At 47.3% G+C, this 338,767-nt stretch carries 268 protein-coding genes, 2 tRNA genes and 2 pseudogenes (1 of these 272 cut by a window edge); 131 read left to right on the top strand and 141 right to left on the bottom strand.

The annotated features are described in order from the left end of the window. From LL912_RS25795 to LL912_RS25770, 6 genes are all read right to left on the bottom strand, one after another. Positions 1–526 (bottom strand): porin family protein (locus tag LL912_RS25795; protein WP_235556513.1); only part of this gene is annotated, 526 nt, incomplete at its 3' end. Positions 527–811: 285 nt separating this feature from the next. Further along, positions 812–2,380 carry a M56 family metallopeptidase gene (locus LL912_RS25790; RefSeq protein ID WP_235556512.1) on the bottom strand — a complete coding sequence of 523 codons (1,569 nt, stop codon included), beginning with the start codon at positions 2,378–2,380 and terminating at the stop codon, positions 812–814. Continuing rightward, positions 2,380–2,769: a BlaI/MecI/CopY family transcriptional regulator gene (locus LL912_RS25785; protein ID WP_235556511.1), complete on the bottom strand. Its 390-nt coding sequence runs from the start codon at positions 2,767–2,769 to the stop codon at positions 2,380–2,382. The genes LL912_RS25790 and LL912_RS25785 overlap by 1 nt, the downstream gene beginning before the upstream one ends. A gap of 261 nt (positions 2,770–3,030) precedes the next feature. Beyond that, entirely contained in the window at positions 3,031–4,566 is a 1,536-nt protein-coding gene (gene mqo / locus LL912_RS25780; protein WP_235556510.1) for a malate dehydrogenase (quinone), read from the bottom strand. Between the two features lie 186 nt (positions 4,567–4,752). Then, positions 4,753–5,997, bottom strand: a complete 1,245-nt coding sequence (locus LL912_RS25775; protein ID WP_235556509.1) for an RNA polymerase sigma factor — start codon at positions 5,995–5,997, stop codon at positions 4,753–4,755. Positions 5,998–6,012: 15 nt separating this feature from the next. Further along, positions 6,013–6,354, bottom strand: coding sequence for a YciI family protein (locus LL912_RS25770; RefSeq protein WP_235556508.1), 342 nt, complete (start codon positions 6,352–6,354; stop codon positions 6,013–6,015). 257 nt (positions 6,355–6,611) lie between these two features. Here LL912_RS25770 and LL912_RS25765 point away from each other — a divergent pair, with 257 nt between their 5' ends. Further along, entirely contained in the window at positions 6,612–7,037 is a 426-nt protein-coding gene (locus LL912_RS25765; RefSeq protein ID WP_235556507.1) for a hotdog fold thioesterase, read from the top strand. A gap of 18 nt (positions 7,038–7,055) precedes the next feature. Here LL912_RS25765 and LL912_RS25760 read toward each other — a convergent pair whose 3' ends face one another. The 4 genes from LL912_RS25760 to LL912_RS25745 form a co-directional block, all read right to left on the bottom strand. Next, positions 7,056–7,526 (bottom strand): hypothetical protein, encoded by a 471-nt coding sequence (locus LL912_RS25760; protein ID WP_235556506.1) that lies wholly within the window; start codon positions 7,524–7,526, stop codon positions 7,056–7,058. 494 nt (positions 7,527–8,020) lie between these two features. Then, positions 8,021–10,189 carry a polyribonucleotide nucleotidyltransferase gene (gene pnp, locus LL912_RS25755; RefSeq protein ID WP_235556505.1) on the bottom strand — a complete coding sequence of 723 codons (2,169 nt, stop codon included), beginning with the start codon at positions 10,187–10,189 and terminating at the stop codon, positions 8,021–8,023. A 300-nt stretch (positions 10,190–10,489) separates the two neighbouring features. Then, positions 10,490–10,759 (bottom strand): 30S ribosomal protein S15, encoded by a 270-nt coding sequence (gene rpsO, locus LL912_RS25750; protein WP_231007779.1) that lies wholly within the window; start codon positions 10,757–10,759, stop codon positions 10,490–10,492. 235 nt (positions 10,760–10,994) lie between these two features. Then, on the bottom strand, positions 10,995–11,336 hold the full coding sequence (locus LL912_RS25745) for a hypothetical protein (protein ID WP_235556504.1): 342 nt from the start codon (positions 11,334–11,336) through the stop codon (positions 10,995–10,997). A 170-nt stretch (positions 11,337–11,506) separates the two neighbouring features. On the opposite strand from LL912_RS25745, the gene LL912_RS25740 reads away from it, so the two are divergent. From LL912_RS25740 to miaE, 5 genes are all read left to right on the top strand, one after another. Continuing rightward, complete coding sequence (locus tag LL912_RS25740) at positions 11,507–11,842, top strand: YciI family protein (protein ID WP_235556503.1); 336 nt, start codon at positions 11,507–11,509, stop codon at positions 11,840–11,842. A 288-nt stretch (positions 11,843–12,130) separates the two neighbouring features. Next, positions 12,131–12,541: a DUF6157 family protein gene (locus tag LL912_RS25735; RefSeq protein WP_235556502.1), complete on the top strand. Its 411-nt coding sequence runs from the start codon at positions 12,131–12,133 to the stop codon at positions 12,539–12,541. Positions 12,542–12,842: 301 nt separating this feature from the next. Continuing rightward, positions 12,843–15,827 (top strand): SusC/RagA family TonB-linked outer membrane protein, encoded by a 2,985-nt coding sequence (locus LL912_RS25730; RefSeq protein ID WP_235556501.1) that lies wholly within the window; start codon positions 12,843–12,845, stop codon positions 15,825–15,827. Between the two features lie 12 nt (positions 15,828–15,839). After that, entirely contained in the window at positions 15,840–17,405 is a 1,566-nt protein-coding gene (locus tag LL912_RS25725) for a RagB/SusD family nutrient uptake outer membrane protein (RefSeq protein WP_235556500.1), read from the top strand. A gap of 205 nt (positions 17,406–17,610) precedes the next feature. Then, positions 17,611–18,219, top strand: coding sequence for a tRNA-(ms[2]io[6]A)-hydroxylase (miaE, locus tag LL912_RS25720; protein WP_235556499.1), 609 nt, complete (start codon positions 17,611–17,613; stop codon positions 18,217–18,219). A gap of 22 nt (positions 18,220–18,241) precedes the next feature. On the opposite strand, the gene LL912_RS25715 is transcribed toward miaE, so the two are convergent. Continuing rightward, the gene (locus LL912_RS25715) at positions 18,242–18,670 is read right to left on the bottom strand and encodes a GNAT family N-acetyltransferase (RefSeq protein WP_235556498.1); all 429 of its coding nucleotides are present in this window, start codon (positions 18,668–18,670) and stop codon (positions 18,242–18,244) included. 112 nt (positions 18,671–18,782) lie between these two features. Here LL912_RS25715 and LL912_RS25710 point away from each other — a divergent pair, with 112 nt between their 5' ends. From LL912_RS25710 to LL912_RS25685, 7 genes are all read left to right on the top strand, one after another. Beyond that, the gene (locus LL912_RS25710; protein ID WP_235556497.1) at positions 18,783–19,328 is read left to right on the top strand and encodes a YcxB family protein; all 546 of its coding nucleotides are present in this window, start codon (positions 18,783–18,785) and stop codon (positions 19,326–19,328) included. A 459-nt stretch (positions 19,329–19,787) separates the two neighbouring features. After that, on the top strand, positions 19,788–19,922 hold the full coding sequence (locus LL912_RS26030) for a hypothetical protein (RefSeq protein ID WP_255785958.1): 135 nt from the start codon (positions 19,788–19,790) through the stop codon (positions 19,920–19,922). 244 nt (positions 19,923–20,166) lie between these two features. After that, positions 20,167–20,239 (top strand) — tRNA-Arg (locus LL912_RS25705). A gap of 180 nt (positions 20,240–20,419) precedes the next feature. Next, positions 20,420–20,569, top strand: a complete 150-nt coding sequence (locus LL912_RS25700) for a hypothetical protein (protein WP_235556496.1) — start codon at positions 20,420–20,422, stop codon at positions 20,567–20,569. Between the two features lie 5 nt (positions 20,570–20,574). Further along, entirely contained in the window at positions 20,575–21,057 is a 483-nt protein-coding gene (locus LL912_RS25695) for a ribonuclease H-like YkuK family protein (RefSeq protein ID WP_235556495.1), read from the top strand. Positions 21,058–21,134: 77 nt separating this feature from the next. Further along, on the top strand, positions 21,135–21,290 hold the full coding sequence (locus LL912_RS25690; protein ID WP_235556494.1) for a hypothetical protein: 156 nt from the start codon (positions 21,135–21,137) through the stop codon (positions 21,288–21,290). Positions 21,291–21,295: 5 nt separating this feature from the next. Further along, complete coding sequence (locus LL912_RS25685) at positions 21,296–22,213, top strand: AAA family ATPase (protein WP_235556493.1); 918 nt, start codon at positions 21,296–21,298, stop codon at positions 22,211–22,213. Between the two features lie 101 nt (positions 22,214–22,314). Here LL912_RS25685 and LL912_RS25680 read toward each other — a convergent pair whose 3' ends face one another. Continuing rightward, positions 22,315–23,337, bottom strand: coding sequence for a helix-turn-helix transcriptional regulator (locus LL912_RS25680; RefSeq protein ID WP_235556492.1), 1,023 nt, complete (start codon positions 23,335–23,337; stop codon positions 22,315–22,317). A 404-nt stretch (positions 23,338–23,741) separates the two neighbouring features. On the opposite strand from LL912_RS25680, the gene LL912_RS25675 reads away from it, so the two are divergent. From LL912_RS25675 to LL912_RS25660, 4 genes are all read left to right on the top strand, one after another. Further along, on the top strand, positions 23,742–24,017 hold the full coding sequence (locus tag LL912_RS25675) for a hypothetical protein (protein WP_235556491.1): 276 nt from the start codon (positions 23,742–23,744) through the stop codon (positions 24,015–24,017). A 13-nt stretch (positions 24,018–24,030) separates the two neighbouring features. Further along, a complete protein-coding gene (locus LL912_RS25670) occupies positions 24,031–25,128 on the top strand; it encodes a slipin family protein (RefSeq protein WP_235556490.1) in 1,098 nt (365 codons plus the stop codon). A 161-nt stretch (positions 25,129–25,289) separates the two neighbouring features. Further along, positions 25,290–26,051: a nucleotidyltransferase domain-containing protein gene (locus tag LL912_RS25665; protein WP_235556489.1), complete on the top strand. Its 762-nt coding sequence runs from the start codon at positions 25,290–25,292 to the stop codon at positions 26,049–26,051. Then, complete coding sequence (locus LL912_RS25660) at positions 26,032–27,096, top strand: nucleotidyltransferase domain-containing protein (RefSeq protein ID WP_235556488.1); 1,065 nt, start codon at positions 26,032–26,034, stop codon at positions 27,094–27,096. The genes LL912_RS25665 and LL912_RS25660 overlap by 20 nt, the downstream gene beginning before the upstream one ends. Positions 27,097–27,117: 21 nt before the next feature. On the opposite strand, the gene LL912_RS25655 is transcribed toward LL912_RS25660, so the two are convergent. Both LL912_RS25655 and LL912_RS25650 read right to left on the bottom strand, forming a co-directional pair. Beyond that, positions 27,118–27,567 carry a DoxX family protein gene (locus LL912_RS25655; protein ID WP_235556487.1) on the bottom strand — a complete coding sequence of 150 codons (450 nt, stop codon included), beginning with the start codon at positions 27,565–27,567 and terminating at the stop codon, positions 27,118–27,120. 185 nt (positions 27,568–27,752) lie between these two features. Then, entirely contained in the window at positions 27,753–28,685 is a 933-nt protein-coding gene (locus LL912_RS25650; RefSeq protein WP_235556486.1) for an exonuclease/endonuclease/phosphatase family protein, read from the bottom strand. A gap of 95 nt (positions 28,686–28,780) precedes the next feature. Here LL912_RS25650 and LL912_RS25645 point away from each other — a divergent pair, with 95 nt between their 5' ends. Further along, complete coding sequence (locus LL912_RS25645) at positions 28,781–29,485, top strand: DUF2490 domain-containing protein (RefSeq protein ID WP_235556485.1); 705 nt, start codon at positions 28,781–28,783, stop codon at positions 29,483–29,485. Between the two features lie 84 nt (positions 29,486–29,569). Here LL912_RS25645 and LL912_RS25640 read toward each other — a convergent pair whose 3' ends face one another. From LL912_RS25640 to LL912_RS25625, 4 genes are all read right to left on the bottom strand, one after another. Beyond that, on the bottom strand, positions 29,570–30,247 hold the full coding sequence (locus tag LL912_RS25640; RefSeq protein WP_235556484.1) for a YggS family pyridoxal phosphate-dependent enzyme: 678 nt from the start codon (positions 30,245–30,247) through the stop codon (positions 29,570–29,572). Positions 30,248–30,317: 70 nt separating this feature from the next. After that, positions 30,318–31,538, bottom strand: a complete 1,221-nt coding sequence (locus tag LL912_RS25635; RefSeq protein WP_235556483.1) for a glycoside hydrolase family 27 protein — start codon at positions 31,536–31,538, stop codon at positions 30,318–30,320. A gap of 149 nt (positions 31,539–31,687) precedes the next feature. After that, positions 31,688–33,262 (bottom strand): M60 family metallopeptidase, encoded by a 1,575-nt coding sequence (locus tag LL912_RS25630; protein WP_235556482.1) that lies wholly within the window; start codon positions 33,260–33,262, stop codon positions 31,688–31,690. Positions 33,263–33,658: 396 nt separating this feature from the next. Continuing rightward, positions 33,659–34,813: an acyl-CoA dehydrogenase family protein gene (locus tag LL912_RS25625; RefSeq protein ID WP_235556481.1), complete on the bottom strand. Its 1,155-nt coding sequence runs from the start codon at positions 34,811–34,813 to the stop codon at positions 33,659–33,661. A 250-nt stretch (positions 34,814–35,063) separates the two neighbouring features. Between LL912_RS25625 and LL912_RS25620 the strand changes: the two genes are divergently transcribed. Then, the gene (locus LL912_RS25620) at positions 35,064–36,623 is read left to right on the top strand and encodes an acyl-CoA mutase large subunit family protein (RefSeq protein WP_235556480.1); all 1,560 of its coding nucleotides are present in this window, start codon (positions 35,064–35,066) and stop codon (positions 36,621–36,623) included. Positions 36,624–36,691: 68 nt separating this feature from the next. Here the strand turns inward: LL912_RS25620 and LL912_RS25615 are convergent, their stop codons facing one another. The 4 genes from LL912_RS25615 to LL912_RS25600 all read right to left on the bottom strand — a co-directional run bounded on the left by LL912_RS25615 (position 36,692) and on the right by LL912_RS25600 (position 43,496). After that, positions 36,692–38,287 carry a RagB/SusD family nutrient uptake outer membrane protein gene (locus LL912_RS25615; protein ID WP_235556479.1) on the bottom strand — a complete coding sequence of 532 codons (1,596 nt, stop codon included), beginning with the start codon at positions 38,285–38,287 and terminating at the stop codon, positions 36,692–36,694. A 19-nt stretch (positions 38,288–38,306) separates the two neighbouring features. Next, a complete protein-coding gene (locus LL912_RS25610) occupies positions 38,307–41,585 on the bottom strand; it encodes a SusC/RagA family TonB-linked outer membrane protein (protein WP_235556478.1) in 3,279 nt (1,092 codons plus the stop codon). A gap of 192 nt (positions 41,586–41,777) precedes the next feature. After that, entirely contained in the window at positions 41,778–42,821 is a 1,044-nt protein-coding gene (locus LL912_RS25605) for a FecR family protein (RefSeq protein WP_235556477.1), read from the bottom strand. 57 nt (positions 42,822–42,878) lie between these two features. Beyond that, positions 42,879–43,496 (bottom strand): RNA polymerase sigma factor, encoded by a 618-nt coding sequence (locus LL912_RS25600; RefSeq protein WP_255785954.1) that lies wholly within the window; start codon positions 43,494–43,496, stop codon positions 42,879–42,881. Between the two features lie 235 nt (positions 43,497–43,731). Here LL912_RS25600 and LL912_RS25595 point away from each other — a divergent pair, with 235 nt between their 5' ends. From LL912_RS25595 to LL912_RS25565, 7 genes are all read left to right on the top strand, one after another. Next, positions 43,732–46,116 carry an outer membrane beta-barrel protein gene (locus LL912_RS25595; RefSeq protein WP_235556475.1) on the top strand — a complete coding sequence of 795 codons (2,385 nt, stop codon included), beginning with the start codon at positions 43,732–43,734 and terminating at the stop codon, positions 46,114–46,116. Between the two features lie 253 nt (positions 46,117–46,369). Then, a complete protein-coding gene (locus tag LL912_RS25590) occupies positions 46,370–47,560 on the top strand; it encodes a dipeptidase (protein WP_235556474.1) in 1,191 nt (396 codons plus the stop codon). A gap of 11 nt (positions 47,561–47,571) precedes the next feature. Then, entirely contained in the window at positions 47,572–48,510 is a 939-nt protein-coding gene (locus LL912_RS25585; protein ID WP_235556473.1) for an XAC2610-related protein, read from the top strand. A 328-nt stretch (positions 48,511–48,838) separates the two neighbouring features. Further along, positions 48,839–50,512 carry a PNGase F N-terminal domain-containing protein gene (locus LL912_RS25580; protein WP_235556472.1) on the top strand — a complete coding sequence of 558 codons (1,674 nt, stop codon included), beginning with the start codon at positions 48,839–48,841 and terminating at the stop codon, positions 50,510–50,512. 105 nt (positions 50,513–50,617) lie between these two features. Further along, positions 50,618–51,661, top strand: a complete 1,044-nt coding sequence (locus LL912_RS25575) for an efflux RND transporter periplasmic adaptor subunit (RefSeq protein ID WP_235556471.1) — start codon at positions 50,618–50,620, stop codon at positions 51,659–51,661. Positions 51,662–51,695: 34 nt separating this feature from the next. After that, entirely contained in the window at positions 51,696–54,788 is a 3,093-nt protein-coding gene (locus LL912_RS25570; protein WP_235556470.1) for an efflux RND transporter permease subunit, read from the top strand. Positions 54,789–54,837: 49 nt separating this feature from the next. Beyond that, positions 54,838–56,175 carry a TolC family protein gene (locus LL912_RS25565; RefSeq protein WP_235556469.1) on the top strand — a complete coding sequence of 446 codons (1,338 nt, stop codon included), beginning with the start codon at positions 54,838–54,840 and terminating at the stop codon, positions 56,173–56,175. 160 nt (positions 56,176–56,335) lie between these two features. On the opposite strand, the gene LL912_RS25560 is transcribed toward LL912_RS25565, so the two are convergent. Next, positions 56,336–57,496 carry a Gfo/Idh/MocA family protein gene (locus LL912_RS25560; RefSeq protein ID WP_235556468.1) on the bottom strand — a complete coding sequence of 387 codons (1,161 nt, stop codon included), beginning with the start codon at positions 57,494–57,496 and terminating at the stop codon, positions 56,336–56,338. A 199-nt stretch (positions 57,497–57,695) separates the two neighbouring features. On the opposite strand from LL912_RS25560, the gene LL912_RS25555 reads away from it, so the two are divergent. Further along, positions 57,696–58,595: a L,D-transpeptidase gene (locus tag LL912_RS25555; RefSeq protein WP_235556467.1), complete on the top strand. Its 900-nt coding sequence runs from the start codon at positions 57,696–57,698 to the stop codon at positions 58,593–58,595. A 223-nt stretch (positions 58,596–58,818) separates the two neighbouring features. Here the strand turns inward: LL912_RS25555 and LL912_RS25550 are convergent, their stop codons facing one another. Beyond that, on the bottom strand, positions 58,819–59,862 hold the full coding sequence (locus LL912_RS25550; protein ID WP_235556466.1) for a flavin reductase family protein: 1,044 nt from the start codon (positions 59,860–59,862) through the stop codon (positions 58,819–58,821). A gap of 179 nt (positions 59,863–60,041) precedes the next feature. Beyond that, entirely contained in the window at positions 60,042–60,458 is a 417-nt protein-coding gene (locus tag LL912_RS25545; protein ID WP_235556465.1) for a hypothetical protein, read from the bottom strand. Between the two features lie 176 nt (positions 60,459–60,634). On the opposite strand from LL912_RS25545, the gene LL912_RS25540 reads away from it, so the two are divergent. From LL912_RS25540 to LL912_RS25530, 3 genes are all read left to right on the top strand, one after another. Next, positions 60,635–62,173 carry a serine hydrolase gene (locus tag LL912_RS25540; RefSeq protein ID WP_235556464.1) on the top strand — a complete coding sequence of 513 codons (1,539 nt, stop codon included), beginning with the start codon at positions 60,635–60,637 and terminating at the stop codon, positions 62,171–62,173. 59 nt (positions 62,174–62,232) lie between these two features. Then, on the top strand, positions 62,233–62,526 hold the full coding sequence (locus LL912_RS25535) for a hypothetical protein (RefSeq protein WP_235556463.1): 294 nt from the start codon (positions 62,233–62,235) through the stop codon (positions 62,524–62,526). A 139-nt stretch (positions 62,527–62,665) separates the two neighbouring features. Beyond that, positions 62,666–63,631, top strand: coding sequence for a bifunctional helix-turn-helix transcriptional regulator/GNAT family N-acetyltransferase (locus LL912_RS25530; protein ID WP_235556462.1), 966 nt, complete (start codon positions 62,666–62,668; stop codon positions 63,629–63,631). 231 nt (positions 63,632–63,862) lie between these two features. Here LL912_RS25530 and LL912_RS25525 read toward each other — a convergent pair whose 3' ends face one another. The 3 genes from LL912_RS25525 to LL912_RS25515 all read right to left on the bottom strand — a co-directional run bounded on the left by LL912_RS25525 (position 63,863) and on the right by LL912_RS25515 (position 66,271). Next, positions 63,863–64,771 (bottom strand): sucrase ferredoxin, encoded by a 909-nt coding sequence (locus LL912_RS25525; protein ID WP_235556461.1) that lies wholly within the window; start codon positions 64,769–64,771, stop codon positions 63,863–63,865. A gap of 18 nt (positions 64,772–64,789) precedes the next feature. Further along, positions 64,790–65,977 (bottom strand): cupin domain-containing protein, encoded by a 1,188-nt coding sequence (locus tag LL912_RS25520; RefSeq protein WP_235556460.1) that lies wholly within the window; start codon positions 65,975–65,977, stop codon positions 64,790–64,792. An 84-nt stretch (positions 65,978–66,061) separates the two neighbouring features. After that, the gene (locus LL912_RS25515; protein WP_235556459.1) at positions 66,062–66,271 is read right to left on the bottom strand and encodes a hypothetical protein; all 210 of its coding nucleotides are present in this window, start codon (positions 66,269–66,271) and stop codon (positions 66,062–66,064) included. A 228-nt stretch (positions 66,272–66,499) separates the two neighbouring features. Between LL912_RS25515 and LL912_RS25510 the strand changes: the two genes are divergently transcribed. Further along, positions 66,500–66,802, top strand: a complete 303-nt coding sequence (locus tag LL912_RS25510; RefSeq protein ID WP_235556458.1) for a hypothetical protein — start codon at positions 66,500–66,502, stop codon at positions 66,800–66,802. A gap of 88 nt (positions 66,803–66,890) precedes the next feature. On the opposite strand, the gene LL912_RS25505 is transcribed toward LL912_RS25510, so the two are convergent. Then, positions 66,891–68,561 carry a glutamine--tRNA ligase/YqeY domain fusion protein gene (locus LL912_RS25505; RefSeq protein WP_235556457.1) on the bottom strand — a complete coding sequence of 557 codons (1,671 nt, stop codon included), beginning with the start codon at positions 68,559–68,561 and terminating at the stop codon, positions 66,891–66,893. 176 nt (positions 68,562–68,737) lie between these two features. Here LL912_RS25505 and LL912_RS25500 point away from each other — a divergent pair, with 176 nt between their 5' ends. From LL912_RS25500 to LL912_RS25490, 3 genes are all read left to right on the top strand, one after another. Then, positions 68,738–69,967, top strand: coding sequence for an ROK family protein (locus LL912_RS25500; protein ID WP_235556456.1), 1,230 nt, complete (start codon positions 68,738–68,740; stop codon positions 69,965–69,967). Between the two features lie 456 nt (positions 69,968–70,423). Then, positions 70,424–73,483, top strand: coding sequence for a SusC/RagA family TonB-linked outer membrane protein (locus LL912_RS25495; protein WP_235556455.1), 3,060 nt, complete (start codon positions 70,424–70,426; stop codon positions 73,481–73,483). Positions 73,484–73,517: 34 nt separating this feature from the next. Beyond that, positions 73,518–75,134: a SusD/RagB family nutrient-binding outer membrane lipoprotein gene (locus LL912_RS25490; protein ID WP_235556454.1), complete on the top strand. Its 1,617-nt coding sequence runs from the start codon at positions 73,518–73,520 to the stop codon at positions 75,132–75,134. Positions 75,135–75,272: 138 nt separating this feature from the next. Here the strand turns inward: LL912_RS25490 and LL912_RS25485 are convergent, their stop codons facing one another. The 24 genes from LL912_RS25485 to LL912_RS25370 all read right to left on the bottom strand — a co-directional run bounded on the left by LL912_RS25485 (position 75,273) and on the right by LL912_RS25370 (position 115,936). Further along, positions 75,273–76,373 (bottom strand): DUF4185 domain-containing protein, encoded by a 1,101-nt coding sequence (locus tag LL912_RS25485; protein WP_235556453.1) that lies wholly within the window; start codon positions 76,371–76,373, stop codon positions 75,273–75,275. Between the two features lie 101 nt (positions 76,374–76,474). Continuing rightward, positions 76,475–79,087 (bottom strand): GH116 family glycosyl hydrolase, encoded by a 2,613-nt coding sequence (locus LL912_RS25480; protein WP_235556452.1) that lies wholly within the window; start codon positions 79,085–79,087, stop codon positions 76,475–76,477. Positions 79,088–79,119: 32 nt separating this feature from the next. Then, positions 79,120–80,223 carry a GTP-binding protein gene (locus tag LL912_RS25475; protein WP_235556451.1) on the bottom strand — a complete coding sequence of 368 codons (1,104 nt, stop codon included), beginning with the start codon at positions 80,221–80,223 and terminating at the stop codon, positions 79,120–79,122. Next, on the bottom strand, positions 80,210–81,019 hold the full coding sequence (locus tag LL912_RS25470; RefSeq protein WP_235556450.1) for an MIP/aquaporin family protein: 810 nt from the start codon (positions 81,017–81,019) through the stop codon (positions 80,210–80,212). Before LL912_RS25470 ends, LL912_RS25475 begins: the two co-directional genes overlap by 14 nt. A 124-nt stretch (positions 81,020–81,143) precedes the next feature. Then, on the bottom strand, positions 81,144–81,614 hold the full coding sequence (locus LL912_RS25465) for a TlpA family protein disulfide reductase (RefSeq protein ID WP_235556449.1): 471 nt from the start codon (positions 81,612–81,614) through the stop codon (positions 81,144–81,146). A gap of 90 nt (positions 81,615–81,704) precedes the next feature. After that, complete coding sequence (locus tag LL912_RS25460; protein ID WP_235556448.1) at positions 81,705–83,447, bottom strand: RagB/SusD family nutrient uptake outer membrane protein; 1,743 nt, start codon at positions 83,445–83,447, stop codon at positions 81,705–81,707. Positions 83,448–83,462: 15 nt separating this feature from the next. Beyond that, complete coding sequence (locus tag LL912_RS25455) at positions 83,463–86,708, bottom strand: SusC/RagA family TonB-linked outer membrane protein (RefSeq protein WP_235556447.1); 3,246 nt, start codon at positions 86,706–86,708, stop codon at positions 83,463–83,465. A gap of 261 nt (positions 86,709–86,969) precedes the next feature. Then, the gene (locus tag LL912_RS25450) at positions 86,970–87,959 is read right to left on the bottom strand and encodes a glycoside hydrolase family 43 protein (RefSeq protein WP_235556446.1); all 990 of its coding nucleotides are present in this window, start codon (positions 87,957–87,959) and stop codon (positions 86,970–86,972) included. A gap of 59 nt (positions 87,960–88,018) precedes the next feature. Next, positions 88,019–89,236, bottom strand: coding sequence for a DUF1735 domain-containing protein (locus LL912_RS25445; protein ID WP_235556445.1), 1,218 nt, complete (start codon positions 89,234–89,236; stop codon positions 88,019–88,021). A gap of 27 nt (positions 89,237–89,263) precedes the next feature. Continuing rightward, a complete protein-coding gene (locus LL912_RS25440) occupies positions 89,264–91,048 on the bottom strand; it encodes a RagB/SusD family nutrient uptake outer membrane protein (protein ID WP_235556444.1) in 1,785 nt (594 codons plus the stop codon). 18 nt (positions 91,049–91,066) lie between these two features. Beyond that, a complete protein-coding gene (locus tag LL912_RS25435; RefSeq protein WP_235556443.1) occupies positions 91,067–94,249 on the bottom strand; it encodes a SusC/RagA family TonB-linked outer membrane protein in 3,183 nt (1,060 codons plus the stop codon). Positions 94,250–94,646: 397 nt separating this feature from the next. Further along, the gene (locus LL912_RS25430; protein ID WP_235556442.1) at positions 94,647–95,939 is read right to left on the bottom strand and encodes a sugar MFS transporter; all 1,293 of its coding nucleotides are present in this window, start codon (positions 95,937–95,939) and stop codon (positions 94,647–94,649) included. Positions 95,940–96,298: 359 nt separating this feature from the next. Further along, positions 96,299–98,086, bottom strand: a complete 1,788-nt coding sequence (locus LL912_RS25425) for an L-fucose isomerase (protein WP_235556441.1) — start codon at positions 98,084–98,086, stop codon at positions 96,299–96,301. 116 nt (positions 98,087–98,202) lie between these two features. Then, complete coding sequence (locus LL912_RS25420) at positions 98,203–99,465, bottom strand: DUF6786 family protein (RefSeq protein ID WP_235556440.1); 1,263 nt, start codon at positions 99,463–99,465, stop codon at positions 98,203–98,205. Positions 99,466–99,577: 112 nt separating this feature from the next. Next, positions 99,578–100,744 (bottom strand): glycoside hydrolase family 172 protein, encoded by a 1,167-nt coding sequence (locus tag LL912_RS25415; RefSeq protein WP_235556439.1) that lies wholly within the window; start codon positions 100,742–100,744, stop codon positions 99,578–99,580. A 136-nt stretch (positions 100,745–100,880) separates the two neighbouring features. Next, a complete protein-coding gene (locus LL912_RS25410; protein ID WP_235556438.1) occupies positions 100,881–101,924 on the bottom strand; it encodes a LacI family DNA-binding transcriptional regulator in 1,044 nt (347 codons plus the stop codon). Between the two features lie 238 nt (positions 101,925–102,162). Beyond that, entirely contained in the window at positions 102,163–104,088 is a 1,926-nt protein-coding gene (locus tag LL912_RS25405; protein WP_235556437.1) for a glycoside hydrolase family 172 protein, read from the bottom strand. A gap of 106 nt (positions 104,089–104,194) precedes the next feature. Next, positions 104,195–106,345: a hypothetical protein gene (locus tag LL912_RS25400; protein ID WP_235556436.1), complete on the bottom strand. Its 2,151-nt coding sequence runs from the start codon at positions 106,343–106,345 to the stop codon at positions 104,195–104,197. 102 nt (positions 106,346–106,447) lie between these two features. Beyond that, a complete protein-coding gene (locus LL912_RS25395; protein ID WP_235556435.1) occupies positions 106,448–107,425 on the bottom strand; it encodes a BT_3987 domain-containing protein in 978 nt (325 codons plus the stop codon). Positions 107,426–107,472: 47 nt separating this feature from the next. Next, complete coding sequence (locus tag LL912_RS25390) at positions 107,473–109,323, bottom strand: RagB/SusD family nutrient uptake outer membrane protein (protein WP_235556434.1); 1,851 nt, start codon at positions 109,321–109,323, stop codon at positions 107,473–107,475. Positions 109,324–109,345: 22 nt separating this feature from the next. Further along, positions 109,346–112,432 carry a SusC/RagA family TonB-linked outer membrane protein gene (locus LL912_RS25385; protein ID WP_235556433.1) on the bottom strand — a complete coding sequence of 1,029 codons (3,087 nt, stop codon included), beginning with the start codon at positions 112,430–112,432 and terminating at the stop codon, positions 109,346–109,348. 381 nt (positions 112,433–112,813) lie between these two features. Continuing rightward, positions 112,814–113,827: a LacI family DNA-binding transcriptional regulator gene (locus LL912_RS25380; RefSeq protein ID WP_235556432.1), complete on the bottom strand. Its 1,014-nt coding sequence runs from the start codon at positions 113,825–113,827 to the stop codon at positions 112,814–112,816. 384 nt (positions 113,828–114,211) lie between these two features. Next, positions 114,212–114,532 (bottom strand): thioredoxin, encoded by a 321-nt coding sequence (trxA, locus tag LL912_RS25375; RefSeq protein ID WP_090388478.1) that lies wholly within the window; start codon positions 114,530–114,532, stop codon positions 114,212–114,214. A gap of 144 nt (positions 114,533–114,676) precedes the next feature. Continuing rightward, positions 114,677–115,936 (bottom strand): nucleoside permease, encoded by a 1,260-nt coding sequence (locus LL912_RS25370; RefSeq protein WP_235556431.1) that lies wholly within the window; start codon positions 115,934–115,936, stop codon positions 114,677–114,679. A 318-nt stretch (positions 115,937–116,254) separates the two neighbouring features. Between LL912_RS25370 and mqnE the strand changes: the two genes are divergently transcribed. Further along, entirely contained in the window at positions 116,255–117,394 is a 1,140-nt protein-coding gene (gene mqnE / locus LL912_RS25365; protein ID WP_235556430.1) for an aminofutalosine synthase MqnE, read from the top strand. 106 nt (positions 117,395–117,500) lie between these two features. After that, on the top strand, positions 117,501–117,935 hold the full coding sequence (locus LL912_RS25360; RefSeq protein ID WP_235556429.1) for a CBS domain-containing protein: 435 nt from the start codon (positions 117,501–117,503) through the stop codon (positions 117,933–117,935). A gap of 299 nt (positions 117,936–118,234) precedes the next feature. Here LL912_RS25360 and LL912_RS25355 read toward each other — a convergent pair whose 3' ends face one another. Then, entirely contained in the window at positions 118,235–119,542 is a 1,308-nt protein-coding gene (locus tag LL912_RS25355; RefSeq protein WP_235556428.1) for an alpha-amylase family glycosyl hydrolase, read from the bottom strand. Between the two features lie 320 nt (positions 119,543–119,862). Here LL912_RS25355 and LL912_RS25350 point away from each other — a divergent pair, with 320 nt between their 5' ends. Continuing rightward, positions 119,863–121,089: a 4-hydroxy-3-methylbut-2-enyl diphosphate reductase gene (locus LL912_RS25350; RefSeq protein WP_235556427.1), complete on the top strand. Its 1,227-nt coding sequence runs from the start codon at positions 119,863–119,865 to the stop codon at positions 121,087–121,089. A 161-nt stretch (positions 121,090–121,250) separates the two neighbouring features. Further along, positions 121,251–121,484: pseudogene (locus LL912_RS26295) on the top strand (S-adenosylmethionine decarboxylase); the annotation flags it as partial. 20 nt (positions 121,485–121,504) lie between these two features. Here LL912_RS26295 and glgP read toward each other — a convergent pair. Continuing rightward, positions 121,505–123,169, bottom strand: coding sequence for an alpha-glucan family phosphorylase (gene glgP / locus LL912_RS25345; protein WP_235556426.1), 1,665 nt, complete (start codon positions 123,167–123,169; stop codon positions 121,505–121,507). Between the two features lie 271 nt (positions 123,170–123,440). Then, complete coding sequence (glgB, locus tag LL912_RS25340; RefSeq protein ID WP_235556425.1) at positions 123,441–125,405, bottom strand: 1,4-alpha-glucan branching protein GlgB; 1,965 nt, start codon at positions 125,403–125,405, stop codon at positions 123,441–123,443. 199 nt (positions 125,406–125,604) lie between these two features. Between glgB and LL912_RS25335 the strand changes: the two genes are divergently transcribed. The 3 genes from LL912_RS25335 to LL912_RS25325 all read left to right on the top strand — a co-directional run bounded on the left by LL912_RS25335 (position 125,605) and on the right by LL912_RS25325 (position 129,500). Continuing rightward, positions 125,605–125,841 carry a hypothetical protein gene (locus tag LL912_RS25335; protein ID WP_235556424.1) on the top strand — a complete coding sequence of 79 codons (237 nt, stop codon included), beginning with the start codon at positions 125,605–125,607 and terminating at the stop codon, positions 125,839–125,841. Positions 125,842–125,912: 71 nt separating this feature from the next. Beyond that, on the top strand, positions 125,913–128,732 hold the full coding sequence (locus tag LL912_RS25330) for an outer membrane beta-barrel protein (RefSeq protein WP_235556423.1): 2,820 nt from the start codon (positions 125,913–125,915) through the stop codon (positions 128,730–128,732). Between the two features lie 15 nt (positions 128,733–128,747). Next, on the top strand, positions 128,748–129,500 hold the full coding sequence (locus tag LL912_RS25325) for a GLPGLI family protein (protein WP_235556422.1): 753 nt from the start codon (positions 128,748–128,750) through the stop codon (positions 129,498–129,500). Positions 129,501–129,691: 191 nt separating this feature from the next. Here the strand turns inward: LL912_RS25325 and LL912_RS25320 are convergent, their stop codons facing one another. From LL912_RS25320 to LL912_RS25305, 4 genes are all read right to left on the bottom strand, one after another. Beyond that, positions 129,692–131,527: a glycoside hydrolase family 13 protein gene (locus LL912_RS25320; RefSeq protein ID WP_235556421.1), complete on the bottom strand. Its 1,836-nt coding sequence runs from the start codon at positions 131,525–131,527 to the stop codon at positions 129,692–129,694. 139 nt (positions 131,528–131,666) lie between these two features. Beyond that, entirely contained in the window at positions 131,667–133,013 is a 1,347-nt protein-coding gene (locus LL912_RS25315) for an MFS transporter (protein WP_235556420.1), read from the bottom strand. Positions 133,014–133,166: 153 nt separating this feature from the next. Then, on the bottom strand, positions 133,167–134,447 hold the full coding sequence (locus tag LL912_RS25310) for a glucose-1-phosphate adenylyltransferase (protein WP_235556419.1): 1,281 nt from the start codon (positions 134,445–134,447) through the stop codon (positions 133,167–133,169). 71 nt (positions 134,448–134,518) lie between these two features. Beyond that, on the bottom strand, positions 134,519–135,982 hold the full coding sequence (locus LL912_RS25305) for a glycogen synthase (RefSeq protein WP_235556418.1): 1,464 nt from the start codon (positions 135,980–135,982) through the stop codon (positions 134,519–134,521). Between the two features lie 98 nt (positions 135,983–136,080). Here LL912_RS25305 and LL912_RS25300 point away from each other — a divergent pair, with 98 nt between their 5' ends. The 3 genes from LL912_RS25300 to LL912_RS25290 all read left to right on the top strand — a co-directional run bounded on the left by LL912_RS25300 (position 136,081) and on the right by LL912_RS25290 (position 139,117). Continuing rightward, complete coding sequence (locus tag LL912_RS25300; RefSeq protein ID WP_235556417.1) at positions 136,081–137,571, top strand: MFS transporter; 1,491 nt, start codon at positions 136,081–136,083, stop codon at positions 137,569–137,571. Positions 137,572–137,593: 22 nt separating this feature from the next. Beyond that, complete coding sequence (locus tag LL912_RS25295) at positions 137,594–138,559, top strand: ROK family protein (protein WP_235556416.1); 966 nt, start codon at positions 137,594–137,596, stop codon at positions 138,557–138,559. 66 nt (positions 138,560–138,625) lie between these two features. Beyond that, complete coding sequence (locus tag LL912_RS25290; RefSeq protein ID WP_235556415.1) at positions 138,626–139,117, top strand: VOC family protein; 492 nt, start codon at positions 138,626–138,628, stop codon at positions 139,115–139,117. Positions 139,118–139,244: 127 nt separating this feature from the next. Here the strand turns inward: LL912_RS25290 and LL912_RS25285 are convergent, their stop codons facing one another. Continuing rightward, on the bottom strand, positions 139,245–139,880 hold the full coding sequence (locus LL912_RS25285) for a DUF4136 domain-containing protein (RefSeq protein ID WP_235556414.1): 636 nt from the start codon (positions 139,878–139,880) through the stop codon (positions 139,245–139,247). A gap of 524 nt (positions 139,881–140,404) precedes the next feature. On the opposite strand from LL912_RS25285, the gene LL912_RS25280 reads away from it, so the two are divergent. After that, positions 140,405–141,178, top strand: coding sequence for an SIMPL domain-containing protein (locus tag LL912_RS25280; protein WP_235556413.1), 774 nt, complete (start codon positions 140,405–140,407; stop codon positions 141,176–141,178). Positions 141,179–141,236: 58 nt separating this feature from the next. Here the strand turns inward: LL912_RS25280 and LL912_RS25275 are convergent, their stop codons facing one another. Together LL912_RS25275 and LL912_RS25270 are read right to left on the bottom strand one after the other, a co-directional pair. Further along, a complete protein-coding gene (locus LL912_RS25275; protein ID WP_235556412.1) occupies positions 141,237–142,901 on the bottom strand; it encodes a DEAD/DEAH box helicase in 1,665 nt (554 codons plus the stop codon). Positions 142,902–143,056: 155 nt separating this feature from the next. Beyond that, positions 143,057–143,266 carry a hypothetical protein gene (locus LL912_RS25270; RefSeq protein ID WP_235556411.1) on the bottom strand — a complete coding sequence of 70 codons (210 nt, stop codon included), beginning with the start codon at positions 143,264–143,266 and terminating at the stop codon, positions 143,057–143,059. A gap of 137 nt (positions 143,267–143,403) precedes the next feature. On the opposite strand from LL912_RS25270, the gene LL912_RS25265 reads away from it, so the two are divergent. Then, positions 143,404–143,970: an RNA polymerase sigma factor gene (locus LL912_RS25265; protein WP_235556410.1), complete on the top strand. Its 567-nt coding sequence runs from the start codon at positions 143,404–143,406 to the stop codon at positions 143,968–143,970. A 7-nt stretch (positions 143,971–143,977) separates the two neighbouring features. Further along, positions 143,978–145,114 carry a S1C family serine protease gene (locus LL912_RS25260; protein WP_235556409.1) on the top strand — a complete coding sequence of 379 codons (1,137 nt, stop codon included), beginning with the start codon at positions 143,978–143,980 and terminating at the stop codon, positions 145,112–145,114. A gap of 93 nt (positions 145,115–145,207) precedes the next feature. Here the strand turns inward: LL912_RS25260 and priA are convergent, their stop codons facing one another. After that, a complete protein-coding gene (gene priA / locus LL912_RS25255) occupies positions 145,208–147,700 on the bottom strand; it encodes a replication restart helicase PriA (RefSeq protein ID WP_235556408.1) in 2,493 nt (830 codons plus the stop codon). Then, entirely contained in the window at positions 147,697–148,461 is a 765-nt protein-coding gene (locus LL912_RS25250) for a lysophospholipid acyltransferase family protein (RefSeq protein ID WP_235556407.1), read from the bottom strand. Before LL912_RS25250 ends, priA begins: the two co-directional genes overlap by 4 nt. A 111-nt stretch (positions 148,462–148,572) precedes the next feature. On the opposite strand from LL912_RS25250, the gene mtaB reads away from it, so the two are divergent. From mtaB to LL912_RS25220, 6 genes are all read left to right on the top strand, one after another. Further along, the gene (gene mtaB, locus LL912_RS25245) at positions 148,573–149,862 is read left to right on the top strand and encodes a tRNA (N(6)-L-threonylcarbamoyladenosine(37)-C(2))-methylthiotransferase MtaB (protein ID WP_235556406.1); all 1,290 of its coding nucleotides are present in this window, start codon (positions 148,573–148,575) and stop codon (positions 149,860–149,862) included. Positions 149,863–150,201: 339 nt separating this feature from the next. Beyond that, on the top strand, positions 150,202–150,501 hold the full coding sequence (locus LL912_RS25240; RefSeq protein WP_235556405.1) for a hypothetical protein: 300 nt from the start codon (positions 150,202–150,204) through the stop codon (positions 150,499–150,501). Positions 150,502–150,585: 84 nt separating this feature from the next. Beyond that, positions 150,586–151,848, top strand: coding sequence for a DUF2130 domain-containing protein (locus tag LL912_RS25235; protein ID WP_235556404.1), 1,263 nt, complete (start codon positions 150,586–150,588; stop codon positions 151,846–151,848). 96 nt (positions 151,849–151,944) lie between these two features. After that, entirely contained in the window at positions 151,945–152,145 is a 201-nt protein-coding gene (locus tag LL912_RS25230; RefSeq protein ID WP_235556403.1) for a hypothetical protein, read from the top strand. Next, positions 152,076–153,101: an IS256 family transposase gene (locus LL912_RS25225; RefSeq protein WP_235556548.1), complete on the top strand. Its 1,026-nt coding sequence runs from the start codon at positions 152,076–152,078 to the stop codon at positions 153,099–153,101. Before LL912_RS25230 ends, LL912_RS25225 begins: the two co-directional genes overlap by 70 nt. A gap of 65 nt (positions 153,102–153,166) precedes the next feature. Then, complete coding sequence (locus LL912_RS25220) at positions 153,167–154,294, top strand: IS256 family transposase (RefSeq protein WP_235556402.1); 1,128 nt, start codon at positions 153,167–153,169, stop codon at positions 154,292–154,294. A gap of 158 nt (positions 154,295–154,452) precedes the next feature. Here LL912_RS25220 and LL912_RS25215 read toward each other — a convergent pair whose 3' ends face one another. From LL912_RS25215 to LL912_RS25135, 17 genes are all read right to left on the bottom strand, one after another. After that, positions 154,453–155,733, bottom strand: coding sequence for a nucleotide sugar dehydrogenase (locus LL912_RS25215; protein WP_235556401.1), 1,281 nt, complete (start codon positions 155,731–155,733; stop codon positions 154,453–154,455). A gap of 27 nt (positions 155,734–155,760) precedes the next feature. Continuing rightward, positions 155,761–156,729: an SDR family oxidoreductase gene (locus tag LL912_RS25210; RefSeq protein WP_235556400.1), complete on the bottom strand. Its 969-nt coding sequence runs from the start codon at positions 156,727–156,729 to the stop codon at positions 155,761–155,763. Between the two features lie 159 nt (positions 156,730–156,888). After that, the gene (locus tag LL912_RS25205) at positions 156,889–157,989 is read right to left on the bottom strand and encodes a glycosyltransferase family 4 protein (protein WP_235556399.1); all 1,101 of its coding nucleotides are present in this window, start codon (positions 157,987–157,989) and stop codon (positions 156,889–156,891) included. Further along, a complete protein-coding gene (locus tag LL912_RS25200) occupies positions 157,986–159,062 on the bottom strand; it encodes a glycosyltransferase family 4 protein (RefSeq protein ID WP_235556398.1) in 1,077 nt (358 codons plus the stop codon). Before LL912_RS25200 ends, LL912_RS25205 begins: the two co-directional genes overlap by 4 nt. After that, positions 159,055–159,558: an acyltransferase gene (locus tag LL912_RS25195; RefSeq protein ID WP_235556397.1), complete on the bottom strand. Its 504-nt coding sequence runs from the start codon at positions 159,556–159,558 to the stop codon at positions 159,055–159,057. Before LL912_RS25195 ends, LL912_RS25200 begins: the two co-directional genes overlap by 8 nt. A gap of 162 nt (positions 159,559–159,720) precedes the next feature. After that, positions 159,721–160,833: a glycosyltransferase gene (locus tag LL912_RS25190; RefSeq protein ID WP_235556396.1), complete on the bottom strand. Its 1,113-nt coding sequence runs from the start codon at positions 160,831–160,833 to the stop codon at positions 159,721–159,723. A gap of 14 nt (positions 160,834–160,847) precedes the next feature. Next, complete coding sequence (locus LL912_RS25185) at positions 160,848–161,864, bottom strand: glycosyltransferase family 2 protein (RefSeq protein ID WP_235556547.1); 1,017 nt, start codon at positions 161,862–161,864, stop codon at positions 160,848–160,850. Then, on the bottom strand, positions 161,833–162,915 hold the full coding sequence (locus tag LL912_RS25180) for an O-antigen ligase family protein (RefSeq protein ID WP_235556546.1): 1,083 nt from the start codon (positions 162,913–162,915) through the stop codon (positions 161,833–161,835). Before LL912_RS25180 ends, LL912_RS25185 begins: the two co-directional genes overlap by 32 nt. 299 nt (positions 162,916–163,214) lie before the next feature. Further along, positions 163,215–164,351: a polysaccharide pyruvyl transferase family protein gene (locus tag LL912_RS25175; RefSeq protein ID WP_235556395.1), complete on the bottom strand. Its 1,137-nt coding sequence runs from the start codon at positions 164,349–164,351 to the stop codon at positions 163,215–163,217. Beyond that, positions 164,348–165,658 carry a Coenzyme F420 hydrogenase/dehydrogenase, beta subunit C-terminal domain gene (locus tag LL912_RS25170; RefSeq protein WP_235556394.1) on the bottom strand — a complete coding sequence of 437 codons (1,311 nt, stop codon included), beginning with the start codon at positions 165,656–165,658 and terminating at the stop codon, positions 164,348–164,350. Before LL912_RS25170 ends, LL912_RS25175 begins: the two co-directional genes overlap by 4 nt. Then, positions 165,645–167,123, bottom strand: coding sequence for a lipopolysaccharide biosynthesis protein (locus LL912_RS25165; protein WP_235556393.1), 1,479 nt, complete (start codon positions 167,121–167,123; stop codon positions 165,645–165,647). The genes LL912_RS25170 and LL912_RS25165 overlap by 14 nt, the downstream gene beginning before the upstream one ends. A 179-nt stretch (positions 167,124–167,302) precedes the next feature. Next, positions 167,303–169,693, bottom strand: coding sequence for a GumC family protein (locus tag LL912_RS25160; RefSeq protein ID WP_235556392.1), 2,391 nt, complete (start codon positions 169,691–169,693; stop codon positions 167,303–167,305). Between the two features lie 46 nt (positions 169,694–169,739). Continuing rightward, the gene (locus tag LL912_RS25155; protein WP_235556391.1) at positions 169,740–170,537 is read right to left on the bottom strand and encodes a polysaccharide biosynthesis/export family protein; all 798 of its coding nucleotides are present in this window, start codon (positions 170,535–170,537) and stop codon (positions 169,740–169,742) included. Positions 170,538–170,872: 335 nt separating this feature from the next. Then, on the bottom strand, positions 170,873–172,528 hold the full coding sequence (locus LL912_RS25150) for a hypothetical protein (protein WP_235556390.1): 1,656 nt from the start codon (positions 172,526–172,528) through the stop codon (positions 170,873–170,875). Positions 172,529–172,550: 22 nt separating this feature from the next. Beyond that, positions 172,551–173,249, bottom strand: a complete 699-nt coding sequence (locus LL912_RS25145) for a hypothetical protein (RefSeq protein WP_235556389.1) — start codon at positions 173,247–173,249, stop codon at positions 172,551–172,553. Between the two features lie 46 nt (positions 173,250–173,295). Beyond that, positions 173,296–174,687, bottom strand: coding sequence for an exopolysaccharide biosynthesis polyprenyl glycosylphosphotransferase (locus tag LL912_RS25140; protein ID WP_235556388.1), 1,392 nt, complete (start codon positions 174,685–174,687; stop codon positions 173,296–173,298). A 506-nt stretch (positions 174,688–175,193) separates the two neighbouring features. Next, entirely contained in the window at positions 175,194–175,847 is a 654-nt protein-coding gene (locus tag LL912_RS25135) for a response regulator transcription factor (RefSeq protein WP_235556387.1), read from the bottom strand. A gap of 730 nt (positions 175,848–176,577) precedes the next feature. On the opposite strand from LL912_RS25135, the gene LL912_RS25130 reads away from it, so the two are divergent. After that, positions 176,578–177,135: a hypothetical protein gene (locus LL912_RS25130; protein WP_235556386.1), complete on the top strand. Its 558-nt coding sequence runs from the start codon at positions 176,578–176,580 to the stop codon at positions 177,133–177,135. 65 nt (positions 177,136–177,200) lie between these two features. On the opposite strand, the gene LL912_RS25125 is transcribed toward LL912_RS25130, so the two are convergent. From LL912_RS25125 to cmk, 3 genes are all read right to left on the bottom strand, one after another. Next, the gene (locus LL912_RS25125; protein WP_235556385.1) at positions 177,201–178,796 is read right to left on the bottom strand and encodes a C1 family peptidase; all 1,596 of its coding nucleotides are present in this window, start codon (positions 178,794–178,796) and stop codon (positions 177,201–177,203) included. 236 nt (positions 178,797–179,032) lie between these two features. Then, positions 179,033–180,151: a Gfo/Idh/MocA family protein gene (locus LL912_RS25120; RefSeq protein ID WP_235556384.1), complete on the bottom strand. Its 1,119-nt coding sequence runs from the start codon at positions 180,149–180,151 to the stop codon at positions 179,033–179,035. A gap of 70 nt (positions 180,152–180,221) precedes the next feature. Next, the gene (cmk, locus tag LL912_RS25115) at positions 180,222–180,899 is read right to left on the bottom strand and encodes a (d)CMP kinase (RefSeq protein ID WP_235556383.1); all 678 of its coding nucleotides are present in this window, start codon (positions 180,897–180,899) and stop codon (positions 180,222–180,224) included. Between the two features lie 153 nt (positions 180,900–181,052). Between cmk and LL912_RS25110 the strand changes: the two genes are divergently transcribed. Beyond that, positions 181,053–181,934 (top strand): dienelactone hydrolase family protein, encoded by an 882-nt coding sequence (locus tag LL912_RS25110; RefSeq protein WP_235556382.1) that lies wholly within the window; start codon positions 181,053–181,055, stop codon positions 181,932–181,934. A gap of 417 nt (positions 181,935–182,351) precedes the next feature. Here the strand turns inward: LL912_RS25110 and LL912_RS25105 are convergent, their stop codons facing one another. Continuing rightward, entirely contained in the window at positions 182,352–182,843 is a 492-nt protein-coding gene (locus LL912_RS25105; RefSeq protein WP_235556381.1) for a phosphoribosyltransferase family protein, read from the bottom strand. Positions 182,844–182,923: 80 nt separating this feature from the next. Between LL912_RS25105 and LL912_RS25100 the strand changes: the two genes are divergently transcribed. Then, positions 182,924–184,240, top strand: coding sequence for a (Fe-S)-binding protein (locus LL912_RS25100; RefSeq protein ID WP_235556380.1), 1,317 nt, complete (start codon positions 182,924–182,926; stop codon positions 184,238–184,240). A gap of 467 nt (positions 184,241–184,707) precedes the next feature. On the opposite strand, the gene LL912_RS25095 is transcribed toward LL912_RS25100, so the two are convergent. Continuing rightward, positions 184,708–185,400 carry a LysE family translocator gene (locus tag LL912_RS25095; RefSeq protein WP_235556379.1) on the bottom strand — a complete coding sequence of 231 codons (693 nt, stop codon included), beginning with the start codon at positions 185,398–185,400 and terminating at the stop codon, positions 184,708–184,710. 10 nt (positions 185,401–185,410) lie between these two features. Further along, positions 185,411–186,067: a protein-L-isoaspartate(D-aspartate) O-methyltransferase gene (locus tag LL912_RS25090; protein ID WP_235556378.1), complete on the bottom strand. Its 657-nt coding sequence runs from the start codon at positions 186,065–186,067 to the stop codon at positions 185,411–185,413. 180 nt (positions 186,068–186,247) lie between these two features. Between LL912_RS25090 and LL912_RS25085 the strand changes: the two genes are divergently transcribed. The 9 genes from LL912_RS25085 to LL912_RS25045 all read left to right on the top strand — a co-directional run bounded on the left by LL912_RS25085 (position 186,248) and on the right by LL912_RS25045 (position 194,242). Further along, positions 186,248–186,463, top strand: a complete 216-nt coding sequence (locus LL912_RS25085; RefSeq protein WP_235556377.1) for a hypothetical protein — start codon at positions 186,248–186,250, stop codon at positions 186,461–186,463. A 5-nt stretch (positions 186,464–186,468) separates the two neighbouring features. Beyond that, the gene (locus LL912_RS25080; RefSeq protein ID WP_235556376.1) at positions 186,469–190,848 is read left to right on the top strand and encodes an alpha-2-macroglobulin family protein; all 4,380 of its coding nucleotides are present in this window, start codon (positions 186,469–186,471) and stop codon (positions 190,846–190,848) included. Between the two features lie 32 nt (positions 190,849–190,880). After that, a complete protein-coding gene (locus tag LL912_RS25075; protein WP_235556375.1) occupies positions 190,881–191,192 on the top strand; it encodes a hypothetical protein in 312 nt (103 codons plus the stop codon). 187 nt (positions 191,193–191,379) lie between these two features. Next, the gene (locus tag LL912_RS25070) at positions 191,380–191,622 is read left to right on the top strand and encodes a hypothetical protein (protein ID WP_235556374.1); all 243 of its coding nucleotides are present in this window, start codon (positions 191,380–191,382) and stop codon (positions 191,620–191,622) included. 210 nt (positions 191,623–191,832) lie between these two features. Beyond that, positions 191,833–192,114 carry a hypothetical protein gene (locus LL912_RS25065; RefSeq protein ID WP_235556373.1) on the top strand — a complete coding sequence of 94 codons (282 nt, stop codon included), beginning with the start codon at positions 191,833–191,835 and terminating at the stop codon, positions 192,112–192,114. Further along, the gene (locus tag LL912_RS25060; RefSeq protein WP_235556372.1) at positions 192,111–192,389 is read left to right on the top strand and encodes an alpha-2-macroglobulin family protein; all 279 of its coding nucleotides are present in this window, start codon (positions 192,111–192,113) and stop codon (positions 192,387–192,389) included. The genes LL912_RS25065 and LL912_RS25060 overlap by 4 nt, the downstream gene beginning before the upstream one ends. 161 nt (positions 192,390–192,550) lie before the next feature. Next, positions 192,551–192,940 (top strand): SMU1112c/YaeR family gloxylase I-like metalloprotein, encoded by a 390-nt coding sequence (gene gloA2 / locus LL912_RS25055; protein ID WP_235556371.1) that lies wholly within the window; start codon positions 192,551–192,553, stop codon positions 192,938–192,940. Positions 192,941–192,983: 43 nt separating this feature from the next. After that, positions 192,984–193,664, top strand: a complete 681-nt coding sequence (locus LL912_RS25050; RefSeq protein ID WP_235556370.1) for a hypothetical protein — start codon at positions 192,984–192,986, stop codon at positions 193,662–193,664. A 44-nt stretch (positions 193,665–193,708) separates the two neighbouring features. Further along, positions 193,709–194,242, top strand: a complete 534-nt coding sequence (locus LL912_RS25045) for an outer membrane beta-barrel protein (protein ID WP_235556369.1) — start codon at positions 193,709–193,711, stop codon at positions 194,240–194,242. 248 nt (positions 194,243–194,490) lie between these two features. Here LL912_RS25045 and LL912_RS25040 read toward each other — a convergent pair whose 3' ends face one another. From LL912_RS25040 to LL912_RS25015, 6 genes are all read right to left on the bottom strand, one after another. Beyond that, entirely contained in the window at positions 194,491–195,237 is a 747-nt protein-coding gene (locus LL912_RS25040) for an MFS transporter (protein WP_235556368.1), read from the bottom strand. Further along, positions 195,204–195,758, bottom strand: a complete 555-nt coding sequence (locus tag LL912_RS25035) for an MFS transporter (RefSeq protein WP_235556367.1) — start codon at positions 195,756–195,758, stop codon at positions 195,204–195,206. The genes LL912_RS25040 and LL912_RS25035 overlap by 34 nt, the downstream gene beginning before the upstream one ends. A 32-nt stretch (positions 195,759–195,790) precedes the next feature. Next, a complete protein-coding gene (locus tag LL912_RS25030; protein ID WP_235556366.1) occupies positions 195,791–196,018 on the bottom strand; it encodes a hypothetical protein in 228 nt (75 codons plus the stop codon). Between the two features lie 8 nt (positions 196,019–196,026). Continuing rightward, a complete protein-coding gene (locus tag LL912_RS25025; RefSeq protein ID WP_235556365.1) occupies positions 196,027–196,629 on the bottom strand; it encodes a TetR/AcrR family transcriptional regulator in 603 nt (200 codons plus the stop codon). Positions 196,630–196,767: 138 nt separating this feature from the next. Continuing rightward, entirely contained in the window at positions 196,768–197,445 is a 678-nt protein-coding gene (locus LL912_RS25020; protein WP_235556364.1) for a DUF2625 domain-containing protein, read from the bottom strand. 278 nt (positions 197,446–197,723) lie between these two features. Next, on the bottom strand, positions 197,724–198,740 hold the full coding sequence (locus LL912_RS25015) for a LacI family DNA-binding transcriptional regulator (protein WP_235556363.1): 1,017 nt from the start codon (positions 198,738–198,740) through the stop codon (positions 197,724–197,726). 243 nt (positions 198,741–198,983) lie between these two features. Between LL912_RS25015 and LL912_RS25010 the strand changes: the two genes are divergently transcribed. From LL912_RS25010 to LL912_RS24975, 8 genes are all read left to right on the top strand, one after another. Next, entirely contained in the window at positions 198,984–200,477 is a 1,494-nt protein-coding gene (locus LL912_RS25010) for an FAD-dependent oxidoreductase (protein WP_235556362.1), read from the top strand. Beyond that, on the top strand, positions 200,470–201,723 hold the full coding sequence (locus LL912_RS25005) for an MFS transporter (RefSeq protein ID WP_235556361.1): 1,254 nt from the start codon (positions 200,470–200,472) through the stop codon (positions 201,721–201,723). Before LL912_RS25010 ends, LL912_RS25005 begins: the two co-directional genes overlap by 8 nt. A gap of 74 nt (positions 201,724–201,797) precedes the next feature. Next, entirely contained in the window at positions 201,798–201,959 is a 162-nt protein-coding gene (locus LL912_RS25000) for a hypothetical protein (protein WP_235556360.1), read from the top strand. Next, positions 201,935–204,874 carry a SusC/RagA family TonB-linked outer membrane protein gene (locus LL912_RS24995; protein ID WP_235556545.1) on the top strand — a complete coding sequence of 980 codons (2,940 nt, stop codon included), beginning with the start codon at positions 201,935–201,937 and terminating at the stop codon, positions 204,872–204,874. The genes LL912_RS25000 and LL912_RS24995 overlap by 25 nt, the downstream gene beginning before the upstream one ends. A gap of 57 nt (positions 204,875–204,931) precedes the next feature. Beyond that, on the top strand, positions 204,932–206,566 hold the full coding sequence (locus tag LL912_RS24990; RefSeq protein ID WP_235556359.1) for a RagB/SusD family nutrient uptake outer membrane protein: 1,635 nt from the start codon (positions 204,932–204,934) through the stop codon (positions 206,564–206,566). Between the two features lie 33 nt (positions 206,567–206,599). Continuing rightward, positions 206,600–208,213: an alpha-L-arabinofuranosidase C-terminal domain-containing protein gene (locus LL912_RS24985; protein WP_235556358.1), complete on the top strand. Its 1,614-nt coding sequence runs from the start codon at positions 206,600–206,602 to the stop codon at positions 208,211–208,213. Between the two features lie 69 nt (positions 208,214–208,282). Next, positions 208,283–209,866: an alpha-L-arabinofuranosidase C-terminal domain-containing protein gene (locus LL912_RS24980; protein ID WP_235556357.1), complete on the top strand. Its 1,584-nt coding sequence runs from the start codon at positions 208,283–208,285 to the stop codon at positions 209,864–209,866. A 174-nt stretch (positions 209,867–210,040) separates the two neighbouring features. After that, the gene (locus LL912_RS24975; protein WP_235556356.1) at positions 210,041–210,445 is read left to right on the top strand and encodes a DUF3574 domain-containing protein; all 405 of its coding nucleotides are present in this window, start codon (positions 210,041–210,043) and stop codon (positions 210,443–210,445) included. A gap of 39 nt (positions 210,446–210,484) precedes the next feature. On the opposite strand, the gene LL912_RS24970 is transcribed toward LL912_RS24975, so the two are convergent. From LL912_RS24970 to LL912_RS24960, 3 genes are all read right to left on the bottom strand, one after another. Next, the gene (locus LL912_RS24970; RefSeq protein ID WP_235556355.1) at positions 210,485–211,132 is read right to left on the bottom strand and encodes a hypothetical protein; all 648 of its coding nucleotides are present in this window, start codon (positions 211,130–211,132) and stop codon (positions 210,485–210,487) included. 277 nt (positions 211,133–211,409) lie between these two features. Beyond that, on the bottom strand, positions 211,410–211,685 hold the full coding sequence (locus tag LL912_RS24965; RefSeq protein WP_235556354.1) for a helix-hairpin-helix domain-containing protein: 276 nt from the start codon (positions 211,683–211,685) through the stop codon (positions 211,410–211,412). A 37-nt stretch (positions 211,686–211,722) separates the two neighbouring features. Next, entirely contained in the window at positions 211,723–212,325 is a 603-nt protein-coding gene (locus LL912_RS24960) for a hypothetical protein (RefSeq protein WP_235556353.1), read from the bottom strand. Positions 212,326–212,396: 71 nt separating this feature from the next. Between LL912_RS24960 and LL912_RS24955 the strand changes: the two genes are divergently transcribed. From LL912_RS24955 to LL912_RS24920, 8 genes are all read left to right on the top strand, one after another. Continuing rightward, positions 212,397–213,431 carry a hypothetical protein gene (locus LL912_RS24955; RefSeq protein WP_235556352.1) on the top strand — a complete coding sequence of 345 codons (1,035 nt, stop codon included), beginning with the start codon at positions 212,397–212,399 and terminating at the stop codon, positions 213,429–213,431. A 226-nt stretch (positions 213,432–213,657) separates the two neighbouring features. Then, positions 213,658–214,770, top strand: a complete 1,113-nt coding sequence (locus LL912_RS24950) for a PDDEXK nuclease domain-containing protein (protein ID WP_235556351.1) — start codon at positions 213,658–213,660, stop codon at positions 214,768–214,770. Positions 214,771–215,152: 382 nt separating this feature from the next. After that, positions 215,153–215,749: a TetR/AcrR family transcriptional regulator gene (locus tag LL912_RS24945; protein ID WP_235556350.1), complete on the top strand. Its 597-nt coding sequence runs from the start codon at positions 215,153–215,155 to the stop codon at positions 215,747–215,749. A gap of 205 nt (positions 215,750–215,954) precedes the next feature. Next, positions 215,955–217,130 (top strand): efflux RND transporter periplasmic adaptor subunit, encoded by a 1,176-nt coding sequence (locus LL912_RS24940; RefSeq protein WP_235556349.1) that lies wholly within the window; start codon positions 215,955–215,957, stop codon positions 217,128–217,130. Between the two features lie 280 nt (positions 217,131–217,410). Next, positions 217,411–220,575: an efflux RND transporter permease subunit gene (locus LL912_RS24935; RefSeq protein ID WP_235556348.1), complete on the top strand. Its 3,165-nt coding sequence runs from the start codon at positions 217,411–217,413 to the stop codon at positions 220,573–220,575. Between the two features lie 470 nt (positions 220,576–221,045). Further along, positions 221,046–222,482, top strand: coding sequence for an efflux transporter outer membrane subunit (locus LL912_RS24930; RefSeq protein ID WP_235556347.1), 1,437 nt, complete (start codon positions 221,046–221,048; stop codon positions 222,480–222,482). A 140-nt stretch (positions 222,483–222,622) separates the two neighbouring features. Then, positions 222,623–223,903: a multidrug effflux MFS transporter gene (locus LL912_RS24925; protein WP_235556346.1), complete on the top strand. Its 1,281-nt coding sequence runs from the start codon at positions 222,623–222,625 to the stop codon at positions 223,901–223,903. 601 nt (positions 223,904–224,504) lie between these two features. Continuing rightward, the gene (locus tag LL912_RS24920) at positions 224,505–225,038 is read left to right on the top strand and encodes a helix-turn-helix domain-containing protein (RefSeq protein ID WP_235556345.1); all 534 of its coding nucleotides are present in this window, start codon (positions 224,505–224,507) and stop codon (positions 225,036–225,038) included. 419 nt (positions 225,039–225,457) lie between these two features. Here LL912_RS24920 and LL912_RS24915 read toward each other — a convergent pair whose 3' ends face one another. Beyond that, the gene (locus LL912_RS24915) at positions 225,458–225,928 is read right to left on the bottom strand and encodes a macro domain-containing protein (RefSeq protein WP_235556344.1); all 471 of its coding nucleotides are present in this window, start codon (positions 225,926–225,928) and stop codon (positions 225,458–225,460) included. Between the two features lie 653 nt (positions 225,929–226,581). On the opposite strand from LL912_RS24915, the gene LL912_RS24910 reads away from it, so the two are divergent. Then, positions 226,582–227,364 carry an NIPSNAP family protein gene (locus LL912_RS24910; RefSeq protein WP_235556343.1) on the top strand — a complete coding sequence of 261 codons (783 nt, stop codon included), beginning with the start codon at positions 226,582–226,584 and terminating at the stop codon, positions 227,362–227,364. 99 nt (positions 227,365–227,463) lie between these two features. Here LL912_RS24910 and LL912_RS24905 read toward each other — a convergent pair whose 3' ends face one another. Further along, positions 227,464–229,047, bottom strand: a complete 1,584-nt coding sequence (locus LL912_RS24905) for a rhomboid family intramembrane serine protease (RefSeq protein WP_235556342.1) — start codon at positions 229,045–229,047, stop codon at positions 227,464–227,466. Between the two features lie 490 nt (positions 229,048–229,537). Between LL912_RS24905 and LL912_RS24900 the strand changes: the two genes are divergently transcribed. Continuing rightward, complete coding sequence (locus LL912_RS24900) at positions 229,538–231,937, top strand: ABC transporter permease (RefSeq protein ID WP_235556341.1); 2,400 nt, start codon at positions 229,538–229,540, stop codon at positions 231,935–231,937. Between the two features lie 663 nt (positions 231,938–232,600). On the opposite strand, the gene LL912_RS24895 is transcribed toward LL912_RS24900, so the two are convergent. Both LL912_RS24895 and LL912_RS24890 read right to left on the bottom strand, forming a co-directional pair. Continuing rightward, on the bottom strand, positions 232,601–233,146 hold the full coding sequence (locus LL912_RS24895; RefSeq protein ID WP_235556340.1) for an RNA 2'-phosphotransferase: 546 nt from the start codon (positions 233,144–233,146) through the stop codon (positions 232,601–232,603). 33 nt (positions 233,147–233,179) lie between these two features. Beyond that, on the bottom strand, positions 233,180–233,809 hold the full coding sequence (locus LL912_RS24890; RefSeq protein WP_235556339.1) for a DUF4240 domain-containing protein: 630 nt from the start codon (positions 233,807–233,809) through the stop codon (positions 233,180–233,182). A 463-nt stretch (positions 233,810–234,272) separates the two neighbouring features. Between LL912_RS24890 and LL912_RS24885 the strand changes: the two genes are divergently transcribed. Then, positions 234,273–236,900: a valine--tRNA ligase gene (locus LL912_RS24885; RefSeq protein ID WP_235556338.1), complete on the top strand. Its 2,628-nt coding sequence runs from the start codon at positions 234,273–234,275 to the stop codon at positions 236,898–236,900. A 288-nt stretch (positions 236,901–237,188) separates the two neighbouring features. Continuing rightward, positions 237,189–237,701 (top strand): outer membrane beta-barrel protein, encoded by a 513-nt coding sequence (locus LL912_RS24880; RefSeq protein ID WP_235556337.1) that lies wholly within the window; start codon positions 237,189–237,191, stop codon positions 237,699–237,701. A 294-nt stretch (positions 237,702–237,995) separates the two neighbouring features. Here LL912_RS24880 and LL912_RS24875 read toward each other — a convergent pair whose 3' ends face one another. Both LL912_RS24875 and LL912_RS24870 read right to left on the bottom strand, forming a co-directional pair. Further along, positions 237,996–238,361, bottom strand: coding sequence for a hypothetical protein (locus tag LL912_RS24875; protein ID WP_235556336.1), 366 nt, complete (start codon positions 238,359–238,361; stop codon positions 237,996–237,998). A 274-nt stretch (positions 238,362–238,635) separates the two neighbouring features. Continuing rightward, the gene (locus LL912_RS24870) at positions 238,636–238,980 is read right to left on the bottom strand and encodes a hypothetical protein (RefSeq protein WP_235556335.1); all 345 of its coding nucleotides are present in this window, start codon (positions 238,978–238,980) and stop codon (positions 238,636–238,638) included. Positions 238,981–239,271: 291 nt separating this feature from the next. Between LL912_RS24870 and LL912_RS24865 the strand changes: the two genes are divergently transcribed. Next, on the top strand, positions 239,272–239,874 hold the full coding sequence (locus LL912_RS24865) for a hypothetical protein (RefSeq protein ID WP_235556334.1): 603 nt from the start codon (positions 239,272–239,274) through the stop codon (positions 239,872–239,874). Beyond that, complete coding sequence (locus tag LL912_RS24860; protein ID WP_235556333.1) at positions 239,861–240,454, top strand: hypothetical protein; 594 nt, start codon at positions 239,861–239,863, stop codon at positions 240,452–240,454. Before LL912_RS24865 ends, LL912_RS24860 begins: the two co-directional genes overlap by 14 nt. 105 nt (positions 240,455–240,559) lie before the next feature. Here LL912_RS24860 and ftsY read toward each other — a convergent pair whose 3' ends face one another. The 4 genes from ftsY to rpmB form a co-directional block, all read right to left on the bottom strand. After that, positions 240,560–241,522: a signal recognition particle-docking protein FtsY gene (gene ftsY / locus LL912_RS24855; RefSeq protein WP_235556332.1), complete on the bottom strand. Its 963-nt coding sequence runs from the start codon at positions 241,520–241,522 to the stop codon at positions 240,560–240,562. Between the two features lie 154 nt (positions 241,523–241,676). Continuing rightward, complete coding sequence (locus tag LL912_RS24850; protein WP_018628658.1) at positions 241,677–241,850, bottom strand: DUF4295 domain-containing protein; 174 nt, start codon at positions 241,848–241,850, stop codon at positions 241,677–241,679. A 106-nt stretch (positions 241,851–241,956) separates the two neighbouring features. Then, positions 241,957–242,145, bottom strand: coding sequence for a 50S ribosomal protein L33 (rpmG, locus tag LL912_RS24845; protein WP_018628657.1), 189 nt, complete (start codon positions 242,143–242,145; stop codon positions 241,957–241,959). A 25-nt stretch (positions 242,146–242,170) separates the two neighbouring features. After that, positions 242,171–242,407, bottom strand: a complete 237-nt coding sequence (gene rpmB, locus LL912_RS24840) for a 50S ribosomal protein L28 (RefSeq protein WP_231008053.1) — start codon at positions 242,405–242,407, stop codon at positions 242,171–242,173. A 493-nt stretch (positions 242,408–242,900) separates the two neighbouring features. On the opposite strand from rpmB, the gene lpdA reads away from it, so the two are divergent. Further along, positions 242,901–244,304 (top strand): dihydrolipoyl dehydrogenase, encoded by a 1,404-nt coding sequence (lpdA, locus tag LL912_RS24835; RefSeq protein WP_235556331.1) that lies wholly within the window; start codon positions 242,901–242,903, stop codon positions 244,302–244,304. Between the two features lie 298 nt (positions 244,305–244,602). Here the strand turns inward: lpdA and LL912_RS24830 are convergent, their stop codons facing one another. Then, the gene (locus tag LL912_RS24830) at positions 244,603–245,181 is read right to left on the bottom strand and encodes a hypothetical protein (RefSeq protein ID WP_235556330.1); all 579 of its coding nucleotides are present in this window, start codon (positions 245,179–245,181) and stop codon (positions 244,603–244,605) included. A gap of 309 nt (positions 245,182–245,490) precedes the next feature. Here LL912_RS24830 and LL912_RS24825 point away from each other — a divergent pair, with 309 nt between their 5' ends. The 8 genes from LL912_RS24825 to LL912_RS24790 all read left to right on the top strand — a co-directional run bounded on the left by LL912_RS24825 (position 245,491) and on the right by LL912_RS24790 (position 253,216). Continuing rightward, positions 245,491–246,810, top strand: a complete 1,320-nt coding sequence (locus LL912_RS24825; protein ID WP_235556329.1) for a dicarboxylate/amino acid:cation symporter — start codon at positions 245,491–245,493, stop codon at positions 246,808–246,810. Positions 246,811–246,923: 113 nt separating this feature from the next. Further along, entirely contained in the window at positions 246,924–247,196 is a 273-nt protein-coding gene (locus LL912_RS24820; protein WP_235556328.1) for a hypothetical protein, read from the top strand. Positions 247,197–247,279: 83 nt separating this feature from the next. Continuing rightward, positions 247,280–247,591 (top strand): hypothetical protein, encoded by a 312-nt coding sequence (locus LL912_RS24815; protein WP_235556327.1) that lies wholly within the window; start codon positions 247,280–247,282, stop codon positions 247,589–247,591. Positions 247,592–247,637: 46 nt separating this feature from the next. After that, positions 247,638–248,468 (top strand): hypothetical protein, encoded by an 831-nt coding sequence (locus LL912_RS24810; RefSeq protein ID WP_235556326.1) that lies wholly within the window; start codon positions 247,638–247,640, stop codon positions 248,466–248,468. A 9-nt stretch (positions 248,469–248,477) separates the two neighbouring features. Then, positions 248,478–249,158 (top strand): response regulator transcription factor, encoded by a 681-nt coding sequence (locus LL912_RS24805; protein WP_235556325.1) that lies wholly within the window; start codon positions 248,478–248,480, stop codon positions 249,156–249,158. Continuing rightward, a complete protein-coding gene (locus LL912_RS24800) occupies positions 249,155–250,477 on the top strand; it encodes a sensor histidine kinase (RefSeq protein WP_235556324.1) in 1,323 nt (440 codons plus the stop codon). The genes LL912_RS24805 and LL912_RS24800 overlap by 4 nt, the downstream gene beginning before the upstream one ends. Positions 250,478–250,549: 72 nt before the next feature. Beyond that, positions 250,550–251,386 carry a DUF4382 domain-containing protein gene (locus tag LL912_RS24795; protein WP_235556323.1) on the top strand — a complete coding sequence of 279 codons (837 nt, stop codon included), beginning with the start codon at positions 250,550–250,552 and terminating at the stop codon, positions 251,384–251,386. A 480-nt stretch (positions 251,387–251,866) separates the two neighbouring features. Beyond that, positions 251,867–253,216, top strand: coding sequence for an alpha-L-fucosidase (locus tag LL912_RS24790; RefSeq protein ID WP_235556322.1), 1,350 nt, complete (start codon positions 251,867–251,869; stop codon positions 253,214–253,216). Positions 253,217–253,239: 23 nt separating this feature from the next. Here LL912_RS24790 and LL912_RS24785 read toward each other — a convergent pair whose 3' ends face one another. From LL912_RS24785 to LL912_RS24700, 18 genes are all read right to left on the bottom strand, one after another. After that, the gene (locus LL912_RS24785) at positions 253,240–254,643 is read right to left on the bottom strand and encodes a sialate O-acetylesterase (RefSeq protein ID WP_235556321.1); all 1,404 of its coding nucleotides are present in this window, start codon (positions 254,641–254,643) and stop codon (positions 253,240–253,242) included. Further along, positions 254,640–256,907, bottom strand: coding sequence for a DUF2961 domain-containing protein (locus tag LL912_RS24780; RefSeq protein WP_235556320.1), 2,268 nt, complete (start codon positions 256,905–256,907; stop codon positions 254,640–254,642). Before LL912_RS24780 ends, LL912_RS24785 begins: the two co-directional genes overlap by 4 nt. A 1-nt stretch (position 256,908) precedes the next feature. Then, positions 256,909–257,865 (bottom strand): glycoside hydrolase family protein, encoded by a 957-nt coding sequence (locus LL912_RS24775; protein WP_235556319.1) that lies wholly within the window; start codon positions 257,863–257,865, stop codon positions 256,909–256,911. 48 nt (positions 257,866–257,913) lie between these two features. After that, positions 257,914–259,602: a DUF4091 domain-containing protein gene (locus LL912_RS24770; protein ID WP_235556318.1), complete on the bottom strand. Its 1,689-nt coding sequence runs from the start codon at positions 259,600–259,602 to the stop codon at positions 257,914–257,916. A gap of 81 nt (positions 259,603–259,683) precedes the next feature. Next, positions 259,684–260,961 (bottom strand): histidinol dehydrogenase, encoded by a 1,278-nt coding sequence (hisD, locus tag LL912_RS24765; protein ID WP_235556317.1) that lies wholly within the window; start codon positions 260,959–260,961, stop codon positions 259,684–259,686. A 60-nt stretch (positions 260,962–261,021) separates the two neighbouring features. Beyond that, positions 261,022–262,182, bottom strand: a complete 1,161-nt coding sequence (locus LL912_RS24760; protein ID WP_235556316.1) for a glycoside hydrolase family 172 protein — start codon at positions 262,180–262,182, stop codon at positions 261,022–261,024. Positions 262,183–262,297: 115 nt separating this feature from the next. Further along, positions 262,298–263,482 carry a glycoside hydrolase family 172 protein gene (locus LL912_RS24755; RefSeq protein WP_235556315.1) on the bottom strand — a complete coding sequence of 395 codons (1,185 nt, stop codon included), beginning with the start codon at positions 263,480–263,482 and terminating at the stop codon, positions 262,298–262,300. Then, positions 263,479–265,632 carry a hypothetical protein gene (locus tag LL912_RS24750; RefSeq protein ID WP_235556314.1) on the bottom strand — a complete coding sequence of 718 codons (2,154 nt, stop codon included), beginning with the start codon at positions 265,630–265,632 and terminating at the stop codon, positions 263,479–263,481. Before LL912_RS24750 ends, LL912_RS24755 begins: the two co-directional genes overlap by 4 nt. A gap of 4 nt (positions 265,633–265,636) precedes the next feature. Continuing rightward, on the bottom strand, positions 265,637–266,872 hold the full coding sequence (locus LL912_RS24745) for a hypothetical protein (RefSeq protein WP_235556313.1): 1,236 nt from the start codon (positions 266,870–266,872) through the stop codon (positions 265,637–265,639). Beyond that, positions 266,869–267,681, bottom strand: coding sequence for a glutamine amidotransferase (locus tag LL912_RS24740; RefSeq protein WP_235556312.1), 813 nt, complete (start codon positions 267,679–267,681; stop codon positions 266,869–266,871). The genes LL912_RS24745 and LL912_RS24740 overlap by 4 nt, the downstream gene beginning before the upstream one ends. Before the next feature lie 39 nt (positions 267,682–267,720). Beyond that, entirely contained in the window at positions 267,721–269,559 is a 1,839-nt protein-coding gene (locus LL912_RS24735; RefSeq protein WP_235556311.1) for a sodium:solute symporter family transporter, read from the bottom strand. A gap of 29 nt (positions 269,560–269,588) precedes the next feature. Beyond that, positions 269,589–271,331: a RagB/SusD family nutrient uptake outer membrane protein gene (locus tag LL912_RS24730; protein ID WP_235556310.1), complete on the bottom strand. Its 1,743-nt coding sequence runs from the start codon at positions 271,329–271,331 to the stop codon at positions 269,589–269,591. Between the two features lie 19 nt (positions 271,332–271,350). Continuing rightward, a complete protein-coding gene (locus LL912_RS24725) occupies positions 271,351–274,527 on the bottom strand; it encodes a SusC/RagA family TonB-linked outer membrane protein (RefSeq protein ID WP_235556309.1) in 3,177 nt (1,058 codons plus the stop codon). A 58-nt stretch (positions 274,528–274,585) separates the two neighbouring features. Continuing rightward, the gene (locus LL912_RS24720; RefSeq protein WP_235556308.1) at positions 274,586–275,824 is read right to left on the bottom strand and encodes a glycoside hydrolase family 172 protein; all 1,239 of its coding nucleotides are present in this window, start codon (positions 275,822–275,824) and stop codon (positions 274,586–274,588) included. A gap of 16 nt (positions 275,825–275,840) precedes the next feature. Continuing rightward, positions 275,841–277,697 carry a RagB/SusD family nutrient uptake outer membrane protein gene (locus LL912_RS24715; RefSeq protein ID WP_235556307.1) on the bottom strand — a complete coding sequence of 619 codons (1,857 nt, stop codon included), beginning with the start codon at positions 277,695–277,697 and terminating at the stop codon, positions 275,841–275,843. Between the two features lie 17 nt (positions 277,698–277,714). Further along, complete coding sequence (locus tag LL912_RS24710) at positions 277,715–280,909, bottom strand: SusC/RagA family TonB-linked outer membrane protein (RefSeq protein ID WP_235556306.1); 3,195 nt, start codon at positions 280,907–280,909, stop codon at positions 277,715–277,717. A 132-nt stretch (positions 280,910–281,041) separates the two neighbouring features. Next, entirely contained in the window at positions 281,042–282,070 is a 1,029-nt protein-coding gene (locus LL912_RS24705) for a LacI family DNA-binding transcriptional regulator (RefSeq protein WP_235556305.1), read from the bottom strand. 232 nt (positions 282,071–282,302) lie between these two features. After that, on the bottom strand, positions 282,303–283,727 hold the full coding sequence (locus LL912_RS24700; protein WP_235556304.1) for an MATE family efflux transporter: 1,425 nt from the start codon (positions 283,725–283,727) through the stop codon (positions 282,303–282,305). Positions 283,728–284,144: 417 nt separating this feature from the next. On the opposite strand from LL912_RS24700, the gene LL912_RS24695 reads away from it, so the two are divergent. Continuing rightward, positions 284,145–285,314: a serine hydrolase domain-containing protein gene (locus tag LL912_RS24695; protein ID WP_235556303.1), complete on the top strand. Its 1,170-nt coding sequence runs from the start codon at positions 284,145–284,147 to the stop codon at positions 285,312–285,314. A gap of 37 nt (positions 285,315–285,351) precedes the next feature. On the opposite strand, the gene xylA is transcribed toward LL912_RS24695, so the two are convergent. Both xylA and LL912_RS24685 read right to left on the bottom strand, forming a co-directional pair. Beyond that, positions 285,352–286,680, bottom strand: coding sequence for a xylose isomerase (gene xylA, locus LL912_RS24690; protein WP_235556302.1), 1,329 nt, complete (start codon positions 286,678–286,680; stop codon positions 285,352–285,354). 5 nt (positions 286,681–286,685) lie between these two features. Continuing rightward, positions 286,686–288,200 (bottom strand): xylulokinase, encoded by a 1,515-nt coding sequence (locus tag LL912_RS24685; RefSeq protein WP_235556301.1) that lies wholly within the window; start codon positions 288,198–288,200, stop codon positions 286,686–286,688. A 116-nt stretch (positions 288,201–288,316) separates the two neighbouring features. On the opposite strand from LL912_RS24685, the gene LL912_RS24680 reads away from it, so the two are divergent. Further along, positions 288,317–289,363 (top strand): LacI family DNA-binding transcriptional regulator, encoded by a 1,047-nt coding sequence (locus tag LL912_RS24680; RefSeq protein ID WP_235556300.1) that lies wholly within the window; start codon positions 288,317–288,319, stop codon positions 289,361–289,363. A gap of 140 nt (positions 289,364–289,503) precedes the next feature. On the opposite strand, the gene LL912_RS24675 is transcribed toward LL912_RS24680, so the two are convergent. Beyond that, positions 289,504–290,049: a hypothetical protein gene (locus tag LL912_RS24675; RefSeq protein WP_235556299.1), complete on the bottom strand. Its 546-nt coding sequence runs from the start codon at positions 290,047–290,049 to the stop codon at positions 289,504–289,506. A 194-nt stretch (positions 290,050–290,243) separates the two neighbouring features. Between LL912_RS24675 and LL912_RS24670 the strand changes: the two genes are divergently transcribed. After that, on the top strand, positions 290,244–291,134 hold the full coding sequence (locus tag LL912_RS24670) for a winged helix-turn-helix domain-containing protein (protein WP_235556298.1): 891 nt from the start codon (positions 290,244–290,246) through the stop codon (positions 291,132–291,134). 518 nt (positions 291,135–291,652) lie between these two features. Further along, entirely contained in the window at positions 291,653–291,982 is a 330-nt protein-coding gene (locus tag LL912_RS24665; RefSeq protein ID WP_406603632.1) for a helix-turn-helix domain-containing protein, read from the top strand. Positions 291,983–292,125: 143 nt separating this feature from the next. On the opposite strand, the gene LL912_RS24660 is transcribed toward LL912_RS24665, so the two are convergent. The 4 genes from LL912_RS24660 to LL912_RS24645 form a co-directional block, all read right to left on the bottom strand. Further along, positions 292,126–293,034, bottom strand: coding sequence for a helix-turn-helix domain-containing protein (locus LL912_RS24660; RefSeq protein ID WP_235556297.1), 909 nt, complete (start codon positions 293,032–293,034; stop codon positions 292,126–292,128). Positions 293,035–293,046: 12 nt separating this feature from the next. Further along, positions 293,047–293,934, bottom strand: a complete 888-nt coding sequence (locus LL912_RS24655; protein ID WP_235556296.1) for an NmrA family NAD(P)-binding protein — start codon at positions 293,932–293,934, stop codon at positions 293,047–293,049. Between the two features lie 105 nt (positions 293,935–294,039). Continuing rightward, entirely contained in the window at positions 294,040–294,876 is an 837-nt protein-coding gene (locus tag LL912_RS24650; RefSeq protein WP_235556295.1) for an NAD-dependent epimerase/dehydratase family protein, read from the bottom strand. 63 nt (positions 294,877–294,939) lie between these two features. Continuing rightward, a complete protein-coding gene (locus tag LL912_RS24645; protein ID WP_235556294.1) occupies positions 294,940–295,791 on the bottom strand; it encodes an AraC family transcriptional regulator in 852 nt (283 codons plus the stop codon). A 986-nt stretch (positions 295,792–296,777) separates the two neighbouring features. On the opposite strand from LL912_RS24645, the gene LL912_RS24640 reads away from it, so the two are divergent. The 5 genes and pseudogenes from LL912_RS24640 to LL912_RS24620 all read left to right on the top strand — a co-directional run. Beyond that, positions 296,778–299,549, top strand: a complete 2,772-nt coding sequence (locus LL912_RS24640; protein ID WP_235556293.1) for a hypothetical protein — start codon at positions 296,778–296,780, stop codon at positions 299,547–299,549. A 26-nt stretch (positions 299,550–299,575) separates the two neighbouring features. Next, a complete protein-coding gene (locus LL912_RS24635; protein ID WP_235556292.1) occupies positions 299,576–300,058 on the top strand; it encodes a BON domain-containing protein in 483 nt (160 codons plus the stop codon). A 308-nt stretch (positions 300,059–300,366) separates the two neighbouring features. Further along, positions 300,367–302,880, top strand: coding sequence for a hypothetical protein (locus tag LL912_RS24630; RefSeq protein WP_235556291.1), 2,514 nt, complete (start codon positions 300,367–300,369; stop codon positions 302,878–302,880). Positions 302,881–303,174: 294 nt separating this feature from the next. Continuing rightward, positions 303,175–303,423, top strand: coding sequence for an arsenic resistance protein (locus LL912_RS24625; protein WP_235556290.1), 249 nt, complete (start codon positions 303,175–303,177; stop codon positions 303,421–303,423). 442 nt (positions 303,424–303,865) lie between these two features. Further along, a pseudogene (locus LL912_RS24620) lies at positions 303,866–303,967 on the top strand (ISAon1 family transposase); the annotation flags it as partial. Between the two features lie 302 nt (positions 303,968–304,269). On the opposite strand, the gene LL912_RS24615 reads toward LL912_RS24620, so the two are convergent. After that, positions 304,270–304,343: transfer RNA gene (locus LL912_RS24615), tRNA-Pro, on the bottom strand. 240 nt (positions 304,344–304,583) lie between these two features. On the opposite strand from LL912_RS24615, the gene LL912_RS24610 reads away from it, so the two are divergent. The 7 genes from LL912_RS24610 to LL912_RS24580 all read left to right on the top strand — a co-directional run bounded on the left by LL912_RS24610 (position 304,584) and on the right by LL912_RS24580 (position 311,469). Further along, positions 304,584–305,849: a dihydroorotase gene (locus tag LL912_RS24610; RefSeq protein ID WP_235556289.1), complete on the top strand. Its 1,266-nt coding sequence runs from the start codon at positions 304,584–304,586 to the stop codon at positions 305,847–305,849. Between the two features lie 10 nt (positions 305,850–305,859). Then, entirely contained in the window at positions 305,860–306,342 is a 483-nt protein-coding gene (locus LL912_RS24605; RefSeq protein WP_235556288.1) for a DUF4199 domain-containing protein, read from the top strand. 2 nt (positions 306,343–306,344) lie between these two features. After that, a complete protein-coding gene (locus LL912_RS24600; RefSeq protein WP_235556287.1) occupies positions 306,345–307,289 on the top strand; it encodes a glycosyltransferase family 2 protein in 945 nt (314 codons plus the stop codon). 95 nt (positions 307,290–307,384) lie between these two features. Next, complete coding sequence (locus LL912_RS24595; RefSeq protein WP_235556286.1) at positions 307,385–308,554, top strand: glycosyltransferase; 1,170 nt, start codon at positions 307,385–307,387, stop codon at positions 308,552–308,554. After that, entirely contained in the window at positions 308,538–309,560 is a 1,023-nt protein-coding gene (locus LL912_RS24590; RefSeq protein WP_235556285.1) for a GHMP family kinase ATP-binding protein, read from the top strand. Before LL912_RS24595 ends, LL912_RS24590 begins: the two co-directional genes overlap by 17 nt. 2 nt (positions 309,561–309,562) lie before the next feature. Continuing rightward, positions 309,563–310,138: a D-sedoheptulose-7-phosphate isomerase gene (locus LL912_RS24585; RefSeq protein WP_235556284.1), complete on the top strand. Its 576-nt coding sequence runs from the start codon at positions 309,563–309,565 to the stop codon at positions 310,136–310,138. Positions 310,139–310,188: 50 nt separating this feature from the next. Then, on the top strand, positions 310,189–311,469 hold the full coding sequence (locus tag LL912_RS24580) for an HAD-IIIA family hydrolase (RefSeq protein WP_235556283.1): 1,281 nt from the start codon (positions 310,189–310,191) through the stop codon (positions 311,467–311,469). Here LL912_RS24580 and LL912_RS24575 read toward each other — a convergent pair whose 3' ends face one another. Next, entirely contained in the window at positions 311,470–312,183 is a 714-nt protein-coding gene (locus LL912_RS24575) for a tRNA1(Val) (adenine(37)-N6)-methyltransferase (protein ID WP_235556282.1), read from the bottom strand. A 390-nt stretch (positions 312,184–312,573) separates the two neighbouring features. On the opposite strand from LL912_RS24575, the gene LL912_RS24570 reads away from it, so the two are divergent. Beyond that, positions 312,574–313,644 (top strand): NAD(P)/FAD-dependent oxidoreductase, encoded by a 1,071-nt coding sequence (locus LL912_RS24570; protein WP_235556281.1) that lies wholly within the window; start codon positions 312,574–312,576, stop codon positions 313,642–313,644. A gap of 22 nt (positions 313,645–313,666) precedes the next feature. On the opposite strand, the gene LL912_RS24565 is transcribed toward LL912_RS24570, so the two are convergent. After that, a complete protein-coding gene (locus tag LL912_RS24565) occupies positions 313,667–313,882 on the bottom strand; it encodes a hypothetical protein (protein WP_235556280.1) in 216 nt (71 codons plus the stop codon). Between the two features lie 213 nt (positions 313,883–314,095). On the opposite strand from LL912_RS24565, the gene LL912_RS24560 reads away from it, so the two are divergent. Genes LL912_RS24560 through LL912_RS24530 form a run of 7 tightly spaced genes read left to right on the top strand, consistent with a single transcriptional unit; the run spans position 314,096 to position 320,956 of the window. Continuing rightward, positions 314,096–314,707, top strand: coding sequence for a TetR/AcrR family transcriptional regulator (locus LL912_RS24560; RefSeq protein ID WP_235556279.1), 612 nt, complete (start codon positions 314,096–314,098; stop codon positions 314,705–314,707). Between the two features lie 51 nt (positions 314,708–314,758). Next, positions 314,759–315,997, top strand: coding sequence for a TolC family protein (locus LL912_RS24555; protein WP_235556278.1), 1,239 nt, complete (start codon positions 314,759–314,761; stop codon positions 315,995–315,997). 11 nt (positions 315,998–316,008) lie between these two features. Then, positions 316,009–316,950 (top strand): HlyD family secretion protein, encoded by a 942-nt coding sequence (locus LL912_RS24550; protein ID WP_235556277.1) that lies wholly within the window; start codon positions 316,009–316,011, stop codon positions 316,948–316,950. Continuing rightward, positions 316,937–317,917 carry an ABC transporter ATP-binding protein gene (locus tag LL912_RS24545; protein WP_235556276.1) on the top strand — a complete coding sequence of 327 codons (981 nt, stop codon included), beginning with the start codon at positions 316,937–316,939 and terminating at the stop codon, positions 317,915–317,917. Before LL912_RS24550 ends, LL912_RS24545 begins: the two co-directional genes overlap by 14 nt. Further along, positions 317,901–318,680 carry an ABC transporter ATP-binding protein gene (locus tag LL912_RS24540; RefSeq protein ID WP_235556275.1) on the top strand — a complete coding sequence of 260 codons (780 nt, stop codon included), beginning with the start codon at positions 317,901–317,903 and terminating at the stop codon, positions 318,678–318,680. Before LL912_RS24545 ends, LL912_RS24540 begins: the two co-directional genes overlap by 17 nt. A gap of 57 nt (positions 318,681–318,737) precedes the next feature. Then, entirely contained in the window at positions 318,738–319,844 is a 1,107-nt protein-coding gene (locus LL912_RS24535) for an ABC transporter permease (protein ID WP_235556274.1), read from the top strand. Beyond that, positions 319,841–320,956 (top strand): ABC transporter permease, encoded by a 1,116-nt coding sequence (locus tag LL912_RS24530; RefSeq protein ID WP_235556273.1) that lies wholly within the window; start codon positions 319,841–319,843, stop codon positions 320,954–320,956. Before LL912_RS24535 ends, LL912_RS24530 begins: the two co-directional genes overlap by 4 nt. 5 nt (positions 320,957–320,961) lie before the next feature. Here LL912_RS24530 and LL912_RS24525 read toward each other — a convergent pair whose 3' ends face one another. Beyond that, positions 320,962–322,758, bottom strand: coding sequence for an alpha-L-fucosidase (locus LL912_RS24525; protein ID WP_235556272.1), 1,797 nt, complete (start codon positions 322,756–322,758; stop codon positions 320,962–320,964). Between the two features lie 248 nt (positions 322,759–323,006). After that, positions 323,007–323,159, bottom strand: a complete 153-nt coding sequence (locus LL912_RS24520; RefSeq protein ID WP_235556271.1) for a phosphatidate cytidylyltransferase — start codon at positions 323,157–323,159, stop codon at positions 323,007–323,009. A 275-nt stretch (positions 323,160–323,434) separates the two neighbouring features. On the opposite strand from LL912_RS24520, the gene LL912_RS24515 reads away from it, so the two are divergent. The 4 genes from LL912_RS24515 (at position 323,435) to LL912_RS24500 (ending at position 331,916) form a co-directional block, all read left to right on the top strand. Continuing rightward, positions 323,435–328,459: a translocation/assembly module TamB domain-containing protein gene (locus tag LL912_RS24515; RefSeq protein WP_235556270.1), complete on the top strand. Its 5,025-nt coding sequence runs from the start codon at positions 323,435–323,437 to the stop codon at positions 328,457–328,459. Continuing rightward, the gene (gene tamL / locus LL912_RS24510) at positions 328,452–330,845 is read left to right on the top strand and encodes a translocation and assembly module lipoprotein TamL (RefSeq protein ID WP_235556269.1); all 2,394 of its coding nucleotides are present in this window, start codon (positions 328,452–328,454) and stop codon (positions 330,843–330,845) included. Before LL912_RS24515 ends, tamL begins: the two co-directional genes overlap by 8 nt. Before the next feature lie 107 nt (positions 330,846–330,952). Then, positions 330,953–331,414, top strand: a complete 462-nt coding sequence (locus LL912_RS24505; RefSeq protein WP_235556268.1) for a DUF1440 domain-containing protein — start codon at positions 330,953–330,955, stop codon at positions 331,412–331,414. Positions 331,415–331,439: 25 nt separating this feature from the next. Further along, positions 331,440–331,916: a DinB family protein gene (locus LL912_RS24500; RefSeq protein WP_235556267.1), complete on the top strand. Its 477-nt coding sequence runs from the start codon at positions 331,440–331,442 to the stop codon at positions 331,914–331,916. Between the two features lie 130 nt (positions 331,917–332,046). Here the strand turns inward: LL912_RS24500 and LL912_RS24495 are convergent, their stop codons facing one another. Then, on the bottom strand, positions 332,047–332,682 hold the full coding sequence (locus LL912_RS24495; protein ID WP_235556266.1) for a helix-turn-helix transcriptional regulator: 636 nt from the start codon (positions 332,680–332,682) through the stop codon (positions 332,047–332,049). A gap of 43 nt (positions 332,683–332,725) precedes the next feature. Between LL912_RS24495 and LL912_RS24490 the strand changes: the two genes are divergently transcribed. Both LL912_RS24490 and LL912_RS24485 read left to right on the top strand, forming a co-directional pair. Continuing rightward, the gene (locus tag LL912_RS24490; protein ID WP_235556265.1) at positions 332,726–333,289 is read left to right on the top strand and encodes a DUF2480 family protein; all 564 of its coding nucleotides are present in this window, start codon (positions 332,726–332,728) and stop codon (positions 333,287–333,289) included. Beyond that, positions 333,286–333,840: an NADPH-dependent FMN reductase gene (locus LL912_RS24485; protein WP_235556264.1), complete on the top strand. Its 555-nt coding sequence runs from the start codon at positions 333,286–333,288 to the stop codon at positions 333,838–333,840. The genes LL912_RS24490 and LL912_RS24485 overlap by 4 nt, the downstream gene beginning before the upstream one ends. Before the next feature lie 368 nt (positions 333,841–334,208). On the opposite strand, the gene LL912_RS24480 is transcribed toward LL912_RS24485, so the two are convergent. Both LL912_RS24480 and LL912_RS24475 read right to left on the bottom strand, forming a co-directional pair. Beyond that, entirely contained in the window at positions 334,209–334,835 is a 627-nt protein-coding gene (locus tag LL912_RS24480; protein ID WP_235556263.1) for a DNA-3-methyladenine glycosylase family protein, read from the bottom strand. A gap of 12 nt (positions 334,836–334,847) precedes the next feature. After that, positions 334,848–335,348 (bottom strand): methylated-DNA--[protein]-cysteine S-methyltransferase, encoded by a 501-nt coding sequence (locus LL912_RS24475; protein WP_235556262.1) that lies wholly within the window; start codon positions 335,346–335,348, stop codon positions 334,848–334,850. Between the two features lie 283 nt (positions 335,349–335,631). Here LL912_RS24475 and LL912_RS24470 point away from each other — a divergent pair, with 283 nt between their 5' ends. The 5 genes from LL912_RS24470 to LL912_RS24450 form a co-directional block, all read left to right on the top strand. After that, positions 335,632–336,120 carry a GNAT family N-acetyltransferase gene (locus tag LL912_RS24470; RefSeq protein ID WP_235556261.1) on the top strand — a complete coding sequence of 163 codons (489 nt, stop codon included), beginning with the start codon at positions 335,632–335,634 and terminating at the stop codon, positions 336,118–336,120. 21 nt (positions 336,121–336,141) lie between these two features. Next, a complete protein-coding gene (locus tag LL912_RS24465; RefSeq protein ID WP_235556260.1) occupies positions 336,142–336,585 on the top strand; it encodes a GNAT family N-acetyltransferase in 444 nt (147 codons plus the stop codon). Positions 336,586–337,238: 653 nt separating this feature from the next. Then, the gene (locus LL912_RS24460) at positions 337,239–338,069 is read left to right on the top strand and encodes a DUF3347 domain-containing protein (RefSeq protein ID WP_235556259.1); all 831 of its coding nucleotides are present in this window, start codon (positions 337,239–337,241) and stop codon (positions 338,067–338,069) included. An 84-nt stretch (positions 338,070–338,153) separates the two neighbouring features. Then, positions 338,154–338,378, top strand: a complete 225-nt coding sequence (locus LL912_RS24455; protein WP_235556258.1) for a multicopper oxidase domain-containing protein — start codon at positions 338,154–338,156, stop codon at positions 338,376–338,378. Positions 338,379–338,413: 35 nt separating this feature from the next. Continuing rightward, positions 338,414–338,767, top strand: the 5' portion of a protein-coding gene (locus LL912_RS24450) for a hypothetical protein (RefSeq protein ID WP_235556257.1). Its footprint extends 69 nt past the window's final position; 354 of the gene's 423 nt are visible here — the first part of the coding sequence; it begins with the start codon at positions 338,414–338,416; the stop codon falls past the right edge of the window.

The raw sequence follows: 338,767 nt of genomic DNA, 5'->3' as shown, positions 1-338,767 counted from the left end.
CGGAGCTAAAGTCGTTATAGTCATTTGCAAATTCCAGCTTTCCGGATTCGGTTCCAAAGCGGTTGGTCACTCTTTTAAATTTTCCGCCCAGCGCATATGAAAAATAAGGACCGGCCCCAATCAACAGGTTTCCGTTCCCCGCAGCAGGCTTAAAGATAAAATTTACCGGCACTTCGAGGTTATAGGTGTTCAGCCGGGTATAATCACCCGCGTCGGCAGCGGAATAAGCGTCCGCATTAAAATATTCATGTGCATTCTTTTCCAGCCTGGCTCCTTTCATACTGAACAATGCACCCGGCTGGATATAAAATTCATCCGCCACCGGGATGTCAAAGGTGAGCCCTGCATTAAAACCGGGCGTCAGTTTAGCTCCGTCTACTGTTTTTCCGTCTGCATCTTTTATCGTAAGATTGGAAAGGTTAACACCGGCGCGCACCCCTACTTCCACCTGTGCCATAGCAGCACCGGACACCGCGATGGCAGCAGCAAGCAAAAAGGATTTAAGAACAAGTTTACTTCGTTTCATAAATAAAAATTTTATCAAAATAATTACCAGATACAGATCTTAAGACACTAATTATTAAACAATAGCTGCGCCAATATAAGCAGCTTGCAGCTTTTTAAACATTCCTTTGCATTTCGCGGCCTGCAAAGTAAATGTTTTCATAATTTTTTAAAGCACCAAACAAAAAAGATCAACATTACGTTGATCTGTAGTTCCAAAAATTCCGTTTCGGCTCCTGGGTTGCTCCGCACCTTTTCTTTGTGCCTGATATTCTATTGGCTGTGATTGGGATCGCGTCTGTTTTCTTTAGTTTACAGTAGCTCCTTCCACCATGGCTACCGGGGGTATTTTTGCCTGCACAGGAGCCCGGGCATTCCCAGCCCTTTGCACTTCTATGATCCGGATATTTTCTGCCCGTACCGGGGCCAGTGGTTCCAGTGTTTGTACCCGTTTTATCGGCGCCACTCTTTCTTCTACGGGAGCGGAAAGCGGTTCCCCGGCAAACGCTCGTGGCGGTTCCGGATCCCGGGCTGAGATTTCCCTACCCGCAGCAGCGAATATGGCCGAATGTGCCGATGCAGCCGGCGCTTCCTGTGCCGGCGCCATTACCGGTGGCGGTGGCACGGAAGCCTTTTGCGATTCGCTCATTTTAAAATAGAGCGTTGCCATCCGCTGGAGTTTATCTCCGTCGTTTGGAGATCCGGGTTTTGCATTCCCCGATGGTTTCAACGTTGCCTTGTACAATATACGGTAGGTATCTATCTCACCAGTACTCATTCCTTTTTCACCAGCCGGTTGTTTTTCCGGAGCAGGAGGAGCAGGTGGTGGTGGTGGAATTTCTACCCCATATTTTTTTTCAAATGCGGCCTGTTTTTCCGCACTGCTGATATCTGCTCTGACCTTTTTGCCATTTTTATAGGTTAGAACGGCAACAGGCTTTCCATTGGGTGTAAGCACACTGATCTTTTCAATTTCATCCGGTATTTTTTGTACTTCCGCCTTTGGAGGTGGCGGCGGCGGTTCCTGGGTATATACCCGTTCTGCAAATATAAAAACAAGCAGGGCCAGCATCGGTAATATCAATGCTGCTTTAATTCCTGTTCTGAACAGGCGGGGTTCTTGCTGTAACATAAGTAACCTTTTTTTTGTGGTTAAAAAATAGAAACTGCTTGCAAGCGGTATGGATTGATTTACGTAAATACTTTTTAGTAAGAGTTGCTGGTAGGCGGCCCTTTGTTCGGGCTTTCCGCCGGCCGACTGATCCGCAAGGAACTCATGATTGAGACGGATGGCACGACGGTATAATACCATGAACGGGTTGAACCAAATCAGCGCCCCGGTAAATTCTGCCAATACGATGTCCCAGGTATGTTTCTGACGTGCATGTGTAAGTTCATGAACAAGGATCGCCGTATCGATCCGGTTCCGCTCAAAATCTGCCTTATTCAGAAAAATATATTTAAAGAAGGAATGCGGCGTTACGGCCTCCTGTAAAAGCACCAGCCGCGCACCTTCAAAAGCGCGTTGCTCATTCGCGTTTATCTTCTGGCGGATCTGGATTAAATGGATGGTGAAACGTAGCAGCAATACACTACTGATAATACCTATTACCCAATATACAAATGGGGCCATCAATTCCGCAAAAGTTGCCCCTGCGGGAGCGGCCGTTACAGCAACAACAGCTCCTGTATCTGAAGGCAGCACGGCCGGTTTTAGCCGGACCTGTATGATCGAAAGCGGAATCAGAAAAGAAAGCAGCAGGCTGCCCAACAGGTAAAACCGGTTAAATACCAGCATTTTTTCCTTTTGCAGAAAGCAATAATAAAAGACATATAGCAATCCGCTGCAGGCAATGACTTTTAAAAGGTAAAGCATTATTTTTTCTTTTTTTGATCGGATAGAGATTGAATCTGCCCGTCTACAATCTTCTTTAACTCCTCGAGTTGCTCCCGGCTCAGCTTTGCTTCTTTTGTAAAAAAGGAAGCGAATTGCAGCACAGAATCATCAAAATAATTTTTGATCATACTGGTCACATGTTTCGAAAAATAGTCGGCCTTTTTTATTAAAGGATAATATTCCCGGGAATTTCCATACTGGGTATAACCGATCACTCCTTTATCGGTCATGCGCTTTAACAACGTGGCTACCGTTGTGCTGGCGGGTTTGGGATCTGGAAAGGCTTCGATCAGGTCTTTCATAAAGGCCTTTTCTGCTTTCCAGATATATTCCATTAATTGCTCTTCTGATTTTGACAACTTAATCATTCTACAAATATAGATTTTATTCTACAAATGTAGAATAAAAATCAGAACGAACCAATTTTCTTTTATCTCCGTCACTGAAACACTGATCTTTTTCCTTTTTGCCGATGCGGTTACTGCTGCTTATTTCCCGTTGAACCGCCGTCAGGTAAGAGACAAACACATCCCTCTCTTCAGCTCAAAAAGCTTCGGTGGCAATACAGACAGGCGAGCACAAAAAAAGCCTCCGCGCTGCGAAGGCTTATAAGATTGTTATTCCGTATTTTAACCGACGTTTGCTTCTACTGTTATTCCTGCCGGCACTGGCTCTTTCCAATCCAGTTGCAGCAGCTCGCAGGTTTCGGTACGTACCTGGTAGCACAATGCCTCGTTTTCTTCCAGGTTCTGTCCTAAGGAGGGGATCATTGCTTTTAATTTTTCACTCCATTTCCCGTTAAAATGATCGGGAAAACACCGTTCCAGCAATGTTAACATAATGGAAACCGATGTGGAAGCACCGGGAGATGCGCCTAACAGGGCCCCGATGGTGCCGTCTTCGCTGGTTACGATCTCCGTTCCAAATTGTAACGATGCTCCTTTCTCCGCATCTTTATAAATGATCTGCACCCGCTGACCGGCTTCTTCCAGTTTCCAGTCTTCTGCTTTTGCTTCGGGATAAAAGACCCGCAATGCCTCAATGCGATCTTCGAAAGAAAGACTCAACTGCTGGATCAGGTATTTTTCAAGTTCGTAATTTTTGAGCCCCACCCGCATCAGCGAAACTATGTTCCAGTATTTGATGGACTCAAACAGATCCCAATAAGAGCCTTCTTTGAGGAATTTGGTGGAGAAAGTAGCAAAGGGGCCAAACAGGATGGAGGTTTCTTCGCCCATTACGCGGGTATCCAGGTGCGGCACGCTCATAGGTGGTGCACCCACTGAAGCCTGTCCGTATACTTTTGCATTGTGTTTATTTACTACTTCGGGATTGCTGCATACCAGCCACTGCCCGCCAACAGGGAAACCGCCATAGAGTTTGCTTTCGGGAATATCGCTATCCTGCAGCAGGTGCAATGATCCGCCGCCGGCGCCAATGAATACAAACCGGGAGTAGTAGATCATTTTCTCACCGGTAGAAAGATTTTTTACTTTTACTTTCCATCGTCCGTCGTCCTGCCGGATGAGGTCATATACTTCATGCAGCAAGTGCAGTTCCGTATTGCCCCTTGCTACCATATTGTCAATAAAGATCTTGGTTAATGCGCCGTAATCCACATCTGTTCCCAACTCCGTGTAGGTTGTTGCAATTTTCTCCGAACGGTCGCGCCCTTCCACAACCAGTGGTATCCAGTTCTTAATCACTTCCGGGTCTTCCGAATATTCCATCCCCTTAAACAATTTGAATTGTTGCAGGGCTTTATACCGCTTGCGGAGATAATTCACATCATTTTCGCCGCGTACAAAACTCATATGCGGCACTGTACGGATAAAATCTTTCGGATCATTGATCTGCCCGTCCTTAACCAGGTACGACCAAAACTGCTTGGATTGCTCAAACTGTTCAATAATATCCAGCGCTTTTTTGGTTTCAATACTCCCGTCTTCCCTTTCGGGTGTGTAATTCAACTCGCATAAAGCGGCATGACCGGTACCTGCATTGTTCCAGGCATCTGAACTTTCTCCGGCCACCCGGCCCAGGCGTTCAAAAATATGAATGGAATGTCCGGGTTCCAGCTCATTGATAAAAGCACCTAATGTTGCGCTCATGATCCCTGCACCAATCAATACGACGTCGGTCTCTATTTCTTTTCTTTTAGCCACGTTCAGCGATTTTTAGTCCTTAAATGTGGTGCAAAATTAAAAAGAACTGGAGAAAATATGACTTTCGAAAACGTTATACTTTTTATTTTATTTCAGGAAAAAGCCTGGTCCTTTGCAATAACAAACACTCATTTGTTATTTTTTGAAAGTGACGCGGCTTAATAAAAGGAATTTAGAAAACAGCGCTTAAAAAGGCGGGCACCTTTCCTCCAGCTTCCGGAGTACGAGCTGCCGGTCGGCTGTTGTCCGTACATATTCCAGCGCCTGCTGAAGTGCATCATTACGAGCATCACCAGCTCCCATCTTGCAAAGAAGATGGGCCCGGGCCATGTTCCATTCAAAGCCTTTTCCATCTGCCATCAGCGGACGCAGTGTTTCAAGACGATCCAGCAGTTCCTGCGTGGCTGCACCCGCATAACTTTCAGCGATGATCTGGTTGAGCGCGATGACATTCGATCCGGGAACCAGCTGTTCCAGGGCCTGGTACAGCACCGCGATCTGTGGCCAGTTGGTTTCAGAAAAAAAGCGGGCGGTGCAATGAATGGATGCGATCAGCGCCTCAAGATAATACCGGTTTAGTGACCGTTGTTGTTTGTGCAGGTAGTGAAACCCTTCTCTGATCAACACCTCGTTCCACACGCTCCGGTCCTGTTCTTCCAGGGTCATCCATTCACCATCCGGACTAATGCGGGCCGGAAATCGCGCCGCATTAAAGAATTGCAATGCCAGCAATGCCGCAGCCTCCTTGTTTCCCGTATCATGGTCATAAACGATCTTTGTCAGCCGCATGGCTTCAAAACAAAATTCCTTACTGATGCCGCTCGTTCCCCTGGTGGTTTTGTATCCCTCATTAAAAAGAAGGTATAAAACCGTATGTATGGTACTGCGGTGTGCCACGAAACTTTCCACCAGCGGCATTTCAAAAAGCCGGCCGGCATTCCGCAGTACTGCTTTTGCCCGCGTCAACGATTTTTTAACCGCTTCCTTTTGCATCAGCAGGGCTCCGGCAATTTCCACGGTACCAAAGCCACATAATACTGCAAGGGTGATCATGACCCGGCTTTTCTCCGAAAGTTCCGGGTGACAACAGATCAATAATAATCGCAACTGGCTGTCTTGCACAAACACATCCGGCAACGCCGGATCCGCCATCACATATTCCTGCGTGCTGATTAATTGATGATCGGAGCACTGTTTTTTATCACGGTTGATCCGGTTAATCGCATTGTTCCGGGCCACGGTCATGAGCCAGGCGGCGGGGTTATCAGGGATACCCGAAAACCGCCACCGCCTCAGCGCTGCTTCAAAAGCATCCTGCACCGCATCCAGTACCGTATCCAGGTGTGCGGCACCAAACCGGTTCACCAATACAGCGGTTATGATTCCGGATTGTTCCCTGAAGAGCCGGTCGGCCAATGTATGTGTAACCATGTATTCCGGCATACGCTATACCTCCAGCTGCATGATTTCGCGTACTTCAATCGTATTACCCCGCTTTACATCCGGACATCCTTTCACAATTTCGATAACCGCTTCCAGGGAATCTGCTTTCAAAAAATAAATGCCGCTTACGCATTCTTTACTTTCAATGTACGGACCGTCTGTAACGATATTATTTTTAATAACCGCACCGCTGGCCTCGAGGGGATTTGCATCCTTATAATGCCCTTTTTCCGTCAGCTCCTGCACCCAGGCAATATGCTCATTAATGCAATCCTGCATTTCCTGGGAACTCATGTCAGTACCGTAGTCCGGATTTTCACGGATGAGCAATAAAAACTCCTTCATAATGTTGTTTTTTTGAAGTTAATAAAATTATTGACATTGTATTGACAAATAAGCATGCGGAACGGGGACATGTGGATGGCATTTTTTTTGACAAGAGCGGTATTGCCACGAAGACCCAAGACACCGAGAAACACAAAGAACGATCAACCGCCGCGCCCGCCGCCCCATTGCGTCATCGGTGAAACCGTTGACCCTTTGCGTGCAACCGCCGATCCTTTGTAGAAAATAAGAATTCTTTATATTTAACAAAAAAGACAATGATCTGGAACAAACCTGTTGACCTGGAACAACTGAACCATACCCCCGAATACCTGGGCACCTACCTGGATATCCGGTTTACGGAAGTAACGGATCATACACTTACAGCCACCATGCCGGTCACACCCAAAGTGCACCAGCCCTATGGCATTCTTCATGGCGGGGCTTCGGTTGCGCTGGCGGAAACAGTGGGTTCTTATGCCAGCAGCCTGGTAGTAGACACCCATCAGTTTATGGTAGTAGGCATGGAAGTAAATGCCAATCACCTGAAACCGGTAGCTTCCGGTATGCTGCGGGCGGTTTGCAGTCCGCTCCACTTGGGTAACAAAACCCATGTGTGGGATATCCGTATTTATAATGAAGCCGGCCAACTTACCTGTGTGAGCCGGCTAACCGTTGCGGTTATTGAAAAACGGGGGTTTTAGTCAGATTAAAGAACGGGATCAGTTTCGTTTAAATTTATAGGTGACCGTATTAAAGTTGTTAGTGACTATCGCCCTGAACCGGTCGGTGTTGGTAAAATTGAGATCATCAAAATTTTCGGCAAGTATTTGCAGATCCTCCACATTTGTTGCTGAAAGCAACAGGCTGTGTTTTTGCTCCGAACTTTGTTGCCCGTCACTATTAGTTACGGTAACGGTATACTTTTTAAGCCTCCAGGTGCCCGCGTACCTTGCCCCGGATTGCCGGGCATAGAAAAAAGAACCATCGCTTTCAAACTGAAAAGTCCCTTCCGAGTATACGGCCTTCGAACTGCCGAATCCTGCCTTGTCGATATCATACAGGTACCACTGCCCGATGATCCGCTTTTCATATGACTTAAAAAAATCTTTACTGCAGCCTGCAGTTATACACAAAAAGAATAAGGGCAGCATTCCATTGAATAAGGAAACCCGATGTTTTGCAATAGACATATCCGGTGATTTTGGTCTTCTAAAATTAACCTACCTTTTATTCATAAAAAGCAGCCCGCATTCTTTTAACAAAGATTTCAGCATAAAAAGTCTCCGCCCCGGCCAAAGTTTGCCAGCTATAGATTATATCGTTTCCTTACACCAACAGATTCGCACCGGCTTTAATCGTACTCAAAAAATATTGCGCCAAAGGCGCAACCAGCGCCTGCACGGAAAAGGCGGGTATTTGCGGCCTTGAATGGATTGAAAAAATGGGGTACTGTTGTTTAAGCAGGAGCCGCAGATGCGCTGATTATAAGAGGCGCCTAATCTGGGGATAGCAGTCTTAATTACATTCATCCCATCCGTTTCTTTACAGTTACAGCCCGGTGTCACCACTATATATAATTAAAGGCAGGGAAAAACGATCGTTTAACGGGGGGCCGTTGAAATGTCCCTGCCCAAAAAAAGACCTTCGCTTCGCGAAGGTCTTCTAAGATCATTTTCTTTATTGTTTAATTGTTCTCAGGAGCAGGACCCTCTTTCTTTTCAGGACGAGGGATCAGCGCCTTGCGCGACAATTTGAACTTTCCTGATTTAGGATCGGTTCCGATCAGTTTTACCTTCATGGAATCGCCTTCTTTAACCACGCCTTCCAGTGTTTCCAGGCGTTTCCAGCTGATTTCACTGATATGCACCAACCCTTGTTTACCCGGCAGGAATTCTACAAACGCACCAAACTCTTTGATACCTTTTACTACGGCATCATAGGTTTCGCCTACCACCGGCACGGCAACGATGCCCTTAATCCAGTTCTCCGCTTTTTCAACCGCAGCTTTCTCTACACCAAAGATGCTGATCTCACCGCGATTGTTCACTTCTTCGATATTGATGGTAGTACCGGTTTCCCGCTGCATTTCCTGGATCACTTTACCACCAGGCCCGATCACGGCTCCGATAAATTCTTTATCGATAAACATTTTCACCACCCGTGGTGCATGTGATTTCACTTCTTCACGTGCTTCGGGAATGGCGGCATACATCGCTTCCAGGATGTGCAAACGGCCAGCCTTGGCTTGTTCCAGGGCCTGTTTCATTACTTCCATTGGTAAGCCGTCTACCTTAATATCCATCTGCACACCGCAGATCCCATCACGGGTGCCGGTTACTTTAAAGTCCATATCGCCCAGGTGATCTTCATCACCCAGGATATCACTTAAGATAGCAAACTTGTCTTCTTTGGTAATCAATCCCATAGCAATACCAGACACATGTTTTGGCAGAGGTACGCCGGCGTCCATCAGTGCCAGAGAACCGGCACAAACCGTAGCCATGGAACTGGAGCCGTTCGATTCGAGGATATCACTTACTACCCGAACAGTGTATCCAAAATCCTCACCGTCTTTTGGCATCATTTGCTTCAAAGAACGCATGGCCAGGTTTCCGTGTCCTACTTCACGACGACCCGGGCCGCGCATCATTTTCACTTCACCGGTTGAGAACGGAGGGAAATTATAGTGCAGGATAAATTTAGAATACATGGATTTAGCGGCAGATTCAATCAGCAGTTCATCTAAAGCAGTACCCAGGGTTACAGTTGTAAGCGATTGAGTTTCACCGCGAGTAAACAATGCAGAACCGTGCGGAGAAGGCAGTACATCTACCTCCATGTCCAGCGGGCGGATCTCTGTGAGCGCCCGGCCGTCCAGTCGTACGCGTTCATCGAGAATCATATCCCGTACCACGTCGTACTGCAGGTCATGATAATACCCTTTGGCCATCTTCTTTTGCTCGTCAGTAAACGGTGCTTCTTCAGTACCGGCCTCCCCGAGACTTTTCAACAGCTCTTCCTGGATCGCGTCAAACTGGTCTGTACGCGCATGCTTGCTCAGCTTACCCTTTGCAACAGCATATACTTTATCTTTTGCAAAACTGTACACTTTCTCACGAAGCGCCTCATCCTGAGCAGGTTTGGTATAATCCCGCTTACCAGTCACTCCTTTTAAAGCACGCAGTTCTTCCTGGGCCTTGATCTGGATCCGGATGGCGTCATGTGCTACACCTAAGGCCGCCACCAGGTCATCTTCACTGCATTCTTCAGACTCACCTTCCACCATCATCAGGTTCTTTTCGGTAGCAGCGATGATAAAGTCCATATCGGATTGTTCCATTTCAGAACGGGTCGGGTTGATCTTGAACTGACCATTTACGCGCCCTACACGTACTTCGCTGATGATTTCTTTAATAGGCACGTCGGAAACCGCCAGCGCAGCAGAAGCCGCCAAACAGGCCAGTGCATCCGGCATAATTTCAGGGTCGCTGCTCACCAGGGTTACCAGTACCTGCACATCGCAGAGATAATCATCGGGGAACAGGGGGCGCAGTGCCCGGTCAATCAGACGCGACACCAATACTTCGTAATCGCTCAAACGCCCTTCTCTTTTGAAGAATGAACCAGGGATACGTCCGGCAGAAGCAAATTTTTCCTGGTAATCTACTGTTAACGGGAAAAAACTTTGCCCCTCTTTAGGCTCCTTATTGGCCACTACGGTAGCCAGGAGGATGCATTTACCCATGGTTACGGTTACCGAACCATCGGCCTGGCGGGCGAGGCGACCGGTTTCGAGGGTCACTTCCCTGCCATCTCCTATATCAAATACCTTTCTTATAGGTTGTTGTAACATAAAATAATTTTGAAATTGTAATTAACTAATGAACCCGGCAGCAGCGCTTCTATCAGCCTTCTTGCCACGCTCGCTTGTGCTTCCGGTACAGAGCCGGGCACTTATATGGGTCCGTTGTGTTGTCCTGTACTAGGACTGTGATTTTCTAATTTGGCAATTGACCGCTTGTTTCAAACGGCTTTGGGATAAAAAAAGTTATTCCCAACATCCGCCGGATATTGGGAATAGATATTATAATAGCATTGATTGTTGCAATCAAAAACCGGATAAAACATTCACCAATACCCTTTGGGTGGCGAATTATTTTCTCAGACCCAGTTTTTCGATTAATGCACGGTAGCCTGCCAGGTTGTGTTTCTGCAGGTAAGTCAGCAAACGCTTACGTTTACCAACCAGTTGCATCAATCCGCGGTGGGTGGAGAAATCTTTTTTGTTTTCTTTTAAATGGGCACTGATCTGTGCAATACGCTCAGTCACTTGAGCAACCTGTCCTTCAATAGAACCGGTGTTAGTAGCTTTACCGCCAAATTCGGTAAAAATTGCTGCGTTTCTTTCTTTTGTAATTGGCATCTTTAAACTTTTAAAGGATCATCCGATTTTTTTCTATTCAATATTTCGGCTGCAAAGGTAATGCATAAAGCGGAAATCACCAATAAAATATTAACTATCGTTTGGGGAACGCTTCTATCCTCTAATTAATTGATCTTAATCGCTTTGTACAAATACAAAAGCCCGGTACCGCGCACGCCGGAAAGCAGCATAATCCGGAAGATCTTTACATCAAACAAGGATTACCCGGCAGCCCTCATTGTCCGGAGGACTCCTTTTTAAGTACTTCCCCGTTTTCGCCTTTTAATTCCGTTCCGGAAACAATTTCAAAGGTATAACGGGTTTCAGAACCATCATCCTCGTACTTTAGTTTTTTTCCTCTAATCTTATAGTATCCGCTCCATACGATGTCTCCGCTTCCACGATAAAAGAATGCACGGCCATCCGGTCTTAGTTCAATATGCATGGGCCCCGAATATTCGCCATATCCACCGCCGTTTATCTGCCTAAAGACGATGTTCTCGTTTACTTCCAGTTTTTTTGAACAACTCAAAAACAAAATAATACCGATCAGGGCAAGGCAGCTCCTTTTTATCATACTCAGTCATTTGCTAGTATAACGGTCCTGTTTTGTACAGCGCAACATGCCTGGTGAAGAAATCTGTTGCAACTTTAAAGCACCTGTTTTTCTGCGGATGCGCGGTTTGTCCTATTTTGCAGGAAAATCACCCCACCTGTTTTTATACCATTCAATAATCGCTCTTTAAAATGAAAAAATTCATCGCCTTATTCCGGGAACCCGACGGAAGAGCAGATCAACACACAGAAAACGCCATAAAAGCACACCGGGAAAACTGGGCTGCGTGGATGAAACGCTGGCAGCAGCAGATCAACGGAGGCAGTGGGCTCACCCTGGACGGCCGGATGTTAAAAGCCCCGCAGGCTGAAGTAATCCATGATGTTTATAAAAACGGAACAGAAATTGTTGGCGGCTTTTTATTGATCACAGCAACAGACCTGGATGCAGCAGCGGCAATGATGCAATCCTGCCCCATTTTTGAATTTGGAGGCTATATAGAAATCCGGGAATTGCAGCAGCAGTAAGATCAATCCTCAATTTTTACGTTTAAGAAACAATGTGCCGTGCTGACCTCCACTACTGAGCGGTTTCCAGGCCCAGGACAGGAAACTGCCCAAACGGCCTGTTACGTAGTCATTGATCAACGGGAGCAATACCATTCCCCGGGAATAGCAAGACTTTTGACAGCGGCTCCTGAACATTGCATAATTATATATAGAAGAAGGCATCCCAATAAAACGCACCACCGGTTTATATACTGCTGACATATAGCTGTCAGCTTTCACTTTTATTTTTACAAAAAACATTCAGCAATGAACCAGCATACCACTAATTACACCAATGCCTTTATACAGGTAGCAGACGATTGCCCCGCCGGTTCCGGTGAAGTGCCCCCGGTAAAAGGACAGCCAACAGCAGCCAACATCCAGTTTGAGATGATCCGGAAAAACCCTTACCGGTTCACATCGGACGATGTAATCTTTGAAGTATATGCCAGAAAAAATGATCTGACAAAAGCCGGGTATCAGGCAGCACGCACCGCATTCTTTTCAAAAGGGCAACCCTGTTTGAGGGCTTCTCCCCTTACAAAACGGTATGGATGGGGGGTGCACAGCAATGCGGAGGGTAAGATCGCCATTTACGGGGTTGAAACAAAAGAGTATGCGCAGTTCCTAAAAGACAAATCTCTCAAGCTCGTTAAGGCTATGCGCGCTTCAAGATAACACAGACACACGGTTCCTGTTTATTACAACGCTTAAACAGCATGGTGAAAAATGCCCCGGCGAACGATTTAGCCTTTCCTGCCTGCAAACCAAATGGAACGTTTCCGTTCCTCCGGCATTTTTTTTGCTAAAAAAGAAATCGATGCGTTTTTTTAAACCCGATACAATAAATTAACCTGTTTTATATTTTTTTATTCCAATCCTTTTACATAGTTTTAATAAATATCGTGTATCAAGTACATGATGAAATATATGAGGAATTCTAAACTCTAAATCGGTAACGAATTAACAAGGAATGCGTATGAAAATCAACTCGCTTGCACAAAGCCTGATGGCTTTTGTCTTTTTGCTTGCCTCCATCGCAGCAGTGGCCCAGACAAAATCCATACAGGGAAAAGTAACAGACGAAAAAAACCAGCCTGTGGCTGGGGCCACTATTGAAATTAAAGGCAGTCAGGTAGCCACGCTCTCAAAAGACGATGGCAGTTTTATCCTGAATGCACCGGCAGATGCCAAAACGTTGCAGGTTTCTTTTATTGGGTATGACACACAGGAGGTAGCCATTACCGGAACCGACGTATCCGTCAGTCTGAAGCCTTCGCAACAGGCCCTGGACGAGGTTGTGGTGATCGGTTATGGCACGGCCCGTAAAAAAGACCTTACGGGATCTATGGTAACCATCAGTGAAAAAAACTTCAACAAAGGCGTGATGACCAACCCCGATCAGCTGATCCAGGGGAAAACGCCCGGTGTAATGGTCATTAACAACACCGGGCAACCGGGAGGCGCTACTACGGTAAGGATCCGTGGTAATTCGTCCATACGTGCCAGTAACAACCCATTATTTGTACTGGATGGAATTCCTTTATCCGGCAATACAGCGCTGCCTCCGGGTAGAGGGGGCTTTTCTTCAGACCGGGGAAACCCTTTAAACTATCTCAATCCCAGTGATATTGCCAGTATGGATATTTTAAAGGATGCATCGGCAACTGCAATCTATGGGTCGCGGGGTGCCAACGGTGTTGTACTGATCAATACAAAAAAAGGAAAGGTTGGTCAGCCGGTGATCTCCATCATTGCGTCCACCGGTATTTCCAGTTTACGAAAACAGCCGGAAGTGCTGGACGCCGGAAAATTCAGGGAAGCGCTGAAGTACTATACGCCAAACGAAGCCGCCAACTCCGACTTTGGAAGCAACGTGAATGCGTTTAAAGAAATTACAAGGGTTGCGTCTACACAGAACTACTATGCAGATATCACCGGCGGTACCGAACATGGGAAATACCGGCTCTCCGGCGGTTATCTCAATCAGCAGGGCATTATTGTAGGATCTCAAATGAAAAAATATACTGCCAATTTCAGCGGCAACTTCAGGTTCCTGGAAAACCGGAGACTCGGCCTGGACTTTGGAATGTTTGTAACACAAACTGATCAGCAATTTGCACCGATTGACGTAGGTGTAGGTGCAGAGGGCAATATTATTTCACAGGCATTGCAATGGAATCCTACCCAGCCGTTCAGAGACCAGAACGGCGACTATACCTTCGTAAGTGGTAACCAAAGAAACCCGCTGGCCAGCCTCGCAGCTTATAAGGACCTGGGAACGAACAACACCATCCTGGCCATGATCGCTCCCTCCTATAAAATAACTGATAACCTCGAGTATAAATTTGTTTACAGCGTAACCCGGCTTACAGGAGATCGCAATGCAATGGTACGGGGAAAGATCATTAACCCCACGGCAGCAAATGACCAGGAACAGGCATTCCTGGGAAAATATTCCGAGACTGATCAGCAGATGACGCACACCCTGTCCTATAACAAGAATGTTTCTTCAGACTTTAATATTAATGCAGTGGCCGGCTATGAATACCTGGATTATGATTACAGACAAAGCATGATGTATGGAAACGGGTTTACCTACCTCGGGCTGGATTATTTTGATTATCTGCAATATTCAACTATCAATACCAGGGAGGTTACGTCGTACAGAAGTCCTACGAATCAATTGCAGTCCCTGTTCCTGAGAGGCGCGTTCAACTATCTCGACCGGTATCTGTTAACAGCCACGGTACGTCGGGACGGTTCCACAAAATTTGGCACCAATAATAAATATGCCATATTCCCGTCTGTTGCCTTTGCCTGGAATATCAACGAGGAAGGCTTTCTTAAAGGCAACAGCAATATTAACCAGCTAAAGTTACGCCTGGGATGGGGAAAAACCGGCAACCAGGAGTTTCCTTCGGGAGCATCAAAAGACCGTCTTGTTTTTGCCAGCCAAAGCATCAGCCAGGCAAACTATGGCAATCCCGATTTAAAGTGGGAGACTTCCGCAACAATCAATGCTGGTATCGACTTTGCACTTTTCAACAACCGCATTTTCGGATCGGTTGACTACTTCAATAAGAAAACCACGGATGCATTGTTTGAGCAAACCCTGGCACAACCTGCACCGGCCGGCCGTATCTGGGTAAATCTGGATGGGGAAATCGTAAACAAAGGGGTCGAGATTTCGCTAACCGGCAATATTATCCGTAAAAATGGCTGGAACTGGGATCTGACTGGGAATGCCACATTCCTTAAAAATAGCGTGAGCGGTTTAGTAGGCTACTATGAAACCGGGGCCTTAAGAGGCCAGGGTTTTTCCGGTGTTTTAGGTCAACGAATGGTGAACGGGCAACCGCTTAATGTATGGTACCTTGCAGAGTTTGCTGGAATCGACCCAAACACAGGCATGAGCATGTATCGCGGTCTTGACGGCAGCATCAGTTCGGATAACGACCCTTCCGTGAATAAATTTTATGCAGCCAGCCCCAACCCCACTACACTCCTGGGAATCTCCACCAATCTTACTTATAAGAAGTTTACATTCGGAGCCAATATGAACGGGGCTATGGGACACTACTTATTTAATAATACCGCAGCTACATCCTTAGGGATCAGCAATCTTTCCACAAGAAATATCGGAACCAGTTTCTTTAATACCAGTGTTAAAGAATCCACTTCCAATTCCGCTTCCCCCTCCACCCGCTATCTGGAAAAGGGCAACTATCTCAAAATGGCCAATTTAACATTGAGTTACAAGCTAGGGGATATCGGCAATACATTAAAGAACTTCAACATTTCGCTTACCGGCCAGAACCTGTTTATCCTTACCAAATACACGGGATTTGACCCGGAAGTCAATACCGATGGATCTACCAACGGAATTCCATCACTGGGCATCGAATACCTGCCCTACCCCCCGGCTAAGACCATTCTTCTTGGAATAAACTTTTCGCTCTAAATAATGAATCTTATGAAATCGATATACACATTTTACTTATTATGCGCCGGTGCGATACTTTTTTCAGCGGCTTCCTGTACCAAACTTAATGAAGAGTTCAGAGGCGAGCTGGAAGAAGGCACCTCAAATGTGAGCGCCGACGGGCTTTTGATTACCGCCTATTCATCGCTGCTGGTGCCCTATCAGCAGGATCAGCGCTGGGTATTGCAGGAAATATCAACGGATGCCGCCATAGCCCCTACACGCGGTGGCGACTGGGATGATAACGGTATTTACCGGGCTATACACCAGCACCGCTGGAACGCCGATAATGGTTTTATGAATAGCACCTTCGTAAGCCTGGGCACTACAGTTTACAATGCTACGAATGTCTTGCGCTTTAATCCGAGTAAACAACAAGAAGCAGAAGCACGTTTTTTACGCGCACTGGCCATGTTTGATATGATCGACCTCTACGGGGTTGTAACCATCCGGGAAGGCGAAGCACTCGATGATTTCAGAATTGCGCCCAAAGTGCTGCAGGCCGGCGAAGGGCTCGATTATATCATTAAGGAACTGAATGAAATCCTGCCTGCACTTCCCAATGGACAGCTGACGGCTGCCTATGTAGCCAGCAAGGATGCAGCGCGGGCATTGTTAATGAAAGTATACCTGAATAAGGGAGCCTTTTTGAACCGGCAATCACCTTCCTTTGATGCAGCAGATATGAACCAGGTAATAACCCTGGCCAAAGCCATCACAAACACAGGTACGTACAAGGTTTCCGAAGCAGGAAAATACTTCGACAACTTTGCCCCGGATAACGACGTAAAGTCCACCGAAAATATTTTCACACTATACAATCAAAACGGGAAAAGAGGCGGATCAGTAGACCGCACCTGGAATACGATTGCGCATTACAACATGACGCCTGGTGGCTGGAATGGCTGGTGTACCCTTTCTGATTATTACGACAAATTCGCCGCCTCCGACGAAAGAAGAGGCATCTATTACAAATATCCGGCAGATACGATGAGCAACCCGGGCAAGCGTCAGAATGTAGGATTTTATATCGGACAAATGTACAATCTCACAACCGACAAGCCCCTGATGGCAAGAAACCCTGCCAACACACCATTGGTGTTTACCAGGGCTGTAACGATCCGTACTTCAGGCGCCACCCTGGAAACAGCCGGCATCCGTCCTATGAAATATGCCTATGATTATTCAAGCTCCGGGCAAAAAAATAACGACTGGGTGGTGTTTCGTTATTCGGATGTATTGCTAATGCAGGCAGAAGCTGTTCTAAGAGGCGGCACCGGCAGCACTGCCGGGGAAGTGCTGGCCCTGATCAATAAGATCCGCGGCAACCGGGGTATTGGTGCATTGGGTTCGCTGACGCTCGATAATGTACTGGATGAACGCGCACGCGAACTGTACTGGGAAGGATGGCGCCGGCAAGACCTCATCCGCTTCGGGAAATTCCTGCAACCTTTCCAGGAAAAACCCGGGACCTCAGATCCCAAATATCTTGTTTTCGCTATTCCCAGTCAGCAGATTGCTGTAAACCCCAACTTAAAGCAAAATCCGGGCTACTGATAACAACTCCGGATATACAATTTTCAAAGTCTCCAACCGGGGACTTTTTTTTATGCCCGCAACTGAACCGCTGTACCCAACTATCGACATGGACAAAGCAACCGCCGAAAGCCACGCTTTTATATTTTAAACTTTACAAAAAAACCAATGGCCGCCCTGTCTTCGTCCGGTCGTTCTGGATATAATTTCTTTAATTTCGCTGCATATGGAACTTTCACAGGACACAAAAAACATTTTAGGCTTACAACTGCCCACGGATCCGCGCTGGGTGAACCTTGCGGAAATCTCATTGGAAGCGATTCTGACCGATCATGCCTATTGTGAGCAGAAAGCAGCTACCAGCTGTATCTCACTCATTCAGCGCTACAGCGATAAAGAGCAACTGGTAAAGGCGCTCGCCCCTATCGTTACCGAAGAATGGGGCCATTTCCGCCTGGTATTGCAGGAACTTGAAAAAAGAGGATTGAAATTAGGGCGCCAGCGAAAGGATGCATATGTAAATGCATTATTACAATTCCAGGCAAAGGGCGCAAGTCCGGATGAGTTTTTTCTCGACAAATTGCTGACCATGGCCATGATCGAAGCCCGGAGTTGTGAACGGTTCAAGCGGCTCAGCGAAGGATTGAACGATGCCTATATGAGCAAGTTTTACCGGCGCTTTATGGAAAGCGAAGCCGGTCATTACACCCTCTTTATCGAGTTGGCCGAAACCTATCTTCCGAAAGAAAAGGTGCGGAAGCGCTGGGCCCAATGGCTGGCCCATGAAGCAGTGATCATGCAGGAAATGGAACTGCGTGGAGACCGGATTCACTAATGAATTTCCGGAAGCCACCTCTTTACAGCCTGATCCGCATATGATGATGCGGCACGCCTACTTCCACAAAGGGCTCATCATAAATTTCAAACCCGTTTTTTATATAAAAGGGAATCGCCCTGTCCTGTGCATGACACACAACCTCCAAGAATTGTTGCGTCCTTGCAAAGGCAAGTAATGCTCCTATCAGCAACCGCCCCGTTCCTTTTGACTGGCAGGCCGTTTCGACAGCCATTTGCTTTAGCTGGGCCTGCCCTTTGTTAAGCGGTACGAGGATCACACATCCGATTACGTTATCTGCTTCAACGGCCACAAAATGCCAGGCCCTATGATCGTCCATTTCCCAACCATGATCCGGCAAACCGATCGGCCGCAACAGGATACGGTTCCTCAGGTCCTGCTCCTGTTTATAAAGCGGGTGGCTCATTTCTATTTGCTCAATTCCGATCATGCGCTGTTTTTTTTAATATCAAAAATAAAAAAAACGAGCCGCCGGCAGCCTGCACTTTCATTTTTTTGATACATTTACAGCCGTTTTTTACAAATCAAAGAATGATCATTAAATGACATTGACCTATCAACTCAACCGGAACGACTTCCTTCAATATCATCTTTTTGTTGCCTCCCAAACACCCAGAATAAAAAAAAAGCGCATAAGGTCCTGGCTAACAGTTACCGCTGTGATGACGCTGCTGGGCCTTCTGTTCTATCAAAGTAGCAACATGTTTCTTGCTTACTACTTTTTTATCTTTAGTATTGTCAGTTTCGTTTTCTTTCCGCTTTATCAAAGGGCGCAATACAAACAGCACTATAAGAAATTTATTGAAGACAGCTATAAAGACCGGATGAGAAAACCCGTAACAATAAAACTGACGGATACAACAATCGAGGCCAGTGATCCCGGCAGCATCTCAACCATCAAATTATCAGAGATGAATCATATAACAGAAACCGGTGATTACTTTTATTTAAAGTTTAAAATCGGCGAATATTTAATCCTTCCCAAAACAGGAATCAATGATCCACTTGCATTAAAACAGGAACTGAAGCAACTCAGCAGCAGATTGCAGATTGAATTCATTGAAGCATTGAATTGGAGATGGAAATAATCCGCTCGTGTATTTTTTAAAAAAAATAGTTCAAAAATTTTGCTATATTAAAAAGGATATACACCTTTGCATACGCAAATAAAAAAATATAAAATGCAACGTAAGAATCTACATATTGAAACAAAAGCGTGGTTCAGCCCGATAGGACTGAATACGCGTTGCGGGGCATTTGCTGTAGAAAGTTAAAAAATAATTTTTTAATAAAATCCAGGCCCCGCAAGAAATTGCGGGGTTTTTATTTATATGAAATAATGAATCGAACAACCCCATTTCCTCGATTTACAATGATGATACCAGCCTCCAACCGGTCTAATGGCGGAGCTATGCATCTGCGTATTCGCAAATCGGGAAAAAGGAAACCGGAGTTTTTTACAGGGCTTCATGTATAAAGAAAACATGATGACGTAGCAAACCCGGTCCTGGAAGGCCGGGTTTTTTATTACACGAAGGAGGTGAACCATGAACATCATTTTTATCATCATACTGCTGGTATTCATTGTAGAAAAAATTGCCGGCAGCAGAACAACAACCAACAACACAACGGAAGCCGCATCCCCAAAGATCGACGATCCGGCCTCTGTAAGATTGCGATAACGTATTAGTTGCAGCAAAGGAGAAAACACACCCGCAAGATGCAGCGGGGTGTTTATGTTGGCCCTGGTTTAACAGGTAAAACACCACATAGTGACTGTGGAGAACAGGGTTCTCCCGATAACAATCGGACCCGGGGTCAACCAATACGGCCTGGTGTAAGGGTAACATGATCATTCCTCTTTCGAAGGCAAATAGCGGATGATCGTTTTCAGTTCAAATCTGAAAGCCGTATGATTTCAGATACTGGTTTATAGTTCAATGGAACAGAACACCTCACTACGAATGAGGAGATGCGGGTTCGAATCCTGTTAAACCAGCAAGTCAATAGTATGTGGCGCAACGGCTTTTGCCATTGCCCTGTATGCAACAGGTTGCCGGTTCCAATCCGGTCATGCCGTCAAAAGGTGCTTCGGCAGCGCAGATCTATGCATTCCCGCTGAAGACGGTACGAAAAAGGTTTGAGCACCGCAAACATATGGGTTTGGTATAATGGTATTATGATGATCTCCAAAATCACCGGTACAGGTTCAATTCCTGTAGCCCATGCTAAAAATAAAAAGTCAAAAGAACTCATTTTCTCTGGAAAGAAAAGCGTAGCACAATGGTTAGATGAAATAAAAAACGAACTGATTGAAGATCAAAATTAAAACCAATGGAACAACAGCAATGGCGGCGGTTTGGAGGAACATCCCTGAGCGAACCGGTGGCCGAAGAAGTAAACAAGACATTGATAGCGGAACGGAAAGCCGGACATACTATACAGGTATGCCTGGGTACGGACAGCCAGGTAAAAGGCGCCGTTATCGAGTTTGCGACCGTGATCGTTTTTGTACGAAAAGGAAAGGGAGCCTTTCTGTTTCTGCGAAAAGAATTGCTGCACAGGAAAATGAGCATCCGGGAACGGATGTTAATGGAAGTGGACAAAACCGTGCAGCTAACATTGCAACTGAGTGCTGTTTTTAACAAACACAGCATTGCGCCTGAGTTGCATGTGGATATTAACACGGATGCCGCGTATAAAAGTAATGCCGCGCTCAGCGAAGCCATGGGCTATGTTTCCGGCATGGGCTGGATCTGCAGGGCAAAACCTTTTGCATTTGCAAGCTCCAGCTGTGCCAATAAAATCGTACAATAAGGCCGTTGCCAAAAACACCCAAACCAAATACTTTATGACCTCCGTTCTGTGAGGTCATAAAGTTTAACTTAAAAAAAATGGAACAAGAATCTATACAAAGAGTCATCAATACGAATGAACTATTCAGTAATTCCTTCATCAATGCAAAAGTATTATACCTCATGAGTTTGGAAAACTACCCAGCACGCTCTTTATTGGCCAGCTGGATGGCAGTAAAGCATTCGGACCTTTAAAGCAATTGCTGGCGGCGCATACCCGGCATATTTTCCAGCATCAGTGGTTCAAGCGGAAACAAAAAAAATTCCAGTACGAAACGGCAATCTTTCTTTTAGAAAACGGATGTATTGTAGAACTGGATGAATGCTGGTGCGAGATCCTGCACGATGGTGATCAGGCTTCGTTAACGGAAGGCATTGTAGCCCTGCTGCAGCCATTCCAGGAGAAGAAGAAAAAGGAGCCGTTGGAGATCAACCTGATCGTACGTGACGGGAGCCGGCTGCTGCTGCGATCCATGGAGATAAAAAGGAACAAACTCAACCTGGATCTTTTTTATGAAGCAGATTTCAAGGCGGTGGATGCCCGTATCCGGCAACGCCTGAACCGGAAAAAGGATAAGGGTATCGTATTGTTGCACGGATTACCCGGTACCGGCAAAACTTCTTACCTCCGCTACCTGGTGGGAAAGATACGGAAGCGGGTACTCTTCCTCTCTCCTTCCATTGCCGGCAATTTAACCAGTCCTGATTTTATCCAGCTGCTGATCAACAACCCGGACACGGTGCTGATTATTGAGGATGCGGAAAACATCATTATGGACCGCCGTTATAGTGCCGACTCATCCGTATCGAACCTGCTAAATATATCCGATGGACCACTGGCCGATTTTCTAAATATTCAACTGATTTGTACGTTTAACAGTGCACTGACACCTATTGATGAGGCATTGTTACGGGAAGGCCGGCTGATCGCCAAATATGAATTTGGAAAATTAGGCGTGGAGAAAGCAAGGATCCTGGCAAACCATCTGGGATATGCACAAAACATTACCGAGCCTTGCACCCTGGCAGAGATCTGCAATGCTGAACCGGTAGCCGGCAAACGGACAAAACCGGCTTCAATCGGTTTTCAGCTGGCAGCGATGGAAAATACGGTCTGAGCCTTATCTGAGCTGCTGTGGCAAAGCAACAATACCTCCGCAGGATATTACACTGCAAATTAAAAGCCGGCATCATCATCACCTTCGATATCATGTTTGCTTCAGTCCTGACCAATTGTATAGAACTCCTGCATTTTCCGGATACGTTGTTTGAAGATACGTACCACCGAAGCTGGTGCCGTCACACGCAATCCTTCGCCGAAACCGAGCAACTCCCGTTCCAATTCAAAATTCGGGATCACTTCAATGGTAAACGTAGTCCAGCCGTTTGCGGTGGAAACAATTTGTTGTGATGCATGAATGGGCTTGGTTCGGATATAGGGTGCATGTTTTGCATTGGCCATAAAAGTAATGCGCGTGGGCTGGTCGGCCACATTTTTTGTTACACCGATAATATCACTGAAATAGGTAGCCGCATTAAAACCCTTATGCACCAGGTAGGCTTCACCGGGCAATTCTTTTATCGCAGCTATGCGGTCCAGTGCAAGTGTTAGCAACACTTTGCCTTTCCGGTGCATGCACAAAAGAAACCATCGGTTACGGAACTCCTTTAGCAGGTACGGATATACCACCATGTCTGCCGGCTGGCGTGCAGAAAAGCTTTGGTAGGTTACCTGCAGGGACCGTTTTTTGATAATCGCCTTGTGCAGCGGATCCAGCCAGTGAATACCAGCCAGTAGATCGTTTTTTTCAAAGTCGATTACCGGCGATTCCTGTCCCCGTTCTGTGTAAATCTTATCCTCCAAACGCTGCAACAACTCATCCAGGTCGTTAAAATGGCTAAATCCCTTGAACTGTTGCAGGAGAAAAGATACATCCTGTAGCACGTCCAGGTCCTGATGTGACAACGGAATCTTCGAAATACTGTACGCCGGATCTTCATAGGTATAATATTTCCTATCAGTTACGATGATCGGAGCGTTGTACCCAAGCTTATCACTGCGCATGGCATTCAGGTCCATCCGTATGGTACGCAGGCTTACACCTTTCTCGATGTCCTCATACTCGTAAAGCGCATCGTTACAGGCGTCGATCAAATCCTCAATGGTCCATTTGCGGCGGCGGTTTTGCAGGCATCTATCAATGGTGCGGTAGCGGATCAGCGCATTGCGATTAACAGGCATAGGAAAAATTTGAGGAAAAATAAATTATTTTCTCAACTATGCAAAAAGATTGCACAGTTGTATTTCAGCTTTGTATTATAAATGAAACAAGTTCTTTGATCAAACATATTGCCGTAAGGTAAAACGCGCTGTTGACCGTTTCTTAAAAGCCAGGCGGGTGTATTTCAGGCACCGCAGTGCAGGCGTTGTAACGTACTGTATGCTCTTATTAGGAACACGGCATAGCACCACAACCTGTGCGTCGGGGGTTCGAATCCCTCTTCCGTTGTGAAACGGAATAGCTCAGTGGAAGAGCAACAGACAATTGCGGGTTCGAATCCCGCCACGCATCGTACGTGACCGTTCAATGGCAGAACACTACACCGTTAATGTAGCCTAAAGAAGCGCATTCCTTCTATAAAAAGATGCACCCGAAAAATGACGGCCGGTACCGGCTGTTCCAGTTCAATGCCCTGGCCTTGTTACCGGACAGCAACCCCGAAGCACTTGCGGGCAGATGTAAATGGCCGGCAACGGATACCGCTTTGCAAGGGAATACTGCACCAGCTGCAGCACTTCAAAACCAAACCGGTTTTCATAACCGGGCTGAAACCTGCCTCCGTAGCAGACAGGTGGCAGCCGGCCGGCATTTTTCATTTATTCCTTTTATAAAGGAGGATACTTTAAAACACAACTATTAAAAACCATAAGATCATGAAAAAAGTAAATGTAAATGCACAACAGGTGGCATTGGTATTTAAAAGAGGCGCTTATCAGAAAATGCTTCGGGAGGGGTCCTATTGGTTGTGGCAACAAAACGTCACTATCTACGATATCACCCAGCCATTTCAGCCCCCGGTTGAACTGAACCTGCTATTGCAGGACACGGAACTGGCAAATGCGCTAGAGGTAATTGAAGTAGCAGATCATGAAATAGCCCTGCAATTCCAGAACGGCCTGTTTCAAAAAGTGCTTACCGCCGGACGGTACGCTTTCTGGAAATCCGCGATCCGGCATGATTTTATAAAGGGAGATATGACCAAAATAGCCATCACTGAAAACATCCACCGGGACCTACTCGAACATAAGCTGGTGGCCCCCTATGTGCGCACCTATAAAGTTGAAAGTTATGAGAAGGCCTTGCTCTTTGTAGACGGCAAAGCACAGGGTGAACTGGATTCGGGTACGCACTACTGGTGGAAGAATGCGATTACAATACATGTGGCAAAAGCGGATGTACGGCAGCAGCAACTCGAGATCAACGGGCAGGAAATCCTCACAAAGGATAAGGCGAACCTCCGGGTTAATGCCTGGGCGCAATACCGGGTTGCCAATGCAGCAATTGCATTACTGGACAATGCGGGTTATGACCGGCAGTTGTACGTGGCCATTCAGCAGAGCCTGCGGGAATATGTAGCCGGCTTTGCTTTTGATGAACTCCTGGAAAAAAAGGAAAGCATTTCCACCAGTATATTGCAACAGGTAGCAGCGGCTGCCGCAACACTTGGGGTTGAGGTTACCGGACTGGGGATCCGGGATATCATTCTGCCGGGCGATATCCGGGAGATCATGAACCAGGTGCTGGTTGCCGAAAAAAAAGCCCAGGCCAATACCATTACGCGGCGGGAAGAAACGGCCAGCACCCGGAGCCTGCTGAACACGGCCAAACTGATGGAAGAAAATGCCATGCTTTGGAAGCTGAAAGAGATGGAATACGTGGAAAAGATCGCAGAAAAGATCAGCAATATCAGCGTCAGCGGGAACGGCGTATTGATCGATCAGTTAAAGCAACTTTTTGTTCCTGATAAATGACTGCACAGACCTGCAAGGCCCTAATCTTGCAGGTCTTTTTTATACAAGGTCTCACGTTACATTTATCCCCGTAATGGTTACAGCATATTTTTTGAACCCTTTTCGAGCCATGCAAAAAGACTGCACAGTGCCCGCATATCTTTGAATTAAATCATCAACCAATGCACAAAAACATACTGAAAACATTAAAAGAGCTGGAAGCTGAAAAGGGCATCAACTTGCTTTATGCCTGTGAAACCGGTAGCAGGGCCTGGGGCTTCCCGTCTCCGGACAGTGATTATGACATACGTTTTATATACCGGCACAACCGTAACTGGTACCTTTCCCTGGCTGCCCAAAAGGATGCAATCAGTTGGATGAAAGAAGAGCTGGACATCACCGGCTGGGACCTGAGAAAATCGTTACTGTTACTCAAAAAATCGAATGTACCATTAATAGAACGGTTCCAGTCGCCCATCGTTTACTACACGGCTCCGGAATTCAAACGGGAGTTCCGGCAACTGATCCGGGAATACTATTCTCCCGTCGCTGTTTTCTTTCATCACTATTCGCTGGCGCAAAAATTCAGGGCAGAATGCCCACCTGGTGTTCCCTTTAAGCTAAAAGGTTTTTTCTATATGCTGCGTTCCGTGCTTTCCTGTAACTGGATCCTGCATGATGATGCAGTACCTCCCATGGAACTGGTAAAACTACTTAAGTACACCAATCCCCGGCTGAGCAGGTGCATCCTCCGACTTATTGCGTTAAAGGCTACGAAGCCTGAAAGCTATGATCATAAAGGTGAAACGCTCCTTTTTAACTGGCTGGATGGTCTGTTTGAACAGCTGGAGGCTTCCAAAGGCGCATTGAAGATCAACCCTAACAATATCGACACATTGAATCACTATTTTATAAAAAAGCTCAATGACTCACCTGACAATTGATACGATAAAGAGCAGCGGCTGGCTGATATTTGAATGTATTTCCGGCAGCAGGGCTTATGGACTGGACACTCCGACTTCGGATACAGACATCAAAGGCGTGTTTGTACTTCCGCGGGACTGGTATTATTCCATGGAATATGTACCGCAGGTTTCCAATGAAAACAATGATATCGTATATTATGAGTTAAAACGGTTTATGGAACTTCTGTCCCGTAACAATCCCAACATACTGGAGCTGCTGGCCACACCCGATGACTGTATCTTATTGCGAGATCCCCTAATGGACTTTATAAAACCTGCCGACTTTCTATCCCGGCTTTGTGAGCAAACGTTTGCAAACTATGCCTGGAGCCAGATCAAAAAAGCCTGTGGCCTGGAGAAAAAAATTGTGAACCCAATGAGCAGGGACCGGAAATCTCCGATAGATTTTTGTCATGTTTATGATGGCCGCAACAGCATGCCCCTGGATGAGTACCTGCGGCAACGGTCTTTTTCACAGGAATCCATGGGACTGGCGGCGCTACCGCATTTCAGGGATTGTTATCAATTATATCATTCGCCCCGGAACGAATACACAGGGATTTTGCGGAAGGAAGGATCCAATGACGTTTGTACCAGCCATATCCGCAAGGATGCCGTCCCGGTGGGACTTCTTTATTTTAACAGAGACGGCTATACCGTGTATTGCAAAAAATACAGGGAATATTGGGATTGGGTAACACAACGGAATGAAACGCGTTTTGAAGGCACCATGCGTCATGGAAAAAATTACGACAGCAAAAACATGATGCATGTTTTCCGCTTACTGAAAATGGCCGAAGAAATCGTTACGGACAACCGGGTCAATGTCAGAAGAACCGATCGTTTATTATTATTACAAATTAAAGAAGGCATATATGCATATGAAGAACTGGTGGCTAAGGCTGAAACGATCATACACCGGCTCAAATCATTGTATCAGGAGAGTCGTTTGCCCGATGCTCCGGATCCGCAGGTGGTGAATACACTCCTTGTACGCCTGCGGACGGCGTATTACGCTCGGTAATAATGTACCTTTGCCTATCCGTTACTTCTTCTTCTCCTCCTCCCCAGCATGGATCGCATCCAATGACCAGGGGCCATTGCTGGCGATCAGGAAATAGACCAGTAACAACAATACTACGATAGCCAGCAAGAGGTTGGAAAAAGGATGCAGCACATTGCCGGATTGGCTGGCAAAGAATACCGCGCCCAACAGGATGGGGATCTGCATCAGACAGGCTGCCCTGGTCAGCAATCCCAATGTAATGAGCACACCGCCCAGGATGTGTGCACCCACAATATAATGCCCCACAAGGATCATCATGAAGGAACTGAACGACATCCACTTGGGCATAAGGTCCATCAGCACGTTGTAGTTATTGATGAACTGGATTCCTTTTGCGATCAAAAAAAGTCCCAATGCCATGCGAACGATATCCATCCATGCAGGGTGATGTCTTTCACCCCAGAACTCAATACGTTGAATCAGTGTCATAGCGCTGTATTTTAAGGTGAATCATTTATAAGCAAAGAACCACTGCAAAGTTACAACTTCTAAAGACCAACCCTAAAAATTTAAGTTACAGTCAATCAATCACTTCAGGTACAAAGCCTGGTATCGGACTCCTGTACAGCCCAAAAACGTTACCGGCAACAGCATCGTTCTGCTACCCGTTTTGCTCAATCGGTTACCGCATACGCGGAGGTTACCGGATAATGATCTGAAGTGGTCCGTTGCTCATAATCCGGCACAACGTTTTTTACATCGGTCCGGATGCTGACCGACTGATCTTTATACCAGTAGCGCAAATTGCCTGAAACCAACTGCTGATCAATAACAGAATTGCTAAAAGAAAGCGTGGACTGATAACCGGTAGTATTCAAGGGCAGCGTCAGCGCCTGATAGCGCCCGCCATCCTCCAGGAAATTTTTATATGGTGAAAGATACCCATTCAAAATGCTGCCATTCAGCTGATCATTAAAATCACCAAATACCATACAGTGTTGTCCGTTGAAATAAACATCCAGGCTATCCTTTAATTCCACACTCCCCTCTTTCCTTCGGGCATATGCGTCGGCAGCTGCGTCGGCCTTGGCGTGCAGCAATATGAAATGCACCGGATGCCATTTCCCATTCACGACCATATCCGCAGATAACAAAAAAGGAAACCGCCCCGAGGCAAAGCTGACAGCGGCCGTTGCGCTCTGACTCATAAAAGGTCTCGCCCGTACATTCCGGAAAATATGGCGGTTATACACAAAGGCCAGTTTCTGATCGATCTTCGGGTAAGGGCTGATGATATAGTTAAATTCGGAACCCATGTAATTCCGGATCATCCGTCCAAACCGGGCGGTATCCACCACCTCACAGATCCCATAAAGATCCGCATCCAGATAGCGCAGGATCTTACCTGCGTTCGACTCCTGGGCAGCAAGACTCCCCGGGAACCGGGCGGAGCCAAACCATTCAATGTTCCAGTTTACAATGATCAGATCCTTGTAATAGTTTTTAAATTGTGTTGTGTCTTCAGAACCTTTCCGGTTTGGGGAATGATCTTTTGAGCAGGACCAGCAAGTGGCCAGCAGCAGTAATGCCGATAACAGGTGTTTCATAAGTTATTATTTCTGATACCAAATTTAAACAATTTTTGCCTTTTTCTGTTTTAGAAAAAAATTTCATTGTTTTAACCTGCATAACCCGATAAAATATGATTGCCAGATTGATTGTTTCCCTGCTCTTTTTTTTGGTGCCAGCGATGGTATTTTGTCAAACGCGATATGAGCAAACCGGCTGGGCGGCCTGGTTCAATAATGCTAAGCTGAATAGTAAATGGGGATTGTATTTCGACATACAGGTGCGCACACATGACAACTGGAACGGCATCCGCAATGTATTATTACGGCCCGGTATAAACTATTATATTAAACCCAACCAAACCGCTACGGTGGGATATCTGTACACACCCACCTTTCCCGCACCGGATATTACCAACGGGAAAACCCTGACCGAACACCGGATCTGGGAGCAATATACCGTTAGCCATCCCGTATTTACCGGTACCCTCAGTCACCGATTCCGGCTGGAGCAGCGGTTTATCGGCAGAACGGACGAAGATATTTTCTCGCAGCGGCTGCGGTATTTTTTCCGCGATGTGCAGCCCCTGGTTAAAACAGAACAGGGGTTCAAAAAAGGGCCGTTTATCGCCCTGCAGAATGAACTGTTCTTTAACCTTCAGAACAAAGACCGGTTAAATGGCTCCTTTTTTGATCAAAACCGGGCCTATATTGCGCTGGGGTACCGTACCTCACCAAAATTTGACATTGAAGCCGGTTACCTGAACCAGGCTGTGAAGGGCGCTGCCACCAATACCATGAACAGCGTGATACAGGTAGCGGCGTATACTCGGTTTTAGAAGACATGGGGCCACTAAGGCATCAGAAAACACCAGGACCCTCACACCTTCTCATCGCGGGTCTTTGCGTTTGAGGCTTCGTGGCTAATACCCTCGCGCTCCAAACAACAGGCTTCCTACCCGTATCATTGTGCTTCCGTATTCCAGCGCCAGCTCATAATCGCCGCTCATACCCATGGATAATGTTTCAAGTTTCAGGTTTGAGGTTTCAGGTTTTGCGTTCCTTGCAAAAAGGGTCTTCATCGCCGTAAACTCCTGCTTCAACTTATCGGTATCCTCCGTAAAACTTCCCATGGCCATCAATCCCTTTACCCGAACATTAGACAGTACCAATGCGCCGGAGCTGATCCGGTCGATCAATGCCGCAACTTCTTCCCCGTCAAAACCGAATTTTGTTTCCTCCTGCGCTATATGCACCTGCAAGAGGCAGTCGATGATCCGGCCATTTTTTCGTGCCTGTTTGTCGATCTCCAGTAGTAACTTCTCACTGTCTACACCATGAATCAGGTATACAAACGGTGCAATATATTTTACCTTATTGGATTGCAGATGACCTATAAAATGCCAGCGGATATCGCCCGGCAGCTGCGGTTGTTTTTCTACCAGCTCCTGTACATAGTTTTCGCCAAAATCCCGCTGCCCCAGGTCATACAGAGCCTTTATATCGCTTACCGGCTTTATCTTGGAAACCGCAACCAGACTGGCCCCGGTGGCTTTTGTTTTTTCGAGGATCGTTTTATAGTTCTGTTCATTTACCGACATGGGGTAAAAGTAATCAAATTCTAAATCCCAAATATCAAATCCTAAATTCCAAATCTCAAGTCGCTACTCCCTATTTATACTGAAATACATTATACGGAATGGACGTTCCTTTTATCCGCAATACCACTACCCCATGCGCCGGCACTTCAAACGACTGTTCTTTACGGGTAGAACGGGCATACGCCTTTTTACTCCATACATCCCGCATTGTATACCCTTTTCCCGCTTCAATGCCTAGGGAATCGGGCTGGAACCGGATCTCCACTTTTTCTTTTGCCCGGTTAAACAGCGCTACCGCAATTTCTCCGCTCATGGTATGCCTTAACGGGCGGGCCCACACTTCCTGGTCACCATCGTCTCGCAACCTGCGGGCCTGGTATACCAGCGGATCCTGGTTAATAGCAATCATGTCCTTATTGGTAAGTATGCCAAGCGTTTCTTTCGACATTTTTGTAAGGTCATTTCCCGCCAGCAGGGGCGAGTTCAGCATACACCACATCGAAAAATGGGTCTTATCTTCTTCATAACTCATCCCGCGGCCCACCTGCAGCATATCCATATCATTGACATGACCCGGTCCGCAATAAGGCCACAGACCGGCATTCAGGTCGATGATCGTTGCGATAGCATCGAACCGCTCGCTTATATCCCCGGACACTCTCCAGGAATTGGCCACATTTACCACCCATTTACCGGGAAATTTCCAGCGGCATACATTATATAGTGCCGCCGGTTTGATGGCATGGACCAGTCGTCCGATCTCCGTATATCTTGTTTGTTCATCCAGTCCCAGCCACTCTCCGCCACACCAGTCTACCTTTATAAAATCAAATCCCCATTGCTTCAACATCAGCTCCAGGTCCTGCCGTTCGTGTCCGTACAGTCCCATACCCACACCGATAGAATCCTTGTCCCAGTAGGACCCGCAGGTATTGATGCCGGCATCGCTATACGTACCCGCCTTTAACCCTTTTGAGTGAATGTAAGCCGCCAGCGCGCCCATTCCCGCAGGAAAACGTACCGGGTGACTTTTTATGGCACCATTTCCATCCCTGCCCCCGTAAAAACCATCATCGATATTAATAAATGTATAACCCGCTGCCTTCATGCCGCTGGCTACCAGTGCATCTGTTTGTGCCCGGATGATCTGTTCACTGATATGCACGCGAAAATGATTCCAGCTGGCCCAACCCATCATCGGCGTTTGATGTCCCTGCACCGGTTTCCCGGATTGCGCGTACACACCCGGCACCATCAGCCATACGAACCAGAGCATGATCTGCTTTTTCATCAGCAATATTTTAAAAGATTCCTGATTCGAATCTCAAAACTCAAATTACAAAACTCAAATCTCAAACCTCGAACCTTAAATCCCTTCCGAAGCTCCGGGGCTCCAACTCTGACCGCTGAAAGTGAATAGCCAAAGGCCGCCGCCGCCGGTTAATCTTCCAGTGTCGCCGGATCTACTTTAGGCTTGGGCAAGTTCAAGGCCGCGATCTCCCTCTTGCAGGCATTCGCCATCTCCTGCGTCATTTCGTAATTATAGCTGCCATAATCCCCAAATTCGAATTTACCTACATGAAAGAACCCGTATTTTTCAAAGAAGTCGGTGAGATCTGTTTTCCCCACTTGACAAACGGTTTTTACAAAGTTCAGCTGGTACACGGCCGGGTTGCGGCCACGATTGCCCCATCCCCCTGAACGATGTTCCTTATTGTTTTCTTCGGCACCCTGTAAACGGAACGCTTCAAACAGATCGGGGTAAAAATCGGCATATCCGCCCGGACCTGTAAAATATAACTGCAGCTGCCAGAAAGGGATCAGCCGGTTAAACACATCTTTATCCTGAAGGTAGCAGATGTTGCGGGCAATGATACTGTCGCGTGCTTTCTGATAGTTCTTTTGTTCAGAGATGCGGCTCTTATTTCCAAAAGATGTAGTGCCATACAGCGAGAAAATATTGTTGCTTACTTCCCCGAGCCCACCCCAGTTCAGATAAGGCCGCAACTGGTGTACATGCCCTACTTCATGACTAAAACCCCAGCAGGGATCCCCCTTGATCACCCGGGCGGGGTCAATAACCAATGGCATGGCATTGCCCGGCTTGGTGCCCATATAGGCCACCCCATCGCCATCGCGGAACATATAGTAATTGTAGTTCACCCGCGCCAGTATATGATTCTTGGGTACTTTATTGTATTTGATCAGGCCAAGGATGCGGTGCTGCCGGTATACCAGGGAGTCATAGTTGCTGATGAGCTCCACGCCCCTGCCGTAGGCGTATTTTTTGCAGTCCTCAGCCGGATAGGCGATCTGAATATGGCGGCCCCTGGCATCGATGATGGGATATACCGCATGATCAATGAGCCGGTTCCAGTCAGCATCGTTGTTCCGGGTAATATCAAAATAACCGTTCACTTTTCCGTTTACAAAATGCACACGGATGGGCTGTTCCTTCTCCGGTTCATCGGAATAATAATCGATATAGGCCAGTCCATCGTATTTCTGAAGTTCAATAATATTAACCCCGTTCTTTAACAGAAATTCCTGCCGTTTAATCCCCCAGCCCGCGGGGTCTTTTGTGGGTTCAATACCCTCAGGCGCCCGGCGGTTCCAGTTGGGCACCAGTAAGCGCACTTCTTTCCCTGCGCCGATGCCCTCAACCAATACAGTCTGACGGCCTACAGGAAGATAGATCCCCGTAATACCTTCATACTTGCTGTAGCCATCCCCGATCATCAGTTGCCGGCCCAATGTGGTGGGCTTCAGCCAGGCCCGGTAATCGGCTACCCGGTAATCGGTTTGGTATTTTTTATCGGCCATTGATAAAGCCACCGCCTTTAACTGGGGATCGCTTATTTTTTCAATGTCTTTTTTCTTTACCCGCTTTTTTAACTCCAACGCCATAGGAGTTTTAAAAACGGCCAGATCTTTTTCGATCTGTGCGATGTCCGGAGTTTGTGCCCCCGCAATCAGCCAGCCCAATAAGCAAGCCGTAAGCAGCCCGATTCTCATATTCATGTAATTTGATGATGCGGTAAAATACAGAATATGTGCCGCTCAAAAATGCGCAAACGGTTGTGCAGGTTTAAATAAGATTTGAAAATCTGGAAATATGAAAATGTAGAAATGAAGATGTCGTTCCTGTTTCGTGAACTTCCTCTGAGCGATATTGTACAGGAAATAGTGAATAGCAAGTAGCGAGCAGTTAAGTACATCAGGCATAAGAACGAATCCAACCTGGAACTTTAAACGTGAAACATGCGCTTAGCTTTCAGCCATCAGTTTTCAGCAGATTACATACGGGATCGAAGACCTGACATCATATGCCGAAAAAGAACAAGCAATTGAGCATCGTTCATCAAGTAACAAACAGGATCTAACCTGAAACTTTAAACATCAAACCTTAAACTATTTCAATATTCCCCGGCTGATCACGATCCGCTGTACTTCGCTGGTACCTTCATAGATCTGGGTGATCTTGGCGTCCCGCATCAGCCGCTCTACGTGATATTCTTTTACAAAGCCGTACCCGCCATGCACCTGCACCGCTTCCACAGCTGCCCACATGGCGGTTTCTGAAGCATACAGCTTCGCCATTGAAGAGCTTATATCATAATTCAGATGCTGGTCCTTTTCCCAGGCCGCCTTTAAACAGAGCAAGCGCGCGGCTTCGATCTTCAAGGCCATATCCGCCAGTTTAAAAGCAATTGCCTGGTGGTGCATAATCTCCGTACCAAAAGCCTTTCTTGTTTTGGCGTATTCCCTTGCCCGTTCAAAGGCCCCGCCGGCAATACCCAGGGCCTGGGAAGCAATACCGATACGCCCCCCCGCCAGTGTTTTCATGGCAAATTTAAACCCGAACCCATCTTCCCCGATCCGATTCTCCCTGGGCACTTTCACATCCGAAAAAAGGATCGTATGCGTATCACTGCCCCGGATACCCATTTTATTTTCTTTAGCCGCTACCGTTACACCGGGCCAGCTTTTCTCCACGATAAATGCATTGATCCCCTTCGAGCCCTTCGACCGGTCGGTTTGCGCAATCACCAGGTACACCGAAGCACTGCTGCCATTGGTAATCCAGTTCTTGGTTCCGTTCAACAGGTAATGATCCCCTTTATCTTCCGCTGTTGTTTGCTGCGAGGTAGCATCACTACCAGCTTCCGGCTCACTCAGTAAAAATGCACCGATGTATAGCTGCCCTTCCTTTTTGCCCTGCGCCAGTGGCACCAGGTATTGTTGCTTCTGCGCTTCAGATCCGTATTCCTGTAGTCCATAACAAACCAGGCTATTGTTCACGCTCATGCACACGCTAACGCTGGCATCCACTTTCGAGATCTCTTCCATTGCCAGTACATAGCTGACCGTATCCAGTCCGGCACCACCATATTCCGGCTTTACCATCATGCCCATAAAGCCGAGGTCTGCCAGTTTTTCGATCTGCTCCCTGGGAAATTTTTGCTGCTCATCGCGTTCAATCACTCCGGGCAGGCACTCCTGGATGGCAAAATCCCGGGCCGCCTGCTGAATCATTTGCTGTTCTTCCGACAATTGAAAATCCATGCGTGCATCGTTTTGTTTCCACAAATATAAAAGACTGTTTTCTTAAACGAACAAGTGTTCATATATTTACCACCCCGAAATTGATGCGAAACAATACTTCGCCGGGGTTGAATCAGATTATTTATGGCCCTGGCGGCAGAACAGATGGCATCGGTCTTGCGTCGCACACTTGGGCAACTGTACATCTGAGAGCTGATAGCTAATGGCTGATAGGATTTAGCCGTACGCTGTGAATTGCTAAAAACAAAACATGGAAGAAAAAAAAATTTATACAGACAGTAACATACCGGTAAAAACCCTGTACACCGATGCGGATCTGCCGCCGGCGGAGCAGGAACTGCCGGGAAAGTTTCCCTTTACCCGGGGTATACAGCCGGATATGTACCGTGGCCGGCTTTGGACCATGCGGCAATACGCCGGGTTCAGCACTGCCGCAGAAAGCAATAAACGCTATCACTATTTATTATCGCAGGGCGTAATGGGTTTGAGTGTTGCCTTTGACCTGCCCACTCAGATCGGTTACGACAGCGATCATCCCCTGGCAGAAGGTGAAGTGGGTAAGGTGGGTGTGGCCATTGATAGTATCGAAGATATGGCGGAGCTGTTTAACGGTATCCGGCTGGAGGAAGTTTCTACCAGCATGACCATTAATGCTACGGCTTTTATTTTATTGGCATTGTACGTAGCACAGGCAAAGAGCCAGGGCGCGGATCTCTCTAAGATTTCCGGCACCATCCAGAATGATATTCTAAAGGAATATGCGGCCAGAGGTACTTATCGCTACCCGCCCAAACCCTCCATGCGCATCATCACCGATATTTTTGACTGGTGCGCAAAAGAACTGCCCAAATGGAATACAATCTCTATCAGCGGTTATCATATCCGCGAAGCGGGCAGCACGGCTGCACAGGAAATTGCCTTTACCCTAAGCAACGGCAAAGCCTATGTTAAGGCCGCACTGGAAAAAGGCCTCGACATCAACGTGTTTGGGAAACGGCTTTCCTTCTTTTTCAATGCGCATAATAACCTGTTTGAAGAAGTGGCCAAGTTTCGTGCGGCGCGCCGGATGTGGGCGCAGATCATGAAGGACCTGGGCGCTACAGATCCCAAGGCTCAGATGCTGCGTTTTCATACGCAAACCGGCGGCAGCACCTTAACGGCGCAGCAGCCGCAAAACAATATTTCCCGGGTTACGATACAAACATTAGCGGCTGTGCTGGGGGGCACTCAATCGCTGCATACCAATGGCTTTGACGAAGCACTAAGCTTGCCTACTGAAGAAGCGGCCCGCATTGCCCTGCGGACCCAGCAGATCGTGGCCTTTGAAAGCGGTGTTACAGACACCGTAGACCCACTGGCCGGATCTTATTTTGTAGAAACCCTGACCAGCGAAATGGAGCAGAAAGCCCAGGAGTTGATTGATCAGATCGATAGTATGGGCGGCAGCATTGCTTCCATCGAAGAGGGTTTTATGCAGGAGGCCATCGCACGCAGTGCTTACGAATACCAGCAAAAAATTGAAACCCACCAAAAGATCATTGTGGGCGTAAACCGTTTTCAAACGGAGGAAGTCAATACCACTCCCATCTTAAAGATAGACGACAGCATCGGTATCCTGCAAAAGCAAAAGCTGGAACAGCTGCGTGATAACCGCGATCAGGCAGCCTGCGACCGCATCCTTTCCGGACTCCGCTCAAAAGCATCCGGAACGGAGAACATCATGCCTTCAGTCATTGAAGCGGTGGAGGCCAAATGCACCCTCGGTGAAATTGCGGGAACCCTGGTGGAAGTATTTGGAGAATATCAATAGCGATAGAAAAACGGCCAACTGCAATCAGAAAAGAGACGGCTGTGTTAGCCGTCTCTTTTCTATCTTTCTTAATACCCGGGGTTCTGATAACCGGGATCATGATGCACATCTACATCTTTTTGTGGTATCGGCCATAAATAGTTTTTATCTGCAAAAATGCGTGATTCGATCTTCGCATGGTTGGGTGATGAAAATGTAAGCGCACCGGTTGTCATGTTTACCGAACCCGGGCGGGTACCAAACACATCCTGATTCATCACCTGCGCCCCGATCTTCCATCGCTGAACGTCAAAGAAACGAAGGCCTTCCATGGCCAGCTCCACCCGGCGCTCTCTTCTTACCAGGGTACGCATAGCCGATTGGCTGTTATAAACGGCGCGGTTTACTTTGGGCATACCGGCTCTCTGGCGTACCAGATCAATCGCGTCATAAACAGAATTATCGACCTGGTTCAATTCAATTTTAGCCTCGGCATAGCTCAACAGTACTTCAGCATACCGGATCACGATGGCATTGAGGCCGGTATTCCACATATCCGGGAAATCTTCGAGATGCGATATGTATTTCTTAACGATATAACCGGTGGGTGAGGTATTGTTATTGGCCATAAAATAATCGGCATTGGCATCCTTTCCGATCTTTGCATCCAGGCTGTTAAAAATTCCCCCTCCGTATGAAGGCTGGCCGGAGCATTGAATGGTAGCCGTAAGCCGGGGGTCCCTGTTATGATAAGGATCATCGGCGTTATACCCGGAGCCGGCCTCCGAAATGGTTTTTCCATTTTGCATCTCGTAGGCATCCACCAACTCCTGCAACGGATCAATAGAACTCCATCCACCAGCTCCATTGGAGGGCATTACGCCCACATTCCCATTGCTGTATTTGTTTTCAATGTACTGTATGTCCAGTATCACTTCACTGTTATCCTCATTGCCGATCCGGAAAAGATCTGCATAATCCGGATAAAGCGTATACCCAAGCGCCATTACTTTCTGATAATCGCCAATCGCCTGCTGGTAATCGCCTTTATATAGTTCAATCCGTCCCTTCAGTGCCAATGCAGCGCCTTTTGTAATTCTTCCCACATCGGAACTTGCATATGCGTTCGGCAGGTTTTCTGCCATTTCACCCAGCTCTTTCAATATAAATGCAACAACCTCTTCCTTTTTATTGCGCTTCATTTTATTGGCTTCTTCCGTTGATACATTTTTCAACACAAGAGGAACATCGCCGTACAGCTGGCTCATGATAAAGAACTGATATGCTCGTAAAAACCGGGCTTCTGCCTTATACCGGTCTTTCAGGTCAAGCTTTCCTGTAAACTTATCGATATTCTCCAGGAACCAGTTGCATTTTTGAACCACGGTAAAACTCCACCGGTTCGCCGCGTTACTGCTGGATGGAGAAACCGTGCCGTTTCCCAGCTCAGTATAGCCTTCCCAGGGATATTGATTATACGCGTTATCGGATGCGCAATCCATATAATAGATATTGTATGCATCTTCCCAATCTTTATAACAGCCATTTAAAGCCGTTACGATGTCTTTTTCGGAGGTCCAAAGCGATGTGTTGCTGTAAGCGTCCAGCGGCTGCCTGTCTAAAAAGCCTTTTTTACAGGCACTGACCAATAACAATAAAGAAAGGTATATAAGAAACTTTTTCATGTTGATTTCATTTTGGGTTTTAGAAAGTAAGGTTTAATCCTATCGTGTGCACCTTCACCTGCGGATAGGTATACCCGCGTTCGCCGGCAGGAGCTTCCGGATCAATCCATTTGTAGAAGCTGGTAAATGTGGCGATATTCTGTCCGCTGTAATAAACCCTCAACCGTTTAATATTGGCTTTGCTTAATAGCCGGTTATTAAAAGCATAACCAATTTGTAAATTTTTCAGGCGCAGATAATCAGACTTACGAACCCAGAAAGAAGAAGGGTTATCAATAGCCGAATTCTGCCGCTGGTTGATCAGCACCCGGGGATACGCTGCACCGGTATTTTCAGTGGTCCAGCTATCCAGCCAAACCGAAGTAGGCTTCCCGGTACTGTTAGAAATTTGGCCCAGCACTTCCCCCTGTACAAAACCTTTTACACCGCCTGTGCCCTGGAAGAAGGCCGAAACATCGATACCCTTCCATTCCCCGGTTAATGTAAACCCGTATGATATTTTGGGAAAATAACTACCCAGCCATACCCGGTCGTATGCATTAATAACGCCGTCCGGTTTGCCGGCCGGCCCGCTCAGGTCAGCATATTTCAGATCCCCGGGTTTGGTATTAGCCAGTTTGGCACTGGCTTCCACTGCTTCCTGTGTTTGAAAAATTCCCAGCGCCTGATATCCGAAGAAAGAATTCAGCGGCGAGCCTTCCCGGTTAATGGTATATCCATTGGGGTAAACAGGCCCTGCTCCATACAGATCCAGCACTTCATTCTTGAGGAACGTAGCATTCGCATTCACTCCCAGTAAAAAGTCCCTGATATGCGCTTTATAATCGACACCAAGCTCCAGTCCTTTATTCTGTACTTTACCCGCGTTCACCGTAGGCGGCTTTAGCCCGTAGATCGGACTTACAGGAAGCGCCAGCAAAATATCACTGGTTTTCTTTACAAAATAATCAACGGTAAGGTTAAGCCGGTTTTTAAAAAACCCCGCATCAAGACCGATATTGGTTTCGGTTACCTTCTCCCAGGTAATATCAGTATTGGCACCATCTACGGGAGCAACACCGCTCACCGATGTTCCTCCGAAATTGTAATCCTGACCGGAACTGACGGTTTGAATAGCCGGATAATTTCCCACCAGATCGTTCCCCAGCCTACCCCAGGATCCGCGCAATTTAAGATTGGAAACCACATTTAGCAGCCCGCTAAAGAACTGCTCTTTGGATACGTTCCATCCCGCAGAAAAAGAAGGAAATGTGCCCCACCGATGCGCTTTCCTGAACCTCGAAGAACCGTCGTACCGGATATTGGCTTCCAGCAGATACCTGCTGTCGAAATCGTAGTTAACCCTTCCAAAAAAGGACTGCTTGGCAATTTCATTTGCAAACCCTTTACCAGTTTGCCCCTCATCTGCTCCTACATTGATTTCACTCAGTACATTGTTCAGAAAATCTTTCCGGTAGGCTTCGAGATCTGAGTATTTGGTATACTCGCTAACTGCTCCCGCCAGCACCCCAACATTATGCAGGTTCATTTTTCTGCTGTAATCAACCGTTAACTGGGGACTCAGGAAGGTTGTGTTGTCAAAATGGTCTGTAAGACTGCTGGGGCCCTGTTTAAACGTTGCGTCTCCTGCCGCATTATAATACTGGACCTCATAAATCCGCTTTTTATTTTGATTCTGTATGGCACGGTATACCAGCTGTGGTTTAATGTGCAGGTTTTCTACCGGCTCATACGTAATGCTGGTAATCCCCAAAAATGCGGTATTCAGCTGTTTGTTAAATCCTCCCCGATCCAGCCAGGCCATCGGGCTGCCATCAGAAATATAGCCGTAATTTCCGTTTTCATACTTGTACGGAATGATCGGCGATATTCGGTTGATTTGTCTGAAGAATTGTGAAAAATCTCCGGTGTAAGGATTGCTTGGCTCCGTTAGCGGTGCGTAGGTATAGGAAAGATTCGCATTCAGCGTAAACCATTTATTAATTTTTGAATTAAGGTTTAAGCGCGAAGTATAGCGTTTGGCATTTGTTTTTTCCACGATCCCGTTCTGATCAAAATATCCCATAGAAAACATATACTGGGTGCCTTCACTCCCTCCGGAAACCGAAAGGTAATGGTTGTGTTGCAACCCATTTCCCCTGTAAAAAAGATCCAGCCAGTCGGTATTGGGATAATTATACGGATCGGAACCATCCTTAAATTTCTGAATCTGCTCATCGGTATAGGTTTTCGTAAGTCCCTGATTTACCCTTGCCTGGTTATACAACGTTGCCGCCTGCCAGGAAGGCAGGAAATCGGGCAAGGCAGTTGCCTTTTGTTTACCCACATACGCATCATAGGTAATGGCCGACTGGCCTTTCCTGCCTTTTTTGGTGGTGATCAGCACCACACCATTTGCCGCCGTAGATCCGTAAATGGCAGAGGATGCTGCATCTTTCAACACCGAGATACTTTCTATATCGCTGGGATTAACAGCGTTCATGGAAGAGATGGCCCCATCTACCACTACCAGCGGATTGCTGTTGTTTAAGGTACCAATACCCCTGATCCGGATCGAGCCGGCATCCTTGCCGGGCTGACCATTATTTTGAATGACCACCACGCCTGGCAAAACGCCCTGAAGAGCATTTACCGTGTTGGTAATGGGTCTGTTTTCTATTTGCTTTGCACCTACCTGCGCCACAGCGCCCGTCAGGTTTACTTTTTTCTGTGTTCCATAACCCACTACTACAACCTCTTCTATCTGCCGGGCTTCGGTTTTCAGTGTAATTGCGACACTGGCGGCAGCACCAATGGTTACCTCAACAGATGCATACCCGATTGCAGAAACTTCCAGTACATCTCCCTCTGAGGCTTCAATTGTAAATGCGCCCTCCTGGTTAGTAGCCACTCCGCGTGCCGTTCCTTTGATCCTTACAGAAGCTCCTCCCACCGGCTGCCCCATTTCATTTTGCACGACTCCGGAGACCTGTTTATATTGTTGAGGGTTGACCACGAGTTTATCCGACAGGGATAAAATTACCCGGTTGTTCCGGATCACCTCCCATTTAATGGATGTTCCGTTCAGTAAATTTGTTAATGTCTGGTTGATGCCGGCATTAATGATATTGATCGAGAACTTTTGATCTACCGGCAGATCGTTACTGCTGTAATAAAACCTGTATTTTGTTTGATTTTCAATTTGTTTAAAAATCTCTCCGATACTCAGATTGTCTGCCTTCAGGTTGATTGTTTCCTGTGCATGGTTTACGGCAGACACCTGCAACGCTATCAGAAAGAGGAAAATAGATAATTTCATAATCAGAATAGTTCTCCGCAAGTGCATACGTGCCCTCGCAGAAAAAAGACAAGCGCTTTTTTCCATAAATTTGTGTTGAGTTTTAGCCAATTAAGATTCGAGTTTAAAACTTGCAAGTGGAGGATGCTGCAACATTCTCCATTTTTTTATTGATTTATCCGGTAGATCTGTTCATTAAAAAATATTTAATCGTTAAAAAATAATAACCTGGGTATCTTTTATTTTATATTGAAACGGTTTGATCATCTGTAATACATTCAAAACATCCACCACGTTGGAATCATCAAAAACACCCGTATACCGGTACTGCTCTACCTCCGGGTTTCTAAACACCACTGTTAATCCAAACCGGCGTTTCAGATTCAGCGCTATTTCAGGAAACGACTTATCGGAAAAAGCCAGCTTATTCTGCAACCAGGAAGTCTCCAGCACAACGCTATCGGTCACATTGATATTTGTTAAGCGAACGGTCCTTGGACCTGCACCTGTGCCCGGAAGCTTCTCAATAACCACCTTATCCGAGGGACTTAGCCGGATTTTTCGGTCCTTGTTGGTTGTCAGCGCCAGCTCTATACTTCCCTTTAATAAGGAAGTTTCCATACTTGATTCATCAACATAATCCCGTACATTAAAAACAGTTCCAAGCACTTTGATATCGGCTTCTGAAGTATGTACAATAAACGGGATATCGGGGTTGTGCGCCACTTCGAAAAAAGCTTCACCGGTCAGGTATACTTCACGTGTGCGCTGACCAAAACCCGCACCGTAACTTAAGTTACTATTGGTGTTCATATGCACAACAGACCCATCCGGCAACGTCAGTTTGGACTTTGAGCCGTGTTCAGTAGCAGCAACCGTCTTTAAAGCAGCCAATCCGTTTGTTTTCTGGTTCAACATCCATAACATGGTTCCAACGGTTAGTACCACCAATGCTGCAGCCGCAAAGCGAAGCGCGCTCCTGATCCGGAGCTGCCGCGCTGCGCCCTTTGAATCAACCGGTGTCGCTTTTCTTCCAACTGGCACCGCCTGCATCATTTTTACATAATGGGCCATATAAGCCGCTTCGGTTTCAGCCACCGGCATAACCGGGTCTGGCTTCAGCAACTGATCATATAGCAATCCCAACCGGGGATCTTCCTGAAGTAACTGTTCCAGTTCTTTCAGATCATCAATACCGGCTTCTCCGGTCAGTTTGCCGTATAACAATTCATAAAATCGGTTCTCTGAAAAATGCATATCATCGTCTTATAAAAAAGACGAAAGGAAAAGGCGTTACCGTGAAAAAAAATAAAATTATTTTTGAGGCATCAGATAATCGTCCAGGGCTACCCGTATCTTCTTAAGTGCCAGCCGCATATGAGTCTCAGCAGTATTCAGGGAAATCTCAAGTATTTCGGTCACCTGTTTATAAGTAAACCCCTGCTCTTTCACCAGGCGAAAGACCAGCTGGCATTGCTTGGGAAGATTGCTGACCGCATGTTGAAAACGCCGGTCAAGCTCGTTTGTTATCAGTTTATATTCGGTATGCGAAGGATCTGCCAATTGCTCTTCTGCACCGGAAATAGCAGTCACCGGCAGGCCGCTATTGCGCTTTCTCAGGTAATCAAAAGCTTTGTTACGGGTAGATTTATACAAAAAAAGGGGAAGATGCTCTACGTAATTGAGCTCCCGTCCCATTGTCCACACTTTTAGCAATACTTCCGACACGACCTCTTCAGCGTCAGCACGGTTATTTAAAATCGCACGAGCAAATTTTAAAAGCACAGGATGAAAGTGAAAAAACAGTTTTTTATACGCTGCTTCATCCTGCAAATAGGCAACCCTATTTTGTAGAAATAGTATTTCGTTATTACTTCTCAATGTATAATTACGGCTTTGCCGGTACGGTCTGCAAATGAGGGGAGCCGACATGCTAAAAGTACCCTTAAAAAACCGGGACCTGCACCGAACAAGACCATTCCCGTCCGTTATTTTAGCACCTGGCAAGCGCTTATCACCCTTTCATCAACATTGGTGCTAAAGTAAATAAAAAATTATGATTACAATAGCGCAACCGGTTGTTCAGCCTTTATAAATCCGCGACTCCTGCGTCCGGCTGAACGTAACTAATTGATATTTAAACCGCCTATTTCATTATTTTTGAAGGATGAGGAAGATCACCGCGTTCTTGTTTTTTGTTTTTTTTAGTTCTGCTGTTTTTGCCCAGCTTGCGATCAACGGAACTGTTCATGATGAAACCACTGCCCCGCTTACAGGCGCAACCATCGAATTTTACAGCAGCGGCCAGGCTGCGAAAACATTTACAACGGATGCATCAGGTGCCTTTCGCATAGAAGCGCTGAAACCGGGGGACAAATACCTGTTACAGATTTCCGCAGTAGGCCACCAGGAACAGGCGGTATCGCTTCAGTTACAAAACGACACCCTGTTGCAGGTTGTTTTAATACAAAAAAATACCGTGTTAAAGGATGTGGTCGTAACAGGAAAAGCACGGCTGATTGAGGTAAAACCTGACCGGACAATCGTGAACCTGGCAGACAATCCTGCCATTGTTGGCAACAGCATTGCGGAAGCACTCGGAAAGATACCGGGTTTGCTGGTGAACGGCGACCGGGTCGCTATCCCGGGCAAAGGCGAAGTACAGCTGATGCAGGACGGACGCCTGATCCAGCTTTCTCAAAAAGACCTGGTCAGTTATTTAAAATCCATTCCTGCCGGAAATGTTTCCAAAATAGAGATCATTACCAATCCCTCCGCAGCCTACGAGGCGGCAGGCAATGCGGGCTTGATCAATATCATTACCAAACGCAGCAAACAACAGGGCTATAACGGCAGCATCCAGGCCGGCTACAAACAGTGGCAGCACTACCCGGGTATGGATGTTACCGGCAACATCAATTACAATTCCGGCAAATGGAATGTATATGCTAACGCCAACCTGTTCCGGATCCGTCATAAATATGGCTTCCGATGGGAAGAATATTACCCGGACCGATCCTGGATCATGAGTGATACCGGCGACTACAAACAGCACAACCTGGTGCTCAACGCCGGTGCAGATTACCAGTTATCCAAACGCTCCGTACTTGGTTTTAATGCCGGTTTCTCCCGGTATTTTGAAGGTGGAGCGGATTATGTGCGCAATCATTTTTACAACGGGCTGGGGCAAACAGATTCGGTATTGACAACCTATGCCACGTACATACCGGTAGCCAGAACACAATCTTATAACCTGTATTACAAAACAAAGCTGGATACTTCCGGGAAGGCGCTTTCGATAGATGGCAGCTACCTTACCTTTTACCGCACCGATGCATCGGATGTAACAGCAAAAACCTTTACACCGGAAGGCGTGCTGATTGCACCTTCAACGGCCCGCTTTTACAACAATACCCTGCAGAATATCAATATCTATGCACTAAAAACAGATATGGAGTTTCCTACCAGCATCGCAAAGCTGCAATGGGGTGGAAAAGTAAATTTTATCGAAACCTATAACAATATGCGTTATTACCGCATTACAGGATCCGGCAACGATTACGACGGGCAATTGAGCAACGAATACAAATACACGGAAAACACCCAGGCCCTCTATTTGAACGGTAGCCGGGAAGCCGGAAACTGGTCCTTCCAGGCGGGATTACGGGGAGAGCTCACCCAAACCAGCGGTTACTCTTACATCCGTAAACAGGGTAATAAAAACAACTATGTAAAATTATTCCCGAACGCCTTAATCAATTACAAAAGGGACGATCAGAACAGTTTTGCTCTCAGTTATAACAAGCGGGTACGCCGGCCCACTTTCTGGAACCTGAACCCTTATATTTCAATACTTACAGCATATAGTTATTATGAGGGCAACCCCTTCCTGCAACCGGAATACAACAGCAATTTCCAACTGCAGCACAATTATAAAAACAAACTGACCAGTGCCTTTTTTGTAGCGCTTACCAACAACGGCTTTGATGACATCACCATTGCTCATGTGGATACGAATTTTGTAATGCGTACCCCCAAGAACTTTGTCAATAGTACCCGCCTGGGCATTTCTGAAACGTATACGTTCTCGGCCGTCCGCTGGTGGGAAAGCAATAACCTGCTAAATATTTATTACACCAACGGGCGTTCTAAACTGGATTACGTGGAGGGCCGGAAAGGTTGGGGTGCCTACGTTTCCAGCAGCAACAATGTTTATTTAAACAGTAGCAAAACCCTGTCGGCTGCTGTAAACTTCTGGTATCAGTTCCGGGAAGTAACGCTCGTAAACCAATCCGATGCCTATTATAACATAGACCTTGGTGTAAACGCACAGTTGTTAAAAGACAAGTTATCGCTCAATGCCAATATCCAGGATGTATTCGGAACCAGCGGTGCTTCCTATACCACGGTAATCAATGGCATCCGGCAGAAATATGCCAACCTGCAGCTGAACCGCAATTTTTCGGTAACCCTGATATTTAAATTTGGTAAAAAAGAGCTGCCGGCTACAGAGCATACCAACAGTAACCAGGAGGAGCGGGAACGGATATAAGGGTGACCACAGTGGCACTGAAACGCTGATTTTTTGATTTGATTTCAATGGCCATTAAAAGCAGGAATACCCAAAAAGCTGGGTGTTTCAGTGGCAATAGAAACATTACGCCCCAACCCAAAAAACTTCGCCCACCTTCCGTACCTTAGCGCCTACTCTGTTTACCACAGAAGCGCTGAGGCCCTGAAGACGTTGAGCTTTTCTACATTAAAGGAATCTGTGCTACAGTGGCATTATATCAATCATTACAGACATGAATCGATCCGGTTTAAAAACAATAGGGCTTTTATGCCTGCTGCTTGGCGCTTTTTCCGCGACCGCGCAAAAGGCAGCAAGGATCCATAACAAAGCCGTACTTATAGACGGACATAACGACGTCACCTCCGCATCCATTGTTCAGGGGCGGGACATAGCCCAACCGCAACCCGACCGGCATACGGATCTTATCCGGTGGAAAAAAGGTGGATTGGATGTACAATTTTTTTCCGTGTTTACAGGACCGGTTGCCCGCAATCCCAAAGGCGTATATGCCGATGCCATTGATCAAATCGACTCTCTGGAGGCACTGATAAGCCGCCATTCGCAACAGTTCCTGCTGGCCCGCAGCTACCGGGAGATAAAAAAAGGAATAAAGCAAAAAAAGCTGGTAAGTCTCATTGGTGTTGAAGGCGGACATATGATTGAAGATGATCTCCGTAAACTGGAGGCCCTGCAGCAACGGGGCATGCGCTACCTGACGCTCACCTGGAACAACAGCCATTCCTGGGCCTCCAGCGCCATGGATGAAACGCTGCATCCCGACAGCTTAACACACAAGGGCCTTACGGAATTCGGCAGGTCCGTAGTAAAACGGTTAAATGAATTGGGCGTATTGGTAGATCTGTCCCATACCGGCGAGCAAACCTTTTATGATGCCATTGCCACCAGCGCCCGGCCGGTCATTTTATCACATAGCTCCGTTTACAATCTCTGTCCTGTGTTCCGTAATGTAAAAGACGACCAGATAAGAGCCGTTGCAAAAAATGGAGGAGTCATCTGCATTAACTTTTATTCCGGTTTTATCAGTAGAAAATTTGATGAAAAACTGGCTTCGCTGAATACAGCCATGGAACAACGGTTCACCGACTCTGTTCTGAAAACATCCGGAGATATACAACAGGCCCGTAAACAGTGGCATGCATATCAAAAACAGGAGCTGGAGCAGGCACGGCCCACCGTTTCGGATGTTGTGGATCACATCGATTATATTGTAAAACTGGTGGGAGATGATTATGTAGGGATCGGCTCCGACTTTGATGGGATCGGCTCTGTGCCGGTTGGACTTGAAGATGTGAGCTGCTATCCCCGTATTACGGCGGAATTGCTGAAGCGGGGCTATTCAAAGAAATCGATCCGGAAAATATTAGGTGGGAATATACTCAGGGTGATCAAAGCCAGCTTTTAATGATTGGAAAAATGAAAAGATACGCACTGTTGCCCCTGCTATTTATTACGGGGCATTTACTCCATGCCCAAAAAACAACGGTTTATACCTGGATGCACTACAGTGGCACTATTGGCAGCTATCCGGTAGCGGTAAAAATAAGGTGCACCAACCATACCGATTCCATCTGGGGCGAATATTATTATACCCGTAAGGGAAGTGCAGCTTCCATCTATCTCAACGGAACAACGGGTGCCAATGGTACACAGGTTATTGAAGAGGCCTATAACCGGCAGTTACAAAGGCACGAACAAACCGGAACGTTTACACTGAATCCCATCGGCGGCAGGGAGCTTACCGGAACCTGGACCGGCATTAAAGGGCCATCACTCACCGTACGCCTCACCCGGATCGAAAACGATTTTGTGCAGGAGCTGCAGCAATGGGACTTTCGGTTGCAGCTTTATGAGGGGAAAGTAGAAAATGCCGGCGGCTCCCTGCAAACCTATACAAAGGCGAATAAACTCGTCATTTACGACCCGGTAAAAAAAACCACCCGGACGCTGAACGGTTTTGATGAAGTAATGTACAATAATTACGGGGAAGCAGAACTGGAAGACCTCAACTTTGATGGGTACCCCGATCTAAAGATTCCGATCTATTTTCCGCAGGCTATAAAAAATGACGGGGCGTATCTTTATTTTATCTATTATCCAAAAAACCGGCAGTTTGTACTTAATAAGGCCCTGAATGAATTAGGTTACCTCGACTTTAATGCTCAAACAAAAGAATTCCGGAAATCCGATGCCGATGGAAGGGGCAATGAAGGCGATGCCTACTATAAATGGACGGGCAACAAATTCTATTTGGTTCGGGAAGTGCGCACCTATGAAGACAGCCCAAAGGTTTTTTATACGGAGTACACCATCCGGAACGGGCAATCGGTTAAAACAAAAACCTATAACAAGTAGTATCCCGTATTTTAAAAGGCGGCTTTTGCGGTTATGTTTAAACGCAAGGGGCTTCGCATACATCGAGGTTAACACTCAACCGCAAAGTACGCCCGTTTTTTTTCGCAATGTTCGCAAAGGCTCATGGCGATCCTCGCGAGAACCTTGCGGATGCTTTGCGACCTTCGCGGTTAAAATTTAACGCAAAGAATGCAAGGGTTTCACAAGGCTTGCAAATGATCAAACAACAAATGCTCCTGACCTTTGCGGACACGTTGCGCACTTTACGGTTAAGGTTTAAACCTCCCGGGTGGTTATCTTTGCACCACTGAATAACATTATGATGAAAATGAATCTCTTTCTGCTGGTTGCCGTATTGGCAGGTGCGCATATGCGTGCAAATACACAGGTAGCCTTTACAAACAACCCGGTATACAAGATCACCTACGGATCCAGCTTTAATGGGAAAACCCCGGAGCGGCAAAATAAGATCTGGGTATTTGCGGGTCCCCACCAAACCCTGCTTACTACGGAAAAAGATTTCAGCGGGAAGGCCTCTTATCCTTTTGAGCTTTCGGTAGTCAACAGGCTGAACAACCGGCAGGAGCTTTTTGCATTCCTTAATGACCATGAAACGATTGCTTCCTCCGACACTGCATGGCGCTCCCAGCATTTCGATTTTTTGGATGAAACCAAAGAAATATTGGGTTACCGCTGTAAAAAGGCCAAAACCAGTGTCAACTCCAATACCATTGAACTATGGTATACCGATCAGCTTCCGGTAAAAGGCGCGCCTTCCATACTCGGCCAAAATCTGGGCCTGGTACTGGAGCAGATCCGTAATGGCAACAACATCATCCGGGCCGAAAAAATCGAAAAGCAAAAAATGCCCCGTCCCTCTTTTATGGCGCGGCCAACCTTGCAAACCGATCTGCTGAGCTATCGCGATGCGATCTGGAACAGCCGGTTTACAACGATCCCGCTGTTTACAAACCAGGTGATCAATTTCTCCGACAGCAGCAAATCCAGCGGCGATGTCCTGCGTTTTGCCAACGGTACCATTGTGGTAAAAAAAGTAAAAATACCGGCACTGGACAGCGGCAGTACTATTTTTCTGGACCTCCGCGAGCAATCGAATGGCGATGCCTACGACCGTACCGGCACTGTATTTCTTATCCCAACCGACACCAGGCAATCCTTTCTCGACGGATTGAAAAACGGAGCAAAAACCCTTCCCCGCTACACCAATGGTAACGGCAAAACCTACCAGGGTGTGGTAGCCACCCCGGATTACACGCCGCCGCTGGAACTCATGCGTTTTTTTACGCCTTTTGGAGTAAAACAGTTCAACCATATCCAGCTCAAAGGAAAACAATGGCAGGAAGCAGTTCCTTACCGGCAGGACATTACCGATTTTGCAGCTGCACTTAATAATAAAGAAGTGTATATCGGCGTATTCATTGGTAATTATGATAAGGGCGGGCACAAGATAACCGCTAATCTTACCGTCCACAAGGGCGGTCCTGACAAACCGCAGCAAACCATCCGGCCCCTTTTCAATACCCTCAATATCATGGAAATGGCGGGACAGGACTATGCAACAATGTTTGACAACGAAAACGGGCTTACTGTACATTTCCGGATCGATCATCCCCTGGAAAATGCGCATCTTCTTTATACCACAACCGGGCATGGTGGCTGGGGAAACGGCGATGAGTTTGTTCCAAAGAAGAATACCATTCTGCTCAATCAAAAGGTTGTTTTCGACCTGGTGCCCTGGCGGCAGGACTGCGGCTCTTACCGCCTGTACAATCCGGCATCGGGTAATTTCAACAACGGTCTTTCCTCTTCAGACCTGAGCCGCTCCAACTGGTGCCCCGGCACGGTAACCAACCCCTTCCGTATCGAACTCGGCCATCTGGAAGCCGGTGATTATACCCTGCAGGTAAAAATTCCGCAGGGAAAGCCGGAGGGATCCAGTTTCAGTGCCTGGAATGTTTCGGGTATCCTGGTAGCTGATTAGTGCCGTCAGACCTGAAAAAGCTGCAATTTTACGCAAGATTTTCACCGTAAAAGAGTCTTATAATTATTTATATCGATTATTCGTCATACAATTAAAAACATTCATTTGAACCGGATTCCATCGCCCTTACTCCTGCTGCTGATGCTATTAGGCACCCTGGCCTGCAATGAAAAGAAAAAGGCCGCTCCCGCGGGTCAGAAAAAAGGCCCGGCTAAAGTGGATGCATTTATAGTTAAAACAGAATCCTTCGCCGAAAACATCGAAACCCCGGGAACCATCGTTGCCAACGAAGTAACGGAAATTCATCCCGAGGTATCCGGCCGGATCACCCAACTCAATATCCGCGAGGGACAATTGGTATCGCAGGGCATCGTATTGGCCAAGATTTATGATGGCGACCTGCAGGCACAATTAAAAAAACTGGAGGCACAGCTTAATATTGCCAAAGTAAACGAAGACCGCGCCCGGCAACTGGTGAACATACAGGGGATCAGCAAGCAGGATTATGATAATAGCCTGCTTACCGTGCAGAATATCCAGGCGGATATTGCATTGATTCGCACTGAAATTTCCCGAACGGTGATCCGGGCACCCTTTAATGGTAAAATAGGATTAAAGGCCATCAGCATCGGTGCCTATGTAACACCGGCCACCGTTATTGCTACTATTAACCAGACCAGTACCCTGAAGATTGACTTTCCGGTGCCTGAAAAATACACGTCGAAAATAGCGCCGGGACAGATGGTTAATTTCACGGTGGAAGGCAATCAGACAAACTACACCGCAAGAGTGACGGCTACCGAGTCCAATGTAGCAATTGCCAACCGGAGCCTGACCGTAAGAGGCGTCGTAACCGGTAGCACACAGGGCCTGATACCCGGAGCTTTTGCCAAGGTTAAGATCGGCTTTGCTCCTAAAAGCGATGCCCTGTTTATACCCACCCAGTCCATACTGCCTACAGCCCGCGGCAAACAGGTGATCCTGGTAAGCAACAGCAAAGCCATTTTTTCGGATGTGGAAACCGGCAGCAGGGATTCTGCACGCGTGGAAATCATCAAAGGGCTTAAACCGGGTGATACGATCCTTGTAACCGGGGTAATGGCAACCAAGCCCAATGCAAAGGTGAGCATAAATAAAATCGTTAACTGAAAAAGATGATGGCACATCTTGCAATATTTTATCGATGAATATTTCTGAGTTAAGTTTGAGACGGCCGGTATTGGCCATTGTGATGAACGTGGTGATCATCGTTTTTGGTTTTATCGGTTTCAAATTCCTGGGCGTACGGGATTATCCGGCCATCGACCCACCCAATATCAGTGTGCGTACCACCTACCCCGGCGCCAACGCAGACATCATCGAAAGCCAGATCACCGAGCCGCTCGAAGATGCCATCAACGGTATTGCCGGCATCCGCAATATTACCTCCAGCAGCAGCAATGGGAGCAGCAATATCAACGTAGAGTTTGAAGTAGGTGCCAATCTGGAGGCCGCGGCCAACGATGTACGGGATAAGGTTTCTGCGGCCCAACGCCAACTTCCGCCCGACCTGGAAGAACCTTCTGCAGTAACAAAGGCCGATGCCAGTGCAGAGCCCATCCTTTCCATGACCGTACAAAGCAATACCAGGAACCCGCTGGAGCTTACAGAATACGCCACTAACAATCTTGTAGACCGGCTGCAAACCATTCCCGGCGTCAGCAGCATCGATACCTGGGGAGAAAAGCGATTTGCCATGCGGCTCTGGCTCGATCCCAATAAAATGGCGGCGTTCAACATTACAGCTGCAGATATTCAATCGGCCCTGCAACGGGAAAATATCGAGCTACCCTCCGGCAAACTGACGGGTGAAAATACCGAACTCACGATCCGCACTTTTGGGCGGCTTGATACGGAAGAAGAATTTGCAAATATCATTGTTAAAAATGTGGGGGGAGCCGACATCCGGGTTAAAGATGTAGCCAACGTGGTGCTGGGCCCCGAAAACGAGGAATCGGCGTTAAAGGAAAGTGCCATTCCTATGATTGCGCTGGCCATTATCCCCCAACCAGGAGCCAACTATGTATCCATCTCCAACGAATTTTACAAACGTCTGGAGACCATTAAAAAAGAAGTGCCGGAAGACATTAAACTTAACATAGCACTGGATCAGACCCAATACATCAAAAAGTCGATCACCGAGGTTGAAGAAACCTTATTCATTGCCATCGGGCTGGTGGTGATCATCATCTATCTTTTTTTCCGCGACTGGATCCTGTCGATACGGCCGCTGATCGATATCCCGGTATCTCTGATCGGAGCTTTCTTTATTATGTATGTAATGGGTTATACCATCAATGTATTGTCGCTGCTGGCCATTGTACTGGCAACAGGGCTGGTGGTGGATGACGGAATTGTGGTTACTGAAAACATTTTTAAGAAGCTGGAACAAGGCATGAGCAAACGGAAAGCCGCGCTGGAGGGCTCCAAAGAGATCTATTTTGCCGTAATTGCCACCTCCATTACACTGGCCGTGGTTTTTCTTCCCATCATATTTCTCCAGGGATTTGTAGGTAGCCTGTTCCGTGAGTTTGGAATTGTGGTGGCCGGCGCCGTATTGATCTCTGCCTTCGTATCGCTTACCCTTACCCCGGTTTTAAACGTATTCCTTTCCAAAAAGAATGTGCACAAGCATTCCTGGTTCTATAATAAAACCGAACCTTTTTTCCGGGGAATGGAACAATACTATGAGCGGTCGCTAAAAGCATTTATGAAAGTGCGATGGATATCCTGGCTCATCGTTGGCTGCTGTTTTGCGATCATTGGCTTTATTGGCAGCAATATCCAATCAGAACTGGCGCCCATGGAAGACAAGAGCCAGTTTCGCCTGAGCCTTACCGCACCGGAGGGCACCTCCTTTGATGCCATGGACAAATATGTGGATAAGGTATCGCAGTTCCTGATCGATTCAATTCAGGAAAAAGAGATCGTATTGTCCATCACCGGATCGCGGATGAGCGGCAATGCCAATTCAGGAATGGTACGGGTGCGACTGGTACCACCCAATGAACGGAGCCGCTCTCAAAAAGAGATCGTGGATTATGTAAACCGCCATGTTTCCAAATACACCGAGGCCCGCGCCTTTGCCATACAGGATCAAACCATCCAGGTAAACCGTCGCGGCGGACAGGATGTGCAGTTTGTGATCCAGAATAACGACTTTGAAAAGCTTTCTGAAATATTGCCGAAATTCCTGGAGGAATGTAATAAAAGCGATATCCTGCAACAGGTAGATGCCGATCTCAAATTTAATAAGCCGGAATTGCGGATACACGTAGACCGCTTAAAAGCAGCACAGTTAGGCGTTACGGTCAGCGACGTGTCGCAGGCATTGCAAACCGCATACAGCAACCAGCGGCTGGGCTATTTTACCCGGAGCGGAAAGCAATACCAGGTAATGGCGCAGGTAGACCGCATTAACAGGGACGACCCGAATGACCTGAAAAAAATATTTGTGCGCAACAACCAGGGACAGCTGATCAGCCTGGATAATATCACCAATGCAATAGAATCCACCACCCCGCCTACCATTTATCACTTCAATCGCTATAAATCGGCAACCATATCCGCCGGTTTAACCGAAGGCCATACCGTGGGTGACGGGGTAAAGGAGATGAATCGCATCGCTCAAAAAGTGCTGGACGAATCCTTTACCAGTTCACTGAGCGGCTCTGCCCGCGACTTTGCAGAAAGCAGCAGCAATACCAGTTTTGCCTTTTTACTGGCACTGGGGCTCATTTTCCTGATCCTGGCCGCCCAGTTCGAAAGTTTTATCGATCCGTTTATCATCATGATCACCGTACCCCTGGCCCTGGCCGGCGCACTGCTGTCGCTTTGGATGTTTGGTCATACCCTCAATATCTTCTCAGAGATCGGGATGATCATGCTCATCGGGCTGGTAACCAAGAACGGGATCCTGATCGTGGAGTTCGCCAACCAGAGCCGGAAGAAAAATATGGGCAAAACCGAAGCCGTGATTTTTGCAGCGGGCCAGCGTTTGCGTCCCATCCTGATGACGAGTATGACCATGGCCCTGGGCGCACTGCCCATTGCCCTGTCGCTGGGAGCTGCTGCCACCAGCCGCATACCGCTGGGAATTGTGATTGTGGGCGGTATCATTTTTTCACTGATTCTTACCTTATACGTCATTCCGGCTATTTACAGCTATCTTTCTTCCAATAAAAAAAATAAAGAATTTGATGAAATGCTCCGGCTGGAAGATGCTCATGCTTCATGACAGTTATGCAAAGCCTCGCGCTTCGCATAATGATAAAATGCTTAAATAAATGGTCAACTATTTTTATAAACTACGGCAACTATTGATCCTTCTGCTGGTACTGGCGTGTGCGGCACCGGTTCAGGCGCAGCGTCTTTTAACGCTGGAAGAAGCCATCGCAACTGCCCTGCTCAATAACTACCAGATACAATTATCGAAAAATGATTCAACCATTGCGGCCATCGATTACAGTTACCGCAACATGGTATTCCTGCCCAGTGTAAACGGCAATGCGGGTCTCACTAATACCAACAACAATCAGAAACAAACCCTGGCCGATGGTACGGAACGGAAATCCAATAATATCCGGAGCAACAATGTGCAGGCAAATGTTTCGCTTAACTGGGTCCTGTTCGACGGGTTGAAGATGTTTGCCACGCGCGATAAAGCCGCGGCCCTGCTGGAGGCCGGAACCTACACGATCAAGGAACAGATTGTTAACACCATCGCATCGGTGATTGCCAATTATTATGCTATTGCAAGAAGTAAACAGCAAATTGAAGCCACCGATGTGCAGATAAAGCTGAATGAAGAGCGGGCAAAGCTGGCTCAGAATAAACTGGACATTGGTACCGGGGCCAAACCGGATGTACTGCAAAGCAAGGTGGACCTAAACAGCCAGAAATCGCTGCGGATGCAGCAGGAGGTACAGGTGGCGCAATTGAAAGAGCAGCTGGCCCAGGCGATGAACAGCCAGATCAGCGGCGCAGCCTTTGACATCCCGGATACTATTCCGCTTAATTACGACCTCGCCCTTGGAAACGTTCTTGAAGGAATTGAACAGCACAACCCTTCACTGCAACTGGCAAGAACCCGGATCCAGATTGCACAATATGCATTAAAAGAGAGCAGGGCCGGGCTGTACCCCACGCTTTCTTTTAACTCCATGTACAACTTTACACGCACAGAAAACAAAAAGGTCATCAACCCCTTCTCCACATTGTTCAATCAAAGCCATGGATACAACTATGGGTTAACGGCGGCCATTCCCATCTTTAACCAGTTATCGGCACGGAGAGCAATCCGCCAAAGTCAATGGGGTTTAAAAATGGAGGAATTGAATTACGAGAGCCAGCGCTCACTGATCAACCTGAACGTGCTCAATTCCTATAAAAATTATGACCAGCAAAAACGTGCGCTCAAGCTGGAAGAAGAAAACATTGAATTGGCCCGGGAAAATGTAGACATTGTTTTCCAGACCTACAAACTGGGAATGGCTACGCTGGTACAATTGCGCGAAGCACAGCTCAGCCTGGCCCAGGCCTACGACCGGCTGATTGAAGCCCGGTACAACACCAAGCTTTCCGAAACGGAGCTGATGCGGCTGAAGGGGGCTTTGGTGAAATGAGATTTGAGATACCAGACTTGAGAATCCATCAGTCAGGCGCCGGATCCAAAGATTGCGATAACAGCAGTCAGCCATTAGCAGTCAGCAGGAAACTGATTACTAATGGCTGATAACTAAAACTGACAACTGACGGTCAATATCTCAATCCGGATACTCGAAGTTACACCTCAAAATCCCACCATTTCTTATCGGATTGTGCGGATGCAACCACATTATCAATAAACGCCATGCCCCGCACACCATCATCCACAGAAGGAAAATCAAGGCTTTCTTTTGAAGGGGTTTCGTTGTGAATCTTTGCCTGTAATGCGGTAGCAAAATTCCGGTAATGGTTGGCAAATGCTTCCAGGTATCCTTCGGGATGCCCTCCCGGAGTGCGGCAGTTATGCTTTGCATAGTCGCCCAGGTACCCGTTGCCCGCGCGGTATACCTGCGCCGGAGCATCCAGCCATTTCACCAATAAGGTATTGGGTTCCTGTTGGTGCCATTCCAGTCCGCCCTTTTCCCCATAAATCTTAATCTTTAAGGCATTTTCTTCCCCGGCAGCTACCTGGCTGGCGATCAGCACACCGGACGCGCCCTGGTCAAATTTCAACAATACCGCGCCGTCATCATCCAGATTGCGGCCTTCCACAATCGTGTTCAGATCTGCACAAAGTTTGGAAATTTTTTGGCCGGTAATATATTCAGCCAGGTTGGCCGCATGGGTACCGATATCCCCCATACAACCGCTTTTTCCGCTCTTTTTAGGGTCCGTACGCCAGGCGGCCTGGGCATTACCTTCACGCTCGGATAAACGGCTCAGCCAACCCTGCGGGTATTCTACATATACTTTTCTTATTTTTCCAAACGCACCTTCCGCCACCATCTGACGGGCCTGCTTTACCATCGGATAGCCGGTATAGGTATGGGTGAGGCAAAGCATCAGCCCGGTCTCCTTTACTTTTTGTTGCAACTGTTTGGCTTCCTCAAGGCTGAATACCATCGGCTTTTCGATCACCACATGAAATCCATGTTCCAGCGCCATCATGGCAGGAGCAAAATGCACAAAATTGGGTGTTACGATCGATACAAAATGAATGCGCTTGTCTTCCGGAAGTTCGCTTTCCCTGCGGATCATTTCTTCATAACTCAGATAAATACGGTCTTCGGGTAAAAAAAGCAACTCGCCCGATTCCCGGGCCACGTCCGGATGTACGCTCAGCGCACCGCAGCTTAACTGGATCAGTCCGTCCATATTTAACGCCAGGCGGTGGACCGCTCCGATAAAAGCATCCTTTCCCCCACCGATCATACCAACGCGCAATTTTTCTCTTTTCATATAGTAATATTTATTTAACGTGAATGGTTACGAATATACATCTTTCTGTTTGAAAAAGGGGTTGGATATGCGGCGCAGCAATGATCCGCGGCCTCCTTTCTCCGGCTCTTTTTCTAGCCGGAATTAGGGGGCAAGATTTAAGCCCGGCTTTGTACATCTGTAATTTTTTTTACCGATATTGCGGAGCAATTACTAAAAAATGAACGCCAACTTTTTAACTGCTGCAGCTATCTGTATCCTGCTTTTCGCCTGCAGGCAGGCTGAAAAACAAACCGCTACCATTCCCCAGCCAACTGTAAAGGACTCCGTTGTAAAAGCGCCGCCGGCTCCGGAATTGCCACGGATCACCTACCGTTTTATGAAAAAAAAGGAATGGCAGTCATTAAAAGACAGTTTTGAAGGCGCCCGGCACCTCGACCTTTTAACCGCTATCAACCGCACTGATTCCAGCCATATCCGGAGGCTCGACAGCATCCTGGTGCCCAGCGATTTTTCACTGCCGCTGGCCGCCTACATGCCCTTCCCCGAGGAGGCTTCCTTTTTAAAAGACATTCCCAAGATCCTCGTTTTTTCGCTCAACGCACAGGCCTTTGCGGCTTACGCAAACGGCAAACTGGTACGCACCGGACAAACCAATACCGGTCGCAAAAGCAAGCCCACACCGGCCCATCTCTACTTTGCAAACTGGAAAGCACGCAAAACCAACAGTACCGTTAACGATGAATGGGTATTGAAATGGAATTTTAATGTGCACAATACCTGGGGTATCGGGTTTCACGAATATGCCCTTCCCGGCTACCCGGCTTCGCACAGCTGTATGCGCCTCCAGGAACGTGATGCCCGGTTTCTTTACAGCTGGGCCGAGCAGTGGATCCTCAAAAACAACCAGCAGATTGCAACCGGCACCCCGGTTGTTGTATTTGGGCAATATCCCTTTGGACAGCCACGCCCCTGGTTGAAACTTGCCCAAGATCCTGCGGCACTTACCATCGCCCCGGATAGTTTACAGCACCATTTATCTGCCTGGCTTCCCGAGATCATGAAAAAGCAGCAACGGCGGGATTCGGTATTACAGACGGCATCGGTAGCTGCACGGTAAAACCCCTGTTCAGATACGTGATTGCTTTTTAAAGAAGTGGTGATTGTTTTTCAGAATCAAAAGCAGTTAGCTGTGGTTGCATGTAATTTTTTAGAAATAGTCAATGTTTCTCTCTTAGCTATGATAAAGTTATTCGCTAAAAAAATGTTAATTAAAAAAATTCGACGAGTTGCCGTTTTTTTACGATAAACGCCGGATTTTTTTCGCCAAACCAACAAATCTGCTACTCAAATACAATGGTTGCATCTCCTCCGATGGGGTAACCCTGGCAGGTAAGCACGCGCCCCCTGGCAATTTCCTCATCTGTCAGTACTTCATTATAAGCCATCCAGATTTTTCCCGAGGTACAGGTAGCCACGCAGCTGCCGCACTGCCCCGACTCACAGCTGTAGGGCAGTGTTAACCCTGCCCGTTTGCCGGCAGCCGTTATTGAATGGGGATATTGCACCGATAGTTCCCGCACCACGGACCCGATATGAATGGTCACTTTATGCGCTTCCAGATCCGGCGGCCTGGGTTTTACCAGTCGCGGTAGGGGATAAAAATCTTCCTTAAAGATCTGCTTTCCTTTTACCCCGTTGCTCTTTAAGGAGATATCAGCCATCAACATATATTCATAAGGGCCGCATATATAAAAAAGCGTATCCTTCCGGATCTGTACCGGCAAATGCTGTTCCACCAGGTGGGTCAGCACCCAATGACTAAGCCGTTTTTGCAATATCTCCGGGTGATTGCTGAACATAAAGTGAATCAGCAGGCGGCCGGCATAGGCATCCTGGAGCAACTTCAGCTCCCCGTAAAAAATCGTGTCGGCTTCTGAACGGTTGCTGTACAACAGGATGATGGGCGCTTCGGTTGTTTTTAAAAGCGTTTTAATCAATGAAAAGCAAGGGGTGATGCCGCTTCCCGCTGCCAGGAAACAAAACTGCTTTCCCCGGGTGTCGTCCGGCAGTACAAAAAAACCGCTGATACCGGAAGTTTTTAACACATCCCCGGCTTTGGCCTTGTAAACCAGGTAGCGGCTGAATTCACCGTTATCCAGCTTTTTGACCGTAAAAGCCAGGCGCGGGTCGGTAACCGGACTCGACGAAATGGAAAACGAACGGCGCTGCGCTCCCAGGTGGTTTTGAAAAATGAGGGTAAGAAACTGCCCCGAACGGTACACCGGCTGCCAGCCATCCAGCGGTTCAACAACAAAAGTTTTTGCATCAGCCGTTTCCTCTATAATGGCTGCAATCCTGAGGCGCTTTATAACCGGGTCATTCATCCGGATAAATGTACTAAATATCCGATTGCAAAGCCCTATCTTTTGGAGAAACAGCGTCAAGCAAAACCGATGCACCGCTGACCGATTGTAAGAACGCCGGATCTCTCCTGTTCGCGCCCCGGCGACAAAAAAGCGCCCTGGTAAATACCAGAACGCCTGTCTTTGCCTCCAAGTTTTGCCTATTGCTTTACATATTCTTTATGCCCGTTTTTATTGATATAGTAGGTGCCGCCTCTCTTTCCCCGGTAGATCGTTCTGCCCTTTGCGTCTGTGCCTGCCACCGGATCTGCCGAAACCACAGCGGGCTGTACTTTTTGAACCATTGCCGGACGTGGCGCCGGAGCCGGTGCTACGCGGGGAGCATTCCTGGCTACAACCGGCCGGGGTGAAGGAGCAGGAGCCGGCGCAGCAGGCTGTACCTGCGCTTTGGCGGCATCCCGGTTTGCTTTCAATCGCATATCCGGTTTTCCCGATTTGGTAACACCGGTTGATTTTTTATGTTCTTTGACGGCGGCGGGAGTTGCAGGAGCAACCTGTGCAAATGATGCTGCGCAAAGACCGCCACTTAACAAAAGAACCAGTAAAAGACGTTTCATGTTCGTACGGATTAAAATCAGGTATTCAAATAACCATATAAAGATAATTTCCCGGGGAGCCCTTTGCTTTAACAATGGCTCAAACGGCAATAACTATCGGCAAATAAGCCGTTTCCCCGGATTGTTTAACACCTTTAGCTATATTTACCAAACAATCGATCACTCAATTCAGCGGTATGAAAAAAATAGGACTCACTGCTTTTTTAGCCGGCGGCATCAATATCCTGTCTGCTCAGACACCTTCTTTTATCAGCGATAGCCTGGACAGCTATATTCAACGAGGGATAAAGGAATGGCAGGTTCCGGGACTGGCGGTTGCCATTGTAAAGGACGGCCAGGTGCTGCTGCAAAAAGGGTATGGCGTACGACGGGTGGATCAGCCGGAAAAAGTAGATGAAAACACGCTTTTTATGATTGCGTCGAATTCCAAACTGTTTACCGGAACGGCCATTGCAAAGTTGGATTATGAAAAAAAACTTTCACTCAATGATAACGTAACCCGTTACCTACCCTGGTTCCGGATGTGGGACAGTACTACTACCCGGCTGATCACGATCCGGGATGTGCTGTGTCACCGGCTGGGCACCCGCACCTTCCAGGGCGACTTTACCTTTTGGGATTCGAACCTTTCAAAAGACTCTATCCTGTGGAAATTGCGCTACCTGAAACCATCCGGCCAGTTCCGGCAGGATTATGGCTACTGCAACGCGGGGTTCTTAACCGCGGGTCAGATTTTGCAGCGGGTAACCGGACAAACCTGGGAACAATATGTTCAGGCGCAGGTCCTCACGCCCCTGGGCATGCGTAACACATATATGAACACCGCAGGTATGGCGCAACGGGCCAACGTAGCATCGCCGCATACAAATATGTTCAGCACCCTTACCGTGTTGCCGTTTGACCAGATCGATAACCTGGGCCCGGCTGCCAGCATGGTCAGTAATGTAAAAGATCTCACACGCTGGTTACGGCTGCAGCTGGACAGTGGTCGCTTTGAAGGCAACCGGATCCTGCCCTGGGAAGTACTGCAAAAAACGCGGGATGCGAATATTACAGTAAGCAACCGCAAAAACAATCAATACCCCATTCATTTTGTAACCTACGGACTGGGCGTTTACGCGGCTGACTACAATGGCCGGCAGGTGTACTGGCATACCGGCGGCGCTTTTGGCTTTGTAACCAACCTCTGCTTTGTCCCCGAAGAAAAACTGGGTATCGTCATTTTGACCAACAACGACAATCAAAGCTTTTTTGAAGCCTTGCGCTACCAGATACTGGATGCCTACCTGGGAGTGCCCTATAAAGACCGGAGCCGGTTTCTGCAGGGCATCGCCGCAAAAAACAACCGGCAGATGGAAGCTGATCTGAAACACATGCAAGACCGGGTGAATGCCCGTAACAGCACCCCTGTACCGCTGGAAGCTTATACCGGCGATTATTACAATACCGTTTACGGAAAGATCCATATTTCAAAGGCGGGCAACAACCAGCTCCGTTGTACGTTTCAGCATCACCCGGATCTTTCTGCAACCCTCGAATATATGGACAATAATGCTTTCCGCCTCACCTATTCCAATATCGGCTTTGGTGTTTTCCCGGCCGTTTTTACTCTTAAGGAAGGCAAGGCGGAAACGGTACAGATTAAAGCGACAGACTTTATTGAATACGATGCCTACCTGTTTGCACGGGATCCGCAGGGCCTGATGGTTAAATGATTTCACGCAGGTCCCGCTCCCGTCTATTTTTCCATATACGTTTATCTATAAATTCAAGCATGGCATCCAAAATAACAATGATGAAAAAAGATGATTTTAAAGCAGTAATGGCCCAACAGACCGATGCAGAACTGATACGCATCCTGTCGGCGCCGGAAGACCAGTACCAGCCGGAAGCACTGCAGGCAGCCAGGGCCGAATTCAGCAACCGCAACCTTTCTGAAAGTGCTTATATTGCATTAAAAGATGCCAATGAAGCTCATCAGCAAGCGATCCAGGTCCGGGCCGCTATTCCCTTAAATAACGGATGGAAATTGCTGGCTTTTACCTCCTGTCCGTTATTCTTGCAATGATCATGCGATAATATCTTCACTTCGGACCATCGAACGGGCAGCATACATGACAGGCAATCTCATACGCATTCAAATGGTTGGGTCGGTTGTTCATTTCTGAATTCTTCATATATTTGCATAACCAGTTATGTAATTAAGTATGGAAAAAATATTTTATACCCGTACCGGTAAAATGGCCCTGGGAAGCCGGCTCCGGATGTTATCTACCCTGTTTACCGAGGAAGCTGAAAAGATCTACGAGCAAAACCGGATTCCAGTCCGAGCCAAATGGTTCCCGGTTTTTTATATGCTTTCGCAAAACGAAGAAAAAACGATTACAGAGATCGCCCAGGAAATCGGTCATTCGCAGCCTTCCGTAAGCCGCATCATCCGCGAGATGACCGCGAAGGGCCTCATCACTGAAAATAAAAAATCGGGCGACAAGCGTCAAAACCGCGTAGCCTTATCTGCCAAAGGAAAAACACTTGTACCCCGGGTGCTTGATCAGTGCACAGACGTACACAATGCTGTAGAGGAGCTGATCCGCGACGCCACGCACGATCTTTGGGAGGCCATTGAAGAATGGGAGTTCCTGCTGGAGCGGCAGCCTCTTTCCAGCCGCGTACTGAAACAAAAAAAGATCAGGGAAAGCAGCCAGGTACGCATTGTTAATTATGAGCCGAAATACAAAACGGTATTCCGCAGTTTAAACGAGGCCTGGATCTCACAGTACTTTGAACTGGAAGAGGCCGATATACAGGCGCTGAATCACCCCGATAAATACATTCTAGGCAAGGGTGGCTTTATCCTCGTAGCGCTTTACGAAAAACAACCGGTTGGCGTTTGTGCACTCATTAAGATGGATGATCCTGATTATGATTACGAAATGGCGAAAATGGCCGTTGCACCGGAAGCACAGGGAAAAAATATCGGGAAGCTATTGGCAGATGCAATCATCAACAAAGCAAAGGAGCTGGGAGCATCCAGATTATACCTGGAGAGCAATACCCGTTTAAAACCCGCCATCAATCTTTACTACAAACTGGGATTTAAAAAGATCCATAACCGTCCCAGTCCCTATAAGCGGGCCAATATTCAAATGGCGCTGGATCTGAAAGCGCATTAAACGGGTTCACAGGGCTGCCAAGAATGGTTTACGCTTTGCGCGTCTTAAATGGAATAATCCAAAAGATCGATCACCTGTCATTTTCTCACCCCGTTACAGGATTGCCCCTGTGTGTTAACCTTTTTCAGGATGCGTTAATTTGTGAACAAAGGTTTTGTGAACTTTTTTTTTGTTCACAGAGAATCGGTTCACAAAAATCAATGGATGTTGCATACAGATCATTCATTCCTGTTACCGGCTTGCCGGCAATTCCTCAAACGCTTCCAGCAGGTACTTGGTAATGGCACCGGGCTTTGAGGATTTGCAGGTAAGATAATAGGGATAGGGAATCGTTTTCTTCAGAAGAGATAGCCGGTACCGTTGTGTGGCAGACACAATGACCTCAACACGGATATACGAGTCGGCCTCTTCCTGTGCTACAATGGCAAAATCAAAGTCTGCAGAAAAATCATTCAACTGTTCACGCAGGTAGCATTCAACCGACTGGTACAAAAAAGACCGTGTGGAAAGACCGCGGTAATTGGGATAATGAATACGCCCCTGTTCCGTTGCCTCAAGGATCGCATCTACATCTTCCACCATCACCCGTCCATAATAGATCCCTCGCGGCAAACAAACTGCATTGGCAGCAAAACGGTCGCCCCCCACATGGGTGCTTTCAAAAACGGTAACGGCCTTATCATGGTTCTCGATAAATTTAAATACCGGGAATCCAAATTTTGCACAGCATTTATCTTTCTTACCGTTGGTACATACTATATAAAAGGGCTCGGTTTCCCAGATGGCATCCGGGTTATTCATATAATACTCCAGCCGGATGGCAGCCACATCGGCGGGTGTTGAATGGAGGGTCAGGTACCGGCGCCGAATACAATCCACATAAATCAGCCGGCAGGTTTTGAATCCTGTTTTTTTGTTACGGATCAGCAACAATTTTGATTTTTTCTGTTTGGCCAGCTCCTGGAGCCCTGTAATAAAAAGCGGATCGAAATGTGCCTGGTTTACTTTTTCAGGAAACGGATCGCTGTGCTCCAGCAGGATAAACCCGTTATAATTTGCAGCGGAGCCATGAATATCTTCCTTAAAATACCGCGATGCAGCGCTGCAAAAAAATACGTGCCGGGTGCCTGTCTTGCTCAATGATTACATTTATAATGTTTACAAAATATCGCGGTAAACCACCCCTTCTTTTATCAACCGGGCAACCGCCGCCTGCTTTGCAGCTTCCGGCTGGTTGCCGGGCAGTGTTGCCACGGTAAACTTTTCGGTATCAAATATATGATCAATTACCGGCTTTAAAGCATCCGGAAATGAAATGGTTTTACCAAAACATTTTATGAAACATTGACCCTCTGCACCACCCCTTTCATAGAACACATTGCGGTTAACCTTCAATACGGTATCCGGCTGCAGTTGATTCAGCCTGAGCAGCCCGTCAAAATATCCATGTACCTGCTGCGGCTGCATTTTCTGATACTGGTTGTTCAGTTTTTCCAACGCTTTTTCTCCCGACAGCCGCTCCAGTAATTCTTTTAGCAACCCGGTCTTTTCTCCGATCACTGCATCCAGGTCGCCGCGCCAGAAGGGAATGGCCTCGCGAAATGCCTTTTCATCTTCGAGCTGCATAAGCAGTTCTGAAAAATACCGTACCCAGGTAAAGGAAAGAATACCCACGGTGATATGTGCCGAGATGCCGTCATCGGCTACAGCATCATGTACATATCCCCTTGGTACGTATAGAAAATCACCCGGACTTAACTGCAATGTTTGTTCGGGTTCCTTATCGTATCCCTTGCTTACAAAGCCCTGGTTCTTCGTAGGCAGCTCTTTTTCAAAACCATACAGGTGCCATGTTTTTGTACCTGCAATCTGCAACACAAATACATCATGTGTATCCCAATGCGGATTAAAACCCTGGGAACGGTTAGGTGTAATGTACAGGTTGGCCTGCACCGGCGCATTAAACTTCCGGGATAATTCCATGCAGCAGGCGGACAAATGATCAAAATACCGTTGCCCCGCTTGTACCACTAATGTAGCGCCGTCGTTAAATAAGGCAAAAGCCTTTTCAGTATGAATGATCCCGTCCTTTTTATGATGCCCGATAGGCACTCCTTTCAACGTATACTCACCGGAAGGGAGCTCCTTTCCGTTTTTTACAACGCGTAATGAGGGATAAAAAATATCCTGCCGGTCCAGAAAGTCCGACAATTCCCGGCTGGTCAGTACCGGCTCATAATAAGAGGCATCATTCCGGGGTATATGCAGGAGTTTTTTTTCATGATAGGTGTTAAAGAATGCGTCTACAGAACAGGGGGCTATGATCTTATCAAAAAAAGCGGTCATATATTGAAACGATTTTACACTACAAGATAATAAAAAAAGCCGCAGCATACCGGATGCCGCAGCTTTTCAATCAATTCATTTTTATCAGGCGTTATCGGACCCGTCCGCATCACTGCCATCGCCATCTGCGCCACCATCACCGTCTGCACCACCGTCGCCGTCCGAAGCATCTGAACCATCCCCATCGCTGCCATCGCCATCTGCCCCGTCACCATCCATTTCCGAGTATTCCTGCTCCGTAGCACGTGTTACCTGCAGCTCATCTTCGTTTAACAAAAATTCGTTCAGTTCCATAATTAAAGTTTAAGAAGTTTAGAAATCGTTTACTAAAGTAAGTTAGGAAAATTTTCCCAAACGACCCGCTTCGCTGGTAAATTTAATAGTTCATTAATACCTGCTGCTGATTAAACCGGCAGCACCGGCCGGAAGTTTAATTTTTTTATAAAACAGGATGCAAGGCGGCGCCTTTCATACGCTGGCACTGTTTTTTAAGTATCTTAACGGCTTCTTATCTGAAATAAAATGAAGCAGGATCAAAAATCGCCGCACATCCTAAACGCCGCATCCAATCTCACCGGTATTTGTTTTATCCTGATCACCTCGCTGCGGATTTTCAGCAACAAAGGAGAACGTACGGTTATGGATGAAGCGGCGGCCGTTGCCATCCTGTTTTTTATGACCAGCTGCATCCTTTCTTTCCTTTCCATGCGATCATCCGGCTCCAAAAGCAATAAGCTGGAATCCTATGCTGATTATGTGTTTCTTACGGGACTTGGACTGTTATTCGTTATTACGCTTTTGTTTGTGTTCAACGTGATTCACTAGCTATCAGCATTCAGCTACCAGCAATCAGCTAAAGCCAAAAGCTGCTTACCGATAACTGAAGACGGGAAACAGGCCGCTGAAGGCGTTGTTATTTTGCCTTGGCCCAGCTGTCTTTTAAGGTAACCGTCCGGTTAAAGATCAGCTGCTCCGGTGTGCTGTCCGGATCAAGGGTAAAATACCCCTTCCGCAGAAACTGGAACCGCTCGTTAACCGTTGCTTCTTTTAGCGCCGCTTCCGCCAGTGCATTTTCAACAACCTGCAATGACTGGTGATTGATATAATCGGTAAAATTCCCCTCCGCATTTCCAGGATCCTCTACCGTAAACAGGCGGTCGTATTCGCGTACCCGTACCGGAAAACAATCCCGGGCATTTACCCAATGAAGCGTTCCCTTTACATGAATGCCGGAAGTATCCTCCCCGCTTTTGCTATTGGCAAAATACGAACAATTCAACTGGATGATATTTCCATCCGCATCCTTTACCACTTCATCGCACTGGATGATGTAGGCGCTTTTCAGCCGCACCTGTTTACCCGGAGCCAGGCGGAAATATTTCTTCGGTGCATCCTCCATAAAATCGTCGCGCTCAATAAACAATTCCTTGCTAAAGGAGAGCTTACGGGATCCTCCCTCAGGGTCTTCAGGATTATTTTCAGAATGCAGCCATTCGCCTTCACCTTCATAATTGGTGATCACCACTTTCAGCGGATCAAATACCACCATCCGGCGCAGGGCAATTTTATTAAGATGTTCGCGGGCACAAAACTCCAGCACGCCGGCGTCTACCAGGTTATCTCTTTTTCCTACCCCGATCCGCTCGCAATAGTCCCGGATACTTTCAGGCGTATATCCCCGCCTCCGCAGACCGGCAATAGTGGGCATCCGCGGGTCATCCCAGCCCGAAACATACTTTTCAGTTACCAGTTGCAGCAGCTTCCGTTTGCTGGTGAGCGTATGGCTCAGGTTCCTGCGGGCAAATTCGTACTGGTGAGATGGGTAGATCTCCAGTTTTTCAATAAGCCAGTTATAAACCTCGCGGTGCGGAACAAACTCCATCGTACATATTGAATGGGTAATATGCTCAATTGAATCACTTTGTCCGTGCGCAAAATCATACATCGGGTAAATGGCCCACCGGTCGCCGGTGCGGTGATGATGGGCATGTTTGATCCGGTATAAAATGGGATCGCGCATGATCATGTTGGGCGAGCTCATATCGATCTTTGCACGCAACACTTTTTCCCCATCCTTGTATACGCCCTGCCGCATTTCTTCAAACAGCCGCAGGTTTTCTTCAACGGTCCGGTCTGCATATACATTTCGCCGGCCGGGCTGTGTAGGTGTGCCCTTCTGCTCGGCTATTTCCTCGCTGGTGCTGTCGTCTACATAGGCCAGTCCCTTTTTTATAAGAGATACAGCATATTCATACAATTGCTCGAAATAATCGGAAGCATACAATTCATTGGCCCATTCAAAACCCAGCCATTGAATATCTTTCTTAATACCATCTACATATTCAGTATCCTCTGTTACCGGGTTGGTATCATCGAACCGGAGATTGGTTCCGCCCCCGTATTTCAGGCTCAATCCAAAATTCAGGCAAATACTGCTGGCATGGCCGATATGCAGATATCCGTTCGGCTCCGGGGGAAACCGGGTCATGATCGTTTTATATTTTCCGGAAGCCAGATCAGCTTCCACGATCTCTTCCAGGAAATTCAGGCTCTTTTTTTCTTCCGTTTTAAAATCTTCTGTCATAAAAAAATCGGTTCTATCTACAAATGTAGCCAATTGTTAGTAAACGAGTTACCTGTCTTAATGAAGCCTTCTTTAAAATGTTATGTTAAGTTACCCATCCGGGAACGAAAACTTCTTAAAACTTTTTTTTAAGTTTTAATTTCTATTTATTATCTTAGGATTGACAAACCGATTACTTGCATAAGGTCGCCATATATAGTAAATTAAAACGTAATATTTTTGAAAAACTATATTACGAAAAAGCATTAACCTGCAGCGATCTGAGCGCCCTGCTGGACAAGAGCATTCCATTGGTGGCAAAGGCCCTTGCTGAACTGAAGCAGGATGAAATCGTGGTTATCGACGGGCACGCCGATTCAACCGGCGGACGGAAAGCCCTCCTTTACAAATTAAAACCGGGAATGACGTATATCCTTTCAGTGGCTATGGATCAGTTGTATACAACGCTTTCGGTAATGGATGCCAGTCAGAACCATGCCGTCTTTATGCAGCGTTTTGAATTAAAACTGCTCAACAACGATGAAGCGCTTTCAGCATTGATTTCCGCCATTACCTCTACCCTGGAACATTCAGGCATCCGGCGCGATCAGTTCCTGGGGATGGGGTTGGGCATGCCGGGGTTCATTAATATAAAAAAAGGGGTCAACCAGTCCTATGTTTTCACAAACAGTACACTCAGCCTCCGGGATCATCTGGAACAGGTGTTTCAAATGCCCGTTTTTATTGATAACGACTCCAGCACCATTGCCCTGGGCGAGTCTAAATTTGGCATTGCCCGCGGCAAAACGGATGTAATGGTCGTGAACATCAGCTGGGGTGTAGGTCTGGGCATGATTGTAGATGGTAAGCTGTTCCGCGGGCATGCCGGCTATGCCGGAGAACTCAGTCATATTCCTATTTCCGACAATAATATCTTATGTGAATGTGGTAAAAGAGGTTGCCTCGAAACCGAGGCGTCTTTGAGAGTCGTAGCGCTAAAAGCTTTGCAACTGATCAGGGAGGGTAAGCTGGAACATTTAAAAATCTCAACGCATTCCATAGAAGAAGCCGCCTATGCGGTTATGAAACTGGCCGCACAGGGCGATCAGCTTTGCATTGAACTGCTGTCGGATATGGCGTATAAGATCGGGAAAGCGCTTGCGATCCTGGTGCACATCATTAACCCGGAACTGGTATTGCTGAGCGGACGGGCCTCAGAAGTAGGCCGGTTACTGATGGCCCCGATCCAGCAGGCGCTCAATACTTATAGCATACCCCGGCTAATGGAGGGTGTGGAACTGGACGTATCAACGCTCAAGTACAACGCATATTCAATGGGCGCAGCAGCACTGGTTGTAAACAGCCTGTCTGCTGCCAAACGGGAAGCCATAAATGAACCGGGGCGCACAGTAGAAGCCGCCCCCTGATATAAACCCCTTTTGTTCACGAAAACAGCACGATTACGCACATGAAATTAAAACAATCCATTGCACTTCGTCCGCTGCTGGGCATATGTGCCCGGCACGTACTGAAAAAAAGCTGAAAGAATCCCTTTCTTCCGGACCCCTGGCATGAAATTTTATTACTCATCAATGCAAAAAGATCCCAAATACATGAGAGAGAAACGATCCATTGCACTTTGTTTGTTGCCCGGCGTATAAATCTGTATATGCTATAATAACAGCATCCTGACTCACAGGGATACCCGTTATCAGTTGGACCACGGGGCTGTTTTCGCTTATTATGCATCAACAAAAAACGACCACTGTATGTGGACGAGGGAAAATATTGCCTGTTCCGTACCGGATTAGACCCGGAACGGCAGACCCGGCATCTCCTTAATAAGAATTTTATTATTCACTAAAGCAAAACTATCAACAAAAATGAAAGCAAAACAATTCATTGCCTTCTGTCTGTTCCTGCTTTGCGCTTTCGCGGTGCAGGCTCAGGACAAAGCGGTACACGGTCGTGTTACCGGAGCAGACGGTGCGCCGTTGTACGGCGTGACCGTTTCCGTTAAAAAATCAAACAAGGCCGTCATCACGGATGAGAACGGAGATTATAGCATTGCTGCAGCTCCAGGATCTGTCCTGCTTTTTTCCTACGTGGGTTATGCAGCCCGGGAGGCCACCGTTCAAAGCGGGGAAGCTCTAAACATTACGTTACAGTCGTCTGATACCGAGCTGAGTACTGTGGTTGTAACAGCCTTAGGTATTCAACGGAAAGCCAAAAGCCTGACGTATTCAACCCAAATCGTTAAAGGAGATGATCTTACCAAGGCAAAGGATGCGAATCCAATGAACAACCTGATTGGAAAGGTTTCCGGTCTGCAGATCAACCGGAGTTCTTCCGGTATAGGAGGTTCTGTCAATATTACTCTAAGAGGATTAAAGTCGTTAAGAAACAACCAACCGCTCTATGTGGTAGACGGTTTGCCGATAATTAATGTAGCTGGAAGCGGATCAGAGGGCCCGTTTGGCGGAAGCACTGACCGCGGCGATATTTTAAGTACCTTAAATTCCGATGACATCCTTAGTATTAACGTATTGAAAGGAGCATCCGCATCAGCCCTTTATGGTAGTGAAGGCGCAAATGGCGCGATAATGATCACCACAAAAAAAGGTGCCGCAGGAAGCACCAGGGTTGACATCTCCAGCAGTGCCACATTCGATCAACCATTCTATTTACCTAAACTGCAATACAGTTATGGGCAGTCGGCCTCAGAAAAAGGCGACGCGGAAGAAAGCTGGGGCGCCAAAGGCAATTTTAAAAATCATGTAGATGGATTCTTCCGTACAGGTACCACCTTGATCAACAGTGTTGCTATAAGCGGAGGAAATGCTAAAGCCCAAAATTATTTTTCTTATGCCAATACAGCAAACAAAGGCATTTTGCCCACCAATAAATTCAACCAGCATACATTATCATTCCGGAATACGATGAAGCTTTTTAACGACAAGCTTACTTTTGACGGGAACATCATGTATTCCAGCCAGAACATTGAAAACAGACCAACCTCTGGACTGTATTTTAACGTTCTAAGCGGCTTATATATGTTCCCAAGGGGGCTGGATTTTGACTACTATAAAGAGAACTATCAATATCTTTCTCCTACCAGGAACCTAATGCTACAGAACTGGTATGAGATCAATTTTGACAAAGGACTAAGCGGCACACACCACGAACAAAATCCATTCTGGGCCCTTTATAAAAATCCCACTTTCCAAAGCAGGCACAATATTATTGCTGCTGTCAACCTGAAATATGCAATTAATGATTGGCTCAGCTTAAGCGCAAGGGGAACAATGAACAGGATCTGGAATAAGTTTGAGAGAAAAGTGTACGCCGGAACGCAGGGTGTTATTTCAGGTCAGACCTCGGTAGATCTTCCCGTGGACAACGGCCGGTACCTGCGAGATGAAAGCAATGGGGTTAACAAATACGGTGATATCCTCCTCATCGGAAACAAAGATCTTAATGAGAATCTAACACTTAACTTCACCGCCGGTGCCTCTATCAACGACCTCACCAATAACGGATGGTCGCTGGACGCCCGTAAATTAGTAGCAGCAAATGCATTTCTCATGGACGGCATATTCAGGGGCGAGAAAAACAGTATCGCCAGCCTGACAGAAAACTATAGCAGGGTACAAAAACAAGGCGTTTTTGGCTCTGCCAACCTCGGATTCAAAGAAATGGCCTACCTGGATCTTACCGCACGTAATGACTGGTCTTCCTCGTTGGCTTATACTCCCAATGAAAAATCGGGATACTTTTATTATTCTGCAGGGCTCTCCTTGGTTCTTTCAGAAATGTTTAAACTACCTACCTGGAATAACCTGAGCAAGTTAAGGTTCACGTATGCCAAGGTTGGTAATGACATCGCTCAGTTTGTTTCAGTTACGCCCCAGGGAAGAATTAATAATGGCGCAATCCTCCCCAATAGCTCAGGTGTACTTAATGACGACTTTCTAAAGCCTGAGATCAGCACCAGTTTTGAAGCCGGCTATGAGGGACGGTTTCTAAACAGCCGGTTGGGACTGGATATTGCGTTGTACAAATCCAACACCGTTAATCAATATGTATCCTTTAACGGCCCGCCCGCCCTGCTATATTCCACCCTTTATATGAATGCGGGGAATGTAGAAAACAAAGGGATTGAAATTGCAGTAAACTATGATGTAATAAAAGGAGAAGGCTTCAACTGGACCTCCGGCGTTAATTATACGGCCAACCGTAATAAAGTACTGGAATTGCATCCGCAACTTGGGAACAGGTATCCCATTGGCAATTTTAATGTACTCCGACTGGGTGGCTCTTTTGGTGATTACTGGGCTAAGACCTTTAAAAGAAACGACCAGGGGAAAATTGTGGTGGCCGACGACGGAACTCCAATGGGTGATGTAGATGGCTATATCGGCAGTTCAAACCCTAAGGCCATGATTGGATGGAATAACAGTTTCAGCTATAAACGCTTTGCATTATCAATGAACGTTGACGGAAGGTTTGGCGGCCAGGTGATCAGCATTACCCAGGGCTACCTCAATTCATTCGGCTACAGCAAGGAAAGTGCAGACGCAAGAGATGCCGGTGGCGTCGTTGTAGATGCGGTTAAGCAGGACGGCACCCCGGTAACAAAGGTAGATGCTCAGAAATGGTATTCAGGCATTGGAAACCGTGATGGGATTATAGAAGGCGAGGTTTACAGCGCGACCAATATCCGTTTAAGAGAACTTTCAATTGCCTATAACATCCCTGTGAAATCATCATTTGTAAAACAAGCGAATGTAAGCCTCATTGGAAGAAATTTATTCTTTTTTAAGAATAATGCCCCCTTCGATCCTGAACTCAATACAAGCACCGGGGTGGTGGGCCAGGGCTTTGATAGTTTCGGTCTTCCCACTACGCGCAGTTATGGCTTAAATGTAAAACTTAGTTTTTAACCCGGAGTTATTGAATATTAAAACTATTTAGAAAATGAAACGTATACAATATATACAGCCTGCCGGTATCGCCCTTGCAATGCTGGCAATTCTCACAGGTTGCACAAAAAACTTCAAAGAGTACAATACCAATCCGGTCAATTTAACACAGGAACAAATTGATGCCGACTTTACATTGGTTGGGGCGTTTATGCAGCAGGCTCAGCGTGCCATTATTCCGCAAGACGTAGGCACATATCAGCTATCGGAAAATCTCACTAGTGATTCTTATAGTGGCTATATGGCAGCGGAGGCCCCTTTTCGTTCCAACTCCAATAACCTGACCTATAACCTGGTCGATGGATGGAACGCAACCATCTGGACCTATCGGTATACAAACGTCATGAATCCGACCTACAAAGTAATCGCGGCAGCGGCAAAAAATCCGGACTATAAAGATATGGATGCATTTGCCCGCATCGTCCGTGTTTCGGCAATGGCCCGTGTGAGCGAAAAAATCGGCCCCATTATTTATAGCCAATACAACACACTGAATGCTGATAATTTCATCGCTTACGATGAACAGAAAGACATCTATCCCCTGTTTTTCAAGGACCTGGAAACAGCCATCAATACCTTAAAAGGGATCAAGAGCTCCGCCATATCTGCCCAAATGAAAAAGGCAGACCTGGCCTATACAGCTAACAACTATGAAAACTGGCTACGCTACGCCAATACTTTACGTCTGAGGCTGGCATTACGCATCGCCTATATCGATGCTGCACTGGCAAAAACTCAGGGGGAGGCGGCAATGGACCCAGCCAATGGCGGCCTTTTATCTGAAAATAGCCAGAACTGCTATGTCACGCCCAATGTGCCGCATCCATTAAATATTATCGGTTATGAATGGAGCGATACCCGGATGGGAGCTCCAATGGAATCGATCCTTGGCGGATATAATGATCCCAGATTGCCAAAGTATTTTGAGCCCGCTACAGACCCGGTGGTTGCAGGGCAATATAAAGGCATCAGGAGCGGTATAAATATCGACTCAAAGGCCAGATATGATTCATACTCGAAGCTCGATTTTTTTGGTTCAAATAAAATTCAGTTGATGGTCGCTGCAGAATCCTGGTTTTTAAAAGCTGAGGCAGCACTGAGAGGTTGGGCGAACGCAGGAGATGCGAAAACCAATTATGAAACAGGAATCGACCGCTCGTTCGAAATGTATGGCCTTAGCTCCGCAGCTTATAAAAGCGACGCCACCAGTAAACCCAAACCCTATATGGATCCGAAGTCGGTCACTCCGGGGCAAAACGATGTGTTGGACGGCTCGCCCTATCTAAGCACCATTACCATTAAATGGAACGATGCGGATAACAATAACCGTAAGCTGGAACGGATCGTTACTCAAAAATGGATTGCTATTTTCCCCGATGGTGAAGAAGCATGGGCAGAATACCGCAGAACCGGATACCCCCTTTTATTCCCTGTTGTAGCAAACAATAGCGGTGGTGTAATCCCCACGATACCAGGCGTTCGCAGAATTCCTATTCCCTTAGCGGAATACAATACAAACTCCGGCGGTGCCAAAGATGCAGCTTCCAAGCTCGGCGGACCGGATAATGGAGCCACCCGTCTCAGGTGGGATGTAGTCAATAAATCATTCTAAAAAAAACGCATTAAACAAATCAAAAATCCGGCTCTGACTTCCGAGCCGGATTTTTTGCTTTATAACAAACATAGCCTGCCTGTTTAAAATTCGTTGGAGAAAAGAAAGTGTATTCAATGCTTCAAGTTGAAGCTGGCGCTAACTGCCTTCCAGCCTCAGATCCGCCTTCATCAAAAACACATTATAATCCTTCCATACAGACATCAGAAAATAAAGCCGGGTCCCGGTCTCCGACGGATAGATAAACGATCCGTATAATCCCGGGTAGTCGGCACTTCGCACCAGAATCTTTGGCCGGCTCCATCCTTTCTCAACCGCTTTTGAATCCCGCAGCACCAGCGCCTTCCGGCTGACATCCAGGTATACCATCATCCACCGCTGAACGATTTCATTATAAGTAACCGACACCTCTCCTGCCGGTGCCGCTATCACGGGTGTTGCCTTTCCTTCATCCGCCTTTACCCAACCCCTTCCCTCGTTCCAATATTCATACCGGTTTCCGGAGCAAAGATCCGCTTCTCTTACCCGCGCCAGATACAGCGCGCCCTGACGGCCGGCAGGTGTTCCAAACATATAGACGATGCCGTTTCGCTTTGCAAAAGCTGCTTGCGCAAATTTACTTTTGGCGGCAAACTGCACACCCGGGCAACGATGCCAGGTTTTTCCATTGTCGGACGATTTGAATAACGCCGAATAATTGGTCGTCCATTTTCCCGGCTCCTCCCAGCAATGAATGTTCATGCAATGCACATAATCCATTCTGCCAGCGTGAATGGCCGCCGTAGGGATCATTGTATGCTCGCCTTTGCAATCCGGATCATGCCGGCTGGTGATCACTTCTTTGGCATTGCCGTGCGCGTCTGGCAGCACGGCATCGATGGTTAGCCCGTCCGACAGGTCTTTATCTCCGGAGAATGCCAGCACATTGGAGCGCCAGTCGCCAGCCATTCCGGGCCCGCCCATTCCCGGCCGGAAGTCGCGGCCATAAGTATCCCCAAAAAACAGGCCTACGGTTCCATTTTCCATACGCCATGCAATTCCCAGGTCCGTACCGCCGATATTATAACGCAGATGGGTCTGGTTCGGATTGGGCAGGGTTTCATGCATACCCGTGGCGCCAGTAACACGCGCGATCTGTTCCACATGATACGGCACCACCTCCCCTGGCGGTCCGTCGTCTTTATGTTCCGGCCTCACCGGGATCATCTGCAGCAATAAAATAAATATCAACCGTTGCACCTGAGCGCCTGTTTATACAAATCGAATTATTTCAGTTTTGATAATGACATGGATACCGCGTTGTATGAAAACCGGTTCCACGGCCATTATCGCCAACCGCGTCAAACCAGTATCCTGATTTCGTTTACATCAATCCGGCCATGCACTACTTTAAGTGTAGCCTTCTTATTCTTATACGTTACAGTACCAAACCCGGAAGCAGTAGAAAGAAAACTGGTAAAATCACCCACCCGCGAGCGGACATACAGTGTTTTATCCACGGCATCGTACCGTAAGCCGGTAAGTCCCTGCAGCATACCATAGCTCGACATAGCCCGGGCATACCAATGCCCGCACTCATACTCATTAAAAGGATTCCGAACCCTTCCATTATAGCGGTCCCTGCAGGCCCTTACAATATCAAGCCCCTCCTTCACCTTACTCATCATCATTAAGTGCGCCGCCACCTGGTATTCGATCCCCGTCCACACTTCGTTGCTGTACACAAAGGGCAGCGATAATTTACCGCCCTTGGGCCAGGTGCATAACAGCAGTCCGCCTTCGCTTCCCAAAGCATAGGCCGGCCGTTGCGGATTTACATGGCCTCTGAGGCTCTTCTTTAAATTGTACCGGTGTACGGAAAGCAGGTGGCTGCTGATCTTTTGCGGATCCACCGGGTCTTCCAGTCCGCAAACGGCAGCGATCCAGCTACCCAGGACGCCATCCGACAAACATCCGCGGCCGTATTGATATTTGGGACCTTCTTTTTTCAGGATTTCCACCGCTTCTTTGGAATAAGCGCCTCCAAAAGATTGGGCCTCCGCAGGGTTCTTTGCCTTTAGCCCCTCCCATTGAATCTTCTGGAAAAAAAACTCGCCATTATATAACTGTTCTTCAAGAAAGACCTTGCCCTTTTTCAACAGGGTTTCATAGAACGTTATATTTTCTTTTAAAAAATTTCCCATAGCGATGACCGACTGTAACGCCCCCAGGTAAAAAGTCGTACACATGGCATCCGGCCCCCAAAATTCAATGTCATAGGTATTGTGATGTGGCTCCTCCAGAACGCCCTTGTGCAGCGGATCCCAGGTTTCGATGCAATAATCGAGACTGCGTTTTACCAGCGGGTATATTTTCTTCAGCCAGGTGGTGTTGCCATGGATACGCCATTCCCGGTGCACCTTCATGATACCGCCCAGCTGCCCGTCGGCCGCCGCATGAAAATCGTGTTTTACGGGGCTGATGGGCATATTGGCACGGAAGGTCTGGTGCCCCGTTGCACTTTGATCTTCGCAAAATTCGGTATTCCGCAGTCCAATCTCCAGCCTTGGGAACAAATGACAAACAGCCTGGGCATAATTCCACACGTGCGTACAGGACCCATGGCAGCAACCGTTATCATCCCCGCACCCTTCCCAAGCCCACATGCGCCCGTCGTACTGCCGCAATACCGTGGGTGATTTCAGTATGGTAAGATTCGCCGCCACTGCTTCTATAACTTCGGCCGGCAGCGTACTGCTGTAAAACGCATCACTGAATAAGGCTGAATTCCGTTTCAGCATTGCATACTGTTGCGTCCAGTAAGCAGCAACCGCCTGCACATCATTAAACTTAGAAGCATACCAGGGCTTGTATTTATCACCGGTAAATTTCGTATAAGATTCCAGGCCCGAGTCGGCTGGTGAGATACAGCATTCCGTACTATTGCAATGTTCTTTCCCATCAGGTCCTTTATCCTGTATACGCAGGTCCGAATCCGGAACGTACCAGGCCATCATTACCCGAACCGTTTTCTGTGCACCGGGCGCCAATGTAAGCGGCACAAACAAGGATGCTCCGGGCGCATCCCAATCTGCCGGCGGATTGTCCTTCATTGCTCCGGATTCAATGGTATTCCAGATCATGGTCAGCGGGTCGAACCAGCCGCCCCTGAACCAGCAATAATCAATCACAGGCTGCAGATCGGCTGTTGTATACACGGCAAAGTCTGCTTTTGTAAAGGGCTTCTCCTTACCCGGTTCCTGCGACAGAACAAACCCGTTATCCGTTTTCCGGATACGCCCCCGCTCGCCCCTGGCCACAAAATTCCGGGCATTGTAAGAGAACACGGCTTCCACCGTTTTTGAAGAACGGTTGGTGAACGTATATTCCAATGCCCCTGCCGGCAAACCGGAATTATCCTCATCGCCGGGAATAAAGGGACTCCAGCCTGTAAGGGTTACCTTGAGCGGCATTTCAGGATCTTCCAGTTCAATCGTAGCAAAAGGGAACCGCGCCCGGAAAGAAGCGCTGCCAAACCGGGGCAACCCATAGCTCGTACCGCTGGCGCCGTTACCGGTTCCCCGCTGACCAAAGATCTTCCACTCCGGTACCGGCCCTTCCAGCACTTTTGCGATGGGCTGATGGCCTTTAACACAAAGGGCCGCAAATATATTGGGCTCAAAAAACACCTCCGGCCGGTGATTGATCGACATATGCGAAACAGCGCCCGTTCCCTCCAGGCAAAACATACCCGCCCCCAATCCTCCGACAGGAAAGGCTACGCGATTCAGATACGCACCGGTATACACGCCGTTGTATGCTCTTTCCATACCAGGGGCATCGGGCTCCGGCGTTAAACCGGGTGCACGGGCGCTTTCTGCGGCCACCGCTCCTGTAACGCCTGATGCAACAGCTGCAAAACTTCCCAGGCCAACTTTTTTAATAAATGTTCTTCTTCCAGTAGAATTGCTCATAAAAATCCATTTCTTTTAAAAATGTTATCTGTTTAGGTTACCACATAATCGTATTTATAGGCTGGCTGCGGATAGCCGGGGCTTAACGACCGGCAGGCACCGACCTCGTAAAACATCTCGTCAGTTACCGTCTGTGCCAATGCCTCAAACACCTGCTGTTCCAATACCCCGGGATCCGATTCTACCCGTGCATTAATATTCATCTGGGCAATATTGCTGATGCCGGCAGCACCTCTGTACTGCAGGGTATCAGCAGGCCCCGTCTGGTTCCCGATCCGGAACCGGTTGCCCATGCACTCGATCAGGATCTTAATATGCCCCACCGATGCTGCAGCTCCCAATACGGCATTCAGACGTTTGAAATAGGATTCCAGAAAAGCATCCCAGTCCACCGCATGCCCTTGTACTAAAACCGAAGCATTGAGCCATCCCAAAACAGCTTCCCCTTCGGCATAGACATCGTAGTCCACGGCTACAATCCGGCTGCCGGCGACCGGACTCGTCATAACATGATCCAGCCAGGGCTGTACGCCATCTCCGCTATAGGCACTTGTATACAGCAGTTGTTGCTCCGGGTACACCAGGCTTACTTTTTCTGCCAGCAGCTGCAGCCGTTCCCGCGTTAAGGTATCGGTTTTTGAAATCAGGATCACATCACTTTCTTCCAGTTGCTTCCTGTAAATATAGGCGGCCGAAGGATGCATACCGGCGTCCTTTCCATCCAGGATCTGCTCCAGTTTTTGAGGATCTGCCAGTACCGTAAAAGGCGCCATTTCCACTACTGGTAACAGTTGATCTTTCAGCGGCTGCAAAACGGTGGCAGAAATATCCGTACAGCTTCCTACAGGCTCGGCAATGATCACATCCATTCCCCCCGGATGGTAAAGCAGTTCCTGGACAATGTCCTTAAATCCTGTATAATTACAACAAAAACAACTGCCGCTAACTTCCTTAACGATGCCGTTGCTCCTGGTTAAAAGCCGCGTATCGACTAATCCTTCAGCCTGATCATTGGTTATCAATCCAACCGTTTGCCCTTGAGCGGCCAGCAGGCCCGAAACATATTGCAGCAATGTCGTTTTGCCGGATCCCAAAAAACCACCGGTAAAGATCAGCTTTGTCTTATTTGTTTTCATATTTCATTTTTAATACGGTGCCCGCAGCCCGCTTCCGGTAATAATTCCAGCACACTGCAGCCATCGCCGCTCCCGTAAACGGAGCCAGGATATATACCCAGAAAAAGCCGCCTCTTGTATCTGGAAATGCAGCCGCTCCCCAACCTGCAAACCAGGCCACCAGTCTTGGGCCCAGATCCCGGGCAGGATTTAGCCCGGCCTGTGTAATAGGAGCAAAAACGCAGATAAGCAGGGCCAGCATGGAGCCAATAAATACCGGTGCATGTTTTATTATCTTTTTTTTTCCGGGCTGGGTTACCACAAAAATTGTTGCAGTTAACAGGAAGGTACCGGCAAATTCGGCAGCAACTGCAGGTAAAACAGAAAAAGGGGCATAGAACTCGCCAAACATCCGGGCTGTAGCTACAGACGAATCCGCGCCCCTCAAAATACGATGCGTTTTCTCATAACCGCTGATGAAGTCATGCAACGCAAGATACAAAACAGCAGCTGCCAGTATGGCTCCAAACACCTGGGCTACGAAATACAGGACCAGCTTATGCTTCTGAAACCTGCCTACAATGACCATTGCAATACTTACAGCCGGATTGAAGTGTGCGCTGCATACGGAGCGAAAGCTATATACCGCAATCACAACGGCCATGCCCCACACAGCTGCAATAACCGTAAGCGGAAGCCGGTGAAACAAAAGGGAAACAGCGACCGCCCCACATCCCAAAAATACAACGATAAATGTACCCACCGTCTCTCCAAGAAATTCTTTAAATAAATTCCACATATAAAAAAACAAGTTCATCGTTAAAATGCGGCGCACTGCATTGGCATGTGGCGGCATACACGGACGTTTTTATTCGCAAATGCTTTTATTCAAATGTCTCGCCGAACAAATCTTTTGCTTCAACCTGCTATTCCAGGGATACCTACAGCAGCCGCATCATTGCTTCCGGTGTTAACGGGCCTCTTATCATCTTCGTTAACCTTCCCTGTTTATTAAACAGCACTACAAAAGGAAACTGCTGTATCTGGTAATATTGCTGTACTATAAAGGTTTGTCCTTCTGATCCTATTTTGATATCCGGATGTTCAGACAAATGATACATCCGGTCGAATGCCTGCACTTCCCTTATATGAACATAAGAGATCATCACGATTTGTTTGTTGGCCCATTTCGTTTTTTGTTTCAGCAAGGCTTCTGTAAAAGCCTTACAATGCTCACAGGAAGGCGAAAAATAAATAAGCATCAGCGGCTTGTTTTTATCCACCTGCTCATAAGTAAACCCGTCGCCATTCGTTAACCGGATCTTAAACGGCGGGATAGCGGCCCTGTCTTTCTGAGAAAAGGCCACACCCGCACAACAAAGTAAGAAAAACAAACAAAGAAAACACTTCATTTTGATGATGTTTACGATTCCGGAAGGTGATTGGCAAAAACAAGACCAAGGCCTGAGACTGTGCTGACCTGCCCTTTTCCAAACACTTCCTTAATACCCGGGGTTTTGCTGGTACATTCCAAATGCATAATTGATTTGCGGTTGTGGAATCGGCATAAATTCATCACGTCCGGCGGTAAATTTACCGTCCTTCAACCAGGACCTGCCACGGGGCAATTCCTTGGCAAAATAAGCATTCATCGTGGAGGCCGCTATTCCCCACCGCACTAGATCATACCATCGTACGCCCTCCATAGCAAATTCCAGCCGGTTCTCAAACATCAGCGCCTTCCAGGCAAATGCATTGGTCCAGTTGCAATTGACACCGTTTACATATAAGGCGATGTTATAGGGCAAGGTGGGTGTACCATTTACAAATTTCAACCTCCCGGTGCTGTTAGCGGCCCGCTGACGGATAGAATTAATAATAGGCAATGCCTCCTGTTCCCTTCCCAACCGAATGAGGATCTCTGCTTTCTGAAGCAGGATACGATCATATCTTATGGCAATTTCATTCTTGGAATTCCACATCCAGAACAGGTTTACCAAGCCCGGCGAATTGGATTCCACATTTTCCTTAAGTGAGTTAAAATAGCCAAAGGTAGCCGGGTCTCTTGACCCGCTGCTGTCAAACAATAAATTCTGCTGGTATTTCCAGGGCAAACCCGGTATAGCTACGGTATGGCCAATGCGCGGATCCCATTTGTTACCCGTAAAGTAAGTGCTTCTGTTTGCCGGGGTAATGTCCTGGTCATTATAATCATCAAACATAGGGATACCTTTTGCATCTGTTTTAAAGGCATTCACCACATTATAGGATGCTTTATGAAAATCACAGCAACTAAAGCTGGGCGGCCACCAGGGTGCATTCAGGGGAGTACCGCCATTCAAATTACCATTTGGAGTACCATCACTGTGTGAATATTGCCATTCAAAAATAGATTCAGGAGACTTGTTATCATAATCAAAAAGAAAGTTGATCGCATAATCCGGTGCCAGGCTATACTTTCCGCTGCTGATGATGCCATCGGCAATAGGCAATGCTTTGGCCAGCGTTTCTTTGTTGATATTGATCACCTTATTGCTCATATCCTGTTCATAAGCCATCCACATCAGGGCTTCCAGCATTAATGCCTGTGCCGCGTATTTTGTTGGACGGCCAGGCTCGCTCTGATCTGCCGGTAAAACCTTGGCGGCCGCATCAAAATCATTGTAAATATGCTGCCAGATAGCGAGATCATTGGTGACACCAGCGGGCCTGTTAGGAACCGTTTTGATGGAATCTATCGGCAGCGTTTCATCAAAATAGGGAATCCATTTGTACCAGCGTTTCAGGTTCAGGAAAAAATAACCCCGTAAAAATTTCATTTCGGCAATGCGTTGTTGCTTTAAGGGATATTCCGATTCATTAACATTGTTCAGCGCTTTAATAGCAGTATTGCACCGGGACACGCCCTGATATTCTGCATACCAGATGCCATCATTATTACCGGTGTTGGCATTATTTAAGGTAAACACCTCCCATTGGTACCAGGGCAGCTGGTCGCCGATACCACCACCACCTTTATAGGAATCGTCCGATTTAATATCGGCCAGCCAGGGACTCATGCGGGCATTGATGGTACCTTCATGCGGCAGCCAGGCATAAGCTGCAATAACCAGCCCGTCCACCTTGTCGGGTGTGCTCACGTTTTCTACTGTTACAACGCCCTGCGGTGTCACGTCCAGGAACTTTTTGCATCCTGCTGTTGCGACCAATACGATCAATAATATGTGTACTAAATGCTTTTTCATCAGTTTCATTTTTATTTAAAAAGATACTTGAATACCTGCTTTAAAAATTCTCGGGATAACATATGGATTGGCATAATCATTACCATCGGGATTTTCCGGATCGAGTCCTGTATATTTCTTACTTTTCAGGATCACCAGGTTTTGCCCCATCACAAACACATATATACGCTCTATACCGATTCCGGAAATCAATGCTTGCGGCAAGCTGTAGCCCAATTGAAGATTCCTCAGTTTTACATACTGGCCGGGCTCTATAAAATACGTAGAGGATCTCAGTTCGCCATTGGCATTATTCCACGACAAAGCCGGAATCGTTGAACTGGTATTGGTGGGCGTCCAGGCATCCAGCACACGGGTAGGATGATTAAACCCGTTCTGGATCCAAACATTCCAAAAATCGCTATAGCTTTTCCAGCCGTTATATACTTTCACGCCCGCTACGCCCTGCCAGAACATGGAAAAGTCGAAGTTTTTGTATGCCAGGCTGGTATTGAGTCCGTATTCGAACTTCGGTCTTCCTCCATCACTGATCCAAACGCGGTCATAGTTATCGTCAATTTTTCCATCCGGTTTTCCATCTGGCCCTGAAATATCTTTATATCTTATCCGGCCAATGCCCTTGCCCGGCTGATCTGCCGATTGATCCACCTCTGCCTGATTCTGAAAAAGACCATCTGCTATAAAGCCATATACCGAACCCCAGGGATGCCCGGCTATTCCGTCCTGTTTCTGTACCGTTCCACCCCATGAATAGGTAACCGTAGACGGCAGGTCATTTACTACATTTTTATTATAAGAAACATTCCCCTGGAACCGGTAACTAAAATCTTTACCCGCGCTGCTGCCATAAGCAAGGGTTAATTCCACGCCTTTGTTGGTCATATTAGCGGCATTAATAAATTGATATCCGCCTTCTCCAATGGTGCCCAGGTAAGGAGGCTGAATCAACATTCCGTCGGTATACTTCCGGTAAAAATCCAATGTACCAGATAACCGTTGTTGCAAAAATCCAAAATCGAGGCCGATATTGGCTTGGGTTGTGGCCTCCCATCTCAAATTGGGGTTGCCCGTTTGAATTTTGAAAAATCCTGAGGGCAGGTTGCCGGTTTCGTTTCCACCGATGGCATAGGAAGTGTAATTATAATCCGGGCGGAAATATGTTTGTGCATTGAGCGAGTTGATATTGGCGAGGCTACCGTTCCTTCCCCAGCTGGCTCTCAACTTCAGATCCGACAGCAGTTCGTTATCCTTTAAAAAATCTTCCTGGCTGATGCGCCATCCGGCCGAGATAGCCGGGAACAAGGCAAACCGGTTATTGGCACCAAACTTAGACGACCCATCATAACGTACCGAACCCGACAATAAATACCGGGAATGAAATGAATAGTTGAATTTTCCAAAATAAGATAACAGGTTATATTTATCCCCGCCGCCGTCAACAGTCATATTACCGGTTGCCGACTTCAGGTATGCAAAATCGTAGGTTTCAAAAGCCAATCCCTGGCGGTTCCCGCTCATACTTTCTGAGGTATATTTGTTGGCTTCCATACCGGCCAAAACATCAAGACTATGCCGATCCCTTTTAAGACTGTAGGTGAGCGTATTGGTCCAATCAAACGCCGCCTCCCTCCAGTACCATTGATCCACACTGTTTATATTATTGACCTTGCCGCCCCCTTCCTTAAAGGTAAACTGAATATTCCGGTGATAGCCGTCAGTATAAATCAGCCCTAACTGGGTACGGAACACCAGGTCTTTAAGAAACCGGATGCTGGCATGTACATCTCCAAACAGTTTATTGTAATTATTACCATTATCCTTATTAAGGGTTAGATCGCGCACGGGATTCCAGTAGTCATCCATTCCCAACGCTACCGCCGACCCTCCCCATCCGCCATTGGTCGTATATACCGGAACAATTGGCGGCTCTACCAGTGCCTGGTGCATTACATTCATATTGCGTTCTATCAGGTGGGATGCTTCCAGATTTTCTCCAATAGTAACACGGTTGTTAAACAACTTATAGTCGGTATTTACACGGGCTGTAAACCGCTTAAATCCTGTATGGATCTGTGTTCCCTGATTTTCGGTATAATTCAGCGAAAACAAGGAAGTTGCTTTTTCACTGCCACTGGAAACCGTAAGCTGATGTTCCTGCTGAAGCCCCCGCTGTGAAATAGCATCTAACCAATTCGTATTGGCTGAAAGCATGGTAGAATCTGCATTCAGGTATTTGATGGGTGTTATCTTGTCTAAAACCGGAAAGCCATTGGCATCGCGGTGCCATTCATAATCATAAAACCGGATTGCTTTTCTAACTTCCTCCTCGTTGGCAGCAGGATTGGTATTTACAAACGCCTGCCAGATGGCCTGCCCATATTGCTGGGTATTCAGCATTTCGGGTTTATTATTAAACTCGGCAAAACCCATTGTCGTGCTATAGTCTATTTTTGTTCTGCCCGCCTTGCCTTTTTTGGTTTCAATTAAAATAACCCCTGCCCCGCCCTGGGTTCCGTAGATGCTGGCAGAGTAAGCATCTTTCAGCACCTGTATAGAGGCGATATTATTGGGATTAATATCCCTTAAATTCATATAGCTGGGCATACCATCTATTACAATCAACGGGGCTCCCCCTCTCACGGACGTCAGGCCCCTCAACTCGACCCCTACATTTCCCGTGGGATTGCCATCTGTAGTGATGTGTAGTCCCGGAACCACTCCCTGCAATGACTGCAGTACATTGGTAACACCCTGTCCCTTGGTCAATTCTTTGGAAGTAACGACGGATACAGCCCCTGTAAGATCCGCCTTCCGTTGCGTCATATACCCGGTATTTACCACCACCTCCTCCAGTTGCCGGCCGGCTTCATCCGGCAGTAATATAATGGTCACCGTGCGCTGTGCTCCGGGAACCAGCCGCTGTGTCTGATACCCGATAAAGGATACTTCCAGGCTATCCCGCGCATCATTCATCTCAATGATAAAATTTCCGCTCCGGTCGGTCACACTGCTTTTAGCACCCGATCGCAACACCGTTACCGTTGCTCCAGGAACGGGCTTGCCGGCCTCATCCTTAACGGAACCGTGCAACACCCAGCTTTTACCGGGAATGGTATCGTAGATTCCGTTTAATTTCAGGTTAATGAACTTGCTGTTACAAAATGCCGGCTCATATACTGCACCTATGCAAATGCCCCATACAAGCATAAGGCAATACCGCAATAAATAGCGGCTCGAGGAAATGCGATGTCGTTGGCTCATAAAATAAATATTAATGTGGATGGGAAACAATCTTATTTTAAAAAAGCTTAATCGTTTAAGCAATAATGGCAACAATGCAGGATCTCCATACAGACACATCCAACCGCTATTGTAACACCTTTTTCAGAACCCGCTATCGCCGATCGGCGCCCAAAAGCTTAATCGTTTAATTAAAGGTAATTACTTTTTTTCAGTTTCAAAAAAAATCTGGAAGTTGTTTATTTCTTCCTCCGTAACGCGCGACCCGCTGCAAGGCGCCGGTTATTCCATCTTGAGGAAAAAAAGGCTGTTTACGTCCATAACCAGCCGGTCCGCCCCACCGGGGGTTGGTACAAATGATGCCTTTACCAGCGCCGTACGCCGGGGCTGTACGCTGTTCAGCGAGTTATGGGTGTGAAATACGTAATACATAGTACCGTCCGGATCGGTAAACAGGTCGCCATGCCCGCTTCCCGGCTTGCCAGTATTGGTCATACTCAGCACCGGATTGCCGGCGGCCTTTGTCCACGGCCCCCAGGGTGAAGGAGCCGTCGCATATCCAACAGCGTATTGCTGACTCTCAAAATGATTGGCCGAATACACCAGGTAATAAATGCTCTTGTGCTTTATAACAGTTGGTCCCTCCACCACGCTTGCCTGCACCAGTTCCCAGGGATCCGTGGCCGTAATGCACAGTTTCCGGCTCTGCTTGTCAATCGCTGTAAAGCCATCATTGATGGCCGCTACATAAATCTTATTGCCATTGGTAATATCTACATGGTAAAGATATTTTTTACCATCCTCATCGGAAAACACATAAGGGTCGATATTCTTCTCAAAAGCCAACGGATCCCGTACATAGAACGGGCCTTCCGGACTATCGGCAGCCGCAATAGCGATCTGTTCATTGGCCACATAGGCCATATAGAACCTTCCGTTGGCGCCCCAAACCTGGGGCGCCCAAAAGCCCCGGGTACCAAAAGACTCAAGTGCTCTTACGGCAAACCCATCCGCCGATTTTGAAGAAAGTTTCCATTGCTTTTTATCAGTGGAAATAAATACCCGGATCCCCTGATCGGGAACCGCCCCATCGGTACCATAGAGGTAGTATTTGCCCTGGTAGGAAAAAATGGTGGGGTCTGCCTGGTAAACCGGCTGTCCTGCCGGAACCGGAGGATCCGGGCTCCGGCTTGTATCTCCCGGTGCTTTTTTTCCGCAGGAACAATAAAGCAACAGCCAAAAGCCACACAATGCTTGGAGTGATATATGCATATGTTTATTTTAGAACCGGTATTCAAAATAACCTTTAGCAGGCCTCCTGTCAGTAATGCTTACTGAAGATACGGAACCGGATCAAACTGGTAACGGTATACATCCCCGTTTGTATCCAGGGCCAGTATATCCTTGCCCACCACTACCAGCTTTTCATACCGGTTCCACCCGGTGCCTACCAGGATTCGCTCGCCTGGAGTAGCATCGGCTGCCATTTTATACAGCCATAGATTTCCATCGGCTCCCAATGCCAGTAAGCAGTTATCCCAGGTCAGTACCTGGCGGTAACCCGAAAATCCGGCCCCCACCACTGCTTTATCCGCGGTTACTCTTGATAGCAGCGGTTGCCGGAGCAGGTCGCCATTGTTTTTATCTATCAGCAAAAAATAATTTTTAAAGGGAATGATGGTAGTATATTTATCCCAGAAATCGCCCAGCCACCATTCGTCCCAAACCGGACTGGCCTGGTGCATGTTCAGATCCGGCTCCCATTTAAAATAAAATAACCCTGCCCAGTAAGGATAGTTGCGAACCACCAGGTCGGTTTCATTGATATAATACCAGGCTTCGGAATCGGCCCAGTTTACACCAATCACCTTCGACTGTGGATTATAAGTACCATCGGCCTGCGGCGTATATAAATGAAGGTCATTGTTCTTATGCCGCACCACCAGGGTATTCTGCCTTCCTCTCGCAATAATAATCCGGGCTTTGTTGCTCCAGTCCAACGCAGCACCCAGCGATAATACTTTCTGCCTTTTTTCCACATCGGCCATATAGGAACGGGTAAAAATATAATAGGTAGTGCCATTTACACTGCTGACCTGCTGCCCGCCGGCATCAGCAATGCTCAACGGCAGCATGTATGCCTTAAAGGGCTTGATGTTGGCAGTTTGAATACCAAGCGTAAGTATAGGAGTTGAGCGCTGTCCCGAGGGAATCGTCGCATTTTGTACAAACTGGTAGCTCCCCGCCGGTAATAATTCATAAGCCGTATTATTCCGGCTGTTGAAACTATCTACCCGACTTTTACTTACATCAAACCGGATGTTCAGGTTAGAACCGGCAGCGGAAATACCGCCCAGGAACGCGTTATAAGAAAAGGCATACGTAGTATCGGAAAGCGGCAGTCCCGTAATATAAGGATTCTTTACCACCGCCCTGGGCATGTATACATTGCCATAGGCAGCCGGCTCTGTGATACCGCTGTTATATTTATCACAGGAAACCAGGATGCTTAATATACATCCTGTCAGCAAATAAACTATTGATTTCATGATACCTGTTTTACAGTTAGAATAATATTACCAGTACATGCTTTGCAGCAGGTTGGGATCTTTATCCAGTTCCGGCTGCGGCACGGGCCAGAAATAATCCCTGGGCGCCACAAAAATGCGTTTGTCGGCTACCGTACGTTTATAAAATGCCGCATCCTGGGGGCCGGACCCACTACCGATATTAAGCCCATATAAATTGCCGTTATTGGTTTGCGCTGCAATTTTCCACCGGCGACTATCAAAATAACGATGCCCCTCAAATGCCAGTTCAATCCTGCGCTCCTGCCAGATCTGTTTCCGCATTTCTTCCTTCGATAAGCCCTGAGGCAGATCTGGTATCCCCCCACGCTTCCGGATGGCATTTACATAGGTGTATACATCTGCCACCGGCCCCTGGCTTTCGTTAAGTGCCTCTGCATAATTCAGGTATTGCTCGCCCAGCCGAAACAGGATAAAGGTCTTCAGATCCCATCCTGTATTGGTTTGAATGTTGATGAGCGGGTTGGCAAACTTCCGCAGCACGTATCCCGTTTTAGAAAAGTCAGTGGTATTTTTTGAAGCGCCATCCTTGCCGCTGAAATAGGTTTGGATGGCCGCCCCTTTCCACAAAGCCCCCGAGTAATGCACACTCGCATAAAAACGAGGTTCCCGTGCCACGTACATGTTACTTACACCTGCCGGCCAGTATTTATACGCCTTGGCTGCAAAACCATTTTCTGTATAACCGGTTTCACTATTGATTACCGGGGAACCATCGGAATTATACCCGGCGATCACCGCACGTCCCAGCGTATCCCGGTAAGCATCTACCAGTTGCTGGGATACGGACATGATGGAAAAACCGCCATAGCTTAAGGGACTGGAACAACGCTCCAGGTGTTGATACGCCTGATGATTAGAAGCCCAAAGCACTTCTTTATTGTTATTCTGAAGAAACAGGTTCGTATAATTCTCCAGGGGGTCGTTGCTGGGCGCTGTATACAACGCATATCCCGCGGCTTCACAGGCATCGATGCATTCTTTAGCCGCATCGGCCGCCCGTTTCCATTTGGCCGCATCGTAGGCTTGCGGAAAAAGAGTACGACCATCTGTATTACGGAAATTTCTGAAATCCGGATTGCCGTTAAACAGCGGACTGGCGGCATATAACAGCACCCTCGCCTTCAGCGCCAATGCAGATGCACGGGTAGCCCGCCCCAGCTGGTCGCTGGTACGGGTAATGGGCAACAGTCCTGCTGCAGTCTCACATTCCTTTACAATAAAATCCACGCAGGAATCAACCGGCGACCGTTTGATCTGTTTAAAATCATCATCCGGGTTCTTCGATTTGTCCATAATGGGCATCGGGCCATACAGCCGGAAAACCATAAAATGGTCATATGCCCTTAAAAAATGAGCCTCCCCGATCCAGTTATTTTTGTTCTCCTGTGTATAGCCATCCTGCAGCGGTAACTCATCAATATGCTCCAGGAAAAGATCGGCCTTACGAATGGTTTGATAGGCAAACTGCCAGTTATCCAGGATGTTCTGGGCATTCCATCCACCCCTGTTCATATTGTGCACATAACTACCTGGAAAAGTAATTTCCATTTCATCGGAAGCTCCGGTCCACGGGCTACGGGCCCAGGGATCCACCGGGTTGATCTCCCAGGTTTGTCCCGCATACATTGATGTAAGAAAGGCCTGGGTATGCAGCCGGCTGGCAAAAACATCCTTTAAGGTAAGGTCTTCATCCGGCGTCTTATCCAGATACTTTTTGCAGGAAAACAGGATCATTGTTGTAATGACCGCTAGGAATAATCTTATTTTCATTGCTCTAGGTTTAATGCGTTAATTAAAATTGATTTGCAGCCCGAAATTCAATGCACGCTGCAATGGGTACATTCCCAGGTTATCGCCATCCAGTCCTCTGTTGGTTCCATTGTTGGCTTCGGGATCAAGGAATTTCAACCGGTCAAATGTGAGCAGGTTGGTTCCATTGATAAAGACCCGGAAAGCGCTCAGTTTATACCGCCGGATCAGCGCCTGAGACAGGCTGTAGCCGATCTCCGCATTTTTTAGCCGCAGGTAGGATGCGTTCCGCAAATACTGAGAAGAATACTGGAAATTGTTTGAATTATTAGCCGGAGTGGCGGCGGGATAGCGGGCATCAGGGTTGTCCGGAGTCCAGCGGTTATCATAGTATTCCCGCAGAATGTTATAACTGCCGGGGCCTCTCAAAAACGGATAAATAGAAGGGCCTACGGTAAAGATGCTGGTACGTGTTGCACCGGAGAAGAACACACTTACATCTACTCCCTTCCAGGCCACTGTTCCGCCAAAACCATATACGATCTCCGGTGTACGGGGATAGCCTTTCAGGAACATATAATCATCGGCATTCACCACACCGTCTCCATTTACATCTGCAAACCGGATATCACCCGGATAAACCGTGCTGGTAAATTGCTGCAGCGGACTTTGATCGATCTCCTCCTGGTTGCGGAACAAGCCAATAGCCAACAACCCGTAGGGTGCACCAATCGAATGCCCCTTCCCGGATTGATAGGGCACGTGCTTTACCGGCTCGTCATTCTCGATAATCTCATTGTGCGCGTAAGTAAAATTGCCCATCAGTGAATAATATACACCGCCGTCTGTAGGTTTATTCTGTATCTTAAGACTGGCATCCAGCCCTTTGTTTTCTACTTCTCCCAGATTTCCATAAGGCACGATCCACGGGAAAAAACCCGATACAAAAGGAATGGTTTGACGCTGCATTAAGATACCGGTCCGCCGTTCATGAAAGGCATCCATCTGTAATTGGACCAGGTTGTTCAGCAGGCCGAGATCCAGCCCGACGTTCTTCTTCAGCGACGACTCCCAGGTCACGTCCTCGTAGCCGATCTGTCCTTCATCGTAACCAGGGAACTCCTGCTGGCTGGAACCGAACCAGTAGGTGTTGGCATTCTTTTTTATCTGGGTCAGATAGAGAAAACGGGCGCCGCCGATCTGATCATTCCCTACTTTACCAAAAGATCCGCGGATCTTTAACTGGTTGATAAAATCCACATTCCAGAATTTTTCGCTGGAAACAATCCAGCCTGCAGCAACTGAAGGGAAAAATCCAAAACGCTTTCCGGGAGGAAAGTTCTCGGAACCATTTACGCCAAAATTAAACTCAACCAGGTAGCGGCTGCTATAGGCATAGGTAGCACGTCCCGCATAGCCCCTTCTCCGGTAGGGCAGCCCATTGATGGAATTATCTGCAACGAGGTTGGTAAACTCGTTCTGATTAAACAACAGCAGCCCGTTTACATCATGTTTGCCCGCGAAGCTGCGCTGGTAATTTAATGAACCCTCAATATAAGAATTGCGGTTGTTATTGGCCGTAAAGGGGCTGTATCCCAGGGTTCCGCCTTCACGAACTACGCTATACCGGTCTTCTCCGCTCACGGGATCTTTTCCCAGATATTGTTTGATCTCATAATCCCTTATCCGGTTAATGCCGCTGAAATTATAATAATCGTATGCAAATTTTCCATTAACAGATAAGCCCCGCGTAATTAGTTTTGACAAATCCCACTTGGCGCCAAAAGTTCCCTGAAGGGTATGACGGGCCTGATCCGAATAACCCCGTTGTGTTACCAGTGCCCAGGGATTTCTTCCCAGGTATGAAGCCCCACCGGCTACTGAACCATCGGGATTGGTAATGGGATACTGGATGGGTGAGATCACCGACAGCGCACTGAAAATATCTGGTGCACTGGAACCCGGGTAATGCCCGTTTTGAATAATAGCACCCAAGCCAACTGTAATGCTTAGAGACCTGGAAAGGTTCGCATCAATGTTGGTCCTGAAGTTATACCGCTTTACATTGGCATTGGTATTATACTTATTCAACCCATCTGTATTATAGATGCCCGATTGCAACAGGAAGCCAACATTGGTATAATAACGTACCATTTCAGATCCGCCCGAAACGCTCAGATTGTTGATGGTTTGCCAGGTATGTTTTTTCAAGATCGTATTGGTCCAGTCTATATTTGGATGGAAATAGGGATCGCTGCCATCGGCATACTTTTGAAGATCCGCCTGGGTATATTGGGGAGGTAGCCCCACGTGTTGCAACGCTTCATTTAAAAGCCCGGCATAAGCCGCCCCATCAATGTATTCCGGCATTCGAAGTGAAGTCAACTGAGCTCCCTCTGTTCTGAATGTAATGGCCGGCTTCCCAACCTTTCCCTTTTTTGTATTGATGAGGATGACGCCATTTGCCCCCCGGACACCATAAACCGCCGTAGCCGAAGCATCCTTAAGTATGGTAAAGCTTTCGATTTCCTGCGTGGTGATATTGTTCATATCGCGCTCAACACCGTCTACAAGAATCAGCGGGGCCTGATTTCCTGCAAAAGTTGCCACTCCGCGAATGAACACCTGGGCCTGGTCATAACCCGGTTCACCACTACTTTGCCGGGTAATAATGCCAGGCAGCTTTCCGCCGATCGCATTGGAAAGCGATGGCGCCGGCACCTGCTGTAACTGCGATACAGACAATTCTGAAACCGCCCCGGTAACGGTCAGCTTCTTCTGCGTACCATAGCCCACTACTACCACTTCGTTCAGCTTCTGCTGGTTTTCATCCGGGTAAAGCACCACAGTAATATTCCTGCGATCTCCGGGCACCACCCGTTGGTCATGATATCCCACAAAGGTTATCAGTATCGTATCGCTTTCGCTGCTCATTTCGATCATAAAGTTTCCGTTAACATCGGTGAGCGTGCCGCGAGCTCCCGGCTTGAGTACCGTTACGGAAGCACCGGGCACTGGCTTCTTGGCAGGATCAGTAATGAATCCGTGCAATACCCAGCTTTTTTCAGGAACGGTATCCTGCATACAGTTGAGATGGCCATGCAGCCGGTTATTTCCGCCCCTCGCCTGCCCGCATACCGCCAGCAAGCAAACGGCCCATAAAACCACCAGGGAATACCGCAGCAAAGAGCGGTGAAGAGAAAGGGTTCGTTTTTGGTTCATAACTATAGATTATTAAAAAGAATACAGGAAGCCCTGTTAATAAAAAATGACAACTATTTGCTTAATCGTTTAAATTATATTATTTAAAAAGACATCTCTACAAGCAATCAATCGGCCCTTCTTCTTAAATACCTGATTATACTACCGGGTCTTCCGGATTTTCTTCAAAGCTTAATCGTTTAAGTAAAAATAAGATTTTTTTCAAATCCAACAAAAAAAGCAGCCCCGATTTCAAAAAATCGGTTCCTCCATTTGTTCATTCACCTGCTGCATTAAGATCCGGCTGGCGTTGCTAAAGCCCGGGCTGCTGACCGATATCTTACATGCCTACTAAAAGCTATAATAAAAAAAGCGCGGGTAAATTACCCGCGCCTTCAGGATTCTTAATGGATATTGATTATGCTTTTTTCATTTTATAACCATTGGTGGCATAGTACAGGATAAACAGGAACAGGGGAATCGGCACCAGGAATCCCTTTGCCATTCCATAGGTATCGGAGATCGCTCCCATGATCGGCGGAAAAACAGCTCCGCCTGCAACCGACATCACCAGATAAGCGGCCGCTTGTTTGGTACTGGTCCCCATCCCCTTTATAGCAAGTGCAAATATGGTAGGGAACATAATCGACATAAAGAAGAATACGCCATATAAGGCAATGAGCGAGGGCCATCCTTTTTCTGCCGAAACCATGGGCAATAACAAGCAAACAGCGAGTGCATAAAGAGCCAGCAGCCGGGTTGGCTTAAAATACTTCATCAATACGCTTCCGGTGATTCTTCCCAGCATAAACAATGCAAAACCGATCGACAAGAAATACGGTCCGTATTTTGTATCCCAGCGGGGCGACATATCATGATCGGTTACAAAATTGATCAGGTAGCTAAATACGCCCGTTTGTGCTGCCACATAACAAGCCTGCGCCGCAACGCCCAAGGCAAAGTGCCGCTTTTTCCATACGGATGTGGTACCGGCCGGTTCACTGGCGTCAACAGATAAGATTTCCGGATCATCGCCGGGTGTGGCAGATGCTCCATGCCCGTGTGCTGCATTTTCATCCTCCTCGGTTATTTCAGGCAGCTTCAGGCGCATGAAAATAAATGCAACAGCCAGTACTGCAAGACCAATAATGGCAAAGGGCAATACGATCGAAATCATTTTCTCGCCTTCCACATGGCTTTGATTGCCGTATACATACAAAGCGATAAGGGGACCCACCACCCAGGCCAGGCCGTTGAACGACTGGGAAAAATTGATCCGGCGCTCCGCAGTTTCAGGTGGACCTAATTTCGTGGTATAGGGATTGGCCGCAGTTTCCAGCGTAGTTAAACCCGCTCCAATGATCAGCAGACAGCATAAAAAACACACGAAGGATTCCAGCGGAGCCGTGGCAGCCGCCAGTAGAGCGCCGCCGGAGAAAAGCAGCAATCCAAATATCACGCCTTTCTTATAGCCGTATTTTTTCATAAAAATCGCCGCCGGCATGGCCATACAAAAATAGGCGCCATATAAAGAGAACTGGATAAAACTGGATTGCCACTTTTTCAAATGCAGCATCTCCTGGAAATTCTTATCCAGCGTATCTAGCATTCCGTGTGCCACTCCCCAAAGAAAAAACAATGCACTGATCGCTGCAAATGGCCCGGCATAGTTCACTCCGTCCCGGATAAAAAGTGATTTCTTTTTGCTCATGTCAATTTTATAAGTTAGATAAAAAGATGTTGCGAAGCGTATTCACGTTGTCATCTACGCCAATGAATGCTGCTTTCTTCAAAGCAAACCGGCTTTTCAACGGTATACGCAGTAAGAAGGTTTTGCTTTTTTTCATCGACATCGCTGATCGTTTTTTAAACTAAATGAGGCGGTAAAATACGGCTTTTTTGCAGAATCCTGTTTACCCCTGTTAATATAGGCTATAAAAATGTGAATTTTGTTTACAGCAGGCCCAACTGTCAGCCATTAGCTGTCAGTGTCCTGTTATCAGCAATTAATTCTATTGCCTATCCACCATTGCCTCCTGACCATACACTATTCACCGGCGACGCTCCGTCTCACCGGTACAACGGACCATAGACCGAGCAGGCCCTGTAATCAGCACCCTCTTTATCCATACCAAAGGCCCCCCAGGCCGAGGGGCGGAATATCTTTTCGTCCGAGACATTGTGCATGGCTACCGGTATGCGCAGCATGGAAGCGAGCGTGATCAACTGATCCCCGATATGCCCATAGCTAATGGCACCATGGTTGGCTCCCCAGTTTGCCATTACAGAATAAACATCTTTAAACGGTCCGGTCCCTGTAAGGTTCGGCACAAACCATGTAGTAGGCCAAATCCGGTCGGTACGTTCATTTAAGATATCATGAACCCTGCCGGGCAGGTCGATGGTATACCCTTCAGCAATCTGTAATACAGGTCCCTGCCCTCTTACCAGGTTCAACCGGCACATGGTTACGGGCATTTCACCCTTTGTAAGAAAAGTAGAAGAGTACCCTCCCCCCCGCATATAGTCCCGGTTGGAAGGGCTCCACGTGGTTGCGGCCAGGCAGGCGGCGGCTTCCGCTTCTCGGATCTCCCAAAAGGGTTTCATGGCAGGCTTTCCGTTACGGGATTGTTGTCCTGTACCATCCAGCGTAGCAGAACCGGAATTAATCAGGTGGATAAACCCATCCTGTGCCCGGCCTTCCGGCTTCCATCCGGACACCCGCTCCGTTGCTTCCGGACTCCAGTAAGTGCGGACATCTGCAAAAATCTGCGCAGTATTGGTAAGCAGGTAATTGAATAACATGGACACCCCATTGTAACAATCATTTTCCGTTGCCACCATATACGGATTTCGAATGCCATTCCAATCGAACGAAGAATTGAGCATCGCCTCCGAAAAATCACCATCCGGTAAAAAATCGGTCCATTGCCGCTGCCCCTGGAAGCCCGCTACCAGTGCATGATGCCCGAGTGCTTCTTCCGAAAACCCCATCTCCTTTAAACGAGGATTGCCAATCATCAGATCCCGGATGATCATGGTCATCTTTACCACAAACTCCCAATCTTTATCTTTTTCCTTTCTTGATTTAATCTTCTCTCTGCGGTTATAATCCTTTCCTTCCTTACAGGATTTCTTCACCCATGTAATGGCTTTTTTAAATTCTGCAGGATCAAAAATATTTAGCTGGATCCTTCGCAGGATTTCTGATGAATCGACATATTCATTGCGCATTCCCAGGTACTCCTGAAAAAATGCGGGATCTACAATGGAACCGGCAATACCCATCGATACCGAACCGATGGCCAGATAAGACTGGCCTTTCATTAACGCTACAGCCATGCCAGCCCGGGCAAAACCAAGTAACTTCTCCTGTACATCTGCGGGGATAGAAGCATCGCCCATATCCTGTACATCACGGCCATAAATTCCAAAGCATGGCAGCCCCTTCTGATTATGCGCAGCCAGTGTGGCAGCCAGGTATACAGCGCCGGGCCGTTCGGTTCCATTAAATCCCCAGATCGCTTTGGGTATTGCCGGGTTCATATCCATGGTTTCCGATCCGTAGCACCAGCAGGGTGTAACGGATAAGGAAACGCCGACGTTGCTGACCGCAAATTTCTCGGCGCATGCCGCGGCCTCCGCCACTCCGCCAATACAGGTATCGGCGATCACACATTCTACCGGTGATCCATCAGGGTAACGCAACTCCCGGGCATAAAGTGCTGCAACAGCCTTTGCCATTCCCATCGTTGTTGCTTCCAAAGATTCCCGTATACCACCCAGGCGCCCGTCAATAATGGGCCGGATGCCGATCTTGGGATATTGATTTTTTTGTGATTTTCTTTTTACTGCCATTTTTTATAGCTATTAAACTTTATACGCTTTGTTAGATCCCAGGTTTCGGAGGGCACCGGTACAACAGGTTGATCTTATCGGCTACCGGCTATCAACCGGCAATCATCCGAGCATGATTACTTGCTAAATACTTTTTCAATCACGTCTACAGATACACCCAACACTTTCTGCGCGATGGCATTCAATGCTGCTTTATCGCCGGTAAAATGATACACACTGTGCCTATGGGTTTGTGTAGCCCCTGGTTCGAGAAAGGCTGCCGGGGACACACTTTCAATTTCATAAAACGGTCCCATCTGCTTTCCGTCGGCCAGCGGCCCATCGTTATACGCATTCATGGCATCGCCGCTAAACGGTGCCCGGTCTGTACGCCACTCCTGGTTTAAATATTTTCCTGCGGGATCGATATCGTATTTAACAATCGTAAGCACGTTGCCGATGGCATCGTAGCTACCGGCTACATCTTTTACTCTTGCGGGAGGAATACCCAGTTTACCACGTGATTTACCATCTGCTTTAAAATACAACAAGCCGTTGTTATATTGTATGCGGTCTTTTGCAATCTCTCCAAAATAATCCGTGGTGGCTACTTTTCCGGTTGCGTTGTCCTTGTAGGGAATTACAATCGTACAGGCCTCGGAGGGCATAAACATATCCAGGTTCCACATACAGGGCGCTCCGGTCTTTTCGTCCCAGGCGGTGATTCCGTTGTTGGTAATACTGTTTACCGTTTTAAAGGCCACCGATTTAATACCGGAAGCAAGAGACAAGCCCAGGTCTGCAGCAATAGCTTCAGCCCCGATCAACGATACCTTCCGTACGGCTTTTAATTGCAGGGAAGTGCCGGCATAATTTTGAAGGTTCATTACTTTGCTCATGGAAACCGACGCCGCATCTGAGGCATCGAGTGTCCAGGATTCCGTATCAATGGGTGCCGGTGTTTTCCAGTTTGCAAATTCCATTTTTGCTCCCGGCTTAAAGTAAAGCGAAAACACACCCCCTTCCGGTCCCAGCCAAAGCCGGTCTTCGCCGCCATACGCATTCATATGTGCATCCTCGGGACCTTCAAATGCTTTATAATTCACCCATCCGAAACTTCTGCCTGCCTGCCCGTCGGCAGTAGAGGTAAACACTTTGGCCTGATAACGCGGCGAAACAATGACCTGGCTCGCGCCATCACTGCTTTTCAGCACGATCAGTCCGCTGTCTTTTTGCCGCAGGAACTGCGCATCATAACCAAAACTCCCGGGGGCATGGTTTTCCATAACTGTATCCGTTTTTGTTGAATCTGCTGAAGCCCCTGGCGCTTTTGTATCACTATTACAAGACACCCAAACAGCAGCAGCAGCTATTACAGAAAGTGTATTCTTTATCTTCATGTGTTTGTTTTTTGTTGTGGGGCGGATGCCGAGAATGAAACGCTGAGTGTAAATGACACGTTACCTGGCAATGTTATTACCGATGCCGGTGCATCACGCATAACAATCTCCACTAATTCACTTCAAGTACATCCATCTCCGGTAGTTTAGGGAACTTTTTATGTGGTTCAGTCTGGTACCAGTAAGCCACCGTAATAATATCGGAGTGCTGGGGCAGGTAGCGGCCTCCGGATTTCCAGCCCAGGTCCTGTATGGTTACCTTTAGTTCCTTGTCGAACCGGATAGGGTCCATAATATGCCAGCGATACATGCCAAAGCGCATCTGCGAGCCGTATAAGCCGTCTGGCCGGAGCACCTGGTGCAAACCTGTATATGCTGTTGAAAACTCCTGGTACTGCCGGGTCCGTTTATTTTCGAAGTTATACGAACCACAGAAATAGTCTTCCGTGCCGGTCCCCACAATGGTTGCATAATCATCATCGCCATCCATAAAGAACTTAATCTCACCTTCGCCCCACCAGCCATTATTAGTAACACCTATTCCCATATACGTGCCCACATACTGGCCTTTCCCCTTAACGCCATCCAGGATGGTATGCAATGCGTTCATGTTCGGTTTGCTGCGGCGGTACTGCGCGTGAAAATAACCTTCATCGGGCCCGACATCGGTAAGCGTATAATCTACCTGGTAATACAGGCGCATAGGCTGTGCATCGAGGTTCTGCATCGTAATTTTACAATTCTTCCGGAAGGGCATTTTCCAGTAACTATTGAACGCGCTGCCGGGATTTACGGTCATGGCCAGGGAGTTCAACGGAGAGAATTCATTCCAGCCGATGCCAAAGAAGGGCCCTACCGGGCTCTCTATAGAAGGATCTGATTCTCCATCATAATAAACACGGAAAATTGAAAAATTAAAGTTTCCGGTTGGAGTCATCCAGATATGTTGTATAGCTCCCGGACCGGCAATATCTGCCATGGTAAAGGTTTCACCTGGCTCGATAATAATAAAGGGATTTACCTTCCAGCCCTTTCCGAGATCGCGCGCTTCATTAGCAGCATTGGCCACATTGCGCTTTCCTTTATCCCTTACCGGGTCTGCCATTCCTCCCTTTCCTTTTTCACCGGTAAAGTTCTCCGGACTGATGGAACGGGTTTTGGCATCGGAGAGACGTGACAGGTTTCCCAGGCTCATATCAAGGCCGTTAAATTTTTCCTGCTGGGCAAAGCCACAGCAAAATGCAATTACAGACAAGAACAGAAGTCCAATTTTTTTCATACAGACATTTTTTGATGAACAATCGTAAATCGAAACGCTTATACGTTTAAGCAAAAATAATAAGTTTCCACATAATCACAAATTTTATTCTCCGCTGGAATACAAATCGCCTGCAGTTCTTAAAAAGAAGAAGGATTTATTCGCCCCGCGTTGCACGCCGGCTGCTGCTTTCTCCTTTCACGATCACCGATGGCACGGTAATTTTGACGTATTTTTTGCTACGGGAATCAATGGCCTGCATCAGCGACTGAACTGCATTTTCGCTGATGGATTGGAGGTTTTGCTTGATATAGGTTATAGAGGAATAGAAAAAATCAAACACATCGCTTTCATCGAAACTGATTACTCCCAGATCCTGCGGTACTTTTATTCCCCGTGCATGAATCACTTTTAATGATTGTACCGAAATGCTGTTGGTTGCAAAAACCAGGGAATCCACCCCCCGGTTTTTTGCATCGAGGAAACGGTCCAGCGCTGCGGTAACATGATCTTTATAGTTGCCATAGGGAACCTTGGCCAGCCATTTGAGGTTGAACTTAATGCCGCTGTCTTTCAGGGCATCCCTGTAGCCGGCAATACGGTCTGTCATATGCGTTAATGTAGTGTCATACGCAATCATTCCGGGCTTTTTATACCCGTTCCGGATCAGCAGCTTAACTGCATTGTACATGGCATCATGATTATCCGTAACGACAGTATTGGTTTCTACCTCACTAAAGCCCCGGTCCATCAGCACAAACGGAACGCCTTTATTTCGTAGTTCTTCAATCTGCGCCTGCGAACCCGCCACCGGAGTAATGATCAGGCCATCTACCTGGCGGTTCAGAAAGGTATTGATCAGGTTTTGTGATTTTTCCAACTGTTCATCGCTACTGCCAAACAGGACGGTATAGCCCCGCTTCTGGGCTTCCAGTTCAATGATCCGGGCAAGCATTGCGAAAAACGGGTTGGATATGTCGGCTACAATAAGACCCAGTGTATGTGTTTTTCCAAATTTCAATCCCCGGGCGATCAGGTTCGGCTGATAGTTCATTTCCGCCGCTACTTTTTTTATCCGCTTTGCCGCTGCCTCTCCTACCCGGGCCTCCTTCTCCTTACCATTGAGCACATAAGACACCAAAGCTGTGGATACCCCTACTTTTTGCGCGATATCTTTTAGTGATACACGTTTCTTTATCATGAACCTTTTTTATTGAATGATCATTTCCCGATGTTCCGTAGCCGCATTCTCATAAGAACAACCGATTATTACCTAAATTACAAAAATTGCGATTATTGATTGAATAAAATATTTTCTGTGCTGTTTCTTTTCTTTTTTTTATCCGGGCGTACTCAGCCTGGTTCAACATTCTGTTATTGATCTCCCGCTTCCCGGCACTTATTGGTTGTATATACCAACGAAAGAGCAGGTCCATACCCTAGTTTTCCTTCGCCAGCGTTACCCGATCAAATTCCAGTTTGGGCTGCGGGTCCCTGCTCCGGAAGAGCAGGTTCACCGGGATGGAGCCATTGCCCACCTCTATTTCTCCGATTAACACATCGAAAGGCGCTCGTCCCTTATTAACGGGCACCGGTTTCCATTCCTGGCTCCGTACCCCGTCTGCAAGACGTACCTCGAGATAATCGACTTCCGAATTCACCAGGTGCAGGAAGACGCTGTATTTTCCGGGCGGCACTTCCGCCACATTTATGTTCAGACTGGCATTATCGTTTCCCGTCAAGGTAGCAACATCCCGCCGGAGCTGGAGGCTGCCATTATAGGTCAGGTGCCGCATCAAACGGGTATAGAACGTAACGGTGTCCGGTACATATACCTGAGTAGCCTCATTGGTTAAAGCTTGAGAACGGGCAATGGGCCGGTTGGCATAATACAGTGCCACAGAAGTGTATTGTACCAACCTGTTATTATTAACCGGACCATGCTCTATGGAATGGAAGAAGCTTTTATTGAACGGCATTTTATCAGTTAAAAAGAACCGGTATCCGCCTGTGCGACCCAGGGGCAGCGAATAATCCAGGCAACCGCTCAGCGGTGCACCCAGTCGCTCTACCCAACCGCCCGGCTGAGCGTACCAGCCGCCGTTAAAATAGTCTTCGGAGCCCGTGCCATGAGCCGTCATCCTTCCATCGACAGCGGTGTAATCATCGCCTTCGAAAAATTCTGTAAAGTTCGTAAAGTCGGTAGCCTGGCCTTGTAGCAGGGTGCCTACATAGTGTCCTTTCCCACTTCCTTCTAAAAAAACATAAGGAGCACCCAACAATGGACGCTCATTTTTCCAGCATGCATAGAACCGGCCTTCTTTTGCCGCATTGCGCTTTTCGCGCGAATAATATACGGTAACGGAGAGGTCAAGGGATGGCAAATCAGCGGGCCCGCCCCGGCAAACCAGCTCTATCGTAGCTTCCCGGTCGAAGGGCATGGGAATATAACTATATGCTTTTGCACTGGTGGCGCCCAGAAGCAAACTCTCCATTGACCGCGAACCATAGGCAAACCCAAAAAAATCCGCTGCCGGAACCCATACCGCCGGTTCCGGGTCTCCGTCCCAATGAATCTTCAGATCCAGTTGTTTCCAGATACCCTTAAGCGCGGCTGCGGGCTTCAGCTCAATGCCCAGGATCCTTCCTCCCTGTTGCAGTTTAGCTATAACAACGCCGACGCCGGGCGCAAGGGAAACTGTTTTTGAAACCGAAGCAGGTGTTCGGGTATAAAAGTTCCGGATATCATAATCGGCATCGCTCCATAATGCGGCTGCTTTCCGGAGCCACCCGGCACTTTCTTCTATGTCTTTCCGGCGAAAGGTATGCACCCGATAACGCGCATCATAACTACGATACTGGATCTGGTGAAACAGGATCTTCTCTCCCCGGAATACAATCTTACAGCTTTTGTTGTAAGGAATGGGAATATAACTGTAAAAGCCTCCGACTTTATGATCAGCTAATGGTTTCAGGAAGGGCCGGGTCGTATTATTGAACAGGTCGCGGAATTTAACGGATAAACCCGGCCGGGTATTGCCGTCAAAATAAAAGTCGAGCGTATCATCCGTAGGTGTGGGCGTCCAGATCCGTTCGATCACTCCCTGTCCCTTTTGATCAAAAATCACCAGGCCGCCTGGTTCTTTTCGCAGGTAGGAATATTTACCGCCAAAGCCGTCGTCGTTTCCTCCCGTAGTATCATAGGAAGACACCTGATTTACGAGAGTACCCTCCAGATAACGGGGCAGTGCTTTCAGATCGGAAAGGCGTGCCGACTCTGTTGCAAAGGTGACCGGTGTCTGCGCACCCAGGCTCATGGCAACCCCTGATAACAGTATCAGCAAATAACAAGCTGTATGTTTCATATGCTTAACTTAATCGTTAAAGCAAAAATAAATACAACTCTTGTATTCACCAAACAATTCCGGACAGTTGGTCCCTGCAGGCGAACTATCTCCAACAAGTATACTTTTACAGCGTTATTACAACCCGCACGCCTCTGCTATCGTTTTCAAACTGCAGCAACAGGGTATTTGAGTGGGCGTCCCAATCGTTTCGCAACAACCGGGAATTCGCCCCATTTACGGCAAGCTGTACCTCCCTGGGCGCTGCCGGCAGATAAATACGCATGGCGTTGGTCGTGCCGGTTGGACTTTTAAGCAGGAATGAATACTGTCCCGGTCGATACTGTTCATCATAGGCACGCCCGGCCGCGGCCAGGATTACCGGTCTTTTTCCCTGTATCGTCTTCAGATCGTATAGAAAAGCCTGCTGCCCGGGCTGCACCTCCTTTTGAGTCAGCACCGGTAACTCCGGATCAAAAAGATCCACCACCGGGCCGTTTATCCGTAACGGCATCTTATCTGCATTTTCATCCAGGGCCGCTGCGACAATATAAGGCCCCCTTCTCAATAAAAAATGATTCTTCTTTTTCAAGATTCCACTGCCCGAAAGCATATAGGCTTTTTCAACCAACGCCAGGAATGCTGCGTCCTGTCCCGCTTCCAGCACCAGTTCCTTAGGATCCTTACGGTTTACAAGCACTCGACCTTTACCGGTTTTTACAAATCCCTGCCGCCCTTCTTTGAAACCGAACAACCGGAACAGGTCCTGCGATGGCGTTTTATAACCAAGCCCGTTGCTGTTCCACCATTCTTTTACAGATTGAAACGGATCGCTATCCCGCCCGTAGTAAAGCAATATGCCACCAGCGCGCACCCACCGGTTCAGCGCCTGGTGATACTGTTGCGACAGAGGTTTCATATTGGCATAACTCATAATTAACACCCGGATATTCTTTAGCGTATTGGGATGCTCGAGATTCTCCATATGTACAGTTTCCACGGGAATACCGTTCTTTAGCAACGGCAGGGCCATTCCGTAAAAATTAGAAAGCTGCGGATCTTCATATCGCGCATGTGTTGGAAAACGCTGGAACATCATCGAGTTGGACACCAGCACACCAATTCCATGACTCCCGCTGATCCTATTGGACGATTGTGGCATCGTATTTAATGCATTGACCATTACCTGCATCTGGGTGGCATAGGCTTTGGAAATGGGATAACGTATGGTATCATTTTCCAATTTAAACCGTCCCAGGTAAATACGGTTCGGCCAGGGCATTACTTCATAATCCGCAACCATTGGATACAGTAATTGTGCAGTAAACGTAGCCTCGTAGTTCTTTTTATAATCATCCCAGGTACGTGGCCAGTCTTCAATAGGATCGGTAAGGAAGAACATTTTTTTACCGGTAGGCGCGGTCATGGAAACCATGGATCCATATTCGAGGAAGGCATTTTCAAATACTCGTTCCTTTTTTATTCCATTGTAGTAAACCGGTTCTCTTGAAGTGCCTGTCCAAACCTGCGCGATATAACCATCCACGTCTTTCAGGGAGGCCAGGCTTGCTTCCGGGCTTACAATTCGCCAGGAGGAATAATTTAAAAGTGAATGCGTGGGCACATAACAGTGCACCACTTTCCCCTGGCTTTTAGCGTAGGTTTTTACGTAGGAAAAGGCTTCCTGAAGTGCCCGAAGGTATAAATGATATTTAAGCTTGGACGAGAGATAGGTAGCTTCCGGAGACTCATGCTGCGGTCGCCAGGCCGATCCGTAATACTGCTGCCATTCTTTTTTAAATGCAGCACTGTAACCTGCCCTGGCCCAGAATTCCGGTTCTTCCAGATGAATGGCTGAAACGCCTGCATCAATGGCCCGCTTCAGGTGAGTTTTTATATAGCGGAGATAATTTCCAGATGGTACTATGTAAGGCACATCCTTACCATGCCAGATGGTATCGCCATTCCGCTGTACCTGGCCTTCATCAAAGTGCGGTTTCCCATCAAAAGCGCCTTTAAAATAATCCTGGTACTGTCCCCAGGCAATGCCCGTCATAAAATGCACCTGGTATCCCTTATCACGCCATCCTTTAACGCGTTCTTCAAATTTTCCTCCCGCGTCATTTATTCCATATACGATGGCAATATCCGATCGTACATCATAAGCTTCATTCCACGGAGCAGCGATCTGGAAGGCGGTCTTTTCCTGGGCTGCCGCTACGTTTGATTGCAGTAGGACCAAGAGGAGGACCAAACCCAAAAAATCTCTTACATTCATTGATTATCATCTAACTTTCAGAAAGTGAAAAATGCTTTTTATGATTTGCCCCTCAGCCGCTAGTAAAAGGCCATGCAGTGCGCTTCCGGCGCTTTTCCGATGTTAATAAAACTGAACAAGTTTCCACTCTGTGATCTGTATCAGGCTGGCACCTCCATTAGCCGTTATCAGCAACCGGTAATAGGTGTAGGCGTCTGGAGTACTCAGGTTAAAACGGCGTGTTAATTGCCGTCCAAGAAATATTTCACCTGTTCTTGTATCCAGGGTTGTCCAGTCAGTGCCATTATTCGACCCTTGAAATAACCAGTTACGGGGGTCCCTTTCGGGAGCATCATTCCCTGAGGTGAGTTCATAGGCGTCCAACTTTTGCGGCGTGCTCAATTTAAGCTGTGTCCAGAAATTCGGATTGTAATTAAAACTCAGAAATTTTGTTGAATAATCGTTATCCACCAGCTTTGAGGACCCCTCCTTTGCGTTGGGTCCATCACGGTTTTCATCGCTAACGGTTAAGGTACCTAATGAGGTCAAATCTTTTACCCTTGTAAGCAACGAATCAAGTTTAAAATAAGCAACCGATAATGAGGAGTCTTTATTGCCCACTGAAACACTAGTTATTCTAATAGGCAACAGATAGTGATATCCAAAAGATATCTTTTTACCGCTCACCAAGATAAATAACGGATCTGAGCTCTGTTTACCGGCTTTGATGGTACCCGTGGTAGATGAGAGTGAATAAACACTATCCGGAAGAGGGTAATAGGTATATCCCAAATAAGCATTCGCTATATTATATTGATTCACCAAAGAGGGCGCAACTTCGAAGTTGACGGTCACATCCGAACTAGGACCACTAAATCCAGAATAATAAGCCCCAAAAGCAACCCGCTGTATAGAGTCCATTTTATACAGGGTCATTACGGACCGATCCTGGTATGCCTGAGGCATATATATTTTTCCTTCTTCGGGTGAATAGAGGTCCTTTGACTTGGCACAGCCCATCATAAGGATACTGCCACAGCCTGCAGAAACTGCCCAAAACAGCATTCGTGTAAAGAACATATTTTTATTAAAACACTTCATGTTATTGCTTTAATTGTAATAGAGTATCAATGTAAACCTATTGTTATTTACCATCCGGGATTTTGCACCAGATATTTATCTTTTAAAACTTCATCATTGGGTATCGGCCACAAGTAGTCTCTGGGCAAAAATCGCCGCTTTTGGACTAGCGTTTTTTTGTAAAAATCATTCCCATCTGCATATACATTCATGCCATATACATCTGCACCCATGGTTTGCGGCGCAATCTTCCACCTGCGTATGTCGAAGTAACGGACGTTTTCAAATGCCAGTTCCACCATTCGCTCATGCCGGATTGCCTCCCGCATTTCATCTTGCCCTGTAGGTGTCGGAATCGCATTTACACCGGCTCCGTACGGTGCCACCCCCGCCCGGTCACGGATCAGGTTCAGGTATTTCAGAATATCAGGATTGCCTGGATCTCCTTCATTCAATGCCTCAGCATAATCCAGATAAATCTGAGCCAGCCGGAGATGCACCCATCCCCTGCTATCGCCGCTACTTGCAAGTTGTTTCCGTACCACATACCCGGTGGAAGTCACATCCCAGGAGCTCTGCGTTTTGCCAGAATTACCACTTAACTCAAAAACAGGTATCACTTCTGTAGAACTACCTCCCTGGTTTTGCCAGTAGCTTCTATTGTAAGTAACTCCAACGTAGAACCGTGCCTCCCTGTTTACCCACTGGTTGAATGTGGACCTAGCCTTAACGTCATAGGGCGATTTAAAATCAGAAAATCCGCTATTCACATATCCAGATTCAGGGTGTGTGATCGGATACCCATTCTTCATATTATAAGCGTCTACCATTGATTGATTTACAGAAAGGAAACCAGCACCTTTACCCACAGTATTTCCATATCCCACCAATTTTGGGGTGATGTCGTACCAATAATCCCCTGCACTGGCCATGGATTTTCCAAATATCCATTCCGAGTTCCAATCTTTTATCATAACATTTTTGCAAGACTTATAGGCCGCTACCCAGGGATCACTATCAGATTCCCGGTAAAGCGAATATGTCTTATTATCAAATTCATTTAGAAAATCTTTTGCCGCATCTATCGCCAGTTTCCACTTATTTGGATCATAGGTTTGATTAATCAGCTGTGTGCCATCCTGATTCTTTAAGGATGCCAGCTCTTTATTTCCATTAAACAACGGGCTTGCAGCCAGCATGAGTACCTGAAACTTATATGCTTTACAAACGCCTGTGGTAACACGGCCCCACTCTTTTGTAGTTCCATAGGTAAGTGGCTGATCAGCAGCCTGCGGGCTACCTGCTACCGATTGCTTTATTTCGCTGTAGGCCGAATCCAATTGTCCTACTATGTAGTTTACACATTCATCAAAAGTGGAACGTTTGAAAAAGATCTCATCCCCAGTTCCATTTACCGGCACCTCTTTGGGAAGGATGATCAGCGGACCGTATAAACGCAGCATCCAAAAGTAAAATAAAGCCCTCATTGCACGTGCTTCGCCCTTATAGTGCATCCTAATCATTGGATTTACTTCGTTAGGATTTGCGCCATCAACTTTATTGATAAAATCCGTAGCCGTTCGTACCGGTTTATACCAGTTAATCCAATACGTTCCCCCAACGTTATTATCCCATGTGCTTTGGTTAAGCGAATTGGACATAACCCATGAAAGCGACCAATAATTGGCTTCGTCGGAAGCTCCTGTCCACGGCCCGGCATAGTTGCTTGGAGCGAACCGCGCACTAAAATCATCCGGCATATTTGTATACACCTGCGCCAGATAAGCCCTGGTGTTTACAAGTGACTTGAAAATATCTTCCTCCTTTAAAATGTTATCCGGAATCTGATCCAGGAACCGTTTACAGGATATTGACAACGCACTCAAAACAATGACGATAATAATAATTCTACTTTTCATTGTATTCAGAATTTACATTAAGTTAAAAATTAGCTTGAATTCCTATCGACAGATTCCTTGTATTAGGATATGTGTTACCATCACCGGTATTCATTTCCGGATCCCAAAGCTTAAAGGGGCTCCAGTAAAGCAGGTTCACTCCCGAAAAATAGATTCTTGCATTTTGCATTCCGATCCGCTTAAAACTTCCTTTCGGCAAATTATAGCCCAAATCCAGTGTTTTAAAGCGAATAAAGCTGATATCCTTTACCCACCAGGTACTCGCTTGGTTATTATTTGCTGTGGCATTGCTGCTAAAGCCCAGTCTGGGGTAAAACGGATGCTCGGCGTGGTTATCCTCGGTCCAACGATCCACAATATTTGCATAAACGTTACCATCATTTCCCCCACCGCTAAATGGTACCCGCGCTACACCACCAATGGTCCGATAAGCGCCCGAAAGTCCCTGAAAGAAAGCACTCAGATAAAATTGACCAACATTTACATTGAAGCCAAACCCGTACACCAGATTAGGCACGTCGCCTCGGCTGATCTTTGTCTGGTCATAAACATTGATTACGCCATCACCATTCAGGTCTTTATATTTTATATCTCCAACGCGCGGATTTCCCAATGCGCTTTGATCTGGGCTGTTGTCAATTTCTGCCTGACTTTGAAACAACCCTTCTGCTACATAACCAAACTGTGCCAGAATATTTTGTCCACGTCGCTCTTGATAAGGATCAGCAAAAGGAGCCTGCTTGTTTTCAACCAATACATCTGTATTATAAGTAAATGTTCCTCTGAATGAAATATTGGATTTCAGACCAAGAGGAATAGCTTTTAACTCCACTGTTCCGTCAAAACCCGAGGCATCTACTGTACCATAGTTCCCAACCGGATTGTACTGAAGTCCGGCATAACTGGGGAAATCAGCACGGGTAAGGAATACACCGGTACGATAGGATTTAAAATAATCCAACACAAAGGACAGCTTATTATTAAAAACATTAAACTCTAAGCCAAGATCTTGTGTATGTGCTGTAGCCCAGGAAACATCTGCACCATATTGAGAAATATTGATTCCAGAAATACCGGTACTGTTACCGGGCAAACCAAAGTTAATTCCTCTTGCTCCTGTAGTAATCAGGGTCAGATATCCAAAACGTAATCCTGTTCCAGGTGCACCTGCAATACCATTGGAATACCGCAATTTGAAAAACTGGAACACATTGGACAGCGGTTCAAAAAATTTCTCGTTTGATAATACCCAGCCTACCCCAAAAGACGGAAAAAATCCAAACCGGCGGGAAGGTGCATAATCCTCAGAGCCATTATATCCGATGTTCACCTCTGTAAAGTATTTGTCTTTATAAGAATAGGTTGCTCTTCCTGCATAGTTTTGCTGCCGGTGCGGAATAAATTGTTTTAAATCTCCCTGAAAGGGATATACCTGGCTGAGTTGATTATATACCAAGGTAGAAGTAACATGATGGGCTCCAAATGTACGGTCATACAAAATCTGTCCTTCTGCTGTAAACTGCCGCACGCCCCCATTACCAATACCAAAGCCAAGATCATCAGACCCATTAATCATTTGCTCCAAGTTCAACGATCCGTCTTCCTTATAATGCTGTGCCTGGTTGAGGTAATAGATACTTCTATTTCTTCGCCGATACTGGAAAGACTCGTTGAATACATCAAATGAATACGTTCCATTAACGGACAATCCCTTCAACCAGAAACTCAAATCCTGCTCCAACCGCGCATTGCTTTGTACTTTCGACTGAAATCTTTTTACGTACCCCGTTTGCGTAACGGCGGCCCAGGGGTTTGGAGAAGGAGTTGAACCATATGCAATTCCTGAAACAAGGTTACCAGGATACATTGGCGGGTAGAACACGGGGCTCGCATTCATGGCCTGTGCAAAGGCCTGCGTGGCGCCGCTGCCCGGCTCATTAAAGTTGGTAATATACCCTGTAATACCCAAGCTAAACTTGGTAGTCTTTGTCCAGTTCATATCGATATTCGATGTGAAATTATATCGTTGGTAGCGGGTTCCGGCATCATAGTCTACATCCGGGTCTGTTTTTAAAAGCGATGCTTCATTATAATATGCTACGGAGGTATAAAACTTTGTATTTTCAGACCCACCCGAGGCACTGAAATTAAACCTCCTGTTTGACGAATAGTTTTTAAATAAATAATCGATCCAGTCAATATTCGGGTACACGTAGGGGTTTGCTGTCCCAGATAACGTACTGTCTATATATGCCTGGGAAAACTGGGGTTGAAGACCCGATGCGATGAGGGCTTCATTTTTAATATTCATATAGGTTTTTGCATCAGCCATTTCCTGCACCTTGGTAAAGGTTGTAATTCCTTCATTATAGTTAACCATCAGGTTAATTTTGCCTGTCTTGCCTTTTTTTGTGGTGATCAGCACCACACCATTGGCTCCCAATGATCCGTAAACAGCTGTAGATGCTGCATCTTTTAATACCGTGAAAGAAGCTATATCTTCCGGATCAATGCTGTTTAAATCACGTCCCTGTATTCCATCAATAATGATTAAGGCTCCGCTCTGGCTTCCCCCAAATGTTTGTATACCTCGTATCCAAACATCAGCAGAATTACTTCCTGGCAACCCCGAGCGCTGTACTCCCACCAATCCCGCTATACGCCCGGCTAGCATAGTACTTAGATTTGCAACAGGATGCTGAAGCTCTTCGGCCTTTATCGTAGATTGAGCGCCAACCAGGCTCACCTTTTTTTGACGTCCATAACCCACTACCACCACGTCGTTCATGCTCCCGGCAATTGCTTCCAATGAAATATTTTCAACAATCCGCTCCCGAAATACCCACCGAAACGTTTGAAAACCTATATACGAAGCTGTTAAAGAATCACCCTTGTTTGCACGAATAGAAAACTGCCCCTGCGCATTTGTTGCTACCACTTCTCTCGAACGTAGGTTTTCGATCGTTACCCCCTCCATAGCCGCGTCCAGTTTGTCTTTTACTGTACCGGTAATAGCAATAGCTTCTGAATCCTGCGCCACAACCATATTGGGTGTAGCTCCTAAAAAAAGAATGAGAACCCTGAGTATCAAAGTTTTGTGTACACTCATAGAAATACAATTATTGGTTTTTAATACCGTTAACTATTATCACTGCAATACAGGCCAATGATTTTACCTGTATATTTATCTTTCAAGCTTAATCGTTTAAAAATCAGAAGAAGCCAGCATACCTATTTTGCCTTATAACTACATGATTTCTTAAACTATTTTCCTTTTTACATTTTTAAATCAGAGAATTTCAATAACGCTGGTGTCATGTATCTTTCATTCACAGCAGCCGTCTACAAAAAAGCCAGGCACAGATTAACTTCTACATCCTCTTCCTAATCAAAGTATTTTTTAAACTAAACATTATCAAGCATCGTTTATATAACAAAATCGTTTTTGCAAAACTAAAATTAAACGGATAATTTTAATTAACAAAATTTTTTATACGGAATTTCTTAAGATAAGTTCGGGGGGAACCAACACCCCCTCGTCGGAATCTTTTTTCTTTTGCCCAGCATTCATTTGTTCCAGCAGCAGCCGCATGGCCTGCGCGGCAATTTCCTGTACCGGCTGACTGATCACCGAAATGGCAGGTGACGAAAACCGGAAGAGATCCGTGTCATCGAAGCTCAGTACTGCCACCTGGCCGGGTATCGCTATGTCCAAGTCCTTTAGCGCCTTAATCCCGAACATTCCGAGGTAATTGGTTGCGAAAATAATGGCATCCATCTCCGGCCGCTTTTGAAGAAAGCTGCGGATTCTTGCTTCATATTGCGTTTTATCCTGATAATACGGTAGCCGCAACAATAGCTTTTTTTGAAATAACCCGCGGCTGTTCATCACGTCAATATAGGCCCGCTCCCGCTCCTGCATTTGTACCTGGTCCATGGCCACATTCACAAAAGCGATATGCTTCCTGTTCTTGCCTATAAGATACTCCGTGGCCTGACTTACACCGCCATAGTTATCAACAAGGGCAAAGGGAATATCCTCATCCGGAAAATAGCGGTCGATCAGCACCAGCGGTTTACGGGTCTTTTTTAAGGCCTGAACGCCGGTTTTCATGCCTGTAGAAGGCGTAATCAAAAAACCATCTACCTGTTTCGCCAACAGCTGTATCAGATCGTTGCCCTTTCCATCGTCGTTTTCGGTGCTTCCGTAAACGACCCGGTATCCCACCCGGGCAGCCACCGACTCAACCGACTTGGCAAGGGATGCAAAAAAAGCATTGGCAATATCCTCCACGATCAGCCCGATAACATGCGTTCTCCCGGTGCGAAGGCTTGCAGCGGCGCGGTTGGGGATATAACCGGTTTTTTTTATAATGGCCTGGATGTGTTTGACCATTTCTTCGCTGATGCGCATCTCCTGGTGCTTTCCGTTTACAACAAACGAAACAGTAGATGGCGCAACTCCTGCAAGCCGCGCAATGTCTTTAATGGATAAATGTTTCACTACAAATAATCAAAAATTTTGACGTTTAGTATCTGTTTCCTGTGGATCCGGATAGAATAAAATTAGCAGGTTTTTGTTATTTCGAACAGGAAGGCTGATTTTTTTCCATATTGGTTTCTGTAATTATATAGTACCCACACGCACCTCAAAAGCCTCTAAATACAATACCAGCAAGGGTTTGATGCGAAAAAGCATAGTACTTTCAACGCCCTTCTTTTTTGCGCAATCGATTTCCCAGCGCGGCTGCTACGCTTTTCCGAAATCTGCAAATGTTTCACCTCTGTTTCTCCCCGTTTCGAAATCCAGCATATGCCGGTGTCTATGATGAAAAAAGCCCCGTGAAAAACTCCACGGGGCTTTAAAAAATTAAGATATTAGTCCAGATCAATTCAGGTGCGATTCGATCTTCTTTACAAAGTTTCCTTTGGGTTGCGCACCTACCAGCTTATCCACTACCTGTCCATTTTTTATAAACAGGATAGCAGGGATAGAAGTAATCCCATAGTTCATGGAAACCTGGGGGTTCACATCCACATTCACCTTACCGATATTTACCTTCCCTTCATATTCTTTGGATAATTCTTCAATTACCGGCCCGATCGCACGGCAGGGACCACACCATTCTGCCCAAAAATCCACCACCGTTAATTTATCAGAGTCCAAAACCTCTGTTTGAAAGTTGGAATCATTAAATTCTTTTGCCATTTCGAATATTTTAATTGATTAATTGTTGATAAAGAATTACAAATTTAGTTCCCATTTTAATAACAGGTAATATTGACAAAAAGTTGTGCAGAAAATGTCAATACAGGTAAACTGCCTGACAAATGACCGCTAACAGCCGTTCATTTAGTGTCTGCCAACCCTTTCTACCACCTCTGGGTTATGTTTATGCTTGAACAGCGCGGCAAATAAAATGGCCACCACCAATGAATACGCCGCAAAACTCAGCCAGATCTCATGCCAGTTCATTACTCCGCCCGGTGCGGTAAAAAACTTCTGGATTACAATACCGCTGATCACACTTCCCAGCACGGCACCGATTCCATTGGTCATCATCATAAAAATGCCCTGGGCGCTTGCCCGGATGGAAGGACTGCTTTGCGTTTCCACAAACAAAGAACCGGAAATATTGAAAAAGTCGAAGGCCATACCATAAATGATACAAGACAAAATAATCATCCAAAGCCCTTCCGCTGGGTTGCCATAGGCAAAAAGGCCAAAGCGTAACACCCAGGCAATCATACTGATCAGCATCACCTGCTTGATCCCGAATTTCTTCAGAAAAAAAGGAATCGCCAGGATGAACAGGGTTTCGGAGATCTGCGATATCGACATGATAATAGCCGGATATTTTACGGCAACAGCATCTTTGTACAGATCGATTTTTGCAAAATCATGTAGAAAGGTATCTCCGTATGCATTGGTCAGCTGTAGTGCTGCTCCCAGCAACATTGAAAAAATAAAGAACAGGGCCATCTTGCGGTTACGAAACAGTGAAAACATATCCTTTCCCATCCGGGCACCGGCCTCCCTGTTCGACTGTCCTTTCAAAGGCGGTGGGCATTTAGGCAATGTAAAGGAGTAAAGCGCCAGCAAAAAGGATGCTCCCGCGGCCACATAAAACTGTCCGGCTGTTTTCTCCAGTTGCAACAAGCTTACCGTCCACATAGCAGCTATAAAACCTACGGTGCCCCATACCCGTATGGGTGGAAAGTCCTTTACCACGTCCTTCCCGGCATTTTTTAAAGATGTATAAGACACGCTGTTAGCCAACGAAATTGTAGGCATATAAAAAATCATATTGATCAACATTACAGGAAACATGGTTACCGGGCTGTCTACCAACGGCACCAGCATCAGAACCAGTCCGCCCATCAGGTGCGAAAGCCCCAGCAATTTTTCGGCATTGATTACGCGGTCTGCAAGCATCCCCATTACGGTAGGCATAAAGAGCGCCGAAATACCCATGGTGGAAAAGATAGCCCCGAATTCGCCGCCCGACCACTTTTTTGTCTGAAACCAATAGGCCCCGATGGTGATCAGCCAAGCACCCCAGATAAAAAATTGCAGGAAGCTCAGGATTGTCAATCTGAATTTTAAACTCATAGTAAACTTTAGTTTGTCCCTCTTGGAATACAACCACTGAAGGTAACTATTAAACCCGAAGTTTTATTAAATCTTCAGGAGAATCCTTAAAGGCTCCGTGGTTTGAACAAAAATACTGAGAACAGGCATCCATGATCCTGCCCCGACTTTTTTTTGGGCCCTTATCTCTTGAAATCTTTGGTCCCTCGCCTTTGGTTCTTGGTCCTTGTTTTTTGGTGTTTGTTCTCTGTATTTTAGCAATTGATACCTGATCCCGCTCAAAGGCCCGAAATCCCTAACTTAAAACTGAATGTATTAAATTTGCAAAAAATCAGCAGCATGGCAGCAGTGTTAGAGACATCTATTTTAACGGAAGATACCGATCTGAAAAACATCGCTCAAAAAGTTTACGATAATCAACGCATTACGGATGCAGAAGCCCTGCTCCTTTTTGAAAAAGGCAGCCTGGGTTTTGTGGGGTCGCTGGCCAATTTCGTACGTGAGCGGTTACATGGGGACATTACTTATTTTAACCGGAATTTCCATATTGAGCCCACCAATGCCTGTATTTATACCTGCAACTTTTGCAGCTATAGCCGTTTATACGCCCACCGCGACGAGGCCTGGGAACTGGGGCTGGAGCAGATGCTGGATATTGTAAAAAAATACGACAATGAACCGGTAACGGAGGTACATATTGTAGGAGGCGTGCACCCCAAAATGAACCTGGAATTTTTTGCCGAGTTGCTCCGGAAAATCAAGGCTCACCGGCCCGATCTTCATATAAAAGGGTTTACCGCCGTAGAGCTGGATTATATGTTCCGCAAGGCCAAAAAAACCGTAAAAGAAGGACTGGAATATCTCAAAGAAGCCGGATTGGAAAGTCTTCCCGGTGGTGGTGCCGAGATCTTTGCCCCGGAAATACGCGCGCAGATCTGCCCGGACAAGGTGGATGCCGACGGCTGGTTAAACATCCATGGTACCGCCCATGAGCTGGGGATGCATACCAATGCCACCATGCTTTACGGGCATATTGAAAGCTTTGAAGACCGGGTAGACCATATGCGCCGGCTTCGCGAACTACAGGACCGTACCCGGGGCTTTAATACGTTTATCCCGTTAAAATTCCGTAACAAAGACAATGATATGAGCCATGTATCCGAATCTACGCTTGTGGAAGACATGCGGCTTTATGCCATTGCGCGTATTTACCTGGATAATTTTCCGCACCTGAAGGCCTACTGGCCCATGCTGGGAAGGCAAAACGCCCAACTGGCACTTTCCTTTGGCGTAAATGATCTTGACGGAACCATTGATGATACGACGAAGATCTACTCCATGGCCGGCGCCGAGGAACAGACACCCTCGATGTCTACGCAGGATCTGGTAGTACTGATTCAGCAGGCGCACCGCAAACCGGTGGAAAGAGGCACCCTCTATAATGTGATTAAAGATTACAGCGCAGAGGTGCTCGTTTGATGAGAAGCATTTAGAGGTCAGCCGCCAGCCTATCGCCGCTAACCGATAATCCAATTAGGTTTTCTGCGCTATTTTTGATATATTGCTGTTCTAAATCATTGCTACCATGGCTAAGGTTTCCAATATTCTTGCCCGTAAAGGGCACGATACAATCAGCATTGCGCCGTCTACTTCTGTTTACCAGGCACTGGAATTAATGGCCGAAAAAAATATTGGTGCGCTTGTAGTGCGGAAGGGAGAAAACTACCTGGGCATTATCACCGAGCGCGATTATTCCCGGAAGGTGATCCTGAAAGGGAAACATTCTTCTGATACTACGGTGGAAGAGATCATGTCAACCGATCTGCCACGCATCGCTCCCGAGGATTCGGTGGAACACTGTATGGAGCTGATGAGCGATAAGAATATCCGGTACCTGCCGGTGTTTATCAATGCACAACTAGCCGGTATTATTTCCATCAGCGATGTGGTAAAAGAAACCATTCTTCTGCAAAAGGAAACCATTAATCATTTACAGGATTATATTCATAGCAACGGGTAGACGAGTTTATCCGTTTGTAGCTTGCGGCTTTTAGCTATCAGCTTTCAGACTGCTACCATGCATGGGTAAGTCCACTTGCAATGAGTGCAAGCTACGCTTTCCGGGATCGTCTGCCTGCTTTCCCAAATTTCAATCGCTTCAACCCATTTATGCGAAACCCATTTTACGCTAATCTGCACACAACAGCCATGATTGCCCCCTTCCGGAGCGAACCTGAAACCTTTCAGTCATCAGTTTTCAGCATCGCACATCAAGTATAAAACCGGATGAGACTTGAAACCAGGAACCTGAACCTTGTCCTAATGCTTTTCATAAACCAGGAACCCATAGGGCGGCATTTCAATGCTTTTTGCATTCGAAAAATTGCGGGCAGTTCCGGAAAAAATATCCCTGAATGAACCAGTTAAATGAGCATCGGTTATGTCAAAATGCAGGTTTGAAGCGTTGGAAAAATTCAATACCACCAGCACTTCATGCACGCCGTTCTTACGCAGATAAGCCAATACCTGGTCATCGGCCGTAGTGCTTAACTTAAAAGTGGTTACGGCCGGGTCTCCGCCCCTTAGTGCAGGATTGGAAGAGCGCAGGTTCAGCAAGGTTTTGTAAAAATGATGCAGGCCCAGCCCTTCTGTTTGCACAGCGTTATTGCCCGGCCAGGGAATGGGATCCCGGTCAAAAAACTTCAAACGTTTTTCCTTTAAAGGAATTTCCTGGCCACTGTACATTAGCGGAATACCGTTCCAGGTGCAGCTGAATACCGCCAATGGTATGGCCAGCGCTCCATATTTTTCATATTCCGTTCCGTTCCAGCTATTTTCATCATGGTTGGAGGTGAACCAGGCGCGCATGCTGGAATCACCGATGGCATTATACTGCAGCAGCAAGTCATTTAGTTCGGTTAACGGCTGCTGCTTTTTAAAAAAGTCTTCGGTTTTATGCATCCATTTCCAGGAATAGCTGGCATCAAATACCTTTCCATAATCCGGGTTCTCCAACTCATCATATTCACCCAGCCAGAATAAGGGCTTTACCGCGTCCAGTTGCGGGCGGGCCTCTTTCCAGAAATCCAGTTCTACCCAGGATGCCAGATCGCAACGGAAGCCATCGATTCCTGCCTGTTGTACCCAGAATTTCATCGCGTCGATCATCGCTTTACGCAAGTCTGGGTTTCCATAGTTTAACTCAATGATGTCATCCATTCCGCTGGCCATCTTAAAGGTACCGGTAACGCTGTCTTTTAAATAGTAGTCCGGATGACTGCGCGTCCATACATGATCCCATCCGGTATGGTTAGCTACCCAGTCGATGATGACCTTAAAACCCATTTCATGTGCCTGTTTAACCAGGTTTTGGAAGTCCTGCAGCGTACCAAACTCGGGATTTATCGCCGTATAGTCTGAACAGGCATAATAACTTCCCAGGGTGCCCTTCATTTTTTTCTTTGCGATGGGTGTAATGGGCATGAACCAAAGGGTTTCTACCCCCATGTCCTTCAACCGGGGCAGGGCCGCCGCAAATGCGTTAAAGGTGCCCTCCGGTGTATACTGCCGCAGGTTTACTTCGTATATATTGGTCGTATGTTTCCAGTCTGTTGTTTCCGTTGTCATTGTTGCCGTTTTTGATTTTCCTTCGCGTTCTTTTTTATGACCCTCCCTGGGCATCAGTTTACAAGCCCCCGTTATCAAAAGCAACGTTGCAAGTAAATACCATTTGCTCATGTTGCGTCTTTTGCCTGAAGATAATTGTTTTTTTGAGATTTCAGATTTCAGAACCGAGCATCGAGCGTTCAAAATTGAGATTTCAGGCATCAGCTACCGGCTTTCAGCTAAACGGATCTCGATTCTGAAGTCTCTCAAATCTCAATTCTGATAGCTAATTGCTGAAAGCTGATTGTGGTGCTTTAAAAGATATCAAGTAATTTTGCCAGATGAAGCAGTTTGATGTACCTGTTTTTTACAGAAGCCCGTTGATTTCCGCAATAAAAAGAAAACGTAAGGAAAGAGACAAGCTCAAAAAAGACTTCTCGCCTACGTTCCTGGACTTTGGGCCGGTGCAGATTTACCTGGCCCGGCATTTTGGGTTTTGCTACGGCGTGGAGAACGCTATTGAAATCGCCTTTAGAACCATCGATGAAAACCCGGGAAAACGGATCTTTTTGCTCAGCGAAATGATCCATAATCCCCAGGTGAATAGGGACCTTCTTTCAAGAGGCGTCCATTTTCTTCAAGACACCCATGGCCGGCAGATCATTGCTTTTGAAGAACTTACCCCAGAGGATATCGTGCTGATTCCTGCTTTTGGCACTACGCTGGAAATCGAGCAAAAATTAAACAAGATCGGCATTCATACCGAAAAATACAATACCACCTGTCCTTTTGTAGAAAAAGTATGGAACCGGAGCGAGGTGATCGCCAAAAAAGAATACTCCATTATCATTCACGGCAAACCTACTCACGAGGAAACCCGGGCAACTTTTTCACATGCGGCATTCAATGCGCCGTCCGTGGTGGTGAAGAATATGGCGCAAACCATCGAGCTATCAAAATATATTACTGGTGAAAAACCCGCGGAAGATTTTTACACGGCGTTCAATGGTCAGTACAGTGAGGGGTTCAACATTAGCAGGGACCTGGCACGCATCGGAGTGGTGAACCAAACCACGATGCTGGCAAGTGACACACAAGCCATTGCAGACTATCTCAAACAAGTGATGATCAAAAAATACGGGCTTACCAAAGAGAATTTGGCCGAGCGGTTTGCTGACACCAGAGACACCCTGTGCTATGCCACCAATGACAATCAGACTTCTGTAAGTGAGATGCTGCAGATTCCGGCCGATTTTGCGATTGTAGTGGGTGGATATAACTCATCCAACACCTCGCACCTGGTAGAGCTTTGCGAAGAGAGGCTCCCTACCTATTTTATAAATAATGCCGAAAAAATACTGAGCCGGAACGAGATTCTCCATTATAACTTTCACACAAAACAGGAACTCCTTAAAAAGGAGTTTCTTCCCGTACATGCTCCCTTAAAGATCCTGATGACCAGCGGGGCCTCCTGCCCGGATGCGTTGGTAGAGCAGGTTATCGAAAAACTGGTCGGCTTTTTCAAAGAAAACAGTCCATTGGATGACATGATTGAACATTTTTTGTAAATTCATCCATTGAAATCCATGTACCAACCAGAAACGCACATTATTGCGACCTTAAAAACAAGCAACCAGGTCAAAACCAAACACTACGCCGGCTTTAAAAGGCTTGCCGATAAGCTGATTACAAGCTTTTCCCTTAACAAACAGGGAGAAGTGTATCACAATTTTTGCCCCAGGGGTTTACAGCCGTGATATGTCTGAGCGAAAGCTATGTCTCCATTCATACCTGGCCCGAGCATAATCTTGTAAACCTGGATATTTACCTAAGTAACCGCGAGCGCAGTATTGATAAAATGGTTCTTCATGTTTTCAACGGAATCGTTTTATTTTACGATCATCCACACATTGCGCCCTTGCAATGGAATAAAAAAACCGCTTCCTTAATGAAAGCGGCATAAAAACGTATAACAACTGCGTCTTAATAATTGGCGTTATACATCAGCGCATAATACTCATGCGCCATACGATTGCTTTCGAATTGCCAGCGCACATCCTGCATTCCATTTTTCATAATCTGGCGCCAGGTATTATAATCCTGGTAATACAAGGGAATTACCTGGCCGGTAAGGATCTCGTAAAGCTTATTCAGGTCATATTCATCCTGCTCATGGGTATTCATATTCCTGTAATCAGCTTTGGGAATCACAAATCCGTTATGCCCGTGATTGATGAATTCCGGTATCCAGCCATCGTCTGTAGAAAAATTTACCGCTCCATTCATTGCGGCAGTCATGCCGCTGGTACCGGAAGCCTCTCTCGGAACCCTTGGATTGTTAAGCCATACATCTGCCGCCTGCTTCAGCCGCTTCGACAAACCCAGTTCGTAACCGGTAAGCACCGCTACATTCTTGTAATTCTTGCTCAGATGTACCAGTTCATTAAATTCTGATATAGCCGGGAAGTCCATCGGATAAGGCTTACCGGCCCAGATGATCTGAACCGGAAACTGCGGATTGTTCAGCAGCTGGTTAAACCGCTGCAAATCCGAAGCGATAAGGCCTGCCCGTTTATATCCGGCAAATCTTCTGGCCCAAACAATCGTCAGCACTTTCGGATTGAACAATTTACCGGTTTGATCGGCTACGATTTCAAAGGCTCTTTTTTTCAAAAACCATTTGCGATCGTCGAAGCCATAATCATCGCCCACATCTTTAAACTTATACATCTGCTTGTCGGCCCAATAATTCCAGTTCTGCGCATTTGTGATGGAAACAATGGGACAGACGCCCTCGTATTTCCCCCACATTTCCCGAGAAACCTCACCATGCAGTCTGGATACTCCGTTGGCCACATGCGCAAAGCGCAATGCTACCAGCGAATGGTTAAACTGATCGCTGTAATCGCGGGTCAACGTCTTTACCTCCTCTACACTCAATCCACAGAAATAACTCATCTTATGGCAGAGATAAATATCATGTTTTTCATTACCCGCCTCTTCCGGCGTATGTGTTGTAAATACCAAACGTTTTTTAACCTCCTCCAGGTTATTGTTAAACTTCCGGTACAGGTAAAATGCGGAAGAAAGGCCATGGGCTTCATTCAGATGATAAAGCTCCGGATTGAATCCCAGCAGATCGATCAGCTTGGCGCCCCCTACTCCCAGCAATATAAACTGTGCTACTTTTGTAGCAACATTCGCATCATAAAGCTTATGGGAAATGGTTTGAGATACATAATCGTTTTCCGGGAGATCCGTACTCAACAAAAACAGGGGTGCTGTTTTAAATGTTTCCGGGTTCAGGTACCAGGCTTTTACCCAAACCGGGGCATCATGCACCATGATCTGAAACTTGATCCCCGTATCTTCCAGGAAGCTGTATAACTTCTCATTCCAGGCCACATCCAGTGTCTGGTCCTGGTTCCGCTCCTGGTCGTAATATCCGTATTTCCACAAAATACCAATACCAATCATGTTCTGCCGCAATTCATATGCACTGCGAAAATGCGAGCCCGACAAAAAGCCCAAGCCACCGCTATAAATCTTTAATGGCTGATGAATGGCAAACTCCATAGAGAAATAAGCGACCTTTTTCTCATAATTCTTATCCACCTCGTAGGGTACCTTAAAATTTTCAAAACTCATACACTTTATTTAACGGCTAGCAAAATAAGTGATTTATACCAAGAAATCACTATAAAATACAAGCACGTTAATAAATGTGTGGATAACACACATTAACAACCGCCAGGCAACAGGTCCCCCGGAGCGCTTGGGAAATGTAAAATATAGAATCTCCAATTTAGAATGTTGAAATAATAATGCCCCGCAGAATCAGTAATACCAGGCAGGAATGGCCGCCCCTTTTACATTCAATATTTTTTATTCGGTATTTTTAATTCCCGAAGGGGTGCTGCTATTTCAAAATGATTCCTGCCAGCGGCGGCAGGTTAATGGTGATCCGGTACTGCTGCATTCCTTCGTCAATCCGTTCGCAACGAATGTCTTTATTAAACACGTCGCCCGTTCCGTCATACACTTTTCCATCCGAGTTAAACAGCTCCTCCGTATATGCCTTGCCCGAAACCGTTACTACCCAATCATAACGTACTTCGGGCGTCATGTTCAACAGGATCAGCAGATCGTCTTCCGCCTTTAGGCCTTTCCGTTTATATACGATCACCGTTTCGGTGCGATGATTCAGGTCTACCCATTCAAATCCGTCTTTATTAAACTGGTTTGCATACATGGCTGGTTCCTGCACCAGCACCGCGTTCAGGGCGCGCAAACATTGCTGTACGCCCTTATGACTGTTATGCTGTAACAGGGACCAGTCGAGCTCTGATTTATAATTCCACTCGGAGGTTTGCCCAAACTCCGAACCCATGAACAATAACTTGGCTCCGGGATGCGTCCACATATAGGTAAAGAACAGGCGGAGATTGGCAAACTTCTGCCAGAGATCGCCGGGCATCTTATAGATCAGCGGACTTTTACCATGCACCACCTCGTCATGACTGATGGGCAACATAAAGTTCTCGTCGTAATAATACATCATGCTAAACGTAAAGTCGTTCTGATGATATTTACGGTGTACCGGGTCCAGTTTAAAATAATCCAGTGAATCATGCATCCAACCCATCATCCATTTCATACCAAAACCAAGCCCGTCTTCAAAGGTAGGCCGGGAAACCCCTGGCCAGTCCGTTGCCTCTTCGGCGATGGTTTGCACATCCGGAAAATCGCGATAGATGGCTTCATTCAGGTGTTTGATGAATGTAATCGCCTCCAGATTCCCGTCTCCTCCGAATTCATTAGGTTCCCACGCTCCTTCATTCCTTGAATAGTTGAGCTTGAGCATCGAGCTTACCGCATCCACGCGTAATCCATCGATATGGAACCGCTCTAACCAGAAACGGGCACTACTGATCAGAAAAGATTTTACCTCTCCTCTTTTGTAGTTGAAGATATATGAATTCCAGTCGGGATGGTATCCTTTCCGCATATCAGCGTATTCGTAGGTGTGTTCGCCGTCAAATAAATACAACCCGTGCGCATCATATGGAAAATGCGATGGTACCCAATCCAGGATCACACCGATGCCGGCCTGGTGAAAAGCATCCACCAGCCGCATAAATCCCTGCGGATCTCCAAACCGGGAAGTTGGCGCAAAATAACCCGTGGTCTGGTACCCCCAGCTTCCGTCAAACGGATATTCGGTTACCGGCATGAGTTCCACATGCGTAAAGCCCATTCCCTTTACATAGGGCACCAGGCTTGTGATGAGCTGATCGTACGAATTATAGGAATGTTCGTCTGAAGCATCCGGGCGCTGCCAGCTGCCCAAGTGCACTTCATACACACTCCAGGGCGCATCGAGTGCATTCTTCTTCTTCCGGTTTGCCATCCATTCCACATCGTTCCACTCGTAAAACAGATCCCAGGAAATGGAAGCCGTCATCGGCCGCAGCTCCCAGTAGTGTGCAAAGGGGTCCCCTTTATCGGTTACCGTATTTTGCGCACCTACGATATGATATTTATATAACTCTCCCATTCCAAAGCCGGGTATAAAGCCTTCCCAGATACCGCTATGATCCCAGCGGGCTGCTAACGGATGCGTGATCTTGTCCCAGTCGTTAAAATTTCCGGTTACAAACACAAACTGTGCATTAGGCGCCCACACACAAAAATACATGCCCCATTCGCCGTTTACCTGTATGGAATGCGATCCGAATTTTTCATACAACGAATAATTCGTGCCATTTTGAAAGTTCCGGACATCCTCCTCCGTCAGCAGCGAATAGTTCCATACCGTTTTGGAAGTATCGATATAATTAGCCATTTCAAATGTTTCCTGGAGTTTTTTTATATCTATTGGCATATGAACAGTTGTTCAGGCAATGTACAACATTTTTCAGGAATTCACCGGTGCGATTTACTCCCCTAACAGGTAGCACTTTCCAGACTTTTTGTATACTTTAACGTATTGACAGACTTCCTTCTAATTGAATTTTGTGGAAAACCATCATTTTTGCGTTTTAGCTTATTGATCAATTCAAACAAACTCCAACAATTAACCAATGAGAAGAAAAAAAACGGAGCTTTCCTTATTGCTGACAAAACCACAACCGCACGCGAATACGCCGGAAGATGCGCATACAGCCACACACTACCACGATGAATGTGAACCAGCCGTTAAGTTGAGCCGGATCCGCCATGCCCGGGAAAACCGGTATCACAGTACCCTTCTTCGTAAAAAACTATTTTTTCTCGCAACTACAAACTATCAAATTAGTTTTATTACGTTTTTTTCGTAGTTTTACACCGCGTTTTGTAACAAAAAGTCATTGGGCGCGTTTTACACATATAACCCACCATTAAACAAACCATGAGATTAAAATTGATCGCTTTGCTCGCCTTGGCCCTTTGTACCGGTCATATGGTAACGGCACAGTCAACCGGAACCATTAAGGGGCAGCTGGCGGATACAGCAGAGCACAGAGATCTTACCAACGCCCTGGTATCACTCCTTAGCCAGAAAGATTCCACGCTTATTAAATTTGCCAGAACTTCCAAACAGGGCAATTTTCAACTGGCCAACGTTGATACGGGCAACTACATCGTTATGATCACCCATCCCTACTTTGCAGATTATTTCGACAATATCACCCTGAAACCTAATATACCGCTGGACCTGGGCAGTATCCAGTTATTCTCCAAATTGAAGATGCTGGAGAATGTGGTGGTGAAAAGCGGGTCTGCCATCCGTATAAAGGGCGACACAACCGTATATACCGCCGACAGTTTTAAAGTACGGGAAGGTGCGAATGTGGAAGAGCTCCTGCGTAAACTGCCGGGGATCCAGGTTGACCGGAACGGAACGATAAAAGCGATGGGAGAAACCGTAAAAAATGTACTGGTGGACGGAGAGGAATTTTTTGGAAACGATCCGGGTATCGCCACTAAAAACCTGCGGGCCGATATTGTAAAAGAAGTTGAGGTGTATGATAAAAAAAGTGACCAGGCCACGTTCACCGGTATCGACGACGGAGTGCGCGAAAAAACGATCAACTTAAAACTTAAAGAGGATAAAAAGAAAGGATACTTCGGGAAAATTGAAGCCGGGGGCGGTCTCGGGAAAAATGATGATGCCGGCACACAGAACAAATTCAATAATGCAGCAATGATCAACGCTTTTAAAGGCAAACGGAAAATTGCAGCTTATGGAATTATGAGTAATACCGGCACTTTGAATCTGAACTGGGACGACCGGAATAAATATGGCGGCAGCAGTGATAATATAGAGATGGGCGGTGATGGCTCGATCATGATTTTCTCCGGTGGCGATGACTATAACTCCAGCGATGGCATTCCTACCAACTGGAACGGGGGCATCCATTACAGCAACAAATTCAACCAGGACAAACAGAGCCTGAATACCGGTTATAAATTCACCAAAATCAACGCCCCCGCCTATAATCGCAGCTTCAGCCGCAACTTTATCAAGCTGGACGGGCGTGATTCGACCTGGCTGATGAATAATGAGCGCAATTCCTACAGCTCGTCCTTTAAGCACAACATCAATCTTACCTACGAAATAAAACTGGACTCTTCCAATACGTTAAAATGGATTGCACGCGGCAACCAGAACCATACCTATTCCGATTATACCGGCCATACAGAATACACGGATACACTGGGCCGGTTTTTGAATACCAATAAAAGCCACGGCTCCTCGGAAAGCGACCGGAACAATTTCAACACCAGTTTGCTCTGGATGCATAAATTTAAAAAGCCCTCGCGCACGCTGTCTATCAACGCCTCTTTCGATTATAATAAATTAAAGGCAGATGGATTTCAATATTCAGATGTGGATTACTTTACCAATGGTGACTCCACCGGGGAGCGCACCATCGACCAGCATACCCTGAATAACAATGAATCCAACAACCTGAATGCCAAAATTGCCTACACAGAACCCCTGATGAAAGACGCCTACCTGGAACTGAGTTATGCTGTGGGCATTAATAACCGTACAAACAACCGCGTTGTAAACGCCCGGAACCCATCCGGAACCTATAACAATACCATTGATTCGCTCAGTAATGATTTTGTTTATAACACATTTTCCAATAGCCCGGGACTGAGTTTCCGGCTCGCTAAAAAGAAATATAATTTCTCTTTTGGAACCTCTACCGGTTTTAGTAATTATGAGCAGCTGGACCGTACCCTGAATACGGAGCGGAAATACCATTTTGTAAACTACTACCCCCGGGCCAGTTTCAATTATAAAATCCGGCCTTCAGAGAATATTTATTTCAACTATTACGGAGCTACCAATGCGCCTACTTTAGAGCAGCTACAGCCGGTAAGAGACAACAGCGATCCCCTGAATCAGCGGATCGGGAACCCCGATCTGAATCCCTCCTTCCGTCACGGGTTCAGCCTCTGGTATAATTCCTGGAAAATGCTGAAGGAACGCGGCATATGGGCAAGCGCACGTTACAATTTCACCCGGAATGCCTTTGTAAACCTGAGCCGGTTTAAAGACTCTATACGCACTTATCAAACTGTAAATGCCAATGGTATGTATGATTTCAGCGCCAACGTGAATTATAACATTAAGCTGAAAGGCCCCAATATCTTTATCGGCTTTGGTCCGCAGATCGCGTTTGCACAAAACATCGACTTTGCAGCGGCCGGTATAAGCGGTGATCCTACCAAGATCAAAACCAAGACTCAGGCCTATAATTTTGATTTTTCTGTTTCTAAGAATAAAGATGACAAATATGATTTCCGTATCACCCCCCGGGTAGGCTACAATATATCGGTCAGTTCGGCAAACAAGGCATCTGATATCCGTTACTGGACAAGCGGAGGTGACGTTTCAGGGCGATGGACGATTGCAAAAAACCTCGATTTATCCAGTGATGTAGACCTTTACTTCCAGCAAAAAGATCCCAAATACCCGGGTAACTATGACTATGTAAAATGGAATGCCAGCCTTACAAAGAAGTTCGCTAAAAACAAATTTGAAGCAAGGGCCGCGGTGTATGATATCCTGAATCAGAACAGGAGTTACAACCGGAATTTCTCCTCCTCCAGTTTTACCGAATCGTACCGCACCGTGTTAAAACGGTTCTGGATGCTGTCATTTGTCTGGAACATTACCAAATCGGGCAGCACTCCTGCGCCGGCTTCTAAATAATTATAAAGAGAAAAAATGAAAAAGCTATTATTACTTTGCTCCCTGGTGATGGTGCTGGACGCCGCAGCTCAAAAATTCATTACCAGCGGTACCATTGAATATGAAGTACGCAAGAATCAGAAAAAAGAAATGAGTCGTTTTGATACGGACGAGGATGACAACGGTTTCTGGGCACAGATAAAAGATAAAATTCCTCAATTCAGTTTAAACTATTACACCTACCAGTTTAATGAAGAAGCGGGTCTTTATAAATTTACCCGCACCGCTGATAAACAGAAAATTCCCATGTGGTTTTCACGCGGACAGGAAGATAATATCTGGTATAATAATTATGCCGGCAATACGTTTACCAATTTAAAGGTCATCGATGACAATTACCTTATATCCGGCCCCCTGAAAGCTATCAACTGGAAGATCAGTCCTAATGATCAACGCATTATTGCCGGCTTTAATTGCCGGAAAGCAACAGCTGTGCTTTTCGACAGTGTTTATGTATTTGCATATTACACCGACGAAATAACCGTAAGCGGCGGACCGATGGGATTACATGGCCTGCCGGGCATGATTCTGGGCGTTACCATACCCCGTTTGTATACCAGCTGGGTTGCCACTTCGCTCGCCTTGAATGCCGGCACAATCGCGCCACCTTCAAAAGGCAAAAAGAAAACAGATGCCGAAATTATGCAGGCCCTGGCAGATCTGAGTAAATCCTGGGGAAAGGATGGTGCCAAATACCTGCAGCCTACCATCTGGCAGACCTTTCTTTAGCGGACAGTTTTCAGCCGGTTGCGTGGGGAAAATAATGTTCCCGTTTAAGGTTACACCTTGGATTCGTTTGTTGCTTGATGTTTGATGCTACTGCTTGGATCGTTGCTCCGGATTTTTGATTTTTAAAATTTGGGCCTTGCCTTTTGACTCCTGAGTTTTGACCTTAGAATTAAAGTTTCCTCAACCTGTAATCATTTCAGCTCCAGCACCCGGTTCGACATAGGTTCGAGGATTAGCGAATCCTTTAAAGGGATCCGGCTTCCGCTGATTACATCAATGCCGGAAGTAAACTTTTGCAGTACTTCCCCGAACCGGTCCGTGGCAATGGTTACCGGTTTGCTATTGGTATTCATTGCACACATAACCGTTTGCTTATCATTATACCGGAAATATATGTATACGCCGTCATAAGGCGCAAACTGCAACAGCTTCCCGCTGGTAAGTGCAGAAGAACGCTTCCGGTAATTGGCCAGGAAACGGATATAGTTGAACACAGCGTTTTCCTTTTCGGTACGTCCAGATGCCGTGAATTTATCCTGTGCATCGCCCTTCCATCCACCCGGAAAATCAAGCCGTACATACCCGTCATTGGGCAAGGTTGTGCCCTTCATGAGAATCTCGCTGCCATAGTACATTTGCGGAATGCCTCTTCCGGTAAGCAACCAGGCAAAGGCCAGCTTATACTTTGCAGTATCCTCATTCACCACGGAATAAAAGCGGGCCAGGTCATGATTGTCCAGGAAGATCACCTGGCGCATCGGATCTTTGTATACGAAATCCTGCGCCAGCGTGGTATATAGTTTATTCACCCCATCCGTCCATCCAAACGGCTGGGTTACTGCCGGGATAATTCCGTAAAACAAAGTCTGGAAATCGGTCGTAGCCTGCAGATTACTCTTAAAAGGAACGGAATAATGATTCTGGCAAAAATAGCTTTGGTTGGGCACCCCGTGCACCCAGGTTTCTCCAAAGATGCTGATGCGGGGATACTCATCATACAGCGCCTGGTTACACCGGTTCATGAATGGAAGATCATTGTATGCATAGGTATCAATCCGCCAGCCGTCAATACCAAACGCTTCTACGCTCCATAGCGCGTGTTGTATTAAAAAAGTCTGCACAAACGGGTTGCTTTGGTCCCAATCCGGCATGGAGGGAACAAACCACCCGTCTTCCATAATCCTCCGGTCGATCTTTGAACCGTATGGATCAAATACCGCCTGGTCTTTGTAGTTGGTTTGGGTAAACTTCGGCCAGCGGTGAAACCAACTGCTGTCCGGTTGGTCGCGAAACAGTACATGTTCCAGCCCGGTATGATTGTACACCGCATCCTGGATCATTTTCATCCCTTTTGCATGTACCGCATCAATCAGTTTTTTATATGCGGCTGCACCGCCGATCCGGGGATCGATTTTATAATGATTGGTAAAAGCATAGCCATGCTCAGTACGGTTGGGCATATCATTTTCGATTACCGGGTTCAGCCAAATAGCAGTCACACCCAGATCCTTTAAATAGTCCAGATGATGCTCCACTCCTTCCAGGTCGCCTCCATGCCGTTCGAATACCGAATCCCGGTTCAGCGATTGATCCCGCATACCGGGCACGCGGTCGTTAGAAGGATCGCCATTGCTGAAACGATCCGGCATGATCAGGTAGATAAGATCTGCTGAAGTAGCCCCGTTTGCAAAGGCTGTGCCATTGCCCGGCCGCCGGCTTCCCAGTGGCCATTGCACCATATCCTTGCCGATCTTTATATGCACAATCCCCGGGCGGGCTTCTGCCCCAATGGCCAGGTGCAGGACCATGTAGTGCGGGTTCCGGAACTTCGAAATCTTCTCCAGTTTTACGCCGGGATATTGAACGGAAGCCGTTTGTGCTTTCAGATCTTTACCCGTAGCCCGCACCAGCACCTGAACCTTGTTCCATTTCATATGCACCCACCAGTTGGTTGGATAAAGTTCATACTGTGCGTATGCCATTCGAAACATCAGCAAAACGCAAAGCGATAAAACAATTCTTTTCATTGTTATTTATTTTCGTGATCAGTTTCCAACTTTCAGTTGGCAGCTTTTAGTCATCAGTGATCAGCTTGCTATGTAATGAAATTGAGAATTGAGCATCCAGCATCAAACATCAAGCAACAAACGAATCCAACCTGAAACATTAAACCTTAAACCTGGAACCTTCCTCCCTCCGCTCTTTCACGAACCAAAAGCAAATAACCGCCGCCACGATCATCAAACCGCCGCCTACCTGTACAGCCAGCAAACGGTCATTGTGCAGTACATTCCGCATCAGCCAACCAAAACCCAGGGAAGCAATGATTTCCGGCAGCACGATAAAAAAATTAAAAATGCCCATATAGATCCCTACCTTGTCTTTGGGCAGTACACCGCTCAACATCGCATACGGCATACTGAGAATACTGGCCCAGGCAATGCCAACACCGGTCATGCACACATACAACATGTATTTATCCGTAACCCAGGCTACGCTGATGAGCCCCAGTGCGCCTGCCAGCAGGCATAAAGCATGGGTTGCCTTCCTCCCCAACCGGTCTGCTATAGCCGGCAACACCAGCGCAAACAAAAAGGTAACCACACTATAGTAGGCCAGTGTCAAACTGCCAAAATCTGCTCCTGCTGCATATACCGGGTCATTGGCATCTTTACCGCCAAATACGTTTACGGCAACCGCCGTGGTATAATAAAACCACATCAGGAACAGGCCCGGCCAGGTAAAGAACTGCACCAGCGAAATGATCCGCATTTTTGGAGGCATGGTTACCAATGCATGTATAATTTCCCGGAATCCACCGCCAAATCCTTTATGTGATTCCCGTACTTTTTCTTTATAACCCAGGTCCTGCGGAGGGTACTCTTTTGATGTGAACACGGTATATAAAACGGAAGCCAGGAAGAAGAAGGCCCCCAGGTAAAACGACCATCTTACGTTTTCCGGAATTTCACCCCTTAGCGCCGTATTCTGAAAGTGAAATACGTTCTTCATCAGCCAGGGCAGGGCCGAGGCGATACTCCCTCCAAGCCCGATCATAAAGCTCTGCATGATAAAGCCCCGGTTTACCTGGCTATCGGGCAGCTTATCGGTTACAAAGGCCCTGAATGGCTCCATGGCTACATTGCCAAATACATCCAGCACCCAAAGCAGCCCAGCCGCCATCCAAAGTGCACTGCTGTGGGGCATAAAGAGCAGGGCAACGGAACTGATCAGCGCACCAATCATAAAATAGGGCCGTCTCCGGCCCCAGCGCGGATGCCAGGTCTTATCACTCAGGTACCCGATAACGGGCTGCACCAACAAACCGGTAAGCGGAGCAGCCAGGAATAAAAGCGGAACCTGGTCTGGGTTGGCGCCCAGGTTTTCATAAATGCGCCCCATATTGGCTCGCTGCAGATCCCAGCCAAACTGGATCCCGAAGAAGCCGACACTCATGTTGATGATCGCTGCCAGGGATAATTTCGGCCTGGAATCGTTTAATGTTACAGACATGGCAACCGTGTTTAAACAGCAAATTTAATATGTATTTAATACACATTAAAAATTATTTTTAATAAAAGGAATTGTTTCCCCAATTCCTTTTATAATCATTCCTTTAAAACAATCCTACTCGCTGAAGCAACCAGGATTGATGCGGACTACGGCTTAAATTACAAAGCCACTGGGCAATACCGCTCCTTTTTTCACCACTATAATGCCATCTTTTACGGTATACAACTCATGATCCGTGTTCTCCAGGTGTGTACCTCCATTTAACCGTACATCGTCCCCGATGCGGCAGTTTTTGTCAATGATGCAATTACGGAGGTAACAACGTTTCCCGATACCGATGGGTGGAATGCCTTTATTCTGATCGCGGCTCAGGTCTTCAATCGTTTCATAAAAATCACTTCCCATAATATAACAGCTCACAATTGTGGAACCGTAGCCGATCCGCGACCGGATACCGATCACACTATGTTCGATCCGGGAGGCATTGATGATGCAGCCTTCGGCAATCACTGTTTTTTCCAGTGTGGTGCCGCTGATTTTTGCAGGCGGCAACATACGGGGACGGGTAAAGATCGCCTTGGTATTGTCAAACAGGTTGAACTCCGGTATGTCTGAAGTCAACTCCAGGTTGGCTTCAAAAAAAGAATAAATATTCCCGATATCCGTCCAGTAGCCTTCGTACTGAAAACTGGTTACTTTATACTCGCTGATCGATGCGGGAATGATCTCTTTACCAAAATCGGTAGCTTCCGGATGTTTCTTTAATAACAGGGATTCCAGCAATTTCCGGTTAAAAATATAGATACCCATGGAAGCCAGGTAATTCCTTCCCTTTTGCTGCATGGCCGGACCGGTGTCGCTTTCCCAATCGCCCAGTATGTCTTTCGAAGGCTTTTCAATAAAGGAGGTGATAAAATTATTCTCATCCGTTTTTAGGATTCCGAATTCGGGCGCTTCACGATCGCCAACCGGTATGGTAGCGATCGAAATTTCAGCCCCGCATTCCTTATGATGCTCCAGCATTTTATTAAAATCCATCTGGTACAACTGATCGCCGGAAAGGATCAGCACATAATCGCTGGGAAACGGCCCGAGGTGTCTCAGACTCTGCCGCACGGCATCTGCCGTGCCCTGGAACCAGGTAGGATTATCCGGTGTTTGCTCTGCTGCAAGAATGTCCACGAACGCAGTGCTGAAGGCACTGAACCGGTACGTGTTTTTAATATGCCGGTTCAGAGAGGCTGAATTGAACTGCGTTAATACAAACATACGGTGTATATCTGAGTTAATGCAATTGGAAATGGGAATATCTACCAGCCTGTACTTTCCCGCAATGGGTACCGCGGGTTTGGAGCGGGTGCTGGTTAACGGAGCCAGCCTTGATCCTGCTCCCCCGCCCAGGATCATGGCAATAATCTGATTTGAAATGGACATATAGAAGATTTTAAAATTGCTTGGTGTTATAAATATAGACAGGAATCGGTAAACCCCGTATTATTATTATTTTATTGACCTGGCTGTAGCGATTCGTATACCTGGAGATACTGTTTTGCCGACATATCCCATCCATGATCGATGGTCATCATCCGGCCCCGCATAGATGTATACAAATCCCGTCTGTTGGAATAAAGGTCAATGGCGCGACCTACAGAATAGGCAATATCCCCAACACTGGACTGTTCCATTTTGATACCAAAACCGCCCTGATCACCAAAGTCCACAACGGTATCTTTAAGTCCGCCAATATTGCGTACCATAGGCACGGTTCCGTAGCGCAGGGCATATAACTGGTTTAGTCCGCAAGGCTCTATGCGGCTGGGCATCAGCAGAAAGTCGGAGCCGGCATATAACAAATGACTCAACCCCTCATTGTAACCGATATATGCATTGAAATAGCCTTTGAACCGGTTTTTCATCGCATCCAGCTGATGTTCAATTTCCGGTTCCCCGGAACCCAGGATCAGGAAGTTGGCTTTTCCATGGTACTGGTAAATCGATTGGCTAATGGCATCTGGCAGCAGGTCGGCCGCCTTTTCCCCTACCAGTCGACCGATGAAGGTGATCAGCGGTTTTTCCGGATCCAACCCGAACTGCGCCGTCAATTCTCTTTTATTTTTTTCCTTGCCGGGTGTTACGGCTTCAGTATCGTAGTTTTTCGCAATAAATCCGTCTGTTTGCGGATTCCATACTTCGGTATCAATGCCGTTGATAATTCCCAGGCATTTTCCTTTTTCGTATTCGAACAGATGCTGCAACCCGTTTGCCGAATGTTTCAGTTCGTTCATATAACTGGGACTTACCGTAGTCACTTTCCAGGCGCATTTGATAGCCGAGGCCATGGGGTTGATGGCGTTGTTCCAGTCCAGCAATCCCCAGTTCCAGGTGTCGTAAGCCGGCAGGTAATGATATTTATCCCAGCCAAACTGGCCCTGGTACTCTCCGTTATGTATGGTAAACACAGTAGGCACATTTCCCAGCTGGTAGCGGAATGCATAAGCATGCCGCGCCATGAACGGGATCAGGCCTGTATGGTGGTCATGACAGTGGATCACATCCGGCCGGTGCTGCCAGCGCCCGATCCAGTCGCAAACCGCCAGTTGAAAGGCGATGAAACGCTCGGTATCATCTTCGTATCCGTAGATCCGCTCGCGGTCAAGCTTACCGTTAATGTCTACCAGGTACAGATCAAACCCCAGTTTATTGGTCTTTTCTTTTATAACACTATATTTAAACCATTCGCTGCCCAGGGCCTGACCACCTTCGTGTACCAGTTCCCATTCATTCTGGTATAAGAATTTTGTCCGGTACATCGGCATCACTACTTTAGCGATATGCCCAAGTTCATGCTGATACTTAGGCAAGGCTCCCACCACGTCTCCTAATCCGCCGGCCTTCGCCATCGGATAACACTCTGCTGATACATGAATTATTTCCATAATACTGATTTCTTCCGTTACTAATGTAAGCATTATTTATAAATGAATAGAAATTGCTATTGAAAGAATTAAAATTTTTATTTAGATGATAACTATTTACATTTACTTCCTGTAAAAAATAAACGATTGACATGACAAATCAAACGACAAAGTGGTCCCAATTTGGAACGTTAATTATCGTGTTCTTTTTTTGGGGCTTCGTTGCTGCCAGTAATGATATCCTGATACCCGTATTTAAAGAAAAGCTTCACCTGACCCAGGTTCAATCCCAGATGGTTTCCTTTGCATTTTATGTAGCGTATACTGTAGGCTCGCTGATCTTTCTTTTGATCAGCAGTGCTATTGGCAAAGATCTTTTGCAAAAGATCGGATATAAAAATGGCATTTCACTGGGGCTGATCATTTCAGCCCTGGGTACGCTGATGTTTTATCCGGCTGCGCAGCAGGAATCCTTTTCCTTATTTATCGTAGGGCTGTTTATTGTTGGCCTTGGCTTTTCACTGCAGCAAACCGCCGCCAATCCGCTGGCTATTATTATGGGTGATCCCAAGCTGGGTTCGCAGCGTTTAAGTCTTGCCGGCGGTATCAATAATTTTGGAACCACTATTGGTCCGCTCGTGGTAAGCTTTGCCATTTTCGGATCGGTTACAGCGTCCAGCGCCAGTGCCGATATCCAGAGCATCAAAGTGCCATACCTGGTACTGGGACTGGCCTTTGTGATCGTTGCCATCATTTTCCGGTTTTCATCCGTTCCCAATAAAATTGATCTAGAAGCGGTGGATCCCTCCGATAATGTGGAAGTTGAAGGCAGCAAACAATCGCTGGAAGCGGACACTAATACCGCTGTTCCGGCGCGGCGTTCTGTTTTTGCCTACCCACAACTGGTACTGGGCATGATCGCCATATTTGTTTATGTGGGAGTAGAAGTAAGCACTGCCGCCAATTTGCCGGAGTTTATGAAGGAGCACCTGCAAACTCCTACCGATAAAATCGCGCCCTTTGTATCGCTGTATTGGGCCAGTCTGATGATCGGGCGATGGACCGGATCTGTTGGAGCCTTTGACCTTTCAAAAGGTGCAAAAAGCATTTTGCGGTTTCTCATGCCTTATATAGCTTTTGCGGTTTTCCTGTTGGTCAACAGGATCGCCAATCACGATATTACGCCTTTTTATATTTACGCCCTCCTGATTATAGGCCTTATCGTTTGTGATGTTTTAAGTAAAGGAAACCCTGCAAGACAATTGCTGATTTTTAGTTGTATGGCCATGGTGGCCCTGCTCATCGGGATCTTTGCCGATAAAATGATCAGCGTTTACGCCTTTATTTGCGTAGGATTGTTCTGCTCTACCCTTTGGCCCTGTATCTTCACTTTGTCCATCGCTGGTTTAGGCAAATTCACCAACAAAGGTTCCAGCCTGCTCATCCTCATGATTATGGGTGGCGGATTTGTGAGCCTGCTCCAGGGCTGGCTGGCCGCTCCCGAACACCTCGGTATTCAGTATTCTTACTTTGTTGGTGTGGCTTGCTTTGCGTATCTTGCCTTTTATGCCATAAGGGCAAAGGCCGCTCTGAAGCAGCAAGGCATCGACTATGATGTAAAAACTTCCGGTGGCGGACATTAAAATGTATTAAATGGATAATGAAATGGGAATTTTAGACTTGTCAAGTGAATTAGCGATTGGGATTGATATCGGCGGTACAAATACCAAATACGGCATTGTAAATCACAGGGGTGAAATTTTGGATAAGGGCGACATAAAAACGGATGCCTACCCAACGATTGAATCGTTTATTGAAGGGCTTTATGAAGCAATGAAGCCGATCATTGAAAAAAACAGTTCTGTTGGCATAAAGGGGATAGGAATGGGTGCTCCCAATGGAAATTATTATACAGGAACCATCGAATACGCGCCAAATCTTCCCTGGAGGGGTGTGATCCCGATCGCTAAAATGGTGAGCGATAAATTTGGCATCCCCTGTACCCTTACCAACGACGCCAATGCAGCGGCTATGGGCGAAATGATGTATGGCGCGGCAAGAGGTATGAAGGATTTTATCATGATCACCCTTGGCACGGGCGTAGGCAGCGGAATTGTTGCCAACGGGCTAATGCTTTACGGTCATGACGGGTTTGCCGGCGAACTGGGGCATACGATTGTACGCCCGGGCGGACGCAAGCATTGGAGCACAGGCGCGCACGGTTCCCTGGAAGCTTATTGTTCTGCAACCGGCATTGCCATTACTGCAAAAAAATTGAGAGCCGAAAATATTCACTCTGCGTTAAATGAAGTTCCGGAAGAAAACCTGGATTCCCGCGCTGTATTTGAGCTGGCTGAAAAAGGTGATGAAACGGCAATGGAAGTGTTCCGGTACACTGGCCAGATACTGGGAGAAGCGCTGGCTAATTTTATCATGTTCTCTTCACCGGAAGCCATCATCCTTTTTGGCGGGGTGATAAAAGCAGGTGACTATATTATGAAACCGACAAAGGAGCATATGGAGAAAAACCTCCTACCTATTTTTCAAAACAAGGTAAAACTGGTCTTCAGTGAACTAAAAGAAGCTGATGCGGCGATCCTGGGTGCCAGTGCGCTTGCGTGGGAGGCTTAATGTTAAAAATTCAGGTTGCATGTTCCGGTTGGAACGAAACCTGAAATATGCAACCTGAAACAAAAAATGATGGCATACAAAGTTCCTCCGGCTACCAGAATTGGGCACGTACATTTAAAAGTTTCCGACCTGCAGCGGTCGATTGATTTTTATTGCGGTCTGCTGGGATTTGAGATCACAACGATGTATGGCAGTCAGGCAGCTTTTATATCCGCCGGTGGTTACCATCACCATATTGGTCTGAATACCTGGTACAGCAGGAACACGCCTCCTGCGCCGGTAAAAGCGCCCGGCCTTTTCCATACGGCCATCCTGTACCCTACCCGAAAAGACCTGGCCGGTATTTTATACCGGTTGATGCAAAAAAATTATCCCCTCACGGGGGCAGCAGACCATGGAGTTTCAGAAGCACTGTACCTGAATGACCCGGATGAAAATGGCGTGGAACTTTATTGGGATCGCCCGAAAGAAGCCTGGCCCCTGCATGCGGACGGCAGCCTTGAAATGTATACCCGCGAGCTGGATCTGGATCAGTTGCTGCAGGAACGGGAGCATTGAACCAGGAGCTTCGTCATGCCTTTCACTAAACACTGAAATCTCAAATCCAAAAAATGGGCCTCCGCTAAAAATAACAGAGGCCCCGTTGTAACTACCAAACCAAACTACTGTCTTCAACATATCTTTCTCAGTAACGCCCGTTGGAGCGGGAACTTCTTCCCCGGTTGTCATACCGGTTATTTCTCGAACCCGATTCCCATTTCCTAAAGATCGCATCCACAATCCGGTCGATTTCTCTTCCGGAAATCCTGCGGCTGTTCACTTCATCCGTAGCCCAGCCCTGCATCACCGTTTCATCGGTGCGCGCATCCACCATAGTAACTGTAATCGTACCTTCTTTTGTAGGCACCTCATAATTATCATACCCCATAAACATGGAAGGATAATATACATTATAAAAGCGACGGCTGTAAGGATTATAAAACGTGCGGAAGCCACCCCAGCTATACCGGGGATCAGACTCAACTCTTGACCCGCGTTCCACCAATACATCATAACTTAAGATTACATCCGGATTGCGCGATACCTGCTGCCACCCCATGCGGGATTGCAAACGATCCGAAATGGCGGTTTTAACCTGGCTTTCCATCATTGTACTGTTACCCATACGACCTCTCCGGTCTTTTTTCTCGGCCCATGCAAATGTGCGGTACCGGTCCAAATTGGCATTGCGGGAGGTTTCAACATGCGCCGAAGGACCACAGCCCGCCAGCACCAGAATAACTGCCGCTACACCCAGAAATTTTATTAAACGGCTTTTCATTTTCTTTTTGTTTTTCTATAAGTAAGACGCCGAAACCAGTAAATAGATAACAGCAGGGTTGTAAATTATTTGTGAAAAAACACCGGATCGCAAATGCATTCACATTCAGTGGCTAAGCTATTTTTCTACAGGCATGCTGTTTTAATTCGTTCTTTGTCGGGGTCTTGTTTCTGCGCAGCGGGTCTTGAAATTCCGGATTCGCGTAAAAGCGTTGTTTTCCAACGCAACGTTTTTGTCGTATGCATCGGCAGTAAATTCCGTTGCAGGAAGAAATCGGCGGCTGTATTATCGACGGCCAGCCTTTCTAATCGGCCGGGGTTTATACGGCAGAAAATTGCTTCAGCGAACTCCATAACCGGGCCTGCGCAGCTGCAACAGAATTGTAACCAAACTGATGCTGCCGGGCGTTGCACCAGCGATCAATAAACTACTATTCCGGTCAATGCAATGGGCCTTTATCACCCGGATTTTTGTATAATCGCTCTGAATTTTGCCGGCTGTACGCTTTTGCCTAATTTAGTTATATGAGTAACACAGCAAACACAGGAATGAATGCCCCTGCCGGTGACCGCAGTTTTATCGGACTTGTTATTATTGGAATCTGCATCGTGCTGGCCGGACTGATTGTAGCCGGTGCCTATAAATATAAATTTAAGACCCGCCAGACCATCCGGGTAACCGGCAGCGCGGAGAAAGATTTTACGAGCGACCTGATTGCCTGGAATGGCAGCTATAACCGCACCGACTTTGACCTGAAAGCCGCATACGCCCTGTTAAAGCAGGATGAAACCAATGTGCGGAATTATCTCACGCGTAAAGGCATCACCCCCCAGCAAATGATCTTTTCGTCGGTGAAAATCGACAAGATCTTCCGGTCAAACTATAGTGAAGAAACCAAATCGACTACCACAACTTTCGGCGGTTATAACCTCACTCAAAACGTAAAAGTAGAGTCGGGCGATATTGCAAAAGTAGAAGCGCTTTCAAGGGAAATTACCGAGCTGATTGAAACCGGGATTGAGCTTAATTCTCCCGAACCCTTATATTTCTATACCAAGCTCGCAGATCTTAAACTGGACCTGCTTGCCAAAGCGGCGGAAGATGCACGCAAACGGGCCGAAACCATTGCCCGGAACACCGGGGGGTCTTTAGGCAACGTGGTTAAGGCCAATATGGGAATCTTCCAGATTACGGGACAAAACAGCAACGAGGATTACAGCTACGGCGGCACGTTTAATACTTCTTCCAAAAACAAAACCGCCAGTATCACGGTAAACCTGGAATGTGTGGTTAACTAAAACGTAAAAAGTGAGACGCAGTACATCTCACTTTTGCATTAATACATTACTTTAAGTCCTATCCTTTTCTGCGTCCGCCGCCGCTTTCAGCATCGTTCATGCGGATTCTTCTACCCCTGTAATTTTTTCCATCCAGCGCCTTAATCATAATGCGCGCGGAATCGGTATCTACTTCCACCCAGCTGTTCATTTCTTTCATGTCGATCCGGCCCAGGTTATCTTTGCTCAGGCGGCTCATGTCCAGGATAAACTGCAGGAAACTGGCTTTGTAAAACCCGTCTTTTGTTCCCAGGTTTACAAACAGGCGCTGGTATTGTCCGTTGCCGGAGCCACGTCCTCCGCGCCCTCCCCGCTCTTGTCCACGCGCACCCTTCCTATCATCTCCGCCACGGTCATTCCTCAGGTTCAGGTCAACGGAGTTCTCATAATATTTTAAGAACCGGTCGAACTCCAGGGCTGCAACACGCTGCAATACCTCTTCCTTGCTGATGTTTTCAAACTTTTCCTCCAGCACCGGTACATAGGCCTCGTATTCCCCGTGGCTGATATCAGCCTTTAACATTTTATCGATAAAATGGAAGAACTGCTTGCGGCAAACATCCTTACCGGATGGGATATCAAGCTTGTTAAACTTTGTATTGATCAGTTTTTCAATCTGCCTTAAGCGATAAACCTCCTTTGGCGTTACAATAGAAATGGAAATACCACTCAATCCTGCTCGGCCGGTTCTTCCGCTTCGGTGGGTATAAACTTCAGTGTCATCCGGCAATTCGTAGTTGATCACATGGGTAATCCCCTGCACATCGATTCCACGGGCGGCTACATCGGTTGCAATCAATAGCTCCAATGATTTTTCACGGAAACGGGCCATCACCTTATCCCGTTGTGCCTGGGTAAGATCTCCATGCAGTGCCTCTATATCGTATCCTTCACGAATCAGCTGTTCCGTTATCTGCTGGGCATCGGCCTTGGTTCTTGTAAATACAATGCCATACATCCCAGGGTTAAAATCAATAATACGTTTTAAGGTTTCGTAACGGTTCACATGCTGTGTCTGATAATATTGGTGCGCAATATTGGTGTTGGCAGAATTAGCTTTCCCTACGGTAATTTCAAACGGATTTTCCATATAGCGCTTGCTCACCTGGCGGATTTCTTTGGGCATGGTGGCACTAAACAGCCAGGTGCTCTGGCGGTTGGGTGTTTCCTTAAGAATGAATTCAATATCATCCTTAAAGCCCATGTTCAGCATTTCATCGGCCTCATCCAGTACTACGTAATGGATGTCTTCGAGATTGATTGCCTTACGTTCTATTAAATCAATTAACCGTCCCGGGGTGGCTACCACAATATGCGTTCCCCTTTTTATTTCGCGGATCTGCTGACTGATGGCCGTTCCCCCGTATACAGCAGTAACTCCGATATTCGCGTTCTTTTGACGGAAGGATTGCAGGTCGTTTGCAATCTGCAGACATAATTCACGGGTAGGGCAAATGATCAGCGCCTGGGGTGAAGGAAACGATCGGTCAATCAGTTGCAGCAATGGCAAGCCAAAAGCTGCCGTTTTACCGGTTCCGGTCTGCGCCAGCCCTATAAAATCTTTTGTTCCTTGTAATAAAACCGGTATTGCTTGTTCCTGGATCGGAGTAGGTGTTTGGAACCCGATTTGCTGTAATGACTGAAGTAATCCTTCTTCAATTCCCAACGATTCAAATGTAACCACTAAAATATTTTTATAAAATGAACCCGCAAAGGTACGATATTTTTATTTGCTGCCCGGTTTACAGTTCAAGACTTGATGTCCGGAACAGTAAACCGCAATAAAAAAGCCATCCTGCCTGTTCGGGGATGGCCTTTTATTTGCCGAATATGAATGACTTATTTTTTAACTGTAGTATCAACTGCAGGTGCATGATTGGTGTCGAGATTGATCACCGTATCGGTATTTGCAGGAGGTGCCGGGGTAATGCTGGTGGTATCTGTTGGTGCAACGGCTGTAGAATCACCCGATTTGTCGCCTTCTGCAGCATTATTACATGCAATAAAACCTACAGAGCTGATTGCCAGGATAGTAAATATTTTTTTCATTACTTTAAATTTTTAGATTAGAGATTTAAGGTTAATACAACTTTTAAGGAAAGGTGACCCGCCTGCCTGTAAAAAAGTTTTTCTTAGTGGGAAAGGGTTACTATTTTTAAAAAAAAGTATTATAAACTGAACAAAGCGTGAAAGAGACGATCTTAGAACAGGAAATATTGCTACTGAAGGGTTTAGCGCGCAATGATAAGAAATCAACCGAAGAAATATACAAACAGCATTACAACCTCATTCAGGCTTTGGTAGTCAATAATAGTGGTACTGCCGACGATGCCCGGGATATTTTCCAGGAAGCGATGGTGGTTCTCTTTGAAAAGGCGCGGTCAGGAACATTTGAGCTTAACTGCCAGATCAAAACATATTTATACTCCGTGGCTAAACGACTGTGGTTGAAAAGATTACAGCAACAAAGCCGCTTCACTGAGGAGTGGAATGATTCCGGAAGCCAGGTAAAAGTTGATGAAGATCTGGAGGTGCATGAACAAAAAGACCAGGAATATGACCTGATGCATCATTCGATCCAGCACCTGGGCGAGCCTTGTAAAAGTTTATTGGAGGCATTTTATTTTAAGAAGAAGAGCATGCTGGAGATCGCCGAAACATTTGGCTATACGAATGCAGAAAATGCTAAAACTCAGAAATATAAATGCCTGATGCGGTTGAAAAAAATATTCTTTTCTCAATATAAAAAGTAGTAGGATAATGCATGAGCACGACAATATATTGTTAACCGAAGCGGTGGAACGGTATATTTCCGGGGAAATGACTCCTGATGAACGTTTACATTTTGAAAATTTAAGAAAGGCCGACAGCGAGATCGACCAAATGGTAGTAACCCATACGCTGTTTATGCAGCGCATGAACCGCTATAATGAGTGGCAGAAATTCCATGCTTCCCTAAACGAGATCCATACGGATCTGACGGCCCAGGGAAAAATCGACTCTCCGGCGCTTAAAGGAAAGGCCAAGCTGGCTTACCTGTATAACCGGTATAAACGGGTGGCTTCTATTGCGGCGTCGATTGCCGGACTTACAGCCCTGATGGTGTCTGCCATTCTTTGGTCGGTAACCCCAAAAGCCCATAATGCCCAGATCGAAAACCTGAGCAAGAAATTCAATTCGCTCGAAAATAAATCGCGGAAGCAGGCCGAAGAGATCAATGACCTCAAAAACCGCAGTACTGATCCCAAAACACCGGAGATCACTTATAGCTCCAGCGGTACCAGCTTTATGATTGATAACAAGGGATTACTGGTAACCAATGCCCATGTGATCCAGAATGCGCAAAATGTGGCGGTAGCCAGCAATACCGGGGTTGAATACTTTGCTGAAGTAGTATATACTGATCCGGTAAGAGATATTGCCCTCCTGAAGATTACCGACAAGGATTTTAAACCCCTGCCGCCGGTTCCATACGGGTTCTCCCGAAAAATGGCCGACCTGGCAGAGCCGGTGTTTACCCTGGGCTACCCCCGGGAAGACGAAAATATTGTTTACAACCAGGGCTACCTGAGCGCCCGGACGGGTTTTAACGGTGATACGCTGAGCTGCCAGATACAAATTTCAGCAAACCGCGGCAATTCCGGAAGCCCCATATTGAACAGCGAGGGAGAAGTGATCGGGGTTTTAAACGGCCGCCAGAAAGATCAGGAAGGCGTGGCATTCTTCATCCGGTCTAAAAATCTTTACAATATCCTGAATGAAGTAAAAAACAAGGAAAAAAATGATTCTACCATTCAGAATGTAAAACTGAATACCAAATCATCCATAGCCACGCTGAATCGCACGCAGCAAACGAAAAAGATTCAGGACTATGTATTTGTTGTAAAAGTCAATTAATTTTTTTTTGTCATTAACCAAGACCAAAGAGGGTGCCCTAGTCAGCGGCACCCTCTTTTATTTGCTCCAAAATTCCTTGTTGTCAATACAGAATCATAAAGGATCCACGTCCGGTACCACTACCACTGATTTATACCGTTTTTCCTGGTGAAGCTGCGCGATCATAAAAAGGACATCCTCTTTACACTGTGTGATCAAGCGGGTGTTCCGTGGCAGCTTTATCAGCAATTCCATCAGGTATTGATTGCGAACCTTATTGATGATCGGTTCGGAGGGGCCCATAATAAACCGGCTGTATTTGTCCTGCAATGCTGCTGCAAACCAGGCGGCGGCATCCTGCACCACGTCTTTGATTTTATTTTTAAGGAGAAGCCGGATCAACCGGGTGAAGGGAGGATAACCAAATTGTTCTCGTTTGGGCAGTTCATCGTCAAAGAGTGCCCGGTAATTATGCTGCTGTACCTGCAATAACACAGGGTGCCCGGGTTGCGTGGTTTGAACCATTACCTTTCCCACCCCGTGCTTTCTTCCGGCCCGGCCACTTACCTGCTCCATCAATTGAAATGCCCGTTCATTCACCCTGAAATCCGCAAATGAAAGGATTCCGTCTGCATCTACAATACCCACGAGCTCCACATGTTCAAAATCCAGTCCCTTTACCACCATTTGAGTACCAACCAGGATATTAAGTTTTTGTTGCTCAAAGGTCTGAATCAACTGATCGTGCGCATGCTTTCCGCGTACCGTGTCGATATCCATCCTTCCGATATGTGCATGGGGAAGCAGCTCCTGCAAGGCCTCTTCCACCCGCTCCGTGCCGAATTGTTTTTGAATAAAATCATGGCTGCCGCAACTGGGACAGGTAACCATCAGCGGATAGCTGGTACCACAATAATGACAGACCAGTTTATTGTATACTTTATGGTAATTGAGTGATACGTCGCAGTACTTACACTGTGGTACCCAACCACAGGTATTACAGCGTTGATAAGGCGTATATCCCCTTCGGTTCTGGAAAAGGATCACCTGCTTGTTCCGTTCCAGTGCATTACGGATGTTTTCAGCAAGCGGCGGGAAAATAATGGTATCCGCAAACTCCTTGGTCCGGAAGCGACGGGTATCTACCAATTCGATTTCCGGAAGCCTGATGTTCCCAAACCGTTCCGTCAGCTGCACCAGCCCATATTTTCCAGCCAGCGCATTGTTGTACGATTCAAAGGACGGTGTAGCACTTCCCAGGAGTACCTTGCAGCCTTCAAACAACGAGGAAAAATAAATGGCAGCATCCCGGGCATGATACCTGGGCGCAGGCTCCATTTGCTTATAGGATGGATCGTGCTCCTCATCGCAAACGATCAATCCCAGATCACGGAAAGGCAGGAACAGGGAAGAACGGGCCCCCAATACGATTTTCAGCGATCCGTCTTTCACTTTATTCCAGATCTCCACCCGCTCATTTTGTGAAAACCTGGAATGATATACACCGATATGCCCTCCAAAATGCCGTTGCAGGCGCCGGATGGTTTGCGAGGTCAGGGCAATTTCCGGCAGCATATACAATACCTGCCGGCCCTGGCGCACCTGCTCCTCAATCAGGTGAATATAGAGCTCCGTTTTTCCGCTTGAAGTAACCCCATGCAGCAAACACACGTCTTTCTCCCTGAAGACCGTCCGGATCTGTTGAAGCGCTGCAGATTGCGCCCCAGACAGTTCAAAATTGATTTGGATATCCTTAGGTAAACTGCGAATGCGATCCACCGACCTTTTCTCCAATACCAGGATTCCTTTATCTGCAAGTCCTTTTAACTGAGCCTCGCTGGCGCCGGTTTTCTTTAACAGCGCCTGTTTTGTAATGGCTCCTTCCGTTTTCTGGAAATGCAGATATCCAAGCAACAACTCCAGCTGCTTTTCGGCCCGCTGCAACTTGGTATCGGTGTTCAATAGCCGCTCCAACGCCGCCTCGTTGTCATAATCCGGATGTAGCAGCACATACGTTTCTTTTTTGGGACTGTAACTATCCTTTAACGATTCCCAGACATAGCAGATCTTTCCCTGTATCAGCCGGTTTACCACCGGGTACACGTGACTGTTATCCAGGATCAGTTGCACTTCAGTGAGTTTTAATTCCTTTCGCAACAGCAACGCTTCCGCCACCAGGAAGGCCTCATGATCCAGTTCGTTAAAATCGTCGCCGGCTTCTTCGTTAAAAACCAATATGGTTTCACTGCTGAGTTTAAAATGTGCGGGCAGGGCAGCTGCCATCACTTCCCCTTCTGTACACATATAATACCGGGCCATCCATTCCCAAAGCTGCAGCTGCGATTCATATACCACCGGCGCGGCATCCAGCACGCTGACCAGCTCCTTTGCCTCGAAAAACTCAGGAGGCGTCTGGTGAACCCGTTTGATAACACCCGCATATTTTTTGGTTTTACCAAGATTCACTTCTACCCTGCACCCCACCAGCGCGGCCTCCTTCAGATGCTCCGGAATCGCCCAGGTATAATTCAGCGGCAATGCCAGTGGTATGATCACTTCGGCAAAATCAGTTGCCGCGGATGATTGATAAGGCAATTCATTCTTCATTCGTTCCCTACTTTATCCGGGTGCTTTACCCAGGTTACACGATACTCCAGCAGTTTTTGCTCCATCAGCGCATAAACCTGCTGTTTTAACCGCTCATGATCTTTTACTGCCCAGCCCTCAACCGGCACCTCATCTAAAAACACCACACGGCATCTGCCCGGATTTAGTGGGAACCGTCTTGAATACGGCATCCGGTTATAGGTATCCAGGAACAGTACCGGCCGTACCGGCGTATTGGTTTCCAGTGCCAGCTTAAAAGCTCCGTTGTAAAAATCCTTCAAAGGCCGGTCGGTTTCATTAAATGTACCCTCCGGGAAAACAAAAATAGAGATCCCTTTGTTAATCACCGAACGCAGGATTCGGATGCTGCGGGCCCTGCCCTCCGCCGATTTACGATCAACAGTTACAATTGCCCTTTTGTAAATAAACCCGAAAATAGGCAATTTACCCATCTCCGCCTTTCCCAAGGCACGCATCGGTTTCCGGAAAACTTTCACCATAACCGGAATATCAAGGTACGATATATGATTAGCGATAAGGATATATTTCTTATTCCGGTCGAAAGGCATGGTATACGATTTTTGCACCCGGATACCAATCAATGTAAACCAGATATCAGCCCAAAAGGTGCAAAGCGCATAAATAACATTCCCCCCTTTTATCCTGCCCAAAAATGCTGCAAGAATACAAAATGGAAAAATGAGCAGCATCACCACCAGGAAGATTACCGCCGCGTAAATCATATAAAAAAATCGAAACATAGTGCTTAGTCCCTCAAAAATAAACGGTTATGGTAAAATAGTGTATGGATATTTGTCAACAGCTCCCAAAAACTACCGTATCGGCTATTTTTCCGTAATTTTGCAGCCTTTATGCACGGTACAAAAACAGTAGCATTTCATACACTTGGGTGTAAACTCAACTATTCAGAAACCTCTTCCCTTTCCCGGCTGATGGAACAGGAAGGGTTTGAAAAAAAGGAGTTTACAGATGTTGCGGATGTATATGTGATCAATACCTGCTCGGTAACCGACAATGCCGACAAAGAATGCAGGCAGCTGGTACGCCGTATCCAGCGCAAGGCTCCGGAAAGTGTTGTAGTCATTACCGGCTGTTACGCCCAGTTAAAGCCGAAAGAAATCGCTGATATACCCGGCGTAGACCTGGTATTGGGCGCTGCCGAAAAGTTCAATATTGTAAAACATATTAAAGAACTTTCAAAAAACGACGCCGCCAAAATATGCAGCTGCGATATTGAGGACGTAACCGGTTTTCACAGTTCTTACTCCATTAACGAACGTACCCGCACCTTTTTAAAAGTGCAGGACGGCTGCGATTATACCTGTTCTTTTTGCACCATTCCCATGGCCCGTGGCAAAAGCCGCAGTGCTTCCATTGATGCGGTATTGAAAGATGCAGCGGCATTGGCAGCCTCCGGCGCGAAAGAGATCGTGCTTACGGGTATTAACCTGGGAGATTTTGGAAAAGGCCCTGATGGCAATGCTGCCGCAGCCATTAATGGCAGAAGCGAAACCTTCTTTAAACTAATACAGGAACTGGACCAGCTAGAGGGCATCGAGCGCTTCCGGATCTCTTCTATTGAGCCCAACCTCCTGGGAAATGAGATTATTGAATTTGTTGCCAACAGCAAAAGATTTATGCCCCATTTTCATATTCCCCTGCAGAGCGGCAGTAACACCATCCTGGGGGCTATGCGCAGAAGATATAAGCGCGAACTGTACGCAGACCGGGTGGGCCGCATCAAAACCCTGATGCCTCATTGCTGCATCGGAGTAGATGTAATTGTTGGTTTTCCGGGCGAAACCGATGCTTACTTTAAAGAAACCTACGATTTCTTACACGAACTGGAGATCTCCTACCTTCATGTTTTCACCTACTCCGAGCGAGCCAACACCCATGCACTTACGCTTCAGCCGGTGGTACCGGTATCCGTACGTAACGAGCGTAATAAAACGCTCCGGAACCTTTCCTATATGAAAATGCAGTATTTTGAACAACAGCATGCAGGGCAAACCCGGAAAGTCTTGTTCGAAAACCATAATAAGAACGGCATGATAGAAGGATATACGGATAACTACATCCGTATTGCCACTCCTTACCGAAAAGAATGGGAGCACCAGATCATCGACTGGACCCTGTAAGAGAAAGTTTATTTTACTCTTGCTACTTTATTCCTATATTTATTTTTGTTGAGCACAACCAGTTAGCAATTACTGCTTTTACATTAACATTTTCTTTTTATTTCCTGGCCTTCGTGGTATTGTATTTGTATTTCAATAACAGAGAAAGATACTTAGAAAAGCTCTTTATATCGTTTGATATAAGCCTTTAAACCGTTTACAGTACTGGCTTACAGCCGGAAATGTTTTAATATTTTTTATGTTATTTATTAACAATTCCTATATAACACTAAATCTTTTCTCTGCGTTTAGAAAGTATGTAAACCTTTATTATTTATATTTTTTATTAAAATTTTAATCATGAAAAGAACTACAAAAACAGTAATGATGGCGTTGGCTGCAACCGTGATCACCGGAAGTGCATTTGCTCAGGTAGACAGTACAAAAACAGATTCAACCGTCGTGTCTACGGATTCTACGCAAACAGACAAAAAAGACGATAAAGAAAAGTCTAAGGAGGACTCCACAGCTACTCCTACACCACCACAGGCTTCTGTAGCTCCTTCGGTAAAGAACAATACTTATGTTTGGGTTGCTACCAACAGGGAACTGCTGGGCAACAAGAAAATAGCAATCGAAGCAGAAAAGCAAGAGGCCTGATTTTATGGAATCCGGTTTATTAAAACCACACTGGGAAACCAGCGTGGTTTTTTTTTGTAAGTTTGGCAGAAGAATGAGAAGATTATGTCTACAAAAATAAAGTGCCCGAACTGCCAGCATGAATTTCCGATTGAAGCCGCGCTTACCGATGAGCTGAAAAACGCTATTGAAAAAGAGAAAGAGGGCCTGCGCAAACAGATGCAGGATTATAAAAAGAACAAAGACGAGGAGATTGCGCAGTTAAAAAAAACCGCGGAACTGGAAGCATCCAGGGCCAATGAACAGTGGCAGCAGAAATTAAACGCAGAAAAGCAGGCGCTGCAGCAGCAACTGGAGGCTCAACTACGCAAAAGCATCAGCACCGATTTCGAAACCCGCATCGGATCCTTGCAAAAAGCCAATGAAGAGAGCGAGGAGAAGCTAAAACTGGCCCGTCAAAAAGAAGCCGAATTTTTGCGCAAAGAACAGGAGTTTAAAACCCGGGAGGCAGAGCTTGAAATTACCGTACAGAAAAAACTGAATACAGAGCGTGAAAAAATAGCCGATGAGCTGCGCCGGATCGAAAACGAAAAAGCGGCATTAAAAGAAAATGAGTACAACCTGAAGCTTAAGGAGCTGGAAACCCAGTTGGAGCAACAAAAAAAACTGGCTGCAGAAATGCAGCGAAAAGCCGAACAAGGCTCTATGCAGTTACAGGGCGAAAGCCAGGAACTGGCACTGGAAGAAATGCTTACAACGGCCTTCCCCTTCGATCTCATCGAAGAAGTAGGCAAGGGTGTGCGCGGGGCCGACTCCATTCAAACCGTTCGCAATAACCTGGGCGTTGCCTGTGGCAAGATCATCTGGGAAAGCAAACGGGCTGAAAACTTTGGCGGCGACTGGATCGAAAAGCTCAAGGCCGATATGCGCAGCCAGGGTGCCGATGTGGCTGTGCTGGTTACCCGGCGCTATCCCAAAGACATGGAACGCTTTGGCGAAAAAGAAGGCGTATGGATCTGCAATTTCAATGAAGCAAAGGCCCTGGCCAGCGTATTAAGAGATGGCATTATTAAAATATTCAATGCGTCCAAAAGCCAGGAAAATAAAGGAGACAAGATGAACCTGCTCTACGCCTATCTTACCAGTCCGGAGTTTGCCGAACAGTGGAAGGCCATCCGGGAAGGCTTTTTAAGCATGAAGATCTCGATTCAAAGAGAGCGCGATGCGATGGAACGTTTATGGAAAGCGCGTGAAAAGCAGCTGGAAAAAGTATTGCTCAATGCCACCCATATCCGCGGTTCCATTGACGGCATCAGCGGCCTGGAGTCGGTAGACCTGAATTTACTTGGCTATGAAGAGGAGGAATAGCCCGGTCTCATTAAATGACACTATTTCATAAAGTGTGTAAGTTAAAATCGAGTCTTAACAGAATCGATTTTTTAACTTTAAACACAATATGAAAAGATGAAACCGGAAGACTTTTTATCAGACGACTTTTTGAAGCAGTTCAAAACAGGCGAGCAGCTCAATGATTTTTTAGCCAGCATTCAGAAACGGGCCATTGAAAAGATGCTGGAAGGCGAACTGGATGATACCTGGGTTACGACAAGCATCAGCAGAGTGATAATCCCAATGCCCGCAATGGTCATGGCAGAAAGAAAATAAAAACAGGTTACGGGCAAATGGACATCGAGGTTCCACGCGACCGGGAGGCCAGTTTTAACCCGATACTGGTGCCCAAACGAGAGAATATGGTTGAAGGGCTGGAAGAGGTCATGGTGCCCATGTACGCCAAAGGCATGAGCGTATCGGATATCCAGGAGCATGTAAAAGATGTTTACAAATTTGATGTTTCCTCCAGTACCATCAGCCGGATCACTTCCCGTGTAGCAGAAGACATTATCGCCTGGCAAAACCGTCCTTTGGAAACAGTATACCTGATTGTTTGGATGGATGGGATTGTTTTCAAAGTCAGGGAGAACAGCAAAGTGGTCAACAAAACTGTTTACATCGCCGTAGGGCTTCGTACAGACGGATATAAGGAAGTATTAGGCATGTGGCTGGGTAAGAATGAGACTTCGGCCTATTGGCTGAGTGTGCTCACCGATCTAAAATCCCGTGGTCTGCAGGATATCCTGATCACTGCCACCGACAATCTCAATGGCTTTACGACCACGATCAGGACAGTATTCCCCGAGTCCTCCACTCAGATTTGTGTGGTACATCAAATCCGCAACAGCATGCGCTATGTAGTATGGAAGGACCGAAAAGAATTTACCCGGGACATGAAGGATATTTATGGTGCCCCCACCAGGGAGGCTGCAGCCGCAGCGCTGAACGGCTTTGAACAAAAATGGGCCGGTAAATATGCTTATGCCATCCGTAGCTGGAAGGAAAACTGGGAGGAACTGACCGTGTTTTTTGACTTCCCCATTGATATCCGACAGATCATTTATACGACCAATCTCATCGAGAACCTCAACGGAAAGATCAGAAAATACACAAAGAATAAACTTTCCTTTCCCAATGATGATGCGGTGTTGAAATCAGTTTACCTGGCACTCAGAGAAGTGTCAAAAAAATGGACAATGCCCATCAAAAATTGGGACACTGTTTCATAAAGTGTGTAAGTTAAAATCGAGTCATAACGGGTTCGATTTTTTAACTTTAAACACAATATGAACAAATGAAAACGGAAGATTTCTTATCGGACGACTTTCTGAAGCAGTTCAAAACAGGGGAGCAACTCAATGAGTTCTTAAGCAGCATTCAAAAACGGGCTATTGAAAAAATGCTTGAGGGTGAGCTGGATGATCACCTGGGCTACGAAAAGCATCAGCAAAGTGACAACCCCAATGCGCGCAATGGTCATGGCAAAAAGAAAATAAAAACCGGTTACGGGCAAATGGAAATTGAGGTTCCACGTGACCGGGAAGCCAGTTTTAACCCGATACTGGTACCCAAGCGGGAGAGCATGGTTGAGGGGTTGGAGGAGGTCATGGTTTCCATGTACGCCAAAGGAATGAGCGTATCGGACATTCAGGAGCATGTAAAAGATGTTTACAAATTTGATGTTTCCTCCAGTACCATCAGCCGGATCACTTCTCGTGTAGCAGAGGACATTATCGCCTGGCAAAACCGTCCTTTAGAAACGGTATATCTGATCGTCTGGATGGATGGAATTGTTTTCAAAGTCCGGGAGAACAGCAAAGTGATCAATAAAACCGTTTATATCGCTGTAGGGCTGCGCACAGACGGTTATAAGGAAGTGTTGGGCATGTGGCTGGGCAAGAATGAAACTTCGGCCTATTGGCTCAGCGTGCTCACTGATCTAAAATCCCGTGGTCTGCAGGATATTCTGATCACTGCCACCGACAACCTCAATGGTTTTACCACTACCATCAGAACGGTATTCCCTGAATCCTCCACTCAGATCTGTGTGGTGCACCAGATCCGCAACAGCATGCGTTATGTGGTCTGGAAGGACCGCAAAGAGTTTACCCGGGACATGAAGGATATTTACGGCGCTCCTACCAGGGAGGCTGCGGCAGCTGCTCTGGATGGTTTTGAGCAAAAATGGGCTGGTAAATATGCTTATGCCATCCGAAGTTGGAAGGATAATTGGGAGGAACTGACCGTATTTTTCGACTTCCCCATTGATATCCGGCAAATCATTTACACCACCAACCTGATCGAAAACCTCAATGGCAAGATCAGAAAATACACAAAGAATAAGCTTTCTTTTCCCAACGATGATGCTGTACTGAAGTCTGTTTACCTGGCACTCAGGGAAAAATTGGGGCATTGTCCTTAATCAGTTCTTAATTATTTTTGGTGATAGATTGAAGGTATAGCTCTACGATTATTTTACCTCGATTTTAACTTACACACTTTTCGGGATACTCCCCATTAAATATAAAAAGGGAATGGAAGGTGTCCTTTCATTCCCTTTTATCTATTCCGTAAATATCCCTATAATTTATTATCGCAATCGACCAGCACCCCTTTTACATCATATACAATTGCCCGATCTTTTTTTAGCCCCTGCAGGTCAATATTTAAAAATTCGTTGTGTGCTACTCCCAAAACGATCGCATCAAATTTAGTTTCTGGCAGACTAGTCGTACTTTCAATACCATATTCATGGAGTACCTCCGACGGATTTGCCTTGGGATCAAACGTGGTTACCTCCACCCCGTAATCCTTTAATGCTGAAATAACGTCTACGATTTTTGTATTTCTGACATCGGGACAATTCTCCTTAAAAGTAATGCCCAGCATCAGTATTGCCGCACCATTAACACTGATTCCTTTTTTGATCATCGTTTTTACCACCTGGGCGGCTACATACTCGCCCATGGAATCATTCAGACGGCGTCCGGCCAGAATGATTTCCGGATGATAGCCGTGTTCCTGCGCTTTCTGTGCCAGGTAATAAGGATCCACACCAATACAGTGTCCTCCCACCAACCCCGGTTTAAAGGGTAAAAAATTCCATTTGGTACCGGCCGCTTTCAATACATCCTGTGTATTAATCCCTAGGATATTAAAGATCTTAGCCAGCTCGTTTACAAAAGCGATGTTGATATCCCGTTGTGAATTCTCAATGACTTTGGCAGCTTCCGCCACTTTAATTGTTGGCGCAAGATGTGTACCTGCAGTGATTACAGACCTGTAGATTGCATCTACTTCACGACCAGTTTCAGGCGTGGAACCCGATGTTACTTTCAAAATTTTTTCAACGGTGTGCTCTTTATCTCCAGGGTTGATTCGCTCCGGTGAGTATCCGGCAAAAAAATCTTCATTAAATTTCAGTCCCGATGTTTTCTCCAGTACCGGGATGCACTCTTCTTCAGTAACACCAGGATAAACGGTGGACTCATATACAACAATATCCCCTTTCTTCAACACCTTGCCCACGGTTTCCGAAGCCTTGTAAAGAGGCGTCAGATCCGGCCGGTTGTGCTTATCAACAGGTGTAGGCACTGTTACCACATAAAAATCGGCATCCTCAATATCAGCCAGTTGATTGGATACATACAATCCCTTATCGCCCGAGCGGAACGGATGATTCGGAGTTAAAACCCCTTGCAGCACCGCCTCTTCTACTTCCAGTGTCAAATCCTTCCCAGCCTGCAACTCATCAATACGCTTCTGGTTGATATCAAAACCGATCACCGGGTACCTGGTAGCGAACAAGCGGGCGAGTGGCAGCCCAACATAACCCAAACCAATTACTGCGATTTTTTTCATGTATACCTCTTTATATTTATAGTTGTCTTATTTTAAATTTTCCCAATACCATTTAACGGCCTCTTTTAAACCCTTATCGATCGTATGTGTAGGCTGGTATCCCAGCAGGGTTTTTGCTTTTTCCACTGAAGCTAAAGAGTGCGGGATATCGCCCATACGATTGGGTCCGTAGATAATAGGAATTCCGGCAATTTCTGCATCATATCCGCTTAAATATTCTTTAAGATATCTCACCAGGTCATTCAACGTGGTTCTATCCCCCACTGCCGTATTATAAACGGTATTCACCGCTTCCGGGCGCCGGGTTAACATCGCCAGTTCATTCATCTGGATCACATTGTCGATATAGGTAAAATCACGCGAAAAGTTTCCGTCGCCGTTTATTACGGGGCTTTCATGCTGCATCAACTTCTTTACAAAGAGGGGTATCACAGCGGCATAGGCTCCGTTAGGATCCTGGCGGCGGCCAAACACATTAAAATACCGCAGCCCGATCGTTTCGATACCATAAGTTCTCGAAAAGATTTCTGCATACAGTTCGTTGACATATTTGGTAATGGCATAGGGAGACAGGGGTTTCCCGATCACATCCTCAACTTTCGGAAGACTTTCAGAGTCGCCATAAGTGGAGGAAGACGCCGCATATACAAAGCGTTTTACGCCTGCATCCCGGGCCGCTACGAGCATATTTAAGAACCCCGAAATATTTACTGCGTTTGAAGTAATCGGGTCCTTTATAGAACGCGGAACAGATCCCAGCGCTGCCTGGTGCAACACATAATCCACCCCCTTCACCGCCCTCTGGCAATCCTCCGGGCTACGGATATCGCCTTCTATGAGCTCAAAATGGGCTTGGCCGAAATAAGGTTCAATATTATGTCTGTACCCGGTAGAAAAATTGTCCAGGACCACTACCTTATATCCTTTTTCAAGGAAATAGGCAGTAAGGTTGGATCCTATAAAGCCGGCTCCTCCCGTAATCAGAATTTTTTCCATATACTATATACACTTAAAAAATGATCATTGCCCCGCTGCTTACATCAAAGTTCCGGGTAGAATCAATCATGCGGTCACCGGGTTCATTACAGTTATTCGCTCCCCGATTGCCGGAACAGATCCCGGGCGGAGAGAACAATATGGCGGCAAATCTAACCATTATACCATACGGTTGTATACCTGATGGGTTTTTTGGGCGATATTTTTCCAGTCATAGGCCTCCATATCGTAAACGGCAGGGTTGTTTATCTTCCCATTGTCCGCAAATTGCCGCAGTTTTTCCGACAATGCCCGGACATCACCAGCCGGAAAATAATTTTCAGGATCCAGGTGCACCTGTGTATTGGCGGGGATATCGGATGCAATAATGGGCAGCTGATAGGCCATCGCTTCCAGCAGGGCAATCGGCAGGCCTTCATAAAAGGAAGGCAACACAAACAAAGCACAGCAGGAAAACAACTGCGCCAGCTCTGCTCCCTTAAGAAACCCCGGCAACAATACGCCGGCCTGCCTTGCCTGTGCTTTTAATGTTTCAGAATAGGCTGATGCATGGTCTGCATCGCCGGCTATCACCAACCGGAACCGATCGGAAAGCCCCGATTCCATAAACGCTCTAATGAGGTAATCGAATCCTTTCTCTGGCACAAAACGTCCCAATGTAAAAATATACTGTTTCCGCTGCAAGGCGAATTGCTGCAGCACTTCAGGCTTAAAGAGCGGCCGCCCTTTAACGGATACACCATTCGGAATCCGCACAACATTCCTGCGTCCATATTTTTTTACCACACTTTCCCCGATCGCCTCTGATATTACCACCACTTCATTGGAACAACCAACCCCCACCCGTTCTCCCACCTTTAAAAAAAGCCGCGCCATCCGCCCCCATTTCTTTCGTTCATAATCGGGACCATGGTGCGTCATTACCACCTTAAGCCCCAGCAAGCGGGCGATCGGAACAACCAGCGCGGGTCCAACAGCATGAACATGGATCAAATCGGGTCGTTTCACCGCGGCATAAAATACAGCCAGCACGGAATGCACAATGGCCTCAAAAGCCTTACTTCTGGGGGCGTAGATCTGCTTTAGCCGCACCCCCCGGAACAGGGTACCGGTTCCGTTGCGAACATAGCCGGAGCGTCCGACCACAGTAATCTCGTGCTTAAAGTCTCTTACCAGAACGGGATATAATTCCTCGCAATGCGTTTCCACACCACCTGGTATATTGGGGATCCCACGGGTACCCAGCACAATAATTCTCATAACCGGCCTCCTTCAATTAATAATCTGTAACTTTTTACCAACCGGGTTATTGAATAGTTCTCCATAAGCAGCTGCTTTCCTCTCTGCCCCATTTCTAACCGCAGTCTTTGATTCGATAGTAATTTATCTAAACAGGAAACCATCCCGTCCACATCTTTTACATCTACTAAAAAACCGTTTTTTCCCTGCGCTACCAACTTATCATTATCCCCAACATTGGTGGCCACAACAGGAAGGTCTGCATTCAAAGCTTCCATAATCGCATTACTGGTACCTTCAAATACGGAGGTCGATAAATAAATATCAGCATGATCCAGCATCGATGCAATATCTGCCGGATTAATCCAAACCTCCACAATATGGTTCAGCTGCAATTCTTTTATCCGGCCACGGATTGCTGCTTCCAACGCCCCATGTCCGACAATCTGGTATTTTATGCCGGGATGCATCAGGCTCAGCTTAAGAATCACATCCAGAGCCGTATAATAATCCTTCTCGGCCACGAAGCGCCCCACCGTTATAATACGAAGTGGTGCATGCTGCCGGTCCTTGTTTCGATATGAACGGATGGCATCGAAGCAATTGGGAATGACCACCATTTTATCTTCGGCAAATCCCCGGGACGAAAAATAGTTCCGGCCCGAATAGCAGTTTAGAACAGCCTTTGTGGCCCAGGCATTGCAAAGCCACCGGTCAATCAAGGCTTTTGCCGGAGGAAGATAGGCGCTCCGGATACCGGTATATATATTGCGAACCCCGGTGCATTTAGCCGCTATAACCGATAAGAAATTAGCACCCGTTAAATAGCTAAAAACCACCTCCGCCTCCTGCTGTTTGAGATACCTGCAGAACTGCGCGAACCGGGAACCAGGATGTCCCTTAAACGCCTTTACCACAATGGACGGCACTTCCTGCAGGAGACTCAAATACCGGGGTTCCTGATACCGCGCATTCAAAATTATATAATGCACGCTATAGTCATCGGCAAGCGCCCTTGCCAACAAAACGGATTGCTTTTCGGCACCGCCGCTAGTAAGATTTTTCACAACAACTATGACTACCTTCCTATTCATATTGAAAATATTGTTCAAGGAATTGCTTTTTTTCCACCGGGTTCATCGTCTTGGTTGAAAGCGCTTCACGCATCACTTTTTCGTAGTACTGATCCTTCGTTTTTATAATCTTTGCCGGCACACCGCCAATCACAACATTTGAGGGAAAGCTTTTTGTCACAAGCGATTTGGCACCGATAATGACGTTGTCGCCAATGTTAACTCCCGGCATAATTATAGTATCATATCCAATATAGACATTATCTCCGATACAAATTCGCCGAATGATGTCCCAGCTGGGATGTTGTTCCCTAAAAACCCAAACACCTCCATCATGTGTTTCAAAATGAACTTTCGTTGCCGACACATGATTGCCAATTGTTACCAGATATGGCTCCGTACTAAATGATATTTTATAGAAACGACAGTTTTCACCAACTTTTACACCTAAAAGTCTGGCCCAGAGAACGGGCCGGATATATTTCAAAGGGATTAAAATTAACTTCTTTAACTTCATTGCTCAATCATTAATTATTCCATAATATTTTGTGCAAAATCTCATACCACTCAATTTACCGCCGGCACGGTGAAAGCTTTCGCTGTTTTTTAAAGTGCTGAGGTATATAACCATTGAAATATTTAAATCTTTTGTACGACCTCCCGTCACTTTACTCGTTTTTTACTGCCCGTCTCTAAACAACCGATTAAAAACCATCAGGTATTCCCGGCTACATTTTTCGATGGAAAAATTCTTTTCGTAAAAATCAACCATGTTCTCCTTTTTTAAGATCTCCCTGCTTTGAATCATTCTTTTTAATACAAGGGCATAAGCCTCAACAGAAAAATCAGCCGCTAAAAAACCAGTTTTACCATCTTCTATAATATCCACGGCCCCGCTCACCGGTGTGCTCACCGGTATGCAACCACAGGCGAACGCCTCCAGTAAGGTTATAGGCATCCCTTCATATAAAGAAGACAGACAAAATGCATCACAGCATAAAAAGTAGTCTCCGACGTTCTTTTTCGGTCCGACAAAATGCACCCATTCGCCCGCTGCTTTCCTCAATTCTTCCCCCAATGAAGTGTCAAAATAATTATTCCCCACAATCACAAGTTGCAAACACACCCCTGCTCTCACTAATCCATTAACAGATTGAATCAGTAATTGCAAATTCTTCAGCTCCGTACACCTCGCCACGGATAATAACACCATATCATCTTTTGTGCGTTTTATTTCATTAATAAAGGCAGCCACTCGGGTATATTCTGAAGTACGAGACGGCTTCGACCTTCCATTATAAATCAGTATGTCATTGTTAATTTTCAGAAACCGGCGTAACGCAATCCTGTTTGATTCAGAAATCGAAATCAGAACTAGGTTTCTTTTTCTTGCCAAATAAGCTACAACGAACTTCCTGTAACCATAGAGATACGCCTCCGGCTTACTATGCAAGGTGTATACATACCGGCACTCTGAATAAAAAGAAAGTGCCCATAACAGATAATGCATCTGGCAATGAATATGTACAATATCCGGCCGAATCTCCCGGATCTTTTTATATACCTTTATGAGATATTTCAGTTTGGGACCATCTCCAAATCCCATGGGGACAAAATGAATCCTTTCAGACAATTCGCTCACCAAAAGATTTTCGTTCAGTGCCTCCCTGTTTTTTAACACCACAACAAAAACTTCTACGCCTTTCTCCAATGCAAGCCGGTTGCTCAAATCTACCAGCAGCCGCTCTGCGCCTCCCAGGTTTAAAGAATGAATGATTTCTATGATTCGCATGCAGTACGTAGTTTTTAGTGCTTCAACATCTTTGCCTTAAGCCAAATCAACTTCATAAAAAACAACAGGCAACGATCTGTCAATACCGCTGATCCGGTTCGCTCAACAAAACGCATCCCTTTTGCAACCATCCGGGGCAATCCCATATCTTCCAAAGCCAGCTTCCTAGCATTCTTAAATGCACCGATATATTTACTCCTGATGTTCACCGGGTATTTTTTAACCAGGTAGAGCGCAGTCAGCAGGTTAAATCCGACCACATTTCTGTTGCGTTTTTCCAGTTCAAAAACATCGAGCCCTTTTTTTCTTAACTTCGATTCACATTCACAAAGTGAGGCGTAAAGTGCCACAAGGTCATCCGGCGTGGTCCGGTATTTATCAATCTTATATCCAGGACTAATATAAACATACCCGGCTTTATCAGTAATAAATACCGAACTCACCACGCTTAGATACTCCAGAACGAACAAGGTATCCTCCCCCACCCGGGCTGCGGTATCGAATCTTATCCCATGGCAATCGATTACCGACCTTTTAAACATTTTTCCCCAAACAGCACGGACAAGATGATGATTAACCACACGCTGCCGGGCTTCAGTTCCACAGCTTGCCGCTGATATACCTTCAACAGCCACCGTTCCGTTTGGTGAAAGAATTTTAACCCCGCAAACCGAAAAGTCTTCGTCACCATGAGGCAGCAGCAGACTTAAATAATTTTCATCAACATAATCATCGGCATCAACAAATGTTATATAGCTCCCTTTCGCTTTCTCTAAACCCATATTCCGCGCGGCGCTCACTCCCCCATTTTTCATGTGATATACCTCAACCCGGCTATACCGGTCTGCGTATGTATCGCATATCTTCCCGGAATCATCTGTACTGCCATCGTTGATAAGTAACACCTCATAGCAGGTATACGATTGCCGCAACAAACTACCAAGACACCTGCCCAGATAGCGGGAGGCGTTATATACCGGAACAATAACAGAAACCAGTTCAGGAACTGCATTTGTACTTTCGCCACACATCATAATAAAAAAACAGTTTGTAAAGTATTACCAACGCAAGAAACACGATATACAGGCTGATCGTAACCGCGCCATTCATGGTCACCAGCAAAAGATAATAAACCGGAATGGCCATCACAACCAGTCGCTTCCCCTTGAATTTGTCTGCAAAAACCAGCCCCGCAAAAAACAGAACATACAGCACAACGCCTACAACCCCCTGCTCCACCAAAATAGGGATCCACACACTTTCTGCACCGTAGAGATCATAATTGCTATCTCTCAGCGTTCTTGTATACCCCAACCCATGTCCGAAAACCGGTGATTCAAAAAAACTGTTTAATGCAATGGTGTATTGGGTTTCCCGCATCGACAAGGAACTTCCGGCTACATCCCTGGACTGCGCATCAAAAACGGATGTAAGGATCGTCAGCTTGTCAACAACCAGGGGCAATACAACCACAGCCAACACAGCACCAACCGTTATGCTCGTGCGATACCGTTCAGGCATCTTCAACAACAATAACGGAGTCACCATCACAAACGGCACAATGGCAGATCTTGAATTGGAAAGAAAAACCGAAATCGCAACCAATAGGATCAGGTATGGCACATAGCGGCCATACTTTTTCAATATCGATTTGAAATAATAATGAATGATTAAGATCAAATACAGGTAGGAAACAATCGTCAGCGAAAAAATAAACGGGCTCATAAATAACGACTGCAACCGGATTCCCCGTTCTGAATTCAGATAAGACAACATTTTCATTTCCTCCGTCTGAGAGGCCGCCAAGGCTATTTCAACATCTACGATCGGGTTGGAAGCGGTAACATAAGAGAACAGACCATACAAAAGGGCTATCGTAACCGCCACAGACAGGTAACCGACCACTGTTTTTAGATCTTTCGGCGTTCGGATAACAGCAAAAACAACAAGAACAATCAGCAGATCGTTAACGGCAAACTGAAGGATTTTGAGAAACGATTCATTAAAGTTGTTTACAGGAAAAAAAGCCGCAAATAAATAGGAGCCCAGTAAAACCAGGCATGGATTCGTAAATGGGTTCACCAATCGTTTAATCGGAAATTTTATACAATAAAGGGCGATAAAAAAAACATTTAATGCAAAAGTGATCGTTAAAGACGGAGCCGAAAATTTTAGACAGGTGGCTAAATTGAAGAATATAGAGAATGCCGCCCAAAGGAACAGTGCATCTCTGTAATTCAGGAAGGCATATGTAATAAAACAAAGTGTTATGATTATATATAACGCCATTATGCAATAACTTTAGCTTTGGTTCTGTCCATTTTTTCCAATTCCTTTTTTAAAACCTGAGCCTACCATTATTTCTATTACCATTTCGATTGTCAGCGCAGCTCCAGGGCCTTTTTTAAAAACTCCCGGGAAAAAGTCCTTTTTTCTTCCAGGATCTGATCCACCTGCTGCCAATTGATGGCTTTGAAAATCTCAGCGCCTGGTATCTCTTTTGAAGAAAAGATCAGTCGTTCCCTCAGGCAAAACATGGACAGCAGCGATTCGAACCGGGCTGTGCCCCGGCGCCGGTTGCCGTATACCAAAAAAGGTTTTTTGAAAAGAATGGCGAAGACACAGGCATGAAATGAATCCGTGATGATAAAATCAGCCTCATAAAATCCTTTGATCCAATTTTCGGTTGGCGGCGCAATCCGATCTGCCAATGCAGCTTTTACATCACCTGTTTTTGCATTCACCCGGAAAACAGGACGGTCCAACGCCAGGCTCACATATTCAACCACCGCTGTTTTATCTGCCGTTTCATCTAGTATATATACAAGCACACCTTCCTGCTTTTGAGACGGGCCGGTCAACTCTAGGTACCGGGTAGCGTCCAACAGCATTGTGGGGTCCACGACATGTTGCGCTTTAACATGAAAGTACTTTTTACAAAACTCAACACCCCTGGTCTCCCGAACAGAAACAGCGTCGAATCGTTCCAAATGTTTCGCGCAATTTTTTTGTTGTACGACGGAGTATTCCCATTCTTCTGTACCGAAAGAAGCAGCATAAGCAATGCGCCGGGTGTGGCTGCCCTTCAAAAATCCCAGGAAATAATCTTCAATATTTGAGGTATATGCCGTTCTCCAAACCTGGTCGCTACCCACTATGATGGCATCAAACCGGTGCTCCGCTGCCAAAGCAGACAAACGCTTTGTTGTATACACGGCCTTTGTCTGCGGTTGAATATATTTATCTATAAACGGCTGAGTATATTGACTGATGACGGGATATTCCCGTTTCTTTTTGGCTTCTACAAAAACGGCTGTATCCGTTTTACCAAAGCCATATTTTAGCAGGAGCCGCTTTGAAATGGCCAATGGCAGCTTCCACCTGGGAATACCGGCAGCCCGCTTATTTATCAGGCAGACCTCATGCCCCATATCTCTCAAAATACACATTAGAGCATACGCCTGCAGATTTCCACCATAATTGGTATGCAGGGGAAGCGTTAATACTCCGATCCTCATAACATTTTTAATTTTCTCATTTTATGATAAATTCTTGTAACAAGTCTCAGTCTTTTTAATTCTTTATACATCTTATAATGAAACGCCTCCAGCGATGGGGTGCTTCGCCAGTATCTTAAACTTTTCTCTCTGGTAACCTGTCTTTGCAACTGGACGATGCTATACACAATCGAAATTGATTTCAGCATCCGTTTCCGCACATATGGCAAAACATAACCCCGCGATTTTGCATGCCGCATTCGCAGCTTTAAACCATTCTGTCTATGTAAAAAACTTGGCCGCTGAGACTCAATAATTTTATCTTTATTTACCATGTTTAGTTCAAGATCGCCATTCAAAATCCCCTTCTTAATCAACTGATCTGCCAGCGATGTCCGCGTAACGATTACGCTGTTACCCAATCCATCTGTCCGGTATTCCGGCAACCAGGCGTCACCCAATGAAACATCCGCCAACTCCGTCAACACATCCGTACAAAAGTCGCAGGCTTTTGATTTAAACAAACCCGAACCCCACATGTCTCCAACAGTTGACATTTTCATTTGATAAAAGACATCCATTTCATCATAGGCACCAAAGGAATAGTCAGAAGCCATACTATTCGCGTCCTTGATCCGGTATTGCTGATTGTGATAACTCCCGCTGATTCCTGCATGCTGAGCCAGGAAGTCGGTAAAAAAACGGCTTTTCCAGCCTCCGCAAATAATTCCTATCAAAAACGGTATTTTATTCTTCAAATCCGGGTAATAATATTGTTTTAACCGTATTGCCTTTATAAAGCAGGCCACACCGGATACCGCTATTCTTCCCTCAATTTTATTGATCTCTGTAAATAGCTTTTCGAGCGTAATGGGTATATACCGTGTTTTTGAAGTTCTCTTTATGTCCTCCACATTCGAAAACAATTGATATTCGTATCCCCCTTTCACCTCCCTCACAACATATAAATGATCCACAATCTTTTCCTGCAGAAGTTGCTTAAAAAGATAAGTGGCGATGCCTCCGGAGGAAGAGGAGTTGCGAAACTGACGGCTATACCCGATATATGTGCCTTCAAAACAACCTATTTCAGCATCCCGCTTTGTCGCCTGCCCTAAAAAGATAGCAGCCAGCTGATCCTCATCTGCCACCACTGCTTCAGGTTCCGGGTTAAACGGACAAACCTTCATTGCCGCACGGGGAATCGCTCCATCAATGGTAACCGGCTTCAGAAATCCATATTCATCCCAATCCATTTTTATCACCTGTTCCGATTCCGACACACATACACCACAACCGGTGCAGAATTCGCCTTTAAAAAGATTCATACTTTATTTTTCTATTTATTCGCCCCCTAACCAGCTTTACAATGAATACCCGCTCCTGTGAAGACAACCCACCAAAAAAAATCGCTACGCCCGTACTACATACCAGAATCAGGCTCTGGTAAAGCAACTCCATAATACCTGTAGCCCCACCCGTTAATGAATGCATCAGGTACAGCCCCCCCAGGGATAAAACGGAAACCCGTATTACAGGGAAAAGAACTTCTTTGACGTATGTGCCGATATCCAAGCCAATCATCTTCCTCAGAAACAACATCCTGATGCCTAATGTTATCAGCGACAACGCGATGGCCACATACAAAAAATACACAGGGTTGTGATAGGCCCTTAATACCAGATAATTAACGGGCAGGTTTAACATAAGCGTGGTTCCAACAACGATCTGGTACCACTTTATATTGCCGGTGGCCAAAGCCCCTGTAATTAAGGGAGATGAAATACTTTCAATTGCGAGGTTCAGCAGCACCAGTACTACGAAGACATCAGTGGACGGAGGCGGCGTTTTAAGCCACCAGATTAGTATAAAATGAACATTTAATATTACTGGAGTTACCAGCAGGGTCACCAAAAAAAAGGAGAGCCTGGAACCTCTGAACATTACCTCCCGCAGGGTTTGCATATCGCCACGCCCGTAGCTTTTATATATCTGTGGATTGATAGCCGTTTGAAAGCTTTGGACAAACCCGCCAATAGTGCCCTGCACCTGCACCATAATGCCATAGGACGCATTGACAGCCGTTCCAAAAAACAGATTCAGCAATATATTTGTTCCCTGGCCCTTGGCGACAGCTGCCACATTTCCAAAAAGGTTCCAACCCGAATACGCTAAAAGCGTTCTATACGCTCCTGCGTCTCTAAAGAACGTAAACCTGGTTTCTTTAAAATTCCGGAGACAGTAAACCTTATAGATGGTAGAGACCAATAAGGCCACCAGCACTAAAAGCACCGCATAGGTTTTTAACTTATCGAATGGAGAAATCCAAAGCAGATAAACCGCACACAATTTTAACAGTACCTCAAGAATACTGATAAAAGCGAAAACGCCCATCCGTTCTCTAACGATAATCATTGCATTAAAAGGCACCTGCGTTATCGTAATAATACTTGACAATACTGAAAACTGATAAACAACATTAGCTTCCGCTATCCTGTTACCAGGTATCACCAGCCTGTGGTTTAGAAACCAAAGTCCCAGGCTTTCTGCAACGATCAAAACAATAAGGGCAATACCGATATGAATGATCAACGCCGCATTAAAAGTTGTATGCAACTTATGCCAATCCTTTCGGCCAATATCAACTGCCAGGAATCGTTGCGTAGCCGACGACATAGCTCCGTTTAAAAAGGCAAAAAGTACGACCACACCACCTATTATGCTATAAATGCCATAATCTGTTACGCCCAGAACATTCAGCACCACTCTGGAGGTATACAAACTAACCCCCATTGTTAAAAACATTCTCAAATAAAGCAGCAACGTGTTCTTTGCTATCTTCCTGTTATTATTTTCCAAACGTATAAATAATTGATCCGCTAAAAAAAACTTCCCGTTGAGACACTGGCATATGTCATATCCGCATCAGGTACATAAGCCATTAAAATCATTTAATCATAAACACCTTTAGCTCACCCGGTGTTTATTTTTTCCGGCTTCCGAAGCCGCCACCCGCGCCGGCGCCCTTCAGTTTCTTCCGCGTAATTGCCATATCCGTACCCATAACCATACCCGTAACCATACCTGCTATAAACGCCGCCCCTGACCCGCACATCATTTATGATCAATTGTAGGGGCCTGATCTTTTCCTGCGCCACCAGGTCATTTGGCAACCTTAACTGCTCTTTGTAGGTATGGCCCTGGCGTACCAGGTACAGGCACAGGTCACTATAGCGCGATAAAAGCTGCGCATCCGTTACCATGCCTACCGGAGGTGTATCCATCAGCACATAGTCGAATTGCTGTTTTACCTGTTTAAATAATTGCGCTGTACGTGTATTTACCAGCAGCTCAGCAGGATTGGGTGGCAGGGCCCCGGCCTGTATGAGAAACAGATTTTCATGGATCCCTGAAGGCATCACAATATCGGAAACAGTTAGCTCCGGCCGCACTACATAATGAGAGAACCCTTTGCCACGAGTTAATCCCAGTTTTGTTGTAATACCGGGCTTGCGCAGATCGAGTTCCATGAGCAATACTTTTTTATCCAGCAGCGCAAGACTCAATGCCAGGTTTAATGCAACGAAAGATTTCCCTTCACTGGACATCGAGGAAGTAAACAGGATCGTATTGCCACCATTGAGCGAAAATTCCAGGTTGGTACGCATGGCACGGAACTGCTCTGCAATGGCAGAACGCGACCCCGGAGTAACGACTACCGAATGCTCCTTTTCTGAATGTGCTACAACACCCAGTACCGGCAATGTAGTTATCATTCGCACATCCTCAGCACCGCGAACTTTTACATTCAACAAATCCCGGAAGTATCCGATTACAAGCGGCAATGCCAATCCGAATATGAGCCCCAATGCGTAAATCATTTTTTTTCTGGGTGCAAAAGGCAACTCTTCTGCTTTAGGAACGTCGATCACTTTTGAGTTGGCAACATTGGCTGTGCGACCGATCGCTGTTTCCTCCCATTTTTCCTGCAGGAACACATACTGTGCCTGTTTGATCTGTTGTAAGCGTGCCAGGTCGATATAGCCTCTTTCAATCACCGGCACTTCATTTAGTTGGCCATTAAACCGGCTGGCCAGCTGCTGCTGACTCCGGCGTGCCTGCTCCAGCTGGTTGCGGGTATTGGCCAGATTGTTAATCATATCCTGTCGCAGCCCTGCAATCTGCCCGTCAATATTTTTCACCAGCGGGTTATTGTCGGTATTGGATAAAAGCATCCGTTCCCGCTGCAGGATAAGATCATTATACCGTGCCGAAAGGCCACTAAACGTTGCGTCCTGGGGCAGCAAGGCAGAGGGAACCACGCGAGGCCGGTTCTTGTCTTTTAAATAATCTGAAACCACATCCAGTGAAGCCAGCTGGCCATCAGCCTGCGCAAGGTCCCTGGTAAAAGCGGCAGCGCCTTCGAGCAAAATCCGGCTTTGCTGCGAGATATCGGCCAGCTTTGTTTCTTTCTTATAACCAGAGATCCGGTCTTCTACCTCAGCCAGTTCGCCGGTAACTTTTTCAAGACGGGCGTTTATAAAAGCCAGTGTGGAATCAGCGATCTCATTTTTGTCAGTAAGATTACGCTCCACGTACTTGTTAATAAGGGTACGCAAAAACTGCTCGCCTTTTCTGGGAAGGTTGTGCTGCAGGGTAAGGTCGATGGTGGAAACCTGCTTATTCGTCACCTCGGCTGTTAGTGCACCTCTCAGCCCCTCTACAACTTTACGCACCGGCAATACAGAAAACCCATAGCGCTCCAAACCATACTGCTTTGCCTGGTTCCGGCTTACCTTAACCATTCCTGTACCCGGCAAAAAGAATGTCTTCCCCAATATAATATGAAGTGTTGTATCTGCGTTCTGAAGACTTACACCGCTCTTGTCTGCAACAATATCAAAAGCGTTTGTCTTCAGAATGGAGTCCGGAGCCGTTTCCACCGTAACAAGATACGGTGCTTCCATAACCGGAACACTATGTACGGTACCCGCTTTAAAATACGAAATATACGCTTTTTCCGCCAGCACCATTTCCCGCATCAGATCGGCCGTTTTTAAAACTTCCACTTCATTATCCACAGAACTCTTTGCTCCCATAAGACCCGAGAGCTCGCTCAGGGCTGCATTCTGCAATAAACTCCCTCCTTTTTTATCGTCTGACACCAGCAGTTTTGCGTGGATCTTATAATTCGGCAGGGTATAGCGAAGATAGATGTAGGCTCCCGAAAAACCGAGGATCCCGCATAGTAAAAACCAATACCAGTTAGCGCGTATACGGCTTATTAAACGCAATAAGGTCTTATTGCCGCCTTGTTGCGTTCCTGGTTCAAGTTCATCTTCCCAATTAAACTCTTTTTGCATATTCTACTAATAATCCTAAAAATAATTTAACAGCATTCACCGGATGCTACCGCACTCTCGATAGTGCCACAATCAACACCGACACAATGGAACCGATAATCGCAAAGGTTTGGGTACGTGCTGCGTTATTTGCAGCCGCCTTCGCCTTACCAGGCTCCACATACACCACATCATTTTGCTGAAGATATAAATAGGGCGATGTAAGTGCCTGTCCGCTATTCAGATCAAACCGTATGGTTCTCTGTTTTCCATCAACATCGCGCAGCAACAGTACATTCTGCCGGTTGCCGTAAATCGTAAGATCTCCGGCAAGACCGAGCGCATCCAATAGGGTAGCCTTTTCACCGGTTACAAAATATGTTCCGGGCCGGCTTACTTCACCCAGCACCGTTATTTTAAAATTCAGCAACCTTACACTAACTACCGGGTTCTTATAATACATAGCCGCTTTGGCTTGTATCTGTGTTTTTATTTGCGCTGTGGTAAGCCCTTCTACCTGCAATGTGCCAAGAAGCGGCAGTTCGATGGTGCCGGCCTCACTTACCAGAAAACCGTTGCCAGCCTGGGATGCTATTGCACCGGTTGCCCCCTGCAACCTGGTGGCGGTTTCTGTTAACATCGCAGCGCTGTTATCCAACGTACTGATGGTAATTCCGAGGAGATCATCCGGTTTAACTTTAAGCGCCCGGTAATCTACCGTCTGAATCAGGCGCCCGCTTGAATATGCCGAACTGTCTGCCGGAATATTCCTGAAGTAGGGAACTTTCTGATACGTTTTACAAGCAGTCAGTGCCAGCACAAGTGCACCAACCAGTATGGCATTTGTTCTTCTGATTTTATACATAAATACAGTCAATATTCCGTTGCGCATTCAGTTGCCGGACCGGAACAGCCATGGGGCCGGAACGCCCGGCAGCCGCCAACTGGTGATCCGTAGTCTCGAACAGTCTTCTATCAGCTTCTTTGCAGAAGCTTAATCTCTAAAATAACACGTGCTAAAATCGAAAACAAAGCAGTGTTTGGAGGGCATTAGTTTTTTAACGTGTCAAAAGTAATCACTTCAAACAACACTACCAACATTCTTTCCAGATACCGAAGCAAATCAGGGAGATGTTGCCTGAAGCAATCATCTCCCTTGTGTTGTTTATTTAGACGTTCTTATCTTTTCTCGTCGCATGCTTACAAACCTGCCTCTTTGCATTTTTCCTTCAGCAATTCCAGGTTGGTGGCTCCGGCTTTTGTACCCAATATTTCTCCGCCTGTTGCGTTATCTCCTACTGTAGCCGTGTTATCTGCCTTTACCGTAATATCATTAACATCCTTTACGGTGGAGCCCCATACCGCCCTGAAATCATATTTTTTCCCCGGATCCAGTAAGGTGGTGGATATATACCCGTTTGTTACAATTCCCAGCAATTTGTAACCGGTTTGCCCATGGATCTTATAGTACAGATAAAACGTAGGCAATACATTTACCGGTTGCGCCTGGTTAGGACAGCGGACATATAGCTGCATGGTCGTTTTGGGATTACCGGCAACCGGTGATGCAGCCAACGCGATGTGTTGTAATGCAGTACTGCAGGGATCAGCGACAGTTGTTTCCGACAGCTTATTCCCATCTGCGTCAAAGGCTCTTATAATAACCGGAGCCTGGGGCAGGTTGTCAAAACCCAGTTCTGAACCATCAGTTGCCGTTATGTTTTTTTTTACCAGCAATTTACCGGCATCATCGCCCATATTTGAAAATACTTTTACAGTTATCGGATGGGTCACCCCGTTCTTTAGCCAGTCTGCGGTCAGCTTTAATTTCACGGCGCTACCACAAGACTTAATAAGATTCCCGGCCAGGAACCAGGTAGCGTGTGTACTGGAAAAGTTTACGGAAAGTTTACCTCCAGAAGACTGAACAGTGGCTTCCTGTTCATGTTTCCAAACCGGGTTGTTGCTGGAAAAACTAAATATGCTGAGCTTATCGCCGGCTTTCACCTTTTGCCCCGTTTCAGGATTCACAAAATCCGGATCGAGGCTGATGCCCAGATCAACCGGTTTTGAAAAATTTGTTATTGTTGTACCATTCAGGGAAAAGCTAACCTCCGACATGCCCCCCGGCAACAAAGTACCGGAACTGGCTCCGCTGGCCGTATGAACGACTGGCTGCGTTAAGCCCGTTCCACCAGGAAATACTTCGGCAAGGCTTTCTGCACCGGTTTTCGGAACAATCATGCTCACTTTCAGATCTGTTCCCGAAACCACATTATTATTTGCATCTCTGAACTGCGTTCCCGCCGGAATCTTAATCGTGGCAGACTCGGAAGAGCCGGTCGGAGGCGGAATATTTACGGTAACATCCGCTGCGGGCGTCCCATTGGCTGCTAATGCCACGGAAGTGTTCTTTACAGCCATTTCAGAAGACGCAGCTGCCGTATTTAACAATACAACCTTCCGCATGGCAATTTTCTCGCCGCCGGTTATTTTAACAGGTATCTGCACGCCCAGGTGGTTGGTCGCAGCAATGGCTACATTGATATTCAGCGGCGCCTGTTCGCTCACTACCACGTTGGGATCTACGGCTAAAAACAAAAATCCACCGATAACCCTGAATATTTTCTTGCCCTCAGCATTATAAATTTTTTCCGCATCCGGACCGGTAATTGCTACGGTGGCATTATCGAGGGAAACTCCGGCAGTGCTGCCCACCTCCAGGTTTACCACATTTTTAAAAACGTTACTACTCACTGAAATCTCCAGGTCTTTAAAAGGATTGGTACAGGCCACAATCATTCCAACCACCGCCAGGAACATCAACGCAATAAACGAAATACGATTTTTTATCATTGTTTGTGCTTTTAATATTCTTTTAAAATTTGTACCCCACCCCTACCTGCAAAACAGGCAACCAGCGGTAATCATCCAGGTTTTTTTGAACAGCCACCTCCTGTGAGGTATTTTCAGACAAAAGATTATCTGCAGTTATATCTACTACGGGCTTGGAGAGATAGAAGGTGCCGAGGTCCGCATTAAAAACAACACGTCCGCCCAATTTCAGGTTGCGCAGGGCAAACCCGCCATACGGCGCTATTTTTTTCCATTGAACCGCAGCTTTTACCGTTCCCAGGTCCTCTTTTTTTATGATGATATCACCATAGTGATAATCATTCTTTGGTGTTGCCGTGGCATTCGCTTCCTGCTTATAAAAGACAGCACCCCCTCCGATGATGTACAGCTGGTGCAGGAAACGACCGGCCTGTTCACCGGCAAAAGGTTTCCACCCGATCAGGGCCTGTACATTTCCCAGCCGCTCTTTCATTTTTATATCATATGCATTCTTTCCCAGTGTACGCGTAGCCGTATACCCGTAAGGTGCGTAGCTGACAGCCAGCCCGGCCATCCAGCGGCGATGGAGCTGATAACCCGCATCAACACCGACCCCCTGAGTACCCGCATGGATGCCCGCAGAAAAGCGCCGCTCCTTACCACTAGCCGCATCGTTTCTATTTTGCGCATAAATCATCACAGTACTCAGCATTGAAAAAGAAAAAATTAACAGTTGCTTCATTTGTTATTTGCTTTTAAAGAATGTAGGTTTGAATGTTTCCAATTTCTTAATACGCATTTTTTTCACCCCGTACCATATTCCATACCGTTAGAAATATAATCTTGAGGTCCAACAGGAAATTCCAGTTCTCCACATAGGTAATATCATGTTCCACACGCTTTTCCAGCTGCCACAATTCATTGGTTTCTCCTCTGAAACCACTTACCTGCGCAAGGCCCGTAATTCCTGGTTTGATATAGTGCCGGACCATAAATGTGCTGATCACTTCGGTAAACTTTTTAGTATGGGAAAGCATATGTGGCCTTGGGCCTACAATGGACATATCGCCCTTTAACACATTTATAAACTGAGGAAGCTCATCCAAACTGGTTTTTCGTAAAAAGGCACCCACCCTGGTAATACGGGCATCTCCTTTGGTTGCCTGCAGGCTATCTGCAGCTGCGTTGACCCGCATTGTACGGAACTTAAAGCATTTGAATACCGAACCACCGCGGCCGGACCGATCCTGTACGAAAAATACAGGCCCCCGCGATTCCAGTTTTATCAGCAACGCCACAATGGGTATCAGCCAGGATAAAACAAAAACACAAACCAGAAAGGAAAATGCAAAATCAAAAATATCCTTCACCAGGGAACTGCCTTCCTTTTCCAATGGTTCATTCCGCACGCTCAAAACCGGAAAACTACCCATATTACGCATTACAACGGATTTACCGACGCTTAAAAACTCGGGCAAAAAACGGGTACGTATCAGAAAGTTTTCAGCCCGCTCACAAAAGCGCTTTACTTCGTCGACCTCAAGCGCCGATAAACTAATTACTGCCTCGGACTGTGCATGCGCGTTTCCCGTGGCTTCAAGTTGCCTGTAATTGCCCAGGTATGTGAGTGGAAGACATTCCAGCTGATGGGTATGATAATACCCCACACAATGATACCCCAGGTAACGATCTTCATTCATCTGGCGCATCACTTCCTGTAGGGAGTTTGACCCCCCAATAAACACTACATGCTGTACGATGCCTCCTTTTTCCCTGCAGTACTTACGTATCGAAAAAAAGCATAGCCGGCTGAGAATGATATAACTAATAAAGAACAGCAGGTAATTTAGGATAAACAATACAATTTCCTTAGGCGCCAATGCATTAAAAAGCGTACACAAACACACGCAACAGGAGCAAACGGAATAATACACAAACACCTTAAGGGTGTCGGAAAACACAACAGTGGATTCTTTGAAAAAAAGATTGTTGTAACAATTAAAATAATCGGTAATACCGCACCAGGTGATGGCCTGAAGCAATAAGGTAGATACGATTACCTGAAGCCCAATATTTATGGACATCATTTTTACCAGGAGGTAAATACCCAGTACGATCACATCCAGTACGATCATAAACTTTGTGACCCGCTTCACAAATGGTAAATCTAAACGTATCATTTTATCAGCATTACTTAAGCGGTTATTAAAAGGCATACTTCAAATGGCCTGTCAACAGGCAATACACCGGCCGGCCGTTCAACCGGATCAAACACGGCACTCTTATGAGCACAATAAGTCCCATGGTTACGCCTTTCGCATATCTTCCATAATGTACAGCAAAAAAAGGTATGCTGCCACCCGGAATCGGCTCCAGAAATCATAAAAATCCTGGCTGTAAATCTGCACCGGTTTTTGAGGGCTATTCAAAATACAAAAGCGCAAATTACCAGAGCTCCTTAAATACTCTTAAACGTATAGACCTTTGGGTCTATCTGGTAACGTCAATATCTCCTTATTTTTTCATCCGGATCATAGTTTGTAGCAGTGAGGGCTTAATTCCCGCTACACAGCAGTATTCATTTAATATTGATCCGAATACAATGCAAATATAAACGGCCCGGGAATAACAAAAAATGGTAAAAGAGTAGTATTTATACTCCCTTTTTTCCCTGATGGGCCCGCGGTCAGGTATTTTGAAATGAGGAAGTCATGCTGTTCTTTACTTTCCGGATCGCCTCGGCCCTCGAGTTTACCTGTAGCTTTTCGTATATATTCCGGATATGTGTACGCACGGTTTCCACGCTGATAAAAAAGTGAGCCGCTATTTCCTTATACCGGTGTCCCTTTGAAAGCTGCAGTAATATTTCATTCTCCCGCTGGGAAAGTTTTTCAGATTGCAGGCCGGGCGCCGGCGCAATAAAGAACCGGTTGATCACTTTCCGGGCAATCATACTACTCATAGGAAACCCGCCATTGTACACATCTTTTATCGCTTCGATTATTGCCGCATTGCCGGAGTTCCGGAGAAGGTAGCCGGAAGCGCCTGCATTCAGCGCACCAAAAACAATGCTATCAGCATCATCGCATGTCAGCGCCAGGCATTCCAATTTTGGATACCATAGTTTTAGCTGTCCTACCACTTCTATTCCGGAAATACCCGGCAAATGGATATCAAAAAGCAATACATCAACCAGCTTCCCGTCAATACCGGAAAGTGTCGATTCGCCATCCCTGAACACACACACCACTTCTATCTCCGCCTGCTGGTTTAATATAGCAATAAGCGCATTTCCCGACAGTTCCTCATCTGCTAAAATGGCTACTTTTATTTTATACATATGAAATCTCTATTATACAGATGAAATATCATGATGCCTCCTGTTAAGTATAAATGTAAACTCACGCACGCGCTACATTTTCATTTAAGAATATTGCTCAAAAGGCCCTCGCGCCTGCCACTGTTGCCTGGTAACCTGAACTTATTTAAATGAGTCCCGACAATCCTTGTACAGTACTCCAAAGCAGTTCCCGTTCCGGCCTTCCGGCGATGCTACAAATCCGGATGAATAATGTATGAATACTGATCCCCTGCGGCAGCTAGTTTTACCCATACGCATATTTTGGTTGCATTTATTTATTTTTATCATCGCTTATATGCGCACGGCTGCCAGAATATACATGTCTCATAAAACCCGGCAATTTGATTCCGAACAGGTCGTGCTTAAAGCGTTCCTTTAACTACGTAAATCATCTTAAAAATAACCTGCCCTTTACTCCCACGCAGATCAACCTCAGCGTAAACTATGGATTAAAATATGAACCCGTATTCAGAAGATCATTTCTAAACACGCTTTCAATTTTATGCATCTTTCTATGGGTTCAGCTACATGGTATTGAGGGCGATAGTCATCTATTAAAAGCCCGATCATAAACCTGCATACCGCCTGCGCGTTATATACGGCTTTTAACTAATGCGAAGTTAGGTCAATATTTCTAAAAAAACAGGTAGTAAAATAGTAGTAAGTACTACTTTTTTAACATTTGCTGTATTCAATCCACTCATCAGGAATGTTCAAACAGGTATATTTTCTTACCAAACAGCATAAAAAAAGCAGCTGCCCAACTCCCCTCAAAAACACGGGCGCTATCTACCGCATTGAAAAAAACGGCGTGCGCAATTCAATGATCTTTGACCGGCTCCATCATTTGAAAATGCAGCTGGAAAATCTCCGTATAAAGAAACAGAACGAAAAACAACAGGTTGCTGTGGATACAATTAACCAGATCACAGACGACGACAACGAGGCCATTATTTTGGTAAACCGGTACATCGACAACCGCAATCATCAGTTTACCCCGGCTAAACCGGATGAGGCAATTAAAGAAATGTTCGGTGCCGCAGCGCGGATTTTTACCGGCATCACGGAACGGTTATCGAAAGTGGATACCCGCTTTTCGAATGTTGCTTCAGCCAAGGCCTCCCTACAAAAATCGATCCGCTCGCTCGAACCGCAGCTAAAAGAACAAAAAGATTGGCCGGATGAGTATCTTTCTAAGTCCAAATCGAAACGAAGGGCTATGTTTTATGAGCGAAAACTCAGCTGGTTTGGCATTCCGATCAACTAGATAAAATAACCGGTTTGCACCCAACTGCCGTGCACAAACCGGTTTTCATTAAAGTCGGATTCCAATCAGGGCACTTTATCAAAGGCTACAATGGTAACCGCAGCCTGACCGGCATTGGCTGTAGCTTTCAGATAAATGCGGCCATCAGGTGTGCTATTATAAACAGCACCCGGAGCCAGCAGACTTCTCAATGCTTCATTAACTTTACCGGTATAAGTAGGCTGTGTATTGGCAGTAATGGCGTCATTGAGCTGATTATAATCCAGCTCTTTTTTGCTGGCCACAATGGCGATCTGATCACGGGTTCCCTGATTATCGGCCTCCATGGATTCTGACCGGGGGAATAAACGGTAACCGGTGATTCCACAATAAGGAGAATGCTTGGAAACCGCTTGCCCGGGCTTCAGGTAAGGAAACAGTACATAACTGCTGCCGGTTGTTTCCTGACCGAAAATATAGATATAACATTCGGTCGTATTCTTTACCTCCATTTTAAAGCGGGTGCCTACTTTTATTGGTGTCACCGTCTGGAAGCTATTGTTCCCTGTTGACTTCAGCCGGATGTACTTTTTAGTACTATTATCTACCAATCCCACATTGCACTCCAGCGGCATGGCCGCTATATTGGCCGCCTTGGGCAGCGGATCAATACCGTACGCCTCCCGTACGTAATTTTTAAAATCGCCATAGCGCACCCAGGCTACGCCGTTGGTTCCCCATTGGGGGGTCCAACTGTTCATAATCTGGAAGGCGCCGCCATATTTTCGGTCGTCGTATCCGATCACGCACATGGCATGCCCGCCCATACCCACCTGCGACTGATCCATTCCCTGCGGTTGCCAGAGGTCTTTTCCCATCATATCCTGCATAAAACTCTGGCCCACCAACATTCCGATCACTACCGGCGCGTCCTTGGCCAAATGTTCTTTGAGTGCCCTTACGCTGATCTGGTTCAGGTTATCCCCCTGGGTAAGGCGGGTGAACCCATGAATGGTGTGCTGGCGCCCGGCCTGAAGTGCTGCTCCATCCGGCGTCCGGCTGCAATCCTGGTCATCATACGGATAGGCGCGTAACGGAACACCACCATTGGCTTTCATCGCTTCCATGGCCCGTTGTATATAGGACCCCTGACAATCATTCCCCAGGCGGATCTGGTTGTATAAATATGAGGGGCTAAATGCAATGGTGTTCGGATCCTGACCGGTTGCTGCCGCGGTTAAAATCGTTTGCGCGGCATAGGCACTGCTCCAGGCCACGCAACTTCCCTGCTGTCCCTGATCGCCTCTTTGAGGCGCAAAACGCAGTAGGGAAACGGCTTCCGGCAAGGGGTTTTTATTGTTATTTTCCTCCAGGCCTTCATAAATCTTGGCCTTATTAAATTCATTGGGATTATAGCTATACCCGCTTTGAGAAAACAGTTGCTGCGCGGCGTCGCTTAAACCACCGATATTACTGCAACCGCCACGTCCGCCCAAAAAATAAACAGCAGCGGCAATAATCACTAATACAATAATTCCTTTTCCGCGGAACAGTCCCAGCAACAAAGGCAGCAATCCAAAAAGTCCGCTTCCGCCGCCGCCCGGGCCGGAGCCTCCGCCGCCACGGTCATCATTAAAGTCGTTATCCCCGCTATTGGGATCATCCGTCATTCTGATAGGCATAGATTAATTTTTGTATAAAAATAATATGGAGTTGGGAAATAAGCAGCAGAAATTTAGCAGGCAGTCTTCAACTTTCAGCGGACCGCGATCAGTGACCACCATCATTTTCTGAAATTTTTGAGATTTGGGTCTTAACTTTTGCTATTTGGTTTTTTGGAATTTGAAATTTAAAATTTGGTACCTAACCTTTGGTATTTAGAATTTAAATATTGGCATTTCGTAATTCACAGCTCCACTCATCCAAGTTTTATCTTTCCTCCTGTCTTTACGGCCTTATAGATGGCATCGATGATCACCAGATCCCGAAGCCCTTCTTCGCCATCAACGGGTATTACCGGCTTCTTATCATCCAGGATGATCGCCGCCATCTCATCCATTTGAGTGGCCTGCTGGGGGCGGTCGTTGGCAATATCCAGCGGGCCTTTATGAGTGCGCCCTTTAATAGGCCCGTAACTGGAAGCCGGTTGCAGTTCTGCAAATCCCTTATCGCCATTCAGGAAAAAGCGGTCGAGATTGTTCATATTATACGAAGAAAGACAGGAGGCCGTGGCCCCACTGGGAAATCCCAGCTGAAATGTAATGGTTTCGTCCACCCCCTCTTTAAACTTCACCGAATCTGTTTTGGTTTCCTGGGCGGTAACCCAAACCGGCTCCTCGCCCACCATATACCGGCAGCCATTCAATGCATAAATACCAATATCCATCAAGGCACCGCCACCGGCCAGGGCTTTATTTACCCGCCATTGAGTAGGGTCACCAAGCCGGAATCCTGAAAGTCCCTGAAAAAATTTAATAGCTCCCAGCTCTCCTGCCGTACGCATCCGGTGAATTTCCAGCGTGAGTGGTTCAAAATGCATCCGGTATCCCACCAGTAATTTTTTACCCGCCTTTTTGCAGACATCCACCATTTCCCGTCCTTCTTTGGCATTCAGCCCCATCGGCTTTTCGCAGATCACGTGTTTTCCTGCCCGGGCGCTGCGGATCACCTGGTTGTGATGCAGGGCATTGGGTGTAATTACATACACCGCATCAATATCGGGGTTGTTGCGAATGGCATCAAAGTTTTCATAATTATAACGGCTGTTTTCCGGTACATTGTATTTAGCACCCCAGGTTTTTAGTTTCTCCGGTGTACCACTGATCAGGCCGGTAATCTTTGCCCGTTTGGACTGCTGCATAGATTCGGCAACACGGGTGGCATACCCTCCCAATCCCATTAATGCTACCCGCAGTACAGGACCATCCGCTACTTTTGGCTGTAACCGTAAAATACTGTTTGCATTTAACCCCTGAATCGTATAAAGACCAAGGGCAGAAAGTCCCATCTTCTGGATAAAATTCCGGCGTGTACGCATATGACTGATGTTTAGAGTTCAAAGGGCCAGCGCGCGGAGATCCATAAAATGAACCAGGAAAAACGGCTGGTTATCCCGAAATATTCTTTACCAATTTTAATGCTTTCTTCAGCTGCTCCTCCGGAGTCAGGTTCGTGTTATCGATCACTATGGCATCCTTTGCCTGACGCAGCGGGCTTACTTCACGGTTAGAATCAATATAGTCCCGCATTTGGATATTTTCCGCAACTTCTTCAATCGTTATATTCGGATTTTTTTCAACCAACTCCTTAAATCTCCGTTCTACACGGACTGCATTATCCGCCGTCATAAACAATTTCAGCTCCGCTTTGGGGAATACCACGGTGCCGATATCACGGCCATCCATCACGATGCCTTTTTTCTTTCCCAGTTTTTGCTGTTGTGCTACGGCGAACTCCCGCACGGCTTTTACTGCCGCCACTTCGCTCACTTTTTCAGCAACAATCAGATCGCGGATCAGGTACTCTACATTTTCATCATTCAGGTAAATTTCAACGGTACCGTTTTGATCATTGGTGCGGAAGTCCAGCTCAATATCCTTCAGCGCCTCCTTTACTTCCTTTTCCTTGTCCCAATCGATATGATTCCTCAGAAAATAAAGCGTTATCGCCCGGTACATCGCCCCGCTGTCCACGTAAATATATCCCAGTACCTTAGCCATCTGTTTGGCCAGGGTACTTTTTCCACAACTGGACCAGCCATCTATCGCAACAATAATCTGTTTCATTTTATCAACACTCCTCTTAAAACCACGGATACCGTTACCCGGAATCTGAGGCAAGATACAATTTTATTAAGGGAAAATTGTGGCTTTTAGAATAAATTTGCAACCGGTACTTCATTTAAAATCTTATTCGTATATTCAGACAAACCTTCGACTATGATCCTAAAGCAAATCGCTTCTTTATTTTCAGCTGGTGTATTGTTCTTCCTGATCGCCTGCAATGGTGGTTCCGACAAAACCCCGGATACGCAAGCGGACAAGGATACTGCCAGTATCAGCAACACGGCTGTGGTACGCGAATTGCCTCATGTGAAAACAGAGCCGGTGGAATACGAAGACGGAATCAAGACCTTTAACAGCATTATGGCATACGATAGTGCCAATGCCGGCAGAAAACCTATTGTACTGATCATTCCTGAATGGTGGGGAGTTACGGATTACGTAAAAGATCGTGCGAAACAAATCGCAGAACTGGGTTATTTTGCCCTGGTAGTAGACATGTATGGAGGCGGCAAAGTACTGAATAACCCGAAAGATGCGGGGAATGAAGCCATGAAGTACTATAAAAATGCGCAACTGGCACAGGAGCGGTTTGACAATGCTCTCTCTATTGCAAAATCTTATCCGCAGGCAGATACCACTAAAATTGCAGCCATCGGTTACTGTTTTGGCGGCACCATGGCCTTAAATATGGCGCGCCTGGGCGAACCGCTGAAAGGGGTGGTGAGCTTCCATGGTGGTTTAGAAAGCTATGGGATCACCGCAAGAAAAGGTGGTATTATTCCTTCTATCCTTGTTTTAAACGGCGATGCCGATTCATTTGTGCCGGTAAGCGCGGTGAATGATTTTAAAAAAGAAATGGAAGCAGCAAATGCCAATATGCAATTTATCGGCTATCCCAACGCCAAACATGCGTTTACCAACCCGGGAGCAACAGCCATTGGCGAGAAATTTAAATTGGATATAAAATATGACGAGGCTGCTGATAAAGCATCCTGGGAAGAAATGAAAAAATTCCTGGCCAAAATATTTTCCTGAGCCAGATCTGGAACCTGAAATCGGGCCTGGATATGGCCAATAGTAAATCAATGCTGTTCCACTGCGTTTTCATTTAACCGCTATGGACGCAAAGCATCCGCGAAGGCCGCAATAAAAATCGTTATAACAGTTAGCCTGGCGAACCTTGCGCTCCCAGCGGTTTGATTTACCGCGAGGCACGCAAAGCATCCGCAAAGGTCGCAGCGAAAATCGTTATAACAGCTATCCTGGAGCACCTTGCGCGACCCTTGCGCTCCTGGCGGTTTGATTTACCGCAACGGACGCAAGGCATCCGCTAAGATCGCAGCGAAAATCGTTATGGCAGCTATCCTGGCGCACCTTGCGCGGCCCTTGCGCTCTTTGCGATTTGATTTAACCGCGAGGCACGCAAAGCATCCGCAAAGGTCGCAACGAAAATTAAGCCAGGTATGCGCCGGTTACCTTATCTCCTTCTACCTCCACATAAATATGATCCTGCAGTGTGGTTGCCAGTGAAATTCCCTTATAATCCGGTGTAATGGGAAACAAGGTATGGGTGCGTTCCACCAGTACCATCGTCTGGATCCGGGCAGGATGTGCGTTCAGAAATGGTTTTAATGCATAGAGCAGTGTTTTACCGCTGTTGGTCACATCATCGATCAGCACAATCACTTTATCCGAAAAATCCATTTCCCGGCTGAGTGTGACGGCCTCGGGCTTTTTTTTGTTTAATTGCAGAGTGAGCAATTGCGTGGCGATCTTACTGTTTTTCTGGATCAGCCGCTGAATATTCTTTGCCAGCACCACACCATGTTCTTCAATACCTACCAGGATCAGCTCCGGCACATCCAGATTGTTTTCAATCAGTTCCAGCGCCAGCCGCTGCAATTTCTTCTCTACGGTTTCTGTATTCAATAGATATTTTTTCACCTGCGATGCGTTTAAATTGCCTTCAAAATGCCTCTACTTGTAAAGGAAGCCGTAAATTAGCACTTTGTAACTGAATGCTCATGCAAATTGCTCAACAAATTTTATTTGTATTATTATTTACTATTGCCGTTGTCTTTTTTTCAAAAAAAATAACGCAGATCCGCCGGAACATCAACCTGGGAAGGGATGAAACGATCAATGACCACCCGGACCAACGCTGGAGGAATGTGTTGCTGCTGGCTTTTGGGCAAAAAAAGATGTTCCGCAATCCACTGGTGGGTGTGCTTCACTTCTTTGTATATGCAGGCTTTATCATCATTAATATCGAGGTGCTCGAAATCATCCTGGACGGGGTGCTGAGTACACACCGGTTGTTTGCCGGAGTGCTTGGAGGGTTTTATACCTTCCTGATCAATGCGTTTGAGTTGCTGGCCCTGGCCGTATTGGCCTTCTGTGCCATTTTCCTGATCCGGAGAAATATACTAAAGATCCGGCGCTTTTTAAGCAAAGATCTCGATGGCTGGCCCCGTAGTGATGCCAATTATATTCTCATTACAGAAATTGTGCTGATGGCATTATTTCTTACCATGAATGCCAGCGACACCCTGCTCCAGGCGCGTGGTGTGGAACATTATGCCGCACATTTCACCGGTAATTTTATCATTTCCCAACATCTGCAGCCGCTGATCAGCGGGCTTTCCGACGGATCCCTGCAATTGCTGGAACGGGCCTGCTGGTGGCTGCATATCATCGGTATCCTGGCGTTTTTAAACTACCTCCCCTACTCCAAGCATCTGCACATCCTGCTGGCATTTCCCAATGCTTATTATGCCCGGCTAAAACCGATGGGTGAAATGGAGAATATGCCGGCAGTACAGAATGAAGTATTATACGCCATGCAACCGGAACTGGCTCCGGCAGACGCCGCCCCCCCTTCGCGCTTTGGAGCAAAGGATGTGACCGATCTTAGCTGGAAGAACCTGCTGGACGCCTACAGTTGTACGGAATGCGGACGTTGCAGTACTGCCTGTCCGGCCAATATCACCGGAAAAATGCTATCGCCCCGCAAAATCATGATGGATACCCGCGATCGTGCTGAAGAAGTGGGCAAAAACATCAACCAAAATAAAGAATGGAAAGACGACGGCAAAAGCCTGCTGCATGATTATATTTCAGTGGAGGAACTCCGCGCCTGTACCACTTGCAATGCCTGTGTACAGGAATGCCCGGTAAGCATCAACCCGCTGGATATCATTCTCCAGCTGCGCCGCTACCTTGTTATGGAAGAGAGTAATGCACCTCAGGAATGGAATACTATGTTCAGCAATGTAGAAAATAACTTTGCTCCCTGGAAGTTCAGCCCGGACGACCGGGATGCCTGGACACAAACGATGTAAATTCATGTTTCACTTTTAAGCTCCTCGGTCCGGAGGCCGTACATCCTCCAATGACATAGCTGATTATGCTATTCAAACCACCCTCTTTAACATTCCGTATCTATTATCCGCTATCACCTGAACTGGATTGCAGGTATAGCGGATACTCTTTTTTGGCAACCGGCCTGTATCTATTACCGGATGAAAACAGCAGATAACGACATTAAAAGAGATTCCGTCACTTTTATATCCTATGGCCTTCCAATATATGATTCAACCGGCCTAAAAAAATTTGTATACAGGCCAGGTATGACATCTGCACCAGTTTTTATTGTGTGCTTAGTCTGATTGGGAAAAAGCAGATACATACTACGAACAGCTAGCTGCGGATTATTCTGAATAAAAGAAATGGCAGGGGCTTGAAGAAACGCATGCAAAAGGAACTGGCTGCATGTTGTCCCTAGTACATTAAAACCAGGAGTGTACAATCATTGATCCTTTTCCGGTTCCGTTTCATGGAGCTTGGCGCTGATATCTTTCTTTTTTATAAACATCCGCCAGGCCTGAATGAGCGCTGTTATGACAAATACACCACCGATGATATAGTTCATCAACGACTGGTTGTTCTGTATCTTGCCGGCAATGAGCCGTCCGCCAAAAATAAACACACAGTTGCCTAGCAGGGTGCCCAGGCCAATGCCAATAATGTAAAAGTTGTAATAAGAAGCCTTGGGTTTCAGTACATTTTTTGTAAACAGCACGGTGCTCCATCCGAACCAGAACGGGATCTGCACCGGGTTAACCGCACTCATGGTAAGGCCCAGCAAATAAGATGGAAGATTATTGTTTAAGATCACATTCTTTCCGCCCGAGGGGTGCATGGCCGCATAAAGGCTGGAAACAGCCAGCGCCACAATGATCAGCAGGGTCAGCCATTCCAGCAAACGGAAGATCTTTTCCTGCTTGCGCACCCAGTCCATCGCTACCAGGGAAAGACGTACATATACCATCTCCGCAGTAAGCGAGCCCAGGGAAAACAACAACGCGTTTTTAACAGATTGGCTGATCGCAATCTGCATCGCCGCAATATTGAGCGTACCCAGGGGCAACGATCCAAGAAAGCTCACCAGCATTCCCGTAAAAAAAATCTTCATCAAGCCTCCCGCCTGTTGATCACTCACAATTTATCATTTAGTTTTTGCCCGCAAGCATGGGCACAAAAGAAAAATTATCGAACAGTTCTTCCTTTATCGTTCCGTCTGTTTGCTTTATGATCCGCTTCATCTGTTGTACATCCCCGGCACCTACCGGTATAACCATCATTCCACCGGGCTTCAATTGTTCCAGCAGTTTGGGCGGAATCGCCGGCGCTGCAGCGGTGATGAGCACCCGGTCAAAAGGCCCGTAGGTGGGCAGCCCCTGGTAACCATCTCCATAAAAGAACTTTATAAACGGAAATTGTTTAAGATAGGTAAATTTTTTGTTTTCCTCAAACAGCTTTTTCTGGCGTTCGATCGTAAATACTTTTAACCCCATTTTTGCCAGCACCACGGCCTGGTAGGCGCTCCCGGTGCCGATCTCCAGTACTTTTTGTCCGGGCACCGTTTCCAGCAACTGCGATTGATAGGCCACGGTATATGGCTGTGAAATGGTTTGCCCCTCTCCTATAGGAAAAGCCCGGTCCTCATAGGCCACATCATCAAAGGCGGAGTCTAAAAAGAAGTGGCGGGGAATCGCATTCATAGCGTCCAGCACCGTTTCATCTGTTATTCCTTTTTCTTTTATTACTTCTACCAGTTTTTTTCTTAACCCCTTATGCCTGTATGTATCTTCTAACGTCCTCCTCATAAAAGTGCAAATGTAAAAAAGCCGGGGCTATTTACTACATATATCCGTCAAATCTTATCCCCATCGTTCGCTGAAAGCGTATTCCTGTTGCGTTCTTCACCTGCATCCCGTTACTACTGTAAAATGCGCAGGGTTTATGTAATTTTACAGGCACGCGCATCTATTAATAAACCTTTTTATATGAAAGTACTGAGCAGCGGCATCCTTTTAATACTGATCATCCTGTTTACCTGTATGAAACCGAACGCACAAACCATCAAAAATTATGAACCCGAGTGGAAAAAAGTAACAGGGCATATCGACAAAGGCTTGCCAGCCTCCGCACTTACTGTCGTAAAAGAAATCTACACCAAAGCGAAAGCCGATCACCAGGATGCACAACAGGTAAAAGCCTGATCTATATGAACCGGCTCCAGGACGAAAACCGTGAAAACAATGAACTGAGCAGTATTGCGGAGCTGGAAAAAGAGATCTCAGGCAGTAAAGGCGCAGTAAGAGCGCTGCTCAACAGCTACCTGGCAGGCATTTATCAATCCTATTTTAACCGCAACCGGTATAATCTTTATAACCGCACCAATACCACCGGTTTTCAGAAGTCCGATCCGGCTACCTGGGCCATTGACGATTTTATTCAAAAAATCAGCAACCTTTACCAGCTATCTTTAACAGATGAAGCACAGCTGCGCCGTGTACGGCTGGAAGACTATGATGCGCTCATTGAAAAGGGCAACACGCGTAACCTGCGCCCCACCCTATACGATCTGCTGGCCTCCCGGGCACTCAATTATTTCAAAAACCCTGAACGTTCGGTAACACAACCCGCATATAAATTTGAGATCAATCAGCCGGCAGCCTTTGCATCGGCCCCCGATTTTGCCGCCACCCGTTTTGAAACCAGGGACACACTGTCCCTGTCATTTAAAGCGCTGCAACTGTATCAGAAACTGATTCAGTTTCATTTAAGCGATTCCAAACCCGATGCCCTCATCGATGCTGACATCAGCCGGATACAATTTGTATACCAGCATGCTGTAAACCCGGATAAAGATACCCGCTATTATGCCGCGCTTGAAAAAATTGTCCAACAACATAAGACAAATCCAGGTGCTACACAAGCCAGGTTCCTGATGGCTGAATGGCATCATAATCAGGCACAGTTACCCAACAATATAAAAAACCCTGAAAACAAGGATCTTCTAGCCGCAAAAAACATCCTGGAACAGATCGCCGCCAAAAAAGAAAACAGTGAAGGCAGCGTTAATGCCCATAACCTGCTACAGCAGATCAAACAACCAGTCTTCAGTTTTCAACTTGAAAAAGTAAACCTGCCCGGCGCGCCGTTCCGTATACTGATTGCTTATAAAAACGTACCAACGGTTTATCTGCGCGTCATAAAGGCCACTGCATCGCTCAAAGAGGCCATCAAAGACCGCACCGGAAAAGAAAAACACTGGACTCTACTGGCTGCAGCAACACCGGTACAGTCCTGGGAGCAGGCATTGCCGGCATCAGGCGACTATCGTTCACATAGTGCAGAGATTAAGGCGGAAGGATTGCCCGCCGGGGAGTATTTTATTTTCGCCTCCCTAAATAAGGCATTTACCCAGGATCAGAACATCCTGGCCTTTCAGCTTACCTATAGTTCCAATATCAGTTATGTAAACCAAAAAAATGATTTCTTTGTGTTGGACCGCAACAGCGGCCAGCCGCTTGCTATGGCGAAAGTTACCATCTGGCAAAAACAATATGATTATAAAACCAGTTCCTACCAAAACGCCGAGGCCGGACAAGCAGTTACCGACAAAAATGGTTCCTTTCAAATGAATACCAGCAGTTCTGGCAAAGGAAAACGCAATGCAGGAAATAATTACCTGCTGGATATCACCTATAAAGAGGAACGTTTTTTTATGGATGATAATGACTATGGTTACTATTACTACAACAGCTATGAGGCGGCTGCTCCCACCAAAAAAAGCACTTCCATTGTATTGTTTACTGACCGGAGCATTTACCGGCCCGGGCAAACGGTTTATTACAAGGGCATTGCTATGAGTCATGAGCCAAAGGAAAAAAAATCAACGGTGTTGGCGGCTTTTAAAACGACCGTAACCCTTTACGACGCCAATCATCAGAAAGTAAACTCAACAGACCTGGTTACAAACGACTTTGGCTCTTTCTCCGGAAGCTTTAAACTACCGGAAAGCGGATTGAATGGTAATTTCAGTATTTCAACGCCGCAGGGCAGTATTGGCTTTAAGATGGAGGAATACAAGCGCCCTAAATTCTTTGTGGACTTTGAAAAACAAAAAGGCACGTATAAACTCAATGAAAACATTACGGTTACCGGTACCGCAAAAGCCTACGCCGGCAATAACATCGACGGAGCCCGTGTCAAATACAGGGTCGTGCGCAAGGCCCGGTTTCCCTACCCCTGGATCTTTGCCCGTTACTGGTTCCCCATCAACCAGGAGCAGATGGAGATCACACAAGGAGAAACCCTAACTGATGCCGACGGTCGGTTCCGCATAGTATTCAATGCGATCCCAGACCATACCATCGACCCCAAAATGGACCCCGTGTTTGATTACAGCGTATACGCGGATATTACCGATATAAACGGAGAAGTCAGAAGCGGAGAACGGTCTGTTTCCGTAGGCTACAAATCCTTGTTGTTAAGTGCCGATATTCCCCAGCGGATCAGTGTGGAACAGGCAAAAAAATTAACGATCCGCACGGAGAATATGGCCGGCGCATTTGAAAAATCCGGCATCCAGATCAGCATCAGCCGGTTGTTGCCGGAACAGCGCCTGTTACGAAACCGGTATTGGGAACAGCCGGACCAGTTTGTAATGAGCAAAGAAACATACGTTCAAAACTTCCCGAATGATATTTATAAAAACGAGAACGAGCCGGCCGCCTGGCCAAAAGAAAAAGAGGTGCTGAGTCAGTCCGGCACCACCGACTCCACAGGGCTCGTTACCCTGTTGAAGCCTATTACTGAACCTGGTTATTATGCCATTGAAATAGTAACCAAGGACAAGGATGGCAATCCGGTAAAAGACCTGAAGTATACCGAGATCTACCGGGAGCGTCAAGAACACCTTGTCGTTCCACAATACCTATGGACCCAAACCCCAGATCCGATCGAACCCGGAGCAAAGGCTGTGGTAAAAATCGGGAGCAGTGCCCGGAATGTGTTCCTGGTACAGGCATTGAATAAAACAAAAACCAGTTATAGCTACGCGTCCCTGAACGATGAAATAAAAACAGTTGATTTTGTGGCCACTGAAGCAGACCGCGGTGGTTTTGGTGTTGACTATATGTTTGTGAAGAATAACCGGCTTTATACCAGCAACAACATCATTTCTGTTCCCTGGAGCAACAAGGACCTGAAGATCACTTATGAAACCTTCCGCGACAAAACCCTGCCCGGCGCAGAAGAAAAATGGAGTATGCAGCTCAGCGGTTATAAGGGTGACCAGGTAGCCGCAGAAATGCTGGCCGGCATGTATGATGCCTCGCTTGACCAGTTTTACCCGCATCGGTGGAGTATGCCGGGTATATGGCCCGGCTATTCAAATTATACAAACTGGAATGCAGCGGCCAATTTCAGCAGTATGCGCTCGATGGTTCATACCACCCTTGTTTACGACCACCAGAGCATTGATAAACGCTACGACCAGATCTTTGGTGCCGAACTTCCGGAACTTTATGGATGGGGCGGGCCTATCGGACTACGGGCCAGGGGTGTGGTTGCAGATGAAGTAGTGGTTACTGCGATGGGGGTCAAACGAAAGGCCCTGGCCGGATCTGTAAGTGCGATGCAAAGCGAAGCAGCTCCTGCACCGGCGATGATGGACGGCAAAGGCATTGTGGAAACGAAAGATTCAGAAACAGTGGCGGCAATAGCCAGCACTGTGCAAGACTTGCAAACGCAAATCCGTAAAAACCTGAATGAAACCGCTTTCTTCTTCCCCGACCTGAAGACCGATGCAAAAGGTAACATCCGGTTTTCCTTTACCATGCCTGAGGCGCTGACACGCTGGAAATTCCAGGCCCTGGCACATACAAAGGAGCTGGCATTCGGCTATTCATCCAAAGAAATTGTCACCCAAAAAGAGCTGATGGTACAACCAAATGTACCCCGGTTCTTGAGAGAAGGCGACAAGCTGGAGCTCAGCAGCAAAATCGTAAACCTGTCTTCAAAAGAAGTAACCGGTATTGCCACACTACAATTATTTGATGCTGCCACCAATGAGCCCGTGGATGGCTGGTTTAAAAATGCCATTCCACAGCAATATTTCACCATTGCCGCAGGGCAAAGCCAGGCTGTTCTTTTCCCCATCGAAGTACCTTACCAGTTCAGCAAACCGGTTACCTGGCGTATCGTAGCAAAAGTAACCGGCAGCAATGATGCTGCTGCCCTGAGCGACGGCGAAGAAAATATGCTTCCGGTACTCACCAACCGGATGCTGGTTACCGAAACCCTGCCCCTGCAATTACGCGGCTTCGGTTCAAAAAAATTCAGCTTCGATAAACTACTCAAAAGCGGCAATAGTGAAACCCTAAGGACCCAGGCCTTAACGGTTGAATACACTTCCAACCCCGCTTGGTATGCCGTGCAGGCATTGCCCTACATGATGGGGTATCCTTATGAATGTGCGGAGCAAACCTGGAACCGTTATTATGCCAACTCACTGGCGACCCTGATCGCCAACAGTTCCCCAAAGATCAAAAAATCTTCGATACCTGGAGCACACAGGATACAGCGGCACTCCTGAGCAACCTGCAGAAAAACCAGGAGTTAAAGGCCGTGTTACTGGAGGAAACGCCCTGGGTACTACAGGCGCAGAATGAAACACAGCAAAAAAAGAATGTTGCCCTTTTATTTGACCTGGTGCGCATGAGCGGAGAGCTGAACAAGGCCTACGATAAACTGAGCCAGCTGCAAAGCCCCAACGGTGGCTTTGTATGGTTCAAGGGTGGACGCGATGACCGCTTTATGACGCAGTATATTGTCACCGGCATTGGCCACCTGAAAAAGATCAATGCCATCGAAAAATCACAGGTGCAAAAACTGGACAATATGATCAGCAAAGCCATCCCTATCTCGACGGGAAAATAAAGGAAGAATACGATGAACTCATCCGCAGCAAAACAAAGCTGGGCGAATATGTTCCTTCTTACTATGTGATCCAGTATTTATATATGCGAAGCTTCTTTAGCCAGATCAACATCACTCCGAACGCCCAAAAAGCGGTGGCCTATTTCACCGACCGTGCAGCAAAACATGGGTAAAAGCGAATAAGTATATGCAGGGCATGACGGCACTGGCACTGCATCGCAAAGGCGACGCAGTAACTCCAAAAGCCATTTTAAAATCCCTGAAAGAAACATCCATTAATAACGAAGAATTGGGTATGTATTATAAGGATGCCGCCCGCAGCTGGTGGTGGTATGAGGCGCCCATTGAGCGGCAGGCGTTGATCATTGAGGCCTTTGAGGAAATCGCAAAAGACCGTCTACAGCCAATGATCTACGCACCTGGCTGCTAAAAAATAAACAAACCAATAACTGGGAAAGCACCAAGGCTACGGCCGAAGCCTGCTATGCGTTATTATTGCAGGGTACCCAATGGTTAACCGTTGCACCCGAAGTAACCATCGACCTGGGCGGACTAAAAATAGAATCGGCACTGGAAAAAAACAGAAGCCGGCACCGGCTATCTTAAAAAAACCATTCCTGGGGAAAAAGTACGCCCGGAGATGGGAAACATCACCGTTTCCGTAACGGACCCGGTATCCGGCAAACAGCAGGGCAAACTGCCCACCTGGGGAAGTTTGTACTGGCAATATTTTGAAGACCTGGACAAGATCACATTTGCGGAAACCCCTTTAAAACTCAGCAAAAAGTTGTTTATAGAAACCAACAGCGGCCGGGGACCGGTGTTAACGCCTATAGCGGAAGGTGCCACTGTAAAAGTAGGCGATAAGATCAAAGTGCGTATTGAATTGCGGGCAGACCGGATATGGAATATGTGCATATGAAGGATATGCGGGCCAGCAGTTTTGAACCCACCAATGTGCTCAGCTCCTATAAATGGCAGGGCGGACTGGGATATTATGAAACCACAAAGGATGCCAGTACCAATTTCTTCTTTGGCTACCTGCCCAAAGGCACCTATGTTTTTGAATACAGCCTGTTTGCCACAGTAGCCGGTAATTTCAGCAATGGCATCACCAGCATCCAGTGTATGTACGCGCCGGAGTTTACTGCGCATAGCGAGGGAGTACGGATTACAGTTGCGCCGCAAAATAAGTGATGCACTTATTGCCAGTTGGAACACGAACCAGGACCAGGGCCAGTGTCCGCCCTGGCCGGTAAAAGAAAGTTTGTATTAACGCAAACCATTTTGATGATGTATTTTTATAAAATTGATACCGGTTTTATAAAACCGGAACGCTTAGACAACGAATACAAATTATGCTTGATCTAAAAAAGATCCATCATATCGCCATTATCTGCAGCGACTATACGCGTTCGAAAAAATTCTATACGGAGATCTTGGGATTTACGATCCTGCAGGAAGTGTACCGCAGCGAACGGGATTCTTATAAGCTGGATCTTGCCCTGAACGATCAATACCTTATTGAATTGTTCTCTTTTCCGGATCCCCCGGCGCGCCTTACCAACCCCGAAGCCACAGGACTAAGGCATCTGGCATTTGAAGTAGCCAATGTGGAAGCAGCTATTCGGCAACTACAGGAAAGCGATATTGAGGTGGAAGCTTTTCGTGTGGATGAATACACTGGTAAAAAATTTACTTTTTTCAGGGATCCTGACGGATTGCCAATCGAGTTATATGAACAATAGATCCTAAAGTTCCTGTTATCTTTGCCTTACAACATAAATCCTTATGAGAAAAGAATGGACCATATGGCTGTTGTTCATTGCAACGGTCACAAATGCGCAATACCCCATCCTGGAGCCAACAAGTTACGAGCGGGGGATATACCGGAGTTTTGAAGAATTCAAAAACAACAATCCTTCGCTGCCGCTTACCTATCAGATCTTTTCGGAAGACTCCAAGCCCTCTCTTTTTGATAAACGGGTACAGCGTCTTTATGAACTGGAAATCAGAAAGAAAGAAGGCCGTAAGATCGGCCCGGTATTCGGTTTTTGCGATGGCAAGTATATCTATATTTGGTCACGCTCCTATAAAAAGGACGCTTTCCCGCTATTTTCTGAAGGTCCTGTTGGTCCCAATGCCCGCTTCGCCAAATTACTGATATTGGATACCATCAGCTATTTTGAAGATTTAGGTGCGACAGCACCCGCCGGCGCTCCCTTAGTCGCAGGTCCCTACGGTACAATGTACGGAGGCGCAAACCCTTCGTTGTACATACGGGGTAATTTACTGGACCTGAGAACCGGCAACATCACCGAATTGACAAAAGGGCGATTAAACGAGCTGCTAAAAAACGACCCGGAGTTATCCGCCGTTTTTGAAAAAGAATCCGGCAAGCAAAGAAAGCTGGGAGAATACCTGATGTATTATACTGCGCGAAAAAGAGGTTCGCGGGAGCTGCCACAGTAAAACGGATTGTACCTTTATTGATCATGCTATTTAAAATAAATCATATGCATATACGCTTTTTTTGTATACTGATCATCGTTCTGGGCCTCGTTTATGGAGCAACCTCGCAAACGGTAAAAGTCAATGTTGGTCCGGAAATACTCCACTCCTTTAACCACAACCCGGGCTTTTGGGGCATCGGCGGTTCTGTACAGGGTGAAGTATGGGTAAAAGAGCGGCTGGGCCTGGGTTTAAACACCGGCTTTTTGAAATTTTCCAGTACCACTCCCCTCATCCCCACAGGCACGGTCACCTATAACGCCATCCCGGTACTGGCGGTGATCAAATATCCGCTGCCCCTTATCAAAAATTTGTACGGACAGGATGCCATGGGTTACACCTTTGCTACGGATGTGCATTACCGCAATAACGGGGAAAAGGTGCCGGGTGGTTTTACCTATTATTTTTCCCTGGGGTATGAATTTGCCAAACATGTTGATGTAGCAATAAAGGTTGGCCGCTCCCGGTTTGATAAAAAAGACCGTCCTGCGAATGTGAATGAGCACAATTTGGGATTAAAACTGGCGTATATCTTTTAAAAGGGCGGTCGGATGCTAATGAGGCATTTGGTTTACGAGATCACTTTCCGTTTCTAATACTGTTTGCATCATCCGGCTTATCATAATGGTATCTAAATTATTTTTATCAATTCCCCGGCTGGACAGTGAGGACACTGTCCGGTGCGCAGGCAAAGGTTTGTGTCTCCACAAACCTTTTGATTGGTAAACATTTTAATAAAAATTGATACCAGTCTATTATAAGCAGTTTATATCCCGGCAGGTAGTTGTTATATTCTGGGAGCCATCGCCCCAGGCTGCTGCTTCAGCATCCGTTGCTTGATCATATTGCTTAGCCGAAACATCATCCAAATGGCCAGCAAGGAAATGGCAACCACTACATAACCTACAAAATTGTAATGTTCAAGGGGGCTGGTTTTTGTTTTCTGCACCACGATCATTCCTGCAACAGCAGCGGCGATACCGCCTGCCAGCTGTTGGAGGGAAGCATTGATGCTCATAAAAGCGCCCCTGTCCTGCATTTCAGGCACGGCCGTTATCAGCGCGGTTGATGGCGTCATCCGGCCCAATATACCTGCCATCATCAGGATATTGATAAGCACCACCAACCAAAAAGGAATCACCCCCAGATTCGTGTACACCACCACAATCAACATCATGCCAACAGTAGCTGTCGCAAAAATGCTAAACTTATCTTTCCTGTCGCTGAGTTTTCCAATAAATGGCATGATCAGCAGGGAGCTGACACCGGAGATCATAAAAAGCAACGGCAGCTGGTGCTCCGTCACACCCTGATTATTTATAGCAAAGGCGCTGCCGAAAGGCATCATCATAAACCCGCCAATGGACAACAACGCCGTGGTACCAAAACCGATCCGGTATTGTCTTTTTGAAAACGTATTCCATAAATGCCTGAACGCCGAATGCTCATGCTGCAAAGCCAGATGCTTATTAATGGGTTTTAACTTCCATGCAATAAGTGCTAGAATGAGTACGGCCATACCTGCAATCCACAAAAAAGCACTGTGCCAGCCCCAGCTGTTGGCCAGGAACAATCCAACGGGATGCCCAATACCTGACTGGCGCCAAATCCCATTTGCACAAATCCCATCACTCGTCCTCTTTGCTGCAGCATAAAAATATCGGTAATGATGGCCATGGAAATAGAGCCGATCACTCCGCCAAAAAGCCCGGTTATGATGCGTGCTGCAATCAGCATGGGGTAAGAGGTGGCCATACCACATAAAAAAGTACCTGCAATAAACCCCGTGTAAAAAAACAGGAAGATTTTCTTCCGATCGAACCGGTCTGCATAACCTGCCGCCAGCAGCCCCGAAAGCCCTGCACTGAACGCATAAGAAGAAACCGCAACGCCAAACTGGGAAGTAGTGAGCCTCATCGACTTCATTAAAATATCACCCATGGGCGACATCACCATAAAGTCGAGCACAACGGTAAATTGCGTCATCGCCAGAATAAAAATAACCAGTTTCTGGTAACCTGAAAGCGGCACTAACTCCGCTGCATGTTGTTGCATTTGTTTTATTTTTTATTATGAACGGACAGGTCTTAGTCCAACTCAGCACATTCAAAGCCAGCCTCCTGTATCAGCGCTATAATCTCTGTTGCCGCTATGCCAGGCGCTACCACGCGAAGCACACAATCTGTATCCTGCTGATCTACATTAAAAGCCAAAATACCTCCCTTGCTTTCGAGCAACCGTTGCACACGGTTTTTGCTGCGGAAGGTCTTAATATTGGTTTTGAAAATAAGTATGTTACTGCCATCGCTGTACATAGGCTTTATTATTTTCCGGTTGCTGGGCTCAATGCATCCAATACGATTTCCAGCGTCTGAAGCATCAGCTCTTTTGTAAATACAAATTTTCTTCCAGCCAAGGAGCTGCCCTGGCTGTGAAAACGCAGCAATGTATAGAGCGGGCCATATACAATACTCCAAAAAGCTTCCACCGGCATGGGTTTCAACTCGCCCCTGTCGATAGCGTTTTGAACAAAAGCACTCATGGCATCTTTAAAGGCTCGGAGCTTTTTTTTATCCATGCATTCACCGTAAGGTGAGTAGCGGATGATTTCGGCACACATCGCCTCCAGCGGGTACTTCAGATAAAACTGTGATCGGTTTTCCCACTGTTTCCGGATCCCCTCGCGGAACCGCATATCCGGTGAAAACCCGTTTAACAGCGCATCCATATGCCGGCTGCCTATATCAGCTCCCAGTTTCCGGATCAGATCGTCCTTATCCTTGTAATAGATGTAGAGTGTTGCCACCGATATACTACAGGCGCTGGCCAGTTTGTTCATGCTAAAGCCCTGGAGCCCCTGTTCTACCAGCATTTGAATGGCGGTATCCCGCACCAGGCGTTCCTTATTTAAATCGCGTCCCCTCATTACGGGAGCAAAAATAGGAAAACAAAATTAATAAGTGAGCGTTCATTCATTTTTATTTCAATGATCACAGTAAATACCTTATGTTGATCTTCTTCCTAAGAATTTTAGGCGCTATATACCTTGGAATAGTTAGCCGTCCTATTGATCAAGTTTCAATTGTTTCCGGAAATCAATGTTCAGCTGGTACTGTTCCTCTATCGAAATGATCTTTCTTGAGTTCTTGTTGATATCCCTCCCCTCTTTTGTCCACAGGAACGGATAAAAATTAAACACGTTGTCGCCACTCAGCTTCGCTACCTCCCTTCGCCAGCCGGTCCACCGGTTTCCCTGATAAAATTTCTCAAGGTCGCTGTTAAAACAAAAATGCAGGAAATCGGTATAGCCGATACCCAATGGTTCATACTCCAGGTTGTCTGGAGAGAAATAATATATTTTACCAGCATCTTTACCCAGCGCCCCGCCGTTCAACAGGAAAAATCCACCAATGGCATCATCGGCGATCAGTAAAAATGCGGGTGGTTCCCCGTAATCCTTAAAGGACTTTCCTTTATTCCAGCCGGACAGGCTGCGATCTAGCTTTTCGTTGCCCGATCCCAGGATCCGGATCCAGCCATCGTCGATCAGCAAGCCACCGGTCTCATAAACAAGGGCACCCATTGGCGACCGGGTGGTCACCTGCAGTTTCAGCAATGCGTCCTTTGCCTGGGCTATATCCGCCGGTAAAACCGCCACTTTGTTTTTTGCATTTTTAATCCAGTCCTGCACCAGGGGCCAGACAGGATCGGAGGTATTGATCAATTCTTTAATTGGTTTCATATTTTTTGAGCGATTGTTGTTAATGGGAGGAGCACTAGTATTGCGAGCCACGGAAGGCGTATGACATTATGTGTTTTACCATAAGTGTATATGATATTATTGGATTACTGTTTGTGTTTGGTGCCGGCACTAAAATAGTTTATTTATTCTTTTGAAAAAAAAAGAAACATTATATCCGATGCCGGGGTTAGCACTGCTGCACAAATGTGCGACGCCAACAGGCTTATAGAAGTGATGCAACCGGGTCCATAATATCGCCTCAATAAAACAGTACACTTCTACCTGCTGCTGCCTCTTACCACTAAAGCTCCTTTACAAATGGTCATATCCGAATGATGCACCGGGTATTTTTTGTTCAGCAGGTCCAGCATATATTTTCCCGCGATCACGCCGATTTCATAGGGTTTTTGTGCATAGGAAGTCAACCCCGGTTCAATGATCGATGCCGCCGGGTCATCCCCAAAACCGGCCACAGCCATTTCCTGGGGGATCTTTATTCCTTTCCGTTTCAGCAATTCGATCAGCTTTACTGCGCCGGCATCGTATATGGTGCAAATGCCGTCCGGCGGGTTCTCCAGGCTGAGCCAGCGCTCCAGTGCCGCCGCCACCTGGTCGTGCAGGAACTTTGTATGCACCACCAGTTCCTTATCAAACGGAATACCGTGCTGCTGCAAGGCCACCTTATATCCGTTAACCCGCAGTTTACTGGCCAGCAATTGCCGCGGACCGGCCAATAGCGCGATCCTTTTTTTCCCTTGCTCGATCAGGTGCTGTGTGGTGGTATAAAGCCCGTTAAAATCATCTTCCACCACTTTTGGTATGGGCAGTTCCGGGCAGATCCGGGCAAAGGAAACCAATGGATAGCCTTTGCCATGCAGGAGCTTGATGTGCTCAAAGTCTTTTGTATCTCGGGTATGACAAACAATAAAGCCATCCACCCGGCTTAGCATCAAGGCCTTTATATTTTCCTTCTCTTCCAGCGGCGATTCGTCCGATTGCGCAATCACGATCCGGTACCCGATCCTGCTTACCGTGTGCTGGATGCCGCTTACAATGGCTGCAAAAAAGGGCTTTTGAATATCCGGTATTACCACTCCCAGCGTGCGCGACTCGTTGCGGATGAGCCCCAGTGCCAGCATGTTGGGCTGGTAATCCAGCTCCTTTGCCTTTTTCAAGACGGCCTCCCTCGTTTCCGGAAGGATGTTTGTACTGTTCGTCAGCGCACGGGAAACCGTAGATTTGGAAATGCCCAGCTCCCGGGCAATATCAACAATCGTTACCTGATGATTTTTCATCGTTCATTTTTTATATGTTACCACCGCACCAGTGGTGCCGCCCAAATTGCATATGCAGTAATCCTGTAAATGAGCAGCATCCAACAAAACAAGTATTTTGATCGTTAAAAACAAAATCTCCGCATCCTCTTTAAAGATACGGAATTGCGGGAACGGTTGCGGGAATGTTCCCGCGAAATTTGCCGGGCCATTCATTGTTTTATCCGGAACGGGGCAATAGATTAGCAGAAAATTATTTGTCATATGAACTCTATCGAAGAAGAAAAACGGGAGCTGCCGGTGTATGCCCGTCCGGAAGTGCTCGTGGTGGGTGCGGGTCCTGCAGGCATTGGCGCCGCCATTGCCGCTGCAAGAAATGGTGCCAAGGTTATGCTGCTGGAACGTTATGGTTTCCTGGGCGGTAACCTGACTATTGCCATGGTAAACCCGATGTTTACATTCCATGATGTAAAAGGCAAACAGGTGATCCGCGGTATTGCGGGCGAACTGGTGAACCGCCTGGTAGCACTAAAATCCTCACAAGGACACATTACCGATCTCACTTTTGACAATGCCTCCATGACCCCCTTTGACCCGGAGGGAATGAAATATCTTTTATTCCAGATGGCGCTTGAGGCCGGTGTGGAATTGCTGTTGCACACCTGGGCGGTTGGCGTACAAAAAGAAAACGGCAACGTAACCGCAGTGATTATTGAAAACAAATCAGGCCGCCAGGCTATTTGCCCGCAGGTGATCATCGACTGTTCTGCCGATGCAGATGTTGCCGCCATGGCCGGAGCCCCCTTTGTAAAAGGCCGTGAAGAGGACGGCGCCATGCAGCCGGTAACATTATTCTACCGCATCGGCGGCATTAACATGGCGGCGCTCAGGAGCTGGATGAAGCAAAACCGCGATCTCCTGAAAGACGCCCCCACCGATGACGAGATCGATTCCAGCGAAGCGATAGCCTTCCTGGGGTTGAAGGAACTGGTAAAAAAAGGCATGGAAAGCGGTGAGTTTCCTAAAGATGCCGCTCCAAGGATCTTATTTTATCAATTACCGATGGAAGGCCAGATCGCCGTGAATGCGACAAGACTGCAGGGTATCGACGGCACCAATGCGGCAGATCTTACCCGGGCTGAAATAGAGACCCGGTCCCAGGCCTGGCAGATCCACAATTTTTTAAAAAAACATGTCGGCGGATTTGAACAATCCTATATCCTTGATACCGGTGTGCAGGTAGGCGTGCGGGAAACAAGACATATCAAAGGCGATTACAAACTTACCGAACAGGATGTGCTTTCCAACCGGGCCTTTGAAGATGGCATTGCCTGTGGTACTTTTGCCATCGATATTCATCCGCCGGAAGGCGAACAACAGATCTTTACTGGATCCGGAAAAGCTGTTTATGAGATCCCCTACCGGAGTTTATTACCAACCGGTCTCGACAATGTGCTGGTGGCCGGCCGGAGTATTTCAGCTACGCATACCGCCTTTGGCTCTGCACGGGTGATGGCTACCTGCATGGGTATTGGCCAGGGTGCCGGTGTGGCGGCAGCCGCGATGGTTAAAGCAAAACTAACCAGCCGGCAGGTGGATACAAACGCCTTAAGGGCGGCGCTGATCGAACAGGGACAATACCTGATCGGTATGGATGATACCATGGATGCGGATCCAGGCCTGGTCCTTAATAAGGGCGAAGGCTCCGGCGCCACGGCAAGTCATTTTAATCCTTTTAAAGATATTGAACATGGATAAAAGCAACGGGAACTTAAGGTGGGGCATCGGCGCATTGCTGTTCTTTGTATCAGCACTCAATTATCTTGACCGCCAGGTATTGTCGGTACTGGCTCCTTCCATCCAGAAGGAGCTGCGGCTGTCGGATATCGACTATTCCTATATCACCTCTTCCTTCTTGCTCAGTTATACCATTATGTATGCCATCAGCGGCCGGCTGGTAGACAAATGGGGTACCCGTAAAAGCCTGCTTTGGTTTGCCGGCAGCTGGTCCGTGGCCAATGTATTGCACGGCTTTGCAAAAACCGTGGCACAGTTTTGTGGCGCCCGTTTTTTACTTGGCGCGGCGGAAAGCGGCAACTTTCCCGCCGGGGTAAAAGCGGCGGCAGAATGGTTCCCTTTAAAAGAGCGTGCACTGGCCATCGGGCTGCTGAACGCGGGTTCATCGGCCGGTGCCGCGGTAGCCGCTCCGCTGGTAAGTTTTATTACCATCGCCTGGGGCTGGCAGTCGGCTTTTGTAGTAACCGGTCTTATTGGTTTTATATGGGTGTATTGCTGGTGGAAATATTATTACACGCCGCAAACGCATCCGCGCATCTCAACACAGGAGCTGGCATACATCGAAAGCGATGCAGAACCGGAAGCCACGAAAAAAAAGATCAGCATTGGTCAGTTGTTGCGCATGCGGCAATCCTGGGGTTGTTTTGTAGCGCGCATCTTTATTGATCCCTGCACCTATTTCCTGATCTTCTGGATTCCGAAGTATTTACAGGAAGAACAGGGCATGACGCTGAACCTGGTGGGTTATTTTGCCTGGATCCCCTACCTGGCACTGGCCATTGGCACCATTGCCGGGGGCATCATTCCGCGACGGCTCATCAACAACGGCTGGTCATTGAACCGTTCCCGCAAAACCGTGATGCTGACGGCCTCCCTGCTGATCCCTCTTTGCTGTGTGCTGCTGTTTACATCGCACAGCCTGACTATTGCCATACTGGCGATTACCGGCGTGATGTTCGGGCATGGGTTATGGGGAAATATTACCATTCCTGCAGAAGTCTTTCCAAAATCGGTACAGGGAACCCTTACCGGGCTGGGTGGCACACTGGGCGGATGCGCATCGATCCTTACGCAATTTGCGATCGGGTGGACGGTTCAGAACGTTTCGTACACACCGGTTTTTATTGCGGTAGGACTGATGTACCTGCTCACTTTTTTTGGCGTACAACTGCTGATAGGCAAACTGGGCCAGATCATCAAATTATAAAAAGCTGTAAGGTCTTTTAGCCTTACAGGTCTAACGATTGCAACATTAACATTGATCACCAAAATTATGTCCATATGATAAAAAAGATCCTGCATCATGCCCGGAGCCCGATACTGGGCTGCTTACTGGCATTCCTTTTCACTTCACTGGCAGCAAACGCCCAGCAAAAAAAAGCAGTGAGCGGAAACGTTACTGCCGCTGCGGGCGCCCGCTGCAAGGGGTATCTGTTACGGTAAAGAACAACCCGCTCCAGGGCACCACCACCGACGAGCAGGGAAATTTCCGGCTGGAAACCGCTCCCGATGCCGTACTTATTATTTCTGCCATCGGCTATCTTACACAGGAGCAGTCGCTGGATGGCCGCACCGCACTGAACCTTAGCCTGGAGCCGGACACCAAGGGGATGGAAGAAGTGGTGGTGATTGGTTACGGCACCACCAGGAAGGTGAACCTTACGGGTGCGGTATCGGCCGTTTCCGGTGAAGATATGGCCAAACGCCAGGTAGGACAAACTTCCATGGCCCTGCAGGGCGTGGCACCGGGTGTTACCGTAACACAAAGTACCGGTCAGCCCGGTGTAGACGGCGGCACCATCCGCATCCGCGGTATCGGTACGCTCAACAATTCCAATCCACTGGTACTCGTTGATGGTATTGTGATGTCGATGAATGCAGTGGATGTATCTTCCATTGAATCGATCTCCGTATTAAAAGACGCCGCTTCAGCTGCCATCTACGGATCGCGTGCTGCCAACGGTGTGATCCTCATCACCACCAAAAGAGGAAAGAAAGGAAAATTTTCATTTTCCTATGACGGGTATGTAGGTAAACAAAGCGCTACCGACCGGCCCGAAATGGTAAACGGACTGGACCATATGCTGCTGATCAATGAAGCACATACCAATGTGGGGCTTAGTCCGCTGTATTCCGAAGAATACTTTAATAATTACAAAGCCAATAAAGACAGCAAGCCGGATCTGTATCCCGATACCGACTGGCAAAAGGAAGTACTTTCCGGCAGCGGTATACAGACCAATCATGTCATTGCACTTTCCGGTGGTACCGAACGGGTACAGTTCTTCGGCAGCTTTGGTTACCTGAACCAGGGCGGACTGATCGACGACGTCAGCTTCCGGCGTTACTATGCCCGGTTAAATACCAACGTGCAGATCTCTCCAAAGCTCAGCGGATCTTTTGATGTATTCCTGGTGAACAACGACCGCAAATCGGTATCCCAGTTTCCCGGGGGCTCCGGCGCTGCATTGGGCAGCACCACGGGTACGGCATTGATCTTCGCACTGATGAACAAACTGCCGGCTATACAAGCGGTGAAATATTCGAACGGGCAATGGGCAGAAGGACAGAATGGGGTGAACCCCGTTGCCATTATCCGCAACGGTGGCTTCTGGCGGGAGACCAGCTATCCCATATCCGGCAATTTTTCCTTAAGCTATAAACCCTTTGAGTTCTTAACCGGTAAGATCAGCTTTGCACCCACGTATTCGCAGCCCAATGTGCGTTCCTTTGTAAATATGGTAAAGACCTATGATCCCAACGGCACATTGCGTTTTACCGTTCCCGGCGTAAACACGATGGATCAAAGCACGGCGCAGGATAAAACCAACCAGCTGGAAGCCACGCTGACCTTCTCCAAAAATATCGGCAAACATTCCCTGGGTGCACTGGCCGGTTACCAGTATTATACCGGTTCCAACAGCGGCTTCAGCGCATTCCGCGATAACTTTTTATTTCCTGATTATCCCGTGCTTTCCGGTGGTTCTTCTGCCAATATGAAGAACGGCGGGTACGCCACAGAATGGGCACTGATCTCCTATTTCGGCAGGATCAATTATGCCTATGACAACCGGTATCTGCTGGAGGCCAACCTCCGGTATGATGGGTCCTCTCGTTTTGCTGCCGGCAACAAATGGGGTACCTTCCCCTCCTTCTCCGCAGGCTGGCGTATTTCTGAAGAACCGTTTATGGCTGCCACCCGAGACGTATTAAGTGAACTCAAATTAAGAGCCTCCTGGGGAAGACTGGGCAACCAGGAGATCGGGAACAACTATCCCTTCGCGCCCACTGTATCCCTCGATCCCAAATATATTTCGAACGGACAGATCCAGAATGGTGCTGCGATCCTGAACCTGGCCAATACCAATATTTCCTGGGAAACCACGGAGATGAGCAATATCGGCCTGGATGCCCGCCTCTTCCGTAACCTGTCCGTATCTTTTGACTATTATTACAAAAAGACAAACGGCATCCTGCTGGAGCTTAGCATCCCCAAAACCATGGGTGTGGCGGCGCCCTTCCAGAATGCAGGTGTGGTGGAAAACAAAGGCTGGGACTTCCAGCTGAACTATTCCAACTCCGCGCATGCATTTAAATACGGGGCCACTTTTACCTTATCGGATGTAAAGAATAAAATACTCGACATTAAAGGCATCCAGCAAACCGGAACCATCGTAAACCGCGAAGGCTATTCCATTAACTCACTGTACCTGTTAAAATCGATGGGACTGTTGTCTTCAGCCGATTTTGATGCCAATGGAAAATACCTGTATGCACAACAGTTTGGCAAGCTGGGGCCCGGCGATATCCGCTATACGGATGTGGTAGCAGATGGCATCATTAATGGCAACGACCGCCAGGTACTGGGCAGCACCATTCCCCGATTTACATATAGTCTCAACCTGAATGCAGATTATAAAGGCATCGACTTTTCGATCTTTCTGCAAGGGGTGGGCAAGCGGGATGGTTACCTCACCGGTAATGCCATCACGCCCTTCCTGGCAGGAGGTACGGCATACGAATACCAGAAAAACCGCTGGACCAAAGACAATCCCGATCCCAATGCGATCTTTCCAAGATTTGCATTTGGCGAAACCAATAATACCCAACTCTCCGATTTCTGGATGAAAAGCGCTGCTTACCTGCGGATAAAAAATGTACAGCTGGGTTATATGATCCCCAAACAGCTGTTGCAGAAAGCCGGCATCAGCCAGCTGCGGATCTACCTTTCCGGAGAGAACCTGTTTACCGCCGATAAATTCTGGCCCGGCTGGGATCCGGAAATAGATGCAGCCAGTAACGGGGCCTACTATCCACAGGTAAAAACCTATAACCTGGGCATCAATCTTAAATTCTGATAGCCGCATGCTTCAAATGAAGCAACCGGCAGCTATTAAAAAATTAAAATGATACAGATGAAAAAGATTTGTTTTTTATATATCATCCTCCTGATAACGGCCTGCACCCGGCAGCTGGACCGGCTTCCCCTGGATGCCCCGTCTACAGAAACCTTCCCGGCCACAGAGTCTGAAATGCAGGCGGCACTGGTGGGATGTTTTAGTCCGTTGAATTTACGGTTTGGCGAAAACCCATACGCCATCTGGTTTGAAATGTATTCCGACATTGCCGCCAACCGCGATGTTACCCCCAATGCCTCCTGGGGCACACCCACCGCCGGCGATGTAAATACCATCTGGAACACGATGTATACCGTGATCTCCCGTTGTAATTTCCTGCTGGATCATATCGACCGTGTAGTGGGGGCTACGGATCAGTCAAAAGCAAAAGTAACCGGCACGGCACGGTTCCTGCGGGCTTATTGTTACAGCATTCTTTCCCAGCTGTATGGTGATGTACCGTTGGCGACCAAAACACTAAGCCTGGAGGAGGCATATATCGGGCGCTCGGCAAAGAAGGACGTTGTGGATTTTATCCTTACAGAGTTTAAAGAAGCCGCGGCATTGCTTCCGGCCACCAACCAGCCCAATACCATGAATGTATCTTCCGGAGCGGCCTGGGCACTGGCATCCCGCGTAGCCCTGTACAATGAGCGTTGGACAGATGCGATTGAAGCGGCCCAAAAAGTGATGGCCCTGGAAGGAACAGAATTTGTATTAAATGCCGACTACGCCACGATCGCGCTGCGCGCAGGCAAAACCTCCAAAGAGATCATCTGGGCTATACAGTTTAACTATAACGATATCTTTCACGAAACGCCGGTCTCCTTCCGTTCACGCATGGCCAGCGGCTTCTGCAACCGCATACCGGTGCAGACCCTGGTTGACGCTTATGATTGTACAGATGGCTTGCCGATCGATAAATCACCCAAATATGATCCCGCACATCCATTCGACAACCGGGATCCGCGGCTGGCCAAGACCATTGCCCTGCCCGGTTCGGTGTACTACGGCTACCAGTTTGAAACGCATAAAGACAGCCTGAAATGCTGGAACTACAATGTATCGCCGGCGGTACGGGTCGATAACCTGGATGCCACCCATACCTTCGCCAGTTTTTCCGGCTATTGCTGGCGGAAATATGCAGACCCGACCGAAGCGCATGCTACCAGGTCCGAGATCAACCCGATCATCATCCGTTATGCAGAAGTGCTGCTCAATTACGCAGAGGCAAAAATAGAAGCCGGGCAAACCGATGAATCGATCTACACGGCCATCAACAAGATCCGTAAACGGGCGGGCATGCCGGATATCACTACAGGTAAAAACACTGCTGAACTGCGCTCGATCATTCGCAAGGAACGCAAGGTGGAACTGGCAGGAGAAGGATTGCGTTATTTCGACATCATCCGCTGGAAAATCGCCGATCGTGTGCTGAACGGTCCTTGCTATGGCCGCAATCCCAGGGGGTTCCTGTCGGCGGCTCCGGCCATTGATGCCAACGGCACACCGGATTATACCAATGTGCCGGATAAGGATAAAATGCGGGTAATACAGGTACGTACGTTCATCAATCCGGCCAATTATCTATGGCCCATACCGGATATTGAAATACAGACCAACAAAAAACTCACGCAGAATCCCGGGTATTAATTTTATTTATGCTGCCATTATACTTATCAGATCATGCAAGGAATCCATAAAACAATCTTGTGCTTACTTTTCCGGAGGCCGCTGCTGGTGCTACTTTTTACAGCGGCACAGCTATCCGGTCACGGGCAGGAAAAAACATCAGTCACGATTACCATACCACAAAATCCGGCCCCGGTAGATCCGATGATCTACGGACAAATGCTGGAAAATGTGAACGACAGCATGATCTATGGCGGCGTTACGGACATGCAGGGGAACGAGCAAAAGCAGGTCATTCCCCTATTAAAAGATCTGCAGGTGCCGGTGCTCCGGTGGCCCGGCGGAACCGTTGTTTATGAATACCATTGGCGCAACGGGATCGGGCCCCGTTCATTACGGCCCGTGGTGTCTACCCTTGCCTGGCAGGGAAAAGAAAACTACCAGTTCGGTACCGACGAGTTCCTGCAATGGTGCCGGAAGATCGGTACCACTCCTTATATCAATCTCAATATGGGTACGCATCCGCTTTATGGCAGTACCCTCCGGGAAGCACTGGAATGGATCGGGTATGTAAACGGTCCGGAGGATTCCGATATGGGGAAATTGCGCGCATACCATGGGCATAAAGATCCTTATGGTGTAAAGTACTGGGGCATCGGTAATGAAAATTACCTCCCTGGCCGGGCGGCACGGGTACAGGATCCGGATACCGTGTACGCAGAGCGGCTCCGCCTTTGGGCATCTACCATCAAAGCGCAGTTCCCCGATCTGAGCCTGCTCGGTGTAGGACACACTTCCGGCTGGAACCATACCGTACTGGAACGCGCCGGGCCTTATATCGATTTTTTAACACAGCACTATTATGTAAATGCCAAAGTAAAAGACGGACGATTACAGGATCCGGCCGCCACCTTGTTTGCACCGGCAAAAATGGAAGCTCATTTAAAGCTGTTGAGTGCACAGCTGACTGAAATGAATCGAACGCTGCAACGTACGCAGCACCCTATCCGGCTTTCGGTAGATGAATGGAATGACCGGCATGGCGTATACAACGGCAACAGTTACCAGTTTTCCCGCCAATCGGTAAGAAAACAATTTGATGTAACGGTAGCCGCCGGTATGCTGAACGTGTTCATACGGCAAAGTCCGGTGGTAGGTATGGCCAACTACATCTTCCCGGTGAATGCGCATGGTTTGATACGTACGGTTGGTACCGATGATGCATTTCGTACGCCGCTTTACTACCTTTTTAAACAATACCGCGAAAAAATGACCGGGCATAAAATAGATGTAACTTTAAAAGGTCCGGGTATTGATGCAAAAACAACTCCGTTTAACATTACGGGCGATTGTGATGAAGTAACCCTGCCCGATGCACCATTGACTTTTGTAGATGCAACCGCAGTCCTGAATAAAGAAGGGCAGATCCATATCGCGCTGGTGAACCGTTCGGCGGATAACACCCAGGAAGCCATCATTACCGTTCCTTCCGGTTATAAGGCCGTAGGTATCTGGGAACTGGCGCATAGAAATATTAATGCATCTAACGAGCCCGGCAAGCGCTTTGAAGTGGTGCCCCGGACCAGAACGGTAAAACAAAAAGGCACCGGCATCAGCGTCCGGCTGCTTCCCTGCGCCTTTGCCCTGTTGCAGCTGGTAGCAGAATAACATCGGTTTTTGCTTTCTGAAGAAAAACAGAAAGAAACCAATAGCGAATAAATTGTAAAGAAACGAATCATGCAAAAAACAAAAACGGCGGTATGCATCGCCTTACTAATATGGATGAGCGGCGTTGTAACGGTAATCGCACAAACAACCCGGGTAACGGTCACCATTCCGGAGCAACGCATACCGATCGACCCGATGATCTACGGTCAGATGCTGGAAAATGTAAACGATAGCGTGATCTATGGCGGCGTCACGGACGGCAACGGCAATGTACAACCGCATATCACAAAACTGTTAAAAGAGCTGGACATTCCCGTTATGCGCTGGCCCGGGGGCACCGTTATTCATGAATACCGCTGGCGCGAAGGAATTGGTCCGCGCCAACTGCGCCCCGTGGTGAACACCTATGCCTGGAAGGGAACGGAGAACTACCAGTTCGGCACCGATGAATTCCTGAACTGGTGTAAAGATGTAAACACCGCAGCTTATATCAACTTCAATATGGCCAATCATCCGCTGTACGGCGGCACATTGTGGGAGGCCCTGGACTGGATCGAATATGTAAACGGTAGTGCAGACACCACCAATGGCGGACGGCTGCGTGCGGCTTATGGGCATAAAGCACCTTATAATGTACAGTACTGGGGTATCGGTAATGAAAACTATGGACCCTGGGGGCGCCACAATGTAGAAACAGCGGCCGAATATGGCAGCCGGCTGGCGCTGTGGGCTAGCACCATCCGCAATAAATATCCCGGACTGCGGCTGCTGGGTGTAGGTCATACACTGGACTGGAACAGAACCGTACTGGAAAAAAGCGGGAAAGACATCGACTTCCTTACCCAGCATTATTATGTGGTAAGCAAATTAAAGGATGGCAGCATTCAGAACCCGGACCACACGCTTTTTGCCCCGGCAAAGATGGAAGCACACCTGCGCTCGCTGGGCAACCTGCTGGCCAATTATAATAAAGACAGGACCAACAACCCCATACGCTTATCCATTGATGAGTGGAACAACCGGCATTCCGTTTTACAAAACAACGAATACAAATTCACCCGCCAGTCGCCCCGCCGCCAGTTTGATGCAGCGGTAGCTGCGGGCATGCTCAATGTATTCATCCGCCAAAGCCCTGTGGTAGGCATGGCCAACTATATTTTCCCGGTAAACGGGCATGGGTTAATCCGTACGATTGGCACCGACGATGCGTTAAAAACCCCGCTGTTCTATCTCTTTAAGCAATACCGCCAATGGATGACTGGTACAAAGCTGGATGTAACCGTAAACGGACCGGGCATCACCGGTGCAGCAGCAGCACCAACGATTGACGGCGATTGCAAGGAAGTACAGATGGACAGTGAGCAGCTTGCCTATATCGATGCAGCAGCCGTGCAATCCACAGAAGAAACTGTATATGTATCACTGGTCAATCGCTCCTTCAACAGCAGCCGTGAAGTAGCAGTGGTCCTTCCCGCAGGTTACCGTGCCGTTGAAGTGTGGGAGCTGCAACAGACCAACATCAACGCTTTCAATAGTCCGGAGAACCGGGATGTACTGGTTCCTAAAACCCGGCTGATAAACAGAAGGAAAGGTGCTTATACGACAAGGTTGCTTCCCTGTGCGGTGATGCTGCTGAAGCTGGAGAAGAAGTAAAATTAACCGGCTCATGTCATGACAAGGGTGACTTGTGCGACAAATCAGCTATAACATCCTTGTCCCACCAATCGCCATGGTCCCGCCAACTACGCCTAAACCCATTAATCAATTAGCTCATACCTTTTTAAGCGCTAAATTTGCTAAGGCATAGTGGAACATGCCTTAGCAAAGATGATCCTAATCAAACAAATACTTCTTATTGCATTCGCCGGTACAACCATCACCGGTTGCGTGACTATGCAACAGACGGATCTTTACTTCGGACGGAATATTCCCGGTGGCGGCCAGGTAACGGAGCAACAATGGAAAGCATTCAGCGATAGCATCATTACACCGGCCTTCCCCGAAGGATATACCGAATCCGATGCACAAGGTAAATGGATGGATACCGAAAGCCGGGAAACGATCGCCGAAGACACAAAACGGATCACCGTAATTGGTAAACGCAGTGCCAAAAGGAACGGACAGCTCAATCAGATCACACAGGCGTATATCCGCCGCTTCCACCAGCAGGCCGTGCTGCGGGTGGATACAAAGATCCGATACCGGCTGAACACAAAAAAGAATACCAATTAAACAAGCGCCGCACACCCCGTCCAACACCCCATACCTGGATCAGTTTTCACTAAACGAAACCGCAACCGTTTCACTGCCCGCCAGATCACCGGTAGTAAACGGAGGCATGTGATAGGTTTTAGCAGTATGCTCCAACAGCTGCGCTTTTTCTATTGAAAAGTTAAGTTGATACCCCAGCTGATCAATGGTAGTCATAAAAACATAATCATATTCCCGATCAGCATCCGAAACAAACAAGAATACCTGTTTACCGGCGCTTTCTGCTGTTATCCACATATCCGTTAGCCGGGTGGTGGTCCAGCCTATGGCATAAAAGCGCCGGCCATATCCTTTGGGATAATTCAGATAATTTATAAAAGAGCAAAAGATGTCAAACGAAACATCATACGGAAAGATTATCGCAAACTGCTGATCCGTTATTTTTGTCACCACGGGTATCACTTGCAGCATTTCCCGGTTGTGCCACCCGCAAAAATCCCGGATGATTCGTTTTATGAGGTCTTCATGCCCCCCCTCCACAACGATCAGTTTATCATTGGCTACTTTATCTTTAGGCAACATCCCGTCAGAGGGTTCTCCTTTCTCTGCCCTATCCCGCATGCGCCGGGTCCTCAACTCCAGCCGGTCAAAGATCAGCAGCAAGGTAATCATCAAGATGATGGCCAGGATCAGGTAGGGATGTTTCATAAAAACGATGTACTGTTTTGGTAAAATTACCACTTCCCCATCAACTTCCAAATGATATCGGAAAACAAGGATGTATCACCTTTTCTATAAGCTGCTTTTGCAGTTTGATTTCAACCGCAAGGTCCGCTAAGACCACGCAAGGGGCGCAAAGTCATTCAATAGCGCATCCCTTCATTGCGGGCTTTGCGGATTCTTTGTGCACGTTGCGTTAAAACAATCCGAAAAATGGGATGCACTCCATATTACACCTAATACCGATATTGAGCAATAACAGGCATCACTTTCCATTCTTCCAGTTCCACCATTTCAGTTTATCCGCCTCCCGCATATGCGGAGGGGTGTCTGCAAAACAAACCGCACACCGGAACACATATAGCAGGCACCGGTCCTGCACGCAGCCAACAAAGTGGTTCGATGCATTGTAAAGCTGCTCCGGATCCCGGCCTTTTAAATCTTCAATGCGGCGTATCCCGATGTTGTACAGATAGGTAGCGATCGATTTGCCGACTCCTGGTATTTGCATTAGCTCTTTTATAATAAATACTTTTTCCATTGGGATTTTGTTCTAAAAGTCTAGCCACCAGTCATTATTAATGCGTCATTTTATTTATATCTTCAATCGCGCCATCCTGCTTTTTGCTATAACTTTCAAGCGACGCTGTTCCGGGCCGGTTGTCCTTCTGATACGTTTCGATCACCGGAAGGGTTTTCACCACTTTTAATACCGTGTGAAGGTCCGCCAGCTTCGTGGTCTTTACATCAATCGCCTTCAACAGCTCCTGGTGCTTTTCTGTGATTGCCTTGTATTTTGCAAGGTGCTCCTCCACCAGCTTTCTGATCTTATCTTTTAAAAGGGAATCGCTGATCGTATTCATATGCTGATCCGCTGCCTTATAATACGACTGGCTTTTCGCATCAAACTGTTGAAATGACCCGGCAGCTTCTTCTTTACTCTGATCCAACGCATCCAATGCGGCCTCCAGTTGTTTCAACCCGGCGTCATGCTCGGCAAGTTCACTGTAGAGGCTTTCCACCAGTTCATCAGGGCCTCTTTTTGAAACCAGTTTATGAGAAGCGCTATGATCTTCCAGGGCCTTTGGTATGTTCACCACCGGCTGTTGCTGTACCCGGTGATGATTACATGCGATCAGTGTGAAGCACCCAATAAAGAATAAGAAAATTAATGCCCTCATAAGTATTGTTTACACTGCTAATATAAACAGCTTTCATAAAATAGCGAAAAACTATTCACTATTTTTGCTGCATGAAGTACCTACGCATAAACCACCTTTTCTTAACCAGCATTTTTATCCTGACCGTTTGCTCCGGTATTGCTCAAGCGCCGCCATTTTACAAGGTAACGCCTTTTGAGGAAGAGGGCTATTTTTCCAAAACCGTTTTCACGTTTAACCCGGAATTTATAAAAGCAAAAAAAGTCAATACCGTGGTGTTGCGCGACAGGGAAAAGACAGGACGCGATTATCATTACGCTTTTGACCCAAACGGGCGAACAGTCCATTTTATAACCTTTCAACGTGAGGATATAAAAGCCGATACGGTATTTTATACGATTTATGGCTATACAGCGTCCGGCAATACAGACTACATCGCCCAAATCGATTATCACGACGGGCTGGTGCGGGTTAAAAAATATGTTTACAACGAAAACGGGAAGCACGCCGTAGTCCGGAATTTTACGCTGGATGCAGATCTGCCGGGCCGGTCTCAAAAAAGCAGCATCATGAATTACGAAACCATCCCCGGAACCTATACGGCCTTTTTAAAAGGCAACGTTCCGGATGACCTGTATTATGAAAAGCTGATTGCAGAACATAATTTTACCTCCCGGCACTATCGCTATTATATAGAGAACGGTTTTACCGCCGAGGAACAAACCGAACACTTCGATTTCAAAAAAAAGTACCAGGCTGATGATACCTGCAGCGGCCGTCAAACCTATTATTACAAAGATGAGCGTCCAACAATACGTTTCATACATAGCAACTGCGATGAAAAAAAAACACCGGACGAATTCTATAGCTACGAAAAAGGATTACTGACAGGGATACGGGAAAATCCGCACCGGCCGGATCCCCGCAACGAACAATACCGTTACGACAAACATCAGAACCTGGTACAAATGGAAAATCAATGGGGCGGCCAGATCGTAAGTGCGTTAATCATGACCTATGACAGCAAAGGTTTTTTAAAGTCCATCCAGCGCAAATCGGCATCCGCTAAAGCGGCAGATTATTTTGAAGACCGGGTACTGGAGTTAACTTATACGTTTTATCCCTGATATGCGTTGCTGCATTCCATAATAATAGATCAAAACATATAACACTTGCCGCCTCCGGCAACGCTGGTGAAACATAGTATTGCCCCAATCCATGGAATATAGCGATAACATGCCATAAAGAAAAAAACAGCACTGTTATATACCGTTTTTTTCATATATTCACCATTAACTATGAAAAAGCTGAGTTCCAGATCAGCCGCAAAAAGCTTACCTAAAAAATGCTGACATGAAACCTGAAAAAACCTACCTGCAATTTGTACAAACTGTAAAAAAGCAAATATTGCAAAGCCGTTACCAGGCCGCAAAACTGGTGAATAATGAGTTACTTTTATTATACTATAACATTGGCCATAGTCTGCACGAGAAAATGACCGCTGCCAGCTGGGGAGATAAAGTACTACAGCAAATTGCGGTCGATCTGCAAAAAGAATTGCCGGGGCTGCGCGGCTTTTCTTACAGAAGCCTGAAAAATATGCGGCAGTTTTATGACTGCTATCAGATGCCCATAATTGGGCAGTCAGTAACTGCCCAATTGCCGAACCATTCCACCGGAAAGCGCCGTTCTGCTTTTTCAAAAAAGAAAATTGGGCAGTCGTTAACTGCCCAATTAGATTCTTCATTCATCAATACTGTTTTTACGGCACTTAGCTTTACCCATCATATCCTGCTTATAAATAAGTGTAAGGAAATGGAGGAGCGCATTTACTATATGCATCAGGCTGCAAGCAATCATTGGACGGTGCACCTGCTGCAACATCATATCGAAAGCAATCTTTATCACAAGAAAGGAAAACTTCCCAATAACTTCCGGAAAGCGCTACCCAAAACAATAGCAGCACATGCATTAAACACTTTTAAAGATGAATACCTGCTGGATTTTATCAATATCACACCGGATGACGATGAACGCGTGTTTGAAAACAAGATCATTAATAACATACGACAATTCATTCTTTCCTTAGGTACAGGCTTCTCTTTTATGGGCACACAGTACCGGCTGGTAGTAGATGAGGAAGAGTTTTTTACCGACCTGCTTTTCTTCAACCGCGTACTGCAATGCCTGGTAGCGATTGAATTGAAACGAGGCAGGTTTAAACCCGAATATGCCGGCAAACTTAATTTTTACCTGAACCTGCTCGACGATCAGGTAAAACTTCCTCACGAACACAACAGCATTGGTATCATTCTTTGTAAGGAAAAAAACAATAAAGTGGTGGAGTATGCCTTTAAGAGTATGCATAAAGCGATGGGCGTTGCTACGTATAAAACCAGTAAACAACTTCCCTCCCGGTTAAAAAAAATATTGCCGGATGCCGCTGCGCTGAAAAAATTATTATAGAACCCAAACATCAGTCTTTGCCAAATAATTAAAACATATCCTGACATACAGTTGTCACTCTCCCGTTTTAGCTTCGGTCCTCCAAATAAAAGAGCGGCGTTTCATAACAATTATTTTACACAAATTAAACAAAGCAAATATTTGGTTTATTAGTTTTTTGAATTACTTTTGAGCCGGAGCAAAAAAATCAGGTTACCTTTTTTCAGGAATTGTATTAATCAGGCACAGGCGCTTTGTCAACAACTACAACACTTTAAGAAAAACGGTTTCCACAGTGCAGCACTAACAAACGTTTGAGCAACAAATCCTTCAGAAAAAAAATTTGGAAGTAGCTTCAAAACACCGTTAACTTTGCTAACACTGTTAGGTAAATTTATTTTTTATGAGTGTAGCAGAGCGCAAATTGAGAGAAAAAGAAATGATCCGGAAGAAGATCATCGACGCAGCGTTGCAGCTGGTAAAAAATGAAGGCTGGGAGTCGTTATCCATCCGCAAGATCGCAGACGCCATCGAATACAGCGCCCCCGTGATCTATGATCATTTTGCCAACAAGGAGGCCATTCTTTTTGAGATTTCGCAGGACGGTTTTAAACTGCTGCTGTCAAATATTCACAAAGCCATCTCAAAAAAAGGGTCGCCGCAGGAGGAGCTGAAAGCGTTGGTAGATACCTACTGGAAGTTTGCACTCAAGAACCGGAGTTATTTTAAACTCATGTTTGGTGTGGGCATGCCCTGTTGCGGAGAAGGAAAGATGAAAACAGAATTTGGAGCCTTACAGGATATAATTTATGAAATCATAAAAAAAATAATCGTTGAAAAGAAAACCAATATTGAATCCGCGTGTTATAAAACGCACGCATTTTGGTCGGCAATACATGGTTTTACTTCAATCATGATCGCAAGGAGTGCTGATGTTCCGCAAACAATGAACGTGTCGGTACTCGATCAAATGGTAGTGAACATTATAGAAAATCTTTAAGCCAAAAAAGACGACAATTCAAATAGTAACTATTTTTTAGTGCATTCCCCCGCGGGATGACAACGGGCAATGGTTGCCATTCCGTAATACGCGGGAACTGCGCGTATAAACAGGATCACTGGCCCCGGCAATACCCTGGGCGCCTTTCTCCGGTATGTACCCCGGCAGGACATGTATTTCTTTGACTCAAAAAACAACTCTACAGATGAAAGCAAACAACCATACCATCCACACAAGCATTCTTGTACCTGCGCTTATTGCGCTTTCTATATCGCTGCAAAGCTGCGTCAATGGCTCAGCAAATCCCAGCCAGCAGCCACCGGCTCCGGCGTTGCCCGTAATGGCTACCCCGGCATCCCCCGTAACCGTTTACCAGGAATTTTCCGCCTCACTGGAAGGAAAGGTAAACGTAGAAGTACGCCCCCAGGTAGACGGCTACCTGGAAAAGATTTACGTAGACGAAGGTGCTTACGTAACCGCAGGACAACCCTTATTTAAGATCAGTGCTCAGTTATACAACGAAGCACTGAACAACGCACGCGCCAATGTACTGGCAGCACAGGCCAATGTACAAAAGGCCCAGGTAGACCTGGACCGCCTGAAACCACTGGTAGACAACGCTGTGATTTCCGACGTACAGCTGAAGACCGCAAAAGCCAACTACAACGCCGCCACCGCCGCACTGGCACAGGCCAGGGCCATGGTAGGCAACGCGCAGATCAATGTAGGTTATACACTGATCAAAGCACCGGTGAGCGGTTATATCGGCAGCATTCCGTTTAAAACCGGTAGCCTGGTAGGCCGTGGGGAAACACAACCCCTTACCGTGCTCAGCGAGGTGAACACGATGTACGCCTATTTCTCTATGAGTGAGCCCGACTTCATTGCCTTTAAAAATAAATACCCGGGCGAAACCATTGAGCAAAAACTGAAAAACGTTCCTTCCGTTGAATTGCTGCTGGCCGATAATACCGTTTATCCGCAGCAAGGAAAGATTGAACTGGTTCAGGGGCAGTTCGACAAAACCATCGGCGCTATCAACTTCCGCGCAGCCTTTCCCAACCCCAATAAAACACTAAGAAGCGGTAACACCGGTAAGATCCGTCTGCCGCAGCTTTTTAATGAAGTATTGGTGGTGCCACAGGAAGCCACGTTTGAAATCCAGGATAAAGTATTTGTATTTACAGTAGACAGCAGCAACAAGGTAACCAGCAAACCCATTGCCGTTTCTGGTAAAACCGCCTACTACTACTTTGTAAACAAAGGACTTTCCAAAGGCGAAAAGATCGTGCTTTCCGGAACCGGTAATTTAAAAGACGGAACGCCGATACAGCCGCAGGTGGTTTCAGCCGACAGCGTGCTAAAGGCGAATCCGATTTAAGGGGTTTATTTCCTGAGCAGCATCAAAAGCGCCCATCCTGTCATGCCGAACTTGTTTCGGCATCTAAAAATGGTCGCTCACTAATAGATTCTGAAACAAGTTCAGAATGACAATACGTTATAAAAGCGCTTTTGATGCAGCTAGGGGAACTCAACAACACTTTTTTCTTAGCGGACCAGCATCCGCTGTAAAAGCAATACCCTGATAAAGCAGCAGCCCCTGCCGCCCAGGGATCTTTTACCCTAACTATTTACGCACAGCATACTTACAACTCCATATCATGCTAAAGAAATTTATACAACGACCCGTATTATCTACGGTTATTTCCATCATTCTACTCTTGCTGGGTATTCTCTCCCTCTTTGCGCTTCCGGTAACGCTGTTCCCGGATATTGCGCCGCCCAGCGTACAGGTAACCGCTACCTACCCCGGTGCCAACGGTGAGGTAGTGGCACGTTCCGTGGCCACTCCGCTGGAGGAAGCCATTAACGGTGTGGAGAACATGACCTACATGACCTCCAACTCCAGCAACGACGGTACCATGACCCTGACCGTGTTTTTTAAACAGGGTACCGACCCCGATATTGCTTCGGTAAACGTACAGAACCGCGTTTCCAAAGCCGTGAACCAGATCCCCCAGGAGGTAGTACAGTCGGGCATCTCCACCCAAAAGGTGCAGAACAGTTTTATCATGTTCACCGGGCTTTATAGTGAAGACAGCGCCCAGTATGATGAACTGTTCCTGGAAAACTATTTGAAGATCAACGTGATCCCCCAGATACAGCGGATCCCCGGTGTGGCCCAGGCACAGGTATTTGGAGCCAAGGACTACTCTATGCGGATCTGGCTGAAACCGGACCGCCTGGCGGCCAACAATCTTTCCCCCCAGGATGTATTGGGTGCCATCCGGGACCAGAGCCTGGAAGCCGCCCCCGGCAGGCTCGGACAGAACAGCGATGAGGTATTTGAATATGTATTGAAGTACAAGGGTAAGCTGAACAAAAATGAGGATTATGAAAACATCGTGGTAAAAGCAAACCCCAATGGTTCCGTGTTAAAGCTCAAAGACCTGGCCCGTGTGGAGTTTGGTGCATTTACCTACAACGCCAATAGCCGGCTGAATGGCAAGCCGGTGGCGGGTTTCGCTATTTTGCAGACCGCAGGTTCCAATGCCAACGAGATCCTTACCGAGGTAGACCGGCAGTTGAAGGAACTGTACACGACCATGCCCAAGGGCATCAAACCCATTACCATGTACAACTCCAAGGAGTTCCTGGATGCCTCCATCCACCAGGTAAGGGAAACATTGATTATTGCATTCATACTCGTATTTATTGTGGTATTCATCTTCCTGCAGGATTTCCGTTCTACCCTCATACCGGCCATTGCCGTGCCGGTAGCCATTGTGGGTACCTTCTTCTTCCTGCAGCTCTTTGGGTTTACCATCAATCTGTTAACCCTCTTTGCGCTGGTACTGGCCATTGGTATTGTGGTGGATGACGCCATCGTGGTAGTGGAAGCTGTGCACGCAAAAATGGAACATAAGGACATGCCGGTGCGTAAGGCCACCGTGCAGTCTATGAATGAGATCTCCGGGGCCATCATTTCCATCACCCTGGTAATGGCGGCGGTGTTTGTACCCGTGGGCTTTATGCAGGGTCCGGCCGGTGTATTCTACCGGCAGTTTGCCTTTACCCTGGCCATCGCCATCCTTATTTCCGCGGTAAACGCGTTAACGCTGAGTCCGGCCCTTTGTGCGCTGTTCCTTAAAAACCCGCATACACCGGGCGAAAAAGGACATCCGCACGAAAAGAAAGGGTTTATGGCCCGCTTCTTTACCGCATTCAACGCCGGTTTCCGTACATTGACGAACCGGTATATCGGCAGTTTAAAATTCCTTATTCGCAGGAAATGGATCGCCATCGGTGCGCTGGTGCTTATTGCCGGAACCAGTTACTGGCTCATCAAAAGAACGCCTTCCGGCTTTATTCCAACGGAAGACCAGGGCTTTGTGCTGTATGCTGTAAACACGCCTCCGGGTAGTTCCCTGCACCGCACCCATAAAGCCACGGCAGAGATTGATAAGATCATCAAACAGGAAGAATCGACCAATAATCTTTGGGTGATTGACGGGCTGAACTTTATCAGCAGCGCCAGCGCCTCTCCTTATGCCGCAGGTTTTATCCGGCTGAAGGATGTAGACAAACGGGGCAAGCTGAAGAACCCGGACGAGATCGCGGCCACCCTTACCGGCAAGGTTACTTCCGTAAAGGATGCCAATACCTTCTTCTTCAACTTCCCTACCGTACAGGGTTTTGGTAACGTAAGTGGTTTTGAGTTTATGTTGCAGGACCGTACCAATGGTCCGCTGGACAAATTGGGCAATACAGCCGGTGCCTTTATTGGCGCGCTGATGCAGCGTAAAGAAATCGCGTATGCCTTTACCACCTTTGCCGCCGGCAACCCGCAGTACACCATCGAGACCGATTTTATAAAAGCCAAACAATTAGGCGTATCCGTAAGCGAGCTGATGCAGACCATGCAGATCTATTTTGGTAGTAGTTTTGTATCCGACTTTAACCGCTTTGGTAAATACTACCGCGTAATGGCGCAGGCGGATATCCCCTACCGGAAAGACCCGGCTTCCCTGGATGGTATTTTTGTAAAGAACAACCTGGGCGAAATGGTGCCGGTTAAAACACTGGTTACACTCAAACGCGTATTTGGTCCGGAAACCGTAACCCGTAACAACCTCTTCAATGCGGTTACCATTAACGGGGTGCCCAAACCGGGCTTTAGTACGGGAGATGCCATTCGCGCTATTGAAGAAACGGCGAAGACGGCCCTGCCGAGAGGCTACTCGTATGAGTGGACGGGTATTACCCGCGAGGAACGGAGTGCCGGCAGTCAGCAGGTATACATCTTCCTGCTCAGCATCATCTTTGTATACTTCCTGCTGGCGGCACAGTACGAAAGTTATGTGCTGCCCCTGGCGGTAATCCTTACCGTACCGGCGGGTATACTGGGTGTATTTCTATTCATCGGCTTTGCAGGGCTTGAAAATAATATTTATGTACAGATCGGGCTCATCATGCTCATCGGGCTGTTGGCCAAGAACGCCATCCTGATTGTGGAGTACGCGGTACAGCGGCGCAAGAAAGGCATGAGCCTGGTGGCCTCGGCGCTGGAAGCCTCCAGGCTGCGCCTGCGCCCGATATTGATGACCTCCTTTGCCTTCATCGTGGGTATGTTGCCGCTGGTATTTGCCAAAGGCGCTTCCGCCATCGGTAACCACTCGATTGGTTACAGTACCGTAGGTGGTATGCTTACCGGTGTGTTACTGGGTGTATTCATTATCCCGGTGCTGTACATCATCTTCCAGTACTTGCAGGAAAAAATTGTAGCAAACCGGGTGCATGATGATGAGGATTGGGAGATGGGGTAGTCATCGCAAACACATGTATGGTCACCCCTGACCTACCCCACTTTCGTCACCCTGAGCGAAATGAAATGAAGCCGAAGGGTCTCGCGAATGTTGGACGGCCTGATAATACAGAGATGTTTCGGCTACGCTCCGCTTCGCTCAACATGACGACAACATTGTTTCGTCACCCTGAGCGGAATGCAATGAAGCCGAAGGGTCCCACGAATGGCGAACAGCCTGATAATACAGGGATGCTTCGGCTGCGCTCAGCATGACGGAAGTATAATTACGGGCGTCACCCTGAGCGCAACGGAGTGGAGCCGAAGGGTCTCCCCTACGCGAAGAGATGTTTCGACTCCGCTTTGCTCCGCTCAACATGACGCCAACATTGTCTCGTCACCCTGAGCGAAATGAAATGAAGCCGAAGGGTCTCCCGAATACCGGACAGCATGACGACAAAACAGAAACACTTCAAAAGGATCAAATCAACTATGAATTATTTAAGTATGAAAAAAAGATACGCCTTACAATACCTGCTGCCGGTGATGGCAATACTTGTTACGGCAGCATCCTGCAAGGTAGGACAAGCCTACAAGCGCCCGGAAGTGGCGCTGCCGCAGGAATTTCGCGCGGTGGCCACGGCCGATACCAGCAGCATTGCCGATGTGCAATGGAACCAGTTTTTTACGGACCCTGCCCTGCAGGCGCTCATCACCAAAGGCATCGGTTATAACTACGACCTGCAGATTGCCCTCAAGCGCGTGGCCGCTTCGGAGCAAACCCTAAAGCAGGCCAAATTGTTGCAACTGCCGCAGCTTAGCTTCAGCGTTACAGGGCAAACCACCAATCCGTCCAACAACAGTTTAAACGGGTTGAGCATGAACACCTTTATAAAGAAGGATCATATAGAAGATTTTAATGCCGCGCTCACCCTTACCTGGGAGGCCGATATCTGGGGAAAGATCCGCCGCCAGCAGGAAGCCACCATGGCCGGTTACCTGCAAACCTACGAGGCTTCAAAAGCCGTACAGACGCAGATCGTAGCCGGTATTGCACAAGGTTATTATAACCTGCTGATGCTGGATGAGCAACTGAACATTGCAAAAAAGAACCTGGCATTAATAGACAGTACACTCAACTTTACCCGCCTGCAACGCAACGCGGGTGAGGTTACCACCCTGGCGGTACAACAGGTAGAGGCACAGAAGCAATCCACGGCCCTGCTCATTCCGCAGCTGGAGCAGAACATTGCCATACAGGAAAATGCACTGAGCATTTTAACCGGCAGTTTGCCCGGGCCCGTAGAGCGCAGCAAGGGACTTTTTAACTCTAATGTGCCGCAGTGGTTAACACCCGGTATTCCTTCTGCCGTACTCAGCCGCAGGCCGGATGTACGGGCCAAGGAAATGGAGCTGATCGCCGCCAACGCCCGGGCCGGCATTGCCCAGGCCAATATGTACCCCAGCCTGTCCATCACCGCACAGGGGGGCCTAAACTCCTACCTGGCCAATAACTGGTTTAATATACCGGCATCGCTGTTTGGTACCTTATTGGGCAATGTTACCCAGCCCATCTTTCAGCAGCGCCAGTTAAAAACACAGCTGGAAACGGCAAAGATCCAGCGGGAGCAATCGGTATTGGAGTTCCGTCAATCGGTACTCAATGCCATTGGTGAAGTATCGGACGCACTGGTGGCTACTGAAAAATTAAAGGAGCAAAAGACCATTGCCACGGATCAGGCAGATACGTTACAACTGGCCATTAAAAATGCGCGCCTGCTGTTTAAAAGCGGTATGGCCAATTATATTGAAGTGCTCACCGCACAATCCAATGTATTGCAGTCGGAGCTTAACCTGGCCAATATTCACCGTTTGCAGCTGAGCGCTGCGGTAGATCTGTACCGCTCCCTTGGCGGCGGATGGAAATAATGCCACAGAGGCAGTGACGCAGCAGCTAAAATTTCACGCAACGTCGCAAAGAGGCGGTGACGCAGCGGTTTTCTTTACCATACCGGGTACAAGATTTCATCGCGCCCTTGCGTCTTCGCGGTAAAAAAGCAACTATCGTTATGCAAACAACTGATATCAATAATAAAAGAACAAGGGTGGTGCTCATTGCCATCCTTGGCTTACTCACCGCTATTGGTCCGTTTTCCATAGATATGTACCTGCCCGGCTTCCCGGCTATGGCAAAGGACCTGCATACCTCCATCAATACCATTGCCTATTCCTTATCCAGTTTCTTTATAGGGTTGTGCGTGGGTCAGCTCATCAGCGGGCCGTTGCTGGATCGTTATGGCAGAAAACGCCCGTTGATCATTGGACTGGTATTATACATTGCCGCCTCCATTGGTTGTGTGCTGGTGCGTACACCGGAGGGGCTCATCGCGTTGCGCTTTATACAGGCATTGGGTTGTTGCGTATCCATGGTAGCGCCCCGCGCCATTACGCGGGACCTGTTTCCGTTGGAGGATAATGCCAAGGTATTGTCCCTGCTCATTTTGTTATTAGGTGTATCCCCCATCCTGGCGCCTACCTTTGGCAGCTATGTGGTAGCCTATTACAAATGGCAGGATGTATTTATCATCCTGGCGCTCATTGCCGCTGCTACGCTGGCCGCAGTCATCTTCCAATTTAAGGAGAGCAAGGCACCGGATACCTCCGTATCCTTAAAGCCGCGGCCCATCCTCAATGCCTTTGGTGGTGTGCTAAAAAACCCGCAGTTCTTTACCTATGCCTTTGCGGGCGGGGTATCCTTTGCGGGATTATTTGCCTACCTATCCGGGTCGCCGTTTTTGTTTATGGAATACTTTGGCGTTTCAAAAACAGCCTATGGTACCATCTTCGCTGTCATTGCAGCCGGGCTTATCGGCAGCAGCCAGTTAAACGCCGTGCTGCTAAAAAAATATTCCAGTGAGCAGCTGGTAACAGCGTCCATCCTCCTGCAAACCATTATCGGGTTTGTACTGCTGGCGGGTATTACCACCGGCATTTTAGGACTGTACGGAACTATCGTCGTTATCTTTCTCCTTTTCTGCACCCTGGGCATCAGTTCTCCCAACACCGCGGCATTGAGCATCCTGCCGTTTAGCAAGGAAGCAGGCAGTGCTTCGGCATTGCTGGGTGCGCTGCAAATGGGCCTGGGTGCGTTGGCCGCTGCACTTACCGGTGTGTTTGACAATAAAACGCCCACCCCGATAGCCATCATTATTGCCGCCAGCGGGTTGCTGGCACTGGTAATATTATTGGTGGGACAAAGAAAGGTGAAGCAAATGCCTGCGGCGGAGGCGGAAGCTACTACAGAAGCGGCAACAGCGCAAGAGGAAGAAGAAATTTGCATTATTGCATAATTAGTAAGTATAGAGAGCAGATTTGTTTTTTGAGTGTATCTGTGCAACCAGCGGGCCTTGTGCCTGCTGGTTTGTTTTATTACAACACACTTCCGTCATGCTGAGTGAAGCGAAGCGCAGCCGAAGCATCCCCGTAACAACAAGCTGGCCGATATTCGTGAGACCCTTCGGCTTCATTGCATTCCGCTCAGGGTAACGAAACAGAGTTGGCGTCATACTGAGCGGAGCGCAGCTGAAGCATCCCTGTAATATCGAACTGTCCGAAAATTTAGAGACCCTTCGGCTCCACTTCATTGCACTCAGGGTGACGCAACGGGGTTTGCGTTATGCAATTATAGTAACGGACAACAATCACGCTTCCGTCATGCTGAGCGAAGCCGAAGCATCCCTGTAATAACAAGCTGTTCGAAAATTGAGAGACGCTTCGCTGCGGTCAGAGTGACTGCACGGGCTTGTTATGCGATCATGGGGAGTACCCCTATCACACGCCCCAACTGCCCCCACTCCCGCTGGTTGCAAAATATTTTCCGGCACGTAAGATTGCAACAAAACTGTCTGCCATTATAAAATACTATTTTTATAGCTACAATAACTTACTGATATGAAAACCCTTAGAAGCCAATGGGGACTTACCCAGGAAGAACTGGCTGCATTGATCGGCGTTACCCGCGGCCTGTTATCGATGTATGAAAGTGGCCGCCGCCAGCTGCCTACCCCGGCCAGCATAAGGCTGGCAGAACTGTACCTGCTGCTGCAACAACCGTCCACAAGCAAGCTGCACTCCACCGCCCTGCAACAACGCCAGCTGGAGCAGCAAACAAAAACAGCAAAGCTGCTGAACGACCGGGCCGGCAAAGCAGCAATGGAAGCAGCCCGCGCTGCCCGCGTGCTGGATAACATGCAGCAACGCTACGAACAGCTGTCCCAAAAGATGCTGCTGGTACAAGCCGCGCTGCCCACCGCCGTACCGGGCTCATTGCAAAAAACGGCGCTGCTTTATATGGAGTCAAAACTAATGGATGCCATGGATCGATGCTCTCCTGCCCGGCAGGCATGGGTAGCCTACAAGCGGGCGGCCTGCATAGCGGTGGAACAGGCGGCGTTGAAGGCCTGCAGGCTTGTAAAGGGAACTTGATGCGGGAACGCGTTGGCGCAGGTAGGTTGCACCGCCGCCAGTTGTCTAAAGGCCGCAAACAAGTTTGCCAAAATATGTTGGTGATAGTTACTTTTAGCCGTTCAATTTCATAAAATAAGCTTTCAATCATTTCGTGTAGTTCCATCTGATTGCAATAGTAGTTATCTATTTCTCCGTAACTCGTGAAAGTCGACAAGTTGTACCCATCCTCAATATCATTATAATAGATTACTGATTTTCCAAGTATTGCTACAACCCAAAAGCCACATCCCTCTTCACTCATGGTTTTCTCCTGCCATTTCTCAGGTACAATTTTTATATACTCCCAAAATTTCAAACAGCTAGGCTTGTCAAATAAAATATCACCGCAATATTCAATATCCTTTTCTATTTTGCTTTGTTTAACTGGCGTCCACTTATTAAAAGTCATAAACAGTTATTTGAATATTTTTCGTCGTCAATGTTGCATTTATTAAAGGCTCTATTTTATCCCAGGCTCCGCCCGCAAGTCCGCAACCAATTCTCGGCATATGAACCGATGCACTTTTGTCAATAGCAAATTGCCCCACCTTTTCAAGTCCCAACAGGATAGCCTCATAACGAATTGGAGGGTTTCCGTTTTCGTCTTTATTAATTTTATGTTGCCCAATAATATTAGCAACCCAAAGTTCGTCCTTAACCTGTACAAATTGAACTTCTCCAAGTTTAAAATTGTCTTTTGTCTTAAACCATTGCCTATATTGTTGCTCAGGTTGTTTCCATCGTTTAGAAACCGCCATTACAAAACCTTTCCCCCAGCCGCCCATATCATTGCAAACGTGAACAATAATTTTATTTCCGCTGCCTGTCGGGTTTGTAGCGTCTCCCTTTATGTAATTTATCTCCATCATTATTTATGTAAGGTTGCTTCGTTATAGTTGCCAGCAACTCATCAACTGCCGCAATTACCAAACATGTATAATCGTTTGCAAATACCTAAATGCGGCTACGTGACAGCTTTGCAGTTTAAAAAAAATCACTCATCTGTAACCGTTCTGGCATTTGTGCATTGATTGCTTCACTTTTCCCAAAAGGTTGTTATGCTAATATAGGCGTTTTTTGGAGGTCGGTAAAATTTGACGGAGATGGAATATATCTTTCTTTAGGGGATGGGTAGTCTCCGTTATAGGCCGTTCCTACGGCACTCCAGCTTCATAGTCTGTTTTGGCTCCCGGAATCAATTCCTGAGTTGCAATGATCTGCCGGGCCGATCGTGAGATAGTATACTTACAAGCGCTCCATGTTCGGCCTGTCGCCCAGGTCCCACAGTAGCCAACTGCCCTATGCACTGCAGCAGAAGTGAGTGATCCGCCACGGCGGACACGTACAAGGAAGCTGTCACCGGCACCGGGCTGGGGCAACAAAGATGAATCATACATCCTTATTCCGCAACACTGAAGCACTTAATATACCTCGGTAAAAACAGTAATTGCTGTCATTATACCAAAAAGATGTATTATTTTTAAATACCTTACTGAACAGGGTTGTACAAAAAATCATCTTTATGAAACGCAGAAAATTCCTCCACGCTTCGCTGGCAGCTACCGCTGGTATGGCAACACTGGGCTCATCCGCATCGGCCGGTGAGCGGCCCGCCACACAAAAAGAAATATACGAATGGCGCGAATATGATATGCGCTTTGGAGTAGACAGAGGTCTGCTGGAGCAATATTTTAAAACAGCGCTGATACCGGCATTGAACAAATACGGTGTTAAAACAGTGGGCGTTTTTAAAGCATGGAAGGAAACGGAGCCGGCTAAATGGTACGTACTGATTCCTTATGCGTCTATCGACAGCTATTTATCTGTTAACACAAAAGTAAAAGCGGACGCGGACTATATTAAAAACAGCGCCGCGTATAACAGCATTCCGGCGGATAAGCCGGTTTACAATCGCTTTACCGCTTCCCTTATGACGGCCTTTGAGGGCTGGCCGGTGATTGCCGTGCCACCGGGTGCGCCCCGCATCTTTGAATTGCGAACCTATGAAGGCTATAGTGAAGACGCGGTGAGAAGAAAGGTAAAGATGTTCCACGACGGGGAGTTTGATATTTTTAAGCGGGCTAAACTGAACCCGGTATTTTTTGGAGAAGTGATTGCGGGCGATAAGCTGCCGCGTATTACCTACATGCTTACCTGTAATAATATGGAGGAGCGCGATAAGGGATGGGGCGCTTTTGTGGCCGACGCGGATTGGAAGCGGTTAATCGCAGCCCCCCAGTATGCAAATACCGTTTCTAAGATCATAAATACTTTTTTGGTACCAACGGCTTACTCGCAGGTGTAATGCTGTGGTGGCATACAGCGTCAGGTAACAGGCAGGTACAGATGGGAGACCTGGGCGAGAAAAGGGACCTGCATCAGGGAAACTGGCGTCTGCCTTACTTTAAGCAGCATTATCTTTACCCTCATTGGTTTCATTCGCAACGAGGACCACTGCTTTACGCTTTACAGATCCTGCCAGTATGCATCCGAGCAAAAACCCGCTCAGCAGGCCGCCAATATGTGCGGCATTGTCAATGCCTCCGGTAACACCCATCAATAAATTAAACCCTACAAATACCAGTGTGCTTGTCAAAAATGTTCTCCCAAAATCAGGCGGAAATACTTTTAAAAGCAAACAAGCCAGGAAGCAGCCGTAAAGTCCAAAAATAGCGCCGGATGCACCTACACTAACGGTAGCATCATACCACCAGATGCTGGCTATACTACCTAAAATACCTGTTACCAGATAAATGAACAAAAACTTCCACCGACCTAAAAGCGGCTCCAACAAAATTCCGACAAACAATAACCCGTACATATTCGCCAATATATGCAGCAGTCCGCCATGCAAAAAAGTACAGGTAAGTAACCGCCACCACTGTCCGTCTGTTGTCAGCGGTCTAAAGTTAGCTCCCCAATGGATCAAATCCTCAGTTTTGAAAGAAATAAATCCAAGCCCGGAAAAAACCATTACCAAGTAAATCAGGATATTCAGGTCAATAATGAGGGGCGTTATAAAAAAATCTTGTTTCGGAATCATCAACGCAAGTACATCTTTCAGATCGCTGTCTTTACCTGGGGCGCCGCTTTTAAATTGTTTTAACCGCCGGTTATTGAACTTGGGGAACAACAGCAATAGCAACCAGACGATTGCTCCAATAATAAAGGAGCCTAAAACCCAGGAAAGCTTTTTGCCGTTCCTGGACGCAAAAGATCCGGCCTTTGCTTCAAAAAAAACATTATTTTCTGAAGCATTGGGATTTAATTTCTTTAAAGCGTTATTATATTCGTTATGATCATCGGTATTGCCGATCACTTCCAAATAAGCAAACTTACTAAAGTCTTCCCGTTCAAAATCATTTTCTGCCTTTTCCGCAAAAGCCTTGTATTTATCATCCTTCTCCTGCTCGCTCAGCCGGTTACTAATGCGTTCAAAATACCTTTTCCCAAGCCAATAGAGATTCTCGGTTTTTAGAGTATCCGAACCGGTTATCAAAACCGGCATTGCAACGTAGATCAGCATGTTAAAATTCTCATTATGCTTCCCCGTTACCGTAGCTGTATTTTGAATAGCAATATGATCTTTATCGATATAGTAATTCTTAAGCGCATAATACTTGGTCTTTTCAAACTTTTCGATCTGACCAATATTATCAAGTTGCGTCAGTTTACCGGTTGCTGTAACCAGGTACTGCTGTGCAATTATGGTTGGAATCGCAATTACGATTGAAGCAAGGAACTGATAACCAAAGCCAGCGTTATCATTTTTAAAATTCAGGAGCTTGATCCTTGGTCTTAACCAAATTAAAATGGGTATCCAGGGCAGACCAAAGGGTAACCAGAATTCAATAATATCCTCCTTCAGCGGTATAGCTGCTTTTATAAACAACAGCCAGTTTAAAAGGGTATATATTAAAATAAACCCGACGCCGATAAGTAAAAATGGTTTGTAAATAATCCGCAGTTTGTCTGAAAGTCCTTTCATTTGATCGAAATGGTTTGTTTTTGAGCACAACTACCATAAGAATGCATTCAAATCATTTGCAGTCAATTATCAATGCCCGCAAAATCACCTCTGTTGCTTTTTCCCATTTGCTGCCTTCAATGTTTTCAATTGATGTTTTATCCAGCTGAAGCTGATTGCCTTGCTAAAATAGGCTTTTTTATGAGACTACAACGAACGACACATCTCTTAATTTTTAAGCCTTGGGAGCTGCCTATATTTTAAAAAGTGACATTCGCTTGAAGCAGCTTCCAGAACAATGATTGCGTGGTCCCGCCCAGTCCCTTCAATCGCCGGCTCTTCAAAATAATCAGCTCAACCATCCTATAAATGAACAACCATTGTATCAAAAACGTACAATCTTTTATAGCTGTAAGTTTGCATTATTTTGCTTTTCAGGCCAATAGATAAATGGCATTTTTATTGGTGCGTTAATTGATGGCGCTTACGCTACAAAAAATATACATCCACAATGCCGAAGAACTACTTTAAAACCGCATGGCAAAATGTACGCAGTCATAAAGCTTATGTAACCATTAACGCCATCGGGCTGGCCGTGGGCATTGCCGCCTGCCTGCTTGTTTTTTTACTGATCCGGTATGAAACAGGCTTTGATGATTTTCATAAAAACAAGGATCGTATTTACAGGATCGTATCCGCAACCAAAACCCCGGAGGGGATGAATTATTCGCAGGGCAGTGCCTACCCGGTAGCGGAAGCGCTGCGGCTTGATTTTCCGCAGCTGGAAGGTGTGGCCCGCATCTATGCCCGGAAGGACAAGCAGATCACCGTACTCAACGATGCTGCCAACGCGGCACCCCCAAAATTTAAAGAACAGGTGTTTTATGCTGAGCCGGCGTTCTTCGACATCTTCAACTTTCCCCTGCTTGCGGGCGATCCTAAAACGGCGTTGTCTGCAACCCATACCGTGGTGCTTTCACAGGCCATTGCAGAAAAATATTTTGGCGACTGGCATACGGCCATTGGCAAACTGATTAAATATGATAACGACCAGGTCTTTAAAGTAACCGGCATCCTGCAAAATGCACCCGCCCATACCGATTTTCCGCTGCAGGTGGTTTTTTCGTTTAAGTCCGTTACACAGGAAGATATTTCCACCGACTGGGCGGCCGTGGACGGTTCCTTAAACACTTTTGTGCTGCTCCCGGAAAATATGCCGGCCCGGCAGTTTGACAGCGATCTCAACGCCTTTGTAAAAAGACATACACCGGCTGAGTATGCCAACCAGGGTTACCAGTTACAGCCCCTGGGCAGTGTACATTTTGAGCGGGCGTTTGGCACCTTTAGCGGTAAAACCTTCAGCAGGGAACTGATCACCGCATTGAGTTTGATCGGGTTTTTCCTGCTGATTATTGCCTGCATCAACTTCATCAACCTGGCTACCGCACAAGCCGTAAACCGCTCCAAAGAAGTGGGCATCCGCAAGGTGCTGGGCAGCAGTAAAAAGCAACTGATCCTCCAGTTCCTGAGCGAAACCTTCCTGATCACGCTGGCTTCGGTGATCATTGCCCTGGGCGTTGCGTGGCTGGCATTGCCCTTGCTGAACCAGTTGCTGCAAGTGTCCGTGAAGCTCCGGCCGGATCTTCCGTTAATGGCCTTCCTGGGCGTTCTGATGGTGAGTGTTACCTTTTTATCGGGCCTCTACCCTGCCATTGTTTTATCGGGCTTTAATCCCATTGCAGTGCTTAAAAACAAACTGAGCAGCAAAACGGTGGGCGGGTTTTCGATGCGCCGGGTGCTGGTGGTGTTCCAGTTTGCCATTGCCCAGGTTTTAATCATCGGCACGCTTATTATTGTAAAGCAGATGGACTTTTTTCAAAATGCGGCCGTGGGTTTTGATAAGGAGGCCATCATTACGGTGCCGATGGCCAACGATACGGCAGGTCGCACCAAAGCGGATGCCTTAAAAATCCAACTGCAGCAACAGGCCGGCATCAAGGACGTAAGCCAGAGTGCCTTTAGCCCGATGGACCAGGCCGGCTGGGATGATGATTTTATATTTGACAATGCTACTAAAAAAGCGGGTTTTAAAACCGACTTTAAATGGGCCGATGCCGACTATTTCAACACCTACAATATCCGCTTTATTGCCGGTGCGCCCTACCGCCCGGCCGATTCCATAAACGGGTTTGTAGTGAATGAAATGATGACCAAAAAATTAGGGTTCAAAAATCCCGAAGGCATCCTCGGGAAAAAGATCAGTTTCTGGGATGGAAAGATTGTGGCGCCGGTTGTGGGCGTGGTGAAAGACTTTAACGGCTACTCGCTGAAGGAAGCGATGAAGCCGATGGTGCTGAGCTCCAACAAAATGTTCTACCGCATCTTTAATATAAAAATACAACCCCAAAACGCGAAGCAAACCCTGGCCACCATTGAGCAGCTCTGGAACCATACCTACCCGGATTTTATGTATGAATACCAATTCCTAGATGAAAAGATTGCTGGCTTTTACAAACAGGAACGCCAGATATCCCAGCTCTACCAGCTATTTGCGGGCATTGCGATCTTTATTTCCTGCCTGGGCCTGTATGGCTTTGTATCTTTTATGGCGGTGCAGCGCACCAAGGAAGTGGGCGTCCGCAAGGTATTGGGTGCTTCTACGGGCAGCATTATTTACCTGTTTTCAAAGGAATTTACCCTGCTGATCGGGATCGCTTTTTTGATTGCGATGCCCATTGCCTGGTATGTAATGCACCGGTGGCTGCAAAACTATGCGTACCGGGTGGATATTGGCGCCGGTATATTTTTAGCAACGATCCTGATTGCCGAGCTCATTGCCTGGCTTACGGTGGGCTACCGGGCCATAAAAGCGGCAGTGATTAACCCGGTGAAGAGTTTGAGAACCGAGTAAGTGGTTTCCCGCAGAGGAACGCTGGTCTTTTCATTCTCGCAGATTTACGCGGATCATTTTCGCGGATGAGCGCTGATTTCCTGTGCAAATCTGTGTAAATCACGAGGAATACGCTAGCGAAATGGTTATTGCTTCGCAAGGGCATTCGTCCGCCGCAAGGCCTGCAACGCAGATTTTATCGGCTCCGCCCGACCATAAATATTTAAACCTTCCAAATTTTTATCGTGCGGAATTCGCCTTGTAGCGAACTAGTTCCGACGCATCGCATGTGCGTCAGGTTAAGAAACCCGATCCAGGCGCTGTAGGCGCCGCATGTTTATAGTATTCATGATCAACGACATAACCCATCGGCTGCGTCAGGTGCCGCGTAAACACGGGGCATCCTACGGAGCCCGCACAAATGCCCTTCCGATTGCCATAAACACAGCGCTCCTAACGGAGCGGAATGGGCTCAAATGCTGGCGTAACTGCAGTTCCGGGCAGATTGACTGTTGCGCTTAACCTAACGCACATGCGACGCATCGGGATTGCTTTTGCATCAAGGCAAAAGTTGGAAAATAAAATTAAGGTACTATCTCACTTCATCAGCAGCCCCTGGTTATACACATGGCGCTGATTGCTTATTTGCAATAAAAGAACAGAACCGGTCCTTCGGTAATCGTGCTACTGTTCCAGGTATTTTGCCGGAACATGATCCGTTAACCAAACACCATTGTCTGAAAGATAAAATGTAAAGTCATTCGCATACATTTGCCCGGCGGCTACTTTTAACACAACGGGCGTTCCATGTCGTTGTCCTACTTTGATCGCTGTTTCTACATCACTGCTCAGGTGCACGTGTTGCCTGCTGCGTTTTTCAAGCCCGGAACTTAAGATGGAAGGAACGGATTGCTCACCCGTGCCGTGATACAGCATTTCCGGCGGTTTTTGGTGATGATAGCCCAGGTCAATGGCAACAGAATGTCCCTGGCTTGCCCGTATCTTTTTCATTGAATCGTTAAACGCAAACCGTTTTTTGGAATTGGTGGCAACCACTTCATTTAATAGCGCCTTGTCAAAAGATACACCATACAGGCCAGCCTTTTCAATTAACACATCTACATCCGTCCAGCCATGTTCATCTAACCGGATGCCAATGGTTTCCGGCTTATGCCGTAATACGAGACTTAAGAATTTGCTAACCGTTAAAAGTTGTTTTTCATTGCTCATTTTTGGTTGTATTTATGTCATACGGACAAGGTATCAGTTATGCTCGAATTCTTCAAAAAGCCGGGGGCAAATCTTCTTCATACTTTCCGGGTCCTCTTCTTTCCATGTAAATTTAAAGCTCGGATAATTCCCTTCCCTGGTTTTGAAATGGTCGTAATCGATATAATTGTATAAATCCTTCCCGGTTTTTTGCTTGAACGCTTCAAGTGCCACATACCAAAAGGCTTCAAATTCGTAATATTCGGCATCCCGATGAACCTGCGTGATCAGATTATCCGGGTTTTGTTTCGCTTTAAGATAGGTATCCCTCCCTCTGGAAATGACCCAGTTTCTAAAATACTCGAACCCGTCATCGGAGCATCCCCCGTTCATAATATATCCGGCACACCACATTTCCGAACTATAGGTATCATAAAGCAACTGATCCGTCCGCAGACGAAAGCCAATCATTTGCTTGGGTGTTAATTTGCCGATCTCTTTTATCAGGAATTGCTCCTGCGTCTCCTGATCGTCTGTGTTTTTTAGTGATTTGTCTATAATGGACCAGTACAGATCCTCATCCAGCATTTCTGCTGTTTTTACCAATTGTGTTGAATCAAAAGATCCGATTGGCCGGGCTTGCTGTTCAGCCGCTTTTTTGTCTCCAAATGATTTGTCTTCCATATTCATATTATTTGCATTTGCACACCCTGACATTACGAGCGCCACTATAATAGTTGCTTTCACAAAATGACAACAGGAGCTTACTTGAATGAAGATGCGATAAAGAGCATTTTCAGATATTTCCGGATTTGCATTGTTCATATTTAGCAGTTGTTTGCGATTTTTGTTAGATGCTATAAAATAAATACTCCACTAAAATAAGACTTTTTAACAGTTAGAAGGAATTCTGTAACAGACTCTTAAAGCTGCTGCCTTGTTGAGACCGGAAGAATCGTTGGAACGTAGTCTTCTCGTGCCGGCACTGCACGGCGCGTCGCACCACGTTCCACAGCAGCCCGGCGCCCAAACCCTGTCAATACCCATTTTTTTGGCCGACTAGCGCCATCCGTGGGAAATTCTCCTCCAAAACCTTCCCTTCCAACATTTTATTTCGATGCAAAAAATGCAGTAAATTTGCCGCCTTATGGAATTAACAAAGAATTTTGAGCCAGCAGCTATTGAGACCCGGTGGACGGGGCATTGGAAGGAAAAAGGGTATTTTAACAGTACTCCGGATGAACGCCCGGCGTATACCGTGGTCATCCCGCCCCCCAATGTTACCGGTGTGTTGCATATGGGACATACGCTCAATGAAACCGTGCAGGATATACTGGTGCGCCGCGCCCGCATGAGCGGCTATAATGCCTGCTGGGTGCCCGGCAGCGACCACGCGTCCATTGCCACGGAGGCCAAAGTGGTACAGATGCTGAAGGAGGAAAAAGGCATTGATAAAAACAGCCTCTCCCGCGAAGAATTCCTGAAATACGCGTTTGAATGGAAAGAAAAATACGGTGGTATCATCTATAACCAGATCGAGCGCCTGGGTTGCAGTGTAGACTGGAACCGGGTGAACTTTACCATGGACGACCACTATTACAACGCGGTTATAAAAGTTTTTGTAGACCTTTATAATAAAGGATTGATCTACCGCGGGGCCCGCATGATTAACTGGGACCCGGCGGCCAAAACGGCCCTCAGCGATGAAGAAGTGGAATACCGCGAAGTACAGAGCAAACTGTATTATGTGCAATACAAGCTGGACGGGCAGGAAGGCTATATCACCATTGCCACCACCCGCCCGGAAACCATTTTGGGCGATACTGCCATCTGCGTAAACCCCAATGATGAACGTTACCAGCACCTGAAAGGTGCCTATGCTCTGGTGCCCCTGCTCAACCGCCGTATCCCCGTTATTTTTGATGAATATGTAGATATGGAGTTTGGTACCGGTGCCCTCAAGATTACCCCGGCACATGATATCAACGACTATAACCTGGGATTGAAACATAACCTGGAAGTGATCGATACGCTGAATGAAGATGGCACCCTGAGTGAAGCTGCACAACTGTACGTGGGTGAAGACCGCTTTGCCGTGCGGAAAAAGATCGTGGTGGACCTGGAACAAGCAGGCAACCTGGTTAAGACGGAAGACATCGTTAATAAGAACGGCTTCTCCCAGCGCAGCAATGCCGTGGTAGAGCCCCGTATCTCCACCCAGTGGTTTGTAAAAATGAAAGAGCTGGCCGAGCCTGCTTTAAAAGCGGTAGTAGACGGCGATATTAAAATACATCCCGGCGACCGTTTCCTGGCCACCTATAAATACTGGCTGGAGAATGTAAAGGACTGGTGCATCAGCCGGCAACTTTGGTGGGGACAGCAGATACCGGCCTGGTATGCGCCCGATGGCACTTTTGTGGTGGCAGAAAATAAAGAAGCGGCGTTTGAAAAATTCAAAATTCAAAATTCAAAATTCAAAATTGAGGAGCTGTCGCAAGACAGCGACGTACTGGACACCTGGTTCTCCTCCTGGCTCTGGCCCAGTGAGGTATTCCATGGTATTACCAACCCCGGTAATCCTGATATCAATTACTACTATCCCACTTCTGTATTGGTAACCGGGCAGGATATCATTTTCTTCTGGGTGGCGCGGATGGTAATGGCCGGACTGGAATATGAAAAAGAAATTCCGTTTAAAGACGTTTATTTTACCGGCATGGTACGCGATAAGCTGGGCCGCAAAATGAGCAAGCAGCTGGGCAACTCACCGGATCTGCTGAAACTGATTGATACCTATGGCGCCGACGCGGTACGTTTTGGCATCATGATCTCCGCTCCTGCAGGTAATGATCTGTTGTTTGACGAAAGCTCGCTGGAACAGGGCCGTAATTTTAATAATAAGATCTGGAATGCGCTGAAGCTGGTGCGCATGTGGCAGAACAACCCCAACGGCATTACCGAAACGGCCGGCAACGAGCGGGATATGGCTGCTGCCTGGATGCGCAACCGCATTGAACAGGCAAAAGCAGAAATGGCAAATCTGTTTAAAGAATTCCGCCTCAGCGAAGGGTTGAAAACGTTGTATTCCCTGATCTGGGACGATTTCTGTTCCTGGTACCTGGAATGGCAGAAGCCTGCGCAGGGTGCTCCTACCAGCGCGGCCAAATTACAGGCCACCATTGCATTCTTTGAGGAGCTGCTGCAATTACTACATCCCTATATGCCATTTATAACGGAAGAGATCTATCACCTGCTACGCGAACAAAGCGATGATCTTTCCATAAAGCAATACGCACCCACGCAGGATACGGACAACAATATCCTGGCACAGGGCGAACTGTTGAAACAGACCATCACCGCCATCCGCGATGCACGGGTGAAGAATAATATTAAGAGCAAAGAACCGGTGAAGCTGTTTGTACAAACCGCACAGCCGGATAGCTATACCAGTCTGGCATCCATCCTGGAACGCCAGGCCAATGTAGAAGCGGTGGCCATTACAACAGAAGCGGTTGATAAATGCATCAACGTATTGGTGGGTAAAGACAAACTATTCATTTTGCCTGCTACCGAACTGGATACAAGCATCCAGAAAGAGCAACTGGAAAAAGACCTGGCCTACCTGCAGGGCTTCCTTGCATCGGTAGAAAAGAAACTCGGCAACGAGCGTTTTGTACAAAATGCCAAACCGGAGGTCGTAGAAATTGAACGCCGCAAGAAGGCAGATGCGGAAGAAAAGATAAAAGCAATCGAGGAAAGTCTGGCGGCCTTGTAAATTGTACCCTCTGTACATCCGGAGTAAACTACAACTAATTTTATGGAAGGTGTATCAAAAGTAATTGATACACCTTTTTTCATAGCCCTCACTTCAATTTACAGCGCATATAGTCTATTGAAAGAAGTAAGCCTCAACCTGCTACTTTAAGAAGAGTTTCTCTAATAAGGCAAAATGGTGTTCCTAAAATTGTCTCAAAATCGCTTATAAAGGAACAGCCCCGGCAAAAAAGGTACAATAATTGCGCTCCCTTAAAGTACCCTCTATTTAGTCAACAAATCCTCACTCATGAACAGATTTCGCTTCCTGCTGCTTACATTGTTCATTTCCAGTTGCACGTTGCAATTGTCGGCACAGTGGAAAGGTTTTAGCCTCGGTCCTTACGGCGAATATGCCATCCCCCAGGGCACATTTGGAGAAAATTTTAACTGGGGTGTGGGTGTGGGTGGCACAGCCGATATCCGGCTGATTAAAAAGCTGGCCCTTACGGGTTCTGTAGGATACATGTATTTCAGGGGAGCTGACCGTACTGATGATGCGGGTAATCCTTACCGGGTGTATGACCTCAAAGCGGTTCCTATCCGTGTTGGGTTGAAATACCGCCTGATACCGCTGTTGTATGTAAAACTGGAAGCCGGCAGTGCCAATTATAGTGGCAGCCATTATGATGGCTCCGCCTTTATCCTGTCGCCCGGTATCGGACTACGGGTATTGGGCTTTGATCTGCAGGCAAAGTATGAAGCCTGGATGAAAGACGGGACCAAAGGGTTTGTGGGATTTAAAGCGGGCTGGAACTTTTAGATGTACGGCTTGGCTGGATGAAAAGAATAGCTAAGAGTGTCATTGATCCTTGAACGGTTCCGATAAAGAAACTGTCTCAAAAGTCCGAAACCGTCATTTCGATCCCGCCCTTGCGGGACGAAGCGGTCCCGATTGCTATAGGGAGGAGAAATCTTATTGCCTGGAAATGATGTATTGGAGATTTCCCGGCTTCACTACATTACGCTCGAAATGACGGACTTTTGAGACAGCCGCTTGAAAAATCACAGAAAAAGGTCAGGCTTCGCCTTTCCTGTACGATTGTTTACACATTTTTTAATGATTACCCGCACCGTTCACTTTGCAGGTAAAACTCGCCTGCCCGCTGGGCGTAATGACAATGCTCCAGTCATCAGTAGGGCCGGCCATAGTACCACAAAGCGCACCCGGAAAGTCTTTTGAATTAAAGACCAGGGCTTTTCCTGTATTGTTTTCAACACCCGAAAACTTACAACTAACCATGCCGTTACCGCTGTTTGTAACTACAAAATTGCCATTATCCGTTACGCCCGAATAGCCGTTAAGCCCAAACCAACACCCTCCGTCCTGGATTACAATCGCACTGTTGTTCATTGTTTTCCAGCTGGCCAACAGCCCTACAACGGCAAATGCTGCCGCAAAAAGAATGCTTACTTTTTTCATTTTTTGAAGATTTAAAGTGAAGAATTTGTGTGAGAATATCCCTTGTTACCGCTATATGCGGATGTATACCAGACGGCAGGTTTACACCCAGATGCCATTCGCCAACGCTTTTACTCCGGCATCAACAAGTAGCCATGATCCATAAAATCATACAGCATCCATGCATTGTTCAGCCCCCGCGAGATGTAACAGGCTTATTGCAATTTTAAGTAAAAGAAGGCGTCACTATTTTGCTAGCGACGCCTTAAAATAGCAGAGCATTCACCATTCTTTTTTATTCATGCTCCATATGACAAACAACACTTCCGTTACCATTGGGAGAAATAATCATTTTCCAGTTTGCGCCCCCCAGGCAGGTTGCGCCGGTGTTTTCATTGTCCCAATGAACCGTCTTGCCGGTGTCATTCGGAAGACCGGTGGCTTTGCAAACATAACTGACCTGTCCGCTGCTGGTCGCTACCATTTGGGCCGCTCCCGCACCGGGATGCCAAACCCCATTGCCATCAATAAAGTTGCATAAACCGTCAGTGATCACAGCCCGGTTGTCGGCAACTTTCCAACTCACGAGCAGCGTAATTACGGCGAGTATTCCCACCAGAAAAATGCTTGTTTTTTTCATTGTTTAAAAAATTTAGAAGTAAAGAATGTGAAACTGTTTACCCGTACCATTACTGCAGTTGTTAGGGGTTATGTAAAAACATACAAAGTAAAGTTAATATATCCGCCTGCCTGTTTCCAAATTTCAGACATCCCTAATTTAAGCGATACCAACTTCTGGTATGAGCGCCCTGATGGACTTATAAAGGTGTTACCTGGCGGACTTTACAATCCGACGAGTATTCCGGGTGTGCGCTCCCCAATGACTGAAAAATGTAAAAATTCAGTAGATTTGACCCAATATTTCTGAAAAATGCCCCGAACAGTCAACATAATCGTTACCAATAACACTACCGGCGACCATTATATTGGAAGGTCGTACCCGGACAGCGACTTTAATAATAATGGCAAAACTGAGTATTACAAGATCCCGGTCTACTATGTGCATCTTGAAGGAGCGGATAACAGTAATAAAAAGATAACGCTGAAATGGAAGGCCCTGCGCTTTATGCCTTATTGGAACGATCCCAAACAGCCAGACAAGCGATATCGCCACAGAGGCTGGATTAACTCCGGCAAACATAAGGTAAGCAGGAAAAGGGTTGCCTACTACAATCCGAATTACAAGATACACAATACCTATTCTCCCTACGACGGCGCCATCCAGATTGAGGATTCGTTCCTCATTCACGCCGGTCCGAACTCGCTTTCAGAATATGGCTGGGGCGCCGCCGGATGTGTGGAGATCATTGGCGGATTCGATAAATTTAAATCGGATATACAAACCCTTTCCGGGATTGCTTCAAAAACCTCCGATGCGGCAATACAGGCACTCGTAAAAGCCGGCCTGTTATACGTGCAGGTAGATTATGCCGCTCCTCCGGATATTAAATCAGCATTTTATGGCGAATATTAGAAGCTATATAGTAATCATACTAACGCTTACGGCCGTTACCCGGCTTTATGCCTGTGCCGGTCAAACGGAAAAAAACAGGCTACATCGCGTACCGGTAGCGGCTCATGAGGATACCGTACACATCCGGCTCGAAAACGTACAGCAGTACAACAGCGTCGTATTTAAGAACAATGCAATAACCCAATGCGCCACCACGGAAAAAAACTGCAGATCGGATATGGATTTCATTACTTCCGCGCTGCAACTGGCAGACCCTACTTATAAGACAACACAACTGGAGGCAACCATTTACAAGGGTACTGCCTTACTGAACAATGCGGGTCGCGATTCCTTAAAAACAACGTATTACCTTATTAAAACAGAAAATACAGGAGCGCTGCAACAGTTGATTACCCGTTTAGATACAGCCAACAATGGCTATGTACGAAAGATGGCAAAAACGGAAGCACCCATTGCCTGCTATTTTACAACTACTCCAAATGAGGTGTTACTGATCACGCATATCGGCATTCCTGAATTTCAAAAACTGAAGAATCAACCGCTGGTAGCGGCGGTAAAAGAGCGGATCGGTAGCCACTAAACCAAAATAAAACTGCTCACAGATTCCTCTGCTCGCACAGAATACTTTGGCAGGGTATACCGTCTGTGACAATCCGTGTAATCTGTGAACGCAATAGCTTCAGCCTTACTTATCCAGGCTAAACAAACTATCTACAAATTCGTGTTTATCAAATACCAGCAGGTCTTCCATTTTTTCACCCACACCAATAAACTTCACTGGTATTTTAAACTGATCGGCAATGGCCAGTACCACGCCGCCTTTTGCCGTACCATCCAGCTTGGTAATGGCCAGCGCGGTTACATCGGTAGCGGCCGTAAAATGTTTGGCCTGCTCCAGTGCGTTCTGCCCGGTAGAACCATCCAGCACCAGTAGCACTTCCTGCGGCGCTGAAGGAATAAATTTCTGGATCACCCGTTTGATCTTATTCAGCTCATCCATCAGGTGTGCTTTATTGTGCAGCCGGCCGGCGGTATCAATAATCACCACATCGCTGCCCCTGCTTACCGCGCTTTGCGCGGTGTCAAAAGCCACAGCAGCCGGATCGCTGCCCATGGCCTGTTTTACGATCGGCACCCCAACCCGGTCGCTCCAGATAGTGAGCTGATCTACCGCTGCTGCGCGGAAGGTATCCGCGGCCCCCAGCAGTACATTCTTGCCTGCTTTTTTAAAATTATAGGCCAGTTTGCCAATGGTAGTGGTTTTGCCCACCCCATTTACGCCTACTACAAGGATAATATACGGTTTGGCCGGTAGTTCACTTTCAAAGGTATAGCTCGATCCGGAAGGAGCATCCACCAGTACGCCCTCAATTTCTTCCTGCAGGATCCGGTTCAGCTCACTGGTGCCCATATATTTGTCCTTAGCCACCCGCTGCTCTACCCGTTCAATGATCCGTACTGTGGTTTCAATACCCACATCGGCACCTACCAGGGCTTCTTCCAGGCTATCTAGCACCTCTTCATCTACAGTGCTCTTCCCGGCAATCGCCTTACCTATTTTTGAAAGAAAGCCTTCCTTGGTTTTTTGCAATCCCTGGTCCAGCGATTCCTTTTCTTTCTTTCCAAATAATTTTCCAAAAAAACTCATTATTGAAACGTTTATCGTTTTTGGTTTATGGTTTGATGTTATTGCTCCGGCAAAGATGCAACATCAAATATAAAACGTCAAACATCAAACAAAAAACAAAAGCCATCCGTTTTAAAAACGAACAGCTTTTTAATATTGTAATGAAAGCAGGGGCTTATTTCTGAGCTAAAAAATCTTTAACTTTCTCTTTGTGCACGATCTGCTCCTTAAAGGTATAGGCACCTGTTTTGGGGCTGCGGATCGCACGGATCACCTTCGTCCAGTTTTTAGACTCTGCTGCTGCTTTAGCATCTTTTACCTTCGCGTTCTTTGAAGCTGCTTTTGCCATCTTATATTAATTTGAAAATGTGGGAAATGTGGGAAATGTGGAGATGTGGGAATGTGAAATAAAGCTCATTTACACATTTTCACATTTACACATTTTCACATTTAAATTATTTAATTTCTTTGTGAACAGTTACTTTCTTCAGAATAGGGTTGTATTTCTTCAACTCTAAACGTTCAGGGTTGTTCTTCTTATTCTTTACGGTAATGTAACGACTGGTTCCGGGCTGACCGCTGGTCTTGTGCTCGGTGCACTCCAGAATTACCTGTACCCTGTTTCCTTTTGCTTTCTTCGCCATTGTATAATGCTTTAAACTGCTTTAGTTAGATTTTTTCGCCTTTCGCACGCAATTCTTTCACTACAGCATACAGACCATTTTTGTTGATGGTGCGCAGGGCATCTGTAGATAATTTCAAAGTGATCCATTTGTCTTCCTCTACCAGGTAAAATTTCTTCTTTTGCAAATTAGGCAAAAAACGGCGCTTTGTCTTAATATTGGAGTGAGAAACCTTGTGGCCTCCAATGGGGGTTTTACCTGTAACCTGACATACTCTTGCCATAATGAATAAAAATTTAGGAGTGCAAAGGTAAGTATTCCACATGGCATTTAGCAACAAAATGCCAATTATTTTTTAAAAAACTTGAAACCCTGGTATTTTCAAACCAATTCCTGCCACCTACAAATCCCTTAACTCCGCTGCAAAAATAGTGCACATTGGTAAAAGAACCGTTAAATTCACTTTACAAAATGATTATCAGCTTCTTAGCTCTGGACCGTTTGCTTTTCCGGTTTTCATTCCTTTTTCCCGGGGATTACAATATGACATAGCATTGCCTGTTCCTGTTCAACCACCGGATCCAAATACATTCCTCAAATCAATTAAGAACACTCCATTGCAGCGCAGCAACAAAGCCGCTTCTTATTTGTTGTATTTCCGACAATTGGCGTACAAAAACGATTGCGTAGTTGGTTGAACCGGCATTTTGTCCGTTACCGTAATTCAACTAAATTCGCACTCTCACTGATCTTTTAATTTTTAAACAACACATTTTATGGCATATGACGTAATAGTTGTAGGTAGTGGCCCGGGCGGATATGTAGCCGCTATACGCGCTTCCCAACTGGGTTTGAAAACCGCAATTATTGAAAAAGAGAGCCTGGGGGGAATTTGTTTGAACTGGGGATGTATCCCTACCAAAGCCTTATTAAAAAGCGCACAGGTTTTTAACGATATCCAGCACGCACAGGAATATGGTATTGAAGCCTCCGGAACGCCCAATTTTGAAGCCATTGTAAAACGCAGCCGCGGTGTGGCTGATAAAATGAGCAAGGGCGTTCAGTTCCTGATGAAGAAAAATAAAATTGATGTGATCATGGGATTTGGCACGTTGAAAGCCAAAGGCCAGGTGGAGGTAAAGGGAGCAGATGGGAAAACCACCCTTGTAGAGGGTAAACACATCATCCTGGCTACCGGCGGCCGAAGCCGTGAATTGCCCGCCCTGAAGCAGGATGGCAAAAAGATCATCGGTTACCGCGAAGCCATGGTACTGCCCCAGCAACCCAAGAGCATTATCGTGGTAGGCAGCGGCGCCATTGGTGTGGAATTCGGTTACTTCTACAACAGCCTGGGCACTAAGGTGACCATCGTTGAATTTTTACCTCGCATTGTTCCGGTGGAAGATGAAGATATTTCAAAAGAACTGGAAAAGAACCTCAAAAAACAGGGCATTACGGTAATGACCAGCAGCGAGGTAACTTCTGTGGATACCTCCGGCAACGGCGTAAAAGCAAAAGTAAAAACCGCTACGGGTGAAGCGATTCTTGAAGCAGATGTATTGCTGAGCGCCGTGGGTGTGGCTGCCAATATTGAAGGCATCGGGCTGGAAACCCTGGGTGTGAAAACCGATAAAGGAAAGATCGTTGTTGACAAATATTACAAAACCAATGTTGACGGTGTTTATGCCATCGGAGACTGTGTTCCCGGTCAGGCCCTGGCACACGTAGCATCCAAAGAAGGCATTATCTGCGTAGAGAACATTGCCTTTGGAGAAAAGAAATACAAGCATCAGCCGGAAACCCTGGATTATGGAAACGTGCCCGGTTGTACCTACTGCTACCCGGAAGTAGCCAGCGTAGGCTTTACCGAAAAACAAGCAAAAGATGCCGGCTATGAAATAAAAGTGGGCAAGTTCCCTTTAAGCGCCAGTGGAAAAGCCAGTGCCGCCGGGCATCCCGAAGGTTTTGTAAAAGTGATCTTTGATGCCAAATACGGCGAATGGCTGGGTACCCATATGATCGGCTACAATGTAACCGAGATTATTGCGGAAACCGTTGTAGGCCGTAAACTGGAGACTACCTACCACGAAGTATTGAACAGCATTCACCCGCACCCCACCATTAGCGAAAGCGTAAAAGATGCGATTGAGGTGGCCTACGGTGAAGCCATTCACTTATAATATTTACAGATGGGTTTTAAGGTCCCGCCTTCTGGCGGGACTTTTTTTATGGGCCGGCCGGCAGTGCTGCTATCGGCGGTCTTGCATCGCACACTTGTGCTGCGGTACAACGCTGAGCAGGCACAAGCATCTGCTTCGCAACTTCAGGGGACTGGGAGACTGATGGGACATCTACTCCAGTTAATTAGTTCCATGCCACCAGTCCTCCCGGTCCCCAAGCAAACACCCATCAATCCCGCAATAAAAAAAGCAGGCAAATCTTGCCTGCTTATCCAGTTAATTCACTCAAAAAAACAAACTATCTGCCTAAACCAATATTGTAGGCCACCCCTACCCCAATGCTTCCGGCATTGTATTTTTGGGTGGCATTACCGAGGCTGATTTTACCATCCTCCCCGGTAAATACCTTGGTGTAATGGGCAAACACATTCCAGTTCCGGTTATGCCATCCCAATTCAGGTTTCAGGTAAAACCCGCCATCCGGACGGTTTACATTACTGTTGCTGGCCACTTTTTCATCACCGGTAATAAAACCATATCCCAGGTCAGTACCTACATAAATACCTTTTGCCTGCGGATAATAACGCACCAATGCAGCTACCGGTACCACTCCAAAACTATTGTTCTTAAGAGTGGTATTGCCCAGGTCATTGTCTTTACCAAAAAAATGATTGTACCCGGTTGCAATACCAAGGCCTACATGCGGTGTAACCAGGTTCTGATACGATACATCTACACCCAGGTTGGCGGCAGCATTTTCATTGGGCACGGCTGCACCTCCCATTACACCCACTTTAAGGGTGTTCTTCATACTTTGCGCCTGTACAAAACTGACGGATAAAACACCCATCACTGCTGCTAAAAATACCTTTTTCATAACTATAAGATTTAATCTACATGAATAACAAAAAAGAACGCTGCAGGTTTTAGAAAACACTGGATCCGGATCAAGTTTTACTGCAGGGCCTGTATAACATAAGAAAAAACAATACCAGTTTTTTAATCATACGTATTACGGGAGGCTATTTTAAAAGCGCCGTTCAATCGATGTTCCTGTGAATCAGAAGCAGCGAGGTACCTACCTGTTATTATAAAGTTTAACACCCCAACACATAACAATCATTCGTATGTCCTTAAAAATTACCCTTCTCATTTCTATTTTATTTATCTTGTTGGGTAAAAACGAATGATTGTTGCGGATCTTGACCAGCAAAAGCCGGTGAAAAAAAAGAAGCTGTACCAGGTACTCTATTTCCAGGTAATTGTGGCCATCATCATTGGCATTACGTTGGGACATTTTTTCCCGGATACCGGTAAAAATTTAAAGCCCCTGGGCGATGGTTTTATCATGCTCATAAAAATGATCATTGCACCGGTTATTTTTCTTACCGTAAGCACGGGCATTGCCGGCATGAATGACCTGAAAAAAGTAGGCCGGGTTGCAGGTAAAGCCTTTATCTACTTCATCACGTTTTCAACACTTGCTCTGATCGTTGGTCTTATTGTAAGTAACACTATACGCCCGGGCGCCGGCATGAATATTGACCACCGCACCCTTGATGCCAGCAGTATTGCCAAATATATATCACAGGCAAAAGATCAAACGCTGGAGCATTTTATCTTTGACATCATTCCGCAAACACTCATGAGCCCGCTTTCCGGAAACAATATCCTGCAGGTATTGTTTGCGGCCATTCTATTTGGGGTAGGACTGGCATTGACCGCCGAAAAAAGCAAGGTTGTGATCGATTTCTTAAAAGCGCTCACCCACCCCGTTTTCAAGGTAGTGGAAATTCTGATGAAGCTGGCCCCGGTTGGGGCGCTGGGCGCTATGGCCTTTACCATCGGCCAGTACGGCATCCGGTCGGTCATGAACCTGGGACTGCTGGTGGCTACTTTTTACCTGACATCTATCTTATTTGTGATCCTGGTGTTAGGCGCCGTGGCGCGTTATAACGGTTTTTCCATTTTTAAATTCATGCGCTATATCAAAGATGAGCTGCTGCTAGTGCTGGGCACCAGTTCTTCGGAAGCAGCCCTGCCCACACTCATGCAAAAACTGGAGAAAGCCGGTTGCGCCAAGCCCGTGGTAGGACTGGTGATTCCTACCGGTTATTCCTTTAACCTGGATGGTACTAATATTTATATGACCCTGGCTGCGCTTTTCATTGCACAAGCCTGCAATATCCCCCTTACCTGGGAGCACCAAATATTATTATTACTGGTAGCCATGCTGAGTTCCAAGGGAGCCGCAGGCGTTTCGGGTGCCGGGTTTATTACCCTGGCTGCTACGCTGGCCATTGTGCCGGAAGTACCCATTGCCGGAATGACATTGATCCTGGGTATCGACCGTTTTATGTCGGAATGCCGGGCCCTTACCAACCTTATTGGTAATGGTGTAGCAACGGTAGTGGTAGCCAATTGGGAAAAACAGCTGAACAAAGAACAGCTTAAACAGGCCCTTGATCAAGACAATCCAACTTCCCTTAAACTACCGGCTCATTAACCCGTTGCCGGCGAAAAAGCCGTTCCAGCGCTCCCGGCTTTCATAAAATCTTCATAATTGAGGTCTAGGTTTGTATTACAGGTTTTGAATATCCTGTTTATAAACTACGAGTGATGAAAATGACTTCTGTATTTATTGCCCTGCTTTTTGCCGCAAATGCATTGATCGCCCAATCCGGAAAGGCGTTGGTTAAAGTAAGGCCGGTAAAGCCAGTCATCCTCAATCACGGTACTGTTGTGCGCACTGTTGCGCATACCACCCACGATGGCCGGCTGGTGAGCCGGGTAGCCTCGTCCAAATCCAATGGAAAAAAGAACTATAATAAGATTCATTATAAAAGAAAATATCCTGTTGCTCCAAAAAAAGCAACAAAGTTTGTACCCTAAGACAGCGGGAACTAACAGCCCGATTTCTTTTTAATCAGTACCTTTATATCAGATAGCTGTATGGCTATCTGATATTTTCTATCATGAAAACGTTTTTTCTTTTTTTATTTATAAGCACAGCAGCTGTACCGGTTTACGCTGGCACAGCCTCACTGCATAAAGACAAAAAAGAAAGATGGACAGAGGTTGCTGACACCATTCCCCAGCAACAACAGGAAATTCCGGCCGATGAAAAGGAGATTGCCCGGCAGCCGTTGGCAAAAGGCAAGCCCATTAAGGAAGTGCCCAGGGCCAAAAACCAGGCAAAGCCCCAAATGGTAACTCCAGCTCCGATCAAAATGAGACCGGTAAAAATTATTAAACCCAAAATTAGCGGGAAAGGATTAGGAAGATAAAGGAAAGGATATTGTGAAAAAATTATTCGTTGCGTTATTATGCTACATGAGCATTACACAGCTGTTTGCCCAGGACACGTTGCGTAACAGTGTGCAACAACCGGTCGATTCAGTCAAAGAAAAAACGACTTTAACCATTGCCGCCCTTTATGGAACGGGTATCGATTACTATGGTCAAACTACTGAGCAACGCCTGCCCTACCTGGCTTTAAACGCAACAGTAAGAATTCCGGCAGGACTTTATCTTTCGGCCACCGGTTTTCATCTGTTTTCTGATAGCCTGCTGATGTCTGCCGCCGCATTGAGCGCGGGTTATGGGTTTAAGATCAGTTCTAAACTATCGGGTGATGTAAGTTTTACGCATACCTTCTTCCCTTCAAAATCGCCCTTCCTGCAAGCCTCAAGTCCAAACATGGCCAGTGCATCCCTTGGCTACGCGTATTTTCTTAAAACCGCCCTGGAAGGAGATGTGGCTTTTGGCGAACAAACCGATTATTTCACCACATTGTCCAATTCAAAATCATTTGATTTTAATCTATCCGGCGGCCGGGCCATTCTCAATTTCACACCGGAGCTGGCACTTACAGCCGGCACCCAACAATATTATGAAACCTATCTTATAGAAAAAACAAACCAGGGGAAAGGTAATGGCAAAGGGAAAGGCAACGGAAGTAATCCACCCGGGCAAACCACCGAAACAACGATCAATTATAAAAAATACGGGTTACTTTCTTATAATCTGAAGTTACCCCTGTCGTACAACCGGGCATCTTATCTTATAGAAGCCGCTTTAAAGCTATCGCTGCTGGGCAATAATACAGCCAGCAAAGGCAGTATCAACTCTTTTTTTACGCTAAGTGCCTATTACCAGTTTTAATCCATCCTTATGCGTGTACTGATCGTAGAAGACGAACATTCCCTGGCAACAGAAATTGAGGCTGCGCTTCAAAAAAGCCATTTTCTTTGCGATAGGGCGCACACCGCAAAGGAAGCCCTGGACCGTACGGATACCGGCAGTTATGACTTTATTTTACTGGATATCGGTCTGCCTGATAAAGATGGCTTCTGGCTGTTACAGGAGATCCGGAAAGACCATACCGAAACGGTGATCATTATGCTGACGGCCCGCGGGGAAGTAGAAGACCGGATAAGAGGGCTGGACATGGGAGCCGACGACTACCTGGCCAAGCCCTTTTCCCTGCTGGAGCTGCAATCCCGTATGCAGGCCATCATTCGCCGAAAGTTCAAGCTGCATGACCAACAGCTGAAGCTGGGTGCCTTCACTATTCATGTTAAGAACCGCACCATTCATTACGAGGACATAGAGATCTCCCTCTCCAGGAAAGAATTTGACCTGTTGAATTACCTCCTTCTTCACAAAAACCGGCCGCTCTCCAGGATGCAGTTGAGCGACCATCTATGGGGCGACAATGCCGATGACGAATATGACTCAAACTATATTGATGTACATATTAAAAATATCCGGAAAAAGCTCAATGTCTATGCCGATACCGAGTGGCTGGAAACCATACGGGGAATAGGATATAAAATAAGAACAGACGCATGAGGCTGTATACCAAGCTTACCTTATTTGCTGTTGCCACAACCATTGTGGTGCTGGGCCTTTTTGTATGGCAGCTCCCCTTCCTCATGCAAAAAATCGCTTCAGGAAATACCAATAAAAATCTTGCCCAGCAGCGGGAAAAGGTATTGAATGCTATCCGGGAAAATGGCATCGGCTATTATTTTCAAGGCGATTCCGCCTATGGCAGCTATTCGATGCTAAAAGATGAATATATTTCACTGGAGTCTTATTACAGCGGCGCCGACCTCACCCGGCTGCAAACGGCTGAGCGTATTATCGATGGCGACACGATCAATTACCGGATCCTGATAGACACATTCACCATACAAGCGCATACCTACCTGCTGGAGATCGGGAAAAAGATCACTTCTATCCAGGAAGAAAGCGTGGCCCTGCAAAGAGCCACGATCGGCGTATTGATTGTACTTACCCTTATTATGGCCCTGGTTCAGCTGTTTTATACCCGTCACCTGCTGAAACCGCTCGGATCGATCATCCGCAACCGGCTGATCAAAAAAACGTTCCCCTTCCCCGATTCCCAACCCCCGCTTCTTACATCCACCTATGATTTTAGATACCTGGATCAATCCATATCGCAACTGATGCAGCAGGTAAACCACGCTTTTGAAAAAGAAAAAGAGTTTACTTCCAACGCATCGCATGAATTAATGACCCCCATCAGCATTATGCAAAGCAAAATTGAAAATATGCTGACGGACCCCGAGCTTCCTGCCGGCGTAGTGCTTAAACTGGAAGATACCATGCGCATCATGAAACGGCTGAAAAAGATCGTCAATGCTCTGTTGCTGATCTCACGCATTGAAAACGAACAATATAACCGGAATGATACAGTAATCGCAAAACCCATGATCCGCGAAGTACTGGAAGAGTTGCAGCACCGGGCCGACGAAAAAACACTTGTAGTAGAAGAACGCTTAACCGATGGAGTGCAACTCCATCATGTAAACCGTGACCTGCTGTTCCAACTGTTTTACAACCTTATTCACAATGCCATCCGGTACAACCGGCCCAACGGACGCATCACGCTCAGCGACCGGTATGTGAACGGTGAATATGTATTGTGTATTGAAGATACCGGTATTGGCATTGAAGAACCACAACACGAACGGATTTTTGACCGCTTTAAAAAAAGCACTGCCCAGCGGGAAGGGTTCGGACTTGGCCTCTCCATTGTAAAATCGATCGCTGATTATCAGCGTATCCGCATCAGCTTAAATTCCGATGCCGGCCGGGGTTCGCAGTTTGAGCTGCATTTTTCGGCAGCACATCTTGCGCCGTAATGCCGCCAACGTTCATCTTCTTTTCATGTTCCGGTTTTAGCTTTGTGCTTTACAATGTTAAAAACCTCAGATATGAAATCATTATTCCTTGCAATGGGAGCAGCTGGCCTGTTAATGTTCGCTTCCTGCTCAAAAAACGACAGTAACAGCAACGCCCCTGAAAACGGAAATTCCAAGGTACAGTTTGTACTCACCGATGCACCTGCGCTCTATGATGCCGTAAACATCAACATCAAAGAAGTTAAGATCAACATGGGCGGCGAAGGAACCGACAGTAATTGGGTAAGCTATCCGCTAAGTCCTGATCTTGCAAAACCCGTTAATCTTTTGGATCTCAGAAACGGGGATTATATGTACATGGGTGAGCCTTTATCGCTGCCTGCCGGTACTATTTCTCAGATCCGCCTGGTGCTGGGTGATGGCAATACGGTAGTAGTAAACGGACAAAGCTACAACCTGTCTACTCCTTCAGCGCAACAAAGTGGCCTGAAGATCAAATTCAATCAAACCCTGGAGCCCAATGGCATCTATAAAATATGGCTGGATTTTGATGCAGCCCGGTCAGTGGTAAAAGCAGGTAACAGCGGTATATTCAACCTGAAGCCCGTGCTTTATGCAAAAATGGAAGCCGCTACATTTGGCGCTATAAAAGGAACTGTTTTGCCTTCTGTAGCGGGAACGACTGTTTATCTGCTCAAAGGTGCCGATACCGTGGGCAGTGCCATTCCTGAAAAAGCAGGTTCCACGTATGGTGAAGGGTACTATAAATTCATAAACCTGGGAACCGGAACTTATTCTTTATCGTTCAATGCCGTGGATTCCACAAACTACAAAGATTCAACAGTAGCCAATATAATGGTAGATGCCGGTAAAACTACAGATGTTCCCAAAGTAACCCTGCATCAATAACTGGTAAATTCATGATCGGAACGGCCTATCTCAGAAACAAGACTGTAAGGGCCCGTTCAATATTCACAACAGATACGTGGCGTTGGCAAAGTGATCGGTAACGGTGCCGCTACGCTTACCCCGTAATCCATGGTTATATTACACCTTAAGGCTGTATCAGCAATTGATACGGCCTTTTTTTATGCGCTTATAGATCCATTCAAAAAATAGCTTTGGCAATCAGGTCAAGCTGGTTCGCCGGCAATGAAATGCAGCAGCTACAAGCTGTCATCCCGGATTGATCGTCTTTTATTGCTTCAGCGCCACTTCTGCATGCCAGTATTCCGCTTTCTTCAGGCAATGGCCGATCTATTAAATTACCTTTTTCATAAAATATATTACCCATTTAGCGCCGCAAACAGGAACCGGCCTTTTCCCGAGAGGTTTCTTTTGTATTTTTACTGCTAACGATTCAACACGATTAAATTTACAGTAAGAACAATGAAAAAGATCCTTCTGGTGATAGCACTGACAACAGGCAGCCTGCTACATGCACAACCCAAACAACTATTTAAAGAAACTCCAGGCGAAAAAGCCAAACGGATGGAATGGTGGACCGATGCCCGCTTTGGTATGTTTATCCACTGGGGATTGTATGCGCAGGCAGCAAGACACGAATGGGTAAAGCAACGGGAACGTATTACCACCGAAAACTATCAGAAGTACTTTGATCATTTCAACCCCGATGAATTTGATCCGAAGAAATGGGCAAAGGAAGCGAAAGCTGCAGGCATGAAGTACGCGGTACTTACCACCAAACATCATGAGGGCTTCTGTTTGTTCGATTCCAAATACACCGACTATAAGGCAACCAACACCCAGGCCAAGCGCGACCTGGTAAAAGAATTTGTGGACGCCTTCCGTGCAGAAGGCATTAAGATCGGGTTTTATTATTCCCTTATCGACTGGCACCACCCGGATTTCACCATCGACCGTACCCATCCCCAACGGCTGGGCGGCGATGCTTCAGAAGCGGATTATGCGCCGCTAAACAAAGGCAAGGATATGAGCAAGTACCGGCAGTATATGCAAAACCAGATCAAAGAGCTGCTGACCAACTACGGTAAAATCGATATTATGTGGCTCGATTTCTCCTATCCCGGAAAGAACGGAAAAGGCCATGGGGACTGGGGCTCAGCGGAACTGTTGAAACTGATCCGGAAGCTGCAGCCCGGCATCATCGTAGATAACCGTTTAGACCTGAATGATTATTCAGACGGCTATGATTTTGAAACACCGGAGCAGGTAAAGCCTTCCGAGTTGTTAAAGTACAAAGGCAAGTATTGGGAAACCTGCCAAACCTTTTCCGGCTCCTGGGGATACTACCGGGATGAAAATACCTGGAAAACGCACCGGCAGTTGTTGGACCTGCTGATCACTTCTGCCGCCAACGGTGGCAACCTGATCCTGAATGTAGGTCCTACTGCGCGCGGTGAGTTTGACTATCGCGCCAACAATGCGCTCGACAGTATCGGCTACTGGATGCATGCCAATAACAAATCCATTTACAATTGCACGTATCCCCCGGATACCTACAAACTGCCGGAAGCGCTGGATATCAAACAAACCTACAACCCGGGAACAAAAAAACTATACCTGCATCTGTTTACATATCCATCTAATTACGGAAAACTGGTATTACCGGGCTATGCAGATAAAATCAACTACGCGCAATTTCTGCATGATGCATCGGAGATCCTTTACAAAACAGAAAACGGAGATGTGATCCTGGAATTGCCCAAACAAAAGCCACCTTACGAGATCCCTGTGATCGAGTTATTTTTAAAGTAACAGCAGCGCTGCGTTGCCGCGTATCAAAACCCGGGGAATGTCCATTGGTCGGTACGAAAAGGTAACAACGGAAGTCCCGCATTGCTGCATACATTTCCAATGGCCGTATCGGTAAAACAATACCGCACGGCCATTGGCTTTTTTACATGGCTGCTCCAAACCACGATAGTATCATCCTGTATGATCGCTTCCGCAGGGTAGAAGACCTTATCAGCACCGGAGATCTGCAGGGAAGACAGGGTATCTCCCCGCAATTTCAGTCCGCCTTCAGCACCGGAAATTTTTATATACGCCCGCCCTCCTTTCACCTGCATGTGTTGGTATTCCGGGCTTTTATAGGCGACACCTTTTATACCATAATGATCTGCCAGCGCCCAGTTAGCCAGTCTTAGCCCCACATCGTGCTTGTTCTGCGGGTGCACGTCATTTACATTGCCTGTAATATCGTTGGTGGCCACCATGCCGGTATGCGGAATCACCCGGCATTGCCATTGCGCTTCCCGGAGCAGGGCGCCTGCATTTACTTTCCGATAACGGAACGGTGCCACCTGCACATAATAAAAAGGCAAGGGCTGGTTCCATGCACGGCGCCAGGCATGGATCATGGCCGTAAATAACGGCCGGTATGTAGTGGCCGCTTCCGTATTATTTTCGCCCTGGTACCAGTTAACACCCGCAATGGCATACGGAACGATGGGAGCAATCATGCCGTTATAAGCACTCCCCGGGATATAGGGGCACATACCGCTGGGCTGTATCAATCCGGCCGCCTTTTTGAGAACGGGGTTGCTGTTCACGATACTGTCCGGTGTCCACACCTCTGCTGCCGTACCGCCCCAGGCGGCTTCAATCAGCCCCACAGGCCTGCGCAATTGCTGATGGAGGTGCTTACCAAAAAAGTAGGCCACTGCACTAAATGTGTTTAATGTTGTGCTATCGCATACCACCCACGCTCCTTTTACCTGTTCCTGCGGGAAAGCGGCCGTTGTTTTGGGTATATGAAAAAAACGAAGCTCCTGCTGATGCGCCTGCGGCAATTCCTTTTGAATATCCTGTAATCCCCAGCTGCCGCTCATTTCCATATTGCTTTGCCCGGCACAGAGCCATACTTCGCCGATCAGTACATTCTCCAGCAACAAGCGGTTCTTTCCCTGCAACGAAATGGAATAGGGACCGCCCGCAGCGGGTGTTTGCAGCTCCATCACCCATTTGGCATCGCGGGAACCAGTGGTCTCATATACTATGTTATCCCAGGAGGCCTTAATGCTGATCTTTTCATTAGGATCGGCCCAGCCCCAAAGCTTTACCTTGCTTTGCTGTTGCAGTACCATATTATTGCCAATGATATCCGGCAAACGGATATTGGCCTTCGCATGCATCATTGCCACGGCAAGCAATCCCATCATCCATAACTTTTTCCGATTCATTTTACGGGAACTTTAAATGAAGGAATGATATAACTGAAAACCTGATACCGCAGCTCGCTCCATTTATTTGCCAGGGGAAAGGAACGGCCGGGATAGAGTTCCTGCCGGTTGGGAATGTTTTTGATCCGTACGCGCACCGTTGTTTGGTTCCTTGTAAGTGCCGCAGGAACCAGGAATTCATCATCGCGCAGGCGCCGGTTGGAAGTGCGCACTTCGTATACCCGCTTACCCAACTCATCTTTCGGACGGGAGGTCATCGACACGTTGGAACCGGCCAGGTACCATACCCCTGCCTTCTTCCAATTGCTTTCATTGATGTTCTTTTTACCGGATGACACGGCAATATATACTTCAGCTGTTTGATTCGGATAGCCATAATCCAGTGTTCTACGCAACAATACCCCCTGGTTATCTTTCCGCAATCGGATGTCAAATTCGGTGGTACCTTCAGTAGTACGCCCGTCCTCCTTTTGAGCCGGATAGATCTCCTTACCGATGTATTCCTTATACCCCGGCCGGTTGGGAAGATCATAGCCCCATGCATGCGCAGGATATGCATCCGGCCCCCATTCATACCTTGACTCGATGGTTTGAACCGCAGATGCCTGGGATGAATGATAATTATGCAGGCGCTCATCTGTTTCATTGCCGATGTCCAGATGGTCCGTTTCCACCAGCGAAGCCGAGGGTAATCCGTACCAGTAGCAAACCGATTCATAATGCTCCTGCGAAACATTCTCGTTGTGCTCAAAGCGGATCACAGCTCTTCTTCCAAAGGGCATCAGATCTGCCCAGAGAAACCGGTAGGCCGATTGGATCAGGTCTTTTTCATTCACCGCTTTTTTCTTTTCAATGGCACCACAGGGATGCCCGGCTAACGGCAGCGTCATGTTCTCTCCACCCCAGTAATCACCTCCACCGGCCCATTCTTCGGTGCCGGTACCATAGGCCTGCGGCGTCTGACTGTCGTCAAAAAAGAAACGGGGATCGCCTTCCAGCGTATTCAGGTTGGCATTGTGTGAAAAAATAAACGAGTTGCCCAGGAAACTTCCGGACCACTCCTGTTGTCCTTCCAGGCCCTTTGTATCCAGCCAAACCATATCCTGCCCGAGTGCCGGCTTTGGAAAATCGCGATACGTAGCATGAAAATAACTGCTGAGCGCCGGTATTCCCGCCACCCGTTTTTCATAACGCAGTTCATACGCTATGGCGCCTTCTCCGGAAGGAATACCTGCCAGTTCGATCTGTGCAGAGTGGAAGAACGGCATGGGATAATAACAGGCCAGTTCCACAATTCCTTTTGTATAATCGTACCGTATATTTATCGGCAACCCTTTTACCAGGTATTCTTTTTTCTCCCGGTTAAATAAGGTGCCAGCTCCAAAAAACAGGCAGAGCGGCGCATCGATGGAAGGCTGCTTTGCCCTGTCCCAGTATACTTTCAACCGTACGCGTTCCAGTTGTTCCGCCTGATCCAATGGCAGCGTAAGCTTCAGCGCACGGAGCGTGGCCGGCCCGGGTTTCAGGGTGGCAAGAACGGCGTTCTCCCGGTTGCGTCGTACGGTTCCTGTTATTTTCCGAATATCCGCCGGGGCGATATCCGTGCCCGCACGGTTCACAAAGGCAACAGCATCCGCGGGTGGCACCTGTTGCAGGCTCCAGGGAGCAACCTTGTTCAACAAGAGCTTATTCCCTGCATAAAGATGATAGATATAATAGCCCGTGCCATAGAAGGTTCTGGAATAGGCGATCTGCAACGAATCATTGAACCGCATCGGCACCCAGGAAAGATTGGCGCCCTTGGTGGTACCCCAGGTCCATGCAAAGGGTTCCGGAAGCGCATTTGCCGGAATATAGGTGGTGGTCTTGTATTTTTTAACGGCATCCACCGGATCTGCGGTTGCGGTTTCTTTAACGATATTATCCGTTCCATCCACCACAAAATGCCAGGGACTGCCATGCCAGTGATTGGCCCGAAAGAACCACAGCGTACCGTTCCCCTTTACATCGAGCGTTACATTTTCATCTTCCTTTTTCATAAACAGGAAATTGGAAGCATCGTATCCACCGCCGCCGCGGTCATAGGTGCTGCGCATATAGGCCCTTACCCCTATCCGCTGCTGCGGAAGGTTGCTCCACAGCTGATAGGCATCATAGCCGGAAGGCTGTGCAGGCAACAAGGCCTCTTTGTTTGATTGTGCGGTTGCGCAAAGCGGCCCTATCAGCCCCAAAAACAACCACGGTTTTAAATTCCTTATGTTCATTTTATTTTCCTTTTGATCCCCATTTCAGCGGCGCCAGGTAAAGCCCTTTTTTATCCCAGCCGGTATTGGAAATAAACCAGCCATCCTTTTTATCATAAATAATCTCCGCAGCATGCACCGGCAATGTGCCTACAAAATTTTCATTGGGAAAATGCAGCGGGTTTGCAGACCAGTATACATCGGTACGATTATACTCCGTCATCGCCCGGCAGATAAAAAGATAGAACAGTCCGCCTTTTTTTACCACAAATGGACTTTCCGCATCCCCGCCCCAATCTACCCGGTAGGGCTGTGTATGGGCGATCTGCGGACCGCTCCAATGATACAGATCCGGCCCGGTACGTACGGCTACCACCGAACGGAGATCGGTTTCGCTGAACGTGCGTGTATAGTAGTAATAATAAACACCTTTATGCTTCATGATGTACGAATCCCGGGCATGGCCGGCATCACTAAACAAGGGATTCAGCGCATGCCGCTCCCATTGATACAGGTCGGTACCGGTAGCCAGGCGCAGTTGTCCCCAGGAAGCATAGTTGGGTGCATTTTCCTGCAGATTACCCGTATTGTAAAACAGGTGATAGCGCCTTTTCTCTTTAACAATATGTGGCGCCCATAATACACGTTCCACACCGGGTTCGGCCGTCATGGCATACCCTTTATCTTCCCAATGCGCCTGCTTCAAAGAGCGCGCTGTAATATGAAAGAAACGGGTCTCCTTCCAGGGAGCAATGGGCAGATGATGTATAATCCCGAAAGCATGCCAGGAGCCATCAGCCGCTTTTACAAAACAATGATCATTGGTATACCAGGAGCTGTCTTTTGCCCGGGTCTCTGCCGGATCAAAAATATGTACCCATGCCCCTGCAATCTGCGGCACTTCTATCTTTTGGGCCTGTGCCTTCATCAGGTGAAAGCTTAATAAAAAGAGGCCTATTATCCATTTTTCCTTATGCACTGCAGCTGTTTTATGGAACCGGTTACACACCGGCGCCTGTGAATCCATTTAATTTTTGACTAAAACTTTTTTCAGGGTTTCCCGGATCCATTGCTCGCTCCTGGGAAAATCTTCATAGGTATGCAGCGGCGACAACAGGGCGTCTTCCGGCTGTATGCCCGCTGATTGTAAAACAGCATAGTCCTGCAACGATTCTGAAAAGACCTCCCACCGGACTGAGTCATAGGGCCCGTCCGGACCGGGATATACCGTAAACGGATCACCGGACGCGATGCCCGGATAGGCATAAGCAGCACCTTCGGTAAAGGGGTCTCCTGCTTCCTCTTTGTCCAGCTTATACCAGAAATTATATCCCCAATGCAGGAAGCCCTGGGCTTTCAGCTTATAAAACAGCCACCCGCTCATCCGTAATTTGGGCAGCGGCGTATCATATAAACGGTTGAGCCATTTATTACGCGGACCCGTGCAGAAATAAACCCAGTGCGGAATGTTTTCCTTCCGGTATGCTTCATCTGAGCTAATAATCGGCACCGGGATATCAGTAAGGTGCTCCCGGCCATACCGCACATCGCTTAAGGCATCCATTACTTTCATCCAGGGAGCCAGCCGGCGAAGTATATCGCGTGCTTTTTTATAGTTTTCCACGTGCTCGGACCAGGGCTCATCCGAGAGATGAAAATACGAATCCTCCAGCAGCTTTTCCTTTATGAGGAAGCGATGCAGTTCCGGCAGACATTGTTTTAAAAAATTGATATAGGTATCGGATGTGCCCGAAAGATTTTCTGCCCATAACAATTTATACGCATCACCTTCTTTTTTATACACATGCATGGCGTCCTGCACACCCCAGTACAGCCAGAGATGTGCCCATTCAAATTTTTTATAGCCCAGCTCCCGGCACAGGTCTACAAAGCGTTTGATCCGCGACCAGTCAAATTCATATTTTCCGGGACTTGGTTCATTTACGATCAGCATCTGACAAGGTTCTTTGAACACCGCCCGCAGCTCGAAGAAGTTCTGGATAAATGCCACATCATTGCCATGCTCGATCAGGTTTTTCATGCAGGCCCGCGTCAGCTTCCACCACCGTTCGTCAAACATTTTTGTTTTGTACTGGAGGGCAATGGCCTCACCCCGCCACCAGTGGGTGACGTAGAAGTTTTTCCGGGGTTGCAGGGTCAACGTACTTACGTTTAGGTTAACCGTTAATGCCGTATCCTTTTCTTCCTTCCCTTCCTGCCAGCGCATCCGTACTTTGTAACGGTGTATCCCGGGCGACAGCGCAGCCGGGATCTGCAGCGTGATCCAGAACGAACGGCTTTCAAAAGGATTGGCTTCGGTTTTGGTTACCGGGTACAGCGGATCGGGCAGCCAGCCGGGCAGGTATCCCCTTCCATCCAGCTCCTCTGCGCTGACATCCGTATTAAAATGGTGCATCGGCACCAGTCCTACAAAACGTACCTGCGGATGCACCGCTTCCGCGCCCTCCATGTTACAGGATATATGCGTTTGATCTTTCATGTTGCTGCGGAAAGCAACCTGGAATGAAACACGGCTGTTCCGGGCGGCCAGCAACTCCAGTTGGGTAGTGGTTTGAGCAGGTGATTGCGGAAATACCCGTTGCAGTGAAGTGGTCAGCCAAATACTCATAGGCGGGTTCGATGTTCGGGCTCCGCCGGCGGTGCTCAACAAAGCACCGGCAAAAAGAATCAACAATCGTTGTGCAAGTCTGTTCATGATTTTCTGTTTAAAGGAAAGTGCCTTACTTTATCGTTTAAGCACTCCTTCAAAGTTGCGAAATTTTATTTTAATTAACCATCATTTTTGGTAATAGCGCTTTACCCGCAGGTTGGCCTGCCGTTTATGCCCGGCAAAACCTTCCAGTTCACAAAGACGTTCGGCATACATACCTATTTTGGCGCTGGCCTCCGGGGTGCAACGCTGATAGGTACAGGTTTTTATAAATTTACCTACCCACAGTCCGCCGGTATAGCGTGCTGCCTTCATGGTAGGCAGGGTATGATTGGTGCCGATGACCTTGTCGCCATACGCCACATTGGTTTCGGGACCCAGGAACAGGGCACCATAATTAGTCATGTGTTCCAGGAAATAAGAAGGATCGGCCGTAAGCACCTCTACATGTTCATAGGCCAGCTTGTCTGCTTCCGCAACCGCCTCCGCGATATCGCTCACTATGATCACCGATCCGTAGTCCCTCCAGGCCGCTCCCGCAAGATCTGCTGTGGACAAGGTTTTCAGTTGGCGTTCTATTTCAACGAGGGTTTCCTGTGCCAGGCTTTCGGAGGTAGTGATCAGCGCCGCCGGGGAAGTAGGACCATGCTCTGCCTGTCCCAGCAGGTCGCAGGCAACCATCTCGGCATCCGCTGTTTCATCCGCAATCACCAGCACTTCCGTTGGACCCGCCAGCAGATCGATCCCTACCCTTCCGAAAAGTTGCCGCTTAGCCTCTGCCACATAGGCATTGCCCGGCCCAACGATCATGTCCACACCCGGGATGGAATCCGTACCAATGGCCATCGCACAAAGTGCCTGTACTCCTCCCAGTATATAAATCTCATCTGCGCCGGCAAAATGCATGGCACAAACCGTAGCCTCCGGTATCTTTCCCAGTATGGGTGGCGTGCAGGCAATCACCCTTTGTACACCCGCTACTTTGGCGGTCAGCACACTCATATGTGCCGAGGCCACCATCGGATACCGGCCACCCGGAACATAACATCCCACACTGTTCACGGGAATGTTCTTATGTCCTAAAAATACACCCGGAAGCGTTTCCACTTCCAGGTCCAGCAACGTATTGCGCTGCTGCATTGCAAAAAAACGGATCTGCTGCTGCGCAAAAAGGATATCGTCCTTTACCTGCTGCGGTGTGCGGTCTACAATGGCTTGTATCTGGTCAGCTGAAAGCCGGAAGGATGCCGGTGTCCATTGATCCAGCCGCTCCGCATACGCACGTACGGCCTCATCCCCACCGGATTCAATACTCCGGATCATCGCTTCCACGGTTCCTTTTACGTTCGAATGCTCCTGCTGCAATTCGGTTACAGCCTTCCCCTGTTTGATAAAACGCGCCATAATTGTTTTCCTTTTTTAGTTCTTTGATTTAATCCTGTTATTATTAAAATCGGCACTCGTTTACCGCCATAGGCGGGTATCATTCCCCTTGCTTTTCCGCCATTCATTCCGCCAGCGGTGGATATCAACAGGACCGATCAGCGGCATCGGCCGGCGTGCTGCCGCATCCGGTATGGGCGGTATACGGGCGGCCACATCCTGGTACCAGTAAGCCACACTGGCCAGGTCCAGCGTTAGCACATTATTGCTCCCATGCTCGATGGAAAACCGCAACGACTGGTCGAAGTAAACCGGGTCGGCGATATGAAACCGGTAGATATGGGTGCGGCCCAGGAACCCGATATCCTCATTCACTTTTGCATAGCCAAAATAAGGCGAGGAATAGGGCGCTTTCGGTGCTCCCCACGAAGTATTAAAATAATCTTCAGTACCGGTACCATTCATCGTTGGCAAGGTATCGCCGTCTATAAACCACATATCATCGCCCTCACCGTACCAGTAAGGCGTGGGCGCCTGCACATAATAATTAACGCCCACAAAATGCCCCCTGCCTTTTATATCCGCAATCATATAATTTTCCTCACCGTTTTTATTAGGCGGGTTGCCACCAAACATCCAGTGTTCATTTTCCACGCTATCCACCGGCACGGTCAGCTGCTTATTATACCAGGCATGAAACCGGCCCGTTTGCGGAGGTAAGGCTTTCATTTCCTGGTAATCGATGTAAAAATACAGGGCACTGATATTGCGGCCGGTCTGGTTTTCAATTTCGATACGGGCGCCCTTTGCAAAGGGCATGGCAAAATAACTTACCAGCCCGTTTCCATTCGTAGGTGTAGCGGCCAGCGCTGCCGATGTAAACAGGTACGCTTCGTTCCACCCCTGCCCGAAGAATGGCCCAACCGGCGCTTCCACAGACGGATATGTATTACCATCCCAGTACATCCGGAGGAGCACATCATTCCGGCTGAGCACATTTGGCTCCGGCGAAAGCGTCATCCAGATATGATCAATGATCCCAGCGCCTTCCACATTAAAGATCGTCCGTTTTTCCCCGGGCTTTATATCCTTCAGGTTATCATGATTATCTCCAGACCGGTCGTAACTGCTGACCCGCTTCGTTTTTACGCCCTGCTTTATGGCGGTCAGGCCCATCAGGTCCTGTGCGGCCAATTGCAGCGCACCGGCCAGCAGGATGAGCAGGATGAGATTTTTTTTCATGAGCCTTTTTTAATTCAACTAGAGCGATGATGATTGTTATCAGTGACAAGTGGGACAGGTGCGACACAGCGTACGCTTCCCAATAATGCCATACAATGTAGACCCGGACCAAACATCAACGCTCATTCCCCCATAATTTCGGATCATTACCCTTGCTTTTGCGCCACTCGTTGCGCCAGCGGTGAATGTCACCAATATCGATCATCGGCATCGGCTGCCGGGCCTCTTTTGAAGGAATGGCAGGAACCGCATGCGCCTCCGGCTGATACCAGTAAGCCACGCTGGCCAGATCCAACGTCAATACATTGTTATGCCCGTGTTCGATCGAAAAACGGAAGGACGTATTAAAATAGAAAGGATCAGTGATATTGAACCGGTACAGGTGCGTCCGGCCCATCCAGCCAATATCATTATTCACCCTTGCATACCCGTAATACGGATGTTCATAAATGGATTTCGGACACCAGGCGGTATTAAAATAGTCTTCCGTTCCCGTGCCTTTAAGCACTGTACCCTTTGCCCCATCGATCTCGATGCGGTCGTTCCCTTCGCCGTACCACATCGGTGTGGGCGCATGCACATAATAATTCACCCCCACAAAATGCCCTTTGCCTTTGATATCGGCGATCAGGTAATTGTCTTTACCGGTCGTATTGTTTCCCGGCTTTCCAAAAATGGCCCATTCGTTTTCACCTTCGGTTTTCGAGGTTTCGGTCAGCTGCTTATTGTACCAGGCATGAAACCGCCCGGCTTTTGCAGGCAACCGGTCCATTTCCACATAATCTACATAATAGTAAAAATGACTGATCTCCTTGCCGGCCTGGTTCTCGATCTCAATGCGGGCCCCTTTTGCAAAAGGCATCGAAAAATAACAGACCATTCCCTTGCCGTTTACCGGGCTGGCCGATAAGGGCAGCGAGCTATAGGTATACGATTCATTCCATCCCTGTCCGAAGAAAGGCCCGATGGGCGCCATCACCGAAGGCGATGTATTTCCGTCCCAGTACATTTTCAGGATCACATCATTACGGCTCAGGGCTTCCGGCCCCGGCGCCATCGTGATCCAGATATGATTGATCATACCGGCTCCCTTTACATCAAAGATGGTTCTTGTTTCTTTATCAGCGATCCGTATAAAATCATTACCGGCGCCGGCCGTATCATGGCTGCTTACCCGCTTTGAGATCACGCCGTCCTGCATCATCGAAAGCGCGGCCAGGTCATTGGCCGTTGTTTGGCCGCAAACAGTGCCGGCCATCCATATCCCCATTAATAATACAATTGCAATTTTTTTCATCATTCAGTTTTTTTCATCATCTGATCAATAACGGCCGCACCGGTGGTACGCATGCCGGAATTCTTTGTAACATCCCAGAAGCTTTGCTGCTGCAGGATCTCAGCCTGTGTGGTCACGATCCAGCTTTGGATCCAGCCCGTAAGCGTACACCAGGCGCCCCATCCCGCATCGGAATTGGAGGCCCAGTATTCCCACTTGCCGTAGTCGAAAGCGCGGAACCAGGCCCCATCCAGATCCTTGTGTTTGCTGCTTTGTACCTGTATACGGGTTAAAAAATCAGACAACTTTTTTACCGCCTGTATATACCTCTTATTGCCGGTGGCCAATGCCGCCTCATGCAGACTGAACACCGCGAAATTATTTGTGTACAGCATGCAGGATATTTTTTGCCCGTTCTGTGAAATCAGCGACCCCTCATCCGAGCCGTAGTCGCTGTTTGACTTCAGTTCCCGGAACATACCCTTTCCTTTTCCCAGCTCCTCCCGGATGGCACCACTTTCATCCTGGTATTTCAGCATCTCATGAACCATTTCATCCAGCCAGCGCCGGTGCAGCGGTGTATCTTCCACCCGCACCAGCCAGGCCAGCGGCAGAATGAGCCGGGCGCGCTGGGTTTGCAGGCTGCTGCCCCATTTCCATTTATCCGGGTAATCTTTCATCGTAATGGCGATGGCTTCCTTTGTACGCTCCAGCAATGGCGCATAGTGTGTTTTATCATAGAGCCATAAATAAAGCGCCCACATCCAGGACTCAAAATGGGGTGAGGGATGTTCCAGATTGCGGTTATAATAATAGGGCCATCCGTTTTTGATGATATCATTTTCCTCCAGCCGTTCGCCCCGGAACCCCTGTTTGCCGGTGGTTCTGAAGTTGGCCATGATGGCTTCCGCCAGTTCCTTATCCCATTGATCCGTTTTCAGATATCCCGCGGCGCCCAACGCCCCGAGTATCGCACGGGCATTATCATCTCCATAAAAAGTACCGGCATTAGTGGTTGCCCAGCCGATCAATCCGTAAGCCGGACTACCCGGATCGTTTTTGGGCCCGGCCCGCAGGTTGGAGGTTTTAAAAAGGAAGTCAATGATATTTGCTGCTCTTGCTTTATACTCCGCATTGTTCAGCAGCTGGCCGGCAGCAGCCAGTGCCATGCTGGCTTCTCCCTGTACATCGGCACGCATCCAGTAACGGTATTGCTGACTGCCGTCGTAATAGATGGTGGAGGTATGCCCTTCAATGATCCCCAGCGATCCGTCGCCATTGGGCTTGTCCTGCGGTACCGGGGGGCCTACCGGTTTCAGTCCGTCCACACCACCATATTTCATCCAGTCTGCCTTCCAGCTGGGATGTACATAGAACCGGCCATTCGCAAACCATTCCACTCCTTTTTGTACACTGTTTCGCAGGGCATTCGCGGGCAGGGGTGCGTTCCTGCCGTACATGGGCCGCACATCCTGGGGCCAGTTGTTAATGGCAACTTCAGCGCTACCTGTAAGCTCCTTTATGATGTACGACAACAGCGTTTTAACCGGTTGTACCGGACCATAGCGGCCTGTTTTAAAATTACTCAGGGCAGTGGTGCTGATGAGCACACCATTCTTCCGGAATAATAACGGATAGGTCTTGGTACTGTCCAGCCCCAATTCCGCTTTATCCACGCCAACAACTTTGGCCAGCGCCACCAACGGATCAGCGGCACTAACCGGCCATACATAACAGTTATGAATGCCCAGCAATGCCAGTTGTGGCAGCCGGGCACCAAACAGATCGGTAGTAACCACACCCCGCTCCAAATGCGTTTCCAGTGGTTGCGATGGAATATCCAGTCCGGGATAAGCCGAAGGATATTCCACATATAACCGCAACCTGCGGGAAGCAGCGGTTTGTACCAGTCCTTCGCTGATGCGGTTCTTTGGATCCGGCACCGGGTATTGCGCTGCCGTGATAAAAACACCTGAGCCCACAGGAGCCGCCTGTATGGCCGCTTCCGGGCTGTTATAACGTTTTATTGTATAGCCCTGTGTTTTCAGCAGCAGGTACAGATCATTTTTATCGCCTCCGTAATAGGAAATGCTCTTTTTCAAAGACTGGGCCGTTGCTGTAACAGTGATACACCATACAAGCAGAAGGCCTGCTATTTTATATCGCCAAAACATATGCTTATGATTTTATCAGGTGCGTATTCCGTTTATAAAATTGTTGCTGCAGCAGATCGATTGCCGCCGCTTTTATCCGCCCGGCGGCACCTTTTTCAAGAAAGGACCATTTACCGGGACCGGTTTCATAACCGCCTTCTTCAAATGCACGGGGTGTTGGTACGTACCCGACATTATTTTCAGAAAACCCCGCAATGATGGTATGTTCAAAAGGTGACGCCTGCTCAATCTCCAGGGCTGTCTCCACAAAGATCTCACCTGGCAGGAACAGAACGGCCAGGGAGCTAAAATGCAGCAGGCTGATCCGCGCCAGGGCATCCAGCGGATTCGTGATACCGGATCCGTCCCTGACCGTAAAAGGGATCGTGCTGCGTTGAAAAGAAAATGCAGTATCCGCTATTGGCAACGGCTTCTGCGTTGCTACCCGTTCCGCCATTGCTTCGCCGTGTGCTTTTGCATAAGCGGCCCCCATGGATACCGTAGGCGGATTGATATCACCAGCGGCTCCGTTCAGGAACAATGCCGTACCATTCTGTTCCGATTGTTCTAATACCGTACACAGTTCTCCCGGGAAATCGGCAGACACCGCAGGGATGCACATCTCGTGTACCGGGTGGCAAACCGCCTGCACCACCGTTGCGATGCCCTGCCCGTCTTTACCAGTGAGGCGGACCGTCTTCACCCGCCGGTCTACCGGTTCCCCGTTCATCAGTGCTTCAGATACGGGCTGCAGCGAGTCGGAGATCACCATACCTTCGGGCAAACGGATCCGCCGTTGCAACGAATACCCTTCCAGTATGGCCGTTGCCACCGATAGCGTACAAGGCTGAAGCCGGGCCGCCGCTGTACGGATCGCAGCCCGGATATCCTGCTGCATTTTTTTTAACCATGCAATAAAGGCAGGTGTTTGGTAAAGCCCAGTAAGCCCGCCCGACTCCGGTGCACTGTGAGTGTGGGTACAACAGATCACAATATTTGCAGCCGGAACCACATCTGCCATTTCCGCTTTAAAGTGTTCCCATCCCCCAACCGAAGTATCGGTAAGCGACAACAGATCCAGTGCTACCACCGCCAGTTTTTCTCTTCCGGATTGCAAGACCAGCACGCGTGCTTTCAATGGTGTATGTATCGATTCAAAGGAAGCATATTCCGCCTTTACAGATGAAGTAAGCAACCCTACTTCCAGCGGTGGTGTAATATCGGTTACTGCGGCGCCCGCATATAGTTCAGACTGACTCATAGCGTTCCTTTTATCCAGTTGTAGGCCTGCAGCCAGAAGTCGTTGTAGCTTTCCCACAACTCAAAATTGATGCCCCAATGCGGTGCCGGATCCGACATATAGGTAAACACGCGGCCCTGACCGTATGCGCCGGCTACTACCAATGGATGCCCGGTTTCTTTTACGCGAACGATCACGTCGTCTTCGTTTTTAACGGTCACTTCATTATAACCAAATATCGGCGGAAACGTATCCCATGCCAGTTCCTTTACAACCGGATGATCGGGTTTCACCACCTCTGCAGTGAACCCGGCCGATGACTCTACCAGGTCTTCGATCAGCAGGCAATTCACCGGAAGCGCCTCCTGCAGCGTGCTCCGGCCCCAACCCGACCGGCTTTGCACACCGCTGAATGACAACCATCCACCCAGCATCATCATGCCCCCACCCCTGTGGATCCATTCTTTAATGGCCTCTATACGGTCCGGGAACGTAACGATCTTCTGCTCGCGGCGTGCCCTGTCAAAAAAACTGGGATACAGGTGAAAGCATTTTGCCTCCACATCACTGATGATCAGCGCTTCGGATTGTTGCAGGTATTCCTCCAGCTTGCCCGGTTCCAACCGGTACAGTTCCCAGTTGGACAACGGTGTTACATCGGCCTGTTGTTCCAGCGCCTCGGTCAGCCGTTCTCCGTAAAAATGCAGATCGGCGTCTTTTGTCTCCGTACCAAAAGGTGTTTCAATAAATGTGGGCCCCACATGAAAGACCCAGTCTCCCAGATACAGCACATGCTCTTCTTTTGTTCGTACTACTTGTTTTGCTCTCATAACTTTTATATATGTTTTATGAATCCGATATGGATCGTTTTAAGATTGTTCGTGATAATGGACCGTATCGGTTTTACGATCACCCGTACTTATTTCCAGTTCGGTGAGGTAGCGGGAAGCCATTTTGCGAAAGACGATAAAAAGCACTATGGCTACCAGCAGTGTAAGCAAACCGATACCATACCGCGCAAACCAGGCATGGGTAAGGCCGAGTATGAATAATGAAACAGATACCGTTCCAATGATGGCAATAAAGATCCCCTTCAGAATGGGACGCAGCGGCCTGTACACACCGGGTTCCGCGTTATTCCGGAAGGGTTTCCAAAAACCCAGTGGCCGTGCGCGCTTATAAAAATCCTGTAACAGAGGCTGCGGATCGGGCCTGGTAAGTAATGCCACAACGATCCAGAGCAGTGTGGTAAGCCCCATTACCAGCAGGGTTTGCCAGTACCAGGCAACCACCAGGCGTTCTGCGCCGCCCACTCCCAGGTACATCAGCAAGCGCGGGCCCAGTACTACGATACAGAATATGGTCGCACCTCCGAAGGATGCAGCAATCCTTGCCGGGCCGTTAAACCGCCACCACCACCATTGCGCCCAGTTGGCCGGCAGTTCAGCCGCACTTAAAGACAGCATAAAAATGGCCACATCCGTAATGATGCGTACGTTGTACACAACCGCAATGGAAACGGCAAGTATAACCAGCATGGAGATCTTGCCAATAAACAGGTAATGCTTTTCAGAACGCCGGGGAACAAACCAGCGGCGGTAGATATCACTTACCAGTATCTGGCTGCCGAAGTTGAGGTTGTCCCCCACGGTTGACATCGTTGCCGCCAGCATCGCCGCCACCATTAGCCCCATAGCACCGGATGGCAACAACATCTTCATAAGCCTGCCGTATACCAGCTCCCTGTCGGCCCCCGTTTGCCGCAGCTCCGGCCACAACACGGCGGCGCTGATACTGGGTAGGGTTACCAGCAGTAACAATACAAACATGGAGATGGCCGCCACTACATACATCGTCAGTGCTTCTGATGGTGTACGCGTAGAAAGAATGCGTTGCCCTTCCATGGCACCGCCCATCGGTGCAGCATCCCCGCCGTAGCCGATGCTCTGCCCGATGAGCCAGCCAAAAGCTGCGGCCAGCGGAAACACTTCCTGCTTTTCAGGCGGTATGCTTCCCAAGATTTCTGCACTCTTCGGACCGAAAGCATGTTGGATCGTCTGCACCATGGCGGTTGCTCCGCCAAAATGTTGCAGGGTCAGGAACAACAGCAGCAGGGTACCCGCCAGGAAGATCAGCATCTGGATAAAATTGGAGATCACCACGCCTTTGTACCCGGATGAAAATACAAACAGCAGGGATACAGGCACCACCAGGCAAAGTGTTTCAAACTTTGTAAGATCAAAGGCCGGTCCCATTATTTTATAAGCAGCCAGCAACGTAATGCCGGTCCAGGCGGGCATTGCAATGAGGGAGGTACGCAGGGCAATCCATAACCGCATGATACCGGCAGCCCTTTTGGGGAACCGCAGATCATAGAACTCAAGCGATGTAAACAGGTTGAGCCGCCTCCAGAAAAAGGCAAAGAGCACGCCGCCCAGGAACAATGCCAGCCCAAAACGGCTTAAGTACCACCAGCAGATAAAGCCCCCGGTAGCCACAGCCAAACCGCCGTAACCGGTGGCGGCATCCGGGCTCACCAGTGCTGCCGTATAGGAAACGCCATTCAGCCATCCCGGGATCTTTCGTCCACCCAGGAAAAAATTATCCATACTCTTATTGGCAAAGCGCCGGTGCCAGAAACCGATTCCGAGCATTAACAGCAGGTACCCGATCACAATCCAAATATCCAGGTGATTCCAAATCCTCATTTTATATACTTTATTACAGGAAAGATACATTATTGCCAACCGGGGTTTTGTTTCAGGTTTTTATTCAGCACCAGCTCATTGGAAGGTAATGGCTGCAGGTAATCGCGGTTGGGATTGAACTGCCAGCCATTAGCAGCCGGGGTATTCTTTAACGGAAATATATATCCATTATCAGCAACCGGAATATTGTTTAAAGGCGGATCAAACGGCTTGCCTGCAAACTGCTGGTATCTGGCACCGTACAAGGGGCGTTTGATGAGGTGTGCCGCACTCCAGCGCATCAGGTCATCAAAGCGGTATCCTTCCAACGCCAGCTCTACCCTTCGCTCGCGCCTTATTTCATTCAGCAGGGGCGTAATGTTGGTAAATTCCCATTGAGGATCTGTAAAGCCTACACCTACGGTTAAATGCGGAAGCTGTACGCGGTCTCTTAATACATTAATGGTTTTGTCCAGTACCTCCTGGCTACCTTCGCCCAGTTCTGCCTTAGCCTCTGCGTAATTCAGCAACACTTCTGCATACCGGAATATAATACTGGCCGTAACGCTTCCGGTACCATCCGCATCATCCGGTGCAATCCCTTTAAAGATCTCAAAACCGGTGGTACAGCGCCCGTCGCCCAACAGGTTGATATCCGGGAGTAGGAATCTTCCTGTTGTATCTCCGTTAGCAATAATCCGGGGATATCCGGGCAGCAATATCGTTTGTGCCAGCCTCGGATCCCGCTGGCGCACCTGCTGCCCGATGGTTTGATCGCCCTGGTAGCGGGTGCTGATGGATATGGGTTTGCCATCCGTACATAAATATGCATCTACCAGCGGTTTTGATAATCCCGTATTTCCCCCGCCATAAGCCATCATGTTCTGTCCGAAATGCGTAAGACCAAGCGCCTTGTCAAATTTCTTCCACAGGATCATTTCCGTGTTATTAGAAAGATCCTTCTGATTAAAGAGACGCCAGTACCCAAACTGCGGATCATCGGTAATGGAAGTGATGCTGTAATAGCCTGCAATCATCAGCGTTAATGCGGCGTCTGCGGCCTTCCTGAAATATTTGTTATAGTCGGCTCCGCTTACACCAAAGCTGGTGCCAGCGTGATATTTTTCCCACGCTCCTTCATAGAGGGCTACCCGCGATTGAAAGGCCAGTGCCGCGCCGCGATTGATCCGTAGGGGTTCTGCTTTTCCGGGTGCCGCCAGCAATTGTACTGCTTTATCGAGATCTTTCAAAATGGAGTCTGCAATGATATTCCGCTTTAACCGGGGCGCCTGCAGGGCTTCCATATCGGCCGTGGTCAATGGTTGGTTGTACCAGGGAAGATCTCCGAACTGCTTCAGCATACTAAAATAAAACCATGCCCGCCAGAAATACATTTCCCCCACATAGGTATTGGTTTGCGCCGGATCGTCGGCCGACTTGTGATAGTTGGCCAGAAAATAATTGACTGCACGGATATTTCCCCAATCCCAGCCTCCACCCGACGGAGGCACGGTACCGGTACCAGACAACTGCGCACTGTAATTGTAATTGCCATGTACCAGGTTATCAGATGCATTATCCAGCCAGAAAATACCACCGGTATAGGCGTTGGGAAACCATCCCGGAAATGCCGGGTAAAACTGGTTCGAATACAATTTCATTTCAGTGGCCGTAAAACTCAGTTCGGTATCCGGTATCTGGTCCAGCGGCGGTTTGTCCAGTATCTTACTGCAGGAACTCCACAGCAGTATGCCGGCAACAACCCCGTAATAAAAACGCCTGTACACATTCATGATTCCTGTGTTTTAGAAGTTAAAAATTGATATTTGCCCCCAGAGAATACGTCTTTAGTAACGGGTAAATCTTCCCCGTTCCCCATCCGCCGTTCACCACTTCCGGGTCATAATTTTTGTTGATACGCGAAAACGTAAGAATATTCTCTCCGCTGAAGTACAACCGTACCCGCGCCATTCCCTTCAGCCGGAGCAGCTTTGAAAAGTCATACCCCAATTGTACATTTTTCACACGCATATAAGCACCGTTCTGCAGGTAACGGGTTTGTACCTGGTGGTTCTTGGCTGCTTCAGAAGAGGTATAGGGCCTGGGCCAGTAAGCACCGGTTCGCTCGGGCGTCCAGTAATCCAATGTGGTTGCATAAATATTATTACCGAAGTTGGGAACAAAGCCCCAGAAAAGACTTCCGGAATTATTACCGGGTGCACCGCCCAGCCAGAGATCGCGTTTACCTACGCCCTGCAGGAACAGCGACAGATCCAATTGCTTCCAGCTAGCACCAAGGTTTACACTGTAACTATAACGCGGCGTATTGTTGCCAATCACCTTCAGATCCCCATGTTTATCCAGCGTATTGTCGCCGATATCAATCTTATGATCCCCGTTCAGATCTGTATACAGCACATCGCCTTTGTTCCACTGGCCAAACAGATACGACTGATTGGGCATATTGGCCAGGTCCTGTTCTGTTTGAATAATACCAGCGGTTTCATACCCCCATATATCGCCAACCACTGCACCAGGATAGTAACCGGACAGCAGCTTACTGGGGTTATAATAGTTGACAATGCGGGATCGGTAATCGGACAGCAGTATGCCGATATTATAAGCAAAATCTTCACCGATCCGGTCCTTCCATCCCAGCGTGAGGTCAAATCCGCGCGTGCGCATATCCGCATTATTCTGATAGGGAACGGCTGCCCCTAACGTAGCCGGCAATACCGATGCCGGACCCAGCATATTTAAAGTGGTACGGGTGTACATGCTGAAATTCAGGGTAAGGCGGTTCTTAAGGAACGCTGCATCCAGCCCTACATCCAGTGTGCGTGAAGTTTCCCAGGTAAGATCCGGACTGATCAATCCCGGCGGGTTGATAAAACCCGGGCGCTCGCCGTTTAAAATATATCCCAGGTTGGTACCAATGGGAATGAGCGCGAGGTATTGATAATTGGGTACATTCTGGTTACCCAGCGAACCATAACCGGCGCGGATCTTGAATTCGTTGATCACATGCTTAAGATTGCCCCAATATTTTTCACGGGCAAGATTATAGCCTGCAGAAACAGAAGGGAAAAATCCAAAGCGGTGGCCTTCACTAAATCTCGAAGACCCGTCATAACGGCCGTTCAATTCAATCATGTAGGTTTCCCGGTAATCATAATTAAGCCGTCCGAATGTACCCACTGTTGCATACTGGCCCAGCAGGTCAAACGCATTTTGTATACCGGTTGCAGTTCTGATGGCAGGGATCTTATCCGTGATCAGATCCGAACGGCTGCCGCTCACATCAAACCCTCTGAATGTTTGGACCTGAGTACCGGCAAGGATCTTAAAATGGTGTGCCCCTAAATTTTTAAACCAGGAAGAATACAGGTTGAGCGTATTGTAATTATCGGCCACGCCTCCTTCTGCTACTGAATTTACCGAAGGGCCGATATTGTACCGCGTACCATCCACATTCCAGGAGTACACATAGGCGCTATGCTCCTGGTATTGGGTGGCCTGGTTATTATACGAATAATCCAGGTTGATCTTCCAGTTCTTTACCGGCTCGGCTTCAATAGAACCCGTTAATGAAAGATCATTGAGGTAGCGGGTATCCCGGCCGCCGCTGGTGAGGAACTCGACATTTGATGCCGTGCTAAACTGCCCGTCCGGGTTCCGCAATGCCCAGTTGGGCCAGCGGGTGGATGCCATATGGATCCAGTTCCCCAGCTGATTAGCATAAGGATGGGGCAGATCGGTATACCGGCGGGAGAACCGTGTGATCAATCCCAGCCGCAACCATTTTGTAGGCTCGGTGCGGATATTACCCGTGATATTATACCGTTTAAATTTTTCATCGGCATAGCGCAATTGCCCGCCCTGATCATAATACCCCACACCAACATAGTAGGTTGTGTTATCCGATCCGCCACTGATGTTCAGGTCGTGTTTATGACTCAGGGACCAGGGTTTAAAATACTCCCGGTACCAATCCACGTTATCGGTATTCAGCGGAGAGGCATAGGTATACCGGTTCGGGTTGGCCGGGTCCGGCGTACTTACTGGCCAGGTGCCCGGCCGGTTGATATTATCCTGTATCTTTTTAATGATCTCATCGGAGAAGAGGATCCCCTGTCCGCTGTTTACCGAAGCATCATTCAGCGCATAGGCAAATTGCAGGGAATTAGCCAGCCGCGGCAGGCGCGTATAGGTGCTTTGTGCCACCATGGAATTCATTCCCACATGCACCTGTTCCCCTTTCTTCCCCCGCTTTGTAGTTACCAGTATTACCCCGTAAGGTGCCCGCGCGCCATAGATTGCGGAAGAAGCCGCATCTTTCAACACCGAAACGGACTCAATATCCTGCGCATTGATATCATTGATATCCGCCACCGGAATACCGTCTACAACAAACAGCGGTCCGCCGCCGGATAACGAAGTATTGCCACGGATGTTGAACGAAGCATTGGTTCCGGGCCCGCCGGGATCACCCGTGGTGGTTACATTGAGGTTGGCCACTTTTCCCTGCAGGGCCTGACCCAGGTTGGCAATGGGACGGTTCTGAAGTTCCCTCCCACTGATCTGCGACACCGCGCCCGTGAGATTGATTTTCTTCTGTGTTCCGAATCCCACCACCACTACATCATTCAATTGCTGGCCTTCCGCATCGGGTACCAGGCGAATGTTACGGGCCACATCATCCGTTGCCGGCAACACCCGGGTTTGGTACCCCAGGTATGAAACCACCAATGAATCGGCGCCGCCTTGTACTTCAATGAAAAAACTGCCGTTTGCACCGGTGGCAACCGAATGCCTGCCGCTCTTTGAAGCAACGGTTGCTCCGGACAATGGCTCGTTCTTTTCATTCGTAACCACTCCCTTTAGCGAAACAACCCTTTCCTGGCCTGCAACATTAAAAAATGCGACCAGCCCCGCACACAGGAACAGCATCCGGTACCGGGAAGTGATTCGTTTAATATTACATTGCATGCGCATTTATTTTTATTCAATAATTAAAGGTTCTGATACGGGTAGCCAAACAGCAATTTTACAATCCCCTTATCCGTTCGGCTACCGGCGGCAGCGGCGGCAATTCATTTTCGGGTCGGTCAAGGTAAAAATAAGCTGTGGCCGCATAATCGTCTACCCGGTAAAAATTCACCCATTCATCTTTCGGGAAGCGTTCATCAAACAAGTCCGGATAATTCCGCTGCTCCAGAATTTTGATCAGCCCCGTGGAAGTCATTACCGACACCGGGCGGGCACGCCCGCCTGCTTTAATGATGGCCCGTATGGAATCCCTTCCACCGCCGCCCATTTGCTGGATGGTAACCTTACAGCTGCTGTTAAAAAAAACCGGGTCGGGAATATGATACCGGTAAAATGAAAAGCGGCCCTTTACCTTATCCACAATGGGCGCCCCCTGGTATAAATTTGAGAAGGGTCCCAGGTTCCATGCAGAGCCGATATAATCCTCTGTACCCGTTCCTGCCAGGGTGGGATATTGCTGATCTCCATCCAGGTATATTTTTACTTCCCCTTCGCCAAACCAGGTACTGCCATACACTTTATCTGTTACAATGCCGATATTGGTACCCAGAAAGCGGCCCTTTCCGTGTATCTGCGGAAGAATTGCAAAATCGTCCCCAAGCTTTGAGCCATTGTTGGTACTCCAGTATGCATGGAAATACCCGGCTTGCAACACCGGCCGTTTCAGCGCAGAGAAATTAATGTCGTAAAAAAGCAACTGCTTCACGTTCGACTCGTTGATGAAAACGATCTTCGCATGCTTTTTAAACGGCATGGGAATATAACAATTAAACGACCGTCCTTCCGGATCTGAAAAAGCAGCACTCTGAAAGGTTGTTTTCAAACCAAGACTGATCCCGAAGAAATCGCCCAGCGGTGCAGATACGGCGGGTTTTGCCGCATCGTCCCAGTACATTTCAATACGGATGGAACGCAACGCTGCCGGGCTCCGGTCGATGACCGTCATCCAGATCCGGTGAATAATGCCCGCGCCGGAATAATCCATCAGCACTTTGCTGGCACCCGGCGCAATCCACTCGGAAGAATGGCCTTTCGCACCTTTGTTCTCTGTTGCTGCGCTGCCTTTTTCTCCACGGATGTTCTCGAAACTGATCCACCGCGATTCCGTACCCGCAGCCGGCAGCTCATATAATTGCTGCGCCTGCACGGTTCCGCTATAGCTCAATAACCACCCTAATAAAACCACCTTAAACAATGCCTTACTTACGTTGCTGAAATCGTTACAATACATGCTCATAAAAAATGCTTATTCATTACCAAAACGGATTCTGTACCAGGTTGTGATTTTTATCGATATCCCGCTGCTGTATCGGCCACAGGTAATGTTTTTTATCAAAAATCCGTTTCTCAATCACCGTACGTTTATAAAAAGCGTCACTGGCGATCGTATACGGCACAATAGGACTTTCGCTGGTTAACCCATTTACATTTAAGCCGTATATATTCCGGTTATCTGTAACTTCTGCAATCTTCCAGCGGTGGCAATCAAAATAGCGGTGGGTTTCAAATGCCAGTTCTATACGCCGCTCATGCCGGATGGCTTCCCGCATGGCATCTTTTGAAAGACCGGCTGTAAGGCCCGGCAGTCCTGCGCGTTCACGGATCAGATTCACATATTTGTATACATCGGCAATGGGCCCCTGCGCTTCATTTAATGCCTCCGCGTAGTTGAGATATTGTTCGCCCAGCCGGAAAAAGATCCAGGTGCGTTTGGGATCTGATTTTGGCGACATTACAAATGCCGGGTGGGTTAGTTTTTTCAGCAGGTACCCTGTTTTACTGTAAAAATCAGTGCTTACATTTGTGCGCCCATCCAGCCCCAGCTTCCAGAATTGCAAGGGTGTTTTACGCAGCTGCGGCGTCCCTGTTTTATATTTTGCCCCGGTAAAATTGATGGTGGCATAAAAGCGCGGCTCGCGGTTCACATACATAGTACGGGTGCCCGCATAATAATAATCCGTTTCCGTTGCAGCCTGTGCATTTTCGGTATACCCCGACAGTGGATCGATGATGGGCGTCATGTCTGCATTATAGCCGGTGATCGGCCGGATGCCGTTGGCCATTTCATAATCATCCACCAGGTCCTGTGTAGGTGACTGCAACGGCCAGTTGGCACCCGTCATGCCCCTGGGCTCACTGTAGGCGTCGATATTCTGATAGTCCGGATCATTACAGGTAAAAAACACCTCGTTGTTGAAGTTCATATAAAAAAGCTCCTGGTAATTTTTTACCGGGTTGTTATCCGCGGCACGGTACAGGCCGTAGCCGGCAGCAGTTGCTTCATCAATGCACTGTTTTGCAGCGTTGGCCGCCACCTGCCAACGCCCGCCGTCAAAGTCGGGAAACAAGCGCGTACCTTCCTTGTCTTTAAAGCTGGCATAATCCGGGTTGCCATTCCACAACGGGCTGGCCATATACAACAATGTACGGGCCTTGAGCGCCAATGCAGCTGCTTTGGAAGGGCGTCCGTAATCACTGGTGGAACTAACCTTGGGCTCCAGCAATCCTGCCGATTTATCACATTCCGATACAATAAAATTTACACACTGATCGATGGGCTGTCTTTTTACCGTGGTAAAATCCTCATTCAGGTTATAGGTGCGATCAATGATGGGTACCGGGCCATACACCCGGATCAGCAGGAAATGATAAAAGGCCCGTAAAAAAATCGCCTCGCCTTTCCAGCGGTTGATCTTTGTAACCGGTGCCAGGTCGGAAGGCGCGAGTTTATCAATATTCTCCAGGAACAGATTAGCTTTCCGGATCGCATAATAACAATTCGACCAGAAATCCAAGGTATAGGTCACGGGGTTCCAGTTCCCCAGGTTCATATTGGTGGCGAAATTGCCTTCGTAACTCATCTCCATATCATCGGATGCCCCATTGAAGGGATTATTGGGTAATCCAGAACCCGGGTTGTCTACCATACGCAGTTCTTGCGGCAGCTGTGAATAAATATTGGTAAGGAACTGTTCGGTAAACCCGGAATTGGTAAAGATCTGATCCAGTGTAAGGTCGCCATCCGGAGTTTTATCCAGGTACCCTTTTTTGCAGCCGGACAGGGACGCGAACACCAGCAATACAGCTATTATTTGTATCAACTTTTTCATGATGAATTTTTTTTTCGTTAAAACCTCACTTCAAGACCAAAATTGAAATTGCGGCTGATGGGATAACTTCCCGTGCCAAAATCCGACTCGGGATCAATGGCCTTGATATGATCCCAGGTGGCCAGGTTGGTGCCCTGTACAAAAAGCCTTGCGCCATTGAGTTTCAAGCGTTTCATGAGTGCATCGGGAAAATTATAACCGATTTCTGCGTTCTTGATCCGCAGGTAATCGCCGCTGCGCAGGTATACCGTAGAACCCACATAATTGTTTTTGCTCAATGAGCGTACCGCGGGAAATTTTGCTTCGCTGTTATCGGCGCCGGGTATCCACCGCTGATCATATACCATCTGCATCACATTATACATGCTCTCGCCGGAAGCAAACGGCATGGCCGTCCATTGCTGTGTAAAGAAGAAATCGCGCCGGGCCGCACCTGTAAAGAAAATGGAGGCATCAAATCCTTTATAGGACAGTACGATCCCCAGGCCATACATCATCTGCGGCTCAGACCCGTATTTGCCGATCACGGTCATGTCTGCATTATCGATCTTATTATCGCCGTTGATGTCCTTATACTTTACATCCCCGGGACGGATCACCGACTGGAAATAGGTTTGGCTTGGACTGTTTGCGATATCGGCCTCATCTTTAAAAAAGCCTTCGGCAATATATCCCAGGTTGGAACCGATGGGATAACCGCGCAGGTCCTGCCAGGGGTACTGAAGCTTGGGATAATCGTTTTCAATGATTTTGTTCTTAGCAAATGTGAGGTTTCCGTTCACGGAATAATAGAAGCCCCCCTTGGTCGTATTCCGGAACTGGAAACTTCCGTCGATCCCTTTGTTTTCCGTGATGCCCACGTTCCCGAAGGGAATAATAAAATCGGGATATCCTGCATAGATCGGAATGATCCGCCGGCTGAGCAACTGATCTTCCCGCCGCTCGCGGAATACATCCGTTGTGAGCGTAATCATTCCCTGCAAGAGCTCCAGGTCCATCCCTATATTCGATTTATATGCATGTTCCCAAGTTACATCCGGGTTACCGATAAAGTTTTCCCGCTTGCCACCGGGATTAATGTTCTGGTCCTGGCCAAACACATAACCTGGAGCATTTTTATCAAAGCGGGTCTGGAATAAAAACCGGCCACCACCTATGCGGTCATTACCTACCAGGCCATAGGATCCTCTGAATTTTAAAAGATTGATAAAACCGGAGTTCCAAAACTTTTCATTGGATACAATCCAGCCCGGTCCTACAGACGGGAACAGGCCATACCGTTTTCCTTTCGGAAACTGCTCGGAGCCGGTATATCCTGCATTTACTTCCAGCAGGTAGCGGGTATCATAGTTATAGGTAATCCGGCCGATCAGGCCCTGCCTGCGTTCCGGTATATTATCGATGGAGTTGCCGGCATTTACGTTGTTGTATTGCCGTCTGTTTGCACCCAGCAATGCGGTGATATTGTGTTTTCCGAAACTGCGTACATAATCCAGCCGTAATTCTTCATATACGGTTCGGTAATTCTCATTAAGATTATACAACCCCAGTGCTGTTTCCGTAACAATGGGCGTGTAGCTTTCCTTGCCTGTGATGGGATCTTTTTTATAATAAAAAGTGGCCGGGTCCTTCGAACGCACATTCTGGGTAATGTCTACCACATCAAACGCCGCCAGCCCATTTAACGACAGGCCCCGCACCAGGCCGCCCATATCCCAGCGCACATTCAGGTTACTGGTGATGGTATTATAAAACTGCGTGGTATAACCGGTTTGTGTAACCAGTGTATAGGGATTGATCCTTGAGTCGCCGGAAGCTCCGGGGTTGGATCCGTCCGGGTTCTTTACCGGGTACATCAGTGGGTTGGTGAGCTTGAGTACATCAAAAATCGTAGATCGGGCCCTGCCGGGGAAATTGGCGGCCTTTGAGATCCCCGCCAGCCCCAGGTCTACGGTCAGCCGTTTGTTCAGCTTTACATCCACCCTGGATCGGAAGTTATACTGGCGCATCATGGCGTTGGTCTTGTATTCTACCTTAGGATCTTCCACATACATTCCCTGTTGCAGCGTATAGCCCAGGTTTACGTAATACCGTACGATCTCCGTACCGCCGGTAATACCCAGGTTGTTAATGCTCTGCATGGTATTCTTCCGGAAGATGGTCCGGTACCAGTCTACATCCGGGTAGAGATACGGGTCCGAGTGGTCTTTAAATTTCTGCAACTCTGCCGCCGAATACTTCGGCGCTTCCCCCACATTGGCACGGGACTCATTTACCAGCGACGCATATTCATAGGCATTGATATTATCTTCGATCCGCATTGGTGTGGCTACCGCCGTTTCCGTACGGAAGATCACACGTGGCCGGCCAATCACTCCCTTCTTGGTTACGATCAGGATTACACCATTGGCACCTCTGTTACCATATACAGCCGTTGCGGAAGCGTCTTTCAGAACAGAGAAACTCTCAATGTCCTGGATATTCATATTGGTCCAGTAATCGTTCAGTTCCCGCTCCACCCCGTCTACGATGATCAATGGCTTGTTCACGCCACTTTGTGAAACCAGTCCGCGTATATAGATCTTCGCAGCATCATAGCCCGGTTCGCCTGAAGTTTGCCGGGTCAATACACCGGCCAGTTTTCCACCAATGGCATTGGTAAGCTGTGGCGTGGAATATTTCTGAATCTCGGCCACACTCACCGTTGAAACGGCGCCGACCATGGTCGTTTTCTTCTGCGATCCGTAGCCGACTACCTGTACTTCATTCAGCTTCTGCCCTTCCAGATCCTGTACCAGCTGGATTACCAGGGTTGGATTTCGATCCAGCAACAGCGCCTGTTCCAGATAACCCACTGAAGTCACTACCAGGGAGTCACCCCTCCGCGCTTCAATAATAAACTTCCCGTCGAGATTTGTTACAGCACTGCGTGGTGTTCCCTTGATCTGTACCGAAGCATTGGGTACCGGGTTTTTATTCTCATCCTGTACCAGCCCATTTAGTACATAGGAAGGCAGGGTATCCTGTACAAAGGTTAAGGACGGCGACCTGCCGGGTCGGCCGGAACCAGCTGCATGCGCCATGTTCAGGATCAGGCTGAACACAAAAAGGGTTAAACAGCGTTTGGCAATCCGCCGTGCGGGCGCATCCGGGGCCGGTATTTTTTTGGCGGCCGGGATGCTGCAAAGCAGTGGAATCATTACTCGTTTCATATTTGAGGCAATTTTTTTATGGTTTGTCTGGCAGCCCTTTTCCTGGCAACAAAAAGCCCCTGCATCGCCCCGCACGGGTCAATGGCTGCGTTCATCCATTTTGAATACGTATTCAAAATAGATGAAAAAAAACTATTTTTTCCTTCTTACAGTATTGCGTATTACCAGGCGACCCTTCATGGCAACAATCCGGGGCGCGGCATTTTTATCGTCTATTTCTTTCAACAGTAATTCCACCGTGCTGGTCACCATTTCTTCCAGCGGCTGCTCCCAGGTAGTTAAGGGATAAGGCGTCCATCCCAGCATCCGGATATTATCAAACCCAACGACTGATAAATCTTCCGGAATGCGGAAGCCCACCAGTCGTGCAGCATCCATTACGCCAAGGGCAATGATATCACTACCACAAAAAATGCAGTCAATCTCCTTGTTTCGGGTTAACAGTTCCTGTGCCGATTTAAACCCGCTTTCATAGGTATAGGTTCCGGGAATGATCGTAAGATCTTTGATATTCCGCTCCTCCAGCACTTCCCGAAACCCTTTCAGGCGATCTACCGTGGTTGACGTATTCCGCGGACCGGATATAAAGGCAAAGCTGCGGTGCCCCATTTCTACCAGGTAGGTGGCAATTTGCTGTGCTGCCAGGTAATTATCGCAATAAACAGCACTGCAATCCAGTCCTTCGGTATAGCGGTTAAACAGGATGGACACAATTCCGCTCCGTTTTAATTTACGGGTGGCACCTTCGGAAAGCAGCGCATCGGTTACAATAATGCCTTCTACATTAAATTCGAGCAGCTTGGCGATCTCCCATTCTTCAATGATCTCATTTTCCGAATTATTAAATATCAGCTGGTAGCCAAGCGGCGATAGACGGGTATGAAAAATTTCCAGTACGGCAGAATAAAACGGGTCCTTTATATTACGCATAATGATACCCACCATCATCGTTTTCCGGGTAATGAGGCTTCTGGCCTGTGCATTGGGATTGTATTCGAGTTGTGCAGCAGCATCCAGGATCTTCTTCCGTTTTTTTTCCGATACATTGGCGCCTCCGGCAAATACCCGGGACACGGTGGCTTGCGATACACCTGCCAGTTGCGCCACATCTTCCGAGGTGGCATTTCGTTTTTCCGGATTTGATTTGCCTGCGAATTTCATTTATGAATACGTATTCAAAAACTAAGATAAAACTTTCTATTAAACTGACAAATTTTTTTTATTTTTTTTAAACGCTGTTAAAAAGAGGCGGACCTTTCCCGAGCAGATTCAATTCAAAAACGTCCGGGCTCAAATACGCAATGCATCGATTGCTTAAGCCTGCAGGCGTTCTATGATTAACCACTACAGTACGTTCAGGACCGCCTCCTTCCATGCTGCATTACAACAGCTCCTATACTTTCTTCAGCTTCCAGCGGCCACGCTTAAACAAAATGAATGAAACTACAGTGATGGCCGCCTCAGATACCGGTATAGCAATAAATACGCCCCGTTCATTCAGATCAAAATACACCGCCAGCAAATAGGCCAGTGGTATCTGGAACAACCAGAATCCAAAAAAATTCACCCAGGTTGGTGTCCAGGTATCGCCCGATCCGTTAAAAGCGTTGATCATTACCATGCCCACCCCGTAAAACACAAAGCCGCAGGCCATCGTATACATGGCTGTTTGAGCGATGGTTTGTACGTGTTGCTCGGTAGTGAAAAAAGAAACCAGCCAATGGGCCAGCAAAAAGAATACGGCACTCACCAGCAGCATGAACAATACATTGTATTTTACGGTGGTCATCACCGAAGCCTCCGCCCGCTTTGGAGCGTTGGCGCCCAGGTTCTGTCCTACCAGTGTAGACGCAGCATTACTCATGCCCCAGGCCGGCAACATAAAGAACATCATCAACCGTAACGCCGTTTGATAGCCAGCGGAACCTTCATCACCTCCGGTTACTGCTACAAGGCGCGCCAGCACGATCCAGCTGCAGGATGCGATCACAAACTGAAAGATACCGGGCACTGCAATTTTCACCATGGAACGGATCACCGGCAGATCCGGCTGAAAATGAACGGAACGCATCCTGAATGCGCCCTTGCCGCGAAACAGGTGGTACAGCTGGTACAGCACTCCGATCGATCTTCCAGTGGCAGTAGCCATGGCAGCACCCGTTAATCCAAAGGCCGGTATTCCACCCCAGCCATTGATCAGTACCGGACACAGAACAATATTACAGATATTGGCAATCCACAGGCTCTTCATGGCGATGGCTGCATTACCGGCTCCTCTGAAAATACCATTAATAAGAAACAACAACATAATGGAAATACTGCTGCCCATCATAATAGCGGTAAAATGTTTCCCATGTGCTGCTGCGGGCTCCGACGCCCCCATCAGCAACAGGATCTCTTTGGCATAGAACATTCCCACCATGCTCAGTAAAACCGTTACCACCGCTGCAATCAATAATGCCTGTGCGCCGGCATGTGCAGCGCCCTCAGGATTCTTTTCGCCAATGCGGCGCGCCACCACAGCTGTAGCCGCCATGCTCATGCCAATGGCGATGGAATACATAACCGTTAATACCGATTCGGTAAGGCCTACCGTTTGTATCGCAAAACTGCTTTCCTTTAAATGCCCCACAAAATACAGGTCTACCAACGCAAAAACGGATTCCATACTCATCTCCAGCATCATGGGAATGGCCAGCATTAATACGGCTCTGCGAATGCTGATGCTGGTGTAGTCCGTTTCTGTGCCCTTAAATGCCTGTTTTAAAAATAACAGCGCAGACGATACCTTACGGGTATCTTTATGATCAAAAGACATAAATAATTTTATTAAATTGAATGAAAATAGAACGCAATCCCGCAATAGCGGAATACCACTTACAAATAGTTACAACGGAGATCGTTAAAGGTACTTAGTGGAGCAGTACAACGATCGGAGCGGCAATGATTTTCATCAAAGTAGATTTTGAAACGCGAAGATAGGATTTTTTGGAGATTTCAACGTTCAGCTGTCAGAATACAGCTATTGAGCGATCAGGTTTCAGTGGTAGGTATTCAACGCTCGTTGCGGTTAGCCTTCAATATAGTGTTCCGACAGGTATTTTTCATTGCCCTTGACTTTTGATTTTTTGTCATTTGATCTTTGTCTTTTGGATCTTAGAATATGGTATTTAAAATTTAGAATTTAACTACTTTTAAACCGCCTATTGTCAAGTCCATAGGTTAACACTGTAACATGAACCGATCACTGTATTTTATCCTGCCCCTGCTTGCAGGCTTTTTTTTATCAGCCTACCACCTGTCTCCCCCGCATGCCCTGCTGGCGCAGCAAGTATATTCCATACCCGGTGAAAAGATCATTCCCGCTGCGGATAGCATCAAAGACCGGCGGATCCCGGAGATGGCCATACAACAACTTAAAAATTTCCCTGAAAAGACACAGTTTTCCATTGCCGTTATTCAAAGCGGAAAAATATCTTTCTTTGGCCTGTTAAAGGAAAAAGATAGCATCCTTGAGATTAACAACAGCACCGCGATTTTTGAGATCGGCTCCATCACCAAAGTATTTACAGCGGCGGTTCTGGCCGACCTGGTAATAAGGAAAAAAATAAAGCTTGAAGACTTCATCAATACTTATTACCCGTTCCCGTTCCACCAAAATATCCAACTCAATTTTAAAAGCCTGAGCAATCATACCTCCGGCCTGCCCCGGCTTCCTGCCAATTTTGCCGCAGCAAAAACGGCACCACTGAACCCTTACAAAAATTATGGCGCCCGGCAGCTCGAAGACTATCTGAAGAATGAACTGAGTCTGCAGCAGCCCACCGGAGCGCGATACGAGTACTCCAACCTTGGCGCAGGCTTGCTGGGCTATACATTAGGGCGATCGCAAAAAACTACATTTCCGGACCTGCTGAAGAAAACTGTTTTGGATAAATACCAGATGCGTCATTCCTATATCCGTCCGGAACAGGCGGGGCCGCAACTGGTAAAAGGGCTCAACGAAAAAGGTGATGAAGTTCCCAACTGGGAATTTGACGCGTTGTTCGGCGGAGGTGGTCTTCTGTCCTGTACAAAGGATCTGGCCCTTTTTGCAATGGCGCAATTCGACGCTTCCAATAAAGAGCTGGCGCTTACAAGGGTGCCTACTTTTACGGTCAGCGACCGGATGCAGATGGGACTGGGCTGGCATATCATCAGCACCAATTATGGCCGTCAACTGTACTGGCATAACGGTGGCACCGGGGGATACTCTTCTTCCATGGCTATCAATGCCTCATCCGGAAATGCTGTGATCCTGCTTTCCAATGTTTCTGCATTCCACCCCCAGAAAGACCGGATCGATCAGCTTTGCTTCAATCTTGCACGCCTGATCGCGAAGAAAACAGAGGCCGCCGCTCCCTAAGCAGCGACGACCTCCGTTTATAAAAAGTTCCGGAAGATCAAATAAACCGGTTGATCATATTCTCGTAGTATTCCTGTTTACCGCTGATCTGTTCCGGCTCCCCGTTCTGAGCGGCCAGGTCGCGCAGTGCCTCCAGGTTTAACTTTCCCTCTTCAAAATCCCGTCCCGGTCCTTCTCCAAAAGATTGATACCGGTCAGCACGCAGTTTCCGGTATTCAGATTTTTGCAGGATATTATCGGCTATGATCAGGGCCCGGGCAAAGGCATCCATCCCGCCGATATGGGCATAAAAAAGATCTGCAGCGTCCGTTGAGTTCCGCCGGATCTTTGCGTCAAAATTGATCCCGCCGCCGCTGAACCCGCCGGCTTCAAGGATGATCAGCATCGCCTCGGTCAGTTCGTTCAGATTGTTGGGGAACTGATCCGTATCCCATCCGTTCTGGTAATCGCCCCGGTTGGCATCCATGGACCCCAGAAGTCCCGCATCCGCTGCCACCTGCAATTCATGCTGGAATGTATGCCCAGCCAGGGTGGCATGGTTCACTTCAATATTCAATTTAAAATCCCCGAGAAGATCGTATTGCCGCAGGAAGCTGATCACGGTAGCCGCATCGTAATCATACTGATGCTTGGTAGGCTCACAGGGCTTAGGCTCTATAAAAAAGTTACCTTTAAAACCCTGTTGCCGGGCATAATCCTTTGCCATATGTAAAAACCGAGCCATATGTTCCTGCTCCTTCTTCATGTTGGTATTCAGCAGGCTCATATAGCCTTCACGGCCGCCCCAGAACACATAGTTTTCACCCCCCAGTTTCAGCGTGGCATCTAATGCTGCTTTTACCTGAGCACCTGCATGCGCCACAACCCTGAAATCAGGGTTCGTAGCCGCCCCATTCATATAGCGTACATGTGAAAACAGGTTAGCGGTACCCCATAATAATTGCACACCGGTAGCGGCCTGTTTCTCAAGCGCATAATCTGTAATGGCCTGCAGCCGCCGTTCGTTCTCCGCAACATCGTTTCCATAATCCACCAGATCTACATCATGAAAACAATAAAACGGCAGCGACATTTTTGTAAAAAACTCAAAAGCCGCATCCATTTTATCCCTGGCACGGTCCAGTACGCCGCTTCGCTGATCCCAGGCAAAAAAATGAGTGGGCCCGCCAAAAGGATCTGCCCCGTTCCCATTAAAAGAATGCCAGTATGAGCAGGCAAAACGCAGCCATTCTTTTAATGACCGGCCTGCCACCACTTTTGTTTCATCGTACCAACGGAAAGCCATGGGATTATCCGATTCCAATCCTTCAAATCTTACCGGGCCGATTCCTTTAAAATATTCAGTAGTTCCTGTAAGTACCTGCATAATCTTTATTTATTTTGATGAATTTGTTGCTCCAGTTGTATACGCCATTCCTGGTATATGCTCTCATAAACTTCCCGCGTTGGTTCATCCGGTGTAATCACTGCCACCTGCTCCAGGTTTTCAAAAGCATTGGCCTCGGTATAGATTCCCAACCCGATACCGGCGCCAACGGCAGCGCCCACGCTCGCATCCGTATGATACAGCTCCAGCGTCAGTCCTGTTACATTTACAAATGCGCGGGCAAACACTTCACTTAAAAAAAGATTGGCTTTGCCCGCCTTCACAACGGTTGCCTGTAGCCCGTTTTCCCGCATAATATCCAGTCCGTAGCGAAAGGCAAAAGCAATGCCTTCCTGCACCGCCCGATACAGATGCGCCGGTGTATGCAGGTTCAGATCGATGCCGGAAAAACCTGCCTGCACCGCCGTATGTTCCAGCATGCGCTCTGCACCGTTTCCAAAAGGATAATAACGCAGGCCGGAGGCACCAGGCGCTATCCCCCCGGCCATTTCGTTCATCTGTGTATAAGAATGCACGCCACCCGTACAATCCCTGATCCAGCGGTTGCTGATGCCCGCGCCATTGATGCAGAGCAGCAGCCCGATACGAGGCTGTTCGGGAAGATGATTTACATGTGCAAAACTGTTAATCCTTGATTGCGGATCATAAACCAGCTGGTCCGTTACGGCATAGATTACCCCGCTGGTACCTGCAGTGGTTGCTATTTCGCCGGGCTTTAACACATTTAATGAAAGCGCATTGTTCAATTGATCACCGGCCTTATAAGTAATGGGCGTGCCGGCTTTCATCCCCAGTTCTGACGCCATGGCCGCGCTCAACCTGCCATGAACCGAGAACACCGGTTGAAGTTCCCCAAAAAAAAGGGGATCAAATCCAAAAAAGTTCAGCATATCCTCTGAAACCGTGTGGCTGCGAAAATCCCAGAAAGTGCCCTCCGAAAACATCGACACCGTACTGGTAACCGTATTGCTTAGCCGGAGCGCAATATAATCGCCCGGCAACATCACTTTGTGTATCTTTTTATAAATGGCCGGTTCCTGCTCCTTTACCCAGGCCAGTTTAGCAGCAGTAAAATTACCAGGATAGTTCAGCAAATGATGCAGGCATTTGTCTTCTCCGATAGCCTGCAATGCCCGCTCCCCCTCTGATATCGCCCGGCTGTCGCACCAGATAATCGCATCGCGCAGTACCTTATTTTCTGTATCCGAAACCACCAGCCCGTGCATCTGGTAAGTAATACCGATTGCATCAACAGCCTGCAGATCACAGCCGGGCCACTCCCCCAGTTTACGGATCGCCGCTTTTACATCTGTCCACCATTGTTCGGGATCCTGCTCGGCCCAGCCAGGTTGCAGGGATTTAATACCACGTTCTGCTGTATCCGGACTGGATGCTGTAGCGACTATTGCCCTTGTGGCAGTGTTTACGAGGGCAGCTTTCACGGCAGAGGTCCCGATGTCGATCCCCAATAAAAAGCGATTATTTCTTTTAGCAATCATGAATCTATTTTTTTTCAGCTCCTTATCCCGGAACCGGCTGCAATATACTGCTTTTTGAAATGTAATCGATTTCATTATTGGAATAAAATGGGTGAAAAAAGGGTACATTTGCCTTTATGGAGAAACAGGTAACCATTTATGACCTTGCGCGTGCGCTCAATCTTTCAACTGCCACCATCAGCCGGGCACTGGATGATAGTCCGCTGGTGAAACCCAAAACCCGGGAAAAGATCCGGGCCATGGCCGACAAAATGGGTTACCGTCAAAACTTAATTGCCAGCAACCTGCGCAAACAGCAATCACGTACCATCGGCGTACTGCTGCACGAGGTTAACAGTTATTTTTCCACTTCAGTACTGGCCGGTATTGAAAAAATTACCACTAAAGAAAAATATGATATCCTGATCGCCCATTCGGGTGAAGACGGAGCGCGGGAAATGGCCAACACCCGCAACCTTTTCAATAAAAGAGTAGACGGGTTGATTGTATCCCTGGCAATGACCACCACAACCACCGATCATTTCAACCCGTTTTTGGAACAAGGCATCCCGGTAGTGTTTTTTGACCGGGTTGCGAAAGCAATGCCCTGCAATAAAATTGTGATCGATAATTTTAAAGCCGGCTATGAGGCCACCGCCCATTTACTACACCAGGGCTACCGGCGCATTGCACATATTACCGCCAGCCTGCAGCGCAATGTGTACGAAGACCGGTTCAAGGGCTATAAAAAAGCGCTGGCTGATCACAAGATCCGCTTTGATCCGGCACTGGTAGAAAGCTGCAGTCTGAACCGCGAAGACACTTTAGAAGTGATGCATCAACTGCTGGAACAAAAGCCCGATGCCTTTTTTATTACCAACGACTTTGCTGCAGCGGTTTGTATGGATGAATTACAGCGAAGAGGCATCCGTATTCCCGAGGATATCGGGGTTATCGGTTTTAATAATGATATCCTCGGAAGCCTGATCAGCCCCAAGCTTTCTACCATCGATTATCCAGGCATGCTTATGGGCGAAACGGCTGCGCAAACCTTAATAGAGAAGATCAAAACAAAAAAGAACAGCAAAACAACCGGCGGACATAAAAGCATTACCATTCCCAGCGCCCTGGTCATCCGTGAGTCATCGGTAAAAAAGGACCTGCTACGCCGCAGCCATAAGTAATTTTTTCGGCAAACATGATATCAGGCCCTTCGAAAGTAACGGTGTCTTGATCTTGTAATTGATATTATTTTTTCACAGTTCCTGTGAAAAAAGCCTCAGGAACAACGCGTAGACAGTAACCTGTTTTATCATTCATTTACTCAGCAACCGCCTTTGTGAGGAACACGCTTATACATTATTTTACGGTCTCGTTCCACATAGTCGCCCGATACGATTGGATATGAATACTTGGGCGCCCACGACACACTATGGCTTCTGATAATTATTTTGTCGTTAACTTTCAGGCTCTGCAATTGCTGATATTCTTTGGACGTTTCCGTCCCAAAACCAAGAATATAGTCGTCACCATTAATACGCACCATCACTCCGAAACCTAATCTTGAGCCTGGCGGAAGAGAAAGAGCGGTTACAACAGCCTCCATACTAGTAAAAGCACTTATAGGCTTCCCTATTTTAGCAGCACTGGCAAGCACTTTTTTACCTTCGGGAGAGGCTTCCCATTTTTTGTACTTTATACCTTCAGGGGTAGCCTCCCATTTTTCTCTTTCGGCTTTCGTTTCAGCAGCAGAGAGTGGCCTGGGGGTTGATTTTTTAGAAGTTTCATTTTTGATTTCGCCATTGGCAAATACCAGTCCACCTACCACAGCCAGCGGTAAGATCAGCGCATAAATAGTTTTTTTCATCATTTTTATTTTTTTGGTAAAAGATTACGACTTCCAGTATTGAAGAATCCAGCGCCTTTTTTCAATGTTTATTGAACACTAAAACGCTTTTCATGTTACATCTTTAATTGATTCAGCGAAATTACCTTCCAGTTTTTCAGCCTGGAAATCAGGATTGTAAATAAAAATGTAACCTTTGTAAATAAATTGTAAATCGTATGTCTGATCGCCCAAATCTTCGCTTCGCGAAACATAAATACCTGTTTGGGGTGATATTACTCTTGCTTACCGTTGTAATCTGCGTGGCGTTCGGCATAACGGGCAGTTATGACTTTGACATTGCCAGAAGGGAGGTTTTGCTTCGCCGGATCGGGCATGAACTGCTTTTACAGTCGGGCGACAGTGTATCACGGGTGCTCCCCGTAAAAAAGACCGGGGAAAATGATTACCGGATCAGTTTTGAGAATGCTCTTACTTTCCAACCAGATTCGCTGGTAAATACTACACAGCGTTTGTTAGCAAAAGACCCGCTCGCAGGTGATTATGTTGTTAACATGCTTAACTGTAGGAACGCCAGTGTAGCCTATGGATTTGCTATTTCCTCCCATAAAAAAGATGATATTGTAGCATGTAGAGGGAGAATACAACCCACAGCGTGTTATATGATGGACATTAAGTTTAAACCAACGAACATAATTACCGTAAAGAAGGTATCCCTTCTTGGCAGCCTGTCGGTTTTAGCATTCGTTGGGTTTATTTTTTTGAGGTCAGCCAGGCCGCGGAGGGCCTTACCACACAATCAACAGGCAGGTATGTTCATGTTGGGATCGATATCATTCGATGCAGTGGCTCAAAGGCTCATGATACATGAAAAGACCATAGACCTGACCGGAACCGAAACGCGTGTATTACGCATTTTCGCGTCGTCTCCAAACGAACCTATAGAGCGCAGCCGGCTACAAAAAGAGATATGGGAAGATGAAGGCGTTATTGTAGGTCGAAGTCTGGATATGTTCATTTCAAAACTCAGGAAAAAATTGGAACCAGATCCGAATGTAAAAATTGTGGTGATACGGGGAAAAGGATATAAGCTTGAAATTAGCGCTTAAGAAGAACCTTCCCGAAGCCGGGTAGTTTCTCTTACCGGCGAATTATTGAAATAACAAAGGACGCATGGATCAAAAGTATTTTGAAGGCACCGTGCGCTGCCGGTATAAAAATCAAAAAGCCCTGCATGGCTGCTGCGCTTCTTTAAGTTGGAACGACTAGATTCGCCCCCTCTGTAGTCATTTTATATATCAATATCTTATAGCACCTCGCTGAAATTGTCTCAAACAGTGGTAAGTACGATTGCTCTTAAACAGGTGGCAAACATCGTGGATACCATGGTCTCTATATTACGCTGCCGATACGACAAAGCCAATCCCATCCGTTATTCCAATTATTCTCCCCTACTCAAAGACATTTCATTTAGACTGCAATAACAGTCGTTTTGGATACATCGCCCTTTTAAGGAAGCCGCACCTTTGTATAAATAAAATAAAAAAAAATAAAAATCGTTTTAACAGGCTCATTGGGCTATATTGGCAAGCCACTTGCAACGGAATTAATTGCAAAAGGACATTCGGTGACCGTTATCAGTAAACTGTTGACCGATTACTTTAATAGCAACGATCTGGCAATAAGAGGCTTACCATCTGTTCAATATGTTTCGGAACAACTGAATATTTCGCCAAGTTATTTAGGCAGATTGCTGCGAACAGTAACCGGTCAAAGTACCCAGCAACAGATACACGACAAACTGATAAAAAAAGCCAGAGAAAAACTGTCTCCTACAAACCTTTCAGTGAGCGAAATTGCTTATGAATTGGGCTTTGAACATTCACAATCGTTCAGCAAACTGTTTAACACAAAGACCAATATTTCCCCTTTGAAGTCTGGGAAATCGTTTAACTGAAAAAGCGAATAAACAGTAACCTCGTAAAATAACAACCTCCAACCATTAAAGGAAGGCGGTGTCACCACTTCATTTTCACAGCCGCAGTAACATAAATGTATTGCAATTTCTCTAGTCATTGAAACATATAACAACCGTCGCCCCTAGTTGAATGCCTGCCGGAATTCCAGCGGCGAAAGGGCGGTTTTGGCTTTGAAAAATTTGCTGAAGGACTGCGGATGCTCGAACCCTAAGCAGTAAGCGATCTCGCTGACCGATAAGGTGGTGGTGGATAACTGTTCTTTCGCCTTTTCGATCATCTTTTCATGAATGTGTTGCTGGGTACTTTGCCCCGTCAGTATTTTGAGCAGGCCACTGAGATAATTGGGCGAAATGTGGAGCTGCTCGGCGACGTAAGTAACGGTCGGCAAGCCTTTCTCCAGCAGCGCTTCATCACTGAAATAGGCGGACAGCACCTGTTCCAACCGGTCCAGCACCTGGTGATTATCGATCTTCCTGGTCAGGAATTGCCTGTGGTAGAACCGCTCCGTATAGGTCAGCAACAATTCGATCTGGGCGATGATGACGTCCTGACTGAACTGGTCGATGTTCGCCCGGCATTCTTCATCGATCCGCTGCATAATTTCAATTAAGAGCGCTTCTTCTTTGGGTGAAAGAAAAAGCGCCTCATTGACCGCGTAATCAAAATAAGCATATTTTTTTATGGTTTTGGCCAGCGGCCTATGCCAGAGCAGGTCGGGATGAATCAGCAGGTTCCAGCCCGCGGGGCTGCTTTCCTGATGGTGGTCCGTCTCTACTCGGAGCACCTGGCCTGGCGACATACAGAACAATATTCCTTCGTTGAAATCATAAGGCTTCTGGCCGTATTTCATTTTGACATGGAAATTCCGCTTCACCGCGATGGAATAAAAATCCATTACGCGCCTGAACGGCGCCAGGCACTCGCGGTTGAAATCCTCGAAGCGCACGACGCTGACCAGCGGATGCGGCGGGCTGGGCAGCTGCATGAACTGGTGAAATTGACTGATGGTCTTGATACGGTACGGTTCCATAGCCGTTTAAAATTACGCTTTTGACCGGTAAACCGCGGCAAATTCCTGAACGAATTCCGGCAGTTTAACTTTACCCAAGGCTGGTTTATTTCTTTCATAGTCGCTTTTCAGCAAACCGCTGTGGATGGCGGCGCCCAGTTCGACCAGCAGGTCGGTGACAACCGGTGGCCTGCCCATTTCCAGCATGAAATGTCTAACCTGCTCATCAGGAAAGGTGAGCCATTCCAGGTAGGGTTTACCGATGACTTCGCCAATAAGCCGGGCTACCTCGCTACAGGTGCGCTCATCGCTGGCGATGTAGCGGATTTTATTTTGCAGGTTTTCTGTGGTCAGTTCTTCCGCCGCCGCGGCCGCGATGTCCAGCGGAGATACCATCACCAATTTATCGTCGCCACCGAAATTGGTACCGATGATCCCCTGATTTTTGATCATATCCAGGAAATGGTACAGGTTATAATAAAAATAACCAGGGCGCAGACACGTAACCATAACGTTTTGCAGTGCATTCAATATACCCTCGGCCTGGTGCGAACCAACGATGATACCCGTGCCTTGGTCTAGGTCTGCGCCATAACTGCTCAGGTAAACGACACGTTTAACCCCCGCGTTTCGAACAGCTTCGGCATAGGCCATTGCCGTATTGCGGTAGTAAGCAATTATATCGGTTGCCGCAAAGTTGGGCGGCGTCATGGCATAAACAGCATCGGCACTGATGAATGCCTCCTTCAGAAATGCCGCATCTTCGACCGAGCCGATAGCAGTTTTGGCGCCCAGTCGAATGATTTCTTCCTGGTTACCGGCATTCCGGCTGATGATGGTCACCTCGTGACCTTTTGTAATAAGTTCCTGCGCAAGCGGCTTACTGATATGGCCCAATGAGCCTGTAACAATGACCTTCATAACTATTGTTTTAATACCACAAAGGTCCCTGGGAAGGAGCAGATCGATCTAACCGAATCCACGTTTGTTGTAGCCGGATATAAGGACCAGGCCGTCAGCTAAACCTTAAAGCAGATCCATATCCCGCGCTACATAGTAGCTCGGTACCAACGGCCGGAAGCCGGTCCGGTGACGCAGCTTGGAACTGTCCAGCACGCCATCGAAGGGATCGTTTAACGGGCCTGGCGCTGCCTCGAAAGTTTCCGCTGCTTTTCCGACCGAATCGGCCAGTTCGTATAGACTAATAGGCGCATCATCGGCTACGTTGAATATCTCGCCGTTCAGTCCCTCATGCCGCAGCAGCAGCACGAGCGCCTGGGCGACGTCCAGGTGGTGTACCATATGCATGCGGTACCCGGGATGACGTTTCCACTGTTTGAGGATGGGCATGATCTCTTCGATATGTGGGTCCCGGTCGCCGTAAACAAATCCCAGGCGAAGTACCCGTACATCCGGGTGCAATCGCAGCAGTTCCTGCTCGGCAGCGATCTTGCTGGCTGCGTATGGGCGTGGATCGTTCATATCCACCGGGTCAGTTTCTTTAGCCGGATGACCGTAACCTGCATGGTAAACATTGCTGGTGCTGGTAAAGACGAAACGTTTCACACCTGCGGCCAGCGCGGCTTCAGCCAGCGCAACGGTACCCGAATGGTTGGTTTTAACAATACCCTCATTGTCCGTAAAGGTCCGGAACAAGGCAGCCAGGTGGATCACGGCATCCATGCCGGCCACTGCGGTGGGTAGCGAAGCCGGTTCATAAAGATCGCCAACCACTACCCGGGTGCCCGGTATTGCTTTGGCCGCATCACGTACTAAAATGGTGACGTTATAGCCTTTGGCTAAGAGGCGCGGCACCAAACGGCTGCCGACTTTTCCTGTTGCCCCTGTTACTAATATTTTCATGGCACAAAGTTGCCTGAAACAGCACTTCTAAGCAATCGATAATCAAACGAAAAACTATGAATTTCAAACCTTGCGGAACGTATTCGGCGTGGTACCGGTTAGCCGCTTGAAATAATTATTGAAATAGGCCGGGTATTCGAAACCCAACGCATAGGCGATGTCGGCCACACTCCAGTCTGTATGCTGCAAAAGCGCCTTGGCTTCGGCAGTGATGCGGGCGGCGATGTGGGTTGAGGTCGGCTGACCGGTCACCGATTTGACAGCCCGGTTTAGGTAATTGACGTGCAGAAACAGTCTGTCCGCAAATTGCTGTGGGTTTCGCAACTGTAGCGGCTCATTCAGCCGCTCGATGGGGAACTGCTTTTCCAGAAGGTCCAGGAACAAATGTGTCACCCTTCCGGCGCCGTTTTGAAATGCCATAGCCTGTTTCGGCGGCTGTATGCGTAGGGCTTCATGAAGGACCAGTGAGATACAGTTCCGGATCAGGTCGCTTTTATAAGGATAGTCTTCCTGGTAGACCACCAGCATTTCCCGGAAGATGCTGTCCATAAAAGCCGCCTGCGCACTATTGAGCGGAATAACCGGGTTGTCGCCCGCGCGGAACAGTGGCGAATCGCGCAGTTCGCGGCCGTTCATAAAAGCTTCAGTGAACAGGCAGGCGTAGCCATTGGTCCGGTTCACGCGGCTGACCACCGAATGGGGCACTTTCGGGTTCACGAAGAAGAGCACCGTGCCTTTGAGCTCCAGCAACTCCCCGCCATATTGCACGGTCAGATCGCCGTTGATGAGGCCCATTTTATAAAAGTCCCGGCGGCCCTGGTGGTGCGGGAGTTCCTGCGAAGGCTGCAAGGCATGCACCCGGAAGCCTTTCAGCCGCAGATCTTCCATATTCACGCCGGGAATTTCACCTGTCATTCCGCAAAGTTAATAAAATCAAACCATGGAACGCGGTGCGGCCGATGTGTCGGAAGTATAGAGCTTTTATAGCTATGAGACCAAACAGTTCCCGGAGCCCGTTGGTGAGCTGCCGCGTATCGGGGCAAAAAGTAAGGAAGTGAAATAACAACGGCTCCATTAATATTGATTTCGAAGCTTTGGCCCTGTAGTTTCTTCCAGGGTCGGTAAGTGCGAAGCTAGACAGACATTTTTATCTTTTAATGACTCAGCCACTATTGATTAAGCATAATTTCACAAATCTTTCAACCACTACGCTATCTTTTCCGTTTTGGTTTTAATGAATGCCTTTGGTGCGCCCCCTTTTATTTGCATTGTAACAAAGAGCAACTTTTGAGGAGCCCCTCCTTTTGATTTTGTATAGGAACACACAATCGTACTTTTCCTTAAAACATACTCAAGTTATACGGCTCTTTTTTGCCCCCTTTTTTGCCAACTGTAAATTGTGATGGCAAATATTTTATTAAATACAAAATTGTTATGGGAATTATCGTAAACCGCTATCCTTAATTTAAGAGCAAAAATCCTGATCCTTGAAATTCAAATTCTAAATCGATGAATTCTGAGTTTTCACGCCAAACAAAGACTATTTAGGCTTATGGAGTTTTTTTGCATTGCTTTTGTTGCCTGCTGCCAGGGCTGGTGCCTGCCCGGTTCTCCCCATGATATTTACCACGCTCCTCCTGTTTCCGCAAAACCTGGGAATAGAATAGTGTCAGTTTTGAGGAGTCCATTCGCATCAGTAAGCCGTAACCTACGGGCATGCGTTGTTCGATTCGTTACAGCCATTCTTTTTAGAGCTATGAGGGTGTAAAGGTTATAAAGCATGTTGATTTTTGTCACAAAATATACCGCTGAAGAAATATTTATGATTTGAGAGCAAGAGTTGTTTCATTTTCCATGAACATCAACCATACTCCATTTTTAAATCATGTAAGACCAAACAAATGAAAAAAGCAAAATTTTTCCTGCTGCTGGCAGCGGCTATTCCCGCGATGTTACGGGCGCAATGCCCGGCTTCTGTAACTATTACCAGCGTAGACGTTGTAAACGCAGACTGTCCTTCCAATGGCAAAGCCACGGTGAACAGCAACGGCGGCGGAACGAATGCCGTACAATACCAGTTAACACAAGGTCCCCAAGGTGGGGGGTGGCCTACCGGCCAGCAGGATAGCCCTGAATTTACAGCCCTGCCCCCTGGCGATTACACAGTAAAAGCGATTTGTAAAGATGATCTCAACATAAGCAGCACTAAAAACTTCACTATTGGAAAAAATTATGTTAACCTGGCGGTAACCGTTACGACTACGGGCGTGTGTACCAATTTTGTACCCGGCGGTAAAATCACCGTTAATACCAGCGGTGGCAAAGCTCCGCTGGAGTACGCCATACTTAAAAGTGCCAACGGGTCAGAACCTGTTGAAAATTTTACTTTTGGCAGTTCTAATACTTTTGACCTGGTGGGTGCAGATCCCTGGGGTACTTATCAAGTGAGGGTAAGAGATGCCTGCGGAAATATTGTGCCTCAAACAGTAGAGCTGATACCGAATACACCTAAAGCAAAGATCACACAGGTTATTCCTCAGATCCTGCAGGGGCAAGTAAACGCCCTCTTTGGCGGTGCCAGCGTTAACTGCGGAAAAGTGATTACTGTTTTTCGGTTAGCAGATTATCTGCAGGGGACTCCCGTAACGCCCAGCGCCACCACCCAGTACCGGATAGCCGTATGGGAAAGTAGCACTACCACACCGCCCGCCATCTCCGGTACTCCGGCATGGGAAAAAGATTTTAAATCTACGAATGACCTGACCGGTATTCCCCTTACTATTGGCACCCGCTCCATTGCCTGGAAAATAACCACCGGCTGCGGCGAGGAAACAACCGGAAATGTTCAGGTGCCGGACCTGCAATTGAGCTTATCCCCAAAAGCATACCCCGCTTGTGGCGCGAGCGGTGTTAGTATAGCTACTCAAACTAATACATCCGCATGGCCTTTAACGTTGGAAGTTACGGGGTATGCAGCCAATAACTCAATAGTGGTTCCCACAATTACACGTACCGTTAATAACGCCCTGCAACTCCTTGTTACCGGGATAGGCGCTGCGGATCACTATACCGTTAAAATTACAGATGCCTGCGGATCAACGGCATCGAAAAGTATACTGGTTGAAGCAGGCACTCCGTCCCTTTTATTTAGCTACATGGGAGATTGTACCAGTGTAATTGGTACAGGAAGGGTTCTTTTTTCTTTTGGCAGTGTTTCGGGTAATGTACCAGGTTGGGGAACCGGAGCTCCCGGCAATATGAGAATTGTGAATACGGTAACCAACCAGGAGTGGACGCCTGATCCAAATATAACATGGGCCAATTCCATGAGCTTTCCCAATATACCCCCCGGTGACAATTATGTGTTAAGATTCACTTCGGCAAACGGCTGCACCACAGACATTCCTTTTAAAGTGACACCCAACAGCGCAGCGCCGTTATCTGACTTTACTTTAGGCGGCACTTCCACGCAAACCTGTGATGGCACCGGCACCATTACTTCCACAATCGCTACCAATTATACCGTACCTGTTATCTATAAATTGTATAAAGACGGGGGCTCCAGCCCAACGGCCACCAATGGTACCGGCACATTCGTTGGCCTTGCCGCAGGTACATATAAAGTGGTAGCCGAGTTGGCGATGTGTTTCACTTTGCCACCGTTAACTTCAACCAAAGAATATACCATAAAACCCGCAGGACAAAACCCGGTAATTGAAAAAAAGATAGGCATTGTATGCGATAACAGCAATACTGGCCTGGCAGGGCTGGCATTTACGGGCACCGGGCCATTTAAGCTGGAACAAAAATTAAGCACCGATCCAGAATCGGCTTTTACAACCATTAATGCTTCGGCACCCAACGAACTGCTGGTAACCGGCCTTACTCCAAATGCCACTTACGATTTCCGTATTACAGATCAATGCAGCAAAACCGCTATTACTACGGTAACTATTGCACCGCTTACCAAAATAAACAGGGTAACAACGCAGCAGCCTTGCATTAACCAGCCATATGTATTAGAACTGGAGAAGATACCCGGAGCTACTTACTCATGGAAAAGAGAGGACGGCGCACAGATATCCACGTCCAACAAATTAGAGTGGTCGAGCTACCAGGCCAATAACGATGGTATGTATACGTGCACGGTAACCATTAATAATTGTATTACCCGTACAGAAACCGTTACGGTTAACAGTACCTACTGCGGTAGCCCGCTGTTGGTAAGTTTCGGCAATATCAGCGCGATCTTAAAAGGAGATCACCTGCAGGTAAACTGGACCAGCCTTACTGAAAAAGACAATGCATGGTTTGAAATAGAGGCCTCGTCAGATGGCGCTCATTTCCATAAAATAGGCGAAATAAAAAGTCGGGCAGAAACGGGTAATTCCGGTGTGGCCCAGGATTACAGCTTCGAAATACTGGCCGCTCAAGCCATGGGTACGATGGGCGTGGTTGCAAGTATTTTCCTGTTGGGCGTTTCGGCCATCCGCAGAAAGCTGATGGTCTCAGGCATCGCCATCGTACTGTTGGCAACCAGCATTATAGCCTGTAACAAGGCAACTGATCTGCCTGTAACTACTTCTGACGGGAATCTTTACATACGCATTGTAACTGTGGATAAAGATGGTAATAGAGCATACTCCAAAGTAATAAAAGTGGTGAAGGAATAGATCGGCGCCGTTATTAAAAAAAGAAAATGCAAAGCAACAGAATCAAATGTACCCTTTTTGTACTGGTACTGCCCGGGATAATGATGGGGGCCAGTTGTGGGGGGAAAAAAACGGAGGCCGAAATAGGCGGGTCCGTAACCGCAGCGCTACATAAAAACAAGGACCTGGCTCATATAACCGTTACGGCTCATGAAGGAGTGGCTACGCTTTCCGGATGGGTTAAGGAGCCAGCAATGGCATCAGCTGCAGAAGCCGTAGCCCTGGAGGTGGAAGGCATACAGGAGGTGGTGAGCGAACTGGCGATAGGCATAAACCCTGCTGAACAGGAGCAGCTTGGCGCAGCAGTGCGAAATGTGATCCGTCCCTACGAAAGAATAAGTGCTATTATCAGCGACAGTGTGGTGATGTTGAACGGTCGCATTTCAAAAAGCAGCCTGCCGGTATTAGTACAGCAATTAGAAGCACTAAAAGTTAAAAAAGTGGTAACCAAAGACCTGGTTGAAGAGTAATCTTCTGACGGTGCAGTCTCCTTTTGGATCTGAGTCCCGCACCGTTTTAAAGATCAGGAGTACGACTCAGGCCTGATACAACGTCTTCTGTACTTCGCAGGCGTTTAGCGGCCTGTTGTTTTAAGAATTGATCAAAAAAGAGGGTGTCTCAAAGGGCGCACTCTTTTTTGTGGTTATTCACTGGTGTAAATAAAAATGGCCTGCTGAGTTTTGTGTTGTGCTACCTGCCTTTTGACAATCCGAAATAATATCTATAAAACCATACCATTAACTATTATTCATCACCTAACATTTAAACTTAAACAACAATGACAAAAATGCGCACTATTAAAGTTCTTGTATTGACCTTGGTTGTCAGTCTTTGGACTATCACTTACTCATATGGGCAGGCCTGCTACGGCGCAGGCGGCTGCCAGGATTTTGCCAATTTTGGTTATAATTCCACCACAGCCGCTACCCTGGAGTATGACAACTATGTATCCGGCTTTCACTCTACAGCGGTAAGAGACCTGGACGGTTCTTTAAAAATATGGGGAGAAAAGACCAAGGCTGATGGAGTTAGCAGCTGGCTGGTGCCAACGACTATTAATGCGGGTAATTACCCGGGACTTACAGGTACACCTTTAAAAGTAGCCATTGGCAGCAACGGTATTAACACTGTACAGTTCGCCCTGCTCACCAGCGACAATAAAATATGGGCCTGGGGATTGCCGGGTGTATTGTTTGATTTAACCGTTGTCCCGGCCGGAAACACCGCTTTTCACCAATTAAGCCTGGGCTTACCGGCAGGCGTAACCGCTGCCGATGTAAAGATGTTTTTTGGTACTACGAATACACTGGTAATTACTACCTGCGATGGTAGTGTATATGTATTAACCAACAATTCTTCTGTACGTGGTGCGGGTGGCGCTGGAAGCCCTGACACATGGTCCAGGGTAATAAAAACAGATGGCAGTTTCCTGAACGGTATTGTAGCCACCAGAGGAACTGCTACCAGTCTTATTGCATTGGATGCATCCGGCGGGCTCTGGAGCTGGGGTCCGGAGAGTTGGGACGGTATAGGCAGTAGGGCTTCCCATAGCAGAGCTACCGCGTTGGCTGCTCCTGCTGGCGCCAGCGGATCTATAAAAATGATCGGCGCCAATCACACCGCCTACGGCACACAATCAACCAGCTACTACCTGCTGTACACCAGTGGAAGCGTATATGCCCTGGGGGATAACCAGTATGGCCAGTTAGGTGACTGGACTACCACCAACTCAAACACCTGGGTGCAACCGCGGTACACATCAGCAGGTGGTCCGGTAATTAATGATGTTAAATGGATATCGCCCAATGAACATGACCGTGGCATAGCGGGTATTAATGTATTAACCAATGATAAAATGATATACAACTGGGGTGCTGAAGGTGGTAATATGCTTGGACGTGGCGGTAATGCCGGGCAGCCTTTAGCTACCAACCCAGGTGTACCCACCAATTTCCAAGCTGGCTATTCCAATACCAATATTATTTCCGTTGAAAGCGGCGGGCATACGACCATGATCCTGCGCGAGTGCACCAGCACTTTTGGCTATGTTGGTCACAGGATAAACGGCAGTATGGGTGATAACAGTTCTGCTGATCTTTTCGACCCCACTTATCATTTTAATACAAATGCCGTACAGGTTTGCGGCAGCCAAACCGTAAACGCAACGCTCGATGCTTCGTATAACGGTCCTTATTGTATTGGTAATAATGTACAGTTGATAGGTAACCCATCGGGCGGTACTTATGCGATCGATATGGCAGGCAGTACGGCTACGGCTACCCTGTCCGGCACTACGCTTACTTTTACCGGCGCAGGTACCTTAAGAGTAAACTACACCGTAAGCGCAGGCTCCTGTGGCTCTGTCACTATTGTAAAAGTATTTAATGTGGAAGACTGCGGCGCCAAAGTTACGATACCCGGTACCATCTGGAATGATGCTGATGGTGATGCAGTAATCGATGGCGGCGAAGCCGGTATTGCCAATGGTTTATGGGCAAATTTAGTAGGTCCCGATGGTAACGTAATTGCATCTGTGAGAGTAAATACTGACGGCACTTATTCCTTCCAGATAGCTACCAGCTACCTGGCCAACAGCGGCAACTATTCAGTGGTGCTTACCAATAGCGCTAAACAGGTAGGTGATCCTTTAGCTACTGCAGATATACCAACCGGCGGTTACGGCTATACCGGTGTAAACCGTGGCAGCACAGGTGTAGACAAAACCAACCGTACCGGTAAGCTAACCATTGGCAACCTGAGTGGCGTTGCAGGTGGTACTGCTACAGCACCGGTAAACTTTGGTATCAGCAACGATCCGTTAGCATTGCCTGTACAATTTGCTGATGTATCAGCCATTATAAAAGGTGGTGTATTATTTGTAAACTGGACAACTGTTTCTGAAAAGAACAACAAGCGCTTCGAAATTGAAGCTTCTGCAGATGGCATTCATTTTACCACCATTGGTTCTATGGATTCCAAAGCCCCAAATGGCAACTCCGACAGTGCTTTAAGCTACGAGTTTTCAACTAATATGTCGGGCTTAGCCCTTGCTACGTCAGGTATTGCACTAGTGCTGTTAGCTTTGGGTAGCCTGGCCATAGGATTGCCACGCAAAAGAAAACTCGCATTTGCAAGCTTACTATTGACGGGCATATTTGCAGGTGTTATGGGTTGCCAGAAAAACGGCTCAGAGCCTGTTCCTGATGGTAAGAGCGCCTATATCCGTGTTGCACAAATTGATGCAGATGGAAGCAAATCCTACTCAAAAATTGTAAAAGTGGTGAACAATTAAACCGTACACCTCGATTATAAAGAAGGCCTGCCCGGGTAACCGGGTGGGCTTTTTGTTGTTGAAACGATGATGGAGGAGGTATGATGCAGGATGTTCAGTGTTGGATGTCCGATGTACACGCTCTAACCGCGCAAGGATGCCAGTCTATTAGAATCTGCCGCACATTGAACATTGTACATTCCACTATCGAACACACGTCTTCCTGTCAACCATTGTCTGTCAACTGCCTGCAACCGTTTCATTCCGGCTATAAGTCCGATAACTTTAATTGCGTAGCTCCTCACAATTGTCATTATGTTTAGCCTGAAAGGTGAACGAATCGTTCAAATTCCTGTGGATGTAATCAGGATTGCGATTCCACTTATCATTTATTTGGTGATTATGTTCCTGATCACCTTCGTTTGCAGAAAAAGGCCTGACGCAGATTATTCGCAAAACGCAGCACTATCGCTCACTGCTGCGGAAAATAATTTTGAACTAGTCGTAGCCGTGGCAATAAGTATATTTGGTATTAATGCCGGGCAAGCATTTACCGGGCCGTAAATATTATAAGACTCAAGTTGATTAGTTGGAGTTATAACAGCAACTGCTAGAAATTGTGGGCTTACAAAAAATCACCGCCTCATCTAAGATCAGGTTTCGGCTTAACTATAAAGCCTTTTGAACGAAATACTTGTGCTGTTGGTTAGTACCAATCAACCATTCTTTAGAGAATAACAGGTACGTTCGCAATTGTAGGAAGGAACGTAATTTCATTCTCGCCAATTGTCTGAATACTGGCTGCTATATCTTTGATCATTGCAGGTGAAAAACCGTATCGCAACAAAAAAGTATATGCTCTTTACTATTTGTATTGTACTTGAATAACTCAATTATTTCATTTGTTCGGTTGTCATTGCTTTGTTCACAATATATTCCAAAAGCAACGATGAAGATGTCAGACAAGAAAAATGAAATTACTTGATCCATATAGTCCAATGCTGCTGCCGAATCTTTTAATGCTAAAATCAAGGCCTTTAGAGCCGCTGCACGAGGAGTAAGAGATGGCTCCTTTTTTCTATTTCGGCTCGCTAATATTTATGCTTAAGCTCTTTATCCCCCAAATTTTCAACCTGATCCTAAAAAAGTCTTAAAAAAAAGAATTGCAAAAAAAGAGTTGCAAGGTTTCTTACAGCTCTTTGATGCTAAGTCGGGACGACTGGATCCGAACTAGCGACCCTCCCGCCAAAGCGGGATGCGCACCGGTATAAAAATCAAAAAGCCCAGCATTACTGCTGAGCTTCTTTCAGTCGGGACGACTGGATCCGAACCAGCGACCCTCCCGCCAAAGCGGGATGCGCACCGGTATAAAAATTAAAAAGCCCAGCATTACTGCTGAGCTTCTTTCAGTCGGGACGACTAGATTCGAACTAGCGACCCCTTGCACCCCATGCAAGTGCGCTACCGGGCTGCGCCACGTCCCGAACCGGATCCCATATCTGTAAATAAATACAGACGTTATTGGGAGGGGGTGCAAATATAATACATTTTCCTTTTCGATCAAAAGAAACGGCTTTTTTTACAGCAAACGCCTCCGGGGATCCCAGTCGTGCTGTATCTTTTGCGTTTCCCCTCTCATAACACAGCAATTTCTACCCCGATATGGCAGGATCTCCCTGCATATTCCTTTAAAAATCAGAAATTGCGCTTATCTTCGCACCTTAATGAAAATTCTCATTAAGCAATCCAAGATCATCGACCCCACCTCCTCTTTTAATGGTCGCACCGCAGATATCCTTATCGTAAATGGAATCATTCAGTCTATTGGCAAAAACCTGGTTCAAAAAGGCGCCAAAATACTGGACGCTAAAGGGCTACATGTAAGCCCGGGCTGGGTTGATCTGTTTGCTGACTTTGCCGACCCGGGATTTGAATACCGCGAGACCCTGGCCAGCGGCAGTGCGGCTGCAGCCGCCGGTGGTTTTACCGATGTGTGTATTGTTCCCAATACCAAACCAGCCATCGATCAAAAGTCGGTGGTGGAATATATCTGCGCAAAGGCTGCGCTGTTGCCGGTGAACATTCACCCGTTAGGTGCGGTTACTAAAAATACAGACGGGAAGGAACTGGCCGAGATCTATGACATGCGGCAATCCGGTGCCGTGGCCTTCACCGATGGGAAAAACGCGATCCAGTCTTCCGATATCATGGTAAAGGCCCTGCAATACATCAAACCCTTTAACGGGGTATTGATCCAGTTGCCGGACAATAAGGATATACAGCCCAATGGCCTGATGAATGAAGGAGTGGTATCTACACGGTTAGGTCTCCAGGCAAAGCCGGCCATTGCAGAAGAGCTGTTGATTACCCGGGATCTGAAACTGGCCGAATATGCCGGTTCGCGCTTGCACCTTACCGGTGTTACTACCGCTGCCTCGCTGAAGCTGATCAAAGAAGCCCGGCAGAAAAAAACCAATGTAACGGTTTCTATAACGCCCGCACATTTATATTTTACCGAAGAAGACCTGCAGGGTTACGATACCAACCTGAAGCTGAACCCGCCGTTGCGCACGGTTAACGACCGGAAAGCGCTGCTGAAAGGAATTACAGACGGCACCATCGATTGTATAGCCTCTCATCATATTCCTTATGATACCGATCATAAAATGGTAGAGTTTGAATATGCCAAAAACGGGATGCTGGGCTTACAGACCGCTTACGCGGTACTCAACACCGTATTGCCGGAGATGCCGCAGGATCGATGGGTGGAGCTGCTGTCCATTAACCCCCGGAAGATCCTGGGATTGCCGGTGCCTTCCATTGAAGAAGGAGCCGTTGCCTCATTGACCGTTTTTGATCCTGCCCGGCAATGGGTATTGAATACAGACGCGATCCTGTCGCAAAGCCGGAATTCCGCTTTCATCGGGAATCCCTTAACAGGGAAGCCGCTGGGCATCATTCATAACAATCAGACAAATCTTTCATTTTAGTATACAACGCATGATTTTAAACGCAACGAGGAAGGGATTGATAACAGGCATACTGATGGTATTGCTGGGACTCTTGCTGCTTTGGCAGCAGGTACCTACCAACTCGGTTTTGCAATACTTCGTATTTTTAATTTATGGAGCCGGTATTGTTTGGGCCGTATACGGTCAGAAAGGTGCGGCATTCGGCGTACTGTTCAACCAGGGGTTTCGCTGTTTTGTTGTGGTGACCCTGATCATGGCGCTTTATACCTTTATCTATTTTCAGGCCAACGGACCGATGATCGACCGCGAAATAGCGGCAACCAAACAGGAACGCCTGAAGACCGCTAAAGAATATAACCGTACACCAGACGAAATAGAACAGGAAGCAAAGACGACGCGCAAGTACTATGTTCCTATCATGGTGTCCCAAACCATTTTCCAATACCTGCTGATTGGTGTAATTGTTACCGTTGCCACAGCAGGCACCTTATCTTTGTCAAAGAAAAACTAAAAATGGACATTTCTGTAGTTATACCTTTATTAAATGAAGAGGAATCGTTACCCGAGCTGGCCACCTGGATCGAGCGGGTAATGCAGGAAAACCATTTCAGTTACGAGATCCTTTTTGTAGACGATGGCAGCACCGATGATTCCTGGCAGGTTATTTGTTCCCTGCGTGAAAAAAATTCCAATATCCGCGGAATTAAATTCCAGCGCAACTATGGCAAATCTGCCGCGCTGAATGAAGCCTTTCGTGCTGCCCAGGGCGATGTGATCATAACCATGGATGCAGATCTGCAGGACAGTCCGGACGAAATACCCGAACTGTTCAGAATGATCCGGGAAGACCGGTACGACCTGGTAAGCGGTTGGAAGAAAGTACGGTACGACAATACCGTTACTAAAAATATTCCTTCCAAGTTTTTCAACGCAGTTACCCGCAGGGTTTCTAAAATAAAGCTCAACGACTTTAATTGCGGTCTGAAAGCCTACAACCGGAAGGTGGTAAAAAGTATTGAAGTGTACGGAGAGATGCACCGCTACATACCCGTACTGGCCAAGTGGGCGGGTTTTAAAAAGATTGGAGAAAAAGTGGTGGAGCACCGGAAGCGCAAATACGGCGTAAGCAAGTTTGGCTGGGATCGGTTTATCAACGGGTTCCTGGACCTTCTTTCCATCACTTTTGTGGGAAAATTCTCCAAGCGGCCCATGCACTTTTTTGGAGTTTGGGGAATGGTCTTTTTCATGATCGGAATTTTGTCGGCATTCTACCTGCTCATCTTAAAAATATTTAGCAGCGACTTTTCAATTACCAACCGTCCGTTTTTTTATATTTCCCTGGTGGCCATCATCATTGGGGTACAGCTGTTCATGGCAGGCTTTATCGGGGAACTGATCTCCCGGAATGCGCCGGGCCGCAACACCTATTTAGTTGAAGCAAAAACAGGACTGGATTAATCTGTTGCGGATCTCGTGTTTTAGTCGTTTAGCATGTGGTTGAATATTGATCCTTAGCCTTGGTCGTGGGTCGGGCAAAAGTTGAATATGTGTTTATGCCAAAAGTAATCATTATAGGACCTGCACATCCCCTCCGGGGCGGATTGGCCACCTTCAATCACCGGCTGGCAAAGGCATTTGCAAATTGCGGCTACGATTGTTCGATCTGGTCCTTTTCTTTACAATATCCCTCCTTTTTATTCCCTGGAAAGTCGCAATATACCGACGATCCCGCTCCGGAACATATCAGCATCCATACCCGCATCAATTCCATCAATCCGCTTAACTGGGTGCAGGTTGGCAACGAAATAGCCAAAGAAGCGGCCGATATTGTAGTAGTACGATACTGGCTTCCTTTTATGGGCCCTGCGCTGGGCACTATTCTCAGAAAGGTCCGGAAAAATAACAAAACAAGGATCATCTGTATTGCCGACAATATTATCCCCCACGAAAAAAGGCCGGGCGACACACCTTTTACCAAATACTTTATAAAAGCCTGCGATGGCTTTATCACCATGAGTGAAAAGGTATTTTCCGACCTCCGGACTTTTACACAAAAGCCAGCCCTGCAGGTACTCCATCCGCTGTACGACAATTTTGGCACGCCGGTTTCCAGAACCGAAGCGCGCCGGCATTTACAGCTTCCTGCGGAAGAAAAGATCCTTTTATTTTTCGGATTTATCCGGAAGTATAAAGGATTGGACCTGTTACTGGAAGCCGTTGCAGCACTGAAACCACGGATCTCAGACCCCAGATCTCAGATTACAAATCTCAAACTATTAATCGCCGGGGAATTTTACGAAGATGAGGCAGACTATCAGACGCTGATCGACAAGCTGGGCATCCGCGATCTGCTGATTCTGCGAACCGACTTTATTCCCGACAGCGAGGTAAAATATTATTTATGTGCCGCAGACCTGCTGGTACAACCCTACCGGAACGCTACGCAAAGCGGAGTGACGCCCCTGGCTTATTACTTCGAAAAACCGATGGTGGTAACCAATGTAGGCGGTTTACCGGCACTGGTGCCCCATATGAAAAGCGGATTGGTTGCAGAGTCCGACCCGGCCGCCATTGCCAACGCTATCAACGAATATTTCCGATTAGGAGAAACGCACTTTATTCCACATCTTCGCAGCGAAAAAGAAAAATACAGCTGGGATCATCTGGTCAATGCCATTGCTGACCTGGCTGACAAATCAAGAAAAGATGATTCACAGAAGTAAAGCGCCTTTAAGGATCGGGCTGGCGGGCGGTGGCACAGATGTAAGCCCTTATTGCGATGAATTTGGTGGCGCTATCCTCAATGCCACAATTTCTTTAAACGCCAACGCCACCATTGAACGGACCACCGATGGGAAGATCGCATTCGAAGCATTGGACCGCGGTGAATCGGAAGAGTTTGACTGGTCTGATGCGCTTCCCCTGAACGGGCACCTGGACCTGTTAAAAGGCGTTTACAACCGCATACAAAAAGATTACCCGTTTTCCAATGAAGGCTTCCGTTTGAGCACTTACGTAGATGCGCCCGCCGGATCCGGCTTGGGCACGTCCTCTACCCTTGTAGTAGCCATCGTTGGGGCATTTGTAGAAATGTTGCAGCTTCCCCTGGGCGAATATGATATTGCGCATTATGCTTACGAAATCGAACGCAGCGATTTGCAGCTCGCCGGAGGCCGGCAGGATCAATACGCCGCCACCTTTGGAGGAGTAAACTATATGGAGTTTTATAGCAACGATAAGGTAATCGTAAACCCATTGCGCATCCGGCAACGATATCTGGATGAACTGGAAAATAACCTGCTCCTGTATTATACATCCACCAGCAGAGAGTCTGCCAAGATCATCATTGAACAAAGCCGGAACGTAACCGAAAAGAAAAGCCAGTCCATTGAAGCCATGCATCAATTAAAACATCAGGCACAGATGATGAAAGAAGCGTTGCTAAAAGGCCAACTGGATGAAATTGGCCGGATTCTGGATATAGGTTTTGAGCAGAAGCGCCGTATGGCAGCCGGCATTAACAATGCGCAGATCGATACGATTTATGAAACAGCCAAAAAGAACGGCGCTTCAGGCGGAAAAATCAGCGGCGCGGGCGGAGGTGGTTTTATGATCTTTTATTGCCCCGGCAATACGAAATATAAGGTGCGGGCCAGCCTGGAACAGTTTGGCGGTCAGTATCGCAACTATCAATTTGTAAAACACGGTTTAAAAACATGGACAGTTTAGTTATGAATCATCAACTCAAATCGCTTGTACAGGCTTCAATAGATGTAAAAAAACAGGTACTGGAAGATGAACAGTTGCTACAGATAGTAGCAGCGGTTATCCGCACCGTTGTAACAGCTTTTCAAAACGGCAACAGCGTATATTTTTGTGGAAATGGCGGAAGCGCCGCCGATGCCCAGCACCTGGCAGCAGAATTCAGCGGGCGGTTTTATAAAGACCGTAAAGCCCTGCCGGCTGAAGCGCTGCATTGCAACACTTCCTACCTGACAGCAGTTGCCAACGACTACAGTTTTGATGTGATCTACTCACGCATTATCGATGGTATCGGCAAAAGCGGAGACGTATTGATTGGGCTCAGCACCTCCGGCAATTCAAAAAACATTGTACGGGCGTTTGAACAAGCCAGGGCCAAGGGTATGATCACTATTGGATTCACTGGTGCCAGCGGCGGACTTCTGAAAACAAGTTCGGATTTGCTGATCAATATCCCGTCTACGGATACGCCCCGTATTCAGGAATGCCATATGCTGCTTGGACATAGCATCTGCCAGTTGGTAGAAGCACAATATTTTGGATAACGGTTTGAGGCAGAGCTTCGAACCTCAAATATCAAATATCAAACTTAGTCATGCTTCAAAAACGTTTAGAGGGCAACTGGAACAATGCACAGGAAGCCATTATACTGGCGGGCGGCCTTGGTACGCGGTTACGCGAAGCAGTGCCCGATCTGCCTAAATGCATGGCTCCTGTTGCAGGACACCCCTTTCTCTACTATGTAATCAACTACCTGCGCCGGCAGGGTATCCAGCGCATTATTTTCAGCCTGGGTTATAAGCATGAAGTAATTGAAGATTACCTGGCAAAAGAATTTTCAACCCTGCAATACGATTGCTGTATTGAAGATGAACCATTGGGAACCGGAGGTGCGATACAACTCGCCTTGCAAAAAGCCTCCGGCACGGATGTCTTTGTAGTGAACGGAGACAGTTTTTTTGCCTTTAACGCCCCTCAGCTGCTAACCCTGCACAGCCTTACACAAGCCGATTGCACCCTGGCATTAAAGCCCATGCAACAGTTCAACCGGTACGGCGTGGTAACAACAGATGAACAGCAGCGTATTTTAAGTTTCCGGGAAAAACAATATTATGAAAGCGGGCTGATCAACGCGGGTATATACCTGGTTCGAAAAACAGCCTTTCTTCAAAAAGACTTTCCTTCGAAATTCTCCTTTGAAAAAGACTACCTGGAACAATTTGTAAACGCAGGAAGATTTTCGGGGGCAGTTGCGGATGGATATTTTATCGACATTGGTATTCCCGAGGATTATAGCCGCGCCCAGAACGATTTTCAGGCCACTCCTTTTGCTCTTACTGCATTAACGCATGACTGGACCTTATTCCTGGACCGGGATGGGGTTATTAATGAAGAAAAGCCGGACAGTTATGTATTTCATAAAGATGAGTTCCGGTTCTATCCCGGTGTTCCGGAGGCCATTCATACATTCACCCATTACTTCCGGCATGTGATCGTGGTTACCAACCAACGCGGCATTGGCAAGGGACTGATGGATGAAGCAGCATTGCAAGGTATTCATCAGTTGCTAAGCGACAAAGTCAGAAAAACCGGCGGACATATCCCTGCCATTTATTTTGCCACTGCTGTGGACTCCCGTGATTTTTTCCGGAAACCCAACCCTGGTATGGCCTTGCAGGCAGCAGCAGATCTCCCGGACATTGACCTAACCCGTTCGGTAATGGTGGGTAATAATATTTCCGATATGAAGTTTGGGCGCAGTGCCGGTATGCGTACGGTTTACTTAACCACCACCAATGCATCCGAGGTATTGCCACATCCCGATATTGACCTCCAGTTGCCAGACCTTAAGACCCTGGCCGAACAGCTTCCCTGATCAGAGATGCAGGTAATACGGCTGTAGCAAGGTTTTAAACTCCGGAGTATATTCGTTCCTGTTACGGATCAGGATCCTCCCTTCTTCTTTATGTTCTTTCTTTTCAAAGGCCCCTGCTACCATTATGCGGAATGGTGCATGCTTTTCTGTTTGCTGAACATAGCAGCAATGATGGATGTGCAGCCCCAAAGGTTCCAGCAGCCGCAACAGCTCCGCTTCCCTCCTGGCCGGCAGCAACAGGAAGAATGAACCACCGCTAACCAGTTGCTTCCGGATAAAGGAAAGCAGTTCCCCTAAGGACAGCGCTTCACTGTGATGGGCGATATTTTTAGGCTGTTCTCCGCCCTTCAGATCCCGCTCATAGAACGGAGGGTTACTTACGATCACATCATATTTTTTTTGAAAAACCACATCCAGCACATCCCCCCGCATCAGCCGGATCGACGCATGCCATGCTGTTTGCCCAATATTTTCTGCAGCCTGCTGATAATCGGCCTCCTGGATCTCAACAGCATCGATCAACCGGTTTCCCGTTTGTGCAATCATTAAGGTCAGCAATCCTGTTCCGGCCCCAACATCCAGTACACTTGACGCTTTCTCTGGTATTCGGGCTGCCACCCAGGCCCCAAACAAACAGGCATCTGTAGTCACTTTCATCGCACAACGGTCCTGGTGAATGGTAAACTGCTTAAAACGGAAATATGGATTCGGCATATGCAAAGATGGAGAATATTCGGTAAAGATCAGCGCTTACAGGTAACCACCCCGCTGCTAAATATCTCTGGAGCAAACAGGAGTTTATTCTAGAGATCACAACAGAAACCGGGAGCCATTGGTACCGGCCATAACCTGCACAGCAACGGATACCCCAAACACCGCATTGCTGTATTCAAAGATGCGGCTTCCCACGGCGATAAAATGCCGTTTTCATCCAAGAGTGTAAGCTTTATACCTTTATCTTTAAACAAGCAGGGTTATACCGTTCGGGCCTTGCATCAGGAAACCTTTCTATTTTTCTGGCAACAGACGAGGCTCCGCGCAACAATGGCTAACGCATCTAAATAAAACTATTTGCCGGTTTTTTATATTTAAATACATTCGCTCATGGATCATCCAAAAATCATCATTGTAGGCCAGGGCATCAGCGGCACCTTTCTTTCCTGGTTTTGCTACCAGGCAGGCATTGATTTTGTTGTTATCGACGAACCCAGGTCCAATACCCCTTCCCGGGTGGCAGCCGGCATCATCAATCCTGTAACAGGACGGCGGGTAGTGAAAGTATGGCTGGATGACCTCATTATTCCTTTTGCTGAAGCTGCTTACCAGGCAATAGGCTCCTTCCTTAACGAGACTGCTATTACTCAAACCACCATCGTCGACTTCTTTCCCAATCCTTTTATGAAGGAAAGTTTTATGAAAAAACTGGCTCAGAAGGAACACTATATCTCCATCCTGGAAAATGAAACGCCTTACGCCTCCTATTTCAATTATGAATTTGGCATCGGAATGATACAACCCGCCTATGTGGTGCACCTGCAGCAACTGTTACCAGCCTGGCGCGATTTTTTAGGCCGGCAACAACGATTGCGAGAAGAACCCTTCGACTTTTCGCAGCTCCGGATGGAAACATCCGCTGTTCGTTACAAAGGTCATCTCGCAGATATGCTGGTCTTTTGCGATGGTACTGCAGGAGCGGCCAACCCTTATTTCTCATTATTGCCCTTTGCGCTGAATAAAGGAGAGGCATTAATCATTGAAGCACCGGAACTCCCCGCCGGGCAACTGTATAAAAAATCCATGCTGCTGGCCCCAATGACCGAACCAGGAATTTTCTGGGCCGGTACCAACTATATATGGGATTTTGAAGATGAAAATCCTACAGCAGGCTTCCGGGAGTCTGCAGTGCAGACATTGAAACAATGGCTGAAGGTTCCTTTTAAGATCGTTGATCACAAAGCCTCTGTGCGACCCGCTACAGTAGAGCGACGCCCCTTTGCCGGTTTTCATCCGGTTCATACCAACATAGGCATCCTCAACGGTATGGGCACCAAAGGCTGTTCGCTGGCACCGTATTTTGCGCACCAACTGGTGGAGCACCTGCTTCATCAACACCCGTTACTGCCGGAAGTAGATATCAGCCGCTTTAAAAACATATTAAGCAGGCCTCTGTCATAGCGGCAACCAGGCTTCGCCAGTGCTACTCCTGCTTTTTATTGCCGCTTTTCAGAATGGCCACCAAAATAAGAATGAATACCGCAGCTCCTACCGCCCACATCCAGGGCTGGATTTGAACATGCGTTTTTGTGGTGGTGGTAGTTGTCACTTTATCTTCCTGTGCCTGGACGGCTGCAGCGTATAATAACAGGAAGATCTTTGAAAAGAAACGTAAAAATGCATAGCGTACGGGTTTCATAACATAGATTTTAGGTGAATAATGCAGGGCTGCGCACAGGGCAACAGCCGCAAAATCTGAAACAAAATTGTTGCCAATTTTCCATTTGTATCTGTAGCTGTATTGCTTTTTAAAGTAAACGCCTCGCTGCATCCAGGATGATTTTCAAAAAAAATTAATCATTTGATTAAAAAATTTGTTTAAAACTTATTTTCTCCAGAACTTTGTCCTGCTATGGCAAAAAAGAAACAAGAGAAAACCCTGTCTTCCGAAGAGAAGATAAAAGAAGCAGCCCGGAAAGTATTCATGGAAAAGGGTTATGCAGCAACCCGTACCAGGGATATTGCAGAAGCGGCCGGTATGAACCTGGCGCTGCTGAATTATTATTTCCGCAGTAAGGAGAAATTATTTGAACTGGTGATGCAGGAGAAACTGAGTAGCTTTTTTGGGCTGATGCTTCCCGTGCTCCAGGACCCGGCCTCTTCCCTGGACGATAAAATCCGGATCATTGCAGACCGGTACATCAGCATGCTGACCGCCAACCCTGATCTGCCCCTGTTTGTGCTAAATGCCATGCGTAATGCGCCCAAGAAATTTGTGGCACTGCTGAAAGGCGCCGACCACTTACTGCAATCGGCATTTGCCCAACAATTAAAAGAACGGAATCCGGATGTGGCACCTGAGCAGCTCTTCATAAATATTATGTCGCTCTGTATTTTTCCTTTTGCCATGCGCCCGGGCCTGGAAGCAATCTCGCCTGAAATCGGGGCAAAATTCCATGTGTTGATGGAAGAGCGCAAAAAGCTGGTGCCAAAATGGATGCGCGCCATGCTGAAGGTAAAATAGTTTTTAGCCCGGCATGAATCAAATGATTCCATCAAACAATAAATATAAAATATGAAACGGTTCGCATCCTGCCTTCTGCTACTCCTGCCTTTTTGGTGTACCGGGCAGTCGCTCAGCCTGGATGACTGTTATCAGCTGGCAAGAAAAAATTTTCCAACAATAAAAAAGCAGGAGTTGCTCCGGCAAAGCGCCCGGTATTCCATTGAAAATGCAGGCCGGTCCTGGTTACCGCAATTATCCGTCAGCGGGCAGGCGACCTATCAAACAGATGTTACCCGGATCCCGATAGCCATGCCCGGCGTACCTGAATTAAGTAAGGACCAGTACCGTCTGCAGGGCGAAGTAACACAAACGCTTTATGACGGAGGAATTTCAAAAAATCAAAAAGCGCTTTTAAAAACCGGCGAAGCCCTGCAATTACAGCAAATTGAAGTCAGCTTTCAATCCGTCAAGGAACGTGTAGCGCAATTATTCTTTTCCATCCTGCTGCTGGATGCCCAATTAAAACAACAGGAAATTTATACTGCCAGTATTGCGTCATCCCTGGAAAAAGCAACAGCGGCCGAAAAAAACGGAACAGTGGCACAAAGCAGCGTAACCGAACTGAAAGCAGAGCTGATAAAAGCAGATATGAGCACTGCCGAGATCCGTTCCGATCAAAAGGCTGTACGGGAAATACTGGCCCTCGTTATCGGAGCGCCGGTAACCGGTGCGCTGATACCTCCGGCACCTCAAACTGCAGTTCCAGACCTTCACCGCCCGGAGCTGCAACTTTTTGAACTGCAGAAAAAAAATGTGGGGCTACAGGAAAAAGCGCTCATAACAGGATGGACGCCTAAGATTGCCGCCTTCGTACAAGCCGGTTATGGCCGCCCGGCACTGAACGTATTGAACAATGCCTTTGATGCATTTGCAGTAGGTGGCATCCGGCTCAGCTTTCCGCTGGGCAGTTTATATACCTACCAGAACAATAAAAAGATACTGGAACTCAACCGCAGCGAACTGGACGCGGACAAAGAAACCTTTATCTTAAACACAAAGACCGCATTAGCAAAAGAGGCCAATGCCATAGAAAAATATGCACAACTCCTGCAGCAGGATGATGCACTCATTGCATTGCGTACACAGATTACCCGGTCGGCCCTGGCGCAGCTGGAAAATGGTGTTATCACTACGCACGAATACATTACCCAACTCAACACAGAGCACCTGGCCAAACAAATCAAGAACCTGCATCAGGTGCAATTACTGAATGCGCAGGTCACTTACCAAACCATTTCCGGACATTAAACCGTACGAACATGAAATTAAATTTTCTCAGCGGCTTGTTTTTAATACTCCTGGCCTGTAACGGGAACAAAAAAAAATTTGATGCGGCCGGCAATTTTGAGGCAGATGAGGTCATTGTATCGGCCGAGCAGAACGGCACAATCCTGCGGTTTTCCATCCAGGAAGGGGACGCGCTGCAGTACCGCCAGGTGGCCGGCCAGATTGATGTAAGCCTGCAGCAACTTCAGCGGGAACAAACCCAGGCAACGATCGGCGCACTTCAGCAGCAGGTCGTATCACCGCTCGAAGAGATCCGGGTAGCCCAACGACAACTGGCCACCCAGGAATCACTTTTACAAAATCAGAAAAAAGAGCGCCTGCGGCTGCAAAACCTTGTTGCTGCGGCGGCCGCACCGCAAAAACAACTGGATGATATGGATGCACAGATCATACAAACAGAGAAACAAATGGCCGTTACCCGGCAGCAGATCAGCCTGTACCGCTCTAATGCCGCCACAAGGAACAGGGCCCTGCTCAGCGAACGCGCTCCCTTGGAAAAAGCAAAAGCACAGACCCAACTACAGGTTGAGAAGGGGCAGATCATCAATCCTGTAGCCGGCATTGTGCTGACCAAATATGCACTGCAGGGCGAAATGACCACGATCGGCAGGCCCTTGTATAAAATTGCCAACCTGGACACGCTCACACTAAGAGCTTATATAACCGGCGATCAGTTACCCCTCCTTAAACTTCAACAACCGGTTACGGTACGTATCGACCATGGCAACCAGTCTTATAAAAACTACAGGGGTATTATAAGCTGGATCAGCGACAAAGCAGAATTCACTCCCAAAACGATCCAGACCAAAAATGAACGTGCCAACCTCGTATATGCTGTAAAAATACGGGTCAAAAATGACGGCTATCTAAAAATCGGCATGTATGGTGAAGTGCTATTCAATGAAAAAAAATAATGCACATACCGCCCCGGTTGCAGCTGCGCCCATTATAGCAGACCACATCAGCAAAAGCTATAACAAAGGAGCCGTGCAGGCCCTGTCTGATGTATCATTCGAAGTTAAGAAGGGTGAGCTGTTCGGACTGATCGGACCGGATGGTGCCGGTAAAACAACCCTTTTCCGCATCCTTACTACTCTTCTGTTGGCAGACCAGGGACAAGCGCGGGTATCCGGGTACGATGTGGTAAAAGACTTTCAGCAGATCCGCAGAACCGTTGGGTATATGCCCGGGAAATTTTCGCTATACCAGGACCTGACCGTTGAGGAAAATCTCACCTTTTTTGCCACGCTTTTTGGCACCACTGTAACCGCAAACTACGAACTGATAAAAGATATTTACGACCAGATCAAACCGTTCAGTACCCGACGGGCAGGAAAACTCTCCGGTGGAATGAAACAGAAACTGGCCCTATGCTGTGCGCTGATCCATAAGCCGGAGGTATTATTCCTGGACGAGCCCACCACGGGTGTAGACGTGGTTTCCCGGAGAGAGTTTTGGGAGATGCTGCGAAAACTGAAACAGCAGGGCATCAGCATGTTGGTATCCACCCCTTATATGGAAGAGGCCGTCCGTTGCGATCGTATTGCCCTGATCCAGAACGGTCGCATTCTCCACGTAGATACACCTGCTGGGATTACACATGCCTATCCTGCAAAACTATACGCCGTTAAAGCCGCATCAATATATATGCTGCTAAAGGATCTTAGATCCTGGGAACAGGTGGAAAGTTGCTATGCCTTTGGAGAATGGCTGCATGTAACGCTCCGGCAGGACAGCGGGGATGGTCTTGCACTGATCCGGCAATATACAGCAGCCAGAGCGCATGAGCAGGTGGTTATTCAACCCATCGCACCTACAATTGAAGACAGTTTTATACGACTCGCAACCTCAAATGCATTATCATATGGACCCGGAAATTAACCATCAGCCGCAAGCACCGGTCGCCGGAATCGCTATTGAATGCCAGGAACTTTCCAAAAAATTCGGCGATTTCACAGCAGTGGACCGGATCAGTTTCAGCGTGAAGTCCGGCGAAATCTTTGGATTTCTGGGTGCAAATGGTGCGGGAAAAACCACCGCCATGCGCATGCTATGCGGACTCTCGTATCCAAGCTCCGGTCATGCTACTGTAGCAGGATTTGATGTATACCGGCAACAGGAAAAGATTAAACAGCATATCGGGTACATGAGCCAGAAATTTTCCCTGTACGATGACCTTACTCCTCTGGAAAATATAAGATTCTTTGGTGGTGTTTATGGCGTTGCAGAAAAAGTGATCAGGCAGCGGAGCCACGCACTGGTCCGGTCACTGGGCCTCGAAAATGAGGCAAACAAACTGGTAGGCGCTCTTCCCCTGGGCTGGAAACAAAAACTGGCATTTGCTGTAGCGCTGTTTCATCAGCCCCGAATCGTTTTTCTGGACGAGCCTACCGGCGGAGTAGATCCGGTAACCCGCCGGCAGTTCTGGGATATGATCTACGAAGCAGCCGAAAAGGGTGTCACCATTTTTGTAACCACACATTATATGGACGAATCAGAATACTGCGACAGGGTAACCATTATGGTTGACGGTAAAATAGAAGCGCTGGATACACCGGCCAACCTGAAGCAGCAGTTTGGCTGCGACCATATGGATGAAGTATTTTACAGACTGGCCAGAACCGCCCGGCGTAGTGATACTTAAGATATTCGGATCCGTTACCGGTTACTGGCATACCAATGATCGATAATCCGTTAAAAGATGAAACAGTTATTCGTTTTTATCCGCAAAGAATTCTATCATGTCTTCCGGGACCGGCGGACGCTCCTTATTCTGTTTGGGCTCCCACTGGTACAGATCCTGTTGTTTGGTTATGCACTAACCAGTGAAGTAAAAAATGTAGACCTCGTTGTTACCAATGTTTCCAATGACGTGCTTGGGCAGCGCCTTACCTACAAACTCCGGTCCTCTGCATTCTTCAACGTACAGGAGCAACCATTATCACCCACTGAAATCGAAAGCGCATTCAGGAAGGGACATATCAAAGCGGCGCTGATCGTCCCTCCTGGTTTCAGCAGCGATTTTATCAAGGCAGGACGTGCCACACTCCAGGTGCTTACAGACGGCAGCGAGCCCAATACTTCAAAAACCGTGCAGCAATATATCGGCGCTATTGTACAAGACTTTCAACGCGAAGAACAATCCATCACCTCCATCCCTCTCAGCATTACGCCCGGATTCCGGATGCTATACAACGAGGAAGGGAATGGCTCCATTAACTATGTGCCGGGGGTACTGGCGCTCATATTGATGATCGTTTGTACGGCACTCACCTCCGTAGCTGTGGTTCGGGAGAAAGAAACCGGCACCATGGAAATTTTGCTGGTATCTCCATTCAAACCAATGATGGTATTGGTAGCCAAGGCCATTCCTTTCCTGATCCTCTCGCTCGTTAATTTCGCATTTATCCTCCTGCTGGCGGTTTATGTTTTAAATGTCCCTATCGCCGGGAGTCTTGTATTGTTATTTGTGATTACCCTGCTGTTCATCGCTACCAGCCTGTCCTTCGGATTGTTGATCTCCAATACCACCAATTCCCAGCAGGTAGCCCTGCTTATTTCCATGATGGGCCTGATGCTACCAACCATCATCTTTACCGGGTTCATTTTTCCCCTGGAAAATATGCCGCTGCCGTTTCAATGGATCTCAAACCTGGTGCCGGCCAAATGGTATTATGCCGCGGTAAAATCGGTCATGCTAAAGGGTCTGGGAATTACCTATGTATGGAAAGAAATGGGTGTACTCTGCATCATGACAATCCTGTTGCTCATCATTACTGTAAACCGGTTTAAGATCAGATTGGCATGAAAAGGCTTCGCTTCATATTACAGAAAGAATTCCGTCAAATGTTCCGCGACCGGACCATCCTGGCGATGATGTTTATGCTTCCGCTCATTCAGCTGGGAATCTTACCACTTGCCATGAACCTGGATGTAAAAAATATAAATCTCACCATCGTTGATAAAGATCACAGCACTTATACACAAAAACTCATTTCCAAAATAGGCGCATCCGGTTATTTTAAGATCGTGGCAACGGCCCCGGCCTATCAGCAGGCACTGATTACACTGGAGAACGGCAAGGCCGATGTCATTCTCGAAATACCGGCATCATTTGAGCGTAATCTGATCAGGGAAGGCCGTCAGCCGTTAAATATTACCGTTGATGCCATTAACGGAACCAAATCCGGGATCGGTTCGGCTTACCTGCTCGCCGTCATCCACGATTTCAACCAGGAGATCCGTGTTATGAGCAATGGCCAACCGGCTACTGCCCCGGCAACGATCGATATGGCATCCTCCGCCTGGTTCAATCCTTATGAAAAATTCACCTGGTATATCGTTCCGGGTATTTTAGTACTGCTGCTAACCCTGGTTGGGGGATTTCTTTCTGCCCTGAATATTGTACGGGAAAAAGAAATCGGCACGATTGAACAGATTAATGTAACTCCCATAAAAAAATGGCAGTTTATATTAGGAAAAATGATTCCCTTCTGGGTGGTGGGGATGATCGTGTTGACGATTGGATTGCTGGTGGCGCGGCTTTTTTACGGGATCATCCCGTTGGGTAATCTTTTTGTTCTGTACCTGCTGGCAGCTGTTTACCTGGTAGCCCTCCTGGGATTTGGCCTGCTCATATCCACCATCAGCAATAGCCAATTACAAGCCATGTTCATCGCATTCTTTTTCATCATGATCTTTGTTTTAATGAGTGGCCTGTTTACGTCTGTAGACAGTATGCCGGTTTGGGCACGGTCTATCGCTGCCAGCCTGCCCATCACGCATTTTATGAAAGCCGTCCGCATGATCATCCTGAAAGGAAGTGGCTTTAAAGATGTATTGCCTGTCTTTATGATCGAGCTCCTCTTTGCCATAGGGCTCAATGCCCTGGCCATCTGGAATTACCGGAAAACACAATAGCCGCTTTACTGTACAGGCTTATCGATCCAGATCCCATTAAAATACAGGAGGCCCGCGGCTCCCGGTGCGGCCTTAAACGACAGCTGGTAAAACCCGGCCTTCGGAAAATGCAATTGCCCCAGGGAAGTATCTGCAAATTCATCGGTATAGCTGGAATGCGGCTCTGCTACAATGGTACCAGACGGCTTTAATTGTTGTTCCAGGTGCTGATCCGTCACCCGGATCATAACATCCGTTGCATTTTTTGAATGATTATGATAGGAAAGACCAACCCGATAATTCCCTGCCTCGGGTATATATACTTCCCAGGTAAGTGTTCCTTCTTTATCTAGTACGAGGTGTGTGGGACGGAGGCCGTCGTAACGCATCAGCTTGAAGTTTGAAGAACGCTCCCACACATTGGAAGCCGTAAGCGCAAAACCACCAAAGGTCGATTCCGGCACCATTTCACCGTCCAGCGTTACCGGTGCCGGGTACTGCAATGCCACCACCGATACAAACGGATCAGCCGCCTGTTCCGGCAACTGTATATGTGTTAACGGTCCATTTTGAGTAAACCGCAGGGGCTTTTTACCAGAAGCAGTAATGAGTTCTGCCTTTTCGGGTTTGGACAGGATCCCTGAAAGACGCAGCACTTTATCCAGTGGCCAGTTGTATACATGCAGGTAAACCAGTTGTTTGTTCTTTATTTTTTTTGTAGTGATCCTTCCCCAGTCATGCTGATCGGCACGCAGTCCCAGGCCTGTACATCCATAAATAGCTTCCCCGTTTTTTGCCAGCCATTTACCCATATCCTCCAGGCGGCGCACGCCTTCATAAGGGATCGATCCGTCTGCCCGTGGTCCTACGTTCAGCGTAAAGTCGCCATTGAGACTTACATTACCAATTAATGATTGCAATAACTGGCTGGTCGATTTCCATTCATTTTCCTGGCCATAATATCCCCAGGAATGCGCAATGGTGCCGGAGGTTTCCCAGGGATGGGCTGTATATGCCGACCCGAACTCGTTATCTCCCTTCGATTCAAAATCTACACCAGGATCATCAGCGGGCAGGCCAATCCGGGAATTGATCAGGCAATTGGGCTGCAATTCCCTTATCAGCCGCACTACCTGGTCCAGTTGCTCTTTCTTCACCACCGTCTGCTTATAATTCAGCCACATATCAAACCAGAACATAGAAATGTCGCCATAATTGGTCAATAATTCCCTCAATTGTGGAATTACTTTCTCCTGCCAGTACCGGTCATAATCTTCGTCCTTTATACCGGTCAGTTCCTTATTATGATCCCACCCGTAAGGATGATCCCAATCTACCCAGTGGGAATAATAAAAACCCAGTTTGATACCATGTTTCTTACAGGCGGCCGCCAGCTCTTTGATCACATCCCGGTTGGTACCGCTCAACTTGGTAAGATTATAGTCGCTCACCTTGCTATTCCAAAGCGCTACGCCGTCGTGATGTTTAGAGGTAATGGTGATATATTTCATGCCGGCCTTTTTGGCCAGCAATACCCATTCTTCGGGGTTGATCCGCTTCCAGTCGAAGCGCTTTGCCAGCGTTCCATATTCTTCTTTGGAAATACGGTTGCGGTAACGGATCCATTCCGCATAATTATTCCCGTACCGGAGGCGCTCCCCCTTCCACGTGCCCTCTGCGGCACTATACAGTCCCCAGTGAATAAACATCCCGAAACGGGCATCCGTAAACCATTTAGTTTTTGCAGCAGCGGGCTCTGGTTGAGCGTGAACGGCAATAGCGGCCACTACCATCCCCAAAAGAAATCCGATCTTTAATTTCATATGTATGTAAACTGATTGCGGCTAAGATACGTAACTTTTACAGTGCTGCAGCTTTGTCCTTTTGATCACACGAGCAAACACTTTTACAGATTACCGGCTAAATAACCGGCAACGGTCTTTCCTGCTGATTGTTCAGGTTGTTACGCTGATTCCCCTCAGCCTGTTTCCGCATGGTTTTTGGCAAAAAAGGAATGCTATGATACACACCAATAATAAAATTGCTGCCATCCTCCCTTCACAACAGCTATCTACTTCCGTCGCAATAACAGGAATACACCCAACAGCGCTATTCCTACCAGGAAAAAAGCCCACCACATACCTGCTTTAAAAACGGCCTCCACCGCACTGCAGCTTTGAAGCAATAACATACCGGCAAGCGCATAAAACTGAAGATTTTTCATATTGTTATTTTTTAGAGGTTCCGTATAGCTGGTAAAGAGGGACCGGCAAACCGATATACCAGTTATTATCCGTTACGATAACACTACGAATTTCAGGCCAAACCGCTGATTCCGGCGCACTTTTTAGGCGTTCACCTCAGGAATGTATGGATCGGGGGATTTTGGTTTAATATTTGGAGAATTCCATTTAAAAAGCAGGCAAAAACTAAGAAATCTGTTAGGTTTGCAGAAACAGAGCAGAATCATTTCATTTACCCTATTAACCCATTGCGCACTTGAATAAAGCAGTAAAAAAAGGCTTAAAGATCGTTGTAAAAATACTTGCAAGCATTCTTGTGCTGATCATCCTGCTCATCCTGTCGCTGAACCTGCCCTTTGTCCAGAATCTTATCAAGAACAAGGTGATTGCCTATCTCAAGAAGAAGACGGATACAGAGATCCGCCTTGAGCGCATCCGCATCGGGTTTCCAAAAGATCTTGAACTGAACAAACTGTATGTAGCCGATAAAAAAAAGGACACCCTGCTTTATGCTGAAAAGCTGGGCGTGGATCTGGATATGCTGGCCCTGCTCTCCAATCGTGTGGAAGTCAACAATATTGAGCTCGATACGGTGCGCGCCAACATCTATCGCCTCCATCCGGATACTGTTTTCAACTATCAGTTCCTGGTAGACTCCCTTATCTCCAACGAAAAGAAACCTGCAGAGGACGAAAAAAAAGACTCAACCTCCACCTTAAAATTCCGTCTTAACAAAATAACCTTCAATGATATCCGCATCCGTTTCAAAGATGATGTGGTTGGAAATGATGCGGGCATTATACTGGCCAACCTGGATGCCCGGGTAAAAACATTCGACCTGGATCAAATGCATTATGCGCTTAGTAAATTAGCGCTCAAAAATACCCGGTTATATTATTTCCAGAACAAACCACTTACTGTATTGCAACAGCAGGCCGATTCCAGTATTGATCAAACAGCGGCGAAAAAAGGCCGGCTACCGCTGATCGAATTCGGCAAGTTGGCGCTGGACAATGTATTGCTTCATTACAACGACGGCCTGTCCGATACCCGTGCCATGGCCAACCTGCATACGTTTCACCTGGAAGACCTGGCACTCGACCTTACAAATGGAGGCTATCGTTCTTCGGACGTATTGTTGCAAAACTCGGTGGTCAATTTTGCTTATCGCCCAACCCCATCCAATGAAAAAGCTATTCAAACTGCTGCCGACAGCACATCCGGTTCTCCTTTCCGTTTACTGCTGAACAAAGTGATCCTGGCCAACAACCAGGTAAAATATGATAACCTGTCAGAGAAGTCTACACCCGGACACCTGGATTTTAATCACCTTAATATAAAAGAACTGGGCCTTACCGGTAACAAGGTTGCAATCGACAGCAGCGGCATCAGGGCCGCCTTACTGGGCGGAAAGCTGAAGGACACCAGCGGTTTCGTCCTCAATGATCTGAAAGGTGTTGTTGTATACGATGACCAGCAGTTGAAGGTAGACGGGTTTATCTTAAAAACACCATATACCCAGATCGACAACAACAGCCTGCTGACTTATACGGCACAGGAGGATCTGAGCAAACACCCGGAGAAGGTCAAAATGGAGGTACAGTTCCGCAATACCATTATAGGCATGCAGGACCTTTACTACCTGATGCCATCAGTGCCTGCCAGTTACCGGAGCCGGCAGATCCGTCTTGCGGCGGCCTTTACAGGCTATCTGAACGATCTTGATATTGAAAAGCTGCAAATACAGGGGTTAACCAGCACCAGTATTGATATTGCCGGCGGGATCCGGGGATTGCCGGATATGAACAAAGCCATCTTTAACCTCAACCTGCGCAAGCTGCAAACCTCCAGGAGCGACCTGTTTGCCCTGATACCACCCAGCTCGATACCCCAAAGCATCGCACTGCCCAGCTATCTTTCGGCAAACGGAACATTCAACGGAGGCCTGACCAATTTCACTACAGCACTGCAATTAAAAACCGATATGGGTGGTGCCAACCTGCAGGCAGCCATGGGCGGCCCCAAAAACAGGGAAACCTATCGGGCCAAGGTGCAGCTGAACAACTTTAACCTGGGTCGTCTATTAAAACAAGAGGATCAGCTGGGAACTGTATCGCTCCTGGCCAATATCAGCGGACAAAGCCTGGATCCCAAGAAAATGCGCGCCAAACTAAACGGCACCATCTATCATGCCCGTTATAACAAATATGATTATAAGGACATCAAGCTGGAAGGCAGCTATGCCGGAAATATTGCAACCCTTAATGCCATCAGCAACGACAGCAATGCGCATTTCACCCTGGATACTAGAATAGATCTTAATAAAAAAACACCGGCAATCAAAGGAACGGCCGACCTGAAATATATCGATCTTCAAAAACTCCATTTCTATTCCGATCCGTTAAAGCTGGCCGGCCTGGCAGATATAGACTTCAGCTCAGTAGACCCGGATTACCTGAATGGTACTGCGATCCTTAAAAGTGTTCAGATTGGTTTTAATGAATCGGTTTATAATATCGACACATTAACGCTCCATGCAGTTTCTACCAAAGAACACAACGCGCTATCCCTGCAATCGGACTTTATTACCGCGCAATTCAATGGTAAATACCAGCTCACCCAGATAGGGCAGGCCTTTATTAACCAGATCAATAAGTATTACGCCTTTGCGCCTGCAAAAAAGATAACACCGCAGCAAATGCAGTTTCAGATCGCCATCACCGACCCAAAACTGATCCAAAAGTTTGTACCGGCGCTAACCACGCTTGATCCGGCCACCATCAGCGGGACCATTAATACGGCAAGCGACATTCTCCGGCTGAATGCCTTTTTCCCGCGTGTGGTATATGATAGTTTTGATATAAAGAATATCGTACTGAAGGCTGGCAATACCGACTCGGCAAGACTGGATTACGCACTGAACATAAAAGAGATCCAAAGCCCTTCTGTTAATTTATACAATGCGGAAGTAAGCGGAGCCGCGCTTAATAACCTGCTGGATGTAAATGTATTTTTAAGAGACCATAGTAATAAAGACAAGTACCGGATTGCCGGTCACTTTAAATCCATGAATGAAACCTACCAGTTCACATTGGACCCGCAAAAGCTCCTGTTGAATTACGATCCCTGGAAGGTAGCTCCCGACAACCTGATCCAGTATGGCAAGGCCGGCGTTTATGTGCGCAACTTTGAGATCAGCAATAACGGGCAATCACTGGCAATCAACAGCCGGTCGACCCAGCCCAACGCGCCCGTAAATGTGAAGTTCACCAACTTTATGCTGGAAACCCTTACCCGGTATGCAGATCAGGATACCGCAATGGTAGGCGGAAAACTCAATGGCGTGGTCGATGTCACCGATATTGCCACCAGTCCGAAGTTTGAGGCAGATCTTACCATTAACCAACTCCGGTACCAGAAAGATGCACTGGGTGATGCCGCCATAAAAATAAACAACAATACAGCTAACGCCTACCAGGCCGATATCCGCTTATCCGGTCTGCACGATCTGGCCGTAACCGGTTTCTACTATACCGCGCCCACAGGTTCGCTGGATTTGGATATTGCTGTTAACAAGATCGATCTGAGGCACATTGAAAGTATCAGTGGCGGCCAGATAAGGAACGGCAAGGGAATCCTTACCGGAAAACTTACTGCAAAAGGGCCTGTAAACAAACCGGCTATCCTGGGTGCCCTTGCCTTTAAAGACGCGGGGTTCAATATTGCACAACTCAACGGGTATTACCAGCTCAAAAATGAAACCGTACGTTTTGTAGCGTCCGGCGTTTCCTTTAGTAACTTCACCATACGGGATTCTGCTAACCAGCCACTAACCCTGGATGGCATGATTACGTTGCCCAACTTTTCCAACCCCGGCTTCAACCTTACGCTTCGCGCCAACAACTTCAAGGTAATGAACTCCACCGCGGCCGACAATGAGCTCTTCTACGGTACAGTGCTCGTCACCTTAAACGCACGGATCACCGGCGACCTGAACAAACCCAAGGTAAACATGCAGACGCGCATTAATAAAGGAACCAAATTTAATTTTGTAGTACCCAATGAAGATCCCCTGGTGGCCAGCCAGGAAGGCATCGTGGAATTTATCGACAAGGATGCGCCCCCGTTCAACGGCAGGCAGCCGGTCAATGTAGATAGTTTGACCCGCTCGCCGATTACCGGCCTGGATATTGCAGGAGATGTAACCATCGACAAAGAAGCTGAGATCACGATTGTGGTAGATCCGCAGAATGGGGATGCATTGCGCGTTAAAGGAGAAGCCGATCTCAGTCTCCAAATGGATCCCAGCGGCCGCACCACTTTAACCGGCCGGTACGAGATCACCGAAGGAGGATACAATCTGACCATCGGCGGACTGGCCAAACGGGAATTTAAAATCCAGCAGGGAAGTTCTATACAGTGGACCGGCGCCCCCACGGAAGCCAACGCAGACATCACGGCTATTTACGAAGTGAACACTTCGCCCATCGACCTGGTAGCGGCGCAGATTGAGTCGGAGAGTAATACCAACCGCACCATGTACCGGCAAAAGCTTCCCTTTTATGTATACCTTAAAATGAACGGCGAATTATTAAAACCCCGCATCAGTTTCCAGATCGATATGCGTGAAAGTGAGCGCAACGCCTTTAACGGCATTGTGTATACCCGGTTGCAACAGATCAATGCCAATGAAAGCGAACTGAACAAACAGGTATTTGCGCTCCTGGCCCTCAACCGCTTCATCTCCGACAACCCGTTTGAAAGCCTCGCCGGCGGTACCTCTGCGAGCGCACTGGCACGGCAGAGCGTAAGCAAGCTGCTTACCGAACAACTCAACAACCTTGCGTCCGACCTTATCAAAGGCGTAGACATTAATTTTGATCTTACCTCCCAGGAAGATTATTCTACAGGGCAGGAAAAGACCAAGACCGATCTGAATGTGGCCTTTACCAAACGGCTGTTGAACGACCGTCTTAGTGTTACTGTAGGAAATAATTTTGCATTGGAAGGTGCCAATACCAACCAGAGCGCGGCCCAGCTGGCCAGCAATGTAAACATCGAGTACCTGCTTTCACGGGACGGGCGTTATCGCCTGAGGGCCTATCGCCGCAACCAGACTGAGGGCATCATTGAAGGGCAGATCATTGAAACCGGCGTGGGCTTTATCATTGTTGTGGATTACAATAAGTTCAGGGAAGTGTTCCGGAGTTTCAGGAAACGGGATCAGCGACGCGGAACCGGCAACTTCAGCAATAACCGACAAAACAGGGGAAATGAGTAAATCAACAGATCAGATATCAGATATCAGGCATGGAATCTCAGCTACCGGACAACAGACAACAGACGTCTCAAATCTTAAATCTCCAATCTCAGATCTCAAATCCATTTATCACTTCACCTTGCTGATCCTTGCACTGTTGACCGCATCCTGCTCCGGTACCAGAAAGTTAAAACCCGGTGAGATATTATATACCGGTGCCACAATAAAATTAAATCCGGATACTCCGGCGGTTAAAGATCAAAAAAACTTCCAAAACGACCTGGAAGAAAAAGTGCGTCCCGTACCCAATAAAAAAATACTCGGCTGGCGGTATAAATTATTTTTTTACAATCTTGTCAGCGAACCTAAAAAACAAAAAGGGTTTAAATACTGGATAAAATACAAACTGGGAGAACCGCCGGTGTTAATGAGCCAGGTACGGCTGCAGAATAATGTAAACGTAATGAGCAGCTATCTCGCCAGCAAAGGCTTTTTACAATCCTCCGGTACCGGCGACACGGTCATTAAAGGAAAAACGGGCAAGGCTTTTTATCGGATCTATTCCGGGCCCCGTTACACGATGAACGCCATCAGCTTTCCCGCCGACAGCAATGAGATTTCTGCACTGATCCGTGCCTCTCAAAATAAAACATTGCTGAAACAGGGTCATTATTACGACCTGGACGTTTTTAAAGCCGAGCGTGAGCGCATTGATATACAGCTCAAAGAAAAGGGCTACTTCTATTTCAACCCGAATTTCCTGCTAATACAGGCCGACAGCACCATTGGCGGGAACCAGGTAGACATTGACCTGAAGCTTAAAAACGATGCTCCCAGGGCCGCCCTCCAACCCTATTTCATCCGCAACATCCATATTTATCCGGACTACAGTTTACGGCGTGATTCATTTACCCGCGCTTCAGAACCGGTACAGTTCAAAGATTTTACCATCTATGATCCCAACCACAAGTATAAGCCCCGCCTTTTTGAACACCTGATCTTTTTTCAGAAAGGCGAGCGGTATAACCGCACCGATCATTCACTAAGCCTGAACCGCTTGGTAAACATCGGCACCTTTCGGTTTGTAAAAGCAGAATTCAATCCTATCGATACTGCTTCCAGTAACAATATGGATGTCGACTTCCTGCTCACTTCTTCCAAGAAAAATGCACTGTCGCTTTCCGTAACCGGAACCAGCAAGTCTAATAATTTTATCGGGTCCGAAATAAAAGTAACCCATACCAACAAGAACGCATTCAGGGGTGCAGAACAACTCAACCTGAGCCTTTCAGGAGGGTTTGAAAAGCAGTTCAGCGGACAGCAGAAAAACCTCACCTCCTACTCGCTGGGTGCTGAGGCCCGGTTATTGTTTCCTCGCTTCCTGATCCCGGTTGCCGGGTTTACAACACACAATGCCTATGTACCCAAAACCCATATCACCATTGGGTCGCAGCTGTTAAACCGCGCCAATTATTATACCCTGCTTTCAGGCAAAGGAGAATTTGGTTATTTGTGGAAGGGCAACGAATACAATGAACACCAGTTCAATCCGCTTTCTGTAAGTTATATCCGCACAGCCAATACCACCGACAGCTTTAACCGGATGCTGGAAAAAGTGCCTACATTAAAAAACAATTTCGAGAACCAGTTCATCATCGGAACCAACTATACATACACATACAGCAACCAGGTAAAAAATGAGCTGCGCAACAATTTCCTGTTTATGGGATCGGTAGAATCGGCGGGCAATCTGATCAATGCTTTTCTCCGCAAAGATGAAGACGGCCGTAAACGACTGTTTCAAACGGTTACCAACCAGTTTGTACGCCTCGAAGCTGATTTCCGGGACTATTACAAGATCAACTCCAGCCTCATCTGGGCCAACCGTCTGAACCTGGGTTACGGAATCCCCTATGGCAACAGCTCGGTACTGCCCTACGTACGCCAGTTCTTTGCCGGGGGAAGTAATGATATCCGGGCATTCCGTTCGCGCTCCCTGGGCCCGGGCACATTTTATATCAATACTGACAGCCTGGATCTTTTTGCAGACCAGGGGGGCGATGTAAAACTGATGCTGAACACCGAATTAAGAGCCAAACTCTTCAGTGTGATCCAGGGGGCTGTATTTATAGATGCCGGCAATATCTGGCTGGCAAAAAAAGATACCAGCCGTCCGGGCGGACAATTCCGGTTTGGAAATGTGTTGAGCCAAACAGCCGTTGGTGGTGGTGTCGGTCTCAGGGTTGACGCTTCAATCTTTGTGGTGCGCTTCGACCTGGCCATGCCTTTCCGGAAGCCCTGGCTGCCGCCGGGTGAGCGATGGGTGTTTGATCAGATCCGCTTTGGTGATCCGGAATGGCGCAAAAAAAATCTTATATTTAATATTGGTATCGGTTATCCGTTCTGATACACTATGCCGGTTCCCCTGGCTCCTTACATGTTCGCATCGGCGGGAATCTGCTAGACGCACACCGGATCGAAGACCGATTCTTGTAAACATCAAACCGGTTCTTTATGAAGAAGATCCTCCTCCCTGCGCTGAAAGCAGGCATGCTTGTTGGTACGCTGGACATTCTTGCCGCATTCCTCCACTATTATTTGGCAACCGGGAAAAACCCGCTTTTTATATTCCGGTATATTGCCAGCGCCCTGCTGGGACCTGCCGCCTTTTCTGGAGGCACAGAAATGTATATAGCCGGGTTCCTGCTTCACTACCTGGTTGCATTAAGCTTCACTCTGTTTTTTTTCTGGCTGTATCCCCGGTTAGCCGTCCTCAGAAAAAACCCGGTTGCTACGGGCATCTTCTATGGACTTTTTATCTGGAGCGTTATGAATATCATTATTGTGCCTTTATCAAGGATTGGCAGATTTCCCAATACGGCCTCCGGCATTCTTATCAGCGCCTCGATACTGATCCTTGCAATCGGTCTTCCGCTGGCCTTTATCACCCGCCATTATTACCGCCGGCAACAATAAAATACATGAACGAACATTAGAGTGTATGCAGTTAAATCAATCCTGTGCCCGGCAATACCAATGGGTTCTCGAATCCCGCGACCGACTATTCACTTATCTGGAAACCCTGCCTGCCGAAATACTGCTCCGGGAAGTACCTGGTTTCAGCAACAGCGGCAGCATCCGCAACCTGCTGGTGCATGTGGCCAATGTATACCAACACTGGGCCGGCACCATCGCCCTGAACAAAGAGATCCCTTATGCGGCATATGAGCAATGCACCACCATCGCCCGGATCCGCTCACTTTATAGCACTATTGATCCCCTCGTAAATGAACTACTGCGGAAAAAAACACTCATAAATGAACAGATCCCGTTTTCACTCAACCAGGAGCAACGCTTCACTTCCCTGTTCCGGATCTTTACCCATGTGGTTACCCATGAATTCCATCACAAGGGGCAGATCCTTACCATCAGCCGCCTTATGGGTTATGCACCGGTAGATACCGATATCATTCATTAGTTCCGCCGGACAAAACAGTCTGTTAGTTTTAATATAACGTACTATTCGGGGAGCAGCCAGGCAGTTATCATGAAATCGTTCATTATATTTAACAGAAAAAAGCCCGATATTGCACAAACCCTTCCGGCGCTCATCCTACCACCGGTGTTATTTTATAGGCACATCTCCGGGCACCTTTCAAAATATGATCCACCCGTTCTACTTCGGCGGTTTTACCCAGTATCGTTTTAAAGGTTTTTAATTCTGACGCACAAAACCCCTGGCAACTGGCTGCGGCGGCGCAGATCGGGCAATGATTTTCCACCAACAGGAAGCCATCCCCTTCCTTTTTGACATCTGCCATATATCCCTCCCTGCTGCGGATCGCCGCCAGCCCCTTCAGCCGTTCCTTCAAACCGGCCCTGCCTTCCAGCTCCTTCAGGTATCGCTCCAGCCCGGCTTTTCCATTGGTTGCAATGACTTTGTCCAGCGCCGGCTGTCCCAGCGTCGCCCGGATCGATTCTATCAGTCTTACCGTTAATTCCGCATGCATATCCGGAAAACGGGCATGCCCCAGATCCGTCAGCGCCCATCTCTGCTGTGGTCTTCCCCGGCCTTTCGATTCGGTTGTAGCGGTTACCAGTCCCTCTTTGGCAAGCTTGAGCAAGTGGAACCTTGCCCCTTCCACCGTAATATCCATCTCCGCTGCCAGGTCCAGCAAGGTTTGTGGCCCCCGGGTTTTGATGATCCCCAGCGCTTTTTCATTATCAGGAAGATTATTATGCATAATAAACAAAGTAATTATTTATTTAAATGCAAATTTAGTACTTTTGCCGGACTTGAAACACAAGGAAACGGATATGCAGGATTTCCGGAACATCATACCAAATAAAGTAGCTCTTTCGGGCATCACAGGAGTCAATCTGCTGGATTATGCTCCAGACGACCAGTTTCTGGATTTTGACATCACGCCTTTTTGTTACCGGGGTTTGATGCTTAAAGAAAAGGAATTCAAAACGGAAATGGAGGCGGTTAACTGGGCTCAATATATGGGAAGTTGTGTATCGGTTTACTGTTCTTCCGGTGCCATTCTTCCACAGTGGGTATGGATGCTCATAGCTGCAAAATTACAGCCATTCGCAAAAAGCATTATATTTGGAAGCACGGAAGTGCACAGAACGGAACGCTGGATTGCAAACATTGAAGCTGCGGATTTCAGCAGTCTGAAGGGGAAGAAAACAACCCTTCGTGCAAACCCAGCTGTGCCGGAAGCCGTGTATATGAAGGCTACAGAAAAATTAATGCCCCTGGTACCAACGCTTATGTACGGCGAGCCCGGGCTGCCAAAAGTTATTTATAAGTTACGGAAATCAACAACAGAAGCAACATCATGAATATATTAGTATTAAACGGATCATTGGATCAACGGGAAGGATCGACCCCCACAAAGCTTTCTGCCTACCTGAAACAACATCTCGAAGCCCAGGGCGCTACGGTTTCCATTTTCAACCTTGTTGAATCCGGCATTCCTTTATTTGATTATACCTTGCAAAAGATTCCCAACGGTGTTCAGGTAATGCTCAACCTGTTCCGGAATGCCGATGCACATATCTGGCTCACCCCGCTTTATCACGGCAGTATGACCGGTGTAATGAAGAACTGTCTCGACTGGCTGGAGCTGAGCTCCAAGGAAGAGCGCCCCTACCTGATCGACAAGCTTATCGGGCTGATCTGCTGGGCTGATGGAGGACAGGCCATGCAGGGCATCAATGCGATGGATGCGGTGGCTAAATCATTAAGAGCCTGGCCCGTGCCATTTAGTGTTCCCATTGTGCGCAATGCCCTGTTCATGGCACCGGATTACCAGGAGATTACCCAAGAATATAAAAACAAGATCAACCTGTTGACCAGTATCATTACTTCCAAACGGGTGGTTACTATTTAATGCGGGGAGCTTTACTAGGGAACCTGAAATATAAAAACGGAGTGGGTATCAGGTGAAAATGCGGGAATTTGAAAATTTGGGAATGTGAGAATTTGAAAATTGGAAAATGTGAGAATGAAGATGCCGTTCCTGCTCCTGGATCCGCCCTATGTTCGATATCTCCCAAACATTAGCCGTTTGACATTTGATGTTAACGCGAAAAAGTTTTTCTGCCACAAAAGCAGTCTTCAGCTTCAGTTATCCCGAAGGAATCCAGGATCGAAAATCAGAACCCCACTTGAACCGGCGAACGGGCAACAGTCTGTGGATCCAACCTCAACATTAAACAAATAGACACATCAAGCATAAAACGGATCCAGCCTGAAACTTTAAACAATTTTCTCCGATAAATAGTGATGCCACAGGATCATCGTAGCAATGGTACGATGCGGCGCCCATGTTGCGGCAACCGCAAGCAGCGTTTCTTTAGGCGTATCCTTGTCCAGGGACTTCAACCGTTTCAGAGCGTTTACCGCTGCAAGATCTCCTACCGGGAAGATATCTGCACGTTGCAATACAAACATCAGGTATACATCAACCGTCCAGTTGCCGATTCCTTTTAAAGCGGTCAGCTTCTCGCGGATCACGACATCCGGCAACCGGTGCATGCCGGCAAGGTCGATCGTGCCGTTGGTAATGGCCTCCGCAAGCCCACGGATATAGCCGGCTTTTTGACGACTGACGTAGCAGGCGCGCAGCGCTTCATCATTCAACTTTAATATAGATTCGGGACTGATATGCCCCGTATGCTCCTGTAATTTTTTTAAAGCAGCCAACGCTGAGGCCAGTGACACCTGCTGCTCCAGGATAATATGCACCAGCGATTCAAAACTATTGGACCGGGTCCACATCGGCGGATGCCCGTAGGTTTCCAGAACACCCGCCAGATGCACATCCTTTTGGGCAAGCTGATTGCAGATACGCTTAAATGTTCTTTCAGAAAAAGATCGGATCATAAACCGGAAACATTACCACAGGTTTAGCTGCGGTTTTGGATTTTCAAGATTTAACAGATAAATTTTACGTGGCAGGCCTCCACCGAAGCCGATCATCTTACCGTTGGCACCAATGACGCGGTGACAAGGTACAATAACCGGAACCGGGTTTTTATTCAACGCACCGCCAACAGCCCTGACATTCTTTATATCTCCCGTCCGCCGGGCCATTTCTCCATAACTGATGGTTTTCCCATACGGGATATCAGTCAGCAATGCCCAAACCTTTTTCTGGAAATCGCTGCCCTCCAATTTTACAGGTACCGCAAATGCCTTTTGTTTTCCCAGGAAGTATGCATTTAGCTGGTGCTCCGCCTCCAGCAGCAGTGGGTGCGCGGCATCCTTAAAAAAATGCGCTTCGCTGACGTATGTTTCACTGATCCGCCATTGCACCCCTACGAGGTGAGTGGCAGTAGCCACCAGGCGTATCAGACCCGTGGGCGATTCCATTTCTTTGTAAAAATGAGGTTCCATCTGCACACTAAAATACACTATTCCGGCAGATTCTTTACCAGCACCCGTATTTACGACGTTCTAATTCTGTTTTAAACTCAATAAGCCATAATTTCCGGTTCCAGCATTTAGAACACAGCGCTCCTGCAGGTATAGCGCTGCTGAATTTTGCCATTTTAATAATATTTCACACCAGAGCACATCCGTTTCTTCAAGATGACCGGTTTCAGCATCAGAACGGCCAACAGGACGTACCATTATCGTCTAATTTTCATTCGGATTTTGTTATTTTGCTTTACCTGTAATGGACCATGTACCTGTTATACCCGCAATGCAGCCACTCCGGCTAAGAAAACTGCAATCCGCAGATGCACTCCCCTTTGGTTTATTATTGCTGGCGGATGAAACAGTAGCAGCCATAGAAAAATACATCTATGATTCAGCCGTATATGTGCTGGCGGATGCAACGGAGGTGGTAGGCGTTGCTGCCTTATATCCCTTATCAGCCGATGAACTGGAAATAAAAAATATCGCAGTAGCGGCATCGCATCAAAACAGGGGCGTTGGTTCCGTTTTGATTCAACAAATCCTTGAGATCGCCCGTAAACAACAATACAAGACCCTTATCGTAGGAACTGCCGATACAGGATTGCGGCAAATCCGGTTTTATGAACGCAATGGTTTCAAAAAGTACGCGCTCCGGAAAAACTTTTTTATTGAACAGTACCCCCAGCCCATTTTTGAAAACGGCGTTCAGCTAAAAGACATGATCCTTCTGCGGCAGCCATTGTAAACTTTGTAAACTCGTAACGTAATGACGACACTTATCATTCGCGACTATGAGCAAAAGGACCTCGCTGCGGTAACCGGGCTCACCAATCAGCTGGGCTATCCTACCACAACAGCAGAAATGCAACTTCGTATGAATGCCATCTCGGAGCATGCGCAACACCGGACCCTGGTAGCAGTAATGGATCACCGGGTGGTTGGATATGCCGGGCTGACAAAGGGATGGTACTGGGAAAAAAACGAAAGCTTTCTCAGGATCCAGACACTGGTCGTGCATCAGGATCACCGGAAAGCAGGTATCGGAAAACAGTTACTGGAAGCAGCTGCACAGCATGCCCTTACTATTGGCGCCAATGACCTGTTGCTGAATTCCGGCAACCGGCCCGAAAGAAATGCCGCACACCGGTTCTACCCAAAGATGGGATTTGAAGCTACTTCTACCGGTTACGTAAAAAAAATCGCCCGCTGACACCACCGCAATACAAAATGCATTTGAATTGGTGTTTACAAAATTCCGCAGATTTGTTACATCATTTACAGAATTGGTAAGTAAATGAGTGTCAATTGTTAGCGTTCTGTTAGAATCGCATTTCGGGGCTGTTTTTTTTGTACAGAAAACAATAGAATGTAACTTTGCTATGTGTTGCAAACGCGTTTCATAGGATTCATATTGCTTCTGGTCGCCTTCTTTATGGCACCGGCAATCACTGCATACGCTTGTGAAATGCCGCAAGTAAAGCAACCTGTAACTGCAGAATCTTCACATATTAAGAAACACGATACCCGGCAGAAGACCGCCTGTTGCGATCATTCCTCCGCTGCGCATCAGCAGAAAAAACACTGCACGCATGACAATTGCACCGACAATAGTTGTCATCCCGTTTCCATTTATAGTTTGCATGCAGTTAGCCAGGTCGGAATCACCTCGATTCCGCCCATAATAGCCCACCACTGCGTTGGGCGCAACCGGCTGAAACTGTCTTTTTATGCCTATGCTATATGGCAGCCGCCCCGATTGTGTTAATCAGTTTTCAGAGGTAGATGACACCTCGGCTTCAACAGCTATTCATTCTGTATGCGGTTTCGCTGCATACCATTCTTACACTGATTAATCATACAATTATGCAATCGATAAAAAATATATCGCTGGCCCTGATGATGGGGCTGGCCGCCACGTTCTCCTATGCACACGGACAAATCAGCCATTCGAAGACTGTAACTGTAACCATCCGGGGAAATGCAACGGCTTGTAAAACGCTCATCGAAAAGGCGGGCACACAAAAAAAACAGGCCTTATTAACCTGGGACCCAGCTACCCAAAAAGCGACCCTGGTTTACAACCAACATGCCACCACAAAAGATGCCGTGTTAAGACGGGTGACCCTGGCTGGGTTCGACAATGAAAGCTACAATGCACCTGTTGAAACCTACCAGATACTGCCGGAGACCTGCCAGTATAAGGGAACGATGACTCAACAGGAACACAAGAGCCATTCCCCTTCCGGAGCAACGCGTGATGCGGCCGCCGTATCTGTATTAGACTCCGTGTACAAAGCCTACTTTGCCATCAACAATGCCCTGGTCCAGTCGGATGCAACGGTCGTTACGCAAAAAGCCGGCGAATTGAATACAGCGGTTAAGTCGGTAAAAATGGGAGCATTAAGCAGCAACGAACACCAGGTATGGATGGCGGTGATGGGTGATCTGCAAAAGCAAACAGCCGCATTGCAATCGGCCGGTGGCATCGAAAAACAACGCGCCGTATTTGCTTCACTTACTGAAACCATTTACAAGCTTGTAAAGGCCTCTTCAGTACCATATAAAATATACTACAATCATTGCCCCATGTATAAGGGCAGTGCCAACTGGCTCAGCAGTGAACAGGGAATCAAAAATCCTTATTACGGTGCAAAGATGCTGACCTGCGGTTCCACAAAAGAAACAATCCCGTAACGGGTTAGGATGCCGGCAGGTGTCTGATCAGCAGTTCAGTACTGCCAGTATCCAATCCATTCCCCAACAATCAATTTCTTATAAATGTATTATAGGTTTAAGGCGGGAGCTGCTTTTTTTTCAGTATTCCTGTTTACATTCAATATACACGCCCAACGCGTAAAGCGGTACGATCTGTATGTAACAGATACCATGGTCAACTATTCCGGGAAACACAAAATGGCGATTGCGGTTAACAGTCAGACTCCTATGCCCACCCTTAAGTTTACGGAAGGTGATACTGCAGAGATTGTGGTACACAACCGGTGAAAGAGCCAACGGCCCCGGTGGGCATTGAATGCCGAATGGAAGCTGGGATACAGGCTCAAAGGGATCATGAGATCGAAGCCAATTTTGGCCGCTTCCTGGGGCAGATGCAATGGTTCCACCCATTTGTGGGCATTGAATGGAGGTATCAGAAAGACCGCCACGAAGAGCGGGACCTGTTTGGACAAAAATTCAAACATGACGGTAAGCTCCGCTACACAGCCGCCTTCGCCTATATCCTTCCCTGGCTGGTGCTCCTGCAAACACAGATTGATACAAAAGGACAGGTGCGCGTCGAGCTGGGCCGGGAAGATATCCCGCTTTCCAAACGTTTACAAGGTGCCTTTTCCCTCGACAGTCGCAGGGAATACATGAGCGGGCTGCGTTACATC

Source organism: Niabella agricola, from assembly GCF_021538615.1.
In the GTDB taxonomy this organism is placed as follows: domain Bacteria; phylum Bacteroidota; class Bacteroidia; order Chitinophagales; family Chitinophagaceae; genus Niabella; species Niabella agricola.
The sequence above is the reverse complement of the archived record's forward strand: the minus strand, read 5'-3'. Positions and strand labels throughout refer to the sequence as shown.

What these genes read in the sequence shown, in the direction of transcription:
- LL912_RS25790 (WP_235556512.1), bottom strand. Translation starts at nt 2,380, where the DNA reads ATGCTTTACCTTTTAAAAGTCATTGCCTGCAGCGGATTGCTATATGTC.
- LL912_RS25785 (WP_235556511.1), bottom strand. Translation starts at nt 2,769, where the DNA reads ATGATTAAGTTGTCAAAATCAGAAGAGCAATTAATGGAATATATCTGG.
- LL912_RS25775 (WP_235556509.1), bottom strand. Translation starts at nt 5,997, where the DNA reads ATGGTTACACATACATTGGCCGACCGGCTCTTCAGGGAACAATCCGGA.
- LL912_RS25770 (WP_235556508.1), bottom strand. Translation starts at nt 6,354, where the DNA reads ATGAAGGAGTTTTTATTGCTCATCCGTGAAAATCCGGACTACGGTACT.
- LL912_RS25765 (WP_235556507.1), top strand. Translation starts at nt 6,612, where the DNA reads ATGATCTGGAACAAACCTGTTGACCTGGAACAACTGAACCATACCCCC.
- LL912_RS25760 (WP_235556506.1), bottom strand. Translation starts at nt 7,526, where the DNA reads ATGTCTATTGCAAAACATCGGGTTTCCTTATTCAATGGAATGCTGCCC.
- pnp (WP_235556505.1), bottom strand. Translation starts at nt 10,189, where the DNA reads ATGTTACAACAACCTATAAGAAAGGTATTTGATATAGGAGATGGCAGG.
- rpsO (WP_231007779.1), bottom strand. Translation starts at nt 10,759, where the DNA reads ATGCCAATTACAAAAGAAAGAAACGCAGCAATTTTTACCGAATTTGGC.
- LL912_RS25745 (WP_235556504.1), bottom strand. Translation starts at nt 11,336, where the DNA reads ATGATAAAAAGGAGCTGCCTTGCCCTGATCGGTATTATTTTGTTTTTG.
- LL912_RS25740 (WP_235556503.1), top strand. Translation starts at nt 11,507, where the DNA reads ATGAAAAAATTCATCGCCTTATTCCGGGAACCCGACGGAAGAGCAGAT.
- LL912_RS25735 (WP_235556502.1), top strand. Translation starts at nt 12,131, where the DNA reads ATGAACCAGCATACCACTAATTACACCAATGCCTTTATACAGGTAGCA.
- LL912_RS25730 (WP_235556501.1), top strand. Translation starts at nt 12,843, where the DNA reads ATGAAAATCAACTCGCTTGCACAAAGCCTGATGGCTTTTGTCTTTTTG.
- LL912_RS25725 (WP_235556500.1), top strand. Translation starts at nt 15,840, where the DNA reads ATGAAATCGATATACACATTTTACTTATTATGCGCCGGTGCGATACTT.
- miaE (WP_235556499.1), top strand. Translation starts at nt 17,611, where the DNA reads ATGGAACTTTCACAGGACACAAAAAACATTTTAGGCTTACAACTGCCC.
- LL912_RS25715 (WP_235556498.1), bottom strand. Translation starts at nt 18,670, where the DNA reads ATGATCGGAATTGAGCAAATAGAAATGAGCCACCCGCTTTATAAACAG.
- LL912_RS25710 (WP_235556497.1), top strand. Translation starts at nt 18,783, where the DNA reads ATGACATTGACCTATCAACTCAACCGGAACGACTTCCTTCAATATCAT.
- LL912_RS26030 (WP_255785958.1), top strand. Translation starts at nt 19,788, where the DNA reads ATGAACATCATTTTTATCATCATACTGCTGGTATTCATTGTAGAAAAA.
- LL912_RS25700 (WP_235556496.1), top strand. Translation starts at nt 20,420, where the DNA reads ATGATGATCTCCAAAATCACCGGTACAGGTTCAATTCCTGTAGCCCAT.
- LL912_RS25695 (WP_235556495.1), top strand. Translation starts at nt 20,575, where the DNA reads ATGGAACAACAGCAATGGCGGCGGTTTGGAGGAACATCCCTGAGCGAA.
- LL912_RS25690 (WP_235556494.1), top strand. Translation starts at nt 21,135, where the DNA reads ATGGAACAAGAATCTATACAAAGAGTCATCAATACGAATGAACTATTC.
- LL912_RS25680 (WP_235556492.1), bottom strand. Translation starts at nt 23,337, where the DNA reads ATGCCTGTTAATCGCAATGCGCTGATCCGCTACCGCACCATTGATAGA.
- LL912_RS25675 (WP_235556491.1), top strand. Translation starts at nt 23,742, where the DNA reads ATGCACCCGAAAAATGACGGCCGGTACCGGCTGTTCCAGTTCAATGCC.
- LL912_RS25670 (WP_235556490.1), top strand. Translation starts at nt 24,031, where the DNA reads ATGAAAAAAGTAAATGTAAATGCACAACAGGTGGCATTGGTATTTAAA.
- LL912_RS25665 (WP_235556489.1), top strand. Translation starts at nt 25,290, where the DNA reads ATGCACAAAAACATACTGAAAACATTAAAAGAGCTGGAAGCTGAAAAG.
- LL912_RS25660 (WP_235556488.1), top strand. Translation starts at nt 26,032, where the DNA reads ATGACTCACCTGACAATTGATACGATAAAGAGCAGCGGCTGGCTGATA.
- LL912_RS25655 (WP_235556487.1), bottom strand. Translation starts at nt 27,567, where the DNA reads ATGACACTGATTCAACGTATTGAGTTCTGGGGTGAAAGACATCACCCT.
- LL912_RS25650 (WP_235556486.1), bottom strand. Translation starts at nt 28,685, where the DNA reads ATGAAACACCTGTTATCGGCATTACTGCTGCTGGCCACTTGCTGGTCC.
- LL912_RS25645 (WP_235556485.1), top strand. Translation starts at nt 28,781, where the DNA reads ATGATTGCCAGATTGATTGTTTCCCTGCTCTTTTTTTTGGTGCCAGCG.
- LL912_RS25640 (WP_235556484.1), bottom strand. Translation starts at nt 30,247, where the DNA reads ATGTCGGTAAATGAACAGAACTATAAAACGATCCTCGAAAAAACAAAA.
- LL912_RS25635 (WP_235556483.1), bottom strand. Translation starts at nt 31,538, where the DNA reads ATGAAAAAGCAGATCATGCTCTGGTTCGTATGGCTGATGGTGCCGGGT.
- LL912_RS25630 (WP_235556482.1), bottom strand. Translation starts at nt 33,262, where the DNA reads ATGAGAATCGGGCTGCTTACGGCTTGCTTATTGGGCTGGCTGATTGCG.
- LL912_RS25625 (WP_235556481.1), bottom strand. Translation starts at nt 34,813, where the DNA reads ATGGATTTTCAATTGTCGGAAGAACAGCAAATGATTCAGCAGGCGGCC.
- LL912_RS25620 (WP_235556480.1), top strand. Translation starts at nt 35,064, where the DNA reads ATGGAAGAAAAAAAAATTTATACAGACAGTAACATACCGGTAAAAACC.
- LL912_RS25615 (WP_235556479.1), bottom strand. Translation starts at nt 38,287, where the DNA reads ATGAAAAAGTTTCTTATATACCTTTCTTTATTGTTATTGGTCAGTGCC.
- LL912_RS25610 (WP_235556478.1), bottom strand. Translation starts at nt 41,585, where the DNA reads ATGAAATTATCTATTTTCCTCTTTCTGATAGCGTTGCAGGTGTCTGCC.
- LL912_RS25605 (WP_235556477.1), bottom strand. Translation starts at nt 42,821, where the DNA reads ATGCATTTTTCAGAGAACCGATTTTATGAATTGTTATACGGCAAACTG.
- LL912_RS25600 (WP_255785954.1), bottom strand. Translation starts at nt 43,496, where the DNA reads ATGTCGGCTCCCCTCATTTGCAGACCGTACCGGCAAAGCCGTAATTAT.
- LL912_RS25595 (WP_235556475.1), top strand. Translation starts at nt 43,732, where the DNA reads ATGAGGAAGATCACCGCGTTCTTGTTTTTTGTTTTTTTTAGTTCTGCT.
- LL912_RS25590 (WP_235556474.1), top strand. Translation starts at nt 46,370, where the DNA reads ATGAATCGATCCGGTTTAAAAACAATAGGGCTTTTATGCCTGCTGCTT.
- LL912_RS25585 (WP_235556473.1), top strand. Translation starts at nt 47,572, where the DNA reads ATGAAAAGATACGCACTGTTGCCCCTGCTATTTATTACGGGGCATTTA.
- LL912_RS25580 (WP_235556472.1), top strand. Translation starts at nt 48,839, where the DNA reads ATGAATCTCTTTCTGCTGGTTGCCGTATTGGCAGGTGCGCATATGCGT.
- LL912_RS25570 (WP_235556470.1), top strand. Translation starts at nt 51,696, where the DNA reads ATGAATATTTCTGAGTTAAGTTTGAGACGGCCGGTATTGGCCATTGTG.
- LL912_RS25565 (WP_235556469.1), top strand. Translation starts at nt 54,838, where the DNA reads ATGGTCAACTATTTTTATAAACTACGGCAACTATTGATCCTTCTGCTG.
- LL912_RS25560 (WP_235556468.1), bottom strand. Translation starts at nt 57,496, where the DNA reads ATGAAAAGAGAAAAATTGCGCGTTGGTATGATCGGTGGGGGAAAGGAT.
- LL912_RS25555 (WP_235556467.1), top strand. Translation starts at nt 57,696, where the DNA reads ATGAACGCCAACTTTTTAACTGCTGCAGCTATCTGTATCCTGCTTTTC.
- LL912_RS25550 (WP_235556466.1), bottom strand. Translation starts at nt 59,862, where the DNA reads ATGAATGACCCGGTTATAAAGCGCCTCAGGATTGCAGCCATTATAGAG.
- LL912_RS25545 (WP_235556465.1), bottom strand. Translation starts at nt 60,458, where the DNA reads ATGAAACGTCTTTTACTGGTTCTTTTGTTAAGTGGCGGTCTTTGCGCA.
- LL912_RS25540 (WP_235556464.1), top strand. Translation starts at nt 60,635, where the DNA reads ATGAAAAAAATAGGACTCACTGCTTTTTTAGCCGGCGGCATCAATATC.
- LL912_RS25535 (WP_235556463.1), top strand. Translation starts at nt 62,233, where the DNA reads ATGGCATCCAAAATAACAATGATGAAAAAAGATGATTTTAAAGCAGTA.
- LL912_RS25530 (WP_235556462.1), top strand. Translation starts at nt 62,666, where the DNA reads ATGGAAAAAATATTTTATACCCGTACCGGTAAAATGGCCCTGGGAAGC.
- LL912_RS25520 (WP_235556460.1), bottom strand. Translation starts at nt 65,977, where the DNA reads ATGACCGCTTTTTTTGATAAGATCATAGCCCCCTGTTCTGTAGACGCA.
- LL912_RS25515 (WP_235556459.1), bottom strand. Translation starts at nt 66,271, where the DNA reads ATGGAACTGAACGAATTTTTGTTAAACGAAGATGAGCTGCAGGTAACA.
- LL912_RS25510 (WP_235556458.1), top strand. Translation starts at nt 66,500, where the DNA reads ATGAAGCAGGATCAAAAATCGCCGCACATCCTAAACGCCGCATCCAAT.
- LL912_RS25505 (WP_235556457.1), bottom strand. Translation starts at nt 68,561, where the DNA reads ATGACAGAAGATTTTAAAACGGAAGAAAAAAAGAGCCTGAATTTCCTG.
- LL912_RS25495 (WP_235556455.1), top strand. Translation starts at nt 70,424, where the DNA reads ATGAAAGCAAAACAATTCATTGCCTTCTGTCTGTTCCTGCTTTGCGCT.
- LL912_RS25490 (WP_235556454.1), top strand. Translation starts at nt 73,518, where the DNA reads ATGAAACGTATACAATATATACAGCCTGCCGGTATCGCCCTTGCAATG.
- LL912_RS25480 (WP_235556452.1), bottom strand. Translation starts at nt 79,087, where the DNA reads ATGAGCAATTCTACTGGAAGAAGAACATTTATTAAAAAAGTTGGCCTG.
- LL912_RS25475 (WP_235556451.1), bottom strand. Translation starts at nt 80,223, where the DNA reads ATGAAAACAAATAAGACAAAGCTGATCTTTACCGGTGGTTTTTTGGGA.
- LL912_RS25470 (WP_235556450.1), bottom strand. Translation starts at nt 81,019, where the DNA reads ATGAACTTGTTTTTTTATATGTGGAATTTATTTAAAGAATTTCTTGGA.
- LL912_RS25465 (WP_235556449.1), bottom strand. Translation starts at nt 81,614, where the DNA reads ATGAAGTGTTTTCTTTGTTTGTTTTTCTTACTTTGTTGTGCGGGTGTG.
- LL912_RS25460 (WP_235556448.1), bottom strand. Translation starts at nt 83,447, where the DNA reads ATGAAAAAGCATTTAGTACACATATTATTGATCGTATTGGTCGCAACA.
- LL912_RS25455 (WP_235556447.1), bottom strand. Translation starts at nt 86,708, where the DNA reads ATGAGCCAACGACATCGCATTTCCTCGAGCCGCTATTTATTGCGGTAT.
- LL912_RS25450 (WP_235556446.1), bottom strand. Translation starts at nt 87,959, where the DNA reads ATGCATATATCACTCCAAGCATTGTGTGGCTTTTGGCTGTTGCTTTAT.
- LL912_RS25445 (WP_235556445.1), bottom strand. Translation starts at nt 89,236, where the DNA reads ATGAAATCAATAGTTTATTTGCTGACAGGATGTATATTAAGCATCCTG.
- LL912_RS25440 (WP_235556444.1), bottom strand. Translation starts at nt 91,048, where the DNA reads ATGAAAATAAGATTATTCCTAGCGGTCATTACAACAATGATCCTGTTT.
- LL912_RS25435 (WP_235556443.1), bottom strand. Translation starts at nt 94,249, where the DNA reads ATGAACCAAAAACGAACCCTTTCTCTTCACCGCTCTTTGCTGCGGTAT.
- LL912_RS25430 (WP_235556442.1), bottom strand. Translation starts at nt 95,939, where the DNA reads ATGAGCAAAAAGAAATCACTTTTTATCCGGGACGGAGTGAACTATGCC.
- LL912_RS25425 (WP_235556441.1), bottom strand. Translation starts at nt 98,086, where the DNA reads ATGGCAGTAAAAAGAAAATCACAAAAAAATCAATATCCCAAGATCGGC.
- LL912_RS25420 (WP_235556440.1), bottom strand. Translation starts at nt 99,465, where the DNA reads ATGAAGATAAAGAATACACTTTCTGTAATAGCTGCTGCTGCTGTTTGG.
- LL912_RS25415 (WP_235556439.1), bottom strand. Translation starts at nt 100,744, where the DNA reads ATGAAAAAAATTGGACTTCTGTTCTTGTCTGTAATTGCATTTTGCTGT.
- LL912_RS25410 (WP_235556438.1), bottom strand. Translation starts at nt 101,924, where the DNA reads ATGATAAAGAAACGTGTATCACTAAAAGATATCGCGCAAAAAGTAGGG.
- LL912_RS25405 (WP_235556437.1), bottom strand. Translation starts at nt 104,088, where the DNA reads ATGAAACATACAGCTTGTTATTTGCTGATACTGTTATCAGGGGTTGCC.
- LL912_RS25400 (WP_235556436.1), bottom strand. Translation starts at nt 106,345, where the DNA reads ATGAATGTAAGAGATTTTTTGGGTTTGGTCCTCCTCTTGGTCCTACTG.
- LL912_RS25395 (WP_235556435.1), bottom strand. Translation starts at nt 107,425, where the DNA reads ATGAAGTGTTTTAATAAAAATATGTTCTTTACACGAATGCTGTTTTGG.
- LL912_RS25390 (WP_235556434.1), bottom strand. Translation starts at nt 109,323, where the DNA reads ATGAAAAGTAGAATTATTATTATCGTCATTGTTTTGAGTGCGTTGTCA.
- LL912_RS25385 (WP_235556433.1), bottom strand. Translation starts at nt 112,432, where the DNA reads ATGAGTGTACACAAAACTTTGATACTCAGGGTTCTCATTCTTTTTTTA.
- trxA (WP_090388478.1), bottom strand. Translation starts at nt 114,532, where the DNA reads ATGGCAAAAGAATTTAATGATTCCAACTTTCAAACAGAGGTTTTGGAC.
- LL912_RS25370 (WP_235556431.1), bottom strand. Translation starts at nt 115,936, where the DNA reads ATGAGTTTAAAATTCAGATTGACAATCCTGAGCTTCCTGCAATTTTTT.
- mqnE (WP_235556430.1), top strand. Translation starts at nt 116,255, where the DNA reads ATGGCAGCAGTGTTAGAGACATCTATTTTAACGGAAGATACCGATCTG.
- LL912_RS25360 (WP_235556429.1), top strand. Translation starts at nt 117,501, where the DNA reads ATGGCTAAGGTTTCCAATATTCTTGCCCGTAAAGGGCACGATACAATC.
- LL912_RS25355 (WP_235556428.1), bottom strand. Translation starts at nt 119,542, where the DNA reads ATGACAACGGAAACAACAGACTGGAAACATACGACCAATATATACGAA.
- LL912_RS25350 (WP_235556427.1), top strand. Translation starts at nt 119,863, where the DNA reads ATGAAGCAGTTTGATGTACCTGTTTTTTACAGAAGCCCGTTGATTTCC.
- glgP (WP_235556426.1), bottom strand. Translation starts at nt 123,169, where the DNA reads ATGAGTTTTGAAAATTTTAAGGTACCCTACGAGGTGGATAAGAATTAT.
- glgB (WP_235556425.1), bottom strand. Translation starts at nt 125,405, where the DNA reads ATGCCAATAGATATAAAAAAACTCCAGGAAACATTTGAAATGGCTAAT.
- LL912_RS25335 (WP_235556424.1), top strand. Translation starts at nt 125,605, where the DNA reads ATGAGAAGAAAAAAAACGGAGCTTTCCTTATTGCTGACAAAACCACAA.
- LL912_RS25330 (WP_235556423.1), top strand. Translation starts at nt 125,913, where the DNA reads ATGAGATTAAAATTGATCGCTTTGCTCGCCTTGGCCCTTTGTACCGGT.
- LL912_RS25325 (WP_235556422.1), top strand. Translation starts at nt 128,748, where the DNA reads ATGAAAAAGCTATTATTACTTTGCTCCCTGGTGATGGTGCTGGACGCC.
- LL912_RS25320 (WP_235556421.1), bottom strand. Translation starts at nt 131,527, where the DNA reads ATGAAAAGAATTGTTTTATCGCTTTGCGTTTTGCTGATGTTTCGAATG.
- LL912_RS25315 (WP_235556420.1), bottom strand. Translation starts at nt 133,013, where the DNA reads ATGTCTGTAACATTAAACGATTCCAGGCCGAAATTATCCCTGGCAGCG.
- LL912_RS25310 (WP_235556419.1), bottom strand. Translation starts at nt 134,447, where the DNA reads ATGTCCATTTCAAATCAGATTATTGCCATGATCCTGGGCGGGGGAGCA.
- LL912_RS25305 (WP_235556418.1), bottom strand. Translation starts at nt 135,982, where the DNA reads ATGCTTACATTAGTAACGGAAGAAATCAGTATTATGGAAATAATTCAT.
- LL912_RS25300 (WP_235556417.1), top strand. Translation starts at nt 136,081, where the DNA reads ATGACAAATCAAACGACAAAGTGGTCCCAATTTGGAACGTTAATTATC.
- LL912_RS25295 (WP_235556416.1), top strand. Translation starts at nt 137,594, where the DNA reads ATGGGAATTTTAGACTTGTCAAGTGAATTAGCGATTGGGATTGATATC.
- LL912_RS25290 (WP_235556415.1), top strand. Translation starts at nt 138,626, where the DNA reads ATGATGGCATACAAAGTTCCTCCGGCTACCAGAATTGGGCACGTACAT.
- LL912_RS25285 (WP_235556414.1), bottom strand. Translation starts at nt 139,880, where the DNA reads ATGAAAAGCCGTTTAATAAAATTTCTGGGTGTAGCGGCAGTTATTCTG.
- LL912_RS25280 (WP_235556413.1), top strand. Translation starts at nt 140,405, where the DNA reads ATGAGTAACACAGCAAACACAGGAATGAATGCCCCTGCCGGTGACCGC.
- LL912_RS25270 (WP_235556411.1), bottom strand. Translation starts at nt 143,266, where the DNA reads ATGAAAAAAATATTTACTATCCTGGCAATCAGCTCTGTAGGTTTTATT.
- LL912_RS25260 (WP_235556409.1), top strand. Translation starts at nt 143,978, where the DNA reads ATGCATGAGCACGACAATATATTGTTAACCGAAGCGGTGGAACGGTAT.
- priA (WP_235556408.1), bottom strand. Translation starts at nt 147,700, where the DNA reads ATGAAGAATGAATTGCCTTATCAATCATCCGCGGCAACTGATTTTGCC.
- LL912_RS25250 (WP_235556407.1), bottom strand. Translation starts at nt 148,461, where the DNA reads ATGTTTCGATTTTTTTATATGATTTACGCGGCGGTAATCTTCCTGGTG.
- mtaB (WP_235556406.1), top strand. Translation starts at nt 148,573, where the DNA reads ATGCACGGTACAAAAACAGTAGCATTTCATACACTTGGGTGTAAACTC.
- LL912_RS25240 (WP_235556405.1), top strand. Translation starts at nt 150,202, where the DNA reads ATGAAAAGAACTACAAAAACAGTAATGATGGCGTTGGCTGCAACCGTG.
- LL912_RS25235 (WP_235556404.1), top strand. Translation starts at nt 150,586, where the DNA reads ATGTCTACAAAAATAAAGTGCCCGAACTGCCAGCATGAATTTCCGATT.
- LL912_RS25230 (WP_235556403.1), top strand. Translation starts at nt 151,945, where the DNA reads ATGAAACCGGAAGACTTTTTATCAGACGACTTTTTGAAGCAGTTCAAA.
- LL912_RS25220 (WP_235556402.1), top strand. Translation starts at nt 153,167, where the DNA reads ATGAAAACGGAAGATTTCTTATCGGACGACTTTCTGAAGCAGTTCAAA.
- LL912_RS25215 (WP_235556401.1), bottom strand. Translation starts at nt 155,733, where the DNA reads ATGAAAAAAATCGCAGTAATTGGTTTGGGTTATGTTGGGCTGCCACTC.
- LL912_RS25210 (WP_235556400.1), bottom strand. Translation starts at nt 156,729, where the DNA reads ATGGAAAAAATTCTGATTACGGGAGGAGCCGGCTTTATAGGATCCAAC.
- LL912_RS25205 (WP_235556399.1), bottom strand. Translation starts at nt 157,989, where the DNA reads ATGAGAATTATTGTGCTGGGTACCCGTGGGATCCCCAATATACCAGGT.
- LL912_RS25200 (WP_235556398.1), bottom strand. Translation starts at nt 159,062, where the DNA reads ATGAATAGGAAGGTAGTCATAGTTGTTGTGAAAAATCTTACTAGCGGC.
- LL912_RS25195 (WP_235556397.1), bottom strand. Translation starts at nt 159,558, where the DNA reads ATGAAGTTAAAGAAGTTAATTTTAATCCCTTTGAAATATATCCGGCCC.
- LL912_RS25190 (WP_235556396.1), bottom strand. Translation starts at nt 160,833, where the DNA reads ATGCGAATCATAGAAATCATTCATTCTTTAAACCTGGGAGGCGCAGAG.
- LL912_RS25185 (WP_235556547.1), bottom strand. Translation starts at nt 161,864, where the DNA reads ATGTGTGGCGAAAGTACAAATGCAGTTCCTGAACTGGTTTCTGTTATT.
- LL912_RS25175 (WP_235556395.1), bottom strand. Translation starts at nt 164,351, where the DNA reads ATGAGGATCGGAGTATTAACGCTTCCCCTGCATACCAATTATGGTGGA.
- LL912_RS25170 (WP_235556394.1), bottom strand. Translation starts at nt 165,658, where the DNA reads ATGAATCTTTTTAAAGGCGAATTCTGCACCGGTTGTGGTGTATGTGTG.
- LL912_RS25165 (WP_235556393.1), bottom strand. Translation starts at nt 167,123, where the DNA reads ATGGGGGTTAGTTTGTATACCTCCAGAGTGGTGCTGAATGTTCTGGGC.
- LL912_RS25160 (WP_235556392.1), bottom strand. Translation starts at nt 169,693, where the DNA reads ATGCAAAAAGAGTTTAATTGGGAAGATGAACTTGAACCAGGAACGCAA.
- LL912_RS25155 (WP_235556391.1), bottom strand. Translation starts at nt 170,537, where the DNA reads ATGTATAAAATCAGAAGAACAAATGCCATACTGGTTGGTGCACTTGTG.
- LL912_RS25150 (WP_235556390.1), bottom strand. Translation starts at nt 172,528, where the DNA reads ATGATAAAAAATCGTATTTCGTTTATTGCGTTGATGTTCCTGGCGGTG.
- LL912_RS25145 (WP_235556389.1), bottom strand. Translation starts at nt 173,249, where the DNA reads ATGAAGCAACTGTTAATTTTTTCTTTTTCAATGCTGAGTACTGTGATG.
- LL912_RS25140 (WP_235556388.1), bottom strand. Translation starts at nt 174,687, where the DNA reads ATGATACGTTTAGATTTACCATTTGTGAAGCGGGTCACAAAGTTTATG.
- LL912_RS25135 (WP_235556387.1), bottom strand. Translation starts at nt 175,847, where the DNA reads ATGTATAAAATAAAAGTAGCCATTTTAGCAGATGAGGAACTGTCGGGA.
- LL912_RS25130 (WP_235556386.1), top strand. Translation starts at nt 176,578, where the DNA reads ATGTTCAAACAGGTATATTTTCTTACCAAACAGCATAAAAAAAGCAGC.
- LL912_RS25125 (WP_235556385.1), bottom strand. Translation starts at nt 178,796, where the DNA reads ATGCCTATCAGAATGACGGATGATCCCAATAGCGGGGATAACGACTTT.
- LL912_RS25120 (WP_235556384.1), bottom strand. Translation starts at nt 180,151, where the DNA reads ATGCGTACACGCCGGAATTTTATCCAGAAGATGGGACTTTCTGCCCTT.
- cmk (WP_235556383.1), bottom strand. Translation starts at nt 180,899, where the DNA reads ATGAAACAGATTATTGTTGCGATAGATGGCTGGTCCAGTTGTGGAAAA.
- LL912_RS25110 (WP_235556382.1), top strand. Translation starts at nt 181,053, where the DNA reads ATGATCCTAAAGCAAATCGCTTCTTTATTTTCAGCTGGTGTATTGTTC.
- LL912_RS25100 (WP_235556380.1), top strand. Translation starts at nt 182,924, where the DNA reads ATGCAAATTGCTCAACAAATTTTATTTGTATTATTATTTACTATTGCC.
- LL912_RS25090 (WP_235556378.1), bottom strand. Translation starts at nt 186,067, where the DNA reads ATGAGGAGGACGTTAGAAGATACATACAGGCATAAGGGGTTAAGAAAA.
- LL912_RS25085 (WP_235556377.1), top strand. Translation starts at nt 186,248, where the DNA reads ATGAAAGTACTGAGCAGCGGCATCCTTTTAATACTGATCATCCTGTTT.
- LL912_RS25080 (WP_235556376.1), top strand. Translation starts at nt 186,469, where the DNA reads ATGAACCGGCTCCAGGACGAAAACCGTGAAAACAATGAACTGAGCAGT.
- LL912_RS25070 (WP_235556374.1), top strand. Translation starts at nt 191,380, where the DNA reads ATGCAGGGCATGACGGCACTGGCACTGCATCGCAAAGGCGACGCAGTA.
- LL912_RS25065 (WP_235556373.1), top strand. Translation starts at nt 191,833, where the DNA reads ATGGGAAACATCACCGTTTCCGTAACGGACCCGGTATCCGGCAAACAG.
- LL912_RS25060 (WP_235556372.1), top strand. Translation starts at nt 192,111, where the DNA reads ATGAAGGATATGCGGGCCAGCAGTTTTGAACCCACCAATGTGCTCAGC.
- gloA2 (WP_235556371.1), top strand. Translation starts at nt 192,551, where the DNA reads ATGCTTGATCTAAAAAAGATCCATCATATCGCCATTATCTGCAGCGAC.
- LL912_RS25050 (WP_235556370.1), top strand. Translation starts at nt 192,984, where the DNA reads ATGAGAAAAGAATGGACCATATGGCTGTTGTTCATTGCAACGGTCACA.
- LL912_RS25045 (WP_235556369.1), top strand. Translation starts at nt 193,709, where the DNA reads ATGCATATACGCTTTTTTTGTATACTGATCATCGTTCTGGGCCTCGTT.
- LL912_RS25035 (WP_235556367.1), bottom strand. Translation starts at nt 195,758, where the DNA reads ATGCAACAACATGCAGCGGAGTTAGTGCCGCTTTCAGGTTACCAGAAA.
- LL912_RS25030 (WP_235556366.1), bottom strand. Translation starts at nt 196,018, where the DNA reads ATGTACAGCGATGGCAGTAACATACTTATTTTCAAAACCAATATTAAG.
- LL912_RS25025 (WP_235556365.1), bottom strand. Translation starts at nt 196,629, where the DNA reads ATGAGGGGACGCGATTTAAATAAGGAACGCCTGGTGCGGGATACCGCC.
- LL912_RS25020 (WP_235556364.1), bottom strand. Translation starts at nt 197,445, where the DNA reads ATGAAACCAATTAAAGAATTGATCAATACCTCCGATCCTGTCTGGCCC.
- LL912_RS25015 (WP_235556363.1), bottom strand. Translation starts at nt 198,740, where the DNA reads ATGAAAAATCATCAGGTAACGATTGTTGATATTGCCCGGGAGCTGGGC.
- LL912_RS25010 (WP_235556362.1), top strand. Translation starts at nt 198,984, where the DNA reads ATGAACTCTATCGAAGAAGAAAAACGGGAGCTGCCGGTGTATGCCCGT.
- LL912_RS25005 (WP_235556361.1), top strand. Translation starts at nt 200,470, where the DNA reads ATGGATAAAAGCAACGGGAACTTAAGGTGGGGCATCGGCGCATTGCTG.
- LL912_RS25000 (WP_235556360.1), top strand. Translation starts at nt 201,798, where the DNA reads ATGATAAAAAAGATCCTGCATCATGCCCGGAGCCCGATACTGGGCTGC.
- LL912_RS24990 (WP_235556359.1), top strand. Translation starts at nt 204,932, where the DNA reads ATGAAAAAGATTTGTTTTTTATATATCATCCTCCTGATAACGGCCTGC.
- LL912_RS24985 (WP_235556358.1), top strand. Translation starts at nt 206,600, where the DNA reads ATGCAAGGAATCCATAAAACAATCTTGTGCTTACTTTTCCGGAGGCCG.
- LL912_RS24980 (WP_235556357.1), top strand. Translation starts at nt 208,283, where the DNA reads ATGCAAAAAACAAAAACGGCGGTATGCATCGCCTTACTAATATGGATG.
- LL912_RS24975 (WP_235556356.1), top strand. Translation starts at nt 210,041, where the DNA reads ATGATCCTAATCAAACAAATACTTCTTATTGCATTCGCCGGTACAACC.
- LL912_RS24970 (WP_235556355.1), bottom strand. Translation starts at nt 211,132, where the DNA reads ATGAAACATCCCTACCTGATCCTGGCCATCATCTTGATGATTACCTTG.
- LL912_RS24965 (WP_235556354.1), bottom strand. Translation starts at nt 211,685, where the DNA reads ATGGAAAAAGTATTTATTATAAAAGAGCTAATGCAAATACCAGGAGTC.
- LL912_RS24960 (WP_235556353.1), bottom strand. Translation starts at nt 212,325, where the DNA reads ATGAGGGCATTAATTTTCTTATTCTTTATTGGGTGCTTCACACTGATC.
- LL912_RS24955 (WP_235556352.1), top strand. Translation starts at nt 212,397, where the DNA reads ATGAAGTACCTACGCATAAACCACCTTTTCTTAACCAGCATTTTTATC.
- LL912_RS24950 (WP_235556351.1), top strand. Translation starts at nt 213,658, where the DNA reads ATGAAACCTGAAAAAACCTACCTGCAATTTGTACAAACTGTAAAAAAG.
- LL912_RS24945 (WP_235556350.1), top strand. Translation starts at nt 215,153, where the DNA reads ATGAGTGTAGCAGAGCGCAAATTGAGAGAAAAAGAAATGATCCGGAAG.
- LL912_RS24940 (WP_235556349.1), top strand. Translation starts at nt 215,955, where the DNA reads ATGAAAGCAAACAACCATACCATCCACACAAGCATTCTTGTACCTGCG.
- LL912_RS24935 (WP_235556348.1), top strand. Translation starts at nt 217,411, where the DNA reads ATGCTAAAGAAATTTATACAACGACCCGTATTATCTACGGTTATTTCC.
- LL912_RS24930 (WP_235556347.1), top strand. Translation starts at nt 221,046, where the DNA reads ATGAATTATTTAAGTATGAAAAAAAGATACGCCTTACAATACCTGCTG.
- LL912_RS24925 (WP_235556346.1), top strand. Translation starts at nt 222,623, where the DNA reads ATGCAAACAACTGATATCAATAATAAAAGAACAAGGGTGGTGCTCATT.
- LL912_RS24920 (WP_235556345.1), top strand. Translation starts at nt 224,505, where the DNA reads ATGAAAACCCTTAGAAGCCAATGGGGACTTACCCAGGAAGAACTGGCT.
- LL912_RS24915 (WP_235556344.1), bottom strand. Translation starts at nt 225,928, where the DNA reads ATGATGGAGATAAATTACATAAAGGGAGACGCTACAAACCCGACAGGC.
- LL912_RS24910 (WP_235556343.1), top strand. Translation starts at nt 226,582, where the DNA reads ATGAAACGCAGAAAATTCCTCCACGCTTCGCTGGCAGCTACCGCTGGT.
- LL912_RS24905 (WP_235556342.1), bottom strand. Translation starts at nt 229,047, where the DNA reads ATGAAAGGACTTTCAGACAAACTGCGGATTATTTACAAACCATTTTTA.
- LL912_RS24900 (WP_235556341.1), top strand. Translation starts at nt 229,538, where the DNA reads ATGCCGAAGAACTACTTTAAAACCGCATGGCAAAATGTACGCAGTCAT.
- LL912_RS24895 (WP_235556340.1), bottom strand. Translation starts at nt 233,146, where the DNA reads ATGAGCAATGAAAAACAACTTTTAACGGTTAGCAAATTCTTAAGTCTC.
- LL912_RS24890 (WP_235556339.1), bottom strand. Translation starts at nt 233,809, where the DNA reads ATGGAAGACAAATCATTTGGAGACAAAAAAGCGGCTGAACAGCAAGCC.
- LL912_RS24885 (WP_235556338.1), top strand. Translation starts at nt 234,273, where the DNA reads ATGGAATTAACAAAGAATTTTGAGCCAGCAGCTATTGAGACCCGGTGG.
- LL912_RS24880 (WP_235556337.1), top strand. Translation starts at nt 237,189, where the DNA reads ATGAACAGATTTCGCTTCCTGCTGCTTACATTGTTCATTTCCAGTTGC.
- LL912_RS24875 (WP_235556336.1), bottom strand. Translation starts at nt 238,361, where the DNA reads ATGAAAAAAGTAAGCATTCTTTTTGCGGCAGCATTTGCCGTTGTAGGG.
- LL912_RS24870 (WP_235556335.1), bottom strand. Translation starts at nt 238,980, where the DNA reads ATGAAAAAAACAAGCATTTTTCTGGTGGGAATACTCGCCGTAATTACG.
- LL912_RS24865 (WP_235556334.1), top strand. Translation starts at nt 239,272, where the DNA reads ATGCCCCGAACAGTCAACATAATCGTTACCAATAACACTACCGGCGAC.
- LL912_RS24860 (WP_235556333.1), top strand. Translation starts at nt 239,861, where the DNA reads ATGGCGAATATTAGAAGCTATATAGTAATCATACTAACGCTTACGGCC.
- ftsY (WP_235556332.1), bottom strand. Translation starts at nt 241,522, where the DNA reads ATGAGTTTTTTTGGAAAATTATTTGGAAAGAAAGAAAAGGAATCGCTG.
- LL912_RS24850 (WP_018628658.1), bottom strand. Translation starts at nt 241,850, where the DNA reads ATGGCAAAAGCAGCTTCAAAGAACGCGAAGGTAAAAGATGCTAAAGCA.
- rpmG (WP_018628657.1), bottom strand. Translation starts at nt 242,145, where the DNA reads ATGGCGAAGAAAGCAAAAGGAAACAGGGTACAGGTAATTCTGGAGTGC.
- rpmB (WP_231008053.1), bottom strand. Translation starts at nt 242,407, where the DNA reads ATGGCAAGAGTATGTCAGGTTACAGGTAAAACCCCCATTGGAGGCCAC.
- lpdA (WP_235556331.1), top strand. Translation starts at nt 242,901, where the DNA reads ATGGCATATGACGTAATAGTTGTAGGTAGTGGCCCGGGCGGATATGTA.
- LL912_RS24830 (WP_235556330.1), bottom strand. Translation starts at nt 245,181, where the DNA reads ATGAAAAAGGTATTTTTAGCAGCAGTGATGGGTGTTTTATCCGTCAGT.
- LL912_RS24825 (WP_235556329.1), top strand. Translation starts at nt 245,491, where the DNA reads ATGATTGTTGCGGATCTTGACCAGCAAAAGCCGGTGAAAAAAAAGAAG.
- LL912_RS24820 (WP_235556328.1), top strand. Translation starts at nt 246,924, where the DNA reads ATGAAAATGACTTCTGTATTTATTGCCCTGCTTTTTGCCGCAAATGCA.
- LL912_RS24815 (WP_235556327.1), top strand. Translation starts at nt 247,280, where the DNA reads ATGAAAACGTTTTTTCTTTTTTTATTTATAAGCACAGCAGCTGTACCG.
- LL912_RS24810 (WP_235556326.1), top strand. Translation starts at nt 247,638, where the DNA reads ATGAGCATTACACAGCTGTTTGCCCAGGACACGTTGCGTAACAGTGTG.
- LL912_RS24805 (WP_235556325.1), top strand. Translation starts at nt 248,478, where the DNA reads ATGCGTGTACTGATCGTAGAAGACGAACATTCCCTGGCAACAGAAATT.
- LL912_RS24800 (WP_235556324.1), top strand. Translation starts at nt 249,155, where the DNA reads ATGAGGCTGTATACCAAGCTTACCTTATTTGCTGTTGCCACAACCATT.
- LL912_RS24795 (WP_235556323.1), top strand. Translation starts at nt 250,550, where the DNA reads ATGAAATCATTATTCCTTGCAATGGGAGCAGCTGGCCTGTTAATGTTC.
- LL912_RS24790 (WP_235556322.1), top strand. Translation starts at nt 251,867, where the DNA reads ATGAAAAAGATCCTTCTGGTGATAGCACTGACAACAGGCAGCCTGCTA.
- LL912_RS24785 (WP_235556321.1), bottom strand. Translation starts at nt 254,643, where the DNA reads ATGAATCGGAAAAAGTTATGGATGATGGGATTGCTTGCCGTGGCAATG.
- LL912_RS24780 (WP_235556320.1), bottom strand. Translation starts at nt 256,907, where the DNA reads ATGAACATAAGGAATTTAAAACCGTGGTTGTTTTTGGGGCTGATAGGG.
- LL912_RS24770 (WP_235556318.1), bottom strand. Translation starts at nt 259,602, where the DNA reads ATGAACAGACTTGCACAACGATTGTTGATTCTTTTTGCCGGTGCTTTG.
- hisD (WP_235556317.1), bottom strand. Translation starts at nt 260,961, where the DNA reads ATGGCGCGTTTTATCAAACAGGGGAAGGCTGTAACCGAATTGCAGCAG.
- LL912_RS24760 (WP_235556316.1), bottom strand. Translation starts at nt 262,182, where the DNA reads ATGAAAAAAAATCTCATCCTGCTCATCCTGCTGGCCGGTGCGCTGCAA.
- LL912_RS24755 (WP_235556315.1), bottom strand. Translation starts at nt 263,482, where the DNA reads ATGATGAAAAAAATTGCAATTGTATTATTAATGGGGATATGGATGGCC.
- LL912_RS24750 (WP_235556314.1), bottom strand. Translation starts at nt 265,632, where the DNA reads ATGTTTTGGCGATATAAAATAGCAGGCCTTCTGCTTGTATGGTGTATC.
- LL912_RS24745 (WP_235556313.1), bottom strand. Translation starts at nt 266,872, where the DNA reads ATGAGTCAGTCTGAACTATATGCGGGCGCCGCAGTAACCGATATTACA.
- LL912_RS24740 (WP_235556312.1), bottom strand. Translation starts at nt 267,681, where the DNA reads ATGAGAGCAAAACAAGTAGTACGAACAAAAGAAGAGCATGTGCTGTAT.
- LL912_RS24735 (WP_235556311.1), bottom strand. Translation starts at nt 269,559, where the DNA reads ATGAGGATTTGGAATCACCTGGATATTTGGATTGTGATCGGGTACCTG.
- LL912_RS24730 (WP_235556310.1), bottom strand. Translation starts at nt 271,331, where the DNA reads ATGAATGTGTACAGGCGTTTTTATTACGGGGTTGTTGCCGGCATACTG.
- LL912_RS24725 (WP_235556309.1), bottom strand. Translation starts at nt 274,527, where the DNA reads ATGCAATGTAATATTAAACGAATCACTTCCCGGTACCGGATGCTGTTC.
- LL912_RS24720 (WP_235556308.1), bottom strand. Translation starts at nt 275,824, where the DNA reads ATGAGCATGTATTGTAACGATTTCAGCAACGTAAGTAAGGCATTGTTT.
- LL912_RS24715 (WP_235556307.1), bottom strand. Translation starts at nt 277,697, where the DNA reads ATGAAAAAGTTGATACAAATAATAGCTGTATTGCTGGTGTTCGCGTCC.
- LL912_RS24710 (WP_235556306.1), bottom strand. Translation starts at nt 280,909, where the DNA reads ATGAAACGAGTAATGATTCCACTGCTTTGCAGCATCCCGGCCGCCAAA.
- LL912_RS24705 (WP_235556305.1), bottom strand. Translation starts at nt 282,070, where the DNA reads ATGAAATTCGCAGGCAAATCAAATCCGGAAAAACGAAATGCCACCTCG.
- LL912_RS24700 (WP_235556304.1), bottom strand. Translation starts at nt 283,727, where the DNA reads ATGTCTTTTGATCATAAAGATACCCGTAAGGTATCGTCTGCGCTGTTA.
- LL912_RS24695 (WP_235556303.1), top strand. Translation starts at nt 284,145, where the DNA reads ATGAACCGATCACTGTATTTTATCCTGCCCCTGCTTGCAGGCTTTTTT.
- xylA (WP_235556302.1), bottom strand. Translation starts at nt 286,680, where the DNA reads ATGCAGGTACTTACAGGAACTACTGAATATTTTAAAGGAATCGGCCCG.
- LL912_RS24685 (WP_235556301.1), bottom strand. Translation starts at nt 288,200, where the DNA reads ATGATTGCTAAAAGAAATAATCGCTTTTTATTGGGGATCGACATCGGG.
- LL912_RS24680 (WP_235556300.1), top strand. Translation starts at nt 288,317, where the DNA reads ATGGAGAAACAGGTAACCATTTATGACCTTGCGCGTGCGCTCAATCTT.
- LL912_RS24675 (WP_235556299.1), bottom strand. Translation starts at nt 290,049, where the DNA reads ATGATGAAAAAAACTATTTATGCGCTGATCTTACCGCTGGCTGTGGTA.
- LL912_RS24670 (WP_235556298.1), top strand. Translation starts at nt 290,244, where the DNA reads ATGTCTGATCGCCCAAATCTTCGCTTCGCGAAACATAAATACCTGTTT.
- LL912_RS24660 (WP_235556297.1), bottom strand. Translation starts at nt 293,034, where the DNA reads ATGGAACCGTACCGTATCAAGACCATCAGTCAATTTCACCAGTTCATG.
- LL912_RS24655 (WP_235556296.1), bottom strand. Translation starts at nt 293,934, where the DNA reads ATGAAGGTCATTGTTACAGGCTCATTGGGCCATATCAGTAAGCCGCTT.
- LL912_RS24650 (WP_235556295.1), bottom strand. Translation starts at nt 294,876, where the DNA reads ATGAAAATATTAGTAACAGGGGCAACAGGAAAAGTCGGCAGCCGTTTG.
- LL912_RS24645 (WP_235556294.1), bottom strand. Translation starts at nt 295,791, where the DNA reads ATGACAGGTGAAATTCCCGGCGTGAATATGGAAGATCTGCGGCTGAAA.
- LL912_RS24640 (WP_235556293.1), top strand. Translation starts at nt 296,778, where the DNA reads ATGAAAAAAGCAAAATTTTTCCTGCTGCTGGCAGCGGCTATTCCCGCG.
- LL912_RS24635 (WP_235556292.1), top strand. Translation starts at nt 299,576, where the DNA reads ATGCAAAGCAACAGAATCAAATGTACCCTTTTTGTACTGGTACTGCCC.
- LL912_RS24630 (WP_235556291.1), top strand. Translation starts at nt 300,367, where the DNA reads ATGACAAAAATGCGCACTATTAAAGTTCTTGTATTGACCTTGGTTGTC.
- LL912_RS24625 (WP_235556290.1), top strand. Translation starts at nt 303,175, where the DNA reads ATGTTTAGCCTGAAAGGTGAACGAATCGTTCAAATTCCTGTGGATGTA.
- LL912_RS24610 (WP_235556289.1), top strand. Translation starts at nt 304,584, where the DNA reads ATGAAAATTCTCATTAAGCAATCCAAGATCATCGACCCCACCTCCTCT.
- LL912_RS24605 (WP_235556288.1), top strand. Translation starts at nt 305,860, where the DNA reads ATGATTTTAAACGCAACGAGGAAGGGATTGATAACAGGCATACTGATG.
- LL912_RS24600 (WP_235556287.1), top strand. Translation starts at nt 306,345, where the DNA reads ATGGACATTTCTGTAGTTATACCTTTATTAAATGAAGAGGAATCGTTA.
- LL912_RS24595 (WP_235556286.1), top strand. Translation starts at nt 307,385, where the DNA reads ATGCCAAAAGTAATCATTATAGGACCTGCACATCCCCTCCGGGGCGGA.
- LL912_RS24590 (WP_235556285.1), top strand. Translation starts at nt 308,538, where the DNA reads ATGATTCACAGAAGTAAAGCGCCTTTAAGGATCGGGCTGGCGGGCGGT.
- LL912_RS24585 (WP_235556284.1), top strand. Translation starts at nt 309,563, where the DNA reads ATGAATCATCAACTCAAATCGCTTGTACAGGCTTCAATAGATGTAAAA.
- LL912_RS24580 (WP_235556283.1), top strand. Translation starts at nt 310,189, where the DNA reads ATGCTTCAAAAACGTTTAGAGGGCAACTGGAACAATGCACAGGAAGCC.
- LL912_RS24575 (WP_235556282.1), bottom strand. Translation starts at nt 312,183, where the DNA reads ATGCCGAATCCATATTTCCGTTTTAAGCAGTTTACCATTCACCAGGAC.
- LL912_RS24570 (WP_235556281.1), top strand. Translation starts at nt 312,574, where the DNA reads ATGGATCATCCAAAAATCATCATTGTAGGCCAGGGCATCAGCGGCACC.
- LL912_RS24565 (WP_235556280.1), bottom strand. Translation starts at nt 313,882, where the DNA reads ATGAAACCCGTACGCTATGCATTTTTACGTTTCTTTTCAAAGATCTTC.
- LL912_RS24560 (WP_235556279.1), top strand. Translation starts at nt 314,096, where the DNA reads ATGGCAAAAAAGAAACAAGAGAAAACCCTGTCTTCCGAAGAGAAGATA.
- LL912_RS24555 (WP_235556278.1), top strand. Translation starts at nt 314,759, where the DNA reads ATGAAACGGTTCGCATCCTGCCTTCTGCTACTCCTGCCTTTTTGGTGT.
- LL912_RS24550 (WP_235556277.1), top strand. Translation starts at nt 316,009, where the DNA reads ATGAAATTAAATTTTCTCAGCGGCTTGTTTTTAATACTCCTGGCCTGT.
- LL912_RS24545 (WP_235556276.1), top strand. Translation starts at nt 316,937, where the DNA reads ATGAAAAAAAATAATGCACATACCGCCCCGGTTGCAGCTGCGCCCATT.
- LL912_RS24540 (WP_235556275.1), top strand. Translation starts at nt 317,901, where the DNA reads ATGGACCCGGAAATTAACCATCAGCCGCAAGCACCGGTCGCCGGAATC.
- LL912_RS24535 (WP_235556274.1), top strand. Translation starts at nt 318,738, where the DNA reads ATGAAACAGTTATTCGTTTTTATCCGCAAAGAATTCTATCATGTCTTC.
- LL912_RS24530 (WP_235556273.1), top strand. Translation starts at nt 319,841, where the DNA reads ATGAAAAGGCTTCGCTTCATATTACAGAAAGAATTCCGTCAAATGTTC.
- LL912_RS24525 (WP_235556272.1), bottom strand. Translation starts at nt 322,758, where the DNA reads ATGAAATTAAAGATCGGATTTCTTTTGGGGATGGTAGTGGCCGCTATT.
- LL912_RS24520 (WP_235556271.1), bottom strand. Translation starts at nt 323,159, where the DNA reads ATGAAAAATCTTCAGTTTTATGCGCTTGCCGGTATGTTATTGCTTCAA.
- tamL (WP_235556269.1), top strand. Translation starts at nt 328,452, where the DNA reads ATGAGTAAATCAACAGATCAGATATCAGATATCAGGCATGGAATCTCA.
- LL912_RS24505 (WP_235556268.1), top strand. Translation starts at nt 330,953, where the DNA reads ATGAAGAAGATCCTCCTCCCTGCGCTGAAAGCAGGCATGCTTGTTGGT.
- LL912_RS24500 (WP_235556267.1), top strand. Translation starts at nt 331,440, where the DNA reads ATGCAGTTAAATCAATCCTGTGCCCGGCAATACCAATGGGTTCTCGAA.
- LL912_RS24495 (WP_235556266.1), bottom strand. Translation starts at nt 332,682, where the DNA reads ATGCATAATAATCTTCCTGATAATGAAAAAGCGCTGGGGATCATCAAA.
- LL912_RS24485 (WP_235556264.1), top strand. Translation starts at nt 333,286, where the DNA reads ATGAATATATTAGTATTAAACGGATCATTGGATCAACGGGAAGGATCG.
- LL912_RS24480 (WP_235556263.1), bottom strand. Translation starts at nt 334,835, where the DNA reads ATGATCCGATCTTTTTCTGAAAGAACATTTAAGCGTATCTGCAATCAG.
- LL912_RS24475 (WP_235556262.1), bottom strand. Translation starts at nt 335,348, where the DNA reads ATGGAACCTCATTTTTACAAAGAAATGGAATCGCCCACGGGTCTGATA.
- LL912_RS24470 (WP_235556261.1), top strand. Translation starts at nt 335,632, where the DNA reads ATGGACCATGTACCTGTTATACCCGCAATGCAGCCACTCCGGCTAAGA.
- LL912_RS24465 (WP_235556260.1), top strand. Translation starts at nt 336,142, where the DNA reads ATGACGACACTTATCATTCGCGACTATGAGCAAAAGGACCTCGCTGCG.
- LL912_RS24460 (WP_235556259.1), top strand. Translation starts at nt 337,239, where the DNA reads ATGCAATCGATAAAAAATATATCGCTGGCCCTGATGATGGGGCTGGCC.
- LL912_RS24455 (WP_235556258.1), top strand. Translation starts at nt 338,154, where the DNA reads ATGTATTATAGGTTTAAGGCGGGAGCTGCTTTTTTTTCAGTATTCCTG.